This window comes from Asticcacaulis sp. SL142 (assembly GCF_026625745.1).
Classification (GTDB): Bacteria; Pseudomonadota; Alphaproteobacteria; order Caulobacterales; family Caulobacteraceae; genus Asticcacaulis.
This window is the reverse complement of record NZ_CP113061.1, coordinates 1244133-1705505: the sequence shown is the minus strand read 5'-3', so window position 1 is coordinate 1705505 and position 461373 is coordinate 1244133. Positions and strand designations below refer to the sequence as shown.

Sequence of the window (461373 nt, the reverse complement as noted above, 5' to 3'; positions counted from 1 at the left end):
GAAAGTTTTTCAACGGGAACTGGACCGCAAGCGCTTGCTGACGAAAAAAGCAGATCTTGCGGCGACACGGCTAACCTTTGTGACAGAAGCCTTACGGGAATTAACACAGGACGAGAACTTTTGTACGCTCTTACGGGCTGAGGGTCTTAGCACACTGCCGAAACCTCTGGCGTCACTTATGTCAGAACGGGGCGCGCATCATGGCTTCTAACCGTCGTGGCGTTACGAAACTGCCCCAGGTACCGATTGAGTCCAGTTTCGACGAGCGCACCGTTGACATCGATATCGACCAGATCATCATGACTAAGGTCATGGACCCCAAGGTTTTCAAAAGCCATAAATACAAGCAGATTGTCGCCTCGACACGGGCCGTAGGCATTATAGAGCCACCAGCGGTGTCGCTTGCCGTCGGCATGAATGGCCGCTACTTTTTGAGGGATGGGCATCTGCGTCTCTATGCTCTTAAGGAACTCGGTGAGCAGACCGTGACCTGCCTTGTGGCGTCCGACGACGAAAGCTTCACCTACAATAAGCATATCAATCGGATCGCATCGATTCAGGAACATAAGATGATCCGGCGGGCCATTGAACGCGGGGTCTCCGAAGAGAAACTGGCAGAGGCTCTGAATCTCGACGTTCGTCGCATTATCGAAAAGCGGGATATGCTTGAAGGCATCTGCCCTGAAGCCATCGAACTCCTCAAAGATCAGTTTATCGCACCCAAAACGTTTCCGGTTCTCCGTAAAATGAAGCCTCTGCGGCAGGTCGAAGCGGCAACGCTGATGAATGATGCAGGTATTTATACGAAGCCTTATGTGATGGCTCTGCTGGCAGCCACACCTAAAGCACAACTCGTCCATCCTGAACGACCCAAGAAGATTAAGGGACTGGACGAGGATCAGATGGTGCGCATGGAAACCGAAATGGACAGCCTTCAACGCGAATACCGCCTGATAGAAGACAGTTATGGCAAGGACGTTCTCAACCTGACTTTGGCAAAGGGGTATTTGGGAACCTTGCTAAATAACGCCAGAATTGTCCGCTATCTGTCGAACCACCAGCCAGAGATTCTGCGCCAGTTTCGGCAAATCGCAGATATGACCAGTTTGAAACCGGATTGATAGTGTTTTAGAAAGCCGCTTTAGCTTCGTGTCTAACCTCAAGCCCCTTCATCTGGCGGACTTTTGCGACCTTTAGCCGCCGTATTGGGCCTTCGGCTTCTAAAATGTCGCCGGGCCCGGCCTACGCGGCCGGCGTGCATCCTCAGTCAATATCCCAGCCTCCTGCTGTTTGATCATTTAGATGATCTGCGGGGCGGTAAAACCACTCCTTCTCATCTGTCTGCTCCTTCAATTGGGCAGACTCTAAGGTATCGTGAGGGCGTTAGCGGGAAGCGATCACCAGATTTTGAGCAAATTCAGAACGTTTGAAGTGCTTTTCTTATAGATTTATGAAGCACAAATCGCTGAGCTAGGACAGGATCCTCGTAGCCTCGAAATGACCATTGCTCCCGAATTAACTTTTCATTTCCGGATGAATTCTCGAACTGGTTGCCAATAAGTCCAATACGGTAAAAGAGTCTAACGACGTATTCACCACTAATTTTTCCGTAAAAGCGAGAACTACCTAACTCTTTGTTCGCTAGTGATGATTTGCGACGTTCAATCTCTTCCACATCAAATGCATAATGGTGCCCACGGACCAAAGATAGCAGATTTTCCCGTTCAAATTCATCATGAGATGCAGAGAGTTCATCGTTAAACTCCTGTAGCATATATCTACCGAAGTTATCCTCTGATCCTACGAAATCCGACTCATGAAATGTGTGACGCCGTGTCGACACATCCAGCGCAGCCTTGAGGCGTAGTAACACGCCTCTGGGACGATGAAGTCCTAAATCTAATAAGTAGCCTTTTATATCTTTAAAGCCAACAGATGTGGGAAAATAAGTTAACCAAACGTCCTCAGAACTGTATCCACAGCTTTCGATTTCAGAAAATCTAATTTTATTCTCAAATATACCCAATACTGGATGAGAATTTGCGTCTTCTTCGTGCCAATTAATATTAACGCCAAAAGCATCAAGAATTTTTTCCACTTCTTGATTGTTTGTCGCTATAGAGTTGAAAATTTCAGATCGTAAACTGGCTATAATAACAATATTAAAACCCAAATATGAGAGCATATTGTTTGTTTTGTATATCGAAAATACAAGATCTCTAACAAGTCTATGATCTCTCTCTCCATCTCCATCTTTGCTCATGAAAAATTCAAGTTCGTCTATGTATATCCTTATCTTCACATTCGAATTGAGCTTTATTTTTGGCATTACGCTTTGTATTAATCTAATTAAATCTAAAAAGTCAATTTTATCGTTATCCCGTCGAGCTTCAACTTCTCCTGATAGTTCTGACTTTAATAAATCAGTTCCAATGCTTAGTTTAATTTTTCCCTTAACCTTTTCTACGAAAAAACTATCAAATATATTATTGATTCTAGTTTCTTTTATATTTAATAGAGATTTTATATCAGATAGTAATGATTTGTCTTCAGATACATCATTTGTGTCTATTAAAGAGAATATATTTTTTAGCAGATACCATTCCCAAATGGCTTTGTAGTCACTTTCAATTTTGTATTTTTTTTGATCTTCAACTACGATAAGGTCTACCATTCGATCGAGCTTATCTCTATCTTCCTTTAATAAGTCTGACTTAAATAGTATAATTTTACTTTTTCCGTCTGAAGATCTCTTTAAGTGCCAGAGTAGAGTAGTCTTTCCACTTCCCTTTGGGCCTGCAATTAAATATCTTGCACCATTCTGCAGATCACTCATTTTTATGCGGGGAGGAACAACAAAGGATTGGTCAAGGATGTTTAGTTGTTGTCTATCTTGTTTCATGAACTCATGTAGAGCGTCACGTTCACCGAACTCAATATCAGATAGTGCGATCGGAAGCGCCATTTTGTCCTCATTCTCCTAAATATTTAATTGGGTTTAAGCGCTTCGTGGATAACGCCAGACATCCCCCTGACCCCTCAGCGATAATGGCACGCTCTCACATATCACGGTTATCCGCAAGCGCTACTTCCGCTTGCAATTGATGAGCCTTTGCTTCGGGATTGCTTTGCCTAAAATTGTGCCTTCAGAGGTTAGGGCTTCTTGTTCGCCCCTTTCATTAGGTCAAGGGCTATGTCCTTTAGATGCCTTCTGTTTCACTCTAAATTTGAGAAAAATAATTTAGACGCTCACCTGCAATGAGCCAGAGGCGTATAAATGCCCAATTTCGTTAATTTAGAAGGACGGGCTGGCCTAAGTTTTGAGGACCTCATTGCGTCCTTTGAGACTAGGAAACTCGGATAATAATTCCATTCCGTTGCCGTATTGTATCGGTAATTATAAGGATGCGTTTTGCCGAAGTTAGTTTTGAATGGGCGAGTGCTGTTTTCAACCATAGGGGGATTTCGAGAGCGAATTTCGATTTTTGCGGCATTATTATACTGGCAGTATGCAGATTGCACCATGGGTCTATGCCGTTTTATGGCTGGCCTCGGAGGTATGATGGTCGGAAAGCGCATTGATCCCGATGACTGGCGGGTAGCTGAAAACTACAAGCATCAGCGATTGATGGACAGGAGTGGTTGGGCTTGGAACTGGCTCAGCCGCAACGATGATTTCGGCAGTCAAATCATTCAAACCCCGATAAGCGATGCCGAAGTATCGGGCCTCAAAATATTCAGGTCTGAACTTCGACCCAATCTTTATCCTTGGGGGGTATCCTTTCGTCACTGATCAAGCTATGCAAGAACACGCGAGGGTGTTCTGGCGGCCCCAGTGGGACCGATCTGTTCTCATTGTACATGCCATACCGGCGTACTCTCGAGAACATGCATTTGACGTCCGTGCTTACGGGAATTGGGCCAACGTTTTGGTTGCCAAAGACAGATGTGAAATCGTCTTGTTGACGGACGGATACCATCGCCTTCAAATGGTTGTGCTTCAGGGCACGGTTCTAAGCGGGCCGGTTTACCTTCGATATATTCTGGGGGGATTTGAGCATCTTGACCTGCGGATACTCAGTTTGCGACGACTGGTTGGCCTTCATCAAAAGGGTCGCTTCATGCCAGGACTATATCCAAAAGATACAAAAGTGATGCGGTGGGTGGATGCTTTGCGCGCCTATGACGGCTTAAGGTCTGGTGCCAGTCAGAGAGACATAGCCGTAGCGCTGTTCGGCTTAGACGTAGTGAACGCGGAGTGGAACGGGCGGTCAGATTTCTTACGTCTTCGGGTACAGCGCCTGCTGGCCTATGCGCGACAAATGGCTGACGGGGGATACGGGCAACTACTAACGTGACATCTACTAGAAAGGCTAAGTCTTTTTCCTGAGCGTAGCTTCGGCAAAATCAATCAACATTTCAATTTGTACATCATTTAGGTGCTTAGCAGCTCCAACCAGTGCTTCCAACTTCGCCGGAAGTTCAGTTTCTTCGAAACCCAGTAAATAGTTGGGAGTGGTTTTTAGTACAACCGCTATGCGTGCAAGCGTTGCTAAGTCTGGCTCATTTCGGCCGGTCACGTAGTGTCCGTACCTTCTGGAATCTAAACCAACTTTTTCAGCCACGGTCGCATTAGAAAAACCCAATGTTTTCGCGCGTTCACGGAGTCTGGTAGAGAAAATATCCATGGGTACAAAATGTTCCCAAGATCAACTTACCTCCATGTATGTTTTGTAGATCAAAATCTACATTTTGTACTTACGTTTATGGCCCATTTTTACGGGTAAGTTCGGCGATAGAAACTAGCATTCGAAGCTGCTCAGCTGAAAGGTTGCGACAGGTCTCAACCAGTTGCGCAATTTCCGCCGAAGTCGGATCAGTATGAAATCCAAGCAACAGATTAGGGGAAGTACCCAAGGCGTTCGAGATTTTCAAAAGATTCTCATAGTTTGGACGACTTCTGCCACTGACATAATGACCATATGTCCTCCCATCTAGCCCGCAGAGTTTAGCAGCCTGAGCATTAGAAATGCCCAAAGCCTCGGCGCGCTCTTTCAACTTCCGGGACAGTATCTCCATAAGAACAAAATGTTCTCAAAGCCCGATCTCGGATATGTACAATATGTAGATTTACATCTACATTCTGTTCCAGATGGTGTTGCGGGGCGCGGTTGTATGCACAGTGAACTTCACCCGATGGCATATAGTCCTGAGGCTTAACGTAATCATCACAATCTCTTATGGGTGACGCAAAGGGACAAATCTCTGATGTCGGAGCTTCAAAAAGTTGTCGTTATCAGTCCGGCGCAAATCCGAAAACAGCGTCTGCAAAAAAAGATATCGATTGCACAACTGGCAAGGCGTATAAGGGAGACGCCGGATTATGTGCAGGCCCTTGAGGAGGGTAGGGTGCAGGCTGACACCCCGATGATCTATCGACTTGCCAAGGCCCTTAAGGTGGACGTGTCGGTCTTCTTTGACGGGGAGGGTGGACCGCGCCCGGTCACCAGCGGCGTGACGCGCGATGTCGACCTGTGGTTTTTCAACTCTGTCTATCTTCATGAACGGGATTTTCTATGGGTTGCCCGCACCCTTACCGATGACCGCGACAGTGCCCGCGATCTGGTGCAGGAGGCCTATGCGCAGGTGCTGACCGGCGACCGCTGGCGCTCCATTGAAAGTGCCAAGGCCTATGTGCTGCAGACGGTTATGAATCTGGGGCGCAATATTATCCGCCGTCGCAATGTGGTGCCGATGCGGCCGCTTCTGGCCACTGAGGCCTGTTCTTTCGCCGACGTGTCCCCGGATGCCTTTGACGTCATGTCGTCGCGCGAGGAACTGGCCCGTATCCTTGAGGCGATTGAGACCATGCCGGCTCAGCGGCGTAAGGTTCTCAAAATGCGCAAGCTTCAGGACATCCCCCTCCGTGAGGTTGCCCGGCAGCTTGGTATATCCCTGTCGGCGGCTGAAACCCATCTGGCACTCGGCATGGCCACCCTGACCGAAAGGCTGGCGGACGCTGACCCCCGCTGGGTCAAAACGAAGCCGCGCAATTCCCGATCATCGCGTGCAGATTAGAACTCTGACCTTGACGCCATGGCGGTCTTGCGGAATGAACTTATGCCTGCCACATCCGGAACATTGACGTGACTGCCTCGGACGAGCCTCAAGCTGACGATCTGTTGACCACAGCCGGGCTGTGGCTGGCGCGGCTTGATTCCGGCTCTGCCACCGCTGATGACTTTAATGCCTGGCGTGACGCTGATCCCCGACATGCCGCCGCCTTTGCGCGCGTCGCCGGTCTCAATCATCATATCAACCGGCTTCGCCCGTTGTTACCGGAACCTGAACTGGAGCGTTCGCGCCCGGATCGCCGACGGCTCCTGATGGCCTTGGGCGGTTTCGGCATAGCTGTGGGTGCCGGTACGGTGGGGGCTACGCTCTTTGGCGCCGGACGGTCATCGGCCGAGACCGCAGTTGGTGAGCAGCGCTCCCTGATCCTGCGCGATGGCAGTGCCCTTGAGGTAAATACGGCGTCATCCGTGAGCTGGCAGTTTACCGATACGGTGCGTAAAATCTGGCTCAGGCAGGGTGAACTGGCGCTTGATCTGATGGCGTCCTCCGTCGTCTGTCAGGTGTTTGCCGCGGGCCAGACCCTACGGTCCACGCAGGGGAAGTTCAATCTGCGCCTGCGGGGTGAGGCCCTTGAGCTTATGGTGCTTCAGGGGCAGGGCCATATTGATGCAGGAGGGACCGAAGGGCAGGGACGGGTCATTCCGGGTGGGCAGACAGCTATAGCCGCTGACCGCTCGATTCGGGTCCGGCCGGTCACGGAAGATGAGCGCGCGTTCGTTGCCGGATGGCGGCAGGGGGAACTGGTCCTGACGGGGCAGTCGCTTGGTCAGGTGATCGAAGAATATAACCGCTACCTGCCGCACAAATTGGTGTTGGGCGATCCGGCTTTGTCGTCGGTTCATCTGGGCGGTCGGTTTAAAACCAGTGACCCGACGGTGTTTCTGACCGGGCTGGAAGCGGGCTTTGGTATCCGGGCCATGCGTGACGCTGAAGGCACAATTATTCTGACGAAATAAAAAAGTTTCGTCGCGCGTTGGCGGTTTTTAGGGTCTTGTCGATCTCTATCCTCGCACGTCACAAATGTGACACGAATTGCGAGGGGATAAATGATAAACCAAACCTGCGCTCCGGCGCTCAGACGATCCTGTTCCATACTGGCCCTTGTGGCCAGCCTGACTCTGGCCTTACCGGCCGGAGCCTTTGCTCAGGCGGAGGTTCAGACCTTTGAGATTAAAGCGGCGACGACCGCTCAGGTCCTGAACGAGTTTGCGCGTCAGTCCGGCACGCAGATCATCTTTGACCATGATATCGCGTCCCAGACTGTGGCGCGATCGGTGAGCGGTCGGCTGACGCGGCAGGAAGCGCTGTCTCTCATACTGGCTGGCAGCCGGCTGGAAATCGCCCGTCAGACCGCGGACCTCATTGTCTTAAAGGTGAAGGGAAGTCCGGCAAAGCCGGAAGGGGCCGGGGCGGATATCCACGCGCCGGTGGACATACTCGAAGTGGTGGTGACGGGTACCCATATCACCGGGGCGCCCGCGACCTCTCCGGCGAGGTCGGTCTCACGCGGCGATATTGAGCGCTCCGGCTATGGCCAGACCGGCGATCTCGTCCGCAGCCTGCCTGAAACCTTTTCCGGCGGACAAAATCCCGGCGTGCTCAACAATCCTGTCGGATCGAACATCAATTTGTTCAATGCCTCGACCGTCAATCTGCGCGGTATTGGCAGTGATGCCACGCTCGTCTTGCTGAACGGTCATCGTATGGCGTCCGAGGGCCCGTTCGGCGGTGTCGATATCTCCGGTATTCCGCTGGGCGCCATTCAAAACGTCGAAATCGTCACCGATGGTTCCTCGGCGGTCTATGGCTCAGATGCGGTGGCCGGGGTCGTCAATTTTGTCCTGCGCAAAGATTTTGACGGGACGGAGGCCAGTGTGCGTCTGGGTGACAGTACACAGGGCGGCGGGTTTTCGCAGAGCTACAGTGTGCTGTCCGGTAAGACCTGGTCGGCCGGTCATGCGCTGGCGAGTGCGGAGTTTAGCCGCCAGGACGCGATTGCCTTTGCGCAGCGCGATGAAACCGCTGCCGCACCGGCCTTTAACAACATCATCCAGCCCTATGAACGCAAATCGGTCTTCATTGCCGCCGGACAGTCGCTGGGCGATCGTCTCGAACTTTCAGTCGACGCCTATTACAATACCAGCGACACCGACCAGAAATCGCAGTCCTCGTTTAGTGCCACGGCCAATCGCAACGGTCTCAAAGTCACCACATGGTTTTTGGCACCATCTGCCAGATTGTTGCTGCGCGGGGACTGGACGGCACGCCTCGATACCAACTATGCCCGCGCGCGCGGTTCCTACACCATAGTCCGCAGTAACGGGACGCGGTCTATGACCGCAATGCAAAGCGTTACGCAATACGCCGAAGTTACGGCCAGCGGCACAGCCTTCACCCTGCCGACGGGGGCTGTCAAACTGGCGGTGGGAGCCGGCTATCGCGCCGAAGACTTCAACCGCGTGTCCTCAACCCTTGTCTATCCCTGGCGGACCGACCGGAATGTTAGCTATGCTTACGGCGAAGTCCCAGTGCCGGTGATTGCGCCCTCAGCATCGCGCACCGGGCTCAATGAGCTGCTGGTCAATCTGTCGGGCCGTTCAGAAACCTATGATCATTTTGGATCGGCTTCGACCTATAAGTTGGGCGTGCGCTATGTGCCGTTGCCGGGGCTGGCTGTTCGGGCCACTCAAGGCACGTCGTTCAAGGCACCGCTTATGAATCTGGTGTCGTCACCGCCCGGCGCCAGCCTTTACCGAGCCACCACAGTCGGCGGCACGGGAACAGGCACCGTCATGTTCAAAAACGGTGGCAACCCCGATCTTGAGCCGGAAACGTCTGAAAACTGGACGTTCGGCATGGACTGGACGTCGCGTCGCGACCGGCCGCTGCGGATATCTCTGACCTGGTTCGATATCGAATATGAGGACCGGGTCGTGCAACCGGTCGTCCCCTATACACAGGCCTTGTCCAACCCGGATTTCGCCCAGTTCGTGACGGTAAACCCGACGCTGGCCGAGCAGGCCGAGGCCCTCGCTCAGGCCTTCACCTTCAATAACAACACCAATGGCTTGCGCTATGATCCGGCCAACGTCATTGCGCTGGTCGAAAACCGCAACATTAATGCCGCCGGGCAACATATTTACGGGCTCGATATGTCGGTTCGAAAGAGCTTTGAGACCGGGAGCGGGGATATTGATCTGTTCCTCAATGCCACAGACCTGACCATCGACCAGAATACTGTGCCGGGGGCGCCGACCACGAGTATCAGCGGTGTCCTGTTCGGGCCTCCGCAAGGGCGGGTGAGGGCAGGGGCCACCCTGTCGCGTGAGACCGTCACCCTGACCGGAACCATCAATCATGTTTCGGGTGCCAGCGACACCTATGTCACGCCCGTTGAGCACATCGGGTCATGGACAACCTTCGATCTGGTGCTCGGCTATCGTCCGGGCTGGACCGGAGCGCTCAGAGAGGTCGAAGCTACGTTGGCTGTCACCAATCTGTTTGACCGATCGCCGCCCTATGCGCGGGGTGGCGGGGCCTCAACCACCGGCATTTTGTTTGACAGTACCAACACAACCGCAGTCGGACGCTTTATCTCAGCCAGCCTGAAAAAGCGCTTCTGACCACCTGGGCTCCGCCACCTCCGGAGCGGAGCCCCTTTTACTTTATGAGTGTCAAATGTTCCCTCGCGTTCTGATGTCCGCGGTGCTGATAAGCTGTGGCCTGATGTCGGTTATGGTCAGGGCCGCTGAGCCCACCCACCGCACGCTGATTGAGACCAAGGATATTTCAAACCTCGCGGTATCGCCCGATGGCCGCACCGTCGCATACCGGGTGGAACAGGCCAGTCTGGCGCGAAACAGCTACGATTCCATCTGGTATATCCAGCCCGTAGACGGATCTCAAAGGCCGCTGGTCGTCGCCGATGGAGGTGTGCCCATTCGCGGTGTGGCAGGCCTGTCGGTCACGGAGCCGCCGGTATGGTCGCTGGACGGTCAGGGGATATTTTTCAGGGCCCTGATGGATGGCCGTATATCTGTCTGGTGGGCAGACCGTGGCGGACATCAGTCGCGCAGGCTGACTCCGGAAAATGCCGATGTTCTGTCGTTTACTTTGTCTCCGGACGGACGATATCTGCGCTACCAGTCAGGGCCCGATCTCGCCTTGCTCGCCGGGGCTGAAGCGGCTGAGGCTGAACAGGGTATTTTAATCGATCAGACGACCGTGCCGGGGCAGGGGCTGTTCAGGTCGGCGCACGTCAATGAGCGCCCAACCACCCAAAAACAGTCCGGATGGGCTGGACGGCAAAGTCTCCTTGCTGTGAGTGAGGTGAGGGTTTTGGATCTGGTTACGGGAACTACTGACGATCCGTCGGTTGTTTCGTCTGTCGCTGAACCAACAAAGAGATCGGCGGGGCTGTCAGTCATTGTGTCCGGCGGCGGGGTCGCTGAGGTACGGCGGATGGGGGCCGATCCGCAGCTTCTGGACCCGCCGTGTCAGGAGGTAGTCTATATCAGAGACGGGCACGAGGCGGCGGCGAACTGGCGCGAGGGGCGCACTTGCGAGGATGGGGAAATTGCGTCCCTGCTTCCGTTGAGACAGGCCAGTCAGATCGCGTTCACCGTGACGTCATATCGGGAGGGCCTAAGTCAAAGTCTGAAGGTCTGGGATATAAAGTCGGGGCAGATCCGGACGGTGAGAAAAGGCGAGGGGCTGCTGGCGGGAAGCCGCAGTCCAAATACCCCCTGCGTGGCCGGTGAGGCGGCTTTGGTGTGTGTTTCGTCGGCAGCCACCGCACCGCCCCGTCTGGTGGCTATCGATCTGACCAGCGGGCGGGAAACGGTTCTGGCCGATCCCAATGCCGACACGCGCAATGCTTACGGTGAGGCCGTTTTGCTGAACTGGTCGGGGGCCAGCGGCAGGGTCTATTCCGGCTGGTATCTGAAAAGTCCGTCACCCCGTAGCCCGCTGATGATCGCCTACAATAGCTGTCCGGGGTTTCTCAGGGGGGCAGCGGGTGACGAATGGCCACTGGCCGTCTTTGCTGCTCAGGGGATATCCGCCCTGTGCATCAACCGGCCCTTCGGTTATCCCAGAGACCCGAAGGTACGGTATGGCTATGGTCTCGATGCCGTTGAGGGTGCTATCCGGCACTTAAGCAAGCGCGGTGATATAGATCCTCACCGGGTCGGTATGGGGGGCTTAAGCTTTGGCAGCGAAGTCGTCATGTGGACTCTGATGAAATCGGATCTGATAGCCGCCGCATCCGTGTCTTCACCGATGACCTCACCGCTGGCCTATACACTGCGCAGCCTTCAGGGGGACGACTATTGGCGTGAACTCAAGGCCTCATGGGGACTTGATGCACCGGAGGTTTCCTCTGATGCCTGGAAAGTTATATCGCCGGCGCTGAACATTGATGAAATCACTGAACCCTTGCTGCTTCAGATGCCGGAACAGGAATACTGGGGCGCACTGGAGTACTATATCCCTATGCGCAATCAGCGCGCGCCAACAGAGCTTTACGCCTTTCCGTTTGCTCCCCACAACAAGGTTCAGCCTCGGCAGAAACTGGCCGTGTATGCGAGAAACCTTGACTGGTTCAGGTTCTGGCTGGCCGACTATGAAGATCCTGATCCACATAAGGCGGATCAATACGCACGGTGGCGGGTTTTGAAAGCCAGGCGCGCCGTACCTGAACCGGCTCAGTAAGGGGGATCTGTCCAGCTTGCGAGCCAGCCTTCTATTTTGGCCAGTTCAAACAGTTTAAGAAAGCGGTTGTCGTGCAACCGGAGCGGCTGGCTCATGAAACCTGAGATCGCCTTTGTATCGACGACACCCTGACGGGCGAGAGCGCCGCCGGTCAGAAGGTCGTGGAGCGCCTCCCTGTGACGATGATAGGCGTCGGTGTAAACTATCATGAAATTACCCTTGCTCCTGCGGGCAAGGACGCGCGGGGGCAGGCGGTTTTGAAACGCATCGCGCGCACATGAGCGATTGCGACCGCCATCAATCCACATCCATGTCGGGATGCGCAGACAGGCCTCCATAACCGGTTGCGATAATAGCGGCGCAATAACCGGAGCAATATCATCGCGTGAAAAATTGTCCCTGAATCTCTGGGCCGCAATCAGGCTCAGGACATGTTCGGCCTTGCCGGGCAGGGTGCGGTGTGAGCCGGTGTCCGACCAGGGATGGACGGGTGTTGGCACGGCGGCCATTTCCGGCGTCAAAAAGGTTAGATCTACTCTGCTAAGGCTCTTGGCAGGACTTACGAGTTTCCTCAACGCGAGGCTGGCCGCCGTCCAAAGGGTACACTGGTGCAGTTGTGTCAGGTCATTGAGGGCTTTTAAGACGTCAGGCCCAGGCCCGTAGCTTAACAGGGCATCCGTTACGGGTGCAGCGTTCTTCAGAAAGCAAAAGACCCCGTCGCCACCGGCACCGGTAAAGATGCTATCGACGTGTAAAGTCTTTGCGGCCTGCCGAAACTGAGCATTGGTAGCCTGCTGAAGGACGTCTAAAGAAGGCCGGAAGGTACGGCGGCGAGGTATGTTGAGCGTTAGGGCGGGCGCCAAGGTAGCCACTGTCAGCGGAAGCAAAAAGGCCTCGGCCAGTTCGGTAGCGTAGTCGCTTTCATCGGCATCGGGCGTTTCAGTACGAAGATTCAGGCAGGAGAGTTGGGCAGGGCCTGATGAGAGCCCTGCGGCGATTATCGAAGAGTCGAGCCCGCCGGATAGTTCGACCAGTGCGTGGTCAGCGATCTGCGCCCATGCCCTTAAAGTGGAACTGAGCGTCTGGTCCAGCACTTTGACCGCTTCAGAGGGACTTCGTATCTGATTTGATGTGTCGGCGAATGTCCACGGCGTCCACACGGTGGACAGGGTCTCTGTTGTTGCGGTCAGATCGAGGCGTGTGCCGGGCAGGAGTTCACGCACCCCCAAAAGGCCCGTCTCAATCGCTTTCGGATTAGAGTAAATGAGCTGAGTGGCGATGGCTGTCCAGTCAGGACCAGCGGGTATTCCGGTTATATCTGAGGCCATCTCCGGACTGGACGTAATGATGATCAGCCCGTCGCGGCGCCAGTAATAACAATCAAGGCCGCCGGATGGATCACGCATCAGGGTAAGTGTCCGGCCGTCCTCTGACATAAGACATAAGAGGTAGCGGCCCCACGCGGCCCCGATCAGCCAGGAACCGCGTGAAGCTACAATCCTGTCGGACATGTTGGCATCAACATACGGCACGGGTACTCTGATCGGGCCGGCTGTGAACATCTCGCCCAGAACGACGCCGCGCTCGTTGTGCAAAGGAAGGGGCTTTACCCGACCTTGCGTAAATACGGCAAGCTCATGGCCTGAGAAGGCGGGCAGGGTGTCGGGAAATGTTTTCGCTCTATGGCAAAGGCGGTGAAACTCACCGTCACCTTCCGGCGATGTTTTAAACATAGCGAGGAACGCTTTAAGCATCAGACGGTGAGGATAGTCGTGCGGCTGCGGACATAGCCCACCGCATCATTGAGGACAGTCCCGTCCAGTTGCACCCAGCAATGGGCCGAGAATGGGCGCTGGGATATCCCAAACACGAGGGTTGGCCATATATTTCGGCGGCGCAGATATTCAAACATAGCCAGAGAATCCAGAAGACATATGGTGTTGATGGGAATGCCAGGGCGAAGACCTGTAAACTGCCTTGCCAGTTCACAAGCGCGGCCTGTCTCAGATGCACAGGCCGGTGAAGAGACGTTTGCAGCCAGTTTTTGTCGCCGGAAACGTTGAATGATGTGGTACAGCCCTCCGGGCGACTTCAGTCTGTGGTGAAAGTCAAACAGGATAGCGCCGATTTCCGGGAGGTATCGCCACGGATGGCGGGCGACGGGGCTAAAGCCTTCGAGAGCGCTGCCGGTGATGGCGGCAGACTTGGCCGGAATTATAGGCCTTCCACCCTGTACAGATATAATCCCACGATCAACCAGACGGTTGAGCTTGTCTTTGCTGACCACATCGCCTCGCATAAGGGCGATAAATACGGATTCCAGATCTGCCGGTAATTCAAAGTAAAGATCGCGGAAAATGTCCAGAAAAACAGGACGATCCGCGATTATGCAAAAACTACAGGTGGGGGAGAGCAGGGTCATGAGGGACAAAACGCGCGCCCCGCATAGGGGCGCGCGCCCTGGTTTCAGTCGATAGCGATTCCGGGCAAAAAGGGCTCGCCGTGTTCTTCGCCGGCATTTTCAGACCCCAGAGTATCGCGGCTGGCAACACCAAGGGGAATGATATCGTCTTCGAAGGCGATGACCGGCTCAAAGGTTTTAGGCGTATTCATATTGACCTCCTGTGATAACCATGGACATTCATGGCCGTCAAAGGATGACTCTGATACGGGCTATAGTCTCAGTATACTTTCCGTATATTCAGAATATACTATCTGGTGTTCGGTTCTGTGCCGGTCAGTTTGTCCGGCGACCCATATCAATCATGAGGCGGGACGTCATTTCGCAGCGGTGCATAAGGGCTATTATGTCCTCAGCGAGGAACTGCCGGCGGCGATGATAGGTTATGAGGCTGTCCCGCAAGCCCTCCAGATCTTCAGTTCTCCACTTGGCAATCAGACCTTCAATCTCCTCGGCCTGATCTGTCAACAACGGGCCTTTATTGGCCCGAATCCAGTGCAGCCGATCATTTACATTGGCAATGGCGCGCGTGATCTCAGGGTTTCCGGAACACAGGCCTATGTCCATAAACAGGGCTTCCGTCAGGGCGGTCGCCTTACTGTCCGCATGTGTGAGCAGGCTCCACTCTCTCCATGACGACAGGCCGCTGTTTAATATGAGTTGCAGGGCCAGCAGTAACAGGTGCAGGTGCCACTCATAAAGATCGCGCAGGCCCTTTTCCGAAACCCGCGGGACGAAATAGCCCTTATGTATATGGGCTTCAACCAGGACCTCACTGCTAAGTTTGCCCAGAGCCTCCCGGACCGGTGTATGGCTGACCGAAAATTCTTTACCGATATGGTTGGCATCAAGCCGGTCGCCGGGGAGATAAACCCCGGTCCGCAGCCTGTCCTTCAACACACTGTACATCCTGACAATAATCGGCACTTTTTCGTTCACAGCACGCCTTCGATCAGGAGCCGAAATAACCCGGCAATGCCCATTCAGGGTTGTGGCAAAAGGATAGGAATACCATTGTCAGTCCACGGATGTAACACCCTCAGAACAATATATTCTGACAATATTCACCTGTGAAAGCTCATACTTAGATCGGCGCACCTAGTGCAGAATGCCCTAAGTATGCGCACAGCCTTTTTTTCGTCTCGAAGCCGAATGGAATCTCCCGATCGCATACGCAAGGAACGCTCATGCTATTAGCGACGGTCTTCTTCTTTGCGCTTACCATTGCACTAAAAAAGCTCATCGAGCTAAGCAGCTTAAGTATATTATCGGAAGTAAATGCCCTCAAAGATGTGTTTCCCGGTTAGTCTGATCACTAATATCAAACAGATAATGGACCGAGCCGCTTAATCTACGAATCACAGTTCTATGGTTGAACCGTTAAGTCGATAATAGAAACTCCGTTTGCAGCGGAATCCTCGATAGCGACATATAAGAGCTCCACCGGCACGGCCGCACCCCATTCAAAATTACTAATCGCAGTTTTAGCGGATCCATCGAGTGTTGAGTGCCCGTCAAAGTGTTGCTTGCTCACTTTTATGATATGAACATGAACACCCGCAATTCGCATGGCCTGCTTTTCTTGATTTAATTCAATGATCGGGCATCCAGATGCACCCGGATATCCTCCCGGCGAATATCTTAACATCCAGGGATGTTGTGATTTAGATCCTGGAAAATCAAAGGCTCGATAGGTCACTGGCCCTGATGACATATTTCCGCCAGGGTATCCCTGCCAGAGATAATGCTTGGTTATGGAGACATTTAAGCCTTCCCCTCCGGCCGGACCTTGCAATTCAAATACTTTGGGAAAATCAACACCTTCGATATTCATGTATGATTTGCCCAAAAAATACGGCGGGGCAGGCTTTTCAGCAGGATTAAGCTCAATTGCTACTATGTCCGCGTGGAGGCCATTTACACGGCAGCCAACAATTCGCCGTTCTCTTAGGTTTAAAGTTACCGGCTTTCCGCCCACGAACGATATAGTTTCGGCCATGACTTTGCCGGTCAAAACAGTCTGAGAAGATTCACATAGTTCTATGTTATGCCAACATGTAAACAGCCAAGTTGAGTTGTTGAAGTCGACGATAAAACCAGTACCGGAAGTGGCATTCTCACCGGGATAATTCGAAATTAACCTATGGGTAAAATTTGGAATATCGATTTTCGAGTTAGTTTGGAAAGGCATTTTAAGTCTCGGAAAGGCAATGTGATTTGGTATTTTAGATGCTGCTATGCGTCAGTTCAATTACCCCCGATACCTAAAGCCGCGATCATAAGGTTCCTTGATAAAGGGGCAAATGTCACGCACCCAATTTAAGGCACATAGTCAATGCCGGGGCCTTTCGGCCCCGGATATGGCCACCGCGCTTTGGCGCGCGGTGGCTTTTCGCTGGCCGCTCCCGGTGAAGCGGGAGGTGGCCGGCGCTCCCGTTTAGGCCCTCTGCCGTTAGTGGCAAGCCGGAGCTGGCTCCGGCTGCTGCACTGCGTTGCGCCCCATGCGGGTGCCACTGCCAGCCGGGTCGGGCCTCCCGGTAGCCAGTCGCCGCCCACCCCCCGCTTTCCGGGGAGGGTGTGGATTTTAGGAGACTGGAGGACAGATATGCGACCCACCGGCAAACATCAGGCCCATGGCCTCGGAGACACGGTTTCAGGCCCGCCCCCCTGTGAGGTGTCCCGCCTCAGCCTGTATGAGGAGGTGACCCGCAGGATTATGTCTGAACTGGAGGCGGGCCGCTATCCCTGGGCGCAGGCCTGGGGCAAGGCCGGAGCGTCCGGCCCCGGTCTGCCTCGCAATGCGGTAACGAGTGCGCGCTACTCTGGCATCAATGTTCTTTTGTTGTGGGATGCGGCCATTACCCATGGCTTCGCCGCGCAGTCATGGCTGACCTTTAAACAGGCCTTAGCCGCCGGTGGCTCTGTGCGTAAAGGCGAACGGGGCACGACAATTGTCTTTGCGGATCGCTTCACCCCCGAAGCGGAAAGGCAAAAGGCTCTTGAAACCGGCGAGGATGCACGGGCCGTGCCTTTCCTCAAACGCTATACGGTCTTTAATGTCGCCCAATGCGAAAACCTGCGGGGCGTCGGGCAGGTGAATGACGTCCGGTTACCGGAACGTGACCTGATACCTCACGCGCAAAAGCTGATTTCTGCAACCGGCGCTGATGTGCGTATCGGCGGCGATCAGGCCTGTTATGTGCCGTCCGCCGACTATATTCAGGTGCCGCCGCAACCGGCCTTTTCCGATCAGATTAATTATTATCGTACCTGTTTTCATGAACTCAGCCACTGGACGGGCCACGCCTCACGCCTGAACCGTGATCAGTCAGGACGCTTTGGCACAACGGAATATGGCCGTGAGGAACTATGTGCAGAAATGGGCAGTGCCTTTGTGTGCGCGGCTCTGGGCATCACACCGACTGTGCGCCATGCCGATTATCTGGGCGCATGGCTCGATATTCTGCGCGAAGACAATCGCGCCATTTTCCGCGCCGCCAGTCAGGCCAGCAAGGCCGCCGACTTCATTTTAGCTTTTGGCCCCGATGCGCCCGCAAGCTTAACGGAGGTAGCGGCATGATCCTCCTTACCCCCGAAATCCGCGCGCGTCTCCTCGCCAATGGGGCCGCTGAAACTGAGGCCGATCACGTCCCGGTAGTCAAATTTTTCGATCCGTGCGGCGCGGCCACATGGCTAGTCACTGAACTGGATAGTGACGGCGACACCCTTTTTGGTCTGGCCGACCTCGGTTTCGGCTTTCCGGAACCGGGCAGTTTCAGCCTAAGCGAAATTGAGGCCGTGCGCCTCAGTTTTGGCCTGGGCATTGAGCGCGATCTTTACTTTGTGGCCCGCTTTCCACTGTCTGTCTATGCCGAAGCCGCCCGCAGGGCGGGCGGCATTGTGGAAGACACCGACCGCCTGACGGCTGTCTCTGTGGCCCTAAAGGGGACCCCCGATCCCGAAATTCCGCCTGTCGGCGGATGAGCCCGCGCCGCCTTATCGGCGCTTAACCGGCCCGTCCGCACCTCCTCTAATGATCCGGCGAACGGGCCATCTGTCTAAAGGATGAACTGTTATGAAACTCGAAAACATTGCGTTTGATAAACTCGACATATCCGAACTGAATATGCGTCATGGCAGGAAGGCCCCTGATGTCAGCGACATTCTGCCCTCCGTTCGGGCGCGGGGTATACTTGTGCCCCTGCTGGTGCGGCCCAAATCGGCCGAGCCTGATCGCTTTGAAATCGTCGCCGGACGGCGGCGCTGGTTCCGTGTCAAAACCCTGATCGAGGAGGGCGGCGTGTCTGAGCCTTTGCCCTGCGCGATCATGGAGGCGGGCGATGATGCCGCCGCCCTTGAGGCGTCGCTGATCGAAAATATCGCCCGCCTTGATCCCGATGAGGTCAGCCAGTGGGAGACGTTTACGCGCCTGATTCAGAAAGAAGGACGAACCGTGGAGCAGATTGCCCAAACCTTTGGTGTGACGGACCTCCATGTCCGGCGGGTGCTGGCCCTTGGCAATCTTGTGCCCCGTATTCGTGAGCTTTATCGTGCCGACGAGATTAATGGGGTCACCGTGCGCCACCTCACCCTGGCCACCAGATCTCAGCAAAAGCGGTGGCTGGCCCTCTGGTCAGACCCTGAAAACCACGCCCCGACCGGTGCCCAACTGAAAGCCTGGCTGTTCGGCGGCGCGTCGATTTCGACCAAAGCCGCCCTGTTTGACCTCGCTACCTATCAGGGGCAGATCGTCACCGATCTGTTTGGTGAGGACGGATATTTTGCCGATGCTGATCGCTTCTGGATCGCGCAGAATGAGGCCATTGCCGCCCGCAGAGATCAGCTTGTTGAGGACGGCTGGGCAGAGGTCGAGGTTCTGGAAATCGGAGAGCCCTTTGCCTCATGGGAGTTTGAGAAAACCCCGATGACCGAAGGCGGGAAGATTTTTATTACCGTGAGTGCGCACGGTGACGTCGAGATTCATGCCGGCTTTCTGTCGCGTAAGGAAGCCAGACGCAAGCGTTCGGGAGGAGAATACACCGACCCTGACAGCCCGCCAAAGTCTCTGCGTCCCGAAGTGTCAGGCCCGATGCAGACCTATATTGACCTGCATCGTCACGCCGCCGTTCGCGCTGAACTGGCCCGTCATAGCGGTGTGGCGTTACGCCTGATGCTGGCTCATGCCATTAATGGCTCACCATTGTGGAAGGTAAAGCCAGAGCCGCAAAACAGTCGGGGCGAGGCCATGCGGATCAGCCTGGTTGACAGTGCTGCGGAGGCGCAGTTTGCCGAAAGCTCGCAAACGGCGCGGACTCTGCTCGATGTCCCGAAAGACTATGATCACCTGTCCGGCGGGAACGGCGATGACTATTAGACCTGCCTGATATTTGCCCGTCTGCTCACGCTTTCAGACGATGAGGTGTTGCGCATTCTGGCCGTAGTTATGGGCGAAACCCTGATGGCCGGGAGCGCCGTGGTTGAGGCCGTGGGTAATCACCTGGCGGTCGATATGCGCACGGTCTGGGCACCTGATGATGTGTTTTTCAATCTGATCCGTGACCGTCAGGTGGTCAGTGCCCTGTTGCGCGAGGTCGGTGGAAAACGGGTGGCCGATGGCAATGTGACGGAGAAAATCAAAACTCAGAAGGGGATCATAATTGACTTTCTGACCGGCGCTAATCACCGTAAAAAGGTCGAACACTGGGTACCGAAATGGCTCGGCTTCCCCGCCGCGACCTATACGGAACGCCGATTCACCACACTGGAAAAATGGCAGTCAGTATCGGCCCTTATTCGCTAACCGGCACCGCCAGTCGCAACTGATCCGCCGCCGCCAGATATCGCTGTCGCCGCCGAATAGCGGCCAGGTTCCATATTTTTACATCCGGAGACGGCGCGGGATCGATCCAAAGTTCGCGGTTTGAGGTGGCCCCCTTGCCGGACGCGATCTCGGAATATAACCGCTATCTCCCGAACAAGATCGTCATATTGGACCCGAGCCTTGAAACCATAAGGCTTGGAGGCCGCTTCAAAACACGTGATCCGGCCGAATTTCTGGCCTCTCTGAGTACGGGCTTCGGTATCCACGTTTCAAAGGATGACAGCGGCGTCGTCTTCCTATCAAAGTAGTTAGAGAGGATTTAGAGCGCGCAGACCGAGCGGGCCTGTCCTCGGCCAGAGGTCAGAAGACAGGGCGAATTATGGATCTGCATGCCGACGCCGCCAAGGCGATTGCCGACGGGAATTTTGACCGCGCGATGGACCTCCTGGCCCCACTTGTGCGCGCGGAGCCGTTGAACCATCGGGCTTGGGCACTGCTTGCGACCTTGGAAACTCTTCTGGACGATCCGGAGTCCGCCGGGGTCTGTCAATCCAATGCGCTGGACGCTCTGCAGGACGAGATCGAAGCTGCGGAAAGGCTTGTCGCGGACTGGAAGAGCGAGATGGCCATCGAAGCACTGGCAGGCTTGTGGCCCTACGTCCGGCAATATCGGCAATGGAACGGACGGATCGAAGTTCCGTTCTGGGAGGTCTTTGGTGACGCGCTCGTACAGCAGCAGCAGTCAGTGCGTGCGGAAATCTGTTTTGGGCTGGCCCTGAAGTTGCGCCGGCGTCTGATGCCATCGGACCTGACTGGTCTTGGGGGTATCTTTCAACGGTTGTGGGCCACAGCGTTCCAGCAAAACCTGCATGGCCGGGCGCGACGCAGGATACGGACAGCCATCCGGCTGTTTCGTTCCGGTCAGGCCTCTCGTCAAACTCTCGGCAACGCCTATGGTTCCCTCGCGACGCTTGAATCGGAAATGGCCAATCGCGACGAGGCCAACCGCGCCTTTTCGGCGGCGCTTGAATGTTTTGGGGGAGAAGGCACAGCGGAGCTCAAGGCTTATCTTCTCGCCAAACGGGCTACCCTCTATCTCCGTGAGAGGGACTACGGTCGAGCCCGTTCAGATTTTGAAGCGGCTTTGGAAATTGCCCGCCCGCTCGGCGGCCAAGTACTGTTCGATGTGGCCGTGGATGCGGCATCTTATGATCACCAGATCGGCGAATTCCTGAAAGATGAAGAGCATTTACGCGCTGCGCTTGCCCGCGTGGACGAGGCAGAAAGCACCGGCCTTGTCTCACCGAAATCGTACGCAACCCGCGGCGTCATCCTTCGTGCTCTCAAGCAGTTTGAGCCTGCGCGGCGCCATTTTCTGGCAGCTCTGGCAGGATATCGCAGTTTTGAAGAGCCCGATCTCCTCTCACAGGCGCATGTTGCCTGGAACCTGGGCGGTGCCATAGCGGGGATGGGGCATCACCGTCGTGCATTGCGCCTCATAAAATGGGCCCGTCCCCGCCTGCTGGCATTCTACGGGGCCGATCACCCGTCGTTGCTCAACCAACAAGTTACCGAGGCCGCCCTGCTCCATCGCATGGGGGACACCGCTGGCGCCCGCTCACATCTTCGACACGTCCTGGAAATGGAACGCCTTGTTCTGAAACGCGTCGTGCGCAAGGATATTCCGTTGGAACTGGTAGCGCACCAGCGTCTCAGCGTGGAGGCTTTCCAGGCCTATGCCGGTCTGACGCTCGCCGCGCTTGGCGAATGCGGCGCCGGCGACATACTGGATGCCGCGCTGTTGACCTCGGGTGCCGCAAGGTATGCTTTTGCGGCTGCGTCGCGCGAAGACCCGCAGGAGCAACCGCCTTCGGACGCCCTGGACTTGCCGGTCGGTATCTGTCTGGCCGTCTTTCTGCGCATTTTTACGCCGGTCGCACCCCGTGACCCTAGTGCATGGTCGACCGAATGGGAGGGCGCACGCGTCATATGTGTTCTCCACCACAAGTCCGTCGGTACGCGATTGCTTGCATTGGGTGATGCCGGTCGTTTCAATCGTCAGATGGAGACTTGGGGCCGAAATATTTTGAGCGGCAAAGCCGTGTCGGCGCCGCGTGGGCTGACGTCAGCCTTCCAGAAGATCAGGTCGCTATGCGGGAACGCCAGACTTATCACGATGCAATGCGGACTACCGGCGGGTATTCCGTTCATTTTGTGCGATCCGGATTTTCCGGCTGCCGACATCGAAGGCAACTGGGGCAGCGTCACCACGGCCAAATCGCATACGCCCGGACCGGCACTACTTGTTGCGAGCGGTGATTTCATCAGGGGCAGTGCTGGAAAAATTGCAGGCTCAGCACACATCCTGCAGGAGCTCGGGCGAGCACGCGGACCTGATGCCGTTGAACTCTATGACGGAGACGCGACTCCCGATCATATTATCTCCGCTCTTTCGCGCCGCCCGAAAAGGGTTCACATAATTGCTCATGGCGATGTAGCGCCAGGTTCGACGATCGACGCCTTCAGCGGCGCTGCTCTGCTTTTTCCGAATAACAACCAGAATAAACGGCTAACCGCACGTCACGTTGCGACACTTGATCTCCGAGGCGTGGACCTGGTGATCTTGTCGGCTTGTTCGACAGGTACTGGGCAGGTCCTGGAGGGCGAGGGCGCCGCCAGCCTGGCGAGTGGCTTTCTTCAGGCCGGTGTCCAGGCCGTCATAGCCAGCCTGTGGCCCGTCGGGAACGCGGAAACCTCAACCTTTATGGCGCAGTTCTACCAGGTTCTGGATGACTTTCCGACAGCTGAGGCGCTTCATATCACGCAGATGCGGATGCGAAAGAGCGGGCTCCCCGTTAGGGACTGGGCCGGCTGGCGCTTATATGCGCGCAATCTTTCCGCCGCAGTGCAGGCTCTGGGTTAAGACAGCAAAGTCTATATCCCAAGGGGTTGCAAACGCCGAATCGCTGATGCATCTTCTGGCTGTAGCGCCGCTCCAATGCCACTGAGTTGATATTCCTCGCGGACGCGACATAAATAGCGGCGGCCAAGGGAGGCAATCATGCAACTGGTGTTCGTACATGGCGTGGCAACGCGATCAAATCCTAACTACTTAAGGGAAGAACGTCAGCGAGATATGTTCTTCAAGGAGGCTGCGTTCGCCGGCAGCCCCGTGATGATACAAAATCCAAAGTGGGGCGATCTGGTCGGTGAGCCCTACTGGAAGAATGACAGCATGCCGAAATATGGAAATCCGGCGACGCCTTTCAGCCTGGGGCAGGCGCTGGGTTTATCCGGTGCGGCAGCAGAAGGAGGCGTCGCGCCTTCGAAAGCTCTGCCCGATCTCGCCAAGGTCAGTCTGGAAGCCGCGGTCGATGCCCTTGTTGTCAATATGGTCGACAAGGCAGTGCAGGCAGATCGCGATCTCACGGCCGACGAGCTGCAGTTTTTCGTGGATACGACCAGATATCTGAGCACGTCCCCGGACACATCCTGGATTAACAGCCAGATGACGGACGAAAGCTTCACACTTGCCCTCCAGAAGAAGGTTCAGTCCAACGGGTCGTCGGCTTTCGGAGTAGGCGTTGTGTCGTTTCTGAAGGATGCTGTCAGTGGCGTTACAAATCGGGCACGCAATCTCGTCGGTGTAGGACTGACGGCTGCCTTTAGGGACGACCTCAATCCCTTGGTGGGCGAATTTCTCGGTGATGTCTTTGCTTATCTCAAAGATGATTCCAAACGCAAGGATATTAGGGATTGCGTTCGGAAAGCTCTGCTGAAGGCTCATGCCGACAAGCAGGCGGGTGAACCTGTCGTCGTCGTGGGCCACAGCATGGGAGGGGTAATCCTGATCGATATGCTCTCCGATCCGGCTGAAGCCGAGCTTCTTGCCGACAAAATCGATCTGCTCGTTACGGTAGGGTCTCAGCCGGGATTCTTCGAAGAGCACAAGCTGTTCGTGGTGAGTGACAGGGCTATTGGGAAGCCGGATCGTGCCGCGTTCCCTGCCGGCATCAAAGACTGGTGGAATGTCTATGATCCGGTCGACATCCTCTCGTTCCGCTGCGATTCTATCTTTGCCGGTGTGGAGGATTTTCAGTTCAGTTCCGCCGTGGGCCTGCTGGATGCTCATACGGCATATTTCAAGCGGCCCAAGTTTTTCGAGCGGCTTCGCAAGCGGGCCAAAGGTCTGGGCATCATTGCATGACGATTGTCTTCGAGCGCCAGCTGGACGGAGAGGAAGGCACCCATGCACTGGTGATCGGTGTCGGAAGTTATCCGCACCTGGCTCTTCCGGGCCTTGATCCGCCCGATCTTGAAAGCGCTGTCCGCGGGGCGATCGCGTTCGCTGATTGTCTGATCCGACACGCGGACGCGCTGACGCCGCGACTGGCAACACTCGATCTGTTGCTGAGCCCGCCGGGCGGCGTGCCGGCAACATACCTTCCCCCCGACGGATCGCTAACGGCCGCAGGTGCGGTCGATCCTCGCCCCGACGCATCGGTCGAGGGGGCTGCCGAAGATAATGTTGAAGAGGCGGGATTGCGCTGGTCGACACACCTCCAGGCCACACCCGACAATGTCGCTGTCTTCTATATTTGCGGGCATGGTGTCGCGACGCCAAGCCGCATGATGGTTTTCCTGTCAGACGTTAAGAGCAAGGCAAGCCGGCCCTGGAACCCGCATGTCGATGTCTTGGTGGAAGCCGCCCGGCTTCACCGCCGATCCTCGGTGGCATTGGGGTGCTTTTTCATCGACGCTTGCCAGGAAGTCATCAAAGAGGTGGATCTGGCGGAAGCTGATAAACAGAAGATAATTCGCGATCCGGTCGAAATCCTGCCGCCCGGTCCGGACGATGAAAACACCAATGTCTACGCTCTGGTGCCAGGTCCGCGTGGCGCTCTCGCGTGGGATGACGAACACAAGGTAGGCGGTAGGTTTACGCAGGTTCTGGTGCAGGCGCTCGACGGAGCGGCTGCCTGTAACTTCACCGGTGTCGGCAACTGGGGCGTCAAGCTCGACGATCTGCATTCAAGAATGAAGCTCCTTTACGGACTCAACCCGCTTTGGGCCGACGGGAAGCCATTCAACCCACAGCCGGTCTACACGCCCGTTGCTCGCGGGCCGCTTGTGCAGTTTTCCTCGTCACCGAAGGTACCGGTCTGCATCAGGTTTTCGCCTGCCGACATACTGACGTCGGCTATTTCCCTTAATTTTGTCGCATCGACGATACCGCCGGATCCGCAGATATTTGCACTGACCATAGACGATCATTCAGGAAGCGCATCAGTCAGTGGGTGGAAGGATGGTATCTTCATCGCGTGGCCCAAGGCTTCGTTCGGGTCGCACCGTATGCGTCTGTCATGGAGGGTGCTTGAAGATGGGGTTTCTGCGTCCTCCGGACAAACCTGGCGTAATCCCGACCGCGAAACCGCAGTCGATATCTCCGAAATGCGCGTAACTCCCGTTGTTGTGCACGATGTGAGCTGAATCATGAGAAAAATCAGAATCGAATCTCCAGCTGCCAACGGTGTCGTCAGCTTTCACGTGGTTTCCAACCGGACCGGCAAAAGCCTGGTTTCGCCGGACCTTTTGACGCCGGACATTGGACTGTGCACGGTGGACATTCCGGACGACGACGATGTAAGCGTCGTATGGCGCCGCCTGGGTAATGCGACGGAGGTCCGGCAGGTGGAACCTGGCGCAGGTCATGTCGTGCTGGGCGACGATGTGAAGGCCGGTCCTGTCATTGCAGCGATTGAGACCCTGCCGTTCACAGCCGTCGACTCGCCGCTGACATTCCATACAGAAGGTCCCTTTGCTGAAAGATCGGTTGAGCGGGCAGAGCTGGCGACGCGCCGGGTGTTCCAAGGCCGGCGACTGCCCGGTGCGCAGGGCGTTGACGATATTATCGGCTTTAGCCCGGGCATCAGGGTGCTGGAATCGGCTGGCCCGACGGCCACGGCTACCGCAAAGCGATTGATGGCCAGGTCCACGGCTCGCAAAGCCACTCGGGAGTCGAAGCCGGAGCTGAACGTAAGCAACCTTGAAAAATCTCTGAACCGCTTTTCACGCAAAGAGCAAAAGCGGTCAGCGTCTGTCAGGAGCAGCGCTGTAGAAGCCAGGTTCATCCCCTCAAAGGAGGGAAAGGCCCTTGGGATGATGTTCATCCACGACGTACCGGAAGGACCTCTATCCGTTGGTGTGGCTTCCGATACCAGTCCTTTTAAGTATGGCGGGTGGAAGCCTTACCATGGTGAGTGGCCGATCCATGTACACCAGAATTTCGGGCGGCTTACATTTGAGATACCACCAGCTGGGAGAGGCCCCCAGCCGGTAGACTTCGAAGCGGGTGCAAAGGTCAGGTTTACGGTCGCGGCCATCAACCGCAAATCTACCCGGTTTCTGGTGCCCTTATATTCGGGGGGCACTCGTGTCACTTTGACGGGCGAAGGGCTTTCCAATTACGAGGTTCACTTTGACGTTGAACCGTCAGACTCGCGCCTGCGCGTTGTCATACAGTCCTTGGTGGTAGCAAATGAGCGCGACGTTCTGGCAGTTTCTGAATCGGTGAAGAAGACCGCGAATGAACTGCTACCCTCTGTGCGCGACGGTAGTCTTTATGACCCCTGGGCGGCGATCGTTCTCGGGCTCGCCATCCGTCGTCATAAATGGGATGTCGACTGCAGCTGGTGCCAGCCGCTGGCCGCGAGATTTCCCTGGATTCCTGATGCTCTTGTTTTGACCGGCTGGTGGTTCTCCACGAAAGCTGGAGGCAGAAATTTAAGCCGCACGGTTGAGCTTTTAAGCCAGGCAAGGCGATTGGGCGCTGTTTATTTCGCCGAATCAAACTCAATCCTGCGCGATCTTCTGGTCTGGCTGTCGTCTGATGGAACGACCAAAGCTATGCGCGCTCTGGCAAAACGCGAACTTGGGCTCTGGCGTTCCAAGGTTCCGTTCCAGAGCTGGAGCGGTGCCACATTCGCGTGGGTTGTCGAGCGGAGTAATCTGAAGGGTGAGATCGACCCGAAAAATGATCTTGTTCTCTACAAAGGACAAATCGGCGATCTCATCGGCTCGACCGATCCGAACAAAGGACGGTTCGGTGGCCGTTCCGAAGCCAATGGCCGTCGCGTGAAGGCACTTATATTCCCGACCGATGACAGAGAGTGGTACGAGGTCGAAGTATTAGTCGAAAGTCTGGATGGCACTGCATCTATGACTGGCAATGTGGAATTTCATCTGCACCCGACCTATCCAAGCCGGATCATCGAGGTACAGGCCGAGCAGGGAAAAGCCAGGCTCAAGGTACCTGCCTGGGGGGCCTTTACAGTCGGAGTGGTCGCTGATGAGGGAAAAACGAGGCTCGAACTCGATTTGTCGACAGCACAAGGAGCTACGACGGGCTTCACGGCAAGATAGTTGACCTTGATGACCGTTATTTTCCCCCAAAGCCGAAACCCATAGGTGTTGCATATAGTAGTGCGCTGGTCGGACACGCAAGCCCGCCCGACCAGTAAGTACTATCAATTCTCCGACGATCCGGCACCCGTTGCGACGGGCGGAGCCTGAATTATCGCTTCTTCGCCACCGTTATTCCTCTTCGTCGCGTGAGGACAACATCGCATAAGACCGCTCGTTTTTGAAACCGAAAGCCGGGAACGGGTACGAAGTAATCAACGCCGGGCATTTGGATATCTTCCCGCGGGTCAGCGGCAGAAAGCGCAGGTCGAATCAAGGCGCAGCGCCGCCGCCCCCCCCTGAGACGACCGGCTGCTTATCTGTGCATGGCTACAAAGGCTGATGCTCTTCGAGGCTATTTCGCGTCGGCGATTTTCTGATCGTAGGCAATAATCAGGTCTGCCATTTTTTGACCGTTCGTGAATTCCAGTTCGGTAGAATGGCCAAAAAACTCCGACGTCCCCGTCGCCGTTTGCTGGGCCTTTCCCAGCAGATCATCTAAAATGAAATAGGCCGGATCGACGACCAGGCCTTTTGAGTTGATCACCGTCGAATCCAGATGGCCGACAAAAAATCCACAGAGACGCCGGCCGGCGGCCTGCATGATAGCCGACCATTCCCTGTAGGCACTGCGAATTGTCAGGAGCGAGGTGTTTGCCTGTTCGTCAGGACCAGTCTCAGGGAAATAGGCGAACCTTCCGGCTTTCAGGTAGCCGAAGGTCTCGCGCAGGAGGGCTTTCCAACCACGCCGGAATTCTTCCTTCTCTTCGCCTCCCAGTAACCCGTTTCCTGAAAGGGCGTTAATGCCTGTCGAAATACCGCCAAAAAGTGTCCGGTTCACCAGGAAATACCACTGAGGCTCCTCATAGACGTCCACGATGGCTCTTCGCAGTTTCCATTCGACGGGATCGAACCGTATGTCGCTCGGAGGCTCTACGAGAAACGATAGTATAACCGAGACGCCGACAAATCTCGCCAGAACGCGGGGGTGAGTGGAGCTCACGTGCTGCCCTCGATTCCGCCAGTCAATAATCTCCGGGAGCTGGAACAGCATGATCGGAACGATTGTTGCGAAAAGGATGGGCGCGAGTGAGTGCATAATCACGTTGCACCTCTGGCCGCGGCCGAGATCATCTTCGTCAAGCCGGTATCCCCCGAAAATGTCCAGGGCCATAGACAGCGTCGCATAGCTGTCGGCTAAAAGCTCTGCGGTATAGCTTACAAGCGGCACGGAGGATCCGTAGTTGATTTCTTCTTCGGTAAACCGCTGAAGCGGAACCTGCTCCGAGATTATATTCGCCGCAAGTGTTGAGAAATAGCCCAGATGCCCGCAGATCAGGTGTCCCAGTTCGTGGCGCACAATCCATTCCAGCGAATATTCGACGTTCTTAGCCCAGACATCTTCCTGATCTTCTGTGGATGTGGAGACGAAGCGGCAGAAGTAACTTAAATAGTATGGTACCCCGAGGAAATTTTCCAGGTCTTTGGAAAACTGCGTCCGGCTCCATCTGACGGATTGACCTCCCCCCGTGAGGCTTACTCCCAACACAGATGCCATAATATCAATTTGTAACAATAACCCCGTGGAAACAGATATCTGAGCCGAGCCTCCGTTCGGAGACGGAGAAATCTCAGCGACGAATTTGTAAAGATTGTCGACGATTTTCAGCTCGCAGGCTGAAGATACCGGCAGCGAATTCCCGGAAATATCGCATCTGGACGCCACAACGCGGCTCCAGGTCGCCTCCAACTGGCGGACCATATTGGGCGCGATCTGAGTTTTCAGAAACTCAGAGTTCAAAACTACACCTGATGGCTGATCCTGGGCAGCACCATCAATCTCCAGTTCTTCAAAATGTGCTCTGTACGACCTGAACCGTTCAGTGCAGATGGCGAAGCCCTGCTTAATTTCATCAAACCTTACCGCCGTCATCCAAGCCTCCAGGCCGCGACAAGCCTCCGGGACGATAGGCAAACTATAGATGCCCGTACATCAAAATACAACTTCAAGGGGGTGCGGTCTTGATGCTCAGCTGACGCTTGTCCAGTTCACCGATTTTACATTCGCCGGTGGGCGACACCCAGGGCTGGATCCGGCGCAGAGCAAAAAAATACGACCGCACATGCGGTTTTTCACATGACCCGCGTCCTCCCCACGACGTCGCACAAGCGACAGTTTTGTGAAGGGGAATGAGATGGGGTTCAGAGTTTCCGGTAAGCATTGGTTGCGTAGTGGTTCGGTCGCGGCGATCGCCCTGACCATAGATCTCGTCTGCGCGCCTTTGACGTCGACATCCTCGTCCTCTGACGTCGGGAGCCCGTGGGCGATTTCAACGATCGCCGACAAGCCGAGATTGGCGTCCAGGAAGCGCGTATGTCCGAGGGGCGCGCGGAAGAGTTCGTGGCGCCAGATCAGGGTCTGGGCATCCAGCCAGATGGTGTTCATCAGGCGCATGCGCGTCATCCCGAAGGCTTCCGCCTGTTTGAAGAGGCGCTCCCCGAGTTCCACGCCGCGCTCAAAATCCGCTTCACTATAGCGAAAGCCGGCGCCCGTAGCACCCGTCAGGATAATAGGCGGCTCCGTCTCGTCTTCCAGAGGAAAGGTGGCGGCAACGCGAAAGGCCAGCTCCGCCAGGGCGTACAGCAGACCAGTCGATATCCCTGTCCAGTGCACGCCGTCCCGGTAGGCGGAAAAGGCATTGGTATTGTAGAACTGGTAGACGACGCACTCGAAATCGAAGTTCATGTCCTGAGCGAAGCCGCCAGCCAGTAGACACCGGCGATCCGTCGCGCGGAATCCGCGTCCTGCAAACGCAGGCTCGTGCTCGCCAGCGGATCGACAACCGCACCAGCCTCGGGGAACAGATCCGCAAACACTGACGCAATTTCTGCTTGCGTGTGGCCCTTCCACATTCGAAGCTCCCTTCCACCCGTTGACCTGATCACCCTGCATGGGAGAGTAAGCCTGCCGCCTCGTCAAGACAATCTGAAAGTGGAAGCCCGGGTGTTCTGGGCTGGTGACGCTGATGTAGTGTCGCTTGGCGGCCTGATCGAACCAGACGCCTTGAGCGGCTTTCAGCGACAGCTTCACAACCTGGTCCTAGAAGCCTATCAGCGGCAAATGCGCCGTTGCGCGGACGAACCGTTCGCCGACCAACTTGACGACCTCTCTCTCCTCTTCCTCCGCAGCGCCAGCCCCAACGCTTTCGCCATCGAAAAAGACGGACGGCGCGCCGTCGCGATCTGTCTCGGTCTGTTCGACGCCCTTTGGGGTGCCTTTGCCATGGCCCTGTCGGATTCCGACTTCATGCCAGGCTATTTTGACAGCGAGGCCCCGTCCTCCGCCGGCGCCATGAACCGTCAGGGTCTGCGCGATCCGGCCTGGGCGGACATCGCGCTGCCGGGCTGGCCGGAGGACAGATTGGCGGCGCTCAACGACCTGTTCTACCGCGCCGTGGACTTTCTGGTTTGCCATGAGTTGGCCCACCACGCCCGGCGGCACATTCCGTACCTTCAGGACACGCTGGGCATTGGCAGGGTGGACGAGTGCCTCAACGCGACCGCCGGCACCAACAGCGACGACGCCTATCGCCTGATCGAATTCGACGCCGACCATCATGGCCTCGACCTACTCGTCGTGGGCATGATCGACGATACGGAAAGACCGTGGGACCTGGACCGGTCCCAGACCCAGTGTTTTCAGTCGGCGGTCGCAATTCTGACGGTGTTCCTGCTGTTCGACCTCGATCATGCCTCGGTCGACCTGCAATATGGCAGCTCACACCCCGCGCCGGTGCATCGGGCCATGCGCCTGTCAGCGGCGCTGACCTCAACCTTTGCCCGCCTGTTTGCGTGGACGGACGAAGACCGGATCGATTGGCACGACCTCGCGTGGATCACAGTCGGCGAAATTGCGCGAATTCTTGAACTGCCCGAAGGGCGATGGCGAGGCGAGTTCACCCAGGGCATGGCCTTGGCGCGCTTTTGCAAGGAAGAACGGGCCCTGCTGAAGTTTGCACGCAGGTTCGATCGGTTGCCCTAATGATCGGCCTATGGCTTTGAGACGAAAAGCCGGCACTCCCCCCACCGCCAGTCGCCAGATCGCTCAATATCCAGCAGTTCATCAACCAGTTCTTCTTCGCGATGCGGAGAGAGCGTAAGGGAATCGTCCCTGCCATTGACGAAAGGCGGCACCGCATCGTCCAACTCGATGACAATTATTCTGTGGGGCCCGGCAATTGTTGTGGGCCAGTATTTGATGACCGGGCCTGGAACGTGTTGGAGGTCATTGAGCACCTTCCCATCGTAGTCGATACCCGGCGCCAGCCAGAACCACCCGCCGGTGGTCGCGAACCCAAGGACTACAAGGCTCCGTCCCTTTTTGGCTTTGACCTCAAGACGGAATTTATCGCCAAGCTTCAGTTGTAGTTCGTCCCCGACGGGCTGGTGTCCCTGTTCGATCATGCCGAGGGATGCGAGTCGCTTCTTCGGTTCAACCTTCAGGACGGGAAGGCGGTCGATCAGGACTTCGGAAATGCTTTCGATCGGCAGGGCAGCCAGCCTGCGGCGAAACTGCCGTGCCGAACCATCCGTCCAGAGCTTATAGGCCTCATCCGGGTGGATGCGTCCATGGGTGACTTCTGTCACCAGACGGGCCAGCTTTTCGATATGTTCGGGACTGACCATGTGCGGCCGGCGGCTCTTTTCCAGGTCGTCCTTCATCCACGAAGTGACGACCGAGCGGCCGATCCCCACCACCTTTTCCAGATCCGCGGCCTTGCAAACCCTACCGTCGGGAAAGGCGCTCGCAGGTTGAGCATTATAGGCTTCGTAAAGCGACGCCAATTTCCGTCCCAAATCCTTGCAGTGCTTGGTTGTTCTCAGTGCCATCACGTCCCCCATCGCTGAATTTTGTTCGCCGATACCTCACCTGATCAGCGGGTTTTTTGGGTTCATTGAAAGGGTCCACTTCAACTGAAGGAGACACCTCGATGATCCGCAAGACCGACATCGATACTATTCGCATCAGCGAACAAGAAAGCCTGCAAATCCTTGTCAATGCAAGCGGTTTGACCTATCCCGCCACCGGTTCTTACGAGCCCTTTCTCGACGGCGCGCGTGGCGCGATGGGCACCGCCTACGGCCCCAAAACGCTGGCTGACATCCGCGCCATGTCGGGCTGCGGCAGCGGCGTCTTGGTCATCGAAGGCCTGCCCTTCGACGCATCGGTGACCCGTGGTCTCGCCGACCCGGAAGTCGCCCTGGCCAACAAGCCCAGTGACCTCAGCGAGGTCATCCTTGCCGGTACGGTGAAACTTATCGGCGAGCCCTACGCGATCCTTCAGGAAGGTCGTGGCCTCATCTCGCACCTGTCGCCCAAACGTTCGCATCTGATGACCAATACCGGTCTCGGCGCGATCCTGGAGCTTGCCGAGCATATCGAAAACTCGGCGGCCCGCCTGTTGCCGGGCGACCGGTCTCCGGACGGCCTCGCCCTGATCAGCGTGGCCAAAGAGCGCGACACCTCGCCGGGTACGATCATCGCCGACGGCCGCCTGGCCCTGGCGTCCCGCCCTGAGAAGTCCCAGGCCATCCTGCGGGATCCCGAGCGGTTTTCGATCCGCTTTCCGGAGCGCTGGCGCAAGGACGGCTTCCCCGAGTTGCTGCCGACCGCCATCGTCTATGGCTATGGCGACGACATGACCTTCGTGGCCTCGCTCTATGGCGACATGACGGTGGGCAACGACGCGGAGGCTCAGGCCGAACTCGATGCCTTCGCCCAAGCCCTGCATGCGGTGTCCGTCGACCTCTATCTTGAGCCTGGCCGCCTGGCCTTGATTTCAAACAGGGCCGTTTTTCACGGCAGGCGCGGCTTTACCCCCGCCTTCGACGCGGACGGTCTCCCCTACCGCTTCCTGCAGCGCCTGTTCTGGACCTCCAGTGTGGACCGGTTCGGCGATTGGCCGCGTATCCGGGGGCGCCTGATCCACCCTCGCCCATAAGGCGGGCACGACCACTGACAAATGAGAGCCCTGGCGCCAAGCGCTAGGGCTCTTCCGTGTCCAGCTCCTCATTCCCAGAACCGGTTCCCGATACGGACGAAGGCCGCTCTGCGTCGACGTGCGCAACCTGTGGGCGGGCCCCGACCGGCCAAAACCATCGCGGTCAGGCTATTTTCCCCGCCGCGGGACCGCGGCTCCTCGCGCCGCTATCGCTTCAAAATAGCCCTGCGCTCCGGTCCTTCGCTGCGCTTTGGCCCTGCGGGTTTGGCCGGGCGCGGCCGCCCATGGGGTTCGCCTGTCGTCGAAGATCGGCTTCGACGACTATCGCAAAAGGAACCCTGAAATGTCTGCCATCGGTTATGTTACCCGCAATGCTGAAACCGGCCTCTATAAGGGCCAGATCAGAACCCTTTCCATCCGCACCGACATCGAAATTGTCCCCAATCGCGGCAAATCCTCACCCGAACATCCTGACTTCAGGGTCTTCGCCGGGGCCGTCGAACTGGGGGCGGGCTGGATCAGAACGGGCGAACGCTCCGGCAAGGACTATGTCTCGCTGGCCATCGCGGCCCCTGAATTTGGTCCGCGTCGCCTCTATGTCAATCTCGGTCGCGCCGCTGATCAGGATGATGATGAGGTCTTTGCTCTGATCTGGAACCCGGTCGACTGACCGCTATCTCCAGCCCCCGCATCATCACCGGTGCGGGGGTGTTTTGCGGATTAAATCTCGCCGGAGGTGCCCTCATTCCGTTTGGGGGGACGAAAACGGCAGGGGCGATTTTCGAGCGTCCCGAAGTGCGATCTTTCCCGACATCCTCCCCGTCAGAGCGCCTGTGTGGGCGCCTGAACGCTAAAGCTGAAAAAGGAGGTTATTTATGGAAGATCATGTCGAGCGTGCCGAACGTGCGCGCAAGGGAAGTCCGTTTTTAAACACCGCCCAGGCCGCGCATTATATCGGTCTGTCCCACCGAACCCTGGAAAAAATGCGCACTCACGGCACCGGGCCGCGGTTTCGCAAACATGGCCGCTATGTCCGTTACCACATTAAGGACCTCGACGACTGGTCTCGCGGAGAAGGCCGGATATCCACCTCGGAGACTGTAAAACAGGATCAATCCCGATGATCCGCTGGCAACCCGATCCGGTCCACCCCCTGACGAAAAATGCGATCCGCAGGGTGGTTATACTGGCCCTGGCAAGCCTCGGACTGACTGCGCTTGCACTGGGGGCGACCTCCCGGTTCCGGCCTGTCATTGTCTATAATGCCAGTGCCAGCGTGCCCCTCGGCTACTACCGGGTCCTGCCTGTGGGAAAGCTTACCGTCACGGACCTCGTCTTGCTCCATACGCCCGAATCTGTCCGGGATCTCGCCGATCGGCGGGGCTATCTGCCCCGGTCCGTTCCCATGATTAAGTCCGTGGCGGCTCTGGAAGGCGATGAGGTATGCGCGGTAGGGAATGAGCTATTCATCAATGGTCACCTCGTGGCCAGACGCCGGACCTACGATCATCACAACCGGTCTATGCCCCGGTGGGAGGGGTGTCAGGTTGTGGCGGATGATGAGGTCTTTGTCCTCAATGGCGGTGTCAGGGACTCGTTTGACGGGCGTTATTTCGGCATCGTCAAAACTTCACTCATCATCGGCAGGCTGGCCCCATTATGACCCGCTGGCCTCTGATGGTGATTGCCGCCAGTCTGACAATGACGGGCGTTTCGTCTCAGGCAGACCCCGTTCGTCAGGGGCCGTGGCACGACTCATTTCATACGGAACGCCTTAAGCCGTGGGCGGGCTACATTAGTGTCGCCTCTCAACGTTTTGGTATTCCGACAACCTGGATAGAGGCCGTCATCATGGCCGAAAGTGCGGGCCTGACCACTCTGAACGGACGCCCCATAACCTCATCGGCGGGGGCCATGGGCCTGATGCAACTGATGCCGGATACCTATGAAGACATGCGCATATCTCATGCCCTGGGGGCTGATCCTCATGACCCGCAGGATAATATTTTAGCGGGGACCGCCTATCTTCGGGCCATGTATGACCGGTTCGGCTATCCCGGATTATTTGCTGCCTATAATGCCGGACCGCAGCGGTATGAACGCAGTTTTCGGGGGGAGCCCCTGCCGAAAGAGACGCAAATCTATCTCACAAAACTCACCCGCAATCCGGCGCAGATAGCGTCAGGACCAGAGATTTTTGTGCGATTAAACCGTGACAATCCGGACGTAAAACCTCAGCAAAATGCCGGGCTTTTTGTCCCGTTACGCGCAGACGGAACCCAGGAAAAGTAATCCGAAATGTGGATATTTGATGGGGAGGGGCGAAGGCAAGATGAAACAGTGGTGCCATCTCCCTGCGGTCGGCCCTTAAGTCTTTGTCTGCACATCGTTTTTGAGTGTAGCGGCATAGCACTATAACACGGCTATGTAGTGCCAATGCAGGCTTTTTGTCTCTTAAGCTATTGAGTTTATTGAATTTAGCATGGTGCCTGGCCGCACGCTGCTGGGCGCCATGAGGCTTTGGATAACGGGAGGGCTTTCATGACGTCTGACGATGACTTTGAGCCGCACCTCGGCCGGATCAGGTCGGTCGGGAAGGGCAGGGCGGGCACGTTCCTGAATCGGGTGCTGGCGGCCACAAACCTCGCGCGCGGCGGGGCCGCTCAAAGCCCGCCCGGCCGCAAATCCCGCTTTGACGGGAGCCGGATCGGCCGGGGGTCCGGTGTGGGGCGGGTGCTGTCGGTGCGTGACGGCTATTCCGCCCTGCGCCAGCGCCGCGTCATTATCAAATCCCGCATCGTCAAACTGGCCGGTAAGGGCCTGTCGGCGGCCCGGGCGCATCTGCGTTATATTCAGCGGGACGGCGTGACCCGTGACGGGGCGCCGGGTCAGCTTTATACGGCTGGCCTCGAAAGGTGCGATGACAGGGCCTTTCTGGATCGCGCCGGGGACGGGGGCGACCGTCATCAGTTCAGGTTCATCGTCTCGCCGGAAGATGGCCATCAGTATGATGATCTTAAGCCGTTTGTCCGACGCCTGATGACGCAGATGGAAGAGGATATTGATACGAGACTGGATTGGGTCGCGGTCGATCACTATAACACCGGTCACCCCCACAGCCACATCATTGTGCGGGGCCGCGACGATGTGGGTAAAGACCTTATCATCGCCCGTGAATATATCACCACCGGCCTGCGTGAGCGGGCGGCGGAAATTGTCCGGATGGATTTTGGCCCGCGATCCGATTTTGAAATCGAGGCGACCCTGAAACAGGAAGTGGATCAGGAACGCTTCACCAGCCTTGACCGCACCCTCATTCGTGACCGTGACAAGAGCGGCGTGGTGGCCGCTGTCGACCGGGACGCCTTGCGCCAGTCGCTCAGGGCGGGGCGCCTGCAGAAACTTAAGCGGCTTGGCCTGGCCGAAGATATCGGCGCGGGGCGGTGGCAACTGGCCCCGGACCTTGAACCGATCTTACGCCGGATGGGCGAACGCGGCGATATTATCAAAACCCTTCACCGGGATATGGCCGCTCAGGGCCGGCCCTGGCCTGATCTGGTTATTCACCAGCCTGACACGGAGTCCCCGTCACCGGAACCGATCGTCGGTCAGCTTATCCGGCGCGGCCTGTCCGATGAACTTAAGGATCGCCATTATATGATCATCGATGGTGTTGACGGCCGGCTTCACTATGTCGATATCGGTCAGGGTGAAAGGACGCAGGCCCTGCCGGTTCAGGCGATTGTCAGACTAAGCCCAAATCAGCCGGACATCAGACAGGCTGACCTGATCATCGCTGAGGTCGCGGCCGCCAGTGGCGGATACTATGATGTCGAGGCTCATCTCCGGCATGATCCGTTGGCAAGGGAGAACTTCGTTGAGACCCACTATCGCCGTCTGGAGGCCATCCGCCGCAGCACTGGCGGCCCTGACCGTGACGCCGACGGGCGGTTCAGGATCGACGCTGATTACCTGAACCAGGCTCTGAGCTATGAGCAAAAACAGGCGCGGTCTGCGCCGGTGAGGGTTGAGCTCTTATCAGCCCTGCCACCTGACAGGTTGATCACGATTCAGGCGGCCACCTGGCTCGATCATGAGCTTGTCGCTGAGGTCCCGAAATCTGTTATTGATGCAGGATTCGGCAAGGCGGTAAGGGCGGCACTTAATCAGAGACGGCAATGGCTGATCGGGGAGGGGCTGGCGCGCGAGGCCGGGGAAGCTCAGACGGTGTTTAAGACCAACCTGATCGAAACCCTGAAGCGCTGTGACCTGCGTCTGGCGGCGGGACAGTTGTCAGAGGATCTGGGGCTGAATTTTGTGGAGATGCGGGCCGGACAGCGCATAGACGGGACTTTGCGCGACAGTCTGGATCTCGTGAGCGGGAAGATGGCGGTTGTAGAACTGACTTCCGGCCCTCACCTAAAAGCCCGTGACTTTACGCTTGTGCCCTGGCGGCCGGTCCTTGAGAACCATATCGGTAAACCCATATCCGGAATTGTGCGCGAGGGCGGCATCAACTGGACGATTGGCCGGCAGAGAGGGCTGGGCATAGAGTGACGGTGTCAGAACAAAGACCCCTGTGATGATATGGCAGGAGTATTTAAGGTGTCATGGGCGTCAAGGTGGGCGCCGTCCTTGCGCCGGCCTTTGGCAACGATGGTCAGGCTGCCATCGGGAAGGGGACGCTGCAAGGCCTTCGCCTCGTCCCAGGGCGCGCGCATCCACATATCCCGCTCGTCTTCCGTAGTCAGGATCACCGGCATAGCCTTGTCATGGACAGCCCCAATTTCAGCATTGGCGCTTGTGGTCAGAAAGCCATAGAGGTCGTTGGTCGTTACCCCTTCTGAGACCTTCCGGATCGAGGTATGGGCCGGTGTCCAGATGCCCGCGAAAAAGAGCAGAGGGCGGTCGGAGCCGCCGGCAAACCAGTGGATGACATTGCTGCCTGAAACCTGATCCGGTTCGGAGAATGAGGTAAAGGGGACAAGACAGCGGCCATTGATGTCATTCAGCCATTTCGACCAGTAGGGCTTGTCGGTGTTGCGGATATTACTGACGCCGGAGTCGTAGTTTTTGCCTTGCAATGTATAGGGCGGCGAGGGCATGCCCCAGCGGCACATGGCCAGTTCACGCCCTTCAGCGGTATTCCTGACAATAGGGCCAAAGCCATTGGCGCCTACGAATTCGAGCACGGGGAGGTTGCCGACCGAACTCTTCAGCACCCTGGCAAGGGCGCGGATAGCCTCAGCATTACTGGTCATCGAATATAGATTACACATTGGATGTGCTCCCCGTGTTTTTTAGATGAAGACCTGAATACACAGACTTGCCAAGGGTTTTCGACAGTGACGAGTCACCTTAGAGCCGCGCACAGGCTGACAGAGGTGCGGGCATGGCGTTAAATACAGACGGACTGAAGGCCTATCAGGCGGCACTAGCGACTCTAACCGAAAAGATGGGTGACTTACCCCCGCCGATCGTCAAGGGCCGGGCGGCCGCCTTGGGCACCCTGACCTCAATGCGGCGGCGGATCGATCTGCTGGTCGCCGCGTCCGAACATCGCCCGCTCACCGATAATGATCACAGAGGTGTGTCGCTGGACGTAAGTTCGATCCGGTGGCTGCGTGACACCGACTGGGTCTGGCAGGATTTCGCGGGCGTTGAATTTGAGCTCGGCTTCGGGCCGTTAGCGTATCAGGCCGCACTGGACGCGCTGTTGCAGGATCTGATGAAGGCTACCGGCTAAAGCGCATGACCCGGCTGAAGCGCCTGTAATTTTTTTAGACACGGAAATACCGCTGTCTGTTGCTTAAGCCTCTGGCCTTTCATGTGAAAAAGTTAACGCCCGCCTCCCTGTCAAATTCTGGCAGCACGTCACGACGCCTGCAGGCCTCTTGACTCTTAATCCGCTTTCGGAACAAAAGAAGAACATAATTTTGCATCCAGAAAGGATTGAGCATGTCATGGAACTCGATAATCGATCCCGGTTCAGAGCCCTTCGCGCCCGCTTCAGCGGACGCGACGTGGCTGACCGCTCCATTCTGCCCCTCGGACTCGACGAGGTTGACCGCAAACTCCCCGGCGGCGGACTGGTTCGTGGGGCCTTGCACGAAGTGGCCGGGGGCGCGAATGGGGCTGTTGACGGAGCGGCGGCGGCTGCCTTTGCCGCGGGCGTAGCGGCGAGAACCGGGGGCATGGTGCTGTGGTGTCATATCCAGCCGGATCTGTTTACGCCGGCCCTGGCTCAGTGCGGGCTGACCCCGGATCGGGTTGTTTTCTTTGAGACGCGCGAGGAGACCGCCATTCTGGGGTGCTTCGAAGAGGCGCTCCGGCACGGCGGCCTGAGTGCGGTGGTGGCGGAAATTGGCCACCTGAGCCTCAAGGCCTCGCAACGGCTTCAGTTTGCGGCGCAAAGCTCCGGCACCATGGGCATTGCCGTGCGGCGATGGCGAAGACAAACAGACGCGAGGGATTTCGGGACACCGACGGCAGCGTCGACGCGGTGGCGGGTCACGGAGACGGAATCGGAGAGATTGCCGGTCCGGGGTGTCGGTCGGGCCAGATGGTTACTGGAACTGATGAGGGCGCGCGGCGGCGATTGCGCGGATTTTGATGTAGAGGCATTTGATGCACAGGGTCATCTCGGTATTCCTGCCCACCTGGCCGACCGATCGCTTACGTCGGTTGCCGGCGGGCACCGCGCCGCCTCGTGACGCGGCCCTCGTCCTCAAAGGCACAGAGGGACGCCGCCGTGTGGTCACGGCTATGGACGATCTCGCCCGCTCATTAGGCATCTGCTTGGGGATGCCGGTGGCCAAGGCCCAGGCGCTCGTTGACGATCTTCTTTTGCTGGATGCCGATCCGGTGGCGGATCGCGCCGCCCTCGATGACCTGGCGCTGTGGGGCCTGCGGCGATATTCTCCCATCGTCATGGCCGATCCCCCGGACGGGCTGGTGCTGGATGTGACCGGTGCTACGCACCGGTTTGGCGGTGAGGCGGGAATCCTTGCCGACATAATCGCACACCTGGCGGACAAGGGCATCAAAGCCGAAGCCGCCCTGTCAGAAACCTGGGCCGCTTCCCATGCACTGGCGCGCTATCAGCCAGAGACCCTGACGCTGATCGCCCCCGGAAAGACTAATGAGGCCCTGCTCAGTCTTCCGGTCGAAGCCTTGCGGTTACCCGCCAGTACCCTGGACGGACTGCGCGTTTTGGGATTTGATACCATTGGCGAACTGGCCTCTCAGCCGCGGGCGCCCTTGACCCTTCGGTTCGGGCCAGAGCTGTTTCGCCGGATTGATATGGCTTTTGGGCGTATGAGCCAACCTGTGGCACCCATCGAACCGCCCGAAATGATCCTGTCACGGCGAGCGTTTTTCGAACCGATTGGCGCCGCCGATACGATGGCCAAATATACCCGCCGGTTGGTGGCGGACCTGTGCGACCGGCTGGAAGATGCGGGGGAAGGGGCTTTGCAGGTCGATCTGCGCTTTTACCGTGTCGACAACAGGGTTGAGGCGATACAGGTCAGAACGGCAAAACCCGTCAGAGACGAGAAGCGCCTGGGCAGGCTTCTTTGCGACAGGATCGAGACGGTTGATCCAGGCTTCGGGATCGAACGGATGGTGCTTGCGGCGACATTGACAGGGCCATTATGCCCGGACCAAATTCACGCAACCTTTGGAAACGCGCAAACGCCGGACGTCGATGACCTCTGGGATACGTTGACTAACCGGTATGGTCGCAACAGTCGCTTGTACCGGTCGGTCGCCTCACCGAGCGATATTCCCGAGCGCGCCGTTCAGAAACTTCCGGTGCACGCAAAGGCCACCGGATCATCCAGAAATGCCACGTTTCGGCGGCCGTTTCGCCTGTTGCGCCCACCCGAAGCCATGCAGACCATGGCGCTATTGCCGGATCATCCGCCGGTCTCGTTCCAATGGCGAGGCAGTCGCTACCGCGTCACGGCCGCCGATGGGCCCGAACGCGTGCGCGGCGAATGGTGGCGCACCGACAGGGAGACCGGCAAGGTCCGGGATTACTTCATTCTGGAGGTTGAGAGCGGCGAGCGCTTCTGGGCGTTTCGGACCGGGGATGGTCAGAACGAAGATACCGGCGCCCTGCGCTGGTACATGCACGGAAAGTTCGCCTGATGGCCGCTCTCGGCCCCTCCGCCTATGTCGAACTGCAGTGCGCCTCGCACTTTTCCTTCCTGCGCGGCGTGTCGTCATGCGACGACCTGTTCGCGCGGGCCAGGGCATTAGGTATGGAGGCCCTGGCGATAACGGACCGTAACAGTCTGGCCGGGATCGTGCGCGCCCTTGTGGCCGCACGGGCTACGGGTGTCCGTTTGATCATCGGCTGTCGGCTGGACCTCATGGATGGCAATGCCATGCTCGTCTATCCCACCGACCGGGCCTCATATGCGCGCCTGAGCCGTCTGTTGTCTCTGGGTAAAAGCCGGGCGGGGAAGGGCAACTGCCATATAGACTGGAATGACGTCGAAGATTTTAGTGACGGCCTCATCGCCATCTATCTGCCGGGCGATCCGGACGATCAATGCGGGCTAAATCTAAAGCGCTTCAAGTCGATCTTTGCCGAACGTGCCTATGTGGCGCTGACCTTACGGCGCCGCCAGGGCGATTACCTGCGCTTGCTTTCCCTGTCCAATCTGGCCGCCCGCGTTCGTGTGCCGACCGTGGTCACCAATGATGTCCTTTATGCTGAGCATGATCAGGCCATTCTGCAGGATGTGGTGACCTGCATCCGCCATCGCTGCACAATTGATGATCTGGGCGATCGCCGCGAACTCTATGCCGACCGCTATCTGAAGTCCCCGGAAGAAATGGCCAGACTGTTCCCCGACTATACCGAGGCGCTCAGGCGATCAGTCGACATTGCGGACCGGTGCCAGTTCTCAATGGAAGAGCTGACCTACCAGTACCCGGCTGAACTTAAGGACGACGGCCTGACCCCGATCGAGCGCCTGAAGCGCTTGTCATGGGAAGGGGCGAAATGGCGCTTTCCGGAAGGTGTCCCTGACGAAATTATCCGGCTCCTGAAGCACGAACTGGGCCTGATCGCCGATCTTAACTATGCCCCATACTTCCTGACCGTCAATGCGATCGTCCAGTATGCGCGCTCCATTGGAGTCCTGTGTCAGGGGCGGGGGTCGGCCGCCAATTCCTGTGTCTGCTATGTGCTGGGTATCACCTCGATTGACCCGGCCAGAAATGACCTTCTGTTTGAGCGCTTTATTTCGGCCGAACGGGGTGAACCGCCCGATATTGACGTCGATTTTGAGCACAATAAACGCGAACTCGTCATACAATGGGTCTTTGAGACCTATGGCCGTAACCATGCCGCTCTGTGTTCCGTAGTGACGCGCTATCGCACCCGCGGCGCTTTGCGCGATGTCGCCCGGGCCTTGGGCCTGCCGGAAGACCTGATCAAAACCCTATCGTCGCAAGTGTCGCACTGGTCGCGCGACGGCTTCAAGGCGGAAGACGCGGTGGGTCTGGGTATCAATCTGAATGACCGGCGCATTCGCCTGGTCATTGACCTGTCGCGCCAGCTCATGGGTACGCCTCGCCACCTCAGCCAGCATCCGGGGGGCTTCGTCCTGACCCACGATCGGTTGGACGAGATGTGCCCGATCGAACCGGCGGCCATGGTAAACCGGCAGGTCATTGAGTTCGATAAGGATGATATCGAGGTTTTAAAGTGGATGAAGGTCGATTGTCTGGCGCTCGGCATGATGTCGGCCATGCGCAGAGGCCTTGATCTGCTGCGCCAGCATAAGGATATCGACCTGAATCTGGCCACCATTCCGGCCGAAGACCCGCGCACCTACGCCATGATCCGCCGGGCCGATACGATGGGGACGTTTCAAATCGAGTCCCGCGCCCAAATGTCGATGCTGCCGCGGATCAAGCCCCGCACCTTTTACGATCTCGTGGTCGAGGTGGCGATCGTGCGGCCAGGGCCGATCCAGGGGGACATGGTTCACCCCTATCTCAGACGACGCGAAGGCAAAGAGCCGGTCAGCTACCCGTCGCCGGCACTGGAGGCCGTGCTCTCCAAAACCTTGGGCGTGCCTCTGTTCCAGGAACAGGCCATGAGGGTCGTCATGGTCGCAGCCGGGTTTTCTGCCGCCAAGGCCGACTTGGTGAGACGGGCCATGGCGACGTTCAAACATACGGGCGGCGTCCATCATTTTCGCGATGAAATCATCGAGGGCATGCTGGCCAACGGCTATACACAGGAATATGCCGAGCAACTGTTTGGCCAATTGCAGGGGTTCGGCTCGTACGGCTTCCCGGAAAGTCATGCGGCTAGCTTTGCTCTGATCGCCTATGCCTCATCCTGGCTGAAATGCCATCACCCGGATGTGTTTCTGGCGGCATTGCTCGATAGCCAGCCCATGGGCTTTTATGCGCCGGCTCAGCTGATCCGCAATGCGCAGGACCATGGCGTTGAGGTTCGCCCGGTTTGCGCCAATCGGTCGCGTTGGGACTCGACCCTGGAGCCCACCCATCACCCCAACCGGTTTGCGGTGCGTCTGGGGTTTCGGATGATCAAGGGGCTTAAGAACGCTGACATAGCGACCCTGATTGCCGCCCGCGGTGAAACGCCATTCAGGTCGCTTCAGGATCTGTGGCGCCGATCGGGTGTGCCGATCTCGACCCTTCAGACCCTTGGCCGCGCCGACGCCTTCAAGCCCTGTTTCAAACTGGCGCGCCGTGAGGCCCTCTTTGCCCTGAAGGGTATGCGTGATGAACCGCTGCCGTTGTTTGCCGACTTTCTTGGTGATGACGGCGGCCACCAGGCAGAGGCCATCGAGCCGGCGCTACAGCTTAAGGCCATGACGGCCGGGCATGAGGTGGTGGAGGACTATAATACGCAAGGCTTTAGCCTCAGCCAGCATCCTGTCTGTTTCCTTCGGAGTGAACTGAAGGCAAGGGGACTGATCTCGTGTAAGGCCGCTGTGTCAGCACCTGATGGGAAATATGTCAGGGTAGCTGGACTGGTGCTGGTCCGCCAGCGGCCAGGGTCAGCCAATGGCGTGACCTTCATGACTATCGAAGACGAGACGAGCGACCTGAACGTCATCGTCTGGGAAAAGACGGGGCAGATTTTCCGACGTGTCCTGTTAGCGTCCGGTCTTATTGAGGTTTCCGGTCAGATCCAAAAGGAAGGCGAGGTCATCCACCTGATCGCGAGGTCGCTCAACGATCTGTCACCTTTGCTGTCCACGATAAGCCAACGTGACGTCGCCATGACCATGCCCCATCAGCCAGGCGATGAATTCCGCAACGGTGGCGCGCTCATGGACGCGAGGGTTGCGAAATCACCGGGCGGTGCGGCCTTGGTAAAGAGCCGGGATTTCCGGTGATGACGATGACCGCAGATGAGTGGACTGCGTAGGTGTGGCTAAATTTATAACATGAACAGAATGCTATCTTGATTCCAAATATGCTGACGCTTCAAAAATTTCGACTAGACACGAAATGCTGAGTGTGTGACGGTAATATAGGGTGGGTATTCTTCCTATTTACAAGGTCTGCTGACTAACAAATTTATCTCTGGATAAAAATCAACCGACCTGGGGGTGTGTGTGAATGATTCGCCTAAAAGGGCCGTTTTTCGGCATGTCAATAAATTTCAGATGGAGCGATAATTATGCGCTTATTGCATGAAACCGATTTGCGATGGGTTGCAGGGGGACTTCCGGCATCGGGTGCTGAAGGTGAGTCTGTATATGAGAATGGAACCACCTATATCTGGGGTGCAGGCGCTTGGTGGCCCGTCAACGAGAGCGAGGAGGATATAACTACCGTTACTGTGAACGGTACACTTAATGATGACTACGATCACCCGGAATATGATTGGGGGGACCCTGACGATCCATTCGATGTTGAGGATTGGGCACCTGAAAATGCACCACCGCAAGTTACCTCAGACCAGGCAGTCATCAACGTCACCACGACGTTTACACCGAATGCAGATCAATTGAAGTTAATCACGGACTTTGCAAACCAGATCAAAGTTGTTGACGCGGCTATCAAATCCCTGCCTGACAATGCAAAGCTAACACTTTCTGACGGAAAAACAATAACAGGCTCTGAGCTTAAGCTCTGGTGGAGTTTGACTGATTTTGTTGTCGATCCTCCTAACACGACTTATCCAAACGGCGCAAACACTTCTGAGGCGAATTTTAACAATGGAAACCCTGTCGTCAGTGTGAGTGTCGATGTGGGATTGGGGGGGTATTTCAATTACGCGGGTAATACAGGGTTTAATCAATTTATTTTCCATGAATTGGCTCACTTTTCATCTGCCAATCGAGATCATTATGATGGTTACTATTCCGACAATAACTACACAACAGCAGAAAGGGCGCAGCATGAGATGGAGACAAATGATATCGCTAGAGCATTTATGAACTATCTTGGAGTGTCGCATTTTGCCGGCGGTACCGATAGCCCGGTCTTTGGGTATAGCACTGCGAATCCCATGGCGATCACGTTAAACTAACCATATTGCGACTTTAGAGTTCGAATTAAACGCTGGATAATAAATTATTGTGGAGAGATGTCTTGAAGGCAAGGAACTTAGTTTTACTAATAATCGCCATTTTTGGATTTAAATTAAGCTCCTTTGCCTCAGAATCTGATCAATCTGATCTGGTATCGTCGGCAAAGTTGGCTGATTGCTCAACTTTTCAATCAGTTCTTTCGAATCTGGATATTAAAACCATATCGGGAGAAGATGTAAGTTCCGATATCGAATGGAAGCCTGATAACAATCAAACTTTAATATTGGCGCATGCTCGTCGAGTGACTGGTAAGTGCGCAGCCCAAATAAGTTACTTTAGAGGCGACTTTATTGAAGTGAACGAAAAGATTGTGCTTTCCATTAAATCCAGTCCAGCTACAGAGGGAAATGTACGCTTCAACGACCTAAAGATTAAGAATTCTGACAACGCGCACCCGTCTTATGGTCGAGGTTCGTTTATTGCGGCATCACATGTACAATGGGGGCGGGGTGATAATTATGTAGGTGTTTGGCAAGAGGAAGCGAAATGGGTTGTCGGTGCCTATTCGCGATCAGTAAATGGCGCGTTCTCGCCCGTGGAACATATCTTTTCCTCGGCTTTTCCCATAAGAAGTGTTTCTTATTATCCTTCCTTTGATGCGCCGGGAGGCTCACTTGGGGTTGTTCAGGATCGAAAAGATGAAGTTCGATTAATAAGGCTGGATTGGATGCACGGGAAGCTCTTTGACTAAGGTTATGCGATGGGCTTTTTCTACCATGCGGAAATGCCGTGTAGCCTGCTCTGCTGCGGCTAGCGTCTGGACTACCGTGCCAATATTGTCCCAAATTGAAGCAAGGCTGCCCAAAGCTTGGTTTGCAGGTTTCGGTGGAGGGCTTGTATGCGTGATAGTACAAGCGAACTTAGTCAGTTATCAAAATTGACTATAACTGCGCATGAATGCCTTTTTAAGGGTGGGTTCTGTCAAAAATTCGCAAGTCTGATCAATTATGAGTTGCTATTCTCGTGACGTGGTATAATTGTATTTTCGTCCTTACGTAGTCAAACAAAAGAACTTGGGTTCGTTCGCCCAAGCGGGGCGGGGAAATGCAAAAGTTTGGGTTCGCACAGGGCGACATTGCTCGTTTGCGTGTCGGGTTAGAAGCTGTCCGGAGCCATTTCGATGTGCCTGGCATTGCTGCGGCCCTTGAGATGGATGGCCGTGTAATTGGGGCCGGGGTCGGCGTTTCCTCCACCTTATCAAGCGCCAAATTGACACCTGATGATCGATTGCCAATTTCGTGTGTGATGAAGGTGCTGGTGACGTGGCTATTGCTATATGCGGAGGGCGAGGGGAAAGTCGGTCTTGATGACGACATAGCAGTCTATGTGCCTCAGGTTCTGCGCGAAGGGGAAAGATCTTCCGGGATTACACTGCGCCACTTGGTGACTCATACCGCAGGTTACATAGAGCCTCAGGAAAACTCAGCAAGATGGGGCTACTCTCTTGAAAAATTTATTGAATTTTTCCCTCGTCGTCAGCAGGCTTTCGAGCCCGGCAGTGTCTGGAGTTACACGCATACCGGGCACGCCTTAGTTCAGATTGTACTTGAAAAAGTCTTTAACCGGGCCCTGGAAGATTTATTGCGGGATTTGTTGCTTTCGCCACTTGGGTTAAACCTGCTGTATTTGAGCGAAGGTAAGGCCTCCGGCGAGAATATATCGGCGCTGCATATTAAAGATCCCCGGTTGAATGTATTTCTACCAATGCGACCGCCGCAAGAGACCGGGTTTCTACGCTTTTCAATTTCAGATGCCTCTCTATCTGTACGTCATCTCGCGAAAATTGGTTCCGCACTGGCGGGAGGGTATGCAGCTACGCTCGCCCATCTCCAACTAGCGCGCACGCGGCTTCTGTCTTCAGCAATAAAGCTACCTGAATATATCCTTGGGAAAGAGGGGGAGCGTATGCCGCAAGCCTTTTGTCATGGGGTGGCTGATTTTGGCACTTTCAAAGGCATAAATGGCTCATATGTCGGCTCCACATGTGCGCTTAGGTTTTACGAGAAAAAGCATTTGGGCCTGGCCGCAATGATAAACGCTTACGAACCCCACGTACGGGACACCGTCGAAACAATGTTGGGTGAACCCTTTGGAAAACGGAGCGCGTCAATCACAGATGATAAGCCGAACCTCATGGATTTGAACCGGCTGGTTGGTCGTTACGAGGGGCTTATGCTGGGCCTGGAGCATGCAGATGTCTCGCATGACGGTGGCGGACTGAAATGCTCTGTTCACTTCAAACGGGGGGGAGGGATGACCGCACGTTTAGGCCAGGATAGCGATGGCAAACTTACAATGTTGGCAGGCTCAAGTAATGTATCCATGGCGTTCGCCGAGTATCCCTCTGACCGTACGCCATTTCTTATGGTCTCAACGTCGGCGTACAGGAAGGTCGCCGCATGACTACAATCGCAGCATTATCCCGTGACTTGAAAGCATTTGAAGAACGGTTAACTGGAACAGGCAGCCCGTTCGAGCTTGAAATGCTCGGCAACGGGAGCGCACAATTTAAAACAGCGCCTCACACCTTACCTGACCTGTATCGTCGTGCCCGACAGTCCGGCGACAAGATTTTAATTGTTGAGGATGGTAATAAACTGACCTACAGGCAGTTTTTTGACCGGGCTGATACTATTGCCACTAAACTCATTGGCGACGGTTGCTTTGGGCAGCGCGTTGGGCTTTGTCTGCGTAACAAAACAGACTGGCTGGTTTGGTTTGTCGCGCTGACGTCAGCCGGGTGTTCCGTCTTATTGGTGCCCGAAGACGCAAGCCCCACCGAATTGTTGACGTACCTTGGCCTCGCAAAGACGTGTCTAATCGTTTCGGATCATGAGATCGCAGGTCTTCAAAACCTTTGCCAATCTAGCGGCTTTGAAGGGACTGAGCATCCTTCGCTGGTTAATCCTGGCCTTGAAGCTCTGGTGGCCTTCTCGTCCGGTACTACAGGCACGCCAAAAGGAATAGTGCACTCGCATCGCAGCCTAATGGCGGGCCATCGCAACATGATGCTTGCGGGCGCCCTATCTAATCGTATGTTGCCAAACAACCAGGGCGGACCATCGCGGGCTCCGGCTATTTTAATCGCCTGTCCATTATCTTACATTGCCGGATATTCATCGTTTCTTCTGGCGATGGCAACGAGCGGTTTAGTTGCATATGCCGAAAGCTCATCAGATCCGGCTAAATTGTCAGACCAAATTGAGCGTGAATGTCTGTCGTCAATTAGCGGAATGTCCGACGAACTCTTACGCCAGATTATACGCTCCTCCAACTCGGGCAAACGCCTAAGATCTTTAAGGCAATTGCAACTTCACGGGACAAGCCTGAACCCGGCGCTCATAGCGGAAATCGCTACATACCTTCCGCACGTTCGCTTAATGACGGGGTATGGTAGCACAGAGCTTGCGGGAACCATAGCAGCTGCACCTGTAAACGTTGTAAGTGGTTCAAAAGGTAAATGCGGGCGAAAGCTGCCTTCCGTAGAGCTACGGGTTGTTCAAGGCGGGAAGACACTTACGGCGGGCCAAACGGGTGAGATCGAAGTCCGCGGCAGTATGACGACTTCTGGTTATCTCGGATCCGTTGACAGCAGCGACAGTATTACGCCTGATGGCTGGTTCAGAACGGGCGACATCGGCAATGTAGATGATGATGGTTGGCTGACCGTCCAAGGTCGTGCCAGCGCTCTGGTAAACGGCGCACAAGGTTTTCCATTAAATCTTACGGATATCGAAGAAGTGGTAAAGCGCCAGGAGGGGGTGGATGATGCGGTGGTTCTCCTTCAGGCGGCAGACCAAGGTGGGGGCTTTCAGGTTATAATTCAACGACACCCAAATCAGGAACCTGACGAGGTAGCCATCCGCGAGATAGTGATGCGCCTGGGGGCCGGAATGCCGTGTGTTAACTGGAGAGAAGTTGAGAGTTTTCCAAGAACGCGATCTGGCAAAATCGATCGGGTCAGGCTGTCAGAATGAGTGTTCAGTACGATTTGGATCTGTTGTTGGTTGCTCCATATCCAGCAGCATTATGGGAGAAAGTCGTCCCGGAACTCGCGCTTAAGTGTCGTGTGCATACCATTTATCTTGGGAACTTACCATCTGTGAGCGCCATGTCAGACTATGTCTTAAGCTTGGCACCGCAACGTTTCGCGTATGCTGGGTATTGCCTTGCTGCCTACGTCGGATTGAACATTCATCGCCACGAGCCTCAACGCATGGCGGGCATGGCATTTATAAACGGTGCGGCATCAACAGATGGTGCCACTCGAAGAGAAATTCGCCGACAAAGAATTGAAAAGCTTCAATTAAAGCTCGAGAGATCAGTTTATCCTGAAAAGCTATATCTCGAAAATGCTGCCCGCTGGCTCTTGTCGCCCCGATCAAGCCCTTCTGAGGATCTGCTATCATCAGCTATTGAACTTTTGTCGGAGATACCAATCTCACATTCTCTGTCGCATCAAAAGGCTTTGGAAGATCGTGGAGATTATCGATCTGAGTATGTCAGACCGAATTTCCCTCAAATCACCATCGGTGGCCGCGATGACAGGGTATGTCCTCCAGTTGATGTAGAGGCCTCGGTGGCCGCAGGCACCGTTACTTTCATTGAGGCCTGTGGTCACCTTGCCCCGCTTGAGAAGCCGGCGCTTGTCGCACAGTATTTATCGACGTGGTTGGCTGACATCCAATCCAATGACCAAACAAGGGGTATCCGGTATGGATAAAATATCTACGATTTCAACGATATGGGCAACCACTCTGGGCGTGCCGAGCGTGGGGCCGGACGATAATTTTTTTGCGCTGGGCGGGGATTCACTCATGGTGACAATAATGGCTTTTCAGGTGGAGCAGGCGCTCGACGTTATCGTGAATGCCGACCTTGTGTTTGATCACCCCACACTTGCTACTTTTTCAAAAGCACTGTTGGCCTAGTGCAAGCTTAGGCAGGGGGGCAAATGCCGGACGATACATCATTTTTCAGAAAAGAAGCAGTTGATGCATCCCGCAACAGAACGGGAGGGCCCGTCAATAATCAGGGTCTGGCCACCTGGATGTTAGTCGTCTTTATGGTTGCACTTTTTGTCATTGCGGTAATTTTTCTGGTGATTGCCAGATACGGTAAAAAGGAAACTGTCTTTGGGCAGGTGGTTCCGGCAGAGGGAGTGGTAAGGGTGACCTCTGGCCGCGCCGGTGTAATTACGAAGGTTTCTGCTGAGAGTGGACAAACTGTCCAATCTGGAGAGCCGTTGTTTATATTGTCGTATGATGCGGTTCTTGAGGACGGCAGTCGGTTGTCGAACCGGGTTGACCAGATTACGCGCCAGCAAATGCAACTCAGTTCAGACGAAGCTATGGCTCGCGAGCTCAGTCTCGAGGAAAATAATCATATAATAGACGCAAAGTTGAACAGCATTCGCGAAAGCCTGCCGCTTTTGCGGGAGCAACGATCCTTGCAGCTGGAGCGGGTGGCCATCCTGGAGAAAAGCTATGAGGCTATGAATACGCTGGCCGAAAAAGCCTATGTTTCGCAAGCTCAGCTCGGTGTCCGGAAGGATAATCTTTTGCAGGCGCGTCAGTCACTTTTGCAAATGGATCAAACCCTGGCACAGCAAAAATATCAAGTGGCGCAGATGGAGTCTGAACTTGCGGCTACTCGGCATGATCTCAGCGTCATTCGTACAAATCAGGGCAATTCTCAGGCGCAATTTCAAGAGAGGCAGCTTAAAATCCAGTCGGACCAGGCTGGGCGTATAAACGCACTTAAGACCGGACAGATTACAAACCTCCAGGCCCGGGTTGGTGACTTCGTACAAGCCAATCAAACCCTGGCACTCCTTGTACCCATTAGCGGTGATCATCTGCCCCAGGTCGTTCTGTGGGTGCCTTCGCGCGCGATTGGATTTGTCGAAAAAGGCCACAAGGTTCGTATCATGTTTGATGCCTATCCCTATCAGACATTTGGCGTAGGGCATGGTCATGTCGAAGAAATATCAATGGCACCGATTATGCCGAATGAACTGCCTGTGCCGCTGGAGACAAAAGAGCAAATGTACAAAGTGGTCGTAGCTCTTAACAAAGATACCCATCAGGCTTACGGACGGTCCTGGGATCTAAAGGCGGGCATGAAACTCACTGCGGATCTTGTGCTTGATGAGAAGTCTCTGTTCGAATGGCTGCTGGATCCAATCACAGCTTTGCGTAAACGATCGGAAGATTGAAGATGGTTCAGTACCTTCAATCCGAGCACTCAGAATGCGGTTTGGTCTGCATCGCATATTCGGCCGCGAAAATGGGCGCCCACCATGATCTGGCAGAACTGCGACGGAGATTCCCGACATCCAGTCGCGGCCTGGATTTGCAGCAGATGACCGATATCGCGGCCGCACTGGATATGATGTCGCGCGCCGTTCGCTGCGAAATCGAAGAACTGGACCAACTCAGGCTGCCCGCCATTTTACACTGGAACCTCAAGCACTTTGTAGTTCTGGATCGTGTTACTGCAACCCACATTTTCTACCATGATCCAGCGCTGGGCAGGGTTAAGATGACCCGGACGGAAGCCGGGCGGCGCTTTACGGGTATAGCCCTCGAACTCAGCGAAGCGCCGGCATTCAAGCCCCGAAAGCCGCAGCCCTCTATAAGTATCTGGTCGTGGATGCGGTATACGCCCCAGCTTTTTGCAGGCCTTGGCCAGACCTTGATTCTGTCACTTATGCTTCAGGCCTATGTTATCGCCAGCCCCTTTTACATGCAGCTCGCTATAGATCAGGCGGCTCTAAAGGGCGACGCTGAGCTTCTTAAAGTTTTGGCTGTTGGATTTGGTTTGTTCGGGCTTTTCAATATGGGCGCGGCTCTGCTGCGCAACTTTGCTATGCAGCACCTGTCTGCATACCTAAGTTGGGACATGAGCCTTAGGCTGTTTCGTCATTTGGTGAGACTGCCGCTCGACTGGTTTCAGAAGCGAAAACTTGCGGATACGATCTCACGGTTTGATGCCATTAATCCGATCAGAGATTTGATTTCGGGTAGCCTTATGTCGTCGGCAATTGACGGCGTTCTGGCGATTACAACCTTGCTGATGATGTTCCTGTTCGAATGGAAACTGGGATTACTCGTAGTCGGGGGTACGGTTTGTTACGTAATAGTTCGACTCGTGACATTGCCACGCTCTCTGCGTTTGAGTGCTGAAAGCCTCGGAGCGATGATTGCGGAAAACGGCAAGAGGATCGAGACGATAAAGGCTATTCAGACTGTCAAAACGATGGCGGCAGAAACGCAGCAGGAAACCCAGTGGTCTAATCAGTATTCAACACTGATCAAAAGAAACCTCGAATCTGCCCGCTTCAAATTCTCGGTAGATGCCGTTCATCAGGGCCTAGATGTCCTGGTGACAACATCCGTCATTTATCTTGGAATAATGGCTATAATCGCCGGCAATCTGACGGTTGGAATACTCTATGCCTTCATGGCTTATAAGGGGCAGTTTACAGGAGCGGTAACTAAGGTTGTCGAACAATTCATACAGTGGAAACTGAGTGATATTTATTCAATGCGCCTCGCCGACATTGTGCTGAATCCCAAAGAGGAAGGTATTGATCGTGTGGAGACGGCTTTGCCTGAGTTGCAGGGGCAAATTTATCTTGAGAACCTTTCATTCCGTTATGCGCCCCATGAGCCAATTGTTTTCAAGAACATCAATCTAAAAATTGAGGCAGGTGACTTTCTGGCCATCGTGGGGCCGTCTGGAGCAGGCAAAAGCAGTCTGATGAAAGTTATGAGCGGGCTTTATAACCCGACAGGCGGTGAAGTGAAAGTTGATGGTCGGCCGATCAGAGCTTGGGGGGCCAAGCTATTGCGACGTTCATACGGTGTTGTAATGCAGGATGACGAGTTGTTGTCAGGTTCGATCGCGGAAAATGTTGCTTTTTTTGATGATCATATCGACATGGACCGTGTGTGGACTTCGCTGGAGATGGCAGCACTTAAAGAGGAAGTACTGGCGTTACCCATGAAAGCAGACTCTCATGTAGGTGACATGGGCGGAAGTCTTTCTGGTGGACAGAAACAGCGCCTTCTGATTGCTCGTGCTCTGTATAAAAAACCTAAGGTTCTGTTTTTCGATGAAGCCACCTCTCACCTTGACGTGAAAAACGAGAGCATCATTAACCAAAGCCTCAAGGTCATGAACATCACGCGGATAGTAATTGCTCACCGAAGGGAGACTATAGAAGCGGCAGATAAGGTCTTCGACATAAAAAAAGGCAGGCTTGTGAGGCAGTTTGCTAAATCTGCAAAGGTATCAAATCCATATCCGGATTTATCGGGAAGTCAGGCGATCAACCAGATCCTCAATCCCCAAAATTCAGGATCTGGTGGCAGGATACCAGATGAGTAAAGCTTGAAAACACGACTGCTAGCGCAAAAAAACGCGCAAAAGGAGCGTTTTTTCGATGGACAATCTTGGGTAAAAATGCAAGATAATGTGAAGTAAAAGTGAGTGCGCAAACTTAAAATTAGTTTATTCATTTTATGAATTTGCGCAAAATGAAGTATAAAATAACATAATAATAAACAGGGTTGGTCATATGAAATATTTTTACTGAGAAAATGCTGGCATTGTAATGAAAAGGTGACGCTGATTGCTCAGTGCGTGGCGGTCTATTTTTCAAAGTAAGCAGTTATTCACACGAAGCTCCCCTCGATTCGCGGTTATCTGCGGAGCGGATGGATTTTTGCGCCTGGAGCTAAGTTATGTCCAAACCCGAATGCAGCCGTCGCACCAAATCAGTTACAATTTTTAAACGATTGTACTCTGAGGCCCTTAGCAAATATATTTGGAGTCTGTCGGTTGCGTTGATCTGTATGATTGTCATTGCCATTATGAGCTCCAGTCAGACCTATCTGATGGGGCCGCTTATTGACGAGGTCTTTGTCGCGCGTGACCCGGCGATGCTCCCGGTTATTGCGGGTGGCGTACTTATTATTTTTGCCTTTCGAAGCCTGGCCCGTTACCTTCAGGAGGTTCTGCTCGTCTCCCTTGGCCAGAAAATTGTTGCCTATTACCAGGGCCGGTTATTTAAAAGCGTAGTAAACCAGGGTTTGGGCCAAATCCAGGAACAGTCCAGAGGGCGATTGTCAGCGGCATTCATTTATGATGCCAACTTAATCCGGGCGGCCGTATGCGATGTCTTCCTTACTGCTGGCAAAGACACTCTGACCATCCTGACTATGATTGGTCTGATGTTTTTCACCGACTGGAAAATGGCTTTAATGTGCCTTGTCCTTCCGACCGCGGCGATCATACCTATGAAATATCTCGGTCGTGCTTTGCGGCGCGTATCTCTTACGACACAAAACGAAGTCGCCGATATGACGCAAACGCTCAATGAGGCGTTTAAGGGGATCAGAACCGTCCAGAGTTTAGGTCTGATGTCTAAAGTGAAACAGCAGGCATTTAGTAAAATGGATAGTCTCGCACGTCTGGTTGTCAAAGGGGCGTGGGTTGGTGGCGCGATCTTGCCGGTCGTTGATGGTATAGGTGGACTGGCTGTCGCAGTTGTTATTATTTATGGCGGCATGCAGGTTATCAGTGGAGCGCTCACACCCGGTGAGTTGGTGGTTTTTGTCGGAGCTATTGTTGGAGCCTATGCTCCGATCCCGTCTTTGTCGAAAACGAATGCCACTCTTCAGCCCGGTCTGGCGGCGGCTCAGCGCGTATTTGAGGTCATTGATCGCCCGTCCACACTTCTGGCCTCCGATGCAGCACCGGATCTTGTCCGCATGGCCGGTTCCATCCGGCTCGAAGATGTTCACTTTTCCTATTCTGCTGCCGGGGCTCCCGCGCTTCGCGGTGTCGATATCGTGGCGCCGGCTGGCAAGGTCACGGCGCTGGTCGGCCGATCAGGTGCAGGCAAGAGCACGGTGCTTAGCCTGATTTCGCGCTTTTATGATCCTGATCAGGGCCGGGTTCTTGTTAATGGCCAGGACATTCGCTCGGTTAATCCTGCCTCATTACGCAACCAGATCGCGGTCGTCGATCATCAGGTTATGCTTTTCGGTGACACACTTGCGGAAAACATCCGCATTGGCCGGCTGGATGCCAGGGATGACGAGGTTCTGGATGCGGCACGGGCCACTGGCCTTGATGCGTTCATAGCGATCCTCCCTGATGGTATGAACACGCGCATAGGGGAGGGGGGACTTTCCTTGTCTGAAGGTCAGGCGCAACGCATCGCTATAGCCCGAGCCTTTCTTCGGGATGCCCCCATCCTTTTATTTGATGAGGCCACAAACGCTCAGGATGCTGAATCCGAGCGCTATATCCGCCAGTCTATGGCCAGGCTGATGACGGGCCGCACGACCCTGATCATCGCCCACCGGCTGGAAACGATCAAACATGCTGACGTCATCTATGTCCTGGACGAGGGGCAGGTGGCTGAACATGGCAGTCACGATGAACTTATTGCCGCCGGTGGCCTCTACGCACACCTCCACGCCCTGCAGTTCAATGACATCAATATAAACGAAAATACCAATGATCCTGAGCCGACACTCATGTGAGCACGAAACGCAATGAGAAATGTGAAGAAGTTTAAAGGGGGGCAAAATGCCATTTCATAGTCAACTTAAGCGGCGCCGCCATTCGCAACGACAAACGTTCTCACTTTTGAAAAGACTGTACGACGACTCACTTCATCGGCACCTCTTGCTACTGGCCGTCTCGGTGTTGTGCATGTTTGTCATCGCGGCCATGGCATCGTCCTATACATTTCTAATGGGACCATTAGTCGACAAGGTCTTTATCGGCAAAGATACTACATTGCTCTGGATGTTGGGCTTTGCCGTGACGGGTATTTTTATAGCCCGAAGTTTTACGAGCTATATTCAGGGCGTCATGCTGATTCACGTCGGGCAGCAGATGGTTCTCGGCCTGCAGAAACGCCTGCTGGAAAGTGTCCTCTCCAAAGACATGACTGATTTTATCACCTATTCGCCGTCAATTCTGGTGAGCCGGTTTACCTATGACGTGAATTTATTACGAGGGAATCTCTGTAACTTTTTCTTACGGGTAGGCAAGGACACGATGACAGTGTTCAGCATGATTTTGCTCATGTTTGTAACAGACTGGAAACTCGCGACGTTCAGTATAATTGGCTTGCCGATTTCGCTCCTATGCCTGATTTACCTGGGCGGGCGTTTACGTGAAACGTCACTTCAGGCACAGGCAGAAGTTGGGCGTCTGAATGCGTCGATCTTAGATGCGCTATCCGGCGTGAAAACGGTAAAGAGCTTCGGTCTTGAGCATCAAAGGCGCGACCTCATCAAAAAGCTGGCCGACTCTGCTGCAAAATTAATAACTAAGGTTACAAGTCTGCAAGCGGCTATACTTCCAGTTTTTGACTTACTTGGGGGCCTGGCAATTGCCGGGATTGTGGTCTACGGCGGTATGAACGTTGTAGCGCAGGCCCTGACGCCCGGAACGTTTGTGGTGTTTGTCGGGGCCGTCTACGGGGCTTACCAACCGCTCAGGTCTTTGGCGCGTGTTAATATCGACCTTCAAACGGGTCTGGCGGCGGCTCAGCGCGTATTTGAGGTCATTGATCGCCCGTCCACACTTCTGGCCTCCGATGCAGCACCGGATCTTGTCCGCATGGCCGGTTCCATCCGGCTCGAAGATGTTCACTTTTCCTATTCTGCTGCCGGGGCTCCCGCGCTTCGCGGTGTCGATATCGTGGCGCCGGCTGGCAAGGTCACGGCGCTGGTCGGCCGATCAGGTGCAGGCAAGAGCACGGTGCTTAGCCTGATTTCGCGCTTTTATGATCCTGATCAGGGCCGGGTTCTTGTTAATGGCCAGGACATTCGCTCGGTTAATCCTGCCTCATTACGCAACCAGATCGCGGTCGTCGATCATCAGGTTATGCTTTTCGGTGACACACTTGCGGAAAACATCCGCATTGGCCGGCTGGATGCCAGGGATGACGAGGTTCTGGATGCGGCACGGGCCACTGGCCTTGATGCGTTCATAGCGATCCTCCCTGATGGTATGAACACGCGCATAGGGGAGGGGGGACTTTCCTTGTCTGAAGGTCAGGCGCAACGCATCGCTATAGCCCGAGCCTTTCTTCGGGATGCCCCCATCCTTTTATTTGATGAGGCCACAAACGCTCAGGATGCTGAATCCGAGCGCTATATCCGCCAGTCTATGGCCAGGCTGATGACGGGCCGCACGACCCTGATCATCGCCCACCGGCTGGAAACGATCAAACATGCTGACGTCATCTATGTCCTGGACGAGGGGCAGGTGGCTGAACATGGCAGTCACGATGAACTTATTGCCGCCGGTGGCCTCTACGCACACCTCCACGCCCTGCAGTTCAATGACATCAATATAAACGAAAATACCAATGATAACGCATTGCAGGAGGGAGTTTAATGGACGAAATCAAAGGCGACATTCATTCGACCTTATCTATTCCAACCTTTGTAGCTGGACCGAGTGGCCCGGTACGATCGTTCTGTCTGGCAGCATGGGGGGGGCTCAAAGACGGGGTTACTAAACCCGATTCGACAAACAAACCCAACGGTATGCTCCGTGTTCGCTTTCTCAGGCTAGGGGCCCTTCAACAGGCCGTCCGGCAGCTTGTGAAGCGTCATACCATCCTGAATTGCCGTATAGTGGAGCGCGACAACGCGCCGTGGCTAGTGCCACTTGAAGGTACAGAGCCGCGCTTACAGTTTCTGGATTGCAGCAATCTGGACAGGGAAAGCGCAGAGCAGGCCATTAGCGAAATTGTATGGACACCTTTTGATATAGCAACCGGACCGTTACTGAAAGTTTTTGCTGTAAAGCGTGATACTGACGAATATTACGTTGGATTAGTCGCGCACCACTTTGTTGCCGATGCGGTCTCGGCGGGTATCCTGTTGTCAGAGATCGTTGCGCTTCATAGAGCATTGGCACGTCACCAGCCGCCAAAATTATCACCAGTCCGACTTAAATACGAAGACTACCTTCGGGGAATAAACATGTGGGTCGAAACCCGGGAAGGCCAAAATGCTCGTATTTCAGTGATCAACAGACTTAGGGACAGCGTCGTCGCGGATTTTACCGCCATCACGTCAGGTCTTGAGGCTGCAGGCGATTACTTTGAGGTTGATAGCGATGTGTCGGAAGCGGTCCGGGCCGCAGCACGAAATCTGGGCACGTCACCGTTCGTGGTACTTCTGACAGCTCAAAATATACTCAATGCTCCCTTTTCAGATGGTATAAATTCAATGCTGAAAGTTATAACGACCGGGCGTGAGATTGGCGACCTCGCCAGGATCGTCGGAAATCTCGCTGACCGCATATTTGTGTCAACCTCACTACCGAAAGATACTAGTTTCTCAGAAGCCGTTCTTCGAACTCACGCCGCCGTCAGTCTGAGCCGAAAAACGGCATTTGTGCGCAGTGATTTCCAATTAATTGATCTGTCGCACAACAAAATTTCCGCGCAGGCACCGGTATTTAATTTCCGGACTTTGCCTTCAGAGGCTAGCAGGGCAACGCCGTTCAAAGTAGACGAGCAGTTTGTTCCACTTCGGATTCGGCCATACGCGAACGACAAAAGAACGGCACCAAGAGACGCCTACTATCTCGAAATCTTTGACAATGGCGAAGCCCTTTGGGGGAGTATGCGATATGGCCGTGGCCGGATTCTCGGCTATTTACAGGCATTCGAAGACGTCCTGCGATCCGGATGTTCGGCTCCACAGATCCAGATTTCCCGGTTCGATGACTACTTGGTTCATCACGCTAAAACCCCGGCTTGATTCAGCGAGACTGTGTGGTGAGTAAGCAGATAGCTATTGTCGATCAGGATATGCTTAAGTTTGGGAGTTTCCACTGATGAACAATTTAATACCGGATGCGCGAAATCCATCTCGCCGCAGCCGCTATCACCACGCTGTGGTTGGCATTTTTCGGAACGAAGCGCACGCACTTGCTGAATGGATAGAGCATTACAAAGTCTTTGGCTTTGATCACATCTACTTAATCGACAACGCCAGCAATGATGAGTACGCAGAGGTGATTGAGCCGTATTTGACGCGAGGCTATGTAAGCCTCTTTCATTGTCATAGGGACGGCTATCAGATTGGGGCATATACTGAGCTACTTCCGCAGATCAGGGCCGAGTCCGAGTGGATTGGGGCGTTCGATCTTGATGAGTTCATTTATCCAACTGTTGATTCCAATATCTCTGCCATTACGGAGCGATACAAAGATCAGGAGTCCGTCCTCATTCCCTGGCTAAGCTTTGGGTCAAATGGCCATGTTCAACAACCACTCTCAATTGTGAACGGATTCACCCGTCGCGGCCTGGCTCACAATAGCCGATCGTTTTTAAAAGCGATCACTCGACCAGCCGCAATTGAATATTTCTCACAACACAATCCGACAACGTCCAACGGCCGTAAAGTGCTGGCAAACGGTCAGCCGTTTGGAAATGAAGCATTCATACATCTTCCAGAAAGCAACGTATCACAATTCCAGCTTCTCAATAATCACTACCGGCTACAAAGCCGGGAGTATTTCCAAAACGTTAAAACGCAACGTCCTGAGGTGCATGAAGATGTTGTCAACAATACCAAGCACATATCATTTTTTCAACAGTACGACCAAAAATGGAACACTGTGATTGATACGCAACTGAGAGATAGACATCAAGTTTTGTGCTGTTTCGAGCCAAGACCTGAAGCCCCCCACTTTCAAATAGCTCAAATAGGATGAATTGGAAAAAATTCCGACACGGCTGCTAATTTTGATAGACAGTTGCGCATGGATAGGTTTTTATTAATTGCGCGGCTAAGTTTAAGTCGCAACTTTGCAGCAAAATTCGCCATAAATTCTAACAACACGCGGGCTCTGCAATCTCTTTCAAATAAATCGAAATAGCCGCGCCTTTTTTCAATTTAAGGAGATGTAGTTATGCGTGTTTTAGATGCAGATGATATGCGTTGGGTGGCTGGAGGGCAGCCTTCATATAGTGGGTATGCGGATGGAGAAACCTCTAGCGATAGCGAAGGGAATACTTGGACGTGGCAGACGCAAGGAGGCGTGGATGGCGCCTCTGGATCATGGTTCCTTACGGAGATGGCCGTCGAGGAAACTCAAGATAGCTGGTTGGAAGATGCGCTGTCAGCAGTTGGAGATTTCATTGGATTGGACGGAAACCTTGGATACGACGGCCCTGGTGACCGCGAATGGGCTTGGCAAAGCTGGGGCGATTCCATCGAAAACGCATGGGATAACGTGACGAATTTTGTGGATGGTGTTTGGGATGATGTGACCGATTGGTGGTATGAGCAGCTGGACTCGCAGCCAGGCTACAATCCCAGCGGGGATGCTACTTTCACTTCCGACCAAACAACGAGTCATAATGTGAGTCAGGAAGAATGGGATGCGAATGCGATGGGGGCACTTGCAGCCGCTCTTGCATCCCATGCCAATAGCGACCCAGCCAGCCCTTTCGCCGCTGAGACAACTCCACTTGAAAAAATGTCAACCTGGCAACAAACACATCCCGGCTGGTCAAATCAGCCTGAAGAAAATATTCCTTCGCTAAGTGATTTCTCTCCAGGAGGATTATATGACACTAACTATGGATCGGGCTCTCCTTATAGCGTGAGCCGGCCGTAATCATAATGAACAGCGTCAGCATTTTTATGCTGACGCTGGCGTCACATTGTTGTTCCGCTATGGAGGTTTTTGTGCATCGCATATATTACTCAGTGATGCTGGCTGTAGTGACTGCCCTGTGTCTTTTCGGCACGACTACTAATGCTGGTGCAGTGTTGCAGGGCACAAAAAGCTGGCCCTATGGTGAGGTGCCCTACCATATATCGGCCTCATTGCGAGTATCAGGGGCAAGTAATAATGGTTGCCATGGGTGGCACACATGGCCGCAAACTTCCGAAGCCTATCACGTGTGTCGGGCGATGGATGCGTGGCATCGCGCAACCGGAGTAAGGTTCACCTACGAACCTGTGATCAAGCCAGACACATTGATCATTTCGCAGGGGCAGGCGACTACTGCATACCTTGGATATCGTGACCAGTTAAATCGATTGAATATAAAAAAGAGCGAAAATTATGGCCCGATCTTACATGAAATTGGGCACATTCTAGGACTGGCACATGAACACCAAAGATTTTCAAGAAACGAGTATATTACTGTTTCTGAAGTCGTAAATGAAACGATCACATCTTGCGATGGGAACCCGCGGTGCAGAAACGTGAGCGTGTCCATGAGTCAGCTACCCGACATGGAAATTGTCAGTACAGACTATGATTTATGCTCAGTCATGCATTATGCGCCGGATCAGTCGAGCCTAGCGCTCACTGATGCTAAGTGGCAGACCATGTTTACGTTAACGCGAAGTGGCAAGGATGCGTTAAAAAAGTGCGCTGGCCAGTTTTCCCATTTGGGGAGCGGCTGCATGAAAGTTGGACAGAACTGTTCGATCTCTTTGAGCGACGCAAATGTTGCACGACGCTTTAATCTTGGACAGTAATGCCAAATTTGTCGGAGGTCACTTTAATAACTCAATACCCAGATCAAGAAAAAAAGCGCTTCGACTTAATTGGGAATGAGGTTTCATTTGCCTGTCAAATCTAAATTAGCCGGTTCAGTCTTGAAGGCCTAGTTTCGCGCCCAATATCCAAGGCGTTAATGGAGCGAAATAATCATCCGCCGAGAAAATTGTCATAGTGTCGTTTCTCAATGGTAACCAATATGTAAGGGATCTATAGCCTTGCGCTAATTCTTTATATTCCGATGTTTGCAACATTCGTCCAGATTAAATTATTATTTTAAAAGCATATCTGTCTACATTTTCATGTTTATTTATAAACTAATCATTGATTTGTTTTAAGGGGGGAGTTCAAATGCTAGCGGTAAAAATTCGATGGTAAGGTTAAATTCGCTATGGATTGGCTCATCGCTTGGTCCCATTGAGAGAGCGTGTTTTCGATCTGTGCTCAAGCAGGGGCATTCACTTACTTTATATTGCTACGATGAAGTCGCAGGAATTCCGGATGGCGTACGCGTGGAAGACGCTTCGACTATTCTTCCTCGATCAAGGATCTTTCGCCATGAAAGCGGAAGCATCGCCTTATTTTCTGATCTATTTCGGTATGAGTTGCAGCGTCAGGAAAAGGGGGTTTGGGTGGATTCTGATGTCTATTTTGTTCGCCCGCTTGATACATCTCCCAGCTATATTTTTGGCAGACAATGCGAGCATCGGCTAAATTCAGCAGTCTTAAAGCTACCCCCCTGTTCAGCTCTCCTTGAGGGCTTGTTGCGTATATTCGATGAGAAAGAAGTGCCTTTCTGGTTGCGCCCGGAGGATTTTAAGGCCGCCTCTAACAGGCTAGAGGCCAATGGACGTACGAATGTATCGATGATGCCGTGGGGATCTGCGGGACCAAATGCTCTCACAGCACTGGCGGACCATTATGGGGTGGCTGGTAATGCAGCTCCAAGTAGCGTATTTTATCCTCGCCACTACAAGCAGGCTGCCTGGATATGCGACCCCTCTTGCGCTCTTGAAGATTTCTCAACAGAGTTCACAGTCGCCATTCATTTATGGAATGAGATCATCAAACGTTACAAAGGTGGGCCGATCATTCACGGATCGTTTCTCTCACGGTTGCATGACGAGGGTGCGTAGTACGTCTCGCCTTCCGCTCGGATCGATTTGCAACAGCTATTTTCAGATGTTGTGAAACATCCGGGCATGTGAACTCTTTGTCAATTGTGAAACTTTGTTAAAGAGGCATTTGCACATCTGCCAGAAGATAACGTTTTGACCTAGCTTTCAAATAACTACTCTCGATTGCGAAGTCGGGTGTATTTCCAATCCATCAAAACGCAGATGACCTGCCACTGAATTTTCACCTAGTGTGACTTGGAGCTCTAGGGGAAAGATACATTGATCACAACCAGAAGATTACGGTCGCAGCGATGGCAATGGACGAGAAGAAGGTATGCGCACATCGGTCGTAGCGCGTGTGGATGCGTCTCCAGTCTTTCAGTCTGCCAAACATGTTCTCGATCTTGTGTCGGCATTTGTAGACGGCCTTGTCATAGGGTATCTGGTTTTGCGGTTGGCCTTGGGTGGGATGCAGGGTTTTATGCCGCGCTGTTCGAGAGCGTCCCGGAACCAATCCGCATCGTAACCCTTGTCAGCTAACAGTTCTGAGGCTGGTGGGAAGCCGTCCAGCATCAAGGCTGCCCCCCTTGTAATCGCTCATCTGCCCCTCGGACAGTAGCATGATAACGGGTCTGCCGTCACCGTCACAGACGGCGTGCAGCTTGGAGTTCAGCCCGCCCTTGGTGCGCCCGATACGTCTGGGAACAGCCCCTTTTTGAGCAGGCTGGCCGCGGTGCGGTGCGCCTTCAAGTGGGTGGCATCTATCATCAATCGATCCGGTTCCCCAGCCTCGCCCGCCAGGGCAGAGAATATCCGGTTGAACACGCCCAAAGCGCTCCAACGTACAAATCGGTTATAGATCGTCTTGTGCGGGCCATACTCACGCGGCGCATCTCGCCATCGTAGACCATTGCGGATCACATAGATGATCCCGCTAACTATCCGTCGGTCATCAACACGCGCTATCCCATGTGATAAAGGGAAATACGGTTCAATACGACGCATCTGCGTCTCGCTCAGCAAAAACAAATCACTCATCAACTGACCCTCCGGCCAATGAATGAATCAGCCAATCAGCGAACCCGCAACAAATTTAATGGGTCCTGAGCCTAGTGGCAGGTCAATCTCGAAATTAGGCATTCCCGATTTCAAATCTGATGCGTTGAAATGAAATGAAGCTCAAAATTTGATGGACAAACTTCCAGAGATGCGTTCTTATTGTGTTGCGCGGTTGAGTTAAACCGTAGTCTTGCAGTAAAATTCGCTATAAAATCTAACAACACGCGAGCTCTGCAATCTCTTTCAAATAAATCAGAAAAGACGTGCCTTGTTCTAATTTAAGGAGATGTAGTTATGCGTGTTTTAAATGCAGATGATTTGCGTTGGATAGCCGGTGGGCAGCCGTCCCACAGCGGGTATGCCGATGGAGAAACCTCCACTGATAGTGAAGGGAACACTTGGACGTGGGAAACGCTAAATGGCCAAGACGGTGCACCAGGTTCTTGGATAATGAGCTATAACGGTGACGATGAGAACTCGAGCAATAGCAATGGCACATGCCCCGATGATCGTGAATGTACACCTTACGACAACGGAAATGGCGACAATGATAAGTTCGTGGTCGATCAGGATGGCAATCTATACCTTTCCGATGCATGGGCCGATAAAATTGCAAATCAAGAAATAGACTGGTTTGGCGTGGCTCTGGACTTATCTATAATTGCAGCCGCAGGAGTCGCTACAATTGGCGGGGGTGTTGTCACTGCGATCGCAACCGCTTATGGTATTGGCGCAGAGTATCTCAGAGATATTATAGATGGTGATGGCTAATAATGTTGTCATTTTCGCCTGTTACATAATTGTTATTTGTGAATGCAATTCCTCGAAATGACCTCGTATACTGTTTCGAGGGGTTGCAAATTTAAAAATGGAGCTGAAATATGAAATATGCATGGCAAGTGTCTGCTGTACTGATTGCTCTAATAGCGACAATATTATTTGCTGCAACCGGCCGTGAGCCTTGGATACCGTTAGCTTTTTTAGTGATAGCTTTTGTCAAATTAATTATGGATGTGAAAAGGATACCCAAGCGGTTGACATCAGGTGACAAATTATAAAAGTATAAAAACTTAGCTCTAATTTTTGGCCGATGATCAGCCCTTTTTAGCACTGCATGCTTCCCTAGTGGATAAAGGTAGAAAGCCGGGGGCTTAGCTCCTTTAGTTTAGTGTCGGGCATGTACGCAGGTTCAGCGCCCTTCTTGTTTTTCTGTCCCTTTTTCTTCTCCCAAAAGTGGCTTTCTACTGCTTTATTTGAGGAGGTCACGCTGAGACCAAATGGCGAAGCGGTTTAATTATTTGATTTGGCGCACCTTGCTGTTCTTATCTCGAATAATTATGAGAATTGCGAAACGTTTGAATAATTCAGTCGCGTTTAGAGGTTGCGAGGCAATAGACGTATAGCAGTGCTCATGCTGCGCAACCTCTAAGTCTGCAACTTTATACTCCGTGTATGCTCTCAGAAATAGCCAAACGTATTCGTCAGCATCGTTGGAGCCGTAGAACCATCCAACACCATCAGTTCAAAGGGCACCCCGGGGGCAAAGCGACTCGATACATTACTAACTGACCTTATCTGGAGCCGCCGGGATGCAGCGAGACCATGTGAGCGCACATAGCGGCCATATGAGATTCCGAGGCCTTCTCTGATCATGTTCCCTGTTCGCGGCACTGTGGCTGCGGCAAGCGGAACCCGATCCATGACCCCCACAAAACTGCTTATCGGCCAGATTCTGATCGTTCTTTTGATCGTGGTGCTCGGCGTCTGGGCGTCAACCCAATGGGCGGCCGCACAACTGGGATATCAGGCCGGGCTCGGTACGCCATGGTTTCTGATTTTTGGTCTTCCGGTTTATCATCCGTGGTCGTTGTTTTCATGGTGGTATCACTTTGACGCCTATGCCCCCGAAGTCTTTTTCAGGGCAGGCAGCCTCGCGGCGACCAGCGGCTTTATGGGGTTTGTTGTGGCCGTCTTCGGGTCGCTGTGGCGAGCCAGACAAGCGCACTTTGTCACCACCTATGGCTCTGCCCGATGGGCAAAAATACCGGAGATCGAAGCGGCCGGCCTGTTTAATGACAAGGGCGTTTTCTTAGGGCGGGTGGGGTCTGACTATCTGCGTCATGATGGTCCTGAACACGTCATGGCCTTTGCCCCGACACGCTCCGGCAAAGGCGTTGGTCTCGTTATTCCAACCCTTCTGTCGTGGACCGGTTCTGTTGTGGTCCATGATATCAAGGGCGAAAACTGGGAACTGACAGCCGGATGGCGCTCAAAGTTTTCCCATTGTCTTCTGTTCAATCCGACAGATCTGAGCTCTGCCCGCTACAACCCCCTTCTTGAGGTCCGCAAAGGTCACGACGAAGTCCGCGACGTACAAAACATCGCCGACATTCTCGTTGATCCGGAAGGCGCACTTCAACATCGCAGCCACTGGGAAAAAACCAGTCATTCCCTACTGGTCGGCGCCATCCTTCATGTCCTTTATGCTGAGGAAGACAAAACCCTGGCACGGGTGGCGACCTTCCTGTCCGATCCCCAACGCACCTTTGTTTATACTTTGCACCGGATGATGACGACCAATCATCTCGGCACCAAGGACGCGCCGCTTGTGCATCCGGTCGTGGCTTCTGCTGCCAGAGAAGTCTTAAATAAGTCAGAGAACGAGCGCTCCGGCGTCCTGTCCACGGCCATGTCGTTTCTGGGACTGTATCGCGATCCGGTGGTGTCGGCGACTACAGAAGCCTGTGACTGGCGCATAGCTGATCTGGTCAATGCTAAACAGCCTGTCTCGTTGTTTCTGGTCATCCCGCCTTCAGATATTTCTCGCACAAAGCCACTGGTACGCCTGATCCTCAATCAGATCGGTCGTCGCCTTACAGAGCGCCTGGAAGGTGATCCCAACAAACACAATCGTCACCAGTTGCTGATGATGCTTGATGAGTTTCCGGCACTGGGACGGCTGGACTTTTTTGAAACCGCTTTGGCTTTCATGGCCGGCTACGGTATCCGCGCCTATCTGATTGCCCAAAGCCTCAATCAGATTTCCAAGGCTTACGGTGAAAACAATGCCATCCTCGACAACTGTCATGTGCGCATAGCCTTTTCATCGAATGATGAGCGCACTGCCAAACGTATCTCGGATGCCCTCGGGACAGCGACAGAATTGCGGGCTCAGAAGAACTATGCCGGCCATAGGCTGGCACCCTGGCTGGCGCATGTCATGGTCTCGCGGCAGGAGACCGCCCGTCAGCTCCTGACGCCCGGCGAGGTTATGCAGTTGCCACCCTCTGATGAGCTGGTGCTGGTTTCCGGTCTCGCCCCCATCAAAGCGAAGAAACTCAGATACTTTGAGGACGCCAACTTTATATCCCGCCGTCTGCCGCCGCCTGTTCTATCAGAGGGCACTTACGCCGACAGACCGCAAGCCCGGCCTGACGTATGGGAAGGTCAGGTCCGTGCCACTGACCGACGCCTGATCAAGGCCCTTGAGGGTGAAGAAGGTGCAGGCGCCGAAGACGAAGGTGGCTTGCAACAGCAGCGCCACCCCGGACTTGGAGAAGATGAACCTGCCAAACGCACAGTTCCGCAAAGCGATGATCTTTTTGGCCTGACCGACAACGACAATGACGTGATTGCCGACAAGCGGGTCATTGACCGCCTCTCCAACATTGCCCGCGCCCACGCCCTTAACGAGGGCGAGCGCGACCAGCCTTTACCCAGTTTCTGAGGATCACAGTCCATGAAACCCCGTCATAACCTCTATCTTGATGATGCCCTTTCTGAGCGGCTTGAGGCACTTGCTGAAAAGCCCGGCACGTCCAAGTCAGCCATCATCGCTGATGCCCTGCGGCAATATCTCAATCGCCGGGCAGCGCAATCTGTCGATGAAAGCCTTAAAATCCGCCTTGATCGTCAATCGCGTCAACTTGAGCGCATTGAGCGCGATGTTCAGGCGGTGTTGGAAACTCTGGCCCTGTTTGTCCGCTATCAGCTTACGGTGACGGCTCAGATGCCCGAACCGGATAAGGTAGCGCGTGCCGTAGGTCAGGATCGCTTTAGCAAGTTCATTGATCAGGTCGGCCGCCAGATGGCCGGAGGTCGCCGCATACTGGCGGAAACAAGGGAAGCTGCGGAACAAAGGCAGTCCCCAATTCAGGACGGGGAGAGCGGGCAATGACCCAGGCTTCCGTTTCAGGGTTACGCCTTCGCACCATGCTGCGTACCGCAATGGGGGAGGGACTGGCACAGGCCCTGACCGATCCGCGGGTTCGCGAGATCATGGTCAATCCCGACGGCTCAGTTCGGCTCGACCTGGCAGGCGAAGGACGTATCAACACCGGCGTCATCATGCCGGCGGCTGATATCGAGCGCGTCATCCGTCTGGTGGCCAGTCATATCCGCGCCGAAGTTCATGCCGATAGCCCGATTGTCAGTGCTGAACTGCCAGGTACGGTTGACGGTGTTAGCGGTGAGCGGTTTGAAGGACTGTTACCGCCTGTCGTGGCTGGCCCCTGTTTCTCGATCCGTAAGTCCGCTCACCGCCTTTACGGCCTGGGTGATTATGTGGCCGATCAGATCATGACATCGCAACAGGCCCGGATGCTGCGTCAGGCTATATCAGATCGTCGTAATATTCTTGTCGCTGGCGGCACGAGTTCAGGCAAGACGACCCTGACCAACGCCCTGCTGGCTGAAGTTGCCGAGAGAGATGAGCGTGTCATCCTGATCGAGGACACCCGCGAACTGAAATGTGCGGCAAAGGATGTTGTGGCCCTGCGAACCCGTCCGGGTTTTGTCACCCTAGCCGATCTGGTGCGTTCAACATTAAGACTCCGGCCTGATCGCATCATTGTCGGCGAGGTCAGGGGAGCCGAAGCGCTCGACATGCTCAAGGCGTGGAACACCGGTCATCCGGGGGGCATTGCTACCCTACATGCCAATTCTGCAAGGGGCGCGCTCTATCGTCTTGAACAGCTTGTTCAGGAAGCGGTCGTCCATGTGCCGCGCCCGATGATCGCCGAAGCCATAGATCTGATCGTCTTTATCTGTGGCGAAAACAGTTTCAACCAAATGCCGCGCCGTATCGAAGAGATTGCCGAAATCAACGGCCTCGATTCCGCTGGCGACTACCAGCTTCGATCACTCACCTGAGTGGCGAGGATACCTGCCCAACCTCAACAATTTCATTGAAGGAGACTCTATATGCGTGACACCAAAACTATCGCTCACCCCCTTACATCCAGGGCCTCATTGCTGATGCCCCTGATCATGGTAGCACTTGCCGGTGCCGCTCAGGCCGCAGGTTCGGGTATGCCGTGGGAAGCGCCCTTGCAGCAAATTCTCGATAGCGTGCAGGGACCCGTGGCCAAGATTGTCGCTGTGATGGTGATCATCGTGACGGGTCTGACCCTGGCGTTTGGCGAAACGTCCGGGGGCTTCAGACGTCTGATCCAGATCGTCTTCGGTCTTAGTATCGCCTTTGCCGCATCGTCGTTCTTTCTGACCTTCTTTTCGTTCGGCGGCGGAGCGCTCATCTGATGGCCGGGCCTGTGGAAGGGTATGACGTGCCATTGCACCAGTCCCTGACGCAAGCCCTGCTTCTGGGCGGTGCGCCACGGTCCTTAGCCATTATCAATGGCACCGTGGCCGCCGCTTTAGGGCTGGGGCTTCAGATGTGGCTGGCTGGCCTCATCTTCTGGATGGTGGGGCATTCCCTCGCCGTTTTCGCTGCAAAACATGATCCTGATTTCCTGACTGTGCTGATGAGACATCTTCGGCAGAAAGCGTATCTGACATGCTGAATATCCGCCAATATCGTAAAACCTCTGATGGCCTCGCTGATCATCTGCCATGGGCGGCGATGGTAGCGCCCGGTATCGTCCTGAATAAGGATGGGAGTTTCCAGCGCACCTTACGCTATCAGGGCCCTGATTTAGAGAGTGCGACACAGGCTGAACTGGTCAGCACATGCGCGCGCGCCAACAATATACTGCGCCGTTTTGGCAGTGGCTGGGCATTGTTCTTTGAGGCCCACAGGACAGAGGCGCTTGAATATCCGCAAACCGGGCCTGAGGCGGGCGTCGCACGTCTGGTCGATGAGGAACGCCGTGCGACGTTTGCGGGGCAAAGGGATCAGCATTTTGAGACACGCTATTATCTGACGCTTGTCTTCATGCCGCCAGCCGACTTCTCGGCCGGCGCCGGACAGGCTCTGCTTGAGACCTCCGATATGGGTACGCAGAACGGTGAAAAGGGAACGCAAAAGCGCAACTGGCGCCAGGAGCTTCAGGCCTTTATAGCCCGGACTGACAGCGCCCTGGATATGTTCGCCAGCTTCATGCCGCACATCGAAGCGCTGGATGACGCGCAAACCCTGTCTTATCTGCACGGCACGGTCTCAAGTAAAGCTCATGCCGTAAAGGTTCCTGATACTGCGATGTATCTGGATGCGATCCTTGTCGATACCCCGCTTTATGGTGGACTGGAACCCATGCTGGGTTATCAGCATATCCGCACTATGACGGTTCTGGGGTTCCCGAAGCATACCCATCCGGGCCTGCTCGACAGTCTCAACCATCAGGATATGGGGTATCGCTGGACCAGCCGTTTTATCGCGCTGGACAAGGATGAGGCGACAAAAACTCTGACTAAAATTCGTCGCCAGTGGTTTTCCAAACGCAAGTCGATCACAGCACTCTTGCGCGAAGTCATCTATAATGAAGCGACCCAACTCACCGATAGTGATGCCGACAATAAGGTTGCTGATAGTGATCAGGCCCTTCAGGCATTAGGCGGCGATCATGTCAGTTTTGGCTATCTGACAACCACCATTACCGTGATGGATGCAGATAAGCGCAAAGCTGATGAGAAACTGCGCCGCGCCGAACAGGTTATCAACGGTTTGGGTTTCACCACCATTAAAGAGTCCCTCAATGCAGTGGAAGCCTGGCTGGGTTCTCTGCCCGGTCATGTCTACGCCAATGTACGCCAGCCGCTTGTCCATTCGCTAAACCTCGTTCACCTCATGCCGTTGTCTGCGGTATGGGCCGGGCCGGAAAACAATGCGCATCTGGGCGGTCCGCCTTTACTCTATGCCCTCAGTTCAGGGGCAACGCCATTTCGTTTATCGACCCACGTTGGTGATGTCGGCCACATGCTGATCCTTGGCCCCACGGGTGCCGGCAAGTCGGTTCTGCTGTCATTTCTGGCATTGCAGTTCCAGCGTTATCAAAATGCGCAAGCGTTCATTTTTGACAAGGGTGGTTCAGCCAGGGCCGCGACACTGGCCATGGGCGGTCAGCATCATGTCCTGGGACGTAAGGCGCAACTGGCGTTTCAGCCACTCCGTCGCATCGACGATCTCTCTGAACGGACATGGGCTCTGGAATGGCTGATCCTGATCCTCAGTCATGAGCAGGTGATCGTCACACCAGATATAAAAGAAGTCCTGTGGTCGGCACTGAACAGCCTGAGCCATGCCCCGGAGACGCAGCGTACCCTTACAGGTCTCAGCGTGCTTTTGTCGTCCAATGATCTCAAATCGGCCCTTCGCCCCTATACCCTTGAAGGCCCATACGGTCATTGCCTTGATGCCGAAGAGAATGATCTTGATCTTGCCTCTGTCGTCTGTTTCGAGACGGAAGACCTGATGGGCGAGGCCGGGTTAGTTATGCCGGTCCTGACCTACCTGTTTCACCGGCTGGAGGAACGTTTTGACGGTCGCCCGACACTCCTTATGCTGGATGAGGCCTGGGTGTTTCTTGATAATCCGCTGTTTGCCGCGCGCATCCGCGAATGGCTGAAGGTTTTGCGGAAAAAGAATGTCAGCGTCATCTTCGCCACGCAGTCGCTGGCGGATATTGCCGATAGCACAATTGCGCCCAGCATTATCGAATCCTGCCCGCAACGCCTGTTCCTGCCTAATGAGCGCGCCATCGAACCTCAGTCACGCGCGGCCTATGAGCGCCTCGGTCTCAATGACCGGCAGGTTGAACTGATCGCACGGGCCATTCCGAAGCGGCAGTATTACCTGCAATCGCGCCGCGGTAATCGTCTGTTTGAGCTAAATCTTGGCCCCGTAGCCCTGGCCTTTTGCGCTGCCTCGTCGCCTGAAGATCAGGCAGTGATCGACCGCCATCTTACTGAGGACTGTGGGGCCGATTTTGCGCAAAGCTGGCTCAAACACAAAGGCCTGAACTGGGCCGCTGACCTCTTAATCTCTGCCCCACCGAAACGCCGGGATCGCCTGCGAACCTGAGGCTGTAAGGCCTGAACCCAACCACCAACTTAAACCAGCATCACCGGACTGTCTGCAAACAGTCCACGCCATCCCTTGTCCAAAATCAGGAGCACTATCCATGAACCATAAATCCATTAACGCCGCCATTGTCGTCATGACTATTGCCGCGACTTTTAGCACTGGTCTGACACCGGCGGTCGCGCAGGTCGCCGTGTATGATCCAGCCAACTATATTCAGAACGTGCTGTCGGCGACCCGAGCCTTGCAACAGATCAACAACCAGATCAAAGCGCTTCAGAATGAGGCGGTCATGCTGCAAAACATGGCCAAACACCTGAAGAAGCTCGATATCAGCGAGCTGGCCGGGCTCAATGCCGATATCGCCGCCATCAGCGATTTGATGAAAACCGCTAAGGGCATTGCCTTTAGCTTAAGTGAGACTGAACAGGCGCTCAAATCACAGTTTCCGGGAACTTACGGCGGCAACATAAAAATCAGCACCCTGTTAGGTTCGGCTCAGACCCGCTGGTCGAGCGCCATGAGCGCGTACCAGCAAACCCTTCTGGTTCAGGCGCGCGTCAATGAAGCCCTCCAAAGCGACGCCGACACTCTGAACACTCTGGTGCGGGCTTCCGAAGCCAGCGGGGGCGACCTTGAAGCACAGCAGGCAACCAATCAGTTACTGGCGCTGACCGCCAAACAGCAAATGCAGATTCAAACCTTGCTGACGGCACAGTACCGCGCCGACGCGATTGATCAGGCGAGAGCGGCGGAGGCTGAAGCCGTGTCCAAAGCCATGACGACCAAATTCCTCGGCACCGGCAAAGCCTACACGCCGCAGTAATCGGGTTCCGAGAGCGCGGTTTGATCATCCCTTCGGCGAGATATGACATGAACGACCTCAACATCATCGACAGCTTTATGAGCACCTTTATCGCCTATATCGACAGCGGATTTGGGCTGCTCAGAGGCGATGTCGGTCACCTGTCAGGCACACTGATCGCTATAGACGTGACTCTGGCGGCTCTGTTCTGGGCGCTGGATGGCGAAGCCAATGTCATGTCTCGCCTGATCAAAAAGGTGCTCTATGTCGGAGCGTTCGCCTTCATCCTCAACAACTTCAACATGCTGGCCAGCCTGATCTTTCAGTCCTTTGTGGGCATGGGACTTCAGGCGAGCGCGAACACTCTTACGGCCGCCGATCTGCTCAAGCCGGGCAAGCTGGCGGGGATAGGGTTTGAAGCGGCACATCCATTGCTCGTGCAGGCCTCAGACCTCGTTACTCTATCCGGCTTTATCGGCAACTTTCTCACCATTGTGATCCTGCTGGTGGCGTGGCTGCTTGTCCTGCTGTCCTTTTTCATTCTGGCTATTCAGCTTTTTATCACAGTGCTGGAATTTAAGCTCACAACGCTTGCCGGCTTTGTGCTTGTGCCATTTGCCTTGTGGAACAAGACCGCCTTTCTGGCCGAACGGGTCCTGGGCAATGTCATCACCTCAGGTATCAAGGTCATGGTTCTGGCCGTGATTGTCGGCATAGGCTCCGGTTTCTTTGATCAGTTTATCACGGCCCTGAACGGTCAGGAACCTGACATCAATCAGGCTATGTCTCTGGTTCTGGCCTCCCTGACGCTTCTGGGTCTCGGTATTTTTGGCCCCGGCATTGCATCAGGGCTTGTGTCCGGCGCGCCGCAACTGGGAGCCGGTGCGGCAGTGGGCACCGTAGGAGCCGCGGTCGGTGCCGGAATGCTGGCCGGTGGCGCGGTGGCCAGTATCGCCCGCATGGGTGGTTCAGCTCTTGGCGGCATGAAGGCCGCAAGTGCCGTCAGCGGCAGGGGATCTTCGGCCGGGGGTGCGGGGTCATCGTCACCTTCCGGTAGCCCTACCGGTGGTGGACCCTCGGCGGGAGGCGGAGCCGCACCTGCACCTGCGGCCTCCGCGCCGTCTGGCAATTCATCATCAGGCGGCGGCCAACCTCATGGATCATCGTCCAGGCAGTCCGCTTCAGGTCCAGGCCAGTCGAAGACCGAACAAACGCCGCCACAGTGGGCGCAGAATATGCGCGAAGAACAAAGCCGGCGGGCGCACCTGCACATGGCTCAGTCGGTCATAGCTTCCGGCGACCGCCCTATGGCCTCCGCTAATCCCGACCTCTCACAGAAGGACTAAACATCATGTCGTTTAAACGCAGTCTGCAACGCTATGGACAAACGCCTGAACCCATTACCCCTTATCAAAAGGCCGCTCAGGTCTGGGATGAACGTATTGGATCATCTGCGGCACAGGCCAGAAACTGGCGGCTTTTGGCTTATGGAGCCCTGTCTGTGAGCCTCGTTCTGGCGGGCGGCATGGTCTGGCTGGCGTCCCAGAGCCGGGTAACGCCCTATGTCGTCGAGGTCGATAGCCGCTCCGGCAGCATCAAAGCCCTTGGACCGGCGACTGAGGCGTATAAGCCATCCGATGCGCAAATTTCATGGTACATGGCGCGCTTCATTACAAACCTGCGTTCGCTTTCAATTGACCCCGTGCTCGTGCGTGAGAACTGGCTTGAAGCCTATGACTTCACCACTCAGGGGGCTGCACAGTATCTCAACGATCAGGCCCGGCAACGAGACCCGTTTGCCGGGGTTGGTGAACGTAGCGTCACCGTGTCCATCACGAGCGTGGTGCGGGCATCTAAAACTTCGTTTCAGGTGAAGTGGAATGAGCTGACCTACATTCATGGTGTTCTTACCCGCACGGAACGCTGGACCGCCATCCTTGGCGTGGTTCAAAAGCCGCCTACACGCGAAGAGACTTTGCGCAAAAATCCGCTCGGCCTGTACGTCAATCAAATGGCCTGGTCGCAGGACTATGCGCCCGACGCAGAGCGCATCGCTGCGGAAAGCACCGATGCGTCTGCGAAGACGTCACTACGGCCGGTGGCAGACGATGCCGCCCTGTCTGCAAATCCTCAATCTCAACCCCTGCAATAAAGGAGATTATTCATGCGTACCGCTGTGATTTTACTGGCGTCAGTTTCCGTTATCGGCTTGACCGCCTGCACATCATCTCAGGCCTTACCGGTCATCGCCTATGATACGGCTCGCTTTGTCGAGGCCGTAAAGGTGCCTGATCCGCCCGCTGCCGTAAGGTTTGTTGAGCAGCCTGTACCGGTCGCCATGCCAGGCCAGTTGGTCCCCGTGCCGAATGTGACCAAGATCAATACACTGGCACCTACGGCGCGTGTGCTCGCTGCTAACAAAGCCGCATTGCGGGAGCCGCAAACTCAGAGCTACATCAATGCTATTCAGGTCTATCCTTATATGGAAGGGGCGCTTTATCGTCTCTACACCGCGCCTGAAAAGGTGAGCGACATCGCATTAGAGCCGGGCGAGCACCTTATCGCCATATCGGCTGGCGACACGGCGCGATGGGTTATTGGCGATACCAAAAGCGGTGCCGGTGAAACGGCACAGGTGCATATATTGGTAAAGCCTTATGTTACGGGGCTGAAAACCAATCTGATTATAACGACCGATAAGCGTACCTATCATCTCACACTGGAAAGCACGTCCGGTACGGCTATGGCTGCCATTTCATGGCGCTACCCGCAAGGTACGTTGATTGCCCTGAAAGAGCAGGCAGCATTAGCCGAGCAAACCAAGCCTGCGGCTTCCGGTATAACGCTCGAAGATCTGCGATTTCGCTATGACATCAAAGGCGACAGCCCGTCATGGCGTCCGGTACGGGTCTTCGATGACGGCACAAAAGTCTATATCGAATTTCCCCAAGGGATAGCCCAGGGCGAGGCGCCACCTCTCTTTGTTGTGGGCGAGCACGGCGATGCCCAGCTCGTCAATTACCGGATGCGCGGATCTTACTACATCGTGGATCGTCTCTTTGCCGCCGCCGAGCTGCGTCTTGGCGGGAAGGTTCAGAGTATCGTGCGGATCGAACGCAATGACGTCCGCCCGGCTGGCAAAGTCAAATCCGTAGCGGGAGGTCGCCATGACTGATGCGGCAGATCCCCCGAAGGCCGACCCTGAGACACTGGTGTTACGTGCCAGGCCGCGTAAAGTGGTACGCTTCAAGCGCAACCTCCTGATTGGTGCAGCGGCTTTAGCCTGCGTCGGTATCGTCGCGGTCACATGGCTTGGGTTGAAAAGACCGGAGGTCAAAGCTGTCGCTGATCAATCGTCAGGCTATGACCCCGAAAAAGCTTCTGATGCGCAGAAGCCTAAGCCCGATCAGTTGCAAAATCTGCCGAAGACCTACGCAGACGTGCCGGCCGGTGTGCCTCAGCTCGGACCGCCACTTCCTGGCGATTTGGGAAAGCCCATCCTTGAACACCAGCAGGCGCAGTTGAAAGAGCCATCGACTTCAGGTTCGGCAGATCAGGCGTCAACGCAATCCACTCACGAGTCCGGTTTGTTTTTCGGCATGAATGATAGAGGGAGTGCGGCACCGCTTGCGTCGAATGCAGTCGAGGCAGGGCTGACAGATGCGAGTCTTATCATCCCGACACAGCCAGAGGCGGGCTTGAACCTAGATCCTGATAAGGATCAGAATGCGCAAGGTCGTAAGCTGGACTTTGCAGGGCAGGGCTCAAAGGCGGACATTTACAACAGTCAGGGTCTGCAAACCCCGGCCTCACCCTATCAGGTCATGGCGGGCACCATCATCAATGCCAGTCTGATTACGGGACTGAAATCGGACTTGCCAGGGATGACGATCGCGCAGGTCACAGCTAATGTTTATGACACGGTGACGGGTCGAGTTCTCCTGATCCCGCAAGGCTCCCGCCTGATCGGCCGCTATGACAGCGTGGTGGCTTTAGGACAGTCTCGCGCGTTGGTGATATGGCAGCGCCTGATCATGCCTGACGGATCATCCCTAGGGCTTGATAATCTGCCTGCCACAGACGAGGCGGGCTACGCAGGCCTTTCTGACAAGGTTGATTATCACACATGGTCGCTTCTCAAAGGCGTCGGCCTGTCGAGCCTTTTGGGGATTGCCGGTCAGACCGGCCCCGATACCGACAGCGAAGTTGTGAAGGCCATCCGTGAATCGACACGGCAGAGCGCTAATCAGGCCGGACAACGTATTGTCGAGAAGCAGCTAAACGTCCAGCCTGGCCTTACGGTGCGACCGGGATGGCCTTTGCGCGTTGTCGTCCACAAAGACCTGATCCTGAAACCTTACGCATCGTAGGAGGCCGAAATGGCCGAAATCAAACTGGGCAGGTTGCCTGATCGCACCCCCAACAAGCTGACCATCACCATCGGGGCGGAATTACATCAGGCGCTCAGAGAATACGCCGATATGTATCAGGCCGCTTACGGCGTTGCGGAGCCGGTCACCGAATTAATTCCATTCATGCTGGAGGCTTTTCTGGCCAGCGACAAAGGGTTTAACCGGGGAGGACGCCGTGGCTAACTATTCCTGGTATTTATGTTCGGGAGGTGCTTCATGCTGGCTGACGTGTCTTTTGAGCCGCTAATTAGTGAAAAGGCAGCCGCGGACATTCTGGGCGTTTCCATGGATACGATACAGCGTATTCGAAAACGCGGCGAAATAGGCTTCCGGAAAATCGGTTGCCGTTATAAATATACCGTATCAGACTTAAACGAGTATTCGGACAATCAACGGATCGCGCCATGTCAAAGGGAAAAATCAGCGAAATCGGAGGGTTCTGGCTCTCAGAACGGCCGCGGTCGCCTTTCTGGCACATCACCTGGTTCGACGTCCGGACACGACAGACACGTCGCGTCTCAACTGGCTGCGTCGATCTTCGGGAAGCCGAAATAAAACTCGCCGAGCATGTCACAAAGCATGCACATTTCCGTGACGTAAAACCGGCCGAAATGGCACTGGCAACGGTACTGGTTCGATACTGGCAGGGACATGCCTCAAAAATTGCCAGTCGGGTTCAGGCAAAGATTAGCCTCGCGCAATGGAATGAGTTTTTTGGCGATGATCTGGTGTCCGATCTCACCATCGACCGACAGGAAGCGTTCATAGATTGGCTCAAGAGCAGAGGCTATAAAAATTCCTATGTGTCGCGCACCATGTCTGTCGGACGTGCGGCGATCCGGCGCGCCTGGCAACGGGGTGAAATCACCTCCGCTCCCTTCATAATTGATGAGCATGATCGTTCTGACGAAGATGAACCCTATCGCTTGTCAAAAGCTGAAATGCGCAAGCTGCTTATTAAATCGAAAGAATGGCCGCATCTCCACCTGTTTATAATGATTTCACTGAACACGCTGGCCCGTCCCGGTGCCGTGCTGGATTTGGCTCCGAATCAGGTCGATCTGGACGCCAGACTAATCGACCTAAATCCGCGCGGGCGGAAACGCACCAAAAAGGGCCGTCCGATTGTGCCGATAACGGATACGCTGCTGCCTTATATCACACGCAGAGACGTATCGCGTTTTGTGAATTGGCATGGCAAGCCGATCCAATCAATTAAGAAGGGGTTTGCCACCGTAGTCAGCGCTGCCGGGCTTAGCAAAGATACCACGCCTTACAGTCTCCGCCACACCATGGCCGCTGAATTACGTGCCAGGGGTGTTCCGGCGTGGGAAGTCGAAGGGCTGTTGGGCCATAAGTTACCTGGCACAACTGAAAGATACGCCAAATTTGCTCCCGACTATTTAAGTCAGGGGGCTGCGGCAATTGATGCCTATTTCACTGACATATTGAATCCAAAGAACAAATTTGATGGCTTTTCGCGTGTCTGCGTGCCACTTGCGTGGCACAACGACATTTCGCCAGATGGCGATATTCCGAAATCGCTAATGTTTTCAATGGGTAAAATGGTGGACCCGACAGGGATTGAACCTGTGACCCCTACGATGTCAACGTAGTGCTCTCCCGCTGAGCTACGAGTCCACTTTATGCGAGGAAGCGGTGTATAACCAAGCCTCCCCGCCATAGCAAGCCATTTTTCGGGAAATCTGTGGGTTAATCCCACAATCAGATTTAGGGCGCTTACGCCGCGATCAGGCGTTCCACTTCGGTGACAATTTCGCGCCCGCCCTCAAGGAGCGCAGCGTTAGGGCAACTAAAAACACCCTCAAGAAGCGCAGCGTTAGGTCAAGTAAAAACCTGCGCGAAGCTTACGCCGCGATCAGACGCTCGACTTCGGTCACGATCTCGCGCAGATGCACCGGCTTTTCGAGCACCTTGGCTTCGGGAGAGGCTTTCTGGGCGTTAAGGGCCACCGCGGCAAAGCCGGTGATGAACATGATTTTAAGGCCCGGCTGGCGCTGGCCGGCAATCTTGGCGACTTCGATACCATCGGCACCTGGCATAACAATATCGGTCAGCAGCAGGTCGTAGGGGCCTTGATCGAGCGCTTCGATCGCGCTGTCGCCATCGGCACAGCTTACGACCTCATAACCCGCCCGTTGCAGGGCGCGGGTCAGGAAACTGCGCACGGAATCTTCGTCTTCAGCCAGCAGAATTTTCTTCATGGTACCCCATAACTACTCAATATTTTTCAGTCGCCAGTTGCGCTGAGCCGACCCGTGGAGGCGATAATAACGCAACTGACGTAAATTAGGGATGAAGAACTCGCACGAATGGCCTACTAAATAGCTAATATGGATACGAATGTTTCTCAACTGTGGCACTTGTCCCGCGATTTTATTCCGGCGGTCGATGTGATCGAGCCGGACGGCGGGGAGGGCTGGCCGCTGGTGTTTGGTCTGCCCCATTCCGGTCGCTACTATCCCGACAGTTTTATTCAGGGCGCACGCGAGGCCTTGCCGGTGCTTAGGTCCACCGAAGATGCCTATGTCGATGACCTGATCGGGTTTTCACAGGACATGGACATCCGCTGTGTTCGCGCTGTCTATGGGCGGTCGTTTGTGGATGTTAACCGCGATCCGCGTGAGTTGGATGCCCGTCTGATCAAGGGCGCTTTGCCCAGAGACGCCCTGACCCAGACCCTGCGGGTGCGCTCCGGCTTTGGGGTCATTCCGCGCTGTTTGAGCGGGCAGAGGGAAATCCATCTTCACCCCATCGGGATTGATGAGGCCAAGGTGCGTATTGCACGGGTTCATGCCCCCTATCACCACGCCCTGAACTATCTGCTGCGGCAGGGATGCGCCCAGTTTGGCACCATTATGTTCATCGACTGGCATTCCATGCCGTCAACCACGCAGGCCGGCGGGTCGCGAAAGCTGCCCGATATCGTGCTGGGCGACCTTTATGGGGAAACCTGCGATCCGGAATTGACGCGCTTTGTGAAGAAGCAACTGGAGGCGCATGGCCTTAAGGTCGGGCTGAACATGCCCTTTGCCGGGGGCTATAATATGGAAACCTACGGTAAGCCGCACCGGGGCGTTCACGCGCTACAGATTGAGATCAACCGCGCGCTCTATATGGATGAGGCGACTTTGGAGCAGACGGCGGGCTTCGGGACGCTCAAATCGGCACTGGCGTCCGTTATTGAGGCCCTTAAGTCGTTTCGCCTCGGAACTCTCTAAAATCGGGCAAAAAAAAGCCGCGCTAATAACAAGCGCGGCTAAAGTCTACAGGGAGGAAACGCCCAGGAAGGGCATCGACGTAACAACGTCGAACAAGATCAAAATAGTTTGCGGTGCGGAAAATCGCAAGTCCAAAAGTGCATTTGTATGATCACGTATGGTTACAACTGCAAAAACATTAATGTCACTACCGTGATTTTAATGGGCTTTCCTAATCTTGCGGCTCTTTTTTAGGCAGGTGATTTGCGCGGTCGTCCTTGTGCATCGCAAGAATATCCTCAAGCGGTGCGGGGTCGTTTTCATAGAGTGGACGGGTGCGGGTAGGGTAGGGGTGCTCCTCCAGCAATTCGCGCATCCGGCGAAGGCCGCGTGACGCCTGAGAGCTGGCCTGACGCCAGCCGAGCAGAAATACCGCCCCTATGCTGGCGATCACCAGTGCCCACGGCCCGAACAGCCAAGCTCCGGCGGCCAGAGAGAAATAGTAACCGCGCACGCCTTGCGAAAAATTCGACATGGCCGGATCGATGATATCTGATGCCGCTTCGGTGAATTTGTCAGCGGTTTCTTTGTCGACATTGAGCGGAATGGCGCCGAAGGCCGCCACGCAGTAATTCATCTGACGCAGGGCCCAGATGAAGTTCAGCAGGCCGCGTGCCAGACAAACAATGACCAGTGATAGTTTAAGCACCAGCAAGGATGAGGAGGTGTCGATCCCAAGCCCGGTCGCGTATTGAAAGGTGACATCGGTGCTGAACAGGGCGCCGCCGATGGCCGCAATCAGGATAAGGTTGGCGGAGGCAAAAAAGCTGGCCGAATTGACGCCGTGGCCGATCAGGTTGGAATCGAACAGTTTGAAGTCCCGAATGACCATCTCGCGCATCCAGGCATGGCGCACGACGGTCAAATCTTTCAGCAACATGCCGCGGCGCTTGGACAGCAATCGGATCAGGTGCTCATAGCCGAACCAGCATACGAAAAAGATCACCAGAGCGGCTATATCGAAACCAAAAGCCATAAAATCGAAATCGGACATCATACTTCCCCGCGTGTCTGTGGTCATGGTTTGCCACGGTATTGATTTCATTAAGCTTAACAGACCGTGTATCCGGTCACCAGCCCCAGGATTTTATCGGTACAGGCCACAAAGTTTTCACTTTTTCTAACTCTTCGCTTGTGCGAACAGCCTCAATCTCTTAAATGGGCGCAACTTTGTTATATAATCAAAAAGCCAGAACTTATGAATATAGATAAGATTTCTATTGGTCCTAACGCGCCGTGGGACATTAACGCTATTATCGAAATTCCCCAGGGTGGCATGCCGGTCAAGTACGAACTGGATAAGGACTCCGGGGCTCTGTTTGTCGACCGTTTTCTCTACACGTCGATGTTCTATCCCGGTAACTACGGGTTTATTCCGCACACCCTGGCTGACGATGGCGACCCGTGCGACATTCTGGTGGTCGGTCCCGTGCCGGTCTATCCGGGGGTCGTGATCCGTTCGCGTCCCATCGGTGTGCTGCTGATGGAAGACGAAGCCGGTAAGGACGAGAAAATCCTGGCCGTGCCGGTCGATAAGTTGCACCCGTACTATAGCAATGTCTCCAGCTACCGCCAGATGCCAGAAATACTGATCGAGCAGATCGCGCACTTCTTTGCGCACTACAAGGATCTGGAAAAGAACAAGGTCACGACCCTTAAGGGTTGGGGCGAGCCCGAAGTGGCGGCCCAACTGATCCGCGAAGGTCAGGAACGACTGGCCGCCAAGGTCGGTTAAGCCTTATCTGTTTTGAGTTCTGAAAAACCCGCTCCGGTATCCGGCGCGGTTTTTTTTACGCCGGTTTTTGTATTGTCGCGTTTAAACGCTCTGGTGTCGCAAATGTTACTCAGAGCCCTGTCAGGCTGCGATTTGCGGCTTTTCACGCTTGCGATTAACGGCTTAATGTCGGGCAGACTGAGCGCAAATTAAAGGAGCGGGCAATGGATATTCTGAATGGTGTTTTAGGCGCATTGGGCGGCGGCGATAAGGGTGGCCTTAATCTGGAGGCCCTGTCGGGTCTGGTCGGCAATGGCGGATTGAATGACATTGTGGGCCAGCTTTCACAGGGCGGCCTGCAGGACGTGGTGCAGTCGTGGCTGGGTAATGGTGCCAACCTGCCGATTTCGGCTGAGCAGATTCAGTCGGTGCTGGGCTCTGATCAGGTGGCGCAGATCGCCCAGACAATCGGGATTAATCCGGCGCAGATCGCCGATGTCCTGCCGGGCCTGATCGATAAGCTCAGCCCCAATGGTCAGATCTCCGCGGAAGGGCTTTCCGGCGGACTTGGTGACATTGTCGGGCAACTGGGTGGCAGCGGTATTGTTCAGGACGTGCTGGGCGGCCTGTTTAAACGCTGATCGATTCTGATTGAGCGGCTGTGGATTGTGCCGGATTTGGCCATATTTCCGACACAATTCATCATCTTAATACCGTTTTTCTTGCAAGCTTGTGCAATTTTTTCGATTTATTATGCGTTTTGATAGCGGTATCGTGATAAATTATACTAAATATTGTGGTTAATTCGTAATTTTTACAAAGCCGTTTTTCAAGAGTCCTTATATTACAATTGTATGACGACTAATGACCGCTATGGTTGACCAATTGGGGTGACCTAGATTTCGTCACAATATCTGTTACAATGTAATCATTGCAAGGCGTCAGCAGTTTTAGCGGGACTGTGTGTTTTTGTCGTAATCTACCCGTGTACTGTACCTGAGTTCCCCCATTCACCTTACATGCTCAAGAAGAAAATTATGCCAAGTTCCTCCCCGGATGTGGCATCGCGCCTTTATGCCTTGGCAGTGGCGCGTGACACAGCGAATTTAGTAGATATGGATGCCGCGCTGGCCATGGCGCGGGCGTCTGTGCGTACCCTGATGGCGCTGTCGCCTCAGGCGGCCCTTCTGATGCGCTCATTTGCGCAGGAAGAGATCGACCGCCTGTCGATGGAATGTACCGAAGAGGCCGAAGGGGCGATTGCGCTGGTGCGCGAAGCGCTTGATCGCGTCTGAATATTTGAGTTTCGTGCTTAACGAAAAAGCGCTCCGATATATCGGGGCGCTTTTTGTTTTATGGCACGGTGTTCACCTTGCCCTTAAGGGGTGTGTAGAGCGGAAAATACAGCCTGACCGCGTCACCACTACCGCTGTTTGAAAAGTGACCACTGTCGCTGAACAGGAGCCGCTCCCCCTGGCGATAGGTGCAGTGCGTCCCGTTGGGGCATAGAGATGTCAGAGGATCCGTGAAAACTACGTCACCGGTTGCGCGGTGCAGGCTTTCATTGATCTCAGAGCCAAAACTGTTGGCGGCGACGCTGGGGCGTGGGGTTTGCCTGACCTGCCGGAAAGCGATGACGCCGACATCGGTCACAAACAATGGGCTTTGGCCGATAACATAGGTCTTCACGCCCATGGCCTTAAGGGCGGACAGGGTTGATTGTATTTGGTCCATCCCCCGGCTTTTCATGTCAATCCAGCGCGCCGACAGAATGACGGTTTTGATGTTTAAGGTCTTGATGAGCTTTAAGGCGTTGGCATTGAAATTCTGGCAGTTGGGGCGGGCGTAGGAGTAATAGGACAAGACCGGCGGGCAACCGGCGGCGGTGTATTGGTACAGCGTGTAGGGAATGTGGGCGGCATTATCGGTCAGGCCCGGCACATAGTGGGCGGCATAGGAATCGCCCCACAGCAACACAGCCTCCGGGCCGTTGCTCACAATCCGGCACTGATCAGCGTTCCACTTTTCATACGGTATCGGGGCCTCGAAAAAGCAGACATTATTGTTCCAGCTATTGGTGCGCCCGTCGGCGACGACGACCGGATCATAGTCGGGAAAGCGGTCAGGAAAGCCTTTGAGGGTCACACCGGCCGAACCCAGCGCAAACAGGGCCACAAGCCCTGCCAGTGTGCCGACCAGCAAAACTGGCCGCGACGGCGCAAAACCCGGCTGGCGGAACGGTTGCTCGATGAAGCGCCAGCTTAAAACGGCCAGAATGAAGCTTAAGAGGATGATGAAGCCTGCCCACATCAGGCTTGGAGGCTCAAGCGTGACATAGCGGACAAACACGGTCACCGGCCAGTGAACCAGATACAGCGAATAGGAAATCTTACCGATAAAGACCATAGGGGCCCACGACAAAACCCGTCCGCCAAGGCCCGCCGGAAAGGCCCCGCTGTAGATTAGCAGAACCGCGCCCAGAACGGGCGGCAGGGCGGTAAGCCCCGGAAACGGCGTGGCTTCGGTATAGACGACGATCGGCACCAGTATCAGCAAAAGCCCCAGCCCGCTCAGAACATGGGCGACGGTTGCGGTGCGTGGTGCGGGTAGGCGCATCAGGGCCAGAAGCGACCCGGCCAGAAGCTCCCACGCCCGGGTCGGCAGCAGGAAGAAATTCGCCGTCGGCCCGACGTCTGTCAGATAGATGCTTAAAGCCAGCGATCCGGCGGCCCCCAAGGCAAACAGCCATACCCAGTGTTTACGGATCAGTTTAAAGGCCACCCACATGGCGATGGGCATGACAATATAAAACTGCTCTTCGACGGCCAGCGACCAGGTGTGCAGCAGCGGACGCAACAGCGCGCTGGCTTCGAAATAGCCTGAATACTTCCAGAAATAGAGATTGGAAATAAACGCCGCGGTGGCCGCCACGCTTTTGGAGAAATCCTGAAAATAGGACGGCAGGAACAGTAGCCACGCCGTGATCCAGGTGGCGATGATCACGGCGGCAAGGGCGGGGATGATGCGCCTTATGCGGCGTTCATAGAACTGAGCTATGGAAAAGCGTCCAGCCTCAAGGTCATCGCGCAAAATCCCGGTGATCAGGTAGCCTGAGATGACGAAAAAGACATCGACCCCGATAAACCCGCCTGAAATGCCGGGGATGCCCGCGTGAAACAGAACCACGGGCAAAACCGCCAGCGCCCTGAGGCCATCGATATCCGCCCGGTATTTCATTCCAACCCCTTGATCGCACTGGTGACGGGGGCGGCTGCCCCTTACAGTGGCGGTGAATCGCAAAATCTGTAAGGAGCAAATTAGAATCGCAAGATTTGATTTTTAGTGAATGGCGATTAATCAGCCGTCGAATCGACGATTTCCGCGTTCGGGCCGTTCTTCAGGATTGACTCGATAGCGTTTTTCGCGCCCGCTTTGGAGCTGTAGCCTTCGGTCCAGAAGATGCTCTCGGAATTGTATTTGAAATAAGCGACGAATTCGCCCGCCTTGTTTTTCTTGATCTCAAATGTATGCGCCATAGCGTCCCCGCTGTGAAGTCTCTGAAAAGAAGGCTCAATTTCGCGCAAGGTAGTTAAGGCTGTCAAGTCGGTTCGGGGCGTGCAGGATCACAAAGCCTTGATAATTCGCAAAGGCCGGAAATGGCTCAGCGCTGTTTCAGGCCGTGATGCCAGACCAGCCCCAGAAAACCGCCCTTGATATAGGGCAAAAGCCACAGCGTCAGTGCGCCCATAACCGCAATCGATGACGGGATCAGGATTTCAAACGGATAGTGCATAAATACGCTGTCGAACATAAACAGCGGCGCAATCACGATATGGCCGACGATGATCATGGTGACATAGGCCGGACCGTCATCGCACGGATAAAGCCCCAGCGGCGTATGGCAATGATCGCAGGCATCGACAACCTTGAGGTAGCCCTTAAAGGCGCGGCCTTCGCCACAGGCGGGGCAACGCCGGTGCAGGCCACGCTTGATCGCGGTCATAAGGGTAGGCTTTTCAGCGGTCATGGCATACTCAGGTATGTTTGGCTCAGGGGCGTTGGGCTCAGATGCGTTTAGGCTCATAATAACCTAGTTGGCTTATCAGGATATAAAGATCAAGTCACGCAGGCTGTGCCATACGGTCGCAGGTTTGCGGGCCGTTTAAATCAGAAGCGGGTCTTGGTCTCACTGCGCGGGTCAAAAACCCAATTGTCTCTGTAAATGCGGCCCTCTCTGGCCGTTTTCCGCCACGGGCGGGCTTTGTTGAGGGCGATGTCGAACGCGGGGGACTTGCGATCTAAGTGTGCGAAACACAGGTCGGTAGCCGCGTCCGTTCGGCACTGGCTAATCCAATAGCCATCCGGGCCGATAACCCCTGCGGGCAAGGTCTTCGCAAACTGTGCGGCCACGGAAACGCTGAACCAGTAATTATTTGCGGCCGCATGGCCCTGAGCCATGATGCCGAAAATGGCGTTTTGTGAATAGGCGGACAGCAACAGGCAATCGACCCCAAGGCGTTCGTATTCAAGAAAGAGTTCCGGAAAATTAATCTCAATGCACAAGGCGCAGCCAAAAGTGAAGTCGTCGATCGAAAAGACGGTGGGGGTGTTGCCGGGGCTGTAGTGATGGGTGATCTCGTTGTGTGAGCACAGGCGCTTATCGTACCGGGCTACCACGTTTCCGGAATCTGAGATGACATAAAGGCTGTTGTGTGGGCGGTTGGGGGTAGTCAGTCGATGTTCGCTGCCCAATATCGTCCAAAGACTTAAGCTTTTGGCCAGCGCTGCGGTGCGTTCAAGTTCGTCGCGTAAGGCTTCCCATGGCGGGGCGGCAGAAACCTGATAGCCTGAAATGGCGCCTTCGGGGAAGTGAATAAGGCGCGCTCCGGCGTCATGTGCCTTTTGCATCAGGGCGCGAATTTCCCGTCCATTCTGACGTGGATCGTGTGTTACAGGGCTTTGAGCGGTGGCCATCAGCATGTGGGCTATTGTGTAGGTGGCGCGGTAATTTCGCAAGGCGGTGCATTTTTTCGTGCAAAATCACGTCTTATCGTGCCCAGCGTAAACAAAGACTTGCATATCATATAAAGATATCTTTATATGATTATATGAGATCGAAATCGAATCCTGTGTTGGGGGCGGCGCTGCTGCTGGAGGCCTTGAAGGCCGCCGGTGAGCCGACGCGTCTGCGCCTGTTGCGACTGCTGGCCGATGAGGAATTGTCGGTCATGGAACTGGTGCAGATCCTAAACCAGAGCCAGCCGCGTGTCTCGCGTCATCTTAAGCTGATGAGTGAGGCCGGTCTGATTGACCGCTTTCCGGATGGGGCCTGGGTGTTTTACCGTGCCTCTGATGCGCCCGCGATCCGTCCGCTGGTGACGGCCGTGCTGGATGCGCTGGGCGATGACTATGCCGATGATGTGCGCGCGCTGGATGATATCCATGCCCAGCGCCTGAAATCGGCCCAGAGCTATTTTGAAAATATCGCCGGACGGTGGGACGAAATCCGCTCCCACCACATATCCGAAGCCGATGTCGAAGCGGCGATCACTGATATTTTGGGTGATCAGCCGTTTGATCATCTGGTTGATCTGGGCACGGGTTCCGGTCGGATGCTGACGCTGTTAGGGCCGCGCGCCAAGGCCGCGACCGGCCTTGATCTGTCGCAGCAGATGCTCAATATCGCCCGCGCCAAAACCGCCGAAAGCGGCCTGACGGGCGATATAAGGATCGACTTTCGCCACGGCGATATTGCCGACACCCGCTTGGGCGCGGACAGTGCCGATCTGGTGATTGTCCATCAAGTGCTGCACTTCCTGCCCGATCCGGTGCAGGCCGTGCGTGAAGCCGGACGTATCCTTAAAAAAGGTGGGCGTCTGCTGGTGGTCGATTTCGCACCGCACGGCCTGGAGCACATGCGCGAGCAGTATCAGCACCGGCGCTTAGGTATCAGCGATGAGGATATGTCGGGCTGGCTGATGCGGGCGGGCCTGACGCTTAACAACGACACAGCCCTGCCGCCGGTGGATGGCGCAGGTCTCACGGTGCGCATCTGGCTGGCGCGCAAAGACTGAAATTTAACTATAAAGACCTCACCATGATAAGTCCTCATCTGCAAACTCGCCTAAGCTCGATCGCGCGTTCGGTATCGTCCGGCGGCAGCCATCTCAATATTTCGTTCGAGTTTTTTCCGCCCAAATCGGAAGAGATGGAACTTAGCCTATGGAACTCTATCCGCCGTCTTGAGGGGCTTAATCCGTCGTTTGTGTCGGTGACTTATGGGGCGGGTGGTTCAACGCGTGAGCGTACCCACCGCACGGTCAAGCGTATTCTGGATGAAACTTCGCTCAAGCCTGCCGCCCACCTGACCTGCGTTGAGGCGTCCCGCGAAGAGGTCGATGAGGTCATCCGCGAATACTGGGCCGCCGGTGTGCGTCATATCGTGGCCCTGCGCGGTGATCCGCCGACGGGCTTGCAGGACGGGCAATATACCCCGCGCGCCGATGGCTATCAGAACGCCACAGAGCTTACCGCTGCCATTAAGCGCATTGCCGATTTTGAGGTCAGCGTGGGCGTTTATCCCGAAAAACATCCGCAGTCGCCGTCACTGGATTTCGATCTGGATGTCCTGCGTCAAAAGGTCGATGCGGGTGCCACGCGCGGCATCAGCCAGTTTTTCTTTGAGCCGGAAACCTATTTGCGCTTTCGCGATGCCGTGGTCGATGCCAGCATTAAAATTGAGCTGACCCCGGGCATCATGCCCGTCACCAATTTCAAAGGCTTAAAGCGCATGGCGCAGGCGTGCGAAGCCAATGTACCAGCTTGGCTGGCGGAACTGTTCGACGGGCTGGATGACGACACTGAGACCCGCAAGCTTCTGGCATCGGCGGTGGCGGTTGAGCAGGTGCTTGAGCTTGAGCGCGAAGGGGTGACCAATTTTCATTTCTATACCCTCAACCGCGCCGAACTGGTCTATTCCATCTGCCGGGTGCTTGGTGTAAAGGCATTAAGCGCCTGACGGGCAGGCAAGGGTTACCGCTAAAAGTATGGGGTCAGGTCATGAATGTGCAGCCAAGCTATGCGGACTTGACTCGGTATGACCCGAATCCGTTCAAGCGCTGGTTGCAGAATGGACGATTTCGAGATGCGATAAGACTCCTAAATCCGCAGGATCAAATGCGGATAGTGGATTACGGTGCCGGTGATGGTGAACTGGTGGTTCGGTTAAAATCGCATTTGCCAAACGCTGAATTTATTTGCTTTGAGCCGGGCCATTCCCTCTACGTGCAGGCGCAGATGCACCTGATGGGGCGGGATCGGGTTCGACTTACGGCGGTATCGGCGGATATTCACGATGGCTGGGCGGATGCGGTTTTTTGCCTGGAAGTTTTTGAGCATTTGCCGCTGGATGAGACGGTGGCGGCGCTAAAGGAAATACATCGGATACTCAAACCCGGTGGTGAACTGATTATCGGGGTGCCGGTCGAGACCGGCCCGATAGCGTTAGTCAAGGGGCTGTTTCGGTCGCAGCGGCGAAAGGATTTTGATACGGATTGGTCGCGCATATGGCGGGCGGTGCTGGGAGATGTGGGCTTTGAGCGTCATAGGGTGTGGATGACACCTGAGATGTCCTACTATCCTCACCATCTGGGCTTTGACCACAGGGTGATGATCGAGGCGGCCTCGCCGTGGTTTCAGGTGGTGACAACCCGCCCCAGTCCTCTGGGTTTGCTACCTGTGGGGCTGAATACGGAACTGAATATCCGGCTGATCAGGAAGCCTGATACGAACACGGACGACCTGTCGTCTTGAAAACCACACGTCATGCGCATAAGTGAGTGACGATCGCGCGGCGACCATAATTAAAGGTGTAAACCCCATGACCCGATCTGAACGTGTTGAAGCACTATATGCGGCCTCAAAAGAGCGCATCCTGATCCTTGATGGCTCATGGGGGGTGATGATCCAGCGTCGCGAATTGTCCGAAGAGGATTTTCGCGGAGAACGCTTTGCGGATCATGTCGGTCAGATGAAGGGCAATAACGATATCTTGTGCCTGACGCGGCCTGATATCATCACCGACCTGCACAATGCCTATTTTGAGGCTGGTGCGGATATCAGTGAGACCAACACCTTTTCGGCCACGACCATTGCGCAGGATGACTATCATCTGGATGCTCAGGCATGCTGGGATATCAACTATGAGGGCGCTAAGCTTGCCCGCGCCGCCGCCGATGAGTGGACAGCTAAGGAGCCGCATAAACCGCGCTTTGCCGCCGGTTCGATCGGGCCGCTCAATAAGATGCTCAGCATGTCGTCGGACGTGAATGATCCCGGTGCGCGACTGGTGACCTTTGATCAGGTCTATGAGGCCTATAAGCAGCAGGTGAGGGCGCTCTATCAGGGCGGGGTTGATCTCTATCTGATTGAAACCATTACCGATACCTTGAACTGCAAGGCGGCGCTTAAGGCGATCCTCGACCTCGAAGACGAAGAACAGGAAAAGCTGCCGATCTGGATTTCGGGCACGATCACCGACCGTTCGGGGCGCACACTTAGCGGCCAGACGGCGGAAGCCTTCTGGAATTCGGTCAAGCACGCCAAGCCGTTTGCCATTGGCTTTAACTGCGCGCTGGGGGCCGATCTGATGCGCCCGCATATTGCGGAGCTGTCGCGCGTGGCCGATACCTTGGTTGCCGCCTACCCCAATGCCGGCCTGCCCAATGCGATGGGCCAGTATGATGAGCAACCGCACGAAACGGCTCATGAACTGCATGAATGGGCGAAAGACGGGATCGTGAATATCCTCGGCGGCTGCTGCGGCACGACGCCGGATCATATCCGCCATGTTGCCGACGAAGTGCGCGGCATCAAACCCCGCCCCGTGCCTGAACGCCCCAAGGCGATGCGTCTTTCCGGCTTAGAGCCGTTTGAGTTAATCTGATGGCTTACAAAATGGCCGACCTGTTCAAAGATCCCGAACACGCCCGCACCTATGCCGAGCGGCCGAAGAAGATTATTCCGGGGTTTGACGGTCTGCACCGCATCATGGCGCAACTGATTGCCGAAGCGTCACCGGCGCAGACGCTGGTGCTCGGCGGTGGCGGCGGGCTGGAACTTAAAACCCTGAGTGAAGCCTTGCCGGAGGGGCGGTTTTACGCCGTCGATCCGTCGGCAGAAATGATTGCGCAGGGCAGGGCTTACTTAGGCGATCCCGCCTCAGTGGAGTGGGTTGAGGGCCTTATATTCGATGCGCCAGGAGGGCCATTCGATGCCGCGACCTGCATGTTGACCCTGCATTTCGTGCCCGATGACGGCGCGAAGCTTGAGACGCTTAAAGGTATTAAGGCACGGCTGAAACCCGGTGCGCCTTTCTTTATCGCGCACATGAGCGTCGATAAGGATGACCCCAATTCGGATCAAAAGTTCGATCGTTATCTGCGCTACGCTCAGGATAGCCAGCTTGATCCGCAGGTGCTGAAAGAAGCCCATGAGCGCGTGCGCACCGGCCTCAATACGGTCGGCCCGGAACGTGATGAACAGCTTTTGCGGGAGGCGGGTTTCAGCGGGATTGAGCTTGTCTTCAAAGGCCTGTACTGGTGCGGTTGGGTTGCCTACGCCTGAAAATGCCTTGCGCGATCTTTAATTAGGACCACCAGTTACTCATGAGACCTTCCTTTATCAATATCGGTGAACGCACCAACGTCACCGGCTCCGCCAAGTTCAAGAAACTGGTCATCGAGGGCAACTATAGCGCCGCGCTCGATGTCGCGCGTCAGCAGGTCGAGGCCGGGGCCGCGATCATTGACGTCAATATGGACGAAGGCTTGCTGGATTCGGTGGTGGCCATGCGTACCTACCTGAATTTGCTGGCGGCCGAGCCCGATATCGCGCGCGTGCCGGTGATGATCGATTCTTCCAAGTGGGAAGTGATCGAGACCGGCCTGAAATGCGTGCAGGGCAAGGCGATTGTCAACTCGATCTCCATGAAAGAGGGCGAGGATAAGTTCCGCGCCGAAGCCGTAAAATGCCTGCGCTATGGTGCCGCCGTCGTGGTCATGGCCTTTGATGAGGTGGGGCAGGCCGACACGGCCAAGCGTAAGATCGAAATCTGCACCCGCGCCTATAATATATTGGTGAACGAAGTCGGCTTTCCGGCCGAAGACATCATTTTTGACCCCAATATCTTTGCCGTGGCGACCGGTATCGAAGAACACGACAACTACGCCGTCGATTTCATCGAAGCCGTCAAGGTCATTAAAGCAACCTTGCCCTATGCGCGCATTTCAGGCGGGGTGTCGAACGTGTCGTTCTCCTTCCGCGGCAATGAACCGGTCAGACGGGCGATCCACTCGGTGTTCCTCTATCACGCCATAAATGCCGGCATGGACATGGGCATCGTCAATGCCGGTGATCTGCCGGTCTATGACGATATCGACCCGGAACTGCGCGAGGCCGTTGAGGATGTGATTCTGAACCGCCCGCAGCGCCATAATGTCAGCAATACCGAATATCTGGTGGACCTGGCGCCCAAATACAAAGGCGAAAAAGGTCAGGTCGAGGCCAAGACCCTGGCCTGGCGCGAAGGCACGGTCGAGGAACGCCTGAAACACGCGCTGGTCAACGGCATCACCGAATTTATCGATGCCGACACCGAAGAAGCCCGTCTGCAAGCCGCGCGGCCCCTGCACGTCATCGAAGGCCCGCTGATGGCCGGGATGAACGTGGTTGGTGACCTGTTCGGGGCCGGTAAGATGTTCCTGCCGCAGGTGGTCAAATCGGCCCGCGTCATGAAGCAGTCGGTGGCCTATCTGATGCCTTACATGGAGGCCGAAAAGCAGCAGCATGTGGCCGACGGCGGCACCTATCAGGCGGCGGGCAAGATCCTGATGGCGACCGTCAAAGGCGATGTCCACGATATCGGTAAAAACATCGTCGGCGTCGTGCTGCAATGTAATAATTACGAAGTCATCGACCTTGGGGTGATGGTGCCCGCTGACCGGATTTTGGCTGAGGCCAAAGAACACAAGGTCGATATGATCGGGCTTTCCGGTCTGATCACGCCGAGCCTGGATGAGATGGTGTTTGTGGCGCGTGAAATGCAGCGCACCGGCTTTGATATTCCGCTGCTGATCGGCGGGGCGACGACCTCCAAAACCCACACGGCGGTCAAGATCGAACCGGGCTATTCCAACGATCAGGTCGTCTATGTGCTCGATGCCTCCCGTGCCGTGGGGGTGGTGTCGCAACTGCTGAGTGAGACCGATAAGCCGAAGTTTGTTGCCGATACCAAGGCCGATTACGTTAAGGTGCGCGACGCCTATGGTAAGGGCGACAACAAGCCCCGTTCTGATCTGGCCGAGGCCCGCGAGCGCAAATTCGTGATTGATTTTGCGGCGGAACCGCCGGTCGCCCCGTCGTTTCTGGGCGTGCGCACCTTTAGTCCTTATGACCTGAATGATCTGGCCGAGCATATCGACTGGACGCCGTTCTTTGCAACCTGGGAACTGGCCGGACGATTCCCCGACATTCTGGACGACGATATCGTTGGTGAAGCCGCACGCGGATTGTATAAAGACGCGCAGGAAATGCTGGCGCGGATTCTGACTGAGAAATGGTTTGAGGCGCGCGGCGTGGTTGGATTCTGGCCAGCCAATGCGACCGACGATGACGATATCGAAGTCTATGAGGACGAGACGCGCTCAAAGGTCATCGCCAAATTCCACACCCTGCGCCAGCAGATGAAAAAGCCGCGTGCCGACCAGAGCAATCTGGCGCTGTCTGACTTTATTGCGCCAAAAGGCACGCCTGACTGGATCGGCGGCTTTGCGGTCACGGCGGGGCATGGTGAGCTGGAAATCGCTAAAAAATTCAAAGACGCGGGCGATGACTATAACGCCATTCTGGCCACCGCACTGGCTGACCGTCTGGCCGAAGCCTTTGCCGAAAGCCTCCACAAGAAGGTGCGTCGTGAGTTGTGGGGGTATGCACAGGGCGAAGACCTTGATATCGCGGGCCTGATTGCCGAGCAGTACAAAGGCATCCGTCCGGCACCGGGCTATCCGGCCCAGCCCGACCATACCGAAAAATGGACGTTGTTTGATTTGCTGGATGCAAGGGCGCGCACGGGTATGGAATTGACGGAAAGTCTCGCCATGACTCCACCGGCGTCGGTTTCCGGCATGTATTTCGCTCATCCCACATCGCATTACTTTGGCGTTGGAAAGATCGAAAAGGATCAGGTTGAAGACTATGCCCGCCGCAAGGGCTGGGCGGTCGATCAGGCCGAGCGGTGGTTGTCGCCTATCCTGAATTACGTGCCGTAAGGGTCTTTTATGGAATGGTCAGCGGTAGAGGATGAGCTTGAAAAATTGATTGCGGCTAACCGAGATTTTAGTGAGGCAACAATCAAAAATGCCAAAGACTTACTGGTTTATGTTTCGGAAAACTGCGTCATTGGTGATGGCGTAGATAGGGGGTATTGGCCAACTATAAATTTCCATTGGTTGAATGCCCGTCCTATGCCGGTTTCTGTAGAAGTATTCGATGATCACTATGAATTCTATATTTTCACCTCTGATTTGTTTGAAGTTTATGAATATGGCTGCAATCCGGGCGAAGCATTGCCAGATGAGTTTAAAATGCGCTTGAAGCGGATTGCGCTTTAAGAACTCCCCCCGTTGCAGGGGGAGCTTCTCTTTGATCATATGGATCAAAGAGAAGAGGGGGTAAAATGACCGATGACGTGCGCCGTGTAGCTAAGGCATTACGCGCTGAAATGTCCCTGCCTGAAATGTTGATGTGGGACGGCATGGCGCACGATATCGGCGACCGTCCTGAACGGGACATTCAGCGCGACAAATGGCTTAACAATAAAGGTCTTGAGGTTTACAGGGTCGCGGCAAGAGATGTATTGGCTGATCCCGAAGAGGCGGTTGAAGGGATTGTTATTGTAACCTTGAATCGCCTGAATTTGCTCGCGCCGTAAGGTTACCCCCTCTTTTATTTGATGAGAAATCATCAAATAAAAGCTCCCCCTGCAACAGGGGGAGTTCTTAAGAAGATGCTCAATGTCCGAATCCGAAACCCGCAAACAAAAATCCATCGCTTTCCTGAAATCCAAAGGCGTGCCGGTGCTGGCGACCCTGCCGGAGATCGAAGAAGCGGCGGACGTTAAAATCCGTTCCGGTGCAGACATTGTGCGGCGGGCCATGTGTCTTGCCACGGTGGCCAATGCGGCGATCAAGAATGATATCTCGGTCGCGCGGGCCTATGTCAAAAAGCACGATCTGGCCGAACATCTGTCGCCCGAAGAACAGGCGTTCCTAGAGGCCGATGAAATCTCTGAAAAAGCTGCGATCCAGTTTTCATGGCGCATCGAAGCCGCTATCCCGCTGATGTGGGCGATCGGGATTTATCCTCAGCTTTGGTTTCCGGATGATGAGGTCGATGTGTCCGATGTCATCGACTACTGGATCGGGTTTAACCACCCGGATATCACCCGCATCGGCCACCGCGATGTCCATGACATCCTCGACGAAGCCGACCTGATCTACCGCCTGCACTGGGCGGTGCGTCAGGCCAAAATCGACGGCACCGAACCGCCGGCTAAACTGCATCCCAGTGTGGTGCGCGAGCGCCATCAGGCACTCAATTGGCTGATTTGTTACGAAGATGACGACTGGGACGATGTCGGTACCGACACCTGATCAGTGCCTCCCGTTACGCTCTTCAAACAAAATCGCCTCATACATCTTGGCGTCGCGTAGCCAGCGCATATAGGCCGACAGAACCGCGAAAATCAGGCCGTAGGTCCCCGCCCGCCACAAGCCGCGGCCGGCGAATTGCTTCAAGAAATAGACCGGCAAACCAAACCACAGGCGCAGCTTAAGCGACGCTTTCGACTTGCGCTTGCCATCGCGGGCGCGGGCGGTCGAGCGGCCATTATATTTGGCCACCACATGCTCCACGTCCTTAAAGGCATAGTGCAGCAATATCCCTTTGAGCGTCGGTACGGGCTCACTCTTGGGGATGGGCAACTGATCCCAGATCTTATGCTCCGGCATCCGATATTTGCGGCGATCATAAAGCTTGCGCCGGAACGATGGGTTAAAATCCCACCACGGCTCACCGGCAGGCGGGGCATGGACCATCTTGATCTCATAGACGGATGCAGCCGGTTCACCATTCGCAAATAATGCCCGGATTTCGGTGGCCAGTTCCGGCGTGATGACTTCATCGCCGTCGATATCAAGCAGCCAGTCATGGCGGCAGGCCTCTTCGCCAATGCGCTTTTGGAAACCATTGCCGGGCCAGGGATTGTGGATGACTTTCGCGCCCGCCGCCTCAGCCAGCGCCACCGTACCGTCGTTTGATCCGGCATCGATGACAATGACCTCATCGGCCACGGTGCGGGCGGCGCGCACTACATTATCAATGTTACGCGCCTCATTATGGGTGCGGATATAGCAGGATAGCGGCAGAGTATCGGATGCGTCGGTCATGACGCATCCATATCAGCAAACCGCAGTTTTACAATTGGCCTTGTGACAGCCGCCTCAGACTTTGGTCAGCCAGCTTTTAAGGTTCAGTGACTCGACGTATCTGATCAGGCTGATCAGGGCGTCTCTGTCGGTGAGCGCCAGGTACGTAATGCCGCCGACCGCGACCACCTCGATCAGGATCAGCGCATACATCTTGATCAGGAAAGACAGCTTATTGGTCTTGTGTTCAAAACGATAGGTGCCGATCAACGCCGACGGCCAGCCGCCCAGAACGCATAGTCCCAGGAGCCTGGATTCAGATATGCGCCGTGCGCCGTGGACCGCGTATTTTTTGTCCACGCGCCACGCCACATAGGTCAGGTAATTTATCGCGCCCAGATAGGCGGCCAGATAAAGCCATATCTTCATACCGCGATTGTGGCGCAAAACCCTGAAAATCAGGTTCAGAATTAAGGTTAATCGCGGTTAAGCGGTAATCAATTCTTTTTCTTACCCCAGCCCAGACGGGCCTTGAGGCCGTCCGCCCAAGACGGCTTGTCCTCAGCGGGTACCGCTTCGGCGCTCAGGCTGGTCGGAACAGTCGCTGGCTCAGGTGCGGCGGAGGGCGGCTCATCGCCAAGAACCCGTGATTCACGAGCCTTGGGTTGATGCACATCAAGGGCCGTCCGCTCCGACGCGGGCTTGAGCGCTTCGGTCACAATCCGGGCCTCATCCTCGGTCTGCAGTTCCGAAAACAGCTTTGGCCTGCCGGAAATGTTAAGCGCCGCCGTCTCACACACGCCGGGCAGGGACCAGGTGACATAGGCCCCGACGGCCTTGTCGAGGTCCGCGCGGCGAGCCTCTTCCCAGCCGTCATAGCCGCTCTGGCGGGCCAGCTCTGCCCGTTCGCGGCCTTTTTCAGTCTTGCCGTCTTTGGACAACGTAAGGGCCGCCTCATAGGCCCGCAGGTAGGATTGGCCGATCGCCTGCATATCGGCGCTTAAGGGTTCAACCGCGCTGATGCGCTCGGCCATCATCATATGGCCCGACAGCGCGCCGTGGCACCACGCGACCTTGGCGAAGTCGTCGGCGGGGGCGTCCTCGATCTGCGGCGTGTGCAGCAGTTGCGCCTTGATCCCGCTGACATTGGTCGAAATTGGGCCGTCGGTTGACTGTGTGGCGTCCTGTGCCAGCAATGGAGAGGCTGATGCTGTAGCAATCATTAGGGCAAGGCAGGAGGATTTCAGCGCAAAGGACAACTTAAGAAACTCCGGTGATTATAAATGCGACACTATTACACAGGCGGGGTGTGCGAAAGCTATGATTTATTATGCGTGTAATTACGGCGAAAATATAAGCGCCCAATAAAATGACAGTCTTACAAAAACTTAAGTTCGCGCTTGCGGAAAAAGCCGCTATGATGGTGAGGATATGTCATTCTGGAAGAACCTCGCGCAGTTAGCCGTCCGGCAGTTTGATCCGGCCGAATGTCCTGACTGCCCAAAAGGCCCGCCGGGCCGTGATCCGGCCTTTGCGACGGCGGTAACGGCTTTGGGTGCAAAGCTGGCCAAGGCCGACGGTCTGGCCCACGACATCGAACAGCAGGCGTTTCTTGATGTTTTCAGCCCCGAAGCGCGCTCTGAGCGCGATGTGTTGCGGCTGTACGATCTGGCGCGTCAGACCTCGATCGGGTTTGAAGCCTATGCCCAGCGTCTGGCGCGGCGGTATGCCCGTCTGCCGCATATACTGGAAAACGTGCTTGAGGGGCTGTTTCATATTGCCCTCAGTGACGGCACCTTAAACCATGCCGAAGAGACCTATCTGGAAACCGTGGCGCGGTTGTTCGGCATTGAAACGCCCATCTATCGACGCATCAAATCGTCATATGTCGCCCTTAATGACAATGATCCCTATGTGATTTTAGGCCTCAATCCGGATGCCCATGACGGGGAAATCAGGGTGGCGCGAAACAAGCGCCTGTCAGAGTTTCATCCGGATAAGATCGCCGGACGCGGTCTGCCGCCCGAATATATTACGCTCTATAACCACAAATCCGCAGCCATCAATCAGGCCTATGCCCAGATCATGGGCGAGCGTGGCCTGAACTAATAATGGGGCTAAATTTGTCCGCATGCGGGACATGCGGCACAAAAATAGCGCACTTTTGTGAATATCACGGTAAAAATTCTGTAAAAACGAAGTTAAGGCCACCGTGCATAGTTGACGTTTGCCTCATTCATGCCAATCTGATGACTTAAGAGGTTTGTGAGTGTCCCAAATAGCGGCGGGGCATGTGTGTTTAGGCTTTGTTTTAGGGGTACACCGATGAACGGTTACACAAAAACATTCGAAGCTATTCATCGGGTTGGTGGCGTATTTGGTAATCGCTATCAGCCCTGGGGCCGCCTGCGCCGGAGAAACCTCATGTCAAGACTTACCCATATCGCGTTTATGACCCTGTTGGGCTTGGGGGCGCTCGGTGCGCTCGCCATTATGTTGGTATTTGCCTCCGCTCTGGCGGTGCTGGCCGTGATCGGTCTGGGGGCGGCGACACTGGTGGCCCTGTTTACCCGTAAGCCCCTGCGCGTTACGGTGCGCTGTAAGTCCGATCAGGCTGCCAACGGCGTCTTTGAGGCCAAGAAAGAGGGCAATACCTGGGTCGCTTATAAGTAACGTCCCGTCGAATTTGAGGATTTTGAAAACGGAAGGTTCTGCCTTCCGTTTTTTTGTGTTTAAACAGCGGCCATGATCGAATTACCGTCCCCCAATTTTAATGAGCGCGCATCCCCGCCCGACATGATCGTGCTGCACTACACCGGCATGGAAACGGCAGGCGCAGCGCTCGACCGGCTGTGCGACCCGCAGGCCAAGGTGTCGGCGCACTATGTGATCGACGAAGACGGCACGGTTTACCGCCTTGTGGCCGAAGCGCGCCGCGCCTGGCACGCCGGGGTGTCGTTCTGGAAAGGCGAGACCGATATCAACGGCGCCTCCATTGGCATTGAGATTGTCAATCCCGGCCATGAGTTCGGCTACCGCGACTTCCCGCCCGAACAGATCGAAGCGCTGGTGCTGCTGTTGGATGATATCCGCGACCGCTGGGACATTCCCGATCACCGTATCTTAGGCCATTCCGATGTCGCCCCTGAGCGCAAAGAAGACCCCGGTGAATTGTTCCCGTGGTCGTACCTTGCGCAACGCGGCCATGGCCTGTGGGTTGAGCCGGACTTGCCACCCCCCCGTGTTATGGGGCCTGCGCTCGATATCGGTGATGTCGGTCTTGGGGTATTTTCGCTGCAAAGCGCGCTGGGCAAGCTTGGCTATAACATCCTCGCGGGCGGTCCTTATGACGATCAGACCAAATCCATCGTTACGGCCTTTCAGCGCCATTGGCGGCCTGAAAATATTGATGGCCGTGCCGATGCGGAAACCCGCGTGCGCCTGATGGCGTTGCTGCGGCATGTAACATTACTGGAGTAGCTTATGACACCTGTGGCCACCAAGGGCTTTGATGCCATGTTGCTGATGATCGCTGGCCTGTGGGGGCTGGCAGGGGTTATGCTGCTGGCGGCGGGAGCCCATGCTGATCCGCGCCTGACGACGGCAGGATCGTTTTTGCTGTTTCATGCCGCAGCGGGTATGGGGCTGATGGGCGTGCCGTTTATGGGGCCGAAGCTGAAGCTTATCTCGGCGTTTCTGCTGCTGGCCGGAGCCGGATTGTTTGCTGGTGACATTGTCATGCGAGTGACGCGGGGCGCGGGCCTGTTGCCGATGATGGCACCGGTGGGCGGGACGCTGACCATGATCGGCTGGCTGGGCGTTGTGGTGGGCGCGTGGCTCAAGCTGTTTGAAAAACCGCAGAACCCTTGATTTCAGTCTGATTTACGCGCAAAGAAACGCGTATCAGATGGCCGGGCGGTCGCGGAACCTTTGCGGGTTTCGAGGAAAGTCCGGGCTCCACGGTAACAGGACGGCGGGTAACGCCCGCCAAGGGTGACCTTAGGGATAGTGCCACAGAAAGCAAACCGCCGTTACTCATAACGGTAAGGGTGAAAGGGTGCGGTAAGAGCGCACCGCGTTTATGGTAACATGAACGGCACGGTAAACCCCGTCCGGAGCAAAACCAAATAGGGACGGCGCGTAAGGCTTCGGCTTTACAGGGTGTTACTTCCCCAGCACGTCCGGGTCGGTTGCTTGAGCGGCTCAGCAATGAGCCGCCCAGAGGAATGATCGCCACGCGGCAACGCGTACAGAACCCGGCTTACAGGCCATCTGATATTTCGTTCACCCAAAAGTTTTGCCTGCGGCAAATACGTTTTGGGTGGAAGATATGGAAAAAACTTCTCGAAGCGGTTCTTCGAAATTTTTCGCTTTATCGAGCTTTACCTCCCCGGCGTGCCGGGGAGGGGGACCGCGCCAATTTATTGGCGGGGTGGTGGGGGCTTCTTAGTTGTTTAAAACTATTTGCCTTAATTGGTGAGCCTCTTGCCTCCCCCCTCCGTCATTTCGCTGCGCTCAATGCCACCTCCCCCGCCAAAGGCAGGGGAGTATAATCTGCACGCATTTCCCCCACATATTAACGTCGATTCAATCTGTTACGCTGAAAATAGCCTTGAGATACCATGTTCTTAATTTGTTCCAAGTTGTTGTTTTTGGGTCGAAATTCCCCAAAAGTGTCATTTGGAGTCATTGCATCCCAATTCATCCCATGTTAACCCTATATTAGTCGTCGGATGAGGTGCGCCGGGCGGGCTGGCGCGCACCGTAGGTTGTGAAAAGGGAGCGGGCAGATTTTAGCCTGAGTGCGAGGGGTGTTTCTCTCACATGTTGAGAAGCAGCTTGATGCCAAGCGGAGATTGCTGATCCCGCAGGACTTCCGCACGACCGCGAATTCAGGTTCCGCAGGCCCAAAAGCTGCCACCTCTGATGCCTTTGAGGGCGTCTATTGCTTTGCCTCCATCGAAGCCGATTGTCTTGAGGGTGGCGGCGCAGAATTTTTTGACCGTTATCGCCAGCTTATCGAAAGTTACGCCGTGGGATCGCCGGCCCGTCGGGCATTGGAACACAAGATTTATGGGGGGATGCACCGCTTAAGCTTTGATGCGGCGGGCCGCATTACCTTGCCGGATAGTCTGTGCGTGAAGTTTGGTCTGAGCGATAAGGCGTTGATCGTCGGCCTTTATGATCGTTTCCAGATCTGGGAGCCCACGGCTTACGCTGCCTATCAGGCTGAGCAGGATGCATTGGCTCGCGAAGTCCTGTCGCAGAGGGGGGCTTAAGATGTCCCAATCTGTGCATATGTCGGTGCTGCTCGATGAAGTTTTGGCGGCCCTGGGTGATATCAAGGACAAGCTGGTCGTCGATGGCACGTTTGGCGCGGGCGGTTATACACGCGCGTTCCTGGAGTGTGGCGCCCGGGTCATCGGCTTTGATCGCGATGCGCGCGTCAAGCCCTATGTCGACGCGGTTGTGGCGGATTTTCCGGGTAGCTTTCAGTGGGTCAACCGACCGTTCTCGGAAATGGCCGAAGGTCTGGCCGATCTGGACGTGACTGAGGTCGATGCGGTTGTGCTTGATATCGGTGTGTCGTCGATGCAGCTTGATGAGGCCGAGCGCGGGTTCTCCTTCATGCGCGACGGGCCGCTCGATATGCGCATGAGCGTTGATGGCCGCTCAGCCGCCGATATCGTCAACGAAGACACGGCCGAAGAGATCGCTCATGTCATCTGGCTCTATGGTGAGGAGCGCAAGTCGCGCGGCATTGCCGCGGCTATTGTGCGCCGCCGCGCCGAGCAAAAGTTTGAGCGCACGCTTGATCTGGCTGAGGTGGTCGAGCGGGCTCTGGGCGGGCGCAGAGGCGCGCCGGTTCATCCGGCAACACGCACCTTTCAGGGCTTGCGTATTGCGGTCAATGACGAACTGGGTGAGCTTGAGCGCGCGCTTGAGGTGTCTGAGGCGGTTGTGAAAACTGGCGGCGTTCTGGCGGTGGTGACCTTCCATTCGCTCGAAGACCGCATCGTCAAAAACTTCTTTGCCGAGCGCTGCGGCAAGCTGCCGTCCGGGTCGCGCTATGCCCCGGAAGTCAAGGCGGCCAATGATCCGACTTACGAGCTGGTCACCCATAAGGCGGTCGGGCCGTCCGAAGGGGAATTGGCGCGCAATCCGCGGTCGCGTTCGGCAAAGCTCAGGGCCGGACGGCGGACAGCGGCGGCCTCATGGTCTGAACAAACTGTTTCCGGTAAACCTTCGACGCATAAGGTGCGGTCATGAACGGCCTGTTGAATGTGTTTGAACAACGCGTGCGCGGAGTCCGGCTGGTGGAACTGGTCGGCATTGTGCTGTGTCTGGCGATGATGTTTGGCCTTGGCTGGATCAAGATGCGCGAAGACGCCGACGTAAAACGTCTTGAGGCCCTCAAGCGCGATATCGTGGCTGAGGCCGAGCAGGTGCAGACCCTGCGGGCGGCGGTCGCTCAGCTTGAGCAGCCGAAACGGATCGAAGCGCTGGCCTCGGTCTATCTGGGCATGAAGCCGGTCGATTCGCGCCACGAAGCCAATCTTGATTCATTGGTGGAAATCTCACGCGGGCAGGGGGCTGGTGTGCGCGGTGTTGAACGGCCAGCCTCGCCTGTGCCGCCCATGCCGGAAGCGCCGTCGGCGGTGCCGCCGGTAGCGCCCACGACGGATGCGGCAACCACAGAACCGCTGGTGATCGAACATACGGTGGAGGGAACGCGATGAAATATTCTATTCCGTTTGTCCCGTCGTCTGGTGGCTTTCAGTGGGTGGCCGACAGCGTCTGGAAGGTCGAGCACGCTTTTGAGCGCGCTCATGTCGAAGGGCAGACCCAGGAAAATACCGCCCAGCGCATCTTTTTCATTCTGGCGCTGATCGCCTGCATGTTTGCGGTGCTGATGATTTTTGCGGTTAAGGCCGCGCTGTTTAGCGGCGTCGATGGGGTCTCCGGTGCGCCGGTGTCGCCGGGGGCGCGCTCAGAACTGGTCGACCGCAACGGCGCACTTCTGGCGGCGGACGGCGAAAACTTCATTCTCTATGTCGATCCGACCGATATGATGGCGTCGGATCGTCCGCTGGTGAAGCGGGCGCTGATTCAGCTTTTGCCGGATGTGTCGCTGGAAACGATCGATAAGGCCCTGCGCGGCGATGGCCGGGCCCGTGTTACCGGCTGGCTGAAACCTTCGGATCGGGCGCGTATCCTGAACTATGGCCTGCCGGGTCTGATCTTCGAGCCGGTGCGGGTGCGCACCTATCCGCTGGGTATCACGGGTGCCAGCTATATCGGGGCGACGGAACGCGGCGGTAAGGGCGTGGCCGGGGCCGAACGCGCGCTCAATGACGACATTGATCTGAGCATCGCCGCGCACGGCGGGGTGCCGGTTGAACTGGCTATGGACCTGCGGGTGCAAGGCGCGCTGGAGAACGAACTACGCGCCGCCGCCGTTGATCAGCAGGCGCAGGCCGCGATCGGCATCGTCACCAATGTGCGCACCGGTGAGATCTTGGGCATGGCAAGCTGGCCGGAGTATGATCCCAACCGCGCCGGCAGTTTTTCCGAAAACGAAAAGAAGAACCGTGCGGCGGCGGCGGTCTATGAAATGGGGTCGATCTTTAAGGTGATTTCGGTGGCCATCGGCTTAGAGACCGGCACAGCCTCGATCAATTCAGTCTTTGACGCCCGCGCGCCGTTTAAGATCGGCAGCCGTAAGATTTCCGACTATCACGCTGAGAATCGCGTCATGACGCTGGAGGATGTGTTTATCCATTCCTCCAACATCGGGGTGTCGCAACTGGCCGAAAGTGTCGGCATCGACACCATGACCAAGTTCTATGATAATCTGGGCCTGTTCCGGGCGGCGGATACCGAACTTTATGAATCGGCCCGTCCGATCATTGCCAAAAAATGGACAGCCAGCACTCTGGCGTCGACCTCATTTGGCCATGCCATGTCGATTTCACCTCTGGCCTATGCTCAGGCGTTTGGGGCGGTGGCCAATGGCGGCTATCTGCGGCCGCTGACGGTGCGCAAACATCAGCCGGGGCAGGTGCTGGACGGGGCGCGCGTCTTTTCAGCCAATACCTCACGCCAGATGCTGGATTTGATGCGAATCAACGGCATCCGTGGCACGGGCACGCGCGCCAATGCGCCGGGTCTGCGGGTCGGCGGCAAGACCGGCTCGGCGGAACGCGTCGTGGATGGCCGTTACCTGCGCTCCAGCCTGTTCTCCAGCTATGTGGCCGTGTTCCCAACCGATGGTGCGATCGAGGACGACCGCTATATGGTGCTGATCATGGTCGATGACCCCAAGGGCTCAAAAGCCTCATCGGGCCTGCGCACCGGCGGATTTGTGGCGGCACCTGTTGCGGGCCGTGTCATTGACCGCATAGCACCGTTTGTCGGCGTGGCGCGCAAGGAAGACAAGTTTACTCAGGCGGAGTGGGACAAGGCTCCGGTCGTGGCTGAGACCCAAAGCGGGGCCCAATCCGTTCCGGCCACCCTGGCCATGCCCGTATCGGGAGGTCAGTGATGAGTGTGGCCAAAGCCGGAATGAAGCTGTCCGACATCCTGCGCCGCGATCTGGATCACGATCCGGTCGTGACCGGCATCACCGCCGATAGCCGTAAGGTCGGCGAAGGCGTGCTGTTCTGCGCGCTGCCCGGTACCAAGGTCGATGGCCGCGAGTTTATCCCCCAAGCCTTAGCGGCGGGGGCGGCGGCGATTTTGACGCCTGATGATGGCGCAAAGTCGCACCTGAAAACCGTCGTCGATAATATCGATAGCCTGATAAAGGTGGCCGATGTGCGCCGTGCCTATGCGCTGGCGGCCAAGACGTTTTATGGCGCTCAGCCCAAGACCTGCGTGGCGATCACTGGCACCAATGGCAAGACATCGGTGGCGACATTCTGCCGGCAGATGTTCGCTCACATGGGCCGCACATCGGCCAGCATGGGGACCCTCGGGGTCGTGAAACAAGATGGGATTGTGGAAACCGCGATTACCGCACCGGGGCTTACGACGCCGGACGCCGCCGATGTGGCGCGCTATATGGCCGAGCTCGCTGCCGATGGCGTGACCCATATGGCGCTTGAGGCGTCATCCCACGGTATTGATCAGCGCAGGCTTGACGGCGTTACGCTTACGGCAGCGGGTTTCACCAACCTGACGCAGGATCACCTCGATTACCACGCCACCATGGACAGCTATCGTCAGGCCAAGCTGCGTTTGTTTGAGCAACTGCTACCCCGTGGGCGGCAAGCTGTGCTCAATGCTGATTCCGAGGCCTATAATGCCTTTGCGGCGACGGCGATCCTGTCGGGGGCCAATGTCATGAGCGTCGGCGAACGTGGGCAACACCTGACCCTGATCCAGCGTGATCTGATTGCCGATGGCCAGATTCTGCATCTGGATCATCAGGGCAAGCGCTATGAGGTCAAGCTGCCTCTGGCCGGTCTGTTTCAGGCGTCTAATGCCCTTGTGGCGGCGGGTTTATGTCTGGCCGCCGGTGAGGCGATCGACGATGTGCTGGCGTCTCTGACCAAACTCACCGGGGCGCGTGGCCGTCTTGAGCGGGTCGGCACGAAATCGAACGGCGCGGAAGTCTATGTCGATTATGCCCATACGCCGGACGGGCTGGAAACGGTGTTGAGGGCCCTGCGGCCGCATACCAAAGGCCGGTTACTGTGTGTGTTTGGGTGCGGCGGTGATCGCGACAAGACCAAACGGCCGATCATGGGCGGCATTGCTCAGCGCCTGTCAGATGTAAGCTTTGTCACGGATGACAACCCCCGCTCCGAAGAGGCTGAGGTCATTCGGGCTGAAGTGATAGCGGGCATGACCGGCACCGGGGCCTATAAAGATATCGGGGATCGCCGTGCGGCTATTTTTGCGGCTGTTAATGACCTTCAGGCCGGTGATGTGCTGGTGGTCGCCGGAAAAGGTCACGAGCAGGGCCAGATTATCAAAGGGGACATCTTGCCTTTCGATGACGCCGGTGTAGTGCTTGAGGCGCTAAATACATAAAATATTTGAGAGAGCATGACCGAAATTTTGTGGACGGCAAAGGAATGGGCGCAGGCCGTGGGCGGACGTCTGGTCGATGCGACGGGCGCGCCGCTCGGTGGTGCCGACGCCATCGCGCTCCATGCCTCCAACGTCAATTTCGACAGCCGCGCCATTGAGATCGGCGATATATTTCTGGCCCTCAAAGGGGCGCGCGATGGCCACGAATTTGTGGCCTCTGCCTACAAAGCCGGAGCGGCCTTTTGCGTCACGGAACGCGCTACCCCCGGCGCGGTCTGCTGCGTGGTGGACGATGTGCAGACGGCGTTAGAGGTCGCTGCCGTCTATGCCCGTGACCGGACGATTGGTTGCAAACGCGGGGCGGTGACCGGCAGTGTCGGTAAGACCTCGGTCACCCAGATGGTCATGGCGACGTTGAAGCGCGCAGGCCGCGCCCATTCGGCCATCAAGAGCTTCAACAACCACATTGGTGTGCCGCTGACGTTGGTGAGAATGCCGCGTGAGACTGAGCGGGCGGTGTTTGAGATCGGCATGAACCACGCTGATGAAATCACACCGCTGTCGAAATTCGTGGCCCCCGATGCGGTCATCATCACCACGGTCGGCGCGGTTCATACCGAAAATTTCCCTGACGGTGAACTTGGGATCGTCAAGGCCAAGGCCGAGATTTTTGACGGGTTGCAACCTAGCGGTCTGGCTATCCTCAATGCCGACAATAGATGGTTTGATGAACTTAAGGCGCGGGCCGAATCTATCGGCACTAAGGTAGCGTCATTCGGCGAAAGCGTCGGGGCCGATGCCCTGCTGACCGGCTATGATGTCATAAGTGATCCTGACGGCGACTATGCCCGCATTCAGGCCGAAATTCACGGCCAGAGCTATGACTTCAAACTCTATACGACCGGAAAGCATCAGGCGGTCAACGCCATGTCGGTGCTGCTGATGGCGCAGGCATTGGGCGTTGATCTCAAGGTCGCCATTGCCGCATTAGAAGATTTCCGCCCTCTGGCCGGACGCGGCAGCGTGCGTCACGTCACGGTGGACGGCAAGTCCATCACGGTCATCGACGAAAGCTATAATGCCAACCCGATCTCGATGACCGCGACCATCGAATCGCTGGGTGCGCGGGTAGTTGAACCTGATCAGCGTAAAATCGTCGTCCTGACCGACATGCTGGAGCTTGGCCCGGATGAGGCCGCCCTCCATGCCGGGCTTTTGAGCGTGATTGAGGCGCAAGCCATTGATAAGGTTTACTGCGCAGGGCCGCTGATGGCGAACCTGTGGCAGATAGTACCGCCCGCCCTTAAAGGTGGTTATGCGTCCACGGCTCAGGAATTGATCGCGCCCCTAAAAGCAGACTTGCGCTCAGGGGATGTGGTCATGATAAAGGGCTCTAACGGCTCAAAAGCGGGGCTGATTGCCGCGTCTCTCGTATAATTCTGGTTTAAGGTTTCAGACGGTTCATGTTTTACTGGCTTTACGAACAATATGCGGGGATGGCGAACCATATTCCGCTGCTGAACCTGCTGAAATATCTGACGGTGCGCATTGCACTGGCGCTGGCGACCTCATGGATCGTGGCGGTGGCGCTGGGGTCGCGCTTCATCCGCTGGATGCGCTCAAAGCAGGGTAAGGGCCAGCCGATCCGTGAAGACGGCCCCGCGGGGCACCTGCTGACCAAAAAAGGCACGCCGACCATGGGCGGGCTGATGATTCTGGCCGGTATTTTAGTGGCGACCCTGCTGTGGGCTGACCTTAGTAATCCGGCAGTCTGGGTGGTGCTGGGGGTGACGCTGGCCTTCGGCGGCTTGGGCTTTATCGACGACTATGCCAAGGTCACCAAGCAGTCTTCGGCGGGTTTGTCGTCGATTCAAAAGCTGATTGCGCAAACTGTGGTGGCTGTCATTGCCGTGTGGGTTTTGGTTGCGTTCGGGCCGCAGTCCCCGACCTCACCGGAATTGCATACCTCTCTGGCCGTGCCGGTGTTCAAGAATTTCCTGCTCAATCTGGGCTGGTTTTACGTCGTGTTTGGGGCTGTGGTCATTATCGGCGCGTCCAATGCGGTGAACCTGACCGATGGGCTGGACGGCCTGGCTATCGTGCCGGTGATCTTTGCCGCAGGCGCCTTTGCGCTGATTTCCTACCTCGTCGGGAACTATGTGTTTGCCGGTTATCTTAACGTCCATTTCGTGCCGCGCGTCGGCGATGTGGCGGTGATCTGCGCGGCCATTATCGGCGGTGGCATGGGCTTTTTGTGGTATAACGCCCCGCCCGCCAAGATCTTCATGGGCGACACCGGATCACTCGCTTTGGGCGGCGGCTTGGGCGCGGTGGCGGTGACCACCAAGCATGAGATTGTGCTGGCTATTGTCGGTGGCCTGTTTGTGATGGAAGCCCTGTCGGTTATGATTCAGGTCGGCTATTTCAAGCTGACAGGTAAGCGCGTGTTCCTGATGGCGCCGATCCACCACCACTTTGAAAAGCTGGGCTGGGCGGAATCGACGGTCGTTATCCGTTTTTGGATCATTGCGGCACTTTTGGCCATGATCGGCCTTGCCACGTTGAAACTGCGATAGGAGCGGGTTCGTGATTCCTGTCAAAGGTTTTGAAGGCAAACGCGTTGCCATTTTCGGTCTGGGGCGCTCAGGCCTAACTGCCGCGCGCGCACTAAAGGCCGGTGGGGCGGAGCCGTTGCTGTGGGACGATAAGCCCCAGAATATGCTGGCGGCTACCAAAGAAGGCTTCACGATTGAGAACCTGAAATCTGCCGACTGGTCAGAGATTGATGCGCTGCTGCTGTCCCCCGGTGTGCCGCTCACCCACCCTGAGCCGCACTGGTCGGTGGTGGCGGCAAATGCGGCAAACGTGCCGGTGCTGGGTGATATCGAACTGTTTGCCCGAACCCTCAATGCCTTGCCGGAGCGTAAGCGCCCGAAAACCATTGCGATTACCGGTACTAATGGCAAATCGACGACCACGGCCCTGATCGGTCATATCCTCAAATCTGCGGGTAAAAACGTCCATGTCGGCGGCAATATCGGCATCGGTGTGCTCGATCTGCCCGCTATGGAACCGGGCAGCATCTATGTGATCGAGACATCCAGCTATCAGCTTGATCTGACCCATAGCTTCAAGCCCGACGTGTCGGTGCTGATGAATTTTTCGCCGGATCATCTCGATCGCCACGGCGACATGGATGGCTACATCAAGGCTAAACTCCGCATTTTCGCAAATCAGGGGCCGGATGAGACCGCCGTGATCGGCGCCGACGATCAGTGGACGCAAAGCGTGCTGACCGAGATGAATTCTCATCCGTCGGTCAAGCTGATCCCGATTTCCGCCCGCCGAACCTTGGGGCGCGGGGTCTATGCCCTAAACGGTATGATCTATGACGCCACAACCGACCGCGCCAAGGCGGTGTTCGACCTGAAAACGGCCCGGTCGCTGACCGGGCGTCACAACTGGCAAAACGCCTGCGCGGCCTATAGTGCCTGTAAAGCTCTGGGGTTGTCGGCCGAGGTCATTGCGGCCGGGCTGAAATCGTTTCCGGGCCTGGATCACCGGATGCAGGAGGTCGGCCGCATCGGTAAGGTGCGTTTCGTCAACGATTCCAAAGCCACCAATGCCGATGCGGCCCGTCAGGCCATGTCGAGCTATGATCAGTTTTACTGGATCGCCGGTGGCCGCGCCAAGGCCGGCGGGATCGAGAGCCTGTCTGACCTGTTCCCGCGCGTGAAGGCGGCTTATCTGATCGGGGAAGCGGCGGAACTGTTTGAAAAAACGATCGGGTCAGCCACGCCTTGCGTTCAGTCGCGTCACCTGTTTACGGCGGTGGCTCAGGCCTATGCCGAGGCCGAAAAGACCGGAAAACCGGAGGTCGTGCTTTTGTCGCCGGCGTGTGCGTCCTTCGATCAGTTTCCGGATTTCGAGGCACGCGGCGATGCTTTCAAAGAGGCCGTGGCCGAGATATCGAAGTCGATTATTACGGGGGCGGCGTCCTAGCCATAAGAACTCCCCCTCTTGGAGGGGGAGTTCCTTTAAGAAAAATTTCAGCACAGTTAACATCCGTTAACCCTCATCCTCTACACCTGATGGCTTATGCATAATCCGTCATTTTCAGGTGAGATCATGGCCACCGGTTTCGCTCAGGCTTTTTCCCGCACCGACCGCCGCCCGATGGCCATGTGGTGGTGGACGGTTGATCGCGCCACCATGGTGATGGTGGCATCGCTGATTATTGTCGGGCTGTTGTTCTCGTTCTCGTCATCGCCGGTGGCAGCGGCCAAGATCGGCGCCCATTCGCCGATCTATTTCACCCAGCGCCATATCCTGTTTGCGGTAGTAGCCATATCTGTGATGATCGTGATTTCCATGTTATCGCTGAAAGGCGTTAAGCGCGTCAGTGCGGCGATCTACAGCGTCTCGATCCTGATCATGATCCTGCTACCCTTTATCGGCCATACCTCTAAGGGCGGCCAGCGCTGGCTGAACTTAGGCTTTTTTAAGCTGCAACCGTCTGAGTTCCTTAAGCCCGCCTTGATAATCCTGATTGCCTGGATGTTTGCCGAAGGTCAAAAGGGCAAGGGCGTTCCGGGGGTGACCATCGCCTTTTGCCTTTATGTGCTGGCGGTGGCGTTGCTGCTCATTCAGCCGGATGTGGGGCAATCCCTGCTGATTACCATTGCGTTCGGAGCCTGTTTCTTTATCTCAGGCGTTCCGGTACGCTGGATCGTCGGGCTGTGCGCCAGTGTCATGGCGGCCTTGGTGGGCCTGTTTTTTGTGCAGCCGCACTTTCGTAACCGTATCATGGGCTTCATCAACCCGGACGGCGACAAATATCAGGTCAATGCGGGCCTGTCGGCCATTTCCAATGGCGGTTTGTTGGGGCAGGGCATCAACGAAGGCACTCAAAAGCGCTTCATCCCCGACCTGCATACCGATTTTATCTATTCAGTGATTGGTGAAGAGGCCGGACTGTTCTGGTCGCTGGCTATTATTTTGGTCTTTGGGATTATCGTTATTCGCGGCCTGATAAAGTCCATGTCAATGAGCGATCCGTTCCGGCAAATCGCCACATCAGGTCTCTACATCATGCTGGGGACGCAGGTATTCATTAATATCAGCGTCAATTTGGGCGTGATTCCTCCCAAGGGCATGACCTTGCCGTTTATTTCTTATGGCGGATCGTCCTTGCTGGCCATGGGGTTGACTATGGGCTTTATTCTGGCCCTGACGCGTAAGCGGTCGGGAGAATTACCGGTCAATGACGACAAAGACCCGACCAAGTGGTAGGTCGGTGAGGGCATATGTCCTTGTAAAGTTAAGAAAGTAGTGACTGTGGCCGATCAAAAACAAAAAGATTCCAAGCTCGCCGTCGTGGCAGCGGGCGGCACCGGCGGCCATATGTTTCCGGCCGAGGCCTTGGCGCGCGAATTGATTGATCGCGGCTGGCGGATTGTTTTGGCGTCCGATACGCGCGGGGCGGCCTATGCCGAGCATTTTCCGGCTGTTGAGCGTCTCTCGCTGGAGGCTTCGACCTTTAAACGCGGCGATATCATCGGCATGATCCGCGCAGGGATCAAGATCGCCACCGGCGTGCTTCAGGCCTGCAAAGCCTTTGGGCGGCTAAAACCTGATGCCGTTATTGGCTTTGGCGGCTATCCGTCCTATCCGGCGCTGATCGCCGCTATTACTCGCTCGGATACGACGATTATTCATGAGCAAAATTCGGTACTGGGACGCTCAAACCGTGAACTGGTGACCCGCGTCGATGCGGTCGCCTGCGCTTTTCCGACCTTGAAGATGGCCCCTGAGGCCCTGACGGGTAAGGTTGAGGTGGTCGGCAATCCGGTACGGCCTGACATTCGCGCCCTTTTTGACAAACCCTATCCGGACAGTTTCAAGCCAATCCGCATTCTGGTCACCGGTGGCTCGCAAGGCGCGAAAATACTGTCCGAAACCGTGCCGCAGGCGTTAGCCCTGCTGCCGGCATCTTTACGCATTCTCTTGAGTGTCGAGCAGCAAACCCGCGCCGAACAGGTCGATCAGGCCAAGGCCATCTATGCCGAAGCGGGTATCGAAGCCGACATCGCGCCGTTTTTCACCAACATGGCGCAGCGGCTGGAGCGCGCCCATCTGGTCATCGGACGCGCCGGAGCCTCGACCTGCTGTGAGTTGGCTGTGGCCGGAAAACCGTCCGTACTGATCCCGCTCAAGATCGCGGCTGATAATCATCAGTTTTTCAATGCCGAAGTGCTGAAAGAGGCGGGAGGGGCGATTGTCATCAATGAAGACGACGCCGATGCCGAAACCCTGGCTGAGGCGATCAAGACCCTGATTGACCAGCCGGTGCGCCTCAAAGGCATGGCGGTGTGCGCACGATCCGTCGCGCGCGCCGACGCTGCCAAGCGGTTAGCCGATTTGGTCGAACGCACCGTGACGAAAAAGGCCTGATTTCATTAGCGCGTCTTTATGCGTTGCGTGATAGTTTTATCGTGCAAGATTAGGGGATTCTATGTTCAAACATGACAGCGACGGCGTGACCGCCGGTTTCATTCAGCGCGTGCTGTTCATTTTGTTGATCGTGGCCTTAAGCGCATTGGCGCTCAAGCTGGTCAGCATCTGGCTACTGATTTTTGGCGCTATCATCGTCGCGGTCATTTTGCGGGCGGTATCCGAGCCGCTCATCCGTTATCTTAAGGTGCCGGAACCTGTATCCATTTTGCTGGCGCTGGTGATTTTGATCGCGGGGCTGACAGGGGCCTTTTATTTCTTTGGCTGGCAGATATCGCGCCAGATCGAGGATCTGTGGCAGCAGATGCCGGCGGCCTGGGACCGACTTGAGGTTCAGATTAATGGCACGCCGACGGGCACCTTTGTCCATGAACAGATCGATAGTCTGGGGCAAAAAGCTGGTCAGTTGATCTCTATGGCACCGAAAATTGCGGGTGAGGTGTTCGCAACCTTGGCCAATCTGGTGGTGGCGATCGTCGGCGGTATATTTCTGGCCATGCGGCCCGGCAGTTACCGTGATGGCATAGTGCTGCTGTTTCCGAAATCGCAACGCGCCCTGACCAAGGAATGCCTGAACGACAGCGGTAAATCCCTTCAGATGTGGTTGCTGGCTCAGGCGTTTTCGATGGTGCTGGTGGGGTCGCTGACCGCCATTGGTTTGTCGATTGTCGGCGTTGAGTCGGCGCTGGCGCTGGGGCTTATTTCTGGCCTTGCGCAGTTCGTGCCGATTGTAGGGCCTATCGTCTCCGCCGGACCGGGGCTGTTGCTGGCGGGGTCTGAGGGGCTGCCGACGTTTCTGTGGGCGCTGCTGATCTATGTCGGGGTGTCGCAATTGGAAAGCAATGTGATTACGCCCATGGTGCAAAAACATGTGGCTTCGATTCCGACCGTTGTGACCCTGTTTGCGGTCATTGCGTTTGGCACGCTGCTGGGGCCAATGGGTATATTGTTTGCCACGCCGCTGACGGTGGTGATCTATACGCTAGTGCTTAAGCTCTATGTGGGGAAGGTGCTGGATGATCCGCTGAGCGCCTCCCGCGCGGATCCGGACATCAAAGACGGTAAAATGCCGGGGATTTTCGGGTTTTTAAAGGGCCTGAGAAAGTAGATTAAAGCTGATAAAGCGGATCTTGCGCCTGACTCAAAATGCGAAAAATAATGATGCCATTGTCATCTAAACGATAATAGATGCTGTGCCGTTCATGGAAAAGGCAGCGCGCACCGTGTTTGATTGTGGATATGTCCCTACCTATAAAAGGGTTGGCACCGATTAGTTCAAAACCGGTTATGAGGGCTTGGGAGTAGCTATCGGCTGCCGCTCACCATAGGTTTCGAGTGAGTATTGATAGATACTGGTGAAATCGATATCCGTGTCATCCGCTAATTTATATGCGGCCATCGGCTCTGAGCTTTTCTTTGACATCAGCCATAATTTGTTGCGGGGTGCGCGGGCTTATACCGCTGGCTTCGGCATGATCGAGCATCTCACGTAATTTTTCATGAGCGTCCCGGCGATCCTGATCCCGCCGGACCAGATCACGGAAATATTCGGACGTGTTGTTATATTCACCGGCCTTGACGCGCGCCTGAACATAGTCGTTCATGCCGTCGGTCATGGAAATTGAAATCTTGGCCATATCTAAAACTCCCAACTCTTTGCGCCTTACCATAGCATATATTCCGAACTGTTCCTACCTGTTCCGATCATTGGGGTGGCCAAAAATCCCAAGTGACACCTCATGCGCTATGGTTTAAACGCAAACCCCACCTTCAATTCATAATAGTGATGTTAAGCCTTACATGACCGCTTCAAAGCTCCGCCCGACCCCGTTTGACCTTGGCCCCGTCCACTTCGTCGGCATCGGCGGCATCGGCATGAGCGGCATCGCTGAGATCATGCTGAAAATCGGCTACGCCGTGCAGGGCTCGGACGCCAAGGCCTCTGCCAATACCGAGCGCCTCGAAAAGCTGGGCGCGAAAATCTTCATCGGCCACGCGCCGGAGCATGTCACGGACGGTGTCTGCGCGCTGGTCTATTCAACCGCCGTTAAGGCCGATAACCCTGAGATGGTGGAAGCCCGCAAACGCCGTATCCCGCAGGTGCGCCGCGCCGAAATGCTGGCTGAATTGATGCGCTTGCAGTTCTCGATCGCGGTCGGCGGCACCCACGGCAAGACCACCACAACGTCAATGGTCGCCACGCTTCTGGATGCCGGCGGGCTTGATCCCACGGTCGTCAATGGCGGCATCATCAACGCCTATGGCACCAATGCCAAGGTCGGGGACGGCGACTGGATCGTGGTCGAAGCCGATGAATCGGACGGCTCCTTCCTGCGCCTGAAATCGACCCTGGCCATCGTCACCAATATCGACGCCGAACACCTCGACCACTGGGGCGATTTCGAAGCGGTCAAAAAAGGCTTTGTCGATTTCGTGGAGAACATCCCGTTCTATGGCTTTGCGGCCGTGTGCATCGACCATCCCGAAGTGCAGGCCCTGGCGGCCAAGGTTGATAACCGCCGCCTGATCCCTTACGGCGAAAGCCCGCAGGCCGAAGTGCGCTGCGCCAATATTGAATTCAGCGCTGACGGGGCGTGCTTTGATGTGGTGTTCACCCCGCGCGAGGCTGAGCCCTTCACTTGGGAAAAGCTGAAACTGCCGATGACCGGCAACCACAATGTCTCCAACGCCACGGCGGCCATCGCTGTGGCTCGTGAGTTGGGCGTGAGTGAGGCCGATGTGCGTAAGGGCCTGAGTGGGTTCGGCGGGGTCAAGCGCCGCTTTACAACGACCGGCGTGACCAAAGACGGCATCCGCGTCATTGATGACTACGGCCACCATCCGGTCGAGGTCGCCGCCGTGCTCAAAGCCGCCCGTCAGGTGACCACAAATCGCGTTATCGCCGTCGTGCAGCCCCACCGCTATACCCGCCTGCGCGACCTGATGGCCGAGTTTTCAAGCTGCTTCCATGATGCCGATACGGTGATTGTGGCTGATGTCTATAGCGCCGGTGAAGCGCCGATTGAGGGCGTGTCCAAGGACGCGCTGGTCGATGGACTGCACCGCTTTGGTCACCGTAATGCTATTGCGCTGGAAAGCCCTGCCGCCTTGCCCGACCTGATCCGGGCGGAAGCTAAACCGGGCGATCTGGTCGTACTGCTGGGCGCCGGTGATATCACGCAATGGGCCTATGCCCTGCCGGGGCAACTGGATGCGCTAAAGTGACGAAGGCCTCGATTGAACGCTTTTATATAGAAATGCGGACTTTAGCGGCTCAGATTAATATACCTGAGACGTTCATCCCAAAATGTGAAAGAAATGGCGGTCATGGTTGGTACGTCGACATGTCGAAAGATGGAACTGAGTATGTTCTATCCGCTTCCGAAAAAGGCGTTCCGTACGATGTATTCCGGTCGATAGATGTTGCTGAGTTTATGGAAGTTGTGTTCGTCGATATGACCGAGCGACTTGCTCATCACGAGGTGCTTGATCGTTATCCGCCGATGAGTGCATGGCGGTCACTTTGGAGCATGTTTGAGCGCCCAAAAAATTCAATCAAGCAGCGACGTGAAATTCAGATACTGCAAGAATCTCTATTGGCTAGGCTCGATCCTGCGTGGAGTGAGCGATGTGCCATCAAGAATGCTATGGGTTTAAGGCGTGAAATTGACTTTTATTTCGGGATCCAATGACTATTAAAATTGACCTCCCCGCCGTTCGCGGACGGATCATGACCCATGCCGACATGGCGCCATTCACTTGGTTTCGGGTTGGCGGGCCCGCGGATGTGATTTTTCTGCCGGCCGACGAAGCTGATCTGGAAGCCTTCCTTAAGGCGCTTGATCCCGCTGTGCCGGTCATGACGGTCGGAGTTGGTTCCAACCTTTTGGTGCGTGACGGCGGGGTGGACGGCGTGGTCATTCGGTTGGGTAAGGGCTTTGCCGACATCCGTCCGATGGACCATAACCGCATCTATGCCGGAGCGGCAGCACTCGATAAACAGGTCGCCAAGGTGGCCGCCCAAAACGGCATCGGTGATCTGGAATTCTACACCGGTGTGCCGGGGACGATCGGCGGGGCGATTGTTATGAATGCGGGCTGTTATGGCTCGGAAACCAAGGACGTGCTGGTCGAAGCTTACGGCCTAACGCGGGCCGGTGAGCGGGTGATCTTGTCGAACACAGACATGGGCTATACTTACCGGCATTCCATACCGGAAAACCTGATCTATACGGGTGCGCTTTATCAGGGTACGCCCGATGATCCGGTGGCGGTCATGGATCGCATGGACGAAATCACCGCCCGGCGCGAAACGACCCAGCCCATCCGCGAAAAGACCGGAGGGTCTACGTTTAAAAACCCGGAAGGCCATTCGGCGTGGAAGCTGGTCGATGAGGCGGGCTGGCGCGGGAAGCTGTTCGGCGGTGCCAAGTTCTCAGAACTGCATTCCAACTTTTTGATCAATACGGGTGAAGCCACCGCCGCTGACCTCGAAGGTCTGGGCGACACTGTCCGCGCCGAGGTCAAAGACAAGTTCGGTGTTGATCTTAACTGGGAAATCAAGCGGGTCGGCAGAAAGTGATTTACCCCCTCTTGATGCCAATATAGCTATTGTCATCAAGCTCCCCCTCCAAGAGGGGGAGTTCTAGTCTTAAGAACCTCCCCTCTTGGAGGGGAGGGGAATCATCAAGCGTCAGCGCAGATGGTGGTGGGGTAAACATGACGCTCAGTGATTTAAACGACCAATCCGGCCCCCTGATCATGGGGGTGGTCAATGTAACACCCGACAGCTTTTCCGACGGCGGGCGGTTTTTTCTGCATGCGTCGGCTATAGAACAGGCTCAAGCCCTGATCGAAGCGGGGGCCGATGTGCTCGATATCGGCGGCGAGTCCACCCGTCCGGGGGCCATTCCGGTCAGTGTGGCTGATGAAATTGCCCGTGTTGTGCCGGTGATCGAGGGGCTGAGTAGGGACTGTGACGTGCCCATTAGCATCGACACCTTTAAACCCGAAGTCGCCCACGCCGCTGTGGCCGCTGGGGCCACCATCTGGAACGATATCCGTGCCCTGGAAGGCGAGGGCAGTCTTAAGACCGCTGCGGAATTAAACTGCGATGTCATCCTGATGCATATGAAGGGCGACCCCCAAACCATGCAGTCTGAGCCGCGCTACGATGATGTGGTGGCGGAAGTCGAAGCCTATCTTTTGGCCCGCGCCGAAGCGGCGATGGCCGCAGGGGTTAAGCGCGAACGTATCTGGCTCGATCCCGGCATCGGCTTTGGCAAGACGCTCGATCATAACCTGAGTTTGATCCGCGCGACAGGCCGGTTGGCCGCGCATGGCTTTCCGCTGCTGATGGCCGCGTCGCGTAAGCGCTTTATCGCCGCCCTCGAAGAACGCGAAGGGGCGGGTCCCTCAACGGCCGATGAGCGCACTGGCGGCACCATCGCCGTGCATTTGAAAGCCCTGGAAATGGGTGCGAAAATGGTTCGCGTGCATGACGTTCAGGCGATGAAACAAGCACTTCGTCTATGGAAAGCCTGTCTTTAGGCGATCTACGTCGTTGTTGTCGCTTGGCTGTATATTCAATACAGCCGTCGCTAAACGCCTAGTATCTCATCCAAAAGACAGGCTTTCTGAGGATGTGAAGAAATAGCCTTGCGTCCTTATTTGGGGGCTTTTATAGCCTTGTGATAACTCAATATTTGAACAGGTGACCCATGCCCAAGCTTATCCTTCTGCGCCACGGCCAAAGCCAGTGGAATCTGGAAAACCGCTTTACCGGCTGGGTTGATGTCAACCTGACCGCTGAGGGTGAGGCTCAGGCCACGCGCGGCGGTGAACTGATCAAAGAGCAGGGCATCGATATTGATCTGGCCTTCACCTCGGTGCTGACGCGCGCCATTCGTACCTGCAATCTGGCGCTCGATGCGGCGGGTCAGAGCTATGTGCCGGTGATCAAGGACTGGCGGCTGAATGAGCGTCACTACGGCGGTCTGACCGGGCTTGATAAGGCCGAAACGGCCGCCCTGCACGGCGAAGATCGGGTCAAGATCTGGCGCCGGTCGTATGATGTGCCGCCGCCGGAACTTGAAGCCGGTAGCGACTATGATTTCGCCGGTGACCGCCGTTATGCGGGCTCAGTATTGCCGCTGACCGAAAGCCTGAAAACCACGCTCGACCGCGTGTTGCCGTTCTGGGAAGCCACGATCGTGCCGGAACTGAAAAACGGTGAGACCGTCCTTGTGGCCGCGCACGGCAATTCGATCCGCGCCATTATCAAGCTGTTGTTCGATCTGGGTGATGCGGCCATTCTTGAGGTCGAAGTGCCGACCGGTAATCCGCTGGTGATCGAACTGGATGACAATCTGCGGCCAATGTCGGCGCACTATCTGGATGTCGACCGCGCCAATCCTCTGCCGGTCTTAGGCGCGTTGTCAGCGTAAGTGATGGGCGAGGACTACATGCGCCGGGCGATGGCGCTGGCGCGGCCGGGGACGACCTGGCCCAATCCGGCGGTCGGCTGCGTCATCGTCAGGGACGGTGCCGTCATCGGCGAAGGCTTCACCGGCCTCGGCGGGCGGCCCCATGCCGAAGAGATGGCGCTGGAACAGGCGGGCGCTGAGGCCACGGGCGCTACCGCCTATGTGACGCTGGAACCGTGCGGACAAAGATCGGCGGGTGGCGTGTCGTGTTCTGAAAAACTGGTCGCGGCGGGCGTCGCTAAGGTCATCTTTGCCTGCCCCGATCCGTCGCCCTTTGCCTCCCACACTGGTGTACGCCGGCTGCAAAATGCTGGCGTTGAGGTCGAGGCCGGACTGTTGAACGAAGACGCCTATCCGCTGATTGCCGGTTTCGTGCATTTTCTGGAAACCGGCCGTCCGCGTATCGCGGAAAGCCTTGACGGCATTGGCTTTGACGGCGAGTACGAACCTGACCCGTGCATTTCCTACGAAGAAGGTCTGGCGGCGCTGGGGCTAAAAGGCTACCGCAACCTTTATGTGCGCCCCGGTACTGAGGTGGCAAAGGCGCTGCATGAGCTTGGCTATTTGTCCGAAGACAGCGCTTTTAAAGCCTAAGTTAAGACTTGTTACCTATGCTTAACGCCTGAAACTTTTAGGAAAGTTGGCGTGAGTATGAGCGCTGCGGCGGCCGATTATAGCTTTACCCGCATGACTCAAGCGGAACTGGATCAGGTCTGCCTGAAACATGAGCGGCTGATGAAGGGCGTACCCGGTGGCGCGCGCGCTAAGCTGGCGTGGTGTGACCTGTCGGGCCTGTCTCTGAAAAATCGCCTTCTCAAAGACGCTGATTTTACCGGCGCCATCATGGTCGATTGCGACCTGACCGGCGCGGTGCTGGATGGTTCAAACCTTTACTGCGTCGATATTCAGTTGTCCTGCCTTAAGGGTGCCAGCCTGCGGCGCGTCGATCTGCGCGGGGCCTGTCTGCGTGGGGCCAATCTCGAAGGCGTCGATATGTTCGAGGCCGACCTGCGCGAAGGCGCTATGGCCATGCCGGACAAGAAAACCGGGCTGGTCTACCGCGAAATTTCCGAACGCGCGTCTGAGGCCGCCTATGCCAACCTGCGCGGGGCTAATCTTGAGCGTTCCAAGCTGACCGGCATTCAGGCCATGAAGGCCGATTTCACCGACGCCATCATGAAGTCGTGTAACCTGTCGCGGGCGAACCTGAAGCAGGCGATCATGGACAATGTCGACCTGGAAGGGGCCAACCTATCCGGAGCCGATGTCAGCGGTGCGTCGCTGAAAGATGCCGTGCTGATCGGGGCCAAGACCGACATGTGGCGGGTGTCTCAAACCGACATGACCGGCGTTCTGACCGACAAACCGGTGGGCCAGGACATCACCGATTTGCCCTATGGCAATATGTTGCGCGAGCACGCTTTATGGGTCAGCACGATCGGGAAAGAGGGCACGCCGTCGGTCTTCGATAAGGCTGACCTGCGCGGGCTTAAGTCTATCAAGGGCTTTAATCTGGCGGCGCTTTCGGCCAAGGGGGCGGTGTTTTACGGGCTGGATATGCGCGGCATTCAGCTTCAGGGCTCGCAGCTTGATGGGGCGGATATGCGTAACTGCGACCTTTCCGGTGCTGACCTGCGCGGGGCCCGCATGACCAAGGTGCGTATGGACGGGGCCAATCTCGAAGGGGCAAAACTGGGCGCGCTGATGATCGCCAGGGACCGCTATATGCCGGCGGATTTGTCGGACGGGCGGATGCGCAATGTCAATTTCACCCATGCCGACCTGCGTATGGCAAAGCTGGATGGGGCCGATATTTCGCGCTCCAATATGGAGGGCGCGCAGCTCAAGCTTGAGGCGCTGGAGAATGTCACCTGCATGGGCCTGCGCGGGAAAATCGCGGAATAAAACGGCAGGCGAAAAGTATCAGCATTTTTTGAAAAAATTCTGCTTTTGTTCTCATTTAAATGCGGTAAAACAGACGCGGCTATTCAGGAATTTTCCCATGTCGCGCACGCAAAGGCTTTTTGATCTGCTGCAAATTTTGCGCAGGCACCGCTATCCGGTATCGGGGGAGTTTCTGGCGCAGGAACTGCGTATTTCCTTGCGCACCCTTTACCGTGACATGGGCGAACTGCGCGCGCAGGGGGCCGATATCGAAGCCGAAGCCGGGGTCGGTTTTGTGCTGCGGCCCGGGTTTATGTTGCCGCCGCTGATGCTGTCGCTGGAGGAGATCGAGGCGCTGGCGCTGGGGGCGCAGTGGGTCGCGGGCCGGGTCGATAAATCCTTAAGTGCCGCCGCCACCAACGCTCTGGCCAAGATTTCCGCGGTCCTGCCCGAAGATGTCCGCGACGGTCTGCAAACATCGGGACTGATGGTCTCGAACTGGAAGGAACTGGCCCCGTCCGAGCAGGAAGATAAGCATCTGGCCCTCATCCGGCAGGCCATGCGCCATGAACGCAAACTCGACATTCTTTACAGCGACGTCAATGAGGTGGTGACCAATCGGGTCATCTGGCCGGTGGCGCTGGGGTTCTGGGAGCGGGCGCGCGTGCTGGTGGCGTGGTGCGAAACGCGCAGCAATTTCCGGCATTTTCGCTCTGACCGTATACAAAGCCTGACAGTGGCCACGGAACGCTATCCACGGCGTCGGTTGTCGCTGCTCAAGGACTGGCGTGAGGAAGAAGCCTGCGCGCAGGCGAAGTGGGATAGTCGCGGCGAGGGGCGCGGTCAGGCGCGCGAAGCTGAACCTGCTGACAAAAGCTGGCATTAGGTTTGGTTAGGTTCGCTCTGTTCAATATGAGGGGCAAAAGTCATGGAACCGGTCAGATTACAGGTGTGCGATGTGGGCCTAAGTGCCCGTTTTTATGCCGCTTTGCTGGGGTGTGAGGCCGCCAGCCATTCCGCGGATCATGCCGTTTTTGTCACGAACGACATGCGGTTGGAACTGGTGCCAGGTTCGGCGGCGACGCGTCAGATCGACATCGTCATGACCGATGCGGATATGATCGTGCGCACCTATGAGCGTCTATGGGATGCCTGTGTGCGCTTGCCGCAAATTCCGACTGATCTGGGCTTTGGTTTAGGGTTTGTGGCCCTTGACCCCGACGGTCACCGGTTGCGGGTATTGTGCCTCTATAAGGCCGAAGCCGCCTGACAGATGCGATCTGACAAAAAGAAACCCTGCCGCCGGTAAAGGCCGCAAGGTTATGAAGGTTAGGGGACTAAGGGAAGAAAACAACGAACACGATAAACGGAGGGCGCAACCGTTAGCGGCGGTGCGCCCTCCGTCAGGCCAGCCTAAAGCCAGCCTTGGGAATGGCAGATCATGCCATCCCCTTGGTGCCAAAAGTTATTGGCAAACTTAATCGTCGGGGGACGACGTGGGGAATGTCAGAAACTTTTGGCGCGGCCACCAAACCGGAGAGAGGCCGGTCTGGTGACCTGACGCAACTCAAACTATAAATACTAATGTTTGACGCGCATTTGATTCCAAAAACCGCTTCACACTTTTTGGAAACGAAGTTCGGCGTAGCCAATGCGCTCGTTACTCAGCCGCTTCGAGTACCTGCGGGGCGTTGCCAGAGGTTTGAGCGGACGATTTAATCGCGATCTGCTTGGCCTTTTTGGCTTCAGGGACTTCGAGGGTCAGTGTAATCGATAACAGGCCATTGGCCAATTCAGCTTCCGTCACCTTGACGTGATCGGCAAGCTGGAAGCGGCGCTCAAAGTTACGCTCGGCCAGACCACGATGCAGGAAGGTGCGCTCTGTTGTGTCTTCGTCCTTACGGCCCGATACGGTCAGGACATTGTCCTTGACCTCAAGGGCCAGTTGATCCGGACGGAAACCGGCCACGGCCACTTCGATACGGTAGGAATCAAGCGTGCCAGCCTCATCGTCGCGCTTTGAGACGCGCTCGATGTTATAGGGTGGCCAGCCGGGGGTCGTGTCGTAACGGGCGGCACTGTCGAGCAGGCCCACCAAACGGTCAAAACCGACGGCCGAACGATAGAGGGGGGAAAAATCGATTTGAGTACGCATAGTCAGTGGCTCCTTAATCTAAAGCGAGACCTCAGCGGGAAACTATTAATCCGCAAAGGGTTTCAGTGAAGGTTCAGATCCGGTTTCGTCCCCATGCTGGGCAACGGCGTGATCCGAAGAAGGCCCGTCATCGGCGCCTTCGCTATTAGATTTGGGGAGGGTTTGGGGCCTTGCAAGAGTGGGGCGTGAAAAATATCATCCGATTTATGCGCACGCTTTTACGGATATGTTGCGGCGGAGCGAACTTGGCGCATATATAGGCCGTGCGTTTCGATGATCATTTCCTTGAAGAACTAAAAACCCGTCTGCGGCCGTCGGAGGTCATAGGCAAGAGCGTCAAACTGCGTAAAAATGGCCGCGAATGGGTCGGACTGTCGCCGTTTTCCAAGGAAAAAACCCCGTCATTTTATGTGAACGATGAGAAGGGGTTTTACCATGACTTTTCATCCGGTAAGCACGGCGATATCATCTCCTTTATTCAGGAGACTGAGCGCTTAAGTTTCATGGAGTCGGTTGAAAAACTGGCACTCCAGGCTGGTATGTCAATGCCGGTGCAAACCCCGCAGGCGGCCGCGCAAGAACAGAAAAAGCAGTCCCTGACCGACTGGATGGAGCTGGCGGGTAAGTGGTTTGCCGCGCGGCTGCACGACAAAAATCCGCACGCTCAGGCCGCTCGTGATTACCTCAAAAAACGCGGCCTGTCGGACGAGGATATCCATCATTTTGGCCTGGGCTATTCGCCCAAGGATCGCACGGCGCTCAAGGACGCGCTGGTGCAAAAGGGCGCCAAGGTGGCTGATCTGGTCGAATGTGGGCTGCTGATTTCGGTCGAAGGCGGCGGTGCCCCCTATGACCGTTTCCGCGACCGGCTAATGTTTCCGATCGAGGATCAGCGCTCAAAGATCGTCTCCTTCGGGGGGCGGGCACTTAATCCCGATGAGAAGGCCAAATACCTCAACGGGCCGGAGACACCGCTGTTTCACAAGGGCCAGATGCTGTACGGCCTGCCGGGAGCGCTCAAAATCATGGGAGCCAACCAGACCAAGGACTATGCCAGTGATCTGGTGGTGGTCGAAGGCTATATGGACGTGATTGCCTGCCAGCGCGCCCACGTCCCGGCGGTCGCCCCCCTCGGCACGGCCCTGACCGAGGAGCAAATCGATATTTTGTGGCGCAGACATAATGAGCCGACCCTGTGTTTCGACGGCGATAAGGCCGGTATGCGGGCGGCGTCGCGCGCACTTGATCGCGCCCTGCCCAAGCTGAAACCCGGCCGGTCTTTTAAGGTCTGCTACCTGCCGAACGGGCAGGACCCGGATGATATGTTGCGCGAAAAGGGCGCTCTGGCCCTGCGTGAAGCGCTGGCGGTCACCCAGCCGTTTGTCGAGGTGCTGTTCCGGCGGGAGGCCGAGGTTGAGCCGCTCGATACGCCGGAAAAAAAGGCCGGTTTGAAAAAACGCCTGCGGGCTTTGGCGGCCCAGATTGAGGATAAGGATCTGGCCGACAGCTACCGGCAGGATTTGCTGGAGCGGCTGGACGCCCTCCTGGCGCCTAAGCGGGCGGCAACCCCGGCGCGGACACCGTGGCAGCCGAAAGCGCCGTTCCGAAAAGGCGGCAAATATATGGAGCCGCCGATTCAGGCCACGCAGGAAGGGCTGGCGGCGTCACAGAAGCTATCGCGCTCGCTCGATCCGATGGCCTCAGCCTTGGCGCAAGGTATAATCGAGCACCCCGACTGGCTGGCCGATGTGGTGGAGGTGCTGGAATCCTATGGTTTTGGCGATGAGGAACTTGAAAAACTGGCAAAGACTTTGGTGTCATTAAGTTTTATGCACGATATGGGCGAGGGGGGCCTTGACAGAGCGGCCTTAAACCGCCATCTGCAAAAGTCAGGACTTGGAGCATTGTTAAGCGAAGTACAGACGGCGGCCTTCAGATCAGGCGCGCCATTCCTCGCACCGGACATATCTCTCGCTAATGCTCATGCCCGCTGGTTACGAACGTTAAACGCACAAGCGCGTTTGACGGCGTTGGATCGCGAGTTTAAGGCTGGCTCAGGAGAACTTTTAACAAAAGTAGGCACTGAGACATATATGCGTCTTAAAACTGAGCGTGATGCCCTGCGGCGAAGTCTCATGAGCGGACATATTTGGGCGGACGACGTCGAAAAACCTTCTTAAGGTTAACGCCTTAACAAGATTTATCTGACCAAGTTCTTGAAATTCCTTTGGGAAATGGTGTGGGGTCGGACAGTTTCCGGCGTCACGGCGGAGATAAAATTTTTATGAGCCAAGCTACGGACAAACCCGAAGCCGATACGCCTTCCGACGGCCCCTTGCTCGACCTAACCGATGCCGGGGTTAAAAAGTTCATCAAGCAGGCGAAAGCCCGCGGCTATGTGACGATGGATGAACTGAATAAGGTTCTGCCTTCGGAAGAATTTACGTCAGAACAAATCGAAGACACCCTGGCCATGCTCACTGAGATGGGTGTGAACGTGGTCGATTCGGAAGAAGACGCCGCTGAGGGCGGTGAAATCGCCGTGCGCGAAGAGGCAGGCGCGGTCGTTGAGACGGCCAAGACCTCAGCCTACGACCGCACCGATGACCCTGTGCGCATGTACCTGCGCGAAATGGGCTCGGTTGAGCTGTTGTCGCGCGAAGGCGAAATCGCCATCGCCAAGCGGATCGAAGCCGGTCGCGACACCATGATCCGCGGGCTTTGTGAATCGGCCCTGACGTTCGAAGCCATTATGGTATGGCGCGAAGAACTGGGCTCCGGCCGTATTCTGCTGCGCGAAATCATCGACCTCGAAGGCACCTACGGCGGCAATACCCCTGATGGTCCGCCGCCGGGCGCGCTCGATGGCTCCGACGAAGAGGAAGATGTTGCGGATGACGGCGTCATTGCCCTCAAAGCTACGCCTGCGCCGGTCATCAAGGCCCCAGAGCCCGTCAAGGCCCCCGAACCCGTCAAGGAAATCGTCGAAGCCAAGCCCGTAGAGGCTAAGGCGCCCAAATCCGGCGACGACGAGGATGACGATGACTACGTCCCTATGGACGAAGAAGAGAAAAAGCCCGAAGTCGTCGAAGAAGAAGACGAAGATGACTTCGATGACGGTGCCGGCCCTACCGTTTCTGCCATGGAATCGGAACTGCGCGAAGGCGTGATGGAAACGCTGGACGCCATTGCCGGTGAGTTCGAAACCTATCGCCGGACGCAGGAAAAGATGCTGACGGCCAAGCTTGAGGGCCTGCCGCTCGATCCCAAAGACCGCGCTGCTTACGATGAAGTGACCGCGACCATCACCCGTCACCTTAAGACGCTGAAGCTCAATAATCAGCGGATCGAAGCGCTGGTCGAGCAGCTCTATGCGATCAATAAGCGCCTGATGGGCTTAGAAGGGCGTCTGCTGCGGATGGCGGATTCCTACGGCATTTCGCGCACCGAATTTTTGCAATCCTATTATGGACGTGAGCTTGACCCGCAATGGGCCGAAAAAGTGCGCGACATGGGCGTGCGCTGGCAAAAGTTCATCGACAACGAAGGCAATGCGATTGGCCGTATTCGCGGCGATGTGATCCAGTTGGCGACCGATATGGGCGTGGCGGTCGATGATTACCGTCGCATCGTCCAGACCGTGCAAAAGGGTGAGCGCGAAGCCCGTCAGGCCAAGACCGAAATGGTCGAAGCCAACCTGCGCCTCGTGATCTCGATTGCCAAGAAATATACCAACCGTGGTTTGCAGTTCCTGGATTTGATTCAGGAAGGCAATATTGGCCTGATGAAGGCGGTTGATAAGTTTGAATATCGCCGGGGTTATAAGTTCTCGACCTACGCGACCTGGTGGATCAGGCAGGCGATTACGCGCTCGATCGCCGATCAGGCCCGCACCATCCGTATTCCGGTACACATGATCGAAACGATCAACAAGATCGTGCGGACCTCGCGTCAGATGCTGCATGAAATTGGCCGCGAACCGACGCCGGAAGAACTGGCGGAAAAGCTGGCCATGCCGCTGGAGAAGGTGCGCAAGGTTCTTAAAATCGCCAAGGAGCCGATTTCGCTGGAAACCCCGATCGGGGACGAAGAGGATTCGCACCTTGGGGACTTCATTGAGGACAAGAACGCGATCCTGCCGATTGATGCGGCGATCCAGTCGAACCTGCGCGAAACAACAACCCGCGTTCTGGCGTCACTGACGCCGCGGGAAGAACGTGTCCTGCGGATGCGCTTTGGGATCGGGATGAACACTGATCATACCTTGGAAGAAGTCGGCCAGCAGTTCTCGGTTACTCGTGAGCGTATCCGTCAGATCGAGGCCAAGGCGCTGCGTAAGCTTAAGCACCCCAGCCGGTCGCGCAAACTGCGCTCCTTCCTCGACAGCTAACGTATGGGGCGTGGGGTTTGTGACCCCACAAACCTTTGTACTTCAAAAGAAAAGCCTCATCTTAGATGGGGCTTTTCTTTTGAATATATAAGACTTGGGGCCGTAGGCCCCAAACCCCATGAATTAATTGTCCGAAAACCGATCCCGCCGCGTATGCCAAACCCGAAGAACATCAATGTTTTCGCCCCTTACTCTATACACAATGACATATGGCCAGCGCGGGATCGACCATTCGCGCGTGTTATCTTCAGGGTCGAACCGACCAATAAACGGTTTTGTCTCGATCAGACTGATGGATTTTTGAATGGCTGTAATCAGATTATCCGCAGCCTGCGGATTTTCGGCGCGAATGAAGTTGAAGGCCTGCCTCATATCAGCGCGGGCCTGAGCCAGAAGCTTGGCGGTCATGCTCTGGTATCGGTCTCAGGGAATATATCCGGTTCGGGATCGGGGGCATCGGGATTGGTGCGCAACTCTTCAAGCCAGGCCATGACCTTTTCGCCCGAAATGAACACGCCTTTATCGGCCTCAGCTATGGCTTCCTGAATGGCCGCCTTGTAGGCGCGGTGATCTTCGACATAGGCGGCCACGGCCTCTTTGATAACAAACGCGCGCGACCGCTGCGTCGCCTCGGCGATGCGGGTGATCTCGGCCTTAAGATCGTCGGGCAACCGAACCGAGAATGTATCAGCCTTAGCAGCCATAAAGCACCTGTTATAAGTGAACACATTGTACTGCATTAATGAAATCCCGTCAAACGTCGCAATGCCGCTTTGGTTTTTGACGCATGTCAGCGCATAATGACTGACACAACAGGAGCCGCACCATGACCCGTCTTAACAACAAAGTCGCCCTTGTCACCGGCGGGGCCAGCGGGATCGGGGAAGCGATCGTGCGGGCCTTTGTGGCGGAAGGGGCAACCGTCATTATCTCCGACATCGACCCGAAAGAAGGCGAGGCGCTGGCGTCTGAATTGGGCGAACGTGCCTCCTACATGCACCTGGATGTGGCGCTGGAATCCGAGTGGATAAACGTCACCGATATCATCGCCGCCAAGTTCGGGGCCTTGAATATCCTGGTGAATAATGCCGGTATTACCGGCAATGAGGGTGGTGGCGGGCGGCCACACGACCCGGAACATACGGCGCTGGAAGACTGGCGCAAGGTCATGCACGTCAATCTGGACGGCACGTTTTTGGGCTGCAAGCACGCCATTCGGGTGATGCGCGAAACGGGCTCAAACGGGTCGATCATCAATATGTCGTCGCGGTCGGGGCTGGTCGGTATTCCGCATCAGGCGGCCTATGCAGCCTCAAAAGCGGCGGTGCGCAATCACTCGAAAACCGTGGCGCTATATTGTGCCGAGCAGAACCTGAATATCCGCTGCAATTCGGTCCATCCGGCGGCGATTCAGACCGCTATGTGGGATGAGATCGTCAAGAAAAGCAATGCCGATAAGATGAAGGCCGCCGCTCCTTTGCACCGGTTTGGGCGGCCGGAAGAGGTGGCCGCCCTGGTGCTGCTTTTGGCATCGGATGAGGCGACCTATATCACCGGGTCTGAGTTCAACATCGACGGTGGGATACTGGCCGGATCGTCAGCGTCACCGGAGTAGTATCTCCTCCCCATGCGCGCTCAAGCAGCGCAGCGGTAGCGCACTTAAAAAGCATGGGGAGGTGCCGAGTTTACGAGGCGGAGGGGTATGATTGGTATTAAAATACCCCTCCGTCATTTCGCGATGCTCAATGCCACCTCCCCACATAGTGGGGCGGAGGAAGTGGCATCTATTTGAGCAAATTAATGATCTGCCACACCCCAAAGCCGACAAACATCACGGATGCGGCCCAGCGGATATACTGCATCGGCACGACCTTCAGCACCTTATCGCCAAAGAATACCGCGGGCACATTGGCCAGCATCATGCCCAAGGTCGTCCCCAAAACTACGGCGATCAGGCTGTCATACTGAGCGCCCAAGGCCACGGTCGCGATCTGGGTCTTGTCGCCCATTTCGGCCAGAAAGAACATAATGGTGGTGGTGACAAACGGGCCGTAGTCTTTTTTTGATTTCACCTTCGCCCTCTTCGATTTTATCGGGCACCAGAATCCATAAACCCAGACCGATAAAGGCAATGGCGACCAGCCACGGCATATAGGCGTCTATGCCCAGACCACCCACGAACGTGCCGACCCAGGCCGCAAAGGCATGGTTGATCAGGGTGGCTACAAAAATACCAAAGATAATCGGCGCGGGTTTTTGATACCGCGCGGCCAGAATCAGCGCCAGCAATTGCGTCTTGTCACCAATTTCGCTGAGGGCGACGAGGGTGGTGGAGTGGAGGAAGGCATCCATAGGTTAGGTTCGCAATCGTGACCGGCCGGTCATAAGACATAACGATCTTCTGACGGCGGCCAATCACATCTGGCCGTCAGCGGATCGTTAGGTCTCACCTCGACTGTGTGGCCACAGACTGATAACGCCATGCCGATACCCGGCAAGTATGTTGACGTTATCCGCGATTAAAACCGCGCGGTTACTCCCCTAAAGGATGCGGGCCTTATCGAGGATAAGGCGCCTTTAGTCAACATCAGATTTCGTAATCGACCATCAGGCGATCGGCCACGACCGAGCGCACGAAGGCGGCAGCTTCCTGATGGGCGGGGTGAACCTGATAGGCGTCAAGGGCTGCGCGCGAGGTGAACTCAGAATAGAGCACGACATCACCCGACACATTGGTCGCGGAAAAATCAATGCCGACCTCGATCAAGGTCAGGCCGTCGATTTTACCGGCCAGACCTTCCAGAACCTCTTTCACCTTGGCCGCGTTTTCGGCTTTGTTGTCGTCTTTCAGTTTCCACATGACGATGTGCTTGATCATGGCAGTTCCTTTAGTGGGTTAAAATTAGCGCGATGGCGCTGAGGGTAAACAGGCTGATGGCCGTGCTTTGGGAAATGGCGATGGCGGCATTTTCATACCAGGTGCCATAGATTTTGGTCTGAATAAACACGCTGACCGCCGTGGGGGTGGCGGCCAGAAGGACGCCGGTTTTGAAAATGAGTGGCTCGGCATTCACGGCCCACAGGGCAATGGCTACAACGGCGGGCGCGAGGACGATCTTGGCGGTCACGGCCACGGCTGACGATTTTTCAAACCCGAACAGGGTCTTTGCCGGCATCATGGCCAGCATCCCGCCCAGCGCCACTAACGCGACCGGCGGGCCGGACCGCCCCAGCATATCAAGCCCCGTTTGAAACACCGGCGGAAAGCGCACATGAAACAGCATCAGCACCAAGCCCACCGCGCTGGCGATAATCGTCGGGTTCATGGCGGTGCGTTTGAGGGCGGCGCGGATTTTATGGCCCGATGACCACGCCAGCGCGGCACAGCCCAGACAAAACAGCAAAAGGAAATCGACGGCGACAATCAGCGCCCCGATCTGGCCTGCCGCCTGCCCGAACAGGCTGGTGGCTATGGGGATGCCGAGGAACGCCGAGTTATTGATAAAGCTGGCCATGCCCGCACCGATCGCTTCGGTGCGCTGGGATTTCAACGCGCTCAGGGTGATGACGCTGACCGCGGCGCACACGATCATGGCCCCGGCATAGGTCAATATCATCAGGCTGGTGTGGACATCGGGACGGGTCATCTGCGAGAAATAGGACAGCAGAAAAGCCGGAAAGCCCAGCCAGTAGAAATAGGCCGATAAGCCATCAAGGCCGTGCGCGGTCAGGCGTTTGGTTTTAACCAGCACCGCCCCCAAACCGATCAGGCAGAAAAAGATCAGGACGCGCGCGACGGTTTCAAACATGGGATTTGGCGTAAACCACGCACGCTTTCAGGTAAAGCGGTTGCGGTGCCGCGCCGCAAAAAAACTTGCCGGATCGGCGTTTCAGTGAAAGGCTTTAGGCTTCACATGAGGGGCAGGCCATGACCATCCACTTTGATCGCCGTTTTGTTCTGATGGGGCTGACTGCGGCGGCCGTGCCCTTGCCCGCGTGGGCGCAAGGTCTTGAGGCCCGCGTGGCGTCACTGGCGGCCCAGTACCAGCCCAAGGTCGTCGCCTGGCGGCGCGATATCCATCAGAACCCGGAACTGTCCAACCGTGAAGTGCGCACCGGAAAACTGGTCGCCAAAGAACTGAAACGCATGGGGCTTAGCGTGCGCACCGGCCTTGCGGGCAATGGCGTGGTGGGTGTGCTGACGGGCGCAAAGCCGGGGCCTGCGGTCGCGTTACGCGCCGACATGGACGCCTTGCCGGTTGAAGACAAGACGGGTGAGCCGTTTGCCTCCAAAGCCATGGGCGAATATGAGGGCAAGGCCGTGCCGGTCACCCACGCCTGCGGCCACGATGCCCATGTCGCCATGCTGCTGGGGGCGGCAGAAGTCCTTAGCCAGATGAAGGCCGACATTGCCGGAGAGATTGTCTTTATCTTTCAACCGGCTGAGGAAGGCCCGCCCAAGGGTGAGGAGGGCGGCGCCGATGTCATGATCCGCGACGGCGCGCTGGATAATCCCAAGGTAAAATCCATCTTCGGCATCCATGTCTGGCCGGGTAAAACCGGCGAACTGCTGTACCGGCCCGAAGGCTTTATGGCCCAGACCGACCGGCTGGAGATCCAGCTAAAGGGCGTTCAGACCCACGGATCACGGCCTTGGGACGGGGTCGATATTACCGCACTGGCGGCCGACATCACCCAGACCATCAATCAGATTACCTCGCGCCGGCTGAACATCACCAAGGAGCCGACGGTGGTGACGATTTCGATCATGGAAGGCGGCTTGCGCTATAATATCATCCCCGAAACCCTGCGGCTGGCGGGCACCATGCGCACCTTTTCCAAGGCGCGCCGTGATGAAACCATCGATAAGGTGACCAAGGCGGTCGAACAATTGGCAGCGTCTTATGGCGCGACGGCCAGGGTCGAGTTCACTATGAATGCGCCGCTGACCTACAACGATCCGCAACTGTCGAAAGATATATTCCCGGTGCTGGTCAAGGCGGCGGGGGAGGGTAAGGTCAGCGATAAGGCCACCCTGATTACTGGCGGTGAGGACTTTGCCGAATACCAAAAGGTCGTGCCGGGGGTATTTTGCTTTTTAGGGATCGCTAAACCCGGCGAAGACCCGGAAAAAATCCCGCCCAACCATTCGCCCTATTTCAACATCTATGAACCGGCGATGGAGGTCGGGGTGCGCGCCCATGCTCTGGCGGCGCTGTTTATGCTGACGCGGGGGTAGGGCACTCTACTCAACAGGCGATTTGCTGAGCGCCTTGTCTTCGGGCGAAGGTGTCACCGGCATGGTGGCGGGCAGGTCGTCCGTACCCGGCAGACCGACATGCATCAGTTGCCAGCCAAACAAAGTCTTGCGCTTCATGGTGAAGATGGTCTCGCCCTGCACCGGATGGGTGACCGACAGGCGGGTGCGGTCAGGGCTCCAGTAGAGCACATCAGGCACCGGCGGTTTGTCGGTAAAGGTTCTGGGGTCGACCTTATTGGCATCCTTACCGGCGCCCAAGGTCAGCGCCCAAATCGCACGGGCGGTCAGATACGAGTCGATATTGATGGTCGGGGCGGGCTTGGTCATGGGCACAATGGCGGCAGCCACGGCACCGATCGGGTCTTTCAGGAAGCTGGGCGGCGGGGCGGCGATGCTGTCGCCCCCGGTGGAGGTGATCAACTGGGCCTTAAGGCTTGTGCGCACATCATCAAACGCGACCAGTTCGGCAAGGCTTTGAATATCCTCGGCTTCGGCCGAGGAGCGCAGATCGTAAAACGACCAGATCGGCCCGGCCAGAAACGCCGCGACGAACGCCAGCAACGCAAAAATAACGGTAAGCGGTAATATCCGTGACACGACCTTCATCCCCCTTAAGTCGAACAGACGTTAACCATATCAGCCGCAGCCAGTCTGCGCACCTGCTTTTTTACGCCATTTGCGGCGTTTGCATGTAGGGGCGCTGCACCGGCTGACGGGTGATGATCTTATGCACAAACGCCAGCTTTTCCTTGACGCGCGGGGACAGGATAAACGGGTAAAGCGGGCGCTCCCCCATTGAGGCATGGATGGAGTTGATAGCGACGCTGAGCGGTATCCAGGTCTCAGCCAGACGCTCGAAATCGAGCACCGTATAGGGGTCGAAATCGACATCGGCGGCTATGTTTTCGTGGTGCGGGGCCTTGAGCGCCATGCCGTAACAGTGGGCGGTTTCCAGCGCATCAATAATATGCAGGCAGTGCGCAAACGATTCCGCGAAATCCTCCCACGGGTGCATCGAGGCGTAGGCCGAAATATATTCGTTCTGCCAGTTGGGTGGCGTACCGTTGGCGTAGTGCTTCTGAATGGCGGTGTCGTAGTCGATGCGGTCATCGCCAAAGACGGCGCGACATTCTTCCAGCAGGCCACCGTCACGGATCATCTTGTTCCAGATAAAATGCCCGATTTCGTGCCTGAAATGGCCCAAAAGTGTGCGGTAATGCTCGTTCATCTGGCTGCGCACGGTCTCGCGGGTCAGGTCATCGGCTTCGGCGGCGCGGATGGAGATCAGGCCCTCATCGTGGCCGGTCATGGCAGCTTTATGGCGACCATCGGAGGTGATCTGATCCTCAAGGAAATCAAAGGCCAGACCGCCTTTGGGATCAATATCGCGGCCCTGGGCGGGCAGGTTCCATTTCAGGAACGAATAAAACAGGTGTCGTTGGGCCTCGCCAATCCGACGCCAGTTGTCGATGCTGTTGGGCACGAAGCGGTTATAGCGGCAGGCTCTACAAAAATCGTTGGGGTCTTCGGCACCGACGGTCCAGTTACAGACATCGGTAACGGCATTGGCGCAAAAGCGCTGACTGGCCGAACCATTCACCGGCTTCCAGAACGGTTCGCTGACCGGCTCCATTGCGCACAGTTCCTGAAGCTGCGGCACAAAGCCCAGCCGGTAGCCGCAGTTCACGCAATTACGGTTATGGAAATAGACCGTATTCTGACAGTTGCTGCAGGTGAAAATTTTCATGGATTGAGGCTCTGAACTCTCTATGTTTTAGGAGTGTAATAGAGATCACCATACCCTGAAAGCCATCTTGTCACTTAGCTTGTTTTGTAAGGGGAACGTAAAGCTTTAGGTCAGACGAAAAACCGCAAATTCCGGCGATGGGCTGATCCACTGATCGCGGATTGTCCAGCCAGCGGCGGTGGTAAGACGGGTGAACGAGGCGACCGTGAATTTGTGGGAGTTTTCTGTGTGAAAGCGCTCGCCCGCCGTGAAGGTGAAAGTCTGGCCAGCGGCGCGCACGATCTGATCCTTGCGGCTGACCAGGTGCATTTCTATGCGCTCATGATCGGGGTTCCACACTGCCAGATGATCAAAACTATCAAGGTCGAAATCGCCGTCCAGTTCGCGGTTGATGCGGACGAGCAGGTTTTTATTGAACGCGGCGGTCACCCCTTGGGCGTCATCATAGGCGGCATGGAGTGTGGCTTCATCCTTGACCATATCGACACCGATAATCAGGTGGCTGTGGTCGCCCAGTACCTCGCGCGCACTCATTAAGAAGGCGATGGCGGCGTCATGGCTGAAATTGCCAATGGTTGAGCCCGGAAAAAACCCGACCTTGGGGCGGTTGCGCACCGTGTCCGGCAGGTCGACGCGGGCGGTGAAATCTCCCGCAACGGGCTGGATATCAAGCTGCGGGTAGCTGGCTTTCAGTCGGGTAGTGGCACCGTCCAAGGCGTCCACGCTGATGTCGATGGGGACATATGCCGATATGTGCGGGGCGGCATCCAGCATGATGCGCGTCTTGGCACTGGCCCCGCTGCCAAACTCAATCAGGGCCGCGCCCGCCGGAATATGGGCGGCGATGTCCGGTGCGATCCGTTGCAGCAGGGCGGTTTCCGTGCGGGTCGGGTAATATTCCGGTAACTCGCAGATGGCTTCAAACAGCTCAGACCCCGCCGCATCATAGAAATATTTCGGCGACAGAGATTTAGGTGCGGAGGTCAACCCGGCGATAACATCAGCGGAGAACTCACTGTCTATGAACCGGTTCGGTTTAGCGTCTCTGGGTTTTGCATCTCTGGCCAGCCTTAACCCTGAAAACAGCCAGCGTTTATCAGGCGCAAAGAAGTTGCGATAGGTGGGGCGGGTATGGCCCTTGGGGGTGACCGAAGCGCCGCCACGCAGGACCATCTGACCCGACATGAACTTGCCGTTATATTCGCCAACCGCGCCGGTGCCGGGGGTGAAACCGGGATAGGGCAAATAGGCGCTATTCGTCCATTGCCAAGCGAAATCGTGGGATTGCTCTAGTGCGCCTGCCATCGCCGCCAATTCCCATTCGGCTTCGGTCGGCAGACGCGCACCTTTCCAATGGGCAAAGGCGGCGGCCTCAAAATAACTGATATGCGTAACAGGGGCATCCGGTTGCAGCGGTTGCACACCCCGCAGGCTCATGACCTGCCAATGAGCACCATCGGCCTGCCAATACAGCGGCGCGTCCCAGCCCATTGTCTGCACCATAGCCCAGCCGTCCGACAGCCACAGGTCGGCGCGCTGATAACCGCCGTCGGCCATAAATTCCAGCCATTCGCCATTGGTCACCAGCCGGTCGGTGATCTCAAACGGTTCCAGCCAGACCTTATGGCGCGGGCGTTCATTATCAAAGGCAAAGCCGACATTGTCCGCGCCGATCTCAACCAGCCCGCCGTCTATGCGGATGAAACGCCCGCGCTGTCCACTCTCGACAGATGGCCAGCGCGGATTGTAGGCCGGTTTGAGCGGGGATTGCGCCAGCAGATGCAGGACATCCATGCACAGCAGTTCCTGATGCTGTTCTTCGTGAGCCAGCCCTAGCTCAAGTAAATCAGTGACTTCCGCCTGTAATTCTGACGCCAGCATCCGCCCCATATGGTCATCAACATAGCGGCGATAGGCTAGAACCGCCTCCACAGACGGGCGAGTCAGAAGCCCCCGCTGGGCGCGCGGCTGACGCGGGCCCAGTGCCTCATAATAGGAATTAAACAGGTAGCAGTATGCCGGATCAAACACCTGATACCCGGCCATTTGGCTTAAGATAAAGGTCTCAAAAAACCAAGTCGTATGGGCCAGATGCCATTTGACAGGACTGGCGTCCGGCATGGACTGCACCACCATGTCCTCTGGCGAAAGCGGGGCGATCAGTGCCAGAGTATGGGCGCGCACCGCAAGATACCGCTGAAGATGAGGGTTCTGGCCAGACACCTTGGGTTCGGTAGTCTGGCGGTAGAGCGTATCCATATTCTGCGTCCTTTAAGGCTTTTGAGGCGCGATTATTGGCAAGGCATCATAAGTTTTAAATCGGTACATTGGGCTTATGCGAGACTAACACCACACCATGCCACATTTTTGAAATTCACGAAGTTGTGCTTAGGGGGCGGCGCGGCTGTCCGGTACCCTCTGCCCGTAAGTTCCGTGGCTTAAGCGTAGGGTGCGATGTCGTTTAGGCGACGAGGGTGCCCGTTTTTGACAGCATGACTTTAAGCTGAGGGGCAAATCTCATGATTTTCATAGTTACATTTTTGATGGGCGTTATTGCGGGCTTAAGGGCCATGACGCCGCTGGCGGCCGCGTCGTGGGCGGCGTATCTGGGCTGGGTCAGCGTGGCGGGCACACCGCTTGAGTTCATGGGTAATCAATGGGCGCCGTGGATATTTACCCTGCTGGCCATAGGTGAACTGATCACCGATCAGTTGCCGCAAACCCCCAGCCGCAAGGTGCCGGTGCAGTTCGGGGCGCGGCTGGTCTCTGGGGCTCTGGCCGGAGCGACCTTGGCGATTGGTGTGGGCGCACTTATCCCCGGTATCGTTCTGGGTATCGTCGGGGCGGTTGTTGGAACCTATGGCGGGGCGTCTGTACGGGCCAAGCTGGCGGCCCGATTTGGCAAGGACTTGCCCGCAGCGCTTATTGAGGACGCGGTGGCCGTGCTTGGGGCGCTGGCCCTGATCCATTTCGTCTAAGGGGGCGTCCGTGGAGTTTCCCGTGAAAGAGTTTGACGCGATCATTATCGGGGCCGGACAGGCGGGGCCGTCTCTGGCCGGGCGGCTGACGCAGGCGGGCCAAAAGGTCGCCATAGTTGAGCGCAAGCTGTTCGGCGGCACCTGCGTCAATACCGGCTGTATGCCGACCAAGGCGCTGGTCGCCAGTGCCTATGCCGCCCATCTGGCGCGGCGGGGTGGCGACTACGGGATTAGTGTGGGAGAGGTGTCCGTCGACATGAAGGCCGTCGCCGCCCGCAGCCATAAGGTTACGCTCGACGCGCGCGGCAATGTCGAAAACTGGCTCAAAGGCATGGACGGCTGCACGATCATTGAGGGCCATGCCCGCTTTACCGGCCCTAAAAGCTTAAGCGTGAATGGCCAAGACATTACCGCACCTAAAATCTTTCTCAATGTCGGCGGACGGGCAGCCATTCCCGGTATTCCGGGGCTTGATGGGGTTCCATATCTCACCAACAGCTCGATCGTGACGCTGGATCATCTGCCGGACCATCTGACCGTCATCGGCGGCAGCTATATCGCGCTGGAGTTCGCGCAGATGTACCGCCGCTTTGGGGCACAGGTCACGGTGATCGAGCGCGGGGCCCGCCTGATCGCGCGTGAAGATGCCGATATTTCCGAGGCCGTGCGCGATATCCTTGAGGGCGAAGGCATCACCGTCCACACCGGCATCGAGGACATGGCTGTATCCAAAACCGGCGGAAGCATTAGCGTGTCGTTCGGGGCGCAGACCGTCACCGGATCGCATCTTTTGGTGGCGACTGGACGCCGGCCCAATACCGATGATCTGGGGCTGGAGGCGGCGGGGGTGAAAACCGACGCACGCGGTTATATTACGGTCGATGATGACCTTAAAACTTCGGTGGACGGTATCTGGGCGATGGGCGATTGTAACGGCCGCGGGGCGTTCACCCATACGGCCTATAATGATTTTGAAATCATCGCCGCCAATCTGCTTGATGGCGCGGCCCGTAAGGTGAGCGACCGGATTTTGGGCTATGCACTCTATATCGATCCGCCACTGGGGCGGGTCGGGATGACCGTGGCTGAGGCTGAAAAAACCGGCCGGCCACTTCTGGTCTCGACCCGACCCATGACCCGTGTCGGTCGCGCAATCGAAAAGGGCGAAACCAAGGGCTTTATGAAGGTTGCGGCGGATGCGGAAACCAAAAAAATCCTTGGCGCGGCCATTCTGGGCACCAGCGGGGATGAAGCCATTCACGGTATTCTCGACATGATGAATGCAGGGGCAACCGTCGATCAATTGCAGTGGGCGGTACCGATACACCCGACGGTATCTGAGCTTATTCCGACCCTGTTGGGGGATTTAAAGCAGCATAAAGCTTGATCGCGGGCGCAAAACCACTATGTCTGGAGGGATATTCCTGATCGAGAGGGTTCCCATGAAGACGGTTGCCGCATTTGCCTTGGTGGGCGCATTTCTGATGGGCGCATCACCCGTTTGGGCTCAAGCTCCGGCGACCGATCCGGTGGCGGCGGGCCAGCGGGTGTTTCTGGCTTGCAAGACCTGCCACAGCTTAGAGGCGGGTGGCAAGGACGGGGCGGGGCCTAACCTGAATGGCCTGTTTGGCAAAAAAGCCGGTACGGTCTCCAAGGGCTTCAACTATTCGCCGGCCCTGAAAGCCTATGGCAAAGTGTGGGATGAGGCGACCCTTGACGCCTATCTGCAAAACCCGACCAAGGCAGTGCCGGGAACTAAGATGGTGACCCGCGCCCCCGCCGATCCAGCGCGCCGCGCTGCCCTCATCCAATATCTGAAATCCGCGACGCGCTAAGCGTTCGCTGTATGGCCGCTCACAGTCAGTTTGCGTCCAAAGTGTTGCATTTTTTGCAACTTAGTGAATAAAAAATCGCGACTTCCGCAACAAATTTGTTCGGCATACACCTGTTGTCACCACAGGGCGACGCCGCACACACATACGATGTCTCCCCTGTAAATCCCCCGTCTTAGCGGCCTTCAGGCCGCAAAAACGGGCTAAGTTGTCATAGCCAATCTTTTACACGGAGCCACATCATGTCCTATCGCACCAACGCCCTGATCAATGCCGACGACACCGCCTTTATCTTCATCGACCATCAGCCGCAAATGGCGTTTGGCGTGACGACCATTGACCGTCAGCTTTTGAAAAACAACACAGTCGCTCTGGCCCGCACCGCCAAGCTTTTCGGCGTACCGACCATCCTGACCTCGGTTGAGACCGAAAGCTTCTCCGGCTACATCTGGCCGGAACTGCTCAATGTCGTGCAGCAGAACCCGATCGAGCGCTCATCGATGAACGCCTGGGATACCGATGCGTTTGTGGCGGCGGTCAAGGCCACGGGCAAGAAAAAGCTGGTTATGGCGGCGTTGTGGACCGAGGCATGTCTGCTATTCCCTACCTTGAGCGCGCTGGAAAATGGCTTTGAGGTCTTTATCGTAACCGACGCTTCGGGCGGCACGTCCGAGGAGAGCCATAACGCCGCGGTGCGTCGCATGGAACAGGCCGGCGCCAAGTCGATGACCACCCTCACAGCCCTGCTTGAACTGCAACGCGACTGGGCCAAACGCGACACCTATAACGGCGTTATGGAAATCGTCCGCGATCATTTCGGAGCCTACGGCATGGGCGTCGATTACGCCTACACCCACGTCCATAAGGCGCCTCAGCGCGGCGAGTTTGCCCATGTCGTCAAGGGGGCGCTGGAACACGTTTAAGCTTGGAATAAGGGAGCCTCAGACAATGCTAAACCGACGCCATGCCATTGCCGGGGGCTCCGCTATCTCGGCCTTGCTTGCGACCTTTGCTTTTACGAAAGACCTGAACATGACCCCCGACCTGATCCTTTATAACGCTAAGCTGACCACGCTCGACCGCACCAATCCCAACGCGACGGCGGTGGCGATAGCAGGCGGGGTCTTTACGGCGGTGGATACCGATGCCGAGGTCATGAAGCTCAAAGGCCCTAAGACAAAACTTATCGACCTTAAGGGTAAGCGCGTTATTCCCGGCCTGAACGACAGCCACACCCACCTGATCCGCGGCGGGCTGAACTACCTGATGGAACTGCGCTGGGACGGGGTCGCCTCGGTTGCTGAGGCGCTCGATATGCTTAAGGCGCAAGTCGCCCTTACCCCCGCGCCGCAGTGGGTGCGGGTGGTGGGTGGCTTCACCGAGCACCAGTTTGCGGAAAAGCGCCTGCCGACGCTGGATGAGATCAACGCCATCGCCCCGGATACGCCGGTCTTTATCCTGCATCTTTATGACCGGGCCTTGCTCAATAAGGCCGCTTTGCGCGCCGTCGGGTACGACAAGGATACGCCCAATCCGCCGGGCGGTGAGATCCAGCGCGACAGTGCCGGTAACCCGACCGGCCTGCTGATTGCCAAACCCAACGCCCTGATCCTGTATGCGACCCTGGCCAAGGGCCCTAAGCTGTCGCCCGCCGATCAGGTCATCTCGACCCGCCATTACATGAAGGAACTGAACCGACTGGGCATCACCTCGGTGATTGATGCCGGCGGCGGGTTTCAGAATTACCCCGATGATTATGACACTATCGGCACACTGGCCAAAAATGACCAGTTGACCGTGCGTATCGCCTATAACCTGTTCACCCAGAACAAGGGCAAGGAACTGGAGGATTTCCAGACCTGGACCAGGATCGTCAAACCGGGTCAGGGTGACGGCATGTATCGCCATAATGGTGCCGGGGAAATGCTGGTCTTTTCGGCCGCAGATTTTGAGGATTTCCGTGAGCCTCGCCCGGAACTTGCGGCCACTATGGAAGATGAGCTTTATGCGGTGACCCGACATCTGGTCGAAAACCGCTGGCCGTTCCGCATCCACGGCACCTATGATGAAAGCATCTCGCGCTTTCTCGATGTGTTCGAGCGCGTCAATGCCGAGGTTCCGTTTGACGGTTTGCACTGGATCATTGATCACGCCGAAACCGTCTCCGCCCGCAATATCGATCGCATCAAGGCCCTGGGCGGCGGCATCGCCGTTCAGCACCGCATGGCCTATCAGGGGGAGGCGTTTGTGGCCCGCTACGGCGCCAAGGCCGCAGAGCAGACCCCGCCGGTCACTAAGGTGCTGGCGGCCGGCGTCCCCGTGGGCATGGGCACGGATGCTACCCGCGTGGCCAGCTATAATCCGTGGGTGGGTATCTACTGGTTGGTCACGGGTAAGACCTTGGGGGGCTTGCAACTCTATGGCCCCCAGAGCCGCCTTGACCGCGAAGAGGTGGTGCGTCTCTATACCGAAGGCTCGGCGTGGTTCTCGACCGAAAACGGCAAGAAGGGTGCGCTTAAGGTCGGGCAATATGCGGATATCGCCGTGCCCAATGCTGACCTGATGCGCATCCCTGAAAGCGATATCAAGGATCTTTATTCCGTCCTGACGATCGTCGGCGGCAAGATTGTTCATGCGCAGGACGCGTTTAAACCGCTCGCCCCGGCGGCGCTGCCGATCAGCCCTGACTGGTCGCCGGTGCGCACCTTTGGCGGGTATCAGCATAAAAAGGCCGAGATCGCGTCGCTCGACAAAATCTCGCGCATCGCTTGCGCCTGCGGCACGGACTGCAAGGTCCACGGACACGCCCATGGGGGGGCCTATGCCGCCAATATTCCCGCCAGCAACCTGCGTGATTTCTGGGGCGTGCTCGGTTGCGCGTGCTGGGCATGACCATGACCACTCAGCATCTCAAGATCATCATCGGCCTGGTGCTCGGTTTCGGCATAGGGTTCGGCTGTCGCGTAGCCAGCATCCCCAGCCCAGCACCCCCCGTCATCACCGGCGCATTGCTGGTGGTCGCCATGACGGTCGGCTGGATACTCACCGATCGTTGGTTGTCGCACCGGCCCAAAGTCAACGAAATCCACTGCGGCGGCCCGACCGGCCTTCCCCATAACCCTCAGAAAGACTGATCATGTGGCCTACACTTATTGGTATCGCGCTGGGCCTGCTGATCGGGTTTGTCTGCCGTTTTTTTGATCTGCCCTTACCGGCCCCGCCCAGGCTTGTCGGCGCCCTGCTTGTCGTGGCGATGACGCTCGGCTTTGTCGCAGGCGGATCATTCTGATGATGTTCGCTCCCTTTCTCGCGGTCGCTTCCCTGGTGGGTGTGACGGATAGCCCCGTTGCGCCGTCGGCAGTCGAGGCCCCCTTAAAATTCACGCTCGAAACGAGGCTAAGGTATGAGAACCTGTCTGAGGACACGAGTGGGAGCGCGCCTCAGCCCGCTCCGGAAGACTATGTCCTGCGGCGCGCTTTAGTGGGCCTTGACTGGGCTGTTGACGCAAATGTACGTCTATTGGGCCAACTTGGATACCACGACGTTGTGGGTCAAAAAGGCCCCATAAACGCCACACAAGAGAGTGGCACCGACATCCAGCAAGCCTTCGTGGAGTACCATACCCCCCATCTGCGCCTTCGCGCGGGGCGTCAGGAAATGCCTCTTGGTTCGCAACGTCTGATTTCCCGCCGCGATGGTCCCAATATCCGCCAGAGTTTCGACGCGGTCCGTTTCGACCTCGGCACGGTTACCGCCTTCATCGGCCACCCAGTGCGCATAGGCCGCCGGTCCTTCGACGATGCGACGAACCGCGATCAAACGCTTTTAGGCCTATATGGGGTATTCAACGTGCCTCAGATCAAGGGAATGCAGGCCGATCTTTATGCGCTGAGGCTGGAGCGCACGGCGGCCCGCTTTGCTAACGGTATAGCCGACGAAGATCGGACTAGCGTCGGTGTCCGGCTGTATGGTGTACGCGAGGCCTTCGACTATGATCTGGAAGCGGTCGTTCAGGGCGGCACCTTTGGCACCCAGACCATCCGTGCCCACTATGTCTCGGCGCATCTGGGCTACACATGGGCAGGCGGTAATGCTCCCCGGATCGCCCTGAAAATCGATCAGGCGACGGGTGATGACCATGAAGGCCATCTGAAAACCTTTAATCCACTTTTTCCCCGGGGCGCATACTTAGATGAAGCCGGTCGTGTGGGGCCGACTAATCTGGTGCGGGTTGGGACCTACCTGAGCGTCAAGCCGCTTCGAATGGTAACGCTGGTGATGGGCGCGGACGGTCTTTGGCGGAATCGTGTCTCCGATGCCCTCTACCGTCAACCCAATCTGCCAATAGCCGGCACCGCAGGAAAGGGCGGCCATTATACAGGTACTCAGGCCTTCATAGGTGCAACCTGGCAGATAAGCCCTGAACTCAACCTCACCACCCATGTTTCGCGCATAGACATCCATTCGCGTCTGAATGCGGCGGGCGTCGCCGACACCCGCTACATCGGCGCGTGGCTGGGCTGGCGCTTTTAGGCATGGCCACGGAAAGTTTTAGAGCGGGCCCGCAATAAGGAACCTAATCATATGACATTAGATACAAAGGCGGCCACATGGCTTGCCCGGAAACCGGCATTTCTCTGGTTGCCCCGCCTGATGCTGGCGGCCATGTTTGTGGAAAGCGGGGTCGATAAGCTCCTGCATTGGCAGGCCTATGTCACCGAAGCGGCGGCTCATGGCATTCCGCTGGCTTCCCTGTCTCTGAGCCTTGCGGCCATTGTGGAGATCATAGGTAGCGCGGCCTTGATCAGTGGGGTGTTTGTGACGCCGGCTCTGCTCGCCCTTGCCCTCTATTCCCTGACGGTCAGTTTTTTTTATTTTGATTTCTGGAACATGGTCGAACCGGCCTCGATCATGGCGCGCAAAGCGTTTCTGAAAAATCTGGCTGTCGCTGGGGGCTTGCTGAGCTGGTGGGCTCTGACTCTCGGTAATCGTCACTCGGAGATAAGGGCATGAGCCCTTCATCGGCTTCCATGCGCCCGTCCGGCGCCTTCGCGCCCCTGCGCCAGCCGGTATTTGCCGTGTTGTGGGCCGCCACCGTGCTGGGCAATACCGGCTCATTCATGCGCGATGTCGCCTCAAGCTGGCTGATGACCGATTTGTCGGGATCCCCGGCGGCGGTGGCGATGGTGCAGGCGGCGGCCACCCTGCCGATCTTTTTGCTGGCCATTCCGGCGGGTGTGCTGACCGATATTCTGGACCGGCGTAAGCTTTTGATCTTCATTCAGCTTTTACTGGCATCGGTTAGTCTGGCGCTGGTGGTCTTGTCGGCGAATGGCCTGATGAGCGTGGAATGGCTGATCGGTCTGACCTTTGTGGGCGGAATTGGCGCGGCACTGATGGGGCCGACCTGGCAGGCGATTGTGCCGGAACTGATCAAAAAGCCAGATGTCAAAAACGCCATCGCCCTCAATTCACTGGGCATCAATATCGCCCGTTCCATCGGCCCGGCCGCCGGTGGGCTGCTGCTGGCATCGTTTGGCGCCGCCCTGACCTACGGGGCGGACGTGGCGACTTACGGTTTCGTGATTGCCGCTCTGCTGTGGTGGAAGCGGCCCAAGACCGAAGCCTCAGACCTGAAAGAATCGTTCTCCGGCGCGTTCCGGGCCGGGATGCGCTATGTCAAGGCCAGCCGCGAACTGCACCGCGTCCTGATGCGCGCCGCCATATTCTTTGCCTTTGCCAGTGCGGTCTGGGCCTTACTGCCGCTGGTGGCCAGGACCCTGCTTAAGGGCGACGCGGCCTTTTACGGCCTGATGCTGGGGGCCGTGGGGGCCGGGGCGATTGGCGGGGCCTTGCTCCTGCCGCGGTTGCGCCAAAGGCTGAACGCTGATGGCCTGATGCTGATGGCGGCTATCGTCACCGCCGCCGCGATGACGGTTTTGGCCGCCGCACCGCCCAAGGTGCTGGCGGTGATCATCCTGCTGTTTATGGGCGCGGCGTGGATCATAGCGCTTACCACCCTTAACGGTACGGCTCAGTCCGTCCTGCCGAACTGGGTGCGCGGGCGGGCTTTGGCAGTTTATCTGACGGTATTTAACGGGGCTATGACGGCGGGCAGTCTGGGGTGGGGGGCTGTGGCGCAAGTTACCAATGTGGCGACGACTCTGGTGATCGCGGCCGCAGGCTTATCTCTGGCGGGGCTGATTTTTCACCGCTTTAAGCTGCCGGTCGGTGAGGCCGACCTGACGCCGTCGGTGCACTGGCCGGAGCCGGTCAGGCTCGAAGCCATCGACCATGATCGCGGGCCGGTCCTGATCCTGATTGACTATAAAATCCTCAGTGAAGACCGCCCGGCCTTTTTGGCCGCTCTCAAAGATCTGTCGTTTGAGCGGCTGCGGGACGGGGCCTATAGCTGGGGTGTCAGCGAGGACAGCGACGATCCTGAGCGGATCACCGAATGGTTCATGGTCGAATCGTGGGCCGAGCACCTGCGTCAGCACCAGCGCGTTTCAAAGGCTGATGCTGACCTGCAGGCGGGGGTGTTACGCTTTCATTCGGGGCCTGATCGGCCGGTGGTGCGGCATTTATTGGCGTTAAGCTAACATTCGAACACTGGGTTCGCGTTCAAAGAAGCGCAGGGCCGCCTTATCGATAAAGTTCTCGGCAAAGACCACGCCGTCATCGTGCACCACACCGGCCTTATCGAGCAGGGGATGGCTTTGCGGCGTATGGCCAATGGCTTTCAGGTGGCCAAAGGCATCCATCACAAATTGTATGGCGGCCCCTTCGATCATCAGAGCTTTGCAGCCCTCATCGGACAGGCACACAAAGATGGCGTCAAACAGGGCCGACGGTGCGCCCTGAAGCTGGGCATCGGCGGGCATTAATTTGCCGTCCGACAGTTTGGCCCCGCCGACCTTAGGCGCGATGAGGACGGCCTTAGCCCCCGCATCGGTCACGGCGGTCTTTACCTGTTTCAGCAGGGTGGCATCGGTGCCATCGGCGATAAGAATCCCCACGGCGCGCCCCATAAGGGTGGCTTTAAGATTCTTCTGGATCGACAGGGCATCTGACGCGGGCAGGTCAAACGGCGCGCTGGCCGCCTTGGCCTTATCCGGCAGGGGCATGTTCAGGCCGTCGGCCACGCGCTTGGCCAGTTCATCGGTGACATTGCGCAGATTGGCCACCATGCGCTCACGGACGGGGGCTAAACCGACCTTGGACAGTTCAAACACAAAGCTTGAGGCTATGTGGGCCTGCTCGGACTCGGTTTGCGAAACCCAGAACAGGCGGGCCTGAGAATAATGGTCGGCAAATAGCTCGGGACGTACGCGCAGCTTATCGCCCTGTTCGTCGTGATCAGAGCGACCCGCATCGGTCTTGAAACCGGTCACCGGACATTCGCGCGGCCCGCCCGGTTCGCCAAATTCGGCCAGTGAGTTGGGCTCATAGTTGGCGCGGCCCTTGGGGACGTTCATCTGCATCATGCCGTCGCGTTGGAAGTTCATGACCGGGCATTTCGGCGCATTGATCGGCAACTGATGGAAGTTGGCTGTGCCCAGGCGTGATTTTTGAGTATCGAGATATGAGAACAAACGGCCTTGTAACAATGGATCATTGCTGAAATCTATGCCGGGCACGATATTGGCCGGGCAATAGGCGACCTGCTCAGTCTCCGCAAAGAAGTTGTCGGGATTGCGATCCAGCACCATGCGGCCGACGATTTTGACCGGCACGACCTCTTCGGGAATCAGCTTGGTGGCATCAAGCACATCATAGGGCAGACTGTCGGCAAAGGCTTGATCGAACAGTTGCACACCAAGCTCCCACTCCGGGAAGTTGCCGGTGTCTATGGCTTCATAAAGGTCGCGGCGGTGGTAATCATTATCGGCGGACTGAAGCTTAAGCGATTCTTCCCACACCACTGATTGCAGGCCCAGCTTAGGCTTCCAGTGGAACTTGACGAAGGTCGATTTGCCCTTGGCATTGATAAAGCGGAAGGTGTGGACGCCGAAGCCTTCGATAGTGCGCAGACTGCGCGGAATGGTGCGGTCGGACATGGCCCACATCAGCATGTGGGTGGTCTCCGGCATCAGCGAGGCGAAGTCCCAGAAGGTATCGTGGGCCGATCCGGCCTGCGGATAGCCGGTATTGGCTTCCATCTTTACCGCGTGGATCAGGTCGGGGAACTTAATGGCGTCCTGAATGAAAAAGACCGGAATATTGTTGCCGACCAGATCCCAGTTGCCCGCCTGGGTGTAAAATTTAACCGCAAAGCCGCGCACATCGCGGGGGGTGTCAACTGAGCCTGCGCCGCCTGCCACGGTCGAAAAGCGCGCAAATAAAGGCACTTTTTCACCTACGCGCTGAAACAGATCAGCGGTGGTGACGTCTGACAGCTCTTCGGTGAGTTCAAAATAGCCGTGCGCGGCCGACCCTCTGGCATGGACGATGCGCTCAGGTATGCGTTCATGGTCAAAATGAAAAATCTTTTCACGCAGGATAAAGTCTTCGAGCAGGCTGGGGCCACGCGCCCCGGCTTTCAGGCTGTTCTGGTTATCCGGTACGCGCAGGCCCTGATTGGTGGTCAGGTGCCCATCAGCCGTATGGGGGCCCTTTTCCGGCACATGCTGGTGCGTTTCGCCGCCGTTACCTTTGACCGTGTCAAAGTGTGTTTTGTCGTCCATGAGGAGTCCCCGCTTAAGGTTATGATTGTGGCAGTTCGCGGGGACAATGCGCCTTACGGGCGTAAAGATGCAGTCTGAAAGGGGGCTAATTTGGTAAAGGGCGTGCGTGCGGCACGCTCAAAAGGTTAAGCTTTGTATACGATCACAAAACCAAGCCAAAATGTAACATGAGTTGAAGCGGATTGTGTTTGAAAAAACTTGCAACTTTGTGCGTCGCAGCATATTGTAAAGGTGTTCAGCGTTTCGACGCTGATTGCCCTTCCTGGGCGTTTCCTCCCTGTAGACTTTAGCCGGACATTCGTGTCCGGCTTTTTTTTGCCCAGAATCGAGGCACGAGATCTGGCCATGAAAAAACCGCCGAAATCATTTTCGGCGGTTTTGGGAGGCTAAAATTATGGCAGTTGCGTTGCGGGCGCCAGCGGGCTGTCCATTGGACTATCGGACTCTGTTATAACTCGGCCCTCTTCGGGGATCAGGAAGACCGGCATCAGGCGGCGCGGTGTTGCCTTGGCCGTAAGGTAAGCCACCGGCACCGACAGCATCAGCGCAAAGGCAGCTCCGGCGGTCATCAGCAAGGTTTCGGGCGCGAAGATAGACGCGACCAGCAACAGCCCCATGCCGATCAGGGTGTGGGCGGTAAAGCGCCGCGCCAGTTCATCGGCGGAGACTTCGTATTCCGAGCGGCGCTGAGATTTCCAGCCGCTTTTCCGGCCCGACAGGATCGACGCCACCATAAAGGCGTGGCTGATCATCACCACCGGCGCGATCAGGGTCGATAACACCGTCTCGACGATCAGGCTTAAAGACGCGCGCACGCCGCCGCCAAAGCCAGAGCGGGTCTCAGCATCGCGCAGAACGACGATGGCCGCCAGAACCTTGGGCACAATGAGGAACGCCATGGTCACGGCGAACAATCCGGCCAGAGGCCCGACGGAGGCGGCAGCCGGGGTGATATCAGCGGCGGCCAGAGCTGCGCCAGTCATAACCATACCCACCCACATCGGGGCCAGCAGGTAGTTGAACACCCCGCGCAGCAGATGGAAACGGTTGATCCCGTGCAGGCCCGAAGCCCCAACCACGGCGGCATGTTGCAGATTGCCCTGACACCAGCGGCGGTCCCGACCCAATGTGTCCATCAAGCTGGGCGGGCTTTCCTCAAATGATCCGTCAAGGTGCGGGGCCATGTGCACGGCCCAGCCGGCGCGGCGCAGCAGGGCGGCCTCAACAAAATCGTGGCTCATAATATGCCCGCCAAACGGCGCACGACCGGGCAGATGCGGCAGACCGGCGGCCTCGGCAAAGGCGCGGGTGCGGATGATGGCGTTGTGGCCCCAGAAATTGCCCTCAGACCCGGACCACCACGCAATGCCGCAGGCGGCAACCGGCCCGTAAAGTCTGGCGGCGAATTGTTCACAACGCGCAAACAGGCTTTTGCGGTTGATCAGGCGGGGCGCGGTCTGGATCAGGCCAACGCGGGGGTGGCGCTCCATCCCGCCCGCCAGTCGCACCAGCGTGTTGCCGCTCATCAGGCTGTCGGCATCAAGCACGATCATGTGGGCGTAAGCCCCGCCATGACGACTGACCCAATCGGCGATATTACCCGCTTTGCGGTCGGTATTGATCGGGCGGCGGCGGTAATAGATACGCGGCGCACCGCTTAAGCGCTGCATCTTGAGAAAGGTGGTGCGCTCAGTCTCTGCCACGACCGGATCTTGCGTGTCGCTCAGGACAAAAATATCGAACCGATTGCCTTGCAGGGTGGCGATCAGGGACTGACGGATGGTATCGAGCCGCCCCACGACCGCATGGGCATCCTCGTTGCAGATCGGCATGAGAATAGCGGTTTTCTGGGTCAGCAGCGGGATCGGCCCGTCCGGAAATAGCCCCAGATCGTCTTGGCGTTTAAGGTATACCCATACGCCCGCCAGGGATGAGATAAAGGCAAACGCCATCCAGGTGAACAGAAAGCCCGCCAGACCTAAAAACACCATCTCCAGCGGGTGAAAGCCCTGATAGCTCAGGCTCGCCGCCAGCACGCCAATACCGCTAACCCCGATCAGCAGCGATAGGCCAAAGATGAACAGCCGCCGCCAGATCATGTGGCGCGGTGAGGTCGGGATGAGCGCCGATGACAAGGTGCCTTCGGTCAGGGACTGCACCGGCATGTAGAGCGGGGCCTCAGACGGCATGACCGGCGTGTGAGGTTCGGTCACCGGCTGGCGGATGCCAAAGGCGGGGCCCAAGCGGCCTGCAAATCTCAGTAAGTCCATCTGAACATCCATGTTTCCGTGAGCGCCGTAGCGTCTTTGTGCAGCGCAAGCCGCAGATCCGCTGTTTTTGCCTGTTCGGGTTGGAGGTGGCCCAATTCCAGGTGAAACCACGCGCGGATAACGCCGCGATCGTTTAGGGTTTGCAGCCTGACGGCGCTTAACGTCCCGGCGGAGGCTTCCGCCACGGCGGTAAGGGTTTCGGGGTCGATGCCTTTCAGGGCAAAATCGACCATGAACACCCGGCCATAGCCATTGATGTCCTTACCCGTGCGGGTCTGAACCACACGGCCGATCGTCTGGATTTGCGGATCAACCGAAGGTGATCCCCACATGACAGTATAGTGATAAGTGTGGCCGCGGTTAGGCTGAAGCGGGGCAGAGGGCCGCCAGAAGGCCACAATGTTGTCAAAACCCTCAGTATTGGACGGCAGTTCAATCAGATGCACGGCACCCTTGCCCCAATCACCTTTGGGGGTGACATAGCCGCTGGGGCGCAGGTCATAGCGGGCTTCGTAATCCTCAAATACCGCCTGAGATTGCTCGCGTTGCATCAGGCCAAAGCCTTTAGGGCCGGTATCCTGAAAGGCGCTTTCCTCAACGTGAGGCGGGTTGGTCAGGACGCGCCAGATGGCCTCATCGCTGCCGGTGCGCAGTTGCAAGCCGTCGGCATCATGGACAGCCCCTCTGAAATCATCAAAGCCGCCCTGATCGGCAGGGCCATAGAGATACATGGCCGTCAGTGGCGCAATACCGACCATATCGAGCGTCACGCGCGGGAACAGGGTGCATTGAATATCATAAACGGTCGCTGTGCCCGGCGTGATCTTGAACGCATAGGCACCAGAGACGCTGGGGCTATCCAGCAGGGCGTAGACCTGAACGGACGTATCGCCCGCCTTGGGGCGTACGATCCAGTAGCTGCGGAAGATCGGAAATTCTTCGCCGCGCGCGCTGGCGGTCGCAAGCGCCAGTCCGCGACCCGACAGGCCGTAGGTTTGGTTTGCGGCTAAAGACCGGAAATAGCTGGCCCCCAGAAACACCGCCATTTCATCCATGCCGGGGACATTATGGGCGTGGATGCGAAACCCGGCATAGCCGATATCACCGGCAGGGGCCGTGGCTGAGCGCGGATCGAAAGTGAACTGTGAAGCCTCATAACGAAACGGCGTCGCCTTGCCGTCATGGACTTCAAAGATGTCGATGCGCTCACGGCTTAAGCCGCCGCGATGGAAAAATTCAAGGTGATAGCCTAAGCCCGCCTGTTTCCACGGCCCATGTTCCGGCTTAAAGCGGATGCCGCGATAGGCATCATAGCCGAGGCTGGCCAGTTCGGCGGGCAGTTCGGTTGAGGGGGCCACATAGGGGCGGGCGGTTTTTCGCGCCAGATCGATGACGGTCTGAAAGCCAAAATTTGGGGCGCTCATTGCACGCGCGGGCGCAAGCATGGTCGTGGCCATGGCCGCCGCACTGATCCCGCTCACAAACTGGCGTCGCTTCAAACTCATCCTATCCCCAAAACACACAACTCGTCACCTGAATGCGGCTGCGTTCAGGTCTGAACTCAAAGCGGCACACCCTTTGGGCTTAAAGGGTCATGCGGCGGGTCATTAAGAATCCGTCTGTTGAAATTGTGCTCAGAGGTCGCCCTCTGAACCCTGCTGTCTTATGCAGCGAACGGAAACCGTCGGCGGGCCTTTAAGGTCATGAGGCAACCGCTTGGGGCGTTAATGGCCTGACTTATCCCGGTGTCCCAATTTCCGGGACCCCACAGACAACGTCACAAAGGACACAAACCGGGGAGGAATACAGCGCCTGCCTTGAAACAGGCCGCCGTCCGTGTCGCAATCCTTAAGACGCAATTAACCAGTTACGGTTTCGGGTTGTAAAAATTCGATAAGGAACGCGCACCAATTACAACAAAGGCGAGTTATGAACGGTTGATTTCGCCTGTCTGGTGTCAAATCTGACACACTCAAACACCGTCAGGTGTGGCTTTTAGGGTAATTTTTCACCAACGGTTACGCCGTGTCACGACCAGCGGCACGCTTGGTAAGGTGTATGGTCTTACCAAAAAATCGCTATATCTGACACAGCGTGTTGAAGTCTGAGAATTTTTAGAGTCATATGTGCGCCAGAGTCAGGTTACCGCACACGTACGCGGTCATAACGGTCACTACGTCGCTGAGTGATCGAACACATAAAACAAGCGGCAACACGGGATATTGCACTGCGGGCCATGTACGGTCGCAGAAAAGGGAACGCTATGAGTGAATCAACGGGGGGCACCGCAGCCCCGCAGCCGGGCACCATGCCTGAGAGCCGGATGAGCAAATACCGCTGGGTGATCGTCACCCTTTTGTTTATCGCTATTGGCATCAACTATATCGACCGCCAGATGATCGGCATTCTGAAGGGGACGCTTCAGAAAGACCTGCAATGGACGGAAATCGAATATGCCAATATCGTTTTCTGGTTTCAGTGCGCCTATGCCATCGGCTTTCTGACCTTCGGACGGGTTATCGACAGGGTCGGGGTTAAGATCGGCTATGCCGTCGCCTTTACCATCTGGACGATTGCTTCGATCGGCCACGGCCTGATCCATACGGTGACGCAGTTTGCTCTGGCCCGCTTTGTTCTGGGCTTTGGCGAATCGGGCAGCTTCCCGTCCTCGCTTAAGGCCGTGTCGGAATGGTTTCCGCAAAAAGAACGCGCGCAGGCTGTCGGCATTTTTAACGCCGGGACGGCCATGGGCCCGATCATCACACCGCTTTTGGTGCCCGCGATTACGTTGGCGTTCGGCTGGCGCGCCGCCTTTATCTCTATCGGTATTGTGACGGCCCTGTGGCTGGTGGCGTGGATGCTGATGTACCGTCAGCCGGAAAAGCACCCCAAGGTCAATGCCGCTGAGCTGGCGCACATCCGCTCGGATGTCGATCAGCACTCCGGTGAAGCGATTGAGAAAATTTCGTGGTTTAAGCTTTTGACCTTCCGCGGCACCTGGGCCTATGCGCTGGGTAAGTTCCTGACCGATCCGATCTGGTGGCTTTATCTGTTCTGGTTGCCGGACTTTTTGGGCAAATCTTACGGGCTTGACCTCAAAAGCTTCGGGCCGCCGCTGATTGCTATCTATATTCTTGCCGATGTCGGCTCGGTCGCGGGCGGCTGGTCATCCTCCAAGCAGATTCAGATGGGCCGCACGCCCAATGCTGCCCGTAAGACCACCATGCTGTTGTGTGCGTTTGCGGTCATACCCATCGTGTTCGCGCAGTTTGTAGGTCATCTGTGGGGCGCGGTGGCCATTATAGGTCTGGCGGCTGCGGCTCACCAGGCCTGGTCAGCCAACCTGATGACCCTGCCGTCGGATATTTTCCCAAAGGCAGCGGTGGCTTCGGTCATCGGCATCGGCGGCACGGCGGGCGCCATCGGCGGCATGCTGATGACCACCTATAACGGCTATATTCTTGAGTTCTTTGGCTCTTATCAGCCGATCTTCATTGTGGCGGGCAGTGCCTATCTGGTGGCGATTACGGTCATCCACCTGCTGACGCCGCACCTCAAGCGGATACCGATCGAGAAAATCCGGGTCGGCTAACAGGACAGGACTACTCAAGCCGCCATTGAGGCGGCGGCCAAGGTGGCGCAGCCGCCGCCCGGCGAGGGACTAAAAATAAAGCGCCGCTCTCCTATGGGGGCGGCGCTATTTTTTTAATAAACGCCTGATGATGCCCTGCCCCTTATGGACGATGGTGTGCTCAATCGTATTGGGACGGCCCGCTAGCCCCCACACGGTAAAGACCACAATGGCATATATAATGAGGGCCGGGGCGACGACCAATCCAATGCTGATGACCTCAAGCCATATGCCTTTGTCAAACCAGACCAGCGGTTTCAGGCCATAAATCGTCGCGGCCATCGCAAGAAGGCCCAGCATATAGGGGACTAACGCGCCGATCTGGTCGCGGATTTTCAGGCCGATCAGGGTGCGTACGCTGAACATGGAGAAGATAACCACGGCGGTCGCGGCTATGGCCTGAGTGGCAATCGCGCCATAAACGCCGTACTGGCTGGCGGCAAACAACATGATCGGCAGCTTGACGGCCAGTTCGGCCATCCCGCGCATGGATGTAAACTGGTTGCGGTTCAGCACCATCGCCAGACATGGCAGCGGAAACGCCGGTAGCACAATCATCGCCGTCAGGGCCAGCGCGGTCAGATATGGCGCGGCCTCCAGCCACTTATCACCAAACAGTACATTGAGCACCGGCGTCGATAACATAGCCAGCGACAGCAAAACCGGCGTGATCAGCATCGGTATCCCGGCTGAGGCCTTGAGATAGGCCGCCCTCAGATCTTTGGGTGATTGAATAAGGGTGGCAAAGGCCGCATTAATCGGGCCGAGGGTCGGTAAAGCAATAGCCTGATAGGGGATGTTGACCATGTCGGTAGCTGCCGTAAATCGGCCAAAGGGCACAAGATCGATATAGCGCGGCAGGATCAGCCGGTCCATCTGCCAGTTCACGGACGAGATAAACTGCGTCAGCGTGCTCCAGCCAACGACATTGGCAAAGCGCGGCCATTCCTTAAAGGTCAGGGACGGCTTCATGGGCGCAAACACATAGGTCAGGGACACAAACACGACCGCCGTGGTGATGGTGCCGATGGCCAGCGCCCAGTAGCTGCGGGTCAAAATGGCCACCGTGGCGACAACAATCAGGGAGACACTTTTGGACGCCACATCCAGTATAAAACTTTTGCTGAAATCAAAGCGCTTGGTAAACAGGATGAGACGCGGGCTGATCAGGCCGCGCATAATGGGTGAGATCGCCAGACACGCAATCAGCGGCAGCAGGCGCGGCTCGTTGTAAAACAGCGACATGGGCCAGGCCAGCGCCCCCAGCACCGCCGCCACAATCAAACTGCGCATCAGGCCGAGCGTAAAGGCCGTGTTGAACATGTCATCGGTCAGATGGTCTTCGCGCAGCAGAACCGTGGTAATCGGCAGGTCAAGCACGGTCTCGACAATGAATACCGACGTCATGGCCATAGCGACCAGCCCGAAATCGGCGGGGCCCAAAAAGCGTGCCAGTATAAGCAGCGCAACGAAATCAAGCACCTTGGCCAGCAGGCGTCCGCTGATCGACCAAGCCCCGGCCTTGGCGGTGCGGCCTGATAAGGATGGGGTCGGGGTATCGCCGGGAGAGGGGGCGGGCTGGTCGGTCATCAGGTTTCCGGGCGGTACAGATTGACGGGCGAGATGCCCCGGCTATTGGCACACAGCGCGCGCGTAGGGCAAGGCGCGCGTCGATTATTACCATAGTTATAAGCCATTAGGATTTCCCTACCGGCTTTGAGTGTGGTCTGTGCGCCACAGGCGAGGCCTTAACGAACCACGGCCCCCGCCGTGTCGCAATTTACACAAATCTGTCACATGTTCATGCCGGTTCTGTCATATAGCGCCCCTATAAGCCCCTCTTAAGGCAAAAACGACCTTTGTTGTGGGGGAGAGCGGTCTTCGCTCTTCGACGCCTGTCAAACGTTGGAGACAAAGACATGATCAAATCCAGAAAATTCCGTATCGCGCTCATGACCGGTGGCGCTGCCCTCGGCGTAGCCCTGACGCTGGCCGCCTGCGGTGGTGCTGACGGCGTGGCTTCCCCTGGCGAAGGCATATTGGTCGGCGGCGGTTCATCGTCTTCGAGCAGCAGCTCAACGCCGGGCAATGGTACGCCGGCTACTGCCTGCCCGGCCGGCCTGCTCGATGGTGGCCTGGTCGCCAACAACACCTTGCGCGCCTGTCAGTTGCCAAACCTGATCACCGGTGATCTGGTTCTGAATAAGGTTGCTGGCGCTGTTTACTCCATCAACGGTCGCGTTCAGGTCGGTGACGATCTCGGCGCTAACCCAGCCGCCCCTTTGGCCGGTTCCAAAGGCACTCTGACCATCGCGCCGGGCGTGAAGATCTTCGGCTCGGCCGGTCTTGACTACCTGATCATCAGCCGCGGTTCGCAAATCTTCGCCTCGGGTACCGCCGCTGAACCGATTATCTTCACCTCCAAGCAAGGCATTGAAGGCACTGCAGGCGCCAACGCCATCGGTCAATGGGGTGGTCTGGTCATCGCCGGTCGCGCACCGACCAACGTCTGTCCATCCGGCGTGACCCCGCCGAACGTTGCCTGTTCCGAAGGTCAGGTCGAAGGCACCAACGCTTTCTACGGCGGCAACACAGCTAACGACAACTCCGGTATCCTGAAGTACGTTCGCGTGCAACATTCGGGCTTTGAAGTTCTGCCCGCCAAGGAACTGAACGGCATTACCTTCGCCGGTGTCGGTTCGGGTACTACAGTTGAGTATGTTCAGGTTCACAACTCGTCCGACGACGGCATGGAAATGTTCGGCGGCACGGTCAACCTGAAGCACATCATCCTGACCGGCAACGATGACGACAGCCTGGATACTGACAACGGCTACTCCGGTGCCTTGCAATTCCTGATCATCAAGCAACGCGATAACGGCGGTGACCGTCTGTTTGAAATGTCGAGCGCCGGTAACGCTGCTCTGATTTCGACGCCTAAGATTGCCAACGCTACGATTATACGTCGTTCGTCAGTTGCCTCGATGGGTATTGAGTTGAACTCAGGTACCGACCTTGCGATGGTAAACTCCGTTATTCATAATACGTCTTCGACCTCAGCTTTTGGCATCAACATGATAGCTGCCGCCACAGCGTCTGCGGCTCCGAGCTTCAACTCGGTATATATGTCGGGCTTTGCTTCACCTTTCGGTTCGTTTAGCTCTACTGCAGCTCTCAACAATACGGTCAACACGGCTTCCATTTTCAACGCAGGTTCCAACGTAACTTCCGCCGGAACCTCCACATTGGCTGATTTTGTCAACGGTGCCAATGAAGCGGCTGTGACCCCGGTCACCGGCACGGCTCTGACCAGCGTCTCTGCCACCTTCTCGACGACCACCTATATCGGTGCCGTCAAGGATGCCAATGACAACTGGTGGAAGGGCTGGTCTTGCGGTCTGGACAGCAACCCTTGCTAATCAAAGTATAAGCGCCTGATGCGGGGCGTCAGGCCGGCTATGGCCCGACGCCCTTTTTCCTTTTTTGATCAGCAAAGGTTTGATCACATGAAGCCCACAACCCTTTCCCTGGCTCTGCTTATGGCGACGACGGCATTGGCCGCGCCCATGAGTGTGATGGCCCAGGATGCCACCGCGACCACCCAATCGGACGTGGTGCCTGAAGTTACTGACTCTGCCGAAGAGCCCATTACCGAAGTGACGGTAAAGGGCAAGTTCGTGCCCAATTCCATGCGCCGTACCGCCGAAGTCACCGCCATTATGACCTCGGAAGACCTAAAGCGTACCGGCGATGACTCGGCAGCCACTGCCCTTACTCGCGTGACCGGCCTGTCGCTGGTCGAAGGCCGTTTCGTTTATGTGCGTGGTCTGGGCGAGCGCTATTCATCAGCGCTTCTGAACGGGTCGCCCTTGCCGTCGCCTGAGCCGCTTCAGCGTGTTGTGCCGCTCGATCTGTTCCCGTCTTCCATCCTGAGCCGTCTGTCAGTGCAGAAGACCCATTCTGCTGAACTCTGGGCTGAATTCGGTGGCGGCGTGGTCGATCTGAAGACGGTTACGACCCCGGCTGAACCCTTCCTGTCCTTAAGCCTCAGCACCGGCGGCAACACCGAAACTACGGGTCAGCATGCCTTTACCCACTACGGTTCTGACAGTGATGGGCTCGGCTTTGACGATGGCACGCGCAAGCTGCCTTTGCGCCTGCGTCAGGCCATCGCTACCGGCAAGCAGGTCACACAAGGCAATTTCACCGATTTGGAACTGCAAAAGATCGGTCAGGACTTTGTCAACGCGCCCCTGAACCTCATTCAGGAAACCGACACACTGCCTGCCAATTTCAGCTTTAACGTGGTTGGTGGCCGCAGCTTTGATGTTGCGACGGGCGAACTGGGCGTGATCGGTCTGGTTGATTTTTCCAATAGCTGGAAAGTCCGCAACGGTATCCAGCAGACTGCCGTGAACGATCTCGATAAGCTGGCTGTTTATGACGATTACGAATATGAGACATCGGAAAACAATGTCAGCCTGAACGGCCTGTTTGGTCTGGGCTACCGCATGGATAAACATTCGGTGCAGTGGACCAACCTGTTCATCCGCAACACCACCAAGCGTACTCAGGTCCGCGAAGGTAGCGACGGAGCTAACGGTGATGAACGGCGCCGTGAACAAACCGGATGGTATGAGCGTCAACTGTTCTCCACCCAGTTGAATGGTACGTCTGACCTGACCGATAAGCTGTCATTGAACTGGCGCGCATCCTATGCTCAAACCGAGCGTGACGTACCATATGAAAAGTCAATCACTTACGGGGTTGGACTCGAAGGCCGTTGGTATCATGACGCCTCGCGCTATCGCAATCGTACCGACTTCTCGGAACTGAACGATAAGGTCAAGAGCGCCGGTGCCAGCCTCGATTACGACTTCTCGCTCGGTGAAGGCCGTGACGGTACACTGACCGGCGGGTTTGATATTCTTGAAAACAAACGTGACTCCTGGACGCGTCAGTTCAGCTTCCTGACACCAAACAACACCCTGCCGACCCCGGTGCAATATACCCGTGTTGACTTCCTGCTGTCCGACTTCAACATCTCGCCGGATCGTCTGGTGTTGACCGAAGTCACCGGCGGCGACGGGGCGGCGGCCTATGAAGGCGGTCTGTTCGTCAACGCGGCATTCGCTAAGGTTGATGTCGAGATCATTCCGCTGGTGCGCTTAGCGGCGGGCTTACGTTTTGAATCGGCCAAACAGCGCATAACCGCGATCAACCTGTTTACCTCGGGGGCGACGCCAACACCTATTCAGCCGCTCAAGGAAGAATATGTCCTGCCATCGGCGACGGTGACCTGGAACTTCGCGGATGATATGCAGGTTCGCGGCGGTATCTCCAAGACCATCGGTCGTCCGCAGTTCCGTGAACTGGCCCCGCAGGTCTATCTTGATCCTGAGCAGGATCGCTTGTTTGTCGGTAACCCCTATCTGACCGATACCGAAATCACCAATTTCGATGCCCGTTATGAGTGGTACTACGACGCCGGCCAATATATCACCGCAGGCCTGTTCTATAAGGACATCGAAAAGCCGGTTGAAGCCGTCATCCTGGATACCGGTTCCGGCGAAGGCCAGCAGTCCTACATCAACGCGCCTAAAGCCACGCTGATGGGTCTGGAATTCGACTATAAGGGCGAGTTCGACTCACCGGTCGAAGGCGCATGGTTCGCCTCCAAGAAATGGTTGGTTGCGGCCAACTACACCTGGACGGACTCAGAGGTTCAGGCAAAGTCGGGTGATGTAGTCTACACCGCGGCTAACCAGGGTCAGCCGACACCGGCCACCAACTACATCATCGACGGCTCGCGCCTTCAGGGGCAGTCGGAGCATGTCGCTAACCTTCAGTTCGGTTGGAACGACGTGGAAGCCAAGTCACAAGCTACACTTCTGCTGACCTACGTCTCCGAGCGCGTCTCGGCGCGTGGTAAGCCGGGCTATCCTGACTACATTCAGGAGCCGGGTGCTATGCTCGACTTCACCTACCGTAAGGGCTTTGATGCCTTCGGTCAGGAACTGAACTTTGGGGTTGAAATCCGCAACCTGCTCGGCACCGAATACGAAGAGTACCAGGAGCGCAATGGCCGCGTGAATATCAACAACTACGATATCGGCCAAAGCGTCTCGGTCAGCCTGTCGACCCAGTTCTAAGATAGCTGATCTGGATAAATTTAAGCCCCTTCGCTTCTGGCGGAGGGGCTTTTCTTTGATACAAAAAAGGCCGGAGCATCATAAATGCTCCGGCCTTTTCATTGTGCTCGTCTTAGCCCGACTAAATCTTAGAACGTGTAGTCGAGGGTGACCATCGCGCTGCGTGGCGCGGCGTAGAAGGACTGACCCCAGCGCAGGCCACCCCAATATTTTTCATCAAAGGCGTTTTTGATGTTCAGTGAGGCGCGCACCTTATCGGTGACTTTCAAACTGCCGAACAAATCAACGACGCTGTAGGCTTCCTGCTCAATAACGGTGGTCAGGGCGGTGGTTTCGGTGTCGCTTTGCCAGCGGAGCGAACCGCCCAGTTTCAGATCACGGTATTCAGGCAGACTATAGGTGGTGGCGATCTTCAGCGACTGACGCGGCAGATATACCCGCGCATCATTGCCATCAGAGTCTTCGATCGACAGATCGGTCCAGCCGCCGTTCAGGCTCCAGTTCGGGGTGATCTTGCCGGAGACTTCAAACTCATAGCCCTTGACGATCGTGTCGATGCCTTCGTAATAAGAATCCCATGTGTTCGGGATATAGCCTATGAATTCAGCCAGATCGCTCTGTTCCGACTTGAAGACCGACGCGGTCGCATAGAGGCGGTTTTCGAACCACTCAGACTTTACCCCGGCTTCATAGCTTTTGCCCTGGGCTGACGGCAGGCGGTTGCGATTGATGTCGACTTCCGCCTGCGGGTTGAAGATGTCGCTGTAGCTGGCGTAAAGCGAGACATTGGTGTTCACATCATAGACAACGCCCACATAGGGGCTGACCTTCTTTTCATCGCGATCCTGAGAAACACCGTAAGAGACGCCGTCCGTCTTAAGGTCGATGCTGTTGAGGCCGACGATGCCCTTAAGGCGGTCGGTGAGGTTCAGATGAATGGCGGCATAGGCGCGCACCAGTTCATCCGTGACGTCCGCAGCCTGATAGGGTGTGGCGAACACAGGTTCAGACGGGGCAATGATGTTCGCCCCCTGATAGGCCGGATAAGCAAACGCTGCGGATGCCCCCGCCCATCGGTCAGTGTCGCTCTTGACCGTATTTAAGCCCAAGACCACCTGATGCTCGCGCCCGAACAGGGAAACCGACCCATTGGCCACCACATCGAACAGGTGCTGCTCCCAGTTCGACGGATAATAACCGGCGGCTGCCGCCACGCCCAGACCGGTCGTTTTGTCAGGATAGTTATAGGCATAGACCAGTTTGGCTTCGTCGCTCAGGTCTTTGTAGGTATAGACGCCCTTGATGGTCCAGCCATTGTCAAAGGCGTAGGACAACTCGCTGAACGTGACGGCATTGTGCGTGTCCCAGTAGGTCCACGGCGCTGAGCTATTGGCCGATACGTCGTAATTGATCGGGGTGCCATCCGTATAGACCAGAGGCAAGGCGCCCCAGTTGTTGCCGGTCGCCAGATTATCCTGTTTGGAGTGACCGACGGTGGCGTTGAGCTTTTCAGTGATGTCCCAGGTCAGAACGCCGTAAAAGACGTTACGATTGACGCCGTAGTAATCAAGATAGGATTCAGAATCGCTATTGGCGTAGACGAAACGGCCACGGACGGTTCCATCGGCATTGAGCGGGCCGGAGACATCACCGGTCAGGCGCAGATTATCCCAGGTGCCATAGCTGGCGGAAAGGTTGCCGCGGAAATCCTCTGTGGGTCGCTTACGGATATAGTTGATCGTGGCTGACGGGTTGCCGGTGCCGGTCATCATGCCGTTGGCCCCTCTGACCGATTCGATGCGCTCATAGATGGCGACATCCAGCGCGCCGGTTTGCAGCCCCCAGTCCAGCGGCTGACCTACGCCATCGACCTGAAAATTCACGACGTCAAAGCCGCGCGAATTATAATATGTGCGGTCGGTTTCTGACGCTTCCACATTGATGCCGGGCAGGGTGGCCAGCAGTTGGTTGGCTTCGGTCAGCGCGAAATCTTTCATCTGCTGGGCGCTGATCACGGTCACTGACTGAGGCGTCTCGCGCAAACTCAGGTCAAGGCCGGTGGCACCGGCGGACTCGCGGATAACGCGTTTGCCCATGACGATGACTTCACGCACGTCGCCTGCGTCAGCATCCGCCGCATCATCGGCGGCGGCGGGCAGGGCGAAGGTCAGGCTGGACAGAATGAGGACAGAAGCGGTCGCCCGCAGGGAGGATTTGAACATCAGGTAAAGGCCCTTGTTTTGCGCTGGTCACACACAAAGCTGCTAGCTAATTTTTAACAATGCGTCGCAATGACTCTTGCGGGCGCGGAAGTCAAGTTTGATTGAGAATTAATTGCAAATTGGCGGGGCTACTGACCTATTTGCAACATCATCGCCTTACGGGCGGTGAGCCAGCCGCGTGCGGCGGTAAGAGTTAACCCGACGCCTAACAGAACCAGTAAGATATTGACCTGTAACGCGGCGGCGGTGAATGACATGTGGGTCGCCTGATGGACACCTGCCATGGCCAGCAGGCTCAGGCCCAGAGCCAGCCGCATCAGGCGCGACACGTCGGCAATGGGGGCGTCGCTGAAGCGCGGACTGATCAGGGTGAGCACCGCCATCAGCGCCATGCCGCCCCAAAATATCGCCACCGGCGGCAGATTAAGCCCCATGCCCAAGGCAAATGTGACGGCAATCAGGGCGGGTGAACCATAGATCAGCACGGTCCATAACCGGTGGATCAGCGGATGGGGCTTGCCCTTTTCGGCCGATTTGATCAGCCAGATATCCATGCCCGCCGCGATCATGACCGTCAGGCCAAAGCCCAGAATGACGTAGATCAGCTTGACCGGCCAGCCGCCAAACGATCCGAAATGCAGGTCGTACAGACTGGCGGCAACCTGACGGCCGGCCGGACCATCGGACAGATTATAGCTGCCCTTGAGGTTGCCCATAGAGTCAAACCGCCACGCTTCGCCGTAGACCAGACGCTGATTGGGCTTGGTGGTGATCTCGATGAACTCGGTCGGGGTGCCGACCATGCGGATGGCGATGAAGGTGATCGGCTGATCCGGCTGGGCGGCCTTGAGGTTCGTGATGGCGTTGATCATCGCGCCGTCCTGAAGCGGTAAGCCTCCGGTGGCTGCCGTCACGTCTTCGGGGGTGCCGAATATGGGCTCATAGGCCTTAAGGCTATTGCCGTCATAATAGAGCGCGCCCATGACCAGCGCGACCAGTTGCCCCAGGCCGATGGCCGTGCCGGTAAGCGTAATGATCAGCCCGAACGGCAGGGTCCATGCCCCGATGCGGTTATGGATGTCGGCGCGGGTCAAATGCCCTTGTCTACGCACGCGAATGGCAAAGGCATCGCGGAACATCTTGGGGTGGGACAAAGCTCCGCCGATCAGCAAGGCCATCATCCCGACCCCGAACAGGCAGACGACGATCATGCCGAAGGTTTCGGGCAGGTGCAGATAGTAGTGCAGTTCGGTCAAAAAGTGGGTAAGGTCGTGGCTGGCAGGGCCGACATAGCGGCCATCCTGATCATAGGCGCGCGCTTCGTGACCATAGCCCACCGTCAGGCGCGGCATGGCCTGCGACGGGGTGGTGATATAAAGATCGGTATCGAGCGGCCCGCGGTGATCATCGGCCAGCATAACCTTACGCATATCCGCCGTGGCGCGCGCAATCGCTTCGGGGGTGGCTGTGGAAAATTCCGGCACATTGGGCCGTTCCCAGCGCTCAACTTCAACATAATAGACCCCGGCCCAGCCGGTCATGCAGATCAGATACAATATGCCGCACAGGGCAAGCCCCAGAATCTTATGGCCGCTCAACAGGCGGCGAACGAACGGGGCGTGGACTTTGGGCCAGACGGACATATTAAACGCTTCCCGTAAGGATAGGCAGGCTGACAAGGGCGGAGGCGGCGGCACCGGTGAGGGCAATCAGGCCGGTGGCCCGCCACGGGCGCTGGGCGGCCAAGCCCACGATCAGGGCGACGGCGAACGACAGGGTGAAGAAAAATACCGCCCAGGCATAGCGGGTGGCACCGTGACCCGGCATATAGGCCCACGCCAGAAGGCCTATCGCCATGCCGGTGACGGGGGCGACGATCAGGCAGGACAGAACCCGCGCGGTGATACGTAAACCCTTACCGGGCGAGGCCGTGGGGTCGGCGGGGGCCTTTTCGCGGCGCTCCCGATGGCTGAGCGGGGCCGATGTCCAGCCCCTGTAGCCCTGCCAACCGATGATGATCAGCGGCAGGCTCATGAAGACCAAAAACCCGACCGACAGGCCAAAATCCGGTGTATAGGCGCGCATCCACAGGGCTGCCGATATACATAAACACCCCCACGCCACCGGCACGGCGACGGCCAACAGGTGAGGCGGCAAACCTTCGCCCCGCCATTTGACATATAGCAAACCCATGGCGGCGGCGATCAGGGCGACGGCGATCACGGTGAGAATAAAAGTCATGATCACGCGATAACAAATGCAAGCCGCTCTGTAAACAGAAACTGCGAGGCATTTGCATTCGTTTTGTTCGAAGCCTTTTAGCCCGCCGTCAGTTTCACGCTTCCGGCCCGCAGACCTTCGGCGCTGGCGGTCACGGTGATGGCCCCGGCTTTACGATCGGTCTGGACAATCGCCTGCGCCAGACCGTTGAACAACTTGCGCTGTGAGGCCTTATCGGCTTCGTGGCTGACCGGATTGCCATTGCCGACGCCGATCACCGCACCGGGGCCGGAGACGCTAAAGGTCACCAGATGATCCGCTTTTGGTACCGCACGGCCCTTGGCATCGAAGGCTTCGACCTTGAGGATCGCCATATCAGTACCATCACCTTTGAGCGTCGCACGATCCGCTGTCAGCACTAGTTTCGCCGCAGGCCCTGCGGTTTCGCGGGTTTGCTTCATCACGACCTTGCCGCCCTTATAGCCAAAGGCCTGAATTTTGCCGGGCTGATAGACGACATCCCATTCCAGGTGGCGGTTCTTGACGACCGGCTTCCTGCCTGCCGACTTGCCGTTAACGAACAACTCAACCTCATCAAGGTTGGAATGAACCCAGACGGGGATGGTTTCGCCCTCACGGCCTTCCCAGTTCCAATGCGGGAACAGGTGCAGCAGCGGCTCAGCCTTCCACCAGGCGCGGTAATAATAATAGTTGTCCTTGGGGAAGCCGCAGGTATCCAGAATGCCAAACTGCGACGAAATAGCCGGCCAGCGGTTATAGGGCGTCGGCTCCCCGCGATAGTCAAAGCCGGTCCAGATAAAGGCTCCGGCAATAAACGGCTTTTCGTCGAATAGCGGCCAATAGGCCTCGGCGGTCGAGGCCCACCACGGATGTTCGGTATCATAGGCGCGCACGAACGATTTGGCGGCATCTGTCACATATTCCCCGCGCGTTGAGACGGTTGAGCCGGTCTCAGTCCCCAGAATAGGAATATGCGGATAGTCGGCGTGGAACTTTTCCATGATGTTGTGGCGATAGTTAAAGCCTAACACATCAACGACATCTTTGATGCCCTTATCGTAGGAATTATCAAGCGCCACCGTTACCGGCCGGGTCGGATCAAGGCGCTTGCACAGGGCCTTCATGGTCTTGGCGACCGCAACGCCGCGATCGGTGCCCTGCATCGGTTCCTCGTTACAGATCGACCACAGGATGACTGATGCGTGATTACGGTCGCGCACGATCATGGCCTCAAGCTGATAGAGGCCGTCCTCACTGGATGACATCTTGCGCGTCTCATCGATGACCACGATCCCCAGCCGGTCGCAGGCCATCAGCACTTCGGGCGTCGGCGGATTGTGTGAGCAGCGATAGGCATTATTGCCCATGTCATTAAGCTGCTGCAACCGCCACAGTTGCAGGGCGTCGGGGATAGCGGAACCCACCCCGGCATGATCCTGATGGTTATTGGTGCCTTTGAGTTTGACGTGCTTGCCATTGAGGAAGAAGCCTTTTTCGGCATCAAAGCGGATATCGCGCAGGCCGAAGTAGGTGATGGCCTTATCAATCGTCTGGCCGTCGATCTGAACTTCGCTCGACAACCGATAGAGATGGGGGTTGTCGATATCCCATAGCACAGGGGCGCCGATGACCAGTTTTTGTTCAATAGTGCGATGGCTATGGGGGGGAATGGTCGTGGCCGACAAAACCGGCAGGCTGTGAACCTTACCATCCTTACCGGTGGCTACCGGTTTTACGGTAACCGTAACCGCCGTGTCAGTGCTGTTATAGACGCGGGTAAATAGCTCAACCGTGCCATCAGCACTGCCGCGTACGCAGACACCCCACTGCGGGATATGGACGGCATGGGCCTTGACCAGCCAGACGTGGCGGTAGATGCCAGCCCCTTCGTAGAACCAGCCTTCGCCTTGGGTGGCGTCAACGCGCACCACCAGCACATTGGGCTTATCGTCGGTATTGATGAAGTCGGTAATGTTGACATTGAAAGACGTATAACCGCTCTCATGGCGTTTCAGGATAAAGCCGTTGAAGATGATGACGGCGTCGCGAAACACGCCGTCGAACTCGATCCACAGGCGCTTGCCCTTATCCGCCGTCGATACCGGCACGATCTTGCGGTACCAGCCGATCGAGGTTTCGAGGAAGTCGCGTCCGATCGGCTTATAGCCATGATCCGACGGGGGGTGATGCTCGCGCACGGTTTCAGGAATATAGTCCGCATGAGGATCGAACGGCAGCTCGACCGCCCAGTCATGGGGCAGGTTCAGCGTGCGCCAGCCGGAATCGTCGTAGTCGGCCCCAAGGCATGACGCGACATTGGCCCCTTGCTTGGCATGGGTCGCCTGTGCCGCGCCAAAGCGGAAATCTTTATAGATATCGCTGGCGTGGCCAAAGTGGAATTTCCAGTCAAAATCGATAAGCGTGCGCTCACGCGGCGCCAGATCGTCCTTGGGGAAAATATCGCTAAGCGTGTCCAGTTTCGGGGCGGCCATGGCGTCCGCAGTGCCTAAGCCCGCACTCAGGGCAGCACCCGTTACAGCGGCCGTTTGCAGGAGGTGGCGGCGGTTGAGATCAGACATGTGGGTTTCCTCTTTTTTTGTTGAAATTATCTTACAAATAAAAAAGTCGGCCTTTCAAGCGAAAACCCGGCGGGTCTTAATTGGCCTATGACGAAGCTGGCTGACTTTTCCGCCAAAGCTTGGTAAAGCGCCCGCATGAATTTGCAAAAGCCCTCGCGTCATACCTTTGCCGTTGCCCCGCTCATGGACTGGACGGACCGGCATTGCCGTGCCTTTCACCGCGCCCTGACCAAAGAGGCGCTGCTCTATACCGAGATGGTGACCTCACGGGCGATCATCCACGGCGACCGGGAGAAATTGCTGGGCTATTCCCCGGTTGAGCATCCGGTGGCCTTGCAGATCGGCGGCTCTGATCCGGCAGAACTGGCGGCGTGTGCGAAGATCGCGCAAGACTGGGGCTATGATGAGGTCAACCTCAACTGCGGCTGCCCGTCCGAGCGGGTGCAGTCAGGGTCATTCGGCGCCTGCCTGATGCGCGAGCCGCAACTGGTCGCCGACTGCATGCAGGCGATGGCCGAGGCTGTGACCCTGCCCGTGACCGTCAAATGCCGCATCGGCGTCGATGATCAGGACGAGGAAGCCGCCCTGTTTGCGCTGGTCGAATCTTGCGCTGCGGCCGGGGTGAACACCTTTGTCGTCCATGCGCGCAAAGCGTGGTTAAAAGGTCTGTCGCCCAAGGAAAACCGCGATATTCCGCCGCTCAACTATCCGCTAGTCTATGCCCTGAAACGCGCCCACCCGGAGTTGAACATCATCATCAATGGCGGCATCACGTCTTTTGAGGCGATCGATGAGCACCTCATGCACGTTGATGGCGTCATGCTGGGCCGCACCGCCTATCAGGAACCGGCCTTTCTGGGGCAGGTCGATCGGCGTTTGTTTGGCGCGGACGGCGATGTCGGGCCGTTTGCGGCGCTTGAGGCCTACCGGCCCTATATGCAGGCGCAACTGGAGGCGGGCGTCAGCCTGCCCGCCATGACGCGCCACATGCTGGGGATCATGCACGGCCTGCCCGGCGCGCGCGCTTTCCGGCGGATTATGACGGTGGAATCTATCCGCGACGGTGCAGGCCTTGAGGTGCTGGATATGGCCATCGCCGCCGTCCATGACGCCATGTCCGCCGCCGACGCCCGCCGCGAAGCCTATGCCACCGGAGCCGCTCAATAGGCAGGGGCGCGGCCCCTGCACCCGGAAGTTTTGAGTGTTATGGTTATAGGTTTTAGCTGATATCTGGAAATGCAGATAGGGGAGCGTTAATGGGCCAAAAGGCCAAAGTAACGGTTAGTCGTTGGCCGCTAGGTATGATCTGGCAGCGCCACTACCTAATCTGGATTGTTCTGATTTGTATCTGCTTTGGTGGTTGGTGGGGGTGTGCTCGCCCGTCATCTGAAGCGATTGTGCCGATCCCTGAAATGGAAACTGTCGTTAAGATGCAGTTTTTGCCCGAATGGGATGAAGGTGCGTATCAACTCATTATTCATAATAAATCCGGACAGTTTAAGACTAAGCTCTGGAGCAATTGGGGGCCAGCCACGCGGGCGTCGTTTTACCTAACACCAGACAATAATTTGGTTGTGATTGGAAGCGGTGGCAATGTGTACGCCTTTGCTATCGGCCATCATTATTCTCCGACCAAGCTGGATATAAATAAGGATTTGAACTCCGCCGACGGTATGGATTGGCGCTTCATTGGCACAACTGACGGGCGCGGTTCAATACAGTTTACCCCTGCCTCTGAGGGAAAAGAGTGCATCGACCTCTTGGGGGCGGGCACGTTGCCCTACAGCAAGCCATTTCATTCACAGCACTGGTGTTGACGTACACGGGCCATTTGATTTCTCCTCCCTATCGTAGATGGGGAGGTGTGGCATTGAGCGCAGCGAAATGACGGAGGGGTACTGCGCCGTCCTCAATGTCTGAAAGGCTTTTGGGGGCTACACCTTAAAAGCCGGTGCGTTGGTAATGCCTCAGCTATCCCCCTCCGTCTCGTCGCTAACGCGCCGATCCACCCGCTCCGGCGGCCCGGTCCCCATTACTGCGCAACAGGGAGGAGAAGGGGCTATCCCCCCGCCTTACGCAGGGCGTCCACTTCGGCCTCCAGTTCGGCAATGCGGTTGCGCAGAGGGGCGGTGGCGGCCTCGATCTCTGGGGCCGTGAAGCGGGGCGTGATATGCTGCGGGCAGTTCCAGTCAAAGGCCGCAAGCCTCAGCACAATCCCGCGCTCGGCCACCCCGCGATAGCCCGGCGTGGCCAGTTTGGCGGCCAGGTCTGGCTCAAGGTTAAGATCATGAACCGACGCATGGGCCAGTACCTTGAGGCGGGCCTGATGCGGATAGTCCATAAGAAACAATGATACGCGGTCGTCAACGCTGACATTGCCTAGGCTGATATACTGGCGATTGCCGCGAAAATCCGCAAAGCCAAGGTGGGTGTCATCCAGCACCTTTAGAAAGCCCGCTGGCCCGCCGCGGTGCTGAACGTAGGGCCATCCGTTCTCAGACACGCTGGCCATGTAAAAGCTGTCGCGCTGGGCGATGAACGCGGCCTCGGCGGGCGTAAAGCGGTCCGAGGGGCGGTCATGGTGGCGCTCCCACAGGGCGGCCGCCCCGTTGGCGCTTTGCGCGGCCTTGACCGCAGGCGTGATCAGGCGATCCAGATAATCGTAACCCACGCAGGCCTCCTTAAACTTGGCGTCTTTTGTGAATGAGATGGCGCCTTTGGTGGCTGTGTCCTGCGCCAGATTGCGCGACATTGTGGCCATCACAAAGGAAAACACAATGTCAAAGACCTCAAAACCCGCCAAAACCGCCGTCGTGACCGGAGCCTCTTCCGGTATGGGCCATGCCATCGCCCTGCAACTGATCAAAGACGGTTACCGCGTCTATGTCGCGGCCCGAAGCGTCGATAAAATGGCCGATCTGGTGGCCGAAGGCGCCATTGCCATCAAGATGGATATCTCCGTAGCCGCAGACGTCGATGCGGCCGCGCAGACCATTTTAAGTCAGGCCGGAACGGTCGATGTGCTCGTCAACAATGCGGGCTATGGCCTGTTCGGGGCGATGGAAGATATCGGCATCGACGAAGCGCGTTATCAGTTCGAGGTCAATGTCTTTGGACCGGCGCGACTGACCCAGCTTTTGCTGCCGGCCATGCGCGCGAAACGCGCGGGCACGATCGTAAACATCACCTCAATGGGTGGTAAGATATATACCCTGCTGGGAAGTTGGTATCATGCGACCAAACATGCGCTTGAAGGCTGGTCAGATTGTTTGAGGCTGGAACTGGAGCCCTTGGGTATCCGGGTGGTCGTGATTGAGCCTGGGATTATAGACACAGGTTTCGGGGATGTGGTCGTGGACGGCATACTCAAGCGATCAGGCGACGGTGCCTATGCCGAAGTGACGCAGCGTGTCGCCAAGGTGACCCTCCAAAGCTACAAGCTAGGGACCGGTACGAAACCAGAGGTGATCGCCCGTGTTATATCGAAGGCCATTAAGGCCCGCAGACCTAAAACACGATATGCCGCCGGCCGGTATGCCAAGATGATGATCAGCGTTAGAAAATGGTTTGGTGATCGCGCCTTTGACAGCCTTATACTGAGCCAGATGAAGTAATACTACACCTTAAGGACTAAGAGGGCACCGAGGCTTATGACCAGCCACATTCCCGCCGACCGTTGCAAGCTGCCACCCGCCTTCTGGCGGGCTCTGGACCGGTGCGGACTGCCGCCGGTGGCGGTTCTGCGTCAGGCGCGGCTGCCCGCCACTGTGCTGGGCGGCGCGCAGGTCGTCAGTACCGGCCAGTATTTCGCCGTATGGCGCGCGCTGGAGACCTTAAGCAGTGAGCCAGCGTTCGGGATCAGACTGGTCGAAATGTCCGACCCGGAAGGTTATCCCCCAGCCTTTCTGGCGGCCTATTTTGCGCGCGATTACCGCGATGCCCTGATGCGAACGGCGCGGTTCAAACGCCTGTGCACGCCGGAAGAGTTATATATAACGGAAACCGAGCATGAGGTTACGCTGACCACAAAATGGCTTTTTGCCGTGGAGCCGGAACCGGCGGTCTCTACCGATGTGGCGTTCGCCCTGCTGTTATCCATTGGCCGTCATGGCACCGGGCAAAACCTGACGCCTGTGCGGGTTGAGTTGATGAGGCCAAAGCCACAAGGCAGCGCGCACCAGACCTTTTTTGGCTGTCCGGTGCATTTTGGTGCCGCTCGCAATGCGCTGATCCTCAAGCCCGGTGACCTTGAGCGCCCATTCCCTGGCCACAATCCCGAACTGCTTGAGATGCTGACGCCCGCCCTGTCGGCAGCGCTTGGGGAACTGGACGCGAGCGACGCGATCGGGGATCAGGTTAAGGCCGTTCTTAAGGGAAAGCTGGCCAGCGGGCGCCCTGAATTAGCGGAGGTCGCTAGGGACCTGGGTTTAAGTGAGCGGACGCTGCAGCGGCGGATTACCTGAGGAAGGGACGAGTTTTCGCACCTTACTTAATGACGCCCGCCGCGAATGGGGGTGTCAGCTTCTGCGCGATGGCACGTCCGGGATTGACGAAATCGCCTATCTGCTGGGCTATCAGGACACCCGCTCATTCTGCCGGGCGTTCCGCGAGTGGGAAGGCCTGCCGCCAAACCAATGGCGAAAGACGCATGGCGATGAAACGTCTTTAATTGATGCGAAGACGGATCTAAGGCTTTAAAATAAGCGCCGTGCGGGTGGCTTCAAAGCCCGACAGGCGGCCAAGATAGCTCATACCCAGCAGGGACGTGCTCAGGCCCTCACGGATGACGATGGCGTCGACGTCGCGCACTTCGGTCTGACCGATATGGACGGAGCGCAGTTTGACGACGGCGGCTTCGGTCTTGCCCATCGCCGTGGTCACCAGCCGGTCGTATTTCAACTCATCGGCATCGACCCCTAACCGCAGGGCATCGGACGGGGTGAGGGCGACAATGGTGGCGCCGGTATCGACCAGAAACTTCACGGAGGCGTCATTGACGCGCGCTTCGGCCCAGTAATGGCCGTCCTGAGACTTGGGGATCGAAGTCACTGAACCCGCGTTGGCGGGCAAAACCGGGATGGTCATGGCGACCGTGGTCAGGCTTTGGGCTTCGCTCTTCACCGTCTGGGCGGACAGGGTGTCGTCCAGCGCCATAACCGTGTGGCCAGTAAACAAGGCGCAGGCGACGGCGCAGGTAAGTATAACAGCCGACTTCAACATAGGATTTAATCCCAACCAACCATCTATGGCGGCGCTTTTTACGCCTTAAGGATCAGTCTAACCCAAGATGGTTTTTATAGAGTGAATCGGCGGGTGGGATTTTTGTAGTGTGTAATTTGCGATTTTTGGGTTTTTGATATTGATATTTGCATAATTAAAACAACTATTTATAATTTTTTATGGAAAATATATGATCAGGGTTCTGATTAATTCTTGCGTTTGGTAAATTCTGTGTCACCATATGTCAGTGACGCGACGACGACTGAGAGGGTGAAAACCCCTGCGAGCCGCGACGCGTCTCTTTGTCCATTTGTATTGTTTGTTGGAAAAGGAGACGCAAATTGAAGGACAACGACAAAAATATGCAACACGCCCTGAATTCATTCGCATTTCTGGGCGGCATCCTGGTCAATAACCGGCCAAAATCATCCGGCGCAGGCAGTCGTCCCCAGGACTATAAACCGACAGGTAAGAAGTAGTCCCTGAGTTGACTTAAATCACCTCAACAAAAAAGCTCGCGCTCAAGAAACGAAGTGTTAGCGCACAAAAAAAGCCTCTGCGTTGTTCACGCAGAGGCTTTCTCTTTTATTATTATTAGGTCTTAGTTAGAAGCGAGCTTCACGCCAGCCTTGCCTGAAGCGTCAGCCAGGTTTGGCGACAGCTTACGCAGCTTGATTTCCGAAACGGCGCCACCGGCAACCTTGGCTGAGCCTTCGACCCAGTACAGGCCATCGGCGCCGAGGAAGTTATACTTATAGTCAACGATGGTGGTGCCGGCGCGGACTTCGCAGGTGTTCAGGGTCACCATCTGCTTGCCGGTGACGGCAACGGCTTTGGAGACTTCGGTTTTCGCGGCGGCGGCTACGGCCTTACCGGCGACGCCTTCCTGAGCTTCATCGCACTCGGCGAAGGCTTGGGCCGACAGGGCGCTGAGAGCAAAGGCGGTGGCGATGAAAAGGGACTTGCGCATGTAAAGATCACTCATTCTGAATGGGATGTGGAAGCCCCAATATATAAGGGCACAGTTAAAACGACGTAAAAGAAACCACTCAAAACAACAAAAAAACGGAGAAGTGAGTACTTCTCCGTTCTCTTTGCGTTACATGGTGTAACTATATTCGTGATAGTTAAGTATTTATAGTTAAGCCGCAGTTAATTCACTTAAGAAGCGGCGGATGTTCTCACTCATCGCTTGGGTGCGGTCGGTCAACTGACGGGCAGCGCCGAGCATTTCAGTTGAGGCCTTTTCCGTATCCGCCGCCGAGGCCGACAACTGCTCGACCGAAGACGAGGCGGTCGTGGTGCCGTCGGAGGCTTCGTTGACGTTGCGGGCGATCTCATTGGTGGCGTCGCCTTGCTGATGCACCGAGTCAGCGATCGAGGCGGCGATCTCGTTCATGTGCTTGATCGTCTCTCCGATACCGCGGATGGCGTTGACACCGTTCTGGGCGGCACCCTGAATGTCCTTGATGCGATCGCGGATTTCATCGGTGGCCTTAGCGGTTTGCTGGGCGAGAGACTTCACCTCGGAGGCCACAACCGCAAAGCCCTTACCGGCTTCACCGGCGCGGGCCGATTCGATGGTGGCGTTCAGGGCCAGCAGGTTGGTTTGCTGAGCAATGGCGTTGATCAGGTCAACGACTTCACCGATCTGGTCAGCGGCGCGGCTCAGTTCAGCCATGCTGTCATTGGTGCGGTCGGCCTCACTCACGGCCTCAGCGGCGATTTCCACCGAGCGGACGGCCTGGTCACCGATAACGCCGATCGAGGCCGAAAGCTCAGTCGTGGCCGAGGCGACGTTCTGGACGTTGTCAGCCGAGTTGCGGATCGAATAGACGGCCGATTGCGAACGGCGCTCATTTTCCTGGGCAATGGTCAGCAGGGTACGGCCGTTAGCATCGAGGTCAGAGGCGGCAGAACCCAAGGCATCCAGCATGTCCTGCGCTTCGTGGCGGAAGCGTTCAGCCAGTTCCGACATCTGACGCGCACGTTCTTCGCGGGTCTTGGCGGTAGCGGCTTCGATAGCCATCAGGCGCTCTTTTTCTTCGGCGTTCGATTTGAACACGTTCAGGCTTTCGACCACCGACTTCAGTTCGTCGCGGCGGGCCAGGGCGCTGATGTCGACGTTCAGGTGGCCGTTGGCCAGTTCTTCGGTCGTCTTGGCGATGCGGTTGATGCCTGCGACTGTGGTGCGCGAGAACAGGTAGGCGATGGTGCAGGACGCAGCGGCCATGATCACAGCGAAGATGGTCAGAAGGCCGATGGCCGAATTCTGGGTTTGCTGAGCCTTGGTGCCGTCAGCCTTGGCCGAGGCGACGCTTGCCTTGATCAGTTGGTCGCTGAGGTCCGACATCTTGGCGTAACCGGCATCGAACTGCTCAAGGAAGCCAACCACGGAGGCGAAGTCCACTTCCATGACCTGACCGGCAAAGTCCACGGCCTCTTTATAGGTCTTCACTTCTTTGGACAGTTCGCCGAGCAGTTTTTTCTGGTTCGGGTCGGTGACGGAGGCATCGACCTGCTTGATGTGGGCTTCGATCTTGCCGATGTCAGCGACGACTTCGGCGGACTTGGCGGCAGAGTTGGTGCCGACACCGGCGGCCTGAGCGGTCAGGATGCGGAAGAATTCACCGTTGGCTTCGCGGATCTCAGCCTTGATCTCGCCCATCTCAACGGCCTGCGGCAGGCTTTTGTTGTTGATGGCGTCAATGGCCTTGCTCTGCTGGTTCATGGTGTAGATCGCACCACCTGCCAGAGCGGCGATCAGCGCGGTGGCCACGGCGGCGGGCGCCATGAACTTCAACGTAAATGACCAGTTTGAAATATTGATCCCGCTACCCTTGGCGCGGATCTTGGTTGGCTTCGTCATGCGTGGCCCCTTAATGCCTGCCGGGTTCCCCCCGGCCAGTCCAGATTCATAAAGCAAGAAGCTGCCCCCCTGATATTAAGAGCATTCTTCTGTCGCCTGGGATCCGCGGGTCGGTGCGCGAGTACCGAATCAATCGGCCTCACGGCATGAGTCGCAGACCTCAAGCCATGGGCGCCAACATGTCAGATTATAGTTGTCGAATTCCTAACACGGTAAAGGAAGGTGGTTACCGACCGCAGGGTTAACCATATTTGGGCGGCTACAATGCCCCATATGGCCATGATCAGACAGGGCGAGGGCGAGTTAAGGTCTTCATAGGTAGGGCTTTGGCATGAAAAAGGCCCCGCCGGAGGGCAGGGCCTAAATCTTGTGTCATTAACGATTTTGGGGCCGCTTTTGGTCTTAAGACGCGTCGCCGGGGGCTGTTTTGTCTGCCGGAGCCGCTTTGGCGGGCTTGGTCAGGGTGCTGACCAGCTCGTTAGCCGTCGCACCTTTGAGAGTATCGGTTACCTGCATGGCTCGGATTTCGGGGCCCTGCTGGCGGTTCAGAACGGTGGTCACGTCATCGGCGGGCGCTTCGATCACGGATTCGGTTTCGGGAGCCTTGACCAGTTGCGGGGCGGTAGACGGGCTTATACCGCGGTTATTGCGCGCCATCTGGGAGCGGGCACCCTTAAACTGATAAAAGACATGGCTGCCAACGGTGGCGATGCGGTCCATGCGGCCCGACCACGACGGATTGACCTGAGTGGTGTGAAAGTGGGTCGAGGTGCCAACGCTGGCCATGACGTGACCGGACAGGGCGTCTGCGGCGATCTTCTCGGCGCGCTTCCAGGCCCAGTTTTCAACGCGGCGGCCCAGAGCGCCGTTGCAGGTAAAGCTGAACTGGCAGCCGGTGCGGTGATAGGCGCCCTGATAGACCACATTGCAGATGGTCTTGGGGTAGGCCGGATGGCGGACGCGGTTCAGAATAACTTGCGCCACCGCGCGCTGACCGGCTTCGGTTTCGCCGCGCGCTTCGTAATAGACGGCTTGGGTCAGGCAATCCATATCGCTGCGGGAGCGGTTATCAAGCGCGAAGGGGGCGGCGGCCTGAGAGCGTGGGCGGCCCAGAAGACCCTCTTTGCTAAGGCCCATGCCGAGGCTGGCCTGAACGATCTGAGCGCCGTCATGGCTGGGTTGCTTACGAACCCTGATCTGGCGCTGAGGGCGATGCGGGTCGGCGCGCAGGGACGACAGGTTCTGGGCCAGCAGGATCGACTGACGGTCACGCAGGGCCTGAGATGGGCTGACGGCCGGATCATAGCGCATGGCGATCGCCATGGCGCTGCGGTCAACAGAGGCTTGATCGGTAGAGAGGGCAATCGTGTTATGAGGGGCGTGGGCCCGCACAGGGGCCACAGCAGACATGTTTAGAAAGTGTTCGTCCGCAAAGCCGTTATCCGCGACTTCGAGCAGACGCTCGGCCTGAGAGTGGACGTTTGAGTTGCGTGACATATGGCCACCCAGCCAGGCTGCGCCTACGGCAGCGCCCAGCAGAAGGCCGATAGATGACGCCGCCATCATGGCCCGCGCTTTCGTGCGGGCAGCGAGGTTCATCTTCGGAACACGCAGGTTAAGTTTCAAAACCAAAGGTTTCGAGTCCTATGTGACGAGAGCCTTTGTGGCTCCCCGGAAAAGGTGCGTAAAATTCAACTCAATTAAGCGTACTAACTTAAAGTCTGAACCTACGGCTTTTTGCCGCGCGGGCCTGTCATGGACAGCGTCTTATAACCTTGGGCCACCGCGTTCGGAGGTGCGGTTAACATCACAAATGTGGCGAAAATGTGTTCGCTATGAATATGATCTGAACTTAGCACAGTTCTGCCCCAAAACAATAGACTATAGCTAGAGTTCATGGGGGTGGCGTGTCGTAGTTAATGCGATTTATATTGACAGGACTTTGTGAGTATAAATTGCTTTGTCTTTTCGGTTTGCCTGATTTTTATTGTTGGGCTGTTCTGTATTCGTCGCGCGTTGGTCAATTTAATGGCCTGTTAATAAAGTTTTAAACGAAAGATGTGGGTGATTTTTACCGTATTGAGAGATGTGGCTATCCACAGGGACGGTAAATGGCCTTGATCTCTATGAGGAAATTCGGCGGGGCCGCGTGAGAGCGAATACATGTCAATAGGCCGTGTGCGGAAGGGTGGGTGCAAAAGGAGCGCGGTTGAAACATTTTGTGTTGGCACCTTTCATTTTTATTTTAAAAAGCTACATTGTGTTCATGACACGTTCTCATCCCATCGCGCCGTTCGTCGTTTCAGATATGGCCCCGTCCGGCTTTTCGGATCATTCGGGGGCGTTTGCGGCTGATTTTGCCCATCCTGCCACCTGGGTACCGCATAAGCCGGAGCGGCCCGATAAGTCTGAGGGCGGTAAGCGCTTTCGGCTGAATGCGCCCTATGAACCGGCCGGTGACCAACCAACGGCGATTGCCGATCTGCTGGCGGGGATTGAGGGCCATGAACGCGATCAGGTGCTGCTGGGGGTGACTGGCTCCGGCAAAACCTTCACCATGGCCAAGATCATCGAGCAGACCCAGCGTCCGGCCCTGATCATGGCGCACAACAAGACGCTGGCCGCGCAGCTTTATAGTGAGTTCAAGGCGTTCTTTCCCGATAACGCCGTCGAATATTTCGTCTCCTACTACGACTATTACCAGCCCGAAGCCTACGTCCCGCGTACCGACACCTATATCGAAAAGGATTCGTCGATTAACGAGCAGATCGACCGGATGCGGCACTCAGCGACGCGGGCGATTCTGGAGCGCGATGACGTGATCATTGTGGCGTCGGTGTCGTGCATCTACGGCATCGGTTCGGTCGAAACCTATACCGCCATGACCTTTGAGCTGAAGGTCGGGCAAATCATCGATGAGGCGCAACTGCGCGCCGATCTGGTGGCCTTGCAATATAAGCGTAACGACATGGCCTTTGAGCGCGGCAGTTTCAGGCGGCGCGGGGATGTCATCGAAATCTTTCCGGCCCACTACGAAGACCGGGCCTGGCGGATTTCGCTGTTTGGCGATGAGATCGAGGCCCTGACTGAGTTTGATCCGCTGACGGGCAAAAAAACCGCCGACCTGAACGACCTGAAGGTCTATGCCGCCAGCCACTATGTCACCCCGCGCCCGACGCTTAAGCAAGCCATCGACCGTATCAAGGCCGAACTTAAACTTCGGCTGGATCAGTTGCGGGCCGAGGGTAAGCTTTTGGAGGCTCAGCGCCTTGAACAGCGCACGACCTTTGACCTTGAGATGATGGAGGCAACCGGCGCCTGCGCGGGCATCGAGAACTATTCACGCTACCTGACCGGCCGTAATCCGGGCGATCCGCCGCCGACCTTTTTTGAATATCTGCCGGAAAACGCGCTGCTGTTCGTCGACGAAAGCCATGTCTCGGTCTCGCAGATCGGCGGCATGTATAAGGGCGACTTTGCGCGCAAATCGACCCTGTCGGAATATGGCTTCCGGCTACCGTCGTGTCTGGATAACCGGCCGCTCAAGTTCGAGGAATGGGACGCCATGCGCCCGCAGTCGGTCTATGTGTCGGCCACCCCCGGCAAGTGGGAGATGGAGCGCACCCAGGGCGTCTTTGCCGAGCAGGTCATTCGCCCGACCGGCCTGATTGATCCGCCGGTTGAGATCCGTCCGGTGTCCAAAGATGGTGCCAATCAGGTTGATGATGTGATCGCCGAAGTCCGCAACGTCGCCAAAATGGGTTATCGGTCATTGGTCACGGTTCTGACCAAGAAGATGGCGGAGAATCTGACCGAATATATGCACGAGCAGGGCATCCGCGTGCGCTACATGCACTCCGACATCGACACGCTGGAGCGGATTGAGATTATTCGCGATCTGCGACTGGGGGCGTTTGATGTGCTGATCGGCATCAACCTGCTGCGGGAAGGGCTCGATATCCCGGAATGTGGGTTTGTGGCGATACTGGACGCCGACAAAGAAGGGTTCCTGCGCTCTGAGACTTCTCTGATCCAGACGATCGGGCGGGCGGCGCGGAATGTTGATGGCCGGGTTATTCTCTATGCCGACAAGATGACCGGCTCGATGGAGCGGGCTCTGTCTGAGACCACCCGCCGTCGTGAGAAGCAACTGGCCTATAATACGGAACACGGCATCACGCCGGAAAGTGTGAAGCGCGGCATCGCTGATATCCTCGATAGCCCCTATGAAAAAGGCGACCGGGTCAATGTGCCGATGGGTGTGGCCGAAAAAGACACCAAGCCGTTTCTGGGCTCCAACTTTCAGGCGACGCTCAAAGACCTTGAAAACCGGATGCGAGAAGCGGCCAGCAATCTGGAGTTCGAGGAAGCTGCTCGCCTGCGCGATGAGGTCAAGCGACTTAAGCTGCTCGATCTGGAGTTTGCACGCGATATGATCAGCGGCGGGGAAGGGTAAGCTATTATACTGTGACTATGTGGCCACTATGGCTGTGCATAAGTCATATGCCTATCGCTTTTTGATGACCGATTGGGGCTTTATTTGCGCGCTGATGTGTGTTCGCTGTTCGTGTAAATATAAGTAAATAACAAGGGCGTGATCACAGCTTAGCTGTCGCAAAATGTCACACCGCTGAGACTTAAATGTGCTAATGTGGCACGAAAAGGGAAAAACGCTGTCGAGTTGGGGCAAAATGACATTTTAAGCGTGGCCCGACCTGTGCATAACTTCGGTCAGGTCGCTGTATCAGTGTCCGTTTGTGAAGCGTTAAACAAGGATTGTGGGGTTAAGAGGATGCGTAGAACTCGTTTAAATGTCGTGCCGCCGATCTCCAAGCCGCACGCTAAGGAAAACGGCAATGCTGTCGTCACCAATGGTCATGGCGCAAACGGGCATACCAATGGCCACAGCAATATTATTGAAGCTGGGTTCGGGGAATCCGGGTTTGGTGCGGATGTTGCACACAACGGCACTCTGGCGACGATTGCGCTTGATATGACGTCGATCAACCTGACCCCGGCAAATCTGCCTGACGTGAGTGTGACCGCCTCCATGGCCGAAACCTATCTGGCCAAGGGCGAAAGCCGCAATGAGCGTGTGCGCAAGCTTCAGGAAGAAGCCAAGCGTCTGGCGCGTGAGCAAATTCTGGAATTTGAAGTGCTGCTGGAAGCGACCGCCAAGATGGCGCTCGATATCGCTGATGGCGGGGATATCTATTCGGTCGGATCGCGCGAACTGTGTCGCCGTCTGGCTGATGAACTACCGCGCACCCTGCAAACCCTGCAAGCCATCACCAAGCGCAACTAAGGCTTTGGTGGCGTCCACTGAAAATGACTCGCTAAACGGGGAATTATTCCCTATGAAAGCGGGTCATTGTCTTGTTTGCGGAGGCTTTATGCGCGTTTCACGAAACGGTTTCGCCCTTATCGCCGCCGCATCCGTGGTCATGATTTCGCTATCTGGCTGCGGCAAAAAGGAAGAGGCGCCGCCGCCTGCGCCAGCCCCGGTGGTCGAGGCCCCCAAACCCCCACCGATGGAGCCTATGCCCGCCCGTAAGCCCGGTTTGTGGGAGACAGCCTATTCCGAAGAAGGCTCTGACGGGGAATCACTGGTCACGCGCATTTGTATTGATGCCGAAACTGATAAGCGTCTGGGTATAAACGGCAATGATTTGTCCGACGACCGCTGTGTTAAGACGGCAGTGTCGCGCATGGAAGATGAAGATGGCAAACCCTACTGGGCGATGATCGCTGAATGCGATATGGGCTCTGGCGGCAAGACCGAAATCAGCGGCAAAATCACCGGCGACTACGTGACCAAATATACGTTTACGGCCAGGTCCCAAACAACGGGCGCGGCGCTTGAGCACATGAACCGTGTGGCCAACATCACCGTTAAGGCCCGCCGTATCGGCGCCTGCTCGTCTGGCATGACCGGCGGCGACATCATTATGCCCGGCGATGTCCGTATGAACCTGCTTGATAAATCGGGATCATCTGATAGCGCCAGTCAGTAATCTGGTCTTTTATATCAACCAGCCCTTGGGGGTTGGGTACGGGCGGTTGTGGACCAGATGGTTGAAGCCGGCCACGCTGCGGCCAACCGTCCAGATAAAAACGCTGCCGAACGCCACCCAGGCCAGAAACGGGATTTTCAGGCCGGTAATCACGATCAGTCCGATCACCAGAGCAATCCCGATCCAGAAGGTGCGCTTCTGGAACTCATAATGGGATTTCAGCCAGTCGGGGGCATTGTCCTGAAACAGGTAGATCAGGGTTATCGCCAGAATTCCGGTAAAGCCAAGGCTCATCAGGAAAATGAAAAACAGCAGATAGTTGATCATCGGCACCAGACGTGGATTGCCGAAAAAGGCTTTGAGCTGGGACGCAGGTTTTTCGGACAAGGGGGCAGGTGTTTCGGAGGACATGATCACTAACTGATAAATAAGGATGTGATCAGATTAGAGCGCATTCCAAAAAGTGTGAAACGGTTTTTTGGACAAAATGCGCGTCAAAGGTATAAAAACCAAAGCGCCGCAGACGCAAGTGCTTAAACCTCCGGGATAAGCGCTAGTATATCCGTAACCCCGACATCTAGGCCCATTTGCGCTAAAAGGGTGGTGATCTGGCCGCGGTGATGGGTCTGGTGATTAAAGATATGGGTCAGGACGAGACCTAAAGTCTTATGATGAGGGTCATTGTTAACGCGACGGTAACTGAGCGGGGTTTCGAGGGCGGCTTCATCAAGGCTGTCGATATAGGTGATCATTAAGTGATCCAGCGCCTGACGGGCGGGGATGTAATCGTCAAGCCGCTCATAAAGCACCGCATTCAGACCCGACGGCATGGGGTAATCATGGATCGGGGTGAGCGCGCTGCTGGCGGCATGACCCGTCAGGCGCTTGCCCCAGATGATGTCAGCGACGATCAGATGGTTGAGCGTACCCATGACCGAGCCGAAAAACGCCCCGCGATCAGCCCACAAATCGTCATGACTAAGCGGGCGGACGGCCTCGATCAGTTTGGCGTTCATCCACTGATTATATTGCGCCAGATGGTTCAGGGCGGCTTTCTGGGTCATCGCTCAAGGACGACGGTGCAGCCAGCCTGATCGGCATCGGACAGGGCCTCGGGCTTGTTGATGGTGACTTCGACCGCGTGTGCAATCGGCAGTTCAAGCAGGTGCATGGCGATATCTTCGGCCAGAGATTCAACCAGCTTGATATGGCCGCGGGCGATGATGTCGCGGGCAAACTGGCCGACCAGTTCGTAGTTGAGAGTGTCTTTCAGACCGTGGATGGGGTGGGTGCCGACGGTAATGACGGCATCTATGATCAGGGGCTGGGTGCGGCCATGTTCGTGGTCATAGATCCCGATCGCGGCCTCAACCTTTAAACCCCGGACGAAAATCTTACGGGATTTCAGGCTCATGCGGCAGGCTCCAGATCGTTGATGCTGTGGTCAGGGCGGTGCGTCCAGGCCCCGAAGTCAAAGCTACATTCGGCCAGATCTTCGAGGGTGAGGATGACGCTGTTGGTCGGGGTTTCTTCGATCTCAAAGCGCACGCACTCGAAATCCGGCACATGGGCGGACAGGATGGCCCCCAGCTTATGATAGAGCGCCATCGCCACGGCTTCGGTGGTGGGGTCGCCTTTGATCACCAGCAGGCGCGGCAGCAGTTGCGGCTCATGCGTCCGAAAATAGCCGATCATCGGGTCGTCATGGCCAAGCTGAAAGGCATGATCGAGCGCATTGTCGACAAAGGCGTGCCAGTCGCGTTTCAGCGCCTCAAAACTCAAGGCATAGTTCCGGTCACCCCACGCAACGGCCGGAGCCGAGGGCTTGGCTTTCAGGGTCACCTTGACGAACTCATTATGGCCATGGGGCGTCATGCACTTCGACGAGGCGTCGGCGCGCAGGCGGTGGGCCATGGAAAAGCGGCGGGTGAACTGAATCTGGGGCATACTGTGCTCAAGACAGGCAAAAGGCTTGCGTTGCTAAATCCTATATAGAGCTTCATGTCAAATAATGTGAGGGTTACAGCCCCGCCATATCGGGGGTGCGCCAGTTGAGATGCTGACCGCCATCGACGCAGATCATCTGGCCTGTGACCGAAGGGGCGGTCGCAAGGTAAGCGACGGCGGCGGCGATTTCCTGCGGTGTGGTCGCTTTTTGCAGCAGGATCGCGCGGGCTTCCTGAGCGAAATCCTCGGCGCTCTGGTGGATCGACGGCAGGGTCGGACCGGGGCCAACCGCATTGACGCGGATGCGTGGGGCCAGTTCCTGCGCCAAAGTGCGTGTGGCGTGCCACAGTCCGGCCTTGGACAGACCGTAGCTGAAAAAGGGCGGGGAGGGCTTCAGCACGCGTTGATCGATGATGTTGATGATCGAGGCCCCATCAGGGATGTGGGCTTGCGCCGCAAAGGCCTGCGACAACAGCACCGGTGCCTTAAGGTTGGTATCGATGTGGGATTGCCAGCTTGCCTCGGTCATCGATCCCAGCCGGTCATCGGAAAAGACCGAGGCATTATTGACCAGAAGGCTGATCGGCCCCAGCGCTTCGGCCGCTTTGGGCAGCAGAGCCTTGACGCTTAGGGTGTCGCTCAGGTCGGCCTGAACGGCGACCGCCATGACGCCGAGCGCCGATAACTCATCAACCAGCTTACGCGCATCGTCGTCTGAGCGGCCATAATGGACGCCGATATCATAGCCATGACGGGCCAGCTCAAAGGCAATGGCGCGACCAATGCGTTTGGCGGCCCCCGTGACCAGCGCGGCTTTAGAAAGGTTAGTCAATACGGCCAAAGTCAATCAGGTTCAAAGCCACTATAAAGCCCAGAAAACAGGCCAGCACACCGATGGCTACCATCGTCATCTCCCATACATATTTGTGATTGGTGTAACCTGACCGTTTCGCTGTGACAAGCCTTGCGTCGGGTGGGTTGTCTTTTTATATGAAGATTAAAAGTAATAATAGGAAGTCGTCTGCATGGAAGACTGGAAACGCGTCGTTGAGCCCTATACACGGCCTTTGTTCTTTGCCCATTCGCGCATGACGCGGGGCAAGACCTTGGGCGTGCGCGGGCTGGTGGTCGATGAGCGCGAGCGGGTATTGCTGGTCGAGCATACCTACCTCAAGGGCTGGTGGTTGCCGGGGGGCGGGGTCGATGCTGGCGAAACGGCGGGCGATGCGGTTATCCGCGAGCTTAAGGAAGAGGCCGGGGTGATTGCGCGGGAAGCGCCGAAACTGCTGTCGGTACATTCCAATGAGCAGTTCTTTCCCGGCGATCATGTCCTGCTGTTTCGGGTCGATCAGTTTGAGGCGGGCGACATGACATCGCATGGGGAAATCAAGAATGTGGGTTTCTTTGGGATTGATGACCTGCCCGAAGATACTAATCGCGGGTCGCTCAACCGGATCAATGAAGCTATGCGGGGATTTCCGGCTGATCCGCTCTGGTAGTTATTTGATAAATCTACGAATATAACGCCGTGAGGGCACCTCAAAGCCATAGTGGGCCAGTGCCGACAGGCCTATGATGACGGCCATGCTTATGATCAACCACAGTTCCTTGGGGCCGGGCAGGGGCGGGGCGGCCTTGAACATCAGATACAGCACCGCGTCGTGGATCAGGTAAATGGCATAGGACAACAGCCCCAGCCCATGCACCCAATTGACATTGATGGCTCGTGCCACTGGCCCTTTATCGTGGCTTAGGGCCATGATCAGCACCATAAATGCGGCAATCAGCGCGATATCGCTAAACCGCCACAACAAAAGGGCGAGGATAGCCACAACCGTCGGCGTGACCCATTTGGCGCTGACGAAATCGCGCAATCGATAGGCGACCAGACCGATAAAGAATGACGCCAGACACCTGAGCATCGTCCCCGGCGCATAGGATGAGGCGATATCGAGCGGGCCGGTGCGGCGCAGAAGCTCGGTCTTGGCTAAGAAGCTTGGCCCAAAGGCGATCAGGGCCAGTACGCTTAAACTTATCACCGCACCGGCCATCGCTACGCGTTTAGGCGCGCGCAACGCCGCCCACACAAACGGCGGGAACAGAAGATACGCCATCCACTCGGTTGAAATCGACCAGGTTGGTCGCACGATTGAATTGGCCAGCCCCCACGCCTGAGTCATGGTCAGGTTGGGCAGGATGGCGCGCACAAGGTCTTCGCGGAAATAGGTCTTGCCCAGCACGGTGACGATCAGGATCGCGGTGATCACGGTCATCAACAGGTAGAGCGGATAGACCCGCGCCAGCCGCACCCACAAAAAGCGCTTATAATCTGGCCACTTAAAGCCGTCCATAAACAGCTTGCCATAGGTCAGGGCCATGACAAACCCGCTAAGGATAAAGAACAGATCGACGGAGATATAACCGTGCTTGATGAACGGCCTGATCGCGTCCGGAAAGCGGTAGTGCCCCGTCATGTGATACAGCACGACATAGATGGCCGCGATCCCGCGCAGGCCGGTCAGGGCCTTGATCTCGGATTTAATCTCAGGGTGCTCGGTCGACATTCGGCGCTTCCCTATCCGGTCTGTTTGAAATGGCAAGGGGCAAAATGCCGTGATGAGAACAAAAAGAGATTGTATTGAGCCGGTGACGACTTATTTATCACCTCACTGAGCCGCGATTCCTTATCCAGAACCTCCCCTCAAGGAGGGGAGGGAGACCATAAGCGAAGCGCAATGGAGGTGGGGTTAAGCCGTGCCCAGATTAACCCCACCTCCGGCCATGCTGGCCTCCTCCTCCCCTAAAATTAGGGGAGGTTCTAAAAGGAACAACGTTGACTATAGAGCCGCCCTTGCCAGATGAAGCCCAGAACGTGGATGAAGCGCCGATCATGCCGCCGGTTGATCTTGAGGCCGTGAATGAGCTTCTGATCGGCGGTGAGCTGATCCGCAAGGAGGCGGCGCTCGCCCCCGATAAGCCCGGCGTCTATCGGATGATCGGCACGGACTCTGAGGTTCTGTACGTCGGCAAGGCCAAATCCTTAAAAAAACGCATCCTTCAGTATGCGCAAGGCCGGTTCCACTCCAACCGCATCGCCCGCATGGTGTCGCTGACGCGCGAAATGGTGCTGGTGCGCACCGAAACCGAAGGTGAGGCGCTGTTGCTTGAGGCGCGCCTGATCAAATCGCTCAAGCCGCGCTACAACGTCCTGCTGCGCGACGATAAATCCTTTGCCGAAATTCTGGTGCGCAAGGATCACGAAGCGCCGCAGATCACCAAGCACCGCGGCTCACACAGCATCAAGGGCGAATATTATGGGCCGTTTGCCTCGACCCAGGCCGTTAATCGCACGCTAGATACCCTGCAACGGGCATTTTTGCTGCGGACCTGCACCGACAATGTCTATGCCAGCCGCACCCGGCCGTGCATGTTGCATCAGATCAAGCGCTGCTCAGCGCCCTGCACCGGTGAGATCGGCCTTGAAGCTTACGGTGAGCTGGTCAAGCAGGCTCAGACCTTTTTGAATGGCAAGAGCCGCGCGGTGATCGAAGACCTGTCCGCACGCATGATGCGGGCTTCAGAGGACATGGAGTTTGAGCGCGCCGCCCATCTGCGCGACCGGATGCGCGCCCTTAATCACGTCGTCATGTCGTCGTCGGTGGGCTTGAACGAAGCCGAAGCCGATGTCTTCGCCGTCCATGCCGAAGGCGGCTATGCCTGCGTCCAGAGCGTGTTTTACCGGGCGGGGCAGAACTGGGGCGACCGGGCCTATTTCCCGCGCGTTGATATTTCCGATTCTGAGGGCGATATCCTCGATGCCTTTTTGGGGCAGTTCTATCAGGATAAGCCGGTGCCGAAGCTGGTGCTGATCTCTCACGGTTTGAGCGAACCCGACCTTATGATGGAGGCCTTGAGCCTTAAGGCCGACCGTAAGGTGCAGATCACCTGCCCCCAGCGCGGTGAAAAGCTGGATGTCGTGCAGCACGCGCTTAATAATGCTAAGGCGGCGCTGGGGCGGCGCATGGCGGAACAGTCGGCGCAATCCAAATTGCTGCAAGGGGTGGCTGAGACCTTTGGGCTTGAGAACCCGCCGACGCGCATCGAAATCTACGATAACTCCCACCTGAGTGGCACCCATGCGGTCGGTGGTATGGTGGTGGCTGGCCCCGAAGGGTTCATTAAGGGGCAGTACCGCAAATTCACCATCCGCGACCTCGATACCGTGGCCGGTGATGACTATGCGATGATGCGTGAGGTATTCCGGCGGCGGTTCCTGCGCCTGAAAAACCGCGCGTCGGATGCCTCAGAAGACGAAGGCTTTGGCAAGCCCGATCTGGTGCTGGTTGACGGCGGTCAGGGGCAGCTTGATGCGGTGTTGGGCGTCATGGACGAACTGGGCATGAGCGATAATCAAGATCGTCGGGGTGGCCAAGGGCCCGAACCGTGACGCGGGCATGGAGCGCTTTTTCATGCCGGGGCGGTTGCCGTTCATGATGGAGCCGAAGTCGCCGGTTTTATACTACCTGCAACGCTTGCGCGATGAGGCCCACCGCTATGCCATTGGGGCCAACCGTCAGAAACGGGCCGCGGCCCTGACCAAAAACCCGCTTGATGAGATTGACGGCATCGGTGCGCGTCGTAAACGCGCCCTGCTACAGGCCTTTGGCTCAGCCCGCGAAGTGGGGGAAGCCCGCGTCGAAGACCTGATCAAGATCGAAGGCATCAATGCCGCTATGGCGCAGAAAATATATGACTATTTTCACGGCTGATACGACGGGGTTTTTACTCCGCATTCAGTTCCGGGGTCAGGAACAGCAGATAGACCGACATCCACAGGCTGCCCGCGATGACCGGCAGGGCATAGGTATGGACGATATCGGTCGATGATTTATGGACTATGACCGTCAGGGCGATCACCACCACCCACGATACCAGAAATACCCAGCCCAACCAGCTATGGTCGCGGCGCTCAGTTGATGCTTCGTTTTGAAACGGGGACATTATCGACATGATATTACCGGCCTTTTTGACTTGAAACCTGAGCCTGTGGGCGTTTGCGCGCCGAACAGGCCATTTAGTGCCTTAAGTGCATAAAGCGGGCCGCCGCCGTCCGCTTATGGGATAAACCGTCCTGATAAAGACCAATCCCGCTATCTTTATGATATACTTATAAAAATTAGGCCGGAGGATTCGCCCACAGATGGGTGTGTGCGGGCGCTATGGGTCGCAAATTAATCGATTGCGGGACATATGCCCTCTAAAGGTTGTGCGATTGTGAAACAGGCTCGCCTAAGTGAGGCATTGCCATTTGCCCCTTGAGTTAGGAGATTTTAGTGCGCTAACGCCGCCGTGGCGGTCCAATTCGCGGCTTGAGCGCTGAGTGATTAAATGCCAAAAGAACAACCAGTTTAGATCGCAGGGATTCCCCATGACCAAAGAAAACGTCAGCCCCATCCCTAATGCCATCACGGCCGTGCGTCTGGTGGTCGGGCTGGTCATGTTCGTGCTGCTGGCCGGGGCGGCGGGGGGCGTACCGTTTCTGAGCGCATACCTTACCATCGATGACCAGTTCGCCATGCAAAGATGGGCCTGCGTGGCCTTTGTGGTCGCCTCCGTGACCGACTTCGCCGACGGTTATCTGGCGCGTAAGATGCACGCGGAAACGCGCTGGGGCGCCATTCTTGATCCAATCGCCGATAAGATTCTGGTCTGCGGCACTATCCTTGGGTTGTTCGCCCTGGGCGCCCAGCCGGTGATCGCCCTGCCGACGGCGCTCATCCTGTTCCGTGAATTTGCCGTCAGCGCCCTGCGCGAAGCCGCTGCCGGACGCGGCGTGGCCGTGCCCGTGACCCTGCTGGCCAAGTGGAAAACGACTATTCAGCTTGTGGCGCTGGGCCTGTTACTCCTGACCGAAAGCTGGGCCGCCTTTGACTTCGACCCGATCCATGTGCCGATGATGTCCCTGATTTCATACGGTTTGATCTGGATCGCCGCCGCCATCACCGTCTGGACGGGCGCGGCATATTTCATCGCCGCCAAGCACGACATTTGAAATCGCGGTCTTTGGCCAGCTAATACGCAGTCTGCGCTTGCAGGTAGTTAGTCTACCTGCGGCGCTTGTCGGCTATTATCTGACTCAAATCTCACGATTTCAGCGGCGGTGCAAAAAAGGGAGGGTGATTGCGCATAAACAAACGGTAATGTGCATTACACCGATTTAATTAGACCTTTGTTGCAAAAGCTAACATGTTGAACCCAGTGAGGAAGGGGTTCTATGTCTTTAGCTTTATCTACCCTGATTTTTGAATGGCGCCGGTATCTGGCCGCCGTTATCGCCCTGGCCGTGGCCGGGCTGCTGGTTCTGGCCATGAGCGGTATGTTCATGGGCATGGCCAAGTCGTTTACCAATACTAATCGACAGGTCCCCCGCCCATATCATGGTGCTGCCGCCGCAGTCGGAAAGCCTGTTTGCCAATTCCGGTGGCCAGCCGCGCCGGATTATCCCGATGCTGTATCAGCATCCGGAAGTGGCCGAAGTCATGCCGATGAACGGAAGCTGGGCCAACTTTTCCAACTTCCCCAAGGACGGCCAGACCGCCAAGTCCGACGGGGTTCAGGTCATTGTGATCGATCCGTTCGAGGGTTCAGTGACCCTGCCTAGCGATTTCTCCGAGCCGGTCATGCAGGCTTTGCAGGAGCCCTATGCGGTCGTGCTTGACCGCTCGGTTCTAGGCAAGCTGGGCGTAGGGCTGGGCGATAAGGCCAAGATGAACGGCCAGACGGTCAACGTCCGCGCCACCGTTGATGGTTATCCGTCCATGTTCAATTCGATGGTCTTTACCTCGCGCCAGACGGCCCGCCTGCTGGGCATTGTTTACGAAGGACCACGCGTCGGCCCGCTGCTGGTCAAGGTCAAGGACCCGACCCGCGCCAAGCAGGTCGTGGCTGAGCTTAATGCCATCGGCGGCGGCCAGTTTAAGGCCTGGACCCGCGAAGATTTGTCGGTTGCCAATCAGGGCACCATGATGAAAGAAGGCGGGATTTCGATCATGATCGGCTTTGCGGTGGTCGTTGGTATCTTTATCGGTATCGTCATCACCTGGCAGACCCTTCAGGGCGCTATTCTGGCCAATATCAAGGAATTCGCCTCCCTGCGGGCCTTGGGTGTATCGATGGGCCGGTTGCGGCTGATCATTATGGAGTTGTCCCTGTGGGTAGGCATTGCGGGCCTTGGCCTGACGGCGGTGCTGGTTGCCGGTGTGGCGGCTCTGGCCAATGCGTATGCCGTGCCGATGGATTTTCCGATGAGCATCGTCATTCCGGTCGTGTTCATGCTGCTCATCATTGCCATTCTGTCGGGTCTGTTTTCGCTCGGCATCCTTAAGAAAAGCCAGCCTGCGGACTTGTTAAGATGAGTAATATTGCCATTGACGCCAAGGGGTTGTCCAAGAGTTATAAGATCGGCAAGACCAAGCAGCAGGTGCTTAACCATGTCGATTTCAACGCCTATCATGGTCAGGTGACCATGGTGATGGGACCGTCCGGGTCGGGCAAGTCGACCCTGATTGCCGCGCTGTCCGGGTTGATGAAGCCTGATGAAGGTGAGGTCATTGCTCTGGGCGAATCCCTGTGGAAGAAGAAGAAGGCTAAGATCGATAAATTCCGCCTCGATCATTGCGGGTTTATCTTTCAGGGCTTCAATCTGTTTCCGGCGCTTAACGCTACCCAGCAGGTCGAGCAGGTGCTGAAATTCTGCAAGGTCAAGGGCCCTGAGGCCCGTCAGCGTGCGATTGCGGCCCTGACCGAAGTGGGACTGGAGCACCGCCTGCGTCAGACACCGGCGGCGTTGTCGGGCGGGGAAAAGCAACGGGTCGCCATTGCGCGTGCCCTGTCGAAGAACCCGCAACTGCTGTTTGCCGATGAACCGACTTCGGCGCTCGATTCAGTCAGCGGTCAGGTGGTCATCAAGCTGCTGCACCGCGCGGCCAAGGAGCATGGGGCGGCGGTGATCTGCGTGACCCACGATCCGCGCCTTGAAGCCTATGCCGACCGCATTATTCACATGGAAGACGGTAAGATTCTGGATGACCGCCAGATTACGCCGCTCACCTGAAAACAATTAAGATGTACACGAGAAATATCATGTCAGTCAGACGCTCAAAACTTATGAAATCGGTGGTGCTGGCCCTGCCCATCGCGGTGCTGTCCGTCGCGGGTCTGTCGGGGTGCGGGCCACAAGCCGATAAGGGCAAGACCGAGGTCAAGGCCCCGCCGACCCCTTATGCCGCCATCGCCAACGGTAAGGTCGACGTCGAAGGCGGGGTGATCGAAGTCGCTGCCCGCCGTGCCGGTGTCGTCGATGAAGTCTATGTGCAGGAAGGGGATGCGGTCACCAAGGGCCAGATTCTGGCCAAACAAGAAGATGACGCCGCCCGCCTGACCGTTGCCCGTGCTGCTGCTGCCGTGCAGGAATCGACCGCTGCCATGCGCCTGACCCAGGTGCGGATCGATACGGCTAAACGTGAATATGAGCGGTATAACGCTCTGGCTAAGGACAATTTTGTGTCCGGCACCAAGATCGACTCGACCCGCGACGCTATCCGTGAGGCCGAAGCGACTTTGGCGTCCCAGCAGGCCGGGGTGGCAACCGCCCGCGCGTCATTGGCTCAGGCGCAGTACGATCTGGAGCAGACCCGCATTATCGCCCCGGCTGATGGCCGCATTGTGCGCCGCTATGCCAATCCGGGCGCGGGGGCATCGACCCTGAACGTCTCGACCATGTTTGATCTGGAGCCCAAGACCGAGCGCATCATCCGCGCTGAAATCGTCGAAAGCGCCATCCCCGACGTGACGGTCGGTCAGGAAGTCGAAATCATCCCCGAAGTCGAGCAAACCAAAACCTATGTTGGCTCGGTCAAGCGCATTGCCGCCACCTTTGGGGCGCGCAAGTTGAAATCCGACAGCAATACCGAAGCCTCCGATGAACGCGTGGTTGAGGTGGTGGTCACCGCCAACGACGCCCCGTTCCTGATCGGTCAGCGCGTGCTGGTCAAGTTCATGAAGCCCGGTGAAAAGGCAGGCATTAAGCGTGAGGCCCCTAAGCCGGTTGATCCAAAAGCCAAGAAATAAGTTTCAGTAAGCGTAGTGTTTCTTTCGAGCCAACTGCCCCCGTGCCCAACAAAGGCCGGGGGCTTTTTTTCGGCCCGCTTATTGCACAGCCTCACCGTTGGATATTTAAGAGGTTGTATGAGCAGCGATTCCCGCCCCCGCGACAGCAAAGATGAGCCTGCCCTACGCAAAGGCGCGACCAGTCTTGATGTGCTGCGGTTTCTGGCGGCGGGCTTTATTCTGATCTACCACTTCGGCCAGAATGCGCCGGTGATACTGCCGGAGCTATCGCCGCTGTTTGATCAGGGTTGGCTGGCGACCGATTTCTTTTTGATCCTGTCGGGCTTTGTGCTGTCGCGGGCGTATGGGGCGCGACTGGCCGCCGGGCGCATCACGACGGGGCCGTTCATGATGCGCCGAATCGGGCGGTTGTGGCCGTCTCATATGGTGGTCTTGCTGTTGCTGGCGGTGCTGATCGTCGGGGGAACGGCGCTCGGTTATCCGCCGAACCATCCTGAAAAATACAGCCTGATCGACTTTGTGTCTCAGGTGTTCATGGTCCACGGCTGGGGCGGATTTGAGGAGCCGGGCTGGAACGTACCTACCTGGACCTTGTCGGCCCTGATTGTCTGTTACGCCCTGTTTGCGCTCTATGCCCGCCATGTGCAGGCCATGTCACGCGCGGGATTGGCCGCGCTTTTGACGGCGGTTATGGTGGCAGCGTTTGCGGGGGCACACGCTGTCGACCATGCTTTTGCCGACCTGCCATTCCGGTTTGCCCTGATGCGGGCGGTGCCGTTGTTTGTAGCCGGCAGCCTGATTGAGCGGTTGTTGGCCCCCGTCAGTATAGGCAAGCCGGCCTTTTTTGCGGGGGTAGCGGCGGCGGTTCTGGCGATTTTGAACCTTGAACTTCACGGCCGGGGTCTGATCAGTGATGCGATAGGTCTGTCGCTGCTGGCGGCCCTCATAGCTCTTGGCGGCGCGGTGAGTTTGCGCGGCAATTCCCTGACCCATCAGATGGGGCGGGCGTCGTTTTCGTTGTTCCTGACCCATTCGCTGGTGGGGGCGGTGTGGTTTGCGCTGATCCCGAAAGTCACAGATCGTTTCGAGCTGTCCGTGACCGCACAATGGGCCGTCTGGGGCAGCGGGATTGTCACCGCCATTGTGGTTGCGTTTGTATTTGAGGCCGTGGTTGACCGGCCCTTAAGCCAGCGGGTGCAAAGGTGGCTCAGTAGTGGTAGCGGCACTGGGCGATGATGATTATTGCGTCTGTTACCTTGTAAACCAGACGATGTTCCTGATCGATCCGGCGTGACCAGTAACCTGACCACTCGTGCTTGAGGGCTTCCGGCTGACCTATGCCTTCAAACGGATGGCGTAACACGTCCTTGATCAGGGCGTTGATCCGCTTGACCTGAGCCTTATCGGTAGACTGCCAATAGATGTAATCTTCCCAGCCGCGGTTTGAAAAACCGATCATTCGTCTTCGATCAGATCGCGTACAACGAAGTTGCCCGCTTCAATTTGGGCTATGGATTCCCTTAGTCTTTCCGCGTTTTTCGGGCTGGCCATCAGATAGGCTGTTTCCTGCCAGGACGCGAAATCCTCCAGTGACATGACGACCGCTGGACGACCGTTCTGACGCGTAATCAGCAGCGGCACATGATCGTCATTGACCTTATCCAGCATATTGGCCAGATCAGCGCGAAATGTGGAATAGGTGACGTGTTTCATGGCAAAATCCTTGTACTTATTTTTGTACAATAATTTGCCATGAAACACAAGGTCGTTGAATTAAACCGCGTCCAGTCCGATATCGAACACAGGCGCTGAGTGGGTCAGGGCACCGATCGAGATGATGTCGACACCGGCCTCAGCAATAGCGCGCACGGTATCGAGGTTGACCCCGCCCGACGCTTCAAGGATCGTCTTGCCCTTAGCCAGTTTGACGGCTTCCTTGAACATATCGAGGGTGAAATTATCGAGCAGCAGAACGTCGGGTGAAAATGGCAGGGCCTGTTTTAACTGAGCGATAGAATCGACTTCCAGTTCGATCTTCATAAGGTGACCGGCGGCGGCCTTGGCGCGTTCCATGGCCTGAGCCACACCGCCACAGACGGCGATATGGTTGTCTTTGATCAGGATGGCGTCATCGAGGCCGTAACGGTGATTATGGCCGCCGCCGCATTTGACGGCGTGCTTTTCTAAGCCACGCAACAGAGGCGTGGTCTTACGGGTACAGGCGATGCGGGCGGGCAGATCGGAAATGGAGGCGACAAATTTGTGGGTCAGGGTCGCCACCCCGGACAGGTGGCAGAGCATATTCAGCGCCACGCGCTCAGCGGCCAGAATGGCGCGGGCATTGCCTTCGACGCGGGCGATGACATCACCGGCCTTAACGTGGGTTGCATCCGGTGCCACGATCTCAAAGCGCACCTGATGATCCATCAAGGCCATAGCCAGACGGGCGCAATCGATACCGGCAGTGACGCCATTGCCGCGGGCGCGGAACTCCGCCTTAAAGCGCGCCTTGGGCGGGATACAGGCCATGCCGGTGACATCACCCGCCAGCCCCAGATCTTCGCGCAAAGCATCGCGGATAACAGGCTCGACCAATATGTCGGGCAGACCCGTCATCATGCTTAGGGCCTTGGCGGGGGCTACGGCTTTGTCCATCAGAAGATCTCCAGTTGGGGCTCCGGCAATTTCGGGCGACACTGTGCCCAGGTGGTGAACGTCCTAAGCGGCGGATCACTAAGCTGGGGGAAGTCGCTCCGGTAATGAGAACCCCGACTTTCCTTTCGGCGCAAGGCCGAAAGTGCAATCAGGCGCGCATTTATCAGTGCCAGCGACCCGGCATATTGGTTTTCGAGGTCTTCGATCTGATTTAGCAGGGTTTTTAAGCCGGTTTCATCGCGCACAACCCCGGCGTAGTGGCTGATGGCGTCACGTAAGGCTTGCAGATTTTCCGGCGGGAGCGTGGGCGGCAGGGCCGGGATGACCGCGGCGGCGGTGTCCGGTGTGAATGGCGCATCGCTTAGGGTCTGGGCGCACTCTAGGCCGACCCGCTCCCCAAACGCGGCGGCTTCCAAAAGGCTGTTGGACGCCAGACGATTGGCGCCGTGCACGCCGGTCGAGGCACATTCGCCGACCGCATAAAGACCTCTTAATGAACTGCGGCCATGGATATCGGTCGATATCCCGCCCATGTGATAGTGGGCGGCGGGGGCGACGGGCATGACCTGGGTACGGGGATCGATGCCGACGCTCTGGCAGGAGGCGAAAACGGTCGGGAACTCGGCCGGGAAGTGGTCGCCAATCGCGGTGGTGGCGTCAAGGTACGCGCCGCGGCCAGTGACATTGGCCTTATGGACCGCGCGGGCCACGATATCGCGTGGGGCCAGTTCGCCGTCCTCATGGTCTTCGAGCACAAACCGGATGCCGTCTTTGTCAATCAAAGTTGCACCTTCGCCGCGCAGGGCTTCGGTCGCCAGCGGTGCGGGCTCGAGGCCGACATTAAGCGCGGTCGGGTGAAACTGCACAAACTCAGGGTCAGCGATCACCGCACCCGCAAGGGCGGCCATCGCCATACCGTCGCCGCGCAGGTTGGGCGGGTTGGTGGTGACGGCATAAAGCCCACCCAGCCCTCCGGACGCCATGACCGTGACCGGCGCATAGACGTGCAGGGTTTTGCCCTCGTAGCTTACGACCGCGCCGATGACCACGCCGTCGATGGACGTGATCAGGCCGGTGGCAAAAGCCTGCTCCCAGATCTCGATATGGGCGGCGTTACGCGCGGCTTCGGCGACGGCGGTCAGGATGGCCTTACCGGCCAGATCACCACCGACGCGGGCGACGCGCGCCAGACCGTGGGCGGCTTCGCGGTTCAACACGAAAGAGCCATCGGGCTTGCGGTCAAACGGTGCGCCAAGGTCAGACAGGTGCTCAACCACATGGCGGCCCATTTCAGTCAGGGTCCTGGCGGCGAGCGGATCGACGATACCGGCTCCGGCATCGAGGGTGTCTTTAGCGTGGGCTTCGGGGGTGTCCTGATCAGACAGGGCGGCGGCGATCCCGCCTTGCGCCCAGGCCGACGAACAGGCCACGCCCAGGGCGACCGGCGCCAGCACCAGCGTCTTCAGCGGCGCGGTGTATAGGGCGACGGACAGCCCGGCTAATCCTGCGCCGATCACCAACGGGCCGTTATGAATATAGGTCTCAGGCATTAGTGCCTCCAGCGGCCCTAGCGGCCCTGATATATTTAAGGGGTGTGGGGTCCGTGACCCCACTTAACTAATCAGTTCAACATCAACGTGGTGGCGGGCCTTGATCATGTCGTAGCGCGCGGGGACTTTCAGAGGCGGCATGTCGATCATGCGCTGAACGGCCATACGGGCCTTGTCGATGATCGCGGGATCGACGGTGACTTCATACTGACGATGCAGCAGCGACTGATAGATACCGTCAAGCGTAATGCGCTTCATGTGCGGGCACAGATTGCATGGCCGCAGGAACTCAACGCCTTCGACGTCGGCGGCAACATTGTCGGCCATAGAGCACTCGGTCACCAGTACAACCTGCTTGGGCTTATGGTCGGTGACATAGTCGATCATGGCGGTGGTCGAGCCGGTAAAATCGCAGGCGGCAATCACGTCCGGCGGGCATTCAGGATGGCCCAGCACAATCGCATCCGGATGGGCGGCGCGCACATCGGCGATGTCGGAGGTATTAAAGCGTTCATGAACTTCGCAAGCGCCTTTGTAGGCAATGATGCCGATGTTCGTCTGGCGCGCCACATTGCGGGCCAGGAACTCATCCGGCACCATGATGACGCGGTCGACGCCCCATTCGCGGGCAATGTGCTCGACGACCTGCACGGCGTTGGCCGAGGTGCAGCAGATGTCGGTTTCGGCCTTCACATCGGCGGTGGTGTTGACGTAGGTGACAACCGGCAGGCCGGGATAGCGCTGCTTGATCAGGCGCAGTTGGTCACCGTTAAGCGATGACGCCAGCGAACAGCCGGCGCGTAAGTCAGGGATCAGCACGGTCTTTTCAGGCGCCAGAATCTTAGAGGTTTCGGCCATGAAATGCACGCCGCCCTGCACGATGATCTCGGCCTTGGACTTGGCCGCTTCGCGCGCCAGACCGAGGCTGTCGCCTACATAGTCGCCCACGCCGTGGAAAATCTCAGGCGTCATATAGTTGTGGGCCAAAATGACGGCGTTCATGTCGCGCTTGAGGCGATTGATCTCAGAGATCAGCGGGGCCTGAAGCTGCCACTCGATGGGGGAGACTTTCCCTTTGAGGCGCGCATATATATCAGCGGTGTCGGCCTCGACCTGCGGCGTGAAGTCCAGCGCCACAGGCGGGGCCTTAGCGGCGGGCGTGAACTCAAGGGTAGTCGAAGGCATGGGCTTCTCCTGTACAACCGCAAGGGCAACACCTTATGCTCAATTTTAGCATAAGGTGTCATTAAAATAGTCCTATCTTCGAACTATTCAAGTGCAATTTAGCAGAGGTGCGTACAAATATGACGATGCGGTGACATGTCGCACCCTTTAAGCATCGGTTTTTTATGGTTCATTTCGGGGGATGCCGAAGGATTTAATTGCATATTTATGTGGGCATTATCATATATCCCATACCGGATTCATAAGGAGATAAACCCATGGCCGCTTCCAAAGCCTCCGCTGTCGATCACGACAAAAAAGTCGCCCACGAACTGTCGAAACTGCTGGCCGACAGCTATACCCTGTATCAGAAAACCCACGGCTACCACTGGAACGTCACCGGCCCGACCTTCTCGTCGCTGCACGCCCTGTTCATGGAGCAGTACACCGAAATGTGGAACGCGATCGACGATATTGCCGAACGCATCCGTGCTCTGGGCGAACTGGCCCCGCAGTCGGGTTCGGCACTCGGCAACCTGACCTCGATCAAGGACGGCGATCCGACATTCTCATCCGAAGAGATGCTGAAAGATCTGAAATCAGGCCATGAGACGGTCATCGCCACCCTCAAAAGCGTGGTCGAGCTGTCGGAAGAGGTCGGCGACGTGTCGTCGGCCGATCTGGCCACTCAGCGCCTGACCGCCCACGAAAAGCACCTGTGGATGATCAAGGCGACGCTGTCTTAAAGCTTTAGAAGTCCCCCTGTTGCCAAGAACTTAGGAAGCGGAGCTTCGCATTGCCTGTGCGATGCGAAGAGGGGGTATTCTTCACTTGAATCATCCCTCGGTTTGAAATTTTTAACGCGCATTTGGGCCCGAAAACCGTTTCACACTTTTCGGAATGCGCTTAGAACCGAGGGATGATCTTTATCACCTCTCGCATCTCTGTTGACGAAGCTGAACTGACGGAAAATTTCGTCCGTTCATCGGGGGCGGGCGGGCAAAATGTCAATAAGGTCTCGACCGCCGTTGAACTGCGGTTTTCGATTTTTGAGAACCTGACCATCCCCTATGACGTTAAGATGCGGCTGATTAAGCTGGCCGGTCGGCGTGTCACACAGGAAGGCGTGCTGGTGCTGTTTGTGCAGACTCATCGCACGCAGGACATGAACCGCAAGGCTGCCCGCGAACGCTTTGTCGAGCTGCTGCAAAAGGCCGCCGCACCCCCGCCGCCGCCGCGCATCTCCACCAAGCCGACTTACGGCGCCAAACAGCGTCGATTGGTGGGGAAATCCATTCGCGCCACCGTTAAATCCAACCGCCAGCGACCGCAAGATGAAGATGACTGATATCCGACCCGCAACCGCCGCCGACATCGACGGCCTTTATCAGCTTTACCGGCAGGTGGCCCGCCAGGGCGAGGGCCTTGCGCGGACCGAGGCTGAGATTTCACGCGCCTATATCGAAGGCTTTGTTACGCAGGCGCTTGAGCGTGGCCTGATCCTAGTGGTTGAGGGGGAGGCTGGCCTTACAGGATCGTTGCATGCCTATGCGCCGCAGCCCGCCCAGTTTGGTCACTGCCTGTCAGACCTGACGATAGCCTTAAGCCCCGATGCGCAAGGCATGGGGCTGGGGCAGCGATTGTTTGAAGCCTATATTGCGCGGGTGCGTGGCCAACTTTCGCACATTAACCGCATTGAGCTGATGTGCCGCGAAAGCAATATCCGCGCGCTGAAACTCTATGATCGTCTGGGATTCGTCACAGAAGGCCGCCTCAAAAACCGGGTACGCAAGTCCGATGGTACCTTTGAGTACGACCTGATCTTAGGGCTCAGCCTTTAGGCGATGTCGCCTGAATCTGGTAACGAAAAAGGGCCTGTGGAAACAGGCCCTTTTTATATTTAGTACGCCCCGATCTTGGCGGTGTTTTCGGTGTTGTGGCCCTTATGGTGGTCTTCTTCGGCCAGCAGGCGCACGGCCTCCAGAGCGGCCATGCAGCCCATACCGGCGGCAGTCACGGCCTGACGGTAGACATCGTCGGTCACGTCACCTGCGGCGAATACGCCCTCAATCGCTGTCTTTGGCGTGCCCGGTGTGACGCGTAAGTAGCCGCTGGAATTGGTTTCAAGCTGACCGGCAAACAGTTGCGATGACGGCGCGTGCCCGATCGCGATAAAGACGCCGTCCAGCGGGATTTCGTACTTTTCGCCGGTCTCAACGTGTTTCAGGCGCACACCGGTGACACCCATCGCGCCAAATTCATTGGTGTCGCCCAGAATCTCGTCAATACCGACATTCCAGATCGGTTCAATCTTAGGGTCAGCCAGCAGACGTTCCGTCAGGATTTTCTCTGAACGCAGTTCTTCGCGGCGGTGGATCAGATAAACCTTGGAGGCAAACTTGGTCAGGAACAGCGCTTCTTCGACGGCGGTATTGCCGCCGCCGACGACGGCCACGACCTTATTGCGATAGAAAAACCCGTCGCAGGTAGCGCACGCCGAGACGCCAAAACCCTGATAGGTTTTTTCTGACTCCAGCCCCAGCCACTTGGCCTGCGCGCCGGTTGAGATGATGACGGTTTCGGCCAGATAGGTCGCGCCGGTTTCGGTTTCCAGCAGGAATGGACGCTTAGACAGGTCAGCCTTGACCACGATATCATTGATGACTTCGGTGCCCATGTGCACGGCCTGGGCCTGCATTTGATCCATCAGCCATGGCCCCTGAACCACCTCCGAAAAACCCGGATAGTTTTCGACATCGGTGGTGATAGTAAGCTGGCCACCGGCCTGCGGGCCTGTGAACACCACCGGATGCAGAAGGCCGCGCGCGGCATAGATGGCGGCGGTCCAGCCGGCGGGGCCGGAACCAATGATGGCGCAACGCAAAGGACGGGGCAGGGACATGGAGTTATCTTCTGATCAGACGTGAAATGGATTCGTGTAAACTTACGCAATGGGTCTTTAGATAGGTATCGGGGGCGTGATTGTCATCCGTTAAGATGATGTAGCTCGTGATTTTAGTAACGCGAGCACGGTATCAGCGGCGCGGTCAGTTTCATTGAGCGGTGTGTACGACCATGAGCGCAACTCACCATTAAACGGACGCGCGGCGCCATAGTCCTGAAGGGCGCGGTGGAACGCATCGAACTTGCGCGTCGATTTAAGGGCGGAGCGACGATCCATGCTGAGGATATGAATCGGCTTCCCCGTAGCGGCGGCTTCGACGGCCATATTGATCGAATCTTCGGTGACTAAGGTGTGGTCGGCTTTGTGCAGGAACGCGAAATAGGGATTGTCGCCGTCGCCGGTATAGATCAGCCCCGGCAGGTCTTTGAGGGCATTCACCAATATGTCGCGGGCGGTCTCAGGGGTGCGACGGGAAATGGTCAGCAGCAGCGTGCCTTTGGTGGCTATGACGGCACGACGGATATCGGCGGCCATGGCTTCGGCGCGGTCGGGGCTCAGGTCATGGGACTTGGATTTGCCACCGATCAGGACGGTAACAAACGGGCCTTTGATGCCTTTGAATCGCTCTGCCCACGGTTTAAATTCGGTGGCCAGCCGTTGTTTGGTGATGCGGTGGGGCGCGCCCAGGATTGACAGGACATTATCGCCTGCGACCTGATCGTGTTGAGGGGCGATGACCAGATCAAAGGCGTTCAGGTTTTCGCGCGGATCCTGAAGCTGCACCACCAAGGTCTTGCCTTTCGAGGCGGCTTTCTGGCGCAGAGAATGGGGCAGGGTGGCGCGGCCAGCGGCTATCCAGATGTCAGGGTAGGGCGGGCCGATCGGATCGGAATCGCGTTTCAGCATCTGATCCGGCCATAGTTTCATAAACGTCGGCCAGCGATCAAACAGGCGGCGATAACGGATATGACGGGTGACGATCTGAGCGTGGGTTTTGCGCGCAATGGCCTGTGCCAGCCCCAGTACCTGATTTTCGATGCCCGCACGCCCGTCCGACACCGCCCAGATGGTCAGCGGCCGCCCTTCGGGAATATGCAGGGTATCGTCACCAAATATTGGCATTTCGTCCTCTAGTACAGGCCCCCACCACCACATCTCAATCGCTTTGCGATCTCGTGCGGTCCCCCTCCCCGGCACGCCGGGGAGGTATAAAAAGCCAAAGACTTGCGTCGGGCCGCCCCGAGCAAGTCTTTGACCTTAATACATTCCGCGAAAAACGTATTGAGGCGCAGCCTCAAACTTTTTTGCGATCAGGCTAGATCCATTCGACCTTGAGGATCTCATAGGCCTTAACGCCACTGGGGGTCGGGACTTCGACGACATCGCCGACTTCCTTGCCCATCATGGCGCGCGACAAAGGCGAGGTCAGCGAAATCTTGCCCGATTTGACATCGGCCTCATGCTCACCCACCACCTGATAGCGGCCTTCTTCTTCGGTGTCTTCGTCAACGACGGTCACGGTCGCGCCGAATTTGATGTTCTCACCCGACAGCTTGGTCACGTCGATGACCTGAGCGCGGCTGATCTTATCTTCGATCTCAGCGATTCGGCCTTCGATCCAGCCCTGACGCTCTTTAGCGGCGTGGTATTCGGCGTTTTCAGACAGGTCGCCGTGCGAGCGCGCCTCAGAGATCGCCGCAATAACGGTTGGACGCTCAATAGACTTCAAACGCTTCAATTCTTCGTCGAGGGCGCGATAGCCTTCGCCCGTCATCGGCACTTTTTCCATGTGCGATTGATTTCTTAAATGCACCCAGAGGAATAACAAAAAGAATTCACGTCCGGTCGAGGGTGCCTACGACCGAAGTGAAAGATAGATACGGTTTATGCCGGTTGCAAGCCATCTTAGCGACTAAAATGCACAAGGCGCATCCAGCGGCATTCATCCGGGGGCGGCCTTATATCGCGTTTTACGTTACGGTTAAACCCCTTAAATTTCGCACGAAGTTCAAGGCTGTTTTCTTAAGCCGCCTTGAGGCTGAAACCCGAAATCTTAAGCCGGAGGTGTTCGGGCTTCATGTCTTTTTGAGGGGCCTTTGGCGTGCTGAGCACAAAGCGGATGTTCAAGGTTTGGGACTGAGCCGCCACGGCTTGCGGTATATTTACAGAATAATCGATATCCTTTTTCGGCATGTCGAAATGACCGACTTTTACGCCATTGGCAAAGACGTCGACCTGAGCGGCTTTCATGGTACGGGCGTTGATATCGAGGGTCATGGCGGTAAGGGCGGGGGTCGGCAGTGCCAGATTCACCTCAGCCCTTGGCCCTTCGGTCCACACGCCGACCCGCTCTGGCAACCGCCAGCCCGGACCAAACAGGCACGCCGCCGGGCTGTCCCAGGTTATGGTGTGGGGTTTATTGATCTCAAATGTCGGCGCCTGCGGAATGGTCTTGAGCCCGGTTTCAAGTCCGAGCGGTGGGATGATCCAGATGCCGTCCAGTTCGCGCAGGCGATGCTCGGCCCCTTTGGGTGCCGGGCATTTATTCAGCATGACATAAAGATGGCGCGGATTGAGCTGACCGCTCTGGTAGCGCTTATACTCCTCATACTCCAGCGCGGCCTGACTGAGGTTTTCACGGGCGGCATACATGGTATTGACCGGCACTTTGTTCGAGACGGCGTGCATGGTCACTTCGTAAAACAAGGGCTGATTACTGTGAACGGACGGGGCCTGAAACGACACCAGATCGCTGTCTTTGATCAGTTTGTCCCACTCCGGGCTGGTGGCGATTGTATAGACCGTCCGGTCCGATGCGCGCGCGGTCAGGCCTTTGATCTGAGTGGTGAAACCGGCGATGTCCATAAATTGCAGAACGATAGCTGCCGATAAGACGATGGCCATGGTCTTGGGCCGTGACCGGTACAGCGTCAGCAGCGCCAGAAATACCATAAGATAGGCGATCGGCCAGAACAGACGGCCTGATGCCCGCACGATGTTGAACAGGTCTTCGAGAAAATCCGGCAAAGGCAGTTTCAGGATCAGAATGTCATAGATCTGAATCTTGTTCGATATGGCCAGCACCAGCAGCGCGATCATTGGCCATTTCAGCGGGCGGGCCTTGATCAGCATCTCTTTGACGGCGCGCGACTCTTCCGATTTGCGGTAGAGCCAGATGGCCGCCCCGATCAGGAACAGCAAGCCAAGGCCCAGATATTGAAAGCCTTCAAAGGATTGCCCTTCGTCCTGCTGAACCGACAGGAAGGGCAAGAGGAAGGATTTGTTGGACGGATTGAACGGCGCATCCAGCCCCATGGAATAGAGCCCAAAGCCGCCACTTTTGGCGCTGGAGCCCGAAAAGGCGCCTGAAATCGCAAGGGCTGCTATGGGTGCTAGCAGGTTCACGGCCATCTTAAGGCCAGAAACGCCAAGGCCCTTAACGTCTTTGGCCTGCCACTGCGGGCCAAGAACCCGCAGCCAGTCCGCACCCCAGATGGCCAGGACCATGACCAGAATATAGGGATGGATGAACCCGCATAGAGCCAGCAGCCCGCTGTAAGCGATCCATTTGCGCTTTTCGCCCTCGACCTCAAAGAAAATATAGATCGCGCCCAGAATCAGCCAGTGTGCCACCAGCGTGTCGTGGCCGATGCGCCCGTAAAGCGTCGGCAGCAGGGTCAACAGCACGGCCCCGGCCAGTGCTGACCACGGCCCCGGTGCATGGCGCGAGACCAACCTGTAGGCAATGACATAATGCAGGCAGATACACAGCAAAAACCACGGGCCGATATACTGGAAATAATCCGGCAATAGCGGTGAGATCAGCTTGAACGGGAAAGCCAGAAACGGATTGGAGTCGGTGTAGATGACACTCTGACCCGTCGGGTAGCCCAGAAGGTTCTGATGGTTAAAGCCGTCGGCACCGTTACGATAGGCGTGCCAGCCCAGAAAGTGCTGCGCCCAGTCCCCGCGCATCAGCCAGCCAACATTGGTCGGATCAAGTATGTCTGGCGTGAAGAACAGTAGAAACAGCAGGATCGGCGCAGTGAATTTCAGAACCGTATGGTACGGCGCAGAGCTATTATCGGGCATGACATCAGACTTAAAAAAACAGCGAACGAATGCGGGGGCGCAAACGAAGTTCGCTGGATTTAGCCCAACAATGCTACGGTAATTTAAACCCGCCCCCAATGCGCGGCGAATATAGCCGGGTCGCCTGAAAATTCAAGCGATTGCGAACTATTTTAAGCCCTTGGTCTCACTCAGACGAAGGTCATAAAGCCGGATGCCGAGCTTGCGGGCGCTGGCAGAGGCCTTGGGTGACGGCTTGAGCGAGGCTTCGAGATCGGGCTCCAGGCGGATGTTCAGGGATTTACCTTTGATCCAGCGACGTGGAATGACGATTTCATGGTCGGTGATCTGGGTCGTCAAATCGAGGTGGGTCAGCAGGCGGTCATTGACATAGACCTTGGTCTTATTGCCGCTCAGGAAGCTGAGCAGACTTAGCGACAGGCTGATGTCGTGGCGGGGCTGATCCATCAGCGGCAGGTTCAGTTCCGCCGGTTGACCGGCGCGGCTCCACACGCCTTTTGAGTCGGGCGACAGCCAGTTGTCCTCAAGGAAGCAGGAGCCGAGCGCATTCCAGGTGAAGTTATAGTCTTCGCCGTATTCTATGCCCGGCACTTGTGGGGTCTGTGGCAGCTTATCCAGCATTTTGACCGGCGGCAGGATGAATACGCCGTCCAGTTCGCGCAGGCGGTTTTGAGCCCCGGCCGGGGCCTGACACTTATTGAAGAAGACGTAGAGCGTATCGGGGTCGAGCTTGCCCTCAACGAAATTGGCGTGGGCGATGCGCTCAAGCTGGGTCTGGCGTGGGTGCGGGCGGGCGGCATACATGGTGTTGACCGGCACGGCGTGCGACACCGAGCGCCAGGTTAGCTCATAAAACAGGCGCTTATTGATATGGGCATTGGCGGGCTGAAACGACACCAGATCAGAATTGGTGATCAGGTCGTCCCACAGCTTTGACGGCACCTTTTGATAGACGGTGCGGTTGGCGGCCATGGCGGTTTCCGAATGAACCGATTTGGCGAAAGGGGCGATGTCGATGACCTGTATGACCAGGGCCAGCGGCAAGATAATCGCCACGGTTTTAAGCTTCGTGCGATAGACGGTCAGGATCGCCAGCAGCACCATGAAATAGGCCATCGGCCAGAACATCCGGCCGGACGCGCGCATGATACCGAGCACGCCGTCGAGGGCTTTGGGCGTCGGGTATTTGAACAGTTCGATATCGTAGAACTGTACCTTGCTCGACAAGGCGATGATGAACAAAACCACAAACGGCCCGATCAGCCACACCGATTTCGACAAGGTGTCGCGGATAGTGCGCGCCCCTTCGGAGCGGTAGTAAAGCACGATGGCCGCGACGATCAGGAACAAAAGCCCTGCGCCCATATACATAAAGCCTTCCATCGCCTGACCGGCATCCTGTGGGACCGAGACCAGACCGCCGAAGGTGAAATCCTTACGCGCTGGATTGAACAGGGCGTCAAGGCCCATCGAGTAAAATCCGTAGCCAAAGCTGCCCGCGCTCTGACCGGGCGCATAGGCGCCTGACAAGCCAAGGGTAATGATCGGCGCCAGCAGAGTCAGGATGGCTACGCCCACTGTGCGGGCGACCTGAACAAACTCACGCGCCATAAGCTGCGGCCAGACGCGCCGAAGTTGCTCACCCCCCCACAGGGCCAGCACCATGATCAGAATATAGGGGTGAATGAAGCCGGTCACGCCCAGCATGATCGCCCAGTGAATGGCCTTACGGCGGGGCTCCGTGATCTCGAAATAGATGTAAAACGCCCACAAAATCAGGAACTGCGCCACCAGCGTATCGTGCATGATGCGGTTGAACAGGGTCGGCACCAGCGTCAGCAGAATGGCGCCGACAAGGGCGGCCCAAAACGACGGGGCGTGACGCTCAAGCAGCCTATAGGCCAGACAAAAATGGGCGCAGATGCAGAACAGGAACCACGGCCCGATATACTGAAAATTGGCCGGCAAAAGCGGGGATATCAGCTTGAGCGGCAGGGCAAACAGCGGGTTCGAGTCGGTGTAGATGACGCTTAAACCCGTCGGGTGGGCCAACAAATTTTGATGGTTAAACCCGTCCGCGCCATACCGAAAGGCATGCCAGCCCAGCACATGCTGGCCCCAGTCTTTCTGGAACAGCCAGCTTACATTGGTCGGATCAAGCACCGCCGGATGGAAAAACCACAGGAAAATCAGGATAGGGGCGGCGACCAGTGCTATCTGTTTCGCCAGCTCTTTTTTGTCGCCCAACAGAGTGTCCACACGCTCAGACAGGTTCATGAAACCGAATATGCCTTTTAAATAATTAGGTGGACGCCCATACCAAACCTGACCGTCCGCGTGAAATCACATTTTGCAAGTGCGAAATGACGCATCTGCCGATCACGCGACCATACACGAAATCGTGAAGCCGGGGAAGGCGGTGTAAAAAAACCTCCTGCGATCCGGATCACAGGAGGTTTTAATTTTTGAACGGCAATAAGGGCTATGCGTATTCCTGAATGGAGCGCACATCGAGGTCTTCTTTGCGGCCGGATGCGATGGCGCGGGCAGCGGCGACGGCCCCTGAAGCGGTGGTGTAGTAGGGGATCTTCATCATTAGGGCCGTGCGGCGGATTGAGAACGAGTCGGCCAGAGATTGCTTACCCTCGGTGGTGTTAAACAGAAGCTGGATTTCACCGTTTTTCATGGCATCCAGAATGTTCGGGCGGCCTTCGAGCACCTTTTTGATGCGCTCAACCGCCACACCCTGTTCGGCCAGATAGTCGCAGGTGCCGCCAGTCGAGACGACCTTAAAGCCCTGAGCCAGCAGGGTTTTTACGGGCTCGATGATGGTCGGCTTATCCTGATCCTTGACGGAGACAAACACCGTGCCGCCGGTCGGCAGAACTGTACCGCCACCCAGTTGCGACTTGGCAAAGGCGCGCGAAAACGCGTCGATCATCTCTTCGCCGTCACGCACCCAATCAAGGCCCATGACTTCGCCGGTCGAGCGCATCTCTGGCCCAAGCACCGTATCGACATTGGCAAAGCGCGCGAACGGGAACACAGCTTCTTTGACCGCGACATGGCGATAATCGCGGGGCTTCAGGCCAAAACCCGACAGCGGCTTACCGGCCATGACCTTGGCGGCGATCCCAGCCAGAGGCTGACCCAGAGTTTTGGCGACAAACGGCACTGTCCGCGACGCGCGCGGGTTGACTTCGAGGACGTAGATCTTCGGGTCGGTATAAGGGTTTTCGATCGCAAACTGCACGTTCATCAGGCCACGCACCTTAAGCGCCTTGGCCAGTTCAACGGTTTGACGCTCTAACTCTTTGACGGTTTCGGGTTTCAATGAGAACGGCGGCAGCGAACAGGCCGAGTCGCCGGAATGGACGCCAGCTTCTTCGATATGTTCCATGATCCCGGCGACGAACACGGTCTCACCATCGGCGAGCGCATCGGCATCGACTTCGATGGCCGCCGACAGATACTGGTCGATCAGGACAGGCGATGAGCCGGACACCTTCACGGCCTCAGTGACATAGCGCGTCAGTTGCTCGTCGTCGCGGATAATTTCCATGGCACGTCCCCCCAGTACATAGGATGGGCGGATGACGATGGGGTAGCCGACCTGATGACAGGCTTTGAAGGCTTCTTCGGGGCTGCGGGCGATGGCGTTGATCGGCTGACGCAGGCCGATCTCGGTCAGCAATTGCTGGAAGCGTTCGCGGTCTTCGGCCAGATCAATCGCATCCGGCGTGGTACCGAGGATGGGGATGCCTTCGTCTTCGAGGGCTTGCGCCAGCTTGAGCGGCGTCTGGCCACCGAACTGCACAACCACACCGGCCAATTCGCCTTTGGACATTTCAACGCTGATCAGTTCCAGCACGTCTTCGGCGGTCAGCGGCTCGAAATAGAGGCGATCCGAGGTATCGTAGTCGGTCGATACGGTTTCGGGGTTGCAGTTGACCATGATGGCCTCAAGGTCGATGTCCTTAAAGGCAAAGGCGGCGTGGCAGCAGCAGTAATCGAACTCGATGCCCTGACCAATCCGGTTCGGCCCGCCGCCAAGGATGATCGCCTTCTTGCGATCGGTTGGGGCAGCTTCGCATTCGGGTACCTGACCTAAAGCGCCGGTTTCATAGGTCGAGTACATATAGGCGGTCGAGGACGCAAATTCGGCCGCGCAGGTGTCGATGCGCTTATAGACCGGGCGCACGCCTAAGCCGCGGCGGGCATTGCGCACTTCGGCTTCGGTTTGCTGCGTCAGGGTCGCCAGACGGGCATCGGAGAAGCCCAAACCTTTCAACAGGCGCATGGCGTGAGCATCGGCGGGCAAACCAAGCGCTGTGATTTTGGCTTCTTCGGCCACGATGGTTTCAATCTGACGCAGGAACCACGGCTCATAAGAACAGGCGGCGTTGATGTCTTCGACGCTCAACCCATGACGGAAGGCCTGAGCGATCACGCGCAGGCGATCCGGTGTCGGGCGGCCCAGTTCACGCACCACGGCTTCACGGATGGCATGGGGGCTTTCCGCTGTTTTGACACCCGGAATATCGACCTCATCAAAGCCCGACAGGCCGGTCTCTAAACCCCGCAGGGCCTTTTGCACCGACTCGGCAAAGGTGCGGCCAATGGCCATGACTTCACCGACCGACTTCATCGAGGTGCCGAGCAGGGGTTCTGAGCCCGGATATTTCTCAAACGCAAAGCGCGGGATCTTGGTGACCACATAGTCAATCGACGGCTCAAATGAGGCGGGTGTGACCTTGGTGATGTCGTTCGACAGCTCATCCAGCGTATAGCCGACCGCCAACTTGGCCGCGATCTTGGCAATCGGGAAACCTGTCGCCTTTGAGGCCAGTGCGGAGGAGCGCGATACGCGCGGGTTCATCTCGATCACGATCATGCGGCCATCGGCAGGATTAAGCGCGAACTGCACGTTCGATCCGCCGGTCTCCACCCCAATTTCGCGCAGGACGGCGATCGAGGCCGAACGCATGATCTGATACTCTTTGTCGGTCAGGGTCAGCGCCGGGGCGACGGTAATCGAGTCGCCCGTATGCACACCCATCGGATCGACGTTTTCGATCGAGCAGACGATGATGCAGTTGTCGGCTTTGTCGCGCACGACTTCCATCTCATACTCTTTCCAGCCGACGATGGATTCCTCAATAAGGACTTCGGTGGTGGGCGAAAGGTCAAGGCCGTTCAGGACAATCTCTTTGAACTCTTCCTGATTATAGGCAATGCCGCCGCCGGTACCCGCCAGCGTAAACGATGGGCGGATCACGGCGGGCAGACCGCCAATGGCCTCCAAACCGGCCACGGCCTCTTCCCAGGTGTGGGCGACGGCAGATTTGGCCGATTCGAGGCCGAGCTTATCCATGGCGTCGCGGAATTTCTGGCGGTCTTCGGCCTTATCGATCACTTCGGCCTTGGCGCCGATCATTTCGACATTGTATTTGGTAAGAACGCCCGAAGCGTCCAGTGCCAGCGCGCAGTTCAGCGCCGTTTGACCGCCCATGGTGGGCAGGAGCGCGTCCGGGCGCTCTTTGGCGATGATTTTTTCAACAAAATCAGGGGTGATCGGTTCGATATAGGTCGCATCGGCGATATTCGGATCGGTCATGATCGTCGCCGGATTGGAGTTCACCAGAATGATCCGGTAGCCTTCTTCGCGCAATGCCTTACAGGCCTGAACGCCGGAATAGTCAAACTCGCAGGCCTGACCAATGACGATCGGACCGGCGCCGATAATGAGGATGGCTTTAATATCGGTACGTTTGGGCATAGGTCTTCTGATACTTTCGTGCGCAAATAGCGGATGAGCGAAAACGCAAATCCGGTTACGGGCGGGCGACCATTTCAGGTCATTTTTGATGTAGGCTAAGCGGGTGCTTTAGAGCCTTGGGGGCCGTAAAGCAACCCTTTATGTTTGGTTAATCTTACTTAAGAACTCCCCTTCTTGGAGGGGGAGGTGGCTGCGCCATAAAGTGGCGCAGACGCAGTGGGTAAGCCGGTGGTTACCCCCACCTTCCGACCTGACGGCCTCCCTCCTCCCCTCCAAGAGGGGAGGTTCTGAAAATCACGCCACAACCGCCTTCGCGGCTTTCATATATCCAGCAAAGCGTTCAAACAGATACAGCGAATCGACCGGGCCGGGGGAGGCTTCGGGGTGGTGCTGTACCGAAAACACCGGCTTGTTTTCCAGCGCAATGCCGCAGTTGGTGTTGTCAAACAACGAAACGTGCGTTTCAACCACACCGGCGGGCAAGCTATCCCGATCAACCGCAAAGCCGTGGTTCATCGACACGATCTCAACCTTATTGGTGGTGATATCCTTGACCGGATGGTTGGCGCCGTGGTGGCCCTGATCCATCTTGACGGTCTTAGCCCCCAGCGCCAGCGCCAGCATCTGATGGCCCAGACAGATACCGAACACCGGCGTGCCAGACGCCACCAGCTTTTGAATTTCAGGCACTGCATAGGCACCCGTGGCCGCCGGATCACCGGGGCCGTTCGATAGCAATACGCCGTCGGGCTTGAGCGCCAGGATGTCTTCGGCCTTGGTTTGGGCCGGGACGATCTTCACCTTCGCGCCGATATCGACCAAGGCGCGCAGTATGTTTTGCTTTACGCCATAGTCAATGACCACGACATTATGCTCATGCTTTGTACCGTCGCTATAGCCTTCCGGCCAGACCCAAAGGTTCGTCGTGTAATCCGACGACTGCGCCGAAGTTGCCTTGATGGCCAGATCAAGGCCGACCAGACCGGCCCACTCGGCGGCCTGTTTCTGCAAGGCCGCGATATCGAACTTGCCTTCGGGATCGTGGGCGATGACGCCGTGCGGCATGCCGTGTTCGCGGATGCGCTTGGTGAGCGCGCGGGTATCAATGCCCGACAAAGCGACCACGCCGCGCGAGGTCAGCCAGTCGTTAAAGCTCATGGTCGAGCGCCAGTTGGCCGGCGGGGTCGGCGCGTCACGGAAGATCGCCCCCTTGGCGGCGCGGGTCGGGTCATTGCCCAATTGCTCAACATCGTCCGGGTTGACGCCGACATTGCCAACGTGCGGGAAGGTGAAAGCGACGATCTGATCCATGTAGGACGGATCGGTCAGGATTTCCTGATAACCAGTCATGGCGGTGTTGAAGCAGACTTCGCCGAGGGCTGAGCCCTTCGCACCGTGGCCATAGCCCTGATAGACGGTGCCGTCCGCCAGAACCAGAACCCCCGTAACACCATTAAGTAGCTCATCTTGGTTTCTTGGGGTCATGGGTTTTGGGACTCCGTCTTAATATAGCAGGGCTGCGGGTAAACGGCGGCACACATAGGGGCCATGGCGCGCGGGGTCAATGAATTTTGTTAATTAACGGTTCACGAACGCTTGCGGAATGTGAGCGGGCGTGTCGCGTCTTAACATTGACAGGCCAGAAGGGCTGACGATAAGTCTGACGTTGGTGTTTATCGGGGGGCTTAATGTTAAAACGCTTATTGGTCGTATTATGGGGGATTTCCGCCGTCATATGTCAGGCCGCGACGGTCTCACCGGATTGGGATGCCCAGCGTATTCGTAGCGCGCGCCCGGCGTCGGCATCGGCCATAGAGTTTTCCTATCAAAAAGAGGTCCGATTTAAAGACGGCACGGTGGAGACTGAAAACGGCAAGGTCACGCTGGCTTCGGACTTCGCATATATTGAAGCCGCAGGTGCGCGCCACCTCGATGACTTTGCCCTGTGCCGGACAATGAGCTGGCAGGCTTCGGGCACGGAGTTTAGCAACGATAGCTGCTTTGTCAGTCCGGCATTTCGTATTCTGGAACTGAAAAATCGGCGCTATTTGCAGTTGCTGCTTGATGCGGCCACCGGTGATAAAAAGTCGGCTCAGGAAACCAAGCTTGCCAGTTACTGGCCAGAACAGGAACTGGCTGTGGTAGACACCACATCGATCCCCCTGATGCGTAGTCAGACGGGGGATCAGGTTGTGTGGTCTGTTGGGCACGAAGCCGTTGCCCGCCTAAGCCTTGCCGGTGAGCCTTTTTCAGATGCTGAACGCAAAGCGTTAGCGCGCTATTTCGCCCGGCATATGGGTCTGCATCCGCAAATACTGAAGACGGTTTTAGAGGCAGGCCAAATTCCGCGTGAAATGGTTTTAGAAAGCAATCGTGCGAACCGAAGGGCCACTGAAACGATCCGGTTTTCAAATGTGCGGCGTTTGACTGCGCAATACCCGCTACCCGCCAATCTTAAATCCGCCATTGTCAGAATATCCGAAGGGAATAGCGTGTATGCATCCGGTTTGAAGTCATCTCTGAAAGCTATCGCTGGAAATGCTGAACCGCCGAAGCCGGGTTTCGATGAGGCTCTGGCTCAGATGCAATCGGCGGCGGCGGCGGATCAGATGGAACAGGCGCTGATGTGGTTCTTTCTGATCACCCAGCAATACACAGCCGAGTTGCAGCCCGGTTCAGATGGACTGGCTAAGATCAGAGCATTGGGGCCGGTGCTTACGAAAACGATTGACGGGCCAAAAACCGCGCCGTTCTGGCAGGCATCTAATCTGGCGGGATCCACGGAAGAAACCGAGGGGCGCGAGGCGGCGGCTAAATATCTGGCCGGAGCCAAGCATTTTGATGGCCTGACGTTTGGCACCTTCCGGTATGTCACCTTTGCCAACCTTGTCCTTACATCAAAGGATACGGATAAATGGGATAAGGCGATCCGCGCCTCCATGCCGCCGCTTACGGATTGTTACTGGACTCATATTGCGGCCTATCCCTTCGCCTCTAACGCCTTCAAGGATCTTGGTGATCACTACTACGGCCAATATGAAATGGATAAGGCATGGCAAGTCTGGGATTTGGGGCGTGCCATCGACCCGGATTGGACATCAGGTGCGATGGTCAGTGTCGGGCAGTATGAGACGCAACTTCGCGAGGTTGCACCAAACGACTTTTAGCCGCGCCTTGACTTGGCCGCAATTGAAGGGTAGTTACGGAGTTAACGATGATGTTCGGCAACTCTCTAAGCTCGTGATCGAGTGCCGAGCCCGTTTTCCCTTCTCTTACCGTTTAGACGCAAAAGCGCTTTGGCTTTGCGTTATTTATTATTTGGCCGCGCCGGTTTAGCTGTGCGAGGCTTTTAAGGACTATTATGCACACGACCTATACCTTCGCACACGCCCCGCGCAGTCACTATATGACGCGCCCCGTCCACAAATCGACCTCGACACGGATGCTTAAGGCCTGCGGTTTCAGCCGTCAGGAACTGCGGGCTATGGTTGCTGATATGGTCGGTTAAGCGGTAAGGCTCTCTAAGCCAAGCCTTGACGCTTCTTTGCGCAGTTTCTTCTGCATCGGCATGAACTGAGCCGCACCCGATCCATCGCAGTTATAGAGGATGGCCAGCGTCAGTTGGTCGTCATGATAGCTGCGCAAATGGCCGGTAAAGCCATTTATCCGCCCGCCGTGGGTGGCAAAGCGGCGATCATCCTCAAGTCCCAGCCCCAGACCAAAACCGTACTCCAGCGGCTCAGCGCCGCGCCGTTCAAACGCCGGCTGGCCATTTTTCAACAGGGCCGGGGTCATCATGGCGGTCACGCTGTCGGGCTTTAAGACCTTGCCGTTCATCAGGGCGTGGTGCCACAGGATCAGGTCTTCGGTGGTAGATCTGATCGCGCCCGCCCCAGCGATAAACGTCGCCGACAGGGGCTTATTTTCCACAAAACCGTGCGGGGCGCGGAACTCAGGGCGATAGCCGTTAGACCCGCTGGTGATGACCGTATCCACCGTATCAATCGACGACTGCGTCATGCCCGCCGGATGAAACAACCGCTCGGCGCAGAACTGCGCGAACGACATGCCCGATAGCTGCTCAACAATGATGCTCAGCAGGGTAAAGGCTGAGTTGGAATAGAGCCAGGCCGCTCCGGGTTGGGCGCGGTACAGCGGCTGACGGGCGCGGATGATCGACAGCAGTTCCATGCCGTTGAAATCACGGTCGCGGGCATTATCCAGCACCACATGGCTTTGGCCGTTGACATAATCCCCCATGCCGGAGGTGTGGCTCATCAACTGGGCCAGAGTGATCTTATCGGCCTTGGGGAAATCGGGCAGGAAACGCGCCAGCGGATCATGGACGCTCAGCTTGCCGTCTTCGGCCAGCGCCATGATGGCGGCGGCAGTGAATTGCTTGGTGATTGACGCAATACGGAAGGTGGTTTGCGGCGTGACCTCACGGCCCGCCTCGACATCAGCCAGGCCGAAACCTTTGGAAAACAGCACAACCCCCTGATGGGCGACCGTCAGCGACAGGCCGGGCGTCAGCTTATCGTCGATCATGGTCTGCGCGATTTTGGTCAGGCTCGGCCAGTCTTTGAGCGCCGCCCGTTTCAGTGTCGGCGCTTTGGGGGCCGGTTTCGGCGCAGGCTTAGCGGTAAGATATGGCACGGCCGCGCTGCCGCCCAGGGCCGCCAACGCCATCAGCACAGTGCCGCGACGGGTAAAGCTTTTGGGCGGGGTGCGGGGGTCAAACATCGGCGCGGTACTCTGAACCAAACAATGAAACGTCCTTAAGGGAAGGCATGGGCATCATGAGAATCTGGGAATTGGTTAAGCTTATCCTAATGAGGAAATGGTTTCCAAATGGTTTCACACCAAAAAGGCGAGTCATTAAGTTGTGAGGCTTTTACGGGGCAATTAAGACCAAACCATGATCCCAAAAGCGGATGAGGTACTGATCTTAAGGCTTATCAACCGGAAAACCGTTATGGTGACAGCGTTTACCGGCTTGCGCGATCCTTGAAAATCGTATCAATAAATTTTGAACGATCTATTTCCAACCTCAGATTTCATAAGTGATTTTCATGCGCCCGACCTTAAGCCAATTTCTCGATGCCTTGCCGGCAACTGTGCCCGCCAACCTGAAAGCGCTGGTGCTCGATATGGCCGCCGCCTGCCGCGATATTGGCCAGACGGTCAACAATAGCGCCATTACCGGCAAGCAGGGCGCACTGGCTCAGGAAAATGTGCAGGGCGAGGTGCAAAAGGAACTGGATGTCATCGCCAATGACATGATGCTGGAGCCTGCGCGCTGGCACGGACGGGTGGCGGCGGTGGCGTCTGAGGAAATGGATACCCTGCATCCGATTGCTGATGGCGGCGATTATTTGCTGGTGTTTGACCCGATCGACGGGTCGTCCAATCTGGATGTCAACGGCGTGGTCGGCACGATCTTTTCGATCCTCGCGGCGCCCAAAGGCCGGGCGGTGACCGAGGCCGATTTCCTGAAACCCGGTCATGAGCAGGTCGCCGCCGGTTACACGGCTTACGGCCCGCAAACGACCATGATGCTGACGCTGGGGGCGGGGACTTTTGCCTTTTCAATCGACCATGACCGCGGCGAATGGGTACTGATCCGCGATCAGGTCGCTATCCCGGAAGCCACCCGCGAATTTGCCATCAACATGTCCAATCACCGCCATTGGGAAGCGCCGGTGCGCCGCTATATTGATGAATGTGTGGCCGGTAAGGATGGCCCGCGCGGGGTTGATTTCAACATGCGCTGGCTGGCGTCCATGGTCGGTGATATTCACCGCATCCTGACGCGCGGCGGGGTGTTCATCTACCCGGTCGATAAGCGCGTCAGTGGTAAAAATGGCAAGCTGCGGCTGCTGTATGAATGTAACCCGATTGCGATGCTGATCGAGCAGGCGGGCGGGACGGCGACCGATGGTCATCAGCGTATTTTGGACATCGCACCGACCGCCTTGCATCAGCGTACAGGTGTTGTGCTGGGTTCAAAGGAAGAAGTCGCGCGGGTCACCCAGTATCACAATTAATCCTCTGTAAGCCCCATCAAAGCCATACTCCTCTATGAAATAGAGGTATGTATGGAGGTGAGCTTTGCGTGTTTTAAGTTTGCTGATGATGGCGGCATTAACAACCGGGCCTGTAGTGGCGCAAGGTCAGGACGACAATGGCAATGTCGCGCATGTCTTTGATCTGATTAATGCCGAACGCGAGGATCGCGGCTGTGATCCGCTGAACTTCGATCCGCGTTTAGCCAAGGCTGCCCAGCGCCATGCCGATGCAGAACTTCTTTGCCCACAAAGGCCCGGATGGCACCTCAGCGGGCCAGCGGGCGATATCCTCCGGCTATCGCTGGATCATGGTGGCGGAAAATATCGCTGCCGGTCACATGCGCCCTGACGATGTGGTCGAGGGCTGGATGAACAGCTCCGGCCACCGCGCTAATATTTTGAACTGCACTATGACCGACACCGGCATTGCCCTCAGCTATCAGCCCGATGACCGGCCCTTGCCGGGGCAAAGACAGGCCTACCGCTTGTACTGGGTGCAGGTCTTTGCCAAACCGGTTCGCTAGATCATTATGTAGTCACATAATGATCTAGCTTGTTTTTAGTCCCTAGCCGGGCGGTGGCTACGCCACCTTGGCCGCCGCCTCAGTGGCGGCCTGAGCGGAATGATTCCACGAGAAATTATTCCGCTCATGTTTAGCGCCGTTCGTCAGGCGTATCTTCCTTTTTGGAATCGAACGGGAAGGCGCCGTGCGGTGTATCGCTTTTGGGCTTGATCATCACCGACAACAACATGGTCACGGTCAGGATGGCAGCCGTGCCGCCCAGCGACCACTCGATCGGGATCTTGTAGATATCGATCAGCAGCATCTTGGTGCCGATAAACACCAGAACCAGCGCCAGACCGTAGGGCAGGAGGTGGAATTTCTCATGCAGGCCCGCCAGCAGGAAGTACATGGCGCGCAGGCCCAAGATCGCAAATACGTTCGAGGTTAGGACGATAAACGGGTCGGTGGTGATGGCAAAAATCGCCGGAATAGAATCAACCGCGAACACCACATCAATAATGCCGATCAGTATGACCACCACCAGCATAGGGGTCGCCATCCTCAACCCGTTCACCTTAGTGAAGAACTTTTCGCCGTCAAAATGGGGGGCGATGGTGAAATGTTTACGCACCCATTTCAGGGCCGGATTGGCCTCAAGGTCTGGCTCATCGCCCGCCGCCAGCCACATCTTGATGCCGGTGAACACCAGAAACGCACCGAACAGATACAGAATCCAGTGGAACTGCGCGATCAGCCAGGCCCCGACCAGAATCAGCGCCCCGCGTAACACCAGCGCCACCAGAATCCCGATCATCAGCGCACGTTTTTGATATTCCGCCGGCACAGCGAAATAGGTGAACAGCATCAGGAAGACGAAGATATTATCGACCGCCAGCGCCTTTTCGACCACATAGCCGGTCACGAACTCTAAAGCTTTGGTGTCGGCTAACTGTTTGGCGGCGGCATCGGTGCCGGTGCCGCCCATATACCACCACAAAAGACCCACAAATATAAAGCTGACCGCCACCCAGATCACCGACCATATGGTGGCTTCTTTCATGGAGACCTTATGGGCCCCCTGTTTGTTCATGGCGAAAAAGTCGATCAACAGAGCGACAACAACGAAGGCCGCAAACGCAGACCATAATAACGGCGTACCGACAGACATCATAATGGGTGCTCTCAAAAGGACAGACGGGTGGTGTGAACCAGTCCCGGTCTTGCCGTCCGCGCGTTGAAACTTAAGCGCGGTTACCGTGCCGGAAGTCCTGTGCAGGACTACGTGCTGACGACACGGCGGGAACCTGATACGCGGCTCCGGCTACTCCCCGAGGGATGCGGTTATTAATCAGAAAGGCCTCCGGTGTGTCAACGGGGCTGTGCACTCTTGCACAAAAAAGCCCTGCCGGTGAGGGCAGGGCTCTTGTTAGATCATGTTGATTATCAGCGCTTGAACTTTAGAGTGACAAAAGCACTCTGGCCGATGACGTCAAAGACGCCTGATTGCCAGCCTTCGTCACCGAAATAGGCGCCACCGGCTTCGGCGCCGGGGTAGCGCGGCGGCGGGGTATCAAAGACATTGCTGATACCGACACCGATGTTCACATTCGGCTTAAGCTGATAGTAGGCGTAGACGTCGCTATAGAACACCGGCTTAGTCTTATACGGGTGGTAGTTCTCAGGCGTGATAGTCGTGTTCATGCGCATGGGTGAATAGTGACGCAGGTTCCAGCTCAGCCACAGAGGGCCGTTGGCATAGGAGACGCGGGTCACGCCCTTCCATTCCGGGAAACCAAAGACACCCAGCGTATCGGTGACGTTCTGAGGGTTATCCGGATCGGGCGTGATCTTGTTCTCAAGCAGGCGCGTGTAAACCGAATTGACCGCCAGGCGGCCGCTCTTACTGCCCCAGCCCCAGGCCGACAGGTCGACAAAGTAGTCGAATTCCATATCGATGCCGCGGTTGGTGCGCTTCGCCAGGTTGATGTTCTGCTTAACAACGCCAATGAGGTTGTTGGTGCCCGCTTCACGTACAACCAGATCGCAATAGGGGTTGCCGTCCATCGGGTTGTCGATGCACTTGTTGATGATGGTTTGAGGCTCGATCGAAGCGATAACATCGCTCAGGTCAATGTCATAATAGTCCACCGACATGGTAAGGTTTTTCATGAAGCGCGGTTGCGCCACAAGGCCGACCGTCAAGGTCTTGGCCGTTTCGACCTTCAGATCAGGGTTGCCCTTTTTTTCGACATCCGTCCACAGCCAGTAGAAGTTGCTGTTGGTCGGGCTAAGCGCCGCGCAGTTGGCTTTTGTGTCCGCCGTGGTTTCGACGCGGTAGTTCATATAATAGTTGCAGGGGTCGTACAACCACTGGCCGCTTACCGATGAGGCGGTGAAAACCTCACTGATATTGGGCGCACGCACGGCCTTGCCATAGGTGGCGCGCAGACGCAAATCCCGTACCGGCGCGTATTGCAGGCCGTACTTATAGGAGGTCGTCTTGCCCGCCGTTGAGTAATCCGACGCCCGCATGGCCGCATCTACTGACAATTTATAAGCAAACGGCAGATCCGCCAGAATCGGGACACTCAGTTCCCCGAACGCTTCTTTGACATCAAACTCCCCGATCAGCGGATTTTGGACGACACCATAATCAGGCACATAGGCCGGATTGTTGGGGTCATATTCTGCCACCGCACCGATGTGGTTCTTTTCCTTACGATACTCAGCGCCGATCACCGCCTGCACCTCACCTGCCGGCAAAGTGAACAAACCACCCGTCGCGTAAGCGGAAAAGACTTGCTGCTCAAGGGAGGATTTGGATGCACTGGGGTTAAAGGTCATATAGTCTATGACATCCTGAGTGAGCGGTTTAAAGGGATTAAGCGCCACGCAGTTGGGGTCATCGTTTGACGTATCTGCGTCCGAATTGACCGAGCAGATCGGGGTGCCGCCCGGGCCGGATACGGCGTCGAGCGCCCGCATATAGCGCTCGTTGGAGACGCTATTGCGATCCTGAATGGTTTCCTCGGTTTTGCCGTAGGAATAGTAGCCCGACCAGGTCCAGTCATGGTCACGGAACAGGCCGGGCAGGTCGCCCTCAAAGCCGGTGACGACTTGAGAGAGGTCACGCTGATATTCGGTGCTGGATTTGCCCATTTCCGGGAACTGGCGGGCGAACGCGACATAGGGTAAGCTGCCGCCATTGGCCGCGATCATTTCACTGGTGATGAATGGGTTGCCTTCCCACAGCCAGTTGGAGGCACCTTCCCACCACATGCCGTATTCGCCACGGGACTTGTTGGTGGCGTAATCAAGCTCAAGGAAATAGCGCAGGTTCGGCGTCAGCTCATAGTTTACCGTGGCATGGGTGATAAAGCGGTCATTGGGGACGGACAGCATCCAGTTATCATAGCGCCCACCATATTCGCCGCCATCAGTTTCCAGATTGGCGATGGTTTCCGGCAAGCTCATATCATAGGTGTTTTTCAGTATGCCCGATGGCCCCAGAATAGGATCGCGTAATGTGCCGTCATCATTAAAGGTGTAGGGCTTGCCCCCCAGCAGCACCTGGGCGCGCGGCGAATATCCCAGATTGCGGCGACCGTCGATAATATAGTTATAGGCTGTAGCGCCCGACCCGATGCGACCCCACCACGGATTGCCGGTCGCCGTCCACGGGCGGTCCTGACCGCTGACGGTGCCATCAGATTTGCCGTAATAGCCAAACAGGGTGAAGTTGCCCTTGCCCTCGGCGAAGTTCTTACCGTACAGCAGATCGAAATCGTAGCTCGGCATATCGTTGCGGGCAGAGTTGCCGTAACGCACGTTACTGTCGATGCCCTCAAAATTCTTTCTCATAATGAAGTTGGCGACCCCGGCTACGGCATCGGCACCATAAAGGGCCGAGGCCCCGCCCGTGATGACTTCGACCCGCTCCACAAGGCTTGACGGAATCGTCGAGATATCCACCGCAGATGTGCCCGGCGCACCCGGAACATGGCGGCGGCCATTGACCAGAACGAGGGTGCGCTTGGTGCCTAAACCCCGCAGGTCGAGCGCGTTAAGGCCGGGATGGCCCTGATCCATCGAGTCCTTGTCGCGGTTATGGTTGCTGGTCTGATCACTCTGAGAAATGACAAGGGCGGGCAACTGATTGACCAGATCGGCGATCTGACGCGGCGAGGTTTTCTGAATTGTGTCGGCGCTGATGACTGAGGTTGGAGTGGCGCTTTAGGCACCGCGGTGACGGATGCGTGAGCCGGTGACAACTACCGTGCTGATATCCTCGTCTTCAGAGGTCTCGGTGGTGTCAGAAGTGGCGTCGCTGGCCCCTTTTGTTTCCTGAGCCACGACGGGCAGCGCAACGGCCAAAGCCAAGGTCACAGCCGTGCCCTGCATTAATTTTAAGAATAGTTTACTCGATTTCATACCTGATCCCCTACTGATTATGGCAAGGGGAGGTTAAATTGCATTATGGTATATTGACTGCCGTATACTATATTAAATCGTCACATTTTAGGTGTTATGTGACCGCACTGTCACAGTATTGAAGAAAAATCGTCAAATTGTCTGAGGAATAAAAAGCCCCGCCGGTTAGGGCAGGGCTTTTCAGTTAAATTTTTCAAATTTTAGAGGTAATATTTGGCCATTGAGGCCAGCGAGCGGGCCTTGATTTTTGAGGCATTGCCGGCGGTGCCAAATTCCACGAAGCGGTCATGACAGACCTTTTGCATCGCTTCCTTGGCAGGTTTCAAATAACCGCGCGGATCGAAGCCTTCGGGGTTTTCCATCAGATATTTGCGAACCACGCCGGTGATCGCCATGCGGCAGTCGGTGTCGATATTGATTTTACGAACGCCGATCTTGATGGCCTTTTGCAGTTCTTCGACCGGCACGCCGTAGGTTTGCGGCATCTTGCCACCATAGGCGTTGATCACGTCCTGAAGGTCCTGCGGCACCGATGATGAGCCGTGCATGACAAGGTGGGTATTGGGCAGGCGCTTATGGATTTCCTCAATCACGTTCATGGCCAGCACTTCGCCGTCCGGCTTGCGCGAAAACTTATAGGCGCCGTGGGAGGTGCCCATCGCGATAGCCAAAGCGTCAACGCCGGTCTGAGCGACGAAATCGACGGCCTGATCCGGGTCGGTCAAAAGCTGCGAGTGGTCGAGCACGCCTTCGGCGCCGTGACCATCTTCGGCCTCACCCATGCCGGTTTCAAGTGAACCCAAGACACCCAGTTCGCCCTCGACCGACACGCCGCAGGCATGGGCGAAGTCGACAACGGTCTTGGTGACATTGACGTTATATTCAAAATCAGCCGGGGTCTTGGCATCGGCCTTGAGCGAGCCGTCCATCATAACGGACGTAAACCCGTTCTGAATGGCGGTGGCGCAGGTTGCCGGTGAGTTACCGTGGTCCTGATGCATCACCAGTGGAATTTCCGGATAGATTTCAATCAGCGCCTCGATCATCTTGGACAGCATGATGTCGTGGGCGTAGTTGCGGGCCCCGCGGGAGGCCTGAATGATCACGGGTGATTCCGTGGCGCGGGCGGCATCAAGGACGGCCAGCCCTTGTTCCATATTATTGATATTAAAGGCTGGTACGCCGTAATTATTCTCGGCCGCGTGGTCGAGAAGCTGGCGTAAACTGATACGAGCCATGGAATTTTCCCTCTTTCATGCTTCGTGTTTACTCATGAACGCCGCGTCAAAATATGCCAGCGCGGCGAAGGTTATGGTCTTTAAGTTTTGGTCATGGCTGCCTGTTAACAGCCCTTTTTTTGTTATGGTATTGATCATTATAGACCTCAAAGGATCAAAAACTCAATCCTTTGAGGTGGTTAACTGTGTGATCCGCGCCTCAGCCGTTTAAAGCCGCAACACCGGGTAGTTCCTTGCCTTCCATCCATTCAAGAAACGCGCCACCGGCCGTTGAGACAAACGTCATGTCATCCACAACACCGGCGTGATTGAGGGCGGCAACCGTATCGCCGCCACCGGCGACAGCGGTCAGAAGCTTGGCCTTGGTTTGCGCTGCCGCAAAATGGGCGGCCTCTACGGTGGCTTTATCAAATGGTGGCAGTTCAAATACGCCCAAAGGGCCGTTCCAAATAAGGGTTTTAGATTTAGAAATAGCGTCTTTCAGAATATCCACGGTCTTCGCACCTGCGTCAAATATTTTATCGTCAGGGGTGAGCGCCTCATCAATCGAGATTTCGCGCGACGGGGCGTGGGCCTTGAACTCAGTCGCCACGACCACATCGACTGGCAGCAGGATCTCGCAGTGGTTTTCATCGGCCAGCTTCATGATTTCGCGCGCGGTGTCGGCCATGTCCTTTTCACAGAGCGATCCGCCAATATCGTAGCCGAGGGCGTAAAGGAAGGTGTTGGCCATGCCGCCGCCGATCGACAGGGTATCAAGGCGGGTGACGAGGTTTTTCAGCAAATCAAGCTTGGTTGAGACTTTTGAGCCGCCGACAATGCCGATGACCGGACGCACCGGTGTGCCGAGGGCGGCATCAAGTGCTTCAAGCTCACGGCGCATGGATTCGCCCGCATAGGCCGGGATCAGGTGGGCGACGCCTTCGGTCGAGGCGTGGGCGCGGTGGGCGGCGGAAAAGGCGTCATTGACATAGATGTCGCCCATAGCGGCCAATTGTGCGGCAAACTCAGGATCGTTTGTCTCTTCGCCAGCATGAAAGCGGACGTTTTCGAGCAGGATCACGCCGCCATTAGCCATATTGGTGATCAGGGCTTTGGTGGCGTCACCTACGCAGTCATCGCTGAACGATACGGGTGCTTCCAAAAGGTTCGACAGGGCGGGGGCCACGAAAGCCAGGCTCATTTCCGGCACGACCTTGCCCTTGGGGCGATCAAAGTGGGCCAGCAGGGCGACCTTCATGCCTTTGTTGGTCAGTTTCTGAATGGTCGGTAACGCGACGCGCAGGCGGGTGTCGTCGGTAATTGTGCCGCCATCGACGGGGACGTTGAAATCAACCCGTACAAGCGCGGTCTTACCGGCTACGTCTTTGAGGCTGTCTAGGGTTTTAAAAGGCATGAGGGCTCCTATGATGAGCAGAAATGATGATCGCTTAAAGCTCTCGTTGTAGTGCATCAAGAGCGGAGCTTAGTAATTTGGTACTTCATAAACAGGTGCATTAAAAATAGTCTTACTGTGGGCCTGCTCACTTAAAAAAATGAGCACGCATTCGTCCCGGTCATGAATGGTAAGTTTGCCATTAAAGCCTTCATCAACTTCACCGGCTCGGAGTATCACTTGCGCAGTGCCTATTTTTAATCTGATGATTTGCAAACCTGTTTCAGTGGTGGTGGGCCGCTCAATTTCATCAATGATTCCCAAAGGGAATTCGGGCATATGTCTCGTTCTGAAAAAGCCGCTTCCGAGATCGGAAATCAGATTTTTGGTTTCAGGTACGAGGTGGGGCCACAATTCCCAATCAACGTCGTTCTGGGCCGTGGTAAAATGAACAGTCTTGCCACTAAGCATTCGCATTTCCAAGACATTGGCTTGGATAAAATCAAAGTCGGGATGAATGAATAGGCCGTTATCATCGGGGCCGTAGAACGCCATTTCTTGCGCCCAGGCACTGAGGACGGTTTCTCCACTTATGGAGCTTAAAACGTCGCTTGGGTGAGCGGAGTTATTCATTTTCAGGTCTGCTGTAAAAGTGAAAAAGTTCCGAAGGGCCGCCCCAAGGAACTTTTTCTCCGTATCGGCAAGGGGGCACATGGGGGAAAACCGGTTTTCCCCCATGATACTAAAGGAATTTCCCAAAAGCCACGGCGGTATCGGCCATGCGGGTCGAGAAGCCCCATTCGTTGTCGTACCAGGTCAGGATGCGCACGAACTGACCGTCGATCACTTGCGTCTGGTTGAGCGCAAAGGTCGATGACGCCGGATTGTGGTTAAAGTCCGAAGACACCAGTGGCTCATCGGTATAGGCCAGAACGCCCTTCATCGGGCCGTCAGCGGCAGCGATGATGGCGGCATTGACTTCTTCCTTGGTGACCGGACGCGACGGCACGATTTTAAGGTCAACGACCGACACGTTAGGGGTCGGCACGCGGATTGAAGACCCGTCAAGCTTGCCCTTAAGGTGCGGCAGGACGAGGCCGACGGCCTTGGCAGCGCCGGTCGAGGTCGGGATCATGCTCAGGGCGGCTGCGCGGGCGCGGTACAGGTCCTTGTGCATGGTGTCGAGCGTCGGCTGGTCACCGGTGTAGGAGTGGATGGTGGTCATGTAGCCGCGCTCAATGCCGCACAGGTCGGATAAGACCTTGGCGACCGGCGACAGGCAGTTGGTGGTGCACGAGGCGTTGGAGATGACCACATCATCAGCGCTTAAGGTGTCGTGGTTGACGCCGTAAACGATGGTTTTGTCGGCATTGTCGCCAGGCGCGGAGATAATGACCTTCTTGGCACCGGCTTCGATATGGGCCAGAGCCTTGTCCTTGGACGTGAAGATACCGGTACATTCAAAGGCGATATCGACGTTCAGCGCTTTGTGAGGCAGTTCAGCCGGGTTCTTGATCGCCGTGACCTTAATGGGGGCATAGGTGCGGCCATTGGCGTTGATCACGATGCTATCACCTTCGACCTTGACCTCGGCCGGGAACTTACCGTGCACCGAATCGTAGCGCAGCAGGTGGGCATTGGTTTCCACCGGCCCCAGATCGTTGATCGCCACCACTTCGATGTCGGTGCGGTCATTCTCGATGATCGAGCGCAGAACCAGACGACCGATGCGGCCAAACCCGTTAATCGCAACACGTAACGCCATATTTAGCTTCCCTTATAGTAGATTTTGAAACCGTCCTGACGGGCGGAAGCGTAGATCAAATGCGGGTTTCGTTTTGGCCCAAAGCCCTGACAAGTCAAGACCTAATCGGCCCTGATGGCTATATGATAACGCTATCAATGGGTTTCAACCGGCGCGCTTGCGGCCTAAAGCCGCGGCAGGGTGAAGATGGCATCCAGACCGCTTAAGATGCCGCCTTCGTAGCGGTTTTCAAGGCGCAGGCTACCGTGCATGGACAGGCTTAAAGATTGCGCGACCGATAGCCCCAGACCTGCGCCGCCGGTATCGCGGTTGCGCGAGGTTTCCAGCCGGTAGAACGGCTCAAACACCGCCTCAAGCGCCTCAGTCGGCATGCCGGGGCCATGATCGCGGATCACGACCTCAGCCATGTTTTCACGCGCCCGCAGGATCACCTCACAACCGTCGCCGTACCGGCAGGCGTTTTCGATCAGATTGGTCACAATGCGCCGGATGGCCATATCATTACCCAGCACGGTGATGTTCTCATCAATGTCGCCGCAACTGACCTCGTGAATATCGGCATTGTCTTCGCACACAATCTCGATCAGGGACGACAGGTCAAGCCGGGTCAGGGTTTGCGCCATTTTCTCCGCGCTGGCGAACCCAAGTGCGGAATTGATCAGGCTGTCCATATGGGCGATGTCCTGATTGATCTTATCGCGCGCGGGTTCCGGCAAGGTCTCGATCCGCAGACGCAGACGCGCCAGCGGGGTTTTCAGATCATGGGCAATAGCGGCAATCAGGGCCGTGCGGGATTCTACTTGTTTCTTGAGCCTGACCTGCATGTCATTGAGCACTTCGGTGGCGGCGCGCACTTCCTTGGGGCCGCGGGCTTTCAGGGGGGCGGCATCTGCGTCAAAGCCCAGTGTGCGCGCGCCTTCGGCCAGAGCGCGGATCGGTCGCGTCAGGTGGCGTGACATGAAGAAGGCCAGCGGCGTGACCGCCAGCGCGGTCAGCAGAAATCCGATCAGCAGATTAACCTGCCACGGTTCAATGAACGGCCGGGGCGGGATCAGCACGCGCCAGGTGCCATCAGCCTGCTTCCACGCGGCGCGAAAGGCCGGAAACGTCACCTGAGTGTTCAGGCTTTCGGGCAGATCCTGAAAACGGAAATCGCGAACGATCATTCTGAGATTATCACGCGGGCCGTCTGCGCCTCTCTCTGGCGGCCCTTCCGGTCTGTTCTTTTGCGGCCCATCAGGACTTTGCGGCCTTTCCGGGCCGGACGCGATCCAGCGTTGCTGTCCCGGACGTCCGCTGAACGAACCGCGAGACGGGCGGCCATCGATAAACACATCCGCTTCGGGCACACCCAGGATTTTGGCCAAGCGCATTCTGACGAAGGCTTCAAACGGATGGGCAAGTTCAGGGTCTTGCCGGCGGGCAAATGCGGGCGGTTCGGACACCCTTTCGGTGCGCAGGGTGCGTCCGGTTTTAAGCTTTACCTGCCCGGTTTTAAGGGCGGATGCCGCTTCGGTCAGGGTATAGCCCTGCGGCGGTGGCGCCGGGGCCTTGAGCACAATCAGGGCGTTGATGGCCAGAGACAGGATTAGCACCGCCAGCGCCATACCCAGCACCTGCCAGAATATCGGCAGGTCCGGAAAAAAGCGTGAGGTTTTGCAGGGCGTTTCCGTGGGATCAGGCATGTAATTCCAGAATTATTTCAAAGGCCTGAACATATAGCCGATGCCGCGAATGGTGCGGATAATCTCATCCTGAGTGTCGTCACTCAGCTTACGACGCAGGCGGCTGATCTGCACATCGATGGCACGGTCAAAGCTTTCGGAATTAGGGCCGTGCAGGTAATCGAGGATCTGATCGCGGCTCAAGGCGCGGCCCGGCCGGTCAAGGAACACGCGCAACAACTCGAATTCGGCATTGCTAAGGGCGACCTGAACGCCGTCGGGGCGAAGCAGGATGCGTTTGATATTATCAAGCTGCCAGCCAAAGAAATGGGTGATGGGCGAGGCGCCGTCATTGCGCGGTCCTTGTTCGCCGCGGCGCAGTATGGCGCGCACCCGCGCCAGCAATTCGCGCGGGTGAAAAGGCTTGGCCAGATAATCATCGGCGCCCAGTTCAAGGCCCACGATCCGGTCTATCTCTTCGGCGCGGGCGCTGAGCATGATCACCGGCGGGCCCTTGCTCGCATTGAGGCGCTTGCAGATCGACAGGCCGTCTTCGCCCGGCATCATGAAGTCGAGCACGACCAGATCGATATCGCCGCGCATCAGCACACGATCCATCTCGCGCGCTCCGGACGCCGTATGAATTTCAAAACCATGCTGGCCCAGAAATTCCGAAATCAGGTCGCGCAGATCACGGTCATCATCGACGACCAGCAGGCGCGGCGTCTTGATCGACGGGGTGGCGGTAGAGGCGGATGCCGAAGCGGTCTGGGTCATGTGTTTGCCTTGGGTTCGCGGTCGTTGGGGAGTATATCCGCTTATGACCGTCATGTGGGGCAATAAGATTTCACGATTGTAACATAACCAATGCCACGGGTCAGGATACACTTCGCGCCAGCAGTTTCTGGATATCCTCCGGCGTCAGTATCCGCCACTGACCGGGCTTAAGGTCACCCAAGGTCAGCTCACCCATGCGGGCGCGGTGCAGGGTCTCAACATGGTTGCCGACGGCAGCGAACATGCGCCGCACCTGATGATAGCGGCCCTCATAGAGGGTCAGGCGGGCGGTTTTTTCGCCGGTAACCTCAAGGAAAGCGGGTTTAAGCGGCTCTTTTTCGGCTTCCAGCAACAGGGTGCCGGATTCGAATATAGCCCCTTCATGGCCATTGAGCGGACGGGCCAGTGTGACCTCATAGACCTTGGGGACATGGTTTTTGGGCGAGATGATCCGGTGCAGGAAATCGCCGTCATCGGTAAACAGCAACAACCCCGACGTATTGGCATCCAGCCGTCCGATGGTCGATAGCACCGGCTTACGCTCACCAAAGCGGGCAGGTAGCAACTCATAGACCAACTGGCCGGTGTCCTTGGTCGAGCAGACATAGCCGGTCGGTTTATGCATCAAAAGCACCACGCCATGATCCGGATCAAGCGGGCGGCCTTTGTAGCGGACATAGCTATGGGCGATTTTGGCGTCGTCGCTCAGGTGGCCACCCTCGGCATCGGTGAACACGCCCATGCGGATCAGCTTTTGCACATCCTTGCGCGAGCCATAGCCCAGATTGGCCAGATGTTTGACGAGACGCATTAGGACCTGCGCCTTAAGGTTTCGCCTTTGAAGAGCGTGCTTTTCGGCTCGGCAGTTTCATGTCTCCGCGGTTTTTTCTTAGCTGAAGTCTCGCTCTGTGTAGAGGCTTCAAACACCTTATACGCCCCGTCATCGGCCAGAATCTTGACGACCTTGAACGCGGTTTTCAGGGTGTCTTCATAGGGCAAATGCCGGTTGGCGACCATGTAGAACGCGCCCTTGGGCTTAAGCGCTGCCGCGGCTGAGCGGATAAACGCCTTGCCCAGATCGTGCTTATCGGCGCGGTCGATATGGAACGGCGGGTTGGAGACGATAAAATCAAACTCGCCGCCTATCCCAGAGGTGACATCCTGCCAGTGGTAATCCACGGCCAAGCCTGTGAGGTTCTGACGCGCCAAGTCTAGCGCGCGCTGTTCGGCCTCAAACACCTCCATTTTGGTGGTTGCCGCATTACGGGCCATGATCTCTGCGGTCAGGTAGCCAAAGCCTGCCCCCAGATCCGCGCCGTGACCGCTCAATGGCGGCAGGTTTTGCACCAGAAGCTTTGAGCCCGCATCGATCCGATCCCAGGCAAACAGGCCGGGTCGGCTCAGGAACCGACCGCCTTCGATCGGGCGCACGGCGTCCAGTTTTGACCAGGCTTCAATCAGGTCGCGATTGAGTTTACCGGCGTTTATCTGCGCCCAGAATACGCGGCATTTGTGTTTCGACAGGTTGGAGATATCACCGGTCAAGGCCTTAAGGTCGCCCTCAACCGTCTTAGCGCCTTCCAGATTGGATACTGACGCCATGACAATGCCGCCGTCAGCCGTGGACGTAACCGCGCGGGCCAGCAGGGCACGGTATTCGTCACGCTGACGCGGTGGCAGGACGAGGGTGAGGGGGTATAGTGCGTCATCATCTTCGGGGCGGGCGCTGAAGCCCTGCTGCGTCAGGGCCTCCAGCGCCGGTTTGAAGGTTTGTTCGCACACAAGCTGCGCGCGGTAATCGCGCAAGGCCAAACCTGACCGCGCCCGCAGGAACAAAGCTTTGCCGTCCGCAGGCAGATCAATCAGGCCGTCATTAAGCGGCAGGGCGAGAGTATCTAAAACAGGATCGTGCATCATGGGCGCGCTATCGCACAGGATGCCACAAATTAATAGCCCGGATTAGTGGCCAAGATATCTCTGAGGCTTATGGTAGGTCATCATGACCGTGCTCATGGCCGCGGCGCTGATGACCGAATAGAGCAGGTTCATCGGGCTGACCACAAAGACGGACGCCGTCATGATCAGGGCATCGCACACCGCTTGAGTTTTACCCGCATTGATGCCGCGTGTCTTTTGCAGATAAAGCGACAATACGCCGGTGCCGCCCGCCCCGGCACCATGCCGGGCCAGCGCTAAAATCCCCATGCCGATAATTGTCCCGCCAAAGATCGAGGCAAAAATCGGATTAAGGTGTGCTGGCGTAAACAGGTGTGGAAACAGGGCGGCCATCGCCATAATGGCGATATTGACCACGATCGTTTTGACCGTAAAGCGCCAGCCCATGGTCACAAACGCAAATACAAAAAATGGCACATTGATAAGATTGAACAAAAGGCCGACGGGCAAAGGCACCAGATAGGACACCAAAAGCGCAATCCCGGCCACGCCGCCGGTCACCAGCCCCGCCGTCTTAAGCAGCACCAGCCCCAGCGCTATGAACGAGCAGCCAATGGCGAAGGCATAGATATCTTCAAACAGGGTATGTTTGGCCTGCGCTTTCAGTTCCTGATCATCCAGGATGGCCGATGACCGGGATAAATTTTTCGGCAAAAGGGAGCGAAGGCTGAGGGTCATATCGTGACGCGCTTATATTTAGGTGAGTTGTTGCGCAGAATGATAGTTTCAAACGATATTTTTTCAAGCGCCATAACCGTTAGCATGGCAATAAAAAAGGCCGCTCCCGAAGGTGCGGCCTTTTCAAAACATTTCCAGCTTTGCTGGCAAGGCCGACTGGCTGCCCGAGTTAACGAGGAGCCATGCGGCGCTTGAGCTAAAAAAGCTAAAAGCTTATGCGTTTTCCAGCTTCTCAGCCGACATCTTGCCGGACTTAGGATCGCGAGCCAGCTCGTAAGACAGCTTTTGACCTTCGTTAAGGCTGCGGAAACCCGCGCGCTCAACGGCCGAGATGTGAACGAAGATGTCGTTCGAACCGTCTTCAGGGGCGATAAAACCGTAACCCTTGGTGGCGTTGAACCATTTTACTGTGCCTGTGCTCATGACGAACCCTTTCAATGACAGTGTGTATACGCACATCCGCAAAATCGCGTCGTGCCTCGCTCGTTTCGATAATTGAATGGAAGTTCGCCGATACGGTTTTTAAAAAAACCGCAAAAACAAATTAGCAGACAAGTATAGATCGAATGTCCCTTGTATAGCTTTAAATCCATAAGGTCAAATTAATAAGCGATGTGGTTTTTTATCTATTTGTCATTGGTCACAAAAAAGCACGAACGGCAAAGGCCGTCCGCGCTTTTTTGTTCAACAGATTCAGTAGGCTTACAAAGCGGCCAGCGCTTTTTCGACCACGGCCTCTTTGGTGATGCCAAATTGTTTATAGAGCACATCCTGCGGTGCGGAGGCCCCAAACGAGGTCATGCCGACAAAAATACCGTCCTTACCGATAAACTTTTCCCAACCCAATGACACAGCCGCTTCGACCGCGACATTGACCGAAGTGGTGCCGATGACCGAGGCTTTGTAGGCGTCGTCTTGGGCGTCGAACAGTTCCCAGCACGGGGTCGAGACGACGCGGGTCGCAACACCTTGGGCCTCAAGCTCTTTCTGGGCGGCGATGGCGACCGAGACTTCGGTGCCGGACGCGAAGATCGAGACTTTAGCTTCCGAAGACGCGGAACGGATCTCATAAGCGCCCTTGGCCGACAGGTTGTCGCCGCTCTCGCGGGCGGCGGGCACCTTTTGACGCGACAGAACCATCAGCGACGGCGTGCTGGTCGATTTCAGCGCGGCTTTCCAGCATTCGGCGGCTTCGACCACATCGGCCGGGCGGAATACCAGCAGGTTCGGCATGGCGCGGAACGACGCCAGATGCTCGACCGGCTGGTGGGTCGGACCGTCTTCACCAACACCGATGGAATCGTGGGTCAGGACGTTGATGGTGCGGATGCCCATCAGCGCGCCGAGACGGATGGCCGGACGGCTATAGTCAGAAAACACAAAGAAGGTGCCGGAATAGGGGATGACCCCGCCGTGCAGCGCCATGCCGTTCATGGCCGCCGACATGCCGAATTCGCGTACGCCATAGTGGACATAGCGGCCGCCGTAGTTTTCGGTATCAAACGCCGTCATGCCCTTGACGAAGGTGTTGTTGGAGCCGGTCAGGTCGGCCGAGCCGCCGACCATGTCATCAATGTGTGGCACCAGTTGCGCCAAAGCGGCACCGGACGCTGAGCGGGTGGCGTCGGCGGGTTTGATCTCAAGGGCTTGCTTGATGTGGGTATCGAGCGCGTCAAAGGCGTTGGCGGGCAGTTCACCGTTCATGGCGCGTTTGAAGTCGGCGGCGTGGGCGTGGCTTTTCAGCTTGGCGTCCCAGTCCTTGCGTGGACGAGCGGCCTTGCGCGCAGCAGCTTCCCAGGCCTTTTTGATTGGCGATGGCACGGTGAAGGCCTCAGCCTCCCAGCCCATCGCCTTGCGCGCCAGTTCGATGTCGGAATCAAACAGAGTATAGCCGTGGGAATGCGGATCGCCTTCCTTGGGGCCGGCACCTTTGGAAATCTTGGTCTTGCAAGCGATCATGACCGGCTTAGATTGTTGCGTCGCCCAACGCAGGGCGGCGGCGATCTTACCGTGATCATGGCCGTCAACGGCCTTAACGGCCCAGCCGGCAGCTTTAAAGCGCGCCAGTTGGTCGCCGGTTTCGGCAATGGTCGCCACACCGTCGATGGTGACATTGTTGTCGTCCCACAGCACGATCAGCTTATTGAGTTTCAGCCGCCCGGCCAGCGAGATGGCTTCGTGCGACACGCCTTCCATCAGGCAGCCGTCGCCAGCAATGACCCAGGTCTTATGGTCAACCAGATCGTCGCCAAAACGGGCGTTCAGATGACGCTCCGCCATCGCCATCCCGACGGCAGTGGCCAGACCCTGACCCAGCGGGCCGGTGGTGGTTTCAATGCCCGCCGTGTGGCCATATTCCGGGTGGCCGGGGGTAGCTGAGCCCCACTGGCGGAAGTTTTTGATATCGTCCATCGACACCGACTTAAAGCCGGTCAGGTGCAGCAGCGAATAGATCAGCATCGAGCCGTGACCTGCCGACAGAACAAAGCGGTCACGGTCGGCCCAGTCCGGGGCCTTCGGGTCATATTTCAGAAACTTGGTCCATAGGACGGTCGCCACATCGGCCATGCCCATCGGCATGCCCTGATGGCCCGACTTGGCGCGGTGTACCGCTTCCATCGACAGGACGCGCACGGCATCGGCCATGACGGTCGGTGAGGGCTTGGCGGTCAGGGTGCTTAGGATATCTGAAGACATGGGCGGGTCTCGGCAGGGTTAAAAGCGCATCCTCAAAAGTGTTGAGCGGTTTTGGGATAAGATGCGCGTGACTATAAATGACGTGAATCCGCAGGCGGATTAATGGTTTGTCGCTGCCTTTAACCCATGCGGACAGGGATGGGTATAGCTTCTTTTGAAAAAATACGTCTTTTCGTTTAGACTCTTTAGGCCATTATCGGTTATGTAAAGTGTTTTCAGAGGCATATGGCCCCAAAGTTCAGACAAGACTTCAGACGAGAGTTCAGGTGATGGATAATCCTCTTACCCCCCCACAGGCAGGACAGCCCGGTTCGATGCTGACGGGCGCTGTTGAGCGGCTGGATAAGGCCTTGCTGGCGGTGGAGCACCGTTTGAGTATGCTGCAACACGGTGATGTGTCGTATCCAGCGGACGGGGTTCTACCCGATGCTATGCTTTCAAAAGAGCTGGAAGAGACCAAGGCGCGCGAAAAAGCCGTGACCGATGCCGCCAATGGCGCGTTTGAGGCGCTCGGCGAAGCGACGGCGTCCATTCGTAAAATTCTTAAGGATGCCGAAGATAAAGACGGGGAGGCTGCCTGATGGCTGAGGTCACGGTTCGCGTCAACAATAAGCCCTATACGGTTGGCTGCGCTGACGGTCAGGAAGGCCGCGTTCAGGAACTGGCGCGGTTGTTTGATGAACATGTCGAAATGGTTGTGGGCGATGTCGGCTCGATCGGGGAGGTGCGCCTGTTTCTGATGGCGGCATTGCTGATGATCGATGAAATGCAGGACCTTAAGGTGCAATTAGAAGAACAACAATCAGCCACGGCGCGTATGTCGGCGGGGGCCCACGAAATGGAACGCCGCGCCGCTTTTGCGATCACCGATGCGGCCGAACGGTTGGAAAAGCTGGTTGCGGATAAGGCATAAAATAAAGACCGCCCCCTGCGGACAGGGGGCGGTCTTTTTGTCTTACTTTCCCTGCACGTTAAGCGTCCGTTCCGGCAAGGTGACGGTGACCGATTGCCCGGCATCGGTGGCGGATTTCGCCAGCGAGACCTTGTAATCACCGGCGGCGATCTTCCAGGTCTTGGACGGCGTATCATAAGACCCCAGCAGACGTGGATCGACCGTGACGGTCAGCGTCTTTGACGAACCCGGTGTCAGGCTGACCTTATCCCAGCCGCCAAGGCGTTTCGGGGCTTCCCACTTAGCGGTCGTGGGCGAGACATAGACCTGCGGTACATCGGCAGCCTCAGTCTTACCGGTATTGGTAACGGTGAACGATACGCTCAATTTACCGTTCGCATCCGAAGCCTTCAAATCAGAATAGGCAAAGGTCGAATAGCTCAAGCCGTGGCCAAAGGCGAACAGCGGCTCATGACCCTTAAGGTCGAACCACTTATAACCGATGGCGGCCCCTTCGATGTCGTAGTTCACATCGACACGCAGGTCAGGCTTTGAGTTGTCACCGTCAAGCTTGGGGCGCGGCAACTGGCTGAGCGACGCCGGGAAAGTCACCGGCAGGCGTCCCGACGGTGAGATTTCGCCAGTCAGGACGCGCGCAAGGGCCGTGCCGCCGCTGGAGCCGGGATACCAGGCCTCAACCACCGCGCCGACCTTGGACAGCCACGGCATGAATACCGGCCCGCCGGTTTGCAGCACGACCACGGTTTTCTTATTGGCGCGGGCCACCGCATCGATCAGGGCGTCACCGCCGTGATCGAGCTTTAGCTCGGCATCGAACGATTCCCCCGTCCACTGGGAGCCGAACACGATGACCACGTCGGCCCCGCGAGCTGCACGGGCGGCGGCCTTGATGTCCTTGCCGTCATGGTAGACGACCTCGGCTTTTGTGTGCGCCTTGATCCCGGCCAGAGGGGCATCGGGATAATAGGTGATCGGGCCGGGAAACTCATTGGCGTATTTCGAGGTATCCGGCACAGCGTTTCCGCCGAGGCCATAGACCTGAGACGAGCCGCCGCCCGACAGCACGCCCTTATCAGCATGGCCACCGATGACGACGACCTTCTTGGCGGTGGCGGCGATCGGCAGCAGATTGCGCTCGTTCTTCAGTAGCACGATCCCGCCTTCGGCATCGGCCTGAGTGACCTTGGCATGGGCGGCGAAGTCAATATTGGCGTCGGCGACTTTGGTCTGGTCTATCGGTTTATCGAACAGGCCGGTCGAGACCATGGCCCAAAGGATGCGGCGCGCCATGTCATCGAGGCGCTCAGGCTTCACAAAGCCATTATCGACGGCTTCTTTGAGCGGTCCGGCGAAATAGTTGGATTTATCGAATGGGTAACCGGATTGCTGATCAAGGCCGGCATTGGCGGCCGGAATAGTCGAATGGGTCGCACCCCAGTCCGACATGACATAGCCCTTATAGTTCCAGTCGGTTTTCAGGACTTCGGTCAAAAGGTACGGGTGTTCGCAGGCATAGACGCCGTTATAGCGGTTATAGGCGCACATGACCGAGGCTGGATTGCCGACTTCGATGGCAAACTGGAACGCCAGCAGGTCGGACTCGCGCGCGGCCTTATCGGACATATTGGCCGACAGGGTGAAGCGGTTGGTTTCCTGAGCATTGGCGGAATAATGTTTGACGGTCGAGATGATGTTGTTCGACTGAATGCCACGGATCTGCTCACCGACCATGATCCCGGCCAGCAGCGGATCTTCGCCGCCATATTCGAAATTACGGCCATTGCGCGGCTCCCGCACCAGATTGACGCCGCCCGCCAGTTGCACATTAAAGCCCGACAGGCGCGCTTCCTTGCCGATCATCGCCCCGCCTTTGAAGGCCAGATCGCGGTCCCAGGTCGCGGCGGTCAGCATCCCCGACGGCAGGACGGTACGCAGACGCGGCTTTGGCCCGCGTTGGGAGGCGACGCCGACACCGGCATCGGTCAGCCACTGATGCGGGATGCCCAGACGCGGCACGCCGTACACAAACCCGGCGGATTGATGCAGGCTTTCCTTCGGCGGGCTCCAGTTCAGGCCATTGATGTCGCCGCGCGTATTGAGCCAGGCACCGTCCGACGCGAAATGGCCAAACACCAGGGTCAGCTTTTCGGCCTGCGTCATTTCTTTCAGGATTTGCTCGACGCGGGCGTCAGCGCTTTGGTTGGCATTGAGCCACGGTTTTTGCGCCGGTTCGGCCAGTGCCGCAGGGGCGGGCGTCTGGGCGTGCGCGGGCAGGGTGAAGCTTAAGGTCGCCGCTGAGGCCAGCAGGGCCAGTTTAATGGAAATTCGCATGTGTTTCGCGTCCCTTGTAGATCGTCAGATGTGATCAGTGTCGGCATTATTATTTTGGTTGGTGAAAGTCATAAAACGGGATTGCGTGTCTGTGAAGTCATAATTTATGACATCGATGTCTTTTTTACTGACTTGCGGCCCCAAACATTGTCCCGGAATGGACGTTATCGCTACCATTTCGGGACACAAAATATAAAAATCCGCACTCTTGCCGATGCGGGCCCAAGGCCTTACATTGATCAGTGGCGGGTCTTGCTGCGGTTCACGTCAGTGATCACCTAATCCTTCTGACCTTAATCTCTTAGAACGGGGGCTGTCCCTGACTGAGACCGTGGTCTCTATCACATGGCTCCCACCTGACTAGTCAGGTCCTGAGTGGATTTAAACGCTTCGCAACGGATCTCGCGGCGCCGCCACACCGAGACATCATTGAAAAGTTATGAGGCTTACGCCTCAAATACTTTTCAATGTATTCAGCAAGGAGAAAAATTTTCTTGAGGCGGCTCTGCGAAAATTTTTCAGTTTTTAGAACCATGCTTGCGTGGAGCACGCACGCATGATGACAGATAAATCCCTATTACGTACGGAGATGAAATCCCACCGGGCGGTGCTGGCTCAGGCCGATCCGACCGCCGGTGACCGGCTGACCCAGATGGCCGATATCGATGCGGCGGGGGTCGTTGCCGGTTATTGGCCCATTCAGTCCGAATTGTCACCCTTACCCCTCATGCAAAAACTGTCAGAGCAAGGCTGCATGCTGGCCCTGCCGTGCCTGATTCCGGCGGAGGGCGGTGGCTATGTCATGGCCTTTCGCCGCTTTGAGTTGGGTGATCATCTGGAACTCGGCCCTTACGGTATCAGCCAGCCCGACGCCGATAAGCCCATGATCCTGCCCGATGTCGTGCTGGTGCCGCTTTTGGCCTTTGATCGCAGGGGCGGGCGGCTGGGCTATGGTGGCGGATTTTACGACCGCGCTTTGGACTTTCTTAAATCGCAAAAAGAGATTAAAGCGTGGGGCATTGGCTTTGCGGGGCAGGAACTCGACGAAGTTCCCCTTGAACCCCATGATCAGCGCCTTGACCTCATCCTGACGGAAGCCGGTGCGATCCATAGATAAGGTAATCGCATGCGCTTTGCGTTTTTCGGAGACGTTGTTGGTAAATCTGGCCGGGATGGTCTGACGCAACACCTGCCGATGATCCGCAAAAAACTGGGGCTGGAATTCGTCATCGTCAATGCCGAAAACGCTGCCTCAGGCTTTGGCATTACCGAAAATACGGCGCGTGAATTGTTTGAAGCCGGGGCCGATTGCCTGACGCTCGGCAACCATTCCTGGGATCAGAAAGAGGCTCTGACCTATATTGTGCGTGAGCCGCGCCTGATCCGACCCAACAACTATCCGCGTCTGGCCGATGCGCCGGGGCGAGGGGCCAACCTGTTTCAGACCGAAAGCGGCAAATCCATTCTGGTCGTCAATCTGCTCGGCCTCGTCCACATGGCGTCCATGGACGATCCGTTCGCCAGCGCTGACAAAGAGCTTGAGGCCTGCCCGCTGGGTGTGGCCGCCGATGCCATCGTTATCGATATGCACTGCGAAGCCACCTCTGAGAAAATGGCGATGGGCCATTTCTGCGATGGGCGGGCGTCGCTGGTGGTCGGCACCCATACCCATGTCCCGACAGCGGACGCGCAAATCCTGCCCGGCGGTACAGCCTACCAGACCGATGCCGGGGCCTGCGCTGACTACGACAGCGTCATAGGCAACGACAAGGAAGAACCGCTGCGCCGGTTCACGACTCGGATTTCGCGCGACCGCTATCGGCCGGCCTCAGGCCCGGCGACCGTGTGCGGTGTGTTTGTTGAAACCGACGATAAAACCGGCCTTGCGGTGCGCGTCGAGCCTATCCGTTTCGGTGGACGCCTCAAGCCGACCTTGCCAGAGGTTTAGGTTTTGGTTTAGAAGCGACACAAACCAACCTTCGATATTGAGAACACAAAAAATGTATTTGGCGGCTACGCCGAAACTTTTTTGTGAGAAAGACATTTATGGCCGGCCATAGTAAATTCAAAAACATCATGCACAAAAAAGGGCGCGCCGACGCTGTGCGCTCAAAGCTGTTTTCCAAGCTGTCGCGCGACATTACCGTGGCCGCCAAATCGGGTATGCCTGACCCGGCGATGAACCCGCGCCTGAGATTGGCCGTCAACAACGCCAAGGCCGAGTCCATGCCCAAGGACAATATCGACCGCGCCATCAAAAAAGGGGCTGCGGGCGATGCGGATACCTTAGAAGACGTGCGCTACGAAGGCTTTGGCCCCGCCGGTATCGGCATCATTGTCGAAGCCCTGACCGATAACCGCAACCGCACCGGCGGCAATGTCCGCTCGTTCTTTAGCAAATACGGCGGAAATCTGGGTGAATCTAATTCGGTCAGCTTCATGTGGGATCGTCTGGGGCAGATCGAATATCCGCTTAAGGCCGGAACGGCTGACGCCATTATGGAAGCCGCGATCGAAGCCGGGGCCGCTGATGTCGAAACCGACGAAGACCCGGAAGAGGGTGGCCACCTGATCTACACGGCTTACGAAGACCTGAACGCGGTGACTGAGGCCATGTCCAAGGTCTTGGGCGACCCGAAATCGACCAAGTTCATCTGGAAGCCGCAAACCCTGTCGCCGATTTCGGGCGATCAGGCGCGTACTCTGATGAAGCTGCTCGATGCCCTTAATGACGATGATGACGTGCAAAACGTCTATGCTAACTTCGATATTTCTGACGAAGAGATGGAGGCGCTGGGTCTGTAAGGCCTTAAGCGTATGAAATGGCAAAGGGCGCGAAGGGTGACTTTCGCGCCCTTTTAAGCGGAATGTTTGAAGCAATCATTTCGCTCAAGCCGCCACCCCGGCGGCGGCCAAGGTGGCGCAGCCGCCGCCGGGCGAGGGCTAATATTGAATCCTATCAGAAATTTATGTGCATTCGTCCACAATGTCGCTTGTATCAGGAGTGGACGCAATGCGCATATATGTAGGGATAGTGGTAATAGCAGCGGCGGGCCTGACCGGGTGCGTGTCGACCTATGCCAGCGATCCGGTCATGGGCGCGGGTGCCGCCGCTGTCGGTGAACCGCAGGCGTTTAGCGTCACGATGTTCGATCATCCCGATGAGACCGCACCCATGCTGGCCGTTCACCACAGCCCGGCCGTGGCGGGCAGGTAACGCCCGACGCCATTATAGTATTGTCAGGATTCAAGGCTTTGAATGGCTTGTGAAATGTGCAATTATGCGGCGTTAACCATATTTCGGGGGATGTGATGCGTGTGAAGTTGATTATCGCGGTGTTGGGAGCGGGCGCTATGCTGTCGGGCTGCGTAAGCACCTACACGTCGCCGGTCGCTGTGTTGTCGACGGGCGAGCAAGCTGGTCGCTGCGTACGTAAAACGGACGGCAAGAAGGCGCCGCAGATCATGACCTATGACTCCGACAGCCGCACCGAAACCCATGCCTCCAATGAGGGCGATGAGTACAAGTACTCGGTGCAAAATAAGCCGCATCGCACCGCTGTGGGCGTCAAAGGCGGCACCGACAAAGGCGCTGATTTCGACGTTTGCCGCGAAGACGGCTATTAAGCATTACCGGCTTTGATTCATAACAAAAAGGCCCGAACCATTGGTTCGGGCCTTTTTGTTATGAATTTGCGACCTAGTTCGTGGCGCGGATTGGGTCAGCCACATAGTTGGATGGCGTGTAGCCGTTTTCGGCCAGAGATGCCGGGACCTTGGGCCAGAAATCATCAAACAGTTGCAGTATGGCAGAGCGGCGGCTTTCGGCGACGTCTTCCGGGCCTTCTGGGCCGGAAACATAGACCGGGCCGCCCGGTACTTCAAATTCAGACCCCTTATACCACGGCGTGCAGGTGCGCACCGACGGATCAAGATCGCCCCATTTCAGATGGCGGCAACCTTCCGGGTCGGCATCGATCATATTGTCAACGGCGCGGATTTTCGCCCCGTCCTTGGCCAACATACCGGCGGTACGCACCAGAGCGATCTTGTTGCCGCCGATAAAGGCTTCGCCGCGGGTGACATCGATGCCGATTTCGCGGGCCATGACGAAGTTGTTCAAAATACGGACGCGATCCAGATCTGAGACTATGGCGTGCTCGGTATTTTCAAACAGCGAGTTTGAGATCAAACCTTCGCCCACCCCTTCGATGTGCAGACCTTGCGCGAAATTCAGCACCTGCAGCCGATTGAGGCTGATAATGCTCTTATAGGTCGACAAGGTGATATCGATGGCGCGAGCATTCTGGCCGCGCTCAAAGCCATGCCAGTCGGCCAGTTGAATGAAGGTGATGCCCTCCAGACGGCTGTCGCCGACCAGATTGGCTTTCAGGCCATGATAGGTGGTGGCGATGTAGCTGTTCTGGCTGAACAGTTCGGCATTGCGAATGCTCAGAGCTGCCGTCAGCGTGCGGGCCACCAATGTCGAATCGACCAGATTGAACCGGCCCGCATCAATATCAACCGCCGGGGCGTCGCCGTCATAGCGCACCTGCGATTGCTCAAGCGTCAGTTCCTTACCCGACGAAGAGATGCAGGAGGTGTTATCACCGCGTTGTGACGACAGGCTGATGTTGCGCAGGACCACCAGATCGGCGCTCGGTTCAATCCGGATACAGGGTGAGCCGTGGCGGGCGACAATCGCCGGAATACGGTCGTTGGTCGAAACCCCTTCGAGAATAATGGATTTTTCCAGACGCAGCGACATCACGCACGAACGGGTCTTCGAGATAAAGCGCACCTTGGAATAGGACGGCAGTTTTTCGATCTGACGCTCAATCCACGCATCCGGGCGGTTCGGATCGGCACGGTAGGTATCGCAATTGACCGTAATCGTGCGTGGGCTGCCGTAGTAGCCGTACTTGGAGCGATACGGATAATAGCCATGCCCGTAGCCCCCGCAGGAGCGAAGTCTGGGATCAAGCAGCACACCAAAGCACGGGCGGGTCAGGGCTTCGACCTTGGCGGCATTGTAACCCATCGGCATTTGCGCCGAAGCGACATCGCGGGTGACCGCGCCGGACGCCAGCCAGACGCAACCCAGCGCTAACGCCCCGGAGACAGCACCGAGCGCAGGTTTCGCCAGTTTGTTCATCGCTTTACGCATCCACATGGTCATCATCCTTAAATGCCGCGGCGCTCCCTCAAAGTCTTATCCGTTAGGATTACGCGATACCTGCTCAAGTATGGCCCGCAGACGTTGGGCCGACGGGCGGTAGCCGCCCATGGCCGAGTCGAGTCGTAGCACCACGGCTGACGCTTTCGACTGATCGGCCACACCCGCCAGACCGAGCGCGAAATAGGTCGACATGGCAAAGCGCGCCTCAGGTGAGCCTTGCTTTTCGGCCTGCTGATACCAGTAGAAGGCGCGCGCATAGTCGGCAGGCACGCCCACGCCTTCGGAGTACATAACCGCCAGCGCCAGTTGCGCCTGCGATGAGCCATTAATCGCCGCCAACTGAATGGCGCGCAGTTTTTCAGCATTGGTCATGCGCACCATTTCGGCGCGCCCGGTCGTGGCCTTGCCCAGAATAGCGCGCAGGCCAGTCAGGGTGTCGGCGGGTACTTCGGACGGGCTGGAATAGAGCGTCTGGGTCAGATCCAGATAGACGAGTGCGCGACCGACATGCACGAACGGCAGTTCTTCCATACGGATCAGGGCATAATCCTGCGCGTCGGAACGGATGCTTTCGTCCGAATGCGGCACGCCGCCGCCGGGCGCTTCGGGCGGATAGAATTCATAGGGCGCCACCCAGCGCTTGGCCTTACCAACCACGAAGGAGGCGTAGTCCTTACGATCACCAGCCGAGCGCTCAAAATCCTTCAGCAGGACATAGGCGCCGACATCGCCGGTTTCGGTGGCTTTGTAATTATAGAGATAGGCATCGACATCCGAGCGCTGAAACAGGCTACGGACATTGCGGCGGCCATCGTCAGAATTGCGCATCATGGCGCGCACGGCTTCGCGGTTGTCGGCAGGCTCACCCATCGGGCCGTACTGCACATCATAGAGCCGTCCGAGCGTGCGGAAGCCATCGGCCCCCAGGGTCGATAATATATAGACAACCCGATCGCGTACCTTATCGCGCTCGCTCATGTCCATCATGGCCAGATTGCGATCCAGACGGCGATAGGCGCGCGCCCGCTCGAACGCCCGACACTTGTCGTAGCGCGAGGCCAGCTTCCCGTCATTGGTCAGGATGCGGTTCATCGGCGCGTAGCCTTCCTGGTTGGCCAGAGCCATCACCAGCCAGACCGAGCCTTCGATCGGGTCTTCGAGGTTTTTATCGGTCGATTTTTCAGCCGCGTAGCGATCCGCCAGCTCAAGCTGGGCGAAGAAATCGTTCTTGAACGCCGCCCGGCGGAAGTAACGAATTTCAAATTCCTGATCGTTGAAACCGGCGTTTTGCATTAGGGCCGGACGCGGGCAGCTATAGCCGCCTTCATCACCGGGCCCGCCGCGGCCCCACTTCCACCACGGACGGTCACAGCCACTTAAGGTCAGGCTGACGCACACGGCCATAAGAGACAGCGCTCCGACGCGTGACATTTTACGCCACGTCGGGGTCTTCGTCTCCCTGTGCCCGAAGTTCGCGGCGTGTTTTTCGCCCGTCTCCGGTTGTGTCCCGTCAAATTTTGACATTAAAAATCGCCCCGACAGCGTCGGCTTAAAACATGGTTAACGAAACTTGTCGTGAGGATTGCTAAAACTGTCAAGCTAAGTTCCCCCCGAACGTAAGCATTTACAACAGGCGTTGCCGGATTGTCGCGGCTAAGCCAAAAGATCGTTGCGCGCACTTAAAAACGCCACCCCGGCGCACGTATCAACCCGGTAACAATCATGCTCTAATGCACGAGAAAAGGCTAGGGGTAAAGTAGAAAAGCTTTAAACAATCCGTAGGGTTTGTGGTTAATCGGCCCTGAAATTCCCCTCACCGTTGAGTGTGACTGGCGCGTGACATCCGAATTCTTATATGGGGGGATATGTGTGAGTCGAGCGGGAGTTTAGTGACCATGACGACGGTTGAGTCAGGATTAAATGCGGCGGAAAAGGCGGCCATCTATGCCGAGGTTCAGCGTGATATTGAGGCCGTGCTTGACGGTGAGACGAACGTCACGGCGCAGATGGCGACCGTCAGTTGTCTGTTGGCTCAGGCGTTTGACTATTATTTCTGGATCGGATTTTACGTGGTCGATGAGGTGAAAAAGGCGCAAGGGCTCAACGAACTGGTTATTGGGCCCTATCAGGGCACGCTGGGCTGCCTGCGCATAGCTTACACGCGCGGCGTGTGCGGCGCGGCGGCCACCCAGCGTAAAACGATCATTGTCGACGATGTTCACGCCTTTCCGGGGCACATTGCCTGCGATTCGCGCTCCAATTCTGAAATCGTGGTGCCGGTGTTTGATGCGTCAGGCGAACTGATCGCGGTCTTCGATGTCGATTCGCAAGCGCATGCGTCGTTTGATGACACCGATAAGGCGGGGCTTGAAGCCATTATGGCATCGGTGTTCGCCAAAAATATTATTTAAAGACGTCGCTAAGGGCGGCTAAGGTGGCATGGGCGGCGGCCATGTCGGGCTGTTCATTGTCATCGTTCCAGCCAAAGTTCTCATTCGGCCCTAAAGCCTGAACGACAATGCCGTCCCTACGGGCGACCACGAACACCCCTCTGTACATGAAGCCGTAGTGGACGCCCTCTTGCGGCGGCAACCACACAATCTGACCACGCACGGGGGTAATGCTCTCGTCTTTGAACAGGGCACGCGCGCCGTAGCCCGTGCAGTTGATAATCACCTTTTCTTTCAGCCGGTTAAGGTCAGATGGCGTATCGAACGTCATGGGCACGAACCGTCCGCCCGCGATCAGAAAATCCTCCGTCAACTGATGCGACAACGCCGCGATGTTAAAGGTCAGCACGCTTCTGCGACGGACCTGCTCGGCATTAAACCTATGCTGATCGGGGCCGAGGGGATGCGATGAGGGCACGATATCGCCTAAGCGCCGCTCCAGATACAGAAACCCCGGATCAATGTCAGTGGGGTTGTCTGGCACCGGCGGCTGCGGGTTGCGCAGATAATAGTGATCCATCCACTCGACGGGGTTGTCTGCCAGTCCGACATAGCTTTGGTGCATAGTCCATGACCGGCGTGCCATGTGCTCCCATCGCTCAGGGAAATCCGCGGCGACGGCATCGGTTTTAGCCACCCGCGAATCCGGCGACCAGGTGCCAGTAGCGCGGGCTGAGCGCACATCGGGGAAGCGGTCTTTGGCATAGATGGTCACACTTGCGCCCGCCCTTTGGGCCATGAGCGCTGTGGTCAGGCCGATCGCGCCGGCCCCGATCACGGCGATGGATTTGGGTCGGTTTTCCATAGCCAGTGTGACCGCCGCCTCCGCCGATCCCCATGACAAAGACCAGCCCGCACCGCCGTGACCATAGTTATGCACGATCCGTTTGCGGCCCATGTCTTCGGCTTCAATCCGTGGTCCGGCGGCTCTGAACGGGCGCAGACACACGGTCGTGCGGAAAATCTCATCTTGCGAAAAGCGGATGGGGATCAGGTGGCGCGCATCTTGTGCATAGCCGGTACGGGGCAGGGCTGTCGCCACAAGCGCAGACCCAAACCCTGTCAAAATCTTGCGTCGATCCATGCCCTGTCCCTGCTTTATTTACCGTCTGGCGGCGCAATAGACCCCATGACGCCCGCCGCATCAAGCAGATTAAGCCTTGAGATTTAACGGCCCCTCGGCTAAACCCGCCGCAATCATTCCTAACAGTTTTAAAAGGTGCCCATAGACATGGCGCAACAGTATATTTTCCAGATGCAGGGGCTGACCAAGCACTTCCCCGGCGGCAAGAAAATCTTCGAGAACATCTGGCTTTCGTTCTATTCCGACGCCAAAATCGGCGTGGTCGGGGTCAACGGGTCGGGTAAATCGACCCTGCTCAAGATCATGGCGGGTCTCGATAAAGAATTTTCCGGTGAGGCCAAGGCCGCCGACGGCACCAAGATGGGCTACCTGCAACAGGAACCCCATTTGGATGAGTCCAAGACCGTCTGGGAAAACGTCATCGACTGGTGCGAAGAAAAGAAGATCTTTGATCGCTTCAACAAAGTCGCCGAACAGATGGGCGAAGAATACACCGATGAACTTATGGAGGAAATGAACGCCCTTCAGGAAAAGATCGACGCTGGCGATCTGTGGGATATCGACAGCCGCATTGAAATGGCGATGGACGCATTGCGCTGCCCGCCCAACGATTCCGGCGTGACCAAGCTGTCCGGCGGTGAAAAGCGCCGGGTAGCACTTGCCCGCCTGCTGCTGTCCAAGCCTGACATGCTGCTGCTCGATGAGCCGACGAACCACCTTGATGCGGAATCGGTCGCCTGGCTTCAGCACCACCTGGAGCAGTTTCCGGGCTGCGTGATCCTTGTCACCCACGACCGTTACTTCCTCAATCAGGTCACCAAGTGGACGCTGGAACTCGACCGCGGTAAGGGTGTGCCCCACGAAGGCAACTATTCAAGCTGGCTTGAGGCCAAGCAAAAGCGCGTGGTTCAGGAACAGTCCGAATCCGAAGCCCGTCAACGCGCCCTCACCAAGGAACTGGACTGGGTGCGCTCCGGTGCCAAGGCCCGTCAGGCCAAGTCGAAGGCCCGTCTGGCGGCCTATGATGAGATGGTGCGCGAACAGGAAAATTCGCGTCAGGCGCAGTCGTTTGCGACCATCCAGATCCCGCCCGGCCCGCGCCTTGGTAACCTCGTGCTCGAAGTCACCGGCCTTCAGAAAGAATACGGCGATAAGCTGCTGTTCAAGGACCTGACCTTCCGCTTGCCGCCCAACGGTATCGTGGGCGTCATCGGCCCGAACGGTGCCGGTAAATCGACCCTGTTCAAGCTGATCACTGGTGTCGAGCAACCCGACGCGGGTACGCTGAAACTCGGCGAAACGGTCAAGCTGGCCTATGTCGATCAGAGCCGCGATGACCTCAACCCCGACCACACCGTCTGGCAGGCTATTTCCGGCGGCACCGATGTGATGATCGTCGGTAAGCGCGAAATCAACAGCCGCGCCTATGTCGGTGGCTTTAACTTTAAGGGCGGCGATCAGCAAAAGAAGGTCGGTCTGCTGTCCGGTGGTGAGCGTAACCGCGTCCACCTGGCCAAGACTCTGGCGTCCGGCGGCAATGTCATCCTGCTCGATGAGCCGACCAACGATCTGGATATCGAAACCTTGCAGGCCCTCGAAGAAGCGCTGGAAGAGTTCGCCGGCTGCGCCGTGGTCATCTCCCACGACCGCTGGTTCCTTGACCGTCTGGCGACTCACATCCTGGCATTCGAGGGCGATTCACACGTCGAATGGTTCGAAGGTAACTTCGAGATGTACGAAGAAGACAAAAAGCGTCGCCTCGGCACGGATAGTCTTATCCCGCACCGGATCAAGTTCCAGAAGTTTGCCCGGTAAGGCCTGCGCTCAAGCAGCGAAGCGGTAGCGCGCTAAAATGCCCCTACACCCGTAACTTGGAGCGGGTGACGAGGACTGGATTTACTTAACAGGCGGAGATGGCGACATCTCCGCCTGTTTTCTTTTCTCTTCCCGACTGAAGATGGGAGGCTTCTATTAGGTGGAAGTGGCCTTACGACAGAACACGTACATCGGACTATGCTGATAGTAGGTATCGTCTAAGGCGTCGTCAGGATTTATCAGAGCGAGAGCATAATCTGCATGTCTAATTAAAGCTCTATAGGCGAATGGGTGAGTATCTTTGACTTCATTGGCAAACGCCTGGTAAAACGGGCCATACAGTTCTGCAACAATAACCCTAGGTGCGTTTTCCTGAAGGGTTTTTTTAGCCCCTAGCAAGGCATCCACTTCAGCCCCTTCTATATCTAATTTCCAAATATCGAAGGGGCCATGCTCATCACACAGGTCGTCTATAGTTGTGACTCGAACCGTCTCAACCTCAGGGTCGGCTCCGAATACCTGCGGGAAAAGTGCTCTGATTTCTTCCTTTAGGCTGCTCCCTTGGTTGTGAATTGTTGATAAGGTTAATGATTGCATCCCACGCTGGCTGGATATTGCGCAACTTATCGGAACTATTCTTTCGTGAGATAGGGTAGAGAGACGGTGGAAAAGCGCGCTAGCTGGTTCGACTGCTGTAATTTTTCTAGCTCCAGCGGCAACAAATTCTAGGCAAGTAAAGCCTATGTTAGCACCTGCATCCAGAACGCTGTCGTTTGGAAGGACAAATCTTTTTATAAGCATTGTGTCAATGTCGGCTTGGGGGTAGCGCACGTTCAAGAGTAACTTGCAGGCGTAAAGCCTCTCATGATGTAGAGACAAGTCAAGGGTAAGCCCTGAACCTGCTACAGGGAACGTAACTAGCCCAGAAGTCCGCACAATGTTTTCAAAATCGTGAATGTCCACGTCCTTACTCCTCGCGTCAGAAAGAATTACCAATTTCTAATTTATTGGTTGATTCCAAACTGGTTAGCATAAACGAGTAGCAGATGGGCATTATATCGTTGATGATTTCAATTTAATCATATCGCTAAATTGTTAGCTTCAACACCGTCGCCGTCAATGCTGCCCGGTATTCAAACCCCAGCGATTTATAGAGATCAATCGCCACCTGATTATCGGCATAGGTGTGCAGAAACGCTGCGTCTCCACGCGCATGGATACGCCGTGCAACCAGTCGCATCAGCCCCGCCGCATAGCCACGCCCGCGAAAATCGGGGTGGGTGCACACGCCGCTGACCTCGGAAAAGCCGTCCATTTTCATACGCTCACCGGCCATGGCGACCAGTCGGCCATCCTGCTTGGTACCGATGAAGGCTGACAGTTCGTGCGTCCGCTCAGCAAACGGGCCGGGCTGAGTCAGGCGGGCCAGAGCCAGCATCTCCGGGCCATCGGCGTGAGTTAGCTTAAGCGCCTCAAAATCTTCGCCGCCCGGTGTGATGTGTATGGCCGTCATCTGATGTAGCGGGTAGCGGGGCGCGCTTAACGACCTCGAATCCCTCTGGAGCTGAAACCGCGCCGCTTTCCACCACCCAGAACCCGTCCGGCCCCGGAACTAAACCGGCCAAAGGCTCCGGCGATCCGTCAAAGCTGGCCGCAAACGGCCCATACGCCGGATCAAGCTTTAACGCGCGCTCATAGCCGTGCGCCAGATGCGCCCAGCCAGAGGTGAGGGCGGTCCATACCGGCCGGTCGAGAGGGTGAGAAATTGCCATAGCCTGTCATGGCGCGGGGACGTGAGGCTGTCAATCAACGTCATCACACCGAAAGGTGAGACTTAAAAAACGGGAGAACATCGCTGACAAACCGGCCGCGCGGGCCCCAGTGCTTATCGCCCCAGCCGCCGTTATATTCCTCGGCCTCGTTGGGGATGCCGTATTCGTTGAGTTTTAAGGCGTAGGATTGATTGGAATAGACATGGTCGATATTGCTGTCGGAGCGGCCCCAGTCGAGCTTAAAGCCGCGCAGGCCTTTAAGGTTTTGTGCCCCTGACGCGACCTGCCGTTCCAGGAAAAAGCTGTTCGTAAGCCGTTCGGTCAGAGCCGGGTCGATGATCAGTTCGCCATTTACCCGACGCGCGGGCATATCGATATATAGCGGGCCTTTGTCCGGGCTGGGCAGGTGGGCCTGATAAATGGCGGTGAATATCTGCGAAAACGGATCGGTCTTGACGTCATTTAAGGCTTTGGCCTGAGCCAGCAGATCCCAGTTCGGACGGCCCTGCATGATATAAACGCCGTGGCCTGTGCCGACCGGATGCATGGCGTAGACGGACCCGAATACGCCGCCATAACGGCCCGCGATACGAATGGCACCGTAACCACCCATATGGGCGCCGGTCAGTCCGCGTGCCGCCGGTTCCGCCAAAGTTCGATAATTAGCGTCGATATAGGACACCAGTTCCTGAACCAGAAAGTCTTCCCAATTTCCGGTAATCGATGAGTTGGTATAGATCGAATGGACGACGGGCGTGGAAAAATCAGCGCTGACCAGAATGGCCTCGCCCATGTCACCGCGCTCAAAAGCGGTCTCTAAAAGCGTCTGAACGCCATGCTGATCAAAGACGGTGCGGTGGTCTTCAAAAAAGGTATGCAGATAATAGATGACCGGATAGCGCTTACGGCCAGTGCCATAGGACGGCGGCAAATAGATGCTTACGCGGCGGTCCGGGCTTATACCGATCAGGTTATGGGCAAAGTGCGCGGATGACAGGATCTCATCCACCACCCGGCCTGATGGGGCGGCACGCGTGGGAAAGGCTGCGGTCGACATAACCATAGCCAGAGCTGCCCGGCGTGAAAAGGCGTGGTGGGAATATGAGCGCATGGGCGGGCTTTCTTTTCAAGCAAGGCTTAAACAGACCGGCGAACGCAAATGTACAGGGGACTAACTACCTGTGGACGGTATGATCGGATTGGGGCGGCTTTAAGGCTTATAGAATATAAACGCGGCCCCTGCCGCGATCAGGGTAAAGCCAATCACCGTCGTCCATTTGAGTGGCTCACCCAGATACCAGACCGAAAACGCCGCAAATATCGTCAGGGTAATCACTTCCTGGATCGTCTTGAGCTGTACGGCATTGAACGTGCCGTAGCCGATGCGGTTGGCCGGCACCATCAGAGTGTATTCGAAAAACGCGATCCCCCAACTGACCAGAATAACCACCCATAACTTTTCGGTCTTGAACTTAAGGTGGCCGTACCATGCAAAGGTCATGAAGATGTTGGAGGCGATCAGTAGGCCGATGGTGGTGACGCTGACGGGCAATTGCGGCATGGGAATCCCTTTTGAGATATAGCGATGTTTGCCAATATCCAGCAGCGGCTGTCAATGATCGGTGATCCCCAGCGGGCGTGAAAGCGTAGGGAGTATATGCGACCAAACGCCTTGAACCTTTTGACCTATGGCCTGCTGGCTCTGCCGGTGGCGTTTGCCGGTTTGCCGCTGTTTATCCATGCCCCGGATTACTATGCGACCGATCTTGGCGTGCCGCTGGCGGCTATGGGGGCGGTGCTGGTGGGCTTGCGGCTCATCGATGCCGTGCAGGATCCGCTGATTGGGAGTTTGAGCGACCGGTTTCATCATCTGCGCCGGCTGATCGTTTTGATCGGGGCGGTGCTGCTGGGGGCCGGGTTCTGGATGCTGTTCCATCCCGTTGGTGAGCCGCTTTTATGGATGGCCATTAGCATCCTTATTTGCACCACCGGCTTTTCGATGGTCGGCATTAATCTGCAGGCGATGGGCGGCCTGTGGCAGGTGGAAAGCTCTGAGCGCGTCAAGGTCGCCGGGGTGCGCGAAGGCTTGGGCCTGATCGGGTTATTGCTGGGGTCGGTGACGCCCACAGTCCTTGTACGGTCGATGGCGTCGGGGGCGGCTTTTCATTGGCTGTCGGTGCTGTGCCTGATCAGCCTCGTTGTCGGCGTGGCGGCGTTCTGGCGCTGGTCGGGTAAGGCGGCGATGGCGCGTCCAGCCAAGGTGGTGTCGCTGAACTACCTAAGCCTTGTGCGCGAACCGTGGTTGCGGCGGTTCACCCTGACCTATGGCCTGAGCAGTTTGGCCTCAGCCATACCGGCGGTGTTGATCATATTTTATGTCCGCGATCACCTACGGGCCGAAGCCTTTACTGGCTTGTTTCTTATCCTCTATTTCGTCAGCGGGGCCGCCGCCATGCCTCTGTGGCAGCGTATATCAAACCGCTTTGGCAAAGGCCGAGCCTGGGGTCTGAGCATGGTGTTGGCCAGCCTGACCTTTGTGTGGGCGTTTGTCCTGCCTGCGGATGCCATCATCGCCTTTGCTGTCGTGTGTATATTGTCGGGCACAGCGTTCGGGGCTGATTTGGCCTTGCCGTCAGCGATCATTGCCGACCGGCTGGAGGCCAGCGGCCATGAAACGGCCGCCAGCCGGTATTATGCCCTGCTGGCCTTTTTATCAAAGCTGGCTTTGTCGTTGGCCACGGGCCTTAGCCTGCCTGCGCTGGCAGGGTTTGGCTATCAGCCGGGGGGCAGACACCGGGGGGTATCTGCCGCTATTTTACGCGCTTATTCCGTGCGTCATCAAAGTCATGGCGGCCTTAAGTCTTCGCCTTAGCCCGCTGTATCGCCATTAGTAAATTTATAAAGATTAACGCGTATACGATTTTAGCTCTGAGTATCGGGGCAGGTCGCGGGCGCGGCATGCATGGCAAAAGGCCTGCAGTATGAGTGAGAATTATAAAGCGCAGAGAGATAGCTATATTGCCTACTCTTTGGCGGCGGCGGATCTTCTGATTGAGGTCGGTCTTGATCTGACCATCAAATCCGTCGTAGGTGCGGCCCGCACACTTTTGGGGGCAGAAGGGGGCGCCCTCAAAGGCCGCTCGGTCATCGACCTTTTCCAGCCGCAGGATCAGGCTTTTCTGCACCGAAAGCTAAAAGATACAACTACTAAAGGCCGAATTGATCCGGTCGCCGTCTATTTGCGCTCTGACGGCAAGGCGGCTATGCTGGTCAATGTCGGGGCGTGCTTTATCCCGTCACGGGCTGAGGAAATTCACCTGACCTTGAGCATCCTCAACAATATCCGGCCGGATAATGTCGAACATAACGATGCCGGGCTGATGACGGCGGAACGCTTTAACGAACTGGCGATCGATATCATCCGCGCCGGCGCGTCAAAAGATGTTGATCTCGACATGACCTTGGTCAAGCTTAAAGGGCTGACCAAGGTGCGTACGACCTTAAACGCCGATCAGCAGACCCTGCTGATGCAGGAAGTGGCTGCCGTGCTGCGGGCAAATTCCATATCTGGCCATGGTGCGGCCCTGCCTGATGATAGTTTTGGGGTCCTGACACCGGCCAATGACCAGCAGGCTGAAGCACGGCTAATGGCTGAAATCGATGCGGTAGGGCAGGCTGTCGGCCTGAAAAGCGGGGCGCTGGGGCCCAAGATGATGTCGATCCATCTTAAGACCGGCAATCTGGATCACGCGGCGATTAAAAAGGCGCTGGCCTATATCACCCAAACCTTCGCCAAATCACCTGATCAGGTCCCGCCGACAATTGAGGCCAGTCTGGAAGCGGCCATGGAAGACACGGTGGCTGAGTTTTCGTCGATCAAATCGGTCATCGACAATGGTGATTTCCAGATTGTCTACCAGCCGATCGTGCGTCTTTATGACCGTACGGTCCACCACCATGAGGCTCTGCTGCGCCTTAAGGATGGCCGTAATCTTTATGACACTATCAACTTTTCCGAGCAGATCGGCCTGATCCATGATCTTGATCTGGCGGTGTGCCAAAAGGTGCTTTCGGCTGTAAGTGCGCAGTCAGACACGGTTGTGGCGGTTAATATTTCAGGTCAGTCGATTGCCAGCCCGCAGTTCGGCCACGATTTCCGCAAACTGATCCAGCCATACCGCAACCTTAACAAGCGCGTGATGTTCGAGATCACCGAAACTGGTGAGGTCAAGGATTTCGAGACCGCCCGCCGGTTTATCGCCTGGCTGCATCAGATGTCGTTCCGGGTGTGTCTGGATGACTTCGGATCGGGGGCGGCGTCCTACAACTATCTGCGCCATTTCGAGGTCGATTTCGTCAAGATCGACGGGCCGTTCCTGCGCGAGGCGGTGAATGATAATCGCCAGCGCGCGCTGATCCGCTCGATCGTCTCGCTCAGCCACGAACTTGGCTGTCAGGTCATCGGGGAAATGATTGAAAACCCTGAAATGGACGAAATGGCCCGTCAGCTTAGCATCGAGTTCGGTCAGGGCTATCTGTTTGGCCGACCCAGCCCGGATTTATCAAGTGCGGCGGCATCAGCCGTCACCGCGCGCCGCAAAGGGGCTTCCGATAGCTGGGGTTAGATACTTCGAGGGCCAGACACTTAGGCCTTAGACACTTAGGCGCTGAACATCGCGCAGGGCATTGTCAGCCATGGCCTTAAGACCGGCATGGCCCGGCATCTGGGCCGAAAGCTCTGAAAAGACATCATAGGCTTTGCGGTAAAGTGGGGCCGCCTTTTGGTGTTCGCCCTGAATTTCACGGATTTGGGCCAGTCGCGCCAGAGCCATCGCCTGACCGGAGCGGACCTGGATATTGCCGGGATCAAGATAGGCCAGGCTTTCGTTAATCAGGCTGAGTTCCTCAAACGCCGTGGCCGCGGTCGTCAGGTCGCCGACCTTGAACTTCAGATCGGCATATTGGGTCAGAAGACCTGAGCGGATCTGAGGATCGCTGACGACGGCCAGTGCGCGGCCAATGACGGGGGCGAGCGCGTCGGTGCGACCATCCATCTGATAGCGGCGAGCCAGATAGAGGTGAATATTAGCGTCGGACGGATCAAGCTCTGACACCTGTTCATAGGCCATCATGGCCTTGGAGTCATCACGCCCCATATGCAGGGCCCCGTAAACCCGCCATAGCTCCGCCGAATGGGCGAAGGCTCCGGCATTCATCAGTTCATTGGCCATCCCCTGTAACCGGCTGGCGGCGACCGACAGATCACCAGCCGCAATCAGGTTAAAGACGTCGCGGGCCTTAGGGGATTTGTCATAATAGAGATAGCTGAGGCGTACCGATAATTCTTCGGCAGCGATCGGACGGGTCGCGTCCGGCCATACTGACAAAGCAGTTGAGACGGCCTGTCCGATTTCCTGCTCAGGCGTCAGCGCCGGGGTGACCGGGGTCAGTTCAGGCGCGATTTCGGCTTCGACCGGGGCAAGCAAGGGGTGTGGCTCCGCCATGATCGGCGCGGTGACGGCGGGCGCATAGGCATCACGGGCGGGCGCAATAGAGGGTTGTGCGGGTGTCTCTGCAAGTGCCTCTGGAACCGCAGGCGTTTCGATAAAGCGCATGGCCGAAGAAATGACCGCGTTGATATCGCTTTCGGGCAATTCCCGCACTGAGGTTTCCGGCGTATCAGCCAGAAGGGCGGCTTCGATCGGGTCAGTAACGGTTTCAGTCACTGCAATAGACGCGGCTTCGACAGGGGCCGGTGCCGGTTCGGTCGGGGGCTCACTGTAAACAGCGGGGGCAGGCTGAGGCTCTGCCGGACGCAGGGGAATAACCTCAGCCGTCGGCGGGGCGGCCACCGCCACAGTCTCGGCACTGCGGTCGGATGCCGACGGTGTAGAAATTCTCAACCCATGCTCCGGCGACAGGACATCGGTGGTCGCGGGCGTGGCCGCAGGGCGCGGTACATCGGCGGGACGGCGCGTGGCGGCCGCGTCCAGATGGGGCTTGGGCAGGCCAAAGGCATCGGCGGCATTGTCACCATAATGCGGGATCAACTCATGGCTGGAAGGTGAGGTCTGCGTAGCTTGGGATTGCAACAGGCCCGCCTGTGTTGTGGCAGGCGGGGCCTCAAACCGCAATGAGGCGCGGTTGCGGCTCGTCTGTTCCGGGGTATCTGCGCTGAGGTAGTGGACGCTGGCGGTCTTAAGCCCTTCGGCATGGATTTGAAGCTGGTCTTCGGGGATGGCCAGATCAAAGTCATCGCTGGCAATTACAGATTGTGATGACGTGATTTTCGGGCGGCGCGATACCGGAACGGTCAGGCGGAACAGGCAGCCGATAATCCCGACCAGAATAATGGCGGCACCGATAAGCAATACGCCTGACGGAACGGTTTCGATGCGGGCCCAGCTTATCCAGTCCTCAGCCGGGCCACCCAGTGGCGCATCGGCAATGAACATGGCCCCGGCGCACATCAAAAGGCCGGTCAGTATCAAAACTATAAAGCCGGTCAAAGGCTGGCGACGGCGAGACTTTGAGGCCGTCATTACTTTATCTGCGACCTTTGCTGAATCCGCGCCGGATAGATGTTCGCCGTCTAAGGTTTCACCCATGTCCATATTGCTCACGTTTGCCCCCATAACCGGTCGATAAAACCTGATTACCCACAGCCTTGAGTTAAGCCTAAGCTTGGGCATCTGGCAATCGTATTGAAATCAATATGTCTCAAAAAGAAGCGCCATAACGCCCGTCGAGGCTAAAGGTGCAACTTTTTGGCCACCCGCAGGCTGATCCCCTGCCGTGTCTTTCCCCGGCTTGCCCACCCGACTTGCCTCCCGACTTGCTATGTGTGGTTGTTAACTATAGTTTATAACGGTTTTGCGACATCTTAAACGGGAAGGAGGGGGTGTGACCGTAACCGTTGATCAGTTTCTTAATGCCGCTCTTGACCGTGAGATGGATGCGCAAGAGGCAACACGGGCCTGCCGCACCTATTTCGATCTGGTGCGCGACCATGCCTTTTTTCAGCGCACCCTGACCCAGCGCGAACGGGCCCGCGGCGATATGGTGGCTGAGGACGAAGCCTGGCTCAAGGCCAGGGCCGCTCTGGTACAGGTTGAGGTCAATCTGAGAGAAATTGAGCAGGCCTACGGGCTGCCGCCTTCGGTTTAGGCGCTGGTGTTAACCATTGTTCGGTTGCACGGGCCGATAAGACCTGTTTTATATCGAACATATGAAGAACACGATTCGGATCATCGGACTTGATCCCGGTCTGCGCAGACTGGGGTGGGGCGTTATCGACGTTGACGGCGCGCGCCTGTCGTGGGTCGGGCACGGGGTCATCACGCCGGATGAAAAGCAGGCCTTGTCAGACCGCCTGCTGGACTTGTTTGAGGGGCTGACGCAGGTGATTGAAACCTATCACCCTGATGAAGCCGCAATCGAAGAAACCTTTGTCAATATGAACCCGGCCTCGACCCTTAAACTCGGCCATGCGCGGGCGGCGGCGATGCTGGCCCCGGCCAAGCTAGGCTTGAGCGTGGCGGAATATGCCGCACTCGATGTCAAAAAATCGGTGGTGGGAGCCGGGCGCGCGGATAAGGATCAGGTCTTGTTCATGGTCAAACGTCTGCTGCCGCGCGCCGGTGCTGAGGCAACGCTGACGGCCGATATGGCCGATGCGCTGGCGGTAGCGATCACCCATGCCCATAAGCGCAAGATGGCGATACTGCGCTCTAGCAGCGAAGCGTTAGGGCAAATAAAATCGCGCTCAAACAGCGTTAGCGGTAGCGCAACTAAAAACAAGCGGAGCGTAGCATGATCGGGCGTTTGCGGGGCCTTGTGCTGGAACTGAGCGACGAAGAGGCGCTGATTGAGGTTGGTGGTGTCGGTTATATTGTCCGTTGCGGGGTGCGCACGCTGGCCAATATGCCGGAACTGGGCGCCGAGGTCATCGTCCATATCGAAAGTGTCACCCGCGAAGACGGCACGCGCCTGTTCGGGTTTTTGACCAAGGATGAGCGTCAGGCCTTTGTGTCCCTGCAAGGGGTGCAGGGCGTGGGGCCGAAGGCGGCGCTGGCGGTGCTTGATATTATGACGCCTATGGAACTGGCGCAGGCGGTGGCGTCCGATGATAAGACCAAGGTCGGTCGGGCGTCGGGTGTGGGGCCAAAATTGGCGCAACGCATCGTCATTGAACTTAAGGGTAAGCCGTTGACCGTCGCCGGCGTGTTTGAGCCTATCGGTTACAGTCCGGCGGCAGTGACGACCGTAAAACCGTCCGTGAATGGCGAAAGCGTTGCCGCCCTGATGGGGCTGGGGATGTCTGAACAGCAGTCACGACAGGCGGTCGATGTGGCGCTAAAAGATCTGGGGCCGGAAGCGGAACTGGCGGCGGTTATCCGCGCTTCGCTTAAGGCGCTGGGAAGGTAATAAATTACGATGTCCAGACTGATTTCAGGCGAGCGACAGGACGATGAACACGGATCGCTGACCAGCGAACTGGGCATTGACCGCGCCCTGCGCCCGCAAACATTTGATGATTTTGTGGGGCAAGCCCCGCTTAAAGCCAATCTCAAGGTGTTCGTAGCCGCCGCTGCCGCCCGCCGCGAATCCCTTGACCATGTGCTGTTTTATGGTCCGCCGGGTCTGGGCAAGACGACGCTGGCGCAAATCGTGGCCAAGGAACTGGGGGTCGGGTTTCGTGCCACCTCCGGGCCGATGCTGGCCAAGGCCGGTGATCTGGCAGCTATCCTGTCCAATCTTGAACCCAATGATGTGCTGTTTATTGACGAAATTCACCGGCTCAATCCGGCGGTGGAAGAAATTCTTTATCCGGCGATGGAAGACTATGTGCTCGACCTGATCATCGGGGAGGGGCCCGCCGCGCGGACGGTACGCATTGACTTGGCACCGTTTACATTGGTCGGGGCCACCACGCGGGCGGGGCTGTTGTCTCAGCCTCTGCGCGACCGGTTTGGCATTCCCCTGCGTCTTGAGTTCTACACGCCTGAAGAACTGACGCGGGTGGTGATCGGGGCGGCGCGTAAACTGGGTACGCCCGTCAGCGAAGACGGCGCCATGGAAATCGCCTCACGGTCGCGCGGGACGCCGCGGGTGGCGGGGCGGTTACTGCGGCGGGTGCGTGATTTTGCCACCGCCGACGGGGCAACCACAATCGATAAAAAGGCGGCCTCAAAAGCTTTGGCGCGGCTGGAGGTCGATCAGGTCGGTCTTGACCATTCCGACAGGCGGTATCTGCGGGCGCTGATTGAGAACTACTCCGGCGGGCCGGTGGGGTTAGAGACCATCGCCGCCGCCATTGCCGAAGCCCGCGATGCGGTTGAGGATATGATCGAGCCTTATTTGCTACAGCAGGGCTTTATTCAGCGCACGCCGCGCGGACGTATGGCCTGTGCGCGCGCCTATCTGCATCTGGGCCTTAACCCGCCAGCGGCAATACCCCCTACGGGCGATCTGTTTGACGGGTAATATGTGCTTTACGGGCGCCGCAACTGTGCGTTGCCAATGACTACGTTGAATTTTGGGCGACAGCGCTTCCCTATGGTTAAATAAGTCTTTACGAATCGTGACCGGGCGCGCAAGGTTTTCATATTGCGTTGCGGCAGAGGTAGCTTATTATTGGTATGGGCGGTGTGACCAGCGTGTCGGGCATAATTGTGTGTGTGACCTGAGCGCTTTTTGCGTAGGTGGGCTATGAAAGATATCGATTTTCTGGTCGAGGGCGCGTTATCGGGCTTTATCGATGGCCGTACCCATAGCTTGCCGATTCGTGTCTATTACGAAGACACTGATTTTTCCGGCGTCGTTTACTATGCCAATTACCTGAAATATTTTGAGCGTGGCCGTTCGGACTTTATGCGCCTGTTGAATATTCCGCATTCTGATCTGGCCGCGCGCGAAGATCCGCTGGCTTTTGCGGTGGCGGAGATTAACGTCAAGTACCATGCCCCGGCCAAGATCGATGATGTCCTGTGGGTGCGCAGTGAGATCGATGGATCACAAGGGGCGCGCTTTAACCTGACCCAGCGGATTGAGTGCAAGGGTAAGGTTTTGTGCGTCGGCAAACTGCAACTGGTGTGCATCGACATGGCGTCGCGTCCGCGCCGTCTGCCCAAGTCGTTGCTGGAGATCGTGCGCGAGAAGTTTTTACCGGAAAATAAGCCGCAGTCCCTGACGCCTGAAAAAGCGGTGACGGTTGAGGCGGCCCATCCGGGCAATAATCTGCTGGTATAGTGTGCGGCTAAAACAGGCTTTATAAGGCTGCGTATTGACACCTGACGGCGAATGCCAATAGCCGTGATCCGTTACGGATAGTTGCGGCATCACTGCACTTTCCCCGAAAATTATAAACTTAATTAACCTTGCCATAGAATTGTCATCACTCTTGAGGCAAGGTGCCGAAACAATTCGATCACGCGCGAATGGCCGTTCGCGCGTCAGGTTACTTTTTAGGAGTCTTATATGGAAGCGGCGGCTGCCCCCGAAGCCCTCAGTTCAGGTTTGAATTTCGTTGAACTGTTTATGCAGGCCGATTGGGTCGTCAAATCGGTGATGATCGGCCTGGTGCTGGCATCCCTGTGGTCGTGGGCGATCATCATTGATAAGACTATGAAACTGAACCGCCTCAACAAAGAGGCCGACGGTTTTGAGGGTACGCTGGCTTCAGGCCGTCCGCTCGAAGATATTGGGGCCTCATTAGGCACCAATCCGACCCAGCCGTTTCAGAAGCTGCTGGTGGCGGTGACCGCCGCCTGGCGCGACTATAAGGGCAAGGTGATCACGCCGTCCCAGAGCGATCTGCTGGTGGGTCAGATTGACCGCGAGCTTAATCACGTCATTTCCGCCGAAGCCGATCAGATCGAAGATGGCCTGAGCATTCTGGCCGTTATCGCCACCGCGTCGCCCTTCATAGGCCTGTTCGGTACGGTTTGGGGGATCATGAATGCCTTTGGGGCGATTGCGGCTCAGGGTGATACCAATCTGGCGACCGTAGCGCCTGCGATTTCCGAAGCCCTGTTTGCCACAGCCATGGGGCTGGCGGCCGCTATTCCGGCCTATATCGGCTATAACCTGTTCAGCGCCAAGACCGGCCGTTTCGTCGGGCGTATGGAAGGGTTTGCGGATGAGCTGATGGTGTCGGTGACCCGTCGTCTGGCCGACAAGCTCGGCAGCCTGAAGTAAGGAGACCGGCATGGCATTGGGAACAGGCGCCGCCGGCGGCGGCCGCAGAGGTGGGCGCAGATCGCGGCGTAAGTCCGCATTGTCGGAAATCAACGTCACGCCGATGGTCGATGTGATGCTGGTGCTGCTGATCATCTTTATGGTGTCAGCACCGCTTCTGACCTCCGGCGTCAAGATTGATCTGCCCAAGACCGAAGCGGCAGCGCTTAAGGATGAGGGCGACCCGCTTACGGTATCGGTGCAGCGCGACGGCAGCATCTATGTGATGGATGATCCGGCCAGCTACGATCAGATGGCCGCACGCTTGTTGGCCATGACCAATGGCGACACCTCAAAGCCTGTCTATGTCCGCGCCGATGGTACGGCCCCCTATGAGAGCGTGGCGCGGGTTATGGCCAAGCTGTCGACGTCGGGCTTTACCAAAATCAATCTGCTGACCGAAAGCGGTGGTCCGCAAGTGTCGGCCACGCCGTCGCCAGAGGTGACGCAGCCGTAATGAAACGATTGGGTACAGCTACATTCCTGTCGGTACTGCTGCACGTCGGCATAGTTGCGCTTGCCTTCATCACCTGGACGCACCAGACGCCCAGGACCCTGACCTCGTCCGTGCCGGTGACGATTATCTCGGACATGCCAACCTTTGAGCAGGCGGCGGCCCCGGTCGATGAACTGGCGGTCAAGCCGCCGGTGCCTGCGCCTGCGCCCGAAGTTGTGCCTGAACCGGCGCCGCCGACACCTGCCCCGAAACAGCCGGTGCCTAAGCCCGAAGTGGCCAAGGCCCCGACACCTCAGCCCAAACCAGCCCCCAAGGCCCCGGAAGTCTCCAAGGACGGTCTGAAAAAACCGCAGGACACCAAAAAGCCCGCGCAAAAGGCACCGGCTAAACCGGCTCCAAAGGCGCTGGATCTGGACTCCCTGACGAAAATGCAAAGTTCTCCGTCCAAAGCGCCGACGCGGGCTCCGGCTCGCGCCAATACGCGGGCGACGGATGGGGCGTCCAATGCCGGATCATCACCGGCGGATACAGGCCCCGCTATGAATGCGCTTACCGCGCGACTGCAAAAGCTATGGTCGCCGAATTGCGATGTGCCGGGGTCTAATCAGGTCGAGGTTGATATCGGTTTTACGCTATCCCCCGGCGGTCGCGTCGTCAAAGGGCCGGAATGGCTGGATCGGCGCAGCGATCCTGTGTGGCAGGCCGGTGCCTCACGGGCTATTGCGGCGGTCAGTCGTGGCCAGCCCTATGGTGATTTGCCTGATGGGCTTTATAACCGGGCGCTGATTATTACGTTTGATGCCAAAACTTTCTGTGCGTCGCGATAATCCTGCCCCATTGTTCTTTTATTTTCGTTACGACTATAGCGTTCTTAAAGGTTGGCTCGCCCCACAGGTGAGACGCCAGACCCCAGAGAGGCCCAGATGATCCGGAATTCTACGCCCCACAGACCCCTTATGATCCGCAGCCTTATGGCCTTAGCCAGCGTGATTGCGGCCCTATCGTGTGCGGTTATGCCCGCGCGTGCTCAGGAACCACTGCGGGCCACCGTCAATCAGGGGGTGATTGAGCCTTTGCCGATCGCCATAAAGATTGATTCGGCGGCGACCAACGCGTCGGGCAATCTGGGGACGCAGATTTCCAAGGTGGTCATGGCCGATCTGGAGCGTTCCGGCTTTTTCCGCCCGATTGATCCGAACGCGTTTATTCAATCTCAGCTTGATGTCAATGTGACGCCGAACTTTGAAAACTGGCGCACCATCAATGCTCAGGCTTTGTCGAACGGCATGGCGTTTATTGACGGGCAGGGGCGGTTGCAGGTTGATTTTCGCCTGTGGGATGTCTTCTCCGAAAAGCAGCTTCTGGGGATGTCATTTACGGCCACGCCGGAAAACTATCGCCGTATTGCCCATAAGATTGCCGACGCCATCTATGAAAAACTGACCGGTGAAGAGGGTTATTTCGATACGCGCATTGTGTTTGTGGCTGAAAGCGGCGGTCGCGCCAAGCGCATCAAGCGTCTGGCCATCATGGATCAGGACGGTGCGAATCCGTCCTATCTGACCGATGGGTCTTATAAGGTCATGACCCCGCGCTTTAATGCTGACAGCCAGGAAATCACCTATATGGCGCTGCGTGACGATTCCGCGCGCATCTACATTTTCAATATTGAGACGGGCCGTCAGGAAACGGTGGGCCAGATTAAGGGCATGGTGTTCGCGCCGCGCTTTTCGCCCGATGGTTCCAAGCTGGCCTATAGCGTGGCACAGGGCGGCAACACCGACATCTATGTCATGGATCTGCGCTCGCGCTCCACGCGCCGGTTGACGACGGAATCGTCAATTGAAACCTCGCCGTCATTTTCTGCAGATGGATCAACCATTGTCTTTACGTCTGATCGCGGCGGGTCACCCCAAATCTACGCCATGAATGCGGATGGATCGGGCATCCGCCGGATTACCTTTGGCGGCGGTTCCTATTCGACACCGGTGTTTTCACCCAAGGGCGATCTGATCGCCTTCACCAAACAGTCCAGCGGCCGGTTCTCGATCGGGGTGATGGGCGCGGATGGTTCCGGTGAGCGTCTGTTGACCTCATCCTACCTTGAGGAAGGCCCGACCTGGGCACCGAACGGCCGTTACATCATGTTCTTCCGTGAGCCTCCGGGCGGGATGCCGTCCCTGTGGACGGTGGATGTTACGGGCCGTGTGGAGCGGCCCGTGCCATATCCCGGCGGTGCGTCTGATCCGGCCTGGTCACCCCGTTTGAAGTAGAGGCTGAGTAGGGATATGGCACATCTTAAAGTGAAATGGGCCATATCCTGGCGGGGCCTCGGACCCGGCCTGGTCACCGCGATTGAAGTAGGGCGCATATTTCTTTCAGGCGAGAACTATCGCTTTTTTACACTTTGAGGCGATAAGCTCAGGCTTACATAAGCGATCAATGATCGAAATCGTACAGATGCCTTTGATTTGCAAACACTTCGGTTTGACAAAGCCTCAAAGCCATATCATCGTAACGATCAATGTTTACAGGCCTTACAAAGGCGTCACAAATTTCATGTATCGGTTTTAACCCATGAGGCCGATACGCATTTAAACCGGCAGACTTGTCGGCAGACTTAAAGGAACGACTTCTGATGACCATGACCCTCAAAACCCTTTCCAAAATCGCGCTCGTGACGTTCGTTTCGGCGACCGTGGTGGCCTGTGCGTCCAAGCCAAAGGAAGAGCCCGTGGCACCTATGCCTGAGCCGGTGCCGACCCCAGCCCCGATGCCTGAAGCCGCACCTACGCCCGCACCGGTCGCTCCGGTCGGCGTCATCCCTGGCTCGCAGCAGGACTTTGTGGTCAATGTCGGTGACCGCGTTTATTTCGATCTGGATCAATCGGGCCTGCGTGAAGACGCCAAGGCGCTTCTGGACGCTCAGGCCGCGTGGCTGGTGCGCTATCCCGCCGTCAAGATCCGTATCGAAGGCAATGCCGATGAACGCGGCACCCGCGAATACAACTTCGCTCTGGGCGCCCGCCGCGCCGAATCTGTGTCGCAATACCTGACGCAAAAGGGTGTCGTTCCGGCCCGCATCTCGACCATCTCCTACGGTAAGGAAAACCCGCTGGATACGACCGCTTCGGAAGAAGGCTGGGCCAAGAACCGTAACGCCAAGACGACCCTGACCGAAGGCGCTCAGTAAGTCTTGAGAACCACGCGATAAATCACGTTGATTTTGATCGGGCCTGTGCTACGCATGGGCCCGATTTTTGTGATCATAAGCCGTGATTGCGTATGGTGATTTCCACGGCGGCGTAGTAAAATCCGAACCTTAACTCTCAATCATTCACTCAGATTTTCAGGGGGCTGAAAATGCTCAAACTTCGTCTTTTGGCCATGACGGCCGCCACGGTCTGCGCTCTGGGCGCGGCCCCTCAAGTGGTTGCGCAATCGACGATGGCGAAATCGTCAAAGGTTCAGCAACACCAGAATAAGATGGTCGCTGAAATCCCGAAATGCTCCAAAAAGCTGGGCTCGATCACCATTGTCGATGGCGACGATTCCTACGGCTGGACGCAAAATAATCTGGCCCCGCCAGCCAAGCTGCTTAAGGTCGTGGTTCAGAAATCAGGTTGTTTCAGTCTGGTGGATCGCGGGGCGGGCATGGATGTGGCCGCACGCGAGCGCGAACTGGGGAATTCTCTGGGCCTGCAAAAGGGCTCTAACATGGGTAAGGGCCAGATCAAGGCCGCTGACTTTGTGCTGGTGGCCGAAGTGGCCGCAGCCGATTCCAATACCGGTGGCGGGGGGGCTGCGGGGCTGATCGGCGGCATGATTGGTGGTCGCGCCGGTGCGGTCGTCGGTGGTTTCCGCACCAAAAAGCTTGAGGCCGAAACCGTTTTGTCCCTGACGGATGTGCGCACATCTGAATCCAACTCATTTTCGGGCAGTGCGGCCAAGAACGACCTGACCTGGGGTGTTGGCGGCGGCGCTGGCTTTGCCGGTGCGGTTGGCGGCGGTTATGAAAGCACGGAAATTGGCCGTATGGTCACTCAGGCCTTCATCATGGCCTATACGGACATGGTTCAAAATCTGGGCGGGATTGATGTCGGCGGTGCGGCGGCAGCCCCAACGCGCAGCTTTGATGTTCTGACGGCCACGACCTTGCGCAGCACGCCTGATGCTAAGGGTAAGGTGCTTCGCGCCTTGCCTGTGGGCCTGACGGTCTATCCGACCGGCGAAAAGAACGGCATGTGGTGGCAAGTGGCCGATGACAACGACAATATCGGCTGGGTCATGAACGACAAGCTGGCGGCCAGCAAATAAACCGGCCTATTCGTAAATGAAAACACCCCGCTTCACGGCGGGGTGTTTTTTATCCGTGGCGGATCAGCCGCCGGGTCCGTCCGCTTGGGCGCAGGCGTAAATCCTGAAGAGCGGTGTTCAGCGGACGCAATAACTGTTTCAAAGGCTCCCAGCGTGATAGTGGGCCAAGATGATTATTGTCGAAATCCAGCCGCTCCAGCAAATTTGAGGTAAAGGTGCGGCTGATAAACATATCCTGAATGCATGGCGCAGGTAGCCACTGATACGTTTTTATGCGGGCGGGTACGCTGCCGCGGGCGGGGTCGAACAATTCGACATCGACAATATTGCTGAAATGATCTGACATAGCCAAAAACGCCTTGGCCGTCGCACGATTGATCAGATAAGCCCCTGCACCGCCATGATTGGACAGCATCTGATGGGCTGTGCGCTTACCCATACGATAGGCCGGGGTTCTCTTCAGGGTTACCCGCGCCAGAAAGGTTTCCAGGCGGTGTATGGCCAGTTCGCCCTTATCGGGATCAAGGCCGGTACAAAATGCCCTGAAATCAGCCGTAATATGCACATCGTCTTCGAAAATTATGGCAAAATCGTCAGGGCCTGAGGCGATTTTTTTCCACACCTCCACATGTGACAGGGTGCAGCCCACTTCACCGGGACGCAGGCCACAAGCCGCCAGTCGATCCGCCAGAGGGCGACAATGTGGCGGGATATCAGTGTAGTGGATGGCGCGGAAGCGTTCAAACTCCAACCCTGCAGCCGTAAGATTTGACGTCATGAAGTCAAGACGCTGCGAGTCCTTATCAAGGTTTATTACGTAGATTTTCATGGATGCCTGTTAATCAGATGAGGCCGTAAGGCTTTGGAAGACCGTATAGTTTTAGGACGATAAAATCCAGTCGCGTAGTGTGACCGCCTTTGTTTTCGGCCCGAAAGGGTTTGCATGGACACTGTCAACGAACAGATATGAGTTTGTGAATATGTGCTTCTGGAAAAACTTACGGGCGTGAGCAATTTTGGTACAAAATAAGTGCTGGCCTCTTGTCATATTTCGGCCCGTCTTTATGGTTAGTCTCCAGTTTCATAAAACTGTAACGCCTGACTCTTTATGTTATGGGCCTTACAGTGCAGTTTCTATTTGCATGCGGGAGTGTTCAGGTGCATTGGCAACAAACGGCAGCTAGAAAATGGACTTTGCGTCATTACGTCAGCGGTCTGGTTATGGCCTTGGCCCTGACGGGCGGTATGTCGGTAATGTCCACCGCCGTCGCCCAGAACTATGCCATTTCCGATGAGGATGATGCCACATCCGCCGATCCGAATGCGCCGGCCGCGATCGTGTGGGACAAGAAGCGCCTTGATCGTCTGGATCGTAATGTCCGTAAGCTGGAGCGCGCGGTTCAGAAAACCGAAAATAAGGCCGCACCGCCCATTCTGGTTGAACCCGATCCAGAGGTCGTGGCTTTGCAGGCCACCGTTGACTTTCTGTCGCGCAAACTGGATGAACAATCCGCTACCCTTACGCGCCTGACTGGCCAACTGGAAGAAGCCAATTTCGCGGCAACGCAAGCCCAATCACAAGTGCAGGCCCTGACGGCGCGCACCGATACCCTGACCAAGCGGGTTGATCTGCTTGATGCTAAATCCAAAGACATGGAGGCGGCCCTCGCTGGCCCCCCGCCGCCCCCGCCCACAACGGGCAGCGCTGAAACCGATTTCGATCAGGCCTATAGCCTGATGAGCAGTAATCAGCTTGATGAAGCCACAACGGCTTTTGAGGCATTTACGACCCAGTGGCCGAAATCAGCGCAGGTCGCTGAGGCCTGGTTCCGTCTGGGCCAGATCCGTACTATGCGTGGCGATATTTCAGGATCAGTCGCGGCCTATGCGACCTCGCTTAAAGGCTGGCCCAAGGCGTCGTGGGCACCGGAATCGACTGTGAAACTGGCGACCGCTCTGGCGGATCTGAACCGTAAGGTTGAGACCTGTGCGGCCCTGACCGAGTTCGATAAGCGCTATGCGGCGCAAGCCTCAGCACCCATGAAGTCTCAGGCCAAGGCGCTTAAGGGCAAGGCGCAATGTGCGGCGTAACCGCGATTGGATGACCTTGACCCGTGGCGGAAGGCGCTTCAGTCATTCGCTGAATTACGCGATATTTTCAAAAGCTTTGAGCGCTATCTGATCCCGGATAGCGCCAAACCTTTGGGCGTGGCGGTATCCGGCGGCGGCGACAGCGTGGCCTTGCTGTGCCTGTTGCATCTGTGGGGCAAGCGCCCCCTTGAGGTCTTTTGCGTCGATCATGGCCTTAATCCGCAGAGCGCAGGCTGGTGCGCGCAGGTGGAGGCTCTGGCTCATCATCTGGGGCATGGATTTTCCAAACTCGACTGGATCGGCGATAAACCGGCTACCGGTATTCAGGCGGCGGCCCGTCAGGCGCGCCATGGTTTGCTGGCCGAAGCCGCGCGGGGCAAGGGCATTGAGGTGCTTTGTCTCGGCCACAATCGCGATGACATCCGTGAAGCCCACCTGATGCGCGATATGGGCTCAAGCGTGGGGACGCCGGAGATGTGGGCGCCGTCGCCGGTGTGGCCGCAGGGGCGGGGCGTATTCATCTATCGCCCATTATTGAATGTGCCGCGGCAGAGGCTGCGTGACTGGCTGACTACGATCGGTGTGGGTTGGGTCGATGATCCGGCCAATGACAATCCCAAGTTTTTAAGATCGCGGGCCCGTACCGAACTGACGGGGCGTGAGCCTGCGGCGTTAAATTTGCCGGATGCGCTGATCAATATTTCAGAGTTTTTAAGCGTACCGCAAACCCTTGGCTGGTCGGGTATTCTTACGATGGAAGCCGACTACCTCCTGAACCTGCCGCAAGCGGCGGCACATAAGGTCATGGCTGCGGCGATGGTTAGTGCCGGTGGCGGGGCGCGTCTGCCGCGCTCAGACAGTGTGGCGGCGATCGTTAGCGGCCTTAAACGCGGTGAGGCGGGGCCGTTTGTTCTGTCCGGGGCGCGGTTGATATGGTGCGAAAACACGATCCTGATCGGGCGTGAACCGGGCGATATGACACGGCGGGCCGTAACGCCGCTTACGCTTGCGCCTGACACCGCCGACATGTGGGATGGGCGGTTTGAAGTGCGGGCCGGAACCCGTCCGGTAACCGTCATGGCGGTTCAGGGCCATAAGGGGGCATTATCCGAGGTCGATCTGGCGCAATATTTGCAGGTTCCGGCAGGCTTGCGCGGGGCGCTGCCGGTCGTGAAAATGGGCAGTGAAACGGGCAACAGACTTGTGTTGTTATCCGAACCGGACAACAGTGACGGCGTGACCTTACGGTCGTGGGTGGCCTTGCGTTTCTTATATGCGCTGGGTCAGGTGGCGAATGAATATGATCTGTTGCGCAGACTCTGACGGGGCAGACATAGCAAAGCGCAAATATCCACACTATATAGGTTGTCGAAGCTGGATTTGACCTGTGCGGGATGAACCTGCGCGGATATGATTATTGATTACGCCATGCTGGCGTTGGGAGATTGAGGTTTATGAACCTGCGTTCATTGGCGATTGTCGGGGCTCTGCTGGCGGTATTGATCGGCGCCTATACCTATATGAATCAAAAGGGTGGTTATCCGGCGCAACCGGCGAAAATGACCTATTCGCAACTGATCGCGGCGGTCGATAAGGGCGATGTCGCCTCAGCGACCTTTCACCGTGATGAAGTGACCGCGACCACCAAGGACAAAAAGGTCTATAAGGTCGTAACCCCTTATCCGAACGAAGAACTGGCCTCGGCCATGAACGCCAAGGGCGTCAATGTCGAGGTTCAGACCGCGCAGACCTCGCTATTTGTGCAAATCCTGTCGGGCCTGTTGCCGATTTTGCTGATCATCGGTATCTGGATATTCTTCATGCGCCAGATGCAGGGCGGTGGCCGCGGGGCGATGGGCTTTGGTAAGTCCAAGGCGCGCCTTTTGACCGAACACAAGAACCGCGTCACCTTTACGGATGTGGCCGGCGTTGATGAAGCCAAGGAAGAGCTGCGCGAAGTGGTTGATTTCCTGAAAGACCCCACGAAATTCCAGCGTCTGGGCGGTAAGATCCCCAAAGGCGCACTGCTGGTCGGCCCTCCGGGTACGGGTAAGACCCTGCTGGCCCGCGCTGTGGCCGGTGAAGCCGGTGTGCCGTTCTTCTCGATCTCCGGTTCGGATTTCGTGGAAATGTTCGTCGGTGTGGGTGCGTCGCGCGTTCGGGACATGTTTGAGCAGGCCAAGAAGAACGCGCCATGCATTATCTTTATCGACGAAATCGACGCGGTCGGTCGCCATCGCGGGGCTGGTCACGGCGGCGGTAACGATGAGCGCGAGCAGACCTTAAACCAGTTGCTGGTGGAAATGGACGGCTTTGAAGCGAGTGAGGGCATCATCATCATCGCCGCCACCAACCGCCCTGACGTGCTGGATTCGGCCTTGCTGCGTCCGGGCCGTTTCGACCGTCAGGTTGTGGTGCCGAACCCTGATTTGACTGGCCGCGAAGCCATTCTGCGCGTTCACATGAAGCCGGTGCCTCTGGCCGTAGACGTTGATGTCAAGGTGATTGCGCGTGGTACGCCGGGCTTCTCCGGCGCTGACCTGTCCAATCTGGTCAACGAAGCCGCACTTATGGCCGCCCGTAAAGACCGCAAACTGGTGACCATGAAGGATTTTGAGGACGCCAAGGATAAGGTCATGATGGGCGCTGAGCGTAAGTCGATGGCCATGTCCGAAGACGAAAAGAAGCTGACGGCCTATCACGAAGGCGGCCACGCCATTGTGGCGCTTAAAGTGCCGGAAGCCGATCCGGTTCATAAGGCGACCATCATTCCGCGCGGTCGTGCGCTCGGTATGGTCATGCAGTTACCGGAAGGCGACCGTTATTCGCAGAACTTCACCCAGATGACCTCGCGTCTGGCCATTCTGATGGCTGGCCGGGTTGCCGAAGAACTGATCTTCGGCAAGGACAAGATCACATCCGGGGCTTCCTCCGATATTCAGCAGGCCACCAAGCTGGCCAAGGCCATGGTGACGCGCTGGGGCTATTCGGACGAACTGGGATTGGTCAACTATAAGGACAGTGAAGACGAACACGGGGCCTTTGGCCGTGATGTCTCCGAAGTCACGGCCCAAAAGATCGACGGTGAAATCCGCCGTCTGGTCCAGGCCGGTTATGATGACGCCAAGCGCATCCTGACTGAGCACAATGATGGTCTGCACCGTCTGGCCAAAACCTTGCTGGAGATCGAAACCCTGACCGGCGAAGAAATCATCCGGATTTTGAACGGCGAAGAGATTGTCCGTGACGAAGAAACCGGCGTGCTGATTGAGCATTCATCCAATCTGGCGGTGCCGGTGACGGATGACGAAAAGGCCGATGCGTAAGGCCTAAAAATCAAAGCGGGTGAGGGCAGCCTCACCCGCTTTTTTTATGTCCGGTTTTGCCTTGACCTTGGGCCATCAAGGCTCCACAAACACGGCCATATTTTTCATAAAATGGCTTTGTCTCATGTCCCTGTCTCATCTTCATGTCGCGGTTCTGTTAGGGGGCTTGTCGTCGGAGCGCGACGTGTCGCTGGTGTCGGGCAAATCCTGTGCCGATGCCCTTGAGCGACTGGGCGCGAAGGTTACCCGCGTCGATGCCGGGCGCGATCTGGCGCATATATTAACGGCGCTCATGCCCGATCTGGTGTTCAATGCCCTGCACGGGGCCTGGGGCGAAGATGGCTGCGTACAGGGAATCTTAGAGACCCTGCAACTCCCATATACCCATTCGGGCGTCCTGCCGTCAGCGCTGGCGATGGATAAATCAAAAGCAAAAGCCGTGCTTAAGGCTGCGGGTGTCACCGTTCCGGGTGGCGGGCTTTACAGCCGCCATGAGGTCGCGCGCGATCACGTCATTGCCCCGCCCTATGTGGTGAAGCCCAATGCCGAAGGCTCCAGCGTCGGGGTCTATATCATCCGCGAAGGCGCCAATCGTCCGCCTGCCGAGGTCGGTTCGGATAGCTGGACTTTTGGCGAAGAGGTCATGGTTGAACCCTATGTGGCCGGTCAGGAACTGGCGGTCGCGGTCTTGGGCGAAGCCGGCGGCCCACGCGCGCTTACCGTTACCGATATCGTCTCCAATACCGGCTGGTACGACTATGAAGCCAAGTACGGTGAGAATGGCTCCCGCCACGTCCTGCCCGCCGATATTCCGTCCACAGTTTTTGAAACCGCGAAACGCCAAGCCGAGTTGGCTCACAGCGCACTTGGTTGCCAAAGTCTTACACGAAGTGATTTTCGTTATGACAAAATTAAGGACGTTCTGGTTCTCTTGGAGGTCAACACCCAACCCGGCATGACACCGACCTCGCTCGCCCCTGAGCAAGCGGCCTATGCCGGTATGGGCTTTGATGATCTGGTCAAGTGGATAGTGGAGGACGCTTATGCCCGCAGTGGTACGGGGAGGAAGACGACAAGCTAAGGTTCAGTCAGCGCCAAAGGGCGCTTCGAAAGCCTCTGCGTCGAATTCGTCTCGCGGCAAGCGGGTGGTAGGGCAATCCGGCATGATGCGCGCCGTTGGCGGTGTGCCAATGCCGTCGGAACTGACCGCATGGCTGGCCTTTGCAGGCTTAAGCGTTTTATTGCTGGCGGTGCTGGCCACCGGCAACCGGGCGCAGATGCTTACTGACGGGATGCGCGATTTTGCCGACCGCCGGATCGCCGCTGCGGGCATTAATCTGCAAAATATCCACCTCAAGGGCGTGTCGGATCACTCCCGCGCCGATATCCGCGCCGCCCTCGATTTTCAGCGCGGTCAGCCGATAGCCCTGATGGATCTGGCCAAGGTCAAAGAAAACATCGAAAAAATCGGCTGGGTGGAGTCGGTGACGGTACGTCGCCAGTTTCCGGATGTGCTGATCATTGATGTGATTGAGCGCCCCCGGCTGGCGGTGTGGCAGTACCAGAATAAGTCCTATGTCATCGATGATAAGGGCCAGATCATCCCCGAAGCCCGCGCCTATAACTTTGTCGACCTGCCGCTGGTCGTCGGTGAGGGCGCCAATGAGAATGCCGATGAAATTCTTGAACTGGTGCGCTCGCGCCCGGAATTGATGCAAAAGCTGGAGGTTCTGGTGCGCGTCGATACGAGGCGCTGGGATTTACGGCTTAAGAACGCCACCCTGATCAAACTGCCCGCACTTAATCAGGAAGACGCTCTGGCCCGTCTGGATACCCTGATTGCGTCGCGTCGGGTGCTGGATCAGGGACTGGCCGAAATCGACCTGCGTGATCCGAATGCCCTGATTGTCGCGCCCTTTGCGACTACCGCTCAACCTGCCGCTTAACTCTTTGGCCCGAAACCGCTTAACCTGAAAATCGTCATATGTCGCGTTACGAAGATCGTTCCGGTAAAGAATTTACCCCCAAAGCTGAAGTCACACCGGGGCTTGTGGCCTCGCTTGACCTAGGCGCGTCCAAGATCGGCTGCTTTATCTTAAAGCCCGAAGGGGCGCGTCAGGCTGATCAGTCTATCCGCATCGCCGGGGTTGGCTATGTGCAGTCGCGCGGGCTTCGCGCAGGTAATATCATAGACATGGACGCTGCCTCTCAGGCCATAGGTCAGGCGGTCGAGCGTGCCGAAGCCATGGCTAATGCCTCTTTGCAGGGCGTGCGCGTCTCCGTGCCGGGGGCGCAGATGGCTTCGCACCGCGTGTCGGCGCAGGTATCCCTTGGCACCAAGCCGATTTCTGATGCTGATTTGACCCGCGCCATTCAGTCGGGCCTGTCTCAGGTGCGCTTCCCCAATCGCCGTTGCATCCATCTGTTACCGGTGTCGTGGTCGGTGGACGGGCAATCGGGCGTGCGCGATCCGCGTAATCTGACCGGACGGTCGCTGGGCCTTGAGTTGCTGGTGATTACCATCGACGAAAACGTCTTTAATAACATTCAGCAGTGCGTCAGCATGGCCCATCTTGAGGTGCAGGCCATTGTGTGTGCGCCTCTGGCAGCAGCGGTTGCGGCCCTCGAAGACGATGAAAAAGAACTGGGCAGCATCTGCATCGACATGGGCGCGTCCTGCACCACGGCGGCGGTGTTTGCCAATGGCTCTCTCGTTCATGTCGATTGCCTGAATGTCGGCGGGGCGCACGTCACGGCCGATATCGCGCGCGGTTTATCAACGACCCTGGCCGGGGCTGAGCGTCTGAAAACCCTGCATGGCTCGGCCATTGCCTCATCCAACGAAGACCGCGAAATGGTCGAAGCGCCGCCGCGTGGGGATGATCCAGGAGCGGGACCGATCTCGGTGCCGCGCTCGATCCTCAAAGGCATCATTGCGCCGCGTGTTGAGGAAACCTTTGAATTGCTGCGGGAAAAACTCAAAGCTTCTGGTGTGCAGCTTGAGCCGGGGGCAGGTATTGTCCTGACCGGTGGGGCCTCGCAACTGGCGGGCGTGCGTGAATTGGCGGTGCGGGTGTTTGATCGTCCGGTGCGTCTGGGTAAGCCTAAGCGCGTGCCGCATCTGGCTGATGCGGCGGCGGGGCCGGCATTTTCGGCGGCGGCAGGGGTTATCCTGCGCACGCTTTACGGTCCGCGCGATGTGGTGCCGGTACGCAAGATTATGAGCGCGCGACTTGGGCCGGGGGCGGCGCCCCAAACCGCCGGTACGGGCGGCAGCGCGGTCGTGCGCATGATCGACTGGCTGAGAAATAACCTGTAAAATTATATCTACGACACATTTTCGCCGCATGTGGAAAGCTGTGGAAAGTCTATCCACCGAAAAAGTCACACTTTGGTAATCTCCGTTAAAATTTATTACCAAAAAGGCTTCAAAACCGCCCGACTCAGATTACTCGGTAACTATTCGTTAAGCGTATTTAATGTCAGATAGTCCTCTGAGTTCTGCTGAGGTGATGCGAGCTGTTCTCAAGGCTCGTCCCCGGCAATCCCCCGGCCGGTAGGCTGTGAGGGCAGAGGTTACGGGAGGTTGGTTCAAACCATGGCTATTCATTTGTCTGCGCCGCGCACAACCGAGTTGAAGCCGCGCATTGTCGTCTTCGGTGTCGGTGGCGCTGGTGGCAATGCCGTCAATAACATGATCGAGTCCGGTCTGGAAGGCGTGGAGTTTGTGGTGGCCAATACGGACGCCCAGCAGCTCCAGTTTGCCAAGACCGACCGCAAGATCCAGTTGGGTGTGTCGATCACTCAGGGGCTGGGCGCGGGCGCTCACCCGGAGGTCGGCATGACCGCGGCTGAGGAATCTCACCACGAAATCACTGAGCACCTTGATGGCGCCCATATGGTGTTCATCACCGCCGGTATGGGCGGGGGTACGGGCACGGGGGCGGCGCCGATCATTGCCAAATGTGCGCGTGAACGCGGCATACTGACGGTCGGTGTGGTCACCAAACCCTTCATGTTTGAAGGCCGTCACCGTATGCGTCTGGCCGATGCCGGTATCTCTGAGCTGCAACGCTATGTCGATACGCTGATTGTTATCCCGAACCAGAACCTGTTCCGTATCGCCAATGAGCGCACCACCTTTGCCGAAGCCTTTGGCATGGCCGATCAGGTGCTGCATTCGGGCGTGCGCTCGATCACTGATCTGATGGTGCTGCCGGGCCTGATCAACCTCGATTTCGCCGATGTGCGCTCGGTCATGTCCGAAATGGGCAAGGCCATGATGGGGACCGGTGAAGCATCGGGCGATGACCGTGCCATGCAGGCCGCGCAAAACGCTATTCAGAACCCGCTGCTCGATGAAACCTCGCTCAAGGGCGCCAAGGCTGTGCTGGTCAATGTCACCGGCGGTCTGGATATGACCCTGCTTGAGGTTGACGAAGCGGCCAATGCGATCTCCTCTGAGGTCGATCCGGACGCCAACATCATCTTTGGGGCGGCGTTTGACCCGTCGCTTGAAGGTAAGCTGCGCGTCAGCGTGGTCGCTACCGGCATGGACAGCCAGGTCGCGGTGGCGCAATCCCCGGTTCAGGCTCAACCGGCTCAGTCGCAACCTGTAGCACAGGCGGCCCCCAAAAGCCCTTTATTCACGGGGGGCTCGTCGCGTGAGCCCCAACAGGCCCAGCCTGCAACTGTACAGCCCGCAACTCAACAGCCTGCACCTGTAAGTGCACCTGCGTTTGCGTCGACTCCGGCGACAACAGCCCCGGTGTCGCGTGAATTTGGTGCGCGCATTGAGCCGGTCGCACCGCGTGAGCCGCTGCAGCCCCAGATTCAACCTATGGCGCGCCCGACCTTTTCGGCCCCGGCTGAGGCGCCCAGAGTTGAGGCACCGAGAGTTGAAATGCCAAGGGTTGAGGTTCCGGAAAGCCGTGTCATCGGCAAGATCGTCGACCCTGAAGTCGAAGGCGAAGATGACGGCCTGTTCTCCAGCGTGCCCGATCAACCGGTAGCCCCTGCGGCGCCTCGCCAACCGGAAATCGTGCGTCCGACCTATCCGCAGCCGCCGCGCCCGGCTTTCGCTGGCAATGCGCCGCGCCCAGAGCCTGCTCGTCCGACGGTTCAGACCCCCACCCATGCCCCGGCCCGCCAGCCGGAGGAGGAGAAGGGCTCGATCTGGAGGTCTTTGTTTCCGCAGCGTAATCGCGACACGACCTCGCACTACGCGCCGGTGACGCAACAGCCGCCGGTACAGCCCAACTATCCGGCGCAATCGGAGACCACAGATCATCGTTCCGCGACGGTCAGTGTCACCAAGCCGGAAATGTCGGCGGCCCCGGAAGCTGAGGATGACCTTGAGATCCCGTCCTTCCTGCGCAGACTGGCCAACTAAGACAATATAAGTGTTGCGTTAATAACACTATCTAGCATCGTAATTGTGGCGCGCTAAGGTTCAAACCCTGGCGCGCCCTTTACGTTTCAGGGTGTCACGGCTTACGGCATAAGGCCTTTTGGCAGGGCACGATCTTAACGACTTTTTGCCGTAATCCTTTACGTTACAAACAGAAATTCAAGTTCAGTTGTGATTAACGTGGGCGGAAACTATACCCACACTAGGCCAAAACCCCATGTGCGGGGCGACGGCATAACGACTTTTTGGATTATCTGTCTATGTTGCCAGAGCATCATGAACACACATTGGCCACCCCGGCGATTTGCGCGGGCGTAGGTCTGCATACCGGTGAGCGCGTGCGTTTGTCGGTACGTCCGGCCCCTGCGGGGTCCGGCGTTGTCTTCATGCGTTCCGACATCACTGACCGCGATAATATCATTGCGGCCACCGCTGAGTCCGTCACCCAGACCCGTCTGGGCACGGTCATCACTAATAAGGCCGGGGTGTCGGTCTCGACCATCGAGCATTTGATGGCTGCCTTGTCAGCGCTGGGCGTCGATAACGTGCTGATCGAGATGGACGGGCCGGAAGTGCCGATCATGGATGGCTCGGCCTTGCCGTTCGTGCAACTGCTCGACCGTGCCGGTTTCCGCCGCCAGCCGATGCCGCAAAGCGTGATTGAAATCCTAAAGCCGGTGCATGTGATCGAAGGCGATAAGCGTGCGTCACTTCTGCCGTGCGATCGCTTTGAAATGCGTTTTGAAATCGAGTTCGACAGCGCGGTGATCGGTCATCAGGTCGTCGATCTGGTCGTCACCGAAGACAGCTTCCGCGATGAGTTGATGTCGGCCCGTACCTTCGGCTTCCTCGAAGGGGTTGAAGCCTTACGCGCAGCCGGTCTGGCCCGTGGTGGGTCTATGGACAATGCTATTGTCATCGACGGCGATAAGGTACTGAACGCTGAGGGCCTGCGCTATACCGATGAATTCGTGCGTCACAAAGCCCTGGACGCCATTGGCGATCTCTATGTTCTGGGCATGCCGATTCTTGGCCGCTTTGAAGGAATCAAGGCCGGTCATGGCCTTAATAATGCCCTTGTTCGTGCCTTATTGTCCCGCCCGGATGCATACCAGGTAGTGACTTTGGCTCCGGCCCTGTCGAAAGCGGGTTAAGCCTTAATAAGGCTGTTGGCTATTTAAACCGCCTCGTGTAAGTGTCCATTGGGGGATTCCGGTCGTTTACGTCCGGGCCTGTGAGCAACTAAGGCCAAGAACTAGGGACATATGCGCGTGACGCCTACCAAGACCAAGCTTGTTTCCAAAAAAGCTATTGCCGCTATTGTGCTGGCCAGCCTTGCCATCGGCGGCCTGAGTGCCTGTGCCGGTAAAAAGCCCGCGCGTACGCAACTGGTGTACGAAGAACGCCCGGTTGAGCAGCTTTACGCCACCGGTATGAAGCGCCTGGACGAAAAAAGCTGGAACGAGGCCGTTTCCTATTTCGAGGAAGTTGAGCGTCAGCACCCCTATTCGGAATGGTCGCGCCGTGCCATCGTCATGACGATCTATGCCAACTACATGGCCAATCGTTATGAGGAATCCAATACGGCGGCCGATCACTTCATTCAGCTTTATCCGGGCTCGCCGCTCACGCCCTATGCCTACTATATGAAGGCCAATAACTATTTCGAGCAGATCGTCGATGTTGGCCGGGATCAGGCCTATACGGTGCAGGCCCAAACCTTGCTGCGCGATGTGATCCTGCGTTACCCCAATTCTGAATATGCCAAGGATGCGCGCCTGAAACTCGACATGGTCGCCGATCAGTTGGCGGGCAAGGAAATGGAAATCGGGCGTTATTACCTGAACCAGAACCAGCCTCTGGCCGCCGCCGGTCGCTTCCGCACCGTCATCGACAGATACCAGACCACCAGCCATACGCCGGAGGCGCTTTATCGTCTGGTCGAAACCAATCTGGTGCTGGGCTTGACCGACGAAGCCAACCGCAATGCGGCTGTGCTGGGCCATAACTTCCCCGGTGAGTTCTGGTACAACGAAGCCTATAAGCTGATGCAGTCGCGTGGACAGACCCTGGCGGTGGCCCCCGATCCCGACGCCAAGAAGGTTGAGACCGCGGCACCAGAAAAAGAACAAAAGAAGAAAAAAAGCTGGCTAAGCCGCATCACTCCGCTTTAAATAGGGGCTGAGCGGCCTGTCATGATTCGATAAAGGCGGGACCGTTTTGGAACCCGCCTTTTTTAGTGGTCTATATGCTTACTCGCCTGACGATACAGGATGTGGTTCTGGTTGACCGGCTGGATCTGGATATCCGGTCGGGCTTAAGTGTTCTGACGGGTGAAACCGGGGCGGGAAAATCAATCATTCTGGACTCGCTGGGGCTGGCGACGGGTGCGCGCGCTGACGTTGGCCTGATCCGTGCCGGTGCGCCGCAGGCCGCCGTGACGGCGGAATTTGAGATCGCGGGCACATCATCCCTCTATGAATTTCTGGAAGACAAAGGCCTTGCACTAGAAGCCGGTGAGCCTCTGTTGCTGCGCCGGGTCATCAGCCGCGATGGCCGCTCCAAAGCCTTTGTCAATGATCAGTCGGTCAGCGTCAGCGTGCTCAAAGCGCTTGGTGACAGCCTGCTGGAGGTCCACGGTCAGCACGAGACGGTCGGCTTGCTCGACCCTAAGACCCACGGCGCCATGCTCGATAATTATGGTGGCTGTGCCACCTATCTGGCCGAGGTGCAAACGGCGTTTAAGGCGCTTAAGGCACTGAAAGACGAGTACCGCGATCTGCATAAAAAGGCGCAGGCCGATGCGTCGGAAATCGAGGCGCTTACCCTGCGCTTGCAGGAGTTGGAGCGCTTAAACCCGCAGGCCGACGAAGAGGCGCAGATGGCGTCTGAGCGTGCCTTGCTTGGGGCGTCGGAGCGGGCGCTGGAAGACATTACCGAGGCGCGTACCGCTGTCGGCGGCGATCGGCTGTCGCAGCAACTGGCTAAGGCGTTTCGGGCGCTGGATCATGCCCGCACCCGCGCGGCTCAGGCCGGGGCGAGCGGAGAACATGAGGTATTAAAACGCCTGTCGGCAGCCGCTGAGGCGCTCGATCGTACCCTGATTGCCGCCGACGAAGCTCTGGCCCTGATGGACGCGGCGGCCGATGCGCTCGATGTCGAACCGGGCAAGCTCGACCGGGTCGAGGAGCGGCTGTTTGCCCTGCGCGGCATGGCGCGAAAGCTGAATGTGCTGGTCGAGGATCTGCCCAAAGAGCGGGTGCGCATGGCCCATCACCTCAACCAGATCGAGGATGCCGAGTCGCATCTGAAGAAACTGGCTGCCAGGATTAAGGATGCCGAAAGCGTTTTCCACCTCGCGGTTGAAGCCTTGCGGGCGCAACGTGCGCAGGCGGCGGAGACCTTAAGCCACGCTGTTATGGCTGAACTGACGCCGCTTAAACTTGATAAGGCGCGATTCCGGGTGGCGATGACGCCGTTGGAGGTCGAGCGCTATGGCTCTAATGGCGGCGATCAGATCGCGTTTGAGGTCAAGACCAATCCGGGGGCGGAGTGGGGCGGCATGGCGGCGATTGCGTCTGGCGGCGAACTGGCGCGCTTTGCCCTGGCGCTTAAGGCGGCACTGGCGACCAAGGGCGGCGTCGATGCCAAGGGGCCGGTGATGATCTTCGATGAGGTCGATCAGGGTGTCGGTGGCGCGGTCGCGGACGCGGTCGGTTTGCGTCTGAAAAAACTGGCGCAAGCGTCGCAGGTGATTGTGGTGACCCACAGCCCGCAGGTGGCCGCCCGTGGCGATCAGCACCTGAAGGTCTCAAAGGCCGATGCGGGCGAGGGGGTACGCTCCTCAGTCGTCGAGCTATCTAAAGATGAAACCCTTGAAGAACTGGCGCGGATGCTGTCGGGGGCGGAGATCACCGAAGCCGCCCGCGCCGCCGCCCATGCGCTGGTGCGGGGGTGATAAAACCTCTCGTCTCCTGTAAACAGGACAGGAGGAAGAATCACAAATGACCACAGATTTCGACACCGCCAAATCCGAACATGATCGCCTGACCGCCGAGATCAATCATCACCGGGCGCTCTATTATAACGAAGAGGCGCCGGAACTGTCGGATGCCGATTACGACCTGCTGGAGCAGCAATTACGCCAGCTTGAGGCACTGTATCCACAACTGATGACGGCAGACAGCCCCACAGAAACGGTCGGGGCGCCGGTATCGGCCAAGTTCGCACCCGTTCAGCACGGCATCCCCATGCTGTCGCTCGATAATGCCTTCAGCGCTGAAGACATTACTGATTTCGTGAGCCGTATCCGCCGGTTTTTGAAGCTTGATCCGCTGGAAATCATCCATTTCGCCGCCGAGCCCAAGATCGACGGCGTGTCGTGCTCTATCCTCTATGTCAATGGCGAACTGGTGCGGGCGGCGACGCGTGGCGATGGCCGCACCGGTGAAGACATCACCGAAAACGTCAAAACCATCAAAGACATTCCGCCCAGATTAGTGGGTGCAAGGAGGGAACTCCCCGACCTGATCGAAATCCGCGGCGAGGTCTATTTTCCGCTGGAGGCTTTTGCGGCCATGAATGCGGCAGCTGCTGAGGCGGGGGGCAAGGTCTTTGCCAATCCGCGCAATGCGACATCGGGGGCGCTGCGGCAACTGGATGCAAAGATTACAGCATCACGACCCTTGCGTTTCTTTGCCTATACCTGGGGCGAGGTCGGTGTTCTTGGCGAAGGCGCAATAGGTGAAACGGGTATGGGCGGCGGATATGTAGATACGCCTGAATTATTTTTCTCATCCCAATCCGAAGCCCTGCAAAAATTCCGCGACTGGGGCTTTAGCGTCAACCCGCGCTCAATCCGCGTGTCTAATGCCGAGGGCCTGCTTGAGGTTTACGAAAGCCTGCAAAAGGACCGCTCCGAACTGGGCTACGATATCGACGGGGTGGTCTATAAGGTTGACCGGCTGGATTATCAGCGTCGCTTAGGGTTCGTGTCACGCTCGCCGCGCTGGGCGATTGCCCATAAATTTCCGGCCCAGCAGGCCCTGACCCACCTTCAGGCCATCGACATTCAGGTCGGGCGGATTGGCACTTTGACGCCGGTGGCGCGGTTGGCGCCGGTAACGGTCGGCGGCGTGGTGGTCTCTAACGTGACCCTGCACAATGCCGATGAGATCGCGCGTAAGGATATCCGCATCGGTGACCTGGTGCGGGTGCAACGCGCCGGCGATGTCATACCGCAGATTGTCGGGGTTGAGTTGAGTGAGCGTCCAGCCGACGCCGTGCCCTATGATTTTCCGACCATCTGTCCGTGCCCGCTCAAGACCGAAGTGGTGCGTGAGGTCAATGCCAAGGGCGAAGAAGGGGTGGCGCGGCGCTGCTCCGGCGAACATGCCTGCCCCCATCAGCTGGTCGAATATCTCAAACACGTCGTTAGCCGCCGGGTGCTGGATATCGAAGGTCTGGGCGAAAAGCAGTTGCTCAAATTCTATGAAGACGGGCTGATTTCGGAACCTGCCGATATTTTTAAGCTTGAAGCGCGTGATGCGGTGTCGCTCAAAAAGCTCAAAGACCGCGAAGGCATGGGCGATTTGAGTGTCAAAAATCTGTTCAAAGCGATCGAAGACCGGCGTGATATCAGCTTGGAGCGATTTATCGCCGCCCTAGGCATCAAGCATATTGGCGATACTACGGCCAAGTTGTTGGCGCGGGCCTATGGCTCAGAACCGGCCTTTCGCGCGGCCATGACGGCGGCGGTTGCGGATGAACCGGGGGCGCGGGCAGCGATCATCGAGCAGGATCAGATAGGCCCCAGCGTGGCCGAGGCGCTGATGGCCTATTTCTCAAATGACCACGAAGTCGGTATTTATGAGCGGTTCTTGGCCGAACTACGGGTGAAGGACGCTGAGGCGGTGGCGACCGGATCGTCGGTATCGGGCAAGACGGTGGTATTTACCGGTGCGCTGGAACGTATGACCCGCGATGAGGCTAAGGCTCAGGCGGAACGGCTGGGGGCCAAGGTAGCAGGCTCGGTCTCCGCCAAGACCCATATTGTGGTGGCAGGACCCGGCGCGGGATCTAAGCTTAAAAAAGCCGAAGAACTGGGGGTTGCGGTCATGACCGAGGACGAGTGGTTGAGCATGATCGGGGTGTAGAGCCGTTTACCCCCTCTTTCAGTGACGCCAGCGTCCCTGAAAGCTCCCCCTCCAAGAGGGGGAGTTCTTGGAGATTGTTTTTTAGAACTCCCCCTCTTGGAGGGGGAGCTAAGTGCAAATCATTGATTTGCGCTTAGAGGGGGTAAACATAGGTATGGAACTGAAACTGAAAATCGCCGTCATCACGGGTGCGGGCAGCGGCATAGGCCGCGCGGTTGCGGTCGCTTTATCGCAGGCCGGCTGGTCGCTGGGGCTGGCCGGTCGGCGGGCGGAGGCGCTTAAAGACACCGCAGACTTATGTGCGGGCGATATCCTGTGTATCCCCACCGATGTCACTTATGAAGCTTCGGTTGCCGGCCTGTTTGACCAAACGATCACCCGCTTTGGGCGTGTCGATATGTTGTTCAACAATGCGGGGGTGAGTGCCCCCGCAGTACCCCTCGAAGACCTCGACTGGGCGCAGGCCAGGGCCGTCATCGACACCAATGTCACCGGTACTATGTTATGCGCGCGCGAAGCCGTACGGGCCATGAAATCACAAACCCCACAAGGTGGGCGGATCATCAATAACGGCTCGATTTCGGCCTATGCGCCACGGCCCCATGCCGCGCCCTATGTGATGTCAAAGCACGCCGTAACGGGCCTGACCAAATCGATCATCCTCGATGGACGTGCATTTGGCATCACGGCGGCCCAGATCGATATCGGCAATGCGGTTACTGATATGTCTGAAGCGATGGCATCAGGCGTGCTACAGGCCGATGGCACTATCCGGTCTGAGCCGCGGATGGATGTGGCCCATGTGGCCAGTACGGTGGTGCATATGGCGGGCCTGCCACCGGAGGCCAATATGCCATTCGTGACCATCATGGCGACCAATATGCCGCTGTACGGGCGAGGGTAGAGAATATGGAAACGGAACAAATCGTCAGCACTTTAATTACGCTAATTGGCGGCTTGGGTATCGGTTCACTACTAACAACCTATTTGAAAGATAGGTTTGACAAACGGCAATTTAGATACCGAGAAAAGCTGACGGTATATGCAGGTTATGTCGAGGCATTGCAGAATAGCGTCGTGAGTAGTTCGCAGGAAAACCGACAAAAGGTGGTATATTGGCATCAGCGGTTAAAGCTGGTGGCACCTCAGAAAATAGTGACCATTTCTGCAAAATTCTTTGATAACGAGGCGACTGAAAAATTCTCTGTTACCAGAGATGAGATCGTTCGAGAAATGAGGGTGGATCTGGATAAATCTTTATAATCCCCCTCACCCTAACCCTCTCCCCGCAAGCGGGAGAGGGGATTTTTAGAGCGGGGCGCATACCGTTTTAAGCCACTCGCGGACGTCGGGGGCGACGAGGTCTTTGAGCAGGTCAAAGGTCTTGGCGTGGTAGGCGTCCATATAGGCGCGTTCAGCCTCACTCAGCAGCGAAACCTCGATCAGGTTGCGGTCAATCGGCGCCCACGTCAGGTTCTCAAACCCGTGCATGGGGCGTTCGCCGCCGTCGATGGGTGTGGCTTTGGTCACATATTGCAGGTTCTCAATCCGGATGCCGAACTCGCCGGTTTTGTAAAAACCGGGCTCATTGGAGACGATCATGCCGGTTTGCAACGGATAGCGGTTGAGGGTCTTTGAAATCCGCTGCGGGCCTTCGTGGACGCCCAGATAGACGCCGACGCCGTGGCCGGTGCCGTGATCATAATCAAACCCGCCGGCCCACAGATATTGGCGCGCCAGAACGTCCAGATGCGTGCCCGTCGTCCCCGCAGGAAAACGCACGGTCGCCAGCGCGATATGGCCTTTGAGCACCAGGGTGAACATGCGCTTGTGCTCAGGGCTTGGTTCACCGATCGCCATAGTGCGAGTGACATCGGTGGTGCCGTCCTCAGATTGCGCACCGGAATCGACCAGCAGTAAATTGCCCTTGGCGATGCGGATATCGGAGGCCGTAGTGACGCGGTAGTGGGGCAGGGCGCCGTGCGGGCCGAACCCCGAAATCGTGTCGAACGACAGGTCTTTGACGCGGCCAGAGGCGATGCGAAGCGATTCCAATTTCTGCGCCACTTCGATTTCTGACGGCAGTGTGGTTTGTGCCTCTGTGGCGACCCAGTACAGGAAGGCCGATAAAATCGCGCCGTCGCGGATATGGGCGGCGGCGGTGCCTTTGATTTCGACCTCGTTCTTGCATGCGCGGGGCAAAGCGCAGATGTCATCGGCGGGAACGGTGGTGGCACCGGCCGAGGTCAGGGCCTCAAACCAGAAGGCCGAGGAAATGGCCGGATCGACCATGACGTTTTGGCCGTTAAGGTCAGCCAGAGCCGATGCAATATCGGCAGGCGTCAGCAGCGAAACCTCATTGCCCAGCCACTCACCCAGACCCTCGGTCACCTTAGCCGGTTCAAGGAAAATCTGCGCGCAGCCATCATCGAACAGGATCGCCTGACCCAGCGGTAATGGCGAGCGGATGACATCGCCGCCGCGAATATTGAACAGCCAGGCCAGCGATGACGGGGCGGTTATCAGGGCCGCCTTGGCACCCTTGGCTTTCAAAGTGTCGGCAAGGCCGTGGCGTTTGTCGGCAGAGGATATCCCCGCAAATTCAAGCGGGTGCGGCACAACCGGGGCGGCGGGTTGGGCAGGGCGGGCCTCTCCCCATGCCAGATCAAGCGGATTGGGCGATGTGGCCTTTAGTGTCAGGCCCGCCTGATCGGCGGCGGCTTTGAGGGTTTTCAGGCCATCGGGGCTGTGCAGGGCCGGATCATAGCCGATGACTGACCCTTTGGGCGCTTTAAGGATGTGTTCGGCCAGTGACGCCATGCCGTTAAAATCTTCAACGCTGAACACTGACGGATCGGTCTGCTCGCGCGATTGCAGCGTATATCGCCCATCGGCAAACAGGATCGCCTTATCCTGAAACACGATCGCTGCCCCGGCCGATCCGGTAAAGCCCGACACCCACGCCAGACGTTCATTGGCGTCGGGCAGGTATTCGTTCTGATGCTCATCCTCATGGGGGATGATAAAGCCGTACAGCCCAAGTGCGGTCATCTGCGCACGCAAGGCCGCGACATGGGTTATCCCCTGCGTCGGATGGGTGGTGACATCAAAGGTCTGAAAGGCGGTGTCTGCGGGCATGGCGGGACTCGGGTTTAAAGGGCTATCCCGAACATATAGACCTTTGAAATTGGGTTTCAAAGATGCCTAATGTAAGCTGGGTTAAGGTATAAAGGTTTTAGAGGGGGGATTATGAGATATCCGGCTTTATTCCTGTTGTCGGGTTTTATGCTTATCAATATGAGCATGTTCAGCACTGATCATGTATGGGTGTTAATCGCTACGGCGATTTGCATAGTCTGGACATTTATGTTCAGCCGCGTTTTTATAATGGGGCTGATATTGTTAGCCCATCTGGGAAGCCGATTTTACCTGAATGAAAACGGGCTGGAAGTCACCGCAGCCTGTTTTGCGGTGGGTTGGATGCTGTTTGCAGTCTATGCTTTCAGCCTTTGTCCGCGTTGCGAGACGAATATCTCAACCGATGGCTGGTCAAGGTGGACAAGATTTCATTTGCCGAAATACTGCACGGTTTGCGGGCGTCCGCGCCAAGGTGTATGGCCGTTGCAGTTTCGTCTGCGGCCAGAACCTTGGGACGGTCAGTATCATGATGAAGGCGGCGGTCCTCAACCGGATCTGGATGTCACCGAATGGCAGATGCACTACGCTCAGGAACGCTGGAAAAAGAAGGTGGCGCGGCAGGCGAAAAAGGCGCTTAAGCTTGGCCGTTAGCCCTTAATCTTGGGCCCATCAGGCGCGAGGCAATAAAGCACCGTATCGGGCACAAACGCTGAGTGGTGACGCAGGTACATCTCATAGCCCGGATAATAGCTTTTGATCATCGCCGGGATTTCCCACAGATGATGGGACAGGTGATAGATACTGAGGGCCAGTGTCGGGCGGTAGGTCTCAATAATGTGGCGCGCACCAGTGATCGCTTCGATCTCGGCCCCCTCGATATCCATCTTGATGAAGTTCGGAGGTGATGCGCTCAAGGTCGCATCCAGCGACACCACCGGTACGGAAATCGTGACCGGCGCGGTCTCAACGCCAATCATGAACGAACTGCACACCGTATTGAGGGCGTTGAATTTCAGCACATCATTCTTTGACCACGCCCCGAATGGCAGCAGCCAGAAATCGGTATCTTCAAACTGAGGTTTGAGGCCATCTATGCGTGCGCGCAGGCGCTCAAAAATATCAGGATCGGGCTCAAACGCCGCAAACCATGACACAGGCACCGGCGATTTCTTGAGCGCGCTCTCTATCGTGTCGCCATCATAGGCGCCGCAATCGGCAAACCGAAGGGACTTTATACCGCGAAAAACATCAATCCCCGCCGGAAAATAGGGCGCATATTGATCGGGCAAACCCGTCAGCGGGCCCTGAAAATCCTGGCGAAAGGCGATGACGGTATCCAGGATGTCGCGGCTGATGTCATCACTCAGCATATCGCGAAAGACTTTCAGGCCCGGTTCATGGGGGTTGACGCTATGGCTTGAAACCGCATCGATCAGGGCCGGATAGATGAGCGCCAGATCCTGCCACTGGTGGATTTCGCCAAAGCCCTGACGTGACAGGCTGTCGGCCAGAAAGGTATGGATATCAGTGGCCGACGGCGTGCCATTATGCAGCGACACCATCAGCCGGATATCGCTCTTGTCGGCAATATCGGCCATGCGCTTGACGGGCAGGCCGCTGACTTGTGGCTCCGGCGAAAATTCATCAATGAAGAAATCCGCCGTTTCGCCGCGTTGCGCCATCTCGCCCAACAGGACGCGCCCGCTTTTGCCTGCACCGTAGATTGCCGTTTTCATTGTCTAAACTCACACCAATTGACCGTGCGAGTAAGTATTGGGCGGAATGGTTAAGCGCGCCTAAACTTTCTGCATCACCAGCGTGCACCAGGCGTCGCGGTGGATGCGGCGCACGACCTTAAAACCATGCGACAGGTAAGCGCCCTTGACGAAGCGCTCTTGCGTGCGCAGAAGGCCGGACAGAATGACGATCCCGCCGGGCTTAAGCGCGCCACGGATCGAGTGCGACAGGCCAACTAACGGCCGTGCCAGAATATTGGCGAATACCAGATCATAGGGGGCGTCCTGACGCACATCTTTGTGGTTTAGGCCATTGGCCCACACAAAGCGGGCCTTGGCCTGATTGAGCTTGGTGTTCTCATTGGAAATGCGAACGCTGATCGGATCGATATCGGTGCCGACGGCGAATTTGGTGCCGGTTTTTGCGGCCGCGATGGCCAGAACGCCGGTGCCTGCGCCGACATCGAGCACGCGCTCAAAGCGGTATTTTTTAAGCAAATCATTATACGCCATGAGGCAGCCGACGGTCGTGCCGTGGTGACCGGTACCAAACGCTGCACCCGCTTCGATGCGCAGATTGACGGCGCTTAGCGGCCTCTTGCCGCGATCATGAGCGCCGTACACAAAGAAACGCCCCGCCCGAACCGGCGGCAAACCCGACAGCGCCATAGCCAGCCAGTCGGCATCGGCCAGTTGCTCGGTGGTGAGTTTCAGGTCAGCGTAATCAGCCAGAACCTCTTGTAAACGCTCAGACTCTTCCTCCGTGGTTGGAAAGGCATCGATGCGCCAGATGTTTTTGTCCTCATCCTCCTCAAGGATGGAATAGGTCGCCCCTTCGAGGAAGGCGTCGTCGTCAATGGCTGAGGCTGCGGCTTCGGCAATGGCGCGGGGGCCACGGGCGACGATTTGCTGAGGATGGTAGGTCATGTTGCTTTATGTTCTTTGTACGCAATTGATTAAGAGCGCAGAGTCAGATAGGCTAAGGAGATTCGACGACTGCGTTTGAGCGATGGGATAAGATTGATGGCGAGAGCTACCACGAAAAAGACGACGACGGAAACAGAAATCCCGGCCGATGCCGGTGTAAAAAAGACCATCGCGCGCAAGGCTCCGGCCGTGAAGGCGGCGGCTGAAAAAGCTGTGGCCAGTGCTGAGAAAACCGTCAAGACGGCAGCCAAGACAACGGCGGCTACCGCCAAGAAAGCGACAACCGCCGCGAAGACGACGGTTAAAAAAGCTGCTGCCGAGGTAAAGCCGATCGTGGCCGACACCAAAAAGGCAGTCGTCGCTGAGACCCAAAAAGTTTCCAAAGCCGCAGCCAAGACCGAAGTCAAGGCGGCTAAGGTCGTAAAGACGGCTGAGAAAAACGTCGAAAAGACCGTAAAAGCGGCGACTAAAAAGGTAGAGGCGGCTGTGGCGGATGCCAAAAAGACGGCGACCAAGGCGACCGACAAGGCTGTGGCCAAGGCCAAGCCCGTTATCGCCAAGGCTCAAAAAGAGGCCGAAAAGGCGATCGATGCCGCGCAGGACAAAATCGACGACGCGATCAAGGCTGCCCAACCGGCGCTCGATAAGGCCAAGGCTCAGGCCGCGAAGGTCATCGATGCCGTTGAAGATAAGGTTGATGACGCCGTAAAGGCGGCAACGCCTGCCATTAACGAAGCTAAGGCCAAGATCGAAGACGTGATCGACGACGCCAAGGCCAAGATCGACGAAGCCGCCAAGGCCGCCAAGCCGACGCTTGATAAGATTGAAGCCAAGGTCGAAGAGGTCGCCGCGGACGCCAAGGCAGCCGTCACGCAGAGCAAGAAGCCCGGTTTCTGGGCGCGTCTGTTCGGCAAGAAATAACACCCGCACGATATCCGGATTAAGGAAGGGCGGGATTAAACTCCCGCCCTTTTTCATGTCTAAGCAGCATGATCATGTCATCAACTGACATACGGGCGGTATAAACACATACAAAGCCCACAGGTTTATGATGATACTCGCACCCGTATTTACCTTTTTTGAGAGCCTGATTAAGCCGTTTAAGGACTATCAGGCCGCAACGCCGCCCACGACCGTGCGCGGGTTTTTCACCCATTTTCTGCGTCAGGTCTGGCCGGTCTTTGCGGTATTGCTGGTGGTGGGGCTGGCCTTCACCCTGACCGAAGTGATGGTGTTTCAGTACATCGCGCGGGTCATCGACATATTGACTCACGCCGATCCGGCACAGCTTTGGGCTTTGCATGGCCGCGAGTTCATCATCATGCTGCTGGTGCTGGGTGTTTTATCGCCCGCACTGTTGGGCTTACATTCGCTGATCCTGCAACAGGCGATCACATCTAATTTTCCGACCCTGATCCGCTGGCAGTCGCACCGCCATGTCGTGCGGCAATCTTTGAGCTTTTTCAGCAATGATTTTGCCGGACGGTTGGCCTCAAAGGTGGTCGATACAGCTTCGGCCTTGCGCAACACGCTGGTGACCCTGTGTGACACCTTCCTTTATGTTATAGTCTATTTCACCAGCGCGATCGTGCTGTTTTTTGCCGCCGATCCACGCCTGATCCTGCCCGTAATCATCTGGATGGCGCTCTATGTCCTGATGTGCCTGCGGTTCGTGCCCAAGCTTTCCAAGGCGTCGGAAGAAGGCTCTGAGGCGCGCTCATCACTGGTGGGCCGAGTGGTTGACAGCTATACCAACATCCAGACGGTCAAGCTGTTTGCCAATACCCGTCGCGAAGACGACTATGTGCGCGAAGCCCTCGATTTCAACGGCAAAAAATGGCAGGCTCAGCAGCGACTGATCACTACGCTCGATATCGGCGTGGCGGTGTTGAACGCCAGTCTGCTGATCTCCACCGGCATCTTGGCGGTGTGGCTGTGGCGTGATGGCGCCATCAGCGTCGGCGCCATTGCGCTGGTCGGAGCTTTGACGCAGCGACTGCTCAATATGTCCGGCTGGGTGATGTTTCAGGTCACCAGTCTATTTGAAAATATCGGTACCGTGCAAAATGGCATGGAAACCATCTCGCATCCCCATACGGTCATCGATGCCGCGCAGGCGCAGGACCTGATGGTGACGCGCGGCGAAATCCGCTTTGAAGACGTGCAGTTCGGCTATGGCGAAACCGGGCGTCCGGCGCTCAACGGCATCAACCTGACCATTGCGCCGGGCGAAAAGATCGGTCTGGTCGGGCCATCGGGGGCGGGTAAATCAACGCTGGTTAACCTGTTCCTGCGGCTTTATGACCTGACCGGCGGGCGTATCCTGATCGACGGGCAGGACATCGCGGCGGTCAAGCAGGAATCATTGCGCGCCAAAATCGGCATGGTGACGCAGGATACGTCGCTGCTGCACCGCTCAATCCGCGACAATATCGGCTATGCGAAGCCGGGCGCCAGCGATGCCGAAATTATGGAAGCCGCCGCGCGTGCCCATGCCGCCAGCTTTATACCAGCCCTGGTCGATTCCAAGGGGCGCACAGGTCTTGAGGCCCATGTCGGGGAACGCGGTGTCAAGTTGTCGGGTGGTCAGCGTCAACGTGTCGCCATTGCGCGGGTCTTACTGAAAAATGCGCCGATGCTGGTGCTGGATGAGGCGACCTCGGCGCTCGATTCCGAGGTCGAGGCCGCGATACAGGAGAGTTTGATTGACCTGATGACCGGCAAGACGGTGATCGCCATCGCCCACCGCCTCAGCACCATCGCGCGCATGGACCGGCTGGTGGTCATGGATGGCGGCCGGATTGTCGAGGTGGGTACCCATGCCGAACTGATAGCTGCCGGCGGGCTCTATGCGCGTCTGTGGGCGCGCCAGACCGGCGGGTTTCTGGCAGATGATACGGCGACTAAAAGTTTAGAGCTTTCGGAACATGACTAGGGCATCGACCAGCCCTTCGACCGGATGATCGAAGGCGTCTGGCAGGCGGGTCAGGGTCTGAAAGCCCAGCCCGTGCCATAGCGCCACGGCGCGGCTGTTGGTCGAGACGACGAAATTGAACTGCATGGCGCGAAAGCCCATGTCTTTGGCGACCTCAAGCGCGTGCTGGCACAGGGCGCGCGCCACCCCCTTGCCGGTGGCGTGGGGAGCGGTCACAAAGCCTGCGTTGGCGACATGGCTGCCGCCGCCTTTTTGATTGGCTTTGAGGTGGTAGGTGCCAAGAATTTGTCCGTCGGCTTCGGCTACAAAGGGATGATGACCGTCAGCAAACCAGTAGTTTAAGGCTTGTTCGCGCGACCAGTCGCGGGGTAAGGCGTAGGTGTCGCCAGCGCGGATGACAGGCTCAAGGATCGACCAGATAGCGTCATGGTCAGCGGCGGTGGCGGGACGAATATTCATCCTCGCCACATAGGGCGGCTTATTGAGCCGCGCAAGGTTTAACTCAAGCGCAAACGCAAAGCATCCGCCGTCAGCGATAGCATTTCGCGTAAGTTGTCTTCGTCGACCTCATCGACTTCCATGACCATGCGGGTCATTTCGTCGTTAAGCAGGTCGTCAAGCGACAGGTCGGGAATAATGGAATGGCGGGTGGATGTGGAGCGCTTAATGGCAGGGGTACCCAGCATGTCGGCCTCCTTCTTATGAGGTGTGTCTAATAAAACGTCCGCAGGGTGCGATAGCCCTGTGAACGCGAACGGGTCAGAATAGGTGTCGATTTCATCATATCGCAATTGAGAATTATTCGCAATATAGCTCATCGGCATTTATCCCTTACGGTTTCGGGTTGCGGTTTTTCAGGCTGCAGGCTCTAAACACTTAAGGTTATAAAAGAATTTTGTATCGTTCTGATGATAGTCCGCATATAGGCAACGCTCTGATGTTGCCAGGTCCTGATGCCCTTTATTTTCCGGCACTCAGTCATTTAGACATTTTTTATGGCCGGAGTTTGACCGGTATTTTGGACACCATACCATAATTGTGTCGTAACACAACGTGCAGGGGAAATCCTGACGCGCTGACTAGCCGTTGTGGGGCATGGGGTTGGGGGTGTCGCCGTCTGTGTTCAACTTTTTTTGACCGCTTTGTCAATTATAGGTGAATGGCGATGCCCTGCCGGACGCGGTCTACCCCTTTTTGTGGCCTGGGCGTTAGATCGCGGCCGGACGAAGGTGGCTTAGGGCTTCATCACGCACGTTTGTAGTCCCTGCTGCGATCACCTGACCGCCAAAGCCGCCGACAGGTTTACCGTGCCAGTCAGTGACGGTGCCGCCGGCGTTCTCGATCACCGGAATGATGGCATCGATATCCCAGGCCATCAGGCCGGTTTCAAGGGCGATATCCATCGTGCCTTGGGCAACCATGGCAAAGGCATAGGCGTCGCAGCCATAGCGTGACAGGCGGGCCGCACTTCGCAATGACCCGAACGCGTCGGCCTCTATGCCTTTGAACAGGAAGGGATCGGTGGTGCCTAGCGTGGCGGCGGATAGTGTGCCGCAATCGCGAACTTTCAGCGGCACTTCACCAGATGCGGTGATCAGACGGGAGCCGAGGTTGGGGCTGCCGATAAAGATTTCACCTAAAAAGGGCTGGGCTATGACGCCGACGACGGGGCGATTATGGTGGCGCAGACCGATCAAGGTCGTCCACAGCGGCAGGCCGGAAATAAAGGCGCGGGTGCCATCGATGGGGTCTAACACCCAGACAAATTCGGCATCGGGCTGATGCTCGCCATATTCTTCGCCGATGACGCCGTGGTTGGGGAAGTGTTCCGAAATGAGCGCACGGATGGCGCGTTCGGCACCTTTGTCGGCTTCGGTGACCGGATCAAAGCCCTTGTCCAGCTTATTGTCGGCCCCCAATGTCAGGGTACGAAACAGCGGCAGCGAAATGCGTGCGGCGGCGGCGGCGAGGGTCTGGGCAAAGGCGTCCAGATGATCGAAGTCCGGGGATTTTGTCATGACGGCCAGATGTAAATACAGTCGCCGTGTACGTCCAGTCGGAAAGTGATCATCCGGACGCTATGCGACCAGAAGGGGTATAGTGTATAATTACTTTACATAACTCAAACGTACGGTCAGAATTTCCAAACCCTGAAAGGGTTTGGCAAGGGCGACCGCCCGCCCGAGGCTTTGTGCTCAAGAAGCGAAGCGTTAGCATGCTTAAATGGGCGAGGTAAGCCTACGCGGCGTTTGAGCGAATAAAGTTAAGCAGCTTGATCGTTTTCGCCGTTAAGCGATTTGGCGAGATCAAGCAGACGACGGCGCGGACGCTCCGACAGGCGGTAATAGGCCTGAATGAGATCGAGGGTTTCCTTGCGCGAAAACACTTCGATGCCTTCGTTCTGAACGGCCGCGACTTCGGTGCGGTCGTCGGACAGGCCGTCATAGAAGTAGTTGATCGGGGTTTCCAGCGCCTTGGCCAGTTGGAACAGGCGGGCGGCGGAAATGCGGTTGGCGCCACATTCATATTTCTGGATTTGCTGGAAGCGGATGCCAACGGCCAGAGCCAGTTGTTGCTGGGTCAGGCCGAGCAGGCGGCGGCGGCGGCGCAGGCGTTTGCCGAGGTGCAGATCGATATCAGTAGCCATGTTTAGTCCCCTTCTGGTCAGGTTTGGCTGTTGAAATTCACATATTCCGCGTTCCGTTTCGGGACGCTTCGTACTGTGAGTTTCAAGCTTCGTGCCAGAGGCGAAGTCACAGGCTAAAGACACCTATGGGGGAATGTGTGCGTAAGTTAGCCCTTGCGAACGACTAGGGCCTGTGCAAGTAAAGCTCCACACAATGGACCCGTAACGGGTGGCTATTCCGGGCGCCGATCCCCCGGACAACTCTCAATCAAAACATCATTGACCGCCGCAGCCCGTCTGTGTGCGCCATACTGTCTGCAAGTGGTTTTGTTCAGGGTTTTTTCTCACATGCTCAATATCGACACGCTCAAACGCGAGTGGCTGTCCAATCCGCGCCGCGATCTTTTGTCCGGCACAGTGGTCGCTTTGGCGCTTATTCCCGAAGCCATTGCCTTTTCGATTATCGCCGGGGTTGATCCGGCGGTCGGGCTCTACGCGTCGTTTATCATTGCGGTGACGATCTCGATCGTCGGTGGCCGGCCCGCCATGATCTCAGCCGCAACGGGCGCCATGTCGCTATTGATGGTGACGCTGGTTAAGGAGCATGGGCTTGAATATCTGTTTGCCGCCTCGATCCTGACCGGGGTGTTTCAGATCATCATCGGGTGGCTCAAACTGGGGTCGCTAATCCGGTTTGTGTCGCGCTCTGTCATGACCGGCTTTGTTAATTCGCTGGCTATCCTGATCTTTATGGCGCAGTTGCCGGAACTGACCGGGGTGAACTGGCAAACCTATGCGTTGGTGGCCGCCGGTTTAGGCATCATCTATGGCTTTCCCTATATCACCAAAGCTGTGCCGTCGCCGCTGGTGGCCATACTGACCCTGACCGGCGTGGTGGTCTGGGCGGGCATTAATGTGCGCACGGTTGGCGATATGGGGCAGATGCCGACGGCCTTTCCGGCGTTTCATTTGCCCAATGTGCCGCTGACTTGGGAAACGCTTGTGATTATCGCGCCGATTTCCGCAACGCTGGCCTTTGTCGGTCTGCTGGAATCCTTACTGACCGCAAATATCATCGACGACATGACCGATACCCCGTCCGATAAAGACCGCGAAGCGCGCGGGCAGGGCATTGCCAATATCTTATCGCCGCTGTTTGGCGGCATGGCCGGGTGCGCCATGATTGGCCAAAGCGTGATCAACGTCAAATCGGGCGGACGCGGGCGGTTGTCGACCCTGTGGGCCGGTCTGTTCCTGTTGTTTTTGATACTGGTGCTGCAACAATGGGTGGCCATGATCCCTATGGCGGTGCTGGTTGCGGTGATGATTATGGTGTCGGTCGGCACGTTCGACTGGAACTCGATCCGCCGTCTGGGCACAACGCCTAAGCAATCGAGCGCGGTGATGATCGTGACGACGCTTGCGGTGGTGCTGACTCACGACCTGTCGAAAGGCGTGGTGTTGGGGGTGATCATGAGCGCGATATTTTTCGCGCTTAAGGTCTCAAAACTGGTGGCGGTTGAGCGTGTGGATAGCGGGGACAACGATATCCACATCTATAAGGTGCAGGGGCAGATATTCTTCGTGTCCGCCGACCTGCTGACGTCCGGATTTGAGTTCCACGGCCATCCGAAAAGCGTCACGATCGACCTGACCCATGCCCGCATCTGGGACATTACGGCGGTCGATGCGATTGATAAGATCGTGTTCCGCTATCGCCGCCACGGGGCTGAGGTCAATGTCATCGACATGTCGGAGGCCTGTTCGACCCTTGTTGGAAAGGTCGGGCAGTTCGATAAGACCCACTTGCCATCAGGTGCAGGGCATTAAAAAAGGGGCCGTCAGGCCCCTTAAAACCGCAATTGCTAACTCTATTGGCGCGCGTCGGTGGCCGTACCAAAGGCGTTTTGCAAAAGCTGCATCTGGTTCAGCACCTGATTGACCGCAGGGGCTTCGGATTCAGCGTCAATAAACATGCGTTTATCCATATGAGAAATGCGATCATAGAGGCGGTTGGCACGGTCCAGCAAGCTGATCAGGCCTTCGGGCATTTTCTCGCCCGCATCAGCCGAACTGCTCTGGACCGGGGTGAGGCGGTAGCGTTCTTCGCAGGCATCGGCGGCTTCCATGTCACCTTCACGCACAGCGCGCTGCACCAAAAGCCACGAAGCGATCTGCATCAGGCGGGTGGTCAGGCGCATGCTTTCACCGGCATAGGCTAAAGCGTCTTCGCGGTTCAGCAGGCGGCTATCCCGGCGGCCATCGCCATCCAGATAGGCGGCGGTCTCTTCGACCAAAGCCATACCTTCTTTAAAGGTCCGGTCAAACAGGTCGGAGCGGGCAAAATCACGCACGATTTCAACGCGCTGAACTATCTGTGTGGCGACACTATCTGACATCAAAAGACTGCCTTCAAATAAATGTAGGGCGAACCCATACTACGCTTAACCATAATAGCCATGCGGACCATATCATGCCCCGCAGGCCTTGTCACAAATCGCTTTGTGTCCCATTCGATGCAACCCTCGTGCCATTCCCGTGACTGCGAGTGTTACGGTTTGGGCGCCCCTACCCCTTAAAGGAGAAAAGCGCATCCGCCGCGGAACGCTGACTTTTCTTGGCAGTCAGGGCGTTGCGGGTACGCATCGTTTCGGCCTCCAGCGCCTCAATCCGGGCGGTCAGGTCTTCGACGCTGAACGGATCGAGATCTTCCCGAAACAAAGTGCCCGCAAGGCCTTTGGTGGCCGTAAGCGCGCGCGGTTCAGCCGGAATATCGTCATCTATCATAGGCTGCCTCCCCGGATTTTAGCTTATAGCTGAGATCGAAAAACTGGGATCGGTTGAATATGAACCCTATCTGTTTATGATCATCATCAAACCCGTATCAGGCGAAGATTGCAAGGAAAACGAATCAGCATGGATGTGATTCAGGTGAACAATGACGGGAAAAGTCCGTATGATCTTATTAAGGCTGAAGCCCCCCGGCCTGAGACGCCTGCGGGCCATGTCCTGATACGGGTCAGCCATGCCGGAGTGAACCGTCCCGATATTCTACAGCGCATCGGGGCTTACCCGCCGCCTGCGGGGGCATCGCCCATACTGGGACTTGAGGTATCAGGCTATATTGAGAGCCTGAACCTTAGCGATGATCAGGCGCGCGTGCTGGGCTGGAAACTGGGGGATAAGGTCTGTGCGCTGACCAATGGCGGGGGCTATGCCGAGTTCGTCAGTGTCGATGCCCGCCACCTACTGCCGATCCCCAAAGGCCTTACGATGGCGCAAGCGGCGACCCTGCCGGAAGTGGCGCTGACCGTCTATGCCAATATGATGGAGGGCGGGGGGCTTAAGGCGGGTGAGACGGTGCTCATCCACGGCGGCAATTCCGGTATTGGCTCGATGGCCATTCAGATGGCGAAAGGTTTTGGCGCCAAAGTCATCACGACCGTGCGTGGTGCCGATAAAGCGCTGCGCGTGGCCGCATTCGGCGCTGATCTGGTCATCGATGCGGCTGCCGGGGATTTCGTTGAAGCCGTCAAAGCTTACGGTGGGGCCGATGTGGTCATTGATATAGTGGGCGGCGACTACACTGACAAAAACCTGATCTGTCTGAAACCCAAGGGCCGCCTGGTGCAGGTCGGTGTCGGTGCGGGCTCAAAGGTCACGCTTGACCTGTTTCGCCTTATGCAAAAGCAACTGATCGTGACCGGATCAACCCTGCGACCGCGATCCGCCGATGAAAAAGCCCGCTTGAGCCATGCCGTCCGCGATCAGGTCTGGCCGCTGATTGACGCAGGGGCCATAAAAACCGTTGTCGAAAAGGAATTTAGCCTTGATAAGGTGGGCGAAGCCCACGCCTGGCTGGAGGCCGGGCAGCATGTCGGTAAGGTCGTGCTGGAAGTTAGCTAAAGGACACAACATGACGCACACCAATCTGACCGAAGCGTTCGAGGCCATAAAGCAAATGCTTCTGGTCTATGAGCGCGACTGCGTGTCGCTGCACGATGAACCCATGCGCTACTATCTGGGCTCACCGCGCGCGGCCAAGGACGGCTTTCGCATGTGGTTTGGCGGGGTTGAAATCCGCAAGAGCATAGTGGCCCTTCATCTCATGCCGATCTATCAGCACCCGGACATGCTGGCGACCTTACCGGACAGCCTGAAACGTCGTCAGAACGGTAAGTCATCGTTTAACTTCAAGGGCCTGACGCCGGAATTGACGCAGGATATCGCCGACCTGATCCGGGCCAGCGCGGTGCGTTTCAAGGCCGACGGCTATATGTAATTCAGTGGTTAATCTCTGATTACAACCTGTGATGCCCTGAATTTGCCACTATTGCCTTGCCAAACAAGGGTAAATGGATTCATCTGCGCGCGGTCAGGTGCATTAGGACTTTTGTCATGGCCGACATCTATGTAAAAGCGGTCAGGGCGGGCCACCGGGCCTATAAGCTGGGCCTGTCGCCAATGATCGGGCAGGCGTGCCGGTTTTTGCCGACCTGTTCGGACTATACGGCTGAGGCCCTGATCACCCACGGCCCGCTCAAAGGCGGATGGATGGGGATCAAACGGATTTGCCGGTGTCGTCCCGGCGGCGGTTCAGGCTATGATCCTGTGCCGCCCAAGCGCGAAACATAACAGCCTTCGCCTGTCGTAGGGGTGAGGCTCAATCCACGCTCTGGCCTGTTGTAGGGGCTGAGCATACTGAAAGTGACTGTGACATGACGATAGAACTGATTTTTCCCGATGGCGCCAAACGTGAGTTTGAGGCCGGAACCACCGGGAGGGCTATCGCGGAGTCCCTTTCCAAGTCGCTGGCCAAGAAGGCGGCGGTTATCAAAATCGACGGTGAGATGCTTGATCTTGACCGGGCGCTCGATCACGGTGGCAGAATAGAAATCCTGACCCGTGACGCGCCGGAACTGCTTGAGGTCATCCGCCACGATGCCGCGCATTTGCTGGCGCAGGCGGTGCAGGAGCTGTTTCCGGGCACGCAGGTCACGATTGGCCCGTCGATTGACGATGGCTTTTACTACGACTTTGCCCGCGAAGAGCCTTTCAGCCTCGATGACCTGCCCAAGATCGAAAAGAAGATGAAGGAACTGGTCGACCGCGACGAGAAGATCGTGCGCGAAGTCTGGGACCGAGAGTCCGCCATCAAGCATTTCGAGGAAATCGGTGAAGTCTATAAGGCCGAAATCATCCGCGACCTGCCCGGCACCGAAACCATCACGGTCTATCGCCACGGTGAGCGCTGGAAAGACCTGTGCCGCGGGCCGCACATGCCGTCGTCGCGCTTTGTCGGCAAGGCGTTCAAGCTGACCAAGCTGGCCGGGGCTTACTGGCGTGGCGATCAGAACAATGCCCAGCTTCAGCGTATCTATGGCACCGCCTGGGCGACCGAAGAGGAATTGCAAGCCTACATCACCCGCATCGAAGAGGCCGAAAAGCGCGACCACCGTAAGCTGGGTCGCGCCATGAACCTGTTCCACATGCAGGAAGAAGGGCGCGGCATGGTGTTCTGGCACCCCAAGGGCTGGATGCTGTACCGCACACTTGAGGCCTATATGCGTAGGCGACTGGATGTGGCCGGCTATACCGAGGTCAAGACGCCGCAGGTGCTGGATCGCACCTTCTGGGAAAATTCCGGCCACTGGGATAAGTACCGCGCCAATATGTTCGTCTGTGAGACGGTTGAGGGCGAAACCCTGTCGCTCAAGCCGATGAACTGCCCCGGCCATGTGCAAATCTTCAAGGTTGGTCTGCGCTCATACAAAGAACTGCCGATGCGCATGGCCGAATTTGGCGCCTGCCATCGCTATGAACCGTCAGGCTCGCTGCACGGCCTGATGCGGGTGCGCGCCTTTACGCAGGACGACGCCCATATCTTTTGCCGCGAAGACCAGATCGTCGAGGAAACTGAAAAGTTTGTCCGCCTAACGAAGATGATCCACTCGGATCTGGGCATGGAAACCGCCTATATCAATCTGGCGACACGCCCCGAAGTGCGGGCGGGTTCCGATGAGTTCTGGGATAAGGCCGAGGGTATGTTGCTGGAGGCGGCGCGCAAGGCCGGTGTCGAGCCGGTCATTGCCGAGGGCGACGGGGCATTCTATGCGCCCAAGCTCGACTTCATCGTCAAGGACGCCATTGGCCGCGAATGGACCTGCGGCACCTTGCAGCTTGATTATGTGCTGCCGGAGCGTCTTGATGCCGAATATGTGGCGGAGGATGGCTCAAGACAAAGACCGGTCATGCTGCACCGCGCCATTTTAGGCTCGTTTGAGCGCTTCATCGGCATCATGATCGAAAACTTTGCCGGTAAGTTCCCGCTGTGGCTGGCGCCGGTGCAGATTGTGGTGGCCCCCATCACCTCGGACGCCAATGACTATGCTGAGAGCGTGGCCGCGAAATACCGGGCGGCGGGTCTGAGGGTTGAAACCGACCTGCGTAATGAAAAGATCAACTATAAGATCCGCGAGCACTCTCTGGCTAAGGTGCCGGTCATCGCGGTCGTTGGCCGCAAGGAAGCCGAAACCGGTGAGGTGGCTTTACGACACCTCGGCTCGGACGGTCAGACGATCCTGAGCGTGGAGGCCTCCGTCGCGCAATTATCGGCGGATGCTACCCCGCCGGACCTAAAGTAACATCTGACCGTGGATATGACTGCGCCCGATACTATGCTTAATAGCCCCGCCTCACCGGACGGTGTCAGCGTCATCATGGTTATTTACCACACCGGTAAGATCCTGTTTGACAGCATCCGCGATGCCCTGAGCGATGCGGCGGTGCACGAGCTGGTTCTGGTCGATAATGGCTCACCACCGGAAGTCGAAACCCAGCTTCAGACGCTGGCCGCTGCCAACCCGCGGGTCAGGCTCATTCAGGGCCATGGCAATATCGGTTTTGGGCGTGCGGTTAATCTGGGGACGACAGCAGCGCATCAGCCGTGGCTGGTTGTGCTTAATCCGGATGCGTCGCCCAAAGCCGGGACGATCACGAAGCTGATTGCCGCCACCCAAGGCCAGCCTCGGCCCTGCATTGTGGGCGCCCGAGTGCTTAATACCGATGGCAGCGAACAGCGCGGGGCGCGTCGCGGTGAAGTCACGCCGGTGACGACCCTGGTATCCCTGCTGCGGCTTGAGCGGTTCGTGCAGGGCCTCGAAGGGTTTGAGTTGCATCACCACGACAAGCCGTTACCTGATGCCCCGATGGCGGTGCCGACCATATCTGGGGCCTGTTTTGCGATTTCAAAGGCCGATTTCGATAAACTGGGCGGCTTTGATCCTGAATTTTTCCTGCATGTCGAAGATGTCGATCTGTGCTGGCGGGCGCGTAAAATGGGCGGGACCGTCCTGTTTCACCCCCACGCCGAGGTCGTGCACGAAGGCCACACCTCATACGTGGCACCGACCTTTGTGGAGTGGAACAAGGGTAAGGGCTTGGTGTACTTCTTCAATAAGCGCGCCGATACCCTGTGGCGTAAGCTCTATGTCTGGGCGTTGGGACCGTTGATATTGCTGGTGTCCGTGCTGCGATCAGTTTTGCGTCCACGCCTTAAGCGTGAGGACTAAGCCCGTTTAATTTCGCGCGTTTGATTCCTAAAACCGCTCACACTTTTGGGAAACGGAGTTCGGTGCAGCCAACGCGCTTGATTACTGCTTGCGGAACAGGGTGATCGCGACCTCATTGCCATTGGAATAGTTGTGGCCGTGTACGGTGGTGATGGCGCGCACCTTAAGGTTATTTTTCGCCATTTCCGCCTCGAATGCTTTCAGATGCTCGGCCTCAACAAAGATCGGGCGGCCCTGTTCGACCACGGCAACGGCCTGCTGCGCATTATCCAGCAGGGCGGTTTTGGTGCCCATCGCAAACACAAAGCTCGGTTCGGCGTAGCCAAGTGTGGCGACCGGGCCGGGGATCAGACCCAGACGCGGGTCGGTGCGCGTCTCGATCAGCGTGTTTTCGAGATTAACCGACATCCATAGCGGCTTGAGCTGAGAGGCCAGCGTAATCAGCCCCAAATGCCCGCCGACCCCGCCTAGGAACAGGCACAACAGCCCCGCGGCCTTGTGATTTTTCCACAGGAAGAACCCGCCAAGGGCCGCAATCAGCAGGGCCGAGGCCACCGTCAGCGTCACCGCCGTGAGTGCTACCGTCGGATGCGCGCCGGTGCCAAATTCGGTCAGGGCCGTAACGGCGATCCATGAGATGACCACACCGGCAAACAACCCCAGCGCCATATTCATGATCTTGGCCCAGCGCTTATGGACCATGCCGATCGACACGGCGGCCAGCAAGGCCAGCCCGCCATAGGTAGGTAGCGGATAGTGGATCAGCTTGGTCGGGGATATTTCGAATATAATAAACGCCGGCAGGAACCAGCAGATGGCAAAACGGATGGCGGGCTCAAGGCGGCGCGAAATGGCCGCTTGTAATGCCCCGCCGAGCAGGAAGGTACCGGGGAAAAACATCAGCGGCAGCATCAGGGTATGGGTGCCGGGCCAGGCGAAATGGCCCTCAGAGCCGCTGACCAGCTTGGGCGCCAGATCATCACCGATGGCCGTGCCCCAAAAGGCGCCGTCGGTGGCGATCGTGATGGCAATGGCCCACGGCCCGACCAGCAGAGCGGTGAGGGCGATTCCCCAACTCCAGCCCAGATGGCGGAACCAGTCCATATTGCCTTTTGTGGCATCGCCTTTGGCGGCCTGCTTGTCCCACGCGATCAGGGTGAACGCCGTGGCCAGAAAGATCATTGGCCCGATCGGGCCCTTTATAAGAATGGATGCGGCAAAGGCCAGCCAGAAGGTGATACGCAAACGCCGAAGTTTGAGGCGCACTTTGGGATCGGCACCATCTGGGCGGTTACGGTAGGCGACATAGATTTGCGCCAGCGCGGCCATAAACAGGGTCACAAACCCGCACAGGACGGCATCGGTCTTGGCGATAAAAGCTTCGGTTGACAGTAGCAGAGAAATGCCAAGGATTAGCCCGGCTTTCAGGCCGCGCCGGTTATCGAACAAGGCGCCGCCACCCCAGGCCAGCGAAAAGGCAGCAAGGGCAGCCCCCAGCAGAGACGGCCAGCGATAGGCCAGAATCTCACGCGCCCCGACCTCAGACGTTAAGGACACGCTCGCAGCCTGAAGCCAGTGGATGCCGACCGGCTTTTTGTGGCGCGGGCCGTCTTGATAGTTGATGTTGATGAAGTCGCGGCTTTCCAGCATCTGGCTCGACGCCTGCACAAAGCGCGATTCATCGCGATCGAGCGGCGGTATGATCAGGGCGCACGGCAGGCCGACCAGAAACGCCACCAGCGCTGCCAGAAGCGGCCCGCGCAAGCCTTGAGTTGCGGCAGCAATGAGTTTGGACGACATGAAAACACTCGCGGCAGATCAAAAATATGGGCGGCAAACTATTGTAGACGCACAGAAAATCCAGCGAAAAAGGACACGATTCGCTAAGGTTGCCACTATTTACCGAATAAGCTTAAAATGTTAAGCACCAGAATCAAAGCCTTAATCTGGCCCTGTCGCGGGCCGTGCCGTGGTTTAACGGTCAGGAATTAAGGCGCGCAGCGATCCGAAAGAGTCCTTATGCCTTTAGCCGTTTCCGTCGTCGTGGCCGTCCAGAATGAAGAGGGCGCGGTCGCCGATGTGGTAAGAGAGCTGAAGTCGGTATTCGATGAAGGCCTTGGGGCCGATGGCTTTGAGCTGATTTTCGTCGATGATAAGTCATCGGACGGCACGGTGGCCCAACTGCGCGAACTGCAAAAAACCGTGCCTAATCTGCGGGTTGTGCTGCACGAAAAGAATGTCGGCAAATCGGGCGGTGTGCGTACCGGTATAATGAGTGCCCGCACCAATATCATCGCCATGATGGACGGAGACGGCCAAAACCCGGCGGCGGATGTTCTGCGGACGGCGCTGAAACTGCTGAATGCCTCGCCGGATGTCGGACTGGTGGCCGGTGAGCGCAAGCGTCGTCAGGACACGGCCTCGAAAAAATGGGCGTCACGCTGGGCCAATGGTATCCGTAAGCGCATGTTGAATGATGGAGCCGAAGATACCGGCTGCGGTATCAAGGCGATCCGCCGCGATGTCTTCCTGCGCTTACCCTATTTCGACAATATGCACCGCTATATCCCGGCCTTGGTCAACCGTGAGGGGTATAAAACCCTTTTTGAGCGGGTTGAGGATCGCCTCAGAACCACAGGTCATTCTAAATATACCAATATCGGCAGATTATGGGTTGCCTTATCCGATCTTCCGGGTGTCATGTGGCTAAACCGGCGTTACCGTCATCCGGGAAGCACAACTGAGCTGTAAATATTGACAGAGGGGGCGCAATGTCTGGTCAGACGGGTGAAAAACCGATATTAACCATGTCAGCCGTTGCTTCAGGAGGAAAACGTATGTCCGGTGCGCCGACGCCCAGCCAGCCCAGTATGTGGACCGCGTTTCCTTTACTTGTTATCCCGGTGGTTGCTTACAATCTGATCGCCTTTTTCTCGATGTTTGGGGGTTCGGCCGATGCGGCCTATAACTACCTGCACGGGGTATGGTTTAGTGTGCCGATGCCCGCGCCCGGTTCGACCTGGAAAGTGGGGGTAGGCGATGTCATTACCCTGATAGGCCTGATCATGCTGTTTTTCGAGCTGCTGAAATCGACATCATCGGATAAGGTGGCGATCATCAACCACGCCCTGTCGATGGTGCTGTTTATCGTCTGTCTGGTGCAGTTTTTGCTGCTTAAGCCGTTTGCCACGTCAGTGTTTTTCATGCTGACGGCCATGACACTGCTGGATGTGCTGGCGGGCTTTATCGTCACGACCATCTCCGCGCGGCGCGACTTTGAATTCTGATCCAAACTGTTTTGGATTCAGCCAAAGAACGTAAATATGGTCGCCACGATCAGTACGTCAAATGTCTTGGTCAGTATGGGATAAAGTGCCTGCACAGTATCGTCTCCGCTCGTTTGCGGAAAGGGATGTGCAATTTGCGTGCCGGACGTGGTTAAGCGCGATTAACCCTCAAAGCCTTATATTTCGGTCTTTTTGATGATGCCGGCCTGCGGCCTGCGGTCATTACGGCCGGAATATTCTGACTTGAGATAGGTTGTTTTTGCCTGCGCCAGAGTCTCAGCTCCGCCTTTGAGGCCGCGCTTTTCACCGCCGCCTAAGATTTGGGCCGTAAAGCCTGACTGTGGTTTAACGCCCACTCGTGCGCGGGTTTTAGGGCCTGATGCCTTGTCATGATCAATCACCGGGCCGACGGGAACCGGCAGATTGGATGTGTCGCGGGGTGAGGTCATGGGCGGTCTCGTGGGGGCGGTCTCAACATTCTGTTGGTGTGCACAATAGCGGATAATGGTGCCGACTTTATTAAACCATATAATCAGCCACGAAAAAGGCCTCCGCAGCGCATGGCTGTGGGGAGGCCTTAAATTCCGGTGGATGGCGGTTAAGCCTGAAAATTAACTTTTGGTAGCTAGGGCATCAATCTGCGCCTTCATGGCGGCCAGTTGTTTTTTCAGATCGTCCATTTCATGGCTGTCGGCGGTGGGCTTGGCCTCAGACCCCTCCGAAGGGGCCTCTGCCGAAGCTGGTGCGCCTGCTGCCGTGGCCGCAAACGAGAACGGCGAGAACATTCGCATAGCCCGGTCAAACATGGCTAAGTTCTGGGACACCTGCTCATCAAAATACCCCAGACCCGGCGCCCCGCCGAAAGCCTGAGAAAACTGCGAACGAAAACGCTCCTGCTGCTTGGCAAAACCGTCGAGCGACATTTCAAGATAGGTGGGCAGCAGGTTTTGCATGCTGTCGCCATAGAATGAGATCAACTGACGCAGGAATTGTATCGGCAGCAGGCTCTGGCCGTGGCTTTCTTCTTCAAAGATGATCTGCGCCAGAACGCCGCGGGTGATATCATCGCCGGACTTGGCATCATAGACGATAAAATCGACGTTTTGACGCACCATGTCGGAAAGATTATCGAGGGTCACATAGGAACTGGTGGCCGTATTATAGAGGCGGCGGTTGGCATATTTTTTTATGACCACCTTATCGCCTTCGCCGCGTTTGGTTTTGGTCTTTCCTTCCGTCATCAGACGTATCTCCCGTTGATGCCCTCAAACGAAGCGTTACCGCCCGTAAAAGGTATGGTTATTATGTGCAGACTAGACCTTTTTTTGCTGTTGCGTAAAGCATTTTGGATGCAGTTGCGCGCAACCGGACATAAAATGCGGCAAAATCTTATATTCACTGATAAAAATGATGTTCGCAGTTGCAAAATTGCACATAAAATTTGCTCACAGGTTGTAAATATTCCGTAATAACAGGGCTTTTTCACGCAAAATCAGGTGACGAATGCTGCGGGATGTTGCAGGGTCGGCGACGTCCGCCGCAGGCTTATTCTGGCTTACGGCCCCCGTACTGCCACCGCCATTACTGTCTAAATTCCGTTACACAAAGATGTGAAATCTATGAGCGGAATCAATGTGAAAGGATTTGCCCGCATGTCTGCCAAAACCGTGTCAGATGTCGTTATTGTTGCTGCTGCCCGCACGCCGGTGGGCTCATTCTTAGGCGGGTTGTCCAGCCTGTCGGGCGCAGAATTGGGGGCCTTGGCCATCAAGGGCGTGATCGAGCGCGCCGGCATTGCCGCCGCCGATGTCGATGAAGTGATTATGGGGCAGGTTTTGCAGGCCGCCCAAGGCCAGGGCCCGGCCCGTCAGGCTTCTATCAAGGCTGGTTTGCCGATTGAAACCCCGGCCTGGAGCCTCAATCAGATCTGTGGTTCCGGTCTGCGGGCGGTCGCTTTGGGTGCGCAGCAAATCGCGCTCGGTGATTCGACGGTGGTGATCGCTGGTGGTCAGGAAAGCATGTCTTTGGCGGTTCATGCCGCGCAAATCCGTACCGGCCAGAAAATGGGCGACCTTGGCCTGAAAGACACCATGATCACCGACGGTCTGTGGGATTCGTTCAACGGCTATCACATGGGTCAGACGGCGGAAAACATTGCCGCTAAGTGGGAGATCAGCCGCAGTGCGCAGGACGAGTTCGCGGTGTCGTCGCAAAACAAGGCCGAGGCCGCTCAGAAAGCCGGTAAGTTTGACGAAGAAATTATCCCGGTCACCATTAAGGGCCGTAAGGGCGACACGGTCGTCGATAAGGACGAATTTATCCGTCACGGCGTGGTGCTGGAAAGCATTTCGGGCCTTAAGCCTGCCTTTAACAAAGAGGGTTCGATTACGGCTGCCAATGCGTCGGGCCTCAATGACGGGGCTGCGGCGCTGGTGTTGATGTCGGCGGATGAAGCGGCCAAGCGCGGCCTGAAACCGCTGGCCAGGATCGTGTCGTGGGCCAATGCCGGAGTTGATCCGGCGATCATGGGCACAGGCCCGATACCGGCCTCGAAAAAGGCGCTGGCAAAAGCGGGCTGGAGCGTGGCTGATCTTGATCTGGTCGAATCCAACGAAGCCTTTGCGGCGCAGGCTTTGTGCGTCGTTAAGGAGCTGGGGCTTGATACGGCGAAGGTCAATGTCAATGGCGGGGCTATCGCCATCGGCCACCCGATCGGCGCGTCCGGTGCGCGTATTCTGACCACGCTTCTATTTGAACTTAAGCGCCGCACCGCCGAGCAGGGCAAGCCGCTCAAAGGTCTCGCTACCCTCTGCATTGGTGGTGGGATGGGCGTCGCCCTGACGGTGGAATCCATCGTTTAAGCCGCCCTGGCGGTCTGCAAATCATCATCTTCCTGCGAGACGGTGCTCACGTACTCAAGTACGCTGCGCTCCGTTTCTCGGAAGCTAATAATTTTCGACTCACCATGACGACTTAAAGGTGAGCTTTATACTTGAGGGAAATCAAAATATGACACGAGTAGCATTGGTCACCGGCGGTACGCGCGGTATCGGTAAGGCCATCGTAAAACGCCTTAAGGACGCAGGTCTCACGGTCGCCGCCGGTTATGCCGGTAACGAAGAAAATGCCCGTAAAGTGGCCGAAGAACTGGGCGTCATGGTCGTCAAGGGCAGCGTCGATAAGTTCGAAGACTGCGCCCGCGCGGCCAAGGAAGTCACCGACGCGCTTGGCCCCATCGACGTGCTGGTCAACAATGCCGGTATTACCCGCGACGGCTTCTTCCACAAGATGACGCAGGATCAGTGGCAGGAAGTCATCCACACCAATATGGACTCGGTCTTCAACATGACCCGTCAGGTGATTGAGGGGATGCGTGAACGCGGTTATGGCCGCATAATCAATATATCCTCGATCAACGGCCAGAAAGGGCAGGCGGGTCAGACCAACTATTCCGCCGCCAAATCCGGCATGATCGGTTTTACCAAAGCCTTGGCGATGGAATCAGCGGCCAAGGGCATTACCGTCAACTGCGTGGCACCGGGCTATACCTCAACTGAGATGGTGTCGGCCATTAATCCGGCGGTGCTGGAGAAAATTGTGGCCGGTATTCCGGTCGGTCGTTTGGGCACGCCTGAGGAAGTGGCTGAAATCTGCGCGTTTCTGGCGTCGGATATGGCCAGCTTCATTACCGGCGCGACCATCGCCGTCAATGGCGGCCAACATATGCTATAAGGGCAACATGTTATAATATATCCGCAGTATGTTGTTAATATTGCTGAAATTGGGCAAAGCCGCCTTGGCTTTGCCCAATTTTTTTGGAATGATCGTCTTAAATCCGCCCCACTCACTGCTTACACCCTTGTCCTATGAGATTTTCCACGCGTCAGTTCAGATTGCCGGTTGCCTTAAGCCTCCTGATTGGGGTGATGACCCTGACCGGACTGGGTTTGGGAACGGCGAACGCACAAAATAACCTGCGTGACGCCATGCTGGGGCCATCGACCTCTGATAGCCGCGGCAATTCCATGCCTGATGTCGCCCACTTCATGTCCGAAGACGGCGAAGGCTTTGTGCTTGATCATACGCAGGATCAGCCGTTCATTCGCTTTGATGGCGACGCGGAAGTCTGGGCGCTGACGCCGTCACCGGGGCCGCGCGGCGATGTGATTTTTAAGAACGATGTCGGCGAGCCCATTCTACGGTCTTCGCGGCTTGGCGGGCTGACCCTGTTCAGTCGCACACGCCCGACCGGCGATCCGGTCGCGGTCAGCGGTAAGGCTGACGCCATCAAGGCCGGCCGTATGACGCCGGGCCTGTTGTTCCAGCAATTGGCCAGAGCCTCGAAAAAAGCCTCTGCTGCCGTATCGCGTCTTTTGCCGTTTGATGCCGACATTCAGACACCCGGCGCGGACTACCTGTTTGCCGATGCGGCGCGGGTGACGGCGGATGCCATAGTCGATGTCGCCAATCAGAATAATGGCCGCAAAATTCTGGAACCCATCCGTGAGGTCCGTCTGATCGAAGGTCGCCCGCCGGGGGTCTATATGGAACGCAACACGCTGGTTCTGCGGCTTGACCACACGCAGGGTTGGGGCGGCCGTCCGTCGTCCAAGCGCATCACCAAGATCATCAAGACCGCGTCCAAGCGTAACTGATTTTCCTTTTAATTCCATATAGACATCCGCATAAACCGTGACTTATGTTGCGCTCAGACAGTGTCGCCTATGGTGTAATATGCCAGTGAACAGCGACCTAAAGCGGGGGACGTGCGTGATTAAATCGTGGCATGCGATATTAGTTTGTATGGCCTTTGCCGGAGGATTTGCCGCAACTTCGCAGGCGCAATCGGTGGCCAATGCCCCAAAAACCAGCGCCCCCCAGTCCAGCGCCCCCCAGTCCAGCGCCCCCCAGTCCAGCGCCCCCCAGTCCAGCGCGCCTCAGTATGGACAAATCCGCATGGTGCTGGGGGCGGCGCGTCTGGTGGCTCTACCGACAGCAGACTGTTCGCCTGAAGGTAAGCCCTGGGCCGGCGCCCCCTGTTTTGATCCGGTCTTTGCCCGCCTGCTCAAGACGGGAGAGGCGTCGGCCACAGTCGTCGGGCTATTCCGTTCGACATTTGATGGTGAAGTGGTGCGCGGCACCTATGGCTATGATTTCACCCTGTATGACGTGACGCGGCAGGCGGCAAAATTCAACGTCGCCAAGATCGAGATACAAACCTCAGCCGTACGCGCCCCAAAAGATTGCTTTAGCCTGCCTGACGAAGACGTTTTTTACCGCATGGATAAGCGCGACGGCAATCTGGTCGCCCAGGAAATGCAGATCGTGGTGTGCGGCGGGCCGGTTAAACTCAGCTACGGCGGCTATATGGCGCAGGGGGCGACGATCCCGGCAAAAGAGCCGCCGGTAGGACAGGCACCGCCCGCGACAGGGGCTATGTGGGGCGTGACGGAGAAGCGTCACCTGATCGGCGCGCAGCAATATCTGGCCGTTAAGGGTGGCGACTGCCCAAAGTCTGAGCGTCTCGACGGCAATTATTGCGCTGAGGCGGTGTTGGACGCGTTTGCGAACGACGCCAAGTTGTCTGAACTCAATGTCATCGCCACCGAAAAACCGGTCGAGGTCGGGGCTCTGTTGCCAGCAAAGGACGTCGAACAATGGGCCGTGAGCCGCAAAGGCAAGGGTAAAAAAGCCAAGTTCGAGGTAGATGAACGCTGGTTCCCGGGGGGCGGTCTTAAGGCTTTGCCGGGCTGCGTACCGTCAGGCGAGACGGTTTACCGCGTTGTGCGCTCCGGCGATCACCTATATGCGCGCGAAGAAGTGCTGGCCCAGTGCGGTGCCCCGCCCGCGCCGATGCGGTGACCTAAGCAGAGGTGTGTCGCGTGCGAAGCACATCAAGCACGTTGTCGAGCGAGGTTTCGCGCGCTATCAGTAGCACCGACAGGTGATAGAGCAGATCAGCGGCTTCGTTGTGCAGTTCATCCAGATCACCGCAGCGACCGGCCAACGCGGTTTCCAGACCTTCTTCACCGACCTTTTGCGCGATCTTGGCCACACCCTTTTGCATCAAGCGGGCGGTATAGCTATCAGTCGGTGCGGCATGGGCGCGCTCAGCCACGACCGTCGCCAACTGGCCCATAAAGCCGATGCCGGGGGCGGTCTCATCACCAAAACAAGAGGTCGTCTTGAAATGACAGGTCGGCCCGACCGGACGGGCATAGACCAGCAGGGCGTCTTCGTCGCAGTCGGTCAGGATGCGGTCAAGGTTTAGAAAATCGCCCGACGTTTCGCCCTTATGCCAGCGCCCGCCTTTGGAACGTGAGAAAAACGTCACCTGACCGTCCGTCAGGGTCTCCGTCAAAGCCGCCTTATCCATATAACCCAGCATCAGGACTTGCAGCGTATCGGCGTGCTGCACAATCGCGGGGATCAGGCCGTTACCTTTGTCGAAATCGAGCGCGTCGATATCGGTGAGGGTGAGCGAGGTATTCAGTTTGTGATCGTGGGCCATGATATGTCTCTCCCTCTCCCCGCGTGCGGGGAGAGGGTTGGGGTGAGGGGCAATTAAATCCGTACAGAAATCCCGGCGGTTTGAAGGTCGCGTTTCAGGTCGAGGATGTGGATGATCTTTTTGTGGAACACAGACGCCGCCAAGGCGCCCGATACATCGCACTGCTCAAATACGTCGGTAAAATGCGCGACCGCACCGGCGCCACCTGACGCCACCAGCGGAATATCGATCAGGTCGCGCACCAATCGTAATTGCGTCAGGTCATAGCCCTTACGGACGCCGTCCTGATTCATACAGTTGAGCACGATTTCACCGGCACCACGCGCCTGGGCTTCGACCACCCAATCCAAGGTCCGCCTACCTGCCGCGCGGATTTTATCGGGATCGCCGGAGTATTGGTGGACGTAATAATCACCGTCCAATTCCCGCGAATCCACACCGACAACCACGCACTGCGATCCGGCCATTTCGGCCAGTTCGTTGATCAGGTCGGGCCGTTCCAGCGCGGGAGAATTGATCGAGACCTTGTCGGCCCCGCTGTTGAGGCATTTGACGGCCTGCTCCGCCGAGCGAATGCCGCCCGCCACGCAAAACGGGATATCGAGCGCACGGGCAATGTCGCGCACCCAGTTGTAATCAACTGTGCGCCCTTCGGCTGAGGCGGTGATGTCGTACAGCACCAGCTCATCGGCACCTTCGTCACGGTAACGCAGGGCCATATCCACGGCGTCGCCCAGGACTTCGTGGCCAACAAACTGCACGCCCTTGACGACCTTGCCGTCCTTGACATCGAGACAGGGGATGATGCGTCTAGCCAACATTTCGAGCGCTTTCCAAAAAGTGTGAAGCGGTTTTTGGACTCAAAAGTGCGATCTTACCTAACATTGAGCGCTGCCTTTAGATCAATCAGACCCTCGTAAATCGCCTTACCGACAATCGCGCCGTGAACCCCCAGCGCCTTAAGATCATAGAGGTCATCGATGGATTTCACCCCGCCGGACGCCTGAATCTCAAGGTCAGGGCGTTTCTGGCGCAAAGCGCGCATCAGATCCATGTTCGGCCCCATCAACATGCCGTCGCGCGACACGTCAGTGACCAGAATCCGCTGGGCCACGGAGGCGGGATAGTAATCCAGCACGTCCCACAGCGATATGCCTGAGCCTTCGACCCAGCCATGCAGGGCGGCATCAAAGTCCCCGTCTTTTGTGGGTAAAACGTCCAGCGCCAAGGTTATGCGATCCTTGCCGAAGTCTTTCAGCCAGCCGCGCACTTCGTCCGGGTTTTTGACCGCCGCCGATCCGACCACGACGGCGGAAACACCGGCATCAAGCAAGGTAGCCACATGCTCGCGCGAACGCACCCCGCCGCCGGTCTGAATCTTGGCTTTTGAGGCCTTGGCCAGACGCCCGATCAGTTCGTGCTGCTGCGGTGATCCGGCCTTGGCGCCATCAAGGTCAACGATATGCACCCATTGGGCGGCCTCGTCGTTGAACAGCGACAGGCGCTTGAACGGGTCGGGATCGTACAGGGTCACCTGATCGAACTTGCCTTGCGCAAGCCTGACACAGGCACCATTGATCAGGTCGATAGCGGGGTAGAGGATCATATCATTCTGTCTCATAAGAACTCCCCCTGTTGCAGGGGGAGCTGGCTTTAAGCGCGAGCTTAAGGCCAGAGGGGGTAATCAGGTGGCGGGGTTTTTACCCCCTCTTGATGTCGATGCAGGCATCGCCATCAAGCTCCCCCTCCAAGAGGGGGAGTTCTAAAACGTCATAGCCTCAAAAAATTCTCCAAAATCTTGGCACCGGTGGCCGACGACCGTTCCGGGTGGAACTGGCAGCCCCAGACGTTACCTTTGCGCACCATGGCCGCAAACGGTTCGCCGTAAGTCGATTGGGTCAGGGTATAGTCGTTGATCGGACACACAAAACTATGGACGAAATAGGCATAATCGCCCGCGGCCACGTCGTCATTAAGCGGATCGGCCTTGAGCGGTTCCAGCGTGTTCCAGCCCATGTGCGGCACGACATAGCCATCGGGGACGACCATTTTGGTGACCTTACCCGGAATAAGCCCCAGGCATTCGACATCGCCTTCGTCGGACGCCTCAAACAGCAATTGCTGGCCGAGACATACCCCTAACAGCGGACGCTCATAGCCGCGTAATACCTCAACCAGACCCAGTTCGCGCGCCTGAGACATGGCAAAACCGGCCGCACCCACCCCCGGCAGGACCAGCTTAGGTGCCGACGCGATCTCAGCCGCATCCGACGACAGTACGGCCTCAGCCCCTAAGCGCTCCAGCGCAAACAGAACGGACGCTGTATTGGCGCAACCCAGTTCTACAACAACGACTCTGGACACTAGGCCAACATCCCTTTCGTTGACGGCAGGCTATCCCCTTCAATCCGCGTAGCTTGTCGCAGGGCGCGGCCCAGCGCCTTGAAACAGGCCTCGGTCTTATGGTGATCATTGCCGCCGGAAACCTCGACATGGATCGAGGCTCCAAGCGTTTCCGACAAAGACCGGAAGGCATGGGCGGTCATTTCGGTCTGATAATCACCGATATGGGTGGCCTCGAACTCACCCTTAAACACGCAGAATGGCCGCCCGCCCAGATCGACGCTGACCTTGGCTTCGGTCTCATCCATCGGCAGGACAAAGCCAAAGCGGGCCATGCCGATGCGATCACCCAGCGCTTGTTTCAGCGCCGCACCGACCGCCAACATGGTATCTTCGACCGTATGGTGGGCGTCGATGTGCAGGTCACCTTCGCAGGCCACTTGCATCGAAAACCCGCCGTGAGAGGCGACCTGATCGAGCATATGGTCAAAGAAGCCAACGCCGGTGGAAATGCTGATCGGCTTTGGGTTATCGAGGTCGACCAGGACCGAAATGCGAGTCTCTTTGGTGTCGCGCAGGAACTCGCCTCTACGGGTCGGTTTGGCGTCGGAGACCACCCCAAGGGCGTTCAGAATCCGGTCATTGAAGGCCGCGTCGCCCATCGGCAGCAGCAAGCCGTCATAGGCGTTGCGCGCACTGATGCCAAAGCGTTTTAAGGCCGTCTGGGTGCGGATCAGATCCATCGGTTTTAAGTGGATAAACGGGCCGTCGTTCAGCTCAAAATGGGCCAGAGCCTTGCTCTCGGCCAGTTTGTGGCGCAGGCGCGACTGTTCCGAGCGGACTAAAGCGATGCGCGCGTCGACATTGATCTGACGCGACGGCGACAGCACCAGTTCAGCCGCTTTGATCGACGGCGTGGGCAGGGGATAGGGCTCACAGTACCGCGTCAAGCCGGCCAGAGTCTTGGCACCCGCGATCAGGGCACCGACTCGTGCGCCGCCGATACCGTATAGATAAGACAGGCTTTTGAAGACGATGACATTGGTCTCAGTCCGCGTCAGTTCGGTCAGGCTCTGGGCATCAACCGCATCGAAATAGCTTTCATCGACCACCAACAGCGTTGGGAAAATATCGACCGCCAGTGCGCGCGCAGCCTCGACGCTCCAGGCCTTACCGTCCGGCAAACGCGGGTTGTCGATCAGGTAAAGCCCCGCACTTTTGGCCCCCAAGGCGTTCGACGGCGGCGACTTGATCTGGAGGCCGTACACATTGCACAGGCTTTCCAGATAATAGGATTTTTCGCTTAAGCCCGTGTCAGCCAGGATGGTTTCATGGCCATGCAACCGTAAGCGGCGCAGCAGGATTTCCATGGCGTGGGACGCGCCGCGGGTGACCAAAAGCTGATAGGGCTCGACGCCGTAAAGCTCGGCCATGCGCTCACGCAACGGCTCCAGCGACGGCGGCGAGCCTTCGAGGCCAGACGTGGCGGCGGTCAGGGATGAAAACGGTGACGCGAACATTTTTTAAACTTCCAATCTAAAGTCGGCGGCCCCGCGCTCAAGCAGCGAAGCGTTAGCGCAACTCAAAAAAACGGCGGCGCAGTTAAGACGTATCATTTAAACCTCCAGCCTGAAGTCCGCCGCCAAAGCATGGGCTTCGAGGCCTTCGAGGCGGGCGAGGCGGGCGGCGGCGGGCGCAATGGCGGCGGCCCCGGCCTTGGTGGCGCGCTGTATCACAAAACTGGTCAGGTACGAGCGCACGGTGATGCCGTCCCAGGCCTTGGCCGCGCCATCGGTCGGCAGAACGTGGCTGGGGCCCGCCGCGTAATCACCAAAGGTTTCCGCCGCGTAGGTGCCCGCAAAAATCGTCCCCGCCGCGGTCAGGTTAGGGATAATCGCATCGACATCTGCGACCTGAATGGCCAGGTGTTCGGGGCCGTAGAGGTTGGACACCTCCGCCGCCGCGTCAAGATCATCGACGATGAACAGGCGGGCCTGCTCCAAGGAGGCGCGGGCAATGATCTCACGCGGCAGGCGTGATACCTGGGCTTCGACCTCTGCCGCAATGGCGGCGGCGATACCGGCATCAAAGGCGACCAGCACAACTTGCGCGTCTGCATCGTGTTCGGCCTGACTGAGAAGGTCGGCGGCGACCAGTTTCACGTTGGCGGTTTTGTCGGCAATGACCAGCAGTTCCGAGGGGCCTGCGGGCATGTCGATGGCGATGCCGGAGACGCGCTCGGTCGCCTGACGCTTGGCCTCAGTCACATATTTGTTGCCCGGCCCGAATAGTTTATCGGCCGCAGGTACGCCCTCAAGCGCGCCGGTGGCCAATGCTGCAATGCCGTGCGCCCCCCCGACTGACCACAGACTGTCGAGTCCAGAAGCCGCGGCTGTCGCGATCATCATCGGGTGTAGCGAGCCGTCTTTGGCGGGCGGGGTGATGGCAACGCGGTTGGGGACTTTGGCGACCAAAGCCGGCACGGCGGTCATGATCAGGGTCGAAAACAGCGGTGCCAATCCCCCCGGAATATAGAGTCCGGCGGTGGTGATCGGGCGATACACCCGTTGCAGGCTCAGGCCCGGTTTCGGGGCGATGATGGGGCCGTCGCTCGGCAACTCGGCTTCCTGAAAAGCGCGCACATTTTCGACCGCCAGTTCCATTGCCTCAAGGTCTTCGCGGGAAAGGGCGGCGCGGGCGGCATCAACGGTTGCGGCAGTCAGGTCGACCCGCTTAGGGGCGTGGCCGTCCAGCTTGATCGCCCAGTCAGACACAGCCGCAAACCCGCGTGCTTCGACATCATCGAATATCGTGCGCACCGTCTCCAGCACGCGCGTATCACGCCGATTGGCGGGGCGGGCGAGGGCGGCTTTGCGCTCGGTCGTGCTTAGGTTTTTCCAGACAAAGGTTTTCATCGTTTTACTCATAAGGTGTCCGTGACACCTATTTCATCATTTTCTCGATCGGCAGGACGAGGATCGCGGAGGCCCCGGCGGTTTTCAGCTTATCCAGCGTGTCCCAGAACACATTTTCCTGACAGACGGCATGGACGGCGACCGTGTCTTCGCGACCGGCCAGTTGCATGATCGTCGGCGCATCAGCACCGGGGATCAGTTCGATGATCTCGCTCAGATGCTCACGCGGCGCATTCATCATGACGTACTTGGCGCCAGTCGAAGCCGTAACACCATCGAAACGACGCAGCAGCATGTCATAGGTGTGGGCCAGTTCCGGGGCCGGCGCATGAGGGGCCTTAACCAGCACGGCTTCGGATTTCAGCACCAGATCGGTCGCCTTCATGCCGTTGGCCTCTAATGTTGCGCCGGTCGAGACCAGATCGCAAATGGCGTGGGCGATCTTCATGCGGGGAGCGACTTCGACCGCGCCGCGCATTTCGACAATCTCCGCCGTAATGCCGTGGGTTTTGAGCCAGGCACCCAGCACATTGGGATAGGAGGTGGCGATGCGCTTGCCTTCCAACCACTGCGGGCCGGTGTAGTTTGCCTCGTTCGGTACGGCGATTTTAAGCGTACACGACCCAAAGCCCAGACGCTGCACGATCATGGCTTCAAGGTCGGCATCAGGGAAGTGCTCGGCCAGAACATTGTAGCCGACGATCCCCAGTTCGGCCACGCCATCGGCCACAAAGGTCGGGATGTCGTCGTCACGCACGCGCAGAAGATCGATCGGCTGGTTCTCGATCCGGTAAAGCAGCTCATTGGCACCCTTCATGACGCGCAGGCCCGCGCCGGAAATCAGCTCCAGCGAACGGTCAGCCAGACGGCCGGACTTTTGGACGGCAATGCGAAGACGGGGTTCAGACATTAGGCTCTACTCTTTATCGGCTTTGAGGCGGTCCAGCACACGCCGGTAACCTTGATGAGGCATGTCGCGCAGGAAACGCGCCACGCGGGTAACGGTGGTGGTTGACGCTCCGGTCTTTTCGGAGATTTCGCGGTAGGACGACTGCCCTTCGTCCAGCAGGCGCGCGACTTTGAACCGCTCGGCAAAGGCGCGCAGTTCCGACGGTGTACATAGGTCGTCCAGAAACGCCTTCACCTCAGCCTCGGACTGAAGGCTCAGGATAGCGCGGACAAGGATGTCATCATCGGAGGGGGGGGGCATGTCTGTATCAACGTGTTAGTGTGTTATCGTGCTGATACAACGCCGTCACGCGAAATGCAAGGGGAAATGCGAATTAATTAAGTGGGAAGACATGACCAAGGCTTAAGGCACTTAACGGCCATAAAAAACCTAATACAAATAGAAGCGCAGACATGGATTGAAAGATGGTTGAAGCGAAATTCCAACGGTTTCGCGTCTTCCATGATTTGTTTGCTATCTTATCGCCGTTCTTAATTTTCGCGTCTAATATCATAAACTCTGGATGATCCGGATTTATGTGACCGCCATTAATTTGCATCAGTTGCAAAAGCTTCATTTTGTTTTCGTCTAAAAGCTTTGCAGTACCATAATGAATCTCTGCGCCTCTGGCTTTTCTAACTAAAGCCAACAAACTAGCCGCAGAAAAAATTACACCAAAAAGAAACATCCAAAGTGAAGGTAAGAAAAATTGTATCGCGACGTTTATATTTGGAAGGCTTGCTGACAATGAAACCATCGAGATAGCTCCGCCCGCCGAACCTAACCCTAACCAAATATGCCACTGGCGAGAATACGCTATACGATCATCTCTAGATTCTTGAATAACCGGATCAAAATCTTTCTTGTGTGTCATTACTAATTCCGAAAGAATCTATATCGAACCCGTATTGTGCCATTTCTAATTGATTCTGTACCGCTCTTTAGCGGCCAGCCCCAAACCCGACGCCACCGACGAAAAGCGGTCGCCGTAGTTAATAGCGGCGGCAGGAAACGCGGCGCGCATGGCGTCTTCAAAGCCCGGCATGGCGGTCGAACCCCCGGTCATAAACAGGGTGTGGATGGCATTGCGTTCCAGACCTGCTTTTTCGGTAACGCAGGCCACCGCCGTATCGACAATACGGCCAACTTCGCGCTCGGTCGCGGCTTTGAGGGTGTCGCGGTTGATGGTCATCAGCCAGTCCGCATCAACGGCGCTGAGGTCAACTGAGGTTGCCTCCTGATCCGACAAAGCGATCTTGGCGCCCTCAATCCGGTTGGCGACATGATGGCCCAGTTGCTTATCTACCGTATCAACCAGCCTCTGCGTCAATTCGGGTTGCGCCGCCTGAAAATGCAGTTGCCGGATGCCCGCTATATTCTTTTGCGTATATAGAAAATTGATCAGGTGCCAGGTCGCCAGTTGGTGATAATAAAGCCCCGGCATATCCAGACCGCTTTTCATCTGCGAGCGGAAGCCCATCTCACGCATGGCGGTGTTAAGGCTCAGGCGCGTATCGAAATCCGTACCGCCGATGTGGACGCCTGAATTGGCCAGAATGCTGTTTGTACGGTCATCGCCACGTTTGGCGTTGGGCGACAGCTTGATCACCGAAAAGTCGGACGTGCCCCCGCCGATATCGACGACCAGCACGACCTCATCGCGCGTCAGACGGCTTTCATAATCGCGGGCAGCGGCCAGCGGTTCATACTCAAAGCTGATGTTTTTGAAGCCTTGCGCCTCGGCTATGCCGCGCAGTTCGGCTTCGGCGCGGGCATCTGCCTCTGGGTCCTCGTCAACGAAATGAACGGGTCGGCCCAGCACCACATCTTCGATAGTCTCACCCGTATGGGCTTCGGCGCAGGCTTTCAGGTGCTTGATATAGAGCCCGATAATGGCGCGGAAATCTTTGCGGCCCGCACCGATCTGGGTCGTTTCTCCGATCAGGCGGCTGCCCAGAACCGATTTCAGCGCGCGCATCAGGCGGCCCTCAAAGTGCTCCAGATATTCACCGATGGCGGCCCGCCCAAAGGTCAGGGTCTCGGTCTCAAAATTGAAAAATAAGGCCGACGGTAAGGTCACGGAGGTGCCTTCGACCGGCACCAGTTCGAGGCGGTCGCCAAATCCCGCGCACACCGCTGAATTGGACGTGCCGAAATCGATACCGCAATAGGGACGGGAGGTCATGGCGCACCGTGGACTCTGAAAAGGGGGCGTTGTGTACACATGATGCTAATAGATTGCCAGCCCTTTAAAGTAGCTTGTGGGCGATGAAGTATGCAAATAATCTAAATTGAATTGGGGGGCGCGATGGGCAATTATTGGTTCGTGTTTAAAAAGGGCTTCTGCCTGCCTGTGCGTTGGCAGGGAGTGCTCTTGTTGGCTGTTGAGGCGGTTATGCTGTTCATTGTGTTTCCGGATGGCAGCATAATGAAGCACTTGCCGGAAATATGGCGTGACGGCGTAGTTGTGGTGAGTGTTCTGGTGTTTCTGATCGGCCTTGGCCTAGCGGCTATCAAGACGCGTTGGGGCAGGGCGTAATTAGCGTTACTTTCCTTCTCCCCGTATAACGGGGAGAAGGTGGCACGGCATCAAAGATGGCGGGCCGGATGAGGGGCAAAACCACATGCGCTGCAAATTGGTGCCATCCTTAAGCCCCTCACCCCAACCCTCTCCCCGCAGGCGGGGAGAGGAGGCTAAGATTAAATCTCGATCAGCACGTCCGGCAGTTCATTGAGATTGACCGCGTCGGGCGGGAAGTGCGCACTTAGAACCTCGCCGCAGCGGATCACGGCCGCCTCAAACCCGCCGGTCAGGTCGTCGCGTTTGATATGGCTGATCAGGGCGGCGACCGTTTCATCCCAGACCTTATGATCGACCTTGGAATAGATGCCCTCATCGGCGATGACATCGACAAAATGTTCCTCAAGCGCACAGAAGATCATCACGCCGGTGCGGGCCTTGGTCAAGTGCAGGCCGCGGGCCATGAACTGCTCCATCGCCTTTTTATGGGCGCGTTTGCGCTTGATGCTGCCGGGGGTCAGGGCCAGACGCACTTTGGGGATGGTGACGAGACCATAAACTATGGCGAACAGAATAACCTGCACCAGCCCGTAAAGGCCGATGGTTTCCAGCCGGTTATAAAATTCCTGCTGGCCGTGAGCAGCCTGCCACTCAATGGCGGCATCCGGCACGATATGGATCAGCCAGTCCTGCGGCCAAACCCCCATCAACGCCATGATAACCGGCCCGATCAGGGCGGCGGCCGTCGCCCACATCAGCGGGGTTTCAGGGTATTCCAGCGGCTTTGATTTGATGACACAGGTGATTTCGCCCGAAGTCGTTTCCTCGGCCTTTGAGATTGCGGCATTGATGCGGCTGTGATCGATTTTAAGTGCCATGATCTGATCCTACCAACTGCCTGATGAGCCGCCGCCGCCGAAGCCGCCACCACCCCCGCCAAAACCACCGCCGCCAAAGCCGCCTCCGCCGCCACCGGACCAGCCACCCCCACCGCCGCCCAGTCCACCGAGCAGGAAGAACGGCAGCCAGCCGCGCGAAAACATGACAATCAGGATGAAGATCAGAATGATGACCCAGCGCGGGATTTCCTGTTCCTGCGGTTGTTGCTGTGCGGCCTGCTTGGCGCGGTCGATGGCCACGCCGCGATCCAGCGATAGCTGCTCAATAATCGCGTCAGTGCCAGCAATAATCCCGCCCGGATAGTTGTTTTGACGGAACTGCGGGATAATGCGGGTCTGGATGATGACCGACGACAGAGCGTCCGTAATGACGGGTTCAAGCCCGTAACCGACCTCAATCCGCACCTTACGTTCATTGGGCGCGACAATCAGCAATACGCCATTGTTTTTCTGAGTAATATCCGTGCCAACGGCATTTTCGGCTGACTGACCGATACCCCAGGTCCGCCCCAGCTTATAGCCATATTCAGCGATGTCGTAGCCTTCGAGATCGGGCACCGTGACAACCACAACCTGATCGGAGGTGGTCTGCTCTAACGTGGACAGCTTTTGCGTCAGCTCGGCCTCAACCTCTGGCGTCAGCAAGTTAGCCTGATCGACGACGCGACCGCTTAGTTTGGGGAAGGTCGGTTCGGCAATCGCAGCACTTAATGGGGCGGCGCTGGCGAACACCAGCGCCATCAGGGCGAGCCAAACAGCCGCACCCCATGATCGTGCCTTATGGACGGATAAATTAGTCATGGGGTGCGGTCTAAATCAACTACTGAACTGTGGCGGGTGCGGCAGCCGGGGCTGCCGGTGCCGGATCAGACGGCTTTAAGCCATCGAAATTAACCGAAGGGGCGTTCTGAGCGCCAGCCGCGGCCTGGAAATACTCGAACGGCTTTTCGCCGCCATAGATGGTCTTGGCCCACACGATCGACGGGAAGGTGCGTAAGGTCGTGTTAAAATCGCGCGCCGATTCGTTGTAATCGTTGCGAGCAATATTAATGCGGTTTTCCGTGCCTTCTAATTGCGATTGCAGGGCCAGGAAGTTCTGGTTCGATTTTAGGTCAGGGTAACGCTCAACGACGACCATCAGGCGGCCCAGAGCCGACGACAGGCCGTCCTGAGCCTGCTGAAACTGCTGGAACTTGGCCGGATCGGTGATGGTGGACGCATCCACATTGACCGATGTCGCCTTGGCGCGGGCTTCGACCACTTCGGTCAGGGTCGTGCGCTCCTGAATGGCGGCGCCCTGAACGGTTGAGACCAGATTGGGGATCAAGTCAGCGCGGCGCTGATATTGCGACTGCACGTCGGCCCACTTGGCCTTGGTGGCTTCCTGCTTGGTCGGAATGGTGTTGAATCCGCAGGCGGATAAGGTGACAGCAGCGGCGGCCAGTGCGGCAAAGGCCGCGATACGCTTACCCAGTCTTGATTGGCCCAGTTTAGCTGCGAATTGCATATGAAGAGCTCCCTCGAATGCTCATGTGTCAAAAGCGGGCGATCACCCGCTTTTGGTTATGTAGGTGTTATACGCGATTTTTTAAAGCGCATACCAAAAAAGTGTGAAGCGGTTTTTGGAAAGATGCGCGATATTTAAAAATACTACAAAAGAGGATAACGTCATACCTGATCTGCGTGACAGGAAATATGGCGATCCGGGACATGAACAAACGGACTAAGCAAAATTGGAAAATCTGGGTCTATGTGGTGCCGATTGTGGCCGTGCTGGCGGGCTTTGGTTATGTCGCCTATGACAATTGGGGCATTCAGGCCTATCCTGACCCGATCGAGGTCGAGCGTAAGGCGGCCGAGGGCGGTAAACTGTCGGCGCAGGTGCGCATGGCCGAAATCTATGACTACGGCTTTTCGGTGCCGGTCGATAAGACTGAGGCTGCGAAGTGGTATCGTCTGGCAGCTGAGCAGGGGCACGGCGGGTCGCAGTACATTCTGGCCGAAAAGCTGATGCGTGGGGAGGGTGTGCCCCGTAACGAAGCTGAGGCCTTTGGCTGGTACCAAAAGGCCGGTTTCAAGGATCACGCTGTCGCGCGCTTTAAAGCCGCCGACATGTTGGAAAGGGGTATAGGGACGGACAAAAACCTGCTCAGGGCCTATGTTGAGTTTTCACGTCTGGCCAAGGACGGCGATCAGGCCGCCGCCGTGCGGGCGCAGGCGTTGTTTGATCAACTTACGCCGGAGGAAAAGGCCAAGGCGGCGGAGTATCTGGATGAGGCAGTTAAGCCCGTAGCGTTATCACCCGGCTATCTAAATCCTGGTGATCAGGCCCCACCGCCTACTGTTACTGAGTAATGACAAAGCTTTACAGGCGCGCCCTAAATTCATTGCTGACATGGCCTTCGCGTCAAGGCTGGCAGGAATGTCTTTTTATCGCCGTAACCGCAACGGGCCTGATAGGCACGATAGCATACGCGACCAGCCTGATTGTCTGGCAGGTCGAAGCCAAAGGCATTTGGCAGAGTCTTTTGTTCGTCATGCTGGTGCCCGCCTTTACCGAAGAGCTTTTCTTTCGGGGTGTGTTGATTCCGGATGCCGGAGAGGGGCCGCGGGCCCAACAGTGGTTTGGATTTGGTATCGGCCTGTTCATTCTGTGGCATGTGATCGAAGCCACGACCTTTCTCAAGGGGGCTACGCTGTTCCTGAAACCGGAATTTTTGATATGTGCGGCTATATTAGGAACCGCCTGTGCATGCATGCGCTATCGCACAGGCTCACTATGGCCCGCCGTTTTATTTCATGGTGTGTTGGTCTGGGCTTGGAAAAGCTTTTTCGGCGGACCAAGCCTTGCAGAGCTAATGTAGAAAAACCTACAACGCCTTCGTCATAATATAGTCGGTAAAGTCAAACGGGCCCATGCGCACCGGCACTTCGGTAATGACCTGAAGGCCGTTATATTTGTAATAGTCGATGGCCTTTTCGTTGCCCTTATTGACATAGAGCGACAGGTGCGTGGCGGGGGCAAAGTACTCAAGCGCCTGATGCATTAACGCCTTGCCCAGCCCCAGCCCCTGATATTCCGGCAGGATATAAAGCTTCTTGATCCACAGGGTTGAGCCATCCTTATAGGCTGAGGCAAAGCCCGTATCGACCGGCGGCTCACCGGGCACGGCGTAGCTGATGATCCAGAACACATGCCCCAGCGCGTCCATGTCCCGCTCCAGCGTATCAAGCGCATAGATTTCGGCCAGCATGGCGTCGATCTGGTGCGGCGCGATCACGCCGTCATAGCTGTTGGGCCATATCCGCTGGGCCAGAGACTGCACGATATAAAGCTCATCCGCCTTGATCTGGCGGATATGGGTGCGACCCGGTGCCGGACGGCTTACGGGTTTTGGGCGGGTATTGGCGGCGTTCCCTGTCATGCGGCGGCTTTGCTCTTATGATTGATCTGAAACGTGACTATAGATCAAAATCAACCGATTGATTAGCCGTAAAATACACATGAAAAAGGACGCCCGAACGGGGGGCGGTTCGAGCGTCCTTTGGGGTAAAGCGCGTTTGGCGCTCTACGCAGGAGCGGAGACTGCAAGGGGGAAGAACAGTCGCATCGCTCGTAGACCTGATATGGGGCTTCAGGTCGCGGTTTCAAGTCCGCTATAGTCAAGATTTAAGGCGTCTGCCACCGCGCAGTGGGTGATCTTTCCGCCTTGAATATTAAGGCCTGCGCGCAGGTGGGGATCGCTGGACAAGGCCCCTGCGACACCCTGCCGCACCATCTTGAGCACAAACGGCAAGGTCGCGTTATTCAAAGCCAGAGCCGATGTGCGCGCCACAGCCCCCGGCATATTGGTGACGCAGTAATGGACAACGCCGTCTTCGATATAGATCGGGTCCTGATGCGAGGTCGGGCGTGAAGTTTCAAAGCAGCCGCCCTGATCAATCGCAATGTCAACCATGACCGCACCTGTCTTCATCGACTTGACCATATCGCGGGTAACCAGCTTAGGGGCAGCCGCTCCGGGGATCAGCACGGCCCCGATCACGAGGTCAGCCTCCCTGACGGCGGCGGCAATGGCGGCCTTTGAGGCGTAGGCGGTTTTGATGCGCCCCTGATAGGTCTGGTCGATCTCAATCAGCTTATGGGCTGAGATATCAAGCACCGTGACATCGGCATGAAGGCCCACCGCCATCTGGGCGGCATTGAGGCCCGCAACCCCGCCGCCGATGATCACGACCTTGCCCGGTGCCACCCCGGGCACCCCGCCCAACAGGACGCCGCGTCCACCGTAAGCCTTATGCAGATAAACGGCCCCGACCTGAACCGAGAGCCGGCCCGCCACTTCGGACATGGGGCGCAGCAGAGGCAGGCCCCCTTGCGGCTCGGTCACGGTCTCATAGGCGATGCAGGTCGCCCCCGACGCCATCAGGGCCTGGGCCTGCGGTTTGTCAGCGGCCAGATGCAGATAGGTGAACAGGGTCTGATGGGGGTGCAGGCGGGCACATTCGTGAAGCTGCGGTTCCTTGACCTTGACGATCAGGTCACCGACGGCGAAGACCTCTTCGGCAGTGGCGACAATGACCGCACCGACGGCCAGATAGTCCTTATCCGAAAAGCCAATGGCGTCCCCGGCCAGTGTTTCCACATAGACCTCGTGGCCGTGGTGGGTAAGCTCCGCCACCGAATCCGGCACTAAGCCCACCCGATATTCGTGGTTCTTGATTTCCTTCGGAACGCTTATTTTCATGAGCGACCTCCTGTCGGTTTCCAGTGATTATAGCCTGTTGTGATCACAGGGTTATTTTGTTGATAATGATACGAAAGCCGTAAGATGTTTTTGCAAATTTGCAGCTTGAATTGCCAAGTTGCGCGATATAATCTCAATTTCATGGCCAATTCCGACAAATTTTCCGACCTCGATTCCTTTGATCGTGAACTGATCAAGGTTTTGCGGGCGGATGCGCGCGCCACGGCGGCGGAACTGGGTGAAAAGGTGGGCTTAAGCCCGTCAGCGGCCCACCGCCGCGTCAAGATTTTAGAGCAACGCGGCATCATCACCGGCTACCGCGCCGTCATCGCCGAAAATGTGCAGGGCAAGCAGGGGACGGTGTTTGTCCACGTCACCTTGCAGGACCAGCGTCGTGAGACCTTTGAGAAGTTCGAGAAGGTCGCCTTAACGTGCGCACCGATCGAAGAATGTCACCTGATGTCGGGAGAAGCCGATTATCTGCTGAAAATCGTCTTGCGCGACAGCCTGTCCTATGAAGATGTCCACCGCGATGTCCTGTCGACCATGCCGGGGGTCTCTAAGCTGGTGTCGCAGTTTTCGATCCGCACCGTCAAAATGTTGTAGGTATCGCCAGATCACCCGACTGAGGCCGAAGATTTAGCCGTCGGCGGTTTTGGGCGGTACTTGATGCCTTTCAACCAGATTTTCAGCGCTTCCCAATGTATGCCGGCCATGACCCCCAGCGTCATCAGCGGCAGGCCCCAAAACTGCTGCATCAGGGCCTTATCGCTCAAGGCCTCACGCCGGGCTGTAAAGGCCGCCAGCAGCATATTCTCTCCCTTTTGCCGCAGCATGATCTTGAGCGCAAAGGTCTCACGCGGGGCGGTCAGGTCAAAATCATAGCTCATATCCATGTCCATGAACGGTGACACATGCAGCCGTTTGGGGCTGTACTGATGGATGTGGCGGGCGGCTGTCTCAACCGGCAAGACATAAGAGTGGCGATCGCCAAAGGTGTTGTTGACCTCATAGACCACACAGCGCATCTGGCCATCCGGTGCCTGCACGAAATAGAGGCTGATCGGGTTGAACACATAGCCCAGCACCCGCGGCATGGTCAGCAAAAACAACCGGTCGCCTTCTGCGTACATGTCACGCGATTTCAGATGGCGCACCACGCGGTCTTTGAGTGGTCGGGCTGTGTCGGCCTGATCCGGGCCGTGGTCGGTCTCATGGAAGCTAAGCCAGCCAAACCGGTTGAGCGATAACCATTTAAGGGGTTTGATGTCGGCGTCCAGATGATCCAGATCGAGCAGCACCTGAAACACCTTATAGCTCAGCCGGTGCGATTTCGGCGCATAGCGGACATGCAACACATCCCCCGCATAAAGACCTGCAGCCAGCGCATCTGGCCGGTTGATTTTATGCTCAGCAGGGGCGGGGAAGGGCGCGTTCATTCAGTTTCTCGGCAACTACATCGGCCGCATAGTCGGCCGGTTTGGGCCGCCAAGCAATGCGGCTTTGGGCCGGATCAAACGCCCATGGACGCCTCATCCCGCTCAAGGCTTCCGCCACCGCCAATCCGGATTGCAGGCCGTCTTCGTGAAAGCCATGACCCATCCACGCCCCACAAAACCACGTCCGCCGCACGCCCTGAATAAGCCCAATATGCTGCTGAGACTTGAGCGCGCGGGCATTAAACAGCGGGTGGTCAAACTCGACGACTGAAATGATTTTGGCCGGATCGACCGGCGTCACCGGATTGAGGGTGACAAAATAATCCGTGTCGGTTTTCAGGTTCTGAAGCCGGTTCATCCAGTAGCTGACACACAACTGGCGGTCATGGTCCGCGCCCTTACCGATATAGTTCCAGCTTGACCAGGCATGGCGGCGCTTGGGCATCAGGTTCGCGTCGGTATGCAGGACCACCGTGTTGGGCGTGTAGCTGATGCCGCCTAGGATATCGGTTTCCATGTCATCGGGATCACCGAGCATGGCCAGCGTATCGGGCGTATGGGTGGCGAAAATCACATGATCAAAGCGGTGAGCGCGGTCTTGCTCATCAATGACAATGACTTCGCGCTCATGGCGGATCACGGTTCGGATGGCGGTGTTGGTGACGATGCGGTCTGTGAATGTCGCCGTCAATTTTTCGACATAGGCCTGAGAGCCGTTCGTCACCGTCCGCCACGGCACGCGGTCTTTCAGGCGCAGCAGGCCGTGATTTTCAAAGAACGCAATGAAGGCCTTAAGCGGATAATCCATGATCTCCCGCGCTGAGGTTGACCAGATCGCCGCCGCCTGTGGCAGCAGATGATCGTCGATAAATGCCCGGCCATAACGCTTATCAGTCAGATATTCGCCTAAAGTGTAGCTGTCTGAGGTCAGGGCCTTGGTATCAATCGGCGCGTGTTTGTAAAAGCGCATGATATCGCTAAGCAGACTCAAAAACCGAGGCCGGATCAGGTTGCGACGCTGGGCAAACAGGCCATTGAGGCTGGTTGAGGCATATTCGAGATGCCTCGGCCCGTCCTGATCGACACTGACGCCAAACGACATGTCTGACGGCTCATGGGCCACGCCCAGATGGTCAAACAAATTCAAAAGGTTGGGGTAACAAGGGTTATTAAAGACAATAAAACCCATGTCGATCCACAGCGGGGCATCTTCTGTCCCGGCATTAAAGCTGTGGGAATGGCCACCGGGTTTGGCAGTTTTTTCAAACACCGTCAGTTCGTATCTGTCTTTGAGCATCCAAGCTGCTGACAGTCCGGCAATGCCGGTGCCGATGATGGCGACCCTTTGACGATCTTCGCCCAGTGGCAGGCGGCTAAAGCTGAAGTCAGCATGTGGGCCATGCGGGTCAAACGGCTTGATAGGGTCATAAATATGGCTGTCGGACATGCACGGGCCTCACGGTTTGACTTACTCAACCTATACGCCGCCCTCTCACGCATGGATCAAGGGCATATTTTTTTACGCTTGCGTGATCTGGCTGAAATCTAATGCCGTATTAACCGTCATGAAACAGCGCATGTCGACCCTGACCCTGGACCCCGCCGCCTTCACCGCGGAAGTGTTTGACGTGCGCCCTCAGATTGGCGCATCATACATTATGTCTCATGACGACCTGCGTGCTGCCACGGTAGAGGCCCTGATCCTTAAAATCGCCGTTGATCGCGACCGGGCGGCCTATGCGCGTCTGTTTTCGCAGTTTGCGCCAAGACTCAAAGCCTTCATGATGGGGCGCGGGATGAATGCGTCTGAGGCCGAAGATCTGGCGCAGGACACGCTGCTCAATGTCTGGCGCAAGGCCCACTATTTTGACCCTAGTAAAGCTCAAGGTTCGACTTGGAATCTATGCCATTGCCCGCAATCTGCGCATTGATAATCTGCGTAAGCTTCAGCGCGTCAAGGAATTGCCCGAAGATCTGTGGGCGCCTGAGCCGGATCGGGCCGCCGATGACGCGGTGATCACCGCTCAGTCGGTTAAGTCCATGGCCGCCCTGATGCAGAACCTGCCGCCGGAGCAGATGGAAGTCATCCGGCTGTCGTTTTTTGAAGACCTGTCCCACGGTGAAATTGCCGCCGCCCTGTCGATACCGTTGGGCACCGTTAAATCCAGACTGCGCCTGGCCATGATGCGCCTCAAAAGCGCGTATGAAGCCTCGCTCGCCAAAGACCCTGTGTTAAGATCATGAGTAGCGTTATGCACCACCCCACGACTGAACTTTTGCTGGATTACCATAGCGGGCGGATGCCGCGCGGGCAGGCCCTGACCGTGCGCGCCCATGCCGAGACCTGTGCCGAGTGCCGGGCGCAGCTTCGTCTGTTTGACGTGATCGGCGCGGCTCTGCTTGAGGATACCGACGGTGTTGAGATGTCAGCCGACGCGCTCGATCTGGCGTTGGCGCGCATTGAGCGGCCGGAAGAGAGCGTGGCCCAAGCCATTGCCAAGCCCGCCAAGCCTAAGCCCTATCTCGAAGGGATCGCCCTTCCGACGGGCCTGACAGCGCAGGATTTCAAGCCGCGTTACTGGGCCGCCCCCGGTGTGTGGATTGCCTCGCTGGATAATGAAACTGACGGCGCGCACACCTATCTGATGGGCGTTAAGGGCGGCATGAACATGCCCGACCATGACCATAAGGGCCTTGAACTAACGGTCGTGCTGACCGGGCGGTTTTCAGATGTTGGCGGGGATTATCTGCCCGGCGATCTGGTGGCGCAGGCACCGGGCGATATTCACGCTCCGGCGATTGCGGGCGGGCAGGAATGTATCTGCCTGATTTCGGCCTTGGCGCCGATTGCGCCCAAGACCTTGCTGGGTAAGCTGCTTAAACCGTTTGCGCGGATTTAAATCATGGCAAAGTTCGCCCTCAGCTACGGCGCGGTATTCATAATCTTTGCGGTACTGGATTTTCTGTGGCTGTCGAATATGGCGGGCCGGATTTACCGCCCTATGATGGGCGATCTTTTACTGGAAAAATTCAATGTTCCGCCCGCGATCCTGTTTTACATTCTTTATGTCTTTGGCCTGACCTGGTTTGCGGTTTATCCGGCGGCCAGCGGTCAGGTCAGCCCTTACGGCTTATCGCCGCTGATGTCGGTGGTAACGAATGGCTTTGTTGTCGGGCTGATCGGTTATGGCACCTATAATCTTACCGCCTTAGCCGTGGTCAGAAACTGGTCAGCGCCATTATCTTACATAGACATAGGCTGGGGTGCTGTGGCCAGTGCGGTAGCATCGGGTATCGCTTTTTTGTGTCTTCGTCTCATTAAATAAGATATATTTGCCTCAAACAAAGAGGAAGGGTGCCTGCGTATGCTCACGTCACCAGTAAACCACTCTGCGTCAGATACAGCCGCGCGCACCTCAACTGCGCTTAAGCCGGTGGATATGTCTATTTTACCGGCGGCGTTCCGCAAAATACTGAAAATTCTCAATAAAAACTGGCGTAAAGGCCGCCTGGATATTGTGTTTCCGAATGGCGGCGTCTGGTCGCTTACGGGGGTAGAAGAGGGGCCTTCGGCGCAATTGCAGGTAAAGAACACCCGGTTTATCCGCCGGGTGATGGCGTCGGGCGATATCGGCTTCTGCGACGGCTACCGCGAAGGCGAATGGGATACCCCCGATCTGGCCGCTTTGTTGACGGTGCTCAGCCACAACCTTGATAAGCTTAAGATATTGCTGGTTGGCAATCCGCTGGTGCGGGCGTTTAACAATATCGTCCACGCCTTTAATAAAAACACCAAAGAGGGCTCCAAGCGCAATATTTTTGCGCACTATGATCTGGGCAATGATTTCTATGGTCAGTGGCTTGACCCCAGCATGACCTATTCGTCGGCCTTATTTGAAAGTGAAACCGACCTTGAAACGGCGCAGGCCGCCAAATATGCGGCGCTGGCTAAGCTGGTTGATCTCAAGCCCGGTCAGCATGTGCTTGAAATCGGCTGCGGGTGGGGGGGATTCGCCCAATATGCGGCGCAAACCATCGGGGCCAAGGTCACCTGCCTGACCATATCCCCGGCTCAAGCCGATTATGCGACGGCGCGCATGAAGCGCCACGGGCTTGATAATCTTGTGGATATCCGCCTGATGGACTATCGCGACGTTGAGGGCGAATTTGACGCCGTTGTCTCCATTGAGATGTTCGAGGCGGTCGGCGAAGCCTATTGGGATGCCTATTTCGATCAGGTCAAGGCGCGCCTGAAACCCGGCGGTAAGGCGGGCCTTCAGATCATTACCATCCGTGATGACCTGTTTGACGAATACCGTCAGCGTTCGGATTTTATTCAGAAATACATCTTCCCTGGTGGCATGTTGCCAAGCCTTACAAAGCTTAAAGATCAGGCCGTGCGTGTAGGGTTGTCACCGCTGAAAACCTACGGTTTTGCCCTTGATTACGCCCATACACTGAAACTGTGGGCGCAGCGTTTTGAGGCGGCATGGAAGGCGGGGCGCATCAGCGGATTTGATGGCCCATTCCGTAAGCAGTGGCTGTTTTATCTGGCCTATTGCGAGGCCGGTTTCCGTACCGGCCGCACTGATGTCATCCATTTCGGCCTGCAAAGACCCTGAGCGCAAACTTAAAAGAGCCTTGTTTTGAAGTCCCCGTCAGGCTACGAGCTTAGATCGTAGTCAATAACCATCGGGGCCTTAAATGGGGGTGTCGGCGTTCAGTCCGCAGTCTCTTGATACCCCGGCCGGGGGCAAGGTGACGGATAAGGGCAGCACATCGCGTCATAAGGGCGGAGCCATTACGCTGGTCCGTCATGGCGAGCCAGCATTGTCGCGGCGGATCAAGCTGACCGCCAAAGGCTATGGCGACTGGTGGGCGCGTTATGAGGTGGGGGGGCTGCTCGAAGGGCAGCAACCGCCGCAGGTTCTCAAGGACTATATCGCCCGCGCCCGACATCTGCTGTCATCGACCCGTCAGAGAGCGCTGGAGACCGCCCGCATGGCCTGTGGTGAGCGCGAGTTCGAATCGCTTGATCTGTTTATCGAAGCGCCCCTGCCGCCGCCGAATTTTCCCGACAGCCTGACCTTCAGCCCCAAGCACTGGGGGGCAATTTCACGCTTCTGGTGGTGGGCGTTCAATAATCACAAAGGCCAGGAAACCCGCCGTCAGGCCGAGGCCCGCGCCCGCAAAGCCGCCGATTTCCTGCTGGAACGGGCGAGCGGCGGCGATGAGGTCGTGCTCATGGCTCATGGCTATTTCAACTACATGATTTCGCGCGAACTGAAGCGGTCCGGCTATGCCAAAACCCATGAACAGGGCTTCAAATATTGGGGCTGCCGCCGCTACGAAGCGCGCTGATCAGCGGTCTGTTAGGCCCTAAACAGGGTTGATATGGTGAAATTTAGGGCTTAAAGCCTGTTACGAATATATCGCCGCAAGAGAATTTATCCGCGCCATGACCGAAGCTGTAAACGATATTTCCGCCTTGTCTTTTGAGGACGCTTTAAGCCAGCTTGAAAAGGTCGTGCAAAAGCTTGAGTCGGGTGCGGCGCCACTGGAAGAATCGCTTAAACTCTACACCTACGGGGCGGAGTTGAAAAAGCACTGCGAAAAGCGCCTTGAGGACGCCCGTATTCAGGTCGAAAAAATATCCCTGTCCAAGACCGGGCAGGTCGAAGGGGTTGCCCCCGCAGAGTTCAACTAATACAGCGCATTGCTGCGCACTCATGTGACGCCTTAAATGAGAAAGATCTAAGCCTTGACCCTGATGGCCGCCAATTCCGACCTCCCCCCCTTGCGCCAGCGGATGCAGGAGACGGCGGATTTGGTGACGATGGCGCTGGATGAGCTTTTGCCACGCGCCGACGGGCCGGAGCAGCGCCTGACCGAGGCTATGCGCTATGCGGCGCTGGGGCCGGGTAAGCGGCTGCGGCCGTTCTTTGCGCTCGAAACCGGGCGTTTGTTCGATGTTGATGAACGGGCCGTTCTGCGGGCGGCGTGTGCGTTAGAGTGCATCCACGCCTATAGTCTGATCCACGATGATCTGCCGTGCATGGACGATGACGATATCCGGCGCGGGCAGCTAACCGTGCACCGCGCCTATGACGAAGCGACCGCCGTGCTGGCGGGCGATGCCCTGCAAAGCGTGGCGTTTGAAATCATGGCGTCGGAAGACACCCACGAAGATCCGCTGGTGCGCTGCGACCTGGTGACGCGTCTGGCGCAGGCGTCAGGGGCCCACGGCATGGCGGGCGGCCAGATGATCGACCTGATCGGGGTGTCGGACGATATGGGCGGTGTGGCGCGGATGCAGCGCCTGAAAACCGGCGCTTTGATCGTATTTGCCTTTGAAATCCCGCTGATCATTGCCGATGCCGGTGACCGCGAATCCCATGCCCTGACACACTTTGCGCAGGATCTGGGGCTGGCCTATCAGATTGCCGATGACCTGCTTGATGTCGAAGGCGATCCTGATCTGCTGGGCAAAGCCACCGGCGGTAAGGATGCCGCCAAGGGCAAAACCAATTTTGTGACCCTGCTGGGCGTCGAAGAGGCCAAGGCGCGGGTCAAAATTCTGGCCGATCAGGCCAAGGCCCGTCTCGATATGTTCGGATCGGATGCGAGGTTCTTACGCGAAAGTGTTGATTTTGTGCTTAATCGCCAGAGTTGATAGCTGAAGCCAGCGCGTATCGCCGCAAATGAGGCGATAATTTAGTTATTTCAAAGCGATTCAAAAATCTATATTCTTAAGCGTAATGAATATGTCGTCTGTAACGCCCGTCCTCGACACCCTGTCTCCGCCTGAACGTATTAGGTCTTTGAGCTTTCATGATCTGAAAGCGCTGGCCGATGAGGTGCGTCTGGAAACCATCGATGTGGTCTCAAAAACCGGCGGTCATCTGGGCTCAGCGCTCGGCGTGGTCGAACTGACGGTGGCGCTGCATCATGTCTTTGAAACGCCGAAAGATATTCTGATCTGGGATGTGGGCCATCAGACCTATCCGCATAAGCTTTTGACCGGGCGGCGCGACCGTATCCGCACCCTGCGTCAGGGCGGCGGGCTGTCGGGCTTCACCAAACGCTCAGAGAGCGAATACGATCCGTTCGGGGCCGCCCATGCCGCCACCTCGATCTCGGCAGCGCTTGGATTCTGCGCCGCCCGCGACCTTCAGGGCCGGGATAACCGCGTTGTGGCCGTGATCGGCGATGGTTCCATGTCAGCCGGCATGGCCTATGAGGCCATGAACAACGCCTGCGAGACGACCAAAAGCCTGACGGTTATCCTCAACGACAATGACATGTCGATCGCCCCGCCGGTCGGGGGCATGAGCGCTTACCTGGCCAACCTCGTCTCTGGCGGGGCCTATCAATCGTTCCGCAAGTTCGGCAAGTCGGTGGCTGAGCGCCTGCCGCGCCCATTGTTCGAGGCCGCGCGTAAGGCCGAAGAATTTACCCGCGGCATGGTCACCGGGGGTACGTTTTTTGAGGAATTGGGCTTTTATTATGTTGGCCCGATTGACGGCCACAATATGGAGCACCTGCTGGCCGTGCTCAAAAAAGCTCATTCGATCACAGACCGGCCGGTGCTGGTCCATGTGGTCACGCAAAAGGGCAAGGGCTATGTCCACGCCGAAAGTGCGGCTGACAAATATCACGGCGTCGCCAAGTTCGATGTGGTCACCGGTGAGCAGTCAAAGCCCAAGGCCAATGCCCCCAGCTATACCGATGTGTTTGCCTCGGAACTGATCAAACGCGCCCGCATCGACTCGAAGATCGTCGGCATTACCGCCGCCATGCCATCGGGCACCGGACTTGACCGCTTTGCCGAAATTTTCCCTGATCGCACCTTTGATGTCGGCATTGCCGAGCAGCATGCGGTGACCTTTGCGGCAGGCTTAGCGGCCGATGGCATGAAGCCGTTCTGCGCCATCTATTCGACGTTTTTACAGCGCGGCTATGATCAGGTGGCGCACGATGTCGCCTTGCAGGATCTGCCGGTGCGCTTTGCTATTGATCGGGCCGGTCTGGTCGGGGCCGATGGTGCCACTCATGCGGGCACGTTTGATGTGGGCTATCTGGGGGCCTTGCCGGGCATGGTCTTGATGGCCGCGTCCGATGAAGCCGAACTGGCCGCCATGATCGCCACCGCCACCGCCTATGATGACGGCCCGTCAGCGTTCAGATACCCGCGCGGCGAAGGCACGGGGGCGGTGATACCCGAACTGGCCGACCCGCTTGAGATCGGCAAAGGCCGGATTGTGCGCGAAGGCTCAAAAGTCGCCATACTGTCGTTAGGCGCGCGCTTGAGCGAGGCACTCAAAGCTGCCGATATTCTGGCCGCCAAGGGGTTATCGACTACGGTGGCCGATGCCCGTTTTGCCAAGCCGCTCGACAAAGACCTTATCCGCCAACTGGCTAAACACCATGAATGTCTGATCACCGTCGAAGAAGGCGCGGTTGGCGGCTTTGGGGCATTTGTGCTGCATTTTCTGGCCGACGAGGGCGCGCTGGATGCGGGGCTTAAGATCCGTACCCTCACCCTGCCGGATCGTTTCCAGGATCACGATAAGCCCGATGCCATGTACGCAGATGCGGGCCTTGATGCTGAGGGCATTGCCATTGCGGCCCTGCAAGCGCTGGGCTTTAGCGAGGCCGATATCGCCCGCGTGGCGGTCAAGGGGTAGAGGGTTCTAAATCACATGGGATCACAAGGCCCATTTGATGATTTAATTGAAGCCGTATGTGTGTGGGCTGGGGATACTGCGGCAGTATTCAGAATAATCATCCGGTTCATGTCCGTGATTTCATACCCGACAGTGGGTATGTTTCAGCAGATCAGTTCGTAAACTGGGTATTCCTTGCCGAAGGCATTAAGCCCGACGAACCACATGCTCACCGGATAGCATTAAAGGCACTTTTCATAGAGCACATGGGAACGGATATCGTCACAATAAATCAACGGCCCAAATAACGTGCTGGCCAAGGCATAGGCGGAAAACCATTCCGTTCGATACTATCTGCGTTTGACAGCGAAGCGCTTACCGCTAAGGTTAAGGTTTTGACGCAGGGGAGCGATCATGACCGACAGCGATGCCTTACAACGCCAGAAGGGTTTTCTGGGCCTGATCGAGCGGTTAGGCAATAAACTGCCTGATCCGGTCATGATCTTTGTGTGGCTGATTCTGGTTCTGATGATTTTGTCGACTGTGGGCGCCTACCTCGGCTGGTCGGCCTCAATCCCCTTTTCCGGAGATAAGGCCCCGCCGTTTTCGACGCTTGAAAACGGGGTCGTCACCTATACCGCCGACAGCCTGTTCACGCAGGAAAACATCACCCGTCTGCTGGTCGATATGCCAAAGACCCTGACCGGATTTGCACCATTGGGCGTCGTGCTGGTGGTCATGTACGGCGCGGCAGTGGCTGAGCGCACCGGCATGTTCAGCGCCCTGATCCGCTCATCCTTACGCAATGCCCCAAAGGCCATATTGACGCCGTGTGTGGCGGTGATTGGTATGTTGTCGCACCATGCCTCCGACACCGGCTATGTGGTGTTTATCCCGCTGGCCGCGTTGATTTACGCCTCGGTCGGGCGGCATCCGCTGGTCGGTGTCGCGGCCGCGTTTGCGGCGGTTTCCGGCGGTTATGCCGGTAATATAACGCCGGGCCAGATCGATGTGCTGCTGTTTGGGTTCACGCAGGAAGCGGCCCGCATCATTGATCCCGAATGGACCATGAACCCGATCGGCAACTGGTGGTTCATCGTGGCGATTGTGTTCCTGTTTACGCCTATCGTGTGGTTCATTACCGACAAGATCGTCGAACCGCGCCTGGGCAAATGGGGCGGCACCAAGGACACCGAAATCGAAGCTGAACTGGCCAAGTCCGAAGTGACCGAGGCTGAAAAGAAGGGCCTCAAAGCCGCAGGCATCGCGGCTTTAGTCATCATCGGCCTGTTTGCAGCGCTGGCCCTATGGCCCGGCTATACGCCGCTGATTGATGAAACAAAGACTGGCCCGGCGCAATTGCAGCCGTTCTATTCGGCGCTGATCCCTGGCTTTTTCCTGCTGTTTCTCGCGACCGGCATCTCGTTTGGCGTCAAGGCAGGCACCGTCAAATCGGACAATGACGTGGTGCGCATGATGGGGGAGGGGATACGCTCCATGGCCCCCTATATTGTGTTTGCCTTCTTTGCTGCCCATTTCGTGGCCATGTTCAACTGGTCAGGCCTTGGGCCGATTGTGGCCATCAATGGTGCCGAAGTTCTCAAAAGCTGGGACCTGCCTGCCCCGATCCTGCTGGTCAGTGTGCTGCTGTTCTCATCCGTGCTGGACCTGTTTATCGGCTCGGCCTCAGCCAAGTGGTCGGCGCTCGCCCCCGTCGTCGTGCCGATGTTCATGCTGGTTGGTATTTCGCCCGAAATGACGACCGCGGCCTACCGCATGGGCGACAGCTACACCAATATCATGACGCCGCTGATGTCCTATTTTCCGCTCATTCTGGCCTTTTGCCGGCGGTGGGATTCGACCTACGGCGTGGGGTCATTGCTGGCCCTGATGCTGCCCTATGCCCTGTGTTTTATGGTGGCGGGGATATTGATGACCGCAGGGTGGGTGCATTTTGACCTGCCGCTGGGGCCCCATGCGCAGGTTCACTATTCGCGGTGAAGCATGGTTCTCCTCCCCATAGAATGGGGAGGTGTCAGCGCGAAGTCGCTGACGGAGGGGTATAAGTACGGTGGAATTACCCCTCCGTCTCGTCGTTAACGCGCCAATCCACCTCCCCACGCAGGCGTAGGGAGGAGAAATTTTAAGTCTGCAAACGGTTGGCGGTCAGACGGGCCGCCGCCGCCACAAACAGTACCCAGATCAAGCTGTTTTGCCCCAGAATAAAGCTTTCCGACAGGATCAAAAAGCTGAACAAACACAGGATCAGCACCGAGAAAAACCCGTCATTAACGCGCGAAAACCGAAACAGGGCGCACAGAAAACAGATCGCCAAAAACACCCCAAAGGTGATCACCCCGACCCAGCCCAACTGCACCAGCAAATCGAGCCAGCCATTGTGCGCTGATGGCACCGGCCAATGGGTTTCGCGCCGCACGATAAGGGCGGGCACCGATCCTTCGGCCCAGAACGCCTTATAGCCATAGCCGAGCAGGGGGCGTTCTTCGGACAGCCGCCCCAGCGCTTCCCAGATCTGGGTGCGGCCGGTCAACGTCGGGTCTTTGCCCAAGGCTTTCAAAACCACATCGGGGATGGTCATGAACACGACGGTACCTATGGTGGCCGCCGTGGTGGCAAACCAGACGATGACGACGCTGATCAACCCGCCGCGCTGAATGGCTACCAGCACCGGCATGGCCCCGAGGCTCAACAGACACGCCAGCAGTGAGGTCTTGGAGCGCGACAGGACCACCAGCACGAAGATCATCACGGCGGCAGCAATCCAGAATTTGCGCCGCTCCGGCACCTGAAACGCGGAGGCGCAGGCGGCGATGAACCCCAGCACCATCATGGCCGCCATCTGGTTCTTTTCGTGCCACAGTCCGCGCCAGGCCCCGGCATTGATGTCGTGAGCGATCCCCATCTTGGGGTAGAGAGCCGCCGCCAGATAGGAGCCGATCGCCAGCCCCACAAAGGTGAAGCCTACGATCTGGGTCAGGTCTGAGCCCTTATAGCGCGCGCCCAGATAAAGCCCGAACAGGCTGGTGAAGGCCAGTGCAATGGCCCGCCTGGTGGAAACATCGGGCGCGATAGACCACACCGATGACAGATAGGCCAGGCCGACAAATATACCGATGGCAAATACGGCGGGGATAATGCGCAGGAATGACGATATCCGCATGGCGCACAGCAAGGCCGTGGCACCATATACCGGCAGCCACAGCAGGCGCATCCAGGCCGTCTCACCGCCGTTTTCCTGATTGGGCGCAAATAGCGGTGCCCACAGCGCTTCGGTAAACATGAAGACGCAGAAAATGGTCAGGGTGACTTCGGCGGCGCGGATCAGCACAGCCCAGCGATCCGCATCATCAGGCGCGGCAGCAGTCTCTGTCCGGTAAAGGGCGGCGGTCATGGCCCGGACACTAAGCCTAAAAGGTCAAAATCTTGTTAGCCGTAAATGCAGGCAGTCAGTCCAGAATAATCTGGCGCATTTCCATCTGTTTCAGGTGCTCGGCCTCACGCTGTTCCCGCGCCAGCCGGTCAGCCTCGATCGCCCGGTCACGCAGGTGCTCAATCGCCCGCCAGACGGCGGATATCTCATCATGCTGGCGATGGACATGGGCCGGATCATGATGCGGGTGTGCGTCGGGTATGGGCGTGTCATACTTACCTTCGGATACGCTGATGATAGCGTTGGCGATGGTCTTAAGCGGTTTAGAGATAAACTCCACGACGATCCACACCGAAATGGCGATCATGAGCGCGATCCCCATAATGGCCACGGTCATAAAATGAATGGCGCGCTTAGCATGGTATTCCTGAGCAATGGCCTGATGGTTGGCCAGATCCTTGCGTGAGGCCATGACGGCTTTTTCGACATCGGCCTGAAAAGCGATGCGGCGGGCACGGGCACGCTCATTATTGCCCAGTTTGTCGGCCTCAGCCGGCGATACGGTCGTCCCCAACCGGATCAGTTCTCGGCGAAAGGTTATAAAATCCGCAGCCTGTTTTTCGATCACCCCAAAGCTGGCCAACTTGGCCGGCCCGCCATTGACGCGCCAGTCTTCCAGGGTCTGTTCGATCTCATTCAGATCGTTTTCAAGTCGCTTGGCAAAGACGCGGGCTGAGGTGGTATCCTTGGACAAATATATGCCCCGTGATTCCATGACAGCGCTGGACACCAGATAGTTGAGGTGTTCGCCGTAATAGGTGTTGTCATAGGACAGACCGTAATTTTTCATCATCCGGTCATAGTCGCGGATGGTCAGCACACCCAGTCCGGCAATTGCCAGCGCCATGGCCGCAAAGGCCGCGACAAGGGTAAGTATTCTGGCCTTGATCGACATGGTTGTCTCCCTGCCTTTATGTCTCTGCACGCAGATACCGGATATCGGCGTGTATTCCCTGGTGGTATTTTATGCCTTACTGACGGCGTAAGGCTTATGTTTGTGTGAATATCTTATGCCTAAACGCGCAAATAGCAATGATTGATAAGTCAGGTCTTCGTGATACGTAAAGAGGTAATATTGACGGACGCAGGTGAGGTTAATCCATAAATGAGACTAGTCTAAGAGAATCTGACGCATTTCGAGGGAGCGTTTTTCTTCGGCTTCGCGTTCGGCGCGGGCGGTCACTTCGACCTGGCGGGCGCGCTCAGCCAGAACCGCCAGAGCCCCCCATAAAGCTGATATCTCCTTGCCGGATTTTGCCGGTGCGTCTTTAGCCGCGTCATAATCGCCTTCTGAGACGCGGATGATGGATTGGGCCAAATCCTGCATGGGACTTGAAATGTAAGTCATTGCCCACCACAGCGACAGCCCGATCATGACCACTAGCATCAGGGACACGGCAATAACAAAGTGCATCACCCGCTCATCACCGTAATGGCGGACCTCCTCGCGGTGCCGCTCCAGATCGCGGCGATGTCTGTCGACCCAGTGCCCAAGGTCGGCCTGATAATTCATACGCATCTGACGCACCACTTCATCATTGCCGTGCTTATCGGCAGCGGCAATCGAGACCTGGGTGCCAAGCCGGATCAGTTCGCGCCGGAAGACGACGAATGCTTGGGTTTGCTGCACCAGATCCGGGCTAAGGTCAGGCTGTTCGGTGAGTAGGTTTTCGATGTCACTCAGGTTGCGCTCAAGGCGGGCTGCGAAAGGTTTAGCGGCTTCAAGGTTGGCAGACAGGTATATGCCGCGCGATTCCGCCACGGAAGCCGATACCAGTCCATTGAGCCGTTCGGCCCGGCGCACCGTCTCATGCCGCTGCGCATACTGGCCCAGCATACGGCTATAGTCGGCAATGCTGATAACCCCCAACATAGCAATGGCCAACGCCATGATGGCGAAACCGGCGACCAGCGCCAGAAACCTAGATCGGATCGACATGTAACCCCGTATACGCTGACTACCATCCTCAAGGGATCGTTTCGATCCGATTGAGCGGTATAAATGTAAAATAGAGGTGAATGATCACGGGCTTTAAGCGGCTGCATCCTGAAATAGGAAATAAAAAAGGTTCCGCATAGCCATATGCGGAACCTTTAAGTTGTAACCCAAATCGGGTCGGCGTCTAGTGATTGTCTCTGGGCAGGCCCTTGGTTTGGGCGATGCGCTGATAGGCCACAGCGTTTTCAAGGGCGGCACCGGTATCCATTTGCCCGACGACGGCACGTTGCATTTCCTGCCACGGCGTCTGGTGCTCAGGGTACTTAAAGCCACCGGCGGCGTCTAGGGCGGCGCGGCGCTCGGCGATCTCGGCATACGAAATCAGCACATTGACGGTGTTGGTGTTGAGGTCAACGCGCACGCGGTCATCGGTCTTGAGGATGGCGAGGTTGCCGCCTGCCGCCGCTTCCGGAGAGGCATTGAGGATCGACGGCGAGCCCGACGTGCCGGACTGACGGCCATCGCCGATACAGGCCAGTGACTTGATGCCGCGTTTCAGCAGATAGTCAGGGCAGCGCATATTGACGACTTCGGCAGCACCCGGATAACCGATGGGCCCGGCCCCGCGCATGAACAGTATGCAGTGCTCATCGATCTTAAGCGCCGGATCATCGATACGGTGGTGATAGTCTTCGGGGCCGTCAAACACGATGGCGCGGCCTTCAAAGGCGTTGAGGTCAGCCGGATTATTCAGGTAACGCTCACGGAACTCTGGTGAGATCACCGACACCTTCATGATGGCCGAGGTGAACAGATTGCCCGACAGGACGCGGAAGCCAGCATTTTCCTTAAGCGGTTTCTCAAACGGACGAATGACGTTTTCGTCTTCGATGATGGCGTCACGGCAGTTGTCACCAATAGTTTTACCGTTCACCGTCATGGCGTCTTCATGGATCAGGCCATGCTTGATCAACTGGCCCACAACGGCGGGGACGCCGCCGGCATGGTGATAGTCTTCGCCGAGATATTCACCGGCGGGCATCAGGTTGACGATCAGCGGCACTTCTTCGCCGTACTGCTGCCATTCCTCGACCTTGAGGTCCACGCCGATATGGCGGGCCAGAGCGTTGAGGTGGATCGGGGCGTTGGTCGAGCCGCCGATGGCAGAATTGACGCGGATAGCGTTGATGAAGGCTTCCTTGGTCAGAATATCCGACGGCTTAAGGTCTTCGTGGACCATCTCGACAATGCGCTTACCGGTGCGGTTGGCACATTCCTGACGGTCGCGGTGCGGGGCCGGAATGGCCGCCGAATAGGGCAGTTGCATCCCCAGCGCTTCGGCCAGAGAATTCATGGTCGTGGCCGTACCCATGGTGTTGCAGTAGCCGGTTGATGGGGCCGATGACGCCACCAGCTTGATGAAGCCCTGATAGTCGATCTCACCTGCGGCCAGCAATTCGCGCGCTTTCCAGACGATGGTGCCGGACCCCGTGCGCTCACCCTTGTACCAGCCGTTGAGCATAGGGCCAACACTAAGGGCAATCGACGGGATGTTAACGGTGGCGGCGGCCATCAGACAGGCGGGGGTGGTCTTGTCGCAACCGATGGTCAGCACGACGCCGTCGAGCGGATAGCCATAGATGATCTCAACCAGACCCAGATAGGCCAGGTTGCGGTCGAGACCGGCGGTCGGGCGCTTACCGGTTTCCTGAATCGGGTGGACCGGGAACTCCAGCGGAATACCGCCGGAGGATATGATGCCGTCGCGGATATGTTTGGCCAACTCAATGTGATGGCGGTTACAGGGGCTTAGGTCCGATCCCGTCTGCGCGATGCCGATGATCGGCTTATCCGATTGCAGGTCTTCGAGCGACAGACCGAAGTTCATGTAGCGCTCAAGATAGAGCGCCGTCATGTCGGCATTGTCGGGATTGTCAAACCAGGCGCGCGAACGAAGCTGGGTTTTGGAACGGGAAACGGAATCGGACATAAGGCTAAGTACTTCGGTCTTTTATTGGGTTACGAAAATGTGGTGAACCGTGGTCTGGGTATAGGTCTGGCCGGGGTTCAGGCGTGTGGTCGGGAATTCCGGACGGTTGGGGCTGTCGGGGTAGTGCTGGGTCTCAAACGCCACCGCATCACCCATGCGGGTCACCTGACCACCCTTGCCGGGGATTTTGCCGTCAAGGAAGTTGCCGGTATACATCTGCACGCCCGGTTCGGTCGTCAGGATCTTAAGGCCGCGACCGGACGTGGCGTCGGTCAAAGTAACCGCCAGTTTCGGGGTCTTGGTCAGGCCGCCACGCACCAGATAGTTATGGTCGATGCCGAGGCCGACCAGAATTTGCGGATGGCGGGCATCGCGAACCTTGGAACTGATCAGGGCCGGGGTCGTAAAATCAAACGGCGTGCCCTTGACCGAAGCAATCTCGCCGGTCGGAATGGCCGTGGCTGTGGTCGGCAGGTACGAATCCGCCTCCAGTTGCAGGGTGGCATCCAGCGCGCTGCGGCCAGAGCTGACGCCGCCCAGATTGAACAGCGAATGGTTGGTCAGATTGAGCACGGTCGGCTTATCGGTCGTGGCCTTATAGCTGATGGTCAGGTCGTTAGCATCGCTCAAAGCATAGGTCACAAAGACCTTGACGGTGCCGGGATAGCCTTCTTCGCCATCGGGAGAGACATAGGATAAAGTCACCGAAGCCGTGGGGCCGGATTTGACATCTTCAACCTTCCAGACCACCTTGTCCCAGCCCTTAAGGCCGCCGTGCAGGTGGTTGCCGTTATTGTTGGTGGCGAGGGTATATTCCTTGCCATCGAGCGAGAATTTGCCCAGCGCGATACGGTTGGCATAGCGGCCAACGGTTACGCCCAGATATTGCGGCGTATCGACATAGCCCTCAAGAGTGTCATAGCCGATAACGATATCGTCAGCCTTGCCCGCCTTATCCGGCACGATCAGCGACTGCAGCGTCGCGCCATAAGCGATGACCTTGGCGGATACGCCTTTGGAGTTTTTCAGCTCAACCGCTTCGATCTTGGTGCCGTCTTTCAGCGCGCCAAAGTCGCCCTTGGTGGCGGTGGCGGCCAGCGCGGTCGAAGACATCAAAAGGCTGGCCAGGGTCATACTGGCAAGCGTCAGGCCTGCAGCTACGGCAAAAGATTTCATTATCGGTCTCTCCTGTGTAAGGTCTTCGGTCTTGCGTCATGGTGCCGTTATCACAAGCGGGGCCATGTCAGACTCTGTTCAGCCAGTCTTTTAGCCTTGTGACTAAAGTCCGACAATAGCTGATTTTATTATCATACAAAATAAGGCGGCCCTCACAGAGGCAATCCCCTGAAAAAGGCTTAGGCCGGAAGGTTTAGGTTTGCGGCGACATGCTTTTTTGCGTGTCCTCTAACGCCATGCGCACCAGCGATTCCATGCACCAGCGGGCGGCGGAGGCATCGCCGCGCTCGATTGCCTCGAATACGCGGGCATGGTCAGGGATAGGGTCTCGACTCAAAGACTTGTGGCGCTGCTTATAGCGGGTGGTCCAGCTTACCGCCGCCCCGATGGTCGTGCTGAGCGAGGCCAGCGCTTCGTTATGGGTGGCGAACATCAGGGTGTGGTGAAATTCCAGATCGGCCATGCGTCCGGCCTCACTGGCTAGGGTCTCAATCTCCATGACCTCAAGCGCCTTGCGCATCCGCTCGATCTGATCCGGCGTGCGTCGCTCGGCCGCCAACGCCGCAGCGGCGGGCTCGGTGATCAGGCGCAGTTCAAACAGCCCCTTGATGAAGTCCTCAGACGGTTCGGTCTCAAACATCCAACCCAGAACTTCCGGGTCGAGGATGTTCCAGCGATCACGCTCAGTCACGCGGGTGCCAATCTTGGGCCGGCTTTCGACCATGCCTTTGGAGGCCAGAATCCGGATCGCTTCACGGTAAGCCGAGCGCGATATATCGAGCGATTCGCTGGAGTCGATCTCATTGGGCAGGATGTCGCCGGACTTATAGACGCCCCCCAAAATCTGAACGCCCAGATTGTGGGCCAGTGCGCCGTGCAGCCGTCCCTGAAACGCCGCGCGGAACATGTCATGTCCGCCCGTCGCGGGGGTGAAGGTCAGGGGATGCTGGGTTTTATTATCGGTAAGCGTTGGTTTCCTCATGATCAATGCATGACATTTTCGCTGATATTTGACAAAGTTATTTTTAATCAGGCCCGTGATTTGCGCTTTACGACGCATATTTGTCTGACTATATCAATCGGCCTGATGTTCCGTGCGGAACACGCCCAAAAACCATATACGGGAGCCCGTCATGACCCTGCGCCTTATTCAATTCGTAACTGCCACAGGCGAACGCCGTGTTGCCGCCGCTCAGGATGACGGTTCGGCGCAAGTGGTGAACGGCGTGTCCTCGACCTACGAACTGGCGACGGCGGCTATCCGCGAAGGGATTTCGCTGGATGCCAAGGTCACGGCTCTGGGGCTGGGGGAGGCGGTCGATATCGCCACAGCCTTGTCCGAAGGCCGCGTTCTGGCGCCGATCGATCACCCCGATTCGGCCCACCTGCACGTCACCGGCACGGGCCTCACGCATTTGGGTTCGGCCGAAAGCCGCAACAAAATGCACCAGGCGGCCGCGTCCGGCGAAGAAAACCTGACCGATTCCATGCGCATGTTCCTGATGGGCGTTGAAGGCGGTAAGCCCGAAGCCGGTAAGGTCGGCGCGCAGCCGGAATGGTTCTACAAGGGCAATGGCTCGACGCTGGTGGGGCCGAACGTACCGCTGGAATCGCCAAGCTTTGCCGAAGACGCTGGCGAAGAGCCTGAAATGGCCGGGATCTATATCATCGGTGACGATGGCAACGCCTATCGTCTGGGCTTTGCGCTCGCCAACGAATTTTCGGATCACATTGTTGAGAAGCAAAACTATCTGTGGCTGGCCCACTCAAAGTTGCGTCCGGCCTCGATCGGGGTTGAAATCCGCACCGGCGACCTGCCCAAAAGCGTCGAAGGCACCGCCCGTATTACCCGCGGCAACGAAGTGGTCTGGGAAAAGCCGTTCCTGTCGGGTGAGGACAACATGTCCCATACCTTTGCCAACCTTGAATATCACCACTTCAAATATGCCCTGTTCCGTCAGCCGGGCGACATCCATGTGCACTGCTTTGGCACCTCGACCGCCTCGTTCGGTGACGGCATCCGCACTCAGGACGGCGATGTGTTTGAAATCGAAGCCTCTCCGTTCGTCTTTGGCCTGCGCAATGAACTGACGACGACTAATGAAGAAAAGATCGTGGTTCGCGCGCTGTAAGCGAATTCCCTCTCCCCGCTTGCGGGGAGAGGGTTAGGGCGAGGGACAATCCTTAAGTGACCGGGTTGTGCTTTTCCAGAAACGCGATGATGGCGGCGGACATCTCAAGACGCTTTGCCTCAACCGACTGCCAGTGATCCTCGCCTTTCAGTTCGATGAAGGTGACGTCCTTGCCTGCGTTTTTCAGGGCACGTTCCATTTTGCGGCTCTGGCCTATATCGACAATAATATCGTCCTTGCCGTGGATCAGAAGGACAGGAATGGTGACCTTATCGACATGGTTGACGGGTGAGATTTCATCGAGTGTTTTCTTCTCACCGACCGAGCGTTTGAGCGACAATACCACCGGGCTGGTCGCGGAGCCGGTCTGGTTGGTGTCAAAGCTCAGCATGGCCTTGATGTCGCTGATGCCCGCCACCGACACCGCGCACCTGTAAACGCCGGGATCAAGGGTCGCCCCCGCCAGCGCCGCATAGCCGCCGTAGGACGCGCCGACTATGGCGACCCGTTTGGGATCAATGGTGCCGTCCTTGGCCAGATAGCGCACGCCGTCGGACAGGTCGGTCTGCATCTTACGACCCCACTGGCCGTAACCGGCGACGATGAAATCATCGCCGTAACCGGTTGACCCTCTGAAGTTGGGTTGCAGGACGGCATAGCCGCGTGAGGCATAAAGCTGAGACTCCCAGTCGAAACTTGAGGTGTCTCTGGCATGGGGGCCGCCGTGCGGCAGGACAATCAGCGGCAGGTTCTTCGCCACTTTATTGGGAGGAAGCGTCAGATAACCGTGGATTTCGAGGCCATCAGCGGCCTTATACTTGATCGGCTTTTTCTGGGTGATCCATTGATAAGGCAGGTCCGGATAGTTTTGCCCGATCGGCACGGAATCGCCTGCACCAAAATCGATAAAATAATAGGTGCCGGGATCATCAGAGCTTTCGCCGTAAATCAGAACCTTGCGCGGGTCTTCTTCGGCAAACTCATAGATCGTGACATTGTAACCGGGCATGGCCCCTTTACACAAGTCGGCCAGTTTCTGCAGCCTGGGATCATTATATTCATACTTTACCCAGTCATCCCAGCGCGCAAAGCCGCAGAACAGTTTGGTCGTCGGGTGGAACATCGGCCCGCGGTTGTAGCCGTCTTTGTCCAGTGGCTCCGAGAAGGTGCCGTCAGCGCTGATCTCCAGATACTCACCGGCATTATCACCAGCATCGATATAAATTATGACCGATTGTTCGGTGCGGCCAAGCCCGATCAGGGAGGGGTAATCAACGGCTTCCTTGGTTTTATAGACCTGTTTCCAGCCGCCCTTGGCTCCCCGGAATTCCAGTGACCACTCTTTTCGGACACGGTTGAAATTTGAGCGGGCCACCGGTACCCCGGCAGGGGTCAGCACCCAGTTGCGGGTGTCATCAAAACCTTCATCGACCAGACGACCCCGATAGGAATCGAGATCAAAGCGGTAAAGGCAGAGGGGGTATTCTCCGTTCATACGATAGTTGGACGCTGTGACCCAATATTTGCCCTCATGCTTGATGCGTCTTAATCCCCCTTCGACGGTATTGTAAAAGCCGTCCATCCGTTCAAACAGGGTTTTGAGGCTGTTGGTGCGGATGTCGAGAATGTGAGCGAGAAAATGCTCCTGTCGGCTACCGGCATATTCTCTGAGACCCACGGTGGCGGAGGTACTGACCAATACGTGATCATTACTGGCCCAGAAGACGCTGCGCACCTTGGCGTCGCCTAGTCTGAGGCTGTTGGTCTTATTGGTCGCGATCTCATAGGTGAGCAGATAGAACGACCCGTTCTCGCGGGTGATCAGGGCGATGCGTTTGCCATCCGGCGACAGGCTGACATCTTCGATCTGGGGAGGCTTTACATAGGCCTCCATTGCGGGCCGGGGCGGGATAGGCCCATCCGGCTTTGATGCCTGAGCCTCTGACATAGCTCTTACCGCGATGGCGTTAAGCGACAATGCCCCCATACCCGCCAGCATGGCGCGGCGGTCCATACGTCCCCCCATAATCTACTCCCGTAATTACCCGTGCCCCACGCACTTAATAAGGATTTTATACCCAAGGTTTCAAAATCCACAAGTCGCTTAGAGGGTTAACGCGGTAATTCCTTAACCGAAGGCATCTGGTTGCGGAACCAGGTCATCTGGCGCTTGGCATAGTTGCGGGTCTTTTGCTGGGCCAAAGTGCGCGCATCCTCAAGCGTCATATCGCCCCGAAGATAAGCGCTTATTTCGGACAAACCCAGCACCCGCATAATCGGCCATTCGGGTTTGAGGCCGCGTTCCATCAGGGCCTCTGCCTCTTCCAACGCCCCATTATCCAGCATCATATCAAAGCGGCGGTCGCAGCGGGCATAAAGCCAGTCGCGGTCGGGCCGCAACACCTCAAGGTGGTAAGAGCCTTGCGGTAAAATAGGCGCATTGGTCTTTTGCCAATCGCTCAATGGTGTGCCGGTTTCCAGCCAGACCTCATAGGCCCGAGTCAGGCGTTGCTGATCGTTGGGTAGGATGCGGGCGCAGGCTTCGGGGTCAACCGACAGCAGCAGGCCGCGAAATGCCTCTTCGCCCATGTCGATATAGGTCTGGCGCGCCTGAGATCTGGCCTGATCACCGATCTCAGGTATTTCGGCCAACCCCCTGATAAGGCTTAGGAAATAGAGACCCGTGCCGCCGACGACACATAGGGCCGTATCCCCGCGCAAAGCCGCATCAATGAAGGGCTGAGCCGCCCGCAGCCACTGCCCGGTCGACCATATCTGATCGGGCCCCAGATGACCATATAGCACATGGCGGGCAATGGCCTCATCGTCGGCGGAAGGCCGCGCCGTTAGCGTGGGCACATCCTCATATAGCTGCATGGAATCGGCATTGAGAATGATACCGCCGGTCTTAACCGCCCAATCCAATGCCAGAGCCGATTTACCCGAAGCGGTCGGGCCAGCTAAAAGCAGAAGGGAAGGGGGGGAAGCGGACATAATCATGTGAATAGCCGTAATGTGGGTTGCATGACAAGCCGTAGCGGCCTAATCGCAGTCGCGAACTTGTAAGGACTATCTCATGACCCAGCCCGACCGCGAACAGGTACTCAGCGCGCTCAACGCCATTAAGGACCCGGTATCCGGGGCAGGCTTGTCGGACGCAGGCCTTGTGCGCGGGCTGGTGCTGTCGCCGGATCGGGTCGGGTTTATGCTGGAAGTGCCCCGCGATCAGGTCAATCTCTATGGGCCTGTGCGGGCTGAGGCTGAGCGGATGCTGGCCGGATTACCCGGCATCAAAAAGGCGCAGGTCGTGCTCACGGCTGAGGCCGAGGCCCCGACGCCTGCCCCCAAAGCCGCCAAACTCTCGCCGCAGGCCGCCGATCAGAACCGCCCCAAGGCGCCCGTGGCCTCATCGCGTCCGGCCCATGTCAAGCGCGTGATCGTGGTCGGATCAGGCAAGGGCGGGGTCGGTAAATCAACCATTGCCTTAAGTCTGGCGCTGGCGCTTAAAGGATTGGGCCTGCGTGTTGGGTTGCTGGATGCCGATATCTACGGGCCGTCGGCGCCGCTGATGCTGGGGGTGACCACGCCGCCAGCGTTCGGGCCGGAAAAGATGATGATCCCGCCTGAGGCGTTTGGGCTTAAAGTCAATTCGGTCGGGTTCTTAGTGGATGCCGATCAGGCCATGATCTGGCGCGGGCCGATGGCGTCGCAGGCGCTTAATCAACTGTTGACCCAGACCCTGTGGGGCACCGAGGCCGAACCGCTGGATGTGCTGGTGGTCGATATGCCGCCGGGCACCGGTGACGTGCAACTGACCCTGACCCAAAAGACGATGATTGACGGGGCGGTGGTGGTCTCCACGCCCCAGGAAATGGCGCTGATCGACGCGCGTCGGGCGATCACCTTGTTTGAGAAAACGTCGGTGAAAATCCTTGGTATTATTGAGAATATGGCCTGGCTGGAAAACCCGGTGTCGGGTGAAGCCATCTACGTCTTTGGGCGCGACGGGGCCAAGATTCTGGCGCAGAACCTTAAGGTGCCGTTCTTAGGTGATGTGCCGCTCGATCCGGCGTTGCGCAAAGGCTCGGATGAGGCGCAGCCGCTGGTGGCACTTGAACCCGACGGCGATGTGGCGGTGCGCTTTAAGATGATCGCTCAGGCGGTGATGACGCAACTGGGTTAGGGGTGGGCAGACACAAAGAGCCCCCACCACCACATCTCATCGCTGCGCGATTTCGTGCGGTCCCCCTCCCCAGTAAACTGGGGAGGTATAAGTAGAGATATCGCATTCCCTTATACTCCCCCAACTTATTGGGGAGGTGGCGCGCCGAAGGCGTGACGGTGGGGGGCTCTTGCGAACTTTTGGGCTGTAACCGCTGCCAGAGAAGGTTGACACCGATAAGCGGGCTTGAACGTCGATCCCCCGCTAATTTCATGCTCAGTTCTTGTGCAGCGCAAAATCGTAACTAAATCTGCATCAGTTACTTATTGACGCGGAGCGCGCACATGACCAATTCCACCCTGTTTTCCCCCTATAGCTTTAAGGGCCTCGACCTTAAAAACCGCATTGTCATGGCCCCCATGACCCGCCAGTTTTCGCCGGGCGGGACGCCGGGGCAGAATGTGGCCGATTACTATACCCGCCGCGCCAAGGGCAATGTTGGCCTGATCATTACTGAAGGTACGGTTATTGAACGCCCAGCCTCTAAGAACGAAGAAGGCATCCCCAATTTCTACGGCGCGGCCCTCGATGGTTGGCGCAAGGTGGTCGACAGTGTCCATGCTGAGGGCGGCCTGATCGCGCCGCAGATCTGGCACACGGGCGCCGTCTACGGCAATGATCCGGCCTGGAAGCCGACGCCGATGGACAGCCCGTCCGGCATCGCCCCTGATGGTACGCCGGTCGGCCAGCCGATGACGGAAACCGATATCGCCGACACCATTGCCGCCTTTGGGCGCGCGGCGGCCTCCGCCAAGGGCATTGGTTTTGACGCCATTGAGCTTCATGGTGCCCACGGCTACCTGATCGACGAGTTCTTCTTTGCCGGTTCCAATAAGCGCGACGACCAGTGGGGTGGGGCGACGCTGAGAGAGCGCACACGCTTTGCGGTCGAGGTGATTAAGGCCGCGCGCGCCGCGGTTGGGCCAGATTTCCCGATCATTATCCGCTTGTCGCAGTTCAAGCCCAATGCCTATGACGCCAAGGTCGCGGCCACTCCGGCAGAAATGGAAGACTGGCTGACCCCGCTGGTCGATGCCGGGGCTGATGTCATTCATGCCTCGCAACGCCGGTTCTGGGAACCTGAGTTTGACGGCTCTGCCCTCAACTTTGCCGGCTGGGCCAAAAAGATTACGGGCAAGCCGACTATCACGGTCGGTTCGGTCGGTTTGTCGGGTGAATTCATCGCCGGTTTTGGTGGCGAAGTCTCTAATCCCGCATCGCTGGATGAGCTGCTGCGCCGCCTGGATCGGGGTGATTTCGATCTGGTCGCGGTCGGTCGCGCCATCCTGTCTGACCCTGACTGGGTCGATAAGATTCGCACCGGCGAGACGGCCAGCCTGAAATCGTTTGATCGCTCACTGCTGGGTGAGTTGGTTTAAGCGCATTCTGAAAAGTGTGAAACGGTTTTCAGATACAAATGCGCGACTAACTAAGATTTTACCCGCTCATAGACCCGCGTGGTGAAGTCATAATCATCGCCTTCGCCCGCCTGATGGAACTGAGACGATACCTCTTTCCATAGGGCGGGGTCGATTTCGGGGAAGTGGGCGTCACCTTCCAGCCAGACATGGACCTCGGTCACATAAAGCCGGTCGGCTTTTTCGATGGTCTGCTCATAGACATTGGCGCCGCCGATGATGCAGATTTCATCGGCGCCGTCGTCTTTGGCGTGTTCGCGGGCGATCTCAATCGCTTCAAACAGGGTGGTGCAGATCAGGCCCCCCTCAGCCTCAAACAATATGTCGCGGCTAAGGACAAGGTTCAGCCGCCCCGGCAACGGCTTACGCGGCAGGCTGTCCCAGGTGTTTGAGCCCATGATGATCGGCTTGAACTGGGTGATGGCCTTAAACAGCTTAAGGTCGGATTTGAGGTGCCACGGCAAGGTGTTCTCACGTCCGATGACTCGGTTTTCGCTCATGGCGACAACGAGGGACAGCTTGGGTTTCATGAAGGCTATACCGCCACCGGCGCTTTCAACGCACCGTGGGATTGGTAGTTTTCGATAGCGATATCACCGTACTCAAACCCGAACAGGTCGCGGCCCTCGGCTAGTTTCAGCGTCGGGAAAGCGAACGGCGCGCGTTCCAACTGAGTTTTGGTCTGCTCGATGTGGTTCAGGTAGAGATGCACATCGCCAAACGCATGGACAAAATCACCGACCTCAAGCCCTACGGCTTGGGCCACCATATGGGTCAGCAGGGCGTATGAGGCGATATTGAACGGCACGCCTAAAAACACATCGGCCGAGCGCTGATATAACTGGCACGACAACTTGCCATCGGCGACGAAAAACTGGAACAGGCAATGGCATGGCGGCAGGGCCATGTCCTCAACCTCCGCCGGGTTCCACGCCGAAATCACATGGCGGCGGGAATAGGGATTGACCTTGAGGTTCTCAATGAGGGCGGCCATCTGGTCGATCACGCGGCCATCGGGGGCCGCCCACGATCGCCACTGCTTGCCATAGACGGGGCCCAGATCTCCGTTGTCATCGGCCCACTCATCCCAGATTGAAACTCCGTTATCTTTCAGGTATTTGATATTGGTGTCGCCGCGCAGGAACCACAGTAACTCCACCGCCACCGACTTGAAATGCACCTTCTTGGTGGTCAGAAGCGGAAAGCCTTTCGACAGGTCAAAACGGATTTGCCGCCCAAACAGCCCCAGCGTCCCGGTGCCGGTGCGATCTTCGCGCTTTGTGCCGGTGTCCAAAATCTCACGCAGCAAGTTGAGATACTGATATTCGGGGTGATCTGACATGGCGGTTACTTTATAGGTCAATTTGATTCCAATGGAGTATAGCCCGCTATGACCTTGCCCGTCTATCACGACCGTGACTGCGACCTGAGCGTCATCCAGAACAAGCGCGTGCTGATCATCGGCTATGGCTCGCAGGGGCGGACCCACGCGCTCAATGCCCGCGATTCCGGCGTGGCGGATATCCGCGTGGCACTTAAACCCGGCAGTGCGACCCGCGCCAAAGCCGCCGCCGATGGTTTTGAGGTGGTGACGGTGGCCGACGGCGTTATCTGGGCCGAAGTCATTGTGGTGCTGACCTCCGACGAAGCCCATCAATCTCTGTTCCGCGATGAGATTGCGCCGAATTTGCGCACCGGCCAGGCGTTGATTTTCGCGCATGGATTATCGGTCAATTTTGGGCTGGTGTCGCCGCCTGCCGATGTCGATGTCATTCTGGTCTCGCCCAAGGGTATCGGGCCGCGCATCCGCGACATTTACGTGGAAGGGCAGGGCGTGTTTTGCCTGTTTGGCGTGCATAATGACGCGACGGGTAGCGCCAAAACGATCGGTCTATCTTACGCCGCGGCCTTGGGCTGCGGGCGCAAGGGCATACTGGAAACGACCTTTAAGGACGAATGCGAAAGCGACCTGTTCGGGGAGCAGGTCGTGCTGTGTGGCGGTACGCGCGAACTGGTCTCGACCGCGTTTCAGACCCTGGTCGATGCGGGCTATCCGCCCGAAGTGGCGTGGTTTGAAACCTGCTATGAGTTGAAGCTGGTCGTCGATCTGTTGTTTGAACGCGGCATGTCGGGCGGGTTTGAAAAGATATCGAACACGGCGGAATACGGCGCTTATCTGACCGGCCCGCGGGTCATTGGTGAGGCTTCAAAAATGGCTATGCAGGGGGTGCTCAAAGACGTGCAATCGGGTGATTTTGTCCGCGCTCTGATGGCCGATTACGACGCCGGCAGCCCCGACCTTTTGGCCCGCCGCGCGGCGTTAAAAGGGAATCTGCTTGATCAGACCAAGGGGTATTTGGATGATATCTCCCTCTCCCCGCGTGCGGGGAGAGGGTAAGGGGTAAGGGGTGAGGGGCAAAACAGGGTAACATGCGGAAAGTCACTGAATATACCATAGCTACTTTGCTGTTCGTTACGGCTTTTGCCATTTGGTACGCCGTATCCTGGCTGCTTTGGCATAACGGCGACAAAAATCCGAATTTCGAGAAAATGCTTAAACTGGCACAAGAGACTCCAGTGCCAGAGTCTTATGTAAATGCCAGTTGTCGATATGTTGCTGATAAAGCAGATCAGCAAGCGTGCCGGTCGTATTTGGAAGAGCGTTATAAAGTTGAAAAGCAATATGTTGATGGACATAGTGAGCAGGTAATATACCTGACAATTCCACATAAAATTCCTGATGAAGAGTGTGCATTGATGAGTTTAGCACTCAGGGACAACTGGATTGAAGATGATGGTAATATCTACGAAAATTATCATGGTGCATTGAACTGCGATTTTTCAAAGCATGGCCTGAAACATATTGAGTATAAAAATAACGATGGTGGATATGTAATATTCGCTGAGACTTATGAGAGGCGCGTAGTCAGTAAAGATGAATATGAACTGTGGGTTAGAAATGTTTATGTAACCCGTCCAAGATACACCCCCTTTAAGCAAAAAGCATATATTGAATACGGTTACGATGGTGAGGCGGGTAGTGGTAGCCGGTGCTTTTATGAGCGTATTAAAGGCGAGTGGAGAAAATCGGGTGACTGTGTGGTGATATGGGAAAGCTAAGTTGACCCCACCTTCCGGCCTGATAAATCAGGCCTCCCTCCTCCCCTCCATGAGGGGAGGTTCTAAGTCACCACCCCAATAGCGCCTCACCGCGCAGGATCGCCTCGACTTCGGGGGTGTGTTTGCGGTCGCCATCGTCATGCAAAACCAAGGGCGGCAACAGCTTCAATGGGGCCTTGCCGAGGCGTTTGGCGCGGACGATGACGCGCTTGGCGGGCTGATCCACAAAGGGCTGGATCGGGCGGATGATGAACGATCCGCACCGGCCTGATAAGCCATTCAGCAGATCAAAAAGCCGGTCGGCACGGTGGACAAACAAAATCTCGCCGCCGTCCTTGACCGAACTTTGCGCAAACTCAGTCCACGCAGAAAGTCCATCATCGGCGATCCAGGCCGGGCGCTTAAGCTCATGGGGCGCACGCAGCAATGTCGGGTCATCAAAATAGGGCGGGTTGGACATCACCATATCAAAGCGTTCCAGCCCAAACGATTTAAAGCCCTTGCCGACATCGCCGTTGATGGCGATATGCCGCGCTGCCGGATCGTTGCGTTTGATGTTTTCCTGCAATAATTCAAAGCTTTGCGGTTCACGTTCTATGCCGGTTGCGACCACCTGCGGGCAGCGCCGAAACAGAGACAGCATGACCCCGCCGACCCCGCAACCCAGTTCCAGCACCCGCACAGGTTTGACGCGGTCTTCGGCCAGCACACCCGCGGCGGCGGCGGCCAGCAGGGCGCCGTCCATGCCGATGCGATAGCCCTTGGCCGGTTGCCACAAATCGACCCGCCCGTTCAGCAGGGTGGTCTCGACAACGCCAAAGGGCAAATCAGAGGGTAAATCAGGGGACAGGTCTTCCATGACGCGGCCATACTACAGATTGCGACAAAACGACATAGTCCCGATTAAGACATGCCCACGCCGCCTTTATTAAGATATAACGCAAACGCTACTGACAAAGGCATGGACACCTGCGAAAAGGGGGGGTATGGCGATATTTCGAGTGTATCAGGAGTATGGTTTTGGACACGGCTGACATTGATAAAATCAGAGCCTGGGAAAAAATCCGCGCCCGGCACGATACGAAAGCCCCCGTCGCTGATGTCAATGATCTGGTGCGCCTCAGTGCCGCCGATATGGATGATGTCAACGCCCTGATCCGTGCCCGTATGCAAAGCGATGTCGCCATTATTCCGGCCCTGGCCGATCACCTGATCGCCGCCGGCGGTAAGCGTTTGCGCCCGCTGCTGTGTGTGGCGGCGGCACGCCTGTGCGATACGTCAAACAGCCATCACCATAACCTGTCGGCGGCGGTGGAGTTCATCCATACTGCCACCCTGCTGCATGACGATGTGGTCGATTCGTCCAACCTGCGCCGGGGCAAGGTCGCGGCCCACCTGATCTGGGGCGCCCCGTCATCGGTTCTGGTCGGGGATTTTCTGTTCTCGCGCGCCTTTGAGTTGATGGTCGAGACCGGCTCGCTGGAAGCGCTCGGCATCCTGTCGAAAGCCTCCGCGGTGATTGCCGAAGGCGAAGTCTGGCAACTGACCAAGGCGTTCGACATTAACCTGACCATCGACACCTATATCGAGATCATTTCCGCCAAGACGGCGGCCCTGTTTGCCGCGGCGTCTGAGAGCGGGGCGGTATCGGCTAAGGCCACGCCGGAACAGCGCGAAGCTTTGCGGCTTTATGGGCTTTATCTGGGGCTGGCGTTCCAGATTCAGGACGATGCGCTCGATTATACCGGATCGGCGGCGGATCTGGGCAAAAACGCCGGTGATGACTTTGCCGAGGGCAAGGCGACGCTTCCATTGTTATTGGCTGTTCAGCGTTCTAAAGATACGCATGGCGATTTCTGGCACCGCGCCGTATCATTGCGCCAGCAAGCCGACGGCGACCTGCACACCGCGCAACAGATCATGAAAGATACTGGCGCTCTGGCCGATTCCATCGCCATGGCCCGCGATTATGCGGCTCAGGCCAAGGCGTGCCTATCGGCCTTTAAATCCTCGGCCTGGAAGACGGCGCTTGAAAATCTGGCCGACTACAGCGTCGCACGGCAGAAGTAGACCGTTTGACCCCTGACCGCGCACCTGATAATGGCCGGTTTTTTGAGCTGGATATACTGCGCGGGGTGGCGTCGCTTTTGGTGGTGGCATTTCACTATGTCCACTTTTATCACACCGATCAGTTTCAGCCTGACCTTTATATCAATGTGCCGTTTTTTGACCTGCTGAGGCCGATCTACAGCCACGGGCAATGGTTCGTCGAACTGTTCTTCACCATCTCTGGCTACGTGTTCTTCTGGCTGTACCGCGCACCCATCATGGCGGGGGCGGTGTCATTTCGGACGTTTGTGATCGCGCGTCTGGCGCGGCTTTATCCGCTCTATATCGCCACGCTGATCCTGACCGCCGGACTGATGATCATATTCCACGGCCTTTATGGCTATGACTATGTTTATCAGGCCAACACCGTCGGCAACTTCGCCTTAAGCGCCCTGATGGTCCAGCAATGGTGGGTAGGCGCGGTGCAAAGCTTTAACGGGCCGGTCTGGTCGATCTCGGTTGAAATGGGGCTGTACGGCCTTTTTTTCCTGTTTTGTACCCTGAAGCTGGGCCGGCGGTGGCTGTGGGTGATTGTAGCGCTCACAACGCCGCTGATGTGGCTGTGGCCGGAGGTGGCGTTCTTTCGCGGGCTGCCCAGCTTCTTTCTCGGCGGTATCGCCTATTTTGTGGCACGCGAACTGAGTGGGGTGGGGGTGCCAATCCGTAAGGGCATTTTGGGCGTGGTGGCGGCGGGCTGGGTTGCCGCCTACCTATTTGGCCATGACGGGCTGATGAACGGGGAGGTCATTGCCGTCTTTTCGCGTGAGGTCATGGTGTTGGGGTTGATGCCGCTGACCCTGGTGGCGGTCGATCTGTGGCGCGGGGTTATACCGGCTGTGCGCCTTAAGCCCTTTGTCTGGCTGGGGGACATCAGCTATTCGACCTATCTGATCCATTTCCCGTTGCAACTTCTGATCATGATTGGCCTGAACGGGCTGGCGCCGGCCACCAAGGTGGCGGTGATCGCATCGCCTTTGTTTTTCATGGCCTTTTTTGCCGCGTTAATTGGCCTGTCGATTGTCAGCTACGGCCAGTTTGAGATGACAGCGCGGCTTTATCTGCTCAGGCGGTTTTTGCCGCGCTATCGGCAGCAAAGCGCATCCCCAAAAGTGTAATGCGGTTTTGGGATCAGGATGCGCGTGAAAAAGAAAACAACTTGTAGCGCAGCCACAGCCAGCCAACCGCAAACAGCCAGAACAGTACGGCCAGTCCGACAAAACGCAGGTTTAGGCCGGTTTCAATATGGATATAGCGCATGGTCAGGCCGACCCCGCCGGAAAAGGCGCTTAAGCCCCACACCCGCAGGGCCATGTTGAGGTGCGACGGGTCTTTGTGGATCAGCCATTGCTGATAGAGGTGATCCCTGTGGGCCTCGAACAGCTTCGCACCGCTTTTGGCACGTAGGGCCAGGGTCAGCAGCACATCGACCAGCAGCGGCGCCAGTACATATCCGCCCAGCCACAGCGACGTCACCCCGGCATGGATCATCAGCAAAACGCCGCCGGTAATCAGCGCCCCGCCAAACAGCGATCCGGCGTCACCCTGAAACACCTTACCCAAGGGCAGATTGAACGGCAAAAAGCCGAGATGGGCCCCAAGCGCGCACACGCAGATCAGCAGCAGACCGGCGGCAAAATAGGTGCGCTCGCTTAAGGGCCCCAGCACAATGATCATGATGATCATCAGGCCCAGCGCTATGGATTGCGACCCGATGGCCAGTCCGTTTGAGCCATCCATGAAGTTGATGGTGTTTAGTCCCAGCACCAACCAGAAGGCTGTCCCCAGCATCCCCAGCCACGGCCACAGGCTGATCGCTGCGCCAAAGCCAAAATCAATGTGGACTATGGGGTAGGCGGTCGCAAACCCAAGGGCGAGGGCGACCTGAAACAACAGCTTGAACCTGGCATTGAGCGCGAACATGTCATCCAGTGCGCCGGATAGACCGAGAAGGGTCGCATAGATCAGCAGGGCAAAGCCGTGCCCGCCATCTCTGGGGATTTGGGCGTTAAACAGTATGCTGAAAATGGCAATGCCAAGCGCGGTCGCCGCCATGATGGCCATGCCGCCGGAGGTCGCGGTGGGCGTGCTGTGGGAGCCGCGGGCGCGCGGTCGGTCGACCGGGCCGCCGCGAATGGCCAGTTGCGTAAACGCGGCTGAGGCTATCGCGGATATGACAAAGGCCGCGATCAGGATTAAGGGCGGAATGATCCAGAACTTAATCATCGGTTGCGGCCTTATCAAAAGGTTTTAAGGTTTGATTTCCCTCTCCCTGTTTAAGGGGAGAGGGCTAGGGTGAGGGGTCTCTTTACCCAGCAGTGTCTACGGTAGCATCTTTTGCCCCTCATCCGGCCATGCCTGTCAGCATGTCCACCTTCTCCCCGCACGCGGGGAGAAGGAAATTATTTCAAGCTGGCGCAGAAGCGTTGAATACGCTCACAGGCCTCGTTGAGGACCGCTTCGGACGTAGCGTAGGAAATGCGGAAGAACGGCGACAGGCCAAACGCGGCACCGTGAACGACGGCCACGGTTTCGGTTTGCAGCAGTTCCGACGCGAAATCCTCATCGGTCATGATGACCTTGCCCGAAGGGGCGGTCTTACCGATCACGCCCTCAATTGACGGATAGACGTAGAATGCGCCCTCTGGCGTCGGGCAGGTGATGCCTTCGCAGGCATTGAGACCGGCGACCACCAGATCTCGGCGCTTCTGGAACACGGCAGCACGTTCCGGGATAAAATCCTGCGGCCCGTTGAGCGCCTCAACGGCGGCCCACTGGGCGATCGAGCAGGGGTTGGAGGTCGATTGCGAAATGATCTTCGACATCGCCTTGATCAGCGGCTCAGGGCCCGCGCAATAACCGATGCGCCAGCCGGTCATGGAATAGGCCTTTGACACGCCGTTCATGGTAAGCGTCCGGTCATAAAGTTCCGGCACGACCTGAGCGATGGTGGTGTATTTAAAGCCATCAAAGATCAGGTGCTCATACATGTCGTCGGTCAGAATCCAGACCTGCGGGTGCTTTTTCAGCACTTCGCCCAGCGCCTTAAGCTCAGCCTCGGTATAGGCCGCTCCCGATGGGTTGGACGGTGAGTTGAGGATCAGCCACTTGGTCTTGGGCGTGATAGCAGCCTCTAAGGTTTCCGGCTTCAGTTTGAACCCATCGGCCATTTCGCCCACAGCGAACACCGGCGTGCCACCGGCCAGCAGCACCATATCCGGATAGGATACCCAGTACGGTGCGGGAATGATCACTTCGTCGCCGACGTTTACCGACGCCATCATGGCGTTATAGATGACCGGCTTACCGCCCGGAGAGACGGACACTTGGGTCGTCGTATAATCCAGACCGTTTTCGCGCTTGAACTTGGCCACAATGGCGGCTTTAAGTTCAGGGATGCCGTCGACGTCGGTGTAGCGGGTTTCACCGCGCTTGATGGCCTTGATGGCCGCGTCGCAGATGTTTTCCGGCGTATCAAAATCGGGTTCACCGGCACCAAGGGAAATGACCTTCTTGCCTTCACGGGCCAGGGCACGGGCCTTGGCGGTGACGGCCAGCGTCGGTGACGGCTTGACGCGTTTCAGGGTTTCGGATTCGGAAAAGGGGGCCATGAGCGTTCCTGCGGAAGGTATGGGTGTATCGGTTGCGAAGCTACGGGTCAGCGGATTTGACGTGCCGCTGGTAAAACTCAAAATTCTCTTTACGCGCCCCGTGTCGTTTGTCCACTCGTCAAAGTTCATTTGCGGATGATTTCGTACTCGGTAAGGTGAATAAGACGGGACAGGTGTATCCCTGAAGTCATAGTTTATGACGTTGCGGCGGCTTTATCATCTATTGCGCCTTTGAGTAGCCGAAATCAGTTGATAGGTGTCATTTTCGGGTTTAAGTGCCCCAAAAGTCACCGTCACACGCGGTAGTTACCGCTGTGACGGGTTGCGGATAAGTGAAACCATGGTGCAAAGCCTTAAGGCCCTCTGGGACAATGTGTGGTCCTTCCTGACCAATATGGACTCAAAGGTCATGCGCGCCGTGTGGGTGACGCTGGCCCTGTTTGCCTGCGTCGGCCTTGTGTTCATGATCGGTAAGACCGATATCGGCCATGAACTGACCCATGAACTCGAAGCGTGGATGGCGCACTATTCCAGGTCGCCGTGGGCGGTGTTCATTGTCATCGCGGTCTTTACGATTTCAGCCTTTATCGCCGCCCCCCAATTCGTTTTGATCGCCGCCTGCGTGGTGGCGTTCGGGCCGTGGCTGGGCTTTGCCTATTCATGGGTCGCCACGATCGTCTCTGCCGCCGTGACCTTTTATGCCGGCCGGTTTATTGGCGCGGATACCCTGGCTAAAATCGAAGGCAAGCGCATGCAGCGCCTGTCGGAATATATCGGGCGTAATTCATTCAGCGCATCGTTTATCGTGCGCAATGTCCCCTCAGCGCCATTTATCATCGTCAACATGGCGTTCGGTGTGTCTAAGGCGCGTTTTTCAGGGTTTATCTTAGGCTGTGCGCTGGGTTCTATCCCTAAGACCGCACTTGTGGCCCTGTTCGGATCGTCGTTTTCCAGGCTCACCTCCGGCGGTGACTGGCGCGGTGCGGCGCTCATTGCCGCCATCGGTCTGGCGTGGATGGCCCTGATGATTTTTGCCCGCACCCTGATCGAGAAATGGCGCGAAGCGGGTCGTGGCCCAACTTCTTAGGAACCGCCGCCTAAAAGCTGGCCCGAAAAAAGCCGCAATAGGGTGGTGGGTTTGCGTCACTATTTTTTGGTTTTAATTTCATCATAGTCCTGAAAAACAAAGGCTTTTAAACGGGCCTTATTATTTTGAATCATCTTTTTAAACTTGTCGCTTGCAATTGATTCCAGTTAAGGGCAAGTGACTGTCTCCCTGACATCGGGCATATGGTTTATGTGCATGGTTTGCAGCCTGTCTGCCCCGTCCGGATGAGGTGTCTTTGGCCGCTACTGATCACTCAGGTGGGGGCTTAGACGCAGATTAAAAAGTAATTCTGATCAGACTTCAAACAGCGGTTGTATTCTATGTTAAAAGGCTTCTTCGGCGGGTTCTCGAACGACATTGCGATGGATTTGGGGACGGCCAATACGCTCATATACATGAAGGGCCGGGGCATAGTTCTCAATGAGCCGTCGGTGGTCGCGCTGCGTAATGTCGGCGGCCGCAAGGTGGTTCACGCCGTGGGCATAGAGGCCAAGCAGATGCTGGGCCGCACGCCGGGCCACATGGAAGCCATCCGCCCGATGAAGGACGGCGTTATCGCTGACTTCGAAGTCGCCGAGGAAATGATCAAATATTTCATCCGTAAGGTCCATAACCGCAAAGGCTTTGTGAACCCCAAGGTGATCGTGTGCGTGCCGTCGGGGGCCACCGCCGTGGAGCGCCGCGCCATCAACGATTCGTGCCTGAACGCTTCGGCGCGCCGCGTGGGTCTGCTTGATGAGCCTATGGCCGCCGCGATCGGTGCCGGTCTGCCGATCCATGAGCCGACCGGATCTATGGTCGTTGATATCGGTGGCGGGACGACCGAAGTGGCCGTTCTGTCGCTGTCGGGTATCGTCTATTCGCGCTCCGTGCGCGTCGGCGGCGATAAGATGGACGAAGCCATCACCAACTTCATGCGCCGTAACCACAATCTGCTGATCGGTGAAACGACCGCTGAGCGCATCAAAAAAGACATTGGTACGGCACGGGTGCCCCATGACGGCGAAGGTCTGGCCATCGACGTTAAGGGCCGCGACCTGATGCAGGGCGTACCGCGTGAAGTGCGCATCTCTGAGCGTCAGGCCGCTGAAGCCCTGGCAGAACCGGTCGCCCAGATCATTGATGCGGTTAAGGTGGCGCTTGAGGCCACTCCGCCGGAACTAGCTGCTGACATTGCCGACAAAGGCATTATGCTGACGGGCGGCGGCGCGTTGCTGCGTGGTCTGGATGTCGAAATCCGCGATCAGACCGGCCTGCCGGTGTCTGTGGCCGAAGATCCGCTGTCGTGCGTGGCGATTGGTTGTGGTCGCGTGCTGGAGCATCCGCGCTGGATGCGCGGGATTCTGGACGCCACTTTATCTTAAAAACTTAGCCTAAATTCTGTCGCCAATCGGCGCTATAAGGCCTGAATAAGTTTAAGTCTGTTGATTCGGGGTCAGTCGCGTGCCGCAAGGGGATAAGCATTTTGAGCACCTGAAGCTGCCGGTCAACTGGGGCGTGATGGCTCTGGTCGCGGCGGTGTGTATCTTTGGTGCGCTCAGCTTTCTGGGTGACCGACGCGAAGAGGTGTCGGGGCGTTCCTACGGCAACCGCTCAGGCTTTGATGCCGCCGCAGGGCCCGCCAGCAATGTACTGGCCACCCCCGCCCATGTGGTCGGTGACGGGGCCAACTGGATCGACGATTACTTCTTTGCCGTGCGCGAAAACCGCATCCTGAAAAAACGGGTGCAGGATCTGTCGCTGTACCGCGATATGTATTTCCAGCAAAAAGACATTTCCGAACGCTACGAAAAGCTATTGAACCTGCGCACCGAGCCACCGGTTGAGATGGTCACGGCCCGTTCAGTGTCCGTCTCGCGCGGGCCGTTCAACAATAATCGCCTGATTGACGCCGGATCGAACGTAAAGATTCGTTTTGGCAATCCCGTCATTACCGATCAGGGGCTGGTCGGTCGCGTGGTCGGCGTCAGCCCAAAGGTCAGCCGCGTGCTGATGATCACCGATGTGGTCAGCCGTACCCCGATCATGATTGCCCGCTCCGACGCCCGTGCCGTCATGTCCGGCGATGGTGGTGATTTCCCGCGCCTTGATTTCGTGCGCGGCAAGGATGCGGTTAAAAAAGGCGACCAGATATTGACCTCCGGCGATGGCGGCATCTTCCCGCGCGGTTTGCCGGTGGGCGAAGCGGTGCAGGGGGTCGATAAGGTCTGGCGGGTCAAGCTCTATGCCAACCGGGCCCCGATCGATTTTGTGAAAATCCTGCTTTACGAAGATTTTTCACAGTTCCCGGAAGCCGATCAGGTGCTGATGACGCCGCAGATCACCGAACTTCTGCCGCAGCCGGCAATACCGCAACCTGTGACCGCAGAGGCGGCGGCATCCTCAGCAGGTGTGGCCTCAACACCGGCAGTCGGTGGCGCGACCTCAAGTGCGGTCGCTCCGGTTTCGGGAGTGTCCGCGACCTCGGCCGCCACCCGTCCGACAGCGCCTCGGCCTGCACAACCGCGTCCTGCTGCACGGACAACGCCATCGGCCACACAGCCTGCCCAAGCGCAATCGCAGGCCCAAACCCAAAGCGCTGCGGCCACGCCTTCGACTGAGGTGCCTTTTTGAAAACGCCGTTTATCAAGACGCCGCTTAAGGTGACGCTTGATCGCGGCGTGCGCAAAGGCATGGCCCAGCGCATGATCGGCCCGCTCGACTGGATCGGCTGGCCCGCGCTGTGGGTGCTGGCCGGAACTATCATTCTGGCGACCCCTATGAAAATATTCGGGTTCTATTTGCCGGAGCCGGTCTTGCCGTTGGCTTTGGCGTTTGCATGGCCACTGATCCGTCCGTCCTATATTGCGCCGTTGGTGCTGGCGCTGATGGGCGCATTTCTGGATTATTTCTGGGGTGCCCCGCTGGGGTTCTGGACCCTGTCACTGATGATTGTCTACGGCGTGACCTTTTTGTTGCGCGGGTATATGGTCGGGCAGGACATGATGGTCATTACGGCCCTCTATGGTTCGGCAGTGATCGGATTTTTCGTACTCAATACCCTGTTGGCAACGATTGATTCTGGCATGGTGCCGCGCCTGATCAGTGTGTTCGAGCAGGCTCTGGCGACCTTTGCGTCGGTATTTCTGGTGTTGTGGCTGTTGGAAACCTTCGTCCACGCCGATGTGCGCTTTCAGTGAGTAATGGCATAGATGGCTGAAACCTCGATCATTTTCAGCGATGTCAACGAACGTCAGGGCGTGTTCTCACGGCGCGTCTTCCTGATGGGCGGGGTGGTGGCGTTTGGCCTGTTTGCCCTAACCGGACGGCTGGCGCAGCTTCAGCTTATCGAAGGTGGCAAGTACCGGCGCCTATCCTCGGCCAATCAGTTCAACTACCGCCTGATCCCGCCGCCGCGCGGGCAAATCCTCGATCGCAACGGCGTGGTCATTGCCGGAAACCGGCCATCGTTTTCGGTGCTGGTAATGCGCTCTCAGGTCAAGGATATAGACGAGACCCTGGATCAGATCGCCTATGTCCTGCCGCAGACCCTGCTGCGCCGCCGGGCGATCCTGCGCGACATAAACCAAAGCCGGCGGTTTGCACCGACCGCCATTGCCACCGACCTGAACTGGGAAGATTTCGCCAAGGTCAACCTCTATGCCTCGACCATTCCGGGCGTGGATGTGTCGATGGATGAGGTGCGCGTGTACCATTACGGCGGCGCGTTTTCCCACGTCATCGGCTATGTGGGTAAGATTTCCGACAAAGACCTTAAGGCCGAGACCGCCGCGGTGGGCGACGAAGAACAGCTTGACCCCATCCTGCTGCACCCCGGTTTTCGTATCGGCAAGCAAGGCATTGAAAAGGCCTTCGACAAAGACCTGCGCGGGGTAGCAGGGGCACGTAAGATTGAAGTCAACGCCACCGGCAACATCATTGCCGAAGACTCAGACGGCATGCGTCCGGCCACACCCGGCGAAGATGTCGTCCTGACGCTGGATGCCGAGATTCAGCAACGCGCGCTGGAGGTCTTTGGCGAAGATTCCGGCGGGGCGGTGTTGATGAACATCCACACCGGCGAAGTGCTGTGCATGATGTCGGCGCCGTCGTTCGATCCCAACCTGTTCGTGTCGGGGATATCGTCTAAGGCGTACGGCCTGTTGCGCGACTATGAGCGCCTGCCGCTGCTCGATAAGTGCATCGGCTCGACCTATGCGCCGGGCTCCACATTTAAGGTGGCGACGGCTCTGGCCTTCCTTGAGGGCGGCATAAACCCTGAAGAGCGGGTGGTGTGCTCAGGCAGTTACCGCTACGGCAATCGCTCCTTTGCCTGCCACAAACGCGGTGGTCATGGCCCACAGACCATGCATGATGCCATTAAAAACTCATGCGACGTCTATTTCTACCACATGTGTAATCGGGCTGAGGCCGGTCCCGACCGCATCGCCCAGACGGCGCGGGCGCTCGGTATGGGCCATATCTTTGAAAACTTTGAAATCGCGGGTCAAAAGCGCGGCACCATTCCTGACCGCGAATATAAGCGCACGGCCTTTAAGAACGATCCGAAATGGCATCCGGGGGAAACCCTTTCGGTCGCCATCGGTCAGGGCTATGTGACGACCTCAGCCCTGCAATTATGTACCTATATCGCCCGCATCGCCAATGGCCAGAAGGCGGTTGAGCCCTATCTGGTCAAGAAAATCGGCGAAGTTGAAAAAGTTCCGTTCAAGGATTTCAAAGACTTGCCGTTCTCAAGGGCGCATCTTGATATCGTCCGCGCGGGTATGGTCGCGGTGTCCAATGATGTAACCGGCACGGCGTACCGCAATTCGCGCCTGAACCTTGGCAATATCGAAATGGCGGGCAAGACCGGCACGGCGCAGGTACGCTCCTACGATAAGGTGACTAACCGCCGCAACGAAGGCATCCCGTGGAAACTGCGTGACCACGGCCTGTTTGTCGCCTTTGCGCCCGCCGATAACCCCAAATACGCCATTGCGGTCATCGTCCAGCACGGTATGGGCGGGTCGATGTTTGCGGCCCCGAAAGCGCGCGAAATCATGAAGCTGGCCCTGATCAAAGACCCTGAAATGCAGGCCCGCATCATTCAACCCATGCCGGTTGATCCGAATTTGGCCAATGCACCGGATCAGCCGCTGACGTCCGATGCGGCCCCCGAACCGCTTGATATCAACCCGTCGCCCGACGCTATCCCACCGCAGTAAGGTATCTTATGGCTGAAAGCGCACTGACACGCCCCGGACAACGCGAACGCTATCAGAACAAGTTCGCTCAGATTGACTGGACGCTGTGCCTGATGATGGCCCTGATCGCCGGTATGGGCTCACTGGTGCTCTATAGCGTCGGCGGCATGTCGTGGGAGCCGTGGGCCTATGACCATCTGTTCCGGTTTGGGCTGTGTTTCGTGGTCATGATCGGCCTGTCCATGATCAATCTCAGTATCTGGCTGAGTATAAGTTACTGGGCCTACGGCGGATCGCTGTTGCTGCTGTTTGCGGTTGAGTTGTTCGGTAAGGTCAAGATGGGGGCGCAGCGCTGGCTCGATATCGGTATCACCGACATTCAGCCATCCGAGTTTATGAAACTGGCCATCGTGCTGGCTCTGGCGCGCTGGTATCATGAAAATTCGGCCAAGGACGCTAACTGGTCGTGGAAACTGCTGGTGCCGATCTTCATGATCCTAATCCCGTTTACGTTGGTGGCGCACCAGCCGGATCTCGGCACCGCTATGCTGATCCTGATTACCGGTGTGGCGGTCATGGTGGCGGCGGGCCTGAACTGGAAAGCGATTGCGACGGCTGCGGGGGCAGGGATTGTCGCCATTCCGTTTGTGTTCACCTTTGTCCTGCACGACTATCAGGCCAAGCGCATCACCACCTTCCTTGATCCGGAATCCGATCCGTCAGGGTCGGGCTACCACATCCTGCAATCAAAGATCGCCATGGGCTCAGGCGGGCTGTTGGGTAAGGGGCTGGGACTCGGTTCACAGTCACAGCTTAACTTCCTGCCGGAAAAGCATACCGACTTTATCTTTGCAGCCGTATCCGAAGAACTGGGTTTTGTCGGCGGTGCATCGGTATTTCTGCTCTATGGGTTGGTGATTTTCATGGCCCTGCGCATTGCCATGCTGTCCCATAGCCACTTTGGACGGCTGGCTGTGGCAGGGACAATTGCCACCTTTGCCGTCTATGTGCTGATCAACGGGGCCATGGTCATGGGGCTGGCGCCGGTCGTGGGCGTGCCTATGCCGCTGTTGTCCTACGGCGGCTCGGTCATGCTGACGGTGATGGTGGGCTTTGGCCTGATCCAGGGCGTGAGGGTGCATAGATACCAGGAGCTACCCCGCCAGAATTCCATCTTCGCCCGCTTCGAGTAAGGGAAAATCGCGGTCTTTGGGCAGCTAATACGCAGTCTGCGCTTGCAGGTAGTTAGTCTACCTGCTGCGCTTGTCGGCTATTATCTGACTCAAATCTCACGATTTTCCAGCCGGTGGGCTGGATTTTTATACCTCCCCAACTTGTTGGTGAGCCGGGCGGCCGGTGCCGGGGACCGCTTTGCGTAGGAAAGAGGTGGTGTGGGCTCTTTTACCTACCCCAAAACCTCAGCCGCCTGATCGCAGGCGGCCACCAGCGCCTCTAATATCCCCGGATCGGACGACGAATGTCCGGCCTTACCGATCAGCTTAAAGCGCGCTTCCGGCCAAGCCTTGTGCAAGGCCCAGGCGCTGTCCATCGGGGTGACCACATCAAACCGGCCCTGAATGATCCATGCCGGAATATGGCGGATACGGTCGATGTGATCCAGTATCCAGGTCTCATGCTCAAAGAAGCCCTTGTTCTGGAAGTACCACGATTCAATGCGCGCAAAGGCAACCGCAAAGTCAGTATCGGTGAATTTTGACGGTGTGTCGGACGGCCCTTCGATCGACAGGGTGGCCCCCTCCCAGCCGCTCCACGCCAGAGCCGAGGCCGCTTGCGCCGCCTTATCCTCACCATTCAGGCGGCGGATGTGGGCGGCCATCAGGTCGTGGCGCTCATCTTCGGGGATGGGTGCTACGAAATCTTCCCAGATATCGGGAAACAGATAGCTGGCACCCTCCTGATAGAACCATTTCAGCTCTTTTGGGCGGACCATGAATATGCCGCGTAAGATCAGCGCGGTCACCTTATCCGGGTGGCTGATGGCGTAAGTGAGCGCCAGCGTCGATCCCCATGACCCGCCAAACACCGCCCATTGCTCAATCCCCAGCTTTTGACGCAGGGCTTCGATATCGGCCACGAGATGCCAGGTCGTGTTGTCGCTCAGGTCAGGATCGCTTGAGGCATGGGGCGTCGATTTCCCGCAGCCACGCTGATCGAATAGGATGATGCGGTAGAGCTTCGGATTAAAGTAACAACGTAAATTCGGGCTGGTGCCGCCGCCCGGGCCGCCGTGCAGCACGACGACCGGAACGCCGTCCGGGTTGCCGCTTTGCTCATAATAGATCCGGTGGCGTCCCCCCGCGGCCATAAAGCCTGCATCATAGGGTTCTATGGCGGGATAGAGGCCCTTTGCGGGTCTGGGGTTGAGGGAATCGGTCATAATCAAGTGGCGTTTGAGACAGTTGCGATGGTAATGGGCTGGTGTAAGGCCTATCAAAGACTGAAAATGTCACGGATCACAATACCTTTTTCCCGCAAAGACCCGCAATCGCCGCGGCGTGATTTGTCGACGCGCGCCCGTCAGGCATTGTTTTACACCTTTGTCTATATCGGCACCGGCGCGTCATTGCCGTACATGCCGCTGTGGTTCCAGTCGCAGGGCTTAAGCGGGTCTGAGATCGGGCTTATTCTGGCCGTGCCGCTGCTGCTGCGGGCAGCTTCTGGGCCGGTTATCGGGGTGTGGGCCGATAATTTTAAGCTTTACCGCACGCCGATGATATGGCTGGCTCTGGCGGGGGCGATTTTTTTCGCCGCGATGGGGACGTCACCCGCGTTCGGTGACCACAAATTCTACGGCTTTCTGGTGCTGTGGACGGTGGGCTACACGCTGACCACTTCGGTTAGTCCGCTGATTGACGCCATGACCTTTCAACTGGCCGCCAAGGAGGGCTTTGCCTACACCTTTCCGCGCGCGATCGGTTCGGCGGTGTTCGTGGCCACAAATATCCTGCTGGGGTTTTTGCTGACCCTGATGACGCCGGATATTATCTGGGTGTGGGTGGTGCTGGCGGGGTTGGGTATTTCGGCCGCCGCAGCCCTTATACTGCAACCGAAATCAAAAGACGACCTGCCGGACGCGGATAAGATCGCGGACGAGGGGGCGCGTGAAGGCGGGGTCGCACGGTTAAAAACCCTGCTGGCTAACCGAAAGCTGGTGTGGGTGGTGGTGGCTATGGGCTGTTTTCAGGCCTCCCACAGTTTTTATTACGGTTTTTCGACCATTATCTGGCGCGATTTGGGCTATAGCGGCACCATTTGCGGCTATCTGTGGGCTGTGGGCGTGGTCGCCGAAGTCGCCTATATGTGGTTTACCCTGGCATGGCGGCGAAGGGTCGGGCCGTGGCGGATGCTGGTTCTGGCAGGGATTTTAAGTGTAGTGCGCTGGGGGATCATGGCCCTGTCGCCGCCATTGTCTGTGCTGTGGTTCGTTCAGGCCCTGCATGCGTTCAGCTTTGCCGCCATCTACCTGGCCGGGCTTGAACTGGTGCAGACCCTGTCGCCGCGCCGCCTGGGCAGTCTGGCCCAAAGTCTCAATGCTGCCTTTACGACCGGGGTGATGATGGGCTTAGGGACGCTGGCATCAGGCGCCGTCTATGACCGTATTGGGTCGGGTGGTTACGCTCTGATGGCAGGGGTGTCACTGGCCGGGCTTGGCATTGCTGTGTGGCTCTATTTAGTTCCCTCTCCCCGCGCCCTCAAGTAGCGAAGCGATAGGGCAATCAGAATGACGGGGAGAGCGGGGCGGCCCGTGCCGGCTAGGGTGAGGGGCCTTAACAAGCTTTCAACATGCTGAACATGGGTTTTTGCCCCTCATCCGGTTTCCGATAAATCGAAAACCACCTTCTCCCCGCTTGCGGGGAGAAGGAGATTATTTAGCCCCAAAGTTCGGGTAAGGGCGGTTCCAGCATTGACCCTACAATCCCCAGACCATATTCCCGGTCTTTGGCCAGCAGCAGCGGCCCGTCCAGATCCACGAAATCCGCCCCTTGCGCCACAATCATGGCCGGGGCCATCGACAGCGACGTGGCCACCATGCAGCCGACCATGACCATCAGGCTTTTGTCGCGGGCGGCCTGATTCAGTTTCAACGCCTCGGTCAATCCGCCCGTCTTATCGAGCTTGATATTTACGCACTCATAAAGCCGCGCACAGCGCATCAAGTCGGCGCTGGTATGCAGGCTTTCATCGGCACACAGTGGCACCGGCGACCTGTAACCCATCAGCGCCTCATCATCGGCAACCGGCAGAGGCTGTTCGATCAGCACCACCCCCAGCGCCTTAAGGTCAGGCGCAATCCGCCTGAGAGTCTCGAAATCCAGTCCCTCATTGGCATCAACGATCAGGCGGGTTTTGGGCGCATTGGCCCGCACGGCCTCAACGCGATCAAGATCATCCGCGCCGCCGATTTTCAGTTTCAGGATCGGGCGGCGGGCATTGGCGGCGGCCTGTGCGCCCATCGCTTCGGGGGCATCAAGGCTTAGGGTATAGGCGGTTTTCAGCGGCGACAGGCTGCGCAGACCGGCGGTTTTAAAGGCGGCAATACCGCTTTGCTTGGCGCGCAGATCCCACAGGGCGCAATCCAGCGCATTACGGGCCGCCCCTGCGGGTAGCGTGGATTGCAGAGCCTCAATGTTGAGTCCCGCCTCAACCTGCGTCCGGATCGCCTCTAGTTCGGCAATAGAGGCCTCGATGCTCTCGCCATAACGGGCATAGGGCACGCTTTCGCCGCGGCCAATGTGATCTCCGTCACGCAGTTCTACATAGAGCACTTGGGCTTCGGTTTTAGATCCGCGCGCAATGGTGAACCGGCCCGCGATCGGCCAGCTTTGGGCCTCGGATTTGAGTTGAATACTCATAAAATCAAATATCCAAAAAAGCCAAACTTAAGCGACGGGCCGCCCCTAGCTTAGGTTTGACCGCATTGTACCGTAGAAAATGTATTTTCGACTTTCTTTGAAAGTCGAATAACTTTTCTACGACAGATCTGAGATGGCCGCATCGAACAGCAGGTACGCCCGACCGGTATCGTTGGCCAGCACATCCATCAGGGCCGCTTCCGGCTCAGCCGTCAGCAAAGCCACATTGATCTGACGGTCATAGAAGGTCACGAAATCATTGACCTGCTCCCGCAGTTCGGCATCGGCGCTCAGGCGACGCGACAGGCGGTGTACGGGATCGGCGGCGATGCGCACAATCACCCGGCGGGCGGTGTCATTGTCATCGGTGGCGATGGCGGCAACGGCTTCTTCGAGGCGCGAACGGGTGATCAGTGCCTTGGCATCAATCCCCATACGCGAGACTTCGTTGATCAGCGTGTCATCGAGATTATCGAACTCTTCGGCATCAGGCAGGGCCGGTGTGGCATTGGCCAGCGCCTCCTGCGCCGCCTGATAGGAATAGGGCGGCGGGGCGGCAGGCGCCGCAGGCTCATCAAATCCCGGCTCCGGGGGCGTCGCCGCCGGTTCCTGACGGCGGGGCGTCCGGGCGTCGCCATTCATGCCCCCCAGAAGATCGCGCCAGGACCAGCCGTCATTTTGCCTGGACTGACGGGGTTCCGGTTCCGGCTCCGGTTGAGGCGTGGGGATGTGGATATCGTCGTCCTGATCCAGCGGGGTCAGACGCAGGCGCGGGCGCGGCGAGGGCGTTTCCGGCTGGGGCGGAGCATATGGCGAAGGTGCCGGTTTCAACTGCGGTGCCGCCGGGGCCTCAAACGGGGCCGACAGCACATCATCCTGTGGCGGACGAGCCGGAGCACGCGGCGTCTCACGGTTTACGTCTTTGGCCGCTGGGGCAACGAACGGATCAAATGGCTCCGGTGCCGGACGGCGTGCAGCCGGTTGCGGTACTGGCTGAGGCGCTGGCGTCACCGGTGATGGCCGGCTCGGTTCATATCTGGCGGGTTCAATCGTGGCCGGACGCACCGGCTGGCCATAGGATTTCTTGGCGTCAGTATCGCTTGGGCGTAGCGGCGGGCGCGCAAAGGCCGTGGCGGCGGGCGCGGTATTGTGGCCGGATACCATGCCCATCATCCGCACGGTTTCCTGCAACATTTCATAGTTGCGTTGGACGCGTTCCTGAAATTTTTGATCGACGGCTTCGGTCTCCAGCGCGGCACGGCGGGCGGATTCCGTCATCGCCATCAGGCCCTCTTCGACGCTGCGGCGGATTTCATTGATCCGTTCCTGCGCGATGTGCGGCAGTTCATCGGCGCGCGCATAGAGGGCGTTCATGGCCCCGGCAACGTCGGTAATCGCCGCCTGAGCGTGCTGGAAGGTCTGATCCAGCCGCTCGGCGGTGCGGTCTCCGGCTTCATTGATCAGGTCGGCGGAGTTTTCAATCAGGCGGCGGGCGGCGGCAAAGCGGCTGTCGAACGCCTCATCAGCCTTTTTCCCGGCCTCAAACAGGGCCTCATTCAGACGATCGACCCGCGATTGGGCGGAGCCTGCCGCCGCATCGGCGGTGCGGCGGGCATCCTCAGCGGCGACATTGAGCGCCTCCAGCGCCTGACGGGTTTCCACGATCAGTTCATCGCGAGCATCGGCGGCCATGGTCGAAATATTGGCCAGAGTCGAATGGATTCGGGTCTCATAGGAAGTGCGCTCATTCTCCGCAGCGCCGATCGCCTGACGCAAATGCTCCTGGGCGGCGACCACCAGATCACGCAGCACATCGGCTCCGCGTGATGAGGTTTCGCCCAGATCGACCGTCGCCTGACGGGCGGTCATCAGCGCATCGGTCAGTTGGTTGCGCTGGCCTTCGATATGCTGGGCGAAGTCTTCCTGATCGGCGCGCAGGGAGAGCGCCGCCGATACCAGTCCGGCGCGCTGCTGCGACAGGCCTTCCTCGACGGTGCGGATCTGATCGACCACGCCGTTGCCGGCGGTTTCCAGCCGCAGGGTCTGGCGGCTTAGGTCGTCCGATATCGCGCTGGCCGTGGCCTGAGCGTCGGCGGCGACACTGGCGAGGTCTGCGGCGCGTGCGGCCAAGGTCGCTTCGGCTTCCCGAAGCTGAGTCTGGGCGAGGTCTGAGGCATCGGCGACCATGCGCGCCTGCCGGTCGACGGCTTCCATCACCCCCTGCGCCTGACTATCCAGCACCTGCGTCATCTTGTAGATCGCGTCGCGTTCCCCGCCCAGAGAGGTGGTGATGGCGCGGGTGGTGTCTTGCGCGGTGGTGGCGGCATCAAGGATGCGGTCGGTTTCCGACTTCATCTGGTTGGCCAGGGTCGTCAAGTCGCGGTGGGCCATCTGAACGGCGCGCACGGCCTGATCAACCTGATGGCGCAGGTTTTCCACCAGCTTGCTGGCATTATTGGCGGCGGTGGCGGCAGGGCCGACCATGGAGTCGGCAAGGTCTGAGGCGCGGCGGGTCTCTCTGGCCAAAATCGCGGCCTGACGCAGCAAAAAGGCCGAGGCGAACACCATGCCCGCCGGGAACAGGCCCATGAATACAAGGATGATCGCCTTAAGCGGGGCGGTGACAAAGGCGTCAAGCTGGGCTTCGGCACCCAAAGCGAAGGCGGCCAGCCCCAGTGCCCACAGCAGGCTGACAAAAGTGGCACCAACCCAGTAAGGGCCTGAATTTACCGTCATTTCCTGACGACGGGTGGGGGTGTGTAAGGGCTGTAGTTCCGACGACCGCGCCCGCGAAGGGGGGGCGGTACGGGTGGCGACCGGCGGGCTGGCCTCCGGGGGTGGGGTCGGGATAGCCACGTCATCAAAAATATCATCCGCCGATGCTGACGGGGCGGCATTAGTCTCAGCCTCACGCGCTTCGGCGTCGACTTGTGGCGCGGTCAGATTAAGCGGCGGACGGGTTCTGAATTTCATAAACGGCACCTTTGAGCCATATCCGGATTATCCATCGGGCTGGCTTCTCCCCCGGCTTGGCTTCTCCAATGAGGGGAAACGCTATCCTCAACCGGCGCGTATGGTAAAGGGGTTTGTCAAAATTTTTGTCAATTTTTCGTGGAGATGCCGCACCTTAGCGGCATTTATAACTCACAGAACCACGTCACCGGAAGGGTGTGCGTGCTGGGTCATCATTTGCTGGACGCGGGCGGCTTCGGCAGCCTTGCAGGCGGCTTGTGCTACCCGTTCCAATGGCTGGGCGTGGGATTTTGCGGCTTCGAGGGAGGCGACATCAATCGGAGGCACAGCAAAGGCTTCGGGGTTGAAATGCTCAGGCGTGAAATTCTGCGGCAGCGTAACATTGATGCCGCTCACGGTTTTGCCGTCGATCCGGAACGACAGGTTTGACAGGTGGCGGGCCTCGGCCTTGCGGTGAACCGCCTCGATACGCGCTTCAATCTGGTCTTCAAACGCTTTGAGTTGCGCTTCATGGGCCTTCATTTCCGCTTCGTGAGCGATCATTTCAGCTTCGTATTCGGCCTGTTCGGCGATGGCCGCCGCGTGTTCAGCTTCGTCCTGATCAACTTGAATATCGCTGATCGGTTGCGGAGCCACCGGGGCAGCCGGTGGTTCAGGTGCCGTTACGGGCGCGGGCTCCATATAGGATGTGGCTTCCGGCGGAGTGGCCGCCGCGGGCAGGTTGCGTCCAGCGGGTATTTCCGAAGCGCCGAAATGGGCAAAGGCCGCCGCGATCAGCGCGGCGACGAAGGAAATAACGATGTCAAATATAGATGACATGACGTCTGCGCGGGATAGGGTTTGACCGCAGAAGCGGTGGAATCACATGTTCAGATTATACGCAGGTTACTTATGGCCTACTTATGCCCTTTTTTGGTCACGGTTGCAACTGAAACCGACACAAGTTTTGACGTAAGGTCATGTGCCATTGATAGGTTGTAACTTGCGGCAAATTTGTGGCGTGTCAGCGAAACTGATCCTTGCGGGCGCGAAGATCGCCAAAACGGTTCGCCTGCGCGTCAAAATCCGGCTCCATGAGCGGGAGTTTCAGGAATGGATTGGCGCGGATTTCGTCGCCAAGGCGTGACGGTACGGTGGGCAGACCCTGAGCCCTGAGCGTGCGCAAATGGCTGGCCTGAACCGCCAGATCATCATGGATATCAAGGCTTTCGGCAAATCTTAGGTTATCCAGCGCATATTCATGAGCGCTGTAGATCAGGGTGTCTTCGGGCAGGGTCATCAGGCGCGTCAGGCTCGCCCACATATCGGCGGCAGAGCCTTCCCGCAGCCGCCCGCAGCCCAGCACGAACAGGCAGTCACCGACAAACGCGACTTTAAAATCGCGGTTTACATAGCCAATCTGACCGGCGGTATGGCCACGCAAATCCATGATCTCAAAACGCGTTTCCCCAAGAGCGATCTCATCGCCGGGGTGTATGACCTGATCAAGCGGGGCGTTGCGGCTCACTTCCTGCGGCCCGAAAATCTCGCAGCCAAAACGGTTTTTCAGCGCCTGATTGCCGTTCGTGTGATCGGGGTGCCAGTGGGTGTTGAAGATGTAGTCAAGCCGCCCCCAGCTCAAACCCGATATCGCATTCGCAATCATGTCCGCGTCGGGGGTGTCGATGGTTGCCACCTGTCCCGTCGCCTGATCGCGCACTAAAAAGGCGTAATTGTCCTGAAGACAGGGGAAGACGCGGATATCAAGAGCCATGTCCCTTGTGTAAGTGCGGCCATTGGTATTGTCAAAGAATGGCCCTATTGTCAAAGAATGGCCATGTGTAAAATAGGGGACGGTTGTATGTTCAGGGGAATTGCTGCTAACATAATGCCCTGAAAAGAAGAGTTCCTATAAGGATTTGCGTAGCCCGTGCGCCGTTCGGTCGAAGATTTAAACCGGTTTTATACCACCCCCGAAGGGATGATGGCCCGCCAGATGGTCAGCGATAAGCTGATGGAAGCGTGGGATGATGTGACCGGGCTCGATGTGCTGGGGCTGGGCTATGCCACGCCGTATCTGGCCCCGTTTGCCAAGGCGCGGCGGGTGCTGGCGGCCATGCCGGCAGCGCAGGGGGCCGAAATCTGGCCCGAAGATTTGCGCGTACGCTCGGTGCTGGTCGATGAGCAGGCCCTGCCGTTTTCGGGCGGTCTGTTCGACCGAATACTGCTGATCCATGCCCTCGAAGAAGCGCAAAACCCTGAGCGTCTGTTGCTGGAGGCCTCGCGCCTGCTGTCACCCAATGGCCGTCTGATTATTGCGGTGGCGGCGCGCGGCGGGTTCTGGGCCCATGCCGAAAAAACGCCGTTTGGCCACGGATTGCCCTATAGCCGCATGCAGCTTGAAACCGCCATTCGTGACGCTGAGCTTGAACCGCTGGCCTGGTCATACGCGCTTTACACCCCGCCGTGGCGGGCCTTGACGCGCTGGTCAAAGACGATTGAAATGATCGTGCCGAACGTGCTGCCGATGAATGGCGGTCTGATCCTGATGGAAGCGGGTCGCCGACCGTTTGTGGCGCTGACTCAAAAGTCCGCTGACAAATCGATCCTAAGCGATATCCGTGAGGCTCTGGGGGCGAAGCCCGTGCCGACGGCGCGCGAGATCGAAAAGGCATGAAATTTTAATTTGAGACCCGTTAATTCTGCTTTTAGAGTCATAGATTTTGGGCCATATCACCCGTCATGAAACATCTGATTATCATGCGCCATGGCAAGGCGGAAAAAGACGCCGAAAGCGGCGAAGACTTCGATCGCGACTTGGCCCCACGGGGCTTGCGCGAAGCGGCGGCGGTGGCGCTGGCCCTGAAAGATTATGGGCTAAAGCCCGATTTTGCGCTGGTCTCTTCGGCCCACCGCACGCTTCAGACCTTTGAGCAGGTATCAGCCGTGTTTGGTGGGATCGACGCCGAAGTGAACGACGCGCTTTATAATGCTGGCTCGCGCAAACTGCGTCAGTTCATTGAGGCCCATGACGATCGCGGTGAGTGCCTGCTGGTCATCGCCCATAATCCGGGTGTGCAGTATCTGGTGTCTGAATACCTCTATGAAGGGGCGGCAGGGCCTGAGATCACGGACCGTATCCGCGGCAGCTACCCGACCGCGACCGCGACCGTGTTTGAAGTCGATGTGGCGGGGCGTCCGACCTATGACGGGCTCTATAAGCCAAAAGACCTGATCGGTGCCGATGAGGAACCGGCCTGATGGATATCTTCAAACCGGTAGTAAGGGCGCTGCACGGCCTAGATGGCGAAGACGCTCATACCGCGACCCTGCACCTGCTGAAATTGGGCAGTGTGACGGGAATGGGGCCGTCGTCGGATTATAATCCGCCGGAACTGAGCGTAACTATTCCCTATGACGGCGGGACGCTTGAGGTCGGCAATTGCGTAGGGCTTGCCGCCGGTTTTGATAAAAACGCCGACGTGCCGCTGGCCATGATTCGCGCCGGTTTTGGCTTTGTCGAATGTGGTACGGTCACCCCTCTGCCGCAGGCGGGCAACCCCCGACCGCGTCTGTTTCGCCTGAAAGAGGACGAAGCCGTTATCAATCGCATGGGGTTCAACAATAAGGGGCTTGAGGTCTTTTCCGGCCATCTGAGCCGCTATGCCGGACGGCCAAACCATGCGGTCATCGGAGCCAATATTGGCGCGAATAAAGACGCTACCGACCGCATGGCTGATTATGTGACGGGGCTGAAAACCCTGTGGGGCTTGAGTTCTTATTTTACCGTCAATATTTCGTCCCCCAACACACCGGGACTGCGGGCTTTGCAGGGGCGCGGGCATCTGGATGAGCTGTTGTCGCGCATCGCCGAGACGCGCCATGATCTTAAAAGCGTGACCGGCACCAACTATCCGATCTTTCTTAAGATCGCGCCGGATCTAGATGACGCGGAGATTGTGGATACGGTCGAAAGCGCCATTGATCATAAGCTGGACGGGCTGATCATTTCCAATACGACGCTGGAACGGCCGGACACGCTTAGGTCCGCCCATGCCGGTGAAAGCGGCGGTCTGTCGGGGGAGCCTTTGTTTGCGTTATCGACGCAGGCCCTGCGCGTGGCTTATGGCGCATCGGGCGGCAAGCTGATGCTGATCGGGGCAGGCGGCATCAATTCCGGCGAACGGGCCTATGCCAAGATCAGGGCCGGGGCTTCGCTGGTGCAGATCTATTCGGCGCTGGTCTATGAAGGGTCAGGGCTGACCGACCGCATCAAGCGCGATCTGGTCAAGCGGTTGAAAGCGGATGGCTTCACGCACATTTCCCAAGCTGTGGGTCAGGGTTAAGACGGTATCTGTTACGCCAATAATTTCAGCCAGTTTTGCGAAATATCTAAGGCGGCGCTGCGGGCGGAATCAACGACATCTGTAAATAACGGAAAGCTGTGTGGCAGGGTGTCGTAGCGACGATAAACCACCTCAGTGCGGGCCTCCATCAGACGGCGCGTCCACGCCTCGGCCTGATGGGCGACGGGATCGAGGCCACCAGCCACGATCAGGGCCTTGGGTTGTCCTACGACCACAGATTCCCTAAGCGGTGACACCTGCGGCGAAGTCAGGTTGATGCCCGCACCGCCGTAGTGATCGATCAGGGTGGCGATATCCGCCGACGACACCGGCCAGCTTTTCGCATAGGCCGAGGCGGCAATCGTGTCATCGGCCAGATCAAGCAACGGTGAAATCAACAGTTGAGCGACGGGCAGAGGCTTGAACTCACGTTTGAGGTCAAGGCATAGCCGCGTGGCGAGGGACGCGCCAATCGATTGTCCGCCCACCGCGACCGCACCCGTCATCACTCCCAGGGATTCCGCATTGGCCACGGCCCAGTCATAGGCCAAACGGGCATCCTCCAACGCGGCTGGAAAGCGGTGCTCTGGTGCCAGTCGGTAGTCGGGCAAATAGACCGGGCTCTTGGTTTCCGCCGCCAAAAGTGTGGCAAAGCTTTTTGACAACTCAGCCCCGCCCAGTACACCGCCGCCGTCGTGAAAAAAGACAATCAACGGTGCATCGGGGGCTATGAGCAGCGGGCGGATCAACTGTCCGCTGATCGGGGCGGTGATCTGGCCACTGATCTGGGGCGTTCTGCCGACCGGCTCAATGCGCACCCGCCCATCCAGAGGGGCGCACATTAGGTTTGCGGCGTCCCGCCATTCCTGCCGGGCCAACTCCAGCGAGCTTGCGTTCACGGTCAGGGGTGTCGGGTGGTGGCTGCTCAGATAGGTGCGCCACAGAAATTGAGTCTGCGCATCAAGGGTGCGCCCATCGACATGGACGACGCTGCCGCCCGCCAGAAAGCGCAGGACGGCTGGTGGAAGTGACAAAACCCGCTTAAGGAACAGGCGTCTAAGGACGGAGGCGCGCATAGGGTAGAGGGACTCCCGGCAGAAAAAGACGCGGATTGATATTTAGCCTAGGCAGGCGCGCCACAGAAGGGGGGGCGCGCCATTTTTTTAGCCACCACGCGCATTGGATAACATTGTTCTGATGAATCTCACGGGTTTTTTATGAGGAGAGGGGCCATTTTACAGCGTTTTTATTTGACCGTTAAAAAAACCGCTGTCTTAATGCTTGCACAATTCGTTAGTCTGGCTGCCGATACCACGGGCTCCGGTGATATGTTCCTTTTTAGGGCCATGTCTCCTGATCTCAAACTAACTGCTACCGAGATATGCGATTGTCTACGGGAAGTGCGCTTCCCACCTCGATAACAGCTCGTTTTAGATAAGGAGAGCATCATGGCTGAAGGTACAGTCAAGTGGTTTAACTCAACGAAGGGCTTCGGCTTCATTCAGCCGTCTAACGGTGGTTCAGATGTGTTCGTACACATTTCGGCCGTTCAGCGCGCGGGCCTGCAAGGTCTGGCTGATGGTCAAAAGATCGCCTACGAACTGCAAACCGAGCGTGGCAAGACCGCAGCGGTCGATTTGAAACTGCTCTAAGTGGTTTTTAGAAAACGCATCCCAAACGAAGTTCTACGCAGTCAATAACTGTGTGCCGCTTTTGGATTAAGATACGCGATCAAATTTTAAAAAATGAGGCGCGGGTTCCTGACGGAGCCTGCGTTTTTTTTTATACCGGCTGGTGGCAATTATTTGGTTAAATTCGCCCTCTGGTAGTGATTGGGTTGACGGCAAATTGAGGCATGATTAACAAAAGCGGTAATATTATGTTGTAAAAACAGTTCCGTTTGGGGGATGAAATGCGCCACCTGTCAGGCCTTGCCTGTGCAATTATCTTGCCGATGAGTTTGGCGGCTTGCGGAGGCGGCGGAGGCGGCGGGGGTGGATCCTCGGCGCCACCCGTTCCCCCACCACCCCCTAGCGTGACCCTCTCGGCGACTTCCCAATCAGCCGATGTGGTGGAAGGTCAAACCGAAACCTCTTTAAGCTTTACGGCCACGCAGTCAGGTTCGGCAACGACCCCTATCTATCCGGATGTGCAGTATGACGCCGGTTTTTTGACATTGGATGGCAGCTTAACCACCTCAACGTCTGGTCAGTTCAGCGCAAAGTTTAAAACCAAAAGCGATCTTGGCGGCGGGGAGTATACAGGCAAGGTTACATTCCGCCTGTGTCAGGATGTGGCCTGCGCGACCGTATATCCTAATACGACAAAAGAATTTGACTACAAAGTAATAGTTAACCTTAAGCCTTGGGGCGTGAATCAAAGAGACTCTAAGCATTCAGCTTATGTAGATATACATATAAATCCAAGTAAAATGACTAAGGTATGGAGCAATTCGTATTCAAATTTATATGGTAATATAATACCTGGAGGTGGCCTTTTATACGCTCAGAGGATCACAGGGGTCAATATAAACTACGGCGGTGTTGCTGCTTTGGACGTTAAAACCGGAAATCAGATATGGTCTTATGAAGCTGGTGAAGGGATATTATCTGGAGGTCTGGTGTTTTCTGATAATACAGTTGCTCTAACAATATCTCCAAATTTTTCAAATAATATTCATGTGTTTTTAAATTCAAAAAATGGCGAGGTTATAAAAAGAGTTTCTGCTTCGGATCGTGTTGTCGGAAAGACAAATGCTTATAGCGGAAACATCTTCTTTATGTATGGGTCTGAAAATCCTAAGGTCTCTGCGTACAGGGCTTCCGATGGAGAGTTTTTATGGAAGCAAGACAATGTAGGTCGATCGGCTGTGCTTTCTACGGCAATAGATAGCTCTGGAATTAATTTATATTCTGATAGAAGTGTGAAAACTTACGGTACGGAAAATGGCCATCTTCTGTCTGATATTGAGGATAAATCTGCTGAATCTGATGGATATAGCTACGAATATTCTGTTGTCGGAACTGAAGGTGGGAGGATTTTAGTACCTGCTTATACTTTTGATTATTTAGGGAACTTAAAACTCAGAAGCTTTGATACTGTCAAAGCAAGCGAAGTTTGGACATCTTCGTTCGGCTACAGGATTGAGCCGGCATATGCCAAAGGTGTGGTCTATGCTTTTCGGACTTATCCTCCGCAACTAGATGCTATTGATGAGAAAACAGGCGCTATAAAGTGGTCTTTGACAGTATCAGAAGGGCCATGGATAGAGCAAAAACAAGTTATGGGTAACGCTGTTGTTGCTAATAATGTTATATTCGTAAGCTCTATGTATAAATTATATGCTATAGATATAAATACAAGGCAGGTTATTTGGAGTTGTGATAAGCCGGGAAGAGTTATTATAACTCCTGAAAGATACCTTATAATAGCTGAAAGTGGATTTGATTATATATCTAATGATCTGCGATGGACTGGAATTCTTACGGCATTTAAACTGGATTAACGCTCAGAAGGCGTTTGATACTTTCAAGGTTTGCACCCTCTTTACGCAGATCGGCTAAGGATTTTGAGCCCTTGCGCTTGGCCAGACGCTGACCGGTTTCGTCAAGCAAAAGAGCGTGGTGATGGTATTGCGGGGTCGGCAGCCCCAGCAGGGCCTGAAGCAAAACCTGAGTGTGGGTGGCCTCAAACAGATCATGGCCGCGATGGATGTGGGTGATCCCCTGACGGGCATCATCGACCACGACCGCCAGATGATAGGCGATACCGACATCCTTGCGGGCCAGAACGACATCGCCATTGACCTGTGGATCGGCCACTTGCCAGCCATGCTCGTCATGCGGGCCACGGCCCTGTTCCTCAAACCCAAGGCCGCCCCAGCGCGAACCCAGATAGTCGCAAGCCTCCGCCAAAGATAGTCGCCATGCGGGTTCGCGATCCAGCGGCGCATCGGCGGGCGGTAGAGGCGGCGTGTCTTGGGGGGCGCTTAAGGCCTCCAGCATCAGTTCCTTGCGGGTTTTATAGCACGGGTAAACCAGCCCCATGCTTTTCAGCCGTTCAAGGGCGGACTGATAGTCAGCCATGTGCTCGCTCTGGCGCAGGACGGGTTCGGGCCAGTCAAGCTCCAGCCAGCGCAGGTCGTCATAGATCGCCTGCTCATATTCCAGGCGGCAGCGGGTGTGGTCGATGTCCTCAAGACGCAGGATGAACGCACCGCCGTGACGGCGCGCCGCTTCAAACGCCGTCAGCGCACTAAAGGCATGGCCCAAATGCAGATATCCGGTGGGCGAGGGGGCAAAGCGGGTAATGTAGGTCATGGCGGAAAATAGTCTCCAAAACTCACTAAGCTGGCTTAGTGAGTTTTGGCAAGGGCGCCAAAGTTCGTAAACTGGCCGCCGCCGCCAATGCGGCGAGCCTCGCGGCACCTGAGCGTAATAAAGTGTCGCATAAATTTCACTGTTTCTTTTTCGGTGAATCAGGTTCTAAATGGATGTGTGGATAACCACTGACGACACATAAGGAGGCCGCGTCTTCCCCGTACCCTGTCGCTTACCCGCCCTGACCCCTTACGCGATGCGAAGGATGCGGCGATGAATATTTTAAAAAGCCCCCCTTCGGACTGGCGCGCTCTTGTGCTCAATTCCGATTTCAGGCCGCTGAGCTATTACCCCTTATCGACCCGTCCGTGGCAGGAAGTCGTGAAAGCGGTTTACGAAGGTCGCGTCGATGTGGTGTCGACCTACGATCTCGAAATCCGCTCTCCGTCGATGTCGATGCGCCTGCCGAGCGTTATAGCCCTCAAATCCTACATCGATCAGAACCGCCCGCCGGCCTTTACGCGCTACAATGTGTTCCTGCGCGATAAGTTTGCGTGCCAGTACTGCGGCGCGCGGCATGACCTTACCTTTGATCATGTGGTGCCGGTATCTCAGGGTGGAAAATCGACCTGGCAGAATATCCTGACGGCCTGCGCGCCGTGCAACTTGCGCAAAGGGGGAAAAACTCCCCAGCAGGCACGTATGATGCCGACAAAAAACCCACACCGGCCAACAATGTATCAGCTACAGGAGCTGGGGCGTCGTTTTCCGCCTCACTATCTTCACGAAAGTTGGGTAGATTACCTGTATTGGGACACTTTGCTGGAGGCATAAAATATGCCCATTCGGTTTGAGCTGGATCGTCGTAAATTCGGCGTTCTGCACTTTGCGTTGTCGGGGGAACGGGCAGCCGAAGGTTATAGGGCGGTTAAGCGTGACGAGTTTGAAACGGCGTTACAATCGGCGCTTAAGGTCAATCTGGAAACACGTCGTGAGCGGCTGTTTGGCCCGAAAGTCACCCGCTTTACCTTTCAGGGCGAGCCGGTGACGGTTCGGGTCGCGGCCAATGGCGATGTGCAGTTGGAACTGGGTGATCTGGATGATGATGTGCGCGAAACCATCATCGAAAAACTGCGCCACAGCCTGGAATTTATGAATATCTGACTCAGTCAGGCTTGGCTGTCTCTTGCGCCAAACGGGCGTTACGTTCCTCGCACAACACCTCGACCAGCTTGATCAGGCGGTTGATATCGTCTTCGCGCATCATGTCGATCTTTTGGTGCAGAGCTTCGATATCCAGTTCGGCTTTCAGGTTTACATCGTAATCCAGTTGCGCCTTACCACGATCGATATCGGACTGACGGTTCTGCGACATCATCAGGATCGGGGCGGTAAACGCCGCCTGAAACGACAGGGCCAGATTAAGCAGGATAAACGGGTACGGATCCCACGCCTTGATCCAGGCAAAGACATTGACCAAAATCCAGCCGAACAGCAGTACCGACTGAATGATGATAAACCGCCACGACCCGACTATGGCGGCGATTTTGTCGGCCATGCGATCGCCAAATGACAATTCAGGCGTCTTGCCGTGCAGGTGGCGCAGACTAAACGCGCGCACCTTATCGGGGTCTATAGTCATGGGCGGTCATATCTTTTCGCTGATCTTGATGGCCAGACGACAGCCGGCCTGCACGACCGCCGACAGTAGCGGGTAGGCGGGGGCCTGATGGGCACCGGCACTAACCGCATGATCCTTATGGCCGATCTCATCCTCGCGGAATTTGGTCAGTTCGGCGGCAAGATCGGGTTCGCGGTCTTTCAGGTCTTGGATCTGCTCGGCATAGTGCTTTTCGATCACGCTTTCGACCGCTTCGGTGCAGGCGTGGGCCGCCTTTGGCCCCAGCAGCGCGGTGCCGACCCCAAGCCCCATGGCCGCCAGCCGCCATACCGGCGTCATCACCGTAGGGCGGACGTCGTGTTCGCGCATCAAGGCGTTAAAGCGGTCCAGATGAACCTGTTCCTCAAACTCCATGCGCTTGAGGTCGTGGCTTAACGCCCGCTCAGGCGTGGCGGAAAAGACCATGCTCTGGGCGCGGTAGATGTGAACGGCGGCTAATTCACCGGCGTGATCGACGCGCAGGATTTCCTCTAAGCGGTGGCGCACTGCACCCTTGCCCGGACGGGGCGGCACACCTGACGGTGTGGGCGTGACCGCTTCGGGGATGTCTTCGACCAGAATATCGTCACTCATGGCAGGGTTTCCGCAGGACTAAGCGCGTTCCAAAAAGTGTAGGGCGGTTTTTGGATACAAATGCGCGACAAATATAAAGCCTATTTTGTCAGGTTTTTAGGGCGGCGGAAGAAGTATTTTAGTCGCAGGGAGGCGATAAAGCTCAATACCGCCAGAATAGCCGAAATGATGGCGTTCCAGCCAGCCATGCTCAGGCCCCACATTTTCCAGGCGACCACATCGCACTGCGGGATGGTGATCGGTGCGCCCGATAGCAGAGCGGCCATCGAATCGATGCTGATATCATCGCCGCCGGTGCAGGTTTCGGGGCCGAGCCACCATTTCAGCTCGACCCCGGCATGAAACAGGGCCAAGGCCGCGCCGGTGGCAAAAATGGCAAACAGCACAAAGGCAAACACCCTTGGCGGGCCCTTGGCACCGGTAAACAGCGCCCAGACGCTGGCGATCAGCGAGACCACCACGGCGATCCAGTAGATGTCGCGTTGCTTAAGGCACAGATGGCACGGATCCAGACCGCCGAATTTCTGAAACGCATGGGCCGTCATCAGCAGGGCCAGAGACGCAATCAGGGCTGTAATCGTCCACCACCGGCCGAACAGGAGCGCGGCCCGCATGGTTATTTTCTGGCCGTCCTTATCGAATTTTGAAGCGTTCATTCCCTATCCGCACGCAATCGGTAATCGTCGCGGTAACCCGCCGCCAGTGTGTGATCCAGCGGCGCGCATCATGCAACAGATTTCCAGCTTTGTCGCACCGTTTTTGACTAAGTATCCAGAGGAGCGGGGGAAATCCGCCCAAAGCCCCCCTAAAAGCCCGCTTAGTGCGGGATCATCTTCATCGCGACGATCAGTAAAACGAGCACCGCCACCGCTATGGCCGATACCGTATAGATGCGTTTTTCAATGTGATGGGTGATTTCCGGGCCGAACTTTTTGATAAGGAAGGCGACCAGTAAAAAGCGTGCGCCACGCGTCAGGGCGCAACTGAACAGAAAGACCGCCATATTTAAATGGCCCAAGCCAGACGCGATGGTCACCAGCTTAAACGGGATGGGGAGAAAGCCTTTGATAATAATGACCCAGGCACCCCATTTTTCCATAAAAATATGAAACTCAGCCAAGCCCTGTGTGTAGCCAAAGAATTTTAAAATGGCCACGCCCACAGGTTCCAGAAAATACCCGATCGCGTATCCCAAAAGCGCGCCCAGCAGGGAGGCGATGGTGCAGACCAGAGCGTATCGGTAGGCCTTGTCAGGCCTTGCCAAAACCATGGGCGCCAGCATGATGTCGGGCGGAATGGGAAAGAAAGAGCTTTCAGTAAAGGATACAATCGCCAAAGACTTTTCCGCGTGACGGCTGCCAGCCAGCTTTAGCATCCAGTTATATAAATTGCGCAGCACGTGAAATTCTTTGGTCTGAAATGAGTGATTGGACGTCTATGCCATGTTGCACTCGCTAAGCAAACGGCTTTGTCGTTATGGGCGAACTTTATCTCAGAAATGTGGTGTGCTTTAGCGGATTGGGCGGTTTAGCGGCGGTGTTTGGCGGATTAACTAAAACTCATTTGTATTAAGGGTTGCGTCAAGGCATAACCGTGACAACAATATGACTATGTTGCGCCGGTAACGATGGGCGCACTATTTTCACGCTTCAGGAGGCTATTCGATATGTCGGTGAGTAAGCTTGCGCTTGATGATTACCTTCCCTACCGTTTGTCGGTAGCGTCAAACGCGGTTAGCACGCTTATTTCAACCGCCTACGATAGCATCCACGGGCTGAAAATTCCGGAATGGCGGCTGATCTGGGTGCTGAATGAGGATGGTCCCTCGACCCAGCAGGCGCTGGTTAAGCGCACCGGCATGGATAAGGTCACGATCTCACGCGCCGCTCAGGCCCTGGCTAAGCGCCGTCTGATCACCCGCGCGCCCCATGAATATGACGGCCGCTCACACCACCTGATTCTGAGTTCGGAGGGTGAGCGACTGTTTGCCGATGTTGCGCCGTCGGCGGTCGAGTTTGAAAAAGTCGTCCTGGCGAACCTGAGCGCGGAAGAGGTGGTCGTGCTCAAAGACCTGCTGCGCCGTGTCGAAGAGGCCGCGCTCAAGGTACAAAACGACAAATCCAAGTGATTTCAGCACCGGAACTTCGCCATTCAGGCATCCGGGACTCGTCAGAGCGTGAGCGTTTGTGTTAACCTAACCCTTGTGTTAACGGTTACGACAGGTGCGCCCGGAATCTCACTATACGGGCGGCTGAGCGCAGGCGGGGGAAGTTCTGAACATGGCTATGAGGTACGACTCATTTACTCCGGCGGAAGATCCCAACGACTTCGCGTATGAGACCGTGTCCTATGACCTGAGCCTGCTGTTCCTTGCCGTCGTCGTCGCCCTTATTCTGGCGTTTTTGTTGTGGGCCGCCTATGCCAAGGGCAAGTCGGATACACGTAAAACCCTTAGACGCCAGAGAGAACGGTCGGCTGAAAATATCTATGAAGCTGTGCGCCGCGCATTGGATAAGGTCATTGTGTCCACGACTGACGGCATTTACGCGCCAACGAACGAGCTTTTAGCCGTTCTTGACAGCCGATTAGGTAAAACACTGGCCTTATGCAGTGATATCAAAAAGCTGCGCGACACAATTAATAAGGCGCTGGACGCCAAAGACGACGCCCTCCCTAAAAAAGACGGCGCCAAAGACGGAACCATTCTGGTGCCGGTCAATCTCAATTTCGGCGGCACAACACCGGGAACGCCGCCGGTGGGTATAGTCTCGCCAGCCCAAGTTTACACCGGCGGCGGTCACATGCCGATGCGTTATCAGGAGCACCGCGCCGCCATCCGCATGGCCGTCGAGGAGTTGGATAGCTTTTGGCGTAACAAGCAATATGTCAAAAAGCTGATCATAGATGCTCAGGAAGAACTGCTGTATTCTGAGGATATACGGCCAGAAATTGACATTCTTGGGGTCTCTTTCGATGGAGCGCCCCGTCCGCGCCGCCGCCGCAATCCGTTCACGCGTCCGCCTGAAGAACATGGCCCGCACTCAGGTGGGCACTCAGGGGGCGGACATCATCCTACACCTTCCGCCAGCTATGCTGAGGCCGTACAGTCGGCTGCCGAGGCGCCGCGTCGGCCTGAGCCAGATCCGACGCCGCCCTCATCCAAAAAGCGCCGCCGGCCCGGACTGGCTTAAGGTTATTAAGACTGTGAACGGTAACGGATTTAGGCTTGCGTGGGGCTAAAAAAGCCTTTATCACCGCCGTCCTTACCGCGCTAAAAATCCGTAATACGGGCCCCTGTGGTGGAATTGGTAGACGCGCCGGATTCAAAATCCGGTACCGAGAGGTGTGTCGGTTCGAGTCCGACCGGGGGCACCAAACTTACCGAAAATCCCGAAAAATCCATACAGTACAGTCTTTTAAACGCCTGTAGCGTCAGCGTGCGTCATGACTGTAGCAACAGTTTGTATCATTCTGGGGTTCCAAGCGTCTCATCCATGCTGTCCAAAAGGGTGGCAACCGATCATCGAAAAGACGGGTGGCGAAAGCTCTGACGATCTCTGAATCAGGTCGAGAATCAGCCTCGCTTCGTAATCGTCGGGGTTTTATCGTCCGGGGCAGAACGATCTATGTCAGATGGTCGATCCCACGCCCTCTAAGACCCATCGTCGGCAAGGCGTTCTTCGTCAGATCGTTGAAGACTGGACGATGGGGTGAAGCTGTCCGAAAGGCTCGGCTGGTTGGCATGGAATATGAGCAATGGCTACGACATGCTGAGGGCCATGCGTTTGAGCCGATTGCAATCAACCCTCTACCGCCAGCATCTAAGCCAGACGCTAAAGGGAAGACCTTTGAAGAGGTCTTCACGCTCTTCATCAATGACCCATCGAAGAAACGGATGTCCAAGACCGTCGCCCGGTATCATGAAATGGTGAGCGTCCTGTTTGACATCCTCGGCAAGGATACTCCGGTGGAACACATCGACAGGGAGGCATGTAGGAAGCTTCTGGACACCCTGCGCTGGCTTCCGTCGAACGCCCGCAAGAGGTATTCAAAACTGACCGCCAGCGCCGCCGCTAAAATGGCCAAGACCAAGGGTTTAAAGGAGCTTCTTGGGCCAGTATCGGTCAACGGCTATATGATCGTCGCGTCAACCATCTGGTCAAGAAGCGCGACAAGCGCTTACCTGAGTTCAGCCTATGGTGCCACAGAGGTGAGTTGCACCTGCTGGCTGGCCATACCCTCGGCGTCGATCTTGACGGTGATCGGGCCGGCGGTCAGACTCGCCTTGACCACGGCCACCACACGGCCATGGAAGGTTTTACGCATGCCGGATTGAAAGCTTGATGCGTCCTGCGGATTACCATTACCAATACCCGCCAGTGTGCCTGCGCCAGAGACCTTAACCGTAACCTTCCGGTCATTGGTCTGGGCATAGATCGGCACACCTTGGGCATCGGTCAGTTCAATCGTCACATAGGCCAGATCCTGGCCATTGGCTGTAAAGGTCTGACGATCGACCGTCACTTTGAAGCCAGATGACGCGCCGGCGGTTTTCAGTTCCCATCGTCCGGCCTCGCGGCCCTTGTCGTAGCCCAAGGCTATCAATTGCCCTGGTGCATATGGCACGCGGTAATTGGCGCGGTATTCGCTGGCGACCGACACCGGTTTACGGCCCAGACTCTTATCGTTGAGGAACAGTTCCACCTCAGGAAATTCGGAAAAGACCACGACATCCAAGGTCTTGCCTTCCTGACCTCGCCACGTCCAGCTTGGGTGGATATCTTCCAGAGACCAGTCCAGATGTGGTGGTGTGATGGGGTACAGGTTTCGGTCAGGCAGGTCCTCGGTGCCTTCGGGCTGTTTTACAAACGCGGCCACCGGATCAATGCCGGATTTCCACATCACCTGCCGGTAGAAGGCCGCCGGGCGTTTGCGGCCTGTGGCGTCAATCTCACCACTATAGGCCAGATGCCATGGGTAAGGCCCAAGCTTTTGCCAGTCCTGTGTATAGCCCATCCAGCCGATGCCGCTTTCACCCAGATAATCGACCGCCGTCCACACGAAATCCCCGATCACCCACGGCATGGTTTCAACCAGGCGCCAATAGGTGAAAGCGTCCTTCGGCGTCGATTCTGCCGTATACATTACACGCTCAGGATAGTCCTTATGATCTTCGGCAAAGAAGTGCGCGCGGTAGTTATATCCGGCTATGTCCATAACCGGAAACTGGGCATTGCCAACATCGCGTTCGGCATTGACGGCTTGGGTAACCGGTCGGGTCGGGTCTAGCTTGCGCACATGCTCGGCCAGTTTTCTGCCGGTCTCGACCCCCAGCGGTGTGCCTTGCTCCGGGATTTCATTACCAATGCTCCACATGATCACACTGGGGTGGTTACGGCCACTGATGACGAGGCTGGTCAGATCCTGTGGCCAGTCCTCTTTGAAGAAACGGGCATAGTCCATAGGTCGCTTATTATTGTTCCAGGCATCAAAGGCTTCGTTGATTACCAGCATCCCCAGTTCGTCAGCGGCATCGAGGGTCGCTTGACTGGCCGGGTTATGGGCACTGCGGACGGCGTTATAGCCCGCCGCTTTCATCAAAACGACCTTACGGCGGTCGGCATCGGGGCTGCCAGCGGCACCAATCATATAGTTGTCATGGTGGATATTGCCGCCCTTGAGGAGGATAGGCTTACCATTGACGCGCAGGCCATTGGCGGCATCCATGGTGACCGTTCTGAAGCCAAAGCGGGTGCGGCGTTCGTCCACCACCTTACCCTCAATACGCACTTCCTGAACCAGAGTATAGAGTGCAGGAGAGTCCGGTGACCACATCTTGGGGCGGGTCACGGTCAGGTTTTGCTCCAGGCTGGTATCTTTATGGGCCGGCACAGACGTGCTGCGGGTCGTTTGCGCGACGACTGAGCCGTCAGGGGCTAGGATTTTAACGGCATATTCGACTGAGCGGTTCTTATTGCCGCAGTTTTTGACGGTTGACGCCACGCGGGCAACACCGGCGGCCTCGGTCAGATCAGGCGTTGTCACAAACACGCTGTCGGGGGTGATGTGAACGCAGTTAAGAACTTCCAGATTGACCGGACGGATAATGCCTGATCCGGCGTACCAGCGTGATGACGGATCGACATGGTTGACGCGCACGGCAATGATATTGTCACCGGCCCGCACCTTGCCGGTCAGATCGACCGTAAAGGCACTATAACCAAAGCGGTGTTTAGCGGCATGGGTGCCGTTTACCCAGATATCCGCATCCATATAGACCGCTTCGAAATTTAAGCGCGTGACCTTTGAGGTATCTGCATCTTTTAAGTTCAGGCGATAACGATACCAGCCGACGCCGCCCGGCAGGTAGCCTGAATCCTGACCACCGGCGACGGCCGGATCAAACGGTGGGGCGCCATCGGCCTTATCCATGATCGACCAGTCATGCGGCACAGATACCTTAAGCCAGTTCCGATCATCAAAGCTTGCCTGTTCGGCCCCGTTCACGTCGCCTTTATGAAATGACCATCCCTGCGACACATCGCGCACCTCAGCCACAGCCTGCGACCAGACGCTCAAAAATGCAGTCAGGAAAAAGACTAAAAAGTACGCCTTTACGGCTTTTTGCCGGACGTATCGGCGACTTGCAGGCGGAAATGTCATCTGTAGTCCCTGTCAATTGTCTGAGTTATGTGTTCTGGGAGGTGTGCAGTCTATATTTTAGGCTGCGGCTTTGTTCGTAATCTTATCAACCTCGAGTCTCAGCATTATGTTTACCAATACACTCAGAACAAAAAAATTGTTAAGAGCATCAATGCCCGGAGCGCTTAGTATCGAAGCCAAAGCACCAAGTTGGAATGAATTTTTTGTAGCTTCACCTGCGTAAGGTAGTTACTATTTTTTCGTGAAAGCTCGCAAGTTCTTGTAGCTCATTTGTACGAGAATTATGGCGTAACGGGGCCACAATCTCGCCCCATAGTGCTTAGTTTTGTTAGTTTCCCAATCTTTGCTTTTTACGGCTATATCGCCGCGGTGCTGACCATGCCTAGATACTTTAAAAAGGCGTGGACTTACCACGCCTTTTGCAGGTTTAGCCAAAGGTAATCTGAAAGGCGCTGGCATGGGCCGTGGGTAGCTTAGGCGGCAGGCTGATGACCAGGGCCTCATCCGTTTGCTGAAAGCGTAAGGCCGCGGATGAGCCCAGAGCCTGCACTTTACGCACCGGCCGTTCAGCCAGATTGGCGCGCTTGCCCAGAGATTTGATGACCACATCTGTGCGCGGTTCGCCCAAGGTTATCGCATAAAGTGTCTTGCCCCTGGTCGTAAACCGGATGTCCTGCGCCACATAGGCGGCGTTTTCCTTGAACGCACCGCCTGAGGTTTCGGTCGGGCCTTCGCCAAAGATTTTCCATGGACGCGTACCATGAATGGCCGGCCCGTTTATCTTCATCCAGGCGGCCATTTCGCTCAGAAACGCCTCGGACTCGGGCGGCAGACTGCCGTCGGGCAGTTGCACGACGTTGAGCAGCAGGTTGCCGTTCTTACTGACGATATCGGACAGCATATAAACGATATCTGCGGTTGTTTTATACTTATAACCTTCGCTGTAGAACCAGTCGCCCATTGAGGTGCAGGTCTGCCACGGGTATGGATTTATGCCGGCTAAAACGCCGCGCTCGACATCCTGAACGCTGGCTTCCTTGTGGAACTCGCCAGAGCCTGAATCCTTGCAGGTATAGACGGCCTCGGCCTTGCCCTTACCGGTGACGCTGCGGTTATAGAGGTGGGCGACCAGACTGCGCCCAACCTGACCGAACGGCAGACCGCCATCAGAATAAAACAGGTCAGGCTCATACTGATCGACCAGATCCTTCATGCGGTTGTACCAGACCTGCTGGAACTCAGGGTTCTGTGTATACCAGCTTTCCGGGGTGTTGACGAAGGATTCGCCCTTATTAGGGTGATAGAGGTCAAAATTTTCCGGATTGGCGCCGTCATAGGGTGTGCCCAGCAGGGGCCAGAACTGGTCATACTGGTGGCTGGTCTGATACCAGGTGTAGCTGGCGGCCAGATGCTCAGACACCCCGTATTTCAGACCGCGTTTTTTAGCCGCTTTTTTCCAATCACCAACGATGTCGCGCTTAGGCCCCATAGCGACCGCGTTCCAGCGGTGATGCCGCGAATTCCACAGGTCGAAATTGTCGTGGTGGACGCCCATGCTGACAAAATATTTGGCGCCCGCGTCAGCATATTTGTCCATCAACCCTTCCGGGTCAAACTTTTCGGCCTTCCATAGCGGGATGATGTCCTTGAAGCCGAACTTTGAAGGGTGGCCATAGGTCTTGACGTGGTGGGTATAGTGCGGATGGCCGGGAATATACATCTGGCGGGCGTACCAATCGCCAACCTTGGGCACGGCCTGCGGTCCCCAGTGCGACCATATGCCGAATTTGGCATCACGGAACCACGCCGGTGTTTCGTAAGTCTTTAAAGAGGCGACTTCGGCGGTGAACTTGCCGGACTGCATCGGCAGATCAAATTTAGGCGCCGGTGGTGTCGGCGCGCAGCTATCTGCCGCCTTAGCGGACAAAGCTGACGCCCCTAAAGCGGCCAGCAAGGGCGCGCCCAGTAATTGTCGTTTGCTGATGGTTGTCATGGTTTTGACCCTGTTATCTTTTCTTTGTGTCGCGGCTATTTCAGAAATTCCACGCCGTAAGACGGCAGGGTGAGGGTATCGCTCCAGGCCGTGCCCGACAGCACCCCGGTCTTTTTGCCGTCAATCGCTACGGTTTTCGTCTCCGTCGTCGTATTGACATAAAGAGTCTGCCCATTCACCGTGCGCGCATAGACGCCTTCGGGGGTTTTCGGGCCCACTTTCAGGCCAAGGTCTGTGTAGAGTTGTTTATACAGAGGCGCCATGACCGACGGCTGGGCTGGGGTGGCCACATAGATGGCGCGGCCCTTACCGTATTGATTGACCGTGATCACCGGTGGCGCGCCGTCAACATTGTCAAAACTGCCCATAACCTTGGCGGTCGAGGGTTCCAACACTTCGTAGAAATTGATGGTGGTCGTAAAACCGGCATCGCCGATCTTGCCGGTCAAAGGCTTTTCGGTCCGATAGAACTCACGCGTTTTCAGGCCGAACACATCGGACAACTGCCCCGGCAGAGGGGTGTTGAACCACTGATTGTTGTCATTGACCTTGGCCGACATGGCCGTCATGACGACGGTGCCGCCGCCATTCACGTATTTCCTGAGATTATCAGCGGATGCCTTATCCATCAGGTAGATGCCCGGCACCACCACCAGCTTGTAACGACTCAGGTCTTCCTCAGCGATGTTAAGGACGGCCATGTCTATATTGTCCGCATAGAGCGGCGAAAAGGCATTATGAGCCTGAGTAAGATACGGCGTGGTCATATACTGCTTGACCGTGTTGGACCAGCTTTTGGGGTTTGAGGCTACGCGCGCCTCAAACGAATAGGCAATCGCCACTTCGGGCTTTAAGTCGCGCGGAAAGCCCATTTTTTCCATTCTGCTTAAACTCTTTGGCGATGGTGGCAAATTCGTCCAGCTTCCAGGAGGGGGTGTCGTCATGGTCGACCAGACCAAACAGCGCCTGTTCTTCACCGCCCAGATGGCTGTTGAACGTCCAGGCCAGTACGGCCTGACCACCATTCAGCAGGCCAAAATGCGCCCACATGCGTGAGCGGCCCTTGGCGCCGTAAAATCCGCCGCCGCCGGCCTGAAACTCATTGAACCAGACCGGTGTCGGCAGGGTCCCCTTCATCATTAGGGTTTCAAAGCCGCCGCTGATCGGGTCACCGGCATAATATCCGAACGCCCCGTAGCTGACATAATCCTTGTAGGTTTCAAGATAATTGAAACCCTTACGCTCACTGGAGTCCCACAGATTGGAGATGGTCGGCTTATCGGGGGCATATTTACGGCGCGACTGCTCAAGATCCATCAGCGTGCCCACTGTAACATCAGACCAGTAATGATGCAGGTCAAGGTAACGCTCAAAAGGCCCAGGGCCGTCACCATAAGGAATTTCAACCTGATCCCAGTCGGTGAGGGTGCGCGCCCAGCGCTGGGTGGCCCAGGCCTTGTTCAGGGCATCGAGCGTGCCGTATTTGTCTTTCAGCCACACGATAAAACGCTCACGATCGGCGGCGGAATAGGACATGAAGCCGTTGCCGATTTCGTTATTGTAACCGATGGCGATGACGGCCGGATGCTTACCGTAGCGTTTGGTCATGGCTTCACCCAGCGCCTTGGCCAAGCGGCGGTAGTCCGGATCGCTGATGTTGTCCATGTACCGTTCGGCGGCATAAAGGCGCGTGCCGTTCTGGGTCACCAGATCAACACCGGGATATTTTTTGTGCAGCCACATTGGTGCCGGCAGGCCCGGAATATCGACCATAACCTTAATGCCGGCCTTGTGCATTTCATTCAAAACCGCGTCGAATTTTTCAAAGGTATAGACGCCTTCGGCCGGCTGGAAATAGTCCCAGGACAGATCGCCCATGCGCACCACCTTGAAACCCGCTTTCTTCATCAGGCCGATGTCGTAGGTAATCTGGGCAGGTGTGCGGTCAACGGGCTGGTAGTTGGCCCCGACATAAAGGCCGCTTTCGACGCGCCCATCGGGCCTTGTGGTGGCCGTCTGTGCCCCGGCAATGCTGAAGGATGCGGTAAGGATTGCGGCGGAATACAGAAGAGTTTTGGCCAGCCTCATAAGAAGTCTCCTCAGTGATTGTTAGTTGCCAAAATGCGTGTTCTGCTTTGCCTGTATACGCAGATGGTCAGTTTTAGGCGCAATAATGCCCTTACTTCAAATGTATGCAAGGTGAGTTTAATTGGTCTCCCTGGCGTCTCGACTCGCATATTTGAAATATATTTTCAAGTGAGAAAGTAAGGGCTTTAGCTTTGTACATTTCTATCCAGTGTGGGGAGGGTTTATACAATGCAGAGCGTGATGAAAAAACAACCTCCTCGGGGAGGGCCGGGGAGGTTGAGGGGCGCTGGGAGTTTCCATGTATTTTGGAAAGTCATTACCGTGAATAAAACAAACGGGAGTGCCGATCAAGCCATTTATTGAGATGATGTTCAATTTTTAGTGAGAAGTTCGTGAATTTTTCTAGGCTTATTAAATAAAGGAAATTGAAGTAAATTTTAAAAAATTATATTTATCAGATGGATAGCTGACTCGTAAATGGAGGATGTGGTGAGTGTTGCTCAAATGCTGCAAGTGTGCGGGATGTGACCGTTTTGCGGGTTTCCTAAATAAATTTAACTTTCGCATATGAATATTATCATATAAGTTCACTTTAGCTTACTCGCCGATAAGGGCGGGGGGCGGAGGGAACCAAAATCATGAAAATATTTACACGCACCCGTTCAGGGGTGTCTGTGCTGGCTATCGCATCGGTTCTGATAGCAGGGGGAGCGTTAGCTCAGGATCAGGCCGCCGCAGACGCAGATAATACGGCAAGTGATGATACCGAAACTGTAGTCGTCACCGGCCTGCGCCGTAGTCTGGCGACGGCTCAGGCGATCAAGCAAAATTCCGACCAGATTGTCGATTCGATCACGGCCACGGACATCGGAAAGTTTCCGGACGTAAACATCGCCGAATCGTTGCAGCGTATTCCCGGTATCCAGATTCAACGTATTCGCGGCGAGGGTCAGCAGGTGCTCATTCGCGGCCTAACCCGGGTTCGGACCGAACTCAACGGCCATGATATATTCTCGGCAAATGGCGGCGTTGGCTTGTCGTATGACGAAATCGGGCCCGATCTGCTGTCGCGAGTTGACGTTTATAAAAACCCGTCCTCAGATATGATCGAAGGCTCCCTGGCCGGCACGGTTAACCTCATTACGCGTAAGCCGTTTGATGCCAAGGGCAGAGTAATGTCGGCAACGGCGTCTGTTACCAACTATGACCTGGCTAAGGAAACCGGCGAAAGCTATTCGGCGCTTTACAGTAACCGGTGGTCTACCCGTATCGGTGAGATCGGTTTCCTCGCCAACGCGTCATACCAGAAGTCTGCCTTCCGTGAGGATTTGGTCCAGATGGAACCTTATTACTACCACGGTCCTTGTGTCTTGGACTCCGGCGGTAACCTCGTGCCGGTCACCCCGACGCCAAATGGCTCGCAATTGCGCTGCACGCCGGTTCCGGGCCATGAGACCGAGAATATTCTGGTGCCCGACGGCGGCGGCTTTAACGTCGGCAGCGGCAGCAGAAAGCGCAGCAGCCAAAACATCGTCCTGCAGTGGCGCCCAAATGACGACTTTGAAGCCTATGCCCAGCTTTTCAACTCGGACTATCGCTTCATAGATGCCGGCAACTCGTACTTCATTAACGGCAATGCAACGCCGGTTGGAACCTACCAGGTGGAAGACGGGGTCGCCGTGGCGGGTGCGCGTACCGGTACAGGCGGCATTTCCATCATTTACGGCGGTATTCGTAAGACGAGAACAACCGAGTTCTCGACTGGTTTCAAATGGCAGGTGACACCAAATCTGCGTTTGGATGCGGATTACGAGCACCTGGATTCCAAGGTCAACCGCACCGGCATGAATACCTATCTTTTCTTAGACGCAGGCAATTATAACTATGTCTTCGACAACACTGGCGATTTTCCGATCCAGGGTTCGGACACTCCGAATTTCTTGAGCGACCCGACAAGTTATAGCTATGGGGCGATTCAACCTTTCATAACCAAAAATACGGCGGAGGCCGATGCCCTCAAACTCGATCTAACCTGGGATTTCGACGACGGATTTTTCAAGCAATTCAAGTCGGGCGTACGCTATAGCCGCAAAGATGCGATGAATCGCGACGCCAACACCTGGAACGGCATTTTCACGCCCGTTGAAGATAATCCTGAGTTCGTTGAGATTAATCCCGGCCAGGCATCGATTTTGCGTGGCGACGGGGCTGATTTGGTATTTGGTCCTGTCCTGCAGTGGCTTGGGAATGATACACTAAATCATCAGGACGCCTTCGCGCACTATAAGACGCTCACGGGTATCACGGTCGGCTATCCTGACATCAGCGATCCACTCCATCGGACGTTTAGCCCCATCGAACAAGATGACGTCGCATTCTACCTGCGCACGACATTTGGTTCGCAACTGGGTGGGTTTGACTTCGACGGGAACCTGGGCGTTCGCTATGTTCAAACGGAAGCAACGGGGGAAGGTTACCAGGCGCTCAGCTATCGGACATCAGGTGGCGCTAATCCAACCGTAGTGCAGACCGAGGGGCCCTTATCTGGAGGCAACAAGTATAATGTCTTATTGCCGAGCTTCAACCTTCGGGTACATCTGACTGAAAATCTCCAGGCGCGCTTCGCCTACTCTAAAAACATATATCGGCCGGACTTTACGCAACTTAACCCGACCTTCAGTTATTCGCCCAATTACACAGATCAAAATGCGTTGCCGAATACTGTAGACCAAAACAACCCATATAATGCGACGACCAATCCCTATCAGGGCAGCTTCAGTAGAAATGGCAATCCAAACCTCAATCCTGAGCGCGTGACATCGTATGACCTGTCTTTCGAATGGTACTTCGCTAAAGACGGCAGCCTCACGATTGATTTCTTTAAAAAGGACCTGGTCGATCTGATCGCAACGCGGGGCGCTGAGTTCACCGAAACCATCCCGGGGGTCGGTGTCGTTCGGTTCAACGGGTCTGAATTGACGAACGTGACCAGTGGTTACGTCGAGGGCTTCGAAATCTCCGGCCAGAAGTTCTTCGATTTCCTCCCCGGCGCGTGGTCTGGGCTCGGAATTGCGGCGAACTACACCCTTGCTGATAGTAATGCGGGTACGATCGCTTCGACCACGGTCGGAGGCACACCATTTGCGGTGCCGCTGGAAGATTTGTCGAAGGACAGCTATAACCTCATGCTGCTCTATGACAAGTATGGCTGGAATGCGCGGGTCGCCTATAACTGGCGCTCGACGTATCTGGACACGGTAAGCGAAACCGGTGCCGTATCATTGCCAGTCTACTTCAAGGCTTATGGGTCGCTTGACGCCTCGGTGAGTTATGATCTGAACGACCACGTCTCATTTACCATTGACGGGCAGAATCTGACGGACACGGTCCAAAAGACCTTCTTCGCCAGAGAAATACTCCGACGTAACTACCAAATCAACGATCGCCGCGTATCTGCGCGTATTCGTCTGAAGTATTGATAGAGCGAACCGGTCGGGTTCCGTCCGGCCGGTTACGTCTTGATTTAGAGCGTCTACGTTCTTTGCGTAGGCGCTCTAATTCGTAGTACTCTCAAATATACGGCCTAGCTTAATACCACGAAATCATGGGGAATAAATTGCACACGCGACCTGTAAAGAAGGTGATCGTGGTTGGTGGCGGCACGGCCGGCTGGATGGCCGCGGCTGCCTTATCGACCAAGCTCGCGCCAGGGAGGGTTTCGGTAACGGTGGTCGAGTCCTCAGAGATCGGCATTGTCGGCGTGGGCGAAGCCACTATCCCGCCGATACTCCAGTTCAATGCGCTGCTGGGGCTGGATGAAGAGACCGTAATCCGCAGAACTCAAGCGACCTATAAGCTCGGCATTGAGTTTGTAAACTGGGGCCAGATCGGGGACAGCTATTTTCACCCCTTTGGGAAAACGGGCTCTGACATCGGCGGCGTCCACTTTCACCATCACTGGCTGCGTACTCGTCGCGGTAACCTCGAAGACTATTCAATGTGCACCCAGGCGGCGCACGCGGTTAAGTTTGCCCGCCCGGTTGATGATGCGCGCAATGTCCTGTCACGGATGTCCTATGCTCTGCATTTCGACGCCAGCCTCTATGCCCAACTGCTCAAAGACGTAGCGGTTGAAGCCGGGGCAACCCATATTGATGGCCGCATCACCGCCGTCCAACAGGACAGTGATAGCGGTTTTGTGCAGTCCTTAAGCCTTGAGGATGGCCGTCAGATCGAAGGTGATCTGTTCATCGACTGCTCAGGCTTTCGCGGGTTGTTGATCGAGCAGGCCTTAAAAACGGGCTACACCGACTGGTCGCACTGGCTGCCCATGAACCGTGCCGTGGCGGTGCCATCTGCCTCAGCGGGGCCGCTTTTGCCCTATACCCGATCAACCGCCAGCCGCAGCGGCTGGTTCTGGCGTATCCCGCTGCAACACCGAACCGGCAATGGCCATGTCTATTGCAGCGATTTTATCTCCGATGATGAGGCGCAAGTTGAGGTGCTGAAGCAACTGGACGGTGTGGCACTGGCTGAACCGCGCCGGCTGAAGTTTCAAACCGGCCGACGCAAGCTGTGCTGGCATAAGAATGTGGTGGCGCTGGGGCTGGCATCAGGGTTTATCGAACCGCTTGAATCGACCAGTATTCATTTGATTCAGCGCGGTATCGCCACGCTCATGTCCCTGTTTCCAGCGGCAGGTTTTAACCGGGATGAAACCGATCTTTACAACCATCTCATGGCAACGGAGATCGAGGCGGTCAGGGACTTTGTGATTTTGCACTATAAGCAAACCCAAAGGCAGGACAGTGACTTCTGGCGCTATGTGTCGGCGATGGAGGTGCCCGATACGCTTAGGGCGCGCATGGCGGTATTCGCCAATTCGGGCCGCCTGATTATTGAAAAGGGCGAGTTGTTTAATGAGACGAGCTGGGTGGCGGTCATGCTGGGGCAGGGGCTATACCCCAAGACCTACGACCCGCAGGCTGATCTGATCGACGCGGATGACATCAAGGCCACGCTCGACCGGATGAAATCGGTCATCCGCAATGGCGTGGTCACCTTGCCAGGGCACTATGAGTTTATCAAAGGCTTGAAACCGTCGGCGTGACGCTTACCCTCAGGGTTGATCGGACAGAGCGTAGATTTTTTCCATCGGCAACCACTTCTCACCCAGTTTGGCGAACGGTAGCGCTTGCTGAAACTGCCACATCAGCGTCTCCCAGGCCTGAACGTCCGGATTGTAACGGTCACTTTCGGCTTTTTTGGCGGCGTCAAACTCAGGCCCCGGCGTCCCGCAACGACTTGGTTACCGCCTCAGGCACGGCACCGGGGGCATACTAGGCTAGGTAGCGGTCATTGCCTTCGGTGCGTTTCGTTCCACCGTTTATCTCTTTTCCGCCTGTGCGCCTGCTAATAAAAATATATTGCAAATATAAAAAATGCAGTGTCGTGGTTAGCGCTGATTGCATTATTTTCTAGGCCGGTCTTACCGGGATCGGGTGATTGCAGTACCGATCAGTGTGAGGAGTTAAAGTTCCGCAATGGCCTTAAGTACGGATCCCTGATTGGCAATGAGATCCGGAATAACCTGTGGGAGGTCAAACAGGGCAAAGCTGTGGGTTTTTAAGGCATCGGTTGGGATAAGGCCTTCACTAATCGCATTAATAACCCGCAAGAAGTCTTCATTGGTCGCGTTGCGACTACCTATAAGCTGCATCTCGCGCTTATGGAATTCGGGGTCGGAAAAGCTGATGTCGTTTTTAACCACGCTGACCAGGACATATCGGCCGCCGTGGGCCACATAGCCGAAGCCCTTTTCAATAGCCTTAGCGCTGCCGGTACAATCAAATACGACATCAAAAAATTCGCCATGGGTGCGCTGTCTGAAGTAATCTTCAAGACGGTCGTCAACAACGGCCGTATGGGGTATACCGACCTTGTTGCGGGCGTGATTCAGGCGTTCCTCGCTCGTATCCGTAAGGGTGACCTCTGCTCCGGACATGGCCACGAACAGAGCCGTGGCAACACCAATCGGCCCGGCCCCGACAATTAGGGCCCGATCACCTATCTGTGTGTCTCCGCGCCGAACCGCGTGAGCGCCGATCGCCAGAAATTCGACCATAGCGGCCTGATCAAGGGTGAGATCGCTAACGGAAATGACGGCGTCTTTAGGCACTGACAGATATTCAGTCATGCCGCCATCAATATGCACACCAAGAACCTGTATATCTACGCAGCAGTTTGGCTTGCCCTTGCGACAGGCGATGCAGCGGCCGCAGGGCAGGTACGGATTGACCGTGACCAGATCGCCTTCCCGAAAAGGAGAGTCCGGATCGGTAGCGGCCACGGTGCCGGCCAGCTCATGACCCATGACACGGGGATAGGCCAGAAATGGTTGGTCGCCAGCAAATATGTGGTAATCTGTGCCACATAAACCTACCCGGCGAATGCGGATGAGCACCTGTCCCTCGCTGTGTTGTGGTTTTGAGCGCTCACCAACACCTAGAGACTGCGGGGCTTCACATATAACCGTTTTCATACTGACCTCAAAAATCCATATAGGATAGGTACTACCGCTTGTGAAAGCAATCAAGCCGCTTTATGACTTGTTGGGTTAAATCGTGTGTGCGAAAGCCGATGAGGCGGCAACAAAAACTTATAGAGGAAGGCCTGGGATGCGGACGAAAATGAAATCAGCCATCAGTTATTTAGGGCTTGTTATCAGTGCCGCCGGACTTTTATCCGGATGCAGCAATCCCGGTCTTAGAAGCCTCGCTTTGACTCAGAATTCTCATGAGGCGGTCTTCGACTGGTTCGAGTATTCCGGATCTGACGACCTCTTTGATGAGCCTCTTGCAGAGACACACTTTCAGAACCCCATCCTCGCGGGCTATTTCCCTGACCCCAGCGTCGTTCGTGTAGGTAGTGACTATTATCTGGTTAATTCCACTTTCGGTTTTTATCCCGGCATTCCAGTCTTCCACAGCCGTGATCTGATTAGCTGGTCGCAGATCGGTAACGCGCTGGACCGTCCGGATATGATGCCTTTCGACAAGCTCCATCTGGGTAATAACGGCATTTACGCGCCGACGATCCGGCATCAGGGCGATACCTTTTACATTATCACGACCTGCGTCGGTTGCGGCGGCAATTTCATTATAACCACTAAGGATCCGGCGGGGCCGTGGTCAAACCCGATTTGGTTGCCGCACATCGATGGAATCGATCCTTCGCTTTTCTTCGACGACGACGGCAAGGTTTACATTGTTCATCATCGCGATCCTTTAAACAAACGCTACCCCGCACACACCGCCCTGTGGCTCATGGAGGTCGATCCGGTCACGTTCGCGCCGCGATCCGAAGACATTATGCTTGTCGATGGCGGTGAAAAAGCCCCATGGAATACCGATTATATCGAAGGCCCCCATCTCTATAAAGTTGATGGCCGATATTATTTGTCGGCGGCAGGGGGCGGCACCGGATACACGCACCAGCAACTGGCCTACAGATCTGATACCCCTTTCGGGCCATACACTCCAAACCCAAACAATCCTATCCTTACTCAGCATGGTTTGCCTGACGGCCGCCCCGATCCGGTCACCGCAACCGGACACGCGGATATGTTTCAGGATGAAAAAGGGCAATGGTGGGCCGTTTTTTTGGGGACGCGGGTCTATGATCTGGCGACTGCGCCCCAGGACCCTGGTAACTTCCAGACGGGGCGTGAGACTTTCCTTCTTCCAGTCTCGTGGGTTGATGGTTGGCCGATCATTCTCGAAAAGGGCAAAGCTCTTCCCTATAGACCTGAGCGCCCAAATCTGACCCAGGGGCGGCGCCCGAATATTCCGACAACGGGCAACTTTACCGTAAGGGACGAGTTCGATGCCAAGGTGCTCGCCCCACAATGGTTATTTATTCGAACGCCTCGCAGTCAGTGGTGGGCAACTGGCAACGGCAAGCTGAAGATTAACCCAAGAACTGATCAACTGGGTAGCGGGGGGCAGCCCTCATTTGTAGGCCGTCGACTCCAGCATATGAAGGCCACCCTGACAACTAAGGTGGTATTTTTACCAGCAGAAGCCGACGACGAAGCCGGGTTAATGGCAGTTCAAAACGATGAGTTCTTCTACACCTTCACCCTTGGCCGGAATACTGAGGGTGGTCCCGTTCTGCGGGTGAGGAAGCGACAAGGTGGGAATGATCCGCAAACCGGTGTGGTTCTTGCCGAACATGCGATCAACGCGCCACCAGGGACACCAGTTTATCTAAGATTAGACATCGATAAGGCGCAGATTGATTTCAAGTATAGCTTTAATAACCGCGTCTATATTCCCGTTCTGGAAAACGCAGATGCAAAGGTTATTGGTACAGCTTTAGCCGGTGGCTTCACCGGCGCAGTCATTGGCATGTATGCGCAAGGGGGGAGGCCATGACCGTCGTTATTTACTGAAGACTGACCCAGAGCTTCTCGACTACGATCCTTGACCCAAGATATGCCATTCTGGGGGCCACTGCTACTCGGTAGTCTTTTGATATGATCTCGTCTAAGCCATAGTCCTTCGAATAAAAGCGAGGTTGCCCCAAAGGCCCATTCTGCTGTGTGGAGGCCCCCGCTGCGAACCGTATGTCCGGTTTAGGGCTTACCATGGGATCAACGGAGAGATTTACGGTCTGGGCGTTAATTCAAACTAAAGTCTAAACTGAACTTATACCCATGGAATTCACCTAATAAATATGGACTTTCTTGTGAAAATAGAGTGTCGGAATTTTTTGATGAACATTTACTCAATTCGTTGCGAAATTAGCACGGAGTGTTAATTTATATTGAAGTGTAATTTCGAGTTGGTGTATTTTTAATTCAATTAGTTCAAATGTTTATTTAGGCCGGAGCTGGGTGCCAAAATTTCTCCGATAATTTTAGAAGCACTCAGCAGTAAGCAATCTGCGTTTCCGCCTAATCGTTGGCCGAGGCACTCGGCGATGATGGCTTTCGTCCTCAGCCAAAAATCGCGTTAAGCATGAAAATCATTGGGGTTAGGCCCTTATTTTGCATATGCTCACGCCATTGACCTAAGCCGTCCAGAAACGGCGCAACTCTTCGTGGATGGTGACTAAGATGATAGCGACGTGGCAAGATGCGATTGCGTGGGGTGTACTGGTCTTACCCTTGATCGTGCTGGCCTGGGCGGCCATGTGGTTTGTCAATGTGCAGGCCGAGCGCAACCGCTATGAGCGCTATCAGCGCTTTCATGCCATTATGGAACAGTTGGGCAGCAAGGATGGCTCTACGGCGGATAAGATGGCGGCGGCCTATGAGTTGCGCAACTACCGCGAATATGCCGAGGTGATATCGAAAATCTTCGCCAATGGCCATGTCCGCACTGATGCCAATGACATGCTTCAGGCACAGCTAAAAGAAACGCTCAAATATGTGCGTGGCCCTAAGACCTAGGCCACTATTTGCGCGGGTCTTTGTTGGCATCGACATAGGCCGTGTCGGTCGGCCCTGTGCCCGTAATATAGACGATCGCCGGCTGTTCGTGAGTGATGGCAAAATGGGGCTCACCGACAGGTTCCGTGTAAAAGCTACCAGCCGTCAATTTTTTGACCTTGATGTCTTCGGTCAGGGGGCCATAACCAAAATACCACTCCCCGCTGATCACGATGGCTGAGCGATTGTCACGGTGGCTGTGGGCGGCAATGCGCGTATGAGGTGGCACCTGAAGTTTAATTGTATAGAGACCCGCTTGGGTTGGATCGCCATACAGTATCGTGGTTTCGATTCCGGCCATGCCGGATGTGCCGACACCGGCACTGGTTTTCGATAGAGCCGCGATATCACCGGGCGTCAGGCGAGCATGCCCCGGTTGGGTAGCGGGCGTCTGGGCCGTAACCGGGGCGGCTATCAGAATGAATAGGGCGAGTGGCCATAAGGTGAGTGCTTTCATAGCGTTGTGTCCAGGAAGGTGCGCACAATCTTTACCGTAGCAGCGGGATTTTCTTCCATGATCCAGTGGCCTGATGCGGGTACGACCGCGCCGGTGACACGGCTGCCCGCGAATTCCATGACCGTAGCCATGCCGTTTCCGAAGGATTTTTCACCGCCGACCGCCAGTATCGGCATGGTGAGTTTGCCCTTGGTCAGAAAGGCGCGGTTATCGACCGCATCCTGATCAAAGGCGGCAAACTGGGCAAAGCCCGCATGCATGGCGCCCGGTTGCGCATAGAGGGCGGCGTAATGCTGGCGCGAGGCTTCAGTGAATTTTGACGGATCAGCGGAGAACTCGTTCCAGAACCGGTCGAGATAAATACGCTCACGCCCGGCCACCAGCCGTTCCATATCCGGGCCGCCGAACCGGAAGTGCCACAGCAGCGGGTTTTTAAGAATCTCCTCCCACGGCCCGACTCCAGGCACCGGTGCGTCAATCAGGACAAAGCGTGTGATCCGCTCCGGATACTGGGCGGCCAGGGCAAAACCTACCATATTGCCTATGTCATGGGTCACGAGGTCGGCTTTCTTGACCTTGAGCGCATCCATGACACCGGCGATGTCAATGCCTTGCGTCTTTTTATCGTAGCCGCCATCGGCTCGGGCTGAGAGGCCCATGCCGCGCAGGTCAGGCACGATGACGGTATGGTCGCGCTGTAAATCCGCCGCTAACGGCGCCCACATGTCACCGGTTTCGCCGTAGCCATGCAGCAGGATGACCGCCGGGCCCTTACCGCCAGTGCGGACATGAAGCGTTGTGCCGTTGGTGGTGATTTCCTGTGTTTTGAAACTGACCGGAAACGCAGGAACCTGAGCCCGTGCCACGGTCGCCATGGATACGGCCACGCCAGCGGCAATACTGCCGCCGAAGAAGGTTCGTCTGAGCATGATAGTGCCTTTTCAACTAATAGGTGAAGGCACAGCATATCAGTATGGGCTGGCCTGCAGAAAACCGTTGCGGGGGATATATGGGGGATAAAAAAAGCCGCCGGTGGTGACACCGGCGGCTTTTAGTTTACGGGTACGCTTACCTAATACTTGTAGGTCATGCCAAAGGTGACCGTGCGGCCAATACGCGTCTCAAACAGGGTGTCCTCACGGGTCGAGTCGATAAACAGGCGGTTCTGCTCATCGGTCAGGTTCTGGGCTTCGAGCGAGATCTTCAGGCGGTCGCTGACGGCGTAGGAGGCCGAGGCGTCGACATAGAAGGTATCGTCATTGCCTTGCAGATCGCTGCCCGCCGAGGCCGGGATGCCGCGGATGTAGTTGCCGCGATAGGAACCGGTGGCCCGGACGCTGAACTTATCATCTTCGTAGTAGATGGTCCCCGAAGCTGATTCCCGCGACAGGCCGGTCAGGTCGTTGGTCGTGGTGACGGTCGGAGACAGGATATAGGTGATCTCAGAGCTGATATTGGTGTAGTTACCCAACACCCCGATATTGGCAAACGGGCCGGGCAGGAAGTCGAGTTCAAACTGGGCGTTCAACTCATAGCCTTTGAGCGGGCCGCCCTCGGTGTTGGTGAAGCGGGCGACGTTAAACAGGTCGGTGGCCACGGCACCACTGGCATTGCCAACCAGTAATTCTTCGGGCAGGCCAAGCTCATTATAAGGCACCAGTTCATTGACGCGTTGAACGAAGGTCTTGATATCTTTGTAAAAATAGGCGACAGATACCAGAGCTCCCGGGCGGAAATACCACTCCAGAGCCGCATCAAAGGTGGTGGCGCGGATCGGATCCAGGAACGGATTATTGATCGTGCCGGTGCGGGTCGTGAAGGTCACGCCGCTGGAGGGGGTAAGTGCGCCCAGTTCCGGACGGGACATGACCTTGGCGGCTGAGAAGCGGGCCAGAAGGTCCGGCGTTATCTCAAACACGACGTTGGCGGACGGCAAGGTGTAGCTGTAGCTACGCTCGACCTCGTTACGCAGGCCACGGGTCGGATATGGCAGACCGCCAGGTACGGGCACCGGAATATGACCGACCGCGAACTGATCGGTGAAGACGGTACGGATACCGACATCGCCGCGTACAGGTATCGGCAGCAGGCTGTCGGTATTGAATTCGGTCATGAAATAGACGCTCTTGACCGTTTCCTTGATCTGCGACTTTCCGGCGCCACATTCGACCCCGCAGTACTGGAAGCTGTCGAAATCAAAGACATCGCGCCACTTGGCAGAGTCAACCGCCAGCCAGCTTGACGGTGCGCCGCCGCCCCACAGTTCATCTACGCCCGTGATCTGCGTGGTGATGCTGGCCAGGGTTACACCGGCGGGCAGGGCTTTGACCGCAACCTGGCTTGGGATCAGGTTCAGGTTATAGGCGTTGAAATCGTTTTCGCGGTACTGCGCGCCGACCTTGAACGTGACGTCGGCATTCAACTCATACTTGGTGTCGAGGTTGATGGTGGTGATCTTGGTTGTGTTATTGGCGGGCTTACCCTGAACCGAGAAGCCGCCGGTAACCGTGCCGTCAGACCCACCCGGAGCATAAAGGAAGTTAGCCGGATCAGAGACATCGACGCCAAAATCAAGCACCGGCGTCGTGCCGCCGCCCCGGAAATCGATCGACACATTGTCGGCATCGATGATGTCAACAAAGGTTTGCAGGCGCATCGGGCCGTCCCACACCGACTCTGATACGCCAACCATACCGGACACTTCAAAGCGTTCGGTGAAGCGGCGGCGGAAGTTCAGGTTGGCTTGCTTGAACTCGGACGTGAACTGATCGACCAGCCCTTCGGAGCGGATATCCATGCCGTCAAACAGGCCGTAGACCAGTGAGCCATTGTCGTCGAATTCGACATCCTTGACCGAGACCATCGGCTGGCCGTTATTGCCGATATTTCGGGCCAGGGACAGCATGGCGATATAGTTGTCGCGGCGCTCAACTTCGTACTTGGAATAGAGCATATCGAGCGAAACTTCGGTGTCGCTGTCCGGGCGCCATTGGAAGGTCAGGCTGCCGCCGGTGCGCTTGGCGTCCTGCTCAGAGTTCACATAACGCGGGATGCGCGGGAAGAAGGCGCCTGAACCCGGAACGGCGGCGGCATCTGCGCGGCGCAGATTATAGATGGTATTATAGGCGGCAATTGTGCCGGTGCGCGGATTGTTGGTCGAGCAGTTGGTGGCCGTGGCCCCCTTGGCCCCGTGAACCGATGGATCAGGGCTGATGGTGGCTCCCCCGGTCGGTGATACCCAGCCGATAGGCGTACAGAACGGCTGCACTTCGGTCAACGGAGGTGTCGTAACCGGAAGGCCTGCGGCATCGCGACGAACGGCATTAAAGCCATTGATGTTGGACGGCAGGATATCAACCGCAGAATAACCGACTTCGCGGATGTTGCGATCCTGATAGGTCAGGGTGCCCAGAATACCGAACTTGCCATCGGCGAATTTCTTGGAGGCCAGCAGCGACAGGCGCGGATCGGTGGATTTGCTCACCTCGTTATACACGCCCTTAGCCGTGAAGCTTAAGACCTGATCTTCGCGATAATCGAACGGACGCGGTGAGCGCAGGTCAACCGTGGCACCCAATGAGCCTTCTTCGACATCGGCAGAGGCCGTTTTACGCGTCGACAAGGCCGAGAAGATTTCCGACGGGAAGACGTTGAAGTCAAAGCTGCGGCCGGAGTTACCCGCGCCGTAAATGTCCGACGATCCGGTTTGCGCCGCCCCTTCCATGCCGTTCAGGCGGACACGGGTGTAGCCAGGGCCTAAGCCGCGCACGGAAATGTTACGGCCTTCGCCGCCGTCGCCGCGCGACAGGGTGACGCCGGGGATGCGCTGCATCGATTCGGCCAGGTTGGAATCCGGGAATTTGGCGACATCTTCGGACAGGATCGAATCGACCGTGCCGGCGCTATTTCTTTTGACGTTCAGGGCGCTTTTCAAGCTGCCGCGAAAGCCGGTCACGACCACTTCGGTCACGTCGTCTTCGGCGGGGGCCGGAGCGGTTTCCTGTGCCATAGCCGCACCGGCGGCCAGTGCCAAGGCCAGAACCGAGGCCGTCATCATGGTGGATTTGATTGGGCGCACGACCTTGGTCACGCCGTAATTACGGGTGTTTTTCATCCTGGTGTTCCTTTTTACACAACCGCCTCAATTAAGGATAAGGCGGCTGACCCTGGTGCTTCGGTTCTTTTGACGACCGAAGCTGTTACTGATTTTTGTTTTATCGCCTTATGAGGGCAATAATTGTCACACTATTACGGATTCTGGGGTTTTCAAACGCAATTATGCTCAAAAGTGCGCGCAAAAAATCTTATACGATCTTGTGTGGCTTATTTGCATAGTTGAAATAATCAGTGTCGATCATGTCTTTTTGCAAATAAAACAACCTTATGACGACTTTAATGAGGTGATATTTTACTGTGTTTCATGTTGCGCTGCAAATAAGCGCTTTTCATTGCTATATCCCCGGCTATTGTTGACAGGCTTTAGTGTAAGGGGACGTGATCATGAAAAATCTGTGGCTGGCGACGTGTGCATTTATAGCTGTGACGGGCGCGGCTGAGGCCAAAACCGTGGTGGTCAATGCGGCCAAGCTGATCGAGGTTGAAACCGGCAAGGTGGTCGAAAAACCGGCCATCATGATCATTGATGGCCGCATCGCCGCGGTCGGCCCGCAGGGGCAGCTTAATGTTCCATCGGATGCCGAACTGATCAATCTGCCGGAGGTGACCCTTCTGCCCGGCCTGATCGACATGCATGTGCATCTGGATAGCGATCCAACTTACGGCGGCTATACGGGGTTGCAGTTTACCGATCGTTTTTGGGGCATCATGACCGTGCCCAATGCCGAAAAGACACTGAAGGCCGGGTTTACGACCGTGCGCAATGTCGGTGCCGGTGACTATAATGATGTGGGTTTACGTGAAGCAATCGAGGAAGGCGTGGTCAAGGGGCCGCGTGTGGTCACCGCCGCCATGAGTTTTGGCGCGACCGGCGGCCATTGCGACTCGACTTACTTTCCGCCGTCGTTCCAGTCGAAAAACCCCTATAATGCCGACAGCCCCGCCGAAGGGGTCAGGTCGGTGCGCACCCTTAAGAAATACGGCGCTCAGGTTATCAAGATTTGCGCCACCGGCGGGGTGTTTTCGCGCGGCACGACACCGGGTGGCCAGCAGCTTTCATATGAGGAAATGAAGGCGATTGTCGATGAAGCCCATATGCAGGGCTTGAAAGTCGCCGCCCATGCCCACGGCGCGTCGGGGATCAGGGACGCTATCCGCGCCGGAGTCGATACCATCGAGCACGCGTCTCTGGTTGACGATGAGGGCATCAAGCTGGCCGTCCAAAAAGGCGCCTGGTTTTCGATGGATATCTACAACACCGAATATACCCAGTCCGAAGGCGCTAAAAACGGTGTCCTCGAAGAAAGCCTGAAAAAAGACCGCGATATTGCCGAAATTCAGCGCCAGAACTTCAAAAAGGCGCTGAAGGCCGGGGTAAGAATGGTCTACGGCACCGATTCTGGCGTCTATCCGCACGGCGACAATGCCAAACAGTTTGCGGTCATGGTGCGCTATGGGGCCACGCCGTTGCAGGCCATTCAGTCAGCCACCGTCAATGCCGCTCAGGCCCTAGGGCAGGCCAAGGATGTCGGCTCGCTGCGCGTAGGCCATTACGGCGATATGATTGGGGTTGTGGGCGATCCGCTGACCGATGTGACCGTTCTGGAAAAACCGGCCTTTGTCATGAAGGGCGGCGAGGTGGTGGCGAAATAATTAGCGCGCATTTGTCTTTAATATCTGTCACAAGGGCCTGTGTTCGCCGCCAAATGTTCGGCCCCGTTCGCATCCAGCCCTCACAACAGGAGACGACGATGGCCAAGGGACAAAAAAAGAGCAACAAGGAAGTCCGCAAACCGAAGGCCGCCAAGGTCAAGGTCGAGACGGTATCCGCGGGCTTCAGCAAGGGCCAGCAGGCGACTTTGCTGAACATCAAAAAAGACTAAGCTCCCACAGAAATGCCGGTTTAATTTTTAACAAACCGGCTTGGCCTTGGGATTTGGTTTCGGCTATAGAGTTTGGATGAGCACAGAATCCAACACCAAAACCATTCAAGGCCGTACTGGCCTGTGGGAACTTGTCATCGGGCTTGAAATCCATGCGCAGGTGGCCTCAAACTCAAAGCTGTTTTCGGGCGCGGCCGTAGGCTTCGGCGCCGGGCCGAACGAGCAGGTCTCGCTGGTCGATGCCGGGTTTCCGGGCATGTTGCCGGTGCTCAACAAATATTGCGTCGAGCAGGCGGTAAGGACGGGGCTCGGCCTCAAGGCGCAGATCAATGCCCATTCGCGCTTTGACCGTAAGAACTATTTCTATCCCGATCTGCCGCAGGGCTATCAGATCAGCCAGTTGTTCTTCCCGATTGTCGGCGAAGGCGAGGTGCTCATTGACCTTAGCGATGGTTCGCAAAAGACGGTGCGCATTGAGCGCCTGCATTTGGAACAGGACGCCGGTAAGTCGATCCACGACCTTGATCCGAATGCGACCTATGTTGACCTGAACCGCGCCGGTACGGCTTTGATGGAAATCGTCAGTAAGCCCGACATCCGTTCGGCCGAAGAGGCGGTGGCTTATTTCAAGAAGATCCGCACCATCCTTGTCTACCTCGGCACCTCCGACGGTGATATGGAAAAAGGCAATATGCGCGCCGATGTCAACGTGTCGGTCTGTAAAGCCGGTGCCTATGAGCGCTTCCGCGAGACGGGTGATTTCAAGCAACTGGGTACGCGCTGCGAGATCAAGAACGTCAATTCGTTCCGCTTTATGCAGCAGGCGATTGAGTACGAAGCCCGACGCCAGATCGAAATCATCGAAGACGGCGGCAAGATTGATCAGGAAACCCGCCTGTTCGACTCGGTCAAGGTCGAGACGCGGTCTTTGCGGTCCAAGGAAGAAGCACATGATTACCGCTACTTCCCCGATCCCGACCTGCTGCCGCTGGAACTGGAACTGGCCTGGATCGAGGACATCAAAAAATCCCTGCCTGAGTTGCCGGATGATAAGCGTCAGCGGCTGGTCAACCAGTACGGCCTGAGCGTCTATGACGCGACTGTGCTGATCACCGAGCAGGCGCGGGCTGACTATTTTGAAGCCGCAGCATCTGGCCGTGACGCTAAGCTGGTCGCCAACTGGGTGACCAATGAACTGCTGGCGCGCCTGACCAAAGACGGCCTTGAGATTGACCAAAGCCCGCTGCCGCCCGCGCATATTGCCGGTCTGGTCGAACTGATCGAAATCAACGTGATTTCATCCAAGATCGCCAAGACCGTGTTTGAGCACATGTGGGACGGCAAGGGGACGATAACCCCTGCCGAGATTGTTGAAAAACATGGCCTCCGCCAAGTCACCGATACCGGCGCGATCGAAAAGGCCGTTGATGATATTATCGCCGCCAACCCGGACAAGGCCGCCGAAGTGGCCACCAAGCCGCAGGCCATCGGCTGGTTCGTCGGTCAGGTCATGAAGGCGACCGGCGGCAAGGCTAATCCGGCTGCGGTCAATGAGATACTCAAAGCCAAGCTGGGGCTGTAAAACAAAAAAGCCGCTGTCCGTGAAAGACAGCGGCCTTTTACTACTTACACCAAAGCTTAGAACACGGTCCGCAGTTTAATGCTGACCGGATAGGTGACGCGCTTGCCTTCTTCGTTGATTGAGGCCAGGCCCAAGCCGCCGATGGCGCTGTCGTTGCCATCGAGGTCGCCGTAATAGCGCACGCCGGTTTCAGCCGACACCGACACCGTTTCCGACAGAGCGTAGGACACACCGACATCAAGCCCGGCGGTCAGGATGGTGGTCTCGTCATAGAACGGCACGTTTTGCAGAGATTGATTGATGGTTAGATCCGGGATAGTGAAGCTGGCGTCAATGGCATCAATCTTTGAGGCCCCGACGCGACCGGCGATATAGGGCTGGAAGGTGCCACCTTCGTTGAACCACTGACGCAGGCCGACGGAGACACCCATGCCTTTATATTCGCCAAAGCGGCCATAGACCGGCACTTCGGCGACGGTGGTGGTGCCATTGACAACAGCCGCCGTGCCGACCTGAACCGAGCCTTCGTCGGCCTTGACATAATCAAAGCTGCCGAACACTTCGCGCCCGCCGCCGAGGCCATAGGTGCCCTCAAGGTTAAAGGTCATCGGGTTGTCATAGATGTCGTCAAAGCCGCGCGATTGAATGCGCAATTGACCGGCATTGCCGGTGGCCGTAATTGCACCGGGCAGGGCGGGGGCACCGGGATCGCGCAGGGAGGCGATGACGCTGAGCGGAATTTCGCCGGTAGTGGCGCCACCGTGGACATCGCCGGAGGTGGACAGTTCCGAACCGACGCTGCCGCTGACGGCCCAGCGCCCGGCATCGACGGCCTGAGCGGAAGCGGTAGTGGCAAGGGCGGTGGCAGATATCAAGACTAAGGCGCTTAGGCCTGAACGATATTTCATGGAGGCACCTGTAGATCAGAGTTAAGGTTAAGCATTTATGTAAATGCAGCCTGTTTACGCCTGACCGGCGAGTTTGGATTTGAAACCCATACATAGCGCCAAGATGTCACCCTCATTTACCAGATTATCGGTGCATAATTGACACCCTAAGACTTTATGGGAGGCGATCTGAGTCATATTGCTGGGCCTAAATAACGCTGAACAAATTATTGTGCGGGACAATTTTACCAGCTTGACGGATGTAAATGAGATAGTGCATCAAGGCTGCGATCTGGAAACAGCGAGATCGCATATGTGGGGAAAAACGGGCCAGTTACGCGTTAAGAAGTAGTGTGGTGCTATCGACTGTTTCTTAATCGGGAGCCAGAGTCTGAAGCAACAATCGATTGGCAGATTGCAGTTAACGCCGATCTTCGGGAGCTTCGCGGCAGACTTATCGATTCGTCAGAATTCTTCGCAATTATACGAAACCAGGAATATGGCATTCCAAGTTTCCTTTTGCCGCCGATTGTCAATGGCGAGATGCGCATCAAAGAGCCGACGCTTGAGAGCCCATCCTCTCAAATGGCCACCTACAGCCAGATGCAAGAGCGGCATTATACGGAGTTCCTTACCACGATTGGGGTAAGCACATTTGAGATACACCGCAAATATTGGGAGTGGGCTTATATCTGGCGCGCCTTAGAAGTTACAGGGATGACGCAAGCGGGCAAACGCGGATTAGTATTTGCAGTGGGCGCAGAACCGATTCCGTCTATGCTGGCTAAGCGAGGTGTTAAGGTCCATGCAAGCGACAGCCCGCAAGAAATCGGTGAAATGTGGCGCGTATCTCAGCAATTTTCTGACAGTTTAAAGCAACTTTGGCGAGAAGATATTTGTTCTTGGGAAGACATGGAGCAGCATGTCAGCTTCCGCGAAGTTGATATGCTGAATATTCCAACCGACCTGCGTGACTTCGATTTCTGCTGGTCTTCGTGTTCCCTAGAGCATATTGGTGGAATCGAACCCGGTCTGCAATTTATCGAAAACACGCTTGAAACCTTGAAGCCCGGCGGGATTGCTGTTCACACAACAGAGTTTAATCTGTCCTCTAATGACAAGACTATTGATGGGTTTCCGACATGCCTTTTCCGTCGCCAAGATTTGGAAAAGTTAACAGACCGGTTACGTCAGCAAGGTCACAAGGTCTGGGACTGGAATTTTTGGCCAGGTGCAGGTCAACATGATTTTCATATCGATTTTCCGCCATTTGCTCCACCGCACTTGAAGATTAACCTTTATCAATACGTCTCAACAAGCATAGGTCTTGTAGTTGAAAAGAAGGCATAACTGACATATGTCTCAGGCACATTTTAAGAAGGTATGATGTGGCTTTAGCTGGGTTTTTTAAAGCCCCAAGCAGATTGAATATCAGCCATTAAAGGCCTCTATTATTGGGGTTGTCGTAGATAAGGCTTAGAGTATCGCCCAAAGTCTCAGTGTTTTGAGCTGGTCTTTGGGCGAACCGTGGTTGAATCTAAATTCGCATTCTTTGAGGAACAAGAAGAAGTTTTGACGAGGAATGCCGTTGTATTTTCGCAAGACACGCTTGGCCTGGTTCCAGAAATTCTCGATGCCATTGATGTGGTTCTGCTTGTCGGCAAACGGCTTGGAGTGATTGATACGGCTGTGATGGAACTCGGATACATCAAGTGCGCTGTAACTGCTGAATGTATCTGTATAGACGATGCTATCGGGTTGAATTTTCTTGCGAATAATCGGCATTAGGGTCGCCGCCTTTGCGTCTGGTATGGGCACGACATAGACCTTCCCGCCCCGTTTCAGCAAGCCGGAGACAGGCACCTTGCCAAGCGCGCCGCGCCCTCTCTTGCCTTTGCGCACGCCCCCGCAATAGCTCTCGTCAACCTCGACTTCCCCGCCGAGCAATTCTTCCTGTGCTGCAGCCTGCTCAACAATCAGTTCTCGGACTTTGTGGTAAAATAAGGCTGCTGTGTTAACCTGCAAGCCTAACACATCCGCAGCCGAACGCGCGGTCACTTCCAGAACGAAAAATTCCAGAAGCCTATTCGGCACTTTTCGGCTTAATTTACAGCGCTTTATTCCCATATGGCCACCATAGATAAGTTGCCTTATCTACGACAGCCCCAAATTTAAAATTATCGCTTCGTGCACAAGGGCGTTTCTCAGGCTTCGCAGCGGCCCTCACAGGGTGCGCAAAGCGCTCAAAAGCCTGGCCATATCGGCCGGGGTTGAACTGAAGCCCGGCGTCACCCGAATGCAGGCCCCGCCGTCAAGGCCGGTGCGCAGGACGGTGAACAGGCCGTGCTCATCTAAAAGCCGTTTGGCAGCGGCCGCATGAGCTTGCGGTGATGGATCATGCTTTAGGCGAAACGAGGTAATCCCAACATGCAGGCGCGGATCGGCCGGCGTCAGCACATCAATCGTTTTCAGGTCTCGCGCCGGTTCAGCCCACAGGTCACGCAAGTACGACAGTCGTTGCTCACACGCGGCAGACCCGATGCGGGCGTGCAGGCTCAGGGCCTCTATGGCGGCCATCTGGGCGGCGAAATTGGCGGTTCCGGTATGGACGCGGGCGGAGACAAGATCGAGCTCGCTGACGGCTTCACCCATGAACGGATCAATGTCAGAAATGCGGTCGCGCCGGATATACAGCGCACCGACACCAAGCGGGGCGCCGATCCATTTATGTAGGTTAAAGCCTGCAAACTCAAAGCCTTCGGTCTTAACATCGACGGGCATCTGGCCCCAGGCATGGGCGCTGTCGACCAGAGCATCGACGCCGCGGGCACGCGCCATAGCGATGATCTCGCGCACCGGTAACCTCAGCCCGCTACGGTGACCGATCTGGGTCAGAAGGATCAGACGCACCTTGGGGTGGGCTTTTAGCGCCTGTTCGTAGGCATCGATCAGCCCCTGATGGCTGGCGGGATGGGGCAGGGCGATGCGCGTAATTTCGACGCCCCGGCGCGTTTTCAACCAGTCGATAGCGGTCTGCATGCTGTCGTAATCATGGTCGGCCATCAGCACCGCATCACCAGGTTTCAGGCGGTTGTAGCCGCTGATCAGGGCGTGCATGGCTTCGGTCGCGTTGCGCGTAATCGCGATCTCCAGCGGGTCGGCATTAAGGGCGGTGGCGATTTGCTGGCGCAGGCGCATGTAGTAGGGCGCAAACTCCCGACGGGTGAAATAGGCCCCCTGCAGATTGACGGTTTCACTATAGCGGGCAAACGCCGCCTGAACCGCCAGCGGCATTTGGCCAAACGCGCCAAATTCGAGATTGATCACACAGTCAAGTCGGGCCGGATAGGCGGCGGCGACCTTTGTCCAGCCGGTCTCATCCTTTGGCCCGGCTGGGGGGCTAAGGTTCGCGGTGGTTTGAGCGTTTACGGTTACGGGCAGCATGGCCCCCAGCGCGGTCAACAGGGTGCGGCGGTGCATGGGCAGGTTTTCCATAAAAACACAAAGGGGCGGACCTAGGAATCGGCCCGCCCCGGATCAGAACAACGCTAAGCTTAGAACTTGGCGTTCAGGCGGACATAGGCCTGAGCGCCATAGGTGTCATAAGGGGCGTTACGCGAATATTCGATCCCGCGTGAGGCCTGAAAGAGAGCCTTTTCAGGGTAGTCATCAAAGATGTTTTCAACCGAGACCTTAAGCGAGAGGTTGCTGTTGATGTCATAGAGCATCGAGGCATCGACAAAGTTCATTACGCCAAAGGTCTGGAAGATGTCGCCGGTCGAATTGCCGGTCGAGTCGGTCCAGCTACCGTAATGGCGTACCCGCACCTGATACTCGAAGGCGCCTTTGCGGAAATTGCCGGTAAAGCTGGCATTATTCCGGGGCAAGCCCTCCTCAAAGTTGCGCTTCGTGGTCGGATTGGCGGTAAGCGACCCGCCGGTAATCAGGGTCTTATTGGTGTTGTAGGCCAGAGTCAGGTTCAACTGACCATCCCACATTGGGCGGGCATAGGAAGTTACCACATCGATACCCTTGGTGCGGGTGTCGTAATCGTTGGTGTACCAGTAGACCGAGGTAAAGCTGGCCGCCGCCGGATAGCCTTGTGCCACCAAAGCGTCCTTTTCGTCCTTAGTAAGTGTAATCGACGATGACTGACCTAGCCGGTTATTAACGTCGATCTGATAAAGGTCGATCGTGCCCGACAGGCCCATATCGGTGCGCCAGACAAAGCCCATGGTCAGGTTGTCCGACTCTTCCGGCTCAAGTGGCTTGGCACCCTTGCTGACGGCAATCGGGTTCAGCGGTGACAGGCGGCCATTGGTGAAGACCTGAAGCGTGACCGTATCCAAACCTTGAGAAACCGACAACGAGTTGATCTGGCCCGGTGTTGGTGCGCGGAAGCCGGTTGAGACCGAACCGCGGGCGGCGAACTTGGGGCTGAAATCATAACGGGTGGACAGCTTGGTGTTGGTGGTGTCGCCAAAGCTGTCGAAGTCTTCGTAACGGACGGCCGCCGCCCATGTCCATTCCGGCGTGATCTTGCCTTCGACATCGACATAGGCGCCGTAGCTTTCCTGCGACCATTCTCCGGCCTGAACGTCCGAGAAGCCGGGGAAGCCGTTGGAACCTACGGCCAAACCGTCTTTGGCACCGGCACCGACCGCATATGAGGCCGCATCACCCGCGCCGATTTTATAGGTTTCTTCGCGGCGCTCAGCCCCGAAGGCGATGTTGAGCGGTTCAGACAAGCCCACATCCAGCCGGTAAACGCCGTCGGCATTGAGGTTGACTTCTCGTTGAGTTTGGGTGCCGAGGAAGAAGTCAAACGGCGAGTCCGGCCCCATCGAAGCATTGATCGTGTTATAGAGATAGAACTCGGTTTCGTTCTCACCGATCGAGGCGCTGAGATCCCAGGTAAAGACCTCGCCGCCGCCACGCAGGCCCGCCACGGCCTGATAATCCTGATACTTGGCCTCTTCACGCGGGGTAAAGCCGAGCGGATAGACCGATTTCAGATCCCAGCCCGGAAAGCTGGGCACCGTCTTATAGACGCTGGCGTTCGAGGTGGCCGACGGGATGCGCCAGTTGATATCGTTGATGCCTTCGCCCTTGGCGGCGGTACCAAACGCATAGAGCTCACCAAAGCCGGTATCCAAAGCGCCGTTAAAGGTGAAGTTGTAGTTATTGGTGTCCGGTGCGCCCCAGTGCTGAACCGGATCGGGCAGATCAACACCCGGATTGGCCGCTTCATAGGCCAGAGCATCGGCACGTTGATGGCTGCGCGAGGTCATGGCCGCATCGGCCCATTCAAATGCGGCGGTGACAAAGCCTGCGTCAAAGGTCTTACCGGCCTTGATACCGGCACGGGTCGTTTCGCCGTCACCTTCAAAATATTGCGAGCGCTGTACGTAGGCTGCCACGCCTGGGCGCTGATCCAACTGGATGTTGATCACGCCCGCGATGGCATCAGAGCCGTACTGAGCCGAGGCACCATCACGCAGCACTTCGACCCGGCCGATACCGAGGCTGGAGATCTTATTCAGGTCAGCACCCTGAGCACCGCGTTGTCCCAGAAAGGCCGAACGGTGAAAGCGCTTACCGTTGATTAGCACCAGGGTCTGGTCCGATCCCAGGCCGCGCAGGCGGGCCGGGCGGATGAACTGTAAACCATCTGACGACGGCAGCTTAAGCACCTGAAGCGACGGGATGACCTGCGCCAGATTGTCGGCCAGTTCAGACGACGCGCCGTCCTGCACGGCCTTGGCCGAGATGACATCGACCGGGGTCAGGCTGTCGTACTTAGTGCGGCCTTTGTCGCGTGTGCCGGTGACGATGACTTCCTGCACGGCGTCTTCAGCGGGGGCTTGAGCGCCCGCGGCGGGCGCGATGAGCGTGGCAAGGGCCGCGGCCGAAAGAATAGGCAGCAGCGAGGCTGAGCTATGTAAGGCGCGAAAATTAAACGCAGAAAGAATAGACATGTCGTAACGGACCCCGGAACCAAGTGTGATGGAATGGGGCGCGTGCTACTGTTGATGCGTAACAACAGCATAATGAAAATGTGAAACATTAAATATGGTATACGACTAGGGGCTGGTTTAGGCTTGACAAGCTGGCTTTAAAAGGGGGGATCGCAAGTCCAGACTCTTGGCCGTTCGCGGGGCAGGTTCGAAGCCAAAAGTAGTTGATGCGCTGGGTCTCCCGGTACGCTTTGAGCTTGGCTCCGACCAGCAAAAATGACATGGTGCCGGCCTGTGATCTGACGCGCGGATTATGCGCTGAAAAAGTCCTCGCGGATCGAGCATACGATGCCGATAGCCTGCATGATCTCATTCTCAAACAAGGCGCTTAGCCCGTCATCCCGCCTCGGCGTCATGGCAAATACCAGAACAGTTACGATCGTATCGCCTACAAACAACGCTGGGGAACCGAAGGTTTCTTAGTCAAACTCAAGCAATGGCGGCGAATTCCCACACGATATGATAAACTCGCCGCCAACTTCCTCGGATTTATCAAAATCGCCAGCATCATGCTTTGGCTTAAATGATTAATTCGTCACCGCAGTTTAGTGCCATTTCAAAATTAAACGATTCATAAAAGCTTGGTGCATGTGTCAAAGGCGTGCGTTTTTTGTCGTATTACGGCGAGACCTAACCCAGAGATCCTGGACTCAGACTGTTCAGGCGCAGGGACAAGGTGGCGATGACCAAGGCCCTCGCCAAGGGTGGCAAGGCCATAAGGGCTGCAATCGCATCACCCCCATGTCGTGGCATCGCGGTAATCAATACACTAAAGCGCGACGCCCACACCGTAAATCGCACCGGCTGGGAACGCCTTACCCGCTTTATCAGCGACCTGCTTGGCAACGGTCGTCTTACCAATACCGCCATCCCCGACTATTGAAACGGGGCGCATCTCCCGAAGTTCTCTCAACACGGAGTTGGTTACGTCAATCCATCCGAAAACGCTATTGCTGTTGAGGAAGGGACGCGGGTGCGCCGGGGATTTTGAACCGGGTATGTCTTCAAGGTCAAAACGCTAGACAGGGGCAACAAACCGATATCATCTTCCCGCAACTGTCGCGATGTATCTGGTGGATTCCATGCCATCTCCCAACACTCGACGTAGCGCCGCGATTTTTACCTTGAGGTTGGCTTCATCGACGATGATGTCTGGCCAGCACTCGGCCTCGTTTAGAAATTTACTGGCGGTGCTTCTGAAGCCATGGGCGGTCATTTCGTCCCCGCTAATGCCAAGCCGACGTAATGCCGCTGTCACCGTGTTCTCGCTCATCGGCCGGAGCCCTGTCCGAATGGGTGGGAAAACGTGAAAACGTAATGACTACGTCCGCCGAGCGACCGGGCTTCTTTCAATAAGGATCGCTTGTCTGGATAGGGGGATGACGTGCTCCACCTGCATTTTCATCTTTTCGGCCGGAATGCGTCATGCTCTGTAGTGAAATAAGCTTCGATTGAAACTAAAGTACTTGACGGCCAAAAAATATAGCGTCTCATTTAGGGCGTAATTTGTGGAGGTGACCGTGGCGCACAAGATAACTAAAACCCTCAAAGGCTGGCAGAAAGTTGCATATGCAGTTCTGACTGTTTCAGGCTCGGCATATTCTGGCAGCACTTTGGCGGCTCCTTTACCCATCGAAGCCTTATCTCAGTATGAAGCTATCACTAACGCGACCATATCGCCTGATGGTAAGCATGTCGCCGCTATTGTCGCTGCCAAAGGCCAGAAGTGGCCGGTGATTTCGATCTGGGACGCAAATGATCTATCAAAGACACCCGTGTGGGTGCCGTCGCAAAATATGCGCATTGTCGGCGTGGACTTCATTGGCAATGACCGGATTTTCTTCATTACGGAAACGGCTATAACTGGGCGGGACGGCCGCCCAACCCTGACACGCAAACTTTATTTCACGGACCTTGAGGGACGCTCGTTTGAGGAACCTTTCCGCACAACGGGAACTCGTAACAAGGCGGTTCGCGAAGCCGAGGAACGCGGCATTACGGTCGGTATTTTCAATGATGATCTGTATAATCCAGATCTGATCCTGATGGAGAAAGCCGATCTCGATACGGGCGCTCAGGAAATTTTTGAATTTAACACCAAGACGGCCCAGACCCGCCTCTTGGCTAAGGGCGGCGAAAAGACGGCATTCCTGTCTTCTGGTGTCGATCTGGCCACAGGTGAGCCGCTAATCAAGGCTGAAATCGAACCTGTCAGCAACGAATTTTGGTACAAGGTTTACATCAAGGATCGGGGTACGGGCCAATGGGTCTATCATGCGCCTTTGAGCTATGAGCTTAAAAACCGTCGCAATATTTCACCTATGGGCTTTGATACTGATCCATCAAAACTGATCGTCGCCAGCAACCTCAATCGCAATTATCAGGCGATCTACAGCTACGATATCAAGTCGCAGACTTTTTCGGCTGAGCCTCTGTTTGCAAATGACAAATTCGACGTATCAGGTGTGGGGTTCAAACCTAATCGGGCGGCCAAGACCTCTACGATTTCAAGTATTACGGTCAATGGCCCTGCGGCGATACAGGTCATTTTGGATGAGCAATGGGAGCCGGTTCAGCGTTCAATTAAAGCCGTCTTTCCGGATAAGAATGTTTACATTAACCTGAATAAAGATACGCGCGACAGTGCCATTGTAACGGTCGAAGCCCCTGATTTGCCGCCGGAATATTATCTCTATAAGGGCGGAAAACTGGCGTTGCTGGGCAAACAGCGCCCATGGATTGATCCGAAGGCGTTGGGCAAGGCGGAATATATTACCTTTAAAGCGCGAGACGGCCTGGAAATTCCGGCCTTTGTTACCTATCCGCCGGAATGGACACCTGCCAAGGGGCCGGTGCCATTGGTGGTAATGCCCCATGGCGGTCCGTGGGCGCGCGATGATCTTGGGTGGGACGGTGCCGGATGGACGCAGTTTCTGGCCACGCGCGGTATAGCGGTCATTCAGCCGCAGTACCGTGGCTCTGACGGATGGGGCTATAAGCTTTGGACCGCTGGGGACAAGGAATGGGGCCAAAAGATGCAGGACGATAAGGATGATGCGGCGGCCTATCTGGTTTCAAAAGGCGTAGCTGATCCTAAGCGCATGGCCATTTTCGGCTATTCTTATGGTGGCTTCGCGGCCATTGCGGCATCCGTGCGCCCCAAGAGCCCATATAAGTGTGCCATTGCCGGGGCCGGTGTCGCCAGTCTCGACCGTATTGGCAATCTGTGGGGTGATAACCACCTGCAACGTGACGTACAGGGCTGGACAGTGACTGGAATGGACCCGCTGAAAAACGTCGATAAGGCCAATATCCCGATCATGCTGTACCACGGCGACCATGACCGGCAAGCGGACACCGATCATTCGCGCATGTTCTTTAAGGCCATGAAGTCGGCCGGAAAAGACGTTGAATACCATGAAATCAAAGGTATGTGGCATACCCTACCGTGGCGCACTGAATGGCATGAAGAAACTTTGGGTCTGATCGAAGGCTATCTCAAAAGCTCGAAATGCGGTCTTATGTAACCCAAAACCGGTAAATATTTAAACTTAATGCGGCCTCGTTTTTTCGAAAGCGAGGCCTTTTTGTCATTCAAATCAACCGAAAAACATCGCCATTAGGGAGAAAATGCGGCTTCAATGTCACAGTGGGGCTTATTGTTTCATTATTTACGGATTCCGATTGCGTCAGAAAAGTGACGGGATAGTGTCGCTTTAGTGAATGGTATTAATTGGAGGGCATCTTGTCCATTTTATCTCCCCGCAAATGGTTATTGGCTAGCAGCGTTCTCACCAGCGTGATGATGACGGCTCCTGCCCTGGCTCAGGAAGTGTCAACAGAGACGACGACCACCACTGAAGAGGAAGTGGTTACCGAAGTCGTCATCACCGGTTCGCGTATTAAAGGCAAAGAGTTTACCTCTGCCTCGCCGGTAACGATCATCACCGCTGAAAAATCAACGGCGGCAGGCTTGATCAGCGCCGCAGAGGTTCTGCAGGGCTCTTCGGTTGCTAACGGTTCAGGACAGATCAACTCGACGTTCACGGGTTACGTTCTTGATGGCGGTGGCGGGATCAACACGATCTCCCTGCGTGGTCTGGGCGCTCAGCGTTCGCTGGTGCTGCTGAATGGCCGCCGCATGCCGCCCGCCGGTGTAAGTGGTACCGTAGCTGCGGTTGACCTGAATACCCTTCCGGACGCGGTCGTCAGCCGTTACGAAATTCTGAAAGACGGCGCCTCGTCCATCTATGGTTCTGACGCTGTGGCTGGTGTGGTCAACGTCATCACTCGCAGCAATTTTGAAGGCTTGGAATTTAACGCGACGGCTCGTGTCCCCGAGGCTGGTGGCGCCGAATCCTATGATTTCTCCGGCATATGGGGTAGGCGCTTCGATAAGGGCCACTTCTTGATTTCGGGCAGTTTCTCGGAAACCAAGGCTCTGACCCAAGGCGACCGCAAAGGATTTGATTGCGCCGAGGACTATATCTTCAACGAAGACGGTACGCGTGCCGATCTGGTCAGCAATTTGACCGGTGAATATACCTGCTGGGGATCACTCACCGGCGGTATCGCTATTGACGACACCTATTTCCGTATACCCCGTGAGGGCAGCTCAGCCTTTGGCGTACCGGGCTGGTTTGGGCCGGTGCCGCAGGCCGACCGCCAATATGATCCGGCTATCGAAGATCGCGTCACGGTCTATTCTCCGGTCAAGCGCTATACCCTCTTTGCTCAGGGCGAATATCGTCCTGAATGGGCAGGCGGCGCTGAACTTTACACAGAGTTGCTGGTTAATCGACGTGAGTCTGAACAAAAAGGCCTGCGTTACATCTTCCCTTACTATGGGCCTGACTCTCCACAAAACCCTTTTGGTACGGGCTCAGCTTATGATATTGCCAACGGCCCAGCCCGTACTGGTGCCTATGTTTACCCTTACTTCCTGACAAAATCTGACGCCGCTCAGGAAATCGATGTCTATCGCGGCGTATTTGGTGCCCGCGGTGACTACAAAGGCTGGGCATGGGATAGCTATTTGTCCTATTCCAAGAGCAAGGGCGAATATACCGGTGATGTGGTGCCGAAAGATCGCCTGTTCTACGGTACAGGTCTGAACGAAGATACGTTTGAATTCATTGGCGTATGTCCGCCAGAAGCCCCTGCAGGCTGCGTGCCGCTCAACCTTATGACACCGGCAGCACTTAATGACGGTGTACTGACCCAGGCCGAGCGCGACTACTTCTTCCTGACGGAAACCGGCAAGACGGATTACGAGCAGACGATCTTTGAAGCGACCGCTACCGGTGACCTGTTCCAACTGCCGGCCGGTCCGCTGGGAGCTGCTTTCGGTATCTCTTACCGCAAGGACAAGATCAACGACGTTCCGGGTGAATATTCCCGTGCGGCCAACTCATGGGGATCGGCCAGTGCCGGTATCACCAAGGGCGACGACGCTCTATCGGAAGCCTATTTCGAATTGGAAGCGCCTCTCATTAATGGTAAGACCTTCTTTGAAGATCTAAAACTTAACCTGTCTGGTCGTTACTCCAACTATGACAGCGTCGGTGATGCATTTACCTATAAGGTCGGTCTAAACTGGGCCGTCGATAACACCTTCCGTTTCCGCGCCACTCATGGCACATCATTCCGTGCGCCCGCGCTCTACGAAATGTTCCTGAACGCTCAGACGGCATATCTGTCCCAGCGCTCTGTTGACCCCTGCATCAACTGGGGCGGCACGGACGAAAGCGGGCAACTGGTCAAGAGCCAGACGGTACGTGACAACTGCGCCGCAGAGGGTATCCCGGCGGACTACGACGGTAACGGCCCTTCGACCTTGCTGGAGTACTCCGGCAGCACCAGCCTCAATCCAGAAGAGTCAACCGCAACGACCTTTGGCTTTGCCTTGACGCCTCCGGATACCGGCCTGAAAATGGCTATCGACTTTTGGCGCATCGAAGTTGAAGACCAGATTCTGAGCACGGGTGCCGGTGTGGTCGGGGCATGTTACGGTCAGGAAACCTATCCCAACAATGGTTTCTGCGACCTATTCACCCGTGACCCGGACACAAACTATATCACCTTCATTGATGCCAGCTATCGCAATATTCCAAGTGAAGAAACTAGCGGTGTCGATTTCACGGTTTCTTATGAAAAAGAGTTCAACTTCGGTACACTCAAGATTGATCTCGATGCCACCCATACTAAGGAATCTAAGACACAACTCTTCCCAGGTGATACCGTAGTCGATTACAACGGCACCGTAGCTGATCCCAAGCTGGTGGGTGATATCCAGACCTCGTTTAAGCATAAGGACTGGACCGTCTACTGGACCCTGAACTATGTCGGCGAGTCCACCAATCAGGGCTATCGTGAAGAAGACGGAGTGGTTAGCTTTACCTATGCACCGTTGGCTTACAACAAGAACTTCACCCCTGACTGGACAACGCATGACCTGACGGTTCGCTATCAGGCCAAGACCTGGACAGTCAACGCTGGCGTCATCAACATCGCCGACGAAGAGGCGCCACTTCTTAGCGCCGGTGACAACACCGGTTCACCCGGCCGTCTGGGCATCTATGCCTGGGGAAGTCAGTATCGTTCCGGCTATTTGGGACGTCAGTTCTATCTTCGCATGAGCAAGAGTTTCTAACTATTGAGTACTGAAGGGCGGCAAATCACTGCCGCCCTTTTTATTTAAAAGGCGGCAGCGCTAATGCCTAGGCTCAGGCCTCATTGATTGATCCAGAAGGCTACGGTAGCGGCGATGAGTGTGGCTGAGAAGAAAGTGCGTGCGCATCTGTCATAACGGGGGTGGATACGTCGCCAGTCCTTCAGTTTTGCAAACATGTTCTCGACTTTGTGGCGCTGTTTGTTGAGCGTCTTATCATAGTCGATCTGGATTTTCCGGTTTTGCCTTGGCGGTATGCAGGGCGTAATACCCTTATCGATCAAAGCTTTGCGAAACCAGTCAGCGTCATAGCCGCGATCTGTCAACAGGCTTTTGGCCCTGGGCAAAGAGTCGAGCATCAGGGCCGCACCTTTGTAGTCGCTCATCTGGCCTTCAGACAGAAGCCGCACCAAAGGCCGCCCCTGAGCGTCTGTCACAGCGTGGAGCTTTGAGTTGAGGCCGCCTTTCGTGCGACCGATGCAGCGGGAAACAGCCCCTTTTTAAGGAGGCTTGCCGCCGTCCTGTGTCCTTCAGGTGGGTTGCGTCGATCATCAAACGATCCGGTTCACCGGCCTGTCCGGCCAAGACCGCGAAAATGCGGTTGAACACACCCAGCCGACTCCAGCGCATGAACCGGTTGTACAGCGTCTTGTAGGGACCGTAACCAGACGGCGCATCTTTCCACTGAAGCCCATGTTTTATAACGTAAATAATCCCGTTCACAACCCGAAGGTCATCCACACGCGGCACACCGTGCGAAAGTGGAAAATACGAACAGATGCGTTGGAACTGGCGCTCAGACAGCAAAAACAAATCACTCATGGAAAGTCCTCCGACCATAAGTGAAGCACAACAACCATTTTTTGGGAATCCTGTTAATCAACAGATCCTGAGCCTAATCTCGGCCTGAAATTTCAGGAATAATTTAAATTGTTGATTTTAGTAATTTTGAAAATTAAAGGCTCAACACTAGATTCGTATTGATGGAATATTTAACGAAATTTGATAAATAGTTTTATGGAAAAGTTATATCAAAAAGTAAAAGAATATCAAAAAGCTATCCCTGAACATGGAATTCAGGAGATGATTCAAATGGTAAATGAAATAATTAGCGAATATGACGCAATAAAAGAGCTTTCTATATTTGAATATGACAATCATAGGCGCTTTCAATTGTCTCTACTCAATTCCGTAGCAATCATAAAGAAGCGATTTTACGGCGGCTAAGACCTGTCGCTATCTTCATTTCTCTACGGGCTGTCGCCTTTGGATAGCTAACCTATGCTTGGCGCTGGCGGAATAAATGGCTGGTAATCGGAAACACCCGTTACCTTACGATAAACATCTGTAAATATTTCTTCGATTTCTTCTTTGGTTCTATCAGAAGCTTTTCCAAGTGCTTTGCGCAGTTCGTCGCTAGGCAGATCACCATTACCTTCTTCGCCCGCCATAGCCGCGTCGGATTGCGCCGTACCAAGTTGAGTATGGAGTGAGACATAAGCCTGAATCTGGAAGGTACGCGACTATTCAGCAACAGGTGATCGCGATTACGGAAGTCATGAAGCGTTTGCCGAAGCCTTTAGTCGAGGGAAGGGCGTGCGCTCTGGGCACACTCTTGGCCCAATCGACTTCAGTCCATGGCTTTACAAAAAGCGTATCATCGTGGAACGTTTCTTCAATAAGCTCAAACAGTTCCCCAGCATCGCGATGCAATACGATAAACCAGGTTCAACCTTCCTCGCTACGGCAGAGCTGGCCTGCAACCGCATAAATCTACGACATCCTCGATGTAAGGAATGGGTAGCGCTTCATAAGGTAACAACACAAGTTTAACACCATCTCCAAGTTTAGGGCACTACCTCAATCACATGCCTTTCTCTATTACCATTTCAAAAGGCGTGACGGGCAGGTCCTCGCTGTTAAACAAATTAACGACCGGAGAGTCCGCCCAAGCATAGCGCACCCTTTGCGCGTCTGGCCGGTTTGCGCCGACGAGGATCACATGATCGCCATCTACACTGGCTACTGTATAGGTGCAGCCCCTTGAGCCTCACACCTCAAAGCCGATGGCGTAATCACCGCTGAGCGTGCGTAGGCCAGCCCCAGTGTCTGTGAAAGTGATTATCAGGTTCTCGTCTGATCGTTCGACTTTTTGCGGCAAGGGACTCTGAGGCACGGTTTCACCATAGGCGATCCGCTGGGCCGTCAGCGCCAGACGTTTGCCAACAACGGTTTTCTGCGCAGGGTGGATGTCGTATCGGTCACCAATATCGATTATGGGGGTCAGCCCCGACGTTGCCCCGGGATTTAATCCAGTTCAAAATTAGTTTTACCGCTAGCTTGACCTGCTCCCCATTTCTTGGCCACCCGAAACTAGAATTTCCGGGGGTTAGGGCTCAGGGTGTGGCAAGCGCCATTGAGCCAGAAACGTGTGATATTGGGGGCTTATTTTTGCGAGAACATCCTGCAACATGGCTTTATCAAGCGACAGATCCGCGACAATGCGTTTCAGCTTCGCGTTATCTTCTTCTAATTGACGCATGCGCCGCATCTCTGACGGCATCAATCCAGCGTACTTTTTTCGCCAATTGTAGAACGTCGCGTCCGATATGCCGGCCTTGCGACAGACCTCGGCAACCGCCACGCCGTCATCTGCCTGCTTAAAGATGAACGCAATTTGCGACTCCGTGAACTTCGACTTCTTCTTGAAATTCTCCTCATCCCGAAAGCGGGATCTTAATTGGAAAATTCCAGTTTTAAATGGCCTCGATTTTTGGGGAGCACGTCACGTCGCCAGTGTGCCACGGATTTAAACCAACGACGACGGCTGAGAATAAGCGTGCGGTTGGGAAATGTCCGCTTGTGGTGTGCTCGCACGCAGTTGGACACAATGTCCGCAAGGGGCGCATCGTTGAAATTGAAGGCATCTAGGCTGGATTAACGCCCGTTCCCGCTGATGCCGAACGGATTGATTTGCAAGCCGAACATAACGTTGAGGCCGCCCAGATTAAATTCAGTGACGGTGCGCCCGGCCTGGTTTTCGATAATGCTACGCGACGTGGAGTGATCCTGAAGATTTGCCGTGGCGGTTAGCTTGCCGTTTATCCGCCGACTGTAGCTTACGCTCCAGCGATGGGTCGGTTTGGTATAGCCTTGACCCGTCAGTTGCTTGCCTGCGGCATTGAGCGAAACCTGCACCTGTTCCTTCGGGGACATCCTGTAGCCGATGCGTAAACCGCCGGCGATCGAATCCGCCTCAGTGATCGTTGTGAAGGTTGAGGATCGCGGCGGCCGCTGCTCATGCTTTAGCGTGGTTTGCAGATTAACATCCCACTTCGTCCCGATACGACGATTATACATCAGGTCAAGGCCGTTTTCCGTCCCGTCACCGCCATTTTCGCGTCGGCTCAGATAGACATTATCGTCGATATAGGTGCTGCGCTCGACAAAGACATTTTCGTTCTTTTTATAAAACCAGGTCGCCGTAAAGGTGAGGTTTTTGGCGCGGTTATTATATTCATAGCGCAGTTCGTTGAGGTGTGTTTCTGACGGTTTCAGATCCGGATTGCCTGAACGGGCATTGCGGTCGTCCCAATAGATGACGAAAGGATTGAGGTCTCCCGCATTTGGTCGCGTAATGCGGTGCCCATAATTATATCGTAGTTTTGTCGTTTCGCTCAGCAGGTATTGCACGGCAAAGCTGGGGTGGATGTGGCTATAGGTCTGCCTCACAGAGACTCGGCTGGTCACCTGATTGAGCGTCAGATTCGTGGTCTCGACCCGAAGGCCACTCAGCACCGTCCAGCGGACGCCGATGGCTTTTTGATAGGTGACGTACCCTTCAATCTGATCCTGATCGACCTCATAGGCGTTGCTGCGTCGGGGATCCAGTACGCGCGCAGTCGTATTCAGGCTTAGGTTATATTCGGCATTATCGGTTTTTGCCGCATTGGCGCTCAGATCAAGGCCAGAGGTGAACACTCCACCCCAAAGCTGACGGTTATAGTCAAGACTCATGGCCAGGGTATGCTGGGTGTTGTCACCGGATCGTAAAGTCCGCCGGTTTTGGGACGCGGTTGTAAAGCTGTAGTCCGATAGGTTTTCACTCGACTGCATGCTGCGGTTCTGCCGCAGGTCGGCCTTGAAAGTTTCGCCCTCTGTGTCACCGTCATGACTAAAACTAAGGCGTACCGATCCTTGCTGACTGTCATTCCGGCGATCATCACGGCTCTGGTATTGGGTCGTCACCTGACCGATAGGATCGCGTTCCTCAAAGCCGCTTAGCCCCTTCGATCTATAGTCGGTGTGGTTCAGCGTCACCTCTAACCCCACCGTATCGGTATCGGTGGCATTAAAGCCAGCGGCACCGATAAAGCCATAACTGTCGGTTGACTGCGGCAAGTCACTGAGCCCGCTAAAGCGCACTGTGCCTGCCGGTGTATAGCGTTCGCGGTTGATGGAAAATTCGGGTTGGCGGGTATCCCGGTTAGCGTTCAGGCTGCCGTTGAAGGTGAACCGGCCTTTGGCGACACCTGAGTTTACGCTTGCATTATAGCGGCCCTCATTACCGGCCCCGAGCCGCACCCCCAGGATTGGGCGAAGACCCCGGTTTTTCTTCATGACGATATTGATGATGCCGCCGCCGCCATCTGCGCTGAATTGAGCGGACGGCGTGGTCATAACCTCAATAGAGGCGATGGCATCGGCAGGTAGGGATTGCAGGGTAATGGCGCGAAAATTGCCCTGCATCATTGCCGATGGCTTACCATCTACCAGAATTTGCACCGCGGCATTGCCACGCAGGGTCACATTCCCTTCCGGATCGACATAGACGCCCGGTGCTTTGTTCAGGACCTCGGCAGCACTTGAGGTTGGCGTGGCCGGATCGGTTTTGGGATCATAGACATCACGGTCGATCTTTGTGGTGGGTTTGGCGGCGGTCACCGTTACGGTTTTAAGGTCACTATCCGGCTTAGCTTTATCGGGCTTTGGGGGCGGTTTTTCAGCCGTGTCCTGTGCTGCAACTGGTGCAGCCTGACTCATAACTAAAGCGGTTGAGGCCAGCAAAGCCGTTAAAGGTGAGTGCCATGTCATGTCAGCGTTCCTGTGAGAGTGTGCGCGCACAACCGCAGCCTCTGACGTGGTGCGCAGAGTTTCCGGTGTCCGGCGGTTTTATGGGTTAGCTCAGATTTAGGGGTGTTCTGGTCTTAAGCCGATTTTGAACGGGCCCGCACAATGGCAAAGCCCGACAGGCGCAGACATAGCCGGGCCATGAATAGCGACAGAATAATACCGGCAATCGTCAGAACATACCACCAGGCCCCAAGGTGTTCCGTGGCATCGACAGCATTGGCGGGCAGTCGTCCGATATAGTTGCGGTAGCCTGCGCCGGTAAAATAACCGACCTTATCGGGACTGATTATCTTATCAATCAGCCACAGCAGATTAATCAGCGTCAGACCTGCAAAGGCGGCCGTAAAGGTTAAGCCGACGAAGGCAACCACGCTTTTAGCGCAATAGGTGATCAGGGCCTTGATCATATGTAAACTGCGATTTGACGTTATCGCTCGTGACAGCAGATAGTCCTCAATAAAAGGTCGCGCATAGTCCTTAGCGGTACCGAACCCGTGCAGGGCCGAATCGGCTGACAGCCCTGCCGCTACACGGTCTTCGAGGTGGGTGCGGGCCTCAAAGACAATATCGCGACGGCTGACTTCGGGCAAACCCGCCAGCGCCCGTTCAAGATCGTTTAGCCAAGTTTGAATGGTGCCTAGGTCGTTCATGACGATCTCCGCAAAAGAAAAGCGTTTAGGTTTTGGGTTAAATTCAACCAGTCATGGCGCTGGGCAACCAGTTCCGCCTGACCCTGCGCGGTCAGCGCATAGTATTTGCGCGGGTGTGAGGCGTCGGCCTCGTGCCGCCACTCCGACAGTATCAGCCCGGCCTTATTCAACCGATGAAGCAGCGGATAGAGCGTGCCTTCGGACAGATCCAGCCCCGCGCCTTCGCGTAATTGATCAAGAATCCGCAGACCATATTGCGGGCCTTCATCCAGCAAACTTAGGAGCGCCAAATCCAGCACGCCCTTGTAAAGCTGCGTTCGTCGCGTGTCAGATGTTTTATCGGATGAAGTCATGGTGCATCACATGTTACTTTGTGATACAAGGTATGCGGTCATGCCCGATTAATTGCAAGCACTTTTTTGGGGCGGATGACCCTCGTTAGTTAGCTGAGCGTCTTTATAAGGTAATTGGCATTCATTTTTGCTAGCGCGAATATCTGGGAGCACTCGTTAGAGTACGCGACAATTTCTTGCCGATAGGTTCGATGAGCTTCGTGACAGCGTTAGTGACGAGCAAAAGTCCGAATTCGACGGGATTACCGACATAGTGAAGCCGAACTAGGCAAATTCTTTGGCCGCGCTAAACTGTGCTTTTTGTTGTCGAATTACCACGCAGGCAGGAGCCACTGAATCGAACCGCACTGGATTTGGAAGGCGCTCGAGCTCTTGGGGAAACGATTTCTTTAGTTTGGATATTTGTGACCGCGAACCCTATGTCCGCTCTTGAGTGTGCCGGCGCGGATGAGATGTCTGGAATGGGCGCTTGGCTGACCTGAGGTCGAAGATGCATCTTATGTTCGGGGAAAGAAGAGGCCTTCAGAAAGGCAATATGATGCCGTGGGGGACACTAAGGGGGCAACACGCGCCCTGGATCGATATCCCAGGCCGTTGAAGTTAGAGAACGCATCACAGCATCCATTTATGCGCGTCCCTCGAACCTTCTGTTCGTGGGTAAGGACACAAGTATAGCCTCTACGTCGTGAGCCGTCATAGGGCGCCCCAGCAAGTAGCCCTGAGCCTGATCGCAGCCCTCCTGAGTAACGCATGCCATCTCGTCCTCAGTTTCAACCCCTTCGGCAGTGACTACTGCCCCAAAGCTTTTGCCCAGACCAATAACCGCGCGCACGATAGCAAGGTTTTCCGGCGTGGAGGACATGTCGGAGATAAACGAGCGGTCAATTTTAAGTTTATTGAACGAAAAACATCTCAGATAGGCAAGGCTTGAGTAGCCAGTGCCAAAGTCATCCAGTGCGATATGAATTCCCAGTTGCTTGAGCTGGTTCAAGATGCGGACGTTTTCCTCAGTGTCGGTGAGGAAAATTGACTCTGTAATTTCAAGTTCCAGCCGGTGGGGCGATAACTTTGATTGCTCCAACGCCCTAGTGACGTCTGCGGCCAAACTGAAACCGGTGAACTGCCCGGGCGACAGGTTCACGGCGAGTCTGATGGCTTTTGGCCATTTGGTGGCTTCAGCGCAGGCCTGCTGCAGAACCCACCTACCGATAGGCTCTATCAAGCCTGAGGATTCAGCGACTGGGATAAACTCGTCAGGGGATATAAGACCTCGTGTCGGATGCTCCCAACGTAGTAAGGCTTCAAAGCAAATAATTTTGCGGGTACGCGTGCAGACGATGGGTTGATAGTTGAGGTAAAGCTGGTTCTTTTCCAGGGCAGTACTGAGTTCTTCACGCAGAATACGCTGGCGATCGGCTTTTTCCTCCATTGCATACTCAAACCACGCATAGTCACCTTTACCCGTGGATTTGGCTGCATAGAGCGCAAGGTCGGCCCGTTTCATGAGCGCATCGGCACTGCCGCCATTCAAAGATCTCAACGCAAGGCCCGCGCTGCATCCAATTGAGACATAATGTCCATCAATGGTGAAGGGCTCACACAGGGCTGAGATCAATCGGCCTGCAAGCTGAGTGGTGCTCTCCAGACTAATTTGACCCTTATGGATCACACCGAATTCATCACCGCCCAATCTGGCCACGACGTCGTCTTCCCCCATATGGGATAACATGCGCGTTGCTACCTGTTGTAGCAAGTGATCGCCGACATGGTGACCTAGACTGTCATTCACAGCCTTGAAGCGGTCGAGGTCAAGCAGCAACAGGGCGAAATCACTATCGGTCGCAGAATTTGCATCGATATGGCGATCAAGGATGTTCTGAAACTGCAGCCGGTTTGGCAAGTCCGTCAGGATATCGTGCAAGGCCAGATGACGGCTGCGTTCCTCTATCCGAAGTTTCTCGGTTACATCTTCGGAAATACCCAGCAGATATCTTGGTTTTCCGTTGATATCTGGCACACCAACTTTTTGTGTCCTTAAGGATCGCACACCGTTTGGCGTCGTGAGCGGTTCATTTTCGATAGTAACGAGTTTTCCGGACGCTACCACCTCCTGATCGGCCAGCCGGAAGCGTTTTGCATCTTCAATGTCGAACAAATCGAAGTCAGATTTTCCGATAAGGTCATGGCGGCTTAATTCGAGTAGTTCCTCACCCGCCTTGTTTAACAATACAAACCGGCCGTCGCGAGCATCCTTTACGAACAGCATGGAGGGTATGCTCTCCACGATTGCATCAAGAAAAATCTGTGTACTTTGCAGTTCCACGGACGCCTGTTCGCGCTCAGTGACATCGATATTCCAAACGATAACGCAGTCTTCGCCATGATAGCGCGCGGGACGGGCAAAGCGGAGCACCTTTATTTTATCGCCGTTGGCCTTAAACTGGGTAACGTTCTGCTCTGGGACGAGAAACGCAGCCAGACTTTCCGGACTCATACGCCCGTTGAGGAAATCGCCCGGCGCATGAAGATCATTAAGCGTTTTTTCGATCAGGTCGCGCTTGCTGTGACCATACAAATCGCATGACGCTGCATTAACGGCCAAAATCTTTTGGCTTGCCAGGTTAAATACCCACATGGGGATGGGATTGTGTTCGAAAAATATCTCGAACATATCCTTATCCTCGAACGGCCAGTCGAGACATTGACTTTCGCCTACAGTAAGAGGCCGGTGTGTTTCCATGTCTTCATTCTTCTACGACACCTCTTTCAGACGCAACGCGTGAGGTATTTTCAAATGACAATTTAATCGATCAATATTGCTAATCGCTTAATCTGAACGATTAAAAGTCAAAGGCTCTGGGAGCGGTAATATGTTGAATAAATGTTTGGCGGATAGCCAATAAGTATCAGACCTGGAAATTATATTTCACCAATAAAACGTCTAAATTGCTTGCAGTATTTGAATTGGTTCTATTTTACCACTTGCCGAAGTCCATATAACTACCGCCCGCTGTATTTGAGGAGTCGATGTTGGTATTCTGATGCAACGGTGGCGACATACGTAAAGCCCGCCGTTATCCAATTTTTTGCCCCATTGTGGGGCCTTAACAGTTCGCCAAGTTCCGCTTTCGGGCTCAGCCTGCGGTGCCGCGTAAGTTACCGCTTCGGGCGCACTTTTGACTCTTGTGGTCAGGAAGTGCACAGAAACTCAACGCTGTGCTCAAAGCGGCTACTTCCTCACGCCCGGCGTTGAACGTCCGCCATTGTGGAAGACCAGTCCGGTGACTTTACCATCCGCGGCTGTGACGAATTCGAACTGCGCCTCGAAATGTTTGCTGAAGAACCGCGTCGGGGTTTCGGGGTAAACCGGAAACCGCCAGGCGCCTTTAGACTCAGCGAACAACTGACCGTCTTCGAGCGTGATGGTCATCGTGTGTAATTTCGGCTGGGCCAATTCATAGGTGCCGAGATAAGCCGCCAGCACGTCGGGGCTGACCTGAATCTCCTTATGGACCAAGGGCGGCGGCACATCGCCTCCGGTCAGGGCGGTGACGATATTACCGCGCATCTCTTCCGCCGACGGCGCGGGCTTGCGCGCTTCGACGTTTTCAAGAAGGATCACCGACAGTTTTGCGTCGGGATACCAAGCTATGGTCGACTGAAAACCCGGAAGCGCCCCACCGTGGTGAAATTGGCGTAAGCCCCCGCGCGGTGCCCGGACGACCAACCCGAAACCGTTATTGCCATTGACGCCGCGGTCGTTCTTGTAAGCCGTTATCATCTTGCTAAGTGAAGCCGGTGTCAGAAGCTTGCCACCAAACAGGCCCTGCTGCCATTTCATAAGATCATGCGTAGTTGAGACAATGCCGCTATCTCCCAACGCTGAGGTCTGATCGTAGGTTTTAGGTGTTTCAATGTCCAAGCCGCCCGGCCGGTAAATGTAGCCTTTGAGGCTCGGAAGCGCGACATTGACAGCGGTGGCCTCCATCCCCAACGGAACGAAGATATTGTCCTTCAGGAAGGTCACAAAGGGCTGGCCGCTGGCCTTTTCAACGGCCATGCCGAGCAGGACGTAATTGGTGTTGCTGTAGGCGTAAGCCGTGTCCGGTACGAAATCGAGCGGCTTCGCCGTAACAAATGCCAGCATCTGTTCCGCCGTCATAGGCTTCAGCTGTGTCGCTTGCGCTTCAGGTCGGTTGCCCCAATCAGGAATGCCCGACGTGTGGGTGAGCAGATTTATCAGAGGAATGGCCGCCCAGGACGCCGGTAGTCCCGACACGTGCTTGCCGATAGGATCATTGATGCTGAGCTTGCCGCGCTCTTCCAATAGCAGGATCGCCGCCGCTGTGAACTGCTTGGTCATCGAAGCGATGTAAAAGCGTGTGTTGGGTGTGATCTGTGTTTTTGCGTTACGGTCGGCGAACCCGAAGCCCTTGTCGAGCACGACCTGTCCGTCCTTGGCGATCAGAACCGCGCCCATGAACTGCCCGGCATCTGGATAGGTCTGAATCATGGACTGGATTTTGGCCATTGTCGCCGGATCCGTCGCAATTGCGGGTGCCTGAGCCAGAGCTGATGCGGGCGCATCTGCCGCATGAACCGGCGTTGCAATCGTGCAGGCCATGGACGGTATCAGATGAATAGGGAGCGCCGGCTGAACCTGATATGAACAGCTCGACTTCAAGCGAAGATCAGTCGCCAATGCTGCGGTGGAATCGAGACCGATGTCCGCTTCTGGGCAAATTGATACAAACGACGGGGTTGGCTCCCGCTTTGGGCGCGAACGCGACAATCGGGCAGTCGGCTCGATTTGGCCCAAAGGCGACATTGGCGAGTGTGCTCTAAAATTTCATAGCGGACCAATGTAGCCGACAGAGTAAATATACTGGCAGCCTTTCATGCGCCGCAGAATGGCCTGAAGAGCTTTGATCAAGAAAGTTATCCGCTCTTGTCACCGCGTCCACTTTCACCACGGAGGCAGCCAGTTTCAATGAGCGCGGACTTCCTAAAGACAACAGTAGAGATAATTGCCAAGCGCGCGGGCCTGGATTAGTCAACGGCGTTTACATGGGCGGGCTTGAATGGGCGGTAAAATTACGCCAACCTACACTGACACCGTTTCATGAATGTAGAGCTGACCAATTGCCCAGTTACCGTTCCAAGCGCACAGCAGACCCTGCTCAGCAAGCTAAGATGGAAGTTGTTGCCATTGAGTTCGGCAGAGCCCATGCCAACCATCCGAAAATGGCACAAGTGCGGAAGCTAGTCGCATTTGATTTTTTCGCCATCTCCGGAATGGCCTTTTCGGGCTTGGGGGTTGGCAATGGCGTTATGCTGGCTTCTGACATGCCTGAAGGCTTCTTACGGAAGTTTGTTGCTGAAGGGTTATATCCTCATGACCCCCTTTCAGTTCTGATAACCCCAGAGAAACATTGGGGAAGTTGGCATGACCTTCCTTCGGAGGTTTTAAATGTTTCTTCTCTTAGTCGAATTCGCGAACTTGAACGTGAATATGGAATTTCGAGGCGGTCTGCCGTGGGCTTCTTTGATAAAGAGTATAGGTTCGGAGGAGGGATATTTTGCCGCGCCACGCCATTTTCTGAAGCAGAGAAGTTTATCCTAGAGATGGCTACCCGCGTCGTTCATGCAGAGCTATCGAAGGAACTATTGTTGTCCATGAATCAGCATTTAGGAATGTCGGCGGGAGAGATCACCTGCCTTCAGCTACTGGCTGACGGTCATGAAATCGCGGGCATACATCAGATGACAACATACTCGATTGAGACCCTCTATTCATACGTTAAATCGGCCTCGAAAAAACTTCACGCCAAAGGCCGGACGCATGCAATTTCCGAGGCATTTCGCCGCAATCTTATAAAATAGAAAACCAAAGCTCCGAAACTTGCGTACTTTAACTCAGGTGCGTCGGGATGTCACATCCGCTATTTCGGTGTTGTTAATTTATTTGCACCAATATCGGATAACTTTGATCTCAAAGGGCGACAGAACCCTCGAGATAAGAAGACACATGAGTATGGCCGAATGGCTACGCGCTCATTGGGAGGGAAGTCCATGTTAACAGATGTTTTTCTAGTGCGGATCGGTTTTTGGTCGAGGCCATAAACGTCTCCCAAGCCATCATTGAATTCGATCCTGACGGCAAGATAATCCGGGCGAATAAGAATTTCCTCGCAGCGGTAGGTTACGCTGAAAAGGATGTCATAGGGCAACATCATCGTTTGTTTTGTCTTCCCGAGTATGTTCAATCTGAAAACTACAGCCAGTTATGGCGTGGGCTTGCAGCTGGTCAGTTTACGACGGGTGAATTCAAGAGGGTCGGGGCCGGGGGCAAAATTTTATGGCTCCAAGCAAGCTATAATCCTGTCCGTGACCGCACGGGCAAGGTCGTAAGAATAGTCGAGCTGGCATCAGATATTACCGAAGCGAAGGCCAAAAGCTTGGACCATGCCGGTAAAGTCAACGCCATTGAACGTGCCCAAGCGGTTATCGAATTTGCACCCGGGGGCGAAATACTCACCGCCAATGATAATTTTCTAAAAACTATGGGTTATTCCCTTGATGAGGTCGTGGGCCAGCACCACCGGATGTTCTGTGAATCTCACTATAGCCAGTCCAAGGAATACAACGCCTTTTGGGAGGCCTTGCGAAACGGTGAATTCCAGGCGGCAGAATACAAGCGTATCGGAAAAGGTGGCCGCGAAGTCTATATTCAGGCGTCTTACAATCCTGTTTTTGACGACACAGGCGTGGTAATAAAAGTGGTTAAGTTCGCCACAGACATCACTGAGACTGTCATGCGTCTTCGAAATGACGAGCTTGGCCGTCATATAAATGAACAGTTACAAGATGTAACCACGCGAATGGTGTCCGCAACAGAGATGGCGTCAACCGCCTCAAGTGCGTCAACCGAAACGGGCTCGGTCGTTCATGCCGTTGCGGCGGCGTCAGAGGAGTTGAGTGCAAGCGTCCGGGAGATCGCTAGCAGCATGGGGCATGCGAGAACCAGCGTGGAAGGTATTTTCAAGCACGCTGAGGGCGCAGGGAGTTCGGCAAGAGCCTTGAATGATTCGGCGACGTCAATGACCAGCGTGGTCGAAATGATTCAAGACATCGCAAGCCAGATCAATCTACTTGCCCTCAATGCAACGATTGAATCGGCGCGTGCCGGCGAGGCCGGCAGAGGATTTGCGGTCGTGGCTTCGGAAGTCAAGTCTCTTGCCAATCAGGCAGCCAGGTCCACCGAAACCATCTCAAAAGAAATCACCAATATGCAGACCATGACGACCGAGGTGGTTGAAGCCCTAAGGTCTATCTCATCGAATATGACCTCGGTTCTCGAAAATGTGTCCAGTATAGCCAGTGCTATTGAGCAGCAAAATGCGGTCAGTGCGGAGATTTCCGGTAACATGCAGGCCGCGGTGATGGCCGTTCAGGAGATCGACGAAAAACTCAACCATCTTACGACGACGTTCGGTGAGGTCACTCAGGCATCAAATCACGTAATGGGTAATGTCGAAGCCTTGGTCGCGTAACTATGGGGAGTGAAACATGCAAGGTCAGGACCTAAAACAACAGCGGGACAGCTATCTTACATTTGCTCTTGCGGCGGCCGATGTGCTCATTTCCAGCGATGACCAGAACCGAATTACGCAGGTGGTCGGAGCAACCAACACACTGCTTGGTGGCTGTGCTGAGGATCTGACCGGGCGGGATGTCCTGAGCCTTTTTGAAGGCGCGGAAGCTATTTACATCGTCCATTTGATAAAGAATGCGAAAGCCGCGGGCAGAATTGGTCCCTGTATTGTCAGTTTGACGCCGCGAAGTGGGGATGCGGCATTTGTCAATATGGGTATGATGTCGCGACCGGGGTCGGATGGCGTCCATATGACCTTTACCGTCCTTCCCCCGCATATCGTCAAGTATATTCCAAGGCGAGAACGCGCGACGGGTCTCTTGGATCGTGGTGCGTTTCAGCAAATAGTGGCGGGTATGGCGAGACCATTTGACTCCGGTTCCGGCTCGCAGATGCTCAATGAACTCAGGATGATCAGGCTGGAAGGCTTGCCATCTAACTTGGAGCGCTTGCCCAGCGCCAAGTCAAAACTGGTCATGGCAGAAATTGGTGCCTATATTCGTGCGCAATCCACTGAAGGCGGCATTGCCGCCCAGTTGAATGGTGACAGGTTTGGTATCATAGCCTCGGCGTCAAGCCCGCTCCTGAGCTTTCATCTGTATGCTCTCACGTTGGTGATCTATTGCGAGCGGCGGGTGTGGCGAATCCAACGATAAAGGCAACGGGCGATACCGTGAAATTGGATTTGACCAATATTAGCTCAGCCGAAGCCGCCAAGGCCCTAGCTTACGCCATTACTGCCTTCGGAAAAAGTCAGACCTGTGGGCTGGCGTCGCTCTCGGCGTGTCTTGACGCCGTCGTCGAGCAAACCGTATCCAAGTTCTCGAAAATTAAACTGGCGATATCTCTCAATCAGTTTTCACTGAATTTTCAGCCCGTAGTCGATATCCGCAGCCGATCCGTCCATCATCACGAGGCCTTGGTGAGGTTAAACGATGGTTCTGATCCGTTTGGAACTATAGCATTTTCCGAGCAGGTTGGCTTGATTAATGACCTCGATATGGCAATCGCCTCAAAGGTTCTCAGTGAGTTGCGTCATCATCCGGCTGAGACTGTGGCGGTCAATCTGTCAGGTCGCTCCGTGGAGAACGAAGCTTTCCGCGACCGCCTGTTCGATGTGATCAAAGCGGAAAAGGCCTATGCCCACCTGCTAATGATCGAGCTAACGGAATCGGCTATGGTCGAAAACTTCGAGCCCGTGGCGAAATTCATTCAAAAGCTACGCACAAATGGCATTCGAGTATGTCTTGATGACTTTGGGGCGGGGGCAACGGCGTATAACTATCTCTGTAATTTTGATGTCGATTATGTCAAAGTGGATTGCCCCTTTCTTAAACGCGCCGCTAAAGACAGACGTCAACGCGCGATTGTCCAGTCTATAGTTGTCCTGTGCCGGGATCTTGGGACGTCCCTGATCGGAGAGATGATAGAGACCGGCGGCGATGAACAGTTTGCTATCGATCTGGGCATTGATTACGGGCAAGGCTATCTCTATGGCCGACCTGCCGCGCAATTGCCATCTGGCCTTAAAGGCGAGCAGCGTCTGGGTAAGGTCGAATCCTGGCGATAAGCGCTTAGTGCGCTCAATTACATAAAACTTTGTACAGAAATTACACGAGAGGTGAGGCACATGGCTGGATTGGAAAGGGTCCGATTTTTGGTAGTGGATGACAACGGCCACATGATCACCATTGTGAAAACTATTTTGCGCAGCTTTGGCGTCGTAAAGATATTTGAGGCAAAAGACGCTACAGATGCCTTTGCTTTTTTACGCAATGATTCCATAGATATCGTCATTGTGGACTATCAAATGCATGTTCTTGATGGCGTGGATTTTGTGAGGCTTGTCCGCACCTCAACTGATAGCGCTAATCGCTTCGTGCCAATCATCATGTTGACCGCCCATTCTGAAAAATCGCGCGTTACCAGTGCCAGAGATGCAGGTGTTACGGAATTTTGCGCCAAGCCGGTTACAGCCAACGAGTTGTACCGCAAGATATCGGCGATCGTGAATTCGCCGCGCCCCTTCTTAAAAGTCTCAGGCTATTTTGGCCCCGATCGTCGGCGTCGAAATGATAAAAAGTTTGTCGATCAGATTAGTGACGTTCAGAAAGCCACAGGTGAGACGGTCGAGGCCATTTCTGAAATCACACGCGCAATCGGTGAGATCGCCGGCGTCGCAGCCTCAATCTCTACTGCCGTCGAAGAGCAGATGGCAACGGTTCAGGAGATTGGCCGCTCTACAACGGATGTCGCCACGGCTTCGGAGCAAGTCTCGCAACGTATGGCGGGCGTGCTTTCCGGCTCAGCCGAGACGGGGGCCGCCGCAGAGCAGTCTTTGAGTGCCGCGAAAGAGCTTGGCAGCATGGCCGAGCACCTAAACTCCGAAGTCAACCAGTTCCTGGCGAACGTCCGGGCGGCCTGATGCCACGTATCTTCAGTAAAAGCATTACAGTGAGGTTTTGAAATGGCGAGAAAATCTTCTCATCCGGTCGATATTTACGTGGGGTCGCGTATTAAGGCGTGCCGAAAGACTAGCGGTATCAGCCAGACTGAACTGGCAAAAGCTGTGGGCCTCACATTTCAGCAAGTGCAGAAATACGAGAGCGGTTCAAATCGCGTAAGCGCGTCGGTATTATTTGATATGTCCCGTTTTTTAGGGGTGCAAATCGGATATTTTTTGACGGTTATGATGTGTGGGTTGAAAAGAATGACCCTCGGCCGGAATTGGACAATAACCCACTTACATTTACACTCACGGGAGAAGAGGCGGCAATGGCGGTTGCGTTTCCAAAAATTAAAGAGCCAGCCCAGCGCCGTAAAATCGCCGAACTGGTTCGTATTCTAGCTGGCGAGCCTTGACTTTAATCCTTGTCGAAAAACCGCGCGAACTTCCCAGTAAATAATGTCGCTTTTGGAGTGGCTACGTGTGGACGGCCAATGTCCGCTCAAGATGAGGCTATACGCAGATAGTGCGATGTCCGGATTGGGCGAGGTACCGTCAAAGGGCCAACTCCGAAGCTTGTGTTTAGAGTAGTACTTCGCGGATCAACAAGCGCATTGTCCAGCATCCTTTCGCTATAATCTGCTGTAAATCGCTAACGTCTGGTGGTTTTCGCTCGTGGTCGATTTTGTGAGGACGACTGATAGAATTGACTGGCTTTGCGCCCATTGTTAGGTTGCTGGTTAAAGCTAATGGAATTCGGTATTCAAGATTAGGTTATATGTCGCCATGTTAAGGCTTGAGCGTCTTGTGAATGACGCATTCCACTAGAAGGTTTCCCTGCCGATCGGTCTTAGAACTTAATCGAAATTGTATTGCCTGTGTAGGTGACGGTCTTTGTGGCTGTGCCGGTATCAATGCCCGTGGCTTTACTTGCGCCTAACAGAACGAAATTCAGCTTTCGGCTTTTGATAAGGCCCTCGTAGCCGCCTTTTCGCCCACCGATCGTCAGGGTTTTGGACGCATCGTTCCAAATGAGGTCGTAAGTCGCATATTGCCCCTTTTCGTAGTCGTAGGTTTCGTTGTCGTCTTCGTATATGGTGAACTTGCCGTCCGCTCCGGGATATATCCGGATCTCATATTCCGCGTCTGGCCGCTCCGTCGCATATTGTACGACCGGCCCCATGGGTACGATTGCCCCTGAGCGGACATAGAGCGGCGTGATGTGGAGAGGGACGGTCTTCGCAACTGACTGCCCGCCAGTGAAGCGCTTATGAGTCCAGAAGTCATACCAGTCCATCCCTTTCGGCAGATAGGTTTCGACTCGGTTATCGATGGCCTTGGTTGTGCGAGCAAGTTCAACCTGTTGCGACGGTGTGCGCCACGTAAGGCGCAATTCGCGGGCATAGGTGGCCTGATAATATTCCAGCCGGATGGGGATCGTCTGCCCTTTTTTTAGGGTGATCCGCGCGCTCTTGTAGCGTTTGGCGCCGTTTTTCCAGTCTTCAACAAATAGATTGTCATTGACGAACAGCCGGAAGCCGTCGTCACCTTCGACGCCGAGCTCGTATTCACCGTCTTCCGGCGCGACAATCGAGCCTGTCCAACGTGCGGAAAAGTTGTCGAGGCTGGTGAGGCCTGCTGGCATATCGGCCAAAGGTGGCCCCGGCCACTGCAGGTCGAGGGTTGAGTCCGTCGTCTTGCCCTTTGGAATGTCGAAATTGATGCCTTCAAAATACTGTCCCGACAGCCCCGGCTGTCCCTCGGGCGTGCGCAGAGCTGTAGCCGGTATGGTCGAAGCAGGTGGGGGCTCAAACCGGTACATGGGCCGGGTGACCGGATGAACCAGGAAGGATGGCCCGAACATGAAGGCATCACTGATATTGTGTGTTGCGCGGTCACCCGGGAAATCCATCGGCAGCGCCCGCATCAGCGTATAGTCGTTGTGCGTGACTTGCCAGCTCAGGCTGTAGATATAGGGCAGGAGCCGGTAACGCAGATAAACAGAGTCGCGCAGGGCCTTATACATCTCAGGATCTGTATCCTTGAAAATATAAGGTTCCCGCTCGATACTGGTGCCATGGATACGCATGATCGGATTAAAGGTCGCGTATTGGGCCCAGCGCGCATAGAGTTCGCGGTAGGCTGGGTTTTTCTCGCCCCCTAAGAAGTCCCACACAAAGAATCCGCCGGTGTCCTGAGTCCAGTACGGATTGCCTGTAATAGTGACGTTTACGCCGCCGTTAATCTGGTCTCTGAGGGTTTTCCAACTCGCTCTTGTATCGCCTGACCAAGATGCTGCGGCCGTTCGTTGCGCACCCGCCCAAGCGGATCGTGTCAGCGTGAAAACGCGCTGATTAGAGGTTGCGCGCTGCCCGTCGTAGGTGCCTTGCGTCGTTACAAGAGAGTAGGGGTTCAGATAACGGGTGAAGTCACCAAGCGCATTGGTCCCCAGCCCCTTGATGTCGCGTTCAGTTTCGCCGGCATCGTGCACGGCCGTGCCGACTTCAACCTCAGTGCCATCCATCCAAAGTGCATCGACGCCGACATCCAGAAGGCCCTTTTTGATGTGCTTGAAATAGATTTCGCGTCCTTGCGGGCTAAACGCGTCATAGATGCGCGCTTTTTTTGATATCCAGTGCAAGGGCTCAAAGCGCAGATCGTGCTCATCAAGCTCACGACCCAGATCCGTGTCATTGCCGACCGACGGCCAGATCGAAACCATCAATTTCAGGTTCAGGTCGTGGATGGTCTTAGTCATGCCCTTCGGGTCAGGAAAGCGTTCCTTATTCCAGATCATGCCGCTCCAGGTGCCATCAGTATCGCTGCCCCAATACTGCCAGTCCTGTACGATATAATCGAGCGGGAACTGTTCGTTGCGGAAGGTCTGGGCCACCTCCAGGAGCCGATCCTGAGTCCGGTACCGCTCCTTGCTCATGAAAAGACCGAACGCTTGCTTTGGGTACATAGGGGCGTCACCCGTCAACTCACGGTAGCCCTTCACGACATCGTCCATGGTCTCACCGGCCATGAAGTAGTAATCGACGCCCCCGGGTGCGCTTTCGGCCCACAGGCTGGCACCCTCGGCTGAGTCCCTGAAGCGCATCTTGGAATAGGTGTCCCATAAGATGCCATAGCGTTCGGAAGAGACCATCACGGGAATGATGATGCCGATATTCGTCTGAACCAGAAGCAGTTCTTTGTTACGGCGATTGATCTCACCCTCGCCGACAAAGCCGAAGCCGTAGATGGCTTCATCAGGTTTCAGCGTGAATGTGTTTTCGGCTTCGTAGGTTAGCGCGCCGGCAATCTCGACATTTTTCAGGGTCTGCGGGGCGTCGCGTTTTTCCTGAGTATATACCTTGCCGTTGAGATCAGAAAAGGTAACCGCACCGGTCGCCTTATCGATGAGCACATGCAGTGACGCGCTCACAAGCGTTAGAGTATCCGGCGTCTCGGAAATATTGAATGTTAGCGCGGCGGGTTTATCTATAACGACCAGGCTGGGGTGCTTCCAAAAGTTTTCACCCAGCGTCGTATTTACCCGAACAAGCCCGGGTCCGTAAAAAATGATATTCTTAGTTTGGATCCCGACACGGATTTGAACGCCGCTATCAGTGCGCGAGTACGAGAAGCCTTGAGACTTTGATGTAACCGAAAGCAGGTGACCGTTAACGTCCAAACCCGTTGCGGGTGTGGCATCGGCAGTTGTGCCTAAAATTGCGACCCAAACCAATACACCAATCGATACGAGCCTGCGTGTCGTCATAGGATGTTCCCTGTTCATAATATTCTAACCGCCCGACCATTTCTGGCACACAATGAAGATTAAGCGGGCTGACTTTCTTGAGAACCTATCATGCAAAACGCTGAACTGGCAATTGTCTGAGTTTATCGGTGCGGTAAACCAGAGCGGATGGGCGTTAAAGTCCATTGACCCAGAGTTCCACGACATCGCGCCTCAACGGCGGGTTAGTGAGGTAAAGGCCGGTGCTTAACGGCTAGATACAGTCTTCTTCACGATGGCCATGGGCTTCAAGTTGAGAATGGCAGACGCAGCGGGGGGGGCTGCGCCTGCGGGATTATTACTTTGCACAGTCAGGAGCCCCGTCAATTGGCGGTTTTGACTGCGGCGGTATGATTTTAAACTTGGATGAAACCTGCCATTCCAGTACGCCGAAGGCGGCGTAGGTTTTGCCGTCGGTTGAGGCATCAAGCACCGCACGAAGGCAGCGTGTGGTTACCGGTTTAAAGGCGACCTTTGAATAATCACCGGATTTGGTCCTGTAAGGTTGCGTTGGGCTCACGGCTTGCCATTCTTTTTCATCCCAGTACTCAACATGCCAGGCTTTAGGTATAGCGACTCCGGCACCCGCCCCGGTGGGTTGGTCGCCCCAGAAGTAGAGGCTAGTTCCATCAATGGTGACCGCCTTATCCCATTGGTATTGTATCCAGCCTTTGGGGGCATCGTTTCGTCCGGTCCAGTTCCCCCACATGTCGGGCGGCAAGGGCGCGGGCGGGACTCTGCCGTCCGTAAGGGCTCGCAAACGATACTGAACCGGCAGAGGGGTATTAAAGGCCGTTATACGCGCGGTGAGGGCAACATTGTTTGTCGGCGTTGAATCAACTGGCGGGCGGGTCTGAACGACTTTTTTAATAGCGGGCGGAGAGACCGTGTCGTCCCAGAATAGCTCGTCCACCGCAACACTGCGACGGAAATGGCTGCCGTCTTTGGCATCGCCGTTGTGGTAGGTGATATACCATTTGTCCTTATAGGGGACTATGCCAGCATGGGATGTGGCTGAGGTTACCGGGTCAAGAAATACGCCGCGATAGGTCCAGGGGCCGAGCGGGGAGGTGGCCGTGCCATATGCCTGGCAGGCATGATAAACGGCTTCGGTGCACGATGAGGTCGGGCTGGCATTATTGGCGGCATAGGCCATATAATAGACGCCGTTTCGCTTAAGAATCCATGGCGCCTCAAAGAAACCAGTCAGTGTGGTTACATCAATCGGCGTACCCTTTGGCGTCTTCATGTCCGCCTCCAGTTCAATGCCTTTAAGCTGTCCGAACGTGCCCCAATAGATATAGACGCGGCCATCGTCATCAATCAAAACGGTCGGATCTATATTATGAATTGTGTTTCTGACCGGCGTAGACTGAGAGAGAATGGGGCCTTCCGGGTGAAGGTCGGTATAGGGCCCTAACGGGCTGTCGGCAACGGCAACCCCGATGCCAAAACAGTCATCTGTATCGCAGCTTTTGGCCCTGACTGGCGAATAAAGATAAAAGCGCTTATCCCTACCTTGAATGATTTGGGAGGCCCACGCCCCGTCCTCCTGTGCCCATGCAAAGACTTTCTCAGGGCGCAATATATCGGGATAAAGCTTCCACTCCCTTGAAGCGGGATTACTGGCTTCGAAGATTTGCCAGTTCAGCATTTTAAAGCCGCCAGCGTCCACTGGTGCCTCGTCACGTCCGGACAGTATGTAGAACGTGTCACCAACCACCAGTGGCGCCGGGTCAGCAGAATACCGGCTGCCGTCGGAAATCAGGGTGTTATAGTCTCGATGTATGGCAATGGATGCCGGCGCATTGAGCGGAGCTTGCTGGGCGATAGCATTGCCTGCGCACAAGGCCAGGCTGGCCGTCAGTACGGCATAGTTTAAGGGCGACATAATTCGTCTTCTTTAAAAAAGGAGATTAAATACGATGACTAAGCGAGCCTATGACCTTATTTCTCAAATACCATAAGCTCGGTAAGACCGGTACGACCCGGTGAATCATGTTTGAAGATGACGCCGACCTTGCTGGCTTTCACCGGTTTCACTTGAACGCTATTAACTGTCCCCTGTGTCGGCTGATTTGGTGTCATTGACACGATCTCCATCGGCTTCCAGTCCGTGCCATTCCAAAAGATCAATGAATAACCAAGGGGGGAGCGAATACCTGCGCCATCGCCAAACAAATAAAGATCGACACGTCCAACCGTCTTTTTCGCGCCAAAATCGATCTGAATCCAATCCGTCTCATTGGGGGATTCAAAGGCTGTCCAGCGGTTTCTGGAGTTGGATGAGAAGAAAACCTTGCCGTCATTGACCTCTTCGATCTTGTCAAAGTTGGACGTATAGGACGCACTTGCCTTGGGGTATTCCTGATGTCCTGGATTGTAAGCCAGATCATCGATTTCAGCCGTAGGTACAGACAAGGGGAGAGTGGCATGACCCCACGCCTCAACTTCCGACAATCCGGTGAAGCTGCCCGGGCTATGAATAAAGGTGAAGCGGAATTTTTCAGCCGAAACGGGATCCGCAAAGGTGACAATATTCGGTCGACGACCTTCGGGTTGTTTAGGATATTTGGTGCTTGCGGGCACTTTAAGCCACGCGCCGTCTTTCCAGTACTCAACCTCATAGTCTTTAGGTGGGCGCAACGTGTCGCCATCATCCAGGAAATAAAGTTTGAGCGATGAGACAGGTCGAACCGCCCCAAAGTTCATCACCAAGGTGTCAGACTTATTCGGTGAACCCTCCGTGGTCCAACGGTTGGGCGGGGCGTTGAGATACCAGGCGACCCCGTCATTGAGCCGCTGCAACGCCGTCTTGGGATCACTGAAGGATGCGGTAAAATTGGGGAAATAGCTGCCTTCATTATTAACGGCGAAATTAATCGCAGCGTCAGTCGGCAGCGCAGGTACAGGCGCCGGTATGGCGACCTCAAGCTTCTGCAGGGTAGGGGCGTTGCCGGCGATCTTGCCATCGACGATGAGGGTCAGGCCCTTGCCCTTGTTGTAGCGCGTGCCGTCCTGGTCCCACAGGATCGAGACGTTATGACCGTGATAGGAAATGTCATCCAATGCAAAATAGGCCCACTCTGCCGGAAACAGCGGATTGACCTCCAGCACGTCGTCGGCACGCGGGCGCAAGCCCGCCAGTCCGGTAATGACAAGGTCGATGTAGGACGAGTGGAAATAATGCTCGCTATGGCCATCCACAATTTGCCAGGCACCGGTGTCCGGATTAGCCGCTTCCGCGATGTAAGGCTTACCCTCGTGGCGCTGTGTGAGGGTATAGACCTTTAAAAGCTTCACATAGTCGGCCTTAGTGACATAGACCTGCTCATAGTTGTTAAGCAGGTTGGCCATCGCTTCAAGAGTTTGCGCTGTGGCGTAAGGCCATGAATCGCCGCTCCAGACGCAGCAACGAGGCGTTATCTTGAACTGGGGGTCGTTCCGCTCGACCGTGGTCGGTCCATACGGCGCGAAAAACCCGTTCGGGTCCATAATCGTCTTCCATGCCGCCGCATAGTCGACCTTCGCCTTCGGGTCGGGCAGATTGAATTGCCAAGGCACAAAGCCGAGGAGTTCACGACCGTGCGTGTTACCCGCATACTTACCCGTCTCGTAAGTAAGCGTTCCAGCCTTTATTCCGTCCTGCTCGTCTTGAGAGAACATATGGAAGAAATGCTGACGCTTGGGATCCCACAAACGATTTTGGACTTGAGCCCGCAGATCGGCGGCTTTGGCCGAATAGAGCTTGGCCGTGTCAGCATCACCCGCCAAAGCGGCCGTATTTGAGATCGCCACAGCGTCCGCATACAGATAGCTGTTCAGTGTGGGGCGGAAACCAGGTGCCCCTGAAAACCAGTCTTTGACTTGTCGCGAGTTAATATTGGTTTCCATGCCATCTTGATGTCCAGTTTGATAGAACATCTTGAAATCGGCATTGTAACGGTCCCGCTCCCAACCGCTATATTGCTCCACCATGTCAGGAAGCAAGCTCAAGACGAACGACTTGTCACCCCAGGTCTCATAGAGACCCCACATGCTTGCACCAAACCAGTTGCTATAATTTCGTGGTTGAGCGCCCGGTGTATGAAACCAGTAGCGGGCATAATCACGGGTGACGCGCTGATCCTTCAACCAGCGCATGTCTGAGAACTGCAACCCCACCGGGGCTACAATTGCGCCGTAGGTGCCCGACCACCATGGGCGGTCGATGAACTCTGTGACCGAATAGCCGTGTTCCGGCGACCCGTAGACGAAGTGCTTCGTCATCATGTCGAAGCGATAATAGTAGGTGGCGTCGATCTCTTTATCCGGTGTTTCTAACATCGGCACATTAGCCGTGTACCAATCCCAGTCCTGATTATCGAGGAACCTCATCCTATCAAGGACAGTCTGGGGTTTAAGGACGCCGTTACGAGCCTCCTTGTCCGCGGCAGCAATAGCTGGCGCCGCTTGGGCATATGAGGCTGAAGGCAGGGCGCATTGTCCCAGAAAGGCAACGCCAGCGAGCAGGCTGCTGCGGATAAAATGTCTCATGTGTTTCCCTTGTCGTGAGCCCTGCTTTAAATTCGGGCTATATAAATTATACGATATACTGGAGTCGGTGAAAATCAAGCCGTTGTTCAATAATATTATAATTAATCAGCTTTTTTGCCCAGGGGCAGTCACTTCCGGTGAACTTAAGCTAGTGTTATCGGGCGATCGAGACTGATTAAGCGATTGAGCCCCGAGGGAAATCACATAGGTTTTAGACACCAACCTGTGGGAAATCTGTCGCACTTCGTCCGGGAGTTATCGCCTGCGCAACAAAGCTCCGCTCATCTGGAACGGCCATTAACTTTTTTAACACTGTGCTTATGAGCCAGATCCCGATCAGGCGGCATAACGCCAAACTCAGGTAGCGTTGTAGGTCCGGCACCGCGGTGCGTAGCTGGTTGGCAAGCCGTTAGCCGGACAACTGGAGCGGCGTAAGATGGCACGCTTTCCGTGGCGGTATGCCTCCATCACAATTTCCGAGGCAAGCCTTAGGGGCTCCATATTAAGGTGTCATAGATGGGTTAGGTAAAAGTATGTAGGAATACCTATCAGGATATTGAACGGAAAGGTTATGGCAAGGCTCATGGGTACGTAGATCGCTTGCTGTGCCTGGGGCAAGGCGACGCGCATCGCGGCCGGAACGGCGATGTAAGACGCCGAGGCGCACAGGACCGTAAACAAGAAGGCCGTTCCATCGTCCAGACCAATTATTCGGCTGGCGATTAAACCCAAAACGGCACCGATCAGGGGCATATATAGCCCGAAAGCCAACAAGCCTAACGAGAACTGCCGGACGTGCACGAGGTTTCGGCTAACGGTCAGCCCCATGTCGAGCAGGAACAGGCAAAGAACGCCCTGGAACGGGTCAATGAACAGGGCACTTACGCCGGTTAACCTGCTTGATCCGAGGGCCGCACCAATGAGCAGTGAACCAATGAGTAGCAAGACCGCGCCGTTAGTGGCGGTCTCTGCCAGAAGGTGACCGAACCGCTTTTGCGCCCCCTTACCGCGTGCCAGCATCAGCCCAGACACAATCGCCGGGGCCTCCATCATAGCCACCACGGCAACAATATAGCCCGCGAAGGCCACCTGATTGAGTTCCAGATAGCTGACGGCGGTCGCGAAGGTGACGATGCTAACAGAACCATAGTGCGCCGCCGTTGCGGCAGCCGTCGCCCTGTCGAGCGAAGTGGTAAACTTTAAAAGCGCATAGCCGATCACGGGCTGAATCAGCCCGAACAGTATGCCAATAACGAGGGTAGCGGCAAATTCGAGCGTTGGCACGCCTTCCGCTCTTAGAGCCATACCCCCCTTAAGGCCGATCGCCATCATCAGGAAGATCGACAGGAACTGACTGATGCTACGCGGCACGCTCAGGTTGGAGCGAACAAGACCCGCAAAGATGCCAAGACCGAAAAACAGAACCGGGGCGGAAACCATGCCCTGAACCAAAGAAAAACTCATCTTCACCTCCACTGGACGTCGGGGTAGAGGAGTTGCTGTTATTCGTAAAATGGAATATTCTTATCGCAATTATTCGATTCATAGATAACCGATGTCATTCAATACCGATAGTCAGACTTTGAAGGCCTTCATGGCCCTGGCTGAAACCTTAAATTTCACCCGCGCCGCCGATAAGGTGGGTCGAAGCCAATCCGCCCTAAGTATGCAGATACGCCGCCTTGAGGACAGTGTCGGCCATGCCCTGTTTCAGCGGACGCAGCGCTATGTGAAGCTGACGCATGAGGGAGAAATATTTCTGGGTTATGCGCGATCTATTCTGGACCTCCAGCGCGAAGCCTTTTCACGGATGCATGAGCCGGAGGTTGAGGGCGAGATTCGTCTGGGTACGCCGGAGGATTTTGCCACCCACTACCTCCCCGATGTTCTTGCCGCGTTTCGCGCCCTGCATCCGCGGGTGCTGCTCAATGTCAGTTGCGACCTGACCCTGAACCTCGTCAAGGCGTTCGAGCAGGGCCAGCACGATATTGTACTGGTTAAACGCGACCCTCAGACGGTGGACGGCGGTGTTCGGGTGTGGCGCGAACCGCTGGTCTGGGTGACCGGAGAGCTCTCAAGGGGAGCGTCTGGCTCGGTCAACGATACGGCACTTACCCTGGCGCTTTCCCCGCCGCCGTGCATCTACCGGGCCCGCGCCCTGGCCGCGTTGGCGCGTCAGGGTCGGAACTGGCGCATAGGCTATACCAGCCCTAGTCTGACGGGCACCCTGGCGGCGGTGAGGTCGGGGTTAGGCGTCAGCGTCCTGCCCGCCAATATGATACCCAAGGGCGTCAGGGTGGCTGACCACTGGCTGGGCTTGCCTGATCTTGCCGATGCCGAAATCGCCATGTTGACTGCCGACGGGCTAGGTCCGGCCGGCACTATGTTGGCACGGCACATAATTGACAGCCTTGACCAGATGCGCTCCAACTAAAATAGCGCCTCAACTCAACGCACTAACGCCCCCGGAGGCTTCCAGGCGATAGCCAATGCCGGGTTCGTTGACGATGAACTGATCACGGGCCGGATCAAGCTCTAACTTCTGGCGGAGTTGGGCAATGTAGATCCGCAGATACTGATTGTCCTCGATATAGGCATCTCCCCATACCTTCTGCATGAGATATTTGTGTGTCAAAAGCTTACCCGAGTGCAGAGCGAGGATCTTCAATAGGGCGAATTCCTTGGGTGAAAGCTTGATAGTGATGTCACGCACCGTAACCTTATGCGCCGTCAGATCTATGCACAGGTCACCGACCCGCACCACGGTATCCTCGGCGACGACCAGGACTGAATCCCGCAGGGCGGCACGCAATCGCGCCAGCAACTCGCCCGTGCCAAAAGGCTTGGTCACGAAGTCATTGGCTCCCATGTCGAAGGCCCTGATCTTTTCGTCCTCAAGGTCGCGGGCGGATACGATAAGAATGGGTATTTTCGACCAGCTTCTCAGCATAGAGATGACCTCGGTGCCGTCCATGTCCGGCAGGCCTAGATCCAGCAGCACCGCATCAGGCTTAACCGATGTGGCCAGACGCACCCCCTCGCGGCCCGTCTCAGCCGGAATGACGGCATAGTCATGTGAGGTCAGGGTAATGGTCAGGAACTTGCGGATCTGAGGGTCGTCTTCGATGACCAAAATTTTGGGCTGCAAACCACTCATTCGGTTTCCTCTTCAGGCAATATCAAGGCCAGCGTGGCGTCTATGGGGAGGGTAAGGCGCATGCAAGCCCCCGTGCCGTCCGGCGGATCGATAGCCTGGACTGCGCCACCGTAGATGTCCATAATCTCACGGCAGATGTATAGCCCCAGTCCTGTGCCAGCGATCTTATGGTCGCCTTCGACGGCACGATAGAATTTCGTGAAAACCAGATCGCGTTGCGTCGGAGCTATGCCTTCGCCATCATCATCTATATCGATAATTACCCCGCGTTCCACCTGTCGCGCCCCGACCGTAATGGTGCCGTTCGCGGGCCCATATTTCAGCGCATTTTCAATTAGATTCAGCAGTACCAGATCGAACAGCGACGGGTTTACGTTTAGCAGCGGAAAGCCCGTATCAATCTCTATTCTAAAGCTTTGTTGACCTATCAGGGGGCGCAAAGACCTCAGCACACCCGAAAGTGCGTCGCGAATATGTACGGGTTCGGATTTAGGCCGAACGCCGGTCTCAAGACGGCTCATTTCGATAAGGTTGATGACAAAACGGTTCAGTCTCTGCGCCTCCGCAAGACCGTCTCCGACAATCTCAGCGGCGGTGTCGTCCCCGCGCCCCTGCAGGGCTTCGAAGGCGCCAATAATCCCGACCAGGGGGGTTTTGAAGTCGTGCGATAGAGAGGACAACATAGCACGCATGAATCGTTCGCGGTCAGCCTGACGAACCTGTTCGGCACGCGCCTCGGTCAGGGCGGCGCGACTGATGGCGAGGGCGACCTGACCTGCCAAAGTCGAGAGGAAGCGGGGCGGGAAGGCGTCCGCGACCGGGACAAGCCCCTCTCGTGGCTCAAACACCAGAACACCCACCACATCCCCGGCCTCTCCGAGGGGGAGAATAAGGCGTGGGTCGGTGGCAAATATTGCCTGACCTTGCCCTGCCGCCTGGCAATGGGTCATGACCTCGTCGAAAACGGGATCAAGGTCGGACATCGATTTCAGGTGAACGCGGCACGGCACCTTTATGATGGTCGAAATCCTGTGCTCTGCGGCGGCGCAGACGTCGCCGACAGAGGTTTTGCCGATCAGATCCTGGTTGAGCTGATAGAGGTCCGTTAGAAAGTTTTCCCGCGCCTGGCCTTCGCGCGTCATGCGTCGCAGGCGTGTGGCAAGCGCGCTGACAACAAGGCTTACGGTCAGAAGGACGACGACCTTGGCAAGCACTTGCGGGTTGGTGACGCTCTGCGACCCATAAGCGGTGCTCAGGACAAGGTTATAAGCCATGACACTCAGGGCGACCGCGCCCAAAGCTAATCTGGGATCGAAATATACGGCCGCGCACAAGACCGGCAATACAAAGAGAATACCTAAAGACTCTGGCGATTTAAACCCCAGATGTCCCAGCCCGAAGGCCAGACTTGCCGCCAGGATAACCAGACCGAAACTCAGAAGGCTCTCTTGCCAGAGCGTCAGTCGATCTCTGCGGAGCGCGCGGACATGATCTTCGAGGAGGAGAGCGGGTGACATGTGACCTGACCGGTTGGAGTTATCAAAATGACTATCATTTTAAGGCCCGGAGCGCGACCCATACGATTTTTCGCTCAACCTGACAAAATTAGCTTTAAAGAAAAAAGCTGCCAGGGCCATTTAGCCCTGGCAGCGGTGCGGTCGCAAAAACGTTGCGACCATCCCAGGGCCCGAGGGGTAAAACGAGCCACAGGGATATTTCGAACCCCCAACGGGGGGGCGGTGCGGGTTCGAAACAGATCAACGCATCATGTCGGGTTTCTGACGTAGCGTACGCTTTTTACCTTCACGTCGAGAGGACTTGAAAGTCTGCCCGGGAATCTCCCCGTCATCCTCTCTCGAGCGTAACGGCGCGGGCCGCTGATGCAGAGCGCTGTAAGGGTTGGTAAAGCCTAGGTCGTCATGGGCACGCATGGGTATGTTCCTCTCCAAAAAACAGTGTCCTCACACCTTTAAAGCTGTAGCGAGTCTCGCTTGGTCTGGGTCGACACGTTGAGCGCCTCTCTCGCACCACCACACTAGCCGCAAGGGTCGCCAAAAATCTGTGGCGATGTGGGCTTGTACGCGCTGTGTTTGTGCTGCCGCAGTGTAGCCATTCCGTAAACAGACGGCGGCGCCTTCACAGCGATCCGGTCAGCAAACTCAGGCAGATTTCAAACGGTGTGCGGCGCTATCCTGACGGGATGGCAGCGACACCCGAAGTCACGCCCATAGTCTGAAACAAAATATCGAGAGTGCCCCATGGACCCGACTACCCGATCAGATCGCAGTTGCCCCGACTGCCTTATCCCTCTCAGGCTGGAGGTCCACGAAGCCCTTAGTTTCGACAAGTGCCCGCAATGTGGCGGCATCTGGCTCGACAAAGGTGAGATGACACAAATCGTCGAAATGACCCTGCACAGCGTCATGCCAACGCCCTTTACCCGCCGCCGGGGTCGTTCACTTTCCGATCTGGATTGAGCGCTTAGCGCCCTGCCGCCTCCCTGCCACATAACCCAAGCACATTTGCGCAACCCGTTCCCCACAGAGCATGAACGGGCCGAATTTCAGAAAGTCTTCTATGGAAATCTTTTTCGAGCTCTTTATGGGCAAGCCCGTGTGGATGTGGGCCAGCTTCATCGTCATCGTGGTGACCCTGCTGGCGTTCGACCTCGGCGTCCTGCACCGCAAAACCCATGAGATCAGCATCCGCGAAAGCTTGTGGATGTCCGCCTTTTACATAACCATCGCCCTGGCTTTCGGCGGCTGGGTGTGGTGGTCGCTCGGGGATCAGGCGGGCAAGGAGTATCTGACTGGCTTCATCGTCGAAAAGACCCTGGCGATGGACAATGTCTTCCTGATCTCACTGATTTTCACCTATTTCGCGATCCCGCCGATCTACCAGCACAGGGTGCTTTTCTGGGGCATATTAGGTGTGATCGTTCTGCGTGGCATAATGATCGCCTTGGGGGCTACCTTGGTTTCCCAGTATAGCTGGGTCCTCTATGTTTTTGCCGTATTCCTGATCTTTACCGGCATCAAAATGTTGCTTATGGGCGACAAGCATCCCGATATCGCCAGCAATCCCTTGCTGAAGCTAATACGCCGGGCATTCCCCATCAGCGACCAGCTTGATGGCCAGAAGTTTCTGACGCGTCAGCCCGACCCCAAAACCGGGAAGTGGCGGCTTTACGCCACGCCCTTGCTGGTGGCACTGTTACTCATCGAGTTTGTCGATCTCATCTTTGCGGTAGACAGCGTTCCGGCAATCTTCACGATTACCCTTGATCCCTTCATCGTATTCACCAGCAATATATTTGCGATCCTGGGTCTGAGGGCTTTATACTTTGCTTTGGCCGCGATTATCCATCGCTTCAAGTACTTAAAGCCTGCCCTGGCGTTTGTTCTGATCTTCATCGGCTCCAAGATATTCATTGCCGACGCCCTGGGGCTGGAAAAATTCCCGGCGAATATTTCCTTGGCGGTTACCCTGGGTCTCATTGCCATGGGCGTTATTGTCTCTCTGGTCAAAACTGCCAAGACAGCACCGGAGGCAGACCATGGTCGCGATTGAGACCTGGCGGGCGCGGCTAAGGGACGGACTGGATCATCCCGCAGCCACGACGGTTATTGTAGGTCTGATCGTCATTAATGCCATAGTCCTGGGCCTTGAAACCTACCCGATGGTCATGGCGCTTATAGGCTCACAGTTGTTAATGCTAGACCAACTGCTTCTGGGTGTATTCGTAGTGGAATTGCTGCTGCGTTTGTTCGCTCAGGGGGGACGTTTTATTCGCGATCCCTGGAACCTTTTCGACACCGTCGTGATCGCCTTGGCTCTGCTACCTGCGTCAGGCGCCTTGAGTGTACTGCGTGCTTTGCGCGTTGTCCGCGTCCTGCGACTTATCTCTATCTTTCCCAGTTTGCGTCGCGTCATCTCCGGCATCGCTGCCGCGCTGCCGGGCATAGGCTCAATCGGGGCTATACTGCTTATTCTGTATTACGTCTTTGCCGTCATGGCCACCAAGCTCTTCGCCACCAGCGCACCGCAATGGTTTGGCAGTCTTGAGGCGTCTTTGTTTAGCCTGTTTCAGATCATGACGCTGGAGGGTTGGGCTGATATGACACGTGAACTGGCCCAGACCCAGACGCTCGCCATACCGTTCATGGTGGTCTTCATCCTGGTCTCCACGTTCACGGTTCTCAACTTGTTTATCAGCGTTATGCTGGAGGCCATGCAGAGAGTAACTATTGACTCAGATGCCAACAGTCCGGATTCTCAAACCGCCGCGTTGGAAACTCTTACGGTCGAGGTTCAACGATTAAGGGCCCGACTGGACGAGATGGTGGCAAAGTAAAGGCAGGGAGCCAGATTTGGTTTGCAAACGTGATAAATCAATTCCGAACGAAATCGCCTAATCCGT

Annotated in this window: 413 protein-coding genes, 2 tRNA genes, 1 other RNA gene, 11 pseudogenes, 1 riboswitch and 1 other annotated feature (1 of these 429 cut by a window edge); of the genes and pseudogenes, 249 read left to right on the top strand and 178 right to left on the bottom strand. The window is 56.5% G+C overall.

The genetic code is table 11. The features are described from left to right. Together OVA03_RS07830 and OVA03_RS07825 are read left to right on the top strand one after the other, a co-directional pair. A protein-coding gene (locus tag OVA03_RS07830) for a ParB/RepB/Spo0J family partition protein (RefSeq protein ID WP_267527564.1) crosses the window boundary here: on the top strand, positions 1-211 show its end. It extends 707 nt beyond the left edge of the window; the window shows 211 of its 918 coding nt (coding positions 708-918); its start codon lies beyond the left edge, outside the window; the stop codon is at positions 209-211. Continuing rightward, entirely contained in the window at positions 201-1121 is a 921-nt protein-coding gene (locus OVA03_RS07825; protein ID WP_267527563.1) for a plasmid partitioning protein RepB C-terminal domain-containing protein, read from the top strand. Before OVA03_RS07830 ends, OVA03_RS07825 begins: the two co-directional genes overlap by 11 nt. A gap of 296 nt (positions 1122-1417) precedes the next feature. Here the strand turns inward: OVA03_RS07825 and OVA03_RS07820 are convergent, their stop codons facing one another. Then, a complete protein-coding gene (locus OVA03_RS07820; protein WP_267527562.1) occupies positions 1418-2965 on the bottom strand; it encodes a P-loop ATPase, Sll1717 family in 1548 nt (515 codons plus the stop codon). A gap of 447 nt (positions 2966-3412) precedes the next feature. Here OVA03_RS07820 and OVA03_RS07815 point away from each other — a divergent pair, with 447 nt between their 5' ends. Both OVA03_RS07815 and OVA03_RS16970 read left to right on the top strand, forming a co-directional pair. Continuing rightward, on the top strand, positions 3413-3793 hold the full coding sequence (locus OVA03_RS07815) for a transcriptional regulator domain-containing protein (protein WP_267527561.1): 381 nt from the start codon (positions 3413-3415) through the stop codon (positions 3791-3793). After that, entirely contained in the window at positions 3711-4358 is a 648-nt protein-coding gene (locus tag OVA03_RS16970) for a DUF2285 domain-containing protein (RefSeq protein ID WP_324291039.1), read from the top strand. The genes OVA03_RS07815 and OVA03_RS16970 overlap by 83 nt, the downstream gene beginning before the upstream one ends. Before the next feature lie 15 nt (positions 4359-4373). Here the strand turns inward: OVA03_RS16970 and OVA03_RS07805 are convergent, their stop codons facing one another. Together OVA03_RS07805 and OVA03_RS17050 are read right to left on the bottom strand one after the other, a co-directional pair. Beyond that, positions 4374-4688 carry a helix-turn-helix domain-containing protein gene (locus OVA03_RS07805; RefSeq protein ID WP_267527559.1) on the bottom strand — a complete coding sequence of 105 codons (315 nt, stop codon included), beginning with the start codon at positions 4686-4688 and terminating at the stop codon, positions 4374-4376. A 76-nt stretch (positions 4689-4764) separates the two neighbouring features. After that, positions 4765-5079: a helix-turn-helix domain-containing protein gene (locus OVA03_RS17050; protein WP_420710494.1), complete on the bottom strand. Its 315-nt coding sequence runs from the start codon at positions 5077-5079 to the stop codon at positions 4765-4767. Positions 5080-5268: 189 nt separating this feature from the next. Between OVA03_RS17050 and OVA03_RS07800 the strand changes: the two genes are divergently transcribed. The 4 genes from OVA03_RS07800 (at position 5269) to OVA03_RS07785 (ending at position 11847) form a co-directional block, all read left to right on the top strand. Next, a complete protein-coding gene (locus OVA03_RS07800) occupies positions 5269-6078 on the top strand; it encodes a sigma-70 family RNA polymerase sigma factor (RefSeq protein WP_267527558.1) in 810 nt (269 codons plus the stop codon). 68 nt (positions 6079-6146) lie between these two features. Further along, positions 6147-7091, top strand: a complete 945-nt coding sequence (locus tag OVA03_RS07795) for a FecR family protein (RefSeq protein WP_267527557.1) — start codon at positions 6147-6149, stop codon at positions 7089-7091. Positions 7092-7181: 90 nt separating this feature from the next. Beyond that, positions 7182-9758 carry a TonB-dependent receptor gene (locus tag OVA03_RS07790; RefSeq protein ID WP_267527556.1) on the top strand — a complete coding sequence of 859 codons (2577 nt, stop codon included), beginning with the start codon at positions 7182-7184 and terminating at the stop codon, positions 9756-9758. Positions 9759-9813: 55 nt separating this feature from the next. Continuing rightward, on the top strand, positions 9814-11847 hold the full coding sequence (locus OVA03_RS07785) for an Atxe2 family lasso peptide isopeptidase (protein WP_267527555.1): 2034 nt from the start codon (positions 9814-9816) through the stop codon (positions 11845-11847). On the opposite strand, the gene OVA03_RS07780 is transcribed toward OVA03_RS07785, so the two are convergent. From OVA03_RS07780 to OVA03_RS07760, 5 genes are all read right to left on the bottom strand, one after another. Then, positions 11841-13580, bottom strand: a complete 1740-nt coding sequence (locus OVA03_RS07780) for an asparagine synthetase B family protein (RefSeq protein WP_267527554.1) — start codon at positions 13578-13580, stop codon at positions 11841-11843. The genes OVA03_RS07785 and OVA03_RS07780 overlap by 7 nt on opposite strands. A gap of 20 nt (positions 13581-13600) precedes the next feature. Next, the gene (locus OVA03_RS07775) at positions 13601-14134 is read right to left on the bottom strand and encodes a lasso peptide biosynthesis B2 protein (RefSeq protein ID WP_267527553.1); all 534 of its coding nucleotides are present in this window, start codon (positions 14132-14134) and stop codon (positions 13601-13603) included. Positions 14135-14313: 179 nt separating this feature from the next. Beyond that, on the bottom strand, positions 14314-14460 hold the full coding sequence (locus OVA03_RS07770) for a hypothetical protein (protein WP_267527552.1): 147 nt from the start codon (positions 14458-14460) through the stop codon (positions 14314-14316). 124 nt (positions 14461-14584) lie between these two features. Further along, the gene (locus OVA03_RS07765; protein WP_267527551.1) at positions 14585-15208 is read right to left on the bottom strand and encodes a GntR family transcriptional regulator; all 624 of its coding nucleotides are present in this window, start codon (positions 15206-15208) and stop codon (positions 14585-14587) included. Positions 15209-15674: 466 nt separating this feature from the next. Next, positions 15675-16499, bottom strand: a complete 825-nt coding sequence (locus OVA03_RS07760; RefSeq protein WP_267527550.1) for a hypothetical protein — start codon at positions 16497-16499, stop codon at positions 15675-15677. 525 nt (positions 16500-17024) lie between these two features. On the opposite strand from OVA03_RS07760, the gene OVA03_RS07755 reads away from it, so the two are divergent. From OVA03_RS07755 to OVA03_RS07720, 8 genes are all read left to right on the top strand, one after another. Beyond that, positions 17025-17888, top strand: a complete 864-nt coding sequence (locus OVA03_RS07755; RefSeq protein ID WP_420710493.1) for an ArdC family protein — start codon at positions 17025-17027, stop codon at positions 17886-17888. Beyond that, the gene (locus OVA03_RS07750) at positions 17885-18292 is read left to right on the top strand and encodes a DUF2958 domain-containing protein (RefSeq protein ID WP_267527549.1); all 408 of its coding nucleotides are present in this window, start codon (positions 17885-17887) and stop codon (positions 18290-18292) included. The genes OVA03_RS07755 and OVA03_RS07750 overlap by 4 nt, the downstream gene beginning before the upstream one ends. Positions 18293-18383: 91 nt before the next feature. Further along, the gene (locus OVA03_RS07745) at positions 18384-19682 is read left to right on the top strand and encodes a ParB/RepB/Spo0J family partition protein (protein WP_267527548.1); all 1299 of its coding nucleotides are present in this window, start codon (positions 18384-18386) and stop codon (positions 19680-19682) included. Between the two features lie 45 nt (positions 19683-19727). Beyond that, on the top strand, positions 19728-20108 hold the full coding sequence (locus OVA03_RS07740; protein ID WP_267527547.1) for a hypothetical protein: 381 nt from the start codon (positions 19728-19730) through the stop codon (positions 20106-20108). Between the two features lie 400 nt (positions 20109-20508). Continuing rightward, a complete protein-coding gene (locus OVA03_RS07735; protein WP_267527546.1) occupies positions 20509-23052 on the top strand; it encodes a CHAT domain-containing tetratricopeptide repeat protein in 2544 nt (847 codons plus the stop codon). A gap of 138 nt (positions 23053-23190) precedes the next feature. After that, positions 23191-24336 (top strand): hypothetical protein, encoded by a 1146-nt coding sequence (locus OVA03_RS07730; RefSeq protein WP_267527545.1) that lies wholly within the window; start codon positions 23191-23193, stop codon positions 24334-24336. Further along, on the top strand, positions 24333-25619 hold the full coding sequence (locus tag OVA03_RS07725; RefSeq protein WP_267527544.1) for a caspase family protein: 1287 nt from the start codon (positions 24333-24335) through the stop codon (positions 25617-25619). Before OVA03_RS07730 ends, OVA03_RS07725 begins: the two co-directional genes overlap by 4 nt. A 3-nt stretch (positions 25620-25622) precedes the next feature. Next, positions 25623-27551 (top strand): pYEATS domain-containing protein, encoded by a 1929-nt coding sequence (locus OVA03_RS07720; protein WP_267527543.1) that lies wholly within the window; start codon positions 25623-25625, stop codon positions 27549-27551. Positions 27552-27945: 394 nt separating this feature from the next. Here the strand turns inward: OVA03_RS07720 and OVA03_RS07715 are convergent, their stop codons facing one another. The 3 genes from OVA03_RS07715 to OVA03_RS07705 form a co-directional block, all read right to left on the bottom strand. Further along, on the bottom strand, positions 27946-29523 hold the full coding sequence (locus OVA03_RS07715) for a hypothetical protein (RefSeq protein WP_267527542.1): 1578 nt from the start codon (positions 29521-29523) through the stop codon (positions 27946-27948). 96 nt (positions 29524-29619) lie between these two features. Next, positions 29620-30336, bottom strand: coding sequence for a hypothetical protein (locus OVA03_RS07710; protein WP_267527541.1), 717 nt, complete (start codon positions 30334-30336; stop codon positions 29620-29622). Then, positions 30333-30503, bottom strand: coding sequence for a hypothetical protein (locus OVA03_RS07705; protein ID WP_267527540.1), 171 nt, complete (start codon positions 30501-30503; stop codon positions 30333-30335). Before OVA03_RS07705 ends, OVA03_RS07710 begins: the two co-directional genes overlap by 4 nt. A gap of 79 nt (positions 30504-30582) precedes the next feature. Between OVA03_RS07705 and OVA03_RS07700 the strand changes: the two genes are divergently transcribed. Next, a complete protein-coding gene (locus OVA03_RS07700; RefSeq protein ID WP_267527539.1) occupies positions 30583-31632 on the top strand; it encodes a hypothetical protein in 1050 nt (349 codons plus the stop codon). Between the two features lie 8 nt (positions 31633-31640). Here OVA03_RS07700 and OVA03_RS07695 read toward each other — a convergent pair whose 3' ends face one another. Further along, positions 31641-32480, bottom strand: coding sequence for a hypothetical protein (locus OVA03_RS07695; protein WP_267527538.1), 840 nt, complete (start codon positions 32478-32480; stop codon positions 31641-31643). A 101-nt stretch (positions 32481-32581) separates the two neighbouring features. On the opposite strand from OVA03_RS07695, the gene OVA03_RS07690 reads away from it, so the two are divergent. From OVA03_RS07690 to rlxS, 6 genes are all read left to right on the top strand, one after another. Then, positions 32582-33592: a TauD/TfdA family dioxygenase gene (locus OVA03_RS07690; RefSeq protein WP_267527537.1), complete on the top strand. Its 1011-nt coding sequence runs from the start codon at positions 32582-32584 to the stop codon at positions 33590-33592. Between the two features lie 343 nt (positions 33593-33935). Further along, positions 33936-34262, top strand: coding sequence for a DUF736 domain-containing protein (locus OVA03_RS07685; RefSeq protein WP_267527536.1), 327 nt, complete (start codon positions 33936-33938; stop codon positions 34260-34262). Positions 34263-34467: 205 nt separating this feature from the next. Further along, complete coding sequence (locus OVA03_RS07680) at positions 34468-34716, top strand: helix-turn-helix transcriptional regulator (RefSeq protein WP_267527535.1); 249 nt, start codon at positions 34468-34470, stop codon at positions 34714-34716. Next, the gene (locus OVA03_RS07675) at positions 34713-35255 is read left to right on the top strand and encodes a S26 family signal peptidase (RefSeq protein WP_267527534.1); all 543 of its coding nucleotides are present in this window, start codon (positions 34713-34715) and stop codon (positions 35253-35255) included. The genes OVA03_RS07680 and OVA03_RS07675 overlap by 4 nt, the downstream gene beginning before the upstream one ends. After that, positions 35252-35884: a lytic transglycosylase domain-containing protein gene (locus tag OVA03_RS07670; protein ID WP_267527533.1), complete on the top strand. Its 633-nt coding sequence runs from the start codon at positions 35252-35254 to the stop codon at positions 35882-35884. The genes OVA03_RS07675 and OVA03_RS07670 overlap by 4 nt, the downstream gene beginning before the upstream one ends. A gap of 249 nt (positions 35885-36133) precedes the next feature. Then, complete coding sequence (gene rlxS / locus OVA03_RS07665; protein ID WP_267527532.1) at positions 36134-38149, top strand: relaxase/mobilization nuclease RlxS; 2016 nt, start codon at positions 36134-36136, stop codon at positions 38147-38149. Between the two features lie 5 nt (positions 38150-38154). Here the strand turns inward: rlxS and OVA03_RS07660 are convergent, their stop codons facing one another. Beyond that, on the bottom strand, positions 38155-38871 hold the full coding sequence (locus OVA03_RS07660) for an SOS response-associated peptidase (protein ID WP_267527531.1): 717 nt from the start codon (positions 38869-38871) through the stop codon (positions 38155-38157). 113 nt (positions 38872-38984) lie between these two features. On the opposite strand from OVA03_RS07660, the gene OVA03_RS07655 reads away from it, so the two are divergent. Further along, complete coding sequence (locus OVA03_RS07655) at positions 38985-39338, top strand: hypothetical protein (RefSeq protein WP_267527530.1); 354 nt, start codon at positions 38985-38987, stop codon at positions 39336-39338. A gap of 79 nt (positions 39339-39417) precedes the next feature. Here the strand turns inward: OVA03_RS07655 and OVA03_RS07650 are convergent, their stop codons facing one another. Further along, positions 39418-40005: a hypothetical protein gene (locus OVA03_RS07650; protein WP_267527529.1), complete on the bottom strand. Its 588-nt coding sequence runs from the start codon at positions 40003-40005 to the stop codon at positions 39418-39420. A gap of 214 nt (positions 40006-40219) precedes the next feature. Here OVA03_RS07650 and OVA03_RS07645 point away from each other — a divergent pair, with 214 nt between their 5' ends. The 17 genes from OVA03_RS07645 (at position 40220) to OVA03_RS07565 (ending at position 63902) form a co-directional block, all read left to right on the top strand. Then, on the top strand, positions 40220-41746 hold the full coding sequence (locus tag OVA03_RS07645; RefSeq protein ID WP_267527528.1) for a Y-family DNA polymerase: 1527 nt from the start codon (positions 40220-40222) through the stop codon (positions 41744-41746). Continuing rightward, a complete protein-coding gene (locus OVA03_RS07640) occupies positions 41746-44988 on the top strand; it encodes an error-prone DNA polymerase (protein ID WP_267527527.1) in 3243 nt (1080 codons plus the stop codon). The genes OVA03_RS07645 and OVA03_RS07640 overlap by 1 nt, the downstream gene beginning before the upstream one ends. Positions 44989-45275: 287 nt before the next feature. Continuing rightward, on the top strand, positions 45276-46130 hold the full coding sequence (locus OVA03_RS07635; RefSeq protein ID WP_267527526.1) for a hypothetical protein: 855 nt from the start codon (positions 45276-45278) through the stop codon (positions 46128-46130). Between the two features lie 62 nt (positions 46131-46192). Continuing rightward, positions 46193-46882, top strand: coding sequence for a hypothetical protein (locus tag OVA03_RS07630; RefSeq protein ID WP_267527525.1), 690 nt, complete (start codon positions 46193-46195; stop codon positions 46880-46882). A gap of 353 nt (positions 46883-47235) precedes the next feature. Next, positions 47236-48594 (top strand): serine hydrolase domain-containing protein, encoded by a 1359-nt coding sequence (locus OVA03_RS07625; protein ID WP_267527524.1) that lies wholly within the window; start codon positions 47236-47238, stop codon positions 48592-48594. Further along, positions 48591-50168: a class I adenylate-forming enzyme family protein gene (locus OVA03_RS07620; RefSeq protein WP_267527523.1), complete on the top strand. Its 1578-nt coding sequence runs from the start codon at positions 48591-48593 to the stop codon at positions 50166-50168. The genes OVA03_RS07625 and OVA03_RS07620 overlap by 4 nt, the downstream gene beginning before the upstream one ends. Continuing rightward, the gene (locus OVA03_RS07615) at positions 50165-50914 is read left to right on the top strand and encodes an alpha/beta fold hydrolase (RefSeq protein WP_267527522.1); all 750 of its coding nucleotides are present in this window, start codon (positions 50165-50167) and stop codon (positions 50912-50914) included. Before OVA03_RS07620 ends, OVA03_RS07615 begins: the two co-directional genes overlap by 4 nt. Further along, complete coding sequence (locus OVA03_RS07610) at positions 50907-51122, top strand: phosphopantetheine-binding protein (RefSeq protein ID WP_267527521.1); 216 nt, start codon at positions 50907-50909, stop codon at positions 51120-51122. Before OVA03_RS07615 ends, OVA03_RS07610 begins: the two co-directional genes overlap by 8 nt. Before the next feature lie 23 nt (positions 51123-51145). Next, positions 51146-52408 (top strand): HlyD family secretion protein, encoded by a 1263-nt coding sequence (locus tag OVA03_RS07605; protein WP_267527520.1) that lies wholly within the window; start codon positions 51146-51148, stop codon positions 52406-52408. A 2-nt stretch (positions 52409-52410) separates the two neighbouring features. After that, a complete protein-coding gene (locus OVA03_RS07600) occupies positions 52411-54585 on the top strand; it encodes a peptidase domain-containing ABC transporter (protein ID WP_267527519.1) in 2175 nt (724 codons plus the stop codon). Positions 54586-54941: 356 nt separating this feature from the next. Then, positions 54942-56750 (top strand): ABC transporter ATP-binding protein, encoded by a 1809-nt coding sequence (locus OVA03_RS07595; protein WP_267527518.1) that lies wholly within the window; start codon positions 54942-54944, stop codon positions 56748-56750. 46 nt (positions 56751-56796) lie between these two features. After that, positions 56797-58623: an ABC transporter ATP-binding protein gene (locus tag OVA03_RS07590; RefSeq protein ID WP_267527517.1), complete on the top strand. Its 1827-nt coding sequence runs from the start codon at positions 56797-56799 to the stop codon at positions 58621-58623. Then, positions 58623-60002 carry a condensation domain-containing protein gene (locus tag OVA03_RS07585; protein ID WP_267527516.1) on the top strand — a complete coding sequence of 460 codons (1380 nt, stop codon included), beginning with the start codon at positions 58623-58625 and terminating at the stop codon, positions 60000-60002. Before OVA03_RS07590 ends, OVA03_RS07585 begins: the two co-directional genes overlap by 1 nt. A gap of 76 nt (positions 60003-60078) precedes the next feature. Beyond that, positions 60079-60960: a glycosyltransferase family 2 protein gene (locus OVA03_RS07580; RefSeq protein ID WP_267527515.1), complete on the top strand. Its 882-nt coding sequence runs from the start codon at positions 60079-60081 to the stop codon at positions 60958-60960. Between the two features lie 198 nt (positions 60961-61158). Further along, positions 61159-61869 (top strand): hypothetical protein, encoded by a 711-nt coding sequence (locus OVA03_RS07575; protein ID WP_267527514.1) that lies wholly within the window; start codon positions 61159-61161, stop codon positions 61867-61869. A 5-nt stretch (positions 61870-61874) separates the two neighbouring features. Then, positions 61875-62744, top strand: coding sequence for a M12 family metallopeptidase (locus tag OVA03_RS07570; protein ID WP_267527513.1), 870 nt, complete (start codon positions 61875-61877; stop codon positions 62742-62744). Positions 62745-63206: 462 nt separating this feature from the next. After that, positions 63207-63902: a hypothetical protein gene (locus OVA03_RS07565; protein ID WP_267527512.1), complete on the top strand. Its 696-nt coding sequence runs from the start codon at positions 63207-63209 to the stop codon at positions 63900-63902. 265 nt (positions 63903-64167) lie between these two features. Here OVA03_RS07565 and OVA03_RS07560 read toward each other — a convergent pair. Continuing rightward, positions 64168-64922 (bottom strand): annotated as a pseudogene (locus tag OVA03_RS07560) (IS5 family transposase). Positions 64923-65237: 315 nt separating this feature from the next. On the opposite strand from OVA03_RS07560, the gene OVA03_RS07555 reads away from it, so the two are divergent. The 15 genes from OVA03_RS07555 (at position 65238) to OVA03_RS07485 (ending at position 78972) form a co-directional block, all read left to right on the top strand. Continuing rightward, positions 65238-65714 (top strand): hypothetical protein, encoded by a 477-nt coding sequence (locus OVA03_RS07555; RefSeq protein ID WP_267527511.1) that lies wholly within the window; start codon positions 65238-65240, stop codon positions 65712-65714. 110 nt (positions 65715-65824) lie between these two features. After that, positions 65825-66001 carry a hypothetical protein gene (locus OVA03_RS07550; RefSeq protein ID WP_267527510.1) on the top strand — a complete coding sequence of 59 codons (177 nt, stop codon included), beginning with the start codon at positions 65825-65827 and terminating at the stop codon, positions 65999-66001. Between the two features lie 641 nt (positions 66002-66642). Further along, on the top strand, positions 66643-68670 hold the full coding sequence (locus OVA03_RS07545; RefSeq protein WP_267527509.1) for a conjugal transfer protein TraG: 2028 nt from the start codon (positions 66643-66645) through the stop codon (positions 68668-68670). Positions 68671-68682: 12 nt separating this feature from the next. Beyond that, on the top strand, positions 68683-69120 hold the full coding sequence (locus tag OVA03_RS07540; RefSeq protein ID WP_267527508.1) for a CopG family transcriptional regulator: 438 nt from the start codon (positions 68683-68685) through the stop codon (positions 69118-69120). After that, positions 69117-70094, top strand: a complete 978-nt coding sequence (gene trbB / locus OVA03_RS07535; protein WP_267527507.1) for a P-type conjugative transfer ATPase TrbB — start codon at positions 69117-69119, stop codon at positions 70092-70094. The genes OVA03_RS07540 and trbB overlap by 4 nt, the downstream gene beginning before the upstream one ends. 105 nt (positions 70095-70199) lie before the next feature. Beyond that, positions 70200-70481 carry a TrbC/VirB2 family protein gene (locus OVA03_RS07530; RefSeq protein ID WP_267527692.1) on the top strand — a complete coding sequence of 94 codons (282 nt, stop codon included), beginning with the start codon at positions 70200-70202 and terminating at the stop codon, positions 70479-70481. Continuing rightward, positions 70481-70744 carry a VirB3 family type IV secretion system protein gene (locus tag OVA03_RS07525; protein WP_267527506.1) on the top strand — a complete coding sequence of 88 codons (264 nt, stop codon included), beginning with the start codon at positions 70481-70483 and terminating at the stop codon, positions 70742-70744. Before OVA03_RS07530 ends, OVA03_RS07525 begins: the two co-directional genes overlap by 1 nt. Beyond that, positions 70738-73200 (top strand): conjugal transfer protein TrbE, encoded by a 2463-nt coding sequence (trbE, locus tag OVA03_RS07520; RefSeq protein ID WP_267527505.1) that lies wholly within the window; start codon positions 70738-70740, stop codon positions 73198-73200. The genes OVA03_RS07525 and trbE overlap by 7 nt, the downstream gene beginning before the upstream one ends. Before the next feature lie 100 nt (positions 73201-73300). Further along, positions 73301-74026 carry a P-type conjugative transfer protein TrbJ gene (gene trbJ, locus OVA03_RS07515; RefSeq protein WP_267527504.1) on the top strand — a complete coding sequence of 242 codons (726 nt, stop codon included), beginning with the start codon at positions 73301-73303 and terminating at the stop codon, positions 74024-74026. A 47-nt stretch (positions 74027-74073) separates the two neighbouring features. Beyond that, positions 74074-75351 carry a P-type conjugative transfer protein TrbL gene (gene trbL / locus OVA03_RS07510; RefSeq protein ID WP_267527503.1) on the top strand — a complete coding sequence of 426 codons (1278 nt, stop codon included), beginning with the start codon at positions 74074-74076 and terminating at the stop codon, positions 75349-75351. Between the two features lie 5 nt (positions 75352-75356). Next, complete coding sequence (gene trbF / locus OVA03_RS07505; protein ID WP_267527502.1) at positions 75357-76157, top strand: conjugal transfer protein TrbF; 801 nt, start codon at positions 75357-75359, stop codon at positions 76155-76157. Positions 76158-76169: 12 nt separating this feature from the next. Further along, on the top strand, positions 76170-77180 hold the full coding sequence (gene trbG, locus OVA03_RS07500) for a P-type conjugative transfer protein TrbG (RefSeq protein WP_267527501.1): 1011 nt from the start codon (positions 76170-76172) through the stop codon (positions 77178-77180). Next, the gene (locus tag OVA03_RS07495; protein WP_267527500.1) at positions 77173-78375 is read left to right on the top strand and encodes a TrbI/VirB10 family protein; all 1203 of its coding nucleotides are present in this window, start codon (positions 77173-77175) and stop codon (positions 78373-78375) included. The genes trbG and OVA03_RS07495 overlap by 8 nt, the downstream gene beginning before the upstream one ends. Before the next feature lie 9 nt (positions 78376-78384). Continuing rightward, entirely contained in the window at positions 78385-78600 is a 216-nt protein-coding gene (locus tag OVA03_RS07490) for a DUF2274 domain-containing protein (RefSeq protein ID WP_267527499.1), read from the top strand. A 33-nt stretch (positions 78601-78633) separates the two neighbouring features. Then, positions 78634-78972, top strand: a complete 339-nt coding sequence (locus tag OVA03_RS07485; protein ID WP_267527498.1) for a helix-turn-helix domain-containing protein — start codon at positions 78634-78636, stop codon at positions 78970-78972. 101 nt (positions 78973-79073) lie between these two features. On the opposite strand, the gene OVA03_RS07480 is transcribed toward OVA03_RS07485, so the two are convergent. Continuing rightward, positions 79074-79313, bottom strand: a complete 240-nt coding sequence (locus tag OVA03_RS07480) for a hypothetical protein (RefSeq protein WP_267527497.1) — start codon at positions 79311-79313, stop codon at positions 79074-79076. Between OVA03_RS07480 and OVA03_RS17045 the strand changes: the two genes are divergently transcribed. Continuing rightward, positions 79233-80033, top strand: coding sequence for a site-specific integrase (locus OVA03_RS17045; protein ID WP_420710502.1), 801 nt, complete (start codon positions 79233-79235; stop codon positions 80031-80033). The genes OVA03_RS07480 and OVA03_RS17045 overlap by 81 nt on opposite strands. Here OVA03_RS17045 and OVA03_RS07475 read toward each other — a convergent pair. Further along, positions 79984-80058, bottom strand: a tRNA-Val gene (locus OVA03_RS07475). The genes OVA03_RS17045 and OVA03_RS07475 overlap by 50 nt on opposite strands. A 227-nt stretch (positions 80059-80285) precedes the next feature. Further along, complete coding sequence (locus OVA03_RS07470; RefSeq protein ID WP_189485558.1) at positions 80286-80642, bottom strand: response regulator; 357 nt, start codon at positions 80640-80642, stop codon at positions 80286-80288. Positions 80643-80771: 129 nt separating this feature from the next. Between OVA03_RS07470 and OVA03_RS07465 the strand changes: the two genes are divergently transcribed. Next, positions 80772-81659: an N-formylglutamate amidohydrolase gene (locus tag OVA03_RS07465; RefSeq protein WP_267527496.1), complete on the top strand. Its 888-nt coding sequence runs from the start codon at positions 80772-80774 to the stop codon at positions 81657-81659. A gap of 211 nt (positions 81660-81870) precedes the next feature. On the opposite strand, the gene OVA03_RS07460 is transcribed toward OVA03_RS07465, so the two are convergent. Then, the gene (locus OVA03_RS07460; RefSeq protein WP_267527495.1) at positions 81871-82695 is read right to left on the bottom strand and encodes a DUF599 domain-containing protein; all 825 of its coding nucleotides are present in this window, start codon (positions 82693-82695) and stop codon (positions 81871-81873) included. Positions 82696-82896: 201 nt separating this feature from the next. Here OVA03_RS07460 and ppa point away from each other — a divergent pair, with 201 nt between their 5' ends. The 3 genes from ppa to OVA03_RS07445 all read left to right on the top strand — a co-directional run bounded on the left by ppa (position 82897) and on the right by OVA03_RS07445 (position 84707). Beyond that, complete coding sequence (ppa, locus tag OVA03_RS07455; RefSeq protein WP_189485560.1) at positions 82897-83433, top strand: inorganic diphosphatase; 537 nt, start codon at positions 82897-82899, stop codon at positions 83431-83433. 203 nt (positions 83434-83636) lie between these two features. Next, complete coding sequence (locus OVA03_RS07450) at positions 83637-84053, top strand: YidB family protein (RefSeq protein WP_267527494.1); 417 nt, start codon at positions 83637-83639, stop codon at positions 84051-84053. A gap of 396 nt (positions 84054-84449) precedes the next feature. Next, the gene (locus OVA03_RS07445) at positions 84450-84707 is read left to right on the top strand and encodes a hypothetical protein (RefSeq protein WP_189485562.1); all 258 of its coding nucleotides are present in this window, start codon (positions 84450-84452) and stop codon (positions 84705-84707) included. A 58-nt stretch (positions 84708-84765) separates the two neighbouring features. Here the strand turns inward: OVA03_RS07445 and OVA03_RS07440 are convergent, their stop codons facing one another. The 4 genes from OVA03_RS07440 to OVA03_RS07425 form a co-directional block, all read right to left on the bottom strand. Continuing rightward, a complete protein-coding gene (locus OVA03_RS07440) occupies positions 84766-86649 on the bottom strand; it encodes an acyltransferase family protein (RefSeq protein WP_267527493.1) in 1884 nt (627 codons plus the stop codon). 116 nt (positions 86650-86765) lie between these two features. Beyond that, positions 86766-86948 (bottom strand): YegP family protein, encoded by a 183-nt coding sequence (locus OVA03_RS07435; protein WP_189485564.1) that lies wholly within the window; start codon positions 86946-86948, stop codon positions 86766-86768. A 125-nt stretch (positions 86949-87073) separates the two neighbouring features. Then, the gene (locus OVA03_RS07430; RefSeq protein ID WP_267527492.1) at positions 87074-87439 is read right to left on the bottom strand and encodes a DUF983 domain-containing protein; all 366 of its coding nucleotides are present in this window, start codon (positions 87437-87439) and stop codon (positions 87074-87076) included. Positions 87440-87579: 140 nt separating this feature from the next. Next, the gene (locus OVA03_RS07425) at positions 87580-88386 is read right to left on the bottom strand and encodes a carbon-nitrogen hydrolase family protein (RefSeq protein WP_267527691.1); all 807 of its coding nucleotides are present in this window, start codon (positions 88384-88386) and stop codon (positions 87580-87582) included. A 134-nt stretch (positions 88387-88520) separates the two neighbouring features. Between OVA03_RS07425 and OVA03_RS07420 the strand changes: the two genes are divergently transcribed. From OVA03_RS07420 to OVA03_RS07380, 9 genes are all read left to right on the top strand, one after another. After that, positions 88521-89486, top strand: coding sequence for an ArsR/SmtB family transcription factor (locus OVA03_RS07420; protein WP_267527491.1), 966 nt, complete (start codon positions 88521-88523; stop codon positions 89484-89486). Between the two features lie 23 nt (positions 89487-89509). Then, complete coding sequence (metF, locus tag OVA03_RS07415) at positions 89510-90430, top strand: methylenetetrahydrofolate reductase [NAD(P)H] (protein ID WP_267527490.1); 921 nt, start codon at positions 89510-89512, stop codon at positions 90428-90430. 41 nt (positions 90431-90471) lie between these two features. Continuing rightward, positions 90472-91224, top strand: coding sequence for a class I SAM-dependent methyltransferase (locus OVA03_RS07410; protein WP_267527489.1), 753 nt, complete (start codon positions 90472-90474; stop codon positions 91222-91224). Positions 91225-91291: 67 nt separating this feature from the next. Continuing rightward, entirely contained in the window at positions 91292-92356 is a 1065-nt protein-coding gene (locus tag OVA03_RS07405) for a homocysteine S-methyltransferase family protein (protein WP_267527488.1), read from the top strand. A gap of 11 nt (positions 92357-92367) precedes the next feature. Further along, complete coding sequence (locus OVA03_RS07400) at positions 92368-93036, top strand: class I SAM-dependent methyltransferase (protein ID WP_267527487.1); 669 nt, start codon at positions 92368-92370, stop codon at positions 93034-93036. A gap of 41 nt (positions 93037-93077) precedes the next feature. Next, the gene (gene metH / locus OVA03_RS07395; RefSeq protein ID WP_267527486.1) at positions 93078-95738 is read left to right on the top strand and encodes a methionine synthase; all 2661 of its coding nucleotides are present in this window, start codon (positions 93078-93080) and stop codon (positions 95736-95738) included. A 9-nt stretch (positions 95739-95747) separates the two neighbouring features. After that, positions 95748-96080 carry a hypothetical protein gene (locus tag OVA03_RS07390; RefSeq protein WP_267527485.1) on the top strand — a complete coding sequence of 111 codons (333 nt, stop codon included), beginning with the start codon at positions 95748-95750 and terminating at the stop codon, positions 96078-96080. 65 nt (positions 96081-96145) lie between these two features. Continuing rightward, entirely contained in the window at positions 96146-96400 is a 255-nt protein-coding gene (locus OVA03_RS07385) for a DUF559 domain-containing protein (protein ID WP_267527484.1), read from the top strand. A gap of 82 nt (positions 96401-96482) precedes the next feature. After that, a complete protein-coding gene (locus OVA03_RS07380) occupies positions 96483-97121 on the top strand; it encodes a DUF4272 domain-containing protein (protein ID WP_267527483.1) in 639 nt (212 codons plus the stop codon). Here the strand turns inward: OVA03_RS07380 and OVA03_RS07375 are convergent, their stop codons facing one another. The 3 genes from OVA03_RS07375 to OVA03_RS07365 form a co-directional block, all read right to left on the bottom strand. Continuing rightward, positions 97122-97916 carry a glycosyltransferase family 2 protein gene (locus OVA03_RS07375; protein ID WP_267527482.1) on the bottom strand — a complete coding sequence of 265 codons (795 nt, stop codon included), beginning with the start codon at positions 97914-97916 and terminating at the stop codon, positions 97122-97124. A 54-nt stretch (positions 97917-97970) separates the two neighbouring features. After that, complete coding sequence (locus tag OVA03_RS07370; protein WP_267527481.1) at positions 97971-98324, bottom strand: DUF1294 domain-containing protein; 354 nt, start codon at positions 98322-98324, stop codon at positions 97971-97973. A 68-nt stretch (positions 98325-98392) separates the two neighbouring features. Then, positions 98393-99154 (bottom strand): hypothetical protein, encoded by a 762-nt coding sequence (locus tag OVA03_RS07365; RefSeq protein ID WP_267527480.1) that lies wholly within the window; start codon positions 99152-99154, stop codon positions 98393-98395. Between the two features lie 172 nt (positions 99155-99326). Between OVA03_RS07365 and OVA03_RS07360 the strand changes: the two genes are divergently transcribed. The 16 genes from OVA03_RS07360 (at position 99327) to OVA03_RS07285 (ending at position 115554) form a co-directional block, all read left to right on the top strand. Continuing rightward, a complete protein-coding gene (locus OVA03_RS07360; RefSeq protein ID WP_267527479.1) occupies positions 99327-100004 on the top strand; it encodes a TerB family tellurite resistance protein in 678 nt (225 codons plus the stop codon). Positions 100005-100319: 315 nt separating this feature from the next. After that, the gene (locus OVA03_RS07355; RefSeq protein ID WP_267527478.1) at positions 100320-100568 is read left to right on the top strand and encodes a hypothetical protein; all 249 of its coding nucleotides are present in this window, start codon (positions 100320-100322) and stop codon (positions 100566-100568) included. A gap of 72 nt (positions 100569-100640) precedes the next feature. Continuing rightward, positions 100641-101375, top strand: a complete 735-nt coding sequence (locus tag OVA03_RS07350) for an N-acetylmuramoyl-L-alanine amidase (protein WP_267527477.1) — start codon at positions 100641-100643, stop codon at positions 101373-101375. Between the two features lie 3 nt (positions 101376-101378). Continuing rightward, positions 101379-101765, top strand: a complete 387-nt coding sequence (locus OVA03_RS07345) for a DUF423 domain-containing protein (RefSeq protein WP_267527476.1) — start codon at positions 101379-101381, stop codon at positions 101763-101765. Positions 101766-101798: 33 nt separating this feature from the next. Beyond that, positions 101799-102175, top strand: an RNA gene (gene rnpB, locus OVA03_RS07340) — RNase P RNA component class A. A 531-nt stretch (positions 102176-102706) separates the two neighbouring features. After that, complete coding sequence (locus OVA03_RS07335) at positions 102707-103174, top strand: division/cell wall cluster transcriptional repressor MraZ (protein WP_267527475.1); 468 nt, start codon at positions 102707-102709, stop codon at positions 103172-103174. 1 nt (position 103175) lies between these two features. Continuing rightward, entirely contained in the window at positions 103176-104165 is a 990-nt protein-coding gene (gene rsmH / locus OVA03_RS07330; RefSeq protein ID WP_267527474.1) for a 16S rRNA (cytosine(1402)-N(4))-methyltransferase RsmH, read from the top strand. Next, positions 104162-104635 (top strand): cell division protein FtsL, encoded by a 474-nt coding sequence (gene ftsL, locus OVA03_RS07325; RefSeq protein WP_267527473.1) that lies wholly within the window; start codon positions 104162-104164, stop codon positions 104633-104635. Before rsmH ends, ftsL begins: the two co-directional genes overlap by 4 nt. After that, positions 104632-106440 carry a peptidoglycan D,D-transpeptidase FtsI family protein gene (locus OVA03_RS07320; RefSeq protein ID WP_267527472.1) on the top strand — a complete coding sequence of 603 codons (1809 nt, stop codon included), beginning with the start codon at positions 104632-104634 and terminating at the stop codon, positions 106438-106440. The genes ftsL and OVA03_RS07320 overlap by 4 nt, the downstream gene beginning before the upstream one ends. After that, positions 106440-107933, top strand: coding sequence for a UDP-N-acetylmuramoyl-L-alanyl-D-glutamate--2,6-diaminopimelate ligase (locus OVA03_RS07315; RefSeq protein WP_267527471.1), 1494 nt, complete (start codon positions 106440-106442; stop codon positions 107931-107933). Before OVA03_RS07320 ends, OVA03_RS07315 begins: the two co-directional genes overlap by 1 nt. Before the next feature lie 15 nt (positions 107934-107948). Then, positions 107949-109370, top strand: coding sequence for a UDP-N-acetylmuramoyl-tripeptide--D-alanyl-D-alanine ligase (locus OVA03_RS07310; RefSeq protein WP_267527470.1), 1422 nt, complete (start codon positions 107949-107951; stop codon positions 109368-109370). Positions 109371-109396: 26 nt separating this feature from the next. Next, a complete protein-coding gene (gene mraY / locus OVA03_RS07305; RefSeq protein ID WP_267527469.1) occupies positions 109397-110509 on the top strand; it encodes a phospho-N-acetylmuramoyl-pentapeptide-transferase in 1113 nt (370 codons plus the stop codon). Positions 110510-110519: 10 nt separating this feature from the next. Further along, positions 110520-111935, top strand: a complete 1416-nt coding sequence (gene murD / locus OVA03_RS07300) for a UDP-N-acetylmuramoyl-L-alanine--D-glutamate ligase (RefSeq protein ID WP_267527468.1) — start codon at positions 110520-110522, stop codon at positions 111933-111935. 126 nt (positions 111936-112061) lie between these two features. Next, positions 112062-113225 (top strand): FtsW/RodA/SpoVE family cell cycle protein, encoded by a 1164-nt coding sequence (locus tag OVA03_RS07295; RefSeq protein WP_267527467.1) that lies wholly within the window; start codon positions 112062-112064, stop codon positions 113223-113225. A gap of 45 nt (positions 113226-113270) precedes the next feature. After that, complete coding sequence (gene murG / locus OVA03_RS07290; RefSeq protein ID WP_267527466.1) at positions 113271-114386, top strand: undecaprenyldiphospho-muramoylpentapeptide beta-N-acetylglucosaminyltransferase; 1116 nt, start codon at positions 113271-113273, stop codon at positions 114384-114386. Positions 114387-114447: 61 nt separating this feature from the next. Continuing rightward, entirely contained in the window at positions 114448-115554 is a 1107-nt protein-coding gene (locus tag OVA03_RS07285; RefSeq protein ID WP_267527465.1) for an AI-2E family transporter, read from the top strand. 1 nt (position 115555) lies between these two features. Here the strand turns inward: OVA03_RS07285 and OVA03_RS17040 are convergent. Together OVA03_RS17040 and OVA03_RS07280 are read right to left on the bottom strand one after the other, a co-directional pair. Then, a pseudogene (locus tag OVA03_RS17040) lies at positions 115556-115750 on the bottom strand (type II toxin-antitoxin system RelE/ParE family toxin); the annotation flags it as partial. A gap of 81 nt (positions 115751-115831) precedes the next feature. Beyond that, positions 115832-116083: a type II toxin-antitoxin system ParD family antitoxin gene (locus OVA03_RS07280; RefSeq protein ID WP_267527464.1), complete on the bottom strand. Its 252-nt coding sequence runs from the start codon at positions 116081-116083 to the stop codon at positions 115832-115834. 163 nt (positions 116084-116246) lie between these two features. Between OVA03_RS07280 and murC the strand changes: the two genes are divergently transcribed. The 9 genes from murC (at position 116247) to OVA03_RS07235 (ending at position 124085) form a co-directional block, all read left to right on the top strand. Further along, positions 116247-117671 (top strand): UDP-N-acetylmuramate--L-alanine ligase, encoded by a 1425-nt coding sequence (murC, locus tag OVA03_RS07275; protein WP_267527463.1) that lies wholly within the window; start codon positions 116247-116249, stop codon positions 117669-117671. Further along, complete coding sequence (locus tag OVA03_RS07270) at positions 117668-118138, top strand: hypothetical protein (RefSeq protein WP_267527462.1); 471 nt, start codon at positions 117668-117670, stop codon at positions 118136-118138. The genes murC and OVA03_RS07270 overlap by 4 nt, the downstream gene beginning before the upstream one ends. After that, on the top strand, positions 118135-119028 hold the full coding sequence (murB, locus tag OVA03_RS07265; protein ID WP_267527461.1) for a UDP-N-acetylmuramate dehydrogenase: 894 nt from the start codon (positions 118135-118137) through the stop codon (positions 119026-119028). Before OVA03_RS07270 ends, murB begins: the two co-directional genes overlap by 4 nt. 137 nt (positions 119029-119165) lie before the next feature. Continuing rightward, positions 119166-119996 (top strand): dihydropteroate synthase, encoded by an 831-nt coding sequence (gene folP, locus OVA03_RS07260; protein WP_267527460.1) that lies wholly within the window; start codon positions 119166-119168, stop codon positions 119994-119996. 170 nt (positions 119997-120166) lie between these two features. Then, positions 120167-120892, top strand: a complete 726-nt coding sequence (gene gpmA / locus OVA03_RS07255; RefSeq protein WP_267527459.1) for a 2,3-diphosphoglycerate-dependent phosphoglycerate mutase — start codon at positions 120167-120169, stop codon at positions 120890-120892. A 3-nt stretch (positions 120893-120895) separates the two neighbouring features. Continuing rightward, on the top strand, positions 120896-121525 hold the full coding sequence (locus OVA03_RS07250; protein WP_267527458.1) for a bifunctional diaminohydroxyphosphoribosylaminopyrimidine deaminase/5-amino-6-(5-phosphoribosylamino)uracil reductase RibD: 630 nt from the start codon (positions 120896-120898) through the stop codon (positions 121523-121525). Between the two features lie 57 nt (positions 121526-121582). Further along, positions 121583-122836: a pentapeptide repeat-containing protein gene (locus tag OVA03_RS07245; protein ID WP_267527457.1), complete on the top strand. Its 1254-nt coding sequence runs from the start codon at positions 121583-121585 to the stop codon at positions 122834-122836. Between the two features lie 97 nt (positions 122837-122933). Beyond that, positions 122934-123701: a helix-turn-helix transcriptional regulator gene (locus OVA03_RS07240; RefSeq protein ID WP_267527456.1), complete on the top strand. Its 768-nt coding sequence runs from the start codon at positions 122934-122936 to the stop codon at positions 123699-123701. A 42-nt stretch (positions 123702-123743) separates the two neighbouring features. Further along, a complete protein-coding gene (locus OVA03_RS07235) occupies positions 123744-124085 on the top strand; it encodes a VOC family protein (protein ID WP_267527455.1) in 342 nt (113 codons plus the stop codon). 390 nt (positions 124086-124475) lie between these two features. On the opposite strand, the gene OVA03_RS07230 is transcribed toward OVA03_RS07235, so the two are convergent. Then, positions 124476-124970: an Hsp20 family protein gene (locus OVA03_RS07230; RefSeq protein ID WP_267527454.1), complete on the bottom strand. Its 495-nt coding sequence runs from the start codon at positions 124968-124970 to the stop codon at positions 124476-124478. Between the two features lie 263 nt (positions 124971-125233). Here OVA03_RS07230 and dnaG point away from each other — a divergent pair, with 263 nt between their 5' ends. Further along, positions 125234-127150 (top strand): DNA primase, encoded by a 1917-nt coding sequence (dnaG, locus tag OVA03_RS07225; RefSeq protein WP_267527453.1) that lies wholly within the window; start codon positions 125234-125236, stop codon positions 127148-127150. Between the two features lie 104 nt (positions 127151-127254). After that, positions 127255-129360, top strand: a complete 2106-nt coding sequence (rpoD, locus tag OVA03_RS07220) for an RNA polymerase sigma factor RpoD (RefSeq protein WP_267527452.1) — start codon at positions 127255-127257, stop codon at positions 129358-129360. A gap of 123 nt (positions 129361-129483) precedes the next feature. Here the strand turns inward: rpoD and OVA03_RS07215 are convergent, their stop codons facing one another. Together OVA03_RS07215 and OVA03_RS07210 are read right to left on the bottom strand one after the other, a co-directional pair. After that, positions 129484-129768, bottom strand: a complete 285-nt coding sequence (locus OVA03_RS07215) for a type II toxin-antitoxin system RelE/ParE family toxin (RefSeq protein ID WP_267527451.1) — start codon at positions 129766-129768, stop codon at positions 129484-129486. After that, positions 129765-130064 carry a CopG family ribbon-helix-helix protein gene (locus OVA03_RS07210; RefSeq protein ID WP_267527450.1) on the bottom strand — a complete coding sequence of 100 codons (300 nt, stop codon included), beginning with the start codon at positions 130062-130064 and terminating at the stop codon, positions 129765-129767. The genes OVA03_RS07215 and OVA03_RS07210 overlap by 4 nt, the downstream gene beginning before the upstream one ends. Positions 130065-130186: 122 nt before the next feature. Here OVA03_RS07210 and OVA03_RS07205 point away from each other — a divergent pair, with 122 nt between their 5' ends. Further along, positions 130187-130975 carry a glucose 1-dehydrogenase gene (locus OVA03_RS07205; RefSeq protein WP_267527449.1) on the top strand — a complete coding sequence of 263 codons (789 nt, stop codon included), beginning with the start codon at positions 130187-130189 and terminating at the stop codon, positions 130973-130975. A 169-nt stretch (positions 130976-131144) separates the two neighbouring features. Here the strand turns inward: OVA03_RS07205 and OVA03_RS07200 are convergent, their stop codons facing one another. After that, a complete protein-coding gene (locus OVA03_RS07200; RefSeq protein WP_267527448.1) occupies positions 131145-131432 on the bottom strand; it encodes a TMEM165/GDT1 family protein in 288 nt (95 codons plus the stop codon). Then, positions 131320-131637 carry a TMEM165/GDT1 family protein gene (locus tag OVA03_RS07195; protein ID WP_267527690.1) on the bottom strand — a complete coding sequence of 106 codons (318 nt, stop codon included), beginning with the start codon at positions 131635-131637 and terminating at the stop codon, positions 131320-131322. Before OVA03_RS07195 ends, OVA03_RS07200 begins: the two co-directional genes overlap by 113 nt. Between OVA03_RS07195 and OVA03_RS07190 the strand changes: the two genes are divergently transcribed. Continuing rightward, positions 131566-131733 carry a hypothetical protein gene (locus tag OVA03_RS07190; protein WP_267527774.1) on the top strand — a complete coding sequence of 56 codons (168 nt, stop codon included), beginning with the start codon at positions 131566-131568 and terminating at the stop codon, positions 131731-131733. The two genes, OVA03_RS07195 and OVA03_RS07190, sit on opposite strands and share 72 nt — an antisense overlap. Positions 131734-131779: 46 nt before the next feature. Next, positions 131780-131908, bottom strand: a riboswitch (yybP-ykoY riboswitch). 39 nt (positions 131909-131947) lie between these two features. On the opposite strand, the gene OVA03_RS07185 is transcribed toward OVA03_RS07190, so the two are convergent. Continuing rightward, on the bottom strand, positions 131948-132238 hold the full coding sequence (locus tag OVA03_RS07185) for a Dabb family protein (protein WP_189485608.1): 291 nt from the start codon (positions 132236-132238) through the stop codon (positions 131948-131950). 10 nt (positions 132239-132248) lie between these two features. Continuing rightward, positions 132249-133169, bottom strand: coding sequence for an AEC family transporter (locus OVA03_RS07180; protein WP_267527447.1), 921 nt, complete (start codon positions 133167-133169; stop codon positions 132249-132251). 119 nt (positions 133170-133288) lie between these two features. Here OVA03_RS07180 and OVA03_RS07175 point away from each other — a divergent pair, with 119 nt between their 5' ends. Then, positions 133289-134599, top strand: coding sequence for an amidohydrolase (locus tag OVA03_RS07175; protein WP_267527446.1), 1311 nt, complete (start codon positions 133289-133291; stop codon positions 134597-134599). Positions 134600-134605: 6 nt separating this feature from the next. Here OVA03_RS07175 and OVA03_RS07170 read toward each other — a convergent pair whose 3' ends face one another. The 3 genes from OVA03_RS07170 to egtB all read right to left on the bottom strand — a co-directional run bounded on the left by OVA03_RS07170 (position 134606) and on the right by egtB (position 138626). Then, positions 134606-135217 carry a DUF2939 domain-containing protein gene (locus OVA03_RS07170; protein ID WP_267527445.1) on the bottom strand — a complete coding sequence of 204 codons (612 nt, stop codon included), beginning with the start codon at positions 135215-135217 and terminating at the stop codon, positions 134606-134608. A 70-nt stretch (positions 135218-135287) separates the two neighbouring features. After that, entirely contained in the window at positions 135288-136367 is a 1080-nt protein-coding gene (locus OVA03_RS07165) for a zinc-binding metallopeptidase family protein (RefSeq protein ID WP_267527444.1), read from the bottom strand. A 105-nt stretch (positions 136368-136472) separates the two neighbouring features. Further along, the gene (gene egtB, locus OVA03_RS07160; RefSeq protein WP_267527443.1) at positions 136473-138626 is read right to left on the bottom strand and encodes an ergothioneine biosynthesis protein EgtB; all 2154 of its coding nucleotides are present in this window, start codon (positions 138624-138626) and stop codon (positions 136473-136475) included. 260 nt (positions 138627-138886) lie between these two features. Between egtB and OVA03_RS07155 the strand changes: the two genes are divergently transcribed. The 10 genes from OVA03_RS07155 to OVA03_RS07110 all read left to right on the top strand — a co-directional run bounded on the left by OVA03_RS07155 (position 138887) and on the right by OVA03_RS07110 (position 147779). Further along, positions 138887-139345 carry a DUF4126 family protein gene (locus tag OVA03_RS07155; RefSeq protein WP_267527442.1) on the top strand — a complete coding sequence of 153 codons (459 nt, stop codon included), beginning with the start codon at positions 138887-138889 and terminating at the stop codon, positions 139343-139345. 22 nt (positions 139346-139367) lie between these two features. Then, a complete protein-coding gene (locus tag OVA03_RS07150; RefSeq protein ID WP_267527441.1) occupies positions 139368-140732 on the top strand; it encodes an FAD-containing oxidoreductase in 1365 nt (454 codons plus the stop codon). A 55-nt stretch (positions 140733-140787) separates the two neighbouring features. Next, complete coding sequence (locus OVA03_RS07145; RefSeq protein ID WP_267527440.1) at positions 140788-141180, top strand: c-type cytochrome; 393 nt, start codon at positions 140788-140790, stop codon at positions 141178-141180. A 239-nt stretch (positions 141181-141419) separates the two neighbouring features. Next, the gene (locus OVA03_RS07140) at positions 141420-142100 is read left to right on the top strand and encodes a hydrolase (RefSeq protein WP_267527439.1); all 681 of its coding nucleotides are present in this window, start codon (positions 141420-141422) and stop codon (positions 142098-142100) included. 25 nt (positions 142101-142125) lie between these two features. Continuing rightward, the gene (locus tag OVA03_RS07135) at positions 142126-144069 is read left to right on the top strand and encodes an amidohydrolase (protein ID WP_267527438.1); all 1944 of its coding nucleotides are present in this window, start codon (positions 142126-142128) and stop codon (positions 144067-144069) included. A 2-nt stretch (positions 144070-144071) separates the two neighbouring features. Continuing rightward, positions 144072-144311, top strand: coding sequence for a DUF1427 family protein (locus OVA03_RS07130; RefSeq protein ID WP_267527437.1), 240 nt, complete (start codon positions 144072-144074; stop codon positions 144309-144311). A 2-nt stretch (positions 144312-144313) separates the two neighbouring features. Then, positions 144314-144466 (top strand): DUF1427 family protein, encoded by a 153-nt coding sequence (locus OVA03_RS07125; protein ID WP_267527436.1) that lies wholly within the window; start codon positions 144314-144316, stop codon positions 144464-144466. After that, entirely contained in the window at positions 144466-145710 is a 1245-nt protein-coding gene (locus OVA03_RS07120) for an alginate export family protein (RefSeq protein ID WP_324291037.1), read from the top strand. Before OVA03_RS07125 ends, OVA03_RS07120 begins: the two co-directional genes overlap by 1 nt. Before the next feature lie 51 nt (positions 145711-145761). After that, on the top strand, positions 145762-146190 hold the full coding sequence (locus OVA03_RS07115; RefSeq protein WP_267527435.1) for a DoxX family protein: 429 nt from the start codon (positions 145762-145764) through the stop codon (positions 146188-146190). Further along, positions 146187-147779 carry an MFS transporter gene (locus tag OVA03_RS07110; protein WP_267527434.1) on the top strand — a complete coding sequence of 531 codons (1593 nt, stop codon included), beginning with the start codon at positions 146187-146189 and terminating at the stop codon, positions 147777-147779. Before OVA03_RS07115 ends, OVA03_RS07110 begins: the two co-directional genes overlap by 4 nt. On the opposite strand, the gene OVA03_RS07105 is transcribed toward OVA03_RS07110, so the two are convergent. The 3 genes from OVA03_RS07105 to OVA03_RS07095 all read right to left on the bottom strand — a co-directional run bounded on the left by OVA03_RS07105 (position 147771) and on the right by OVA03_RS07095 (position 153639). Next, positions 147771-149864 (bottom strand): catalase, encoded by a 2094-nt coding sequence (locus tag OVA03_RS07105; protein ID WP_267527433.1) that lies wholly within the window; start codon positions 149862-149864, stop codon positions 147771-147773. The two genes, OVA03_RS07110 and OVA03_RS07105, sit on opposite strands and share 9 nt — an antisense overlap. A gap of 392 nt (positions 149865-150256) precedes the next feature. Next, positions 150257-152134: a glucans biosynthesis glucosyltransferase MdoH gene (gene mdoH, locus OVA03_RS07100; protein WP_267527432.1), complete on the bottom strand. Its 1878-nt coding sequence runs from the start codon at positions 152132-152134 to the stop codon at positions 150257-150259. Further along, the gene (locus OVA03_RS07095; protein WP_267527431.1) at positions 152122-153639 is read right to left on the bottom strand and encodes a glucan biosynthesis protein; all 1518 of its coding nucleotides are present in this window, start codon (positions 153637-153639) and stop codon (positions 152122-152124) included. The genes mdoH and OVA03_RS07095 overlap by 13 nt, the downstream gene beginning before the upstream one ends. Positions 153640-154397: 758 nt before the next feature. Between OVA03_RS07095 and OVA03_RS07090 the strand changes: the two genes are divergently transcribed. Further along, positions 154398-155726, top strand: a complete 1329-nt coding sequence (locus tag OVA03_RS07090; RefSeq protein WP_267527430.1) for an MFS transporter — start codon at positions 154398-154400, stop codon at positions 155724-155726. 105 nt (positions 155727-155831) lie between these two features. On the opposite strand, the gene OVA03_RS07085 is transcribed toward OVA03_RS07090, so the two are convergent. Beyond that, positions 155832-157355: an oligosaccharide flippase family protein gene (locus OVA03_RS07085; protein ID WP_267527429.1), complete on the bottom strand. Its 1524-nt coding sequence runs from the start codon at positions 157353-157355 to the stop codon at positions 155832-155834. 329 nt (positions 157356-157684) lie between these two features. Between OVA03_RS07085 and OVA03_RS07080 the strand changes: the two genes are divergently transcribed. Both OVA03_RS07080 and OVA03_RS07075 read left to right on the top strand, forming a co-directional pair. After that, complete coding sequence (locus tag OVA03_RS07080; RefSeq protein ID WP_267527428.1) at positions 157685-159184, top strand: hypothetical protein; 1500 nt, start codon at positions 157685-157687, stop codon at positions 159182-159184. A gap of 87 nt (positions 159185-159271) precedes the next feature. Further along, on the top strand, positions 159272-161917 hold the full coding sequence (locus OVA03_RS07075) for a TonB-dependent receptor domain-containing protein (RefSeq protein WP_267527427.1): 2646 nt from the start codon (positions 159272-159274) through the stop codon (positions 161915-161917). A gap of 128 nt (positions 161918-162045) precedes the next feature. On the opposite strand, the gene OVA03_RS07070 is transcribed toward OVA03_RS07075, so the two are convergent. The 4 genes from OVA03_RS07070 to galA form a co-directional block, all read right to left on the bottom strand. After that, complete coding sequence (locus OVA03_RS07070) at positions 162046-164139, bottom strand: TonB-dependent siderophore receptor (RefSeq protein ID WP_267527426.1); 2094 nt, start codon at positions 164137-164139, stop codon at positions 162046-162048. A 128-nt stretch (positions 164140-164267) separates the two neighbouring features. Further along, positions 164268-165782, bottom strand: coding sequence for a PepSY-associated TM helix domain-containing protein (locus OVA03_RS07065; RefSeq protein ID WP_267527425.1), 1515 nt, complete (start codon positions 165780-165782; stop codon positions 164268-164270). 1 nt (position 165783) lies between these two features. Continuing rightward, positions 165784-166380 (bottom strand): hypothetical protein, encoded by a 597-nt coding sequence (locus tag OVA03_RS07060; RefSeq protein WP_267527424.1) that lies wholly within the window; start codon positions 166378-166380, stop codon positions 165784-165786. A 77-nt stretch (positions 166381-166457) separates the two neighbouring features. Beyond that, positions 166458-168959 (bottom strand): beta-galactosidase GalA, encoded by a 2502-nt coding sequence (galA, locus tag OVA03_RS07055; protein ID WP_267527423.1) that lies wholly within the window; start codon positions 168957-168959, stop codon positions 166458-166460. A 135-nt stretch (positions 168960-169094) separates the two neighbouring features. On the opposite strand from galA, the gene dusA reads away from it, so the two are divergent. Both dusA and OVA03_RS07045 read left to right on the top strand, forming a co-directional pair. Further along, on the top strand, positions 169095-170126 hold the full coding sequence (gene dusA, locus OVA03_RS07050; protein WP_267527422.1) for a tRNA dihydrouridine(20/20a) synthase DusA: 1032 nt from the start codon (positions 169095-169097) through the stop codon (positions 170124-170126). 89 nt (positions 170127-170215) lie between these two features. Beyond that, the gene (locus OVA03_RS07045) at positions 170216-170776 is read left to right on the top strand and encodes a hypothetical protein (RefSeq protein ID WP_267527421.1); all 561 of its coding nucleotides are present in this window, start codon (positions 170216-170218) and stop codon (positions 170774-170776) included. Positions 170777-171018: 242 nt separating this feature from the next. Here the strand turns inward: OVA03_RS07045 and OVA03_RS07040 are convergent, their stop codons facing one another. Beyond that, complete coding sequence (locus tag OVA03_RS07040) at positions 171019-171711, bottom strand: pyridoxamine 5'-phosphate oxidase family protein (protein ID WP_267527420.1); 693 nt, start codon at positions 171709-171711, stop codon at positions 171019-171021. A gap of 25 nt (positions 171712-171736) precedes the next feature. On the opposite strand from OVA03_RS07040, the gene OVA03_RS07035 reads away from it, so the two are divergent. From OVA03_RS07035 to OVA03_RS07025, 3 genes are read left to right on the top strand one after another with little or no spacing between them, the layout of a single operon-like run. Then, positions 171737-172573, top strand: a complete 837-nt coding sequence (locus OVA03_RS07035; protein WP_267527419.1) for an oxidoreductase — start codon at positions 171737-171739, stop codon at positions 172571-172573. A 36-nt stretch (positions 172574-172609) separates the two neighbouring features. Further along, a complete protein-coding gene (locus OVA03_RS07030; protein ID WP_267527418.1) occupies positions 172610-173422 on the top strand; it encodes an AraC family transcriptional regulator ligand-binding domain-containing protein in 813 nt (270 codons plus the stop codon). After that, complete coding sequence (locus OVA03_RS07025) at positions 173391-173657, top strand: helix-turn-helix domain-containing protein (RefSeq protein WP_267527417.1); 267 nt, start codon at positions 173391-173393, stop codon at positions 173655-173657. The genes OVA03_RS07030 and OVA03_RS07025 overlap by 32 nt, the downstream gene beginning before the upstream one ends. Here the strand turns inward: OVA03_RS07025 and OVA03_RS07020 are convergent. Further along, positions 173646-174179: a TIGR02281 family clan AA aspartic protease gene (locus tag OVA03_RS07020; protein ID WP_267527416.1), complete on the bottom strand. Its 534-nt coding sequence runs from the start codon at positions 174177-174179 to the stop codon at positions 173646-173648. The genes OVA03_RS07025 and OVA03_RS07020 overlap by 12 nt on opposite strands. A 341-nt stretch (positions 174180-174520) precedes the next feature. Here OVA03_RS07020 and OVA03_RS07015 point away from each other — a divergent pair, with 341 nt between their 5' ends. Then, the gene (locus OVA03_RS07015) at positions 174521-174658 is read left to right on the top strand and encodes a hypothetical protein (RefSeq protein ID WP_189485640.1); all 138 of its coding nucleotides are present in this window, start codon (positions 174521-174523) and stop codon (positions 174656-174658) included. Between the two features lie 122 nt (positions 174659-174780). Here the strand turns inward: OVA03_RS07015 and OVA03_RS07010 are convergent, their stop codons facing one another. From OVA03_RS07010 to OVA03_RS07000, 3 genes are all read right to left on the bottom strand, one after another. Beyond that, a complete protein-coding gene (locus tag OVA03_RS07010; protein ID WP_267527415.1) occupies positions 174781-175149 on the bottom strand; it encodes a hypothetical protein in 369 nt (122 codons plus the stop codon). Between the two features lie 171 nt (positions 175150-175320). Continuing rightward, positions 175321-177048, bottom strand: a complete 1728-nt coding sequence (locus OVA03_RS07005; RefSeq protein ID WP_267527414.1) for a methyl-accepting chemotaxis protein — start codon at positions 177046-177048, stop codon at positions 175321-175323. A 402-nt stretch (positions 177049-177450) separates the two neighbouring features. Beyond that, positions 177451-178647, bottom strand: a complete 1197-nt coding sequence (locus OVA03_RS07000) for a cell wall hydrolase (protein ID WP_267527413.1) — start codon at positions 178645-178647, stop codon at positions 177451-177453. Between the two features lie 709 nt (positions 178648-179356). On the opposite strand from OVA03_RS07000, the gene uvrB reads away from it, so the two are divergent. From uvrB to OVA03_RS06985, 3 genes are all read left to right on the top strand, one after another. Next, complete coding sequence (uvrB, locus tag OVA03_RS06995) at positions 179357-181504, top strand: excinuclease ABC subunit UvrB (RefSeq protein ID WP_267527688.1); 2148 nt, start codon at positions 179357-179359, stop codon at positions 181502-181504. 336 nt (positions 181505-181840) lie between these two features. After that, on the top strand, positions 181841-182353 hold the full coding sequence (locus tag OVA03_RS06990; protein WP_267527412.1) for a hypothetical protein: 513 nt from the start codon (positions 181841-181843) through the stop codon (positions 182351-182353). An 88-nt stretch (positions 182354-182441) separates the two neighbouring features. Continuing rightward, complete coding sequence (locus tag OVA03_RS06985; protein WP_267527411.1) at positions 182442-183062, top strand: DUF3617 domain-containing protein; 621 nt, start codon at positions 182442-182444, stop codon at positions 183060-183062. A gap of 9 nt (positions 183063-183071) precedes the next feature. On the opposite strand, the gene OVA03_RS06980 is transcribed toward OVA03_RS06985, so the two are convergent. The 5 genes from OVA03_RS06980 to OVA03_RS06960 all read right to left on the bottom strand — a co-directional run bounded on the left by OVA03_RS06980 (position 183072) and on the right by OVA03_RS06960 (position 185841). Next, a complete protein-coding gene (locus OVA03_RS06980; RefSeq protein ID WP_267527410.1) occupies positions 183072-183473 on the bottom strand; it encodes a DUF4870 family protein in 402 nt (133 codons plus the stop codon). 122 nt (positions 183474-183595) lie between these two features. Then, the gene (locus tag OVA03_RS06975; RefSeq protein ID WP_267527409.1) at positions 183596-184126 is read right to left on the bottom strand and encodes a DinB family protein; all 531 of its coding nucleotides are present in this window, start codon (positions 184124-184126) and stop codon (positions 183596-183598) included. Continuing rightward, on the bottom strand, positions 184123-184476 hold the full coding sequence (locus OVA03_RS06970) for a dihydroneopterin aldolase (protein WP_267527408.1): 354 nt from the start codon (positions 184474-184476) through the stop codon (positions 184123-184125). Before OVA03_RS06970 ends, OVA03_RS06975 begins: the two co-directional genes overlap by 4 nt. Next, the gene (locus OVA03_RS06965; protein ID WP_267527407.1) at positions 184473-185009 is read right to left on the bottom strand and encodes a 6-pyruvoyl trahydropterin synthase family protein; all 537 of its coding nucleotides are present in this window, start codon (positions 185007-185009) and stop codon (positions 184473-184475) included. The genes OVA03_RS06970 and OVA03_RS06965 overlap by 4 nt, the downstream gene beginning before the upstream one ends. Before the next feature lie 73 nt (positions 185010-185082). Further along, positions 185083-185841 (bottom strand): SDR family oxidoreductase, encoded by a 759-nt coding sequence (locus tag OVA03_RS06960; RefSeq protein WP_267527406.1) that lies wholly within the window; start codon positions 185839-185841, stop codon positions 185083-185085. A 193-nt stretch (positions 185842-186034) separates the two neighbouring features. Between OVA03_RS06960 and OVA03_RS06955 the strand changes: the two genes are divergently transcribed. After that, positions 186035-186508, top strand: coding sequence for an NUDIX domain-containing protein (locus OVA03_RS06955; protein ID WP_267527405.1), 474 nt, complete (start codon positions 186035-186037; stop codon positions 186506-186508). On the opposite strand, the gene OVA03_RS06950 is transcribed toward OVA03_RS06955, so the two are convergent. Next, entirely contained in the window at positions 186509-187573 is a 1065-nt protein-coding gene (locus OVA03_RS06950; RefSeq protein WP_267527404.1) for an acyltransferase family protein, read from the bottom strand. A 326-nt stretch (positions 187574-187899) separates the two neighbouring features. On the opposite strand from OVA03_RS06950, the pseudogene uvrC reads away from it, so the two are divergent. Further along, positions 187900-189778 (top strand): annotated as a pseudogene (gene uvrC / locus OVA03_RS06945) (excinuclease ABC subunit UvrC). Between the two features lie 13 nt (positions 189779-189791). Here the strand turns inward: uvrC and OVA03_RS06940 are convergent. After that, positions 189792-190019: a hypothetical protein gene (locus OVA03_RS06940; protein WP_267527403.1), complete on the bottom strand. Its 228-nt coding sequence runs from the start codon at positions 190017-190019 to the stop codon at positions 189792-189794. A gap of 418 nt (positions 190020-190437) precedes the next feature. Between OVA03_RS06940 and pgsA the strand changes: the two genes are divergently transcribed. The 5 genes and pseudogenes from pgsA (at position 190438) to OVA03_RS06915 (ending at position 195374) form a co-directional block, all read left to right on the top strand. After that, on the top strand, positions 190438-191061 hold the full coding sequence (gene pgsA / locus OVA03_RS06935; protein ID WP_189485652.1) for a CDP-diacylglycerol--glycerol-3-phosphate 3-phosphatidyltransferase: 624 nt from the start codon (positions 190438-190440) through the stop codon (positions 191059-191061). Positions 191062-191283: 222 nt separating this feature from the next. After that, positions 191284-192424, top strand: a pseudogene (locus OVA03_RS06930) (ABC transporter permease). Further along, entirely contained in the window at positions 192421-193122 is a 702-nt protein-coding gene (locus tag OVA03_RS06925) for an ABC transporter ATP-binding protein (RefSeq protein WP_267527402.1), read from the top strand. Before OVA03_RS06930 ends, OVA03_RS06925 begins: the two are co-directional and overlap by 4 nt. Positions 193123-193151: 29 nt before the next feature. Beyond that, positions 193152-194138 (top strand): HlyD family secretion protein, encoded by a 987-nt coding sequence (locus tag OVA03_RS06920; protein WP_267527401.1) that lies wholly within the window; start codon positions 193152-193154, stop codon positions 194136-194138. A 117-nt stretch (positions 194139-194255) separates the two neighbouring features. Then, positions 194256-195374: an acyltransferase family protein gene (locus OVA03_RS06915; RefSeq protein WP_267527400.1), complete on the top strand. Its 1119-nt coding sequence runs from the start codon at positions 194256-194258 to the stop codon at positions 195372-195374. Here OVA03_RS06915 and OVA03_RS06910 read toward each other — a convergent pair. The 5 genes from OVA03_RS06910 to nadA form a co-directional block, all read right to left on the bottom strand. Continuing rightward, positions 195346-195597: a Txe/YoeB family addiction module toxin gene (locus OVA03_RS06910; RefSeq protein WP_267527399.1), complete on the bottom strand. Its 252-nt coding sequence runs from the start codon at positions 195595-195597 to the stop codon at positions 195346-195348. The genes OVA03_RS06915 and OVA03_RS06910 overlap by 29 nt on opposite strands. Continuing rightward, positions 195594-195851, bottom strand: coding sequence for a type II toxin-antitoxin system Phd/YefM family antitoxin (locus OVA03_RS06905; protein ID WP_267527398.1), 258 nt, complete (start codon positions 195849-195851; stop codon positions 195594-195596). The genes OVA03_RS06910 and OVA03_RS06905 overlap by 4 nt, the downstream gene beginning before the upstream one ends. 60 nt (positions 195852-195911) lie before the next feature. Further along, complete coding sequence (gene nadC, locus OVA03_RS06900) at positions 195912-196793, bottom strand: carboxylating nicotinate-nucleotide diphosphorylase (protein ID WP_229807597.1); 882 nt, start codon at positions 196791-196793, stop codon at positions 195912-195914. Continuing rightward, positions 196793-198343, bottom strand: a complete 1551-nt coding sequence (locus OVA03_RS06895) for an L-aspartate oxidase (protein ID WP_267527397.1) — start codon at positions 198341-198343, stop codon at positions 196793-196795. Before OVA03_RS06895 ends, nadC begins: the two co-directional genes overlap by 1 nt. A 63-nt stretch (positions 198344-198406) precedes the next feature. Beyond that, on the bottom strand, positions 198407-199528 hold the full coding sequence (gene nadA / locus OVA03_RS06890; RefSeq protein ID WP_267527396.1) for a quinolinate synthase NadA: 1122 nt from the start codon (positions 199526-199528) through the stop codon (positions 198407-198409). A 257-nt stretch (positions 199529-199785) separates the two neighbouring features. Here nadA and OVA03_RS06885 point away from each other — a divergent pair, with 257 nt between their 5' ends. The 3 genes from OVA03_RS06885 (at position 199786) to OVA03_RS06875 (ending at position 201348) form a co-directional block, all read left to right on the top strand. Then, positions 199786-200253, top strand: coding sequence for a Dps family protein (locus OVA03_RS06885; protein ID WP_267527395.1), 468 nt, complete (start codon positions 199786-199788; stop codon positions 200251-200253). Between the two features lie 173 nt (positions 200254-200426). Further along, the gene (gene arfB / locus OVA03_RS06880; protein ID WP_267527394.1) at positions 200427-200855 is read left to right on the top strand and encodes an alternative ribosome rescue aminoacyl-tRNA hydrolase ArfB; all 429 of its coding nucleotides are present in this window, start codon (positions 200427-200429) and stop codon (positions 200853-200855) included. Then, positions 200848-201348, top strand: coding sequence for a GNAT family N-acetyltransferase (locus tag OVA03_RS06875; RefSeq protein WP_267527393.1), 501 nt, complete (start codon positions 200848-200850; stop codon positions 201346-201348). The genes arfB and OVA03_RS06875 overlap by 8 nt, the downstream gene beginning before the upstream one ends. 59 nt (positions 201349-201407) lie before the next feature. Here OVA03_RS06875 and trxB read toward each other — a convergent pair whose 3' ends face one another. The 7 genes from trxB to carA all read right to left on the bottom strand — a co-directional run bounded on the left by trxB (position 201408) and on the right by carA (position 213768). After that, on the bottom strand, positions 201408-202409 hold the full coding sequence (gene trxB / locus OVA03_RS06870) for a thioredoxin-disulfide reductase (protein WP_267527392.1): 1002 nt from the start codon (positions 202407-202409) through the stop codon (positions 201408-201410). A gap of 90 nt (positions 202410-202499) precedes the next feature. Next, a complete protein-coding gene (locus OVA03_RS06865) occupies positions 202500-203534 on the bottom strand; it encodes a mitochondrial fission ELM1 family protein (RefSeq protein ID WP_267527391.1) in 1035 nt (344 codons plus the stop codon). 193 nt (positions 203535-203727) lie between these two features. After that, complete coding sequence (greA, locus tag OVA03_RS06860) at positions 203728-204201, bottom strand: transcription elongation factor GreA (protein ID WP_267527390.1); 474 nt, start codon at positions 204199-204201, stop codon at positions 203728-203730. A gap of 233 nt (positions 204202-204434) precedes the next feature. Then, positions 204435-206504, bottom strand: coding sequence for a DUF6311 domain-containing protein (locus tag OVA03_RS06855; protein WP_267527389.1), 2070 nt, complete (start codon positions 206502-206504; stop codon positions 204435-204437). Positions 206505-206651: 147 nt separating this feature from the next. Then, entirely contained in the window at positions 206652-208781 is a 2130-nt protein-coding gene (locus OVA03_RS06850; protein ID WP_267527388.1) for a DUF6311 domain-containing protein, read from the bottom strand. 205 nt (positions 208782-208986) lie between these two features. After that, the gene (gene carB, locus OVA03_RS06845) at positions 208987-212283 is read right to left on the bottom strand and encodes a carbamoyl-phosphate synthase large subunit (RefSeq protein WP_267527387.1); all 3297 of its coding nucleotides are present in this window, start codon (positions 212281-212283) and stop codon (positions 208987-208989) included. 294 nt (positions 212284-212577) lie between these two features. Beyond that, positions 212578-213768, bottom strand: a complete 1191-nt coding sequence (carA, locus tag OVA03_RS06840; protein WP_267527386.1) for a glutamine-hydrolyzing carbamoyl-phosphate synthase small subunit — start codon at positions 213766-213768, stop codon at positions 212578-212580. Between the two features lie 203 nt (positions 213769-213971). On the opposite strand from carA, the gene OVA03_RS06835 reads away from it, so the two are divergent. Both OVA03_RS06835 and OVA03_RS06830 read left to right on the top strand, forming a co-directional pair. Beyond that, positions 213972-215450, top strand: a complete 1479-nt coding sequence (locus tag OVA03_RS06835; protein ID WP_267527385.1) for a hypothetical protein — start codon at positions 213972-213974, stop codon at positions 215448-215450. 194 nt (positions 215451-215644) lie between these two features. Further along, positions 215645-215791, top strand: coding sequence for a hypothetical protein (locus OVA03_RS06830; protein WP_267527384.1), 147 nt, complete (start codon positions 215645-215647; stop codon positions 215789-215791). On the opposite strand, the gene OVA03_RS06825 is transcribed toward OVA03_RS06830, so the two are convergent. Continuing rightward, complete coding sequence (locus OVA03_RS06825; RefSeq protein ID WP_267527383.1) at positions 215788-217026, bottom strand: serine hydrolase domain-containing protein; 1239 nt, start codon at positions 217024-217026, stop codon at positions 215788-215790. The genes OVA03_RS06830 and OVA03_RS06825 overlap by 4 nt on opposite strands. A 329-nt stretch (positions 217027-217355) precedes the next feature. Here OVA03_RS06825 and OVA03_RS06820 point away from each other — a divergent pair, with 329 nt between their 5' ends. Both OVA03_RS06820 and OVA03_RS06815 read left to right on the top strand, forming a co-directional pair. Next, entirely contained in the window at positions 217356-218330 is a 975-nt protein-coding gene (locus OVA03_RS06820; RefSeq protein ID WP_267527382.1) for a class 1 fructose-bisphosphatase, read from the top strand. 85 nt (positions 218331-218415) lie between these two features. Then, positions 218416-218875, top strand: a pseudogene (locus OVA03_RS06815) (CAP domain-containing protein). 130 nt (positions 218876-219005) lie between these two features. Here OVA03_RS06815 and OVA03_RS06810 read toward each other — a convergent pair. The 15 genes and pseudogenes from OVA03_RS06810 to tkt all read right to left on the bottom strand — a co-directional run bounded on the left by OVA03_RS06810 (position 219006) and on the right by tkt (position 235387). Next, positions 219006-220028, bottom strand: coding sequence for a TerC family protein (locus OVA03_RS06810; RefSeq protein WP_267527380.1), 1023 nt, complete (start codon positions 220026-220028; stop codon positions 219006-219008). A gap of 272 nt (positions 220029-220300) precedes the next feature. Continuing rightward, on the bottom strand, positions 220301-222259 hold the full coding sequence (locus OVA03_RS06805) for a TonB-dependent receptor domain-containing protein (RefSeq protein WP_420710501.1): 1959 nt from the start codon (positions 222257-222259) through the stop codon (positions 220301-220303). Positions 222260-222742: 483 nt separating this feature from the next. Next, positions 222743-223072 (bottom strand): annotated as a pseudogene (locus OVA03_RS06800) (TonB-dependent receptor plug domain-containing protein); the annotation flags it as partial. 18 nt (positions 223073-223090) lie between these two features. After that, positions 223091-223288: a hypothetical protein gene (locus OVA03_RS06795; protein WP_267527379.1), complete on the bottom strand. Its 198-nt coding sequence runs from the start codon at positions 223286-223288 to the stop codon at positions 223091-223093. A 200-nt stretch (positions 223289-223488) separates the two neighbouring features. Then, the gene (gene fba, locus OVA03_RS06790; RefSeq protein ID WP_267527378.1) at positions 223489-224526 is read right to left on the bottom strand and encodes a class II fructose-bisphosphate aldolase; all 1038 of its coding nucleotides are present in this window, start codon (positions 224524-224526) and stop codon (positions 223489-223491) included. 199 nt (positions 224527-224725) lie between these two features. Continuing rightward, complete coding sequence (locus tag OVA03_RS06785; protein WP_267527377.1) at positions 224726-225922, bottom strand: phosphoglycerate kinase; 1197 nt, start codon at positions 225920-225922, stop codon at positions 224726-224728. Between the two features lie 69 nt (positions 225923-225991). Next, positions 225992-226615: a hypothetical protein gene (locus OVA03_RS06780; protein WP_267527376.1), complete on the bottom strand. Its 624-nt coding sequence runs from the start codon at positions 226613-226615 to the stop codon at positions 225992-225994. Between the two features lie 28 nt (positions 226616-226643). Beyond that, positions 226644-227666 (bottom strand): type I glyceraldehyde-3-phosphate dehydrogenase, encoded by a 1023-nt coding sequence (gene gap, locus OVA03_RS06775; protein WP_267527375.1) that lies wholly within the window; start codon positions 227664-227666, stop codon positions 226644-226646. A gap of 164 nt (positions 227667-227830) precedes the next feature. Continuing rightward, positions 227831-229351, bottom strand: a complete 1521-nt coding sequence (locus tag OVA03_RS06770; protein ID WP_267527374.1) for a HAMP domain-containing sensor histidine kinase — start codon at positions 229349-229351, stop codon at positions 227831-227833. Positions 229352-229363: 12 nt separating this feature from the next. Continuing rightward, the gene (locus OVA03_RS06765) at positions 229364-230107 is read right to left on the bottom strand and encodes a response regulator (protein WP_267527373.1); all 744 of its coding nucleotides are present in this window, start codon (positions 230105-230107) and stop codon (positions 229364-229366) included. Between the two features lie 100 nt (positions 230108-230207). Next, entirely contained in the window at positions 230208-230918 is a 711-nt protein-coding gene (locus tag OVA03_RS06760; protein ID WP_267527372.1) for a pseudouridine synthase, read from the bottom strand. Further along, positions 230918-232024, bottom strand: coding sequence for a class I SAM-dependent methyltransferase (locus tag OVA03_RS06755; RefSeq protein ID WP_267527371.1), 1107 nt, complete (start codon positions 232022-232024; stop codon positions 230918-230920). The genes OVA03_RS06760 and OVA03_RS06755 overlap by 1 nt, the downstream gene beginning before the upstream one ends. Positions 232025-232066: 42 nt before the next feature. After that, the gene (locus OVA03_RS06750) at positions 232067-232741 is read right to left on the bottom strand and encodes a YitT family protein (RefSeq protein WP_267527370.1); all 675 of its coding nucleotides are present in this window, start codon (positions 232739-232741) and stop codon (positions 232067-232069) included. A 213-nt stretch (positions 232742-232954) separates the two neighbouring features. Continuing rightward, positions 232955-233164 (bottom strand): cold-shock protein, encoded by a 210-nt coding sequence (locus OVA03_RS06745; RefSeq protein WP_189485683.1) that lies wholly within the window; start codon positions 233162-233164, stop codon positions 232955-232957. 279 nt (positions 233165-233443) lie between these two features. Further along, positions 233444-235387, bottom strand: coding sequence for a transketolase (gene tkt / locus OVA03_RS06740; protein ID WP_267527686.1), 1944 nt, complete (start codon positions 235385-235387; stop codon positions 233444-233446). A 320-nt stretch (positions 235388-235707) separates the two neighbouring features. On the opposite strand from tkt, the gene OVA03_RS06735 reads away from it, so the two are divergent. Beyond that, positions 235708-236019 carry a hypothetical protein gene (locus OVA03_RS06735; protein WP_267527369.1) on the top strand — a complete coding sequence of 104 codons (312 nt, stop codon included), beginning with the start codon at positions 235708-235710 and terminating at the stop codon, positions 236017-236019. Further along, a complete protein-coding gene (locus OVA03_RS06730; RefSeq protein WP_189485686.1) occupies positions 236019-236351 on the top strand; it encodes a cell division protein ZapA in 333 nt (110 codons plus the stop codon). Before OVA03_RS06735 ends, OVA03_RS06730 begins: the two co-directional genes overlap by 1 nt. Before the next feature lie 42 nt (positions 236352-236393). Here OVA03_RS06730 and OVA03_RS06725 read toward each other — a convergent pair whose 3' ends face one another. Next, positions 236394-238682 (bottom strand): beta-glucosidase family protein, encoded by a 2289-nt coding sequence (locus OVA03_RS06725; RefSeq protein WP_267527368.1) that lies wholly within the window; start codon positions 238680-238682, stop codon positions 236394-236396. A gap of 556 nt (positions 238683-239238) precedes the next feature. Here OVA03_RS06725 and OVA03_RS06720 point away from each other — a divergent pair. From OVA03_RS06720 to OVA03_RS06700, 5 genes are all read left to right on the top strand, one after another. Then, positions 239239-239799, top strand: coding sequence for a 5-formyltetrahydrofolate cyclo-ligase (locus OVA03_RS06720; RefSeq protein WP_267527367.1), 561 nt, complete (start codon positions 239239-239241; stop codon positions 239797-239799). Positions 239800-239808: 9 nt separating this feature from the next. After that, positions 239809-240630: a TIGR00282 family metallophosphoesterase gene (locus OVA03_RS06715; RefSeq protein ID WP_189485689.1), complete on the top strand. Its 822-nt coding sequence runs from the start codon at positions 239809-239811 to the stop codon at positions 240628-240630. A gap of 98 nt (positions 240631-240728) precedes the next feature. After that, positions 240729-241487: a YebC/PmpR family DNA-binding transcriptional regulator gene (locus OVA03_RS06710; protein WP_267527366.1), complete on the top strand. Its 759-nt coding sequence runs from the start codon at positions 240729-240731 to the stop codon at positions 241485-241487. A gap of 208 nt (positions 241488-241695) precedes the next feature. Further along, positions 241696-241899 (top strand): hypothetical protein, encoded by a 204-nt coding sequence (locus tag OVA03_RS06705; protein WP_267527365.1) that lies wholly within the window; start codon positions 241696-241698, stop codon positions 241897-241899. 95 nt (positions 241900-241994) lie between these two features. After that, complete coding sequence (locus tag OVA03_RS06700) at positions 241995-242309, top strand: hypothetical protein (protein ID WP_267527364.1); 315 nt, start codon at positions 241995-241997, stop codon at positions 242307-242309. Between the two features lie 73 nt (positions 242310-242382). On the opposite strand, the gene OVA03_RS06695 is transcribed toward OVA03_RS06700, so the two are convergent. Both OVA03_RS06695 and OVA03_RS06690 read right to left on the bottom strand, forming a co-directional pair. After that, complete coding sequence (locus OVA03_RS06695) at positions 242383-243855, bottom strand: hypothetical protein (protein ID WP_267527363.1); 1473 nt, start codon at positions 243853-243855, stop codon at positions 242383-242385. Between the two features lie 39 nt (positions 243856-243894). After that, positions 243895-245292 (bottom strand): tetratricopeptide repeat protein, encoded by a 1398-nt coding sequence (locus OVA03_RS06690; protein WP_267527362.1) that lies wholly within the window; start codon positions 245290-245292, stop codon positions 243895-243897. A 464-nt stretch (positions 245293-245756) separates the two neighbouring features. Here OVA03_RS06690 and OVA03_RS06685 point away from each other — a divergent pair, with 464 nt between their 5' ends. Then, entirely contained in the window at positions 245757-246272 is a 516-nt protein-coding gene (locus OVA03_RS06685; protein WP_267527361.1) for a GAF domain-containing protein, read from the top strand. Here OVA03_RS06685 and OVA03_RS06680 read toward each other — a convergent pair. Next, entirely contained in the window at positions 246265-247395 is a 1131-nt protein-coding gene (locus OVA03_RS06680) for an FAD-dependent oxidoreductase (RefSeq protein ID WP_267527360.1), read from the bottom strand. The genes OVA03_RS06685 and OVA03_RS06680 overlap by 8 nt on opposite strands. Before the next feature lie 147 nt (positions 247396-247542). Here OVA03_RS06680 and ettA point away from each other — a divergent pair, with 147 nt between their 5' ends. Beyond that, positions 247543-249210, top strand: coding sequence for an energy-dependent translational throttle protein EttA (ettA, locus tag OVA03_RS06675; protein WP_267527359.1), 1668 nt, complete (start codon positions 247543-247545; stop codon positions 249208-249210). A 156-nt stretch (positions 249211-249366) separates the two neighbouring features. Here the strand turns inward: ettA and OVA03_RS06670 are convergent, their stop codons facing one another. The 5 genes from OVA03_RS06670 to OVA03_RS06655 form a co-directional block, all read right to left on the bottom strand. After that, positions 249367-250173 (bottom strand): FkbM family methyltransferase, encoded by an 807-nt coding sequence (locus OVA03_RS06670; RefSeq protein WP_267527358.1) that lies wholly within the window; start codon positions 250171-250173, stop codon positions 249367-249369. Positions 250174-250297: 124 nt separating this feature from the next. Further along, entirely contained in the window at positions 250298-250723 is a 426-nt protein-coding gene (locus OVA03_RS16965) for a GNAT family N-acetyltransferase (protein ID WP_324291036.1), read from the bottom strand. Next, positions 250683-250982 carry a hypothetical protein gene (locus OVA03_RS16960; RefSeq protein WP_324291035.1) on the bottom strand — a complete coding sequence of 100 codons (300 nt, stop codon included), beginning with the start codon at positions 250980-250982 and terminating at the stop codon, positions 250683-250685. The genes OVA03_RS16965 and OVA03_RS16960 overlap by 41 nt, the downstream gene beginning before the upstream one ends. A gap of 43 nt (positions 250983-251025) precedes the next feature. Continuing rightward, positions 251026-252093: an alpha/beta hydrolase gene (locus OVA03_RS06660; protein WP_267527357.1), complete on the bottom strand. Its 1068-nt coding sequence runs from the start codon at positions 252091-252093 to the stop codon at positions 251026-251028. Between the two features lie 99 nt (positions 252094-252192). Continuing rightward, a complete protein-coding gene (locus OVA03_RS06655) occupies positions 252193-252543 on the bottom strand; it encodes a DMT family protein (protein ID WP_267527356.1) in 351 nt (116 codons plus the stop codon). 96 nt (positions 252544-252639) lie between these two features. Between OVA03_RS06655 and OVA03_RS06650 the strand changes: the two genes are divergently transcribed. Next, positions 252640-253854 carry an MFS transporter gene (locus tag OVA03_RS06650; protein WP_267527355.1) on the top strand — a complete coding sequence of 405 codons (1215 nt, stop codon included), beginning with the start codon at positions 252640-252642 and terminating at the stop codon, positions 253852-253854. A 109-nt stretch (positions 253855-253963) separates the two neighbouring features. Further along, positions 253964-255607 (top strand): EAL domain-containing protein, encoded by a 1644-nt coding sequence (locus tag OVA03_RS06645; RefSeq protein WP_267527354.1) that lies wholly within the window; start codon positions 253964-253966, stop codon positions 255605-255607. A 27-nt stretch (positions 255608-255634) separates the two neighbouring features. Here the strand turns inward: OVA03_RS06645 and OVA03_RS06640 are convergent, their stop codons facing one another. Then, entirely contained in the window at positions 255635-257605 is a 1971-nt protein-coding gene (locus tag OVA03_RS06640; protein ID WP_267527353.1) for a hypothetical protein, read from the bottom strand. 280 nt (positions 257606-257885) lie between these two features. On the opposite strand from OVA03_RS06640, the gene OVA03_RS06635 reads away from it, so the two are divergent. The 11 genes from OVA03_RS06635 to OVA03_RS06585 all read left to right on the top strand — a co-directional run bounded on the left by OVA03_RS06635 (position 257886) and on the right by OVA03_RS06585 (position 266994). Further along, the gene (locus tag OVA03_RS06635; RefSeq protein WP_267527352.1) at positions 257886-258149 is read left to right on the top strand and encodes a hypothetical protein; all 264 of its coding nucleotides are present in this window, start codon (positions 257886-257888) and stop codon (positions 258147-258149) included. Positions 258150-258210: 61 nt separating this feature from the next. Next, positions 258211-258798: a crossover junction endodeoxyribonuclease RuvC gene (gene ruvC / locus OVA03_RS06630; RefSeq protein WP_267527351.1), complete on the top strand. Its 588-nt coding sequence runs from the start codon at positions 258211-258213 to the stop codon at positions 258796-258798. Then, on the top strand, positions 258795-259409 hold the full coding sequence (ruvA, locus tag OVA03_RS06625; RefSeq protein ID WP_267527350.1) for a Holliday junction branch migration protein RuvA: 615 nt from the start codon (positions 258795-258797) through the stop codon (positions 259407-259409). Before ruvC ends, ruvA begins: the two co-directional genes overlap by 4 nt. 9 nt (positions 259410-259418) lie before the next feature. Continuing rightward, positions 259419-260468: a Holliday junction branch migration DNA helicase RuvB gene (ruvB, locus tag OVA03_RS06620; RefSeq protein ID WP_267527349.1), complete on the top strand. Its 1050-nt coding sequence runs from the start codon at positions 259419-259421 to the stop codon at positions 260466-260468. Positions 260469-260693: 225 nt separating this feature from the next. Then, positions 260694-261233 (top strand): YbgC/FadM family acyl-CoA thioesterase, encoded by a 540-nt coding sequence (locus tag OVA03_RS06615; RefSeq protein ID WP_267527348.1) that lies wholly within the window; start codon positions 260694-260696, stop codon positions 261231-261233. 228 nt (positions 261234-261461) lie between these two features. Then, on the top strand, positions 261462-262181 hold the full coding sequence (gene tolQ / locus OVA03_RS06610) for a protein TolQ (protein WP_267527347.1): 720 nt from the start codon (positions 261462-261464) through the stop codon (positions 262179-262181). 10 nt (positions 262182-262191) lie between these two features. Further along, positions 262192-262677, top strand: coding sequence for a protein TolR (gene tolR / locus OVA03_RS06605; protein WP_267527346.1), 486 nt, complete (start codon positions 262192-262194; stop codon positions 262675-262677). Next, a complete protein-coding gene (locus OVA03_RS06600; RefSeq protein WP_267527345.1) occupies positions 262677-263504 on the top strand; it encodes a hypothetical protein in 828 nt (275 codons plus the stop codon). Before tolR ends, OVA03_RS06600 begins: the two co-directional genes overlap by 1 nt. 96 nt (positions 263505-263600) lie before the next feature. Next, positions 263601-264950 (top strand): Tol-Pal system beta propeller repeat protein TolB, encoded by a 1350-nt coding sequence (tolB, locus tag OVA03_RS06595; protein WP_267527344.1) that lies wholly within the window; start codon positions 263601-263603, stop codon positions 264948-264950. A gap of 365 nt (positions 264951-265315) precedes the next feature. After that, a complete protein-coding gene (gene pal, locus OVA03_RS06590) occupies positions 265316-265870 on the top strand; it encodes a peptidoglycan-associated lipoprotein Pal (RefSeq protein WP_267527343.1) in 555 nt (184 codons plus the stop codon). Between the two features lie 170 nt (positions 265871-266040). Continuing rightward, positions 266041-266994: a CsgG/HfaB family protein gene (locus tag OVA03_RS06585; protein ID WP_267527342.1), complete on the top strand. Its 954-nt coding sequence runs from the start codon at positions 266041-266043 to the stop codon at positions 266992-266994. A gap of 49 nt (positions 266995-267043) precedes the next feature. Here the strand turns inward: OVA03_RS06585 and OVA03_RS06580 are convergent, their stop codons facing one another. Beyond that, positions 267044-267823, bottom strand: a complete 780-nt coding sequence (locus tag OVA03_RS06580) for a glycosyltransferase family 25 protein (RefSeq protein ID WP_267527341.1) — start codon at positions 267821-267823, stop codon at positions 267044-267046. A 365-nt stretch (positions 267824-268188) separates the two neighbouring features. On the opposite strand from OVA03_RS06580, the gene OVA03_RS06575 reads away from it, so the two are divergent. The 13 genes from OVA03_RS06575 to OVA03_RS06515 all read left to right on the top strand — a co-directional run bounded on the left by OVA03_RS06575 (position 268189) and on the right by OVA03_RS06515 (position 285239). After that, positions 268189-269085 (top strand): tetratricopeptide repeat protein, encoded by an 897-nt coding sequence (locus OVA03_RS06575; RefSeq protein WP_267527340.1) that lies wholly within the window; start codon positions 268189-268191, stop codon positions 269083-269085. 6 nt (positions 269086-269091) lie between these two features. Next, positions 269092-270408, top strand: a complete 1317-nt coding sequence (tilS, locus tag OVA03_RS06570; RefSeq protein WP_267527339.1) for a tRNA lysidine(34) synthetase TilS — start codon at positions 269092-269094, stop codon at positions 270406-270408. A gap of 131 nt (positions 270409-270539) precedes the next feature. Then, the gene (gene ftsH / locus OVA03_RS06565) at positions 270540-272411 is read left to right on the top strand and encodes an ATP-dependent zinc metalloprotease FtsH (RefSeq protein WP_267527338.1); all 1872 of its coding nucleotides are present in this window, start codon (positions 270540-270542) and stop codon (positions 272409-272411) included. A 124-nt stretch (positions 272412-272535) separates the two neighbouring features. Continuing rightward, a complete protein-coding gene (locus OVA03_RS06560; protein WP_267527337.1) occupies positions 272536-273492 on the top strand; it encodes a D-alanine--D-alanine ligase in 957 nt (318 codons plus the stop codon). An 82-nt stretch (positions 273493-273574) separates the two neighbouring features. Further along, positions 273575-274357, top strand: a complete 783-nt coding sequence (locus OVA03_RS06555; protein ID WP_267527336.1) for a cell division protein FtsQ/DivIB — start codon at positions 273575-273577, stop codon at positions 274355-274357. A 38-nt stretch (positions 274358-274395) separates the two neighbouring features. After that, entirely contained in the window at positions 274396-275730 is a 1335-nt protein-coding gene (gene ftsA, locus OVA03_RS06550) for a cell division protein FtsA (RefSeq protein WP_267527335.1), read from the top strand. Between the two features lie 279 nt (positions 275731-276009). Then, the gene (ftsZ, locus tag OVA03_RS06545) at positions 276010-277803 is read left to right on the top strand and encodes a cell division protein FtsZ (RefSeq protein ID WP_267527334.1); all 1794 of its coding nucleotides are present in this window, start codon (positions 276010-276012) and stop codon (positions 277801-277803) included. 278 nt (positions 277804-278081) lie between these two features. Next, on the top strand, positions 278082-278975 hold the full coding sequence (gene lpxC, locus OVA03_RS06540; RefSeq protein ID WP_189485723.1) for a UDP-3-O-acyl-N-acetylglucosamine deacetylase: 894 nt from the start codon (positions 278082-278084) through the stop codon (positions 278973-278975). Between the two features lie 117 nt (positions 278976-279092). Continuing rightward, positions 279093-279995, top strand: a complete 903-nt coding sequence (locus OVA03_RS06535; RefSeq protein WP_420710488.1) for an outer membrane protein assembly factor BamD — start codon at positions 279093-279095, stop codon at positions 279993-279995. A gap of 74 nt (positions 279996-280069) precedes the next feature. After that, positions 280070-281779, top strand: coding sequence for a DNA repair protein RecN (recN, locus tag OVA03_RS06530; RefSeq protein ID WP_267527333.1), 1710 nt, complete (start codon positions 280070-280072; stop codon positions 281777-281779). Between the two features lie 46 nt (positions 281780-281825). Beyond that, complete coding sequence (ligA, locus tag OVA03_RS06525; RefSeq protein ID WP_267527332.1) at positions 281826-283976, top strand: NAD-dependent DNA ligase LigA; 2151 nt, start codon at positions 281826-281828, stop codon at positions 283974-283976. Between the two features lie 112 nt (positions 283977-284088). Continuing rightward, entirely contained in the window at positions 284089-284880 is a 792-nt protein-coding gene (locus OVA03_RS06520; RefSeq protein ID WP_267527331.1) for an SDR family oxidoreductase, read from the top strand. 5 nt (positions 284881-284885) lie between these two features. Next, positions 284886-285239 carry a hypothetical protein gene (locus tag OVA03_RS06515; RefSeq protein ID WP_267527330.1) on the top strand — a complete coding sequence of 118 codons (354 nt, stop codon included), beginning with the start codon at positions 284886-284888 and terminating at the stop codon, positions 285237-285239. A 45-nt stretch (positions 285240-285284) separates the two neighbouring features. Here OVA03_RS06515 and OVA03_RS06510 read toward each other — a convergent pair whose 3' ends face one another. Next, on the bottom strand, positions 285285-287114 hold the full coding sequence (locus OVA03_RS06510; protein WP_267527329.1) for an aminopeptidase P family protein: 1830 nt from the start codon (positions 287112-287114) through the stop codon (positions 285285-285287). A gap of 111 nt (positions 287115-287225) precedes the next feature. On the opposite strand from OVA03_RS06510, the gene OVA03_RS06505 reads away from it, so the two are divergent. Further along, positions 287226-287765: a hypothetical protein gene (locus tag OVA03_RS06505; protein ID WP_267527328.1), complete on the top strand. Its 540-nt coding sequence runs from the start codon at positions 287226-287228 to the stop codon at positions 287763-287765. On the opposite strand, the gene OVA03_RS06500 is transcribed toward OVA03_RS06505, so the two are convergent. Both OVA03_RS06500 and OVA03_RS06495 read right to left on the bottom strand, forming a co-directional pair. Next, positions 287762-288850 carry an FkbM family methyltransferase gene (locus tag OVA03_RS06500; RefSeq protein ID WP_267527327.1) on the bottom strand — a complete coding sequence of 363 codons (1089 nt, stop codon included), beginning with the start codon at positions 288848-288850 and terminating at the stop codon, positions 287762-287764. The two genes, OVA03_RS06505 and OVA03_RS06500, sit on opposite strands and share 4 nt — an antisense overlap. 60 nt (positions 288851-288910) lie before the next feature. Beyond that, positions 288911-289777, bottom strand: a complete 867-nt coding sequence (locus tag OVA03_RS06495) for a 50S ribosomal protein L11 methyltransferase (protein ID WP_267527326.1) — start codon at positions 289775-289777, stop codon at positions 288911-288913. A gap of 96 nt (positions 289778-289873) precedes the next feature. Here OVA03_RS06495 and OVA03_RS06490 point away from each other — a divergent pair, with 96 nt between their 5' ends. Beyond that, positions 289874-290698, top strand: coding sequence for a hypothetical protein (locus OVA03_RS06490; protein ID WP_267527325.1), 825 nt, complete (start codon positions 289874-289876; stop codon positions 290696-290698). 127 nt (positions 290699-290825) lie between these two features. Next, a complete protein-coding gene (locus OVA03_RS06485) occupies positions 290826-292712 on the top strand; it encodes an ABC transporter ATP-binding protein (protein WP_267527324.1) in 1887 nt (628 codons plus the stop codon). On the opposite strand, the gene OVA03_RS06480 is transcribed toward OVA03_RS06485, so the two are convergent. From OVA03_RS06480 to OVA03_RS06465, 4 genes are all read right to left on the bottom strand, one after another. Then, a complete protein-coding gene (locus OVA03_RS06480) occupies positions 292689-293171 on the bottom strand; it encodes a GNAT family N-acetyltransferase (RefSeq protein WP_267527323.1) in 483 nt (160 codons plus the stop codon). The genes OVA03_RS06485 and OVA03_RS06480 overlap by 24 nt on opposite strands. 38 nt (positions 293172-293209) lie before the next feature. Continuing rightward, the gene (locus tag OVA03_RS06475; protein ID WP_267527322.1) at positions 293210-293398 is read right to left on the bottom strand and encodes a hypothetical protein; all 189 of its coding nucleotides are present in this window, start codon (positions 293396-293398) and stop codon (positions 293210-293212) included. Positions 293399-293920: 522 nt separating this feature from the next. After that, positions 293921-294730 carry a histidinol-phosphatase gene (gene hisN / locus OVA03_RS06470; protein ID WP_267527321.1) on the bottom strand — a complete coding sequence of 270 codons (810 nt, stop codon included), beginning with the start codon at positions 294728-294730 and terminating at the stop codon, positions 293921-293923. A 245-nt stretch (positions 294731-294975) separates the two neighbouring features. Next, positions 294976-295359, bottom strand: coding sequence for a helix-turn-helix domain-containing protein (locus OVA03_RS06465; protein WP_189485736.1), 384 nt, complete (start codon positions 295357-295359; stop codon positions 294976-294978). A gap of 192 nt (positions 295360-295551) precedes the next feature. Then, positions 295552-295601, top strand: a sequence feature (sul1 is cis-regulatory element that is thought to sense ions involved in sulfur or methionine metabolism; They are found in Alphaproteobacteria). Positions 295602-295686: 85 nt separating this feature from the next. Here OVA03_RS06465 and OVA03_RS06460 point away from each other — a divergent pair. Beyond that, positions 295687-297168, top strand: a complete 1482-nt coding sequence (locus tag OVA03_RS06460) for a SulP family inorganic anion transporter (RefSeq protein ID WP_267527320.1) — start codon at positions 295687-295689, stop codon at positions 297166-297168. A gap of 41 nt (positions 297169-297209) precedes the next feature. Here the strand turns inward: OVA03_RS06460 and OVA03_RS06455 are convergent, their stop codons facing one another. Together OVA03_RS06455 and OVA03_RS06450 are read right to left on the bottom strand one after the other, a co-directional pair. Beyond that, positions 297210-297737: a DUF1465 family protein gene (locus OVA03_RS06455; RefSeq protein WP_267527319.1), complete on the bottom strand. Its 528-nt coding sequence runs from the start codon at positions 297735-297737 to the stop codon at positions 297210-297212. Between the two features lie 169 nt (positions 297738-297906). Continuing rightward, a complete protein-coding gene (locus OVA03_RS06450) occupies positions 297907-298125 on the bottom strand; it encodes a DUF1192 domain-containing protein (RefSeq protein ID WP_189485738.1) in 219 nt (72 codons plus the stop codon). A 129-nt stretch (positions 298126-298254) separates the two neighbouring features. On the opposite strand from OVA03_RS06450, the gene OVA03_RS06445 reads away from it, so the two are divergent. The 5 genes from OVA03_RS06445 to OVA03_RS06425 all read left to right on the top strand — a co-directional run bounded on the left by OVA03_RS06445 (position 298255) and on the right by OVA03_RS06425 (position 302909). Continuing rightward, on the top strand, positions 298255-299244 hold the full coding sequence (locus tag OVA03_RS06445) for an NAD(P)H-quinone oxidoreductase (RefSeq protein ID WP_267527318.1): 990 nt from the start codon (positions 298255-298257) through the stop codon (positions 299242-299244). Positions 299245-299254: 10 nt separating this feature from the next. Next, positions 299255-299620, top strand: a complete 366-nt coding sequence (locus OVA03_RS06440; RefSeq protein ID WP_267527317.1) for a hypothetical protein — start codon at positions 299255-299257, stop codon at positions 299618-299620. A 116-nt stretch (positions 299621-299736) separates the two neighbouring features. After that, positions 299737-299973 carry a membrane protein insertion efficiency factor YidD gene (gene yidD / locus OVA03_RS06435; RefSeq protein WP_267527316.1) on the top strand — a complete coding sequence of 79 codons (237 nt, stop codon included), beginning with the start codon at positions 299737-299739 and terminating at the stop codon, positions 299971-299973. Positions 299974-300056: 83 nt separating this feature from the next. Continuing rightward, entirely contained in the window at positions 300057-301982 is a 1926-nt protein-coding gene (gene thrS, locus OVA03_RS06430; RefSeq protein WP_267527315.1) for a threonine--tRNA ligase, read from the top strand. A gap of 33 nt (positions 301983-302015) precedes the next feature. Further along, complete coding sequence (locus tag OVA03_RS06425; protein WP_267527314.1) at positions 302016-302909, top strand: glycosyltransferase family 2 protein; 894 nt, start codon at positions 302016-302018, stop codon at positions 302907-302909. 81 nt (positions 302910-302990) lie between these two features. Here OVA03_RS06425 and OVA03_RS06420 read toward each other — a convergent pair whose 3' ends face one another. Beyond that, positions 302991-304709 carry an ArnT family glycosyltransferase gene (locus OVA03_RS06420; protein WP_267527313.1) on the bottom strand — a complete coding sequence of 573 codons (1719 nt, stop codon included), beginning with the start codon at positions 304707-304709 and terminating at the stop codon, positions 302991-302993. Positions 304710-304928: 219 nt separating this feature from the next. Between OVA03_RS06420 and OVA03_RS06415 the strand changes: the two genes are divergently transcribed. Next, a complete protein-coding gene (locus OVA03_RS06415) occupies positions 304929-305660 on the top strand; it encodes a glycosyltransferase family 2 protein (protein ID WP_267527312.1) in 732 nt (243 codons plus the stop codon). Positions 305661-305746: 86 nt separating this feature from the next. After that, entirely contained in the window at positions 305747-306196 is a 450-nt protein-coding gene (locus tag OVA03_RS06410) for a hypothetical protein (RefSeq protein ID WP_229807608.1), read from the top strand. A 176-nt stretch (positions 306197-306372) separates the two neighbouring features. Here the strand turns inward: OVA03_RS06410 and OVA03_RS06405 are convergent, their stop codons facing one another. Both OVA03_RS06405 and phaR read right to left on the bottom strand, forming a co-directional pair. Continuing rightward, entirely contained in the window at positions 306373-306645 is a 273-nt protein-coding gene (locus OVA03_RS06405; protein WP_267527311.1) for a hypothetical protein, read from the bottom strand. Between the two features lie 162 nt (positions 306646-306807). Then, entirely contained in the window at positions 306808-307437 is a 630-nt protein-coding gene (gene phaR / locus OVA03_RS06400) for a polyhydroxyalkanoate synthesis repressor PhaR (RefSeq protein WP_189485748.1), read from the bottom strand. A 426-nt stretch (positions 307438-307863) separates the two neighbouring features. On the opposite strand from phaR, the gene OVA03_RS06395 reads away from it, so the two are divergent. The 4 genes from OVA03_RS06395 (at position 307864) to OVA03_RS06380 (ending at position 312058) form a co-directional block, all read left to right on the top strand. Then, on the top strand, positions 307864-309057 hold the full coding sequence (locus tag OVA03_RS06395) for an acetyl-CoA C-acetyltransferase (protein WP_267527684.1): 1194 nt from the start codon (positions 307864-307866) through the stop codon (positions 309055-309057). 148 nt (positions 309058-309205) lie between these two features. Next, entirely contained in the window at positions 309206-309928 is a 723-nt protein-coding gene (gene phbB / locus OVA03_RS06390) for an acetoacetyl-CoA reductase (RefSeq protein WP_267527310.1), read from the top strand. Between the two features lie 134 nt (positions 309929-310062). Beyond that, positions 310063-310851: a DUF4908 domain-containing protein gene (locus OVA03_RS06385; RefSeq protein WP_267527309.1), complete on the top strand. Its 789-nt coding sequence runs from the start codon at positions 310063-310065 to the stop codon at positions 310849-310851. A 115-nt stretch (positions 310852-310966) separates the two neighbouring features. Then, the gene (locus OVA03_RS06380; protein ID WP_267527308.1) at positions 310967-312058 is read left to right on the top strand and encodes a hypothetical protein; all 1092 of its coding nucleotides are present in this window, start codon (positions 310967-310969) and stop codon (positions 312056-312058) included. Between the two features lies 1 nt (position 312059). Here OVA03_RS06380 and hisIE read toward each other — a convergent pair whose 3' ends face one another. From hisIE to OVA03_RS06330, 10 genes are all read right to left on the bottom strand, one after another. Beyond that, positions 312060-312707 (bottom strand): bifunctional phosphoribosyl-AMP cyclohydrolase/phosphoribosyl-ATP diphosphatase HisIE, encoded by a 648-nt coding sequence (gene hisIE, locus OVA03_RS06375; protein ID WP_267527307.1) that lies wholly within the window; start codon positions 312705-312707, stop codon positions 312060-312062. Positions 312708-312760: 53 nt separating this feature from the next. Then, positions 312761-313528 (bottom strand): imidazole glycerol phosphate synthase subunit HisF, encoded by a 768-nt coding sequence (gene hisF / locus OVA03_RS06370; protein WP_267527306.1) that lies wholly within the window; start codon positions 313526-313528, stop codon positions 312761-312763. Between the two features lie 53 nt (positions 313529-313581). Next, the gene (hisA, locus tag OVA03_RS06365) at positions 313582-314313 is read right to left on the bottom strand and encodes a 1-(5-phosphoribosyl)-5-[(5-phosphoribosylamino)methylideneamino]imidazole-4-carboxamide isomerase (RefSeq protein WP_420710500.1); all 732 of its coding nucleotides are present in this window, start codon (positions 314311-314313) and stop codon (positions 313582-313584) included. Between the two features lie 164 nt (positions 314314-314477). Next, positions 314478-315071: an imidazole glycerol phosphate synthase subunit HisH gene (gene hisH, locus OVA03_RS06360; RefSeq protein ID WP_267527304.1), complete on the bottom strand. Its 594-nt coding sequence runs from the start codon at positions 315069-315071 to the stop codon at positions 314478-314480. Beyond that, on the bottom strand, positions 315071-316570 hold the full coding sequence (gene hisB, locus OVA03_RS06355; protein WP_267527303.1) for an imidazoleglycerol-phosphate dehydratase HisB: 1500 nt from the start codon (positions 316568-316570) through the stop codon (positions 315071-315073). Before hisB ends, hisH begins: the two co-directional genes overlap by 1 nt. A gap of 96 nt (positions 316571-316666) precedes the next feature. Continuing rightward, a complete protein-coding gene (gene hisD, locus OVA03_RS06350; RefSeq protein ID WP_267527302.1) occupies positions 316667-317977 on the bottom strand; it encodes a histidinol dehydrogenase in 1311 nt (436 codons plus the stop codon). Between the two features lie 16 nt (positions 317978-317993). Beyond that, positions 317994-318875: an ATP phosphoribosyltransferase gene (gene hisG, locus OVA03_RS06345; RefSeq protein WP_267527301.1), complete on the bottom strand. Its 882-nt coding sequence runs from the start codon at positions 318873-318875 to the stop codon at positions 317994-317996. Between the two features lie 6 nt (positions 318876-318881). Continuing rightward, positions 318882-319175 (bottom strand): YerC/YecD family TrpR-related protein, encoded by a 294-nt coding sequence (locus tag OVA03_RS06340; protein ID WP_267527300.1) that lies wholly within the window; start codon positions 319173-319175, stop codon positions 318882-318884. A 73-nt stretch (positions 319176-319248) separates the two neighbouring features. Continuing rightward, positions 319249-319788, bottom strand: a complete 540-nt coding sequence (locus OVA03_RS06335; RefSeq protein WP_267527299.1) for a hypothetical protein — start codon at positions 319786-319788, stop codon at positions 319249-319251. Between the two features lie 45 nt (positions 319789-319833). Beyond that, positions 319834-321099 carry an Hsp70 family protein gene (locus OVA03_RS06330; RefSeq protein WP_267527298.1) on the bottom strand — a complete coding sequence of 422 codons (1266 nt, stop codon included), beginning with the start codon at positions 321097-321099 and terminating at the stop codon, positions 319834-319836. Positions 321100-321288: 189 nt separating this feature from the next. Here OVA03_RS06330 and OVA03_RS06325 point away from each other — a divergent pair, with 189 nt between their 5' ends. Beyond that, complete coding sequence (locus OVA03_RS06325; protein WP_267527297.1) at positions 321289-321453, top strand: hypothetical protein; 165 nt, start codon at positions 321289-321291, stop codon at positions 321451-321453. 161 nt (positions 321454-321614) lie between these two features. On the opposite strand, the gene OVA03_RS06320 is transcribed toward OVA03_RS06325, so the two are convergent. The 3 genes from OVA03_RS06320 to OVA03_RS06310 are packed head-to-tail and all read right to left on the bottom strand — an operon-like array spanning position 321615 to position 323841. Beyond that, entirely contained in the window at positions 321615-322313 is a 699-nt protein-coding gene (locus OVA03_RS06320) for a TPM domain-containing protein (RefSeq protein WP_267527296.1), read from the bottom strand. 9 nt (positions 322314-322322) lie between these two features. Next, positions 322323-323135: a TPM domain-containing protein gene (locus OVA03_RS06315; RefSeq protein ID WP_324291034.1), complete on the bottom strand. Its 813-nt coding sequence runs from the start codon at positions 323133-323135 to the stop codon at positions 322323-322325. 19 nt (positions 323136-323154) lie between these two features. Next, positions 323155-323841 carry a LemA family protein gene (locus OVA03_RS06310; RefSeq protein ID WP_267527295.1) on the bottom strand — a complete coding sequence of 229 codons (687 nt, stop codon included), beginning with the start codon at positions 323839-323841 and terminating at the stop codon, positions 323155-323157. Positions 323842-324044: 203 nt separating this feature from the next. On the opposite strand from OVA03_RS06310, the gene OVA03_RS06305 reads away from it, so the two are divergent. Together OVA03_RS06305 and OVA03_RS06300 are read left to right on the top strand one after the other, a co-directional pair. Beyond that, entirely contained in the window at positions 324045-324689 is a 645-nt protein-coding gene (locus tag OVA03_RS06305; protein ID WP_267527294.1) for a tetratricopeptide repeat protein, read from the top strand. Between the two features lie 32 nt (positions 324690-324721). Further along, a complete protein-coding gene (locus OVA03_RS06300) occupies positions 324722-325198 on the top strand; it encodes a type II CAAX prenyl endopeptidase Rce1 family protein (RefSeq protein ID WP_267527293.1) in 477 nt (158 codons plus the stop codon). A 6-nt stretch (positions 325199-325204) separates the two neighbouring features. On the opposite strand, the gene OVA03_RS06295 is transcribed toward OVA03_RS06300, so the two are convergent. Beyond that, complete coding sequence (locus OVA03_RS06295; RefSeq protein ID WP_267527292.1) at positions 325205-325759, bottom strand: GNAT family N-acetyltransferase; 555 nt, start codon at positions 325757-325759, stop codon at positions 325205-325207. A 210-nt stretch (positions 325760-325969) separates the two neighbouring features. After that, positions 325970-327082: an alanine dehydrogenase gene (ald, locus tag OVA03_RS06290; RefSeq protein ID WP_267527291.1), complete on the bottom strand. Its 1113-nt coding sequence runs from the start codon at positions 327080-327082 to the stop codon at positions 325970-325972. 141 nt (positions 327083-327223) lie between these two features. Between ald and OVA03_RS06285 the strand changes: the two genes are divergently transcribed. Continuing rightward, positions 327224-327688, top strand: a complete 465-nt coding sequence (locus OVA03_RS06285) for an Lrp/AsnC family transcriptional regulator (protein ID WP_267527290.1) — start codon at positions 327224-327226, stop codon at positions 327686-327688. 11 nt (positions 327689-327699) lie between these two features. Here OVA03_RS06285 and OVA03_RS06280 read toward each other — a convergent pair whose 3' ends face one another. Next, positions 327700-328521, bottom strand: coding sequence for a DUF1365 domain-containing protein (locus OVA03_RS06280; protein WP_267527289.1), 822 nt, complete (start codon positions 328519-328521; stop codon positions 327700-327702). Then, the gene (locus OVA03_RS06275) at positions 328493-329968 is read right to left on the bottom strand and encodes an NAD(P)/FAD-dependent oxidoreductase (protein ID WP_267527288.1); all 1476 of its coding nucleotides are present in this window, start codon (positions 329966-329968) and stop codon (positions 328493-328495) included. The genes OVA03_RS06280 and OVA03_RS06275 overlap by 29 nt, the downstream gene beginning before the upstream one ends. Before the next feature lie 130 nt (positions 329969-330098). On the opposite strand from OVA03_RS06275, the gene OVA03_RS06270 reads away from it, so the two are divergent. The 10 genes from OVA03_RS06270 (at position 330099) to OVA03_RS06225 (ending at position 339188) form a co-directional block, all read left to right on the top strand. After that, positions 330099-330452: a sigma factor gene (locus OVA03_RS06270; RefSeq protein WP_267527287.1), complete on the top strand. Its 354-nt coding sequence runs from the start codon at positions 330099-330101 to the stop codon at positions 330450-330452. After that, positions 330388-330765, top strand: coding sequence for a sigma-70 family RNA polymerase sigma factor (locus OVA03_RS06265; RefSeq protein WP_267527286.1), 378 nt, complete (start codon positions 330388-330390; stop codon positions 330763-330765). The genes OVA03_RS06270 and OVA03_RS06265 overlap by 65 nt, the downstream gene beginning before the upstream one ends. Beyond that, positions 330762-331421 carry a ChrR family anti-sigma-E factor gene (locus OVA03_RS06260; protein WP_267527285.1) on the top strand — a complete coding sequence of 220 codons (660 nt, stop codon included), beginning with the start codon at positions 330762-330764 and terminating at the stop codon, positions 331419-331421. The genes OVA03_RS06265 and OVA03_RS06260 overlap by 4 nt, the downstream gene beginning before the upstream one ends. Before the next feature lie 3 nt (positions 331422-331424). Continuing rightward, on the top strand, positions 331425-331847 hold the full coding sequence (locus OVA03_RS06255) for a DUF2177 family protein (protein WP_267527284.1): 423 nt from the start codon (positions 331425-331427) through the stop codon (positions 331845-331847). Positions 331848-331886: 39 nt separating this feature from the next. Then, positions 331887-333143, top strand: a complete 1257-nt coding sequence (locus OVA03_RS06250; RefSeq protein WP_267527283.1) for an SAM-dependent methyltransferase — start codon at positions 331887-331889, stop codon at positions 333141-333143. An 82-nt stretch (positions 333144-333225) separates the two neighbouring features. Next, complete coding sequence (locus tag OVA03_RS06245) at positions 333226-333882, top strand: histidine phosphatase family protein (RefSeq protein WP_420710486.1); 657 nt, start codon at positions 333226-333228, stop codon at positions 333880-333882. A gap of 97 nt (positions 333883-333979) precedes the next feature. Then, entirely contained in the window at positions 333980-334228 is a 249-nt protein-coding gene (locus OVA03_RS06240) for an exodeoxyribonuclease VII small subunit (RefSeq protein WP_189485773.1), read from the top strand. Between the two features lie 54 nt (positions 334229-334282). Next, positions 334283-335194 (top strand): polyprenyl synthetase family protein, encoded by a 912-nt coding sequence (locus tag OVA03_RS06235; protein ID WP_267527281.1) that lies wholly within the window; start codon positions 334283-334285, stop codon positions 335192-335194. Positions 335195-335285: 91 nt separating this feature from the next. Next, positions 335286-337208, top strand: a complete 1923-nt coding sequence (gene dxs / locus OVA03_RS06230) for a 1-deoxy-D-xylulose-5-phosphate synthase (protein WP_267527280.1) — start codon at positions 335286-335288, stop codon at positions 337206-337208. Positions 337209-337601: 393 nt separating this feature from the next. Then, the gene (locus OVA03_RS06225; protein ID WP_267527279.1) at positions 337602-339188 is read left to right on the top strand and encodes an AbgT family transporter; all 1587 of its coding nucleotides are present in this window, start codon (positions 337602-337604) and stop codon (positions 339186-339188) included. Positions 339189-339330: 142 nt separating this feature from the next. Here OVA03_RS06225 and OVA03_RS06220 read toward each other — a convergent pair whose 3' ends face one another. From OVA03_RS06220 to OVA03_RS06195, 6 genes are all read right to left on the bottom strand, one after another. Next, positions 339331-340599 carry an O-antigen ligase family protein gene (locus tag OVA03_RS06220; protein WP_267527278.1) on the bottom strand — a complete coding sequence of 423 codons (1269 nt, stop codon included), beginning with the start codon at positions 340597-340599 and terminating at the stop codon, positions 339331-339333. Positions 340600-340654: 55 nt separating this feature from the next. After that, positions 340655-341533: a HAMP domain-containing protein gene (locus tag OVA03_RS06215; RefSeq protein WP_267527277.1), complete on the bottom strand. Its 879-nt coding sequence runs from the start codon at positions 341531-341533 to the stop codon at positions 340655-340657. 216 nt (positions 341534-341749) lie between these two features. Next, positions 341750-342577 (bottom strand): hypothetical protein, encoded by an 828-nt coding sequence (locus tag OVA03_RS06210; RefSeq protein WP_267527276.1) that lies wholly within the window; start codon positions 342575-342577, stop codon positions 341750-341752. Between the two features lie 184 nt (positions 342578-342761). Beyond that, on the bottom strand, positions 342762-344567 hold the full coding sequence (locus OVA03_RS06205) for an IlvD/Edd family dehydratase (protein ID WP_267527275.1): 1806 nt from the start codon (positions 344565-344567) through the stop codon (positions 342762-342764). Between the two features lie 21 nt (positions 344568-344588). Continuing rightward, positions 344589-345743, bottom strand: coding sequence for an aldose epimerase family protein (locus tag OVA03_RS06200; protein ID WP_267527274.1), 1155 nt, complete (start codon positions 345741-345743; stop codon positions 344589-344591). Positions 345744-345936: 193 nt separating this feature from the next. Beyond that, the gene (locus OVA03_RS06195; RefSeq protein ID WP_267527682.1) at positions 345937-346650 is read right to left on the bottom strand and encodes a FadR/GntR family transcriptional regulator; all 714 of its coding nucleotides are present in this window, start codon (positions 346648-346650) and stop codon (positions 345937-345939) included. 226 nt (positions 346651-346876) lie between these two features. On the opposite strand from OVA03_RS06195, the gene araD1 reads away from it, so the two are divergent. Next, on the top strand, positions 346877-347875 hold the full coding sequence (gene araD1, locus OVA03_RS06190; RefSeq protein WP_267527273.1) for an AraD1 family protein: 999 nt from the start codon (positions 346877-346879) through the stop codon (positions 347873-347875). Between the two features lie 52 nt (positions 347876-347927). Here araD1 and OVA03_RS06185 read toward each other — a convergent pair whose 3' ends face one another. Then, positions 347928-349901 carry an alpha/beta hydrolase family protein gene (locus OVA03_RS06185; RefSeq protein WP_267527272.1) on the bottom strand — a complete coding sequence of 658 codons (1974 nt, stop codon included), beginning with the start codon at positions 349899-349901 and terminating at the stop codon, positions 347928-347930. Between the two features lie 86 nt (positions 349902-349987). Further along, complete coding sequence (gene miaA / locus OVA03_RS06180) at positions 349988-350869, bottom strand: tRNA (adenosine(37)-N6)-dimethylallyltransferase MiaA (RefSeq protein ID WP_267527271.1); 882 nt, start codon at positions 350867-350869, stop codon at positions 349988-349990. 82 nt (positions 350870-350951) lie between these two features. On the opposite strand from miaA, the gene OVA03_RS06170 reads away from it, so the two are divergent. Together OVA03_RS06170 and OVA03_RS06165 are read left to right on the top strand one after the other, a co-directional pair. Continuing rightward, the gene (locus OVA03_RS06170; RefSeq protein WP_324291033.1) at positions 350952-352058 is read left to right on the top strand and encodes an Mrp/NBP35 family ATP-binding protein; all 1107 of its coding nucleotides are present in this window, start codon (positions 350952-350954) and stop codon (positions 352056-352058) included. A 323-nt stretch (positions 352059-352381) separates the two neighbouring features. Further along, the gene (locus OVA03_RS06165; protein WP_267527270.1) at positions 352382-353476 is read left to right on the top strand and encodes an NADH:flavin oxidoreductase; all 1095 of its coding nucleotides are present in this window, start codon (positions 352382-352384) and stop codon (positions 353474-353476) included. Positions 353477-353526: 50 nt separating this feature from the next. Here the strand turns inward: OVA03_RS06165 and OVA03_RS06160 are convergent, their stop codons facing one another. Continuing rightward, positions 353527-354045: a dihydrofolate reductase gene (locus OVA03_RS06160; protein ID WP_267527269.1), complete on the bottom strand. Its 519-nt coding sequence runs from the start codon at positions 354043-354045 to the stop codon at positions 353527-353529. A 5-nt stretch (positions 354046-354050) separates the two neighbouring features. Beyond that, positions 354051-354857: a thymidylate synthase gene (locus OVA03_RS06155; RefSeq protein WP_267527268.1), complete on the bottom strand. Its 807-nt coding sequence runs from the start codon at positions 354855-354857 to the stop codon at positions 354051-354053. A 48-nt stretch (positions 354858-354905) separates the two neighbouring features. Between OVA03_RS06155 and ilvC the strand changes: the two genes are divergently transcribed. Together ilvC and OVA03_RS06145 are read left to right on the top strand one after the other, a co-directional pair. Continuing rightward, positions 354906-355913: a ketol-acid reductoisomerase gene (gene ilvC, locus OVA03_RS06150; RefSeq protein ID WP_267527267.1), complete on the top strand. Its 1008-nt coding sequence runs from the start codon at positions 354906-354908 to the stop codon at positions 355911-355913. 32 nt (positions 355914-355945) lie between these two features. Beyond that, positions 355946-356635: a hypothetical protein gene (locus OVA03_RS06145; RefSeq protein WP_267527266.1), complete on the top strand. Its 690-nt coding sequence runs from the start codon at positions 355946-355948 to the stop codon at positions 356633-356635. Between the two features lie 67 nt (positions 356636-356702). Here the strand turns inward: OVA03_RS06145 and OVA03_RS06140 are convergent, their stop codons facing one another. Further along, positions 356703-357494 (bottom strand): tRNA1(Val) (adenine(37)-N6)-methyltransferase, encoded by a 792-nt coding sequence (locus OVA03_RS06140; RefSeq protein ID WP_267527265.1) that lies wholly within the window; start codon positions 357492-357494, stop codon positions 356703-356705. Positions 357495-357655: 161 nt separating this feature from the next. Between OVA03_RS06140 and OVA03_RS06135 the strand changes: the two genes are divergently transcribed. Next, positions 357656-358705: a polyprenyl synthetase family protein gene (locus OVA03_RS06135; protein WP_420710485.1), complete on the top strand. Its 1050-nt coding sequence runs from the start codon at positions 357656-357658 to the stop codon at positions 358703-358705. Between the two features lie 5 nt (positions 358706-358710). Further along, positions 358711-359859, top strand: coding sequence for an acyltransferase family protein (locus tag OVA03_RS06130; protein ID WP_267527264.1), 1149 nt, complete (start codon positions 358711-358713; stop codon positions 359857-359859). A 13-nt stretch (positions 359860-359872) separates the two neighbouring features. Here OVA03_RS06130 and OVA03_RS06125 read toward each other — a convergent pair whose 3' ends face one another. Together OVA03_RS06125 and OVA03_RS06120 are read right to left on the bottom strand one after the other, a co-directional pair. Next, the gene (locus OVA03_RS06125; RefSeq protein WP_267527263.1) at positions 359873-360967 is read right to left on the bottom strand and encodes a glycosyltransferase family 4 protein; all 1095 of its coding nucleotides are present in this window, start codon (positions 360965-360967) and stop codon (positions 359873-359875) included. A gap of 176 nt (positions 360968-361143) precedes the next feature. After that, a complete protein-coding gene (locus OVA03_RS06120; RefSeq protein WP_267527262.1) occupies positions 361144-362352 on the bottom strand; it encodes a pyridoxal phosphate-dependent aminotransferase in 1209 nt (402 codons plus the stop codon). Positions 362353-362692: 340 nt separating this feature from the next. Here OVA03_RS06120 and OVA03_RS06115 point away from each other — a divergent pair, with 340 nt between their 5' ends. The 6 genes from OVA03_RS06115 to rodA all read left to right on the top strand — a co-directional run bounded on the left by OVA03_RS06115 (position 362693) and on the right by rodA (position 369839). Beyond that, positions 362693-363439, top strand: coding sequence for a TVP38/TMEM64 family protein (locus tag OVA03_RS06115; protein WP_267527261.1), 747 nt, complete (start codon positions 362693-362695; stop codon positions 363437-363439). 341 nt (positions 363440-363780) lie between these two features. Beyond that, entirely contained in the window at positions 363781-364824 is a 1044-nt protein-coding gene (locus OVA03_RS06110; RefSeq protein ID WP_267527260.1) for a rod shape-determining protein, read from the top strand. A gap of 79 nt (positions 364825-364903) precedes the next feature. After that, a complete protein-coding gene (locus OVA03_RS06105) occupies positions 364904-366073 on the top strand; it encodes a rod shape-determining protein MreC (protein WP_267527259.1) in 1170 nt (389 codons plus the stop codon). After that, positions 366070-366639: a hypothetical protein gene (locus OVA03_RS06100; protein ID WP_267527258.1), complete on the top strand. Its 570-nt coding sequence runs from the start codon at positions 366070-366072 to the stop codon at positions 366637-366639. Before OVA03_RS06105 ends, OVA03_RS06100 begins: the two co-directional genes overlap by 4 nt. 12 nt (positions 366640-366651) lie before the next feature. Further along, positions 366652-368667: a penicillin-binding protein 2 gene (gene mrdA / locus OVA03_RS06095; protein ID WP_267527257.1), complete on the top strand. Its 2016-nt coding sequence runs from the start codon at positions 366652-366654 to the stop codon at positions 368665-368667. An 8-nt stretch (positions 368668-368675) separates the two neighbouring features. Then, positions 368676-369839, top strand: coding sequence for a rod shape-determining protein RodA (gene rodA, locus OVA03_RS06090; protein WP_267527256.1), 1164 nt, complete (start codon positions 368676-368678; stop codon positions 369837-369839). A 212-nt stretch (positions 369840-370051) separates the two neighbouring features. Here rodA and pip read toward each other — a convergent pair whose 3' ends face one another. Next, the gene (gene pip, locus OVA03_RS06085) at positions 370052-371044 is read right to left on the bottom strand and encodes a prolyl aminopeptidase (RefSeq protein ID WP_267527255.1); all 993 of its coding nucleotides are present in this window, start codon (positions 371042-371044) and stop codon (positions 370052-370054) included. Positions 371045-371110: 66 nt separating this feature from the next. Between pip and OVA03_RS06080 the strand changes: the two genes are divergently transcribed. Next, entirely contained in the window at positions 371111-372367 is a 1257-nt protein-coding gene (locus OVA03_RS06080) for an MFS transporter (protein WP_267527254.1), read from the top strand. Positions 372368-372536: 169 nt separating this feature from the next. On the opposite strand, the gene dgcA is transcribed toward OVA03_RS06080, so the two are convergent. From dgcA to gloB, 4 genes are all read right to left on the bottom strand, one after another. Further along, positions 372537-373520 carry an N-acetyl-D-Glu racemase DgcA gene (dgcA, locus tag OVA03_RS06075; protein ID WP_267527253.1) on the bottom strand — a complete coding sequence of 328 codons (984 nt, stop codon included), beginning with the start codon at positions 373518-373520 and terminating at the stop codon, positions 372537-372539. A gap of 117 nt (positions 373521-373637) precedes the next feature. Continuing rightward, positions 373638-376493, bottom strand: a complete 2856-nt coding sequence (locus tag OVA03_RS06070) for a tipN (RefSeq protein WP_267527252.1) — start codon at positions 376491-376493, stop codon at positions 373638-373640. A gap of 171 nt (positions 376494-376664) precedes the next feature. Continuing rightward, on the bottom strand, positions 376665-377312 hold the full coding sequence (locus tag OVA03_RS06065) for a hypothetical protein (protein WP_267527251.1): 648 nt from the start codon (positions 377310-377312) through the stop codon (positions 376665-376667). 184 nt (positions 377313-377496) lie between these two features. Continuing rightward, positions 377497-378246, bottom strand: coding sequence for a hydroxyacylglutathione hydrolase (gloB, locus tag OVA03_RS06060; RefSeq protein WP_267527250.1), 750 nt, complete (start codon positions 378244-378246; stop codon positions 377497-377499). 156 nt (positions 378247-378402) lie between these two features. On the opposite strand from gloB, the gene OVA03_RS06055 reads away from it, so the two are divergent. From OVA03_RS06055 to OVA03_RS06045, 3 genes are all read left to right on the top strand, one after another. Beyond that, the gene (locus OVA03_RS06055; protein ID WP_267527249.1) at positions 378403-379149 is read left to right on the top strand and encodes a class I SAM-dependent methyltransferase; all 747 of its coding nucleotides are present in this window, start codon (positions 378403-378405) and stop codon (positions 379147-379149) included. Positions 379150-379214: 65 nt separating this feature from the next. After that, the gene (locus OVA03_RS06050; RefSeq protein ID WP_267527248.1) at positions 379215-379733 is read left to right on the top strand and encodes a SixA phosphatase family protein; all 519 of its coding nucleotides are present in this window, start codon (positions 379215-379217) and stop codon (positions 379731-379733) included. Continuing rightward, positions 379733-380818: a quinone-dependent dihydroorotate dehydrogenase gene (locus tag OVA03_RS06045; protein WP_267527247.1), complete on the top strand. Its 1086-nt coding sequence runs from the start codon at positions 379733-379735 to the stop codon at positions 380816-380818. The genes OVA03_RS06050 and OVA03_RS06045 overlap by 1 nt, the downstream gene beginning before the upstream one ends. An 11-nt stretch (positions 380819-380829) precedes the next feature. On the opposite strand, the gene OVA03_RS06040 is transcribed toward OVA03_RS06045, so the two are convergent. Next, complete coding sequence (locus tag OVA03_RS06040; RefSeq protein ID WP_267527246.1) at positions 380830-381894, bottom strand: alpha/beta hydrolase; 1065 nt, start codon at positions 381892-381894, stop codon at positions 380830-380832. Positions 381895-382266: 372 nt separating this feature from the next. Between OVA03_RS06040 and OVA03_RS06035 the strand changes: the two genes are divergently transcribed. After that, complete coding sequence (locus OVA03_RS06035; RefSeq protein ID WP_267527245.1) at positions 382267-382470, top strand: cold-shock protein; 204 nt, start codon at positions 382267-382269, stop codon at positions 382468-382470. 260 nt (positions 382471-382730) lie between these two features. Then, the gene (locus OVA03_RS06030) at positions 382731-384323 is read left to right on the top strand and encodes a PQQ-binding-like beta-propeller repeat protein (protein WP_267527244.1); all 1593 of its coding nucleotides are present in this window, start codon (positions 382731-382733) and stop codon (positions 384321-384323) included. Here OVA03_RS06030 and gluQRS read toward each other — a convergent pair. Beyond that, the gene (gluQRS, locus tag OVA03_RS06025; protein ID WP_267527243.1) at positions 384310-385137 is read right to left on the bottom strand and encodes a tRNA glutamyl-Q(34) synthetase GluQRS; all 828 of its coding nucleotides are present in this window, start codon (positions 385135-385137) and stop codon (positions 384310-384312) included. The genes OVA03_RS06030 and gluQRS overlap by 14 nt on opposite strands. 273 nt (positions 385138-385410) lie before the next feature. Between gluQRS and OVA03_RS06020 the strand changes: the two genes are divergently transcribed. Then, complete coding sequence (locus OVA03_RS06020) at positions 385411-385971, top strand: HNH endonuclease (protein ID WP_267527242.1); 561 nt, start codon at positions 385411-385413, stop codon at positions 385969-385971. A 3-nt stretch (positions 385972-385974) separates the two neighbouring features. Further along, positions 385975-386301, top strand: a complete 327-nt coding sequence (locus OVA03_RS06015) for a hypothetical protein (protein WP_267527241.1) — start codon at positions 385975-385977, stop codon at positions 386299-386301. A gap of 1 nt (position 386302) precedes the next feature. Here the strand turns inward: OVA03_RS06015 and OVA03_RS06010 are convergent, their stop codons facing one another. The 4 genes from OVA03_RS06010 to OVA03_RS05995 form a co-directional block, all read right to left on the bottom strand. Next, positions 386303-386779, bottom strand: coding sequence for a DUF1003 domain-containing protein (locus tag OVA03_RS06010; protein WP_267527240.1), 477 nt, complete (start codon positions 386777-386779; stop codon positions 386303-386305). A gap of 6 nt (positions 386780-386785) precedes the next feature. Beyond that, complete coding sequence (locus OVA03_RS06005; protein ID WP_267527239.1) at positions 386786-387391, bottom strand: demethoxyubiquinone hydroxylase family protein; 606 nt, start codon at positions 387389-387391, stop codon at positions 386786-386788. An 80-nt stretch (positions 387392-387471) separates the two neighbouring features. Then, positions 387472-388047, bottom strand: a complete 576-nt coding sequence (locus OVA03_RS06000) for a disulfide bond formation protein B (RefSeq protein WP_267527238.1) — start codon at positions 388045-388047, stop codon at positions 387472-387474. 161 nt (positions 388048-388208) lie between these two features. Next, complete coding sequence (locus OVA03_RS05995) at positions 388209-388790, bottom strand: YqaA family protein (protein ID WP_267527237.1); 582 nt, start codon at positions 388788-388790, stop codon at positions 388209-388211. A 267-nt stretch (positions 388791-389057) separates the two neighbouring features. Here OVA03_RS05995 and OVA03_RS05990 point away from each other — a divergent pair, with 267 nt between their 5' ends. The 4 genes and pseudogenes from OVA03_RS05990 to OVA03_RS17035 all read left to right on the top strand — a co-directional run. Beyond that, complete coding sequence (locus OVA03_RS05990; protein ID WP_189485815.1) at positions 389058-389519, top strand: MarR family winged helix-turn-helix transcriptional regulator; 462 nt, start codon at positions 389058-389060, stop codon at positions 389517-389519. A 157-nt stretch (positions 389520-389676) separates the two neighbouring features. Continuing rightward, on the top strand, positions 389677-390582 hold the full coding sequence (locus tag OVA03_RS05985; RefSeq protein WP_267527236.1) for a hypothetical protein: 906 nt from the start codon (positions 389677-389679) through the stop codon (positions 390580-390582). A gap of 99 nt (positions 390583-390681) precedes the next feature. Further along, positions 390682-390766, top strand: a tRNA-Leu gene (locus OVA03_RS05980). Positions 390767-390926: 160 nt separating this feature from the next. Then, positions 390927-391151, top strand: a pseudogene (locus tag OVA03_RS17035) (DUF6538 domain-containing protein); the annotation flags it as partial. A gap of 434 nt (positions 391152-391585) precedes the next feature. Here OVA03_RS17035 and OVA03_RS05975 read toward each other — a convergent pair. The 4 genes from OVA03_RS05975 to OVA03_RS05960 all read right to left on the bottom strand — a co-directional run bounded on the left by OVA03_RS05975 (position 391586) and on the right by OVA03_RS05960 (position 398135). Continuing rightward, a complete protein-coding gene (locus OVA03_RS05975) occupies positions 391586-394054 on the bottom strand; it encodes a glycoside hydrolase family 2 TIM barrel-domain containing protein (RefSeq protein WP_267527235.1) in 2469 nt (822 codons plus the stop codon). A gap of 427 nt (positions 394055-394481) precedes the next feature. Further along, the gene (locus tag OVA03_RS05970) at positions 394482-396047 is read right to left on the bottom strand and encodes an alpha-L-fucosidase (RefSeq protein WP_267527234.1); all 1566 of its coding nucleotides are present in this window, start codon (positions 396045-396047) and stop codon (positions 394482-394484) included. Between the two features lie 35 nt (positions 396048-396082). Then, positions 396083-396928 (bottom strand): beta-galactosidase, encoded by an 846-nt coding sequence (locus tag OVA03_RS05965; protein ID WP_267527233.1) that lies wholly within the window; start codon positions 396926-396928, stop codon positions 396083-396085. Then, entirely contained in the window at positions 396867-398135 is a 1269-nt protein-coding gene (locus OVA03_RS05960) for a beta-galactosidase (protein WP_267527232.1), read from the bottom strand. The genes OVA03_RS05965 and OVA03_RS05960 overlap by 62 nt, the downstream gene beginning before the upstream one ends. Positions 398136-398773: 638 nt before the next feature. Between OVA03_RS05960 and OVA03_RS05955 the strand changes: the two genes are divergently transcribed. Both OVA03_RS05955 and OVA03_RS05950 read left to right on the top strand, forming a co-directional pair. Next, complete coding sequence (locus tag OVA03_RS05955; RefSeq protein ID WP_267527231.1) at positions 398774-401614, top strand: TonB-dependent receptor; 2841 nt, start codon at positions 398774-398776, stop codon at positions 401612-401614. 137 nt (positions 401615-401751) lie between these two features. Then, positions 401752-403245, top strand: a complete 1494-nt coding sequence (locus OVA03_RS05950; protein ID WP_267527230.1) for a tryptophan halogenase family protein — start codon at positions 401752-401754, stop codon at positions 403243-403245. Between the two features lie 9 nt (positions 403246-403254). Here the strand turns inward: OVA03_RS05950 and OVA03_RS05945 are convergent, their stop codons facing one another. After that, positions 403255-403350, bottom strand: coding sequence for a hypothetical protein (locus OVA03_RS05945; RefSeq protein ID WP_267527679.1), 96 nt, complete (start codon positions 403348-403350; stop codon positions 403255-403257). Between the two features lie 315 nt (positions 403351-403665). Then, entirely contained in the window at positions 403666-404676 is a 1011-nt protein-coding gene (locus OVA03_RS05940; RefSeq protein WP_267527229.1) for a zinc-binding alcohol dehydrogenase family protein, read from the bottom strand. A gap of 148 nt (positions 404677-404824) precedes the next feature. Here OVA03_RS05940 and OVA03_RS05935 point away from each other — a divergent pair, with 148 nt between their 5' ends. Together OVA03_RS05935 and OVA03_RS05930 are read left to right on the top strand one after the other, a co-directional pair. Further along, positions 404825-406570, top strand: coding sequence for a glycoside hydrolase family 43 protein (locus tag OVA03_RS05935; RefSeq protein ID WP_267527228.1), 1746 nt, complete (start codon positions 404825-404827; stop codon positions 406568-406570). Positions 406571-407253: 683 nt separating this feature from the next. After that, positions 407254-407589, top strand: a complete 336-nt coding sequence (locus OVA03_RS05930) for a hypothetical protein (RefSeq protein WP_267527227.1) — start codon at positions 407254-407256, stop codon at positions 407587-407589. Positions 407590-407593: 4 nt separating this feature from the next. Here OVA03_RS05930 and OVA03_RS05925 read toward each other — a convergent pair whose 3' ends face one another. From OVA03_RS05925 to OVA03_RS05915, 3 genes are all read right to left on the bottom strand, one after another. After that, on the bottom strand, positions 407594-408085 hold the full coding sequence (locus OVA03_RS05925; RefSeq protein ID WP_267527226.1) for a cupin domain-containing protein: 492 nt from the start codon (positions 408083-408085) through the stop codon (positions 407594-407596). Further along, positions 408082-409014 carry an alpha/beta fold hydrolase gene (locus OVA03_RS05920; protein WP_267527225.1) on the bottom strand — a complete coding sequence of 311 codons (933 nt, stop codon included), beginning with the start codon at positions 409012-409014 and terminating at the stop codon, positions 408082-408084. The genes OVA03_RS05925 and OVA03_RS05920 overlap by 4 nt, the downstream gene beginning before the upstream one ends. Before the next feature lie 143 nt (positions 409015-409157). After that, positions 409158-412199: a TonB-dependent receptor gene (locus OVA03_RS05915; protein WP_267527224.1), complete on the bottom strand. Its 3042-nt coding sequence runs from the start codon at positions 412197-412199 to the stop codon at positions 409158-409160. A 386-nt stretch (positions 412200-412585) separates the two neighbouring features. Between OVA03_RS05915 and OVA03_RS05910 the strand changes: the two genes are divergently transcribed. The 3 genes from OVA03_RS05910 (at position 412586) to gatB (ending at position 415666) form a co-directional block, all read left to right on the top strand. Then, on the top strand, positions 412586-413854 hold the full coding sequence (locus tag OVA03_RS05910) for a metal-dependent hydrolase family protein (RefSeq protein WP_267527223.1): 1269 nt from the start codon (positions 412586-412588) through the stop codon (positions 413852-413854). A gap of 98 nt (positions 413855-413952) precedes the next feature. Continuing rightward, a complete protein-coding gene (locus tag OVA03_RS05905) occupies positions 413953-414084 on the top strand; it encodes a hypothetical protein (protein ID WP_229807620.1) in 132 nt (43 codons plus the stop codon). Positions 414085-414160: 76 nt separating this feature from the next. Further along, on the top strand, positions 414161-415666 hold the full coding sequence (gatB, locus tag OVA03_RS05900; RefSeq protein WP_267527222.1) for an Asp-tRNA(Asn)/Glu-tRNA(Gln) amidotransferase subunit GatB: 1506 nt from the start codon (positions 414161-414163) through the stop codon (positions 415664-415666). A gap of 56 nt (positions 415667-415722) precedes the next feature. Here gatB and OVA03_RS05895 read toward each other — a convergent pair whose 3' ends face one another. After that, the gene (locus OVA03_RS05895; protein ID WP_267527221.1) at positions 415723-416574 is read right to left on the bottom strand and encodes a hypothetical protein; all 852 of its coding nucleotides are present in this window, start codon (positions 416572-416574) and stop codon (positions 415723-415725) included. A 330-nt stretch (positions 416575-416904) separates the two neighbouring features. Here OVA03_RS05895 and OVA03_RS05890 point away from each other — a divergent pair, with 330 nt between their 5' ends. Further along, positions 416905-417903: a class I SAM-dependent methyltransferase gene (locus tag OVA03_RS05890; protein ID WP_267527220.1), complete on the top strand. Its 999-nt coding sequence runs from the start codon at positions 416905-416907 to the stop codon at positions 417901-417903. A 126-nt stretch (positions 417904-418029) separates the two neighbouring features. Here OVA03_RS05890 and OVA03_RS05885 read toward each other — a convergent pair whose 3' ends face one another. The 3 genes from OVA03_RS05885 to OVA03_RS05875 form a co-directional block, all read right to left on the bottom strand. After that, positions 418030-418680, bottom strand: coding sequence for an IS1595 family transposase (locus tag OVA03_RS05885; protein ID WP_267527219.1), 651 nt, complete (start codon positions 418678-418680; stop codon positions 418030-418032). A gap of 96 nt (positions 418681-418776) precedes the next feature. After that, positions 418777-420048, bottom strand: a complete 1272-nt coding sequence (locus tag OVA03_RS05880; protein ID WP_267527218.1) for an aminotransferase class V-fold PLP-dependent enzyme — start codon at positions 420046-420048, stop codon at positions 418777-418779. A 59-nt stretch (positions 420049-420107) separates the two neighbouring features. Continuing rightward, the gene (locus tag OVA03_RS05875) at positions 420108-422531 is read right to left on the bottom strand and encodes a TonB-dependent receptor plug domain-containing protein (RefSeq protein ID WP_267527217.1); all 2424 of its coding nucleotides are present in this window, start codon (positions 422529-422531) and stop codon (positions 420108-420110) included. 141 nt (positions 422532-422672) lie between these two features. On the opposite strand from OVA03_RS05875, the pseudogene OVA03_RS05870 reads away from it, so the two are divergent. Continuing rightward, positions 422673-423097: pseudogene (locus OVA03_RS05870) on the top strand (IS5 family transposase); the annotation flags it as partial. Positions 423098-423252: 155 nt separating this feature from the next. After that, entirely contained in the window at positions 423253-423453 is a 201-nt protein-coding gene (locus tag OVA03_RS05865; protein ID WP_267527216.1) for a hypothetical protein, read from the top strand. Between the two features lie 159 nt (positions 423454-423612). Here OVA03_RS05865 and OVA03_RS05860 read toward each other — a convergent pair whose 3' ends face one another. Then, entirely contained in the window at positions 423613-423843 is a 231-nt protein-coding gene (locus OVA03_RS05860; protein ID WP_267527215.1) for a winged helix-turn-helix domain-containing protein, read from the bottom strand. Between the two features lie 247 nt (positions 423844-424090). On the opposite strand from OVA03_RS05860, the gene OVA03_RS05855 reads away from it, so the two are divergent. Together OVA03_RS05855 and OVA03_RS05850 are read left to right on the top strand one after the other, a co-directional pair. After that, positions 424091-426097 (top strand): alpha/beta hydrolase family protein, encoded by a 2007-nt coding sequence (locus OVA03_RS05855; RefSeq protein WP_267527214.1) that lies wholly within the window; start codon positions 424091-424093, stop codon positions 426095-426097. Positions 426098-426372: 275 nt separating this feature from the next. Beyond that, positions 426373-429222: a TonB-dependent receptor domain-containing protein gene (locus OVA03_RS05850; protein WP_267527213.1), complete on the top strand. Its 2850-nt coding sequence runs from the start codon at positions 426373-426375 to the stop codon at positions 429220-429222. 80 nt (positions 429223-429302) lie between these two features. Here the strand turns inward: OVA03_RS05850 and OVA03_RS05845 are convergent. Beyond that, a pseudogene (locus OVA03_RS05845) lies at positions 429303-430062 on the bottom strand (IS5 family transposase). A gap of 195 nt (positions 430063-430257) precedes the next feature. On the opposite strand from OVA03_RS05845, the gene OVA03_RS05840 reads away from it, so the two are divergent. Further along, positions 430258-430467, top strand: coding sequence for a hypothetical protein (locus OVA03_RS05840; RefSeq protein WP_267527212.1), 210 nt, complete (start codon positions 430258-430260; stop codon positions 430465-430467). A 47-nt stretch (positions 430468-430514) separates the two neighbouring features. Here the strand turns inward: OVA03_RS05840 and OVA03_RS05835 are convergent, their stop codons facing one another. Next, positions 430515-430691, bottom strand: a complete 177-nt coding sequence (locus OVA03_RS05835; protein WP_267527211.1) for a hypothetical protein — start codon at positions 430689-430691, stop codon at positions 430515-430517. Positions 430692-430881: 190 nt separating this feature from the next. Between OVA03_RS05835 and OVA03_RS05830 the strand changes: the two are divergent. Beyond that, positions 430882-431073 (top strand): annotated as a pseudogene (locus OVA03_RS05830) (hypothetical protein); the annotation flags it as partial. Positions 431074-431689: 616 nt separating this feature from the next. Here OVA03_RS05830 and OVA03_RS05825 read toward each other — a convergent pair. The 6 genes and pseudogenes from OVA03_RS05825 to OVA03_RS05800 all read right to left on the bottom strand — a co-directional run. Then, positions 431690-431989: pseudogene (locus tag OVA03_RS05825) on the bottom strand (transposase); the annotation flags it as partial. Positions 431990-432177: 188 nt separating this feature from the next. Then, positions 432178-434334: a TonB-dependent receptor gene (locus tag OVA03_RS05820; RefSeq protein WP_267527210.1), complete on the bottom strand. Its 2157-nt coding sequence runs from the start codon at positions 434332-434334 to the stop codon at positions 432178-432180. Positions 434335-434447: 113 nt separating this feature from the next. Then, positions 434448-435023: an HAAS signaling domain-containing protein gene (locus OVA03_RS05815; protein WP_267527209.1), complete on the bottom strand. Its 576-nt coding sequence runs from the start codon at positions 435021-435023 to the stop codon at positions 434448-434450. Next, on the bottom strand, positions 435020-435376 hold the full coding sequence (locus OVA03_RS05810) for a PadR family transcriptional regulator (protein WP_267527208.1): 357 nt from the start codon (positions 435374-435376) through the stop codon (positions 435020-435022). The genes OVA03_RS05815 and OVA03_RS05810 overlap by 4 nt, the downstream gene beginning before the upstream one ends. A 625-nt stretch (positions 435377-436001) precedes the next feature. Further along, positions 436002-438047: an EAL domain-containing protein gene (locus OVA03_RS05805; protein ID WP_267527207.1), complete on the bottom strand. Its 2046-nt coding sequence runs from the start codon at positions 438045-438047 to the stop codon at positions 436002-436004. 558 nt (positions 438048-438605) lie between these two features. Next, entirely contained in the window at positions 438606-440000 is a 1395-nt protein-coding gene (locus OVA03_RS05800; RefSeq protein WP_267527206.1) for a serine hydrolase, read from the bottom strand. Between the two features lie 443 nt (positions 440001-440443). Here OVA03_RS05800 and OVA03_RS05795 point away from each other — a divergent pair, with 443 nt between their 5' ends. The 6 genes from OVA03_RS05795 to OVA03_RS17030 all read left to right on the top strand — a co-directional run bounded on the left by OVA03_RS05795 (position 440444) and on the right by OVA03_RS17030 (position 445878). Beyond that, complete coding sequence (locus OVA03_RS05795; RefSeq protein WP_267527205.1) at positions 440444-441259, top strand: helix-turn-helix transcriptional regulator; 816 nt, start codon at positions 440444-440446, stop codon at positions 441257-441259. A 224-nt stretch (positions 441260-441483) separates the two neighbouring features. Continuing rightward, positions 441484-442929, top strand: a complete 1446-nt coding sequence (locus OVA03_RS05790; RefSeq protein ID WP_267527204.1) for a methyl-accepting chemotaxis protein — start codon at positions 441484-441486, stop codon at positions 442927-442929. Between the two features lie 16 nt (positions 442930-442945). After that, positions 442946-443686, top strand: a complete 741-nt coding sequence (locus OVA03_RS05785) for a hypothetical protein (RefSeq protein ID WP_267527203.1) — start codon at positions 442946-442948, stop codon at positions 443684-443686. 17 nt (positions 443687-443703) lie between these two features. Further along, on the top strand, positions 443704-444600 hold the full coding sequence (locus OVA03_RS05780; RefSeq protein ID WP_267527202.1) for an EAL domain-containing protein: 897 nt from the start codon (positions 443704-443706) through the stop codon (positions 444598-444600). A gap of 60 nt (positions 444601-444660) precedes the next feature. Beyond that, the gene (locus OVA03_RS16955) at positions 444661-445455 is read left to right on the top strand and encodes a response regulator (protein WP_324291032.1); all 795 of its coding nucleotides are present in this window, start codon (positions 444661-444663) and stop codon (positions 445453-445455) included. Between the two features lie 42 nt (positions 445456-445497). After that, positions 445498-445878: a helix-turn-helix domain-containing protein gene (locus tag OVA03_RS17030; protein WP_420710482.1), complete on the top strand. Its 381-nt coding sequence runs from the start codon at positions 445498-445500 to the stop codon at positions 445876-445878. A gap of 448 nt (positions 445879-446326) precedes the next feature. On the opposite strand, the gene OVA03_RS05770 is transcribed toward OVA03_RS17030, so the two are convergent. The 4 genes from OVA03_RS05770 to OVA03_RS05755 form a co-directional block, all read right to left on the bottom strand. Beyond that, positions 446327-449242: a TIM-barrel domain-containing protein gene (locus OVA03_RS05770; protein ID WP_267527201.1), complete on the bottom strand. Its 2916-nt coding sequence runs from the start codon at positions 449240-449242 to the stop codon at positions 446327-446329. 316 nt (positions 449243-449558) lie between these two features. Further along, a complete protein-coding gene (locus tag OVA03_RS05765; protein WP_267527200.1) occupies positions 449559-451151 on the bottom strand; it encodes a family 43 glycosylhydrolase in 1593 nt (530 codons plus the stop codon). Between the two features lie 56 nt (positions 451152-451207). Beyond that, positions 451208-453796 carry an MGH1-like glycoside hydrolase domain-containing protein gene (locus OVA03_RS05760; protein WP_267527199.1) on the bottom strand — a complete coding sequence of 863 codons (2589 nt, stop codon included), beginning with the start codon at positions 453794-453796 and terminating at the stop codon, positions 451208-451210. A gap of 510 nt (positions 453797-454306) precedes the next feature. Beyond that, on the bottom strand, positions 454307-455260 hold the full coding sequence (locus OVA03_RS05755; RefSeq protein WP_267527198.1) for a sodium-dependent bicarbonate transport family permease: 954 nt from the start codon (positions 455258-455260) through the stop codon (positions 454307-454309). Positions 455261-455351: 91 nt separating this feature from the next. On the opposite strand from OVA03_RS05755, the gene OVA03_RS05750 reads away from it, so the two are divergent. Further along, positions 455352-456230 carry a LysR family transcriptional regulator gene (locus OVA03_RS05750; protein ID WP_267527197.1) on the top strand — a complete coding sequence of 293 codons (879 nt, stop codon included), beginning with the start codon at positions 455352-455354 and terminating at the stop codon, positions 456228-456230. Positions 456231-456239: 9 nt separating this feature from the next. On the opposite strand, the gene OVA03_RS05745 is transcribed toward OVA03_RS05750, so the two are convergent. Next, entirely contained in the window at positions 456240-456953 is a 714-nt protein-coding gene (locus OVA03_RS05745) for a response regulator (protein WP_267527196.1), read from the bottom strand. Further along, positions 456950-458470: a sensor histidine kinase gene (locus tag OVA03_RS05740; protein ID WP_267527195.1), complete on the bottom strand. Its 1521-nt coding sequence runs from the start codon at positions 458468-458470 to the stop codon at positions 456950-456952. Before OVA03_RS05740 ends, OVA03_RS05745 begins: the two co-directional genes overlap by 4 nt. Positions 458471-459211: 741 nt before the next feature. On the opposite strand from OVA03_RS05740, the gene OVA03_RS05735 reads away from it, so the two are divergent. The 3 genes from OVA03_RS05735 (at position 459212) to OVA03_RS05725 (ending at position 461307) form a co-directional block, all read left to right on the top strand. Beyond that, positions 459212-459430, top strand: a complete 219-nt coding sequence (locus OVA03_RS05735; protein ID WP_267527194.1) for a zf-TFIIB domain-containing protein — start codon at positions 459212-459214, stop codon at positions 459428-459430. 100 nt (positions 459431-459530) lie between these two features. Beyond that, complete coding sequence (locus OVA03_RS05730) at positions 459531-460523, top strand: TerC family protein (protein WP_267527193.1); 993 nt, start codon at positions 459531-459533, stop codon at positions 460521-460523. Further along, complete coding sequence (locus OVA03_RS05725; protein ID WP_267527192.1) at positions 460510-461307, top strand: ion transporter; 798 nt, start codon at positions 460510-460512, stop codon at positions 461305-461307. Before OVA03_RS05730 ends, OVA03_RS05725 begins: the two co-directional genes overlap by 14 nt. Positions 461308-461373: the final 66 nt, after the last annotated feature.

Excerpts from the sequence above, each read along its gene's own strand:
- OVA03_RS07825 (WP_267527563.1), top strand. The coding sequence starts at position 201 with ATGGCTTCTAACCGTCGTGGCGTTACGAAACTGCCCCAGGTACCGATT.
- OVA03_RS07820 (WP_267527562.1), bottom strand. The coding sequence starts at position 2,965 with ATGGCGCTTCCGATCGCACTATCTGATATTGAGTTCGGTGAACGTGAC.
- OVA03_RS16970 (WP_324291039.1), top strand. The coding sequence starts at position 3,711 with ATGCCGAAGTATCGGGCCTCAAAATATTCAGGTCTGAACTTCGACCCA.
- OVA03_RS07805 (WP_267527559.1), bottom strand. The coding sequence starts at position 4,688 with ATGGATATTTTCTCTACCAGACTCCGTGAACGCGCGAAAACATTGGGT.
- OVA03_RS17050 (WP_420710494.1), bottom strand. The coding sequence starts at position 5,079 with ATGGAGATACTGTCCCGGAAGTTGAAAGAGCGCGCCGAGGCTTTGGGC.
- OVA03_RS07800 (WP_267527558.1), top strand. The coding sequence starts at position 5,269 with ATGTCGGAGCTTCAAAAAGTTGTCGTTATCAGTCCGGCGCAAATCCGA.
- OVA03_RS07790 (WP_267527556.1), top strand. The coding sequence starts at position 7,182 with ATGATAAACCAAACCTGCGCTCCGGCGCTCAGACGATCCTGTTCCATA.
- OVA03_RS07785 (WP_267527555.1), top strand. The coding sequence starts at position 9,814 with ATGTTCCCTCGCGTTCTGATGTCCGCGGTGCTGATAAGCTGTGGCCTG.
- OVA03_RS07780 (WP_267527554.1), bottom strand. The coding sequence starts at position 13,580 with ATGTTTAAAACATCGCCGGAAGGTGACGGTGAGTTTCACCGCCTTTGC.
- OVA03_RS07770 (WP_267527552.1), bottom strand. The coding sequence starts at position 14,460 with ATGAATACGCCTAAAACCTTTGAGCCGGTCATCGCCTTCGAAGACGAT.
- OVA03_RS07760 (WP_267527550.1), bottom strand. The coding sequence starts at position 16,499 with ATGCCTTTCCAAACTAACTCGAAAATCGATATTCCAAATTTTACCCAT.
- OVA03_RS07755 (WP_420710493.1), top strand. The coding sequence starts at position 17,025 with ATGTCTGAACTGGAGGCGGGCCGCTATCCCTGGGCGCAGGCCTGGGGC.
- OVA03_RS07750 (WP_267527549.1), top strand. The coding sequence starts at position 17,885 with ATGATCCTCCTTACCCCCGAAATCCGCGCGCGTCTCCTCGCCAATGGG.
- OVA03_RS07745 (WP_267527548.1), top strand. The coding sequence starts at position 18,384 with ATGAAACTCGAAAACATTGCGTTTGATAAACTCGACATATCCGAACTG.
- OVA03_RS07735 (WP_267527546.1), top strand. The coding sequence starts at position 20,509 with ATGGATCTGCATGCCGACGCCGCCAAGGCGATTGCCGACGGGAATTTT.
- OVA03_RS07730 (WP_267527545.1), top strand. The coding sequence starts at position 23,191 with ATGCAACTGGTGTTCGTACATGGCGTGGCAACGCGATCAAATCCTAAC.
- OVA03_RS07725 (WP_267527544.1), top strand. The coding sequence starts at position 24,333 with ATGACGATTGTCTTCGAGCGCCAGCTGGACGGAGAGGAAGGCACCCAT.
- OVA03_RS07720 (WP_267527543.1), top strand. The coding sequence starts at position 25,623 with ATGAGAAAAATCAGAATCGAATCTCCAGCTGCCAACGGTGTCGTCAGC.
- OVA03_RS07715 (WP_267527542.1), bottom strand. The coding sequence starts at position 29,523 with ATGACGGCGGTAAGGTTTGATGAAATTAAGCAGGGCTTCGCCATCTGC.
- OVA03_RS07710 (WP_267527541.1), bottom strand. The coding sequence starts at position 30,336 with ATGAACTTCGATTTCGAGTGCGTCGTCTACCAGTTCTACAATACCAAT.
- OVA03_RS07705 (WP_267527540.1), bottom strand. The coding sequence starts at position 30,503 with ATGTGGAAGGGCCACACGCAAGCAGAAATTGCGTCAGTGTTTGCGGAT.
- OVA03_RS07695 (WP_267527538.1), bottom strand. The coding sequence starts at position 32,480 with ATGGCACTGAGAACAACCAAGCACTGCAAGGATTTGGGACGGAAATTG.
- OVA03_RS07690 (WP_267527537.1), top strand. The coding sequence starts at position 32,582 with ATGATCCGCAAGACCGACATCGATACTATTCGCATCAGCGAACAAGAA.
- OVA03_RS07685 (WP_267527536.1), top strand. The coding sequence starts at position 33,936 with ATGTCTGCCATCGGTTATGTTACCCGCAATGCTGAAACCGGCCTCTAT.
- OVA03_RS07680 (WP_267527535.1), top strand. The coding sequence starts at position 34,468 with ATGGAAGATCATGTCGAGCGTGCCGAACGTGCGCGCAAGGGAAGTCCG.
- OVA03_RS07675 (WP_267527534.1), top strand. The coding sequence starts at position 34,713 with ATGATCCGCTGGCAACCCGATCCGGTCCACCCCCTGACGAAAAATGCG.
- OVA03_RS07670 (WP_267527533.1), top strand. The coding sequence starts at position 35,252 with ATGACCCGCTGGCCTCTGATGGTGATTGCCGCCAGTCTGACAATGACG.
- rlxS (WP_267527532.1), top strand. The coding sequence starts at position 36,134 with ATGACGTCTGACGATGACTTTGAGCCGCACCTCGGCCGGATCAGGTCG.
- OVA03_RS07660 (WP_267527531.1), bottom strand. The coding sequence starts at position 38,871 with ATGTGTAATCTATATTCGATGACCAGTAATGCTGAGGCTATCCGCGCC.
- OVA03_RS07655 (WP_267527530.1), top strand. The coding sequence starts at position 38,985 with ATGGCGTTAAATACAGACGGACTGAAGGCCTATCAGGCGGCACTAGCG.
- OVA03_RS07645 (WP_267527528.1), top strand. The coding sequence starts at position 40,220 with ATGCACAGGGTCATCTCGGTATTCCTGCCCACCTGGCCGACCGATCGC.
- OVA03_RS07640 (WP_267527527.1), top strand. The coding sequence starts at position 41,746 with ATGGCCGCTCTCGGCCCCTCCGCCTATGTCGAACTGCAGTGCGCCTCG.
- OVA03_RS07635 (WP_267527526.1), top strand. The coding sequence starts at position 45,276 with ATGCGCTTATTGCATGAAACCGATTTGCGATGGGTTGCAGGGGGACTT.
- OVA03_RS07625 (WP_267527524.1), top strand. The coding sequence starts at position 47,236 with ATGCAAAAGTTTGGGTTCGCACAGGGCGACATTGCTCGTTTGCGTGTC.
- OVA03_RS07620 (WP_267527523.1), top strand. The coding sequence starts at position 48,591 with ATGACTACAATCGCAGCATTATCCCGTGACTTGAAAGCATTTGAAGAA.
- OVA03_RS07615 (WP_267527522.1), top strand. The coding sequence starts at position 50,165 with ATGAGTGTTCAGTACGATTTGGATCTGTTGTTGGTTGCTCCATATCCA.
- OVA03_RS07610 (WP_267527521.1), top strand. The coding sequence starts at position 50,907 with ATGGATAAAATATCTACGATTTCAACGATATGGGCAACCACTCTGGGC.
- OVA03_RS07605 (WP_267527520.1), top strand. The coding sequence starts at position 51,146 with ATGCCGGACGATACATCATTTTTCAGAAAAGAAGCAGTTGATGCATCC.
- OVA03_RS07600 (WP_267527519.1), top strand. The coding sequence starts at position 52,411 with ATGGTTCAGTACCTTCAATCCGAGCACTCAGAATGCGGTTTGGTCTGC.
- OVA03_RS07595 (WP_267527518.1), top strand. The coding sequence starts at position 54,942 with ATGTCCAAACCCGAATGCAGCCGTCGCACCAAATCAGTTACAATTTTT.
- OVA03_RS07590 (WP_267527517.1), top strand. The coding sequence starts at position 56,797 with ATGCCATTTCATAGTCAACTTAAGCGGCGCCGCCATTCGCAACGACAA.
- OVA03_RS07585 (WP_267527516.1), top strand. The coding sequence starts at position 58,623 with ATGGACGAAATCAAAGGCGACATTCATTCGACCTTATCTATTCCAACC.
- OVA03_RS07580 (WP_267527515.1), top strand. The coding sequence starts at position 60,079 with ATGAACAATTTAATACCGGATGCGCGAAATCCATCTCGCCGCAGCCGC.
- OVA03_RS07575 (WP_267527514.1), top strand. The coding sequence starts at position 61,159 with ATGCGTGTTTTAGATGCAGATGATATGCGTTGGGTGGCTGGAGGGCAG.
- OVA03_RS07570 (WP_267527513.1), top strand. The coding sequence starts at position 61,875 with ATGAACAGCGTCAGCATTTTTATGCTGACGCTGGCGTCACATTGTTGT.
- OVA03_RS07555 (WP_267527511.1), top strand. The coding sequence starts at position 65,238 with ATGCGTGTTTTAAATGCAGATGATTTGCGTTGGATAGCCGGTGGGCAG.
- OVA03_RS07550 (WP_267527510.1), top strand. The coding sequence starts at position 65,825 with ATGAAATATGCATGGCAAGTGTCTGCTGTACTGATTGCTCTAATAGCG.
- OVA03_RS07545 (WP_267527509.1), top strand. The coding sequence starts at position 66,643 with ATGACCCCCACAAAACTGCTTATCGGCCAGATTCTGATCGTTCTTTTG.
- OVA03_RS07540 (WP_267527508.1), top strand. The coding sequence starts at position 68,683 with ATGAAACCCCGTCATAACCTCTATCTTGATGATGCCCTTTCTGAGCGG.
- trbB (WP_267527507.1), top strand. The coding sequence starts at position 69,117 with ATGACCCAGGCTTCCGTTTCAGGGTTACGCCTTCGCACCATGCTGCGT.
- OVA03_RS07530 (WP_267527692.1), top strand. The coding sequence starts at position 70,200 with ATGCCCCTGATCATGGTAGCACTTGCCGGTGCCGCTCAGGCCGCAGGT.
- OVA03_RS07525 (WP_267527506.1), top strand. The coding sequence starts at position 70,481 with ATGGCCGGGCCTGTGGAAGGGTATGACGTGCCATTGCACCAGTCCCTG.
- trbE (WP_267527505.1), top strand. The coding sequence starts at position 70,738 with ATGCTGAATATCCGCCAATATCGTAAAACCTCTGATGGCCTCGCTGAT.
- trbJ (WP_267527504.1), top strand. The coding sequence starts at position 73,301 with ATGAACCATAAATCCATTAACGCCGCCATTGTCGTCATGACTATTGCC.
- trbL (WP_267527503.1), top strand. The coding sequence starts at position 74,074 with ATGAACGACCTCAACATCATCGACAGCTTTATGAGCACCTTTATCGCC.
- trbF (WP_267527502.1), top strand. The coding sequence starts at position 75,357 with ATGTCGTTTAAACGCAGTCTGCAACGCTATGGACAAACGCCTGAACCC.
- trbG (WP_267527501.1), top strand. The coding sequence starts at position 76,170 with ATGCGTACCGCTGTGATTTTACTGGCGTCAGTTTCCGTTATCGGCTTG.
- OVA03_RS07495 (WP_267527500.1), top strand. The coding sequence starts at position 77,173 with ATGACTGATGCGGCAGATCCCCCGAAGGCCGACCCTGAGACACTGGTG.
- OVA03_RS07490 (WP_267527499.1), top strand. The coding sequence starts at position 78,385 with ATGGCCGAAATCAAACTGGGCAGGTTGCCTGATCGCACCCCCAACAAG.
- OVA03_RS07485 (WP_267527498.1), top strand. The coding sequence starts at position 78,634 with ATGCTGGCTGACGTGTCTTTTGAGCCGCTAATTAGTGAAAAGGCAGCC.
- OVA03_RS17045 (WP_420710502.1), top strand. The coding sequence starts at position 79,233 with ATGTCTGTCGGACGTGCGGCGATCCGGCGCGCCTGGCAACGGGGTGAA.
- OVA03_RS07480 (WP_267527497.1), bottom strand. The coding sequence starts at position 79,313 with ATGCTCATCAATTATGAAGGGAGCGGAGGTGATTTCACCCCGTTGCCA.
- OVA03_RS07470 (WP_189485558.1), bottom strand. The coding sequence starts at position 80,642 with ATGAAGAAAATTCTGCTGGCTGAAGACGAAGATTCCGTGCGCAGTTTC.
- OVA03_RS07465 (WP_267527496.1), top strand. The coding sequence starts at position 80,772 with ATGGATACGAATGTTTCTCAACTGTGGCACTTGTCCCGCGATTTTATT.
- OVA03_RS07460 (WP_267527495.1), bottom strand. The coding sequence starts at position 82,695 with ATGATGTCCGATTTCGATTTTATGGCTTTTGGTTTCGATATAGCCGCT.
- ppa (WP_189485560.1), top strand. The coding sequence starts at position 82,897 with ATGAATATAGATAAGATTTCTATTGGTCCTAACGCGCCGTGGGACATT.
- OVA03_RS07450 (WP_267527494.1), top strand. The coding sequence starts at position 83,637 with ATGGATATTCTGAATGGTGTTTTAGGCGCATTGGGCGGCGGCGATAAG.
- OVA03_RS07445 (WP_189485562.1), top strand. The coding sequence starts at position 84,450 with ATGCCAAGTTCCTCCCCGGATGTGGCATCGCGCCTTTATGCCTTGGCA.
- OVA03_RS07440 (WP_267527493.1), bottom strand. The coding sequence starts at position 86,649 with ATGAAATACCGGGCGGATATCGATGGCCTCAGGGCGCTGGCGGTTTTG.
- OVA03_RS07435 (WP_189485564.1), bottom strand. The coding sequence starts at position 86,948 with ATGGCGCATACATTTGAGATCAAGAAAAACAAGGCGGGCGAATTCGTC.
- OVA03_RS07430 (WP_267527492.1), bottom strand. The coding sequence starts at position 87,439 with ATGACCGCTGAAAAGCCTACCCTTATGACCGCGATCAAGCGTGGCCTG.
- OVA03_RS07425 (WP_267527691.1), bottom strand. The coding sequence starts at position 88,386 with ATGGCCACCGCTCAAAGCCCTGTAACACACGATCCACGTCAGAATGGA.
- OVA03_RS07420 (WP_267527491.1), top strand. The coding sequence starts at position 88,521 with ATGAGATCGAAATCGAATCCTGTGTTGGGGGCGGCGCTGCTGCTGGAG.
- metF (WP_267527490.1), top strand. The coding sequence starts at position 89,510 with ATGATAAGTCCTCATCTGCAAACTCGCCTAAGCTCGATCGCGCGTTCG.
- OVA03_RS07410 (WP_267527489.1), top strand. The coding sequence starts at position 90,472 with ATGAATGTGCAGCCAAGCTATGCGGACTTGACTCGGTATGACCCGAAT.
- OVA03_RS07405 (WP_267527488.1), top strand. The coding sequence starts at position 91,292 with ATGACCCGATCTGAACGTGTTGAAGCACTATATGCGGCCTCAAAAGAG.
- OVA03_RS07400 (WP_267527487.1), top strand. The coding sequence starts at position 92,368 with ATGGCCGACCTGTTCAAAGATCCCGAACACGCCCGCACCTATGCCGAG.
- metH (WP_267527486.1), top strand. The coding sequence starts at position 93,078 with ATGAGACCTTCCTTTATCAATATCGGTGAACGCACCAACGTCACCGGC.
- OVA03_RS07390 (WP_267527485.1), top strand. The coding sequence starts at position 95,748 with ATGGAATGGTCAGCGGTAGAGGATGAGCTTGAAAAATTGATTGCGGCT.
- OVA03_RS07385 (WP_267527484.1), top strand. The coding sequence starts at position 96,146 with ATGACCGATGACGTGCGCCGTGTAGCTAAGGCATTACGCGCTGAAATG.
- OVA03_RS07380 (WP_267527483.1), top strand. The coding sequence starts at position 96,483 with ATGTCCGAATCCGAAACCCGCAAACAAAAATCCATCGCTTTCCTGAAA.
- OVA03_RS07375 (WP_267527482.1), bottom strand. The coding sequence starts at position 97,916 with ATGACCGACGCATCCGATACTCTGCCGCTATCCTGCTATATCCGCACC.
- OVA03_RS07370 (WP_267527481.1), bottom strand. The coding sequence starts at position 98,324 with ATGAAGATATGGCTTTATCTGGCCGCCTATCTGGGCGCGATAAATTAC.
- OVA03_RS07360 (WP_267527479.1), top strand. The coding sequence starts at position 99,327 with ATGTCATTCTGGAAGAACCTCGCGCAGTTAGCCGTCCGGCAGTTTGAT.
- OVA03_RS07355 (WP_267527478.1), top strand. The coding sequence starts at position 100,320 with ATGTCAAGACTTACCCATATCGCGTTTATGACCCTGTTGGGCTTGGGG.
- OVA03_RS07350 (WP_267527477.1), top strand. The coding sequence starts at position 100,641 with ATGATCGAATTACCGTCCCCCAATTTTAATGAGCGCGCATCCCCGCCC.
- OVA03_RS07345 (WP_267527476.1), top strand. The coding sequence starts at position 101,379 with ATGACACCTGTGGCCACCAAGGGCTTTGATGCCATGTTGCTGATGATC.
- rsmH (WP_267527474.1), top strand. The coding sequence starts at position 103,176 with ATGTCCCAATCTGTGCATATGTCGGTGCTGCTCGATGAAGTTTTGGCG.
- ftsL (WP_267527473.1), top strand. The coding sequence starts at position 104,162 with ATGAACGGCCTGTTGAATGTGTTTGAACAACGCGTGCGCGGAGTCCGG.
- OVA03_RS07320 (WP_267527472.1), top strand. The coding sequence starts at position 104,632 with ATGAAATATTCTATTCCGTTTGTCCCGTCGTCTGGTGGCTTTCAGTGG.
- OVA03_RS07315 (WP_267527471.1), top strand. The coding sequence starts at position 106,440 with ATGAGTGTGGCCAAAGCCGGAATGAAGCTGTCCGACATCCTGCGCCGC.
- OVA03_RS07310 (WP_267527470.1), top strand. The coding sequence starts at position 107,949 with ATGACCGAAATTTTGTGGACGGCAAAGGAATGGGCGCAGGCCGTGGGC.
- mraY (WP_267527469.1), top strand. The coding sequence starts at position 109,397 with ATGTTTTACTGGCTTTACGAACAATATGCGGGGATGGCGAACCATATT.
- OVA03_RS07295 (WP_267527467.1), top strand. The coding sequence starts at position 112,062 with ATGGCCACCGGTTTCGCTCAGGCTTTTTCCCGCACCGACCGCCGCCCG.
- OVA03_RS07285 (WP_267527465.1), top strand. The coding sequence starts at position 114,448 with ATGTTCAAACATGACAGCGACGGCGTGACCGCCGGTTTCATTCAGCGC.
- OVA03_RS07280 (WP_267527464.1), bottom strand. The coding sequence starts at position 116,083 with ATGGCCAAGATTTCAATTTCCATGACCGACGGCATGAACGACTATGTT.
- murC (WP_267527463.1), top strand. The coding sequence starts at position 116,247 with ATGACCGCTTCAAAGCTCCGCCCGACCCCGTTTGACCTTGGCCCCGTC.
- murB (WP_267527461.1), top strand. The coding sequence starts at position 118,135 with ATGACTATTAAAATTGACCTCCCCGCCGTTCGCGGACGGATCATGACC.
- folP (WP_267527460.1), top strand. The coding sequence starts at position 119,166 with ATGACGCTCAGTGATTTAAACGACCAATCCGGCCCCCTGATCATGGGG.
- gpmA (WP_267527459.1), top strand. The coding sequence starts at position 120,167 with ATGCCCAAGCTTATCCTTCTGCGCCACGGCCAAAGCCAGTGGAATCTG.
- OVA03_RS07250 (WP_267527458.1), top strand. The coding sequence starts at position 120,896 with ATGGGCGAGGACTACATGCGCCGGGCGATGGCGCTGGCGCGGCCGGGG.
- OVA03_RS07245 (WP_267527457.1), top strand. The coding sequence starts at position 121,583 with ATGAGCGCTGCGGCGGCCGATTATAGCTTTACCCGCATGACTCAAGCG.
- OVA03_RS07240 (WP_267527456.1), top strand. The coding sequence starts at position 122,934 with ATGTCGCGCACGCAAAGGCTTTTTGATCTGCTGCAAATTTTGCGCAGG.
- OVA03_RS07235 (WP_267527455.1), top strand. The coding sequence starts at position 123,744 with ATGGAACCGGTCAGATTACAGGTGTGCGATGTGGGCCTAAGTGCCCGT.
- OVA03_RS07230 (WP_267527454.1), bottom strand. The coding sequence starts at position 124,970 with ATGCGTACTCAAATCGATTTTTCCCCCCTCTATCGTTCGGCCGTCGGT.
- rpoD (WP_267527452.1), top strand. The coding sequence starts at position 127,255 with ATGAGCCAAGCTACGGACAAACCCGAAGCCGATACGCCTTCCGACGGC.
- OVA03_RS07215 (WP_267527451.1), bottom strand. The coding sequence starts at position 129,768 with ATGACCGCCAAGCTTCTGGCTCAGGCCCGCGCTGATATGAGGCAGGCC.
- OVA03_RS07210 (WP_267527450.1), bottom strand. The coding sequence starts at position 130,064 with ATGGCTGCTAAGGCTGATACATTCTCGGTTCGGTTGCCCGACGATCTT.
- OVA03_RS07205 (WP_267527449.1), top strand. The coding sequence starts at position 130,187 with ATGACCCGTCTTAACAACAAAGTCGCCCTTGTCACCGGCGGGGCCAGC.
- OVA03_RS07190 (WP_267527774.1), top strand. The coding sequence starts at position 131,566 with ATGGTTGATCAGGGTGGCTACAAAAATACCAAAGATAATCGGCGCGGG.
- OVA03_RS07185 (WP_189485608.1), bottom strand. The coding sequence starts at position 132,238 with ATGATCAAGCACATCGTCATGTGGAAACTGAAAGACGACAACAAAGCC.
- OVA03_RS07180 (WP_267527447.1), bottom strand. The coding sequence starts at position 133,169 with ATGTTTGAAACCGTCGCGCGCGTCCTGATCTTTTTCTGCCTGATCGGT.
- OVA03_RS07175 (WP_267527446.1), top strand. The coding sequence starts at position 133,289 with ATGACCATCCACTTTGATCGCCGTTTTGTTCTGATGGGGCTGACTGCG.
- OVA03_RS07165 (WP_267527444.1), bottom strand. The coding sequence starts at position 136,367 with ATGAAAATTTTCACCTGCAGCAACTGTCAGAATACGGTCTATTTCCAT.
- egtB (WP_267527443.1), bottom strand. The coding sequence starts at position 138,626 with ATGGATACGCTCTACCGCCAGACTACCGAACCCAAGGTGTCTGGCCAG.
- OVA03_RS07155 (WP_267527442.1), top strand. The coding sequence starts at position 138,887 with ATGATTTTCATAGTTACATTTTTGATGGGCGTTATTGCGGGCTTAAGG.
- OVA03_RS07145 (WP_267527440.1), top strand. The coding sequence starts at position 140,788 with ATGAAGACGGTTGCCGCATTTGCCTTGGTGGGCGCATTTCTGATGGGC.
- OVA03_RS07140 (WP_267527439.1), top strand. The coding sequence starts at position 141,420 with ATGTCCTATCGCACCAACGCCCTGATCAATGCCGACGACACCGCCTTT.
- OVA03_RS07135 (WP_267527438.1), top strand. The coding sequence starts at position 142,126 with ATGCTAAACCGACGCCATGCCATTGCCGGGGGCTCCGCTATCTCGGCC.
- OVA03_RS07130 (WP_267527437.1), top strand. The coding sequence starts at position 144,072 with ATGACCACTCAGCATCTCAAGATCATCATCGGCCTGGTGCTCGGTTTC.
- OVA03_RS07125 (WP_267527436.1), top strand. The coding sequence starts at position 144,314 with ATGTGGCCTACACTTATTGGTATCGCGCTGGGCCTGCTGATCGGGTTT.
- OVA03_RS07120 (WP_324291037.1), top strand. The coding sequence starts at position 144,466 with ATGATGTTCGCTCCCTTTCTCGCGGTCGCTTCCCTGGTGGGTGTGACG.
- OVA03_RS07115 (WP_267527435.1), top strand. The coding sequence starts at position 145,762 with ATGACATTAGATACAAAGGCGGCCACATGGCTTGCCCGGAAACCGGCA.
- OVA03_RS07110 (WP_267527434.1), top strand. The coding sequence starts at position 146,187 with ATGAGCCCTTCATCGGCTTCCATGCGCCCGTCCGGCGCCTTCGCGCCC.
- OVA03_RS07105 (WP_267527433.1), bottom strand. The coding sequence starts at position 149,864 with ATGGACGACAAAACACACTTTGACACGGTCAAAGGTAACGGCGGCGAA.
- mdoH (WP_267527432.1), bottom strand. The coding sequence starts at position 152,134 with ATGGACTTACTGAGATTTGCAGGCCGCTTGGGCCCCGCCTTTGGCATC.
- OVA03_RS07095 (WP_267527431.1), bottom strand. The coding sequence starts at position 153,639 with ATGAGTTTGAAGCGACGCCAGTTTGTGAGCGGGATCAGTGCGGCGGCC.
- OVA03_RS07090 (WP_267527430.1), top strand. The coding sequence starts at position 154,398 with ATGAGTGAATCAACGGGGGGCACCGCAGCCCCGCAGCCGGGCACCATG.
- OVA03_RS07085 (WP_267527429.1), bottom strand. The coding sequence starts at position 157,355 with ATGACCGACCAGCCCGCCCCCTCTCCCGGCGATACCCCGACCCCATCC.
- OVA03_RS07080 (WP_267527428.1), top strand. The coding sequence starts at position 157,685 with ATGATCAAATCCAGAAAATTCCGTATCGCGCTCATGACCGGTGGCGCT.
- OVA03_RS07075 (WP_267527427.1), top strand. The coding sequence starts at position 159,272 with ATGAAGCCCACAACCCTTTCCCTGGCTCTGCTTATGGCGACGACGGCA.
- OVA03_RS07070 (WP_267527426.1), bottom strand. The coding sequence starts at position 164,139 with ATGTTCAAATCCTCCCTGCGGGCGACCGCTTCTGTCCTCATTCTGTCC.
- OVA03_RS07065 (WP_267527425.1), bottom strand. The coding sequence starts at position 165,782 with ATGTCCGTCTGGCCCAAAGTCCACGCCCCGTTCGTTCGCCGCCTGTTG.
- OVA03_RS07060 (WP_267527424.1), bottom strand. The coding sequence starts at position 166,380 with ATGACTTTTATTCTCACCGTGATCGCCGTCGCCCTGATCGCCGCCGCC.
- galA (WP_267527423.1), bottom strand. The coding sequence starts at position 168,959 with ATGTCTGATCTCAACCGCCGCCACCTCCTGCAAACGGCCGCTGTAACG.
- dusA (WP_267527422.1), top strand. The coding sequence starts at position 169,095 with ATGAATTTGCAAAAGCCCTCGCGTCATACCTTTGCCGTTGCCCCGCTC.
- OVA03_RS07045 (WP_267527421.1), top strand. The coding sequence starts at position 170,216 with ATGGGCCAAAAGGCCAAAGTAACGGTTAGTCGTTGGCCGCTAGGTATG.
- OVA03_RS07040 (WP_267527420.1), bottom strand. The coding sequence starts at position 171,711 with ATGTCGCGCAATCTGGCGCAGGACACAGCCACCAAAGGCGCCATCTCA.
- OVA03_RS07035 (WP_267527419.1), top strand. The coding sequence starts at position 171,737 with ATGTCAAAGACCTCAAAACCCGCCAAAACCGCCGTCGTGACCGGAGCC.
- OVA03_RS07030 (WP_267527418.1), top strand. The coding sequence starts at position 172,610 with ATGACCAGCCACATTCCCGCCGACCGTTGCAAGCTGCCACCCGCCTTC.
- OVA03_RS07020 (WP_267527416.1), bottom strand. The coding sequence starts at position 174,179 with ATGTTGAAGTCGGCTGTTATACTTACCTGCGCCGTCGCCTGCGCCTTG.
- OVA03_RS07010 (WP_267527415.1), bottom strand. The coding sequence starts at position 175,149 with ATGCGCAAGTCCCTTTTCATCGCCACCGCCTTTGCTCTCAGCGCCCTG.
- OVA03_RS07005 (WP_267527414.1), bottom strand. The coding sequence starts at position 177,048 with ATGACGAAGCCAACCAAGATCCGCGCCAAGGGTAGCGGGATCAATATT.
- OVA03_RS07000 (WP_267527413.1), bottom strand. The coding sequence starts at position 178,647 with ATGAACCTCGCTGCCCGCACGAAAGCGCGGGCCATGATGGCGGCGTCA.
- uvrB (WP_267527688.1), top strand. The coding sequence starts at position 179,357 with ATGGCCCCGTCCGGCTTTTCGGATCATTCGGGGGCGTTTGCGGCTGAT.
- OVA03_RS06990 (WP_267527412.1), top strand. The coding sequence starts at position 181,841 with ATGCGTAGAACTCGTTTAAATGTCGTGCCGCCGATCTCCAAGCCGCAC.
- OVA03_RS06985 (WP_267527411.1), top strand. The coding sequence starts at position 182,442 with ATGCGCGTTTCACGAAACGGTTTCGCCCTTATCGCCGCCGCATCCGTG.
- OVA03_RS06980 (WP_267527410.1), bottom strand. The coding sequence starts at position 183,473 with ATGTCCTCCGAAACACCTGCCCCCTTGTCCGAAAAACCTGCGTCCCAG.
- OVA03_RS06975 (WP_267527409.1), bottom strand. The coding sequence starts at position 184,126 with ATGACCCAGAAAGCCGCCCTGAACCATCTGGCGCAATATAATCAGTGG.
- OVA03_RS06970 (WP_267527408.1), bottom strand. The coding sequence starts at position 184,476 with ATGAGCCTGAAATCCCGTAAGATTTTCGTCCGGGGTTTAAAGGTTGAG.
- OVA03_RS06965 (WP_267527407.1), bottom strand. The coding sequence starts at position 185,009 with ATGCCCCAGATTCAGTTCACCCGCCGCTTTTCCATGGCCCACCGCCTG.
- OVA03_RS06955 (WP_267527405.1), top strand. The coding sequence starts at position 186,035 with ATGGAAGACTGGAAACGCGTCGTTGAGCCCTATACACGGCCTTTGTTC.
- OVA03_RS06950 (WP_267527404.1), bottom strand. The coding sequence starts at position 187,573 with ATGTCGACCGAGCACCCTGAGATTAAATCCGAGATCAAGGCCCTGACC.
- OVA03_RS06940 (WP_267527403.1), bottom strand. The coding sequence starts at position 190,019 with ATGTCGATAATGTCCCCGTTTCAAAACGAAGCATCAACTGAGCGCCGC.
- pgsA (WP_189485652.1), top strand. The coding sequence starts at position 190,438 with ATGACCAAAGAAAACGTCAGCCCCATCCCTAATGCCATCACGGCCGTG.
- OVA03_RS06925 (WP_267527402.1), top strand. The coding sequence starts at position 192,421 with ATGAGTAATATTGCCATTGACGCCAAGGGGTTGTCCAAGAGTTATAAG.
- OVA03_RS06920 (WP_267527401.1), top strand. The coding sequence starts at position 193,152 with ATGTCAGTCAGACGCTCAAAACTTATGAAATCGGTGGTGCTGGCCCTG.
- OVA03_RS06915 (WP_267527400.1), top strand. The coding sequence starts at position 194,256 with ATGAGCAGCGATTCCCGCCCCCGCGACAGCAAAGATGAGCCTGCCCTA.
- OVA03_RS06910 (WP_267527399.1), bottom strand. The coding sequence starts at position 195,597 with ATGATCGGTTTTTCAAACCGCGGCTGGGAAGATTACATCTATTGGCAG.
- OVA03_RS06905 (WP_267527398.1), bottom strand. The coding sequence starts at position 195,851 with ATGAAACACGTCACCTATTCCACATTTCGCGCTGATCTGGCCAATATG.
- nadC (WP_229807597.1), bottom strand. The coding sequence starts at position 196,793 with ATGGACAAAGCCGTAGCCCCCGCCAAGGCCCTAAGCATGATGACGGGT.
- OVA03_RS06895 (WP_267527397.1), bottom strand. The coding sequence starts at position 198,343 with ATGCCTGAGACCTATATTCATAACGGCCCGTTGGTGATCGGCGCAGGA.
- nadA (WP_267527396.1), bottom strand. The coding sequence starts at position 199,528 with ATGCCTTCGACTACCCTTGAGTTCACGCCCGCCGCTAAGGCCCCGCCT.
- OVA03_RS06885 (WP_267527395.1), top strand. The coding sequence starts at position 199,786 with ATGGCCGCTTCCAAAGCCTCCGCTGTCGATCACGACAAAAAAGTCGCC.
- arfB (WP_267527394.1), top strand. The coding sequence starts at position 200,427 with ATGATCTTTATCACCTCTCGCATCTCTGTTGACGAAGCTGAACTGACG.
- OVA03_RS06875 (WP_267527393.1), top strand. The coding sequence starts at position 200,848 with ATGACTGATATCCGACCCGCAACCGCCGCCGACATCGACGGCCTTTAT.
- trxB (WP_267527392.1), bottom strand. The coding sequence starts at position 202,409 with ATGTCCCTGCCCCGTCCTTTGCGTTGCGCCATCATTGGTTCCGGCCCC.
- OVA03_RS06865 (WP_267527391.1), bottom strand. The coding sequence starts at position 203,534 with ATGCCAATATTTGGTGACGATACCCTGCATATTCCCGAAGGGCGGCCG.
- greA (WP_267527390.1), bottom strand. The coding sequence starts at position 204,201 with ATGGAAAAAGTGCCGATGACGGGCGAAGGCTATCGCGCCCTCGACGAA.
- OVA03_RS06855 (WP_267527389.1), bottom strand. The coding sequence starts at position 206,504 with ATGCCCGATAATAGCTCTGCGCCGTACCATACGGTTCTGAAATTCACT.
- OVA03_RS06850 (WP_267527388.1), bottom strand. The coding sequence starts at position 208,781 with ATGAACCTGTCTGAGCGTGTGGACACTCTGTTGGGCGACAAAAAAGAG.
- carB (WP_267527387.1), bottom strand. The coding sequence starts at position 212,283 with ATGCCCAAACGTACCGATATTAAAGCCATCCTCATTATCGGCGCCGGT.
- carA (WP_267527386.1), bottom strand. The coding sequence starts at position 213,768 with ATGACCCCAAGAAACCAAGATGAGCTACTTAATGGTGTTACGGGGGTT.
- OVA03_RS06835 (WP_267527385.1), top strand. The coding sequence starts at position 213,972 with ATGTTAAAACGCTTATTGGTCGTATTATGGGGGATTTCCGCCGTCATA.
- OVA03_RS06830 (WP_267527384.1), top strand. The coding sequence starts at position 215,645 with ATGCACACGACCTATACCTTCGCACACGCCCCGCGCAGTCACTATATG.
- OVA03_RS06825 (WP_267527383.1), bottom strand. The coding sequence starts at position 217,026 with ATGTTTGACCCCCGCACCCCGCCCAAAAGCTTTACCCGTCGCGGCACT.
- OVA03_RS06820 (WP_267527382.1), top strand. The coding sequence starts at position 217,356 with ATGCGCCCGACCTTAAGCCAATTTCTCGATGCCTTGCCGGCAACTGTG.
- OVA03_RS06810 (WP_267527380.1), bottom strand. The coding sequence starts at position 220,028 with ATGATGTCTGTCGGTACGCCGTTATTATGGTCTGCGTTTGCGGCCTTC.
- OVA03_RS06805 (WP_420710501.1), bottom strand. The coding sequence starts at position 222,259 with ATGCTGTCCGTCCCCAATGACCGCTTTATCACCCATGCCACGGTAAAC.
- OVA03_RS06795 (WP_267527379.1), bottom strand. The coding sequence starts at position 223,288 with ATGAAATCGAGTAAACTATTCTTAAAATTAATGCAGGGCACGGCTGTG.
- fba (WP_267527378.1), bottom strand. The coding sequence starts at position 224,526 with ATGGCTCGTATCAGTTTACGCCAGCTTCTCGACCACGCGGCCGAGAAT.
- OVA03_RS06785 (WP_267527377.1), bottom strand. The coding sequence starts at position 225,922 with ATGCCTTTTAAAACCCTAGACAGCCTCAAAGACGTAGCCGGTAAGACC.
- OVA03_RS06780 (WP_267527376.1), bottom strand. The coding sequence starts at position 226,615 with ATGTGCCCCCTTGCCGATACGGAGAAAAAGTTCCTTGGGGCGGCCCTT.
- gap (WP_267527375.1), bottom strand. The coding sequence starts at position 227,666 with ATGGCGTTACGTGTTGCGATTAACGGGTTTGGCCGCATCGGTCGTCTG.
- OVA03_RS06770 (WP_267527374.1), bottom strand. The coding sequence starts at position 229,351 with ATGCCTGATCCCACGGAAACGCCCTGCAAAACCTCACGCTTTTTTCCG.
- OVA03_RS06765 (WP_267527373.1), bottom strand. The coding sequence starts at position 230,107 with ATGACCCAGACCGCTTCGGCATCCGCCTCTACCGCCACCCCGTCGATC.
- OVA03_RS06760 (WP_267527372.1), bottom strand. The coding sequence starts at position 230,918 with ATGCGTCTCGTCAAACATCTGGCCAATCTGGGCTATGGCTCGCGCAAG.
- OVA03_RS06755 (WP_267527371.1), bottom strand. The coding sequence starts at position 232,024 with ATGATGCACGATCCTGTTTTAGATACTCTCGCCCTGCCGCTTAATGAC.
- OVA03_RS06750 (WP_267527370.1), bottom strand. The coding sequence starts at position 232,741 with ATGACCCTCAGCCTTCGCTCCCTTTTGCCGAAAAATTTATCCCGGTCA.
- OVA03_RS06745 (WP_189485683.1), bottom strand. The coding sequence starts at position 233,164 with ATGAGCACAGGCACAGTAAAATGGTTCAACGCCACCAAGGGTTACGGT.
- tkt (WP_267527686.1), bottom strand. The coding sequence starts at position 235,387 with ATGGCCGATGCCGTGCGCGTCCTGTCGATGGAAGCGGTACACCGCGCC.
- OVA03_RS06735 (WP_267527369.1), top strand. The coding sequence starts at position 235,708 with ATGGATAATCCTCTTACCCCCCCACAGGCAGGACAGCCCGGTTCGATG.
- OVA03_RS06730 (WP_189485686.1), top strand. The coding sequence starts at position 236,019 with ATGGCTGAGGTCACGGTTCGCGTCAACAATAAGCCCTATACGGTTGGC.
- OVA03_RS06725 (WP_267527368.1), bottom strand. The coding sequence starts at position 238,682 with ATGCGAATTTCCATTAAACTGGCCCTGCTGGCCTCAGCGGCGACCTTA.
- OVA03_RS06720 (WP_267527367.1), top strand. The coding sequence starts at position 239,239 with ATGATGACAGATAAATCCCTATTACGTACGGAGATGAAATCCCACCGG.
- OVA03_RS06715 (WP_189485689.1), top strand. The coding sequence starts at position 239,809 with ATGCGCTTTGCGTTTTTCGGAGACGTTGTTGGTAAATCTGGCCGGGAT.
- OVA03_RS06710 (WP_267527366.1), top strand. The coding sequence starts at position 240,729 with ATGGCCGGCCATAGTAAATTCAAAAACATCATGCACAAAAAAGGGCGC.
- OVA03_RS06705 (WP_267527365.1), top strand. The coding sequence starts at position 241,696 with ATGCGCATATATGTAGGGATAGTGGTAATAGCAGCGGCGGGCCTGACC.
- OVA03_RS06700 (WP_267527364.1), top strand. The coding sequence starts at position 241,995 with ATGCGTGTGAAGTTGATTATCGCGGTGTTGGGAGCGGGCGCTATGCTG.
- OVA03_RS06695 (WP_267527363.1), bottom strand. The coding sequence starts at position 243,855 with ATGTGGATGCGTAAAGCGATGAACAAACTGGCGAAACCTGCGCTCGGT.
- OVA03_RS06690 (WP_267527362.1), bottom strand. The coding sequence starts at position 245,292 with ATGTCACGCGTCGGAGCGCTGTCTCTTATGGCCGTGTGCGTCAGCCTG.
- OVA03_RS06685 (WP_267527361.1), top strand. The coding sequence starts at position 245,757 with ATGACGACGGTTGAGTCAGGATTAAATGCGGCGGAAAAGGCGGCCATC.
- OVA03_RS06680 (WP_267527360.1), bottom strand. The coding sequence starts at position 247,395 with ATGGATCGACGCAAGATTTTGACAGGGTTTGGGTCTGCGCTTGTGGCG.
- ettA (WP_267527359.1), top strand. The coding sequence starts at position 247,543 with ATGGCGCAACAGTATATTTTCCAGATGCAGGGGCTGACCAAGCACTTC.
- OVA03_RS16965 (WP_324291036.1), bottom strand. The coding sequence starts at position 250,723 with ATGACGGCCATACACATCACACCGGGCGGCGAAGATTTTGAGGCGCTT.
- OVA03_RS16960 (WP_324291035.1), bottom strand. The coding sequence starts at position 250,982 with ATGGCAATTTCTCACCCTCTCGACCGGCCGGTATGGACCGCCCTCACC.
- OVA03_RS06660 (WP_267527357.1), bottom strand. The coding sequence starts at position 252,093 with ATGCGCTCATATTCCCACCACGCCTTTTCACGCCGGGCAGCTCTGGCT.
- OVA03_RS06655 (WP_267527356.1), bottom strand. The coding sequence starts at position 252,543 with ATGCCGCAATTGCCCGTCAGCGTCACCACCATCGGCCTACTGATCGCC.
- OVA03_RS06650 (WP_267527355.1), top strand. The coding sequence starts at position 252,640 with ATGCGACCAAACGCCTTGAACCTTTTGACCTATGGCCTGCTGGCTCTG.
- OVA03_RS06645 (WP_267527354.1), top strand. The coding sequence starts at position 253,964 with ATGAGTGAGAATTATAAAGCGCAGAGAGATAGCTATATTGCCTACTCT.
- ruvC (WP_267527351.1), top strand. The coding sequence starts at position 258,211 with ATGAAGAACACGATTCGGATCATCGGACTTGATCCCGGTCTGCGCAGA.
- ruvA (WP_267527350.1), top strand. The coding sequence starts at position 258,795 with ATGATCGGGCGTTTGCGGGGCCTTGTGCTGGAACTGAGCGACGAAGAG.
- ruvB (WP_267527349.1), top strand. The coding sequence starts at position 259,419 with ATGTCCAGACTGATTTCAGGCGAGCGACAGGACGATGAACACGGATCG.
- OVA03_RS06615 (WP_267527348.1), top strand. The coding sequence starts at position 260,694 with ATGAAAGATATCGATTTTCTGGTCGAGGGCGCGTTATCGGGCTTTATC.
- tolQ (WP_267527347.1), top strand. The coding sequence starts at position 261,462 with ATGGAAGCGGCGGCTGCCCCCGAAGCCCTCAGTTCAGGTTTGAATTTC.
- tolR (WP_267527346.1), top strand. The coding sequence starts at position 262,192 with ATGGCATTGGGAACAGGCGCCGCCGGCGGCGGCCGCAGAGGTGGGCGC.
- OVA03_RS06600 (WP_267527345.1), top strand. The coding sequence starts at position 262,677 with ATGAAACGATTGGGTACAGCTACATTCCTGTCGGTACTGCTGCACGTC.
- tolB (WP_267527344.1), top strand. The coding sequence starts at position 263,601 with ATGATCCGGAATTCTACGCCCCACAGACCCCTTATGATCCGCAGCCTT.
- pal (WP_267527343.1), top strand. The coding sequence starts at position 265,316 with ATGACCATGACCCTCAAAACCCTTTCCAAAATCGCGCTCGTGACGTTC.
- OVA03_RS06585 (WP_267527342.1), top strand. The coding sequence starts at position 266,041 with ATGCTCAAACTTCGTCTTTTGGCCATGACGGCCGCCACGGTCTGCGCT.
- OVA03_RS06580 (WP_267527341.1), bottom strand. The coding sequence starts at position 267,823 with ATGAAAATCTACGTAATAAACCTTGATAAGGACTCGCAGCGTCTTGAC.
- ftsH (WP_267527338.1), top strand. The coding sequence starts at position 270,540 with ATGAACCTGCGTTCATTGGCGATTGTCGGGGCTCTGCTGGCGGTATTG.
- OVA03_RS06560 (WP_267527337.1), top strand. The coding sequence starts at position 272,536 with ATGTCCCTGTCTCATCTTCATGTCGCGGTTCTGTTAGGGGGCTTGTCG.
- OVA03_RS06555 (WP_267527336.1), top strand. The coding sequence starts at position 273,575 with ATGATGCGCGCCGTTGGCGGTGTGCCAATGCCGTCGGAACTGACCGCA.
- ftsA (WP_267527335.1), top strand. The coding sequence starts at position 274,396 with ATGTCGCGTTACGAAGATCGTTCCGGTAAAGAATTTACCCCCAAAGCT.
- ftsZ (WP_267527334.1), top strand. The coding sequence starts at position 276,010 with ATGGCTATTCATTTGTCTGCGCCGCGCACAACCGAGTTGAAGCCGCGC.
- lpxC (WP_189485723.1), top strand. The coding sequence starts at position 278,082 with ATGTTGCCAGAGCATCATGAACACACATTGGCCACCCCGGCGATTTGC.
- recN (WP_267527333.1), top strand. The coding sequence starts at position 280,070 with ATGCTTACTCGCCTGACGATACAGGATGTGGTTCTGGTTGACCGGCTG.
- ligA (WP_267527332.1), top strand. The coding sequence starts at position 281,826 with ATGACCACAGATTTCGACACCGCCAAATCCGAACATGATCGCCTGACC.
- OVA03_RS06515 (WP_267527330.1), top strand. The coding sequence starts at position 284,886 with ATGGAAACGGAACAAATCGTCAGCACTTTAATTACGCTAATTGGCGGC.
- OVA03_RS06510 (WP_267527329.1), bottom strand. The coding sequence starts at position 287,114 with ATGCCCGCAGACACCGCCTTTCAGACCTTTGATGTCACCACCCATCCG.
- OVA03_RS06505 (WP_267527328.1), top strand. The coding sequence starts at position 287,226 with ATGAGATATCCGGCTTTATTCCTGTTGTCGGGTTTTATGCTTATCAAT.
- OVA03_RS06500 (WP_267527327.1), bottom strand. The coding sequence starts at position 288,850 with ATGAAAACGGCAATCTACGGTGCAGGCAAAAGCGGGCGCGTCCTGTTG.
- OVA03_RS06495 (WP_267527326.1), bottom strand. The coding sequence starts at position 289,777 with ATGACCTACCATCCTCAGCAAATCGTCGCCCGTGGCCCCCGCGCCATT.
- OVA03_RS06490 (WP_267527325.1), top strand. The coding sequence starts at position 289,874 with ATGGCGAGAGCTACCACGAAAAAGACGACGACGGAAACAGAAATCCCG.
- OVA03_RS06485 (WP_267527324.1), top strand. The coding sequence starts at position 290,826 with ATGATGATACTCGCACCCGTATTTACCTTTTTTGAGAGCCTGATTAAG.
- OVA03_RS06480 (WP_267527323.1), bottom strand. The coding sequence starts at position 293,171 with ATGAATATTCGTCCCGCCACCGCCGCTGACCATGACGCTATCTGGTCG.
- OVA03_RS06475 (WP_267527322.1), bottom strand. The coding sequence starts at position 293,398 with ATGCTGGGTACCCCTGCCATTAAGCGCTCCACATCCACCCGCCATTCC.
- hisN (WP_267527321.1), bottom strand. The coding sequence starts at position 294,730 with ATGACAAAATCCCCGGACTTCGATCATCTGGACGCCTTTGCCCAGACC.
- OVA03_RS06465 (WP_189485736.1), bottom strand. The coding sequence starts at position 295,359 with ATGGCTACTGATATCGATCTGCACCTCGGCAAACGCCTGCGCCGCCGC.
- OVA03_RS06460 (WP_267527320.1), top strand. The coding sequence starts at position 295,687 with ATGCTCAATATCGACACGCTCAAACGCGAGTGGCTGTCCAATCCGCGC.
- OVA03_RS06455 (WP_267527319.1), bottom strand. The coding sequence starts at position 297,737 with ATGTCAGATAGTGTCGCCACACAGATAGTTCAGCGCGTTGAAATCGTG.
- OVA03_RS06450 (WP_189485738.1), bottom strand. The coding sequence starts at position 298,125 with ATGATAGATGACGATATTCCGGCTGAACCGCGCGCGCTTACGGCCACC.
- OVA03_RS06445 (WP_267527318.1), top strand. The coding sequence starts at position 298,255 with ATGGATGTGATTCAGGTGAACAATGACGGGAAAAGTCCGTATGATCTT.
- OVA03_RS06440 (WP_267527317.1), top strand. The coding sequence starts at position 299,255 with ATGACGCACACCAATCTGACCGAAGCGTTCGAGGCCATAAAGCAAATG.
- yidD (WP_267527316.1), top strand. The coding sequence starts at position 299,737 with ATGGCCGACATCTATGTAAAAGCGGTCAGGGCGGGCCACCGGGCCTAT.
- thrS (WP_267527315.1), top strand. The coding sequence starts at position 300,057 with ATGACGATAGAACTGATTTTTCCCGATGGCGCCAAACGTGAGTTTGAG.
- OVA03_RS06425 (WP_267527314.1), top strand. The coding sequence starts at position 302,016 with ATGCTTAATAGCCCCGCCTCACCGGACGGTGTCAGCGTCATCATGGTT.
- OVA03_RS06420 (WP_267527313.1), bottom strand. The coding sequence starts at position 304,709 with ATGTCGTCCAAACTCATTGCTGCCGCAACTCAAGGCTTGCGCGGGCCG.
- OVA03_RS06415 (WP_267527312.1), top strand. The coding sequence starts at position 304,929 with ATGCCTTTAGCCGTTTCCGTCGTCGTGGCCGTCCAGAATGAAGAGGGC.
- OVA03_RS06410 (WP_229807608.1), top strand. The coding sequence starts at position 305,747 with ATGTCCGGTGCGCCGACGCCCAGCCAGCCCAGTATGTGGACCGCGTTT.
- OVA03_RS06405 (WP_267527311.1), bottom strand. The coding sequence starts at position 306,645 with ATGACCTCACCCCGCGACACATCCAATCTGCCGGTTCCCGTCGGCCCG.
- phaR (WP_189485748.1), bottom strand. The coding sequence starts at position 307,437 with ATGACGGAAGGAAAGACCAAAACCAAACGCGGCGAAGGCGATAAGGTG.
- phbB (WP_267527310.1), top strand. The coding sequence starts at position 309,206 with ATGACACGAGTAGCATTGGTCACCGGCGGTACGCGCGGTATCGGTAAG.
- OVA03_RS06385 (WP_267527309.1), top strand. The coding sequence starts at position 310,063 with ATGAGATTTTCCACGCGTCAGTTCAGATTGCCGGTTGCCTTAAGCCTC.
- hisIE (WP_267527307.1), bottom strand. The coding sequence starts at position 312,707 with ATGGCCCACGATCACAAACTGAATACCTCGCTCACCCTCACCGATATC.
- hisF (WP_267527306.1), bottom strand. The coding sequence starts at position 313,528 with ATGTTGGCTAGACGCATCATCCCCTGTCTCGATGTCAAGGACGGCAAG.
- hisA (WP_420710500.1), bottom strand. The coding sequence starts at position 314,313 with ATGATCCTCTACCCCGCTATCGACCTGATCAATGGTGCCTGTGTCAGG.
- hisB (WP_267527303.1), bottom strand. The coding sequence starts at position 316,570 with ATGTTCGCGTCACCGTTTTCATCCCTGACCGCCGCCACGTCTGGCCTC.
- hisD (WP_267527302.1), bottom strand. The coding sequence starts at position 317,977 with ATGAGTAAAACGATGAAAACCTTTGTCTGGAAAAACCTAAGCACGACC.
- hisG (WP_267527301.1), bottom strand. The coding sequence starts at position 318,875 with ATGTCTGAACCCCGTCTTCGCATTGCCGTCCAAAAGTCCGGCCGTCTG.
- OVA03_RS06340 (WP_267527300.1), bottom strand. The coding sequence starts at position 319,175 with ATGCCCCCCCCCTCCGATGATGACATCCTTGTCCGCGCTATCCTGAGC.
- OVA03_RS06335 (WP_267527299.1), bottom strand. The coding sequence starts at position 319,788 with ATGACACACAAGAAAGATTTTGATCCGGTTATTCAAGAATCTAGAGAT.
- OVA03_RS06330 (WP_267527298.1), bottom strand. The coding sequence starts at position 321,099 with ATGACCTCCCGTCCCTATTGCGGTATCGATTTCGGCACGTCCAATTCA.
- OVA03_RS06320 (WP_267527296.1), bottom strand. The coding sequence starts at position 322,313 with ATGGCACTTAAAATCGATCACAGCCGCATCAATGCCGCAATCTCAAAG.
- OVA03_RS06315 (WP_324291034.1), bottom strand. The coding sequence starts at position 323,135 with ATGACTAATTTATCCGTCCATAAGGCACGATCATGGGGTGCGGCTGTT.
- OVA03_RS06310 (WP_267527295.1), bottom strand. The coding sequence starts at position 323,841 with ATGCAATTCGCAGCTAAACTGGGCCAATCAAGACTGGGTAAGCGTATC.
- OVA03_RS06305 (WP_267527294.1), top strand. The coding sequence starts at position 324,045 with ATGAACAAACGGACTAAGCAAAATTGGAAAATCTGGGTCTATGTGGTG.
- OVA03_RS06295 (WP_267527292.1), bottom strand. The coding sequence starts at position 325,759 with ATGACAGGGAACGCCGCCAATACCCGCCCAAAACCCGTAAGCCGTCCG.
- ald (WP_267527291.1), bottom strand. The coding sequence starts at position 327,082 with ATGAAAATAAGCGTTCCGAAGGAAATCAAGAACCACGAATATCGGGTG.
- OVA03_RS06285 (WP_267527290.1), top strand. The coding sequence starts at position 327,224 with ATGGCCAATTCCGACAAATTTTCCGACCTCGATTCCTTTGATCGTGAA.
- OVA03_RS06280 (WP_267527289.1), bottom strand. The coding sequence starts at position 328,521 with ATGAACGCGCCCTTCCCCGCCCCTGCTGAGCATAAAATCAACCGGCCA.
- OVA03_RS06275 (WP_267527288.1), bottom strand. The coding sequence starts at position 329,968 with ATGTCCGACAGCCATATTTATGACCCTATCAAGCCGTTTGACCCGCAT.
- OVA03_RS06270 (WP_267527287.1), top strand. The coding sequence starts at position 330,099 with ATGTCGACCCTGACCCTGGACCCCGCCGCCTTCACCGCGGAAGTGTTT.
- OVA03_RS06260 (WP_267527285.1), top strand. The coding sequence starts at position 330,762 with ATGAGTAGCGTTATGCACCACCCCACGACTGAACTTTTGCTGGATTAC.
- OVA03_RS06255 (WP_267527284.1), top strand. The coding sequence starts at position 331,425 with ATGGCAAAGTTCGCCCTCAGCTACGGCGCGGTATTCATAATCTTTGCG.
- OVA03_RS06250 (WP_267527283.1), top strand. The coding sequence starts at position 331,887 with ATGCTCACGTCACCAGTAAACCACTCTGCGTCAGATACAGCCGCGCGC.
- OVA03_RS06245 (WP_420710486.1), top strand. The coding sequence starts at position 333,226 with ATGGGGGTGTCGGCGTTCAGTCCGCAGTCTCTTGATACCCCGGCCGGG.
- OVA03_RS06240 (WP_189485773.1), top strand. The coding sequence starts at position 333,980 with ATGACCGAAGCTGTAAACGATATTTCCGCCTTGTCTTTTGAGGACGCT.
- dxs (WP_267527280.1), top strand. The coding sequence starts at position 335,286 with ATGTCGTCTGTAACGCCCGTCCTCGACACCCTGTCTCCGCCTGAACGT.
- OVA03_RS06225 (WP_267527279.1), top strand. The coding sequence starts at position 337,602 with ATGACCGACAGCGATGCCTTACAACGCCAGAAGGGTTTTCTGGGCCTG.
- OVA03_RS06220 (WP_267527278.1), bottom strand. The coding sequence starts at position 340,599 with ATGACCGCCGCCCTTTACCGGACAGAGACTGCTGCCGCGCCTGATGAT.
- OVA03_RS06215 (WP_267527277.1), bottom strand. The coding sequence starts at position 341,533 with ATGTCGATCAAGGCCAGAATACTTACCCTTGTCGCGGCCTTTGCGGCC.
- OVA03_RS06210 (WP_267527276.1), bottom strand. The coding sequence starts at position 342,577 with ATGTCGATCCGATCTAGGTTTCTGGCGCTGGTCGCCGGTTTCGCCATC.
- OVA03_RS06205 (WP_267527275.1), bottom strand. The coding sequence starts at position 344,567 with ATGTCCGATTCCGTTTCCCGTTCCAAAACCCAGCTTCGTTCGCGCGCC.
- OVA03_RS06200 (WP_267527274.1), bottom strand. The coding sequence starts at position 345,743 with ATGAAATCTTTTGCCGTAGCTGCAGGCCTGACGCTTGCCAGTATGACC.
- OVA03_RS06195 (WP_267527682.1), bottom strand. The coding sequence starts at position 346,650 with ATGTTCCGCGCGGCGTTTCAGGGACGGCTGCACGGCGCACTGGCCCAC.
- araD1 (WP_267527273.1), top strand. The coding sequence starts at position 346,877 with ATGACCCTGCGCCTTATTCAATTCGTAACTGCCACAGGCGAACGCCGT.
- OVA03_RS06185 (WP_267527272.1), bottom strand. The coding sequence starts at position 349,901 with ATGGGGGGACGTATGGACCGCCGCGCCATGCTGGCGGGTATGGGGGCA.
- miaA (WP_267527271.1), bottom strand. The coding sequence starts at position 350,869 with ATGTCCGCTTCCCCCCCTTCCCTTCTGCTTTTAGCTGGCCCGACCGCT.
- OVA03_RS06170 (WP_324291033.1), top strand. The coding sequence starts at position 350,952 with ATGACCCAGCCCGACCGCGAACAGGTACTCAGCGCGCTCAACGCCATT.
- OVA03_RS06165 (WP_267527270.1), top strand. The coding sequence starts at position 352,382 with ATGACCAATTCCACCCTGTTTTCCCCCTATAGCTTTAAGGGCCTCGAC.
- OVA03_RS06160 (WP_267527269.1), bottom strand. The coding sequence starts at position 354,045 with ATGAAACCCAAGCTGTCCCTCGTTGTCGCCATGAGCGAAAACCGAGTC.
- OVA03_RS06155 (WP_267527268.1), bottom strand. The coding sequence starts at position 354,857 with ATGTCAGATCACCCCGAATATCAGTATCTCAACTTGCTGCGTGAGATT.
- ilvC (WP_267527267.1), top strand. The coding sequence starts at position 354,906 with ATGACCTTGCCCGTCTATCACGACCGTGACTGCGACCTGAGCGTCATC.
- OVA03_RS06145 (WP_267527266.1), top strand. The coding sequence starts at position 355,946 with ATGCGGAAAGTCACTGAATATACCATAGCTACTTTGCTGTTCGTTACG.
- OVA03_RS06140 (WP_267527265.1), bottom strand. The coding sequence starts at position 357,494 with ATGGAAGACCTGTCCCCTGATTTACCCTCTGATTTGCCCTTTGGCGTT.
- OVA03_RS06125 (WP_267527263.1), bottom strand. The coding sequence starts at position 360,967 with ATGATTAAGTTCTGGATCATTCCGCCCTTAATCCTGATCGCGGCCTTT.
- OVA03_RS06120 (WP_267527262.1), bottom strand. The coding sequence starts at position 362,352 with ATGGCCCCCTTTTCCGAATCCGAAACCCTGAAACGCGTCAAGCCGTCA.
- OVA03_RS06115 (WP_267527261.1), top strand. The coding sequence starts at position 362,693 with ATGGTGCAAAGCCTTAAGGCCCTCTGGGACAATGTGTGGTCCTTCCTG.
- OVA03_RS06110 (WP_267527260.1), top strand. The coding sequence starts at position 363,781 with ATGTTAAAAGGCTTCTTCGGCGGGTTCTCGAACGACATTGCGATGGAT.
- mrdA (WP_267527257.1), top strand. The coding sequence starts at position 366,652 with ATGGCTGAAACCTCGATCATTTTCAGCGATGTCAACGAACGTCAGGGC.
- rodA (WP_267527256.1), top strand. The coding sequence starts at position 368,676 with ATGGCTGAAAGCGCACTGACACGCCCCGGACAACGCGAACGCTATCAG.
- pip (WP_267527255.1), bottom strand. The coding sequence starts at position 371,044 with ATGACCGATTCCCTCAACCCCAGACCCGCAAAGGGCCTCTATCCCGCC.
- OVA03_RS06080 (WP_267527254.1), top strand. The coding sequence starts at position 371,111 with ATGTCACGGATCACAATACCTTTTTCCCGCAAAGACCCGCAATCGCCG.
- dgcA (WP_267527253.1), bottom strand. The coding sequence starts at position 373,520 with ATGAGTATTCAACTCAAATCCGAGGCCCAAAGCTGGCCGATCGCGGGC.
- OVA03_RS06070 (WP_267527252.1), bottom strand. The coding sequence starts at position 376,493 with ATGAAATTCAGAACCCGTCCGCCGCTTAATCTGACCGCGCCACAAGTC.
- OVA03_RS06065 (WP_267527251.1), bottom strand. The coding sequence starts at position 377,312 with ATGTCATCTATATTTGACATCGTTATTTCCTTCGTCGCCGCGCTGATC.
- gloB (WP_267527250.1), bottom strand. The coding sequence starts at position 378,246 with ATGGCTCTTGATATCCGCGTCTTCCCCTGTCTTCAGGACAATTACGCC.
- OVA03_RS06050 (WP_267527248.1), top strand. The coding sequence starts at position 379,215 with ATGAAACATCTGATTATCATGCGCCATGGCAAGGCGGAAAAAGACGCC.
- OVA03_RS06045 (WP_267527247.1), top strand. The coding sequence starts at position 379,733 with ATGGATATCTTCAAACCGGTAGTAAGGGCGCTGCACGGCCTAGATGGC.
- OVA03_RS06040 (WP_267527246.1), bottom strand. The coding sequence starts at position 381,894 with ATGCGCGCCTCCGTCCTTAGACGCCTGTTCCTTAAGCGGGTTTTGTCA.
- OVA03_RS06035 (WP_267527245.1), top strand. The coding sequence starts at position 382,267 with ATGGCTGAAGGTACAGTCAAGTGGTTTAACTCAACGAAGGGCTTCGGC.
- OVA03_RS06030 (WP_267527244.1), top strand. The coding sequence starts at position 382,731 with ATGCGCCACCTGTCAGGCCTTGCCTGTGCAATTATCTTGCCGATGAGT.
- gluQRS (WP_267527243.1), bottom strand. The coding sequence starts at position 385,137 with ATGACCTACATTACCCGCTTTGCCCCCTCGCCCACCGGATATCTGCAT.
- OVA03_RS06020 (WP_267527242.1), top strand. The coding sequence starts at position 385,411 with ATGAATATTTTAAAAAGCCCCCCTTCGGACTGGCGCGCTCTTGTGCTC.
- OVA03_RS06015 (WP_267527241.1), top strand. The coding sequence starts at position 385,975 with ATGCCCATTCGGTTTGAGCTGGATCGTCGTAAATTCGGCGTTCTGCAC.
- OVA03_RS06010 (WP_267527240.1), bottom strand. The coding sequence starts at position 386,779 with ATGACTATAGACCCCGATAAGGTGCGCGCGTTTAGTCTGCGCCACCTG.
- OVA03_RS06005 (WP_267527239.1), bottom strand. The coding sequence starts at position 387,391 with ATGAGTGACGATATTCTGGTCGAAGACATCCCCGAAGCGGTCACGCCC.
- OVA03_RS06000 (WP_267527238.1), bottom strand. The coding sequence starts at position 388,047 with ATGAACGCTTCAAAATTCGATAAGGACGGCCAGAAAATAACCATGCGG.
- OVA03_RS05990 (WP_189485815.1), top strand. The coding sequence starts at position 389,058 with ATGTCGGTGAGTAAGCTTGCGCTTGATGATTACCTTCCCTACCGTTTG.
- OVA03_RS05985 (WP_267527236.1), top strand. The coding sequence starts at position 389,677 with ATGAGGTACGACTCATTTACTCCGGCGGAAGATCCCAACGACTTCGCG.
- OVA03_RS05975 (WP_267527235.1), bottom strand. The coding sequence starts at position 394,054 with ATGACATTTCCGCCTGCAAGTCGCCGATACGTCCGGCAAAAAGCCGTA.
- OVA03_RS05970 (WP_267527234.1), bottom strand. The coding sequence starts at position 396,047 with ATGACAACCATCAGCAAACGACAATTACTGGGCGCGCCCTTGCTGGCC.
- OVA03_RS05965 (WP_267527233.1), bottom strand. The coding sequence starts at position 396,928 with ATGGAAAAAATGGGCTTTCCGCGCGACTTAAAGCCCGAAGTGGCGATT.
- OVA03_RS05960 (WP_267527232.1), bottom strand. The coding sequence starts at position 398,135 with ATGAGGCTGGCCAAAACTCTTCTGTATTCCGCCGCAATCCTTACCGCA.
- OVA03_RS05955 (WP_267527231.1), top strand. The coding sequence starts at position 398,774 with ATGAAAATATTTACACGCACCCGTTCAGGGGTGTCTGTGCTGGCTATC.
- OVA03_RS05940 (WP_267527229.1), bottom strand. The coding sequence starts at position 404,676 with ATGAAAACGGTTATATGTGAAGCCCCGCAGTCTCTAGGTGTTGGTGAG.
- OVA03_RS05935 (WP_267527228.1), top strand. The coding sequence starts at position 404,825 with ATGAAATCAGCCATCAGTTATTTAGGGCTTGTTATCAGTGCCGCCGGA.
- OVA03_RS05930 (WP_267527227.1), top strand. The coding sequence starts at position 407,254 with ATGATAGCGACGTGGCAAGATGCGATTGCGTGGGGTGTACTGGTCTTA.
- OVA03_RS05925 (WP_267527226.1), bottom strand. The coding sequence starts at position 408,085 with ATGAAAGCACTCACCTTATGGCCACTCGCCCTATTCATTCTGATAGCC.
- OVA03_RS05920 (WP_267527225.1), bottom strand. The coding sequence starts at position 409,014 with ATGCTCAGACGAACCTTCTTCGGCGGCAGTATTGCCGCTGGCGTGGCC.
- OVA03_RS05915 (WP_267527224.1), bottom strand. The coding sequence starts at position 412,199 with ATGAAAAACACCCGTAATTACGGCGTGACCAAGGTCGTGCGCCCAATC.
- OVA03_RS05910 (WP_267527223.1), top strand. The coding sequence starts at position 412,586 with ATGAAAAATCTGTGGCTGGCGACGTGTGCATTTATAGCTGTGACGGGC.
- OVA03_RS05905 (WP_229807620.1), top strand. The coding sequence starts at position 413,953 with ATGGCCAAGGGACAAAAAAAGAGCAACAAGGAAGTCCGCAAACCGAAG.
- gatB (WP_267527222.1), top strand. The coding sequence starts at position 414,161 with ATGAGCACAGAATCCAACACCAAAACCATTCAAGGCCGTACTGGCCTG.
- OVA03_RS05895 (WP_267527221.1), bottom strand. The coding sequence starts at position 416,574 with ATGAAATATCGTTCAGGCCTAAGCGCCTTAGTCTTGATATCTGCCACC.
- OVA03_RS05885 (WP_267527219.1), bottom strand. The coding sequence starts at position 418,680 with ATGGGAATAAAGCGCTGTAAATTAAGCCGAAAAGTGCCGAATAGGCTT.
- OVA03_RS05880 (WP_267527218.1), bottom strand. The coding sequence starts at position 420,048 with ATGGAAAACCTGCCCATGCACCGCCGCACCCTGTTGACCGCGCTGGGG.
- OVA03_RS05875 (WP_267527217.1), bottom strand. The coding sequence starts at position 422,531 with ATGTCTATTCTTTCTGCGTTTAATTTTCGCGCCTTACATAGCTCAGCC.
- OVA03_RS05865 (WP_267527216.1), top strand. The coding sequence starts at position 423,253 with ATGACCAAGGCCCTCGCCAAGGGTGGCAAGGCCATAAGGGCTGCAATC.
- OVA03_RS05860 (WP_267527215.1), bottom strand. The coding sequence starts at position 423,843 with ATGAGCGAGAACACGGTGACAGCGGCATTACGTCGGCTTGGCATTAGC.
- OVA03_RS05850 (WP_267527213.1), top strand. The coding sequence starts at position 426,373 with ATGATGACGGCTCCTGCCCTGGCTCAGGAAGTGTCAACAGAGACGACG.
- OVA03_RS05840 (WP_267527212.1), top strand. The coding sequence starts at position 430,258 with ATGGAAAAGTTATATCAAAAAGTAAAAGAATATCAAAAAGCTATCCCT.
- OVA03_RS05835 (WP_267527211.1), bottom strand. The coding sequence starts at position 430,691 with ATGGCGGGCGAAGAAGGTAATGGTGATCTGCCTAGCGACGAACTGCGC.
- OVA03_RS05820 (WP_267527210.1), bottom strand. The coding sequence starts at position 434,334 with ATGACATGGCACTCACCTTTAACGGCTTTGCTGGCCTCAACCGCTTTA.
- OVA03_RS05815 (WP_267527209.1), bottom strand. The coding sequence starts at position 435,023 with ATGAACGACCTAGGCACCATTCAAACTTGGCTAAACGATCTTGAACGG.
- OVA03_RS05810 (WP_267527208.1), bottom strand. The coding sequence starts at position 435,376 with ATGACTTCATCCGATAAAACATCTGACACGCGACGAACGCAGCTTTAC.
- OVA03_RS05805 (WP_267527207.1), bottom strand. The coding sequence starts at position 438,047 with ATGTTCGAGATATTTTTCGAACACAATCCCATCCCCATGTGGGTATTT.
- OVA03_RS05800 (WP_267527206.1), bottom strand. The coding sequence starts at position 440,000 with ATGGCCTGCACGATTGCAACGCCGGTTCATGCGGCAGATGCGCCCGCA.
- OVA03_RS05795 (WP_267527205.1), top strand. The coding sequence starts at position 440,444 with ATGGGCGGGCTTGAATGGGCGGTAAAATTACGCCAACCTACACTGACA.
- OVA03_RS05785 (WP_267527203.1), top strand. The coding sequence starts at position 442,946 with ATGCAAGGTCAGGACCTAAAACAACAGCGGGACAGCTATCTTACATTT.
- OVA03_RS16955 (WP_324291032.1), top strand. The coding sequence starts at position 444,661 with ATGGCTGGATTGGAAAGGGTCCGATTTTTGGTAGTGGATGACAACGGC.
- OVA03_RS17030 (WP_420710482.1), top strand. The coding sequence starts at position 445,498 with ATGGCGAGAAAATCTTCTCATCCGGTCGATATTTACGTGGGGTCGCGT.
- OVA03_RS05770 (WP_267527201.1), bottom strand. The coding sequence starts at position 449,242 with ATGACGACACGCAGGCTCGTATCGATTGGTGTATTGGTTTGGGTCGCA.
- OVA03_RS05765 (WP_267527200.1), bottom strand. The coding sequence starts at position 451,151 with ATGTCGCCCTTAAACTATGCCGTACTGACGGCCAGCCTGGCCTTGTGC.
- OVA03_RS05760 (WP_267527199.1), bottom strand. The coding sequence starts at position 453,796 with ATGAGACATTTTATCCGCAGCAGCCTGCTCGCTGGCGTTGCCTTTCTG.
- OVA03_RS05755 (WP_267527198.1), bottom strand. The coding sequence starts at position 455,260 with ATGAGTTTTTCTTTGGTTCAGGGCATGGTTTCCGCCCCGGTTCTGTTT.
- OVA03_RS05750 (WP_267527197.1), top strand. The coding sequence starts at position 455,352 with ATGTCATTCAATACCGATAGTCAGACTTTGAAGGCCTTCATGGCCCTG.
- OVA03_RS05745 (WP_267527196.1), bottom strand. The coding sequence starts at position 456,953 with ATGAGTGGTTTGCAGCCCAAAATTTTGGTCATCGAAGACGACCCTCAG.
- OVA03_RS05740 (WP_267527195.1), bottom strand. The coding sequence starts at position 458,470 with ATGTCACCCGCTCTCCTCCTCGAAGATCATGTCCGCGCGCTCCGCAGA.
- OVA03_RS05735 (WP_267527194.1), top strand. The coding sequence starts at position 459,212 with ATGGACCCGACTACCCGATCAGATCGCAGTTGCCCCGACTGCCTTATC.
- OVA03_RS05730 (WP_267527193.1), top strand. The coding sequence starts at position 459,531 with ATGGAAATCTTTTTCGAGCTCTTTATGGGCAAGCCCGTGTGGATGTGG.
- OVA03_RS05725 (WP_267527192.1), top strand. The coding sequence starts at position 460,510 with ATGGTCGCGATTGAGACCTGGCGGGCGCGGCTAAGGGACGGACTGGAT.